We start from the raw sequence: 461,373 nt of genomic DNA on the forward strand, positions 1-461,373 counted from the left end.
GGGGGGTTTTTTTGTGGCTCCCCCGCCGTCCCCGCGCCCCCAAAACTCGCGGCCCCCCACACCCCCGCCGCCTCAAACCCCAACCCCGCCCGGGGGGGGCCCCCCGGGGGGGGGGGGGGGGGGGGGCCCCCCGACCCTGTCGGCGATGGGGGGCAAGACGACCCAACAGGATGAGGTGGCCCTCAGGACCGCCTCACTGCCTTCTCATCCCACCTTCCTCAACCGGCCTTTTTCTTGGCCAACCGCAGCCAGGTGTCGACCACGGTGTCCGGATTGAGCGACATCGATTCGATGCCCTGTTCCATCAGCCACTCCGCCAGGTCCGGATGATCGGACGGGCCCTGGCCGCAGATGCCCACGTACTTGCCCTTGTCGCGTGCCGTCTTGATCGCCATGGCGAGCAGCTTCTTCACCGCCGGGTCGCGCTCGTCGAACAGGTGGGCCACGATGCTCGAATCGCGATCCAGGCCCAGGGTGAGCTGTGTGAGATCGTTTGAACCGATGGAGAAGCCGTCGAAGATGTCGAGGAATTCGTCCGCGAGCAGGGCATTGGACGGCACCTCGCACATCATGATCACCTTCAGGTCGTGCTCGCCCTGGACCAGACCGTTCTGGCGGAGTACCTCGATCACCTTGCGGCCTTCGTCGAGCGTACGCACGAAGGGAATCATCACCCATACGTTGGTGAGGCCCATGGTCTCGCGCACGTACTTGGTCGCCTTGCACTCGAGCGCGAACGACTCGGCGAAGCCCGGATCGACATAACGGCTGGCGCCGCGGTAGCCGATCATCGGGTTCTCCTCGTGCGGCTCGTAGCGCGAGCCGCCGATCAGGCCGGCGTATTCGTTCGACTTGAAGTCGGACAGGCGCACGATCACCGGCTTCGGATAGACCGATGCGGCGATGGTCGCGATGCCTTCGGCGAGACGGTCGACGTAGAAGGAGACCGGATCCTTGTAACCCTGGATGCGTGCATCGATGCGCGCCTTGGTTTCCGCGTCCTGCTTGCCGTATTCCAACAGCGCCTTCGGGTGCACGCCGATGTGGCTGGCGATGATCATTTCCAGGCGCGCCAGGCCGATACCGGCATTGGGCAACATGCCGAAGTCGAAGGCACGCTCGGGATTGGCCACGTTCATCATGATCTTCAGCGGCGCTTCCGGCATCGCGCCCAGGTCGGCGGTGATGCGGTCGAACTTCAACGTGCCTTCATAGATCGTGCCGGTGTCGCCTTCGGCGCAGGAGACGGTGACTTCCGCGCCGTCGGGAATCGCCTCCAGCGCGTTGCCGCAGCCGACCACGGCGGGCACGCCCAGCTCGCGGGCGATGATCGCCGCGTGGCAGGTACGGCCACCGCGATTGGTCACGATCGCCGCGGCACGCTTCATCACCGGCTCCCAGTCGGGATCGGTCATGTCGGCCACGAGCACGTCGCCGGGCTGGACCTTGTTCATGTCGGCGAGCGACCGGATCACCCGGGCCTTGCCGGCACCGATCTTCTGGCCGATGGCGCGGCCTTCGGTGAGCACCTTGCCCTTTTCGTTGAGCTGGAAGCGCTCCAGCGTGGTCGCGTGGTCGCGCGATTTCACCGTCTCCGGGCGCGCCTGGACGATGTAGAGCTTGCCGGTGTGGCCGTCTTTCGCCCATTCGATGTCCATCGGGCGGCCGTAGTGCTTCTCGATGACGAGCGCCTGGCGCGAGAGCTCTTCCACGTCGGCGTCCGCGATGCAGAAACGATGGCGATCCTCGACCGGGGTCTCCTCGATGCGCACGCGCTCGCCCGGCTGGTCGGAATAGACCATGCGCTGCTGCTTCGCGCCGAGGCTGCGGCGGAGCACGGCCGGCTTGCCTTCGCGCAGCGTGGGCTTGAAGACGTAGAACTCATCCGGATTGACGGCGCCCTGGACGACCATCTCGCCCAACCCGTACGAGCCGGTGACGAAGACCACGTCGCGGAAGCCGGATTCGGTATCCAGGGTGAACAGCACGCCGGATGCGCCGATGTCGGAACGGACCATCAGCTGCACGCCGGCGGACAGGAACACGTCCTCGTGCTTGAAGCCCTGGTGCACACGATAAGCGATGGCCCGGTCGTTGTAGAGCGAGGCGAAGACCTCCTTCACCTTGCGCAGGATATCGTCGATGCCGACGACGTTGAGGAAGGTTTCCTGCTGGCCCGCGAACGAGGCATCGGGAAGATCCTCGGCCGTGGCGGAGGAACGCACGGCCACCGCGATATCGGTGGCGCCGGCGTCCTTGCACAGCTTGATGTAGGCATCGCGGATGGCCTGCTCGAGGTCGGCGGGCAGGGCGGTATCGATGATCCAGCCACGGATCTCCTTGCCGCCCCGGGTCAGCTCGTCCACATCGTCCACGTCCAGCGTGGCCAGGCGCTCCTGGATACGCTTCGCGAGGCCGCTCTTCTCGAGGTAGGTCTGGAAGGCGTCGGCCGTGGTGGCGAAGCCGCCAGGCACGGAGACACCCAATTTCGCCAGGTTGCCGATCATCTCGCCAAGGGAGGCGTTCTTGCCGCCCACCTTGCCCAGGTCGGTCATGCGTAGCGCGTCGAGCCAAAGTACCAGGTCGCTCAAGGGAAGGTCCTCACAATCGGTTCGTCGGTATCGGTTCGTCGGTTTTGCGGCGGGCCGCGCTAGAAAATCCATATATTGTCGGGGGGCGGTCGGCGCCGAAACAAGGCGCGATGCACAAACGTTCAGCGATGATGCGGGGTGGATTGTTATCGCGGCGTCTTGAGCTAAGGTGGATCCATGGACCACCGCAGGGAAAATGACCGATGCGTCGCACCGTGTTCTTCATCTCCGACTCCACCGGCATCACGGCCGAGACCATCGGCAACAGCATGCTGGCCCAGTTCGAGGGGGTGCAGTTCGATACCCACCGGCTGCCCTTCATCGACAATCCGGCCAAGGCCGAGGCAGCCAGCCTGCGGATCAAGACCAAGTACGCCCAGGACGGCCAGCGTCCCATCGTGGTCAATACGATGACCTCGCGGACGTTATGCGACATCGTGGCCGGCAGCGGGGCGCTGATGCTCGACGTCTTCGCCCCTTTCATCGAGCCGCTGGAGGCGGAACTGGGCGCGAAACAGTCCGGCGCCGTCAACCGCTCCCACGGCCTGGTCGATTTCGAGCGCTACGAGGCCCGTATCGAGGCCACCAACTACGCCCTGGCCCACGACGACGGGCTGGACGTGGACTACAACCAGGCGGACGTGGTGCTGGTGGGGGTCTCCCGCTCGGGCAAGACACCCACCTGCCTGTACATGGCCTTGCATTACGGTGTCTGCGCCGCCAACTATCCGCTCACGGACGACGACCTCGACAAGCTGGAGCTGCCGACGCGTCTACGCCCTTATCGCAGCCGGTTGTTCGGTCTCACCATCGACCCGATCCGCCTGGCGCAGATTCGCGAGCAGCGCCGTCCCGGCAGCCGCTACGCCACGCTGAAGCAGTGCCGCTGGGAACTCGAACAGGCCGACAGGCTGATGCGGCGGGAGAACATTCCGGTCCTCAACACGACGCACACCTCGATCGAGGAGATTTCGAGCAAGATCTTCGAGTACCTCGGTATCGAACGCCATATGTATTAGACGAGAACGTTTCACGGAGTACCGCGACCCCCATGACCGCCGTCATCGAACGCCCCATCGCCCTTATCCCGGGACGCTTCGAGTTCCTGATGGGACTCTATGCGGAGAACTACCACCGGCTGGCACGGCTGTTCGCACCGCAGCGGCTGGCGCCGGGCCGGTACATTTCGGACGTGGACGATGGACTGAAGGTGCGCCTGGACGTGCAGGAGAAACATCCGTATACGCTCGAGCTGGAACTCACCTACGACTTCGTCGACGAGGCGACCGGACAGCCTTCACCTTCGGCGCAGCTGCGCATGTACACCGATGCGCACGTGGCCGAGGCCATGCATTGCCATCCGGGCCGCAAGCTGTGGCAGGTGCTGGGGCCGTTTCCGCCCGCCCGCACGGTATTGCAACACCGGCTGCGCATGAACGGCTTCCTCAGCCGCTGGCTGGAATACCTGGCGGAGCAGGGCCATTCGATCGGCACCCTGGAGCGCGTGGGCGACGTCCCGGCCGAGTGAGCTGACTAGCGAGTGAGCTGACCAGATGGTGGGAGCCGCCTGAGGTGGGAGCCGACCCTGTCGGCGATGGGTGCTTGCCGTAACGTGGCCCGCTGCCGCGGGATCGCCGACAAGGTCGGCTCCCACCAATCCATCGGGCCTTGAATTCAGGGCAAAAAAAACCCGCCGGATGGCGGGATTCTTTTGGAGGTAATGGCGGAGCGGACGGGACTCGAACCCGCGACCTCCGGCGTGACAGGCCAGCATTCTAACCGACTGAACTACCGCTCCACACTACGTTCCACTTCCAACAACGACCAACTTCCTTCGTCCTTTACACTCTCCGGCGAACCGAAAAGTGGCGTCCCCACGGGGATTCGAACCCCGGTCGCCACCGTGAAAGGGTGATGTCCTAGGCCTCTAGACGATGGGGACGTACTAGAAGTTGGTGGAGCCAGCCGGGATCGAACCGGCGACCTCCTGCATGCCATGCAGGCGCTCTCCCAGCTGAGCTATGGCCCCCTGCTGGAAGCCGCAAAGATTACGTCCGACCCGTGACTTCGTCAAGCATTCGTTACATTTTTTTTGAATTTATTTTCGACGAAAGGGGGAATGCCGAGACCTGGCACGTACTTGCGGTGAAGTGCGTTCCACCGCTTTCTTCACCTCGTGTGCTTCGGCGGCGGCACACCGGTTAACCTGTCCTTCCATACCTACAGGGACAGGCATGCACGGCATCGTTTTCATCCAGGACCTGGCCACGGTGATGCTCGTCGCCGGACTCACGACGGTGCTTTTCCAGCGTCTGAGGCAGCCCGTGGTGCTCGGCTACATCATCGCCGGCGTGCTCATCGGTCCGCATACGCTGCCGGTGATCTTCATCCACGACGAGGAAACGATCCGTACCTTGTCCGAACTGGGCATGATCCTCCTGCTGTTCGCGTTGGGCCTGGAATTCAGCTTGAAGAAGCTGCGGGCGGTGGGTGGCGCCGCCCTGGTCGCCGCCTTCGCCGAAATCGTGTTGATGGTCTGGATCGGGTACGAGATCGGCCGCTTCTTCGGCTGGTCGGCCATGGATTCGTTGTTCCTCGGCGCCATGCTTTCGATTTCCTCCACCACCATCATCATGAAGGCGCTCGAGGACCTGGGCCTGAAGCGCGAGCGCTTCGCCCAGCTGATGTTCGGCATCCTCATCGTCGAGGACCTGCTGGCGATCGTGCTGATGGCCCTGTTGACCGGTATCGCCGGTACCGGCGGTGTCGAGGCGGGGCAAGCGCTGGCGGCGGTCGGCCGGCTCGGCCTGTTCATGGCGGTGTCGCTGGTGGTGGGGCTGCTGCTCGTGCCGCGCGTCGTCGACTACATCGCGCGGGTAAGCCGCAACGACGTGCTGCTGGTGGCGGTGCTCGGCATCTGCTTCGGCTTCTGCCTGCTGGTGACGGAAATGGGCTACAGCGTCGCGCTGGGGGCTTTCATGATCGGCGCGATCGTCGCGGAATCGGAAAGCGTGATGCGGATCGAACGCATCGTGATGCCGGTGCGCGACATGTTCAGTGCGATCTTCTTCGTCGCCATCGGCATGCTGATCGACCCCGACCTCCTGCTGCAATACGCCTGGCCGATCACCGTGGTCACGATCGCGGTGGTCCTGGGCAAGGTCATCACCTGCAGTTTCGGCAGCTTCGTGGCGGGCAACGACGGGCGCACCTCGCTTCGCGTGGGCATGGGCCTGGCGCAGATCGGCGAGTTCTCGTTCGTCATCGCCTCGCTCGGCCTGACGCTCAAGGTGACCAGCGATTTCCTCTATCCCGTGGCCGTGGCCGTGTCGGCCATCACCACCTTCCTCACGCCTTACCTCATCCGTTCGTCGGACCCGTTGGCACGCTTCATGGGCCGGATATTGCCCTCGCGCTTCACGGGCGTGTTCGCCGCCTATACGGAATGGATGGGCAACCTCGGCCTGCAGGGGCAGGGCGCCATCGTGATGAAGATGATCCGCCGGCTCGTCTGGCACGTGATCATCAACACGGCGCTGGTGGTCGCCGTGTTCATCATCGTGGCCTTCGCCTATCGCCGGGGTTTCCTGCACCTGGACATGTTCAGCGACCGGCCGACGGTGCAGCGCAGCCTGGCCTGGTCCATCGCGGCGCTGCTCTCCCTGCCGATGGTCGTGGCCACCTACCGCAAGGCGGGGGCCCTGGGCATGCTGCTGGCGGAGCTATCCATTCCCGACCGGTTCGGCGCGCGCACCTACAAGATCCGCTCGGTGCTGGGCCGGATCATCCCCCTGATGGCCATGCTGGTGCTGGGCCTGCTGGTGGCGGCGCTGGCCTCGACCATCCTCCCGCCCCGGGAGGTCGCCCTGGTCCTGGTCCTGATCGGCATCGGCCTGACCTGGCTGCTCTGGCGGGCGCTGGTCCAGGTCCATGCCCGGCTCCAGGCCGCGATCCGGGATACCCTGGAAAAACCGGGCCAGGATCGCCACGAGTGACCCAGTCCTCATTTCGATGAAAGGTTCCTGAACTTTTCATGTGAAACCTTGTCTCTCGCCCCGTCATTGCAAGCAGGGCGCGAACCACCGCACAATGGCGTTTCCGCCTCCACAAGGAGGTGTACCGGCGGCGTCGCCGATCTTTCTAGAGAGGGAGTACCGAATGAAGCACTTTTTGCGTCCCACGATGACGGCCGTCGCCCTGGCGGTTGCGCTGGGTACGGCCGCGGGCGCATCCGCCCAGGCCGCCAAGCCGGCTGCCTCCGCGGCACCGGTCGATAAACAGAAGGCCAGCTATGTCGTGGGTTGGGACCTCGCCAGCTCGCTTCCGCCGCTCGTCGCGAAGGAAGTCGATGCCGCCACGGTCGCCAAGGCACTGCAGGCTGCGCTGTCGGGCCAGAAGCCGACCATGTCGGAAGCCGAGGCCAAGTCGGTTCGCGAAGCGTTCGTCGCCCAGCTGAAGGTCAAGGCCGAGGCGGAGTACAACAAGGTCGCCGCCCAGAACAAGCAGGAAGGCGATGCGTTCCTGGCCAAGAACAAGTCGGCTGCGGGCGTGAAGGTCACTTCCTCCGGCCTGCAGTACCAGGTCGTCCAGGCCGGTACCGGCCAGCGTCCGGGTCCGAACGACACCGTGACCATCAACTACACCGGCACCTTCGTGAACGGCGAGAAGTTCGACTCCTCGGCCGACCACCAGCCGGCTGGTCCGGCCCAGATCCCGCTCGCCGCGGTGATCCCGGGCTTCCGCGAGGGCCTGCAGCTGATGCAGACCGGCGGCAAGTACAAGCTGTTCATTCCTTCGAACATCGCTTACGGCGCCAAGCCGGAAAATGGCTTCCCGCCGAACGCGACGATCATCTTCGACGTCGAACTGCTCAAGACCGGCCCGACCCCGGCCGGCCAGGGCCCGGGTGCTCCGGGTGCCGCGCCGCAGGGTGGCAAGTAAGCCCTAAAGGCTTACTGGCGATATCGAAAGGGCGCGGAGCGATCCGCGCCCTTTTTCTTTGGTGGGAGTCTGGGGTCTTGCCACACCCTGGTGGGAGCCGGCCTTGTCGGCGATCCCGCGGCAGCGGGCCAGGTTGCGGCAAGCACCCATCGCCGACAGGGTCGGCTCCCACCGGCTTGGTTTGTTTGCCGCGCGTGCCGGACTACAATTGCCCGTTACGACGAGCCTGTCGAAAGCTCCGGGAGCTTCATGAAAGTCACGATCTTTGGAACCGGCTATGTGGGTCTCGTCACCGGGGCTTGCCTGGCCGAGATGGGCAACCATGTCGTCTGCGTGGATGTCGACGCCGGCAAGGTCGAGCGGCTGAAGCATGGTGACGTTCCGATCTACGAGCCGGGCCTGGAGCCCATGGTCATCCGCAACCATGCGGACGGGCGCCTCGATTTCACGACGGATGCCGCACCCGCCATCGCCCATGCCGACATCGTGTTCATCGCGGTCGGTACGCCACCCGACGAGGATGGCAGCGCCGACCTGCAGTACGTGCTGGCCGTGGCCAAGACCATTGGCGACCACATCGACCGCTATACCGTGGTGGCGAACAAGTCGACCGTGCCCGTGGGCACCGCCGATCGCGTGCGCGCCGCGGTGGCCGCGCGACTGGAAGAGCGCGGTGTCGACGTGCCGTTCGATGTCGTTTCCAACCCTGAATTCCTCAAGGAAGGCGACGCCGTCGAGGATTGCCTGCGCCCGGATCGCATCATCGTCGGTGCGTCGAGCCAGAAGGCCATCCGCGTGCTGCGGAAATTGTACGCCGCGTTCAATCGCAACCACGATCGCATGGTGGTGATGGATGAGCGTTCGGCCGAACTGACCAAGTACGCCGCGAACGCGATGCTGGCGACCAAGATCAGCTTCATGAACGAGATCGCGAACATCGCCGAGCACGTCGGTGCCGACGTGGAACTGGTGCGCCAGGGTATCGGTGCCGATCCGCGCATCGGTTACCACTTCATCTATCCCGGCGCCGGCTACGGGGGCTCCTGCTTCCCGAAGGATGTGCAGGCGCTGGCGCGCACCGCGCATTCGGTGGGCTACCAAGCGCGCCTGCTCGACGCGGTGGAAGCGGTGAACGATGCGCAGAAGTCGCGGCTGTTCACCCTTCTCTCGAAGCATTTCGATGGCAAGCTGAAAGACCGCACCATCGCCGTGTGGGGCCTGGCCTTCAAGCCCAATACCGACGACATGCGCGAAGCCTCCAGCCGTCGTCTCATGGAACAGTTGTGGGAGGCTGGCGCCCGCGTTCGCGCATTCGACCCGGAAGCCGCGGAAGAAACCCGCCGCATCTACGGCGATCGTGACGACCTCACGCTGGTCGAGCGTCCCTACGCCGCGCTCGAAGGTGCCGATGCGCTGGTCATCGTCACCGAATGGAAGGCTTTCCGCAGCCCTGACTTCGGGCGTGTGAAATCGCTGCTCGTATCGCCGGTGATTTTCGACGGCCGCAATCTTTACGATCCGGTCGTGGTCGAGGAAGCCGGCATCGCGTACTACGGCATCGGTCGTGGGCGTAGCCTCGCGGGGCACGATCGTGGCTGATCTGGATGAACGCGTGGTCGAACTAGAGGTGCGTCTCGCCTTCATCGACGACACCGTCAACGCGCTTTCATCGGCCGACGCGGAAATCGCCCGCCGGCTCGACCTACTGGAACGAGCCGTGCGCGACCTGCGTTCGGATCTCGTGAACATGCGCGCGGGGCTGGGCAGCGATGCCGCCAACGAACCTCCGCCGCCGCACTACTGAAGCATTCGAACGAGCCTTACCGATCATGGCAGAGTCCCTGCGCGACCAGTTGTTGAAGAGTGGCCTCGTGAAGGAAATTCGCGAGGAAAAACGGAAGTCGGCGCCTCCGGCGCGGCAGGGTGGCAATACCTCCGCCAGCGGCCAGCCGTATGCCGGCGATCGCCCGAAGCAGGGCGGCAAGCCGCATGGCGGCGGTAACGCCCGGAACAAGGGCGGTCAGAATCCGGCGGGTCGTCCGCCCCGCCACGCGGGCAAGCCGGGTGCGCCCGCGCAACGCCCGCCGCGCAAAGATGGCGAGATCGACCTTGCCAAGGCTTATGCGATCCGCGCGCAAAATGAAGCCGCCGAGCGCCGCAGGGTGGAGGCGGAGGCGGCCGAGCAGGCACGGTTGCGCAAGGAGAAGAAGCGCAAGGTCGAGGATCTGCTGAAAGGCAAGGCTCTCAACCTGCCCGATGCCGACCAGGTGCGTCATTTTCCGTATGGAGAGAAGATTCGCCGCGTGTACGTCGACGCCGCGCAGCTGGCCGCCTTGAATGCCGGGGAACTCGGCGTCGTGCAGCAGGGGGGGCGTTACCTGGTGGTGGACAAGGCGGTGATCGAAGCATTGCGCGGCATCGCGCCGGAGTTCATCGCACTGATGGTCGATCCGAACGCGGCGGACGAGTCGGACGATGGGGTGCCTGACGATTTGATGTGGTGAGTGAGGTGAGTCCGCGCTGTCGCGCGGATCGCCGCTGAAGCGGCTCCCACCAAGCAACAGCATCGCCGACAGGGTCGGCTCCCACTAGGGTCTGCGCAGGTCTTGGGTGGGAGCCGACCCTGTCGGCGATGGCTCGGAGCCTTGAGTAGCCAGCCGGCGAGCTACGCAGCCGGAGCGGATAGCTCCGGATTCTCCCAGCCTTCCTTTCTGGCGAAGCGCGCGCCGTGCTTCTGCTCGAGCTTCGCCAGGCGTTCGCGCACCGCGGCCACGCCCTCGCTGCGCACATACTGGATGGGACCGCCGCGGAAGGGCGCGAAGCCCGTGCCGAAGATGACGCCCGCATCCAGCAGGTCGGCATCGTCGACGACGCTCTCGGCCAGACAGGCGATCGCTTCGTTGATCATGGGCAGGATCATGCGGTCCTGGATGTCCGGTGGCGGGACGTAGTCCGGATCGACTTCCGGTTTGTCCGGCTTGCCGTCCTTCCACACGTACAGGCCTTCGCCATTCTTCTTGCCGCGCTTGTTCGCGGCGAGCCGGTCTTCCAGGCCCTGTGGAATCTCCAGGCCGAGGAAAGGCGCGAGTTCCTTACCCACCGAGGCGCAGACATCGAGTCCGACGGTGTCGGCCAGTTCGATCGGTCCCATGGGCATGCCGAATTTCTTCGCTTCGCGGTCGAGCACCGGCCCCGGTACGCCTTCGTTGTACAGGCGCATCGCTTCCATCAGGTAAGGCATGAGGATGCGGTTGACCAGGAAGCCCGGCGTTCCCTTCACCGGCACGGGAAGCTTGCCGATCGCCTTGCAGAAGGCGAGGGCGCGCTTTTCGATCGCGGGATCGAGGGCGTCGTGGCGCACCACTTCCACCAGCGGCATCTGCGCCACCGGGTTGAAGAAATGCAGGCCGAGGAAACGTTGCGGCGCCTTCAGGCCCTGGCGGAGTTCGTCCAGCGGGATGGAAGACGTGTTGCTGGCGAGGATCTCGTCGGCCTGGAATTGCGGCTCGATCGCCGCATAGAGCGCGTGCTTGGCTTCGGGGTTCTCGAAGATGGCCTCGATGGCGAGATCCGCATCGGCGACGCCCTTGCCCTCCACGTCGGCGCGCAGGCGGGCGACGGCGGCATCGACCTTGGCCGGCGCCCGCAGTTTCTTCTCGAACAACGCGCGGGCACGCTTGATCGCGGGTTCGACGAAACGGAGTTCGCGGTCCTGCAGCGTCACGTCGAAGCCTTTGAGCGCGGACCACGCGGCGATATCGCCACCCATCGTGCCGGCACCCACCACGTGCACGTGCTTGATGCCGTGATCCGTCCCGCCGCCGAGCCCCTTGAGGCGTTCCTGCAGGAAAAAGATGCGGATGAGGTTACGCGCGGTCGACGTCGTGGCGAGTTTCGCCACCGACTTCGCTTCCAGCTTGAGGCGTTGCTGGATGTTGCCGCCGCCACGTGCCCAGACGTCGATCAGCGCGAACGGGGCGGGGTAGTGCTCCCGGCGCACCTTGGCGGCCGTCTGCTTGCGCACCATGGGCGCGAGGATGGCCCGCGCGGGCAGGGTGTTCGTGGCCCATGCCTTGGCCCGCTGCGCGAACGGCCGCACCTGCGGACGCCTTGCCAGGTCGCGGGCCTCGGCCAGGAGTTCGTCGGGACGGGCGAGGCGATCGACCAGGCCGACGGCTTTTGCGCGGCGTGCGTTGAACGGTTTTCCGGTGAGCATGGCTTGCAACGCATCCGGTGCGCCGATCAGGCGCGGCAGGCGGGCGCTGCCACCCCATCCCGGATGGATGCCGAGCATGACCTCGGGCAAGCCGATCTTCGTGGCATCGTCATCGGCGGCGATGCGCAGGCGGCAGGCCAGCGCGAGTTCGGTACCGCCACCCATGCAGGCGCCGTGGATGGCGGCGACGGTCGGGCAGGGCAGGCGGGCGAGGCGTTCGAAGACGCGCTGGCCGTTCTCGATATTGTCGAGCACGGTGCCGGTCTGCGCATACTCCACGAATTCCCGGATATCGGCGCCCACCGCGAAACCCAGGGGCTTCGCCGAGTGGATGACGACTCCCTTGGGGTTTTCGATGGCGAGGCGCTCGACGAGGGTGTCCAGTTCGTCGAGCACCTCGCGCGACAGCGCGTTGGCGCTGGCGCCCTCGCGATCGAGGGTGAGGACGACGATGCCGTCGTCGCCCACGCTGGTCTTCCAGTGCTTGAATCGAAGTCCTTCGAACATGGCGGGTCGTACGGTGGCGAATGAGCGCATCACCATACCTTTCCGCCGGGACGAATGCGAGATACCCCGCCGTATGGTGTGCCCCTGGGCGGGCGGGGCGACGGCTGGCGCGGGGCCGGGGATGGGCGGATACTTCGCGCCACTCAAGCCGATCGACTGCCGATGTCCGTGGATGCCAACGTAGGAAACGATGTCTTCGACCGCATTCTGTCGGCCTCGGGACCCCTGGTCGCCCTGAAGACGAACGACCCGGCCCTGCTGGTCGAGCAGTTCCGCCTGGTCGCCCGGCGCACCGGGCAGGCCGTCTACCTTTGGCGCCATGCCGAGGGGCTGGTGAGCCTGCGTGACGCGCAGATGCGCGTACCGGGCTGCCTGCGCCTGGGCGATGCCCTGCGCTACATCTCGCAGAGCCTTCACTTCGGCGTGTACCTCCTCGACATGCCCACCGGCGTGCCCAGCGCCACCGACGGTGCACTTTTACGGCAACTTTCGCGCGCGCAGACCGGACATGTCCGCCGGGTCGTGCTGCTCGGTGCGAGCCCCAGCCTGCTCGCCACCTTCGAGAACGACGTTGTGCGCGTGGAAGCCGACTGGCACGCGCGCTCGGCGGCACCCCGGTTGCGCGACGGTCGCTGGGTGGTCTGAGCGATGGCTGGCATGAAGGAATCCATCGGCGTGCTCATCTTCACGCCGCGGCGCGATATCCGCCGCGCGGTCTTCGATGCGCTCGACATGGATGGCGACTTCGTGCTGCTGAGCGCGCGCGATGCCACCCAGCTGGAAGCGCTGCTCGCCGACGCACCACCCTTGCACGTGGCCGTGTTCGGCGCGGATGGCAGCGCGGACATGGCCCAGGGCCTGCGCATCCTGCGTGCTTCACCGAGGTATGCCTCGGTGCCGGTCGTCCATGTCGTCGACGACCGTCCGGGCGTGGCACCGGAAGGCGCCGTGGACTGGTTGCGCGAAGGCGCCATCGGTGTCGAGCTGGCGCAACGGGTGCGCGCGGCCATTCGTGGGCCGGCACCCGCGATCGGCCCCGAACCGCCGGACTGGCGCTTCGCCTTCGACGCCGGCGCGGCCTGGGTGATCGCCTCGACGCCCGGCGGATGCGTCGTCGAGAGCGGCGCGGCGATGGACCGGCTCTTCGCCGGCGAGGGGCCTGTGCAAGGGCGCCTGCTGGCGGAGATCTTCGCGCTGGCGGACGGCACCGCGTGGCCGGTGCCCGATGGCGAGGGGCTGGCCTGCACCCTGCGCCGTCGTGACGGTGACGACATAGGCGGCGAGGTCGACGTCCGCCATATCGTCGACCGTGGCGAACACCGCATCGCCGTCGGTTTCCGCGACATGCGCGCCGTGGACATGGCGGAGCGCGCACTGTCCTTGCTCGCCGTGCTGGACGCCTGTTCCAGTGACGACGAAGGGATGGGCGAGGCCGCGGCGATGCTCGCCGATGCCCTCGAACTCGACGTCGTGGCCGTCTGGTCGGCACTTCCCGAGAGCGAATACGGCCCCGAGGTGCTCGCGCGGATATGGAACGGGCCTGGTTCCGTCGAATGGCCCGACGCCTCCGACCTGCCGTTGCTCAAGGTGTGCCTTGGCGGCGAGACACTGTCGCGGCTCGCCGCCGGCGAGGACGCGCCGGTGACCGATCCCCTCATCGACACGCTGGGCCTGCGTTCCTATGTATTGTTGCCCTTGCTGGACGAGCGCCGCAGCGTGCTCGGTGCCTTGCTCGCCGGCCGTCGCCGGACGGCCGGCGATGCACGTGTCCTCGGTCCCGCGTTACGCGCGGCCACCGCCCGGTTCGCCTCCGCGCTCGAACTGCGCCGGGCACGTGAGCAGGGCCGGGTGCGTGGGCTCATCGATACGCTCACCGCCCTGCCGAACCGACTGCTCTTCAACGACCGGCTCGAGACCACGATCCGCGAAGCGGAACGCACGGGCGAATGCTTTGCCACGCTGCTGGTCGACCTCGACCGCTTCAAGGGCATCAACGAGACGCTGGGTCACGGCGTGGGCGATCAGGTGCTCACCGCCCTGGCCAAGCGCCTGCGCGCCAGCGTACGTGCCTCCGACACCGTTGCGCGCTATGCGGGAGACGAGTTCACCCTGATCCTGCGCCATATCATCAAGCGCGACGACGTGTTGCGCATCGCCGAAAAAATAGTCCAGGCCATGGAGGTGCCGTTATCGCTGGAAGACGGTTCCGAACTCCAGGCGACCATCTCCGTCGGCATTTCGTTCTTTCCCGATGACGCCGTCGAGGGCGAGCTACTCCTGCGCCATGCCGACGAGGCGATGTACGGCGCGAAGAGCCTGGGCCGCAACAACTACCAGATCTACGCCGCCAACGTGGACGCCGCGCAGCAACAGCAGGCCGAGCTGAAGGTCCGTCTGCGCCATGCGGTACGCAACGACGAGCTGCGCGTGTTCTACCAGCCGCAGGTCGACGCCGTCACCGAGGACATCATCGGCATGGAGGCTCTGGTCCGCTGGGAGCACCCCGAGCTGGGCATGATCAGCCCGGCCTTCTTCATCCCGCTGGCCGAGGCAAGCGGCTTGATCGTGCCGATAGGCGAGTGGGTGCTGCGCACGGCCTGCGCACAGGCCAAGGCATGGGAAGCACGGTATGGACTGGGCCTGCGGATCGGCGTGAACCTGTCGGCGGTGCAGCTCATGCAGCAGAACCTCGCGGCCGTCGTGGCCTCCGCGCTACAGGACACCGGGCTGGATCCGCGGCAACTCGAACTCGAGGTCACCGAGAGCATCAGCGTGAAGACCGTGCCGCACCTGGTCGAGACGCTCGACGCCCTGCATGCGATGGGCTGTGGCATCGCCATCGACGATTTCGGCACCGGTGCGGCCTCGCTCGACTACCTGCGCCGGTTGCCGGCCGACCGGATCAAGATCGACCAGAGCTTCGTCCGCAACATCGGCGTGGACCCCGACGACGAAGCCATCGTCCGCGCCACCATCGACGTGGCCCACCGGCTCAAGCGCGGGGTGGTGGCCGAGGGCGTCGAGATCGAGCAGCACCTGCAGTTCCTTCGTGCGAACGGCTGCGACGAGCTGCAGGGCTACCTGTTCTGCCGGCCGCTGCCCGTACCGAGCTTCGAGAAGCTGCTGGCCGAACGGGAGCGCCTGGTGAGCGAAGGGCAGGCCGTCCCGGCCTGATACCCTGTGGGGGGTGGGGCTCCCGCTTGAGGTCCAGGTTCGGGCCCGCATGTCCCCCAGTGGGGACGACTCCGGACCGTCCACAATGAACTTGCAAGGCGCCCGCATGTCTCAGCTGCGCCCGCGACTGGCCCCGATAGAGTTGAGGAGACGGCCCGGATGGGCGAAAACGAATTGGATCAAGCACTTGTCGAACGGGTGCAGCAAGGGGATCGCCGCGCCTTCGACCTGCTGGTCCGCAAGTACCAGCACAAAGTCATCGCGCTGATCTCGCGCTACGTGCACGACCGGACCGAGTGCGAGGACATCGCCCAGGAAGCTTTCGTGCGCGCCTGGCGCGCGCTGAAGTCCTTCCGGGGCGAGAGCGCGTTCTACACCTGGCTGTACAAGATCGCCGTGAACACGGCCAAGAACCACCTGGTGGCCATGGGCCGCCGCCCGCCCACCGGCGATATCGACATCGAGGATGCCGTCTACGTGCCCGGGGCCACCCGCATGCACGAAAGCGCCACCCCCGAGCGTGAAATGATGCGTGAACAGGTGGAACAAACGGTGTTTTCCACTGTCCAAGCCTTGCCCGAAGAACTTCGGGCCGCGATTACCCTGCGCGAGGTGGATGGCAAGAGCTACGAGGAGATTGCCGTCATCATGGACTGTCCCATTGGAACCGTCCGTTCGCGTATTTTCAGGGCTCGTGAAGCCATCGACCAGAAACTGCGGCCGCTGTTGTCCGACCGCGAGGACCACAACCCATGAGCGAAGCCAATCGGGAAATTCTCTCCGCCGGTATGGACGGAGAGCTGTCACGGGAGGAAATCCGCTTCCTGCTACGTCGTCTCGAGGCCGATCCGGTCCTCGCCGATACGTGGGCGCGCTTTCATGTGGCGCGTGACGGACTGCGCAAGCAGGGTGCGCCGCTGGCCTCCGGCGATTTCGCCAGCCGGGTCATGGCGGCCATCGAGGCGGAGCCCAGCACCGTGGCCGCCCCGCGCAGGCGCTGGTTGCAGTGGTCGGCGGGTGGCGCCATCGCTGCCAGCGTCGCGGTTGCCGCATTGATGATCTCCCAGCCCGCCGGCAACCGTCCGGGCACGGCGGATATCGCCCAGCACGCACCCACCGTCGGAGATTCCCCGCTGGCCGATGCCACGCCCGCACCTGCCGCGGCACCCGTCGCGCCGCAGTGGCTCAGCGGTGGCAGCAGCATGGCCTCCCAGTTCACCCAGAAGGCCGCCTTCGACAGTTCGGAAGACGGCGGAGCCGCGGCCTACCTGCCGCGTTCAACGCCTTACCAGATTCACCGCGCCCGGGCCGCCACAGCCCCGGAAGGCAATGGCTACATGCTGATGATCCGTCCCGACGGTACCCGGTATGTGCAGCCGGTCGTCGTGCCGCAGGCTCGCTGAGCCACGGCGCATGTTCCGCACGCGCCTGACGTCCCCGGGCGCGTTTATTCTCTGAAGTTAGTAACGATACGTGCGGGGTCATTCCTCGCACGGGCAGCCGTGGTTAGGTAAAAAGGAGGAAATCGATGGCTCACTGGCATGCACGCGCGCTACTCGGTGGCGCACTGCTCGTGGTAACGGCGGGCGCGCAGGCGCAATCGTTGCCGGATTTCACCGGCATCGTCGAAAAATATGCGCCCGCCGTGGTTCACGTGGAAGCGAAGACAACGGGGGCGGCCCGTAAGACACGCGGCAGCCCCGACGCCGCGCCCGACGACCAGGAAGAGCTGCTGCGGCGATTCTTCGGCATGCCGGGCGTGCCCACGCCACCGCGCGAGCAGACCTCGCTGGGCTCGGGTTTCATCATTTCCGCGGACGGCTACATCCTCACCAACGATCATGTCGTCGACGACGCCGACGAGGTGAAGGTCCGCCTGCAGGATCGCCGCACCTTCACCGCGAAGGTCGTCGGCAAGGATCCCCAGTACGACATCGCGTTGTTGAAAGTGGACGGCGGTGCATTGCCGACGGTCACCATCGGCGATTCGCGCACGGTGAAGCGGGGCCAGTGGGCCCTTGCCATCGGTTCGCCGTTCGGCCTGGACGCCACCGTGACCCATGGCATCATCAGTGCTGTCGGCCGTAACCTCGGCAGCGGCGACCAGCCGTATACGTCCTTCATCCAGACGGACGTGCCGATCAATCGCGGCAACTCGGGCGGGCCGCTGTTCAACCTCCAGGGCCAGGTCATCGGCGTGAACTCGCAGATCTACTCCACATCGGGCGGTTACCAGGGCCTCTCGTTCTCGATCCCGATCGATGTCGCGATGAACGTCGTGCAGCAGATCAAGGAGAAGGGCTATGTGTCGCGGGGCATGCTCGGCGTCACCGTGCAGCCTGTCGACCAGTTCGTGAAGAATCTCGACCTTCCCGACGCCAACGGAGCCCTCGTGGCGCAGGTCACCCCTGGAAGCGGCGCCGACAAGGCCGGTATCAAGCAGGGCGACGTGATCCTCTCGTTCAACGGCACGCCGATCACCCAGTCGCCTGACCTGCCGCCCCTGGTCGGTATCACCAAGCCGGGTTCCATGGCGAAGGTGGAGATCCTGCGCGACCACAAGAAGCAGGTGCTCGACGTCAAGGTCGGCGAGCTGCCGCGCGACAAGAACGCCCTGGCCGCCGCGGCCGGTGGCGACGAGGGGCCGGCCGGCGGTTCGGCCGCGGCCCTGGGCATGTCCGTGCAGGACATCGATGCCTCGGCCCGCGCGGAACTCGGCCTGAAGGCGGGCGAGGGCGTGGTGGTCAGCCGGATCACCGGGCGCGCCGCGGCAAATGCCGGCCTGCAGTCGGGCGACGTGGTCCTCATGGTCAACCAGAAGCGTATCGGCAGCGCCGCCGCCTTCCGTGATGCCGTAAAGGGCATCAAGCCCGGCGATACGGCCATGCTCCTGGTCCGCCGCGACGATTCCACCCGCTTCGTCGGGGTTACCGTCCCAAGCGAGCGCTGAGGCCAGGCCGGCCGCCGCTCGGCGGCGGTCGGCCTTCCATGCGATAATGCGGGATTCGCGCTGGCCAAAAGGCCGGCGCGCGTCGTTCGCGCCGCGAGCGATGGTGAACGTGACCACGGCGCTCCATGGAACTCATCCGCAACTTCTCCATCATTGCCCACATCGACCATGGCAAGTCGACCTTGGCCGACCGCATCATCCAGTTGTGCGGCGGTTTGTCCGAGCGCGAAATGGAAGCGCAGGTGCTCGACAACAATCCGATCGAGCGCGAGCGCGGCATCACCATCAAGGCCCAGTCGGTATCGCTGCCGTACAAGGCGCGTGACGGCAAGACCTATCAGCTGAATTTCATCGACACTCCCGGACACGTCGACTTCTCGTACGAGGTCAGCCGCTCGTTGTCCGCATGCGAAGGCGCGCTGCTGGTCGTCGATGCCGCGCAAGGCGTCGAGGCGCAGTCCGTCGCCAACTGCTATACGGCGATCGAGCAGGGCCTGGAGGTGATTCCGGTCCTCAACAAGATCGACCTGCCCACGGCGGACATCGAGAAGGCCAAGGCCGAGATCGAGGCCGTGATCGGCCTGGATGCCAGCGACGCGATTCCCGTCAGCGCGAAGACCGGCCAGAACGTGGTCGAGGTGCTGGAAGCCATCATCCAGCGCATTCCCGCGCCGAAGCCGGGCGACACGGACAAGCTGCAGGCGCTGATCATCGACTCCTGGTTCGACAACTACCTCGGCGTCGTATCGCTGGTCCGCGTCATGCAGGGCGAGATCCGCCCCGGTGACAAGATCCTGGTCATGTCCACCGGCCGCACGCATCTCGTCGACGACGTCGGCGTGTTCACTCCGAAGCGGAAAAAGCTCGAGCGGCTCGCGGCCGGCGAGGTCGGTTGGATCAACGCGTCGATCAAGGACGTCCACGGCGCGCCGGTGGGCGATACGCTCACCCACGCCGGCAAGCCGGCGGCGGCTCCGCTGCCGGGCTTCCAGACCATGAAGCCGCGCGTGTTCGCAGGCCTCTTCCCGGTCTCGGCCGACGATTATCCCGCCCTGCGCGAGGCGTTGGACAAGCTGCGCCTCAACGACGCCGCCATGTTCTTCGAGCCGGAAAGCTCCGAGGCGATGGGCTTCGGTTTCCGTTGCGGCTTCCTCGGCATGCTGCATATGGAAATCGTGCAGGAGCGCCTCGAGCGCGAATACGATCTCGATCTCATCACCACCGCGCCGACCGTCGTCTACGAGGTGCTGAAGACCGATGGCAGCGTGCTGGCCATGGACAACCCGGCGAAGCTCCCGCCGCCGCAGCAGATCACCGAGATCCGCGAGCCGATCATCGTCGCGACCATCCTCACGCCGGGCGACTACGTCGGCAACGTGATCAAGCTGTGCGAAGAGAAGCGCGGCGTGCAACTGACTATCCAGTACCTGGCCACCCAGGTCCAGGTCACCTATGAATTGCCCCTGGCCGAGGTTGTCCTCGACTTCTTCGACCGCCTGAAATCCGTCTCGCGCGGCTATGCGTCCATGGACTACCACCTGGAACGTTTCGACGCGGGTCCATTCGTTCGGGTGGACATCCTGATCAATGGCGATCGCGTGGACGCACTGAGCCTGATCGTGCATCGTTCGCACGCCGACCGTCGTGGCCGGGAACTTGTGGAGCGAATGAAGGATCTGATTCCGCGCCAGCAGTTCGACGTGGCCATTCAGGCGGCGATCGGCGCGGCCGTCATCGCCCGCTCCACGGTGAAGGCGCTGCGCAAGAACGTCCTCGCCAAGTGCTATGGCGGCGACGTGTCGCGCAAGAAGAAGCTGCTTGAGAAGCAAAAGGAAGGCAAGAAGCGCATGAAGCAGGTCGGCAGCGTGGAGATCCCACAGGAAGCGTTCCTGGCCGTGCTCAAGGTGGACAAGTGAGCGCCGCCGTCGCGGCATGACCTTTCACCTATGGAACCCCGGCGCCGGATGCGCCGGAATGGGCCTCACGGCCCCTCGACACGACTGATGGAGTTGGCATGGCGGCATTCGATTTTTCGGCGATCCTACTAGGCCTCACGGTCCTCTTCGGAGTGATCTGGCTGTTCGATCGCCTGTTCCTTGTGAAGGCGCGTCGCGCCCGGGCGGAAGCCGCCGGCACGGAGCAACCGGAACCCTGGCCGGTCGACTGGGCGCGCTCGCTGTTCCCGGTGATCCTGGTGGTGCTCATCCTGCGCTCGTTCGTGGCGGAGCCCTTCCGTATCCCTTCCGGCTCGATGATGCCGACGCTCGACGTCGGGGATTTCATCCTGGTCAACAAATTCGCCTATGGCCTGCGCATGCCGGCCTTCAACAACAAGCTGGTCGAGAACGGCGAGCCCCGCCGTGGCGACGTCGTGGTCTTCCGATTCCCCGGTTACGTGTGCAAGGACGAAAACGGCAAGACCATCCGTAGCGGCGACATCACCTGCCAGGATCCGCACGCCCCGGTGGCCAGCGAGAACTGGATCAAGCGTGTTATCGGCCTGCCGGGCGACCGTATCGAAACCCGTGGCAGCGAGCTTTACATCAATGGTGAGCGCGTGGGGGCGGACGAGATCGGCCCGTTCAAGGGCAGCATGAACCGTCCCGAGGACCGCCTGCTGATGACCTATGGGTCGAAGCTCTACACGGAGCACCTGGGCAGCATCAATCACACGATCGCGCTGACCCCGGCTTTCAACATGCCCCAGGACATCCCCAACGCGGCCGTCCCGTCCGAAGTGCCCAAGGGCTGCTATATCGTCATGGGCGACAACCGCATGAACAGCACCGACAGCCGTTGGTGGGGCTGCATGCCCGAGCAGAACCTGGTCGGCAAGGCGTTCTTCGTCTGGCTTGCCTGGCGCGGCCCGGGCAACGGCTGGCTCGATTTTTCCAAGATGGGCAAGGTCATTCATTGACCGAACGGAGGCCTCCGTCACGCCGGCGGGCGTTGCGGATGGCGCCGGACAAGGTAATCTCCGCTGCGGGGCGCGTATCGCGCCCCGCACGCATTCACCGTCTTGAACAGGGGAGCCGCCGTGGCGGCGGGACACGATCATGAAATCCAGGCAATCGGGTATTACTCTCATCGGCTTCGTCATCGTGCTGCTCGTGCTGGGCTTCTTCGCCTTCATGGCCATGAAGCTGGTGCCTGCCTACATCGAGTTCTTCGGCGTGAAGAAGGCGATGAGCCAACTGGCGACGAGCGGCAACACGCAGGACCTCGACAGCATCCGCCGCGACCTGATCTTCAAGATGGGCTTCCAGTACGTCGACGATGCGACGATCCAGCCCAAGGACATCACGCTTGATCGCAGCGGCAACGGCGCCACGCTGAACGTGAACTACGAGAAGCAAATCCATTTCATCTACAACATCGACTTCCTCCTGCACTTCGACAACGCCGTGCAGTTGAGGAATCCGTCCATGTAACGAGCGATCGTGCAGTTTCCCCATTCCTTCCGTAACCCCGACCTCGCGACCCTGGCGCTGACGCATCGAAGCGCCGGCCGGCCGAACAACGAGCGCCTGGAATTCCTCGGTGACGCCCTGCTGGGCGTCACGGTGGCCGAATTGCTCTTCGAGGCCCATCCTAACGCGAGTGAAGGCGAGCTCTCGCGGTTGCGCGCACAGCTGGTCAACGGCCAGGCGCTGGCGGTGATCGCACGTGAACTCGAATTGGGAGACATCCTCAAGCTGGGGCCGGGCGAGCTCAAGAGTGGCGGCTACCGGCGCGACTCGATCCTGGCCGACGCCTTCGAAGCCCTGGTGGCGGCGGTCTACCTCGACGATGGATACGACGCCTGCCGCCAGGTCGTACGCAGGCTCTTCATGCCCCGTGTGGCAGAAATCAAACGTTCCAGCAAGGATGCGAAGACGCGCCTGCAGGAGTGGTTGCAGGGCAGGGGCATGCCGCTACCCGTTTACGAACTCACCGACAGTTACGGCGAAGACCATGCCAAGATCTTCGATGTCAGCTGTTCCATCGACGAACCCGAGCCAATCCGCGTCGAAGGGCGCGGTGGCAGCCGGCGCGCCGCCGAGCAGGACGCCGCCGAAGCGGTGCTCCGCCGCCTGCTGGAAAACAAGATATGAATGACATCGACATCACTGAAAACGACTCCGTCGTCGACGACGACTTCCGCTGCGGTTACGTGGCCCTCGTCGGTCGTCCCAACGTCGGCAAGTCGACGCTGCTCAACGCCCTCATCGGCGTGCGCCTGAGTATCGTCAGCCACCGTCCGCAGACCACGCGCCATCGCATCCTCGGTATCGCCAGCAAGCCCCAGGGGCAGATCCTCTACGTGGACACCCCGGGACTGCACCGTGGCGGCAAGCGGGCGATGAACCGCAGCCTCAATCGCGCCGCGCGCGCGGCGATCACCGAGGTCGACCTGGCCGTGCAGGTGATCGAGGCCGGCCGCTGGACCGACGAGGACGCGACGATGTACGCGGCGCTCGCCGAGCAAAAGGATATGCCGAAGCTGCTGGCGATCAACAAGGTCGACCTGCAGAAGGACAAGACGGTCATGCTGCCCTTCGTCGCCGACCTGATGCAGAAGCATCCGTTCGACGACGTCTATTACGTCAGCGCGTTGAAATCCAAGGGGCTTTCCGGCCTGGAGAAAGGCATCCTGAAGCGGCTGCCGGAGCAGGCCGCGATCTACGGCGAAGACGAGATCACCGACCGCAGCGAACGCTTCCTCGCCGCGGAGATGGTCCGCGAGCAGCTGATGCTGCGGTTGGACCAGGAACTGCCGTACGCCACCACGGTGGAAATCGAAGCCTTCCAGGATCGTCCCGACGGTATCGCCGAGGTACACGCCGTGATCTGGGTCGAGCGCGATGGCCAGAAGGCCATCGTCATCGGCGAAGGCGGTGCACAGCTGAAGGCTATCGGCACGTCCGCGCGCAAACAGATGGAGAACCTGTTCGAACGCAAGGTCTTCCTCAAGTTGTGGGTCAAGGTGCGCGAGGGCTGGGCCGACGACGAAAACCTGCTCAAGCGTTTCGGCTACGAATAAACGGGCCGGCCGCCGGTCGCGATGCGCATCGAGCAACAACCCGCCTTCGTCCTCCACGCCCGGCCCTACCGGGAAACCTCGTTGCTGGTCGAATGCCTGACCCCCGACTACGGCCGCATCGGCGTCGTCGCGCGGGGAGTACGCAAGGAGCGGGCGCGCCTGCAGCGCGCCCAGCTCGAGCCGTTCCAGCGTATCCAACTGGACATGCTCCTGAAGGGTGAGCTGGCCACGCTTCGCGGCGCGGAACCTTCCGGCGCGGTGATGAGGCTGACCGGTGATGCCGGGCTCGCCGGCCTGTACCTCAATGAGCTGGTGGTCCGACTCACGGGGCGACAGGATCCGAATGCGGCACTGTTCGCTTTCTACGAACGCACGTTGAGGCGGATGGCAGCGGGCGAGCCGTTGGCCTGGACCCTCAGGCGCTTCGAGCGCGACATGCTCGACTCATTGGGTTATGCGCTGCAGCTGGATGTGGACGCGGTCCAGGGCGAGCCGCTCGAACCCAAGGCGACGTATTTCTATGACCCCGAATCCGGTGCCATGCCGGGGCGTGCCGGCGATCCCCAGGCGATTCGTGGTGCCGACTTGCTGGCGCTGGCCGCCGACCAGGCGCCGGACACCGCCGGACTGGCGTCGCTACGGCGCATGATGCGCCAGGTGATCGGGTTCCATCTCGGCGGGGGCGAGCTGCGCGCATGGCGGGTGCTTCGCTGACCGGGTTGCCCTCAGTCGGGCAAGGCGGCCAGCGTCGCATCGAGTTCCGCCCGGAATCGCGCCATTGCACCCGGCACCACCGCGCGTGTTTCCCGCACGTGTACCTGCAGCACCTTCGCCTGCGTCCCCAGCCGCGCGGCGCCACAGAACCCGCACGCGGAGCGCAGCCGGTGCATGCGCTCGACGAGAGCGGTCGGATCGGCCGCCACGGTGTCCAGTTCCGCCGCCAGTTCCACGAGTTCGGCGCGAAGCAGCCTGCGCAGTGCCTGCATGGTCGCCGTATCGCCCGCGGCGGTGAGGCCCGCCTGGTCGTCCAGCACCCGAAGCTGCCCATCGACGCCCAGCGTGGCCGCCAGCGCATCGACCACCGAGGCGATGCGGCAGGGTTTCTCGATGATTCCCGCGAATCCCGCGTTGAGTAATTCCGCACGCAGACTGGAGGGCACCTCCGCACTGGTCGCCAGCGCGGTCGCTTCCTTCGAGGCCGAACCGGTATCGCCGCGCAGCGTGGCCAGCACGTCGATGGCGCCCGCGTGGGGCATGCGGCAATCGAGAATGAGGGCATCGAAACGTTCTGCGCGGCCGAACGACAGTGCCTCCGCGCCGTCACATGCGAGGGTCACCCTGTAGCCGTGCCCGCCGAGCGCGCCGGCGAGGAACTGCCGCGTGGAGGGATCGTCGTCGGCGACCAGGAGGCGGCGCGCACCGGGGGTGGCGTGACGAGGGGGGACATCATGCGACATGCAACGTTCCGTGTCGTTCATCTGGATTTGGCAGAATGGCCGACCATGCTCCCCGTATCAACCCGCCCGTTCATCATCTTGCTCGTCGTCTCGTTCGCCCTGGGGTGGGCGAGCGCTGCGCAGGCGGGCCTGTCGGTGGGAGCCGACACGCTCCAGGTGCCAGGACTGGAGATGTCCGGCATGCAGGCGGACATCGACTCGTCGGCGAGTGGCAAAGGCCTGGATGTCAAATTGACCGCCGATCGCGCGGACATGCCTGCGATGGGCTGGCGCAAGCTCGGCCTGGGCCTTGAGGGTGTGCTCGATCGCGACGAACTCGGCCGTTGGGTGTTCGATGGATCGATCCGGCTGAAGGGGGCGCCGGGTGGTGCCCTGGGCAACGCCACCGTGCGGGTCGTTGCCGACGCCGCCGCCAATACGCTCGAGGTGTCGCTGCGCCAGGACAAGGCCTCGGCCCAGGTGGCCTTGCCGATGGACCAGCCCACCCATGCGCAGATCACGCTGAAGGGTCTCCCGGCGGGATGGTTGCAGGGCCTGCTCTCTACCGTGTGGTCGGGCCGCGCGACGGCGGGGCGGGTCGATGCCGACCTCGCGCTCGACATCCTGGAAGACGGCGTCCAGGCGGCAGGCCAGTTCGCGCTGGACGGTGTCGGCTTCGACGGTCCGGGAGGGAAGCTGGCCGGGCAGTCGCTGTCCGGCGGCGGCCGTCTGGGCGTCGACAGTCACGCCGACGGCCAGTCGATCGACCTCGATGCCACCTTGCGCGGGGGCGACCTGTTGCTTGGCCCTTTGTATGCCGACCTGCCAGCGCATGCCGTGCAGCTGGCGCTGGGTATCCGTACCCATAAAGGCGAACTCACGATTCCCCGCCTGCGCCTGACCGATCCCGACGCCTTGCAGCTCGAAGGCGAACTCGGCTTCACCGCCAAGGGCGATTTGTCGCGGTTGCGGTTCGACCGGTTCAATGCCCGCTTTCCTGCCGCCTACAACCGCTATGGCAAGGGCTTGCTTCGCGATGCCGGCCTCGATGGCTTGCATGCGAGCGGTGAAGTGACCGGTCACATGACGATGGAAGGCGGTGCGTTCACGGCCTTCGCCATGCAGACCGGCGGTCTGGATCTAGCGTTGTCCGACGCACGCCTCGGTATCGATGGCTTGCGTGGAGCCATCGACTGGAGCGCCACCGAAGAGCGGCCGGCGACGAAGCTCGGCTGGCGCGCCTTGCGGGTCTACCGCATCCCGAATGGCGCGGCGGAGGCATCCTGGCGGAGCACCGGCGGCACGCTGAAGCTGGACAAGCCGTTCGCGATTCCCGTCCTCGACGGCCAGTTGCGCGTCCTCGGGCTCTCCCTGCGTCCGGCGGCCGCCAGCGGCGAGCGCCTGCAAACATCGCTGGCGCTTACCCAGATCGACATGGCCGCCTTCTGTCGCGCGCTGGGCTGGCCACCATTCCAGGGGACACTCGGCGGCGCCGTGCCCTCGCTGCGCTATGTCGACGACCGGGTGGAACTCGCTGGCGGCCTGTCCCTCAATGTCTTCGACGGCTTCGTCGATATCACCGGCATGACCCTGTCGCATCCGTTCGGCGATGCGCCCGTGCTGACCGGCGATATCGCGCTGCGCCGCCTCGACCTCGGCCTGCTGACCTCGGTGTTCGACTTCGGAAACATCACCGGCCGCCTGCACGGGGTGATCGACGACCTTCGCCTGGTTGCCTGGAGCCCGGCATCGTTCAAGGCCAGCCTTGTCGCCGATGAAGGGGGCAGGATCAGCCAGAAAGCGGTCAACAACCTCACTTCCGTGGGCGGGGGTGGCATCGCCGGTGGACTCCAGGGCACGGTGCTGAAGTTGTTCAAGACCTTCGGCTACAAGCGCATCGGCCTGTCGTGCACACTGAAAGGCGACGTCTGCAGCATGGGGGGCCTGGGTCCGGCAAAGGATGGCTACACTATCGTCGAAGGCAGCGGTTTGCCCCGGCTGACGGTGGTGGGACACCAGCGGGAAGTCGACTGGCATACCCTCGTCCGCCGCCTGCAAGCCGCCACGGAAGGCGACGGACCCGTCGTGCGATAACCCCGGGAGTAGAAATCATGCGTAAATCCCTGATTGGCCTCATCGCGGCCACGGCAGTCGCCCTCGTCGGCTGCGTCACCATCAACGTCTACTTCCCCGAGGCGGCGGCACAGAAAGCAGCGGACCAGTTCATCGGCAATGTCCTCGACGAAAGCGGGGTCGGCAAGCCTTCGCCCGCGAAGGACGCGCCGGCAAGCCCGGTGCCGGGCAAGCAGCCGTCGGCGTCGCTGCTCGACCTGGTCATTCCCGCCGCGCAGGCGGCCGAAGCGCCGGACATCCAGGTCCGCACGCCCGAGACCGACGCGATCCGGGCACGCATGAAGGCTCGTTTCGGCGGCCAGCTGAAGGCCTTGTTCGACAGCGGTGCCGTGGGCTTCACCGCCGATGGCCTGGTGGCCGTGCGTGACGCGGGTGCCTTGCCCCTGGACCAGCGCTCGCAGGCGGACGGTCTCGTCAAACAGGAAAACAACGACCGCGACGCGCTCTATCGCGCCATCGCGGTGGCGAACGGTCACCCCGAATGGGAGCCGCAGATCCGCAAGACCTTCGCCGAGGGTTGGGTCCAGCGCGCACCGTCGGGCTGGTATTATCGCGATGCCTCCGGCGCCTGGAAGCGCAAGTAGGCATTCCGCCAGGATCGCACGCCGCCTCGCGGCGCGTCCTCCCAGCCAGCCCGGGCCGTCGGCGGTCCGGGCTTTACGTTTTGAGCGCATGACCGAATTCGAAGCCACCATCATCGACCTCAGCCACGACGGCCGGGGCGTCGCCCGCATCGACAACAAGGCCACCTTCGTTTCCGGCGCGTTGCCGGGCGAGCGCGTGCTGCTGAAGTACCGCAAGCGCCACCGCAACTACGACGATGCCGAGATCGTCCAGGTGATCGAGGCATCGCCCGAGCGCGTGGTACCCAGGTGCCGGCACTTCGGCCAGTGCAGCGGCTGCTCGCTCCAGCACATGGAGCCATCCGCGCAGATCGCCGCGAAGCAACGCGTGCTGGCGGAAAACTTCGAACGGATCGGCAAGGTCAGTCCGGCTTCGTGGTTGCCACCGCTCACCGACCAGCCCTGGGCCTACCGGCGCAAGGGGCGTTTTTCGGTTCGCTATGTCGCCAAGAAGGAGCGCGTGCTGGTGGGCTTCCGTGAGGAGTCCAACCCGCGTTTCGTGGCCGACATCGACGTCTGCGAAGTGATCCATCCGGCGCTCGGACCGAAGGTGGGATTGCTCGCCGCACTCATCGGCGGCCTTGACGCGGCCCGCGATATCCCGCAGGTGGAGTTCGCCGCGGGTGACGACACCGTCGCCTTGGTATTTCGCCATCTGGCGCCGCTGTCGGAGCGGGACCGGGCGGCCCTGGTCGCGTTCGGCCAGGAACATGGCCTGGCCATCTACCTGCAGCCGGGCAGCCAGAGCAGCGTGCATCCAATCTGGCCCGAATCGCCGCGCCTGGCCTTCGCCGTGCCGGCCGACAATGTCGAACTGGAATTCCTGCCGCTGGACTTCGTCCAGGTGAATGCCGGCATGAACCAGCGCATGCTCGCGCGCACGCTGGAACTGCTCGACCTGCGGCCTGCGGACCGGGTGCTCGACCTGTTCTGCGGCCTCGGCAATTTCACCTTGCCGATCGCCCGGCACGCCGCGGAAGTGGTCGGCGTGGAAGGCGAGCATGGCCTGGTCGAGCGCGCGGCGGCCAACGCCGCCCGCAACGGCCTGGGCAATGCCTCGTTCCGCGTCGCCAATCTTTTCGAAGACCAGCGTGCCGCGCCGTGGGCCACGCAGCCGTGGGACAAGATCCTGCTCGACCCGCCGCGTGCCGGTGCCGACAAGGTGCTGGAATACCTTCCCCGCAAGGGCACCTCGCGCGTGGTCTACGTCTCGTGCCATCCCGGCTCGCTGGCGCGCGACGCGGGTATCCTCGTGCAGAAGCACGGCTTCAAGCTCGTGTCGGCCGGTGTCATGGACATGTTCCCGCACACCGCGCATGTCGAATCCATCGCGCTGTTCGAGCGCGGCTGACGGACCGGAATCCATGGGCGTCGAAATCGAACGCAAGTTCCTCCTCGCCGGCGACGGTTGGCGGTCGCTCGTGCAGCGCAGCGAGCGGATGGCGCAGGGTTACCTCGTCAGCGCCGCCGCCCTGGCCGGCGGCCATGCGAAATGCTCGGTGCGCGTGCGCGTCTCGGGCGATGTGGCGTGGCTCAACATCAAGTCGGCGACGCTCGGTGTCGAACGCCATGAGTTCGAATACGCCATTCCGCTCGCCGATGCGGAACATCTGCTCCACGAGCTATCCGATGGCGTGCTGGAGAAGGTTCGCCACCATGTCATGTTCGACGGTGCACACTTCGAGATCGACGAATTCCTGGGCGACAACGCCGGGCTGGTCGTCGCGGAAGTGGAGCTGCCTTCGGTCGACGCGGCGTATCCGCGGCCGGACTGGCTGGGTGCCGAAGTGAGCGAGCAGACCCGATACTACAACGTCAACCTGATCGGTCGGCCCTATGCGAGCTGGTCGGTCGCCGAGCGGGAAGGGAAGGAGGACACCGCATGCTGATCATCGGCCTTGCCGGTACCGAACTGGCCGCGTACGAACACGGCCGGCTCACCGCGCCAGGGGTGGTCGGGACGATCCTTTTCTCGCGCAACTTCCGTTCGCGCGAACAGGTCACGGCCTTGATCGACTCCATCCGCGACGTCGCCGGTGACGACTTCCTCGTCTGCATCGACCAGGAAGGAGGACGCGTGCAGCGCTTTCGCGACGGGTTCACGCGGTTGCCGCCGCTCGCGGCGATCGGCAAGTTGTACGAGAGCGATCCCGTCGAAGCGGTGAATCGCGCCGAGGAACACGCGTGGATCATGGCCAGCGAAATGCGCGCCATCGGCGTCGACTTCAGCTTCGCGCCCGTGGCCGATCTCGAACGTGGCAGCGCGGCTATCGGCAACCGCGCCTTCCACGCCGATCCGGTCATCGCCGCGGAGCTCGTGCAGGCCTACGTGCGTGGCATGCACCTGGGTGGCATGGCCGCCGTGCTGAAACATTTTCCCGGCCACGGGTCGGTCAAGGAAGACACCCACGAATCCGTCGCCGTCGATTCCCGCGGCAAGGACGAGATCCTGCGCGACGACCTGTTGCCCTTCGTGGCCGGCATGGAAGCGCGCGCGGAAGCCGTCATGGCCGCGCACGTCAGGTACCCCGCCGTGGACGACCGCCCTGCCGGCTATTCGCGTATCTGGATCGAGGAAATCCTGCGCGGTGAACTCGGCTTTCGCGGCTGCGTGTTCGGCGACGACATCAGCATGGCCGCGGCCGGCGGCGTCGGCGGCATCGCCGCGCGCGTGGCCGCGAACCTCGATGCGGGCTGCGACCTCGTGCTCGCCTGCTTTCCCGACGTCGTTCCCGAGGCGATCACGGCGGTCGAAGGCCGCCGCCCGTCGCCGGCCGAGCGCATTGCCCCCTTGCGTGGCGCGATCGGTTCGACCTGGGAAGGCCTTGTCGACAATCCCCAACGCGACCGGTTCATCGCGCGCGTGACCGCCCTGGAGCCCTGACCTACCATGACTGCCGCTTCGCTCGACGACGCGCTCGCGCGTTCGGACATCCTGTTCACCCGAGAACAGCTCGATATCGAAATTGCCCGCATGGGCAAGGAGATCGACGTCGCTCTCGCCGGCGAGCGTCCCGTCTTCCTTACCGTGATGCATGGCGCGCTGATCTTCGCCGGCCAGCTGGCGTTATCGGTCAAGACCGACCTCGAGTTCGATTACGTCCACGCCACCCGTTACCGCGGCGAGACCAGTGGCGGCGACCTGCACTGGCTGCGTCGCCCCGAGGTGCCGTTGAATGGCCGTACCGTGTTGCTGGTGGACGACATCCTCGACGAAGGCCACACGCTGAAGGCGGTGCGTGACGCATGCCTCGACATGGGGGCCTCGCGCGTATGGCTGGCGGTGCTCTGCACGAAACGGCATGACCGCCGTGCGCATGGCATCGAGGCCGACTTCAATGGCGTGGACCTTCCCGATCGCTACGTGTTCGGTTATGGCATGGATTACCACGAGCAGGCGCGCAACCTGCCGGCCATCCATGCGCTGAAGGACTGATGCCGATGAGTATCGATCTCGCCGTCATTGGCGGTAGTGGCCTGTACGCCTTCGAGGGCCTGGAGAATGCCGGGCGTCAACGAGTCGAGACACCCTTCGGCCCGGCCTCCGGCGATGTCGTGACGGGCGACTTCCGTGGCAAGCGTCTCGCCTTCCTCGCCCGGCACGGCGAGAGCCATACGTTACCGCCGCACCGGGTGAACTACCGGGCGAACCTGTGGGCGTTGCATTCGCTCGGCGCGCGCCGTGTCGTGGCCGTGAACGCGGTGGGTGGCATCCGCGACGACATGGGCCCGCGCACCCTCGTGGTGCCGGACCAGATCATCGACTACACCCACGGCCGCTACACCAGCTTCAACGATGTCGAAGGGGCGGAAGTGCGTCACATCGACTTCAGCGAGCCGTACACGGAGAGCCTGCGCCAGGCGATCCTGGCCGCCGCGCGTGCGGAAGGGCTGGCGATCCTCGACGGTGGCGTGCATGGCGTCACCCAGGGGCCGCGACTGGAAACCCGGGCGGAGATCGCGCGAATGAAACGCGACGGCTGCGACCTGGTCGGCATGACCGGCATGCCGGAAGCGGCGCTCGCACGCGAACTCGACCTGGAGTTCGCCTGCCTTGCCCTGGTGGCCAACTACGCGGCGGGCGCCGGCGACGAAGCGGAAATAAGCATCGAGGAGATCTTCGCCCACCTCGCGGCGGCGACGGCGAATGTGCCGCCGATCCTCGGGCGCCTGCTGGCGGATGCCTGACAGGAAAGTGCCCCAGTTGCGCTTTGGTCTAAAACATGATGATACTTTGTGCGCGCCGCGGGGGCAGGCCAAGGGGATCCATGGGGAACGCCTCGCCATCCGGGTGCTTCCAGTCCATGTCCAGAGGTTTCCGCAATGCGTTTCGGTACGGTCAAGTGGTTCAACGATGCCAAGGGTTTCGGTTTCATCGCGCCCGAGGACGGTGGGGAGGACGTGTTCGTCCACTTTTCTGCGATCAACTCCAAGGGGTTCCGTAGCCTTCAGGAAGGCCAGCGTGTGAAGTTCGAAGTGACCAATGGGCCGAAGGGTGCCCAGGCGTCCGGTGTCGAAATCGCGGCGTGAACGCCACGACATCGATGCCATGAAAACCCCGCGCGAATGCGCGGGGTTTTTTTTGTGGTGGTGGGATTTCTTGTAGTGGTGGGAGCCGACCCTGTCGGCGATGGGTGCTTGCCTCAGTCTGGCCCGCTGCCGCGGGATCGCCGACAGGGTCGGCTCCCACCAGGTCTCCACACCAGGTCTTTCACCAGATATCCCGCCAGATACGCCTCGCCACATATGCCCACGTTAGGCGGCATGGTTTCCGACGATCGCCTTTGCCGTTTTCCGGCAGCGTGTGCACGCCTGGCATCGGACCCTGTGGGGATGCGACAGGTCTCCGGCTCGTCCCTCATCGAATCGCTCGTCGCGCTGGCGGTGTTCGCGATCGGCAGTGCGTCGACCGCGACGTGGGTCGCGCAGTCGATGGCCGTCGATGCGAGGGCGTCGCGGCTCGTCGCGGCGACCACGATCGCGGTCAGCCTGGAGGCACGCATCCGCGCCGGCGGCGGCACCGTTTCCGATGGCGACCTGCAAGTGTTTCATGCCGCGCTTATCCGACGAATGGGACCAGCCGCCAGGGGCTCCGTGATCTGCAAGCCGCCGGCGGCGTGCGCCATCCGGATCGCCTGGGCCACGCGCGAGGTCCTGTCATGGCCATTCGATCCATGACGGCTCGTGGCATGACGCTGGTCGAACTGCTCGTCGGGCTGGCGGTGGCCGCGATCGTCGCCGCGGTAGCCATGACCGGCTTGTCGATCATGGGGCTTGCCATCCTCCGTCAGCGTGCGGCGACGAGGATGGACGACGCGGCATGGCTGGCGCATGCAGCGATCGCCCGGGACCTGTGCGTATCGACCCGGTGGAAGGGGTGCGTCGAGGCACGCGGCTGCACGACGCAGACGGCGCATGGCGGCACGCCGGCACTGGTGCTCGACCATGCCGAGTGGTTCGTCGATGGGGGACTATGGCGATGCGAAGGGCGGGATTGCCAGACCTACCTCGATGGCATCGCCGGCGCCGAGTTCATCGCCTCGCTAAGGGACGACGGCGGCACGCTCCGCCAGGTGCCATTCGCCCCGATCCATGAAAACAGGGCGAGGGCGCTCGAGGTGGTGTTATGGACGGTGGATGGGCACCGTTACAGCCGGACGACGGACCGGGGTGGTTGTGCGCCGGTCCGCTGAGCGTGGCACGATCCTGCTCGTGGTGCTGGCGGTGCTCGCGATGATGGCGATCCTCGCGGCGTCGTTGTCACGCTCCGCGCGGTCGCGGGTGCTGGCCGCGCAGGAGTTCCACCAGGCGGAGATGGACGCACGGCACGGGCGCGTCCCTCGTGGTGGCGAGGGTGGCGACGCCCATGCGACCATCGACGATGGCGCGGTCGGCGCGTCGTCGAATGAGGCAACCCATGGATCGCAGACGATTCCTCCAGGGGGCGACCATCGCCTCCGGCGTGGCACTGGCCGCCAAGGGCATCGCTAAGGCAGCTCCCGCCACGACCGCCGCGGGGATGGTTCCGCGCGTGTGTTCCACCTGGGACTTCGGTGTGGCCGCCAACCAGGCCGCGTGGAAGGTGCTCGCCGCCGGCGGGCGCGCGCTGGATGCGGTGGAGCAGGGCGCCCGCGTACCGGAGGCCGACCTGCGCAACCATAGCGTCGGCCGCGCCGGGTATCCGGATCGCGACGGCAAGGTCACGCTCGACGCCAGCATCATGGACGAGAACGGCAACTGCGGCGCGGTGGCGGCGATCGAGCATATCGCCCATCCGATCTCCGTCGCGCGGCGGGTCATGGAGCGCACGCCCCATGTACTGCTGGTGGGTGACGGCGCGTTGCAGTTCGCGATCGAACAGGGCTTCCCGCGCGAGGAACTGCTCACCCCCGAGTCGGAAAAGGCCTGGCACGAATGGCTGAAGACGGCGAAGTACAAGCCGGTGGCCAATAGCGAGGTCAGGAGCTACAACGCCGGCCCCGGCGGAACGCCAGGCGATGCAAGCAACCACGACACGATAGGCATGCTCGCGATCGACGCCAAGGGCAACCTGTCCGGTGCGTGCACCACCAGTGGCATGGCCTGGAAGCTGCACGGTCGCGTGGGCGACAGCCCGATCATCGGTGCTGGCCTTTATGTCGACAACGACGTCGGCGGCGCGACCTCCACGGGCGTGGGCGAAGAGGTGATCCGCAACGTCGGCAGCTTCCTCGTCGTGGAACTGATGCGCCAGGGCCGCTCTCCCGAAGACGCGTGCCGCGAGGCGGTGGAGCGCATCCTGCGCAAGAAGCCGAACGCGAAGGATCTCCAGGTCGGCTTTCTCGCGATGGACAAGAAGGGCAACGTCGGTGCCTGGGCGATCCAGAAAGGTTTTTCCTACGCGGTCTGCGATGCGGCGAAGCAGGATGCGTTGATTCCCGGCAAGAGCAGCTATTGACCATGGCGCTGCTCGAGGTCGCGGCCAATTCGGTGGCATCGGCGTTCGCCGCGCAGGAAGGCGGTGCGGGACGCGTCGAACTGTGTGCCTGTCTGGAAGAAGGTGGAGTCACGCCTTCGCACGGCACCATCGCGCTGGCACGCGAGGGCCTGAATGTTCCGCTCTATGTCTTGATTCGTCCGCGGGCGGGCGACTTCGTCTACGAGAACGCCGAGGTCGAAGCGATGCTCGACGACATCGCGCATTGCCGGGCACTCGGTTGCGACGGCGTGGTGGTCGGCGCGCTCACCGCCGAAGGCGAGGTGGATGTGGACGTCTGCGCCCTGTTCGTACGCGCGGCCGAAGGCATGGGGCTGACCTTCCATCGGGCGTTCGACCTGGTCGAGGATCAGTCCTCCGCGCTGGAAACGGTGATCGATCTTGGCTTCGAGCGTGTACTCACCTCCGGCGGCATGCGGAGCGCGGTGGCCGGCGCCTCGTCCATCGCGCGGCTCGTGGCCCAGGCGGGAGGACGCATCGTGGTGATGCCAGGAGCCGGCATCGAGCCGGGCAACGTGCTTGACCTTCGCGAGGCGACGCGCGCACGCGAATTCCATGCATCGGCGAAAAAGCACCTTCCGTCGGCGATGCGCCGGGCATCGGGCGAAGCGCTCGGCATGGGCGCGGGCGAGATCCGCACGGATGTCGATACCGTGCGCGCGCTGGTCGCCGCCCTGGCTTGATGCCTCAGCCCGCCACCAGGCGGCGGATCGTCGACAGCGCGGAAACGCTACGGATCAGGCCACGAACTGCAAGCGTGCCAGTTCGGCGTAGAGGCCGCCCTCGGCGAGCAGGCTCTCGTGCGTGCCCTGCGCCACGATCCGGCCACCGTCCATCACGACGATGCGGTCGGCGCGTTGCACGGTGGCGAGACGATGCGCGATCACCAGCGTGGTACGGCCCTTCTCGAGGCGTTCCAGTGCGTGCTGGATGGCCGCCTCCGATTGCGCGTCGAGCGCCGAGGTCGCTTCGTCCAGCAGCAGCAAGGGGGCGTCGCGCAGGATCGCCCGGGCGATGGCGATGCGTTGCTTCTGTCCGCCGGACAGGCGCACGCCACGTTCGCCCAGCGCCGCTTCGTAACCGTCGGGCAGGGCGGCGATGAAGCCGTCCGCTTCGGCGAGGCGCGCGGCTTCGCGCACCTCGTCGTCGGAGGCGTCGGCACGGCCGAAGCGGATGTTGTCCGCGGCGGTGCCGCCGAAGATCACGGTCTCTTGCGGTACCAGCGCGATCGCTCCGCGTAGTTCGGGCAGCGCGAGTGCGCGCAGGTCGATGCCGTCGAAGCGAATGGAGCCGGAGCGCGGATCGTGGAAGCGGAGCAGCAAGCTGAAGACCGTACTTTTGCCGGCGCCCGACGGCCCGACGAGTGCCACGGTTTCTCCCGGAGCGATCTCCAGATCGAAGTCGGAGAGGGCGGCCACGTCGGGACGCGACGGGTAGCGGAATTCGACATGCTCGAAGCGTAGCGATCCGGTGACCGGCCGGGGCAGGGGTTCCGGTGCCTCGGGCGTGAAGATACCGGGCCGTTCGGCGAAGAGTTCGCCGATGCGTTCCATGGCGCCGGCGGCACGCAGCACGTCGCCCCACACTTCGGACAGGCCGGCCACCGAGCCGGCGGCGAAGATCGCATAAAGCACGAACTGGCTCAGTACGCCCGGCGCGAGATCGCCTGCGATGACGTCGCGCGCGCCGGCCCACAGCACCAGGGTGATCGCGCCGAAGATCAGCACGATCACGACGGCGGTCAGCAGCGAACGCATGCCGATCCGGCGGCGCGCCGTCGCCAGGGCGAGGTCGATGGCGCTGGCGTAGCGTCGGCTTTCGATCGGTTCGCGCGCGTAGGCCTTGACCGCTTGCGCGGCGTTCAGGGTTTCGTTGGCGACGGCGGCGGCATCGGCGATGCGATCCTGGCTGTGCCGCGAGAGCTTCTGCACGCGGCGGCCGAAGACGAGGATGGGCAGCATCACCGCCGGGATGACCAGCGCGGTGAGGCCGGCGAGGCGCGGGCTGGTCCAGGCCATGGCCGCCGCGGCGCCGATCAGCATCACCACGCTGCGCAGCGCCACCGAGATGCCGGAGCCGACCAGGGTCTGCACCACTTCGGTATCCGTGCCCAGGCGGGACGTGAGCTCGCCGACGCGGGTGCTTTCATAGAAGCCCACGTCCAGCCCGATCACGTGCTGGTAAAGCGTGGTGCGCAAGGAGGCGAGCGAACGCTCGCCGAGCAGGGCGATGCAGTAGTACCGGGCGGCCGTGGCGATGGCCAGGACCACGGCCACGCCGAACAGTCCGAGGAAGGTACCGTTGATCGTGGCGATGCTCGAGGCGAGGAAGCCATGGTCGATGATGTGCCGCACCGCCACGGGCAGGAGCAGCGAGGCGCCGGACGATATGCCCAGGAACACGAGCCAGCCGATGGCGAGGCCCTTGTGCGGCTTCAGGAACGGCCAGAGGTTGCGCAGTGCCCCGATCTTGCGTGACTTCTCCCTGCGTTCGTCGCTCATGCTCGCTTCGCTTCCGGATTCATTCGCCAACGGATGGGGCCATCCGGTGCAGTATTCAACATGGATCGACGCGGCGGGGATGCACCTTGCCCCGGGTCAGGTCGACGATCCGCGCGGCGATGGCGTCCAGCCGGTCGACCGGCGCCCGTACACTCAGTTCCGCGCCATCGGCGACGAAGGTCTCCTGCTCGATGGAGGCCTCCATCTCGCGCAACCGCGCCGAGACCAGGGCCAGTTCACCGAATTCGCAGCGCAGCCGCAGGCATCCGGTGGCAACGATCGGCAGTCGTGGCGCGAGGCGCATGCACTCGGCGGCCGTCCCGCCGTAGGCGCGCGCGAGCCCGCCCGCGCCGAGTTTGATCCCGCCGTACCAGCGTGTGACCAGCACGGCCACGCGGTCGCAGCCCTGGCCGTCGATGGCCTGCAGGATGGGGCGCCCGGCGGTGCCGCCGGGCTCGCCGTCGTCGTTGAACCGGTAGGCATCGTCGATGCGATACGCCCAGCAGTTGTGCGTGGCATCTGGATCGCCCACCGATTCGAACCACGCCAAGGCGTCGGCCGGCGATTCGACGGGCATGGCCTGCGCCAGGAAGCGGCTCTTCTTGATCTCTTCCTCGTGCCGCCAGGGCGAGGCGAGGGTTTCCAGCGGTGCACTCAAGGGGTCAGGTCGCGCAGGTCTTGGGGGAGGTCGTAGTGAGGATAGCGCTCGCGCAGTTCGCGCAGGCGCCGCAAGGCTTCCTCGCGCTCCCCGCGACCGAGCAACTGTCGGATCTCGCCGACGCGGTCGTCCGGCCCGAGTTCCGTCTTCATCGCACGGTCGGAAGCGACGCCGAAGGCCTGTGGGGCCGTCCTGGACACGGTTGACGACTTGGGTGCCGGTGCGAACGCCTGTCCCGGTGCCTGAGCAGGGGCTGATTCTGCTTCCGCAGCCGGTGCCGGTGCCTCTACGGACGGCGCGGGTGCAGCCGGTGCCAGTGACCGTGCCGGTGCCGAACGACGCGCCATCCTCGGCGGGGCTGCCGCGCGTGTCGACTCTTGCAGAACGGCGGGAGCGCTCGCTTGCATGGGCGCGGACGCTGACCCGGTGGATTCGACGCGTCGTGCCGTGGCAGCGGGAAGCGTCGCCGTCACGTCGGGGCGGCTGTCGCGCAGCTGCCACGCCAGGCCGACGGCCAGCACCAGTACCGCCGCCGACCCCAGCGCGATTGGCCAGTGTGCCCGGCGGCTGCGGGCCGGTACCGCACGATCGGCCTGCGCGAGTACCACCGCGTCCAGCGCGGGGTCGGGCTCGGCCTTTGGCAGGCGCGCGTACAGCGCCGCCAGGTCGCGCTCGTCGGGCAGGTCGTCGTCGCTGGGAGGTGGCGTGTTCGGGTTCATGTCATTCGGCAACGAGTTCTCGTATCCGTGCCATGGCGTAGCGGAGCCGCGATTTCGCGGTTTCCTTTCCCACGCCGGTCACGGCGGCGATGTCCTCCAGGGATAGTTCGTTCTCCATGCGTAACACGAAGGCTGTCCGTTGTTCGTCGGGAAGGCTTTCGATCGCGCGTTGCATGCGCCGGCGCAGTTCGAAAGCCGAAAGGGCGTGATCGGGTTGCTCGCGTTCCGGAGCCGCCTGCGCGGCGAAGACCGCCTCGGCCTCTTCGGCGCCGGCCCGTGGACGCTGCCGACGGAAGCTGTCCACGGCCAGGTTATGCGCGATCTGAAGCAGCCAGGTGCTGAACTTCGCCTCGGCGCGATAGCGTTGGCGCGCCACGATCACGCGGCTCCAGGTTTCCTGGAACAACTCATCGGCGACCGCCTTGTCCTTCACCGTCTTCAACAGGAACCGGTACAACGGGCCCTTGTGCTTCGCGTAAAGCTCCCCGAAGGCGGCCGCGTTCCCGCCCGCCCAGGCGAGCATCAGCCCGCCATCGTCGGTAAGGGGAGCATCCATGGGCGGGGAGGTTACCTTATCGCCGCGGGGAATCCGCGACCGGCTCGGTCGACATCCCGCCGGCCATCCGCGCGAGCCTCGACATCTCCGCCCGGTATCCGCCTTCGTCCTTGCCCAGCGCGCCACGCGCCAACTCCGCGACCTTGTCGTAGCCGAAGCCGTCCACGTACTTGCCTCCGCGCAGGTTCTCCGCGAACGCCGCCACGGCCGCGGCGAATCGCAGCCGGTCGCTCGCCTGTTCCGCGACGCCCGCGGACAAGGGCTGCTCGATCAGCTGGCTCGCGCCGCCGTCGGGCGCCTTGTAGCGCAGGCGGAGGAAACCGAGTTCGCCGGACGTCGGCGTGTCCTTCGCGGCGGCGTAGCGCAGCGGTTCGACACGCGCGGCCCTGGAGCCCTTCAACGTGATCTCGTACAACGCGGTGACACGGGCACCCGCGCCGATCTCGCCCGCATCGACGGCATCGTTATTGAAGTCTTCCCGCGCGAGGACACGCTTCTCGTAGCCGATCAGGCGATACTCGGCGACGACCCCGGGGTTGAATTCCACCTGGATCTTCACGTCCCTGGCGATCGTCATCAGCGTCGCCGACATCTCGTCCACCAGTACACGGCGCCCTTCGCCGAGGTTGTCGATGTAGTGGTGGCTGCCGTTACCGGCGTCGGCCAGCTCCACGGCCATCTCGTCGTTATAGTTGCCCTCGCCGAAGCCGAGCGTGGTCAACGCGATACCGCTCTTGCGCTTTTCCGCGATGCGATCCTTCAGGGCCTGCACGCCAACCGTGCCGACATTGAAGTCGCCGTCGGTGGCGAGGATGACGCGGTTCACGCCGCCCTTGATGAAGCCCTTCGCCGCCTGGGCATAGGCGAGGTCGATGCCGGCGGCGCCGTTGGTGGACCCGCCCGCGCCGAGTGCGTCGATGGCCGCGGCGATCTTCGCGTGTTCGTCGCCCGGCGTGGAGGGCAAGGCGACGCAGGTCGAGCCGGCGTAGGTCACCAGCGAGATGCGGTCGGCCGCGCGCAGCTTCGGCACGATCTGCTTCAGCGAGGCCTTGAGCAGGGGCAGCTTGTCCGGCTCGTCCATGGAACCGGAAACGTCCACGAGGAAGACGAGGTTGGCCGGAGGAATCTCGCTGGTGGGCACGCTGTATCCCTGGATGCCGATGAGTAGCAGCTGGCGTTCGTGGTTCCACGGCGCGGGCGCGAACTCCGTCGTGACGCCGAAGGGCTTCGCGCGGCTCGCCGGCACCGTGTAGCCGTAGTCGAAGTAGTTGATGAATTCCTCGGTACGGACGGCGTCGACGGGCGGCAGGCGGCCTTCGTCGAGCATGTGGCGCACGTTCGTATACGAGCCCGTGTCGACGTCGACGCTGAAGGTCGACACCGGGTCGCTGGCGGCGAGGTGCACGGGATTCGGCGTGCGATGCGCGTAGTTCTCGCGGTCGACGGGCAGGTAGGCCGGTGCGATCGCGGTGGCGTAACCGGCTTGCGCCACGGATTCGACCAGCGCCTGCGGCATGGTCTTCGTCATGGCTGGCGGTGCGGGTGCCGCGGCCGGTGCGTCCATCGGGCGGGAGAGCCTCCGCCGAACCGGCATGCCTTGGCCCGGCTGGCAGCCGGTCTCGTCGGCCGCTGGCATGGGCGTGTCGCGCGGCGCGGCGAAGGCATCGCCCGAAGCGGCTACGCCGATGGCGGCGACCGCACCGGCGAACAGGAGGGAAAACGTGACACGGAGCGTGTTCATCGTGCATGGCCTCGTGGGTGACATGACGATGAAACGCAGGGAGAAGCGGATCGGGGTTAACCGATGTGACGCGATTCGTTCAGCCGGGTCGGGTCCGTGCGCGCTTCCTCGCCCGCGCTCACCCGGTTCCGGCCCATCTGCTTGGCCCGGTAGAGCGCACGGTCCGCTGCATTGAGCAGGTCGAGCGGCCCGCCGTGGGCACTCACCTGCACGTGGGCCACGCCGATGCTGATGGTGACGACGCCGTAGGGACTCGATGGATGGATGATGGCCAACGCCTCGACCTGCGCGCGCAAGTCCTCGGCCAGGGCCATCGCTTCCGGCAGCCGCGTGGCGGGAGCGATCACGGCGAACTCCTCGCCACCGAACCGGGCGATGAAATCGCCCGCGCGCACGCCGCGGCCGATCAGGCCGCTGACCAGGGAACGCAGGCAGTCGTCGCCCGCCAAGTGGCCGTAGCGGTCGTTGTATTCCTTGAAGAAGTCGACATCGATCATCAACAGGGAGATCGGCTCCTGCTGACCGGGGCGGTGCCATTCGCGCAGGAGGCGCTCGTCGAGCGCGCGTCGGTTGGCCAGGCCGGTGAGGCTGTCGACAAAGACCAGCCCTTGCAGCTCGTCGCGGCTGCGCGATAGCCGGTATTCCTCCTCCACCAGGCCGACCTGGGCCAGTGTGCCGCGCAGGCCGATGCCGATCACGGCGGCGATGGCACCCACGATGCCCAGGGTGGGATAGCCCGGGATGACCATGAGTCCGAAACCGAGCACGCTCATGGCCAGGAAGGTCGGGCTCGCACTCTGCACGAAACGCACCAGGTAGATCGGCGGATGCCAGTGCCGCCTTGGTTGCCGCATCACCGCCGTGACGAAGAGGGCGAGGAAGGGGAGGTCGAGCAGCGCGTCCCACGGCGAGGTGCCGAACTCAGGGTGCCCGCCCAACGCCACGTAGTGGTTGTAGAAATAGCCGGAAAACGCGTAGGTGACGAAGAAAGCGGTCACGCCACGGAAGAAGAAATGATCGTCCGCGCGATCCGTCGCCAGGTAGCGCAACGATGCGGCCAGGGCGAGGCATGCGTTTTCGAAGTCGAGCATATAGGCGATGTCCACCGCCTGTTGCGTCGCCATCGCGCCCTGGACCGACACGATGGAAAACGTGCGCACATAGAACAGCACGCCGAGCAGCGCCGCCAGGACCAGGTCGATCGCGGCAGCCCATGTCCTGCGCGCCGGCACGGGGGCGGACGAGACCGCCACCAGCACGGGCAGCACATACAGGATGTAGAAGAACATGCTGTCGCCGGGCGCCGGATTGGAGTTTTCCAGCACGTAGTTCTGCCGGGCGGACAGGGACATGCCGACCGTCCACAGGGCGAGGCTGGCCAACAGCAGCCACCAGCGCCGGTCGCGCGGCGGCCCGGAGCGGCGCCAGGCCAGCAGCACGCTGGCCATGGCCATGGCCGCAACGGTGAAGAAGCTCACATAGGAAACAGCCATGCCCCCGGAGGGCATGTTCGCCAGTGCGATCACGTGGACCAGGACGATGGCCACTGCGACGATGACAGCTTTCATGGCGTGCCTCCCCCAACCTGCAACGCAATGGTCATATCGGCGGGGACGGCGGGAAGTTGAGATCCATGAACGGATGTTAAGCCTGGCACGGACCAAGATGTGAAGGTACTGACGGACCGGGGCGGCGGTTTTCCGGTCCAAGACGGCAATCTTTGCCTGTTGGTAATGTCACCTGTTCCGGGTCGTCGTCTTGGATTCCCTGCGTAAGGGTCGCAGGATGTCGGCCTGACTTTGTCACCGAAGGAGCATGCCATGTCCTCACACCCCGTGAAGATCCCCGGCCCCGACCATCCCATCACGGTCGAGCAAGCGGGTGGCAGGGTGGTGGTGCATGACGGCGACCGGGTCGTCGCCGACACCCGCGATGCGCTCGTGCTCAAGGAGGGCCGCTATCCAGCCGTGTTCTACATCCCCCGTGCCGATGCCGACATGGCCTCGCTGCGCCGGACCGAACACCATACCTATTGCCCTTATAAGGGTGAAGCCTCGTATTACAGCCTTCCGGGCAACGAGGAAAGGGCGATCAACGCGATCTGGACCTACGAAGAGCCGCACGAGGCGGTCTCGTCGATCCGCGGCCACCTCGCCTTCTACCCGGACCGCGTGCGCATCGAGCACACGTCCGGCTGACCGCCCCGCCACGGAGCCCATCCATGCAAGCTTTCGTCGACACCTCCTGGGCGCCCGGCGCCGCCTCCCGCCGCGCCAGCACGGGCGTCACCACCGTCCGATGTCAGCCCGGCCTTCCGCTCCGTGAGCGTTACGACGCCGTGCGGGCGCGTACCGAGGCGCTCGTCGCGGCGCTCGGCCCGGAGGACATGGTCGTCCAGTCGATGCCCGATGCCAGCCCCGCCAAATGGCACCTGGCGCACACCACATGGTTCTTCGAGACTTTCCTGCTCGGCCCGAACGTGCCCGGCTACGAAGTGTTCGATGCCGAATTCGGGTATTTCTTCAATTCTTACTACGAAGCCATCGGCCCGCGTCATCCGCGACCGTTGCGCGGCTTGCTGACCCGGCCCCCTATCGATCGCGTGATCGCCTATCGCCATCACGTGGACACGCATATGCGCGCCTTCCTCGCTGGCGGCGCGGTAGGCCCCGAACTGGAAGCGCTGGTGCGGCTCGGCTTCGCCCATGAGGAACAGCACCAGGAACTGCTGGTGATGGATGTGCAGCACCTGTTCGCTCAGTCGCCGCTGAAGCCCGCCTTCGATCCGGCATGGTCCGCACCGGCACCCGGTCCGACAGGTCGCTTTCGTCCGGTGGGCGGTGGGCCGGTGCGCATCGGTGCCGTCGACGAACCCTTCGCGTTCGACAACGAAGGCCCCCGGCACACGGTCTGGCTGGAGCCGTTCGAGATCGCCGACCGCCTGGTCACCAACGGCCAGTGGCTGGCCTTCATGGCGCTCGGCGGGTATCGCCGCGCCGATCTGTGGCTTTCCGACGGGTGGGCACAGCGCCAGGAGGAAGGGTGGGAATCGCCGCTTTACTGGCAGCACGATGGCGAAGCCTGGTCGCACATGACCCCCGGTGGCTGGCGTCCGGTCGATCCCGACGCGCCGGTGACCCACGTCAGTTACTACGAAGCGGAGGCTTTCGCGCGCTGGGCCGGAGCCCGTCTTCCCACGGAAGCGGAGTGGGAGCACGCCATGCGTACACGCGACGACCTGGAGCAGGTCGACGATGTCGTCTGGCAGTGGACGGCCAGTTCGTACTCGCCGTACCCGGGATTTCGCGCGGCGGACGATGCGGTCGGTGAGTACAACGGGAAGTTCATGATCGGCCAGATGGTCTTGCGCGGCGGCGCGAGCGTCACGCCCGCCGGGCACGCGCGGATCTCGTACCGTAACTTCTATCGGCCCGGGCAGCGCTGGATGTTCAGCGGCGTGCGCCTCGCGCGCGATCCCGCGTTCACGCCGGACGGCGACCGTCTGACCTTTCTGCGCGACACGCTGGCCGGTCTGTCCTCGTCACCGAAGACCTTCTCGCCGAAGTACTTCTACGACGGTGCGGGGTCCGACCTGTTCGAGGCGATATGCGTCACGCCCGAGTATTACCCGACGCGCACGGAGACGGCCTTGCTTCGTGAGATCGCTCCCGCGCTCGCCGCAGGCATTCCGCAAGGCGCCGTGCTGCTCGAACTGGGCAGTGGGGCGAGCGACAAGACGCGGATGCTGCTCGACGCTGCACCCTGGATTTCCGCCTATGTTCCGGTGGACATCAGCGCCGCGGCGCTCGATGGTGCGGTGACACGCTTGCGAGAGGCCTATCCGTCGCTCGCGGTGCACCCGGTGGTCGGCGATTTCACCCATGCGATCGAGGTTCCGAAGGCTTTGGCGGGACGTCCCGTCGTGGCATTTTTCCCCGGTTCCACGATAGGCAATTTCACGCCCGTGGAGGCCATCGCCTTGCTGCGTTCGGTGAGGGAACGGCTCGGGCCGGGGGCGCGTTTCATCGTGGGTGCGGACCAGGTCAAGGACGTCGAGGTACTGCTCGCCGCCTATGACGATGCCGCTGGCGTGACCGCCGCGTTCAACCGCAACGTGCTCGTTCGCGTGGACCGCGAGCTCGGTGGCGATTTCGATCCGCAGGCGTTCGACCACCGCGCGGTATGGAATGCGCAACTCGAGCGCATCGAGATGCACCTGGTGAGCCGGGAGGCGCAGCGCGTGACGGTCGCCGGTCAGTCGTTCGCCTTCGCCGCTGGCGAGTCGATCCACACGGAGAATTCGCACAAGTTTACGCCGGCGTCGTTTGCGCGGCTGGCCGAGGCGGGTGGATGGCGGATCGAGCGTGAATGGATATCGGCGGCGCCGGCGTTCGGGGTGTTCTCGCTCGTTGCCGCTTCGTAGGATTCGCTGTTCCTACCGGACCTCGTCCAGCTTCATGTAGCCGCCCTCGGAAACGCTGACCACCGAGCGCCGATGGCCTTGCATCTTCACCGCGTCGTCCACCGAAGCGCCGATCGCCGAGGCGGTCTCGGCCACGCCCACCGGCTTGTTGCCGCGACGCTTCTGCTTTCCCGCGAAGCGGGCGTGGTTGTACCCCGACCAGCTGGTGAACACGACCGCACAGGCGATGGCCACGATGAGGATGACGTTGATATCGCCGCCATCGCCGATCGGATCGAGCACATGCAACTGCAGCCAGGCGCTGCGTACACCGAACGCCCACGCGCCCAAGGTGAGCAAGGGCAGCCACAGGAAGACCCAGAACAGCCAGGCGAAGATGGTGACGGTGGTGAACACGGCCTTTTGCGCCGCCGATTGACGTTCCGGGCGCTGGATAAGAATGGCTTCGGCTTTCATCGCAGTCCCCTGTCCGGGCTGACCCAGATCGCGCGTGTCCCCTTGCGCTTCAGCAAGGCCTTGGGCATCGCGACGATCGAGGTCGCCGTGTTGAGCAGCCAATACACCAGCGGATACCAGATCATCCAATAGTAGTTGCGGCCGATGCGCGTCTCGTAGCGGCGGTCCACCAGCAGGCTGATGAGGAACTGCAGCAGGCAGATCGCGCCGAGCACCACGCCATGCCACTGCGGCAGCAGCGTGTCGATGTACAGCGAAGGCGGCAGGTCGACCACGCGGCCGAGCACCCAGAGCACGATGATGACGGCCATCGTGTAGGACCAGAGCAGGCTCATCACATACTCGAAGGCCACCGGCCACATGCGACGCTGGCGCCACTTGAGCAAGCGTCCGGTGTATCGCAGCAGCACCTCGGAGCCACCCTGGGCCCAGCGCAGGCGCTGCTTCCACAGGCCGCGAAGCGTCTCCGGCATCAGGATCCAGCACAGTGCGTTCGGCTCGTAGCGGATTTCCCAGTGACGCATCTGCAGCCGCCAGCTCACGTCGATGTCCTCGGTGACCATGTCGGTGTTCCAGTAGCCCACGTCGTGCAGCGCGCTCTTGCGGAAACAGGCGATCACGCCGGACACCGTGAAGATGCGCCCGTACACACGTTGCGCGCGCTTGATCAGGCCGATGATCGAGGAGAACTCGCCGACCTGCAGCTTGCCCAGCAAGGTGGAACGGTTACGGATGCGCGGGTTGCCCGTGACCGCGGCGACGCGCGGACTCTCGAGCATGTGCATCATCATCCAATGGGTGGCGTAGTCGTCGAGCAAGGCGTCGCCGTCGACGCAGACGAGGAAATCCGATCGCGCGGCGAGTGCCGCCGCACGCAGGCCCATGGCCTTGCCCTGGTTGCTCGACATGTGGATCACCCGCAGCGCGGGGTACTGGTCCATCAGCTGGTCGAGCTGCGTGCCTGTATCGTCGGTGGAGCCGTCGTTGATCGCGATGATCTCGAAGTTCGGGTATTGCTGCGAGGCCAGGTGCGCGATGGTCTCGCGTACCTGCTCACCCTCGTTGTGGCATGGCACCACGAGGGTCACCATCGGGTACTCGGGCAGCATGTGCGGTTGCACGCGTGCCGGCTCCCGGCGTTCCCAGCGCACGAAATAGATGATGCCGCCGCTCATCCAGATGAGCGACATCACCAGCGGGTAATAGAAGGCGAATTCGAGTAGCGCGTGCAGGATGCCGCTGTTCATCGCGCGGGCTCCCGGTAGGGGTAGTCGGCCGCCGAGATATAGGGGCGTATCGCCTCCAGGGCGGGGTGGTCGTGGACGAAGTCATCCGGGTAATAACCTATGTGGCGTCCACCCGCGGCCTGCACGGCGCGCATGCGCGCGCCGAGGTCGCCATCGTCGATCGGCTCGCGTGTTCGCCAGTCGTGGGTCGCGAATTCGAACAGCGTGCGCTCCATGGCGCCGGGGGTGGCGTTCACCTGGGCGACGAGCTTGCGGTACCAGCCCAGCCGGTCCGCTTGCTGGTCGAGCTGGGGCATCGCCATCACCGCGGTCATGTCGTAGGCACGGTTGAAGGCTGGCAGGGCCTGCGCGAACCACGCCTCGGCCTTCGGTTGCAGGATCGGCCGCGCGTAGATGTTGCGCGCGGTGAGCAACTGCGGGCGCCAGCGTTTCATGCGCTCCGCCAGTTCGAGGGTGAAATCGATCAACGCCTGGGTGTTTTGCGCCGGGGTATTCCTAGACCAGGGACCGAGTTGGTCGGTGTCTCGCAGATAGGCGTCGTCGGAAAACAGCACGCCGGCTTCGTCGGCATGCATGGCCAGGTCTTCATAGACATCGCCGATCAGACGGCGCACCCGGGCGTCGTAGGGTGCCAGCCGGTAGTGGTCGCCGCCGGCCTTCGGCTCGCCCGCCAGCGTCGGCAGGTCCTTGCCATCGGGGAAGCGGAAGGCCAGCACGGGCATCCACGCATAGACTCGAACCCCCGCGCGGGTACGCAACTGCCATGACACGCGCGAGAACAGGTCGGCACGCACGGGGAGGTGGCGGTTCGGGAAATACACGGCGTCCGCCACGCCATCGCCGTCCGGATCCGCGTACGCCTGCAGCCAGACCTCACTCGGGTGCATGCGCTTGATCCGATCGAGCAGCTTCGAAAGGTTGCGGTCTTGCTGCGCGGGGTCGGGATCGTACACGTAGTCGAGATCGACCTGCACGGCGCGTGTCGGGTCGACGCGTGTCTGGTGGCGCATCAGCCAGCCGAGGCGGTTGGCGGTGACGTTACCGCTGACCAGAAGCCGCGGGATCGTGCGCCCCGGGACGAGGTTGGGCAGTTTGTCACCCAGGCTGAAGGTGATCGACATGCCCAGTTCGCCGGCGATATCGCGGCCTACCTGGGTATAGGCACCGTAGGGCCACGCGATCGCACGAGGCCGTGCGCCGATGTGTTGCTCGATCTCGTCCGCACTGTGCGCAAGGTCGGTCCGGATGCGCGCTTCATACTCGTCGACCGTTTCGTAACGCTGTTTAGCGGTGTCGTAGGCCAATGCCGAGGCCGTGGGAAGCAGATTGCCTTGCGGGTTCGCGTTCAGGCCCAGGTGCATCTGCCAGGAGTGCGAGGCGAATTCGACCAGGTGGGACTGGTGCATCTCCACGACCTGTTCCCAGGTGAGGAAGCACGAGCGGTCGCAATCGGTGCCGTTGTACGGCATGCGTTGCCCCGGCGCCATGTCCATCCAGGAGCCCACCAGTGCCTGTACAGCGGGATAGTTGTAGGCCCGCAACAGCGGGTAGACACGCGTGTAGAAGCTTTCCAGCCCGTCGTCGAAGGTCAGCAGGACGGCATCGTCGGGCAACGGCGCTCCGCCATGGCTGGCCTGGACGACCTGGTCGAGGCTCACCACGTTGTAACCGTTGGCCTTGAGCCAGTCGAAATGAGCAATGAGATGATCGGTGCTGATGGCGTCGGGATCGCGGTCCGCGTTCAGGCCGACGTCGTCGCGGACATCGTGGTAAGCGAGCACGATGAGGGGCGGCCGCGCAGGCGCGGCCGGCTGCGCGAACGCAGGAAGCGCAAGCCCCAGCAGGGCAAGCAGGATCAACAGCGGGCGCATCGTTCTCATTCTCCCCAGTGCAGCGTCAGGTCGAGGACGACGCGGTGCTCGCGGCGGCCATCGTAGGGTTGGTTGTGCCAGCCGATGCCCCAGCCAAAGTGCACCCCCGGGCCGGTCTGGATCGTCTGGCCATAACGTATGGTGGCCATCCAGTCGGTGGCGAAGCCTTGTTCGGCGTACTGGCCCACGGCCACGTCGATGCGCTGGGTCACGCTGCGCTCGTAGAACTGGCCGAGCAGGTTTTCCAGCCGGCCGGTGACCGCATAGCTGCGGTCGCGGCGCGGATTGAAATACGGCCGATCGGTTTGCGTGTTCATCGATCCACCGAGTTCCAGGCCCCCGTCGAGGGTGAGGTTCGGCGCCGTATGCAGCCGTTGCGTCAGCGTGGCGAGCCAGCCGGTACGCTTGTTGCCATCGCTGAAGTCGTCGCGCGACAGGCCGAGCCGGGCCTGGGTGAGTTCGCTGGCGCGCCAGGTCACGGCGGTGTCCAGCGTCTTCGCCGATATCCCGTAGTACTGTGCACGCAGCGGCGTATCTTCGCCGGCGGTGCTGAAATCCACGGCCCACGACCAGTGATCGCTCAGCGACCAGTCGAAGCCGGCCTCGATCGCGGTCTTGTTCACATAGCTGTCGGTGGCGGGCAGCACCTGCACATACGCTTCGATCCCACGGGCGTAGCCGCGGATACCGAGGCCCACGCGGCTGCGCCGAACGTTGCCCTCGGGCAGGTCCGCGGTCGAATACCGGCCGAGGGCGATCACGCGCCAGTGGTCGTCGATGAGGGGGCTGGCGATCGTGGCCTGGGTGGTGCCGTCGCGATCGCCGAAGTCGGGGCTGGAGCCCTTGCCCTGTTCGGTGCCCAGGTCGAACTGCCAGCCCCGTTCGCGATCCCACGAGCGCAGCGCGCGCTCGACGCGGCCGTTGCGATCGGCCAGGGTCTGGGCGAGGGCGAGGTTCTCGTCCACGCCCTCGTAGTCGTTCAGCGCCCGGCTCGCGTCGGCCTCGCCGATATACGCGCCGACGTCGCGGCGATCGAGCGTACCGGCGATGTTGAAGTCGTCCTGTGCGCGGCGAGGCCAGCCGCGGGCGAGCTCCACCATGCCCAGTTCGCGGCGGATCTGCGAATTGGCCGGGGCTTCGCGGCTGAGCGGTTCCAGCCGGGCATACGCTTCCGCCGGCATGTTCACGTATTCGCGCAATGTCGCGGCGTTGAGGTCGGCGTCGACCTTGCGCGCATTCTGGATCGGCAGCCGGATACCGGGCACGCGCACCCAGGCCGGCTCCTTCGCGGCCAGTTCGTCGATCGTCTTTAACGCCTTCGCCGTTTCGCCCGCTTCAAGGTAGGCGTACATCAGGCCGATCCGCGGTTCGCTTTCGTTGGCGCCGTAGGGGCCGGGGTCCTTCGCGATGCTGTCCTCGTAGAGTGCAGCTGCCTCGGCGGGCCGGCGTTTCACCAGCAAGGCATCGGCCACGGCACGCTGCACGTACGGTGGCAACTCGACGCCCCGCTTGTGCAAGGCGTCATAACGGTTGACCGCCTCGTCCGCGCGGCCGGCATGATCGAGCGCGACGAGCAGGTCGAGTTCCGCACGCTGGCGCAAGCCGGGCGGCAGCTGCGGGTCGTCGGCCATGCGCCGTGCGTCGGCCACCGCGCGGTCGGCTTCCGCGTAGGGTCGAGCGGGGTCGGCGGGCTCGCCGTCGGCCCAGCGGATCTCCTGGGCGACATGGTCGGCGTCGCGGCGGTACCTTGCCGCGGCGTCCGGGGCCGGTCGCAGGCTTTCCGCCAGTTCCTTGGCGCGCGTCGTTGCGCCCAATTCCGTCAATAATGTGACGTTGAGCGCCTGTGCCTCGGTATCGGCGGGCCAGCGGTCGAGGATCGTCTGGCAGAGGGCGAGAGCGTCCACGCGGTGGCCCGCGTCGCGTTCCTGATGCAGCCTGGCCATCAGCGCGTCACGCTCCGCTGGCCTGTCGGCGGCCAAGGCCAACGGGCCGTGAAGTGCCAGCAACAATGCCAGGCACAACCGTCCCCTCGCCACACGCATGCTGCGCGGAGCTGTCATCGAATTCCGTCCCATCCTGTAAACATGATCCCTATCGGCCGTTCCGGATGGTCATTACCGGCACGGAGTAAAAAAAGAAGAACGGTATTTTCGCTGCAAGCACCGTGCCGAAGATAGTCGGCGCAGTCGATACGCACCCCGGCCATCGCGGCTAGACCGAAAGGCATAGTCGCCACGCAAGCTCCCTCATCGCTTGTCGACGTGGCGTGTGCGCCGCCGGGCGCGCTCAGGTCCGCGCGGATTCGATGGGCAGCAGCAGGGTCGCGGCGAGTCCTTGTGCCGTATTGCCCAGGACGACTTCGCCGCCATGGCCGCGCACGATGCTGCGCGCGGTGGGCAAGCCGAGGCCGACGCCACCGGTGTTCCGGTTTCGCGAACTTTCACCGCGGAAGAAGGGACGGAACACCGTTTCCTGCAGCGACTCGGGAATGCCCGGCCCGTTGTCCAGGATGCGCAGCCGCACATGCGCAATGTCGGTATCGAGTTCGACATGGGTCTTGCCGCCATAGCGCATGGCATTTCCCAGCAGGTTCGTGATGGCCCGTTTCAGCGCGATGGGGCGGCCTTCGTAGATCAACCGGGTGGGGCCGGCGTAGGTCACCTCGCCACCTTCGTCGCGACCGTCGTCGATCACGGTCTGGACCAGTCCGGCGAGGTCGAAGCGGGTAGGTGCTTCTTCCTCGCCGTCGCCACGGAAGAAGGCGAGGGCGGCGTCGATCATGGAGCGCATCTCGTCCACGTCGGCGAATAGCTTGCGCCGTTGTTCGGCCTCGTCGATGTACTCGCCACGCAGGCGGATACGCGTGAGCGGCGCGCGCAGGTCGTGGGAAATCGCGGCCAGCATGTCCGTGCGGTCGCGGACGAACCGCTGGATGCGTCCCTGCATCTCGTTGAAAGCGCGCATCGCCACGCGAAGTTCCAGTGGCCCCTCGGGGCGGATCGCCGGTGCTTTCACATCGGCGCCGAAACGTTCGGCGGCCGCGGCGAGCCGGCGCATGGGGCGGGAGAGGTGCCGGCTCGCGACGGCGGCCACGACCACGCTGGAGAACATCACGAACAGGCCGATCACCAGGTAGCGGGTGTGCGGATGGACGCCCCAGATGCGCTTGGCGGTATCGAAAGTCAGCCAGCTGCCGTCCTTCAGCTGCACGGCGAGCATGTAATGGGTCTGCCCGGAGCGGCCCTCCGGGTCGTCGTCGTGGGGATCGAACGCTTCCATCCGCCGCTGCCCGAGTATCTCCACCAGCGGTTCCTTGAAGGACGTCGCATCCTGGTCCGACGGCGGCATCGGCACGTCGTTGCGCGATGCGTACCAGTGCACGCCGTATTCCTCGTGATCGGAGATCGCGGCGGCCATGCGTGGCCGCTCGGCCGCAGGGCAGGCCTCGACGGCTTTCAGCATGATGCCCATCTGCTGCAAAAGCCCGCTCTGGACGATATCGGGACGCGCCCACACGCTGGCGAAGGCGATGACGGCGGCATTGAGCAGCACGACCATCAGGATGGCGAAGACGATGTTCACCATCATCCAACCGGCCAACGTATTCAGGCGCCAGTTGAAGACGCTCATGCGCTCTCCACCGGCACGGCGAACATGTAGCCGGCGTTGCGGATGGTGCGGATGAGTTCCGGTGCCGTCGCGTCGTAGCCGAGCTTGCGGCGCAGGCGGCTCACCTGCACGTCGGTGCTGCGATCGAAAGCCTCGTGGCGATTGCCGCGTGCGAGATCGATCAGTTGCTCGCGCGTCAGCACGCGCTGCGGATGTTCGACGAAGGCCAGGAGGAGATCGAATTCACCGCCGGAGAGTGGCACGAGCGTGCCGTCGCCGGCGCGAAGCTCGCGACGCGCGACGTCGAGTTGCCAGCCGGCGAAGCGCACGGCCACGCGTGTGCCGGTCGTGGGACCCGGTAGCGCGGCGTCCGCACGGCGCAGGATGGCCCGCACGCGTGCCAGCAATTCGCGTGGGTCGAACGGTTTCGCCAGGTAATCGTCGGCGCCCACTTCGAGGCCGACGATGCGTTCGGACGTGGCGCTGGTGGCGGTCACCATGATGATCGGCAGCGACGACTTCGCGCGCACGCGGCGGCAAAGCGACAAGCCGTCTTCGCCGGGAAGCATGAGGTCCAGGGTCATCAGGTCGTAGCTGCCACGGGCCAGCCGTTCGTCCATCGCCACGCCGGACGAGGCCACGTCCACCTCGAAGCCATTACGTTCGAGGAAGCGCCGGAGAAGGGCACCGATTTCCTCGTCGTCGTCTACTACCAGGATGCGTCTCAAGCCCGTCGGTCTCTTTGCGAAAACTCCGTCGTTATAGCCGCTGGCGTGCGCCAAGTCATTTATTTCACGGCGGAAACAATATGTCGCCGCTGCAGGAAAACAGACAAATCGAAGCAAACGACGATGGGCACGCTTGCCACACCTCTTCCCACCAGGTACCACGATGCGCCTGCCCGTCCTCGTTCGTTCCCGGCTGCGCGGCCGTCCACGCGATCCCTCCGTCGAGGCGATCGCGATCGCCTCGCGTCTCGAGCCCGATCCCACGCTCCGCGACGATTGGTTCCACCACGATCCCATCCACGAACTTCGCGGCATGACCGCGGAACGGGCTATCGCCTCGGGCAAGGCAGGCGATCTCGTGCGCCTGCTACGTTCCATCGAAGCGGGGAGGCGTGGACGATGACGCGTCGCTTCTTCTCCGTGGCGATGGGCGGTTTGCTTGCCGTGCCGTCGGTCACGCTCGCGGCCGAGGATGCCAGTTCCTCCTGGGCGCTCGGTGCGGGCTTCGGCGTGGTACGCCGGCCTTACAAGGGCATGGACAACGACACCCTGGCGTTCCCTTTCGTGCGCTACGAGAGCCAACGACTCAACATTCTCGGCACCGGCGCCGACTTCAAGTTCGCTCCGGTCGGTGCGTTTTCGTTCCGCCTGCGTGCCCGCTACGATTTCGGCGATGGCTACGACGCTGGCGATTCCTCGTTCCTGCGCGGGATGGCCGACCGGAAGGGTGGGTTCCGGGCAGGTGCCGCCGTGGTCTGGCGGCCCGGTCAGGTGGAGATGTCGCTCGACTGGCTGGCGGGCATCGGCAGCGCCAAGGGAAAAAAGGCCAACCTGAGCTTCGCGGTGCCGTTCCATGCGGGTCCGTTGCGGATCACGCCATACGTCGCCGCCGGATGGGTCGACCGGACCTATGCCACCTGGTATTTCGGCGTCCGCCCGTCCGAGGCGCGGCCAGGCCGTCCCGCCTACGAGGCGGACGCGACGGTGAACTTCATGGCAGGCGTTCGCGCCGAGTATCCGTTCGCCCGGCGCCATGCCTTGTTCCTGGATGTGAGCGGCACGCGCTACGGAAGCGAGATCCGCGACAGTCCTATCGTCGATCGCTCGAATTCGACGATGGTCCGCGTCGGCTACGCCTACCGGTTCTGATGCACGTCACGAGGTGACCGATGCCTGCAAGGCCGCAGCCAGGCCGGCGTCGCCGCTCAGTACGTCCTTCCAGGCAAGCGAGATGCCGTTTCGCTTGCCCTTGGCCACCAGTTTCAGGCCGTCGGGGTCGATGGTGAGGGTATAGGCCTGGCCGTCGACCTCGAGTTCGCGTTTCAGTGGTTTATCCAGTGGTGTCATGGGGCGTGCTCCTTGATGAGGGGCCCAGCATGTAGTCAGCCTTGTCTGGGGCTGGTGTAGGCGTCCCAAAAAGGGAAATTAGGGTATATTGGACCCAGAGCCCCTCTGGAGTGACGCCATGGCCCTGACCCTCAAGCTCGACGCCATCGAAGACCTTCCGCATACCGCGGCTTCCGATGTGAAGAAACTCGGCTGGCGCGGCGTGATGCGGGCGATCGGCCGTACGGGCAAGGTGGTGGTGACGAACCACAGCGAACCCGAGGCGGTGATCCTTTCCGCGGAGGAATACGGGGCCATCATGCGCGCGCTCAACGACGCCGGGTCGCAGCACGAGTCCGCGCTCGATGCGCTTCGCCACCGTTTCGATGAACGCCTGGCCTCGCTGCAGGCCGACGATGCCGGCGATCGCTTGCGTTCCCTCATGCGTGGCCCGACGACCCTGGGCGGAAAGGTCAAGGCCGGGGACACGCATTGAAGGGGCGTCCCGTCCTGTATGTGTTGGCGGGAGTGAACGGTGCTGGCAAGAGTTCCATCGGCGGTTACCGCCTGCGGCAGGCCGGGCTGGACTGGTTCGACCCGGACACCTTCGCGCGCGAACTGGTCGCCGATACCGGATGCGCGCAGGTCGAAGCGAACGCCGCCGCATGGAACGAAGGCATGCGCCGACTCGATGAGGCGGTGGCGTGCGGCACGGTCCACGCGTTCGAAACCACACTGGGCGGCAACACGGTGCCCGCCAAGATCGCGGACGCCACGCGGACGCACGACGTGCTCATGTGGTTTTGCGGACTGTCGTCGCCCGAGCGGCATGTCGCTCGTGTCGCGGCGCGCGTTGCCGCCGGCGGGCACGACATTCCGGAAGCGAAGATACGCGAACGCTACGTCGCGGCGCTGGAGAACCTCATCGCCTTGCTGCCCGCGATCGCCTTGCTGCAGGTATACGACAACAGTGTCGACGTCGCGCGCGGAGAAGCGATTCCCGATCCGTTGCTTGTCGCCGAGATCGCCCGTGGGCGCTTGGTGAGCCCCAGCGATATCGATGTCTTGCGGCGCACGCCGGATTGGGCAAAGCCCATTCTCGAAGCGGCGCTTTCGTCATGAGTGCAGGGGGCGGCGCATGGGAAGTGGGCACAGCCTTCCTCAAGCTCGGCTTGACCTCGTTCGGCGGCCCGGTGGCGCACCTGGGCTATTTCCGCCGCGAGTTCGTCGAGCGGCGACGCTGGCTCGACGAGGAACACTTCAGCCAGCTGCTGGCGCTATGCCAGTTCCTGCCGGGCCCGGCCAGCAGCCAGCTAGGCTTTTCGATCGGCCTGCTTCGCGCGGGATGGGCAGGCGCCATCGCCGCTTTCGTCGCCTTCACCTTGCCCTCGGTGCTCCTGCTGCTTGCGTTCGCCACATTGAGCGTCTATCTGGCCGGGCCGTGGGGACAGGGCGCGATCCACGGACTGAAGCTGGTTGCCGTGGCGGTCGTCGCCCACGCGGTGCTTGGCATGGGCCGAACGTTGACCCCGGATCGCACTCGCCTCCTCATGGCCGCGGCGGCCGCGGGCGCGATCGCCTTCGGCACGAGTCCCGCGATGCAGTTGGGCGTCGTGGCGTGCGGTGCCCTGCTGGGTCCATGGTTGTGCCGCGGCGTGCATGCGCGACAGGGCGAGACGTTCCCGCTGGCCTATGGCCGGCCCCTGGGTTTCGCCTTGCTCTGCGTGTTCGGGTTGCTGCTCCTGCTCTCCTTGATCGTCGCACCGGGCCTGTCGCCGCTGGGGCAGGTGGCCGGTGCGTTCTATCGGGCCGGTGCGCTCGTGTTCGGCGGCGGGCATGTCGTGCTGCCGCTGTTGAAGCAGGCCGTCGTCGATCCCGGTTGGATAGGCAACGACACCTTCCTCGCGGGCTATGGCGCGGCGCAGGCGGTGCCCGGGCCGATGTTCTCGCTGTCCGCGTTCCTTGGTTATCGCTTGCAGGGAGAGCAGGGCGGATTCGCCGGCGCGCTGGTCGGCTTGCTGTCGATCTTCCTGCCGGGCCTGTTGCTGGTCGGCGGCGCCTTGCCGTTCTGGCGCGCGCTGGCCATGCGCAACGACGCGGCGCGCATGCTCGCCGGCGTGAACGCGGTGGTGGTCGGCATGCTGGCGTACGCGTTTTACGATCCGGTGTGGATCAGCGCGGTGCGCGATGTGCCGGACTTCGCCATCGCCGCCGCGGCATTCGGCTTGCTCATCGCGCGCTGGTCCGCGTTGCCGGTGGTCGCGCTATGCGTCGCGGTGTCCGTGTTGCGCGTGGCGTTGGCTTGAAGGCCCTCAAAGCAACTTGCGGTACACGATGAAGCCGGACTTCTCCGCCACCTTGTCGTAGAGCTGCATGGCATGCGTGTTCGTCTCGTGGGTCTGCCAGTAAACGCGCCCCGCGCCGGCCTTCTTCGCCTCCGCGTACACACGCTCGATCAAGGCACGTCCGATGCCGGTGCCGCGCGAGGATGGCGTCGTGAACAGATCCTGCATGTAGCAGTTGTCGCTGGTGCTGGTGGTCGTGCGATGGAACAGGAAGTGCGCCAGGCCGAGCAACAGGCCCGAGCGCTCGGCGACCAGGGCGTGCATGGGTTCGGTGGCGTCGAGGAAACGCGCCCAGGTCGCCAGCGTGATGGGCTCCGCCAGCGCGGTCGCTCCTTCCCGGCCGTAGAACGCGTTGTAACCGTCCCACAGGGGCTTCCAGGCGGCGAAGTCCCGGTTCGTCACGTATCTGATCGCGAAGGGCTCGGTCATGTTCACTCAACCCAGGAAGTTCGGGCTTCGATGATGGCGCAATCGCGGCACGCGCGCCACGCAACGGAAGCTCCCGGCGTTTCGTCTTGATCTCGATCAAGCCGTCAGGGAGCCGCCCGGTCATGCTGTGAACCGACTTCGGATTCTAAGGTGCATGCGCCCATGACGGTTCACTGGCGACCCGGCATCTATCGGCATGGCTGACTATGGCGCGTCATCGGCATGCACCCGGCGGGGTGCGGTTTCCGTGCTCTGCGTCCTGGTGAGTGGATGCGTATCCCTCGCGCCAGCGCCCGTGACGCCACCCTTGCCCGTCGCCGCCGACTGGCCGGCCGATGCACCGCACGATCCGGACGCGAACGTGCATGCGCCGGAACTGCCCTGGGAAAGGTATTTTGTCGAACCGTCATTGCAACAGCTGATCCAGTCCGCCCTGCGGAACAATCGCGACCTGCGCATCGCCGTCCTGCGGGTCGAAGAGGCACGAGCGGCCTATCGGATCAGCCGTGCGGACGCGTGGCCGACGCTGGCGGTGGGCATGCAGGCCTCGCGCGCCCGCGTTCCGGGCGACCTGAACCTCACCGGTCACTCGCTGGTCTCCGGTGACGACGAGGCCTATGTCGGCATCAGCAGCTGGGAGCTCGACCTGTGGGGACGTGTGCGCGACCTGAAGTCGGGCGCTTTGGAGACGTATCTGGCAACCGATGCGGCCCGGGCCGCGGTGCGCGTAAGCCTCATCGCGCAAGTCGCCGACGGCTACCTCGGACTGCGCGAGCTGGACGAGCGCGTGGCACTTGCCCGACGAACGGAGGAAAGCCGCGCGGAGGCATTTCGCATCTTCACGCGGCGCCACGATGTCGGTGCCATCTCGAAGCTGGAGTTGACCGAAGTCCAGACCCTGCTCACCCAGGCTCAGGCCTTGCGAACCCAACTCGAGCAAGCACGCGCCATCCAGGCACATGCATTGGGGCGCCTGGTGGGCGACGGTACCGACGCCTTGACGGCATCCGGGCACTTCGATGACGCCGCGATCTTCGGTGAACTCCAGGTGGGACTGCCGTCGCGGCTGCTGGTCGACCGCCCCGATATCATGGCCTCCGAGCACCAGTTGCGTGCCGCGGACTTCAGTATCGGCGCGGCGCGGGCCGCGTTCTTCCCTCGCATCGCGTTGACCGCCACCTGGGGAACGGCCAGTGCCGAGCTGGACGGCCTGTTCGACGCCGGCAGTCGCGCGTGGACCTTCGTGCCGACGTTTTCCTTGCCGATCTTCGACGGTGGCCGTCGTCGTGCGAACCTGGACGTGACCCGGGTGCGCCGGGAGATCGCAGTCGCGGATTACGAGAGAACGGTTCAGAACGCCTTTCGCGAGGTCGCCGACGCATTGGCGGCCCGGCAATGGCTGGACCGGCAGGTTCGCTTCCAGCGCATGACGGTCGACACCCAGATCGAGCGAGCGCGACTGGCGCAGCTTCGCTACGACAGCGGGGCCGCCCCCTATCTCGAGGTGCTCGACGCACAACGTGCGCTGCTGGCGGCGGAACAGGAATGGGTGCAGGCACGCCGCGCCTTGTTGTCCAGCCGTGTCGCGCTCTATGCGGCGCTGGGTGGCGGTGCCGGTGTCGATGTCGCGCCGTCGTATTCCTCCACGCCAGCGACGGCGCAGAGCCGATGATCGCCTTCGACTCCCGAAAGAAGAAGTTGCTGGCCATCGCCGGGGCGGTCGTGGCGTTGTCGGTGGCGGGGCTCTATGGATGGTTTTCGTTCCACAGCGAAGGCCCGGGCGACGGCTTCGTCAGCGGCAACGGACGCATCGAGGCGACCGAGATCGACGTGGCGACGAAGTTGGCGGGGCGGGTCGATGCCATCCTGGTCGTGGAGGGGGACTTCGTGAAGGCTGGCCAGCCGCTCGGACGCATGCAGGTGCAGGTGTTGCAGGCGCAGTACGACGAAGCACGTGCCCAGGAGCAGCAAACCGAGCAGGTGGTGAATGCCGCCGAAGCCCAGGTAGCCGTGCGTGAGAGCGACGTGGCCGCGGCCGAGGCATTGGTGCGTCAGCGCGAGGCCGAGCTGGATGCGGCGCGTCGTCGGCTCGCGCGCTCCGAGACCCTGTCCAAGGAGGGGGCGTCTTCCGTGCAGGAACTGGACGACGACCGCGCGCACGCGCGCAGCGCGGAAGCGGCGGTGGCGGCCACGCGGGCACAGGTGGCCGCCGCGAAGGCGGCGGTGGCCGCGGCTCGCGCGCAGCTTACCGGCGCGCGTTCGTCGGTCATCGCGGCGCAGGCGACGACGGCGAGGGTCGCCGCCGATATCGCCGATAGCGAGCTGAAAGCTCCCCGTGACGGCAGGGTGCAGTTCCTCGTCGCACAACCGGGTGAGGTGCTGGGCGCGGGCGGTCGCGTGCTGAACATGATCGACTTGTCGGATGTCTACATGACCTTCTTTCTACCCGAGGCGGTCGCTGGCCGCGTGGCGTTGGGCAGCGAGGCGCACATCGTGCTCGATGCCGCTCCCCAGTATGTCCTGCCAGCGACGGTGTCGTTCGTGTCGAGTACGGCGCAGTTCACGCCCAAGAGCGTGGAAACGGCCAGCGAGAGGCAGAAGCTGATGTTCCGGGTCAGGGCGCACATTCCACCGTCGTTGCTTCGCCAGCATCTCAGTCAGGTGAAGACAGGCCTTCCAGGGGTGGCCTGGATTCGCACCGACGCCAGCAAGCCATGGCCGCCCGGGTTGATTCTCCGGGTGCCGGAGTAGCGAATGGAGCAGGCGGCTCCCGCGCCGATGGTGGCCCGATTGCGGGCGGTCGGCCTGCGTTACGGGAAAACGGTCGCGCTCGACGGCATCGACCTCGACGTTCCCGCAGGCTGCATGGTCGGCGTGATCGGCCCCGACGGGGTCGGCAAGTCGAGCCTCCTGGCGCTGCTTGCCGGTGCGCGCGCGATCCAGGCCGGCGAGATCGAGGTCTTGGGGGGAAACATGGCCAGCAAGCGCCACCGTGACGATGTCTGCGCGCGGATCGCCTTCATGCCCCAGGGTCTGGGCCGGAACCTGTATCCCACCTTGTCGGTGGAGGAGAACCTTCAGTTCTTCGGGCGCCTGTTCGGTCACGGAGCCGCCGAACGTCGGCGTCGGATCGATGCGCTCACCGACAGTACGGGATTGCGGGCCTTCCTCGACCGGCCGGCCGGAAAACTGTCGGGAGGCATGCGCCAGAAGCTCGCCTTGTGCTGCGCCTTGATCCACGATCCGGACTTGCTGATCCTCGACGAACCCACGACGGGCGTCGATCCGCTTGCGCGCGTGCAGTTCTGGAACCTGATCGCTCGCTTGAGGCAATCGTCGCCGGGCATGAGCGTGATCGTGGCCACGGCGTACATGGACGAGGCGCAACGCCTCGACCAGTTGGTGGCCATGGACGGAGGGAGGGTATTGGCGAGCGGCACGCCGCAGGCTCTGCTCTCCCGCACCGGCGCGGCTTCCCTGGAGGATGCGTTCATCGAACTTCTCCCCGCGGCACGCAAGCGTGGATGGGCGCCCGTGACGATCCCTCCGCTACCGGCCAGCGCGACGGAGGAGATCGCGATCGAGGCCACCGACTTGACGAAACGCTTCGGCGACTTCGTCGCGGTGGACCACGTCAGCCTGCGCATCCGCCGTGGCGAGATTTTCGGTTTCGTGGGCTCCAACGGATGTGGGAAGACCACGACCATGAAGATGCTCACGGGCCTGCTGCCGGCGAGCGAGGGACGGGCCAGGCTGTTCGGCCGTGAAGTGGACGCCCGCGACTACGCCACGCGCGGACGGGTCGGCTACATGTCGCAATCGTTCTCACTCTACGGCGAACTGACGGTGCGACAGAACCTCATGTTGCACGCGCGCTTGTTCCGCGTGCCCGTGGCGGAACGGGGTGCGCGCGTGGAAGAGATGGAGCAGCGCTTCGACCTGTCCGGGGTACGCGACAGCTTGCCCGATCGTTTGCCGCTGGGTATGCGCCAACGGCTGTCGCTTGCGGTGGCGATGGTGCACCGGCCCGAGCTGCTGATCCTGGACGAACCGACTTCAGGCGTGGATCCCGTGGCACGCGATGGCTTCTGGCGACTCCTGGCCGAGTTGTCACGACGGGATGGAGTCACGATCTTCATCTCGACCCATTTCATGAACGAAGCCGAGCGCTGCGACCGGATATCGATGATGCATGCCGGCAAGGTGCTGGACAGCGACGCGCCGGCATCGTTGGTGAAGAAGCGTGGCGTGGCTACCCTGGAAGATGCCTTCATCAGTTACCTGACCGAAGCGGGCGCCGGTGGTGAGCCGGTCGCGCTACCCGAGGTCTCGAAGGTGGCTTCCGCCGACGTCGGTGGGAAACCGGTGGACAGGCATCGGCGTTTCAGCGTGCAGCGCCTGTTGACCTATGGCTGGCGCGAAGCGCTGGAATTGCGCCGCGATCCCGTGCGGGCCACGCTGGCTCTGGCTGGTTGCGTGATCCTCATGTTCGTCGTCGGTTATGGCATAAGCCTGGATGTCGAGAATCTCCGTTACGCGGTGCTGGATCGCGACCAGAGCGCGTTGAGCCAGAACTATGCGCTGAACCTGGCTGGGTCACGCTACTTCCTGGAGCGACCGCCACTTTCCAGTTACGAGGAGCTTGATCGGCGCATGCGCGACGGCGAGCTGGCACTGGCCATCGAATTGCCGTCGGGCTTCGAACGGGAGGTCCTTCGTGGCGGTCCCGCGCAGGTAGGTGCATGGATCGACGGCGCGATGCCGATGCGCGCCGAAACCGTGCAGGGCTACGTGCAGGGCATGCATCAGCAATGGTTGGACACGCAGGCTCGCATGCGGCTCGGCACGGCGACGGCGGCGGCCGATGTGCAGACACGCTACCGTTATAACCCCGATGTACGCAGCCTTCCGGCGATGGTGCCGGCGGTGATCCCCCTCTTGCTCCTGCTGCTTCCGGCGATGCTGACCGCGCTCGCCGTGGTGCGGGAAAAGGAAACCGGTTCCATCGTCAACCTGCATGTCACCCCGGTGACCCGCACCGAGTTCCTGTTGGGCAAGCAACTGCCTTACGTGGCGCTGGCGATGGTCAACTTCGGGACGATGAGCCTGTTGGCGGTCACCCTCTTCGGTGTTCCTGTCAGCGGCAGTTACGCTTTCCTGCTGCTTTCCGCGTTGGTCTTCAGCATCTGCGCCACCGGCCTGGGCCTGGTGGCCTCCGCCGCCACCCGAAGCCAGATCGCCGCCATGTTCATCACCCTCGTGGGTACCCTCATTCCCGCCATCCAGTTCGGCGGCCTGATCGATCCGGTCAGTTCGTTGAGCGGCATGGGGCGTCTTATCGGCACGATCTATCCCGTCAGCTACATGTTCACCATCAGCCGTGGCGTGTTCAACAAGGGCCTGGGCATCGTCGACCTGTATGGCTCGCTGTGGCCGTTGCTGGTGTCGGCACCGGTGATCGTCGGCGCGGCCGTCGCCCTGCTTCGAAAACAGGACCGGTAGGCATGCCCTCGATCGCCAACATCTTCCGGCTGGGCGTGAAGGAACTGTGGAGCCTGGCCCGGGATCCGATGATGCTCGTGTTGATCGTCTATACGTTCACCGTATCGGTGTACACGGCGGCGACGGCCATGCCGGAAACCCTGCACAACGCCCCCATCGCCATCGTGGACGAGGACGGGTCGCCGTTGTCCGCACGCTTGTCGTCGGCGTTCTACCCGCCCCAGTTCACCAAGCCGGTGCTCATCGGCATGGCCGATGTCGATCCGGGCATGGACGCGGGTCACTACACGTTCGTCCTCGATATCCCGCCGAATTTCCAGCGCGATGTGTTGGCCGGCGACGGTGCCCAACTCCAGTTGAACGTGGACGCGACCCGCATGAGCCAGGCGCTGACCGGAAGTGCCTACGTGCAGCAGATAGCCCTGGGCGAGGTGGACGAGTTCGTGCGCCGGTATCGGGGCCAGAGTGCGCCGCCGGTGGAACTTGCCTTGCGCGCGCGCTTCAATCCGGGGCTGGACAAGAGCTGGTTCGGTGGCCTCATGGAGGTGATCGACAATGTCACGATGCTGTCGATCATCCTCGCCGGTGCCGCGCTCATACGGGAACGCGAGCACGGCACGATCGAACACCTGCTGGTGATGCCGGTGTCGCCGCTTGAAATCATGCTGGCCAAGATATGGTCGATGGGGGCGGTCGTGTTGCTTGCGGCAAGCCTGTCGCTGTACTTCGTCGTTCGTGGACTCCTGCACGTGCCTGTGAGCGGATCGGTGCCGCTGTTCCTGGCAGGGGCCGCGTTATGCGTGTTCGCGACGACGTCGATGGGCATCTTCATGGCGACGCTGGCACGCGGCATGCCGCAGTTCGGCCTGCTGCTGATCCTCACGCTCATTCCATTGCAACTGCTCTCCGGCGGCGTCACGCCCCGTGAAAGCATGCCGCCTTTCGTGCGATTCCTGATGCAGGCGGCGCCGACCACGCATTTCGTCGAACTGGCCCAGGCCATACTGTTTCGCGGCGCAGGCATTCAAACGGTATGGAAGCCATTCCTCGCCCTGCTGGCGATCGGCACGATACTTTTCCTCGTGTCGCTCGCACGTTTTCGCAAGACGGTAGGGCAGACGAACTGACGGCCGTCGCCGCCATGGCCTACACGGCAGCGGAGGTGGCGCTCCCTGCAAGCATGAGTCGCCACAGTCCCGTCACCATCAGCCAGAATCCGGTGAGAAAGCCGATGATGGCGATCGAGTTTCCCGGCCAACCGATCACCAGGAGGATCGCGAGCAGGATCGAGAGCAGGCCATCGAAAAGCACCCAGCCCCAGCCGGCCAGGGGTTTTACAACGAATGCCAGGGCGGAGCGGATGAAGCCTCCGATGAAAAGCAACGTGGCGAACCACAGCGCCAGCGTGGCTGCGCCGACCACTGGCATGACCACGATGATCAGGCCGAGCAGCAGGGTCATGATGCCGGAGAAGAGTTTCCAGCCGAAGCCGGGAACCGGGCGGCTTCGTGCGGCGTACACGATTTCGATCACCCCCACGAGGAGCAGCATGTAGCCGAGGAACCATGCGGTGGCCACGGCCGCCAGCATGGGCATCGCAACAGCGAGCAGGCCGGTGAGGATGAGAAGGACGCCGCAGGCGATCCGCCATCCCCGTCCCGGCGCGGCGCCTTTCGCGGCGGTGGGACCGCCCATGGTTCCAGTGACGTGCATGGCGCTTCTCCTCGGCAGTGGTGTTCGTCGTGCCCTCGCGATATCGGCGGGCTTCGGCGATCGACATTAGAAGAGACCCTGCGGAAGGGGGTTGACCCAGGTCAACTGCCTCGGTGGGTAGGGCCGCTCGACGTGGGGTGGAGCGGCTTTGACGGAGTGCAAACAGAAAAGGCCGCGGACTGACGTCCCGGCCTTTTCGTGACTACCCGATTTTTGGTGGAGCGGAGGAGGATCGAACTCCCGACCTTCGCATTGCGAACGCGACGCTCTCCCAGCTGAGCTACCGCCCCACACGAGCGAGGCATGTTAGCAGGGCTTCCGGCGGTCGCCAAGAGGGGTTTCAGGCGCGCAATTGCGAGAGGAAGGCGCGCGCCATGGGGCCCGGAAGGCTGTCCTTGCGGTAGACCACGTGCATCGGCAGCGTCATGTTGCGCGTGTTGTAGCCCTCGACTTCCAGGGTGACGAGCGATCCCTCGTCGAGCTCGTTCCGCACCATGTGCAACGGCATGTGACCCCAGCCTAGCCCGGCGACGAGGAAGGCGTGCTTGGCGCCCATGTCGGCCAGGCGCCAGGTCAGCGGCGAGAGGACGCCGAAGCTGCGGCCGTCCGATAGCGCGGTGCGGTCGGTGAGAACCAGCTGCACATGTTTCCCGGCCGTGTCCTTGTCGACCTCGCCCTTGATCGCGGCCAGCGGATGCGCCGGTGAGGCGACGGTGGTGAAGGGCAGGTCCAGCAACGGCTCGGCGCGTACCTCGTCCGGTATCAGCGGCAGCGAGCCGACGATGCCGATCCGGCAGGTGCCGTCGATGACCGGCTGTATCACTCCGCCCAGCGCTTCCACGTAGAGCCGTAGGGGTGTGTGCGGGAAGAATTCACGGCAGTAACCGGCGGCGCGGGTGACACCATCCATGGGGTACATCACGTCGATCGCCACCGACAGCTCGGGCTCCAGCCCTTCCTTCATGGAGCGGGCGCGTGCCTTGAAGCCGTCCATGCCGTCGGCGACACCGCGCGCATCGCGGAGCAGGGCGCGTCCGGCTTCCGTCAGCCGCGGGTAGCGCTGGCTGCGATCGAACAAGGTGATGCCCAGTTGGGCCTCCAGGTTCAGCAGCGTCTGGCTGACGACCGACTGCGCGCGACGCAACTTGCGTCCCGCCGCGGAAAAACTGCCTTCCTCCGCGGCGGCGATGAAGGTCCGGAGTTGATCGAGGGTGACGCCGTCGAGCATGTATCGTTTTATCCGATGGATATTATCGAAACATATAGTCTATTCGGATATCGCGCTACCGCCTAACCTTTCCTCGACCGGGGGAGGAGACGGCATCGGCCGCCCGCCCCGCCGGGACATCGCACACTACGTACTCGAGGATCTTTATGAACGGCAACGTCGAAAACCCTGTTCTCAAAAGCACCACCGAACTGGTGGGCCGCCTCCTTCTCGTCGGGCTGTTCCTGCTCTCCGGATTCGGCAAGATCACGGCCTATACCGCCACCGCCGGCTACATGACCGCGATGGGCGTACCGCCCGCCGTACTGCCCCTGGTGATCGCGATCGAGGTTCTGGGTGGACTCGCCATCCTGCTGGGTTGGAAGACCCGCATCGTCGCCGTCCTGCTGGCCGGGTTCACCCTGCTCACCGGGGTCGTCTTCCATCACGACTTCGCCGACCAGATCCAGATGATCATGTTCATGAAGAACGTCTCCATCGCGGGCGCCTTCCTCCTGCTCGCCGCCAACGGTGCCGGCCGGTTCAGTCTCGACGCCCGCACGCGTCGTCTTTCCTAAGCGAATCCAGAGGCACGGCCATGAACTACGCCATCATCGGGTCGGGCGCCATCGGCGGCGCCCTTGCCACCCAGTTCGCCCGCAGCGGCATTGCCGCCGTCATCGCCAACCGCAGGGGCCCGGATTCATTCCACGAAGACTTCACCACGCGGGTCACGCCGGTCGATATCGGTCGCGCGCTCGAAGCCGACATCGTGATCCTTGCCGTGCCCTTCGACGCGGTGGCCGACGTCGCGGCGCTGCGCGCCGACTGGACGGGAAAGATCGTGGTCGACGCCACCAATGCCATCGAGTTTCCGGCCTTCAGACCACGTGACCTCGGCGGCCGTCCGTCCACGGCCATCGTGCAGACGTCGTTTCCTGGCGCGCAGGTGGTCAAGGCGTTCAATACCTTGCCCGCGCCCGTACTTGCCGAGGACCCGCGGCGAGATGGAGGTAGCCGGGTGCTCTTCGTTTCAGGGGATCATGCCGGGGCGAACGGCACCGTGGCCTCGCTGGTCGCCTCGCTGGGATTCAGCCCGATTGTCCTCGGCACGATCGCCGAAGGCGGATTGCTGCAGCAATTCGGTGGCGCGCTGATGGTGCAGGACCTGTTGAAGCGGCGCTGAGAAGGGGCTGGAGGAAGGAGATCCGCCGGGCGTTACGAGAATGGCGCCGGCGGTTTTTTCGTTACGGCAGAAGCGCCGACAGGCGTTCGAAGAGGATCTCGCGGCGCCAGCCTTCCAAAGCTTCGGGCCATGCGCCGGTCATCACGAATTCCTCCATCGAGCGACGCGCGCATAGCAGGCCCGGGGGAATGTCGAGTTGCGTGGCGAGCGTGTCGACGGCGCTACGCATCTCGTTGATGGCTCGCTTCGACTCACCCAAGGGATGGCCGACGACAGGGGCCGTGGCGGCGACTTCGTCGGTATCCACCGGACGTCGCAGGAGCTCGAACAGTTCCTGCCGCTGCGCGGAACGCAGGGCACGGGTGCCGCGGGTTCGTTCGTCGAGGTTTGCCTGCGTGCCGGGGATGCTGCCGGCGAGGTCGAGCGCCTGGACATCCTCCAGGAGCCACGAGCGCGGCTTGTCCAGTTCGCGCGCCGTGGTTTCGCGCCAGCGCAGCACGCGGCGGAGCAGGGCTTGTTTCTCCGCTGGCCATTCGCTGGCCGCCTTGAACCCGCGTTGTGGTTGCGGATCGCCTTCGCGGTGGCTTGCACGGCGCTTCATGCGCGCGCAATCCTCGGCATGCCAGCCGGTGCGGCCGCGCTCGTCCAGGCGCTCGGCCAGGATGGCGTGCACGGGGTGCAGGTGGACGACATCCAGCGCGGCGTAGAGTTTCTGCGATTCGGTGAGCGGACGCTGCAGCCAGTCGCTGCGGGTTTCGCCCTTGTCGAGTTCGGCGCCGACCAACTCGGCCACCAGCGCGCGGTAACTGATGCCCAGGCCCATGCCGACGAAGGCGGCCGCGATTTGCGTGTCGAACAACGTATGCGGGCCATCCGGCAGGCATGGCGACATCGCTTCCAGGTCTTCGCCCGCGCTGTGCATCACGGTGACCACGGGCTGCGTCGCGAAAGTCGGCGTCAGGGCATCGGCCAGGGGTACGGCGAGGGGGTCGATCAACGCGTATCGCCCGTCGTGGGCGAGCTGGAGCAATGCCAGTTGGGGATAGAAGGTATTGCGCCGCATGAATTCCGTGTCCAGCCCGACGACGGCGGCGGGGCCGATAGGGGCGATCCAGGCATCCAGCGCCTCGCGGCGGTCGATCCAGGGGGCGTCGGGAGCGAGTTCGCTCGATGTCATGCAGGCGTCCTTGTTGAACTTGGGAGCGCGCCGACGTTCGTGTTGCCCTGCCGCGCGCGATTCCCTAAGGTGGCAGCGCACGATAGCAGGCCTGCACGGAACCGCCCACCATGCCGAATAACGAGACCGTCCGCCGACAGCGCGCCATTGGCGGCGCGTTGGGCGTCGCCGTGCTCGCGTTCGCGCTGTTCTACCATTTCTTCCCGCAGGCCCTGCACGTCCGGCCCACGCAGAACACCTCGCGCTCGCCGCTGCGCGGGCAGCCCACCGTGATGGGCTTCGACCAGCGTCCGCAAGCCGCGCCGCCGGCGGTGGTGTCCGAGATCGACGCCGGGCCACCGATCATGCTCGCCCCGGCCTCGGTGATCGCCGCACGCCGCCGCGAGAAGACCAACGAGATCGAGCTGCCCGCGCAGAAGACGCCGGATTCGCCGGAACTCACGGCCTTGCTCGATCGAGCCGACAAGGCGTTGGCGGTCGATCGGCTGGTGGGCGGCAAGGACAGTGCCGCCGTGCTCTTCACCAGTGCGCTCAAGGAAAAGGCGGATAGCCAGCGCGCCCTGGAGGGCATGAACGAGGTGCGCGCGCGCCTCGCCGCGGAGATCGAGCAGGACATCGCCCTGGGCGACGCCGACGCCGCGCGTGAATCGCTGGCGGCGCTCAAGTCGCTTCCGTCCAGCGCCAAGGATGCCGCGCCCTTGCAGCAGAAACTGGCCGTGCTCGACAAGGTCCGCCCGCTGCTCGGCAAGGCTGCCACCCAGCTGCAGGAGGGGAAGGCCAGCCAGCCACGCGGCGACAGCGCACTGGATACCTATCGCGACGTGCTCCAGATCGATCCGGAGAACGCGGTGGCCGAGCAGGGCATCACCACCGTGCAACGCAGCGTGTTGGACAAGGCACTGGCGGCTGTCGCGCAGAACGACTTCGCCGCCGTCGACGCGGCGCTGGCGGAGGCCGCCACCATCGCGCCGGAGTCGCAGGCGTTGCAGGACACGCGTGGGCGCATCGAGGGCATGCGCCGGCAGAGCGCCACGGCGATGCTCGCGCAGGCCCGTTCGGCCCTCGATGCCGGCAATATCGACCTCGCCCAGCAACTGGCGGCCAAGGCGCAACAGGTGAGTCCCGACCTGGCCGGGATCGATGACTTCAACGAGCGGGTGACCAACGCGAAGCTCTATTCCAGTTACAAGCCGGGCCAGGTGTTCGCAGACCGTTTCATCGATTCCACGGGGCAGGCGCCGGCGATGGTCGTGGTTCCCACCGGCAAGTTCCTCATGGGCTCGCCCGATGGCGAGACCGGGCACGACGCCGACGAGGCGCCCGTGCACGAGGTACGGGTCGACAAGGGTTTCGCCATGGCGCGCAGCAGCGTCACCATCGGCCAGTTCCGCGATTTCGTGCGTTCGTCCGGCTATGTGCCGCAGTCGCAGTCGATGGGCGGCGGTAGCGTGTACGACGAGCAGAGCGGCGGACTTCGCGACGACCCCTCGGTCACCTGGCAGGACGACTACGCGGGCAAGCCGGGACAGGAACGGCTGCCCGTGATCAACGTATCGTGGAACGACGCCAAGGCGTACGCCGACTGGCTCTCGCAGCGCACGGGCAAGAAGTACCGCCTGCCGAGCGAGGCGGAATTCGAATACTCACTGCGCGCCGGCAGCACCACCCGCTACTGGTGGGGCGACGGCAATCCCGGCTCGCGTGTCGAAAACCTCACCGGCGGCAACGACCGCTCCGGGTCGGGCCGGCGCTGGAGCAACGCGTTCTCGGGTTACAAGGATGGCTATTGGGGACCGGCGCCGGTGATGAGCTTCACGCCCAATCCCTTCGGTCTCTACGACATGGGCGGCAATGTCTCGGAATGGGTGGCGGATTGCTGGCATGACAACTACGTCCGCGCGCCACGCACGGCCGAGGCCTGGGTCAACCCCGGTTGCAGCCGCCGCGTGATTCGTGGCGGTTCCTGGGGCAGTGCCCCGGACATGGTCCGCTCCGCGTACCGCCAGGGAGCATCGGCCGACCTGCGCAACGCCCGCGTCGGTTTCAGGATCGTCCGCGAACTTTGAGCCGTGACGTGCCGGTGCCTGGGCGGGATGGTATTCTTTGTGGACTCTTCGTTCCAGAAAGGGCCTCGCATGGCGCGTCCACGTGAATTCGACCGGGATACGGCCCTGCAACGGGCCATCGAGACCTTCGCCATGCACGGTTTCGAAGGCACGACCACGCCCATGCTGCTGTCCGCGATGAAGATCGGGCGTCAAAGCCTTTACGACACCTTCGGCGACAAGCGGAAGCTGTATCTCGAGGCGCTGCGCCGTTACTCGGAAGACAGCGTCGGAGCCACGCTTTCGGCGATGTTCGCCAGTGACTCGGTGCTCGACGGTATCGAGCAGGCGCTGCTTCGTTTCGCCAAGGAGGCGACGACGGGTACCGGACAGGCCTGCCTCGGCATCCATGCGGTAACCGAGTTCGGTACCACCGCTTCGGATGTGGCGGCGGTGACGGCGGATGTGACGGCGCGAACGCTGCTCGCGTTCGAAAGCAGGATTCGCGACGGCATCGCCCGTGGCGAACTGGCGACGGGACTGGACCCCTCGGACGCGGCGCATTTCCTCCTTGCGACCCTGTCGGGTCTCAAGGTGGCGGCGCGGGGCGGCGCATCTTTCGAGGTCTTGCGGGGGATCGTCAGGGTAGCGCTGGGCGCGCTGGCGACCCGCTAAAATAGTGGACTGATAAGTCAAGTATTTGATAGGCTACGCAGCACGCGCCCTAACAGGCGCGCGAATGTAGCTTGAGCAGGGGCTGTGGCCCCTTCTTTTCCCTTCATTTATTGACTAATCATTCCATAACGAGGTACGTCATGACCATCCAGGTTCTCGAAGGCAGGTCCGCGTTCGTCACGGGCGGTTCCCGTGGCATCGGCGCCGGCATCGTCCGCTCGCTAGCGGCGGCAGGTGCCCATGTGACATTCACGTATGCCCGTTCGCCGGACGCCGCCCAGGCGCTGGTGGACGAAGTGCGCGCGACGGGCGGCAAGGCCGAAGCCGTTCGTGCCGATAGCGCCGATGAAGCGTCGCTCGTCGGCGCGATCGACGACGCGGCCAAGGCGACCGGCGGCCTCGACATCCTGGTGAACAATGCGGGCGTGCTCGTGTACGCCACGCTCGACGACACCTCGCTGGCCGACTTCGACCGGCTGTTCGCGATCAACGTGCGCTCGGTCTTCATCGCCACGAAGGCGGCGGCGGCCCATTTGCGCAACGGAGGCAGCATCGTCAACGTCGGCAGCGTTTCGGCCGATCGCGCCGGCCTGCCGGGGGCCTCGATCTACGGCGCGTCGAAAGGCGCCATCCAGGCCATGACGCGTGGACTGGCCCGCGACCTGGGCCCGCGCGGCATCACGGTGAACAACGTGCAGCCCGGACCGATCGCCACCGACATGTCGGCTGGCCACGAGGACATGCTGATCCCGATGCTTCCGGTGGGCCGTCTCGGTAAGCCGATGGAAGTGGGCGCGCTCGTGGCCTATCTCGCCGGTCCGCAAGCGCGTTACATCAACGGTGCCAGCTTCACCATCGACGGTGGTTTCCTGAGCTGAGGCGCGCGGTCCGGCTCAGTAGCTACCGAGCCGGACCTTGAGGAGCACGGGCTTGTCCGTGAAGTTGAGCCCGTAGTCGGTCTCGTCGCCGTTCCACCAGCGGATCGATTTCCACCGGCCCTCGACATAGCTGCCTTCCTCCACGCGCAGCAGCTGGCCGCGACGTCCGTCCGCATGGTCGCGGCCGAACTCGACGCGTGCGTCGAAGCCGGCCACCAGGTACTCGTCCGCGCCGAGCGGCACGAAGAGCACGTGCCCGGTCGCGTCGGGCGTGCCCGGCAGTTCAGCGGGCGCATCGCCCCAGCGGGGTGCCCCGTAGGAGACATCGGCGTGCCAGTGGTTATCCAGTTCGATGGTTCGCTTCGGCTGCCCGCGTTGTTCCACGGAAGCACGCAGCGTACCCCGATAGGCGGCGGCCGCGACCTGCTCATTGATCGAGTCCACGAGCGCGAAATTGCGCGCATGCGCCTGGGTGGCCTTGCGGCGCTCCGGTGTGTCGGGATCGTTGTCGACGCCGAAGACGGAGAAGCCGACGCCGCCGTTCGCCAGCACATGGAACAGGTAGGGCGCGTTGCCGGCGTCGTAGCCGGTCTCGGAGATCCATGGCGGATTGTCGGCGCGCGTGTACTGGCCCACCACCTTGGTGAACTCGTTGTAGTCGGTGCTGTAGAGGTCGGTGCCGATGAGGTCGATGTGCGGTGCGCTGGCTCTCCACAGGTCCAGGACGTTCCACGTGGCGCCGCCACTGGGATAATCGTTCCCGGGAAGGTGCTTGCCCTTGTAGCGCAGCCAGGTGTTGACGTACATCGGCAGCGGATACGCTGCCTTGCCGGCAGCCGCCACCTGGTCGATGTATCGCGCGATCCCATAGGCGTTGAACTGCTCGTCGGCGTCCGCCCCGAATACGTCCGTCCATGTCTTGCCGGCCGGCTTGCCGAGCGCCTTCGCCAGGTCGGAGGGCACGTTTCCAAGGAAGGCTTCTTCGGCGGCGGGCGAGTGGTCGCGAACCGTGCCGATGGTGCCCGGCTCGTTTTCCACCTGCACCATGATCACGGTATGGCGATCGCCATCGATGCGCTCGATATGCGCCATCAACGCGGCGAACGCGGCCTTGTCGGCTTCCAGGTTGGAGGTGGCGTGGGTCGAGAGGTCGTCGACCGGCTGGCCGTGCTCGTCCAGCACGCGCGGGTAGCGGGCGGGATCGGACTTGATCCATTCCGGAACGTAATGCATCTGTCCGTTCTTCCAGCTGCCGAACCACAAGATGACCAGGCGCAGTCCGTGTTCCCGTGCGCCTTCGACCAGCGCGTCGACGTGGCGGGTGTCGAAGCGGCCCCGGGCCGGTTCGAACTGTTCCCAGTAGACCGGCGCTTCCAGCGTGTTCGGATGGAGGGCCAGCACGTCGTTCCATACGCCCGGCAGCATGGCTGGCCAGGCGCTGGAATTGTGCAACTGGGCCGCGAGCACCGTGTAGGGCCGGCCGTCCACGAGCAGGGCGTGGCGGCCCTGCTCGTGGACGACCCTCGGCAGGGACGTGGCGGCGCGCGCCGCCGACGACGCGGCGACGGCCAACCACAGCATCGCGACCAGGAAAAGCAACCGCCTCAAAACGACACCGTCGCGCGCATCCAGTAGAAGCGGCCCAGCAAGTCGTAAGTGGCCACGTCGGTATTCGCGTTGGTCGTGTTGTTCGCGTAGTACAACGGCGGCTGCTTGTCGGTGAGGTTGTCCACGCCCAGCTCCAGCTTCGTGTGCCAGGATTCGACGTTATAGCCCACCTGCACGTTGTGGTAGACGTACGCGCCGATCTTGCGCTCGACACCGGCCTGGTCGTAGTCGGCGGAGAGTCCCTGGCGGAGATCCGCGTTGCCGATCTGGCTGCGGCCCACGTAGCGCAGGCGCCACGATGCGCTCCAGTCGCCCCGGGACCAGTTCAACGTGCCCAGTGCGCGCCAGCGGGGGAAGTTGCCATAGCTGTAGGTGAAGATGCCCGCGTTATGGATCACGACCGAGCTGGGATCGGTGGTGTCGGGATTGATGTCGTAACGCTTCATGTAGGTGCCGTTGAGGCTGGCGGTGAAGCGTCCGTAGCGGGTCTCGGGCAGACGATAGGTCGCGGCGAAGTCGGTACCGGCGGCCCAGAGCTTGCCCAGGTTCACGGTGGGCTCGGCCACGTAGTTGATCGTGCCGTTGCCATTGCGATGGATCAGTGCGCAGAAGGCGCTGGAGGGATTGGCATAGCACTGGTTGAGCACGGTCTGCGCGGAAACCGTGGAGATCGTGTCCTTCAGGTTGATCTTCCAGCTGTCGACGCTGAACGACAGGCCTTCCAGCCAGTGTGGGTCGTAGACCAGGCCGATGTCGTATGAACGGCCCGTCTCCGGTTTCAGCTGGTAGCCGGCCACTTCCGATCCGGACGCCTTGCCCGATATCTGGCCATCCGCCTGGCGATAGCTGCCATCGGTGGGCACGTTGGCACAGGCGACATCGTGACCGCCGGTGTAGCCGTTGCAGGGATCGTTCACCGTGGCGGCGTCGCCGGCCACGCCCGCATAGAGTTCACTGGTGTTCGGTGCGCGGAACACCTCCGACACCGTGCCGCGCAGGAGCAGGTCTTCCACGGGACGCCATTCCAGCGACACCTTGCTGTTCGTGCTGCTGCCCACGGTGCTGTAGTCGGACCAGCGCGTGCCCACGGTGAGGTTGAGCGAGCGCACGCCGGGCAGGTTGGCCAGCAAGGGGATCAGGGTTTCGGCGTAGGCCTCCTTCACGTTGAAGCGTCCGGCCAGGGTGGATGCGCAATACTCGATGACGCCGCAAAGGCCGTTTTCGTCCGCTGTCCACAAGGGATCGGCGCTCGTGGACGTGCTCTCCTTGCGATACGACAGCCCCGTGGCGAGGCTCACCGTGCCCGCCGGAAGGTCGAACAGGTCGCCGTTGGCGTTGGCCTCCAGCTGTTTCACGGTGTAGACGCTGCCCACCGAGGGATTCACCACCATCGATTGCAGGTTGGACAGGCCGGATGGATCGTTGATGTTGAAGATGTTCAGTGGCGTGCAGCCGGCGATCGCGTTGCCGGCCGTGCCGCAACGCACCGTGCCATCCGTATCCATGAAGGATGGGCCGACAGCCTGGTTGAACTTCGCGTAATCGAGGAATCCATAGTTGATCGAATCCTGTCGCACGCGCCCATAGTTGATCGAGGTGTCCCATTGCCATGAGCTGTCGCCGAAACTTCCGCGCAGGCCGGGATTCACCTGGAGGTTGTACGTGTTGTATTGGTATCGCCGGTTGCCCAGCACGGTGAGGCGCGTATTCAGGTCGTTGGTGGACGTACCCGTGCCGCGGTCGGTGCCGAAGTCCACGCCGAAGGGGTTGTAATAGCTGCTGGCCGAAGCGAGGAAGTTGTCGCCATTGGCGAAGATCGGTATCGGGGCGATCACCGACGAGGATTTCGTCTTGCTGAAATAGCTGTTGACGTAGGCCTGTACGTAGTCGTTGAACTTGTAGTGGCCGAGCAGGAACGCGTTGGTACGCTTCTGCGGTGTTTGCAGCAGGTTATATGGCTGGTAGTTGTACGAGTCCGAGCCGGTGTAGCAATGGAAATCGCCCGGGCCCGTGGCGCCGGTCACGCCGGGGTTGAGGGTGACGCGCGAGCAGCCGTTCGTGCCGGCCAACGCCTTGGAGGCGGCCGAACCGTCGTTGAAGTTGACCGAGCCGGTCGGCGTGGCCGACGAGCCTTGTTTCACCGGGGCGCCGTCGATCAGGTACAGGGCGTCCTTGGAGTAATTGCGCGCATCGGCCGAGACGGCGTCGATGTCGCTGTAGGACAGGCCGGCGATCACGCCGTAGTCCTTGCCGGTATGGCCGGCGGTCAACGAGAAGTTCCGGCGATTGCCGTCGCTGCGCTTGCTGGTGCCGAAGTCGCTGGAGATCTGTACTCCGTCGAAATGGTCGCGCAGGATGAAGTTGACCACGCCCCCGATCGCATCGGAACCGTAGATCGCGGAAGCACCGTCGCTGAGCACCTCGATGCGATCGATCATGTTCGCCGGAATGGCGTTCACGTCGTTGTACGCGAGGCGGATGCCGTTGACGAGCACGAGGGTGCGTTTCTCGCCGAGGCCACGCAGCGAGACGGTGGAGGCGCCCGTGCCGCCGCCGTTGTTGGTGTTGGGATTGGTGGCGTTGCCCGCGATCGAGGGCAGTTCCTGTACCAGGTCGCCGAGCGTGGCCTTGCCGGTGGCCTCGATGGCCGCGCGATCGAGGGTGACCACGGGGTTGGCCGTCTCCACGTCCACGCGGCGGATGCGCGAACCGGTGACGGTGATGCCTTCCAGGTCCTTGGCCTTGCTCGCTTCAGCGGCGTCGCCGCCGGCAGCGTCCTGCGCGTGCAGTGTTCCGGCACCGCTGATGAGACCGATGAGGAGGGTTGCACGTACGGCGTGACCCAGCACGTGGCGGCGGGGCGTGTGGTCGGGCGAATCGCTGTGGCGCTGGTGCATGGCTTCCCTCGTTGACGGTGGGCGTACGAAAGACGGGCGAGTTCGCTCGGCGCTCGGCATGGGACCGATCGCTCAGGGGCGCGGCGGGACCGCGGCCTCGGGAGTTGGAACGCGATCGCGCGGCTGCGCGATCGCAGGGGCTCAGCTCGTGCCGTCGGCAGGCATGTCGGCCTGCCAATAGACGGCGTAGCGTTCACCCTGGATCTGGTGAAGCGGGATCACGGACAGCATGCCGTCGCGCGTGTTCGCGCGGAACGTCAGCGGCTCGTCGGCCGGCGTCAGCCAGTCGAGTCGGTCCGGTCCGTCCATGGCGATGCGGGGTGCGGCTTGGGCTTTCGGTTCGGGCGATGGGCTCGCGTCGTACTTGCCGTACTGCTGGTCGTGCGTCAGCCCCTTGCCGCCGAGCCGGGCGGCGAGCACCAGCGGACCGTAGAGCACGGCCTGGAGGCTGTCGTCGCCCGGCAACGGCATGGCATGCAGGCGCATCGGCAGGGTGATGGTGAGGCGATCGCCGGTTTGCCAGTGGCGCTTGAGGGTCAGGTAGCTTCCCGGCGAGGCGAACACATCCAGTGGCGTGCCGTTCAACGCAACGCTGGCGCCTGGCGCGACCCAGGAAGGAATGCGCAGATTCACCGTCAGTTCGCGAGGATCGTCGAGCGTGAACTCGAACGCGCTGGAGGGTTCCTTCGGGAACTCGGTGCGTTGGACCACGCGCAAGCCGCGTTCGGGCCAGCGCAGTTCCGAGGCGATGTAGAGGTTCACGTGCAGTTCGTCGCCGTCATGCGCGTAGATGGCGTCGTTGAAGCGGGCGAATTCCTCGGCGCCGGACCCGGTGCAGCACCAGAACGAATCGGTGGGCGAGTTGTAGAACTTCGCGCCGCCCGGCTGCAGCGAGTAGTAGTAGAGCTTCATGCCCTTGGCATCCTGGGTGCCAAGGCGTGCGTTGTAGAGCGTGCGCTCGTAATAGTCGAACGCACGCGGATCGCCATTCCACGCGTAGACATGGCGGGTCAGCTTCAACAGGTTGTAGGCGACGCAGCACTCGGCGGCATACAGTCCGAGTTGGCCCTTGAGGTCGCCGGGGCCGGTCTTCCAGAATTCGTCGTTGCTGGAACCGCCGGTGGCATAACATCGGTTCTGCGTCACCGTTTCCCAGAAATACTCGGCGATGCGGCGATAACGGGGTTCGCCCGTCAGTTCGTAGCGGCGCGCGGCGCCGAGAATCTTCGGGATCTGCGTGTTGCTATGCAGACCCTTCAACTCGTCGCGGTGCGCGGCCAGCGGCTCGAAAAGCGATGCCTGGTCGAAACGATGCGCGGCATCCAGGTAACGGCTGTTGCCGGTGATGGCATACAGGTCGTACATCGACTCGTTCATGCCGCCGTATTCGGTCTTCAGGATGTGCGCGATCTCCGTATCGGAGAACCCGTTCAGCCAGCGCACGGTCCAGTTGCCGATACCGGTGGCGACATCCAGCGCCTGGCGGTTGCCGGCGAGCCGGTACATGTCGAGCATGCCGGCCTGGATCTTGTGGATGGTGTAGAACGGCGCCCAGACCTTTTCGCCGCGGCTCAGGCGGTCGAAGAAGCTTTCGGGGAACGCGCTGAGGTAACCGTTGGATCGTTGGCAGGAAGCGAGGATGCCAACCAGTTCATCGCCACGCGCTTTCAGGACGGCATCGCCCTGGGCGGCCCACGCCAACGCCGCCGCGGAAAGGTAATGGCCGCCACTGAAGTGGCCACGCAGTTCGCAGTCGGGTTTCTCCCAGCCACCGAGCGGGGCGGCGTTGGTCGGCTTGCCGGCTTGCACGAGGAAGGCCCGCGCGAGCCGGTCCACCGGCAGGCTGTGCAGGTAGTCCAGGTTGATCGTGGCGGCGCGGCGGAAATCGCTGTCCAGGAGTGTCACACGGTCGAGCGCGAAGGCTTGCATCCGGTTGACAGGCTTGTCGCGCACGGCGGCGGTCGCGGTGCCGGCCGGATCGGCGGTGTCGAAGGCGCGCAACGGCGTCGCCAACAGGGCGCCGGCAAGCGTGGATGCGCTCGCCTTCAGGAAACGCCTTCTCCGATCGACACCTTGCATGCTTCTCCCCAACGTGATGACGCACATCCCCCGATGCGCGCTTTCATCGTGCGGTCACACGACCGTGCTGTCTTGTGTCATTTGCGGATGCTCGATGCGGAATCCCGCATAGTCGACACGATGCGCAGGATCTGTCCCGGTTTTCCGTGCAGGCGGATGGCATCGCCACGCCGGTCGGCTTCCGCGACGGTTTCGCCGTCGATGTGAACGTGGGGACCCGCACCGCGCAGGCTGATCCAGATGGCTTTGGGATTCGCGTCAGCCGGCAAGGTGACCGTTGCGGACAGCTGCGAACCGTCCTTCCTCAGCGTGACGCCGCAGCGCCCCCAGCGCGTGGGAGCGGCGTCCAGACTCACCGGCTCGCCGGTATCGAGCCACGCGTGGGGAATCGCACGGGCCAGCCACAGCGTCTCGCCCGCGCTGTCGTCGAAGACGAAGGCCCAGCGCAGCAGCAGCGGGATCGTCATCTGCGCGGGCATGCAGAACAACGGCATGCCGCCGGTGATGTCGGCGACCTCGCCGGCCGTCCAGCTGCCGGGCGTATGCGCATGGTGGCGATGCGCATAAAGAAACAGCAGGTACTCGTCGACGCGGCCCAGGCGCAACAGTTGCTGTGCATAGCCATAGGAGATGAAACCAAGGATATCCCTGCTTTTCGGGTCGACGGGCCCGATGTTCGCGACCACGCCGAGGGTGGTGGCGCCATGGCCGCGCATGCCATCGATGACCACGTTGGCGAGGTCGTCGGATAGCACGTCGGCTTGCAGGAGCTCGGCGTAGACCCGGTGTGGCCATTGTTGCTCGCTGGGCTTTTCCTGCGCGAGCGATTCGCGGAAGGTGAGCCTGACGCCCGGCAACGGCGGAACGTAGGGCGGTTTCAGGTCGTGGCGGATGTTGGCACGCACGCTTTCTTCCACGCGCCGGGCCAATGCTTCGGCGTGCGTCTTCCACATCGAGGCGGCATTTGCAGCGTTCGCCTCGACATCGGGCCAGACGGCGGCGAGGTCGAGCAGGCCACGGGCGGCGAGTGCGCTGTTGGCGTAGTAGGGTTTCCACCAGAGTGCCGGATCGGGAAACAGACAGGCATCCGATTCGTTCCAGCCGTGGATCAGTCCGTGTCCGGGATCGCTGGCGGGAAGGCGCAGGCTCTCGTCATGCAATTCCAGCAGCGTCGCGACCGTGGCCTCGATCTTCATGCGGTGCTTGCGCAGGAGGGACGCGTCGCTCGTGTAACGCAGGTAGCGCGCCAGGAGCGAAAGGGTCAGGCCGAACTGCCCCGTCTCCGCGCCGCGCATGTTGATCATGCCGTCGTCCTGGACGAAGTCGCGGAAATAGCCGTCCAGCACGGCGGCGGCCTGCTCGAAACGGCCCCATTCCAGGTTGGCGTAGAGCGAACTGGTGAAGGTGTCCTGGAAGCCGTCGTATTCGTTGCCGTAGTAGTCGCGGTCGACAGCCCCGTACTTGGGGTAGGTGCCATCCGGACGAACCACCAGTTCCCGGGCGAAGGCATGGGCGGCCATGTCGGACCATCCCGCCACGGGGACACGCACGGGCGGGAGGTCGGTCAGCTGGGCATGCCAGTAGTCGTGGAAGCGCAGCAGCGCCGCGTAGAAGGCATCGGCCTGCGGCGGTTCTCGGCGCGGGGGATAGGCGGGGTAGCTGTGTCCGTAGACCACGCGGGTGAAACGGCCTTGTTCGACCAGCGCGGTCCGGTGCCAGGTCTGCACGACGAAACGGTCGTTGGCGTCCACGTCGGCGAACACGAGCACGTCGTACCAGCGGCCGTCGTCCAGCGGCACGACCTTGTGCACCGCGGGCAGCCAGCCGCCCAGCAAGCCCTCGCGCCGGCGCGCGACCTTCTTCGGGTCGTGCAGATCGGCGAAGACCTGGTCCGCGTGATACGTGCGCGTGCTTCCGGAGGTATAGACGGGCATGGTGTCCGCGCATTGGCGGGTGCCGACGAAGCTGGTCCAGGGCAGGCGGCCGTAGTAGTTCTCGGGGTCCAGCGACGATGCCGCCGGCGGCGCGGCCAGGCGTACCTGCGTCTCGTCCGGTTCGCCCCGTGCAAGGAGATGCTCCGCGAGGAGGTCTGCCCCGGCCAGTGCGACATCGGCCAGTTTCATGCCGAAGTAGGGTTGCGCGGCTTCGTCGTAGGTGGCTTCGGTGCGCTTGCCGATCACGCAGGCCTGCGTGCCATCGTGGAGCACGATCGGGCCGTCCGGGTGGGACAGGTCCTCGCCCACCTTCCAGTCGCGCCCTTGCAGGCGAAAACCGGGCAGGCCGACGAGGTGCTCGCGCGGAACGCCGGCAAGCGGAACACGCACAGGCAACGTGGTCCCGCGAACCGCCGAGGTGGGGTGCGGCGCGAACGCTTCCGCCGTCAGCGGACCCAGGCTGGCGGCGGCGCCCGTTGCCGCCAGCACACGGAGGAAGTGGCGCCGGTCCATGGCAGTCTCATCGCCGCGCTCACTCATCGTCGTCGTCCAGGGCAAGTTCGTGGGCCGGGACGCCGGTGTTCGCGCCCCAGTAATAGATGCCCGTCGCCATGACCAGTACGACGAGGGAATCCCATGGATGCGCGATGACGCCCATGCCACCGAACGTGCCCAGCCACGAGACGATCATCGTCAATGCGTAAAAGCCGATGAGCCAGAGCGAGGACCGCACGTTGCGGACCAGCGAGGAGCGCTCGCCGCCTGTCACCAGTTTGTATGCGACGTAAGCGGCGAACATCACGATCTGCAAGCCCAGTAGCCACGACACCGTGGCCCACGTGGACCAATAGACGATCAGCGCCGCCACGGCGAAGGAGAGCGGTCCGATCAGGCCGAAGGCCTTGACCCGGAACGGCCGAGCGAGGCCCGGTGCATTGCGGCGCAGGGCGGCGACGGTTACCGGGGCGACGGCGTAGCTGAGCACCAGGGCCGCGGAAACCACCTGGATCAGCGCCTCCCATGAAGGAAACGGGAGGGTCCAGAACACCGACAGTGCGAAGGTCAGCCAGAGCGCTGGCCGCGGGATGCCCGACTCGCGGTCGATACGCGTGAGGACCGGAAGGAACGATCCGCTGCGAGCCCAGCCATAGACGATGCGCGGCGTGGCGTTCATGTAGATGTTGCCCGTGCCGCTGGGCGAGATCACCGCGTCGCACACCACCAGCGTGGCCAGCCAGCCCAGGCCGAGGGCCATGGCGATGTCGTGGTACGGCAGGGCGAAGGCCTTGTCCACGCCGGCCCATCCTCCAGCCAGCAATTCGGTGGGAATGCCGCCGAGGAACGCGAGTTGGAGCAGCACGTAGATCACCGTGGACAGCACCACGGAAAGGATCAATGCGATGGGGATCGTGCGTTGTGGATCGCGCACCTCGCTGGCGACCGACACGATCGGCGTCAGGCCCAGGTAGGCGAAGATGATGCCGCCTGCCGAGATCGCCGCCTCCACGCCCGATAGGCCGTTCGGGGCGATGCCATGGAGGGTCAGGTTGTCCGGATGGAAGTGCGTCAACAGCAGCACGATGACCAGCAGGGGCACGACGAACTTGAAAATGCTGACGATGTTGTTCGCCTTGGCGAACGCCTTCACGCTGAAGTAGTTCAGAACGAAGAACGCCGCGAGCAGGGCGAACTGCACGATCCATCCGAGAAGGCTGGCGTGCGAACTGCCGGGCACGTTCAGCGCCGGCATCCAGGCCGCTGCATACTGGCGGCAGGCCACCACCTCGATCGCGATCAGGCTGGAGAACGCGATCAGCGTGATGAAGCCCATCAACGAGCCAAGCAACGGACCGTGCGAATACTCCGGATAGCGCACGGCCCCACCGGCGCGGGGAAGCGCGGCGCCCAGCTCGCAGTACACCAGCCCGAGCAACAATACGGCCACGCCGCCGATCACCCACGAGAGGATGCCTGCCGGCCCCGCCAATGCGCTGACGTGGCTGGCGGCGAAGAGCCAGCCCGAACCGAAGATGGCGCCGAGGCCGATGAAGGTGAGGTCCACCAGGCTGAGTTGCTTATGAAACCTGCCCTGCGGCGGTGCGGAAGCGTCGGCCATGGTCAGTGATCCTTTCCTGCGTAGGGCGACTTGCCGCCGCTGTCGATGAAGGCGTCGATCCGTGCCGCCAGCACGGGAAGCGGCACCGAACCCGTCGATAGCACGGTGTCGTGGAAGGCGCGGATGTCGAAGCGCTTGCCGAGCGCCTTCTCCGCTTTCGAGCGGCCGTCGCGGATCGCCATCTCACCGAGGTAGTACGAGAGCGCCTGGGCGGGCCATGCGATGTAGCGGTCCACTTCCGTATCGATCTCGTGCTCGGCCAGGGCCGTGTTGTCGCGCAGGTACTGGCGTGCCTGCTCGCGTGTCCAGTGCATCTGGTGGATACCGGTGTCGACCACCAGGCGCGCGGCGCGCCATGCCTGGTAGCTGAGGTAACCGAAGCGTTCGTAGGGAGTGTGGTAGATGCCCATCTCCTGGCCCAGGTACTCGCAGTACAACGCCCAGCCTTCGCCATAGGCGGAGATATACGTATAGCGGCGGAAGTCCGGAAGACCGTCCATCTCAGCGGCCAAGGGCATTTGCAGCGCATGGCCCGGCGAGGATTCGTGCAAGGTCAGCGCGGGCAGCGAGTAGAGCGGACGGGCGGGAAGGTTGTACGTGTTGACCAGGTAGATACCGGGCCCGCCGCGCCCGCCGGTGTAGATCGGGGCGAGATCGGCGGGGACGGGCTTGATCGCGAATCGCCGGCGCGGCAAGCGGCCGATATAGTCGCCGACCACGCCGTCCACTTCCTTCGCTATCCACGCCGCGTCCTTGAGCAGTTCGTCCGGTGTCTTCGCGTAGAAGCGCGGATCGCTGCGCAGGAACTGGAGGAAATCGGCGAAGCTTCCCTTGAATCCCACCTCCTCGATGATGTCGAGCATCTGCTGGTGGATCGAGGCCATCTCCTTCAGGCCCAGCGCGTGGATCGCATCGGGGCTCATGTCGAGCGTGGTGTATTCGAGTATCTGCGACCGGTAGAACGCCTCGCCGTCGGGCAGGTCCACGGCGGCGAGGCTGGCGCGTGCCTTCGGCGCGTACTCCTCGCGCAGGAAACGCAGCAGCTTCGCATACGACGGGATCACCTGCGTATCGATGACGGCGAGCGCTTCCGCGCGCAACCTGGCCTGTTCGGCGGCAGGCACGCTGGCCGGCATCTTCTGGAACGGCGTATAGAAGAGGTTGGCTTCTCCCTTCGTTCCGGCGGTCTGCTGGATGCCGTCGTACTGGCTTTCGACGATGAGCTTCGGCTGGGTGAATCCCCGCGCCATGCCCCGGCGCATGTTGGCGATCTGGTCGTCGAAGTAGCGCGGGATGTCACGCAGCTTGCCCAGGTAATGCCGGTAATCGTCCTCGCGCAAGAAGGTGCCGCGCGCGCTGAAACCGAGGTTGCTCCAGAACGCCGAGTCCGCGTTGAACGGCATCTGCCACGTCTTGTCGCGCTGGTCGGCGAGCAGGACCTCGACCTGCTGCCGGTAGACCGCGTAGTCGACCGGGCCTTCCCCGCGCAGTTGTTTCGGGTCGATCGCCTGCAGTTGCTTCAGCACGTCGGCCCAGTACCGTTCGCGTGCTTCCTGCGTGGCGGCGTCCACCTTGGGGAGGTTCGACGAGGCACGGCCGGGACCGTCCTCGTCATCGGCCCCGGCGAACTGCTGCTGGCGCCAGGTCCATTCGCGTTTATAGATCGCCTCGAACCGTTGGTTCGCATCCTCCGTGGCGTGGGCGATGGGCAGGGCGCCTAGGATGAGTCCAAGCAGGCAGGCCACGCGGGCAACGGATAGGGGCACGGCGATCTCCGCTCAGGGTTGGTTGGTCTTTCCGGCTTTCACGGCGGCGATCCATGCGTTGGTGCGCGCGTCCAGCATGTCCAGCGGCATGGCGCCACCGGAGAGCATCTGGTCGTGGAAGGCGCGGATGTCGAAGCGGTCCCCGAGTTCCTTCCGTGCGCGCTGGCGGAGTTCGAGGAATTTCAGCTGGCCCAGCTTGTAACCGAGCGCCTGGCCCGGCCACGCGATGTAGCGGTCGGTCTCGGCCTGCATGCTCGGTTCGTCCTCGGCCGGATGGGCGTGGAAGAAATCGATCATCTGTTGCCGGTTCCAATGCAGCGCGTGCGTCCCCGTGTCCAGCACGAGGCGATCGGCACGCAGCAGTTCGCCGCTCAACCGGCCGTAATCCTCGTAGGCATCCTTGTAGAAGCCCACGTCCTTCGCCAGCTGCTCGGCATAGAGCGCCCAGCCCTCGATGTACGCGTTGTAGCCCGCCTGTTGGCGGAACGGCGGCAGGGGCAGGGTCTGCGCGATGGAGATCTGCAGGTGATGCCCGGGCACGCCTTCGTGGTAGGCGGTGTCCTCGATCGTGTACAGGCCACGCTGTTCGTAGTCGCCGGTGTTGACGAAGACGATGCCGGGACGCGAACCGTCGGGTGTGCCCTGATGGTATTCCGCGCCGGCGGCATCCTTTTCACGGTAACGCTCCACCGCCTGTACCCGAAGCGCTGTCTTCGGCAGGGTGCCGAACAGCTTGGGCAACTCCGGCTGCATGCCCGCGATGTACGTCCGGTAGTCGTCGAGGATCTGCTCGCGCGAACCCGCATACAGCTTGCGATCGCTGGCCACGGCCTTGCGCAAGGCGGCGAGGTCCGCATAGCCGAGCTTGTGCGCGATGGCGGTCATCTCGCCTTCGATGCGCTTCACCTCGTCCAGGCCGATCTGGTGGATGCGCTGCGGGGACAGCTCGGTGGTCGTCTGTGTGTGGATGGCGAAGCGGTAGCGCGCATCGCCGTCGGGCAGCGACCAGATGCCTTCCTGGCTGCGGCCGTGCGGCGCGTATTCCTTCGCGACGAAGTCGGCCAGCTTGCGGTACGCCGGCCGCACCTTGTCGTCGACGGCGGCGAGGATCGCCTTGCGCAACCGGGCCTGGTCGGCGGCGGAAACGCTCTTCGGGAACTGCGTCACGGGCTGGCCGAAGACGTTGTCCTCGTCTTTCGCGGCGGCGATGTCCTGGGCCTGCTTGATCACCTTTTCCAGGAGGTAGCGTGGCTGCATCAATCCATCCGCCATGCCCAGGCGCGAGGCGGCGATCATCTGGTCGATAGCCCTGGGGACGGCTTCAAGACGCTTGAGGTAGTCCTCGTAATGCGCCGTGCTGTCGAAGGGAATGGTCGAGACGAAACCGGGGAGGGCGAGATGGGCGCCGCCGATCTGGTCGAGCGGCATCTCGTAGTTTTTCAGGCGGATCGCTTCCAGGCGGTCCTGCAGTTCGCGGATCGCCATGTCGCGGCTGAGCCGGCGTTGCTCGTCCAGGTCCGTGGGGTCCACCGCGTCGAAACGTTTGAGGAAGGCTTCGGTGGCCTTGCGGTCGTCCACCACGTGGGCGGGTGAGTAGTCGGTCCAGCGGTCGTTGTAGCGATAGTCGCCGATCGTGGTGGCGAGTTCCGGACTTTCCTTCAGCTGGTACTCCCAGCGCTGCGCCACCAGGGCGTCGAAGGCGGTGGCCCCCGTCGTTGCGCCGTGGGCGGCGATGAAGGGCCCGGCGAGCAGGCCGCACAGGCAGAGTCCCCGGACGATCGGGCGAAGCTTCATCGAACACCCCTTCACGAATATGACACCCCGATGCTCACCTGTGTGGCCGCCGGGCGCTAGAAGCGATTGCCCGGCGACCATGCGGAATTGGGCACAATGGATGCGGAGGTCTCAATCGGCGAATGGCTGGTCGATCGCGGGGGATGGCTGGGTGAACCACGCACCGCCATCCCCGGTCACGTAAAAATGATCCTCCAGGCGGATGCCGAAGCGACCGGGCACGACGATCATCGGCTCGTTGCTGCAGCACATGCCGGGTCCGAGCGGGGTGCGATTGCCGCGAACGAGATAGGGCGCCTCGTGAATGGCCAGTCCGCAACCGTGCCCGGTGCGGTGGGGCAGGCCGGGAAGCCGGTAGTCCGGGCCCAGTCCACCCGCTTCGAGCACCCGCCGCGCCGCCGCGTCGATCTCGGCACAAGCCACGCCGGGGCGTACCGCGTCGAACGCGGCCTGCTGCGCGGCGCGCTCCAGTTCCCAGATGCGTGCCTGGTCGGCGTCGGGCGTGCCGAAGACGTAGCTCCGGGTGATGTCGGACTGGTAACCCTGCACGCTGCATCCCGTATCGATCAGCACCAGGTCGCCGCGCTCCAGGTATTGCTCGCCGGGGATGCCGTGGGGGAACGCCGTGGCATGCCCGAACTGGACGATGCAGAACGTCGAGCCATTGTCGGCACCCAGGGCGCGATGGGCTTCGTCGATGAAGCGTTTCACCTCACCGGTGCCGATGCCTTCGTGGAGCATGCCGGCGGCCAGCCGCTGCACCCGCAGCGTCATGGCCGTGGCCTGCTTCATCAGGGCCAGTTCGGCGTCGGATTTCGACATGCGGCAACCGTCGATGACGGCCGTGCCGTCGACGATCTCGCCGTACGGGAATACGCGGCGCAACGCCTCGAAGACACCGAAAGGCGCCGCCGGATCGAGCGCCAGGATGCGTCCGCCGGCAGCTCCCAGGCGGTTCGCCACCAAGGTTTGCGGGTCCTCGTGCTCTTCCCACATGGCCAATTCGACCGGATGGGCCATCACGGCGCGCAGGGATCCCTCCTCGAACGCGGGGCAGACCAGCACGGGCTCGCCCCGGCGCGGAAGCAGCAAGGCCACCAGGCGTTCGGTGGCACCCCAGGGAATCCCGGTGAAATAGCGAAGCGAATTGCCGGCGCCGACCAGCAACGCATCGGCGCCGATGTCATGGAGGAGTGTCCGGGCGTGTTCGATGCGCGCGAGGTATTCCTCGCGGGCGATGGGTGCGGCGACGGCACTCCATGGGGCCAGGGCGGCACGCGCGTCCGCCGGTGAGAGGTGGCCGATCTGGATCATCGGGAGACTCCCACGTCGGCATCGGTCCATCGGCCGTCGATGCGTCGTTGAACCGGTCCTGGATTGCGATCGCGCAGTTCCGGCGGCAGCAACGCGTCGGGCACGTTGTCGTAGCTGTGCAGCGCGGCGAAGCGATGGATCGCGGTGGGCATGCCCACCGCGGTGAAGCCGGGATGGCCCGTCGCGGGGTAGGGGCCACCATGATTCATCGCCGGGCTGACCGCCACGCCCGTGGGCATGCGGTTGGCGATGAGGCGGCCCACGCGCTTGCGCAAGGGTGGCGCGACCGCTTGCCAGAGCGCGTCGTCGCTGCCGTCGGCGGCGCGGTACAGCGTCGCCGTGAGGTTGCCCTCGAAGGCTTCGGCGATCGCCACCATCGTGGTCTCGTCCCCGCCGCTGACGAGCAGGCTCACGGGACCGAACGCTTCCGCCTGCAGGGCCTCGCGATGGGCGAGGAAGGTCGCGGCGTCGACATGGAGCAAGGTGGGTTCGAAGCGGTAGCCCTGGCCGTCACCCTTGCTTCCGCCGGCCAGCACGCCGGCACCGGCGTCGACGAGATCCCGCACGGCGCGCGCGAGGTTCTCTTGCACGCCACGGGAGAACAGCGGACGCGGCGTCGCCGACGCGAACTGTTTCGTGGCGGTGGCGACGAAGGTGTCGCCGGCCTCGCCCTGCGCGACCACGACGATGCCGGGGTTGGTGCAGAACTGGCCGCTGCCCATGGTGCACGAGGCGAAGAACTCCTGCGCGAGCGACTCCGCGCGTTCCGCCAACGCACCGGGCAACAGGAACACAGGGTTGACGCTGGAAAGTTCCGCGTACATCGGAACGCCGGCCACATCGGCGGCGACCTTCAGGGCGAGGCCGCCTGCGCGGCTACCCGTGAAGCCAATCGCGCCCAGCCTCGCGTCACCGGCCAGGGCCACGCCCAGCGCATTGTCGAAGTGGTAGAGCATCTGCACCGACGCGGCGGGCAGGCCGGCATCGTGCAACGCCTTGTGCGCCAGTTCGGCGAGGCGGCGGCTGGTCGCCGGATGCGACGGATGGGCCTTGGCGATCACCGGGTTGCGCGCGGCGATGGCCGAGGCGAAGTCGCTGCCGGCGATGGCGTTGAAGGCGAAGGGGAAGTTGTTCGGACCGAACACCAGTACCGGCTTGACCAGCGGTGCGCGGTGCGCGCGCAGGCCGGTGGCGGTGTCGATGACCGGCTCGGTCCACGCGTAGTCGCGAACGGCACGTGCCGCCTGCCGAAGCTGCCCGCTCGTGCGCGGCAATTCCACCGAGCGCAGGCGTGGCTCGGCAGGCAGCGCGGTTTCCTCCGCGGCCAGCGCGACCAGCGTGTCCGTCTCCTCTTCGATCGCCGTGGCGTACCGTTCGAGGAAATCGGCGATGCGCGCCGGAGGTGTCGCCGCCAGTTCCACCGCGACCGAGGAAGCGGCGGCGAGCGCGGCTTCCAGATCGGCCGCGCCGCTGATGGGAAACGCGGGGCCGATCGGCTCGGCCCGCGTCGGGTCTTCCGCGCGGAACGCGCCGGCCGCATCGAGCGATGCGCACCAGCGGCCGCCGAGCAGCAGTTTCGCATCGGCCGGCATGACTCAGAGCTCCGGCTTCGTGGCGATGGCGTGGTCGATCACGGCCAGCGCGGCCTCGCGTTCGGCGCCCGTGACCGTCAAGCGCGGCGCGCGTACGGTTTCGCTGCCCATGCCGGTCTTGGCCTGCACGAGCTTGATCAGCTGCACGAAGGTGGGCACCGTGTCGAGACGGAGCAATGGCAGGAACCATGCGTACAGCGATTCAGCCGCGCGGGGTCCGCCGTCGCGCGCGAGTTCGAACAGCTTCACCGATTCCTTCGGATACGCGTTGACCAGGCCCGCGATCCAGCCCACCGCACCCATGCTCACGCCTTCGACGAGGGCATCGTCCATGCCGACAAGGAGGTCGAGGCGATCGCCGAGCAGGGCACGGATGGCGGCGAAACGGCGCACGTCGCCGGAGGACTCCTTCACCGCCTGCAGGTTGGGGAACTGCGCGGCGAGTTCGGCGATCTGCGCGGGCGCGAAGTCGGTCTTGTAGGCGACCGGGTTGTTGTAAAGCATGCAGGGCAGGTCGGTGGCCGCGATGACGGCCTTCACATGCGCGCTCATTTCACGCCAGTCGGTGGAATACACATACGGTGGCAGCACCATCAAGCCGGCGCAGCCGATGGCCTTGGCTTCCTTCGCGAGGCGCACGGCTTCATCGGTCGAGAGCGACGCGATGCCGGGAATCACCGGCGCACGGCCGTCGAGTGCCTTGACCAGGGTGCGCAGGATGTCGGTCTTCTCCTCGAAGCTCAGCGTGGCCGCTTCGCCGAGGGAACCGAGGGGCACGATGCCCTTGCACCCGGCGTCGATCATCTGCAACGCATGGCTGGCGAGGAAGGCGTGGTCGACCTTGCCATCGGCGGTGAAGGGCGTGGTGACGGCCGGCAGGACGCCGCGCCAGAAAGTGGCCTTGCTCATGGTGTGTAGCCTCTCGTATCGCTGACGGAAGAAAGAACGGGTTCGCCCAGCGTGGCCAGGCGAGTGGGAAAGAGGGGCGGCCGCATGCCGCCGCGCGGGCCATGCCCGAGTTCGGCGAGCGCGCCGCCGCAGATGCGGCCCTGGCAGGCGCCCATGCCGCAGCGCGTGGCGAGCTTCGCTTCGCGGGCGTCCGTGTGCGTGCGCACGGCGCCGAGGGAGACGTCTTCGCACCGGCAGATCGTCGTATCGTCGTTCGCGAGCCCGCGCACGTCGTCGCGGAGCGCGAAGTGTTGGCGTAGCGAGGCGGCGAAGGCGCGCGCGCGATCGCGCCGCTGCACCAGCGCTCGGGGCACCGCCGCCCCGGCGGCGGCCAGCCCGGCGATGTGGCCTTCCACCCTGGCGCAGTCGATTCCGCCGATACCGCAGGCTTCGCCGGCGGCGAACACGCGCGGTTGGCTCGTGGCCTGCCACGGGCCGACCTGTACACGCGCATGTGCGCCTTCCGGCTCCAGCGCGCAACCGAGCAATTGGGCCAGTTCCACCTGTGGCAGCAGGCCGTAGCCCACCGCCAGCAGATCGCACTCGATGCGTTCGTCACCCTGGCCGCCGCGTACATGCGCGCCGCTGACGCCATGGTCGCCCTCGGCGGTGGTCACGATGCTGCCGGTCCGATAAGGGACGCGCGCGAGTTCGAGTCGCAGCCGTGCCGCTTGCGCGAGCTTACCCGGCCAACGCCAGAGACCGGCGGCGAAGCGGTGCACGGCAGATGCGCCGGCCTGCTCGTGGATGCCCACGACGTGCGCGCCGTGCCGCTGCGCGGTCGCCGCGGCCGCGAACAGCAGCGGCCCGCTGCCGGCGATGAGCACACGCTTGCCGCGCAAGGGCCAGCCTTGCTTGGCCAGTGCCTGTAGACCGCCAGCACCGGTGACGCCAGGCAGGGTCCAGCCAGGGAAGGGCAGCAGGAGCTCGCGTGCGCCGGTGGCGAGTACCAGCGCGCCATAGGCAAGATGGAAGCCGCGTCGCGCATCCTGCAGGAGCAGTCGCTCCGGCTCGACCGCGACGACCTGCGTTCCTTCGAGGTACGTGACGTTGGCATTTCCGGCGGCGGCGCGGATCGCATCCATCGCCACACGCGGTTGGCCGTGCAGCGCATCGTGCCGCCATACCTGACCGCCTGCGCGTGGCTGGCTATCGATCAGCACCACCCGCTTGCCGTGGCTCGCGGCGGCCTCCGCCGCGGCGAGGCCCGCCGGTCCGGCGCCGACGACGACGATGTCGCAGGCGTCAACCATCGGTTTCCACCCGCATGCCAGGATTGACGACGCGCTGGCAGGCGCGCTGCTGGGCCACGCCGTCGATGCGCACGCGGCATTCGAAGCACACGCCCATGCCGCACAGCGGCGCGCGCGGCTCGCCTGTCACGGAATGGCGGAACGGTTGGCCAACGAGCGCGATCGCCGTCGCGACGGATATGCCTGCCGGCACGTGCACGCGAAGTCCGTTGATGGTGAGTCGCACGGTGCTCATCTTCATGGCTGCACCCGTGAGGGATCGTAGGGGGTCGGATCGATCGCGGGAGCACGGCCGAGGATCTGGTCGACGACCACGCGCGCGCTACCCAGTGAAGTCGTCACGCCCAGCCCTTCGTGCGCGGCTGCCACCCAGACGTCGTCGCGGCCTGGTGCACGGCCAAGATAGGGCAAGCCGTCCACGCTCACCGGACGAAAACCCGTCCACAGGCGAATCGCGTCCAGTTCGCGCAGTCGTGGCAGGAAGTGGAAGCTCCGCTCCAGCATGCGCCGGATCATTTCCATCGAAACGCCGGTGTCGACGGCGTCGTACTCTCGCGACGAACCGATCAGGATCTGTCCGGTAGGCCGTGGCTGCACGTTGAATGCGACACTGGCGGCATCGCCGCCATGTGCACTGTCCGCATAGCCGAGTTCCAGCAACTGGTGCCGGATCACGCCGGGATAGCGATCGGTGATCACCAGATGTCCCTTGCGCAACCGTACGGGCAATCCTGGCAGCAAGCTCGGCAACGCACCGCCGGTCGCGAGCAACACGGGACCATGCAGTCGCTGGCCACCATGCAGGAGCACGCCGCGGTCGTCGAGGCGGAAGACCGCATCGGCGTGATACGTGGCACCCCGCGTGATCGCCCGGTCGACCCAATGACGGGCGACGGCCGGTGGAAACACTACCGCTTCGTTCGCGACACGCATGCCACCGGCGAGGCCAGGTGCGAGCGAGGGCTCAAGGCGGTAAAGCTCCCGCGCATCGACCCGCTCGGCGGCCACGCCCGAGGCGGCAAGCCGCGCGATCTTTTCCGGAATACGCGCGAACTCTTCATCGTTGCTGGCCACCCACAGGGTTCCGCAGCGGCTGAACTCCGCCTGTGGCAGGTTCGCGAACGCTTCCCAGAGGCCTAGCGAGTAATGCGCCAGCGCGAGTTCCGCGGGGTCGTCGTCCATGGCCACGAGGTGACCCATCGCCGCGGCGGTCGCGCCGCCCCCGACGACGCCCGGTTCCACGATCGCGATGCGCATGCCCTGCATGGTGGCGTAGTCGGCGCATGCCGCGCCAACGATGCCGGCACCGACGATGATCAGGTCGTGACCGCTCACCCCGCGCCGATACCCCAGGCCAGCGGATCGGCCTCGTCGATCAGGATCTGCCCCTTCATGGTGACGTGCGCGCTACCGGTGATGCGGGGCAGGACGCCCGACGCACCGGGCTGGAAGGTGACCTCGAACACGCTGCCGAGGATGCCGGCCTGCCGCCAGACGGCGCCCACGGCCAGCTTTCCGTCGGCGGCCAGGCAGGCGACCTTGGCACTGGTACCGGTGCCGCACGGCGAGCGGTCGTAGGCCATGCCGGGACAGAGCACGAAGTTGCGGCCGTCGGCGTCGGGTTGCCCGGGCGCCGCGTTCAATTCGATATGGTCGATCTCCGCGCCGTCCGCGCCGGTGATGCCCTCGCGTTCCAGCGCCGCGCGGATGGCCTCCGTATAGACGGTCAGCGCGCGTTGATGGTCGAGGGTCAGCGGCAGCGGCGTGTCGGCCGTGATGAAGAACCAGTTGCCACCCCAGGCGACATCGCCGACGACACTGCCGTAGCCCGGTACCTCAAGGCGAACATCCTTGCGGTGGCGATAACTTTCCACGTTGTCGATCGACACGCGGCCATCGTCCAGCAGTTCGATGCCGACGGTACCCACGGGCGTCTCGAGGCGGTGGCGGCCCGGACCGATGCGTCCGAGGTGCTGCAACGTCCGGATCGTGCCGATGGTGCCGTGGCCGCACATGCCGAGATAGCCGACGTTGTTGAAGAAAATCACCCCGGCGCAGGCCTCGGGATCGGCTGGCGGGACGAGCAGGGCGCCCACCATCGTGTCCGAGCCACGCGGCTCGCAGGCGATCGCCTGGCGCCAGCGATCGTGCTCCGCGCGCATGAGCCGCCGACGTTCGGCGAGGGAGCCATTGCCCAGATCGGGGAAGCCGGACAGGACGACGCGTGTGGGTTCGCCGCCGGTATGCGAATCGATGAAGTCGAGGGTGTGCATGGGGTTCATGCTCGCCGGGCAGTGCCTCGGCGGGATAGAAACCTTTGCCGGATTCGGATGCGGAATTCGGCATACCTTCTGAAGGCGGCATGATCGCCGCGGCGACACCGCCGTACTTGCCATCCGACCGCCCATCGGCTTTATGATGCGGTGCGGCAGCGAAATATACCGTTGCCCATGCCGTCGCCGCTCGCCCCGGAGGAGCCCCGCGCCCGTGAAGATTTCCGCCGATGAACTCGAGCCGCTCTTCGATGCGCTTCCCGATGTGGTGTTCTTCGTCAAGGACACCCAGGGCCGCTACACGCACGCCAATCTGACCCTGGTCCGCCGGTTGGGTCTGAAGCATCGCAGCGACATCATCGGCAAGGACGTGACCGAGCTGTTCCCGACGACGATGGGCGGTTCCTACGCGGCCCAGGATCGTCGCGTGCTGGCCGGCGAGCTGATCGAGAACCAGCTCGAAGTGCATATCTTCAACAACCGCGCGCCGGGTTGGTGCCTGACCTGCAAGCGACCGTTGATCGCGCGCGGCGAGGTGCGCGGCGTCATCGGCATTTCGCGAGACCTGGGCCAGCCGGATGGCAGGCATCCCACCTATGACCGCCTGCGCCGCGTGCTTGCGCACATGCAGGAACACTATGCGGACAACGTGCGCGTGCATACGCTGGCGACGCTCGCGGGCTTGTCGGTCGCGCAACTGGAACGGCATTTCCGCCGGGTTTTCCAGCTCACGCCGCAACAGGTGTTGACCAAGGTACGCATCGAGAGCGCGATGCGCCTGCTCGGCGGCGAGGACAGCATCGCGGCCATCGGCATGGCATGCGGTTTCGTCGATCAGAGCGCCTTCGCACGGCAATTCAAGGCGACGGTGGGGATGACGCCAAGCGCTTATCGCACGATGGTGACGGCTGAGCGTTGAGCTCTGTTGATGACTCGGCTTCGCCTTCGTGGTTGAGGTGGTGTAGGGGCGGAGCCGTCGGCCGCCACCCTCGTCGCTCCGGTTACACCGTCGCTCGGGAAAGGAGGCCTGTGGGAGCCGACCCTGTCGGCGATGGGTGCTTGCCGTCATCTGGCCGCTGCCGCGGGATCGCCGACAAGGTCGGCTCCCACAACGGGGTTTCCAATTCGCCCTCCTGGCTCAGCGGAAACGGCCGGCCATCCATGGCCGGGCCCCTACGTGCCTTGTCGCCCGGCGCTCCTCGGTTCCGCACCTCGCGACGAGGGTGGCGCCCGGCAGCTCCCCCCGCGCCGCAAAACAAAAAAACCGCCCTCGGGGAGGACGGTTTCCATATGTGGTGCCCGAGGTCGGACTCGAACCGACAAGCCTTGCGGCGGAGGATTTTGAGTCCTCTGCGTCTACCAATTCCACCACTCGGGCATGAACGCGATTATGCGGGAATTAATGGACCCGGTCGAGGCCCAACTGGCGTTCATCGCGCAGGTACCAATCGTCGCCCTGGGGGTTGAACACGGCGCATTGGGTCATGCGGCCCGAGTAGATGTGCAGGCTGACGGCCACCGAATCCTCGCTCGGATTGCGGATGGTGTGGTACTCGTGCGGGGGGATGAGGCTGCCGGCGGAGCCGGGGCCGGCCTGGATCGAGCCGACGGGGCGGAAGTGGTAACGCTGGGCGTCGTGGTCGAGCAGTTCGTACTGGACGATCTCCAGCGCGCCGTTCCAGACGCCCTCGACGCACCACATGCCGCTATGGTCGTGGATCAGGGTGCCCTGGCCGGGGCCCCAGGTCATGGCGACCACGCTGTAGCCGTGTTCCTCGCTGCGGTAGAGCTCGCGGCGAGCGTAGTGGTCGCCGGCGGTCTCGAACACGCACTGGGGCAGCTGTACCTCCTGCGAGCGGATCAGCCGGCACAGCGCGTTGCGCAGGGTGTCGGTGATCGCCGGGGTGCTCGGCTGGGCGACCGAGGCGTCGATGGCCTCGATGAGCTTGCGGCTGCCCGGGAAGTCGACCGTGATCATGGGGTGGAACCTCGTCTTGCGATGCGTTGGGGACGCCTCTGGCGGTCGATCATATCAAAGGTGGCCGGAATCCGGGGTCGCGCCGTCAGCGGAACGCGGCGCCTTGTCCGGTCGTGGACCGGTTCAGAGCGAGCGCAGGAACCCGCCGATGGCCCGGCTATAGTTCTCGATGTCCACCAGGAAGGCGTCGTGGCCCTGTGGCGAATCCAGTGCCACGAACTCCACCCGAGCCCCGGCGGCCTCGAGGCCCTTGGCGATGGTTTCCTGCTGCTCCAGCGGGAAGAGGATATCGGTGCTCACCCCGATGACGAGGGCTCGGTCGATGTGGATCCGGGCCAGCCCGCGCATCACGTCGCCGCCACCGTACTCGGCCACGTCGAACCAGTCGCTGGCGCGTGAGAGGTAGAGATAGCTGTTCGGGTCGAACTGGCGGTTGAAGCGCCGCGCATGGCCTTCCAGGTAGGACTCCACCTGGAACTCGAAGCCGAACGGCTCGTTGTCGTCGCGCTGTTCCGGGTCGAGTCGGATACGGGCGAAGCGTCCGTTCCATTCCATCGCCGAGCGGTAGGTGATGACGCCGAGCTTGCGTGCGATGCTCATGCCGTGTTCCGGCCATTCGTCGCCGTCGTAGCGGCCTTCGTTCCAGTGCGGGTCGAGGCGGATCGCTTCGCGCTGCAGCGAGCGGATGGCGATGGCGAAAGGCTGAGCCTGTGGCGCGGTGTCGACGCTGATGTGGGTCCGCGTGGCGCCCGGATGCAGCAGCATATAGGCAAGTGCGCTCATGCCGCCCATGGAGCAGCCGACGAGGCAGGCCAGTTGTTCGATACCCAGCCCGACGACGGCCTCGTACGCGGCGTTGGCCACGTCCTCGAGCGAGAGTTCCGGGAAGGTCAGTCGGTACGGTTCGCCGGTGGCCGGATCGATGGAAGCGGCACAGGTGGAGCCCTTGTCGCTGCCGAGGGAATTCACGCAGATGACGAAATAGCGATCGGTGTCGAACGCCCGGCCCGGGCCGATCATGTCGTTCCACCAGCCGGGGCTGGGGTCCTCGGCGTTGGCCGCGGCGTGCGCGCTGGGCGACAGGCCGGTGAGGATCAGGATGGCATTGTCACGGTTGGCGGCAAGCGTGCCCCAGGTCTCGAACGCCACGCGGGCGCCGTGCAGATCTCCGCCGCGCTTCATGCGGAAAGGGGAGGACAGCGTGTGGTAGCGTCGGGCGTCGCCCATGGGGTGCTCCTTCACGGGGGGTGCTCTTCGCCGGCGCGCTTGTCGGCAAGGGCGATCTGCTGGGCCACGGCGTGCGCCACGTTGGAGTCTGGATCGAGCAGGGGTTGCAGCTTACGCCATGTGCTCGCGGCGTCGGTGTAGCGCTCCTGCTGGAACTGCGCGATGCCGAGCAGCCACAGGGCGCGCTGGCTCTGCGGCTCGATGGCCAGTGCACCGTCCAGCAGGTCCATGGCGCGGCCTTCGATGCGGTGGTCCGGCCGCACCAGCGAATCGGCTTCAGCCCATCCGACCATCGCCGCGACATTCTTCGGATCGGCCTTCAGGGCACGGTCGTACGCGTCGCGCGCATCCGGCGATTGCTTGAGCATGCTGTAGGTCTGACCGAGGAGAACCCATCCCTGGGCATCGTCGGGGTGCTCCTTGAGGCGTGCCAGCAGGCTGTCGATGGCTTCGCCGACGGTCATTTCCTTCGGCGGCTCGACGCCACCGAGGGTCGACGGCGTGCCCACGAGCATGTAGATGCCCGCACTGCCCAGGGGCAGGATCAGGGCGATGGCCACGACCCATGCGAACACACCGCGCGGGCGGCCATGCAGGCGGCCCTGGCGAACGAGTGGAACAAGCAGCAAGGCGAGCGCGAGGGTGAGCATCACCGCCGCGACGAGATAGAACGCGAGTGTCACCAGTCGTCCTCGGTGTCGTTGGCCGGCGTGCCGACGGTGGGATTCTGTCGTGCGCGACGGCGCACCTGCACCGCGACGACGACGGCGCCGGCGGCGAGCAACGCGAGCGGGCCGAACCAGAGCAGCCACGTGGACGGTTCGACGGGCGGCTTGTACAGCACGAACTGCGAGTAACGGTCGACGAGGTAGGTCTTGATCTCGTCGTCGCTCTTGCCCGCCTGGATCATCTCGAACACCTGCCGGCGCAAGTCGTGCGCGATCGGCGCGTTGGAGTCGGCCAGTGTTTCGTTCTGGCACATCGGGCAGCGCAGCTCGGAGGTCAGTTTCTGGAAACGCACCTCTTCCGCGCGGTCGTGGAACGGCAGCGGTTGGATGGCCTGCGTGTATGCCACGACCGGCAGCAGGCACAGGGCCAGCCAGAGGAGGGCGCGGCGGATCACGGCGCTTCCTTTGCCAGCGCGGCCAGGGCGGGACGGATTTCCTTCTCGATCACCTCGGGGGTGATCGGGCCGATGCGCTTGTAGCGGATCACGCCCTTCGCATCGATGAGGAAGGTTTCCGGCGCAGCGTACACGCCGAAATCGATGCCGGCGCGTCCGTCGCGGTCGGCAACGATCACGTCGAACGGATCGCCGTGCTCCGACAGCCACGCCATGGCGGCTTCCGGCTCGTCCTTGTAATTGAAACCGACGATCGGCAGGCCGAGCCGCTTCATGTCCGTCATCAACATCGGGTGTTCGTGCACGCACTCGATGCACCAGCTGGCGAACACGTTGAGGAAATAGGGCTTGCCGAGCAGGGACGCCTTGTCCACGGTGCGCGACGGTTCGCCGAGCACCGGCAGCGCGAACGCGGGCGCGGGCTTGTCGATCAGCGGCGAGGCGATCTCGCGCTGGTCGTGCTGCGTGTTCCACCAGATGCCGAAGCCGAACAGGCCCACCAGCAGGAGGAAGCCGATCAGGGGAAGCAGGCGGCTCATGCCGGCGTCGCCTTCGGTTCGAGCGTGCTCTCGGCGGCGATCTTCTTCGCCCGGAAGCGGCGCTCGCACGCGGCGAGGAAGCCACCGGCCATCATGAACAGGCCGCCGAGCCAGATCCAGCGGACGAAGGGCTTGTGGTACAGGCGCAAGGCCCACGCGCCCTGCACGTCGTTCGCGTCCATCGGTTCGCCCAGCGCCACATAGATGTCGCGGAACAGGCCGGCGTCGATGGCCGACTCGGTCTGTACCTGGCCGCGTGAATAGGTACGCTTCTGCGGATGCATCGTGCCCACCGTGGCGCCGTCGCGGAGGATCGTGACGATGCCTTCGTCCGCGCGCCAGTTGGGGCCCTCGGTTTCTTCGACACCGTCGAAACGGAAGTCGTAGCCGCCGATGGATTGGGACTGACCGGGCGCGAGGCGCACGTCGCGTTCGACACTGAGCGATTCGGAAAGCATCACCCCGATCACGAAGATCGCGACGCCCGTGTGCGCCACCAGCATGCCGGCCATCTCCGCGGGATAACGGCGGCCGCGCGGCATCTCGCGCCAACGCTTGACGATGTAGGCGAGCGTGCCCGCGCCGACCCACACCGCGCCGGCCACGCCGGCGATCGCACGCAGGTGGCCTTGCGCGAAAACAGCGGCCACGACGGCGCAGATCACGGCGGCCACGCCGGCGCGCCACGCCATGGCCGTGAGTTGCCGTCCTTCGGCACGGCCCCAGCGCAGGTACGGACCGAACGGCAGCAAGAGCACCGCGGGTGCCATCAGCATCACGAACAGGAAACCGAAGTAGGGCGGACCGACCGAGATGCGGCCGAGATTCAACGCATCGCCGATCAGCGGGAACAACGTGCCGAGCAAGACCATCGCCGCGGCCGTGGTGAACAACAGGTTGGCGACCATGACGCCGGTTTCGCGCGACAGTGGCGCGAAGGGCTTGCCCGTGGCCACCTTGGGCGCACGGATCGCGTACAGCAGGAGCGAGCCGCCGATCACGACGATGAGGAAACCGAGGATGTACAGGCCGCGACGCGGATCGGAGGCGAACGCGTGCACCGAGGTGAGCACGCCGGAACGGACGAGGAAGGTGCCCAGCAACGACAGCGAGAAGGCGAACAGCGAGAGCAGCACCGTCCATGCCGGAAGCGAGCCGCGCTTTTCCGTCACCGCCTGCGCGTGGATCAACGCGACGCCGACCAGCCAGGGCATGAACGACGCGTTTTCCACCGGGTCCCAGAACCACCAGCCGCCCCAGCCCAGTTCCGCATAGGCCCACCAGCTGCCGGCGACGATGCCGAGGGTCAGGAAGGCCCAGGCCACGTTCGTCCACGGCCGCGCCCAGCGCACCCAGGCCTGCTCCATGCCGCCGCCCAGCAAGGCGGCGATCGAGAAGGCGAAGGCGACCGAGAAGCCCACGTAGCCCATGTACAGCACGGGTGGGTGGAAGGTCATGCCCGGGTCTTGCAGGACGGGATTCAGGTCACCGCCATCCGCGGGCATCGGCAGTTCGCGCAGGAAGGGATTGGAGGTGAACAGGATGAAGGCGAGGAAGCCGACACCGATCAGGCCCAGCACGCCGAGCACGCGCGCGACGAAGGCGGGCGGGAGGTGCCGGCTGAAAGCGGCCAGTGCGACCGACCAGATGTTGAGGATGAAGACCCACAGCAACATCGATCCCTCGTGCGCGCCCCATACCGCGGTGATGCGGTAGTACCAGGGCAGGGCGAGGTTCGAGTTGTCGGCGACGTAGGCCACCGAGAAGTCGTAGTGCAGGAAGGCGTGGATGAGGATCGCCATCGCCGTGAACACGAAGATGCCCTGGCCCGCGGCGGCCGGACGCGCCACGGCGATCAGGGCGGCGTTACCGCGCCATGCGCCGAGGATCGGCAACACGCCCTGGACGAGCGCGAGCAGCAACGCGAGCGCGAGCGCGAACTGGCCGAGTTCGGGGATCACCGCGGCATGTCCTTCTTGTCGTCGATCTTGCGGTTCTCGTGCGCCTTGGCCATGGCGTCCTTGAGTTCCTTCGGCATGTAGTTCTCGTCGTGCTTGGCGAGGACTTCACTGGCGATGAAGCGGCCGCTGTCCATGCGTCCGGTGGCGATCACGGACTGGTTGTCGCGGAACAGGTCCGGAAGGATGCCGGTGTATTCCACGGGCATCGCGCCGCCGTCGTCGACGACGATGAAGCTCACCTTCAAGGTGTCGCCGGCGCGCTGGATGGAGCCGGACTTGACCATGCCGCCGAGGCGGAAGGTGGCGTACTGCGCGGCCTGGCCTTCCTGCACCTGGCTCGGGGTGAACAGGTAATTCATGTTCCGCTGCAGGGCGAACACGGTCAGGCCCACCGCCACGGCGGCGGCGGCGATGACCGAGATCACGATGGCGAGGCGGCGTTTACGCGTCGGATTCATTGCTTGGAGGGGTTCCCGGCCGGCGGCGGTTTTCCTGGCGCGCGAGTCGTGCGCGGAGTTCGCGCAGGTTGCGGCGGCGCCGGGCCAACGGGGCCAGCGTGTCGATCAAGAGGACGATGAAGAAGACGGCGACGGCGGACCAGACGTAGAAACCGTAGTCGCCCATGGCGAAGGCGTGGCTCATGCGGGATCGTTTCCCGTGCGGCCGGCCAACAGGTCGCGCACCCAGCCCTTGCCACTTTCGGAGGCGACGAGGTCCGCGCGCGCGCGGGCGAACAGGCTGGCGATGTAATAGAGCTTGGTGGCGGCCATCATGGTCAACAGCGGCCAGAGCATGCTCGCCTCGATGTGCGATGGGCCGAGCAGGCGCACCGTCGAACCCTGGTGCAGCGTGTTCCACCAATTCACCGAGAAGTGCACGATGGGCACGTTGACCGCGCCCACGAGTACGAGGAAGGATGCCGCGCGGGCACCCTGGCGACGGTCCTCGAACGAGTGATAGAGGCCGATCACGCCGAGATAGATGAAGAGCAGCACCAGTTCGGACGTGAGGCGCGCGTCCCAGGTCCACCACGTCCCCCACATCGGCTTGCCCCAAAGGGAGCCGGTCACGAGGGTGATGAAGGTGAAGGCCGCGCCGACCGGTGCGGATTCCATCGCCACCGTTTCGGCGATCTTGATCCGCCAGACCAGGCCGATGAAGGCGGCGACGGCCATCGCGCCGTAGATGAAGAGGCTCATCCATGCGCTGGGCACGTGGATGAAGATGATCCGGTAGGCGTCACCCTGCTGGTAATCCGCCGGCGCGACGAACAGGCCGCCATACAACGCCACGGCGCCGAGGACGAGCGCAAGGCCGAGCGCCCACGGCCGCACGGCCCCGGCGAAGCGGTAGAACACCGGCGGCGAGCCGAGGCGGTGAAGCCAGAGCGGAACCCAGTTAGCCATCGATCCTCGTCGCAGGTTCGTTCAAGCACCGTGAGTCCCCCGATGGGACCGTGTGGTTGCGTGCGTTCATGTGTCCATGGCGATGCGTAGCGCGGCGGCGCAGGCCAGCGGTGCGAGGACGAGCGCCAGGGCGAGTCCGGCTCCCAGCCAGGCGATCGGCGCGATCCACGGCAATCCTTCCTGCGCGGCGGCCACGGCTCCGGCGGCGAAGATCACGACCGGCACGCACAACGGCAGCAACATGAGCGCCAGAAGCATACCAGAGCGTCTTGTCCCCGCCGTCAGGGCGACCAGCACGGCACCCATGAGGCTCAGCAGCGGCGTGGCGAGCAACAGCGCGGCGACCAGTACGGGCATGGCCTCCGGTGGCAACCTGAGCATGCCAGCCAGCAGTGGCGCGACCACGATCAGGGGCAGCGCGGCGGTGATCCAGTGGGCGAGGATCTTCATGGCCACCAGCAGGGCCAGCGGCTGCGGCGCGAGCATCAGCTGCTCCATCGAGCCATCCTCGATGTCGGCGCGGAAGAGCTGGTCGAGCGAGAGCAGGATGGCGAGCAGCACGGTGACGAACACCACGCCACCGGCGATCCGCGACAGCAGCGCCGGATCGGGGCCTAGCGCGAACGGGAACAGGGTGGCCACGATGACGGCGTACAGCACGGGCAGGGCGATGTCGCCGCGGCGGCGCCAGGCCAGGGTGAGGTCGCGCCGCAGCAACGCGGCGCAGGCGGCGGACGTGCTGCCGGGCCTCACGCGTGCAGCCGGATACGTCGGGGTTCGCCGCCGGCGAAGCTGACCGCGCCGTGGCTGGTGACCAGGGCCGCTCCGCCGCGTGCGGTGTGGCGCTCGAGCAGGCGATTGACCAGGGCGATGCCCTCGCGGTCGAGGTTCGCATACGGTTCGTCGAGCAGCCAGATGCGTGCGGGCACGAGGAGGAGCCGGGCCAGCGCGGCGCGTTTCTTCTGTCCCGCCGAGAGCCGCCGCACGGGCTCGTCCTCGAAACCGGCCAGGCCGACCTCGGCCAGCGCGGCGCCCGCGTCCACGCCCTCGCGCAGGCCGTAAAGGCCGGCGCTCACGGCAAGGTTCTCGCGTGGCGAAAGGTCGAACTTGAGACCGAGGTGATGGCCGAGGAACACCACCGTTCCGGCCATGGTGTCGAGCGAGAAGGTGGCGCCTTCGACGCGCACCTCGCCCTCACCGGGCCGCAGCATGCCCGTGAGCACGCGCATGAGGGTCGTCTTGCCGCTGCCGTTGTCGCCTTCGACCAGGGCGATCTCGCCCGCGTGCAGCGCGAAATCCAACGGTCCGAACACCGGCTCGTCCTGGCGAAAGAAGCCGAGCGCGCGGGCTTCGAGCAGGATCGGGGGTTCGGTGGCGACGGTCATCCCGCGATTGTTGCGGGCGGCCGCGCGGATGTCCATGCACCGGCGCGCCCGGTGGGAGCCGACCTTGTCGGCGATTCCCGCGGAGCCAACCCTCACCCGCGCTCGAACGCCCGCCCAGGCAGCGGCGGCAGCGTCGCCTTCAGCGTGCGCACGGCGGCATCGATATCCACCGAGGCCACCGCCTCATGCCCCCGCAGCAACTGCTCCACCAGCACGTCCTGCGCACGCCCGCGCTCCAGCGCGTACGCATACGGCAGGTGGGTAAAGGTGACCATGCGATAGCGCGGCAGGTAATGCGTGGGCGATCGCTCGGCCAGCAACGCGCCAAGCTCGCGCTTGCGCAGGTAATGCGGATCGGCGACCGAATCACGCATTTCCACGTAGTTTTCCAACGCCATTTGCGCGATGGCGTCGGCGTTGGGCTTGCGCCGGTGCTCGAACTCAGCGAACACGGCCGCGGCGTCGCCGGGCTGCGCGGCGAACAGTTCCGCCAGTTCCGCCGCGTCTTCGAAGCCGCAATTCATGCCCTGCCCATGGAAGGGCACGATCGCGTGCGCGGCGTCGCCGATCAGCAAGGCCCGCCCGCCGACATGCCAGCGGTCGAGGTAGAGCGTGCCGAGGGTACCCACGGGATGCGCCGCCCAGTCGGCCGCGAACTCGGGCATGAGGGCCAGCGCATCGGGAAAATCGGCGCGGAAGAATGCCTCCGCGGCGCCCGCGCCGGCGATCGTGCGGAAGCTGGGATGCTCGCCGTCGTTGGGCAGGAAGAGGGTGACGGTGAAGCTGCCCTCGCGATTGGGCAGCGCGATGCACATGTAATGCCCACGCGGCCAGATGTGCAGCGCGTTGCGCTCGATCGCGAACGGAGCGGCGGGATCGCGTCCCGGCGGGATCTCCAGTTCCTTGTAGCCGTGGCCGAGTTCCTCCACGCGCTCGCCCAATGGCGAGTGCAGGTGCATGGCCGCACGCAGCGCGGAGCCGGCGCCGTCCGCGCCGATGACGATGGGCGCCTCGACCGTGCGTTCCACGCCATGGGCATCGCGTAGCGAGAGCGTGCCCGCATCGAGGTCGGCGCCTACCAGGCCCTGGTCGAAATGCACCGTGGCGCCGGCCGCCTCGGCGGCGTCCAACATCAAGGTGTTGAGGCCGCCGCGCGACACGGACCAGATCACTTCGGAATCGTCCACGCCGTATCGCTGCAGGCCGCTATGGCCCGCGGGATCGTGGACCATGCGCCCGCGCATCATCACCGCCTGTTCGAGCACGCGATCCGCGAGGCCGGTGGCACGCAAGGCATGCAGGCCGCGTTCGGCCAGGGCGAGATTGATCGAGCGACCGCCCTGGAAACCCGCCTTGCGGGGATCGGAGCGCTTCTCGTAGACGGTAACGCGGAAGCCGCGCTGGGTGAGCAAGGTGGCGACCAGGGCGCCGACCAGTCCGGCGCCGACCACGGCGATGTCGTTACGGGGCATGGAGGCCTGCATCCGGGCGCGAGATATTGCGGGGCAGCGCATCGTGCGCCGCAGCGCCGCCGGGGGCAAGTCCGCGGCGGCGGGGCTTCTTAGCTGGGTTTCTTGCCCGTGCGGCCCGCGGGGCGGACCGGCTCAGCCGGCTTGGCCGTGGCGGCATCGAGGAAGCCGCGCTGCATCGACTTCCAGACGTCGAGATTGCGCTCGGTCATCTCGTTGAGCATGGACCAGGGCGTCTGGCCCATCAGGCTGTTCAGCTGATTGCGGAACTGCTGCTGCTGGTCGAGGAAGACCTGCAAGCTCCGCTCCAGGTACGGCCCCATGAAGCCCTGCAGGGAGTCGCCGTAGAAGCGAATGATGTGCGAGAGCAGCTGCGGCGACAGCATGGGCTGGCCGTGCTCCTCGTGCTCCGCGATGATCTGCAGCAACACCGAACGGGTCAGGTCTTCACCGGACTTGGCGTCTCGGACCTCGAAAGTTTCCCCGTCGAGCACCAGCTGGCGGACCTCCTCCAGCGTGATATAGCTCGAGATTTCCGTATCGTAGAGACGACGGTTCGGATACTTCTTAATGATGCGTAGGGTTTGTGCCATGCGGCGAAAGCTACCACGAGGTATTGCGCCGCACCAGTTGCGGCAACTGGCCGTAATCGTTTACGGATTTCACATTCGACGTTTGGATCGATTTAGCTAACTTTGTTTTAATGTGCTGCCGCACCGCCCGCGTTGCCGAACGGCGGCTTCGCCAGCCAGAGGATCGGGATCAGCGAGAGGAAAAGCAGCGCACAGCCCCAGAACACGTCGTTCACCGCCAGCGTCGCCGCTTCCCGGGTCACCAGTTGATCGACCACCGCGAGTCCCGGCTTGCCCGGAATGCCGAGCGACGTGAGTTGCTGGGTGAAGGCCGTGGTCGCGGGCGATGCATGCGTCACGTATTCGGTGAGCGAGGCATGGTGCGATTCGGTGCGGTGCTGCCAGAGGGTGACGGTCACCGCGGTGGACACGCTGGATGCCAGCGTGCGGCAGAAGTTCGCCAGTCCCGACGCACCCGCCACCTGGTCCGGGTTGAGGCCGGAGAGGAAGATCTGGTTGAGCGGGATGAAGAAGCAGGCGATCGCGATGCCCATGATGAAACGCGGCAACACCAGCGTGGCGAACGACGCGCCGCTGTTGAACTCCGAGAACCAGAACGCGGTGAAGGCGAACACGATGAAGGCGAACGTCACCACGGCGCGCAATTCGAGCCGCTGGATGTTCTTGCCGATGAACGGTGACACCAGGAAGGCGAGGATGCCCACCGGCGCGGTGGCGAGGCCCGCCCATGTCGCGGTGTAGCCCAGCGTGGTCTGCAACCACAGCGGGAACACCACGTTGATGCCGAAGAAAGCGAGCATGCCCAGTGACAACGCGGTGACGCCCACCGCGAAATTGCGTCGCGTGAACAGCGAGAGATCCACCACGGGATGCTTCGCGGTGAGTTCCCATATCACCAGGAAGACGAGGGCCACGAGCGCGATCAGCCCGAGGGTGAGAATCATCGGCGAGGCGAACCAGTCGTGGTCGTTGCCGTTGTCCAGCATGAACTGCAACGAACCCACGCCGATCACCAGCAAGGCCAGTCCGACGGTGTCGATGGGCGCACGCGTGATCTTCGTCTCGCGGTGGCGAAGGATGCTCCAGGTCACCACGCCGGCGGCGGCACCGACCGGCACGTTGATGTAGAAGATCCACGGCCAGGAGAAATTGTCGGTGAGGTAGCCGCCCAGGATCGGACCGAAGATCGGCGCCACCACCACGGTCATCGCCCACATCGCCAGTGCGATGCCTTGCTTGGTCTTGGGGTAGCTCGACAGCAACAGCGACAGCGACAACGCCACCATCGGCCCCGAGCCCGCGCCCTGCAGGAGACGGAAGATCACCAGCGTCGGCATGCTGGTGGCAAGGCCACACAGCATGGAGAACACGACGAACAAACCCACCGACACACAGAACGTGCGCACTTCACCGAAGCGTTTCGCCAGCCAGCCCGTCAACGGCTGCATGATCGCGCTGGCCAGGGCGTAGGAACTGATCGCCCATGTGCCCTCGCTCGGGCTCACGCCGAGGCTGCCGGCGATGTGCGGCACCGCGACGTTCACGATCGTCATGTCGAGGATCTCCATGAAGGTGGAGAACGCGACGGCGATCGTCAGCAGGACCAGCGGCCCGCCATGCAGCGGCTTCGGGCCGTTGGCGGGGGCGTCGTCGGAGAGGGCGGTGGCGTCGCTCAAGGCACGTCGGCTCCGAGATTGTCACGAACGATGGCGTCGGCGGCGGCATCGGCCTTCGTGGCGACCTCGTCGTAGACCCGGGTCTGCGCGACGGGCGTCGTTGATGGCTGCTTGGCGAGCACATCGCCCTTGTCGTCGGTGATGTCCACCGTCACGGCGGTGGACAGTCCGATGCGCAGCGGGTGCTTGTCGAGGTCCCGGGGATCGAGCGCGATGCGCACGGGCACGCGCTGCACGACCTTGATCCAGTTGCCGGTGGCGTTTTGCGCGGGCAATAGTGAAAAGGCGCTGCCCGTGCCCGCGCCGAGGCCGACGACCTTGCCGTGGTACTCCACGCCACCGCCGTAGATATCCGCCTCGATCTTCGCCGGCTGGCCGATGCGCACGTGGCGCAGCTGGCTTTCCTTGAAGTTCGCGTCGACCCAGAGGTCGTGCAGCGGCACCACGGTCATCAGTTGCTGGCCGGGCTGCACGCTGTTGCCGACCTGCACGCTGCGCTGGGCGACATAGCCATCGACCGGGGCGACGATCGCGTTGCGCTGCGCTGCGACCCAGGCCTGGCGGAAGTTGGCGCGGGCCTGTTCCACGGCGGGGTTGCCCTGCACGTCGCTGCCGTCGACCAAGGCGCGCGCGGCGTCGGCCTGGCGCTGCGCGGTGTCGAGCGCGGATTGCGCGCTGGTGACCGCGTCCCGTGCATGTTGCACTTCCTCGGGCGCCACGGCCTTTTCCGCCAGCAACGGCAGGCGGCGCGTGAGATCGTCCTGCGCACGCTTGAGGTCTTGCCGCCGGGCGACGAGCGAGGCATCCGCGCCGGCCGCCGACTGGGTCTGCTGACGTACTTGCCGCACCGCCTGGGCAAGCGCGCTGCTGGCCTTGCGCAAGGCCACGTCGGCATCGATCGGATCGAGCCGGACGAGCACCTGTCCGGCGTTCACTCGCTGCGTGTCGTCGGCATAGACACCGACGACGATACCCGGCACCTGGGCCGAGATGCCCACCTGGTTGCCGCCGACATAGGCATCGTCCGTGGTTTCACGCGTGGAGAAGACGAACAGCCAGAGGAGGGCCCAGGTGATGGCGGCGAGGACGAAGACGGTCAGCGCGATCAACAGCGCTCGGGTGCGCTTGCGCTTGTCCTTCGGCGCGTTGCCGCCATCGTCCTGGGCGCGCGGCGTGTCGGTCGGGTTGGCGCTCATGGGCTCGTGGCTCCGTTCGTGCGAGGCGTGGAAGGGGATGCGATGGTTTCGGCGCGGTATCCGCCGCCGAGGGCCTTGATCAGGGCGACGTCGGTGGCCAGGGCCTGGCCATGGAGGTCGGTTTCCATGTCCTGTTGCTGGATCAACGCGGCTTCGGTCGCCAGCGATTCGCGATCGTCGCGAACGCCGCGCGCGGCACGGGCGTGGGCGCTGGCGAGCAAGGCGTCGGCGGCCTCGACCTGCGCGTCCTGCTGCGCGCGCCGCGCGGCGATCTGCTGGGCGCCGAGCGCCTGCGTGGCCACGTCGCGCGCGGCGCTCGCCACGGCGGCGTTGTACTGGGCGACCGCCGCACCGAGTTGCGCACGGCTGACACCGTGATTGGCTTCCAGCGCGCCGCCCTCGAAGATCGGCAGGTGGATCGCCGGCGTGAGGGAGAAGACGCGGCTGTCGGCCGAGAAGACCTTGTCCATGTCGATGCTCGACAGGCCGGCCATGGCGCTCAGGCTCACGTCGGGGAAGAATTGCGCGCGCGCCGCATCCGTCTGGCGCAGCGCGGCTTCCACCTGCCAGCGGCTGGCGGCGATATCGGGCCGGCGTGCCATGAGGTCCGTGCCCGCGTCCGTCGGCAGCCCCGGCGTCACCGCCGGCAGCGGGCGTGGCGTCAACGCGGGGAGCTCGGCGGGCGACACGCCCACCAGGGTGGCGAGCGAGGCGCGGCGGATATCCGCCGAACCCTGCAGGGCGACGCGTTGCTGCCGTGCGCCGGCCAGTTCGGCCCGCGCCTGCTGCGCCGTGTCGGGTACGTCCACGCCCTGTTTCACCCGCAGTTCCGCGATGCGCAAGGCGCGTTCGCGCGCGGCGACGAGGCGGTCGGCGAGTGCGACGCGGGACTCGTCTGCCAGCCATCCGAAATAGGTATCCGCGACCACGGCCTGGATATCGAGCGAAGCGGCCGAGCGTTCCGCTTCCGCGGCGCGTGCGCTGTCGATCGCCGATTCGATCGTGTAGCGCTTCTTGCCCCACCAGTCGAAGTCGTAGCGCACCTGGACGCCCAGGTCGGCCTGGTTGTACCAGGTGAAACCGAGGAATTGCGAAGGAATGAGGCCGTGCTCGCTCATCCGCTGGCGCGCGACCTGGCCGCTGCCGTCGACACGCAGGCCGGCCTGCGCGGCGGCCACGCGGATGTTCTGTTCGGCGGATTCCACGCGCGTCCTGGCCTGGGCGAGGTCCGGCGCACCGCGCAGCGCGAGGTCCATCAGGGTGTCGAGTTGCGGGTCGTTGTAGACGCGCCACCAGTCGGCCGCGGGCCAGCCGGCACGGGTGCCGGTGGAAAGACCCGCCAGGGGCGCCTCCTCGCGTAGTGCCGGCCGGTCGATCTTCGCCGGCACGTGGCAGGCGGCGAGCAACACGGCCACCGCGCCTGCGAGCAGGGTGGGGCGGAATGATGTACGAATCATGGGCAGGCGTCCGTGTCGACCGTGCGGTCGATGTGCAGGGCGAGTTTCTTGAGCAGTTTCTCGAAAGTCTTCCGTTCCGTGGCGCTGAAGCAGGCGAACGACTCCGCCACGGCCGGGAACATGGGCGGCAGCAGCTTGGCGACGAAGCGCCGGCCGGCTGGCGTGATCCGCAACAACACCTGGCGCCGGTCATGCGTGGCATGTGAGCGCGAGATGAGGTCGCGCTTGGCCAGCACGTTGGCGATGCGTGTCATGTTGGTGGGCTTCTGCTCGGCGAGCACGCACAACTCGCTAGGCGTGGCGCTGCCGTCCTCGCTGCTGTACAGCATCATCAGTGTGCGGAAATCGCTGTCGTTCAAGCCGTGGGGCTTGAGCCTGTCCTCGAACTCACGCAGCAGCGCACCCGCGGTCAGCATCAGCAGGCGGACGAGGACCACTTCGGACTTCGGCAGCTCCGGGATGCGGTCGGCGACGCGGCCAACGCCCTCGTAGAGCGCCTCCACGCATGGCTTGAGGCTGGACATTTTGCTGGTAAATAGTTCGCTGGTGAACTATCAGGTTAGCAAGCATCGACTGGATACCGCAACATTCCGCCTTGCCATGGGTGGGCTATAGCCCGAACAGTCGCTCGGCATTGGCCGTGGTCGCCGCGGCGATGTCCGCTTCCGGCTCGTCGCGCAACGTCGATATGGCGCGCAGTACGTCTCGCATATAGGCAGGCTCGTTGCGCTTGCCGCGGTGCTGCGAGCAGGGCTGGTCGGGCGCATCCGTTTCGAGCAGCAGCCAGTCCAGCGGCATGCCGGCGACCACCCGATGGATGCGGCTGGCCCGGTCGTAAGTCACCGGTCCGCCGATGCCGATATGGATGCCGAGGTCGAACAACTGGCGGGCCTGTTCCTCGCTGCCGGAGAAACTGTGCACGACACCACGCAGGCCGCCGATGCGGCGCAGCGTGAGGATGGTTTCCTCGAAGGCGCGGCGCGCATGGACGATGACGGGCAATCCGTGCTCCTTCGCGATGTGCAACTGGCGAACGAACAGGTCTCGTTGACGTGCGGGGTCGAGGCCGTCGACATGGAAGTCGAGTCCGATTTCGCCGACGGCCACCGCATCGTGTCCCTCCAGCCAATCCGGCAACTCGTCGAGATGGATATCGCGGTGGCGTTCGAGGAACAGCGGGTGCAAGCCGTAGGCGGGAAAGACGCCCGCGCGTGCCGCGGCCAGCTTCTCCACCCGTTCCCAGTTTCCCCGGTCGATCGCCGGCACGACCCAGCGCCGCACGCCGGCCTCGGCGGAGCGGGTGAACATCGTGCTCCGGTCGGCATCGAACGAGGCGTCGTCGAGATGGGCGTGGCTGTCTACGAGATCGAGCATGTCGGTGTGATGCCGGGATGAAGGGTGGAGGGAGTCTAAGGCGTCGTTCAGTTTACCGACTGTCAAATGTGACCGAGGCGACTTCCGGGTGATGGGGCTCTGGCGCCATCGAGGTCGCTGACCTTTGTTAGGAGATTAGGGTTATGAGCAGGTTGAAGATTTCCGTCCTGAACGCTGGTTTGGGTGCGGCCCTGGTATTGAGCCTTTCCGCCTGCAATCGCGATGCGAATGCCGACATCGCGAATGCCCCGGCTCCGGCTCCCGAGACCGCCCCGGCGCCGGCGCCCGAGCCGCCGGGCCCGAAGTACGGCCGTGTGGTCAGCGTGGACCCGGTTCGCCAGGAGGCATCGGCACCGCAGCGGGAGTGCCATGACGAGGTCGTGACGCGGCGTGCCCCGGTCAAGGACCAGCACCAGATCGCTGGTACCGCCATCGGTGCGGTGGCGGGTGGCCTGCTCGGCAACCAGATCGGTGGCGGCAAGGGCCGCACGCTGGCGACGGTGGCGGGTGCGGTCGGTGGCGGCTACGCGGGCCACGAGATCCAGGAGCGCCGCCAGGAAACCAATACGGTGACCAGCACGGTCCGTAAGTGCAGCACCGTGTCGGCGGGCGGCAGCGACAAGATCGTGGCCTACGATGTGCGCTATGAATACAAGGGCGTGACCCGCACGGTGCGCATGGACCACGATCCGGGCGATCGCGTGGAAGTACAGGAAGGCGTGTCGGTCGTATCCGACGCGCGTTGATCCACGAACCACTCATGAGGGCGTAAGCCATGCATAGCATCGTCCGCAAGATCGGCCTCGTCGCCGTGGCCCTGGCCACGCTGTCGTTGTCCGCGTGTTACGAACAACCGCGTCGCGTGTATCGCGAGGATCGCGTGGTGTATTCCGGTGCGCAGCGAGGATGTGCGCAGTGCGGCGTCGTGGACGACATCGAGCAGGTTTACGTGCAAAGGGATTCCTCACCCTTGGGCGCCGTGATCGGTGCCGTCGCCGGTGGCGTGCTGGGCAACACCATCGGCAAGGGCGACGGTCGTTCCGCGGCCACGGTGGGTGGTGCCGTGGTAGGCGGCCTCGTCGGCAACCAGGTCGGCAAGCGCAACGGTTCCGACGATGTGGCATTTCGCGTGCGGATCCGCCTCGACGACGGCCGTTGGGCCACGGTGACGCAGCGCGAGGATCCACAGTTGCGGCGTGGCGATTATGTCGAGGTTCGCGGGGATCGCGTTTACAGGCGTTGATTGTTTAGCCGTAAAGAAGTCCAAGAAAAGCCCGCCTCATGGCGGGCTTTTCTTGGTTGATACCGCCGAAATACCATCGATGAAGGCCGCTATCCGTGGGAACCGCTTCAGCGGCGATCCCGAGGCAGTGGGCATGCTTGAGTCAAGCATCCAGCGCCGAAGGGTCGGCTCCCACCAGGGTGCTTTTCCACAGGCAAAAAAAAGACCCTCATCCGAGGGCCCCTTTTCCCGGAGATCCCAAGCTGCCCGCCTGGATCCCTTTTTCCCCCGCACGTTCTCGCGTCAGTTGACGGCGTAGAACGCGTGGTCGCCTATCTTGCGAACGACCCGGCTGCTCGACCAGCTCGGCGCCACCGCCACGGTGGCGAAATGATCGGCCTGTGGTACGTAAACGAGGCGCTCGCTCTTTGGCAGGTTCCAGTTGTTCATGGAATCGCCGGCGATTTTCCATGCCTTGTTCCACGCGACGAGATCGTTGATCTCGAAATCCTTCGGCGTGGTCGTAATCGCGAACTGGCGCGGTGCCTTCACGACTTCACAGACATTGTTGCCACCCATGCCGCGATCGCGGCGACGGAGGGCGACTTCCGCCACGGCATACTGGCCGATGGTCGGTTCACTGCGTGCTTCGAGGTACACCGTCGTCGCCAGGCAGGTCTGGTCGGCGAGGTGGCTTGGAAGGACGGACGCCATCCAGAGCAAAGCGGAAAGTTTCATGTGTATCTGCCTCCAACGAGCTTTTCCGTCACTTGCGGCCTTGGAAGAGCCATGGGGGACGTATGAGCGGTAGACGGGCGGGCAGGCCGTTACTACCTGGACCAACCGACGACATCCGATACATGCAGGAAACACGGATGACGCGGGCGTCACACACTGTGACTTAACTGGGCGGCTGTCCGGAGCCGCCCGGCATAGGGTGTCGCCGAATGAGTTCGGCTCACGACGCGCCATGGGGGGGCGCGTTTCGTTGTGCTCCGGCGGGGGCCGGGTCGCGCCAGAACCGTCATCGTCGACGGATCGTCGCGGGTGTAACCGTGCAGTGACAGCACGGCCACGCAAATGGATCGGCGGAGCCTAGTGGCGCGTGTCGATTTGCGCAAGTGCGCGAGTGGCGCGGTTCAGCTTTGACTCACACATGCACTGGAACATTTTTTTACGACGTTATCGCACGTTCATTCGGCAAACGTCGACAAGACGTGTAGTTGTATGCCTTGTGATTCAAGAGTCTCCGCCTGCGACATCGTGTCGTCCAGTACAACTAGCGATGTAGGCAAAGGCGAGTACATGTGTTGCATCAACACGATGCCCGCATCACGGCCGTCGATGTGCAGCGAATGTCCTTCTTGCAGCGCAGCATCGCTACGCACGATGCGCAGGTGGCGCTTGTGTCCACCGAGAAAATGCAGCCTCGCGGCGATTTCCTGTCCAGGGAAGCAACCCTTGTCGAACGCCACGGCATCGAGCCGTTCCATCGATAGCGCGGGCGGAAGCAACATGCCGAGCGCTCGTTCGGGAAGCCATGCAAACCCCCTGTCGATGTGTCGCGCGATCCACGCGTCGTCACCCTCGTGCGCGCCGATGCGCAACGACGCGTCGCCTTCGCCCAGTACCAACGCGTCGTCTTCCTCGCGTGCGTCGCCGTCGGCAACGGCCTTGCCATCCGACACGTGCAGTTCGCCGGACACATCGATCTTCACCTTCGAACGAAAGACGAAGCGCTTCAGGTCCGCGGCAAGCGACGACGCATCGCCACCTCGCGGCATGACGACATAACGATCGTCCGCGATGCGGGCGATCTGCAGCAGCGCGCGTACCCGTCCCTTCGGGTCCAGCCAGCCGCTCCACTGCCAGCGTCCGGTCGCGAGTGCCAGGACGTCGCTGCTGAACTGGGCGTTGGCGAACGCGCCGGCATCGGGGCCGGCGAGGGTGATGGTTCGAGTGGTACGGCTCGGCATGGGGGAGGCGCAAGGCAGGGCGGAGGGGTAAGATATACGGTCCAGCCTTGGCCAAACCAAGCCTCGCGGCTTTCGTCAAGGTTGTGCTGCCGTTGCACAGGTATTACGCTTTTAGGGCTTTATAACCATGTCCGACAACCCCTCCGAACCCCAGGACGCGAACGATTCCGCTCCGGCGAAGCCGCTCGTCACGCCGATCGCCCCCACGAACGGTGGACCCGGGGTCGAAAAAGCGCCCTTGGACCCCACGCGTTATGGCGACTGGGAAAAGAACGGACGCTGCATCGACTTCTGACGACCGGAAGGCGAAGGGGAGGCTGTCGGGCATCTAGCGATTCCAATCCAGGATAGCCGCCATGGCACAAACGGGACGACCGCTCTCACCGCATCTCCAGGTCTACAAGTGGCAAGTGCAGATGGTCTCGTCCATCCTGCATCGCGTCACCGGCATCCTCAATGCCGTCGGTAGCCTCATCATCGTCTGGGGGCTCGCCTCCATCGCCGCCGGTCCGGAAGCCTTCGGAACCTTCACCAGCGTGGCCGGCAGTCCGTTCGGAACGGTCGTGATGGTCGGCTGGACGCTGAACTTCTTCTACCATCTGTGCAATGGCATCCGTCATCTCGTGCAGGACACCGGCGCCGGCTATGCGATCGAATCGTTCGTCCGCTCGAGCTGGCTTTCCATCGTCGGTGCGATCGTGCTGACCGCCCTGGTCTGGGGTTACGTACTGCTGGGAGCCCAGGCATGAACAAGGACCTGCGCAACCCGCTCGCCCGTGCCCGTGGCCTCGGATCGGCAAAGGAAGGCGTCAGCCACTGGATGCTCCAGCGCGTCACCGCGCTCGGCTTGATCTTCCTCACGCTCTGGTTCGTCGTCACCGTGGTGAGCCTGGCGCACGCCGACTTCGACACGGCCCGCGCCACGCTGGCGAAACCCTGGAACGCGGTGCTGCTCATCGCGCTCATCATCACGATGTTCCGGCATGCCGTCCTCGGTTTGCAGGTCGTGATCGAAGACTACGTCCATACCCGCTGGCTCGAAGTAGCCTCGCTGGTCGTCATCAAGTTCATCGCCGTACTCGCCACGCTCACGGGCGTACTGGCCGTGTTGCGCGTCGCGCTCGGAAGCTGATCGATGGAATCCTACAAGGTTCAACAACACAAGTACGACGTGATCGTGGTCGGCGCCGGTGGCGCGGGCCTGCGCGCCACCTTCGGCCTCGCCGAGAAGGGTCTCAAGGCCGCCTGCATCACGAAAGTCTTTCCGACCCGCTCGCACACCGTGGCGGCGCAGGGCGGCATCTCGGCCGCCCTCGGCAACATGGGCGAGGACGACTGGCGCTTCCATTTCTACGACACGATCAAGGGTTCCGACTGGCTCGGCGACCAGGACGCGATCGAGTACATGTGCCGTGAGGCCATCCCGGCCATCATCGAGCTCGAACATTACGGCGTGCCGTTCTCGCGTACCGAGGAAGGCAAGATCTACCAGCGCCCGTTCGGTGGCATGACCACGCATTACGGCCAGGGCACCGCGCAGCGCACCTGCGCCGCCGCGGACCGCACCGGCCACGCCATCCTGCACACGCTGTACCAGCAGGCGCTCGCGCACGACGCCACGTTCTTCATCGAGTACTTCGCCATCGACCTCGTCTTCGAGGATGGCAAGTGCGTGGGCGTGCTCGCGCTCGACATGAACGAGGGCACGCTGCATCTGTTCCGCGGCCATGCGGTCGTCATGGCGACCGGTGGCTACGGCCGGGCCTACTTCAGTGCCACCTCGGCGCATACCTGCACGGGCGATGGCGGTGGCATGGTGCTGCGCGCCGGCCTGCCATTGCAGGACATGGAATTCGTGCAGTTCCATCCGACCGGCATCTACGGTGCCGGCTGTCTGATCACCGAAGGCGTCCGTGGCGAAGGTGGCTATCTCACCAACTCCGAGGGCGAGCGCTTCATGGAGCGCTATGCGCCGAACGCGAAGGATCTCGCCTCGCGCGACGTGGTCAGCCGCGCGATGACCATCGAGATCCGGGAAGGACGTGGCGTGGGCCCCAACAAGGACCACATCCACCTCAACCTGATGCACCTGGGTCCCGAGGTCATCGGCGAGCGCTTGCCGGGCATCGCGGAGTCCGCGCGCATCTTCGCGGGCGTCGACGTCACCAAGGAACCGATCCCGGTCCTGCCGACCGTCCACTACAACATGGGCGGCATCCCGACCAACTATCACGGTGAAGTGGTCACCAAGCGCGACGACGATCCGGATTCGATCGTGCCGGGCCTGTTCGCGATCGGCGAGGCCGCTTGTGTATCGGTGCACGGTGCCAACCGCCTGGGCTCGAACTCGCTGCTCGACCTGGTGGTGTTCGGCCGTGCCGTGGCCCACCGCTGTGCCGAGCTGATCAAGCCGGACACGCCGCACAAGGATCTCCCGGCCAATGCGCTGGACAAGGTCCTGGGCCGCTTCGACGCGCTTCGTCACGCCAATGGCGGCACGCCGACCGCGCAGATCCGTGCCGAGATGCAGAAGACCATGCAGTCCGACGCCGCGGTGTTCCGCACGGGCGAGACCCTGAGGGAAGGCAAGGCGAAGATCTCCTCGGTCTACGACTCGTTCAAGGACGTCAAGGTCAGCGATCGCTCGATGGTCTGGAATTCCGACCTCATCGAGACGCTGGAATTGTCCAACCTGCTCGCGCAGGCGGTGGCCACCATGCACTCGGCGGAGCAGCGCCCGGAAAGCCGTGGCGCCCATGCACGCGAGGACTTCCCCGATCGCGACGACCACGACTGGCAGAAGCACACGCTGGTGTGGATCGACGAGGCTGGCCAGTCCAGCTTCGACTTCCGCCCGGTGCACATGTACACCCTGACGGACGATGTCGACGTCGTGCCGCCGAAAAAGCGCGTTTACTGATACCGGACCGGAGAGGCAATCGTGGCAGAGTTCACGCTACCCAAGAATTCCAAGATCCAGGCCGGCAAGCATTTCCCGGCGAAGGGCGCGAAGAACGTGCGCACCTTCAAGGTCTACCGCTGGACGCCGGACGACGGCCAGAACCCGCGCACCGACACGTACGAGGTCGATCTCGACGCGTGTGGCCCGATGGTTCTCGACGCCCTGTTGAAGATCAAGAACGAGATCGACTCGACGCTCTCGCTGCGCCGCTCGTGCCGCGAAGGCATCTGCGGTTCGTGCGCGATGAACATCGACGGCACCAATACACTGGCGTGCACCAAGGCCATCGAGGATTGTGGCGGTGGTACGGTCAACATCTACCCGTTGCCGCATATGCCGGTGGTGAAGGATCTCGTTCCCGATCTCACCCATTTCTACGCGCAGTTCGCCTCGATTAAGCCGTGGATGCGCACGCAGAGCCCGGCGCCGGCCGACAAGGAGCGCCTGCAATCGCCGGAAGACCGCAAGAAGCTCGACGGTCTCTACGAATGCATCCTCTGCGCCTGCTGCTCGACCTCGTGCCCGAGCTACTGGTGGAACGGCGACCGTTACCTCGGCCCGGCGATCCTCCTGCAGGCCTACCGCTGGATCGTCGACAGCCGCGACGAGGACACTGGCGCCCGCCTGGACGACCTGGAAGATCCGTTCAAGCTCTACCGTTGCCACACGATCATGAACTGCGCGCGCACCTGCCCGAAGGGTCTCAACCCGGCAAAGGCGATCGCGGAGATCAAGAAGCTGATCGTGCAGCGGCGCTCGGCCTGACCCCGGCCCGGTGGAGTTCCGCTTGGTGGAAGCCCCGCTAGGTGGGAGCCCCGCTAGGTGGGAACTCCGCTAGGTAGGACCCCGCGAGGTAGGACCCCGCTAGGTGGGAGCCGCTTCAGCGGCGATGGGATGCGACAAGGCGAGTTCCCGATCGCCGCTGAAGCGGCTCCCACATGAAGCGGCTCCCACAGTGATTCCGGTGACCCGTAATGGAAGAAGGCCGTTTCAAACGCCTGCGATGGCGTACCCGTCGGGGTACGCGTGAGCTCGATCGACTGTTCGGTGGGTGGCTCGACGAGCGCTTCGCCGACGCGGACGAAGGCACGCGGCTGGCTTTCGACGAACTGCTGGACGTGCAGGATCCCGATCTCTGGGATTGGGTGATGGGTCATGCACGGGCTCCCCGCGACGACTGGCAGGCGATCATCGATGACATCCGCTCCAGGCACCGGCTTTGACATACGGCCATCGGCCACGTTGAGTCGTCTCGGTGCGGGCGTCGTGGCGCTGGCCACAGTGGCCCCGTTGTTCACCGGGCTGCCCCGGATGATCGCATGGCTGTTCGCCGCCGGCATCGCATGGCACGGATGCCGGCGGCTCGTGGCGTTCCGGCGACCGGCCATCGTCTCCTTGCGTTGGACCTTCGACGATGTCTGGTCGGTGCGCTTGCGCGGTGGCGGCGAGCGTCCCGCGGACCTGACCGACGCACGGATATTCGGCACATCGGTTTTCCTGCGCCTTCGTTGGCGCGATGGCCGGGGGCGGGTGGCCTTGCTTCCCGACAACGCGCCGGCTGACGATCTCCGCCTCCTGCGGGCCCGCCTTTCGACCCGTCAAGCCCCCTGAAACCCAACGCCTCGCTGTCTGGACGCGAGGCCCCGGCTTGCCCCGACCGTCCGCATCGGGCACTCTGCCGCGCGGTGCATGCCTTTCGTGGCGGCCCACTCACCAAAGGCTGTCGTCGACCGGTATGTTCAGACCCCTCGAGCTCTTCATTGGTTTGCGCTACACCCGCGCGAAGCGCCGCAACCAGTTCATTTCCTTCATTTCCACGGTCTCGATCGTCTGCATAGCGATCAGCGTGACCGCACTCATCACCGTGATGTCGGTGATGAACGGCTTCGACAGCGAATTGCGCAACCGCATCCTCGGCGCCGTGTCCCACGTGACCGTCTCCGGCATCGACGAAACCGTGCAGGACTGGCAGCGGGCGGTGAAGACCGCCGAGGCGACGAAGCACGTGCGCGGTGCCGCTCCTTACGTCGAGATCCAGGCCTTCCTGCAGGGCCGCCGACCCAGTGGCGCCATCATCCGCGGCATCCTGCCGTCGATGGAGCCGAACGTCTCCGACATCGACAAGCACATGGTCGAAGGCAAGATGAGCGATCTGACCGATCGCAGTTGGAAGATCATCCTCGGCCGCGAACTGGCCCTGGCATTGGGCGTGAGTGTCGGCGACAAGCTCACCGTCGTGGTACCTCAGTTCACGGCCACCCCGATGGGTGCGGTGCCGAAGCTGCGCAGCTTCACGGTCAGCGGCATCTTCGAACTGGGCATGCAGGAATACGACGCGAACCTCGCGCTGATCGACATCCAGGACGCGCAGCGGCTCAACGGACTCGATGGCCCGACGGGCATCCGGCTCAAGCTCGACGACATGCGTGCCGCCTTCCCGGTGGCGCAGGACCTGGTCAACACGCTCGGCCAGTCGTACCGCGTCGAGACCTGGATGGATACCCACGCCAACTTCTTCCGTGCGATCGACATGGAGAAGACGGTGATGTTCGTCATCCTTTCGCTGATCATCCTCGTCGCCGTGATCAACCTCATTTCCATGTTGATGATGCTGGTGACGGACAAGCAGGCCGATATCGCGATCCTGCGCACGCTGGGTTCGACGCCGCGCAGCATCATGGGCATGTTCATGGTGCAGGGCTTGCTGGTGGGTATCGTGGGCATCGGGCTCGGCGTGCTGCTCGGCTCGCTGCTGTCGTTCAACCTGCCTGGGCTGGTGAAATGGATCGAGCACGTGACCGGGCAGACCTTCCTCTCGCCGGATGTCTATTACATCAGCGAATTGCCCAGCCAATTGCTCTGGTCCGACGTGGGCTGGGTGGTGCTGGTGACATTCGCCTTCTCGCTGCTGGCCACCTTGTATCCGGCGTGGCGCGCCTCGCGCACGCAGCCCGCCCAGGCACTCCGCTATGAATAAGCCGAACGACGACATCGTGCTGCGCGCCATCGGCGTCGCCAAGGTCTACGAGGAGGGCGACCTGCGCACGGGTGTCCTCTCGAACGTGAACTTCGCCCTGCGCAGGGGCGAGACCATGTCCATCGTGGGTGCGTCGGGGTCGGGAAAGTCGACCCTGCTGCACATCATCGGCGGCCTGGACACGTTGAGCGCGGGCAAGGTCGAGGTGAACGGCCGCGTCCTCTCCGAACTTTCGGATGCCGAGCGCGGCCGCGAGCGCAATCGCTCGCTGGGTTTCATCTACCAGTTCCATCACCTCTTGCCCGAGTTCACCGCGCTGGAAAACGTGTGCATGCCGCTGTTGATCCGCGGCGTGTCGATCGGACAGGCGCAGAAAGAAGCCACCGCGTTGCTCGAGCGCGTGGGGCTGGGGGCGCGTCTGCGCCACCGCCCCGCCGAGATGTCGGGCGGCGAGCGCCAGCGCTGCGCGGTCGCGCGCGCGCTGGTCACGCGCCCGGCCTGCGTGCTCGGCGACGAACCCACGGGTAACCTCGACGAGGCCAACGCGGCCCATGTCTACGAGTTGATGATCGAGCTCAACCACGAGATCGGCACCAGCTTCGTGCTGGTCACCCACGATTCGCGCCTGGCAGGCCGCATGGACCGCACGCTCGAGTTGCACTCGGGCGAGTTGCACGAGCGTTAGATCGACCTGCCCACCACCCGCTCGGCGGCCAAACGCCCCGCCTGGTCGGCCATGGCCACGACGGCATAGTTGTGGCCCCCGTCGGACCAGTAATTCGCCAGCAGGCCGCTGTCCTCGCGGCTGCCGCGCGGTAGCAGGTGCCGTGCCGGGCCGGGCGGGCGTACGTAGAAGCTCACCATGTGACCGTTTCCATCGTCGTAGAGCACCATCGCCGCCGGTCCCTGGTCGGTGGCGAAGAGCCGCCCGCCCATGGGACGGAAGCCCGCATCGGCCAGGTCCGGCAAGCGCACGTTCGAGCCCACGCGGCCGGAAAGCCATGCCCGCAGGTCGCCTTCGTTGCCGGTGGTGATGTCCATGCCTACGCCGTGATCGAGCGCGAGGAGACGATAGGCCTGCATGGCGTCGGCCATGGGGGCATTTCCGGTACCCATGCCGCGCGCGGCCCAGCCGCCCAGGCCGCCCACGATCAGGCAAAGCAGCAGGCTGGCGGCCGTGGCCCAGCGGACAGCGTGGCGGTGCCGCGCGCGGGCGCGGATCCCGGCCGGGTCCAGCGAGGCCGGCATGTCCGTGAGGTCGCCGGCAAGCATGGCGCGCAGTTGCTGGGCATCCTGCCGCCAGCCCTGTACCTCATCGGCCTCGTCGGGGTGCCTGGCGAGGTAACGCTCGACCTCGCCACGGCGCGGCCCGTCCAGGTGCCCGTCCACATAGGCGTGGATATCGTGTTCGCTAGGGGGAGTGGTGTTCATTTCAGGAGTCGCAGGGAGGGGGGGCGAACCTCGCCTTCGCCCAGCCGGCGCAGGGTGCGGCGGGCGCGCGAGAGACGTGACATCACCGTGCCGATCGGAACCTGCAGGATGTCGGCGACCTCCTGGTAGCTCATGCCCTCGACGGTGATCCAGATCAGGAGGCTGCGTTGTTCCACCGGCAGCCCGGCAAACGCGGCCAGGGTGGAATGGGCCGTGGCGACGCGTTCGGCGGAGGGCCAACTGGCTTCCTCGTGGCTCAATGAGCCAAGCAGCCTGGCATAGCGGCCGGCGCGGCGCTTCCCATCGAGGAACAACCGGTACAAGATCGAAAACAGCCAGGCACGCAGGCTCAGGTCGTCGCGCCTGGTGTGCCATTTGGTCAATGCCCGTTCGATCGTGGACTGGACCAGGTCGTCCGCCGCGCTGGAATCGCGGGCGAGCCACAGCGCGAAGCGCCGCAGGCGCGGCAGCATCGTACGCAGGGTTTCGTCGATTCCTGGATCGGACATGCGGGTCCCGTAACGGGGGATGGTTGGATGTAGGACGTCCACTGGAACGAATTATTCCCCTATCGGGAATAAAAGAGCCTGACGTACGTCCCACCCTGCAATGCCACCCGAATACCTCACCGGTCGGAGAGATGACAATGCAAGAACCCGAGACGCGACGACCCCCGGCACATGCCGTCTGGCGATGGGCACTGATTGGGCTGGTCGTGGCCGGCTTCGCCGCCGCCTTCGGCTATGTCGGCGGATGGCTGGCGCCAGGGCGCCTGACCCCGAAGCGGATCATCGATGCGCTCCAGGCCAATGGCGGCGAACACCCCGGCTTCCGCCGCAACCATGCCAAGGGAATCTGCGTGGCCGGCCGTTTCGAGTCGAGCGGCGCGCTGGCCGCGTATTCCACGGCGCCCTTGTTCGCCCCCGGCGACACCCCCGTCGTAGGCCGCCTCGCGATTCCGGGCGGAAATCCCTATGCGGCGGACAGTTCCGTTCCCATTCGCAGCTTCGCCCTGCGTTTCGACCTTGCGGACGGGGAGCAGTGGCGCACCGGCATGAATGCCATGCCGGTCTTCCCCGTGTCCACGGCCCAGGCCTTCTACGACCTGCAACTGGCGACGCATCCCGATCCCGCCACGGGCAAGCCGGACCCGGCCAAACCGAAAGCGTTCTTCGCCGCGCATCCGGAGACGGCGGCCTTCCTCGCCTGGATAAAGACGGCGAAGCCCTCGGCCAGCTACGTGACGGAGACGTATCAGAGCATCAACGCCTTCTATCTGCGTGACGCGGCGGAGCAGCGTCACGCCGTTCGCTGGAAAGTCGTGCCCGAACAACCCGCGAGCGGTGACGGCGGTCCGGCGGCGGGCGATCCGGATTACCTGGCGGCCGACCTCGCGAAGCGTCTCGGCGAGGGGCCGCTGCGCTGGCACCTTCAGATGGTGTTCGCTGCCGAAGGCGATCCGGTCGACGATGCGACCAAGGTCTGGCCGGCAGACCGGCGGACGGTGGATGCCGGCACGATCGTGATCGATCGCATGCAGGCACAGGACGACGGTCCCTGCCGCGACGTCAACTACGACCCGACCATCCTGCCGCGCGGCATCGAGGTGTCGAACGATCCGTTGCTCGTGGCCCGATCCGCGGCGTATGCGGATTCGTACCTGCGGCGCACCAGTGAGGAAGGTCACTTGCCCGGCACGGCCAGCCCGAAGGAGAACCACCCATGAGCCACGCAGACACCTTCCATCCTTTCGCGCGCGTGCTGCACTGGCTGATGGCGCTGGCGATTCTCTCCATGCTGTTCGTCGGCGCGGGCATGGTGACCTCGGTCGAAGCCAGGCACGCGTGGCTCTTGGCGATTCACAAGCCGCTGGGCATCACCATCTTCGTGCTTGCGCTGATCCGCCTCGGCTTCCGCCTGACCCATCCGGCACCGCCGCTTCCCGCGGACATGCCCGAATGGCAGAAGCTGGCGGCACACGCTTCGCACTGGCTGCTGTACGGGTTGATGATCGCGATGCCGCTCATCGGCTGGGGCATGCTGTCGGCGGGAAATTATCCGGTGACCCTGGGCGCGGGCTTGCGTCTGCCGCCGATCCTGCCGTCCGACGCCGCGCTCTTCGCCTGGCTGCGCGAGGCGCACCGTTACCTCGCATGGCTGTTCTTCCTGACCTTCCTCGCCCACATCGGCGCGGCGCTGATGCACGGGTTGATCCGTCGTGACGGGGTGCTGCAGTCGATGACCGGAGGGAGACGATCCGCCTGACCGTCTCGACGAACCTTTCCATGCGGCACAATGGCCCGATGCGCCATGTGCTTGCCGCCACGCTGATACTACTGCTCACCGGATGCCGCTCGTTCGGTTATTACGCCCATGTGACGCATGGGCAGGTCGCTCTGCTTGCCGAACGCCGTTCCATCGACAAGGTGGTGACCGACCCTAGGACACCGGACATCACGCGCCGGCGCCTCATGCTGGCGCGTGAGGCGCGCCGCTTCGCGTCGTCCACGCTGGACCTGCCGGACAATCGCAGCTACACGTATTACGTGCAGCTGGATCGTCCGTGGGTGGCATGGAATGTCTTCGCCACGCCCGAGCTATCGGTGTCAGCGGTGACGCATTGTTTCCCGGTCGCGGGCTGCGTGGCCTACCGGGGGTACTTCCGCCAGGACCTCGCCGAACGCGAAGCGGCGCGTGAGAGAACCCTTGGCCACGATGTGGCCATCGGCGACGTGCCCGCGTATTCCACGCTGGGCTGGTTCGCCGACCCCATCCTCAGCAGCATGCTGCGTTGGGACGACGACGAACTGGCGGGCACCATCTTTCACGAACTGGCCCACCAGAAGATCTACGTCAGGAACGATTCCTCGTTCAACGAATCGTTCGCCACCTTCGTGGAGCGTGAAGGCCTGCGCGAGTGGCGAGGCGCGAGGAACCAGCCGGCACCGGACGAGAAGGGCGACGTACTGGAGCGGTCGTTCACGACGGAGGTCCTGGCCCTGCGCGATCGCCTCGCGGCGATCTACGCGCAGCCATGGACGGACGAGGCGAAGCGAGTGGCCAAGGCGGAGGAGTTCGAGGACTTCCGCGGACGCTACCTCGCCTGGCGCGACAGCGAGGCGGGTGGCGACCACCGTTACGACCGCTGGATGAGGCGGCCGCTGAACAACGCGACCCTGCTGCCGTTCGGTCTCTACGATACGTGGGTGGTCTCGTTCGCCGCCTTGTTCGAGCAGGTGGGGGGTGACTGGCGGGCGTTCTTCGCGCGGGTCGATGACCTGGCGAAGCTTGGGCCGGTTGAGCGTACGCGGGAGCTGGAGGCGTTGCGGGACCGGGTTTCGCCGCTGAAGCGGCTCCCAAGGGAGCCCTGACTGACCAGCCCTCCCTGGAGGATCGGCCCGGGCGTTCACCAGGGGAAACACAGTGTCCGATGATGGACGTCCAGACGGCCAGTCGGCGGTGTAAGGTGGAGCTTCGTGTGAACAGGTGCCATCCATGCCGCTTATATCTTCGTGGTTACGTATCCGCTTCTGGAAGCGCGTGGCGGCCGGCTTCGTGCTCGGCGCATTCACCGGCTGGCTGCTGGGCCCGGTGGCCGCGACATGGTTCGGCCCGCTGGGGGAACTCTACGTCACCCTCATCAAGATGATCGCGGTACCGCTGGTGTTCTTCGCGGTCCTGCACAGCGTATCGAGCCTGCATGGCGTGAAGGATGTCGCCGCGTTGGGTGGGCGTACGTTCGCCTGGTTCGCCGCGACGGCGACGCTCGCCGTGTTGGTGGGGTTGCTCGTGGCGCACGTCACCCAGCCCGGCCTGGGCGTGGAAGGACTCACCACGCCGACAGGCTGGAAACCGAAGGTCGTGCCTGAGCCGGTCAAGGTCTTGCTGGATATCGTACCGGCCAATCCCTTCCGCGCCCTCAGCGAGGGAAAGATCCTGCAGGTGATCTTTTTCGCGGGACTGCTCGGCCTGGCACTGGTGAAGATCGGTGAGAAGTCGGCGCGCTTGCGCGCACTGGCCACGGAAGCCAACGACGGCATGATCCAGGTTACGCGGTTCGTGCTCGAGGTGACGCCATTGGGCACGTTCGGCCTCATCGCCGCGCTGGTGGGCGCGTACGGCTTCGAGAAACTGTTGCCGCTGGCCACCTTCGTCGGCGCGCTCTATCTCGCCTGTGCCCTGCAGATCGTCGTGGTGTATGGCGGTTTGTTGCTCACGCACGGTCTCAGTCCGCTCAAGTTCTTCCGCGCGGCGTTCCCCGCCATGCAGGTGGCCTTCACCTCGTCGTCGAGCTTCGCGGCGATGCCGATCGCGCTGCGCAGCGTGGTGCGCAACATGGGTGTGAAGGAGGAATACGCGGCATTCGCGGTGCCGCTGGGCGCGAGCATCAAGATGGATGGCTGTGGCGCGATCTACCCGGCCATCTCCGCCGTGTTCATCGCGCAGTATTTCCACCTCGACATGCAGCCGGCGCAATACATCGTGATCCTGCTGGCCTCCGTGCTCGGTTCGTTCGGCACCGCCGGCGTACCCGGCACGGCCATGGTGATGGTCACGCTCGTGCTCAGTTCCGCCGGCTTGCCGTTGGAAGGCATCGGCTACCTGGTCGCGATCGACCGCATCCTCGACATGATGCGCACGATGACCAATGTCACCGGTCAGATGGTGGTGCCGGTGCTGGTCGCGCGGGAGCGGGGGATTCTCGACCTGGACGTTTACAACCGGGCGTCGAGCGAACTGGTGGTCGAGGGGGAGCGGGCCTGAGGGGCCGATATCGCCGCTGAAGCGGCTCCCACAGGAAACCTCGCGGACCGCCGCCAGCCGTCAGTTTGTGTGGGCGCCGCTTCAGCGGCGATGGCTCAGGGCGAGACCTTCCGCCCCGCCATATGCTTCAGGTAAGCCACCAGATCGTCGAGGTCCGCATTCGAAAGCACCTTCGAGTCGAACCCCGGCATCTTCGCCTGCGGCCAGCGGCGGAGGTTCTGCGGATTTCGCACCAGCGTGCGCAGCATGTCCCCGCGAAGGTATTCGGTCGGACTGTGCGGGATGTTGAGATCCGGCCCCAGCTTCGCGTCGCCCTGGCCATTGAGCGTGTGACAACTGATGCAGTTGCGTTGAAAGACCGCGAAGCCACGCCGTGCCGGCGCATCGGCGGGTAACCCGGCGGCTGGCCGCATCGCCGGGAAGCGTGCCGCGGGATCGGCCAGCACCTTGATCGACGCCACCTGGTAAGGCCACTGTTCGGGTCCTACGTGGCCCGCCTCGGGATGCAGCCAGACGAGGTAGAAGGGCCCCGCACCGGGCTTTCCCCCGCCGAGCTTCGGCCATGGCATGTCTGCCGGCTCGATGGCGAGCCATGCCTCGGCACCGCCGGCGCCCAGGACGAGCGAGGCGGGTATCTCGGCGGTGAACCCGTCCAGCGCCACGAATTGCAGGTGGTCGCCGGCCGAGACTCCGTCGAGCAGGGCTTTCAACGGTACCGCGCGATAACGCATGGCGGCGTGATACGAGACATCCCCGACGACCTGGATGTCCCGGGCGTCCGGACGCGCAAGCAGTTGTTCCGTACTCAGCCGGCGCGATCCGGTTCCGGTGTCGACGGTAAGTGTGGCGGCAGGCGTGAGATGGGCGTAAACGAGGAGCATCAGGCCGATGACGAGGCGCACACGGAATCCTTGAGGCGTTTGGCGAGGGGGCGAGGTGTCGCGGTACCCTCGGATTATCGCTCCGGCGACCCCATCTCGCGCATTCGACCCGTTCACGGATTTCCCCATGGCCGATACCAGCGTTCCCGACTTCTTCCAGCGCTTCCCCATGCGACGCATCGTCGATGTGGCGTTGGACGAGGATCTCGCGGCCGACGACAACCGCATCGCCATCCTGTTCCTGTGGGGGCGCGATTGCCCCAATTGCGACATCGCGAAACGACAGATCCTGCTCACGCCCGACCGTTTCGTCTGGCCGGAGGTACGCTGGTTGCACGACAACGTCTATGACGATCCGACCATGGCCACCCGTTTCGGACTGCACGGCATCCCGGCCTTTTTCCTTTTCCATCGTGGCAGGAAACTCGGCCGCATCACCTCGTGGCCCGGCACCCAGCCGTTCGTGGATGCGGTGAACCGCCAGATCGCCGCCACGGGTGCCAGTGCATGATCATCCAGTCGCTGCTCGATACCGATCTCTACAAGTTCACCATGATGCAGGTGGTGCTGCACCAGTACCCGGCCGCGCAGGTGGAATACCGTTTCCGTTGCCGCACGCCCGGCGTCGACCTGGCTCCGCTGGTGGGACGCATCCGCGAAGAACTGCGTGGATTGTGTTCGTTGCGCTTCACCGAGGAAGAGCTGGCCTATCTGGGCAGCCTGCGTTTCATCGACAGCGACTTCGTGGATTTCCTCGGCCTGTTCCAGCTCAATGCGAAATACGTCACCGTCGAGCCGTCGGCGAAGGGCAATGGCGAGATCGAGATCGTGATCGCGGGGCCGTGGTTGCACACCATCATGTTCGAGGTGCCGCTGCTCGCCATCGTCAACGAGCTGTACTACCGGGCCACATGCCCCGGCCTGGATCTCGACGAGGGCAGGGCAAGGCTGCGAGCCAAGATCGAATTGCTGCGCGACACCCGTGGCTATGAAAGTGCCCGCATCGCCGACTACGGCACGCGCAGGCGCTTCTCGCAGGCGTGGCACGAGGAAATGCTGCGGGTCATGAAGCGCGACCTGGGTGCGCAGCTGGCGGGCACGAGCAACGTCTGGCTGGCCATGCGGCTCGGGCTGGTCCCGATCGGCAGCATGGCGCACGAGTACCTACAGGCTTTCCAGTCGCTGGGGCCGCGCCTGCGCGATTCGCAGACCGCGGCGCTCGAGGCATGGGCGCGCGAGTATCGCGGCGACCTGGGCATCGCGTTGTCGGATGTCTATGGCCTCGACGCCTTCCTGCGCGACTTCGACATGTATTTCTGCAAGCTGTTCGATGGCGCGCGCCACGATTCAGGCGATCCCATCGTGTGGGGAGACCGCGTGCTGGCGCACTACGAGGCGAACCGCGTCGACCCGCGGACGAAGACACTGGTGTTCAGCGACAGCCTGGATATCCCGCGCGTGATGGAGCTGCACCGGCACTTCGCGGGGCGCTGCCTGTTGTCGTTCGGCGTGGGCACCAACCTCACCAACGACGTGGGCCCGGAGCCGATCAACATCGTGATCAAGATGACGCGTTGCAACGGCCAGCCGGTGGCCAAGCTCTCCGATTCACCGGGCAAGAGCATGGGAACCGAAGACCCGGACTACGTCGCGTACCTGCGCCGGGTCTTCGAGATGCCGGCTCAGAATGCGGGCAACACCGCGCCGCCGTAGTTCTTCTCGATGAAGGCCTTGACCTCGGGCGAGGTCAGCGCCTTGGCCAGCTTCTGCACGCGCGGATCGTCCTTGTTGTCCTGTCGCGAGACGAGGAAGTTCACGTACGGCGAGTCCTTGTCCTCGATCAGCAAGGCGTCCTTCACCGGGTTGAGCTTCGCGGCGAGTGCGTAGTTGGTGTTGATGAGGGCAAGGTCCACCTCGCCCAGCACGCGCGGCAACATCGCCGCCTCGAGCTCACGGAACTTGAGGTTTTTCGGGTTGGTGGCGATGTCCTTGAGCGTCGCCAGCCGGTCGCCCGGGTTCTTCAGCGTGATCAGGCCATGCTTCGCCAGCAGCAACAACGCCCTGCTGTTGTTGCTGGGATCGTTGGGAATGACGACGTCCGCGCCATCGGGGAGCTGGTCGATCGAGGTGTACTTGCGCGAGTACGCGCCGAACGGTTCGATATGCACCCCCACGACCTTCACCAGGTTCGTGCCGCGCTCGCGGTTGAAGGCGTCGAGGTAGGGCTCGGTCTGGAAGAAGTTCACGTCGAGCTGTTTCTGCGCGACCTGCATGTTCGGCTGCACATAGTCGGTGAACACCCGGATCTCCAGGTTCACCCCCTCGCGGGCCAGCAGGGGCTTGATCTCCTTGAGGATCTCCGCATGCGGCACCGGCGTGGCGGCGACGGTGAGGGTCGCCTCGCCCGGACCTCCCTCCTTGTCGGCACCGCTGCCGCCCGAACAGCCGGCGACCATGAACGTGAGGGCGGCGGCGAGCGGGAGCAGGTACTTCTTCATGGGAGGCGTCCATCGCGAATGTTGCGGTGCGACAGCATAGACGTCCATACCGCCGGATGCAAAGCCGGCCCCCCATGCGTTCAACGCCGGCTGTAGCGGCTTACCAGGCGATCGCCGAGCGATTGCAGGACCTGCACCAGCACCACGAGCAATGCGACGGTGACGAGCATGTAATCGGGTTTGTAGCCGTTGTAGCCGTACTGGTAGGCGAGGGCGCCGAGGCCGCCGGCCCCGACGATGCCACCCATCGCCGTATAGCCGACCAGGGCCACGGCGGTGACGGTGGTGCTGGCGACCAGGCCGGCACGGGCTTCCGGCAGCAGCACCCGGGTGACGATCTGCGCCGTGGTCGCGCCCATGGCCTGGCTTGCCTCGATGACCCCGCGATCCACTTCGCGCAGCGCCGTTTCCACCAGCCGCGCAAAGAAGGGGGCCGCGCCGATCACCAGCGGGACGATCGCGCCGCGGATGCCGATGCTCACGCCCGTGATGGCCTGTGTGACGGGGATCAACAGGATCATGAGGATGATGAAGGGAATCGACCGCAGCACGTTCACCACGAGCGAAAGCACGGCATAGAGCTTCGGCCTGGCGTGCAGCTGGCCCTTGGCGGTGAGGAACAGCCATACGCCCAGCGGCAGACCGAGCACGATGGTGAACAGCAGCGAGCCGCCGAGCATCAGCAGGGTATCGATGCATGCCTGGCCGATCTCGGGCCAGTCGATGTTGGGAAACAGGGCCTGCATGGGGCTCATCGCGCCACCTCCTCGATGTCGACGCCCGCGTCGCGAATCTGCACGAGTGCATCGTCCAGGCGCTCGCCATGCATGGCGAGCGTCAGCTGGCCGTAGGGCACGTCCTTGATCCGGTCGACGCGGCCGGACAGGAGGTTGTATTCCACGCCGGTATCGCGGACCACGCGCGAGAGCAGTGGCGAGTACGTGGCCTCGCCTCGGAAGGAGAGCCGGAACAACCTGCCCGGCACGCCGGGAAATTCCGCGCCGCGCCCCTCGCGGTGATCCGCCTCGGCCACGAAGCGGCGTGTCGTGGGATGTTGCGGATGCAGGAACACGTCGGCCACCGGTCCAAGTTCGACGACGTTGCCGCCGTCGAGCACGGCGACCCGGTCGCAGACGCGACGGATCACGTCCATCTCGTGCGTGATCAGCACGATGGTCAACCCGAGCCGGCGGTTGATGTCGGCGAGCAGTTCCAGCACCGATGCCGTGGTCTGTGGGTCCAGGGCGCTGGTGGCCTCGTCGCAAAGCAGGATCGACGGATGGCTCGCCAGCGCACGCGCGATGCCGACGCGTTGCTTCTGCCCGCCGGACAGTTGCGCCGGGTATTTTCGTGCGTGCGCGGTCAGTCCGACGAGGTCCAGCAGTTCATCCACGCGCGCGACGATCGCCGCATCGTCCGCGCCGCCCTGGAGGCGCAGCGGGAAGGCGACGTTGTCGGCCACCGTGCGTGAGGAAAGCAGGTTGAAGTGCTGGAAGATCATGCCGATGCCCGAGCGCAGCTTGCGCAGTTCGGCACCCTGCGCCGCGGTGACGTCACGACCGTCGATGAACACCTTTCCCGCGGTGGGGCGCTCCAGCAGGTTGATCAGCCGGAGCAGGGTGGATTTACCGGCACCGGAATGGCCGATGATGCCGAACACCTCGCCCGCCTCGATGGTGAGGTCCACGGGTTGCAGGGCGGGTACGAGCGCTCCGTCCACACGGTAGGACTTGGACGCGGCGGCGAAACGGATCACGGGCTTTGGCTCTCCAGCCGGAAAGACATCCATGGTATCCGAAGCGGGGGCGGGGGCGCCCCGGCCGGCGTAGACTGCGCGTACCCACCAACGAAGGAAGCGAGCACGCATGGCCAGCATCTACGATTTCTCCGCCGTCGATATCGAGGGCAACGAGCGCTCGCTCGCCGAGTTCCGCGGCAAGGCGCTGCTGGTGGTCAACGTGGCCTCCAAGTGCGGATTCACCCCGCAGTACAAGGGGCTGGAAGAACTGCAGAAGACCTGGCACGAGCGCGGCTTCGAGGTGCTCGGGTTTCCTTGCGACCAGTTTGGCCACCAGGAGCCGGGCAACGAAGCGGAGATCCGCGACTTCTGCTCGCTGACCTACGACGTGAGCTTTCCCATGTTCTCGAAGGTCGAGGTCAACGGCGAACGGGCGCACCCGCTGTATCGCTGGCTGAAGGCGGAGAAGAAAGGCGTCCTGGGTACCGAGGGCATCAAGTGGAACTTCACCAAGTTCCTCGTCGACCGCGAGGGGCAGGTGGTGGAACGTTATGCGCCGACCGACACGCCGGAGAAAATCGGCAAGGATCTGCCGAAAGTGCTTGGATGAGGGGGCTCGTCGCCGTTTCAGCGGCGATGCCCTACAACCGCTCCGTCGCCTCGGCCAGCATCACCGCGATCGCGTCGACATCCGCCGAGGCCGAGGGCAACGGCTCCGCGCTCTTCGCCGGCGGCCGGTAATTGTTCAGCAGGATCGCGAACGCCAGCCGTTGACCGCTCCTGGTGGTGACGTAGCCGGCCAACGCGTTCACGAAACTCATGCTGCCCGTCTTCGCCACCACGTGACCTTCGGCCGCCGTGCCACGCATGCGTCCCGCAAGTGTGCCGTCGACACCGGCCACGGGAAGCAGCCCCCGCCAGGTCGCCGCGAGAGGCGAAGCGTCCATCAGCGCAAGCAGCCGGGTCAACGACGCGGCCGTCGTGAGGTCGTGTCGCGATAGACCGGTACCTTCGTCCAGTGTCGTGGATGATGGACCGATGCCGCGCGAGGCCAGCCATGCCGCGAGCGCGGTGGCGGCGTTTTCGCCCGCGGGCGAGCCTTCGGCACCGGGGGATTCGAGACCGGCGAGCAGGAATACGCTTTGCAGGTAGAGGTTCTGCGAACGCTTCAGCCCGGCGCGGAGCATGTCTGCCAGGGGCGGCGAGGAAAACGAGGCGATGGCCTGGCCGCCGGGTGCCGGCACGGGCCATTGCACGCTGCGCGCTTCGCCATCCACGCGCAGGCCCTGTCGCTCCAGCGCGGATTGCAGGCGCCGGGCGGCGGTGAGTGCGGGGTCCGGGATCGACAAGCGCGAGCGGCTGGGCGTTCCGTCTTCGGCCATGCCGCCAAGCACATGCAACGTGGCCGTTCCCGGGGCGCGGTAGAGTTCGAAGCCTTTCGCCGGTTGCATGGCGACCGTCATGGCCGCGTCCTCGGGCGTCACTTCGATGCCCTTCGCCGACACGGTGGCGGTCATCGTGTTCTCGTCGATGTCGAGTCCACCGGCCTGCGCGCCGTAGTACGCCTGCAGGTCGCCCGCCTCCCATCCGTTGCCGATGGACGGGCCGCGGAACACCGTGTCGTCGCCGACGATGCCTCCGTCGATGCGGTGGATGCCCTGTTCGCGAAGGGCCACGGCGAGGGTATCGGCCCAGGCGTTGCCGGCCAGTGTCGGATCGCCGCGGCCGCGCAGGACAAGCGGGCCGCGCAGCCGGCCGCGTCGTCGTTCACCGGCGGCGACGACATCGGTGTGGGTGCGGTAGTCCGCGCCGAGGCGGTCGAGGGCGAAGGCGGCGGTGAAGAGCTTGGCGGTGGATGCGGGCAGGAGCAGGCGGCCATCGTCGTGGGCGTAGACCGTGCGGCCGTCATCCAGCGAGACCACCGAGATGCCCCACGATGCGGCGGCGAAGCGGGGCTCGGCCAGGTGCCGGTCGATGCGCCGGGCGAGGGTTTCGGCGTGTGTGATCGTGGATAGCGACAGCAGGAGGGCGCCGAGGCAGGCGAGGGTGCGGTGCCGCCGGTCGCGACCGCTCCGCTCCGCGACATTCATCCCAGCCAAGACGGCTGGCCCTTGTCGAGGAAGGCGGAGAGCCCATCCTGCCCCTCGGCCGAAACGCGAAGACGGGCGATCAGCGCGGCGTTGGCCGCGTCCGTCGTCTCCATGGCCGCGGGTTCCATTCCCGCCATGCCCAGCGCCAGACGCTTCGCCTCTCGCTGCGCGACGGGGCCGCCCTTGGCCAGGAAGCCCAGGACGCGTTCGACCGCGGCATCCAGTGCCTCGTCATGGACCACCTCGTGGAGCAGGCCCATCGACAGGGCGGCCGCCGTATCGAACACCTCGCCGGTGACGAAGAGCCGGCGTGCCTGGCGCAGGCCGATGGCGGCGACGACATAGGGCGATATCACCGCCGGCACGAGGCCGAGTTTCACCTCGGAAAGGGCGAACTTCGCGCCATGCGCTCCGATGGCGATATCGCAGCAGGCGATCAAACCCACGCCGCCGCCGAACGCCGCGCCGTTCACCCGGGCGATCGTCGGCTTCGACAGGAACTGGAGGCGGCGCATCAGCGTGGCGAGGCGGAGCGAATCCTCGCGGTTATCGGCTTCGGAGGCCTGGGCCATGCCGCGCATCCAGCGCAGATCGGCGCCCGCCGAGAAACTGGCACCGGCACCGGTCAATACCACCGCGCGTACCGTGTCGTCGGCGTCCACGGCCTCGATGGCCGCGATGAGTTCCGCGATCAGGCCGTCGTCGAAGGCGTTGTGCACCTCCGGGCGGTTCATGACCAGGTGGGCGAGGCTGCCCTGGCGGACCAGTTCGACGGATGACATGGCGGGACTCCTGTTTCGAGCCGCCGATCATAACGGCGCCCGCGGGTGAAAGACTGGCGGCACCGCTCCGGTCCCGTATCCATGCGGCCCGGGCGGACTGCCGGCCCATAAGTTCTTGCGCTGGATGCAGCCCTCCCGGCAAAGGCATATAATGCGAACAGTTCTTATTTGAGTAAGCCCAGTGCGCCTCTCAGACGCGCCGAAAGGTGCCCAAGCCGTGGTCCAGTCCGTCACCGATGCCCATCCATCCGATCCGATCGCGCAGCGCCTGCGCGATCTCGGCTTCGTCGCCGGCGAGCCGGTTCGCCTGGTGGCGCGTGGCCCACTCGGCGGCGACCCGCTGTTGATCCAGATCGGGTCGACGCGTTTCGCCTTGCGCAAGACGGAAGCCGCGCGCGTGGAAGTCTTCGTGGGCGGTGCGGCATGAGCGCCACGGCCATGCGTATCGCGCTGGTGGGCAATCCGAACTGCGGCAAGACGGCGCTGTTCAACCAGCTCACCGGCGGCCGGCAGAAGGTGGCCAACTACGCGGGCGTCACCGTCGAGCGCAAGGAAGGACGTTTCGTCGCGCCGTCGGGGCGTACGTTGCACATCCTCGACCTGCCCGGTGCGTACAGCTTCGATGCCACGAGCCCGGACGAGGCGATCACCCGTGACGTCTGCTACGGGCGCTACCCGGGCGAGGCCGCGCCCGACCTCATCGTCTGTGTGGCCGACGCCACCAACCTGCGCCTGCACCTGCGCTTCGTGCTCGAAGTGCGCCGCCTGGGCCGCCCGGTGGTGCTCGCCCTCAACATGATGGACGCGGCCCGCCGGCGCGGCATCGCGATCGACGTCGAGGGCTTGTCGCGCCGTCTCGGTGTTCCGGTGGTCGAAACGATCGCCGTGAAGCGCGGCGGCGCGAAGGCGCTGATGGAACGCATCGACGCCAGCGTGCCCCAGGTGACGCCGGCACCGATCGACGAGGCCGACGTCGAGCAGCTGCATGCGGAGGTGCGGGCCATCCTCGCCGATACGGTGAAGTTGCCGCGCGACACGGTGGCCCTCGACGACGCCATCGACCGCTGGGCGCTGCATCCGGTCTTCGGCCTGGCGATCCTCGCCACGCTGATGTTCCTCATCTTCCAGGCCGTGTTCTCGTGGGCGCAGCCGGTGATGGATGGCATCGAGGCGGGCATCGCGGCGCTGGGCAACGGGATCACCAGCTTCCTGCCCGCGGACAGCGCGTTGCACAGCCTCCTCAACGACGGCGTGTTCGCGGGCCTGGGCGCGGTACTCGTGTTCCTGCCGCAGATCCTGATCCTGTTCCTGTTCATCCTCGTGCTCGAGGAATCCGGTTACCTGCCGCGTGCGGCCTTCCTGCTCGACAAGATGATGTTCCGCGTCGGCCTGACGGGCAGGGCGTTCATCCCCCTGCTGTCGAGCTTCGCCTGCGCCATTCCCGGCATCATGGCCACGCGCAGCATCCAGGACCCGCGCGACCGCCTGACGACGATTCTCGTCGCGCCGCTGATGACCTGCTCCGCGCGCCTTCCGGTCTACACGTTGCTGATAGCGGCGTTCATCCCGAACCACGCGGTGTGGGGCATCTTCAACCTGCAGGGCATCGTGCTCTTCACGCTGTATTTCGCGGGCATCTTCAGCGCGCTGGCCGTTGCCTTCGTGATCAAGCGCATGCGCAAGGACAAGAGCGAACATGCGCTGATCATGGAGCTTCCGTCGTACCGCCTGCCCAACGTGCGCGACATCGGGCTGGGCCTGTGGGAACGCGCGATGATCTTCCTCAAGCGCGTGGGTGGCATCATCCTGGCGCTCACCGTGCTGCTGTGGTTCCTGTCCAGTTTTCCGGGGCCGCCTCCGGGTGCCACGCAGCCTGCGATCGACTACAGCATCGCCGGGCGCCTCGGCCGCATGCTCGAGTACGTGTTCTCGCCGATCGGGTTCAACTGGCAGATCTGCGTCGCCTTGGTGCCCGGCCTGGCCGCGCGCGAAGTGGCCGTCGCAGCGCTCGGCACCGTCTATGCGATGTCGGGAAGCGACGACGCCGTGGCCTCGCAACTCGGCCCGGTCATCGCCCACCAGTGGTCGCTGGCCACGGCGCTTTCGCTGCTGGCGTGGTATGTCTTCGCGCCCCAGTGCATGTCCACGCTGGCGGTGATCCGCCGCGAAACCAATTCCTGGCGCAACGTCGCCGTGGCGGCCGGTTACCTGTTCGGGCTCGCCTACCTCGCGTCGCTGGCCACCTATCAGATCGCGAGGGCGCTCACATGAGCACGTTCGAACTGGTTCAGGGCGCGATCATCGTGCTCGTCGTCGCGGCGAGCGCGTACGTGGCGTTCCGCAAGCTCTTGCCGAAGACTTCGACGCGGATCATGGCGCGGGTGTCGGCCAGCCTGAACCGGCCGGGCCGGGCGGGTGTCGTGCGCTCGCTTGGCCGTCGCCTGCAGCCTGCGGCCGCCACCGGCAGTTGTGGCGATGGCTGCGGTTCGTGCGGAAGCTGCGGGCCCGTGACGCCGAAGACCGAAGCCCAACCGCTGCATTTCAAGCCGCGTAACTGAGACGGATCGCTATCGCCGACAGGGTCGGCTCCCACCAGGCGGCGGCAACCCGGTGGGAGCCGACCCTGTCGGCGATTCACTCCGAAGGCGGCGCCTGGTCGGGAGGCGCTGGTGCGCGCTTCCTGCGCTGGCGCAGGCTCCACCAGCTCACCGTCAGGTTCACCGTGAACCACGCGCCGATAAGGGCCAGGGGCCATGCGATCGCAGCGGGCCAGAGTACCCCGACAACCGTCAGCACCAGTGCCGCCGTGGCGCCCGCCAGGAGCGGACCCGTTTCCGTGTCGCCGAGCACGCGGTGCTGGGTGATCGCCGCGCCCACGGTGTTCGCGATGCGCAACGCGCCGGCGGCCGCGCGGCTGGAGCTTCCGCCGCCCCGCCTCGGTCGTGGCGGTCTGGGCGACCGGCTCCGCAGGCTCTCGTTGCCGGCACGGGAGCGCCGCCGGCGCAGGAGGATCTCCGTCGCGTTCTCCAGGTCCGCCTCGTACTGCGTGGCCAATCGCGTGGCGAAACCGGCATCCTCGACCGCGACGTCGATTTCGCGATTGCCCAGCCAGCTCGCGATATTGAGGTTGGACGATCCCACCCGTGCCCAACGGCCGTCGGCCACGGCCGTCTTCGCATGCAGCATGGACCCGTTCCATTCGAACACGCGGATGCCCGCCTTCAGCAACGGCCGGTAGCCCGAACGCGACATGCTGGCCACCATCGGGATATCGCTGCTTCCCGGCACCAGAAGACGCACGTCGACACCGTCGCGGGCGGCGGCGCACAGCGCCTGGACGTACGGCGCCACGCCGACGAAATAGGCGTCGGTGAGCCACAGCGTCTGCCGCGCCATGGCCGCGACCATCTGGTCCAGGCGATACATGCCTGCCGTGCTGGGTTGGGTGGCGATCACGCGCAATGAAACATCGCCGGCGGTGGCGAGGCTGCTCAAGGGGCGCAGGCGCTCGTCTTCTGGCAGCGGTTCACCGGCTTCGCGCCAACTGTCGGCAAAGGCATGTTCGATCTCTGCGATCGCCGGGCCACGCAACATCACGCCGGTATCGCGCCACGGCGGAACCTGGCGCCCCGGGTCGCCCAGCCATTTCTCGCTGAGGCACACGCCCGAGAGAAAGCCGACCTCGCCGTCCACCACCAGCACCTTGCGATGGTCGCGGCTCACCCATCCGAAGGAGCTGCCCAGCGTGGGCGGGTTGTAGATGCGGACCTGCCCGCCGGCCTCGCGCAACGGTGCCCAGAAGGAGGATCGCGATTGCCCCAGGCAACCGACCCAGTCGGCGATCACCGCGACGAAGACACCGGCCTTGGCCCGTTCCACCAGCGCGTCGCGGAAGGCCTTGCCGACGCGGTCGTCGCGGATGATGTAGTTCTCGAGGAATACGTGGCGGCGTGCGGCTGCGATCGCCGCCAGCCACGCGTCGAAGTGGGCTTGCGCATCGATCAACAGCTCGACCGCGTTGCCGCCGATCAGTGGCGCCCCCGCGCTGCGGCTCAATGCCTGTTCGGCGAACAGGCGGCTGGAGAATCCAGTACTGCGGTGACGGACGTTCATGGCGTCGAGTGTATCGGCATCTGGCATGATCGCCGCCATGGCATCGATACCGCGTGACCGTGACACCGACACCGCCGTCGAGGCGATCCTGCAACGCACCGGCGGCCATCCCCGGGTGGCTGCGCCGCTGGGCCTGGGCAAGCCGCATGCCTTGCTCAATGCGCTCTACCGCGCGGTGCAGGGGCGCGACGACCGCTCGCTGACGATTTTCACGGCACTGTCGCTGACCCGGCCGTCACCGGGAAAGGGGCTGGCCGCGCGCTTCGCCGCACCCTTCCTCGCCCGCCATTTCGGCGAGGGCCACGTGGACCTCGACTATGCGATCGCGCAGGCCCGCGATGCGCTGCCGGCAAACATCCACGTGCACGAGTTCTACATGCAATCCGGCGCGCTGCTCGGGTCCGGCTCGGCGCAGCGTGACTACATCAGCCAGAACTACACGCACGTGGCTCGCGACCTGGTGGGGCGCGATATCAACGTGCTGGTCCAACTGGTGGCACGGCGTGACGGCCGGATCAGCCTCTCGTCGAACCCCGACCTGACCTTCGACCTCCTCGACAACCTGGCGCGGGCGGGCAAGCCGAAACCGTTCTGCGTCGCCGTCGCCCACCCGGACATGCCGTACGTCAGCGGCCACGCCGAAGCCGGGGAGGGACTGTTCGACCTGCTTGTCGAGCCCGACGTGTCGCCGCCCCTGTTCGCCCTGCCGCGTTCGCCGATCGAACCGGCCGAGTTCGCGCTCGGCATGCATGCGAGCGCGCTGGTGGTCGACGGCGGCACGCTGCAGATCGGTATCGGCGCCTTGTCGGATGCCTTGGTGCGTGGCCTCCTGCTGAGGCATGAACAGAACGGAGCCTGGCGCGAAGGCCTTGGTGCCCTCGATACCACCGGCGGCACGCACCGCTGCATGGATGGCTGGGGCGGAGGCGCCGTCTTCACGACAGGCTTGTACGGCGCGAGCGAAATGGTGATGGACGGCTTCATGCATCTGCAGCGCGCAGGCATCCTGCGCCGGCGCGCCTTTGACGACCTGGAACGCGAGCGTCGAGCGGCGGCAGGAGAAGATGTCGGCGCGGCAGGTGGCCATTACCTGCGTGGTGCCTTCCTGCTCGGTTCGCGCGAGTTGTATGCCTGGATGCACCATTCGGAAATCGACGATCCCGACGCGATCGACATGTGCCGCGTGTCCAACGTCAACCACCTTTACGGCGACCACCAGCCGCTGGCCGCCTTGCAGCGCCGCGGCGCCCGTTTCTTCAACACCTGCATGATGGCGACATTGACCGGTGCCGCCGTCTCGGATGGGCTGGAGGATGGCCGGGTCGTCAGCGGTGTCGGCGGGCAGTTCAACTTCGTGGCGATGGCGCATGAACTTCCCGGCGGGCGCTCGATCCTGATGCTGCGCGCCACACGCGGCAAGGGGCGCAAGATGGCCTCGAACATCCGCTTCAATTATGGCCATACAACCATTCCGCGCCATCTGCGCGATGTCTACGTCACGGAATATGGTGTGGCCGACCTGCGTGGCCTGTCGGACGAGGCGTGTGTGGAGGCGATGCTGTCGATCGCCGACGCGCGCTTTCTGGACGGGCTGGTGGAAGAGGCACAGAGGGCGGGGAAGCTGCGGCGGGATTTCGTCGTGCCCGAGGCCTGGCGGGCGCACACGCCCGAGGGCCTGGCGGCCGTGCTGGAACCGATGCGGCGGCGCGGGCTGCTCGATCCTTTCCCCTTCGGCAGCGATTTCACCGATGTGGAGCGGCAGCTGCTGCCCGCGCTGGGATGGCTGCGCGACGCGGGGAAGGGGGCGTTGCTGCGGGCGCTGCTGGCGCCTGGCCGGCCGGTGGATGGCGAGGGCGAGGCGCTGGAGCGGTTGGGGCTGGAGCGGCCTGGGTCGGTCGCGGAGTGGCTGGAGCGGCGGCTGGTACAGGCGGCGCTGCGGTGGCAGGGCCGGGCGTTGCCGCAACCCTGAATCGCCGACAAGGCCGGCTCCCGCCAGCTTGGCGCCTGCCCGCCGGCTTGGCGCACTCCCGGTGGGAGCCGACCTTCTCGGCGATCCCGCGGCAACGGGCCAGCCCATGCCAAGCTCCCATCGCCGCTGAAGCGGCTCCCCCAACCACAACGATCGGCGAGCGGTCATGCCGATGCGCTAAAATCGGCGGCTATGACCGAAGACCTCACCAGCCGCCCGCGTCCCGCGGAAGCCGGCACCCGCCGCCCCAGTACGGGAGTCCTGATCGACCGTGTCCACGTCGGCGGCGGCGCCCCGATCGTCGTCCAGTCGATGACCAACACGGATACCGAGGACCCGGCATCCACGGCGAAACAGGTGGCCGAGCTGGCCCGCGCAGGGTCCGAACTGGTCCGCATCACGGTGAATACGCCGGCCGCGGCGGCGGCGGTGCCGCGCATCCGCGAGCGCCTCGACATGATGGGCGTCTCCGTGCCGCTGATCGGCGATTTCCACTACAACGGCCACCAGTTGCTCGAAGGCGAGCCGGCCTGTGCCGAGGCGCTGGCGAAGTACCGCATCAACCCGGGCAACGTCGGCTTCGGCAAGAAAAAGGATGCCCAGTTCGCTTCGATCATCGAGATGGCCATCCGCTACGGCAAGCCGGTGCGCATCGGCGCCAACTGGGGCTCGCTCGACCAGTCGATGGTCGCGGCGCTGATGGACGAGAACGCCAGGCGCGCGCAACCGTGGGACGCGGGCCACGTGGCCCGAGAGGCGCTCATCCGTTCGGCGCTGGATTCGGCCGCCCGCGCGGAAGACCTGGGCTTGCCGCGCGATCGCATCATCCTGTCCTGCAAGGTGTCCGGCGTGCAGGAACTGATCGCGGTCTATCGCGATCTCGCGCGCCGCGCCGACTACGCGTTGCACCTTGGCCTCACCGAGGCGGGCATGGGCTCCAAGGGCATCACCGCATCCAGTGCGGCGCTGGGCGTGCTCCTGCAAGAAGGCATCGGTGACACCATCCGTATCTCGCTCACGCCCGAGCCGGGCCAGTCGCGCACGGCCGAGGTGATCGTCGCGCAGGAGCTTCTGCAGACGATGGGCTTGCGTGCGTTCACCCCGTTGGTCACGGCGTGCCCGGGATGTGGACGCACCACCAGCGAGTTCTTCCAGGAGCTGGCGAAGACGGTGCAGAGTCACGTGCGAGAGCAGATGCCCCTGTGGCGCGTGAAGTACGACGGCGTGGAAAACCTCACGCTCGCCGTCATGGGCTGCGTGGTGAATGGTCCGGGCGAATCCAAGCACGCCAACATCGGCATCTCGCTCCCCGGCAATGGCGAGGCGCCGTCGGCACCGGTGTTCATCGATGGAGAAAAGGCCATGACCTTGCGTGGCGACAACATCGCGGACGAGTTCGTCGCGATCCTCGACAACTATGTCGAAACCCACTACGCCACCCGCGGCGACTGATCGTCACGCCTTGCATGCGGTTACGTCCGTCACCATGGCAAGCCACCGATCGGCTCGACTGATCAGGGATCCATCGTGACGTCGATCTCCACGGGATAGGGCGCCGGTGCCTTTGGCGGCGTTGGCAGCGTCCAGGCATTGAACTGGCCGGCGAAGCAGCGGGCGACCGGCGTGGCCGGACGCACTTCCACCTGGCTGGAACGGCCATCGGCGTCCACGTACGCCACCAGGGTGAACGGGCGCTTGTCGGCCGGGGCGTTGCTGGCGATACAGTCCTTCAACGCGTCGGTCGCGGGATTGCCCACCCGGTCCCACATGGCCGATTGCCACCTCTTGCCGTCGACCTTCCGTTCCAGCGCCTTGGCGGCCTGAACGCGTTCTTCGAAACCATCACCGGCGGCGATCGCGAGGGCCAGGGCGAGCAGCATGGGCTTCTCCGTGGGGGGAAAGCCGCGAGCCTAGCAGGGCAGCAGGGGAATCACACGATACGGCGACCCGTTCGCATGCTCTTGCGCCGGTGCGCTACCATCGACCGGATGCCGTACCGCGCGGGGGTGAGGATGAAACGAGCGATCGCCGTGGCCGTCGTGGCGGCCGGAATCGTCGGATGTCAGGGCATGGCGGCGAAAATCGCCAGGCTCGATGTGGGCACGCAGCGGGACGAGGTGATCGAACGCCTCGGCCGTCCCGATTCGGACCGCAGCATGGTCGGATACGAGGTGCTCAGCTGGTTCGACCGTCGGCCGGGCAGGTTTTCGTTCTCCCATAAGGACTACACCGTCGTGCTGAAGGACGGCAAGGTGGTCCAGTTCGGGCCGGGTCTCATCCGTCGCGATGGCAAGACCTCCTTGCAGATCGAAACCGGCGATCCGTGAACGAAGGTCGGCTTCCACGGAAAAGCTGGCATTACCGAAAAGCCGGCTTCCACCAGAGCCTTCCCAGGCGACCAAACAAACGCCATGACGTCAGGTCCAGCCGCGTTCGCGGTAGATCCACATAGCCACGTATTCGCGCAGGCAGCGTGCGGTCAACGTGAGCGCATCGCGTCGCGGCAACCACGACGGGGCCCGTTCCAGCATGGCGTGCGTGTCGGCGGTGGGCACGGCGGATACCGTGAGTCCTTCATGCCGAAACGCGGCCGCGGCGCGACGCATGTGGATGGGCGAGGTCACCAGCAGGATCTCCGACAAGCCGCTGGCTCGCAGTAGCAGCGCCGAATTGCGCGCGTTCTCGTGGGTGTTGGTGCTCGTGTCCTCGATCCGCAGGTCGCGGGCCGGCACGCCGGATACTTCATAGCCCTGTGCCAGGGCCTGGGCCTGGTCGCTGCCTGATACCAGCAGCACGGGAGCGAGGCCGGCCCGCCACAGCGCCAGGCCCTGGCCCGCCCGGGTCGTCGCGCGCGACCAGTCGTTCACGGGCAGCTTGTCGCCGCCAAGCACCACGATGGCATCCGCGCGTGGCATCGCGCCGGGTGCCGGCGTCACCAGCGCGTCGCGCAAGGCAAGGGCGAATGCGGGCGTGGAAGCGAACCATATCCATGCCACCGCGACCAGCGCCGTCGCCAGCGCTGGCACCTGCTTGCGCAGGAGCACCAGCAGCATCGACATGCCACCCAGCAGCAAGGCCTGCAAGGCGGGGTGCAGCAGGCGCGGGGCAATGTCCATGAACTCGGCCACGACTCAAGCATCACCTGAAACGCTTCCGCATACCTTCTGCCGAATGGCATAGGCGGGCTGTTGAATAGACGCGTGACCGCATTGAAATGACGATAGCCACCGAGGAAGTCACAGGGGTGGGTGGACGTCATGAAACAGTGGAACCGTGCAATCGTACTCGTCGCCGTCGTGTTGTCGACCGCCTGCGCCACCGGTGGAAACACGTCGCCGCCGCCGAGGCCGGACGCCGCCACGCAGGCGGTGGATGCCTATCTGATCGGCGTGGACGACCAGTTGCAGGTCACCGTCTGGCACAACCCTGACCTCAGCGTCAGCGTGCCTGTGCGGCCGGATGGCAAGGTGACCGTGCCTTTGGTTGGCGATATTCCCGCAGGTGGCCGTACCACCGACCAGGTCGCCACGGAAATCCAGCAGAAGTTGGGCCAGTACATTCGCGACCCGCAGGTGGCGGTGATCCTCACCGCGCTGCGCAGCCACGAATACCTTTCGCGTGTCCGCGTCACTGGCGCGGTGCGCAGCCCGATCTCGATCCCGTACCGGCAGGGCATGACCGTGCTGGATGCCGTACTCGCCGCTGGCGGAACGACGGAATTCGCCGCGGCCGACCGCACCGAACTCTACCGCCGCAACGAGAGTGGCTCGACGCAGTCCTATGCCGTGCGCCTGGAGAAGATCCTCCAGCAAGGCGATCTGGCGAACAACTACCCGGTGCAGCCCGGTGACGTGATCACCGTTCCGCAACGCACTTTCTGACCGGCCCGCCACGGCGGGTGCTAGGGGTACATATGAGCGGGGAACTCGTTCCTTTCGCGGGCATGCTGCCTGCACTGATCGGCGAAGCGCGCAGGCGGCGCGTCGTCATGGGCTTCGCCTTCGCGGTCATCGCGCTGGCGGCCCTCGGCGTCGGCTCCATCTGGCCGAAGAAGTACGAGGCATCGACCACGATCCTCGCCCAGGAGGCGAGCATCATCACGCCCCTGATGGAAGGCGCGGCGACCGCCACCGGTAACAAGAACCGTGCCGGCATCGCCCGCGACGTGATCTTCAGCAGGAAGGTGCTCGACCAGGTGCTGGAGACCGGCGGCTGGCTCGCCTCGAACCCGTCGCCGCTGGAGCGGGACAAGATCGTCGACGGCATCAAATCGCGCACGAAGCTGGTCAACAATCGCGACAACCTGATCACGATCAGCTATTTCGATTCCGATCCGAAGCGCGCATTCGAAGTCACCCGCGCGTTCGGCCAACTGTTCATCAGCGAAAGCCTGGCCTCGAAGCAACGCGAGAGCCGCGAAGCCTACGAGTTCATCAATAGCCAGGTCGAGGCGTACCGGACGAAGCTCACCGACGCGGAAGACAAATTGAAAGCGTACCGGGACGCCAATGCGGACGCGCGCCCCGGTAGCGAGACCGACACCAACACGCGGATCAGCCAGCTGCGCACGCAGATCGAAAACAACCGCATGGACTACATGCAGAGGCAGTCGCAGGCGGCCGTGCTGTCCGCGCAACTCAATGGGGAATCCGAGGTCAACGCCGTGCAGACGGTCGGGGGCATCTACCAGACTCAACTGGCCGACTTGCAAGGGCAGCTGGACAAGCTGCGCTTGAACTACACCGAGGATTACCCGGACGTGATCCGCTTGCGTCACCAGATCGAAGACGTGCGCCGGCAAGCGCAGACCGCGGACGCGCAGCGCGCCTCCGGTGGCGCCATCCCGCTCGACCATGCCGTGACGATGAATCCCGTCTACCAACAGATGCGCCTGCAGCTCGCCGCCGTTCGTGGTGACGCGGCGGCCAGCGCCGCACGGGTCGGTGCCAGCGAGGCGATGCTCCAGGCCGAACTGGAGCGCAGCAAGCGCATCGCCAATTCCGAAAACGTGACCGCCGAGCTTACCCGTGACTACACGGTCAACCGCGACGTCTACCAGGACCTGCTGAAGCGCCGCGAGAATGCACGCGTTTCGATGAACCTCGATGCCGAACAGCGCGGCCTGACCTTCATGGTGCAGAACCCCGCGATGATGCCCCTGGTGCCGTCCGGCCTGCGCTTCATGCACTTTGGCCTCGCAGGGCTGGCGCTGTCGCTGGCGATCCCGCTCGGCCTGCTGTTCGCGGTGGCGCGGTTCGATCCGCGCGTCCGGTCGGTCGCCCAGCTCGAACAGGCGACGGGCTTCCCGGTGCTTGCCGCGATTCCGTTCTACCCGACCCCGCGCGATCGTCGCCGCGAGCATCTGCACAACATGATGCTGGCGTTGACCATCGTCGGCGTCGCCGCCGTGTACCTCGTGGTGTTCTGGCTGAGGATGAAGGGCTGACAATGAACAAGATGGCCGCTGACAATATCGAGATGGGCGACATGGTTGTCGACCACGACGGCGAAACCCGCACGTCGCCCGGACATTCCATCGCGCGGATGCGCGAAGAGGGCGGCGCCCTGGCGCCGATCGACTGCGAGCGCAAGCGCCTGATCCATCGTGAGGAGTCGGTCCGCCAACAGTCCGATGCGTTCCGCGGCATCCGCACGCGGCTGCTGGAGATGGCTGGCGAGCACAACTTCGTGACCCTGGTGGTTTCCGTGAGTCCGCGTTCGGGCGGCAGCTTCGTGGCACGGAACCTGGCCACCGCCTTCGCTTTCGACGAATCCAAGACCAGCCTCCTGGTGGATTGCAACCTTCGTTACCCCAACCAGCACAAAGCCTTCGGCGTGGAACCGCGTACCGGAGGGCTGATCGATTTCCTGGAGCATCCCTCGCGCGGCATCGCGTCGATCATGTACCACACCGGGGTTCCGCGCCTGCGCCTCATACCCGCTGGCAAGTCGCGCGAGAACAGCGGTGAGTACTTCTCCTCTTTCCGCATGCGCGCGGTGCTCGATTCGCTGCGCTGCCGCTATTCGGACCGGTACCTGTTCCTCGATGGCCCCCCGATCAAGGGTTCGCCGGATGCCCGGATTCTTTCGGACCTGGCGGATTTCGTCGTGATCGTCGCCGGTTACGGTCGCGATACGCCGGCGACGATCAACCAGGCCGTCGCCAACTTCGACCCGGCGAAACTCGCCGGCGTGGTGTTCAACCAATCGCCGTGAGCGCGGCACCCTGGCACGCGGCCGGCAGGCGTCGTGCGCCAACAGGGGTAAAGGGAGGGAATATGCCGGCACCGTCCAGGCTCGCCCGCGCCATCGTGCTCGCGCTCGTGTCGGCACCCGGCGTGGTGCTGGCCGGTACGCTCGACTACACGCTCTATGCAGGATTGGAGCACAGCAACAATATCGCCCTCTCGTCGGAGCGGCCCGTCAGCGAGAACGTACTGACCCCGGGCGGCACCTTCCAGTTCACCCAGATGGGCTCGACGTTCCAGGCAAATGTGGCCGGCACCTTCGAGTACCGCAAGTACCTGGGCAACCATTTCGATTCGCAGGCGCAAACCCAGCTGGCCGGGCAGGGCAACTGGACGATCGCACCGGACCGTCTCGATTTCTCGGTGGAGGACTATGCCGGCGTGCAGCCGGTCGACCAGCTATCGAGCAACTCCCCGGACAACCAGCAACAGACCAACGTACTGGTGCTCGGGCCGACCCTGCGCATGCGCTTCGGGGATGCCGCCCGCGGCCAGTTCGAGCTGCGCTACATCAACAGCTACGCGTCGAAGGTGGACGACTTCGATTCCTCGCGCGGCCTCGCCGCGTTCCGTGTCTACCGCGATCTCAGCCCTACCGACCAGTTGTCGGGCAATGTCGAGTTCCAGCGCGTGGACTTCACCAACCAGCCCAGCGAGGCGAACTACGACCGGAAGGAAGCCTTCGTCCGCTATACCAGCACGCTGGCGCGTTTCGACGTCGACGTGCTGGCGGGTGGCACTCGCCTCGAATTCGACGATGGTTCCAGCAAGTCGGCGCCGCTGGCCCGTCTCAGCCTCGGCTGGCGGCCCAGCGCACGCAATACCGTGTCCGTCACCGGTGCCTACCAATACGCCGATGCGGCGCAGGACATCATCACCACGCCCGGCGTGTACGACGCCACGGTGGCCGATCGCGTCGAGGCATTCGATCCGTTCGCCGCCACGGGCGGCCTGGGCCGCGGCAACGGCACGGGTGTGGGCGTGGGCAGCGCGGTGATCGGTTCGCAGGTCTACAAGGAGAAGCGGCTGGAGGCCACGTGGAACTGGCGTTCGGAACGCATCGTGCTGACCGTGTCCCCTTCCTTCAACAAGCTGCGCTATATCGGCGATCCCACCTTCGACCAGACCGACAAGGGGGTCAGCATAGGCGTGGGTTACAGGATCCGCCCCACGCTGACCCTCACCGGCTACGCCACGGGAAGCCGCCTCACCTACGACAGCCTCGAGCGCAAGGACACCACGGTGCGCTTGGGCCTCGATCTTGGCCAGCAGGTGAACCGGCACTGGAGCTGGCATGTTTCCGTGTCCCGGGAGCGGCGTAACAGCGATGCCGTGGGCCAGGACTATCGAGAGACCCAGTTCTTCGTCGGCGTGGTCTACCGGAGATGACCATGCGAACCGACGCCGAGATCCCTTTCTACTTCGGTCCCGCCGGCGATCTCTTCGGCATGTACCACGCACCCGCCCCGCCGGCGCGCCGCGCGTTGCTGATGTGCCCACCGCTGGGACAGGACCTGATCCGTTGCCATCGTCTCTATCGGCAGCTGGCGCAGGCGCTCGCCGCGCAGGGGCTGGCCGTGTTGCGCTTCGACTACTACGGCACGGGTGATTCCGCGGGTGGCAGCGCCGAGGTGGATTGGGAACGTTGCGTCGCCGATGCGGGGGTCGCCTCCAACGAACTGCGCGCGCGTGCGGGCATCGACCGCGTGGTGGCCTTCGGTGCGCGCCTGGGCGGCAGCGTGGCGCTCGCTGCCGCGGAACGTGCGCGTTTCGCCGAAGTGATCGCCTGGGATCCCGTGCTGGATGGCGGCGATTATGTTTCCGCGCTCGATGATTTGCAGGTGGCGCTGCGTGACGATACCGAACGCTTCACCCGTCCACGCAGCGACGCCGACATCGCCGAGCAATGGTTGGGCTTCGACATCGGCGACCACCTGCGCCGGCAGCTGTCCGCGCTGCACCTGCATGCCGCGAACGTGCCCACCCTGGTGCTCGATTCGTTGCCTGCGGCGCCGGCATCACGCTGGGAGCGCATCGTCTCGCCGCGTGGCGCGGTCGCTTCGATCACCCCGCCCACCCCATGGAATGACTTGCGCCGGCTGGAAAGCGCGATCCTGTCGCAGCCGCTGATCCAGGCCGTCAGCGGCCGTCTGAAGGAGACCGCGTGATGCGCGAGGAAGCCCACCGGTTCGGCCGCGGATGCCATCTCGTCGGCATCGCCGGCGTACCTGCGGCGGCGACCGGTGAAACCGGCGTCATCGTGGTGAACGCGGGCCTGGTTCATCGCATCGGCCCCTTCCGCCTGCATGTCGAACTGACCCGGCAGCTCAATGCCAGCGGCTATCCCACGCTGCGCTTCGACCTGTCCACGCTGGGCGACAGTGCCGCCACCGGAGGTGGCCAGACACGGACCCAGCAGGTGTGCGCCGATCTGGACGACGCGATGAGCCTGCTCAAGGCCCGCGCCGGCTGCGAGCGCTTCGTGCTGGTGGGGTTGTGTTCGGGCGCCCAGAACGCTCACATCGTCGCCGCCACCGATCCGCGGGTGTCCGGCGCGGTTTTCCTCGACGGGTACGCGTACCGGACGATCGGCTACAAACTGCGTCATTACCTGCCGCGCATCGTCGATCCCGGCCGCTGGGCCCGCTTGCTACTGCGGCGCGGTGGCGCGAACGGTGGCGGCAAGCCGGTCTCCGAGCCGGTGTTCGCGGTGGCACCCGCACCGCGCGAGGAAGTCATCGCCGATTTCACCGGCATGGTGGCCCGGGGCATGAAGCTGTACCTGGTCTATTCGGGCGGCATCAGCAATTACTTCAACCACGCGCGGCAGTTCCGCGAGTGCTTCGGCAAGGTGATGAGCCACCCGGCGGTGACCACGCGGTACTCCGCCGAGTCCGATCACACCTACATCCTCACCGGCGACCGTGCCCGTCTGCTCGACGGCATCGGCGGCTGGCTCACGCAGAATTTCCCGCCGGCCGCGGCCGGGAGGCATCCATGAACTCGGTCCTGGTCACGGGTGGCGCCGGTTACATCGGTAGCCACACGGTGCAACAGCTGGTCGAACGCGGCGATCGTGTCGTGGTGATCGACAACCTCTCGACCGGCTTCCGCGAGGCGGTCCGCGGCGCGTCCTTCGTGGAGGGCAACGTCGGCGACGCCGACCTGGTGGCACGCGTGCTCGAGGCGCATCGCGTGGATGCCGTGTTGCACTTCGCCGCGCACACGGTCGTTCCCGAATCGATGAGCGACCCGCTCAAGTACTACGCCAACAACACGGGTAATACGCGGAGTCTGCTTGCATGCTGCGCACAGGCGCGCGTGGACAAGTTCATCTTCTCCTCCACCGCGGCCGTCTACGGAACGACCGAGGCGGGCATCGCCGACGAGGACACACCCACCCAGCCGATCAATCCCTACGGCCGGTCGAAGCTGATGTCCGAGACGATGCTGCGTGACTGGTGCGCCACCGGGGCGATGCGCCATGTGATCCTCCGCTACTTCAACGTAGCCGGTTGCGATCCCCAGGGCCGGATCGGTCACTCGACGCCGGAGGCCACGCTGCTGATCAAGGTGGCCTGCGAACATGCGGTCGGGAAGCGGCCCTGCGTGGCGATCTATGGCACGGACTACGACACCCCGGATGGTACGGGCGTGCGCGATTTCATCCATGTGGAAGACCTGGCGGCGGCGCATCTGCGCGCACTGGATCACCTGCGCGAAGGCGGCGCGTCACTTACCCTCAACTGCGGCTACGGCCATGGATATAGCGTGCGCGAAGTCATTCACGCCGTGGCCCGTGCGGCGGGCCATCCCCTGAACGTGCTGGAATTGCCGCGCCGTCCGGGCGATATCCCGCAGCTGATCGCGCGCAGCGACAGGTTGCGCCGCGAGCTCGGCTGGGAACCCTGCTACGACGACCTCGACGTCATCGTCCGCACCGCTTTGTCATGGGAATACCGGTTGGCTGGCAGCGCCTTGCCCACCGCGTCCGTGGCATGAGCGTCCGTTGTCACGTGTCGCTGCGCGAGCGCAGGCGCGCGTCGCGCCGCCTCGATGTATCGCTGCCACCGTCATCGGTGCTTCCGCGCCATGTGCTCTGGATACTTGGCGTGTTCCTGGGATTGGCTGCCGCTTTTCTCCCGGTGAGAGCGACCAGCTCTTCTGTGGGAGCCGCTTCAGCGGCGATGGGTGCTTGCGTCACGCTGGCCCGCTGCCGCGGGATCGCCGCTGAAGCGGCTCCCACAAGAGCTTGCACTGAAGGATCCTCGAGGGCATCCGAAAGGGCGTCCTCAAGGGCTTCCGCAGGGGCTTCCGCAGAGGCTTCCGCAGGGGCTTCGAGAAGGGATTCCACCAAGGCTTCCACGGAAGCCATTCGAAGGATCGAGGTGCATCGGCTGGCGGGACGTGGCGACGATTTGCCGGTGACCGTGGGAATTCCGTTCCCGCCGCGCCTGCTGCGCGATCCGAGGCAGGTTCGTATCGTCGACGGCGACGGCCGCGAGATTCCCGCCGCCGTCGCTTCCACCCTTGCCTGGCATTTCCGCGACGGCAGCGTGCGTGCCGTACGCGTGCAATTCCACGCGGCACCCGGCATCTACTATTTCACACTCGACACCTCGCGCAAGGCGGACATCGGCGGCTGGCCGTATGCCAGCGGCCTCGTCGACGGCCGGCTCGCCGCTATCGCGACGTTGACGCCGGAATGGCTCACCGCTTCGCTCATCGCCGGGCCGCAGTCCGTGGCGGCGGCCGATGAGCCCTACGCCCGCTATGTCGACGGCCAGTTCCGCTGGGCGTCCGCGCTGCCGACGAAGGATACGACGGCATGGCTGTTCGACCGGCCGTCGACCTTGTTCAAGGCCTATGTGCGCACGGGCAGGGCGGATTACCTCGAAGCGGCCGAGATGAGCTACCGCTGGTACATGGCCGGGATCAAGCGGGATGGCATGCCGGTGAGCCCATCCTGTGGCGGGGGTTGGCTCCCCGACGGCAAGCCGTGCGACGTGAAATACGTGTATATCGAGCCGGTGCTGCTCGCCGTGGCGCTCACGGGCGACGACTCCATGCACGATGCGGCGACCGTGGCGAAAATGGCCGGGTTGTGGGACAGCGGCGGCTGGAACGGTGCGCCGGGGCCATACCGGCATCCGGAAGACTATTTCACCGAACGCCTCGCCGGCCTCGGACTGGTCGAGACAGTGGCGGCCTATGAACTCACCGGCGACGCGCGTTTCCGGCAGCGCATCGACGCGCGCGTGGGCTGGCTGCACGATCACCAGCGGATGAATCCGGATGGTCTGGGCGACGACGGCTCATGGCGCAACAGCTGGAACGTGCATGAAAACGATCCGCACGGCGGTGGCGACGTACGCGGCGCCTCGCCGTGGATGAGCGAGAACATCGTCGACGGCCTGTGGCACGCGTGGCTGGTCACGGCCGACCCGCGCATCCCTGGCATGCTCACCGATTTCGGACGCTACCTGGAGCGATACGGCTGGATCGATCCGCAACGGCTCGTGCCGCCGCACGACTGGCGCAACGATTGCTCCGGTCCACACGGACAGATCGCATGGTATTGGTCGTCGTCGCAGGCCAAAGCCGATGCGTTGATGAAGATCCAGGATACCGAGGGCTGGTACAGCGATGGCCACACGGTCGAACTCGGCTTGCCGGTGGCGGCCGCGTGGTATTTCGAGACGGATCCTGCGAAAGCCGCCGCCTTGAAGAAGCGCTTCCAGGCGATCGCCGCGTCGTACAGCCCTGCGTGCGCGGCGATATCGGACACCTTGCGCCGCTTCAACTGGAACAACCGTGGCGCCGGCGTGGCGCAGTGGATGATGGCGCAACCCGCCGGCGCCGGCATGCGACAACGGACGACATCGCCATGAATCGCCGCGTCGCCGTCCTGCGCAGCATCGGCATCGTCACGGTGTCCACGTACATCGAGTACGCGCTCGGCTTGCTCATGAGCGTGTGGATCGCCCGCTCGCTGGGTCCGTCCGACTTCGGCCGTTATGCCTTCACCGTGTGGTTGTGCGGTTGGCTGATCGTCTGCTCCAACCACGCGCTGACCACCTCGTCGACGAAGTTCATCGCCGAGGCCGACGGCATGGGCGATGCATCGCTCGCGTCGCATCTGGCCGCGCGTTTCTCGCACATCCAGACCTACAGCTCGTTGGCGGTCATCCTCCTGTTCGTCCTGATCGGGTGGTTGTTCCGTCCGTCCGAATGGGACCACTCCCTGTTGCCGATCATGGCCTTGGTCGTCGTGGCCGTGGTCGCGAAAGCCAACTACGCCATGCTCGTCGCCATCGGCAAGGGTCAGGAGCGCTTCGAGCCGGAAGCCGTAGCCACCGTGGCCGCCGGCATCGTCGGCATGCTGCTCGTCCTAGGGGCGATGATCGTGCACGCGGACCTCGTGTCCTTCGTGGCGCTGTTCGCGGTGGCGTGCCTGCTGCTGAACCTGATCAACCGCATGGCCTATCGTCGCTGCTGCCGCCCCTACGCGCCGGGCCCGATCCCGCCGGACGTGAACACACGGGTGAATCGCCACCTCCGCCTCACCGCGGCCCTGGTCCTGATGGGATCGTTCCGCGTCGGCACGATCGAGGTGTTCCTGCTCAATGCCTTCGCCGGGTCGGTCGCGGTGGGCTATTTCGCGATCGCCGGGACGCTCACCCGCGGCGCCGTGCAGTTGTTCTCGGTGGGGCTCACGTCCACCTTGCTGCCGTACATGGCCAAGACCTATGGCGAGAGCGGAACAGCGCGCGCCGCGCGTTTCCTTTCCGAAGCCACGCGCTTCTACTGGGCCGTCGGCATCGCCATCGCCGGGCTGGGTCTCGTCACCACGCCGGAGATCGTCCGGCTGATGTACGGCAACCGCTACGTCGATGCGATTCCCGCCATCGAGGCCACCCTGGTGCTGGGCGGCCTGTTGCTCATCGGTAACGGCATCGCGGCCTTCCAGACAGTGGTCGACCGGCAGGACGACCGCATTCGCATCGCCGTCGTCGCGCTGACCGCCAATGCCGTGCTCGGCGCCGCGTTGATTCCGCCGCTCGGCCTGGCCGGAGCTGTCGTCACCTATGCCAGTACGCGCATCGTCGAAATGGCACTGGCGATCCACTACCTGCGCAAGGCGACCAGCGGCGCCCTGCCGGTGGCGGCCATGTCGCGCCTGTTCGCGGTGGGTTTGGTCGCCACGCTCGCCGCCTGGGGAGCCACCGCCGCCACGCCGTCGCGACTCGGCTTCCTGGTTGGCGCGGCCGTGTTCATGGCCCTGTACCTGCCAGGCAGCATGCTCGTTCGCTATTGGACCGGCGACGACCTCAACCTGATGACGGGTATCAGCCGTCGCCTCGGACCGCCCGGACGGTTGCTGATCCGGGGGCTCCAGTTCGTCCAACCTTCCTCGGCGAAGGCCAGCCCATGAGTTACGTCTGTTCCACCTTGCATACCCTGGACGCCCTTCGCGGCCTGCGCGATGAACTGGCGCGCGTCGCGGAACAGCCGGGCGCGGCTAGCGGCATCGTGCAACACCCGGACTGGATCGAGTACGAGGTGGTCAGCCGTCACGACGGCACCGTGCCGCACGTGATCGTCGTACGCGATGCGGAGGGCAGGGTGGCGGGCTACGCGCCGCTGCTGGCCATCGATCACACGGCGCGGCTCGACCTCGCGGGGCGGCGGTTGCAGCTCTATCGCGGCGCGGCCCTGCGCATGCTGGGTGCCGGCGTCGTCGCGAACGAAGGGGAGCGTTCCGCCGTGGAACTGCTGGTGTCCCGGCAGATCGCCCATGACCCGGGTATCCGTGTCGTCCGCATCCAGGAAGCGGACCTGCCCAATCGCTTCGCCGCCTCGTTGTCGCATGGCGGTGGCTTTCGTACCGTGGTGGCTCACCTGCTCGACCAGGTGCACTGGTCGGTCGACCCGCAGCCATCCTCCGAAACATGGCTTGCCGCCATGGACAAGAAGAAGCGTGCCGACCTCGTGCAGAGGGTCGGCCGCGCCTACCGCAAGCTCGGCGGTGACGCGGCGCTGCGCGTGTTCGATCGCGGAGAAGACATGGCCGAGTACGGCCGCCTCATGAACGAGCTGTATCCGAGGACCTGGCATCACGCCGACCTGCCGATCGACTGGGAGGCCCCCGAACGTGTCGCGCTATTCCAACGCCTCGCCGAGGCGGGCCAGCTGATCGGCCATGTGGTGGTCCGTGACGGACGGCCGCTGGCGTATGTGCACGGCTATCGCATCGCGGGCACGTATCTCGTCGACGATCTCGGCTACGACGAGGAGGTCGCGAAGATCGGCATCGGGTCGGTGGCCGTGTTCCAGGCGGTACGTGGGTTGCTCGACCGCTTCCCCGGCGAGCGGATCAGCTTCGGCTACGGCGACAACCAGTACAAACGGCTGCTGTCGACGCGAGCGGAGCCGTGCGGGTCGCTCTACGTGGTGCGTGCCACCCGTGCCACCGCCGGATTTCACATGTATGCGCCGCTTCGCTGGCTGTACCGCGGCTTGCACCGCGTGCGTTCGGACATGCAGGCCCGCCGCCAGGGTTGATCTCCCCAGCCTCTTGGCCGGATGGACTAGGCCTCTGGACGATGGGCAGGACGGACATTGAGGCGCAGGCTTAGGGTCGCAGGATCCGCCCAGAGGTGCTCATGAACACGCAAGTCGACTCCCGGCCGTACCAGGAGGCGACGGCAAGGTTGCCGTTGATCCGTTCCTTTCTCGAAGCGCGATACACACGGACGTTCTTCGCGCACCGGGCACTGACCCACCATCTGTATCGTGGCGTGTTCCCCACGTTCGACGAAGCCCAGGCCAGCATTCCCGCGGCCAACACCAGCGGCTACGACAATACCGATTCGGCCGAACTCTACCGTGAGCGGACCCGACGGATCTTCATCAACGACTATCCGATGATGTACTGGCTCGGCCGCTTCTTCGCCGACGGCGCGCGTACCGTGTTCGACATCGGCGGACACATCGGCATCGCCTATTACGCTTATCAGAAATACCTTGCCTACCCGGCGGGTCTGCGCTGGACGGTGATGGACGTGCCGGCCGTGAATGCCGCGGGCGAGCGGTGGGCGAAGGAGCATGACCCGGCCGGACGCCTGCATTTCGCCGGGGACTTGGCGAAGGCATCCGGGGTGGATGTGCTTTTCGCGGCGGGCTCGTTGCAGTACCTGCGTTACTCGCTGGTCGAGGCGTTGCAGGCGATGGAGCGGCGGCCACGCTTCCTTCTGCTCAACTCCGTGCCCGTCCACATGCGTGAGTCGTACTTCACCGTGCAGAACATCGGCACCGCCTGCTGTCCCTACCGTGTGACCGCCGAGCGCGAATTCCTCGGCGGACTCTCGTCGCTCGGTTACGAATTGCAGGACCGCTGGGAGAATCCGCAACGGTCCTGCATGATTCCATTCCATCCGGAGCGTTCGCTGGACCGCTACTTCGGCTTCGCTTTCCGCTCCATCCAGTCGTAGACGACCGGCAGCAGCACCAGGGTCAGCAGGGTGGAGGTAACGAGGCCGCCCACGACCACCGTCGCCAGTGGCCGTTGCGTCTCCGCCCCCACGCCGCTGGACAGCAGCATGGGCACGAGGCCGAGGATCGCGACGCTCGCGGTCATCAACACCGGCCGCAAGCGCAGGGACGTGCCACGCAGCACGGCGTCGCGTACGTCGAGTCCCGCGGCGCGCTGCGCATCGAGGAAGCTCACCAGCACGATCCCGTTCAGCATCGCCACGCCGAAGACGGCGATGAAGCCGATCGCCGAAGGTACCGAGATGTACTGGCCGGTGATGTACAGACCGAAGATCCCGCCGATGATCGCGAAGGGCACGTTGGCCAGGATCAGGCTCGCGCGGCGCAGTGAATTGAAGGCGGTGTAGAGCAATACGAAGATGAGGAAGATGGTCGCCGGGACGATCAGGGCGAGGCGTCGGAGCGCCCGCTGCTGGTTCTCGAAGGCGCCGCCCCATGCGGTGTAGTAGCCGGTGGGAAGGGTGACCGACGCGCCCATGCGTTCGTTCGCCTCGCGGACGAAGCCGTCGATGTCGCGCCCGCGTACGTCCATGGCGATCACGGCGTAACGCTGCAAGGCCTCCCGGCGGATGAACGAATACCCTTCCGCCGTGGTCACCTTCGCCACCTGGCCGAGCTGGACCAGGGCGCCGGACGGCGCCCGGATCGGAATCCGCCCGATCGCGACAGGCGACGCCCTGCTGGCATCGTCCAGGCGTATCGCGATGTCGAAGCGGCGCACGCCTTCGAGCAGGGTGCCCACCGCTTCGCCGCCGATGCCGTTGCGCACCACGGTGAGCACGTCGTCCGCGTTGAGGCCGTACCGGGCCAGGGCGTCACGGTCCACCTCGATGCGCAGTTGCGGCTTGCCCATGTTGGCCTCGAGCGCGAGATCCGCCACACCGGGTATGCGAGCCAGCACGTCCTTCATGCGCGAGGCCAGCCTGTCGAGTTCGCCCAGGTCGTCGCCGTAGATCTTCAGCGCCAGCGTGGCGCGCACGCCGGAGATCAACTCCTCCACACGCATCTGGATCGGCTGGGTGTAGCTCACCACCGCGGTGGGCAGGAGCGCGCCGAGGTCGTCCTGCATGGCTTGTTCGATCGACTCCAGGGTCTGTCCGGCGCGCCACTGCGATCTGGGTTTCAGCGGCGTATAGACCTCCATGTAGTTCACGTCCGCCGTCTCGCCTTTCTCGGCGCGCCCGATCATCGCCAGCGTGGTTTCCACTTCGGGGAAACGGTTCCTGATCCGCTCGGCGACGCGCTTCGATATGCCGATCGATTCTTCCAGCGAGGCCGACGGAATCGAGGTGATCCGCCACATGATCGCGCCCTCGCGCAGGTTGGGCATGAATTCCTTGCCCAGGAAGGGAAACAGGGCGAGCGCCGCCAGGAGGGCGGTCCCCGCGAGACCGATCACGATCGGCCGGTGTGCGAGCGACCAGCGCAGCACGCGCGCATAGCCGCGTTTCAGCCAGGCGACCAGGCGGGTGTCCTTTTCCTCGCCGGGCTTGAGCAGCAGAGCCGCCAGGACGGGAATGAGCGTGAGCGCGAGGACCAGGGACCCCGCCATGGCGAAGCCGATGTTGTAGGCCATGGGCCTGAACATCTTGCCTTCCAGCCCCTGCAGGCCGAAGAGCGGCAGGAACACCACGATGATGATGAGGATGGCGAAGGCGATCGGCGTGGCGACCTCGCGCGCCGCGTCGCGCACGGCCGCCGTGCGGTCCTCCGGTTCGCCGCGCGCCTTGCGCTCGGCCATGAGGCGGAACGCGTTCTCGACCATCACCACGGCGCCGTCCACCATCATGCCGATGCCGATCGCCAGTCCGGCGAGCGACATCAGGTTCGCGGAAAGCCCGACCTGTGCCATGCAGATCACGGCGATCAGCAGGGCCAGCGGCAAGGTCGCGACGACGATCAGGGCGCTGCGCAGCTCGCCCAGGAAGAGGAACAACACCACGGCGACGAGGATCGATCCCTCCACCAAGGCGCGCGTCGCGGTACCGACGGCAGCGTCGACGAGGTCGCTGCGCTCGTAGACCGGACGGACGACGACGCCCTCCGGCAGGGCCCGCGTCAGTGTCGCCAGCTTCGCCTTCACGGCGTCGACCACGTTGCGCGCGTTTTCGTCGATGCGGGCCAGCGCCTGTCCCATGACCACCTCCTTGCCGTCGCGGGTCACCGCTCCGGTCCGGGGTGCTCCGGCTTCGACGACGGTCGCCACGTCGCGCAGGTAGACCGGGGTGCCATCCGTGGCTTTAAGGACGATGCCGCCGATATCGGCGGCATGCCGCACCAGGCCGAGGCCGCGCACGAGGTATTGTTCGCGGCCGGCATCGACGACGTTGCCCCCGACCTGGGCATTGTTCGCTTCCACCGCCTGCATGACGTCCTTGATGCCGAGCCCGTGGGCGAAGAGCCGGATCGGATCGACGCGCACCTGGTACTGCTTCTCCTGCCCACCCCAGGACGTGACGTCGTCCACGCCGGGAGCGGTGCGCAACACCAGGCGCAATGTCCAGTCCTGCAGGCTGCGCAGGTCCATGTCGGAGGGCGCCTTGGCTGTCGCCTCGCCTTTGCGCTCGACGGTGTACCAGAACACCTGTCCGAGCCCCGAGGTGTTCGGCCCCATCTCGGGCTTGCCATAGCCCGCGGGAAGCCGGTCGCCCACCTGTTGCAGGCGCTCGTTCACGAGCTGGCGTGCGAAGTAGATGTCCGTGCCGTCGTCGAAGTACACCGAGACATACGACAGGCCGAACAGGCTCACCGACCGGATGTCCTCGACGCCGGGCAGTCCGGCAAGCGCCGATTCGACGGGCGTGCTGAGCAGCCGCTCCACATCCTCGGCGGCGAGGCCGGCGGCCTCGGTGTAGACATTGACCTGTACCGGCGTCACGTCGGGAAACGCGTCGATGGGCAAGCCACCGGTGGCCCGGATGCCGAGCAGGGCCACGACGGCGAACGCGATCAGCACGAGTGGCTTGTATTGCAGCGAGAGTGCGACGAGGCGTTGCAACATCACTCTTCCCCCAGCTGCGAGCGCAGGAGCCTTGCCTTCAGTGCGAAGGCGCCCTTGCTCACATAGACGTCGCCGGCACGCAGCCCTTGCCGGATCGGGGTCCAGCCATTGACGGTCGCGTCCGTTTCCACGGGAACGGCGTCGAACCGGCCGGCCGCGCCCCGGCGTACGAAGACGGTGGGCTGATCTTGCAGAAGCAGTACGGCTTCCGACGGCACCGCCAGCCGCTGGGTGGGAAGGCCGATGGCGATACGGCTTTCCACCAGCTCGCCGGGATGCAGCAGGTCGTCGCGGTTGTCGACCTGGATGCGTACGGCCACCGTGCGCGTCGTCTCGTCGGTCTGGTGCGAGCGCTGGAGCACCTTGCCCGGAAGCTCCGTACCGTGGGCGCCCACGGTCACGGCATCTCCTTGTTTTACGCCCTTCGCCACGGCGGGAGGCAGCCGTGCCTCGACCCAGATGGAATCCTCGGTCACCAGGGTGAACAAGGTTTGCCCGGGTTCCACGCGCTGGCCGACGAGGAAGTCGTCGGTGGTGATCCGCCCGGCGCGTGGTGCCAACAATTCGAAGCGGCCATCGGCGGCTGACGAACCACGCTTGATCACGCGCGCGATCTGGCCCTCCGAGAGGCCGAACGCGCGCAGTTTCGCCCGGGCCTGGTCGCGGGCCACCAGCGCTTCGTTGTAGCGCCGGGCGGACACGGCCTGGGGGCCGAGTGCCGAGACGCGTTGCCAATCCTGGCTGGCGACGAGCAGTTGTCCCTGCGTCTCGGCCACCTCCACGCCGGAGAGCTCGACCAACGGCGTGCCGGCGGCCACCACGTCGCCCAGCTTCGCCCGACGTGCGATGACTTGTGCCGCGATGCGCGGGGAAACCAGCACCGTGGAATATGCATCCACCTTCACTTCACCGGGTGCGACGATCAGGTCGTTCATCGCGCGGGGGCGCAGGGTGTCGACGACGATACCGGCTTCCTTGACGGCGGCCTCGTCGAGGGCGAGCGGATCGTCGCGCGTCTCGGTGCGTGCCTGGGCATGACCGGGTACGATCGCCAGGAGAGTGAGTACGAGGATGAGTCGACGGAGTTGAGCGTTCATCGGGCGGTATCCAGCGGAGCGCCGTCGATCCAGTCGTCGAGACGGCCGGCGGCGGCGAGGTAGTCGAACCAGGCTTGCCAGGCCTGGCTTTCGAGGGCGAGACCGGACAACGCGGTATCGAGGCTTTGCTTCAGCTGCACGAGGTAATCGGAGGTGCCGATCTCCCCGGCTTGCCACAGCCGTTCCAGCAAGGCGGTACGCTCGTCGAGCGCGCTTGCGCGGCTTCCACGGAAAGCACGGGCGGCGGTGAGCAAGGCGCCGTATGTGGCCTCCTGCTGTCGAAGCGCGGCCTGTGAACGCAGCAACACGGCACGACGGTTGGCGCTGGCCGCGTCCGCCTCCGCGTGTGCCGCCGCGATCTCGGCTCGTCCCGTGTTCAGTACGGGCAGCGGAATCGATACGCTCAGTCCGAAGACGCGATCGCTGCGAGCGCCATCGCGCACGTGTCCGCCGGTGAGGCTCAAGGTCGGATCGGGGCGGCGGGCGCGTTCCACGACGACGACGCCGGCTTCCGCTCGCTCCTGCCCCGCACGCGCTTCGACCATCTCGGGCCGAATGTCCGCCGGGAGCGGCGCGACCGCGGCCGGCTCGGGTGGCAAGGCGGTGGGAAAGGGTGGCAGTGTCGACGCCGCATCCACGTCTACAGCCTCTAACGCGGCGTGCGCCATCGCTTCCTGCCCGGCGAGCGATGCCTGTTGGATCTGCGCTTCGCCCAGTGCCAAGGCTGCGAGGTCGCGTTCCGTACTGCCGATGTCGCCGACCGCGAGCCGCTGCGCGGCGAGCCGGTCGAAACGTTGCATCAGGTCCACGCGTTGCCGGCCCAGGCCGCTTTGCCGCGCGGCCAGCCGCGTGGCGCACCAGGCTTTCAGCCACTGTATTGCCACGTCGCGCCGCTCGAGCGCGTAGCCAGCCTCGCTTACGCGCAAGGCCGCGTCGCCTTCGGCCGCGCGTGCGCGGCGTTTGCCACCGAGGTCGAGTGCGAGGCTTGCTCCGGCCGTACGCCGATCGACGTCCGCGTTCTCGCCTTCGAATGTCAGCGAGGGGTTGTATACCGGCTGCGCGGCGGCACGGGCGTTGGCCAGCGCGGCACGCCGGACGGCATCGGCCGACTGGATGCGTGGATGGTTTGCCAGCACCCGGTGCACAGCGTCACGTACGGCGGGCGGGGCGGAAAAGTTGGCCGGTAATGCGGCAAGCGCCTGCGGGGCGAATGCACACAGGGACAACCACAGGCACACGGCGCCACGGGGCGCGGTACGCGGGGAAAACATGGGTGGATCTCCTGGAGTCGGACACGAATCGACACGGCCGCTCAGGCGGCCGGTGCCGGGCAGTCGGATGTCAGGCGATCGGGGGGCGCAAGGGAGAGCGAGTGAAGGCCGGCGGCGCCATGACGGGCAGCGCGGGGTGTACGCGGGAGACCAGCGAGGGAACGATCACGCTGGCGATGCTCGTCGGCAACGCCACCGCGTGGGCACACGTGCAATGGCAACCCTTGCCTTCGTCGAGCACGCAGAGGTCGCCGTCGCCGAGCGTCGTGTCCGAAACGGCGGTGGCGCCCGCGGCATCGCCGGAGAACGCGACACGTGGGCCGTCGAGCACGCAGAAGGTCGACATCGCGACCTTGAACAGCAGTACCGCGAGCGCGAGCATCCACACGCCGCGATGGCGGCGCAGGTGGGTGAACAGGCGTGGCGTAGTGCGGCGCATGGCCGCGATCCTAAAGGACCGCGGCAGTGTTAGACAATTCCACCTCGGTGCCGTGCGGTCTGGCCAGCTCGAAATCGCGATACGCGCCGGGGTCGCCGGCCATGCCGGCTTCGGCGGCCTTCGCGATGTTGTACATCTCGCGCGCCGTTACGTAGTGCAGCACGTGTCGCTTGCCGTCGTTGTAGGCGGATTCGAGGTAGGCGTGCATGTCGTCGACCGGCTTGCCCAGCAACGTGTCCATGTCGCCTTCCTGCGTGCCGTGCGTGTGAACCTTGATGAATACCCATTCCGGCCGTCCCTCGACATGGATGCCGGTCCGAACCCACTGGTCCACGCGGGACGGCGTGGGCGGGCAGCCGCGACGGATATCCGAATTCTCGATGCGTGGAACGATGCCGAAGCGACGGTTCTTCCAGTTGAGGCCGAGCACACCCTGGATGATCAGGAGGTCGCCTGACGGCTTGCCGCCCACCCGCATGGGAACGCCGGTATCGTGTGACTTGCACTTATGCGGGTCGTCTGTCGCGTAGTAGATCGCGTTCGACATGCGTGTCTGCGTGTCGCTGGGCGCGGAGGGCAGGGTGAAGTCGGCATAGCAACCCAGCTCGCGCAGCAGGATGAGTTCGTTGTCGATGCCGCACCAGCGGCCGTCGGCGCGCGAGTTGTCCAGGCACCAGTTGCCGTGGATGAAAGCGAAGCGAAGCTGTCCGGTGACCGGATCGCGTGGCAGCGCACCGTGCTTCTCGTGCAGAAGCCGGTTGAAGCGGTCCATCGTGGCGACGAAGTTTTCCGGCGTGTCGTTGTCGTGATGCAGGTGGATCTCGATTTCACCGTAGCCGTCGGCGCAGAGCGCGGCGATCTTGTCCAGGTGCTCCTCGACGTATTCCTCTTCGGGATAGAAGAAGCTGTGCTGGGGTACGCGCCCGTCGGCGTCACGGTGGCGCGATGCCATGGCCCGGTACTCGTCGCACCAGCGGTCGACACGGCGGCGCTGGGTATCCATGTCGACGCGGCCCCAGTTCGGCTCGAAATGGTCGACGAAGCAGAACAGTACGTGCACGGGGCCCTCGACCTTCGGCGGCGCGCGCCGGGTCAGGTATCCCCACAGCCAGTACTGCATGTTGCGCGCGCGGATCGCCGCGGTCACCGCGATGGCGACGAGCAGGATGAAGGCGAGAAGAACGATGGCGATCACGCGGATGCTCCGGTCGGGACCAGGGTGAGCAACTGCTCGGCATTGTTGCGCCACTGCCGCTCGCTGGCGATATAGGCTCGTGCGGCATGGCCGACACGTTTGCGCTCGTCGGCACGCTGGGCCAGTTCGAGCACGCGTTCGACGCAAGCCGTCGCATCGCCGCGCGGGAACAACCAGCCGGTATGGCCGTCGACGATCACTTCCGCCACCGGCGCGTAGTCCGGCGCGACCACCGCCACGCCCATGCCCATGAACTCGAACAACTTCATGGGGGAGCCATAATGATTGGAATTCGGCAGCACGGCGTAGTCCATGCAGGCGATCCAGCTGGCCACCTCCTCGTGCGGGACACGGCCCGGCAGGAGCACGCGATCGGAAAGCCCTCGCGCCGCGATCAGTTCGCGCACCGCCGGCAAGGTCTTGCCGTCGCCGACGAAGACCAGGGCGAGATCGGGTACGCCGTCGAGGCGATTGGCGATGGCCTCGACGAAGCTGTCCATGCCGTGCCAGTGGGCGAATGCCCCGATGTGGCCGCAGACGGTGCGGCCGGTGAGCCCGCGCTCGGCGCGCAGGCGGTCGCGATCGAAACGGGCGGGATCGAAGCGGGGCAGGTCCACGGCATTGGGGGACACGACGGAGGGAGCGATATCGCCATACGCCTGCCCGGCGATATCGCGAAAGTAGCTGGAGATGAAGACGAGACCGGTGGCGTTGCGCAGGCACCAGCCTTCGATCCGGCGTGCCAGGGCTTTCATCGTCAGCGGGCGCACGCGATCGACCAGGGCGGAATCGTTGATCTCGAGCACCAGCGGAATACCGCGCTGGCGCGCCAGCCAGACGGTGGCGAAGAGGAACAGCGAATAGCGTTCGTAGATGAGTTCCGGCGCGGCGTGGCGCCATGCCCGGCCCATGCGCAGGAGGGTGACCGCGTTGTAGAGCAGTTCGAAGGCCTCGAAGACGATCCCGGGAAGCCGTGTCACCAGGCCGGCGATCCTCCCGCGGCCGGACGAGGCCGCGGTATCGGTTTCCCTTTCAGGATCGGCGCCCGGAAACGACATCACGTCCACGTGGTGGTCCAGTTCGCGGAGTGCGCCCACGATGCCGCGGATATGCACGCCTTCGACATGGCGGCCACGCGTGCGGTGATGATAGAGGATCCTCACGACGCGGTTCCCGGCAGGGCGGCGAAGCGCATGCCCTCGCCGAGCCACTCCGGCAGGAGCACGTCCAGTGCCAGGGCCGCCTTGTCGCTGTCGTCGTGCATGAGCACGATATCGCCGGCGGCTGGCGGATCGCCGCGCAGACGCGCGATCAGCGCTTCCGTCGGCCTGTCCTGGTAGTCGAGGCTGTCGTATGACCAGTAGACGAAGCTGCGCTTGTGCCGGACGAAGTGCGCGAGCAGCGGCGCGCCCACATAGCCATGTGGCGGGCGCATGCGGTGGTGCGGACGGTCGTCGAACAGGCGCAGCAGCGCATCGGTGCGATGCACCTCGTCGAGCTGCCTGGCCAGGGTCATGTTACGGAAGGACCAATGGCTGTACGAGTGGTTGCCGACCATGTGTCCTTCATCCACGATCCGCTGGACGATGTCCGGATGCCGTTCGATCTTTTCGCCTACCAGGAAGAAGCTGGCCTTCACTCCATGCTTGGCCAGGGTATCGAGAAGCCGCGGCGTGTAGCCGGGCTCCGGACCGTCGTCGAAGCTGAGGTAGCGCAGCGCCGAGTCGCGCGTGCGGGTCAGCACGAGGTTCTCCGGCAGCAATCCGAGCAGGTCGTGCTTCTTGAGTTTCCAGTTCATGCGTTGGCGCCAAGGTGGGCGGGGGCTTCGGCGGCGACACGGCCGAGCACGCGCTCGAGCCGGTCGATATTCTCGTCCCAGCGGAAAGTCGCGGCGTGCGCCGCGATGGCGGCGGGATCGAAATGACGCTCGAACACCTCCACCAGCGCCGTTCCGAGTTCATGGGGCTGGTGTGGCGGCACGAGGATGCCCGCGTGGTGGGGCACCACTTCGGGAATGCCGCCGACCGCGGTCGCGACGATCGGCGTGCCGCATGCCATCGCCTCGAGGATCACGTTCGGCACGCCTTCGTTGTGGCTGGGCAGGCAAAGCACGTTCGCGGCCTGGAACCAGTCCGCCAGCGCGGCGTGATCCACCGCACCTTCGAAATGCACGGCCGGTGCGCAGCACAGGGAAGCCGCGCGGTCCTCGAGGTTGGCACGGCTCGCGCCTTCGCCCACGTAGACCAGGCGCGCGTCGTGGTGCCGTTTCGCGAGGATGGGAAACGCCTCGATCAGGTCGTGACAGCCCTTGGTCGCCTTGAGATTGCCCACGTAGAGCACGATCGGTACCTCGGGCGGCAGGCCGAGGCGCAGCCGTGCGGCGGCCCTGTCGCCGCGGTGGAAGATGCGCGTGTCGACGCCGTTGTAAATCGTCTCCACGCCCTCGGGGCGCGCACCGAGTTCGATGGCCTTGCGCGCGAGTGCCTTGCTCACCGTGATCACGGCGCCCGCGCCACGCAGGGCGGATCTGATCTGCGGCCGGCGCAGGCGCGCGGCGGCCTGCATGTTGAGGTCGCTGCCGTGCACCTTGACGACGTAGGGGATGCCGAGCAGGCGCGCCACCCAGGCTCCACCTGCCGCGTCCGGATATGCCCAGCTTGCCAGGATCACGTCGTAGCGGGCACGGCGCAGGTCGCGGCCGCGCTGCCACATCACGCAAGCGAAGAAGCAGAGCGCGTTGAGGAAACGGCCGATGCCGGGCGGGTGGTAGAACGTGAAGTGGTCACGCCGGATGCCGGGGACGTCCACCGTGCCCTTCACTCCGCCCATGCGCTCGCGGAAATCGACGGCCGTGAGCACGTCCACCTCGTGGCGCTCCGCCAGGCGCTGGAATTGCTGCCGGTTGAACGTGCCACGGCGGGGATCCCATGGCGTGGGAAAGAGATTGGTGAGCACCAGGATCTTCATGACGCATGCTCCATGTCGCCGAAGTAGAGCCGGCCATAGCGCGCGGCCATGGCTTCCATCGATCCGTGCGCCTCCACCCAGGCACGCGCCGCGAGGCCCAGCGTGGAGGCACGCTGCGTCGCATGCAACAGGTCGAGGATGGCCGCGGCCAGCGCCGACGGATCGCACGGCGGTACCAGGTGCCCGGTGGTCCCATCGTGCACGATCTCCGCATTGCCGCCCACGTCGGTCGCGACGATGGGCAGGCCGGCGGCGCAGGCTTCCAGGAGGGCCATGGAATAGCCTTCGGTCACCGAGGAGAGCGCGAACAGGTCGAAACCCTGGAGCAGGTCGCGCACGTCGTTGCGATCTCCCAGGAAGTGCACGCAACCGGCCACGCCTTCGTCGAAGGCGGCGGCGCGCAAGGTCTCGCGCAACTCCCCGTCGCCGACCAGGACCAGCGCGGTATCCGGCCGGGTATGGCGGACGATGCGGAAGGCGCGGATCAGGCTCATCTGGTCCTTGGCCCAGTTCAGCCGACCCACGCTTCCGATGATGCGGGTGCCACGCGGTACCCGGATCAATCGGGTGAGACGTTCGTGCATGATGTCGGAGGCGATGTCGAAGCCGTCGAGCACGATGCCATTCGGCACCACGCAGGTCTTCGCCGCCGGCGCGATGCCGCGCCTTACCGCATCCACGCGCGCGGCTTCGCAGACGGCGACGACGGCATCGGTGGCCTTGAGCGCGCGGCGGAAAAGCCATTCGCGGCGACCAGGCTTCCTTTGCGCGCCCATGCCGTGGCGGGTGTTCACCACCTGGCGGATACCCATGCCCGCGCTGGCGAGCACCGCCTGGTAATGCGCCACGGCGTTATGCGTGTGCAGCACCTCGGTGTGGTGCGCGGCCAGCAGTTGACGCGCGCGGCCAAGGGCGCGCAGGTCGAAACCGGTGCGCTTATGGCAGGCGGCGACGGGAATGCCCAGTGAGTCCAGCTCACCCGCCAGCGAACCGCGCTCGAACAGGCACACCACCTGCACCTTGTGGCCTTGCCGATGCTGTTCCTTGACCAGGTCCAGGACCATGCGTTCGAGGCCGCCGCGATTGAGGTTCTCGACGAAGTGGGTGATGTTCACGAGGCCAGCTCCGAAACGGTGACACGCAGCTTTCCACTGCGGGTCAGCGGGATGTCGTCGACGAAGTGGCAGTGCAGTTCGGCGCTGTCACCCAGCACCTTGCCCACTTCGCGGCGAATGTAGTCGAGCGAGGCATCGTCGAATCCACGGCCTCGCACGATCGATAGGTCGAGCCGGTCGAGCCGTCGCTGGACGAGCTGGAAGCGTGCGAGCCCCGGGACGTCCTTGAGCATGTGCGGGAAGAATTCGCCCGGAAGGATGTGGCCGGCGGGAGTCCGTATGGCGTCGAGCTTGCGGCCGTCGACCGAGGCAAGCATGGGCAGGCCCCGGCCACAGGCGCATGTGGAGGTGGCGTACGTGGCCATGTCGCCGTTGACATAGCGGATGAATGGCATGCCGTAATTGAACAGGTCGGTGATGGCGACCTCGCCGCTTCCGCCGACGGCCGGCATGCCTTCGTGGTCGAGTGTCTCGACCACGAGGTGGTCCGCGTTCACGTGCAGGCCCTGGCGATGCTCGCATTCGGAAGCGATCAGCATGAATTCCCGACAGCCGTAGGTGTTGTAGGCGGGTGCGCCGAAGGCCCTCTCGATGAGGTCGCGTTGGAACGGATGCAGGGCTTCGGCGGCGCCGATGACGGAGACCGGGCGCGCCACCTGGCGATTGTTCGCCAGCAGCCATTCGGCCAGGCGGACAAGCGGCCCGACATAGCCGACGACGACCTCCGGACGGTAGGCGTCGATGGCGTCGGCGTAACCGGCCATGTTCGACTCGTTCATGTGGAAACTGTCGAGCAGCTTGCGTGCGAACACGGCGTTGTAGACGCGGTCCTTCAAGCGGTGCATCGCGCTGGGATTGCCGACGGCGCCACCCCAGAGGAACAGCGTCCGGCGGCCCATCCGCGAACCGGCCCAGCCGTAGCCGCGCCACATCACGGCCACGCGGCGGTCGTTGCTTTCGCGGGTGAACCCGAAACGCAGCGGTTCGCCCGTGGAGCCGCCGGTGGCCTTGTAGCCCAGCGATGCCTTCAGCGGCGTGGCCTTGATTTCGTCGGCGTTGTCGCGGATATCCGCCTTGGTCAATACGGGGAGCCTTGCATAGTCGTCCATGTCACGGATGTCCCGCGGCACGATGCCCAGCGCGTCCCAGCGACGCCTGTAGTACGGCACCTCGCGATAGCACCAGTCGAGCAGGCGTTTCAGCCGCTGGAACTGCAGGGCCTGCACTTCCTCGGGGGCCAGCCACTGGTCCCGCTCGTAGCGGCGCATGTACGTGGGCGTGTCGCGACGACGCAGGCCGCCTTCGTATGCGGGCCAGACGATGCGGCGAAAGGCGGTCTCGTAGAGATTCATACGGTTCGCAGGAGCACGGCGACGAGGACGAACAAGGCGAAGACGCTGCATGCCCCCGCGGGCAGCCAACGCCATCCTCCGTTGGAGAGCCGGAACATCGGCAGGGTCGGCCAGCGACGGCGCGCACCCACGTAGTAGCCGGCGACCATGGCGGCGATCAGGTAAAGCACCACCATGTAGCTGCGGCTGAGGAAGAACGCCGCCGCGAACAGGCCACACAGGGAAAGCAGAAGGGTCAGAGCCATCTGCCGCTCCGCGGCCCATTCGGCCTCGACTGTGGGATCGGCACCGGTGGGGCCATGGTGGCGGACGATCGTCAGCATCATCCAGAAGCCGTAGCCGACGAAGGCGAGCCAGAGCACGAAGCCGATGAAGCCGGTCTCCGCCAGCACGAGCACGAACGAGTTGTGCGCGGTCAGGTCGTTGTACTCGGTGAAATTGCCCGGGCCGACGCCGAACGCGGGATGCTCGCGGAACATCTCCAGGCCGGAGTACCAGGCGTCCACGCGACCCGCGGCCGACTCCTCGCCGGCATCCAGTTCTTCCATCCGCGAGGAGAGTAGCTTCATCGCGGCAAGTCCGACGACGCCGATCGCGCCCGCGACAAGGGCTCCCTTGCGGTACCAGACATAGCAACCGGCGACGACCAGCACCGCCAGCATGGCGCCGCGCGAGTTGGTGAGATAAGTGCCATAGAGCAGGAGCAGGGCCGCCCCGAGCCAGACCGGGCGCATCGCGCCGGCGCCGCGTCTGCCAAGGAACACCGCCATGGGCAGGGTCGCCGCGAACAGGAGGCCGAGATCGTTCGGATCGTTGAAGATGCCCACGTACTGGATGCGCCCGCCTTCGCTCAACGGCGTGCCTGTCCAGCCCACGCCGGTGCTCGCCTGCTCGACGCCGTGCAGTGCGAGCACCGTTGCACAAGCCACGAACACGCCCATGGCGATGCGCACCCGCTTCTGCGTGCCGCACGCGGCACCGAAGACGAAGAAGGCGATCACCACCGGACCGAAGCGGGCCAGTTCGTCGAGCGCGCCGCCGGCCCAGCCGTTGCTCATCTGCGAGATCATCAGGATCAGCAGGAAGGCGGGCAGGATCACGAACTGCGGTGCTTCGAAGGTCTTCGACCGCGATGCCAGCCACATGGCGAAGGCCATCAGCAACACCACCGGGAGGATGGGCACGGTCTCCAGGCCGGCTATGTAGTCCTGGGGACGGATGATGGTAAGTACGACGTAGAGGAGGATCAGGGGGAACATGGTTGTTCCCTCGGTCCGGCCGCCTGGTGGGCGGGGGTGGGATAGCTCATCAGTTGCGGCAAGGCGAGCATCGCGGCGAACCAGCCGGGGCCCATGTTGCTTTCCACCGGCAGACGGTAGAGCGAGTAACGGTTCTCGCTGGGTTCCGCGTTGGTTCCACAGACGTAGCTGCAGGCGAGCTGGAATCCGGCATGGCGGGTAGCCGAGATCACGTCGTCGTTATAGGCGCGGTCGCCACCCACCGGATAGGACATCAGCACGGCGGGATTGCGCAGTTCGCGGTCCAGCGTGGCCTTGGATGCGCGGATCTCGCGTTCCATCTCTTCGCGCGGAAGACGTGCGAGCATGCGGTGGTGCACGCCGTGCGAACCGAATTCGAACCCGGCCGCCTCCATTTCGCGTGCCTGGTCCCAGGTCATGGGGCGGCAGTCGACGGGGCGGGCGGTCGCCGAAGGCATGTCCCACTCCACTTCGAGCCTCTCGATCATCGCGCTCTGCGCGAACGCGTCGAGCCATTTCATGCGCAGGAGCACGTTGCCGGCGATGCGGCGACGCGCCGACCGGTCAGGTGGCAGCACCACGTCGATCGACAGTTCCGGAAGGACGAGCCGCGCCGCCGTCGTGAGCAGGATCATGTGCACCAGCCAGTCGTACGCATACGGACGGCCCGTGTCGATGTGTCCGGTGGAGACGAAGAACGTCGCCGGCACGCCGACCTCGTCCAGGATCGGGGCGGCGATCCGGTAGTTGTCGTCATAGCCGTCATCGAAGGTCACCGCCACGGTGTCCGGCGGCAAGGCCTCGCCCGCGTCGAGGGCAGCCACGATGTCGGTCAGCCGCATCGGCCGGAAGTATTTCCTGATACGCATCATCTGCTCGCGGAACTCGGCGGGCGGCGTGCTGATGAGTTCGAGGTCGAAGCCGAACGTGTCCGGGTCCGGCAGCGGCATCACGCGGTGGTAGGCGAGGATGCGCAAGTCGCGTTGCCACCACGCGCGCACACGTTGCAGCGAATGCAGCAGGCCGCTGGAATAGCACAACTCGCCGAGCCGGCCACGAATACCGGGAGCTCCGCGCGGGGGCATGGGGGTCACCATAGGTGCAGCCTTCGATTGCGTGCGAAGGCCAGTAGCGCCTGCGCCGCGAAGAGGTTGAGGTAGAAGAAGGCGACCGCTATCCGCAGGGGCAGCAGGCGTCCCAGTGGTGGTTGCAGGCGTGCGAGCGCGACCAGCAGCAATCCTCCGATCAGTCCGCCGAAGGCCAGGGCGTACATGGGATGACGGGTGAACAACAGGCCGGTGCTGACCGTGAGGGCCAGGATCAGCCACGGCGCGAACAGGCGCAGGAGCTTATGGCTGACGAAGCGGAACCAGAGGGGATTGCGCCACGGCGCGAGCAACCATGGTGCGAGCTGGATCAACTGGTAGTTCCCGGCGAGTGTGCGGATCTTGCGCCGCCGCTCTTCCTCGGGCAGTTGCGACGGTTGGTCCCACGCCATCGCCTTGGGCTCGAAGACCACGCGCTTGCCCTGCGCCGCCACGCGCATGGGTACGAGCACGTCGTCCAGCACGGTGCCTGCGGGCAGTGGCTGGAACAGCGACCGGCGTATCGCGTACAAGGCGCCACTGACGCCGATCGTCGAGCCGGAGAGGCTTTCCGCATGGCGGATGCCCTTCTCGTAGCGCCAGTAGAAGTCAACGCCCTGGGCGAAGCCGCTGCGCACGTTTTCCATGTGCAGTTCGCCACCCACCGCGCCCACGGTGGGGTCGCCGAGGTTGGCGACGAGTTCTTTCAAGGCCACCGGGGAGAGCTTCTGGCGGACGTCGGTGAAGAGCAGCACCTCGCCGCGTGTCAATGCCACGGCGTCGTTGAGGCAGGCCGCCTTGCCGCGCCGGTTGGGAAAGTCCAGCACGGTCACCCGGGGATCGGTCGAGCGCCGTGCCGTCGTCACCGTCGTGTCGTGGCAGCCGTCGCAGGCGATGACGATGTCGATCAGCTCGGCGGGGTAGTCCAGCTGCCGCAGGCTGGCCAGCTTCGCGCGGATGAAACGCTCGCCGTCGTGCACGGCCATGACGATGCTGACCGTGGGAAGGATCGCGCGTCGCGCCACCGGCAATGGACGCAGGCGGGCCTGCATCCACACCAGCAGCGGATAGCCGATGAAGACGTGCGCGAGCAGTGCCGCCGAACTCCAGCAGATGAACCAGGCGATATGAGTCATGTCGGCGTTCCCCCCGGGCGCCAGGTCAACCGCGCCCAAGAAGGCGACTTAGCAGGCCACGTTTCGTGGCGGGCGCCGTGGCGGCCGGGATCGCTACCGCCAGCTCCGCGGCCAGCGTGCCGAGCGTGCCATTGGCGATGTCGAGCAGGTTGAGTTGCACACCCGTGAGCTTCTGGATGCGGACGGCCATGTCCACCGCGAGCAGGGAATGACCGCCCACGTCGAAGAAGTTGTCGCTGGTGCGTATGCGCGACATGCCAAGCAGTTCGGTCCATACCGACGCCAGCAGCCGCTCGCTTTCGCTGCGCGGTTCCGTGCTTTCGGCCGACGCGCCCACGTAAGGTTCCGCGGGAAGCGGCAAGGCCGCGATGTCCACTTCGCCCGTTGCCAGCAGCGGCAAGGCATCGAGCACGACGAGGTGCGCGGGCATGGACCAGGCCGGTAGCGACGTGGCCAGCGCGGCGCGCAGGTTTTCGGCGTCCGGCGGATTGCCCGGAGCGCCGACCGCATAGGCATCGACGCGGAAGAGGCCGGCATGGTCCGTCCGCGACACCGCCATGGCGCGCACGATGCCTGGCTGGGCGACCAGCAGGGCTTCGATCGCCGCAGGCTCCACGTCCAGGCCGCGGCTGCGGATGCGCCGGTCGTCGCGCCCGATCACCTGCAACTGGCCATCGGCCAGCCAGCGTCCGCGGTAGCCGGTGCGCAGCAGGCAGCCGTCTCCCGGCTGCCGTTCCGCGTTGGCTCGCTGGCCGAACGGCATGGCGAGGGTGCGGCCGGCGACACCGAGTTCACCGGTCGCGCCGATCGGGCAGGGCTCGCCGTCTTCGTCGATGATCCAGATCTCCGCATGGGTGGCCGGGCGGCCTTCATGCAAGGCGTCGGCGATGTGTTCGACACGGCCGCATGTCGCGACGGGAGCCGATGCCGCGTCACCGAACAGTGTCCACAGCTCCGCCGTGGAAGCGGCGATGCGAGCCGCCATGTCCGGCGTGGGCGTACCGCCGACGACGACCGCGCGCAGATGGCGGTCGCCCGGCCACCGCGTGTCGACGAGCGTGTGCCAGGTCTCGGGATTGGCGATGAAGGTATCGAGGTTGCCGAGGTCGCCATGCGCGAGAGCGTGGGCGTCGGCGATCCGCCAGGTGGCGCCATGGGCCAGGGCGAGCAGGGGTGCGATGACGGACATCGGATCGACAGGCAGGGCATCGCCGGAAACACGCTGCTCGGCGTCGAAGGCGAGTGCGTCGGCAAGACCTTCCACGGCTGCGGCGACGGCCCGGTGCGAAAGCGCCGCGCCTCGCGCCTTGCCATCGGGGCCCAGGGTGTGAAAGGCGATGGCCGCGCCATCGGCATCGGGGCGCGCGATGAAATCGCCGTCGCCGACGATGGCGGCATCGAGTTCCGCGTGGTCCGCGTCGAGCCAGAGGGCGCACGCGCGCGGCCAGTCCAATGTCGTTTCGAGCGTGGCGTCGCCGACCAGTACGGTCATCCGTGCATCGGCGAGGATGTCGCGCAGCCTCGCCGCAGGGTCGGCGCGGTCGAGCAACAGGGCGGTGCTTCCGGTCCTGGCGATGGCCAGGAGGGCGGCGAGACGCTCGGTGCCGGGATCGACGCAGAGGCCGACGACACTTCCGTTCTTCGCGCCGCGTTCGCGCAAGAGTGACGCCATGCGGTCGACACGACGCAGCAGCGACGCATAGGTTGTTTCACGGCTCCCTTGCGCGATGGCGACGGCATCGGGGGAGATCGCGGCGCCCCGGGCAACCAGGGCGTAGAGGTCCGCGGGCAGGCGGGCGTCGGCACCGGAAGCATTCCAGTCGCGCATGCGTTCACGTTCGGCCGCCGTGGCCGCCGTGAGCGTACCCACGGCGATCGCGGGATCGATGGCGACCTTGCGCATCATCCCGAGGTAACGCTCGCGCATCAGCCGCGCCGTATCCGCCTGCAGCAGGTCGGCGTTATAGGTTACGCCGCCGACCATGCCCGCGTGGCCTTCCAGGAACCAGAGCCCGAGGTCTTCCGTGGCACCGCTCTGGAATAGCAGGATCTGTTCATGGGCGAGGCCACCCCAGTCCACCACGCGCTGGCGGGCATCCTGGAACGAGAACAGCGCCTGGTAGAGCGTGGCGCCCGCGCCATGGCCGACCTTCAGTTCGCGTTGCAGGTATTCCAGCGGAACGTCGGGATGACCGAAGGCCTCGATGGCGGTGCGTTTCACGTGACGGACGAACTCGAGGAACGACAGTGCCGGATCCACGCTCACATGAAGCGGTAACAGGTTGTTGAAGTAACCCATGACCGATTCCAGCTCGGTCTGGTTGCGTCCGCGCACGGGCGTGCCGACGACGAGGTCGTGCTGGCCGGCCGAACTGGAAAGCATCGCGAAATACAGGGCGAGCAAGGTCATGTTGAGCGTGGCGTCCGCCTGGCGGGCCACCTCGTGCATGGCGTCGGTGTCCTCGCGCGACACGCGGATCCACTCGGTCCGGCCGAGGCCGGACATGCCCGGACGCCGTGGATGGTCGGTGGGCAGCGCGCGTATGTCGCCCATCTGCGCGAGGCGCTCACGCCAGTATCCAAGCTGGACCTGGAACGCGGGCGATTCGAGCCACTCCGCATGCCATTCGGAGAAATCGCCATAGGTCACGGGCAGCGGTGCCAAAGGCGAGGGCTGCCCCGCGGCGAAGGCGCGATACAGCGCGGAGAGTTCGTTGTAGAGGATGTCGAACGACCAGCCGTCCCAGATGATGTGGTGCGGCATGAAGAAGAGCGCGTGCTCGTCGTCGGCCAGGCGGAACATGCGCGCGCTGAACAGCGGCGCGGCGCCGAGATCGAATGGCGTGTCGGTCAGTTCCTGCAGGCGCTGCATCAAGCGGGTCTCGCGTTCTTCCGGCGGCAGGTGGCTCAGGTCCTCCGCGGGGAAGAGGGGATATTCCAGCTGCGGCGCCACGACCTGCGCGATGTCGTTGCCGAGGTCGCGGAAGGCGGTGCGCATGATCGGCTGCCGCTGGATCAGGGCCTGGAACGCCATGTCGAACGCATGCTCGTCGAGCTGACCACGCAGGCGGTGCGCCGACGGCGCGTTGTAGGTGACGCGGCCGGGATGCATCCGTTCCAATGCCCACAACCGGCGTTGCATCAACGAAAGCGGAGCGTGGTCTTGTTCCGTGGCGGGGCGATGGCCGACGGGCGCGGTGGCGGGCGCGCTCCCGCTGGCCACTTGCGTGCCGATGGCGGAGGCGAGCCGTTCGATCGTGGGGGCGTCGAACAGCGTGCGGAACGACAAGGTGACGCCGAACTCGCGATTGAGGCGGGCGGTGAGCTGCGCGGCCAGCAACGAATGACCGCCCAGAGCGAAGAAATCGTCGCGGATGTCGAGGTCGGGCAGGCAGAGCACGCTTTCCATCGCCGCGGCGACGCGTCGTTCGTCCTCGTTGCGTGGCGCGATGCGCTCGCCGGACGTGGAGATGGAATGGGCGATCGGCGGCGGCAGGGACTTGCGGTCGGTCTTGCCGTTGGGCAGCAGCGGAATGGCGTCCAGCACCAGGATATGTTGCGGAACCATGTAGTCGGGCAGGCGTGCGCGCAGGCGTGCGCGCAGGTCGTCCTCGTCGAGCGCGGCGGCGCCGTCGCGGGCTACGACATAAGCGACCAGGCGCACGTCCCCGGGGCGGTCCTCGCGCGCCATCACCACCGCGCGGGCGACCTCCGGCGCATCGGCAAGCACGCTTTCGATTTCGCCCGGCTCGATGCGGTAGCCGCGTACCTTCACCTGGAAGTCGAGACGGCCCATGTGCTCGAGCAAACCGTTGCTGAGCCAGCGGCCACGATCGCCGGTCTTGTACATGCGCGAATCGGGCGCTTCCGACCAGGGGTCGGCGACGAACTTTTCGGCCGTGAGTTCGGGGCGGTCGAGATAACCAAGCGTGACGCCGGCGCCGCCGATGTGGATTTCGCCAGGCACGCCCAGCGGGCAGTGGTTGCCGCCTTCATCGAGGATGTGCACGGTGGTATTGGCGATCGGACGGCCGATGTAGATGCCGCCGCGCGGGTCGGATACACGCCAATAGGTCGAATACACCGTGGTCTCGGTGGGGCCATAGCCGTTCCACACTTCGCCACAACGGTCGAGCAGGGCTTCCGCCAGGTCGACGGGCAGCGGTTCGCCGCCGGAGACCGCGCGAAAGGCGGGCCGACCCTGCCAGCCCGCGTCCACGAGCAGGCGCCAGCCGGCCGGCGTGGCCTGCATCATGGTGGCGTCGCATTCTTCGATCAGCCTGCGCAGCTGTCCACCATCGCGTACGTCGTCGCGGCCGGCGACGACGATCTCCGCGCCGCTGGTCAGCGGCAACATCAGTTCCATGAAGGCGATGTCGAACGACAGCGTGGTCACCGCGACCAACCGGTCGTCAGGGGCGATGCCCGGCACCCGCTGCATGCTGGTGAGGAAATTCGCTGCCGCGCGGTGCGGTACGCGCACGCCCTTGGGCCGGCCAGTGGAGCCGGAGGTGAATATCACATAGGCGACGGAGTCGGGCGTGGCGGCGCGGCGGTTGCGCTCGGGCCGTTCGAAGGATGCATCGACGATCTCCCCGCTGTTCAGCGCGATCACGCGCGCGGCATCGAACTCGAACGCCAGCGGCGTATCGTCGTCCACCACCAGCGCGGCGAGCGACGCATCCTCGGCCATGAAGGCGAGCCGGTCGGCGGGGAAGGTCGGGTCCAGCGGGACATAGCCGGCACCGGATTTCAGTACGCCAAGCACGGCCGCGACCATGTCGAGGCCGCGCGCCAGCGACAGGCCGACCAGGGCGCCATGGCCGATGCCGCGCGCGCGCAACGCGTTGCCGATGCGGTTGGCTCGCGATTCCAGTGCGGCATAGCTGAGCGAGCGGTCGGCATGACGGACGGCGGCGCGCTCCGGCGCGCGGTCCACCTGTTGTTCGAAGAACTCGTGGGCGAGGCGGAGTTCCGGGAACGGAGTGGGCGCAGGCTGCAGCGCGGCCAATTCGCGGTACACGGCGTCGGAGACGATCGGCAGCGCGACGGCGGCTTCCGTCGGGTCAAGCGCGGCATGGCGTAGCAGCGTCGCGTACGCGTCGAGCCAGCCTTGCACCGTGGCACCCTCGAAAAGGTCGGCGTTGTACTGGCATTCGAGGCGTAATCCGCCGTCCACCTGCACCGCATTGATGAACATCTCGAAATTCTCGAATTCACGCGGCACCGCTTCCACATTGAAGCGAAGGCCCGGGAAACGTACCGTGGTCTCGTCCAGTTGCGCGTCGAGGTTGAACAGCACCGCCACCAGTGGCAGGCGCGATGGATCGCGTGCCAGCGAGAGCCGGGCGAGCAGGCTGCCAAGCGTGTAGCGCTGGTGGTCGAAGGCGTCGAGCAGGTCGTTGCGCACGGTGCCCAGCACCGTGGCGAAGCTCGCTTCGTCGTCGATGCGTGCACGCAGGGGCAATACGTTCACGCAGTGGCCGACCAGCGTCTGCTGGCCTTCGGCCGCCTGGCCAGCCGTGGGAATGCCGATCACCACGTCGTCCTGCCCCGCCAGCCGGCGGAGCAGGACAGCGAACGCGGCGAGCAGGGTCGCATAGAAACTGGCGCCGTGGGCGGCGCCCAGGCGCTTGATCGCGGCGACTTCCGTCGGGTCCAGCATGCGGTCTTCGCGCCGTGAGGTGAACGTCCGCCGGCGGGGGCGGGAACGGTCCGTTGGGAGGTCCAGTACGGGGACCGGGCCGGCGAACCGGTCGAGCCAGTACTGTTCGTCCTCCCGGGCCGTCTCGCTGCCGGCGTGCGCAGCCTCGGCCAACGCGAAGTTCGAGAACGCGCCCGCGGGTGCCGGGCCGGGGCCCTGGCCTGTCCGCTGCGCGTAAAGAGCGGCGAGATCGCTCACGATCACGCCGAACGACCAGCCGTCGCAAACGATATGATGCGCGGCGATGGTCAGGATATGTCGGTCGGTGCCCAGGCGGAACAATTCCGCGCGGACCAGGGGACCGTTCTCGAGATCGAACGGCGTCGTGACGATGCGCGAGAACGCGGCCATGATCCGTGCATCGCTCTCGAACGGAGCCAGCAGGGAAAGATCGTGGAAAGCGATCGGCAGCGTGGTATGGCCGGCGACGAAGAGGCCTTCGCCATCGCCGCTGAAGGTCGCGCGCAAGGCTTCGTGGCGATCGACGATCGCCTGCAGCGCCCATTCGAGAGCCGGCACGTCGAGCAAGCCCTTGAGGTCGAGCGAAACCGCTTCGTTATAAGCCAGCGAGGCTTCCGGCTCCAGCCGGGATGCCAGCCACACCTCGCGCTGCGGTGCCGTCGTCGGGACGAGCCGCGTGAGCGGCGCGCCTGCGAACGGATCGTAGTCGACCGCCGTGGCGGCGGCCAGCTCATTGTGCGTCATGCGGTCACCCTCAGGTACTTGCCCGGCGCATCCGGGTTGGGAACGAACCACGCGGGACGCCCTTCAGGATCCTTGCCAAGCCGCGCGCCGGGTATGGGCGGATGCTCGGCATCGAAGGAGGCCGTCTCGCGGCGGCGCGGCAGGAATTCCGCTTCCTGCATTTCAAGGATCGATTCGCGGAAGGCGCTGGCGATCGCGGCAAAATCCGTCTCGTCGTGCGCCGTGGTGAAGAAGCAGGGGAAGTTGTCGAGGATATGGATGCCGCGGCTGCGCATCATCGCGAAGAGCAGGTCCTGCAGCGGATGGTCCTCGGTGAAGACGGTCTTCCACACCGACGAGAAGTGGACGACGTGGACCGGGGCGCCAACGCTTGCGCAGAAGGCGTTCAGTTCATCGGCCATGGCCGTGACCTTCGCGTTGAGCGAGGCCTGCAAGTCTGGACCTTCCTGTTTCAGGTGCGTGAGCACGGCATGCGCCGCGGCCAGGGCCAGCGGATGGCGGACGAAGGTGCCGGCGAAATAGGTGACGCCGACGGTGGGAGTGGAATCGTCGCCGAACTGCCAGTGGCCGCCGTCGAGCGCATCCATGAAGCGGCGCTTGCCGGCGATGACGCCGATGGGGAAGCCACCGCCGACCACCTTGCCGTACGAGGCCATGTCGGCATCGATGCCGAGCATCGCCTGCGCGCCGCGCGGATGCGAGCGGAAACCGGTGACCACTTCATCGAAGATGAGCAAGGAGCCGGCTTCCTCGGTGATCGCGCGCAGCTCCTGGAGGAATTCCACCGGCTGGAAATCGGGCCGGCGGCTCTGCACAGGCTCGACGAGCACGGCGGCGATGGACGAGGCGCGTTCGCGGATGATCGCCAGCGACTCGGGCGTGCCGTAGTCCAGGACCAGGACGTTCTCAGCCGTATTGCGCAGGATGCCCGGCGCGGCGGGAACGGACTTGAGTTTCCTGGTGCCGCGGACGATCACCTCGTCGAAGATGCCGTGATAGGAACCGGTGAAGATCACCAGGGTGTCGCGGCCGGTGACGGTCCGCGCCACGCGCACGCACCCCATCACCGCTTCCGAACCGGTGTTGCACAGTGCCGCGCGGTCGAAGCCGGTGAGCTCGCATACCTGCTTCGCGACCACGCCGGCGAGGGGATGTTGCGGGCCGATCTCGTAGCCCGCGTCCAGCTGCTTGCGCACCGTATCGAGCACGAAGTCGGGCTGCCAGCCGAACAGGTTCATGCCGAAGCCGTTCAGCGCGTCGACGTACATGTTGCCGTCGAGATCCCAGACCTTCGAACCCTTGGAACGTTCGATCACGATCTGGTAGACGATTTCCTTCAGCAACGGGCGGAAGCCGTTCACCACACGCGGATCGGCGAGGTGCGGGCGGTGCTCTTCCGTATAGGCCTTGGAAGCCTTGCTGCGCTCGATGTAGCGGCGCATGAACGCGTCGAGGCGGGCGCGCTGCCTCGCGGAGAGACTGGTGTTCGTGGAATGGATCCGGGCGATCGCGCCGAAGGCCTTCTTTACATCGTAGGTAGTGTGGGCGAGCGCCGCTTCCTCGTCGTTCGCAGCCCCGGATTGCTCAGAAGAAGCCCCCTGCCTGGCGGCATCCCCTTGCGGGGTGGATGCCGCTCTGGTGGGAGCCGACCCTGTCGGCGATACGGCGGTTCCATCGCCGGCAGGGCCGGCTCCCACCTGAGCGGTCCCCAACAAAGCAGCTCCCGCGGGAGCGGTGGCTCCCGCCAGCAACGCCAGCTGTTCCCGCATGATCTGCATTTGCTGCGCGATCACGTCCTGGACCAACCCGCCGCCGGAGGCGATTGCCACCGGCGCCACCGCCGCGGCCGGCACGGCGACAGCCGCGGCCACGGGCGCCACCGGCTGGGCTTCAGCCGGCAACAGGCGATCGATATGCGCCGCGAGCCGTTCGAACGAGGAACATCCGTCCATCAGTTCGCGGAAGGTGATCTTCAGTGCATAGGTCTTCTGTAGTTGCAGTGCCACCTGGGTCAGCGACAACGAATCGAGCCCCAGTTCGACGAAGGTCGCCGCCGGGTCCACGCCCTCGAGTTCGGTGCCGGAGACGTCCTCGAACAAGGCGGCGAGTTCGCCGACGAGACGTTGCGGACGAGCGGTGGTGGCGGGTGCGGAAGGCATCGGCATGGGGAGAAGCTCCGGTACGGCGGCAGTGGCGGTGACAGACGGCGCGACAGGCGCCGCCGCGGCGATGGGTGTGACGGACGCGGGAAGGCGCGCGTCGATCCAGTGCCGCTTGCGTTCGAAGGGGTAGGTGGGCAGCCGCACGCGGCGCCGGCTTTCGCGGTGGTCGAAGGCTCCGGTATCGATGGCGGCGCCAGCCGACCACAACGCTCCGGCGGCACCCAGCCACGCGGTCCGTTCGTCGGTGGGGCCATCGCCGAGCGAGGCGACGATGGTGCGGCCGCGGCTTTGCGCGTGCTGCCGGGCGAGCAATGCGAGGCTGGGGCGCGGGCCGACTTCCAGGAAGGCGTGGGTGCCTTCGTCCAACACGTGCAGCAGCGCCGGCGAGAAGCGCACCGTGTGGCGCATATGCCGCGCCCAGTAATCGGGCGAGGTGGCTTCGGCATCGGTCAGGGGCAGGCCGGTCAGTGTCGAGACGATGCGCATGCGTGGCGCGGCCAGCGGCACGGCGGCGACTTCGGCGCGGAACGCGTCGAGCACGGGGTCCATCATCGCCGAGTGGAAGGCATGCGAGGTATGCAGCAGGCGGCACGCGACGCCTTCGGCTTCGAGCGTGGCGCGGAAGGATTCGACGGCATCGGTATCGCCAGAGACGACGCTCGCGTTCGGCGCGTTCTCGGCGGCGAGCGATAGAGTGTCCGGGAGCCGGCCACGGAGCTCGGCGGCTCCCAGGCGAACCGAAAGCATGGAACCCCCGGGCAACGCCTGCATCATGCGGCCACGGCGCGCGACGAGTCGGGCCGCGTCGGCCAGCGGCATGATACCGGCCAGCGCGGCGGCGGCGAACTCGCCGACGCTGTGGCCGATCATCGCGACGGGTTCCACGCCGAGGCTCATCCACAGGCGGGCCAGCGCGTATTCCAATGCGAAGGTCGCAGGCTGGGTCAGTGCCGTCGCCTTGAGCGCGTCGGCGTCGCCGGCGAACATCCGGTCGCGCAGATCGAAGCCGAGCTCCTCGCGCAGCGCGCCTGCCACTTCGTCGAGCGCGGCGCGGAACACCGGCTCCGTGGCATGCAGTTCGCGGCCCATGCCAGCATATTGCGAGCCCTGGCCAGGGAAGAGGAAGACCATGCCCGGCGAGGGACTCGCGCAGGCACGGCACATCGCCGCGGCCGCGACGTCGCGCAGCTTCGCCATCGCGTCGTTGGTGGAGAGGGCGACGACATGGGTGCGCTGGACGAAGGCCTTGCGGCCGCATGCCAGGGTCCACGCCGCATCGGCGAGATTACCGTCGGGATGTGCCGCGAGATGGTCGGCGAGACGAGCGGCGGCGTGACCGAGCGCCGTCGGCGTGCGTGCCGACAGCAGTAGCAATTGCGCGCCGCTGGCCGCGTCGGACGGCGCGCGCTCCGGTGCTTCCTCGAGGATCAGGTGGGCGTTCGTGCCACCGACGCCGAACGAACTCACGCCTGCGCGCAAGGGCCCGCCAGCGGTTTGCCATGGGCGCAGCGTGTCATTCACCACGAACGGGGAGTCGGCCAGGTTGAGGCGAGGATTGGCGGCCTTGTAATGCAGGGACGGCGGTAAGCGGCGTTCGTGCAGGGCGAGCGAGGTCTTGATGACACTCGCCGCCCCGGCCGCCATCACCAGGTGACCGACGTTGCTCTTCAGGGATCCCAGCGCGCAGAAGCCCTTGTCCGTGGTGCCCTGGCGGAACGCCTGTGTCAGTCCTTCGAGCTCGATCGGGTCGCCCAGCGGCGTGGCCGTGCCATGCGCTTCGACATAGGAGATGTCGCGTGGTGACACGCCCGCATCGTCGAGGGCCATCGTGATCACGGCGGCCTGGCCGGAGGCATTCGGTGCGGTGAAGCTCGCCTTTACCCCGCCGTCGTTGTTCACGGCCGCACCGCGGATCACGGCGTAGATAGGGTCTCCGTCGCGCAAGGCATCGGACAGGCGCTTCAGCAGGACGACGGCGGCACCGTCACTGAACACCGTGCCTTGTGCGTCCGCATCGAACGTGCGCGTATGCCCGTCGGGCGAGAGCATCGATCCTTCCTGCGCGACGTAGCCACTGTTCGGGGGACAGGCGATCGACGAACCTCCCGCGAGCGCCATGCCACAACGTCCCGCGCGCAAGGCGTCGAAGGCCTGGGCGATGGCGACCAGCGAGGTGGAGCAGGCGGTGTTCAGGCTGATCGCCGGACCCGTGAGGTTGAGCTTGTGCGCCACGCGCGTGGCGAGGTAATCCTTCTCGTTGCCGAGCATCACCTGGAACGCGCCGAGCTTGTCGATCAGGTCGGGCCGGCCACTGACATGCCGCTGGTAATAAGTCGCGTTGTGCATGCCACCGAACACGCCCACGGGTACTTGCTGCGCATCGGGCACATAGCCGCCGCGCTCGAGGCATTCCCAGCACAGCTCCAGGAACAGGCGCTGCTGGGGATCGGTCAGTTCGGCCTCGCGTGGAGACATGCCGAAGAAGCCCGCGTCGAACTGTTCCACGTCGTCGACCACGCCACGCGCGGCGACATAGGCCGGATCGTCGCGATCGGCTGCGCTCACGGCGGGATCGAGTTCGCCCGGCGCGAAGAAGCGGATCGATTCGCGGCCGGCACAGAGGTTGTCCCAGAATGTCTCGACGTCCGGTGCACCGGGGAAACGTCCCGCCATGGCGATGATCGCCACCGCTTCCCCCACCGCCTGCGCGCCACCCGCGAGGCGTCCTGCCAACGCTTGCCGGGTGGCGCGCCCCTCGATCGTGGCCGCCACGGCGGCCGGGGTCGGTTCGGCGAAGAAGCCGACCAGGGTTGGGGTCGGCGACAGTTCTTCATGCACGCGAGTCATGGCACGCGTCGCAAGAAGGGAGCTGCCGCCGAGGTCGAAAAAGTTGTCGTCACGGCCGACCGCGTCCAGGCCGAGGGTCTGGGCGAAGATGGCGCAGAGCCGGGTTTCGATATCGCCACGCGGCGCGACGAAGGGTGCGGCCAGTTCGGGGCGATCGCTGCCGGGGACAGGGAGGGCGCGACGATCGAGCTTGCCGTTGTCGTTGACCGGCAGCGCATCGAGGCGCATCCAGGCGACGGGCAGCATGTACTCGGGAAGCGTGCGGGCCAGCGCGTCCCGCAGGTCGCGCGCGCTCACGCTGTCGTCGTGGCCGACGTAATAGGCGACCAGGCGCTTTTCGCCGGGAACATCCTCGCGTGCGACGACGGTGGCGGCGGTGACGCCTGGAAGCGCGCGCAACGCGATGTCGATCTCGCCGGTCTCGATGCGATAGCCGCGGATCTTCACCTGCCCGTCGGCACGCCCGACGAAGGCGAGATTGCCGTCGGGCAGCCAGTGCACGAGATCGCCGGTACGGTACAGCGTGCCACCGGCGACGAAACGCTCCGCGGTGAGTTCGGGCCGGTTGAGATAGCCACGGGCCACGCCGCTGCCACCGATGAAGAGTTCGCCGGTGTCACCGGCGGCGACCTCGTTGCCTTCACCGTCGAGCACATGCAGCGAGGTTTCGCCGATGGGCTTGCCGATGGGGATGGCCCGGAGGCCGTCGGGCAGTTCGCGCGGTATCGGGTAGGTGGTCGCGAAGGTGGTGCACTCGGTCGGACCGTAGCCGTTGATCAGTGCGGTGGAAGGCAGCGCGGCGTAAGCCTTGCGCACGTGGGGCACGGACAGCGCCTCACCACCCGTCAGCACCACGCGCAGGCCCGCCAGGTTGGTGGCATCGTCGTCGACGATGGCGTTGAACAGCGCGGCGGTGAGCCAGGCGATCTCCGCTCCATGCATGGCGACGGTGCGTGCGATGCCGCAGCCCGTGGGCACGCGCTCGTTGTAGACCACGCATGTGCCGCCATTGAGCAGCGGAGCGAAGATCTCGAAGGTGGAGGCGTCGAAGCCCAGCGGTGCCGCATGCAGCACTTTCGGTGCATCGAAGTCGATGTAATCGGAGCGCAGGACGAGACGCAGGATCGACGTGTGCCGGATCTCGACGCCCTTGGGCGTCCCCGTGGACCCGGAGGTGTACATGGCATAAGCGAGGTCGTCGCCCGAGCCCGCATGTGGGAGCCGCTTCAGCGGCGACGAGCGCTTGCCAGTCCAACCGCCGGTCTGGGTTTCCAGGGCGGCGACCGTGAACAGCGGAACGTCATCGGAAACGAAGTCCAGCGTTTCGTCCGCCACGATGGCCGCGACGTCCGCGTCGCGCAGCGCGAAGGCCACGCGCTCGGCAGGCCAGCGTGTGTCGATGGGCAAATAGGCCGCGCCGGCCTTCAGTACGCCGAAGAGGGCGACGATCGCCTCGACCGAACGTTCCATCAGCAAGGCCACGTAACTGCCGGGTTCCACACCCGCCGCCAACAACCCGGCCGCCACGCGGTCGCTGCGTGCATCCAGCTCGCCGTAGGTCAGGCTTGAGGCATCCGATGCCACGGCGGTCCGTTCCGGGCACGCTTTCGCCACGGCGGCGAAGCGACCGTGGACGGTGCCGGCGTCGTGCCCGGCGGCGGAAAGTGTCTGGTTCATCATGCGACCTCGTACTCGTTGGGAGAGCGCGAAGGCATAGGCCGAACGGTCGAGGCAGCCATGGCGCGGCCGAACGAGGCGCGTTGCGCTTCGCGTCCGCTTGCCCGCTTGCCCCTGCCGTTCCTCGACGATCTCGCCGTGCCTTCGGCTTTCATGCGATCCCCCGTCACGCGTGGTGGGCCGGATGACCCTTCCGCGTCTGTGGAATCTTTATATCTCCCGGGTCGTCGAGGGCATATACAACTGGCGTGCTAGCCGCCTTGGGCAAATGGCCGAGGTGGGATTTTTTTCCCACCACAAAAAAGGCGCCCCCAAGATGAGGACGCCAATCAAGGCAACGGTCCAAACTTATCGCGGCGACCGGAACTTGAACGAATCCAGCCGGATCACTTCAAGCGAACGGATCTCCACATGCCTGATGCGACCACGGCCCTGGTCGTCGTACCTGACCTCGGTTTGCCTTTCTTCGGAACCGGGCGGAATGGTCACGATGCTACCGATCACGTTCAGGCCAGCATCCTTGAACGACACGGTGACCTCGCGATCGGCGGATGTCACCGCGAAGCGCACGACATCCCATGGCTGGTCGAAATTGATGAAGACGATGTTCTTGTTCGTCGTGCCGCTGGGATACACGTCGAACCTGTCGTTTCAACGATACGGCTACGATTTCGACCAGCAGGTCAATGCGTTGCAGCTGGGCGGTGGACTGGTCGCGCTGGACGGCGACAACGGAACACTGCGTGCGGGCTGGGCCGCCGACCATGGCACGACCCGCGTCACGCCCAAGGCCGCGGACGGCAACAGTTCGGCCAAGTATCGCGCCAACGGCGTGTCCGCCTGGATCACCTGGCAGCAAGGCAATGGCCTCTGGGTGGACGGAGTGATCGGTTCCACCCGGTTCCACGGCGACGTGGGAACGGACCTGCGTGGCGCGGACGTAGGCCGCATACGGGCGAACGCCTGGACCATGTCGGTGGAGGTGGGGATGCCGTTCGCGCTCGGCAACGAATGGACCGTCGAACCGCGCTTCCAGCTCAAGCACCAGTCCCTGAACTTTCGCGATTTCGTCGACGGCGATGGCCTGGCGGTGAAGCTCGGCACGGCGAAACAGACCAGTGCACGCCTGGGTGGCCGCATCGCGAGAACGGCCAATCCCGTGTTCATGCCTTACGCTAGCCTCGACCTCACGCATACGGGCAACGGTGATCCGAAAGCCAATGTTTCCAGTGAAGACTGGGGTATCGCCGAGCGCTTCGGCTCCGGCCGCGTGGGTAACGCATATCGTGTGGCGGCGGGTGCGACAAGCCAGTTGGGCGAGCATGTGCAGGTTTATGGCGAAGGCACCTACCAGCACTTCGTCGGCGGCTATGGCATGCGCGGCTGGGCAGGCAACGTGGGCATTCGCGTCACCTTCTGAACGGTCGACACCGCGGGGCCGCGGGCGAGGTCCTCCTCCCTCGCTTCCTGGCGCATCCTTGCGCATCCGTGCTTCCTGCATCGTCCGTGGCGTCCTGCTCGTCCCGCCGCGGCCTCGTGGTGTCGGGAATCAAAGCTATCTCCCTGTAGCAGCGAGGAAAATAGCCCTATGGTTGTAGGCGCCGACGTCCGTTTCCGGACACCCTCGCGACGCTTTTCGCAGTGGGGTGTCCGGAAACGGACGCATGCCCCGCGCTGGCGCGCTTCACCACGCCAGCCGTGCCTGCGACCTGTCCGGATCCGGACGATCCCCTAGCGTATGGCGATGAGCCAGAGCGCCGCCCCCTGCACGGGCGCGGCTGTCCAATGCACACGGTAGGTGCCCGCGGCGGTCACCTGTCGCCATGCCACGGCACCCTGCACACCGCTTTCGTCGGGCAGTTCGACGAAGGCATCGATCAGCTGGAATCCGTCGCCAGGGACGACACTCATGCGTTTGACGCCACCGTCGCCCCACCAGAAGGCAAGCAACGTGGCGGGGCCGTCGACGTGGATCTCACCGCTGGCGACTACCAGCGACGGTTCGGCGTACGACTGGGCTAGCGCCTGCACGCGGCTGGCGTTGCGTACCTCGATGAAGGGCAGGGATAGCTCGCCACGCGGTTCCCCCCGCTTGATGATGGAGACGGAGTGGTTGGCTCCGCCCTTGCCGTCCAGAGCGACATAGGCTTTCACGTCGAAGCGATCGCCATAGTTCGCATAGGTCATCGCACGGCCCAACATGTTCCAGCGATTGCCGTAGGTGTCGCGCGGCGAGGCATCGTTGCTTGCGTATCCCGCGTTGAAAACGACGAACACACTGCCCTTGGACCGGGTGTCCATCGGGGGCGTCATGGCGGGACTGCTACCCAGGCCCTCGCCCTGGCCGAGGAACACGTGCGCACCGAGGGAGGGGGGTGGTGGATCGCCAGCCGCCACCTGCGGTGCTATCGAGAACAGGGCCGCGGCGGCCACGGTGGCGCGAAGACGGTGCATGTCGCTTCTCCAAAAGTTGTACTTGTCAGCGCGATGGCTGTGAGCGACGCTCGGCGTGCGGACCGCCCGCCTGACGATACGTCACGCGCGCCGCGCAAGGGGGCTCCACCGTGACGGACGAAACCGACTTCCTCGACCTGTACGCGAAGTTGCGCCTGGACCCCGGCTGCTCGCTTGAAGACTTCAAGCAGGCGTACCGTCGCCATGTGGCGATGTGGCACCCCGACCGCCGCCGCGGCTCGCGCGCCGACCAATTGGCGGCGGCCCGGCTGCAGCGGCTGACGGCACAGTACGGTGCCGCGATGGATTTCCATCGCAGGCACGGACGCCTGCCCGGCGCGTCGCAGGCGGCGCGTGCCGTCGATGCGGTGCCGGTCGTGCCTGAAACGGCGGTTCCTCTCCATGAAACCCCGCGAAAGGACACCGTACCACCACGCGCAACGCAGCGTGCGGTGGTGACTCGCTGGTGGCTCGCATTCGCCGTGGTGGCCATCGGAGGCGTGGCATGGTCGACGTGGCCTGCCAGCGAGGCGAGCCAGGGACTGGACGGGGAAACCGCGGAGGATGTCGCGATATCCGGGGGCGCGAGCGCTCCCTCCGCATTGAAGGCACTTACCCTCGGCATGATGCCGGACGAGGTGATCGGTATCGAAGGAGAGCCCACGCGGCGTGCCGATGGCCGTTGGGAATACGGTCCTTCCTGGATACGTTTCGAGCAGGGCGTGGTCGTCGACTGGTACAGCTCGCCGTTGCGCCGCCTTCGCACGGAATCGCCACGCCCGCGATCGTAGATCGCCCGTCGCATCCGCGCCGACCGGAATCACCGTGCGCCACGCCCGAACAGCACGACCTCCACGGTCTCGATCAGGATCACCACATCGAGGAAGAGGTTGTGGTTCTTCACGTAGAACAGGTCGTATTTGAGTTTCTCCGCGGCATCTTCTTCGGAAGCGCCGTACGGATAGCTCAGTTGCGCCCACCCGGCCAGGCCCGGCTTGATGGTGTGGCGGAGGCTGTAGTAGCGGATCTTGTTCTGCAGGTCGGAAACGAACTGCGGCCGTTCAGGGCGTGGCCCGACGATGCTCATGTCGCCTCGGATCACGTTCCACAATTGCGGCAGTTCGTCGAAACGCAGCTTTCGGCAGACGCGTCCTACCCGCGTCACGCGGTCGTCGTTGCTCGATGCCCAACGCGCGACGCCATCCATTTCCGCATCCGTGCGCATGCTGCGGAACTTGTATAGCCAGAAGGTGCAGCCGTGCTCGCCGACGCGCTCCTGGCGATAGAGGATGGGCTGTCCACGGCCGGATTCGATGCGAATCGCCAGGGCGACACCGAGCATGATCGGCCAGCAGAGCAGGGCGATCAGCAGGGATGCGGCCAGGTCGAAACCGCGCTTGGCGAACAAGGCCAGTGGCGTGGCGTTGAAACCGCCGGAAAACACCAGCCAGGACGGGTCCAGCATGGTCAGTTGCACGCGGCCCGCTTCACGTTCGACGAAGGTGGTCAGGTCGGTGATCTGCACGCCTAGCTGGCGACAGGCCAGCAGGTCATCCATGGGCAGGCTGCCCCGGCGATCGTCCACGCCCACCACGATCTCGTGTAGCTTCTCGCGACGCGCCAGTGCGGCGAGCGAGCCCGCCGGTTCGATCAACAGCGATTCGGGGATCGCGACAGCCTCGTTGGTTCCGCGTACATAGCCCAACAGGCAGAAACCACGTCGGTCCGAGCGCCGCCGCATGCGATTGTGGATCTGCGCGGCACGTTGCCCGGCGCCGAGGACGAGCACGCGTCGCTTGAGCGATTCCATCTCGACGAGGCGCATGAACACCGCGCGGAAGCCTACCGTCGACACGAAGCCGATGACCAGGGCCATGCCGAGTACGCCACGGCCCACGTAGGCCTGCGGGATCACGTAGTAGCCGACGACCAGCGCCAGACCACCGAGGATGAAGGCGATGGCGTGCCGTGCGAGCTGGCCTCGCCAGCTCATCCGCAGCGTGGCGCGATACTCGCCCAGCGCGGCCATGCACAGGAAGATGACCGTGGCGAACATCGCCGCGCGTGCCGTCAACGAATGCGTGGACGCAGCGAGATCCTCTGGCGAGGTCGCGAAGCGAATCCACACGGCCACGTTGAGCGAGGCGGCGAGCAACAGGAGTTCGCAGGTGCCCAGCAAGGTGAGCCAGCGCACGATCGGCTGTCTGAACAGGCGGATCATCGGACGTTCCCCTCGATGCACGCATGGACTGCGTGCCGGTACCCCAAGGCTAGGGAGCGGCCATGCCCCTGTCGATTGCACTTCCGGCTGGCGCACGGCTAGGCCGAATGGCCGCCCGATGCATGCATGCAACGCGAGGTGTATCGCCACCGTTACAACAGCGCGCGCAACTGCTCGGCAAGCCGCAGGCTGAGTGCGACGATGGTGAAGGTCGGGAACGCCCAGCCGCCGGTCGGGAAGACCGAACTGCCGGCGATGTGCAGGTTGTCCACGCCATGTACCTTGCCCTGCGGATCGACCACGCCCCGCGCCGGGTCCTCCGCCATCCGCGTGGTGCCCATGTGATGGGCGGTGCCTCGGAGTGCTGGCGCCTCTTCGCCACGCGTCCAGGGAGCCGCCTCGAAGCGGCCATCGCAGGTCATGGCGAGGCTGTCTCCGGCGACGTGGGTCATGGTGCGCCAGGTGTGCCGGTCGAGTTCGTTGAGACGCCAGTCGACCCGCACACGGCGCAGGCCCAGGCCGTCGAGGTCCGCACCGAGCGTGACCCGGCTGTCGCGGTGGGGCGCCTGTTCGAAGAAGCCGACCAGTTCGACGCGATCGCTGCGTACCGTCGGCCGGTCCGCAACCTTCTGCCCCACCGCGCGGATCACGTCGCCGATGTTCAGGCCGAGCCGGATCGCGTTGATGGCGAGGCCCTGGTGGATGGTGGCCACGTCGCCACCGGGCCCGTTCTGCAGGGCGGCGCAGAGCCGTGCCTCGAGCAGGGTCGCCTCCGTCCGCACAGCGGGGCGCAAGGCGGCGCGCAGGCCGCGCAGGGCGCGGATGCCTTGCGGCACCTGACCTTCCACGGCAAAGGGATGCACCCGGGCATTGAGGCTGCGATGGCGTCGCTGCGCCTCCATGGAAAGGCCGATCTCCGGTGCGAGCGGCGCACGTACCTTGCCGATCGTGCGCTCGTACGGTCGGGTGACGCGATCGGGCTCGTCCGCGCGGATCGTGCCGATCGTGCCCCGGGGATGATCCATGAAATAGCGGCCGACCAGGTCGCGATCGTTACCGAGCCCGCTGGACGCGACGCTGTCGGAGAGAAGAAGGATGCGCGCATTCTCGATACCCCCCGCCGCCAGCACGTAATGCCGCGCGCGCACGCGGCCACGGCGGCCGTCGAGCGTGCCGATTCGGGCGCCGGTGACCACTTTCGCGTCAGCGCTGGATTCGAGTTCCATGACGTTCGCATGCAGCAGCAGGGTGATGTTCGGTGCCTGGTGCAGTTCCTCGCGGTAGGCTTCGCCAAACGTGATCGGGCTCCTGGCGAAGATGAAGTTCACCAGCTCGCGGGCATCGAGGTCGAGCGGTCGGCGTGGCGGCGGACCGTCGAACGCACCAGGCCCGAAGCCATGCGAGGCATCGATACGGCAGAACTCGCGGGCGCGTTCGTACCAGGGGGCGAGGTCGGCGAAACGCAGGGGCCAGCCACTGTCGGGGACCCAGTCACGCGGCTCGAGGTCGCTGTCGGCGAAGGGGATGCAGCCTCCGCCCCATAGCGTGCAACTGCCACCGAACACGCGCATGCGCGACGTAGCGGCATCGAACGGCAGGTCGCCGGTGGAGTCGCCTTCGTACAAGGACTGGCTGCGGTCCTCGCCAGCGAGGCCCCCACCTTCGACAAGGCAGACCGTGGTGGAGCTTCCCGCGAAGGCCCGGGCGATGGCGATGCCGGCGGTCCCGGCACCGACGATGCACAAGTCGGCCTGGAAGTCGGCGGGCGCCGACCCATCGAGGTAGTCGATGATCAAGATGCGCCTCCTGTTCTTATCGCGCGCATCCTACGCACCGTAAAATTCGCGATACCAGGCGACAAAGCGCGCCACGCCCTCGGCCACGTCGATCTTCGGCGCATAGCCGGTGGCCTGGACGAGTGCCGAAACGTTCGCTTCGGTGTCGGGAACATCGCCAGGTTGCAGTGGCAGCATGTCCAGCCGCGCCGTGCGTCCCAGGCACTTTTCAAGCACTTCGATATAGCGCAGTAACTCCACCGGTTTCTCGTTGCCGATGTTGAAGATGCGATAGGGCGCGACTCCGCTCGTGCCCGGGTCGGGCCGGTCGCCCGACCAGTTCGCGTCGGCGGCGGGTATCCGGTCCAGCGTGCGCAGCACGCCCTCGACGATGTCGTCGACGTAGGTGAAGCTGCGCTTGTGCCTGCCGTGGTTGAAGACCCGGACGGGCTCGCCGGCGAGGATGGCGCGAGTGAACAGGAACAACGCCATGTCGGGCCGGCCCCACGGCCCATAGACCGTGAAGAAGCGCAGGCCGGTGCAGGGAAGGCCGTAGAGGTGGGCATAGCTGTGCGCCATCTGCTCGTTGGCCTTCTTGCTGGCCGCATACAGTGTCAATGGATGTTCAGTGGGCTGGTGCTCGGAAAAGGGCATGCGCGTATTCGCGCCGTACACCGAACTGGTCGAGGCGAAGACAAGGTGTTCCACCTCATGCCTGCGGCATCCTTCCAGCACGTGGAGGAAGCCGGTCACGTTGCTCGACACATAGACATGTGGGTTCGTCGCGGCGTATCGCACGCCCGCCTGTGCCGCCAGGTTGATCACCCGGCGGGGCTTGTGCGTGGCGAAAACGGCCTCGATCGCGCCGCGATCGGCGAGGTCGGCATGCACGTGGGTATAACCGGGCTGGCCCTCGAAGTGGGCCAGCCGCGCTTTCTTCAGGGCCACGTCATAGTAGTCGGACAGGTTGTCCAGCCCGACCACTTCGTCGCCGCGCTCCAGCAGGCGCGTCGCGACGTGGTATCCGATGAAGCCGGCGGTGCCCGTGACGAGTATTTTCATACGGGCTCCCGCATCGTCAGAGCCTGCCGTCCACCGCATCGCGGGGCAGCACGTACTTCACGTCGTAGACCACGGACAATGGCTTTCCGAACGCACGGATGCCGTCCGCGCCAAGGGCGACGAACTCACGATGGCCCACCGCGACCACCACGGCGTCATAGCCCCCATGCGCGGGTTCCGCGACCGGCTCGATGCCGTATTCGTGCATGGCCTCGCTGGCGCGGACCCAGGGATCATGGACATCGGCCGCGACGCCATAGCCATCCAGGGCATGGAGGATGTCGACCACCCGCGTATTGCGCAGGTCCGGACAGTTTTCCTTGAAGGCCAGCCCCAGCACCAGTACGCGGGCGGCAACCGGATTGATGCCCTTGCGCACCATCAGCCGCACCAGTTCTCCCGCGATATACGAGCCCATGCCGTCGTTCGTGCGGCGGCCCGCAAGGATCACATCCGGATGGTGGCCCACTTGCTGGGCCTTGTGCGTGAGGTAGTACGGGTCGACGCTGATGCAATGGCCGCCGACCAGCCCGGGCCGGAACGGCAGGAAGTTCCACTTCGTCCCCGCGGCCTCGAGCACTTCCAGGGTATCGATGCCCAGCTTGTTGAACAGGATCGCCAGGTCATTGACCAGGGCGATGTTGAGATCGCGTTGCGTGTTCTCGATGACCTTGGCCGCTTCGGCCACCTTCATGGAACTGGCGCGATGCGTTCCCGCGGTGATGATCGAGCGATAAATGGCGTCGACGAAGTCGGCGACGGCGGGCGTCGAGCCCGAGGTGACCTTGAGAATACCGGTCACTCGATGCGCCTTGTCGCCTGGGTTGATCCGTTCAGGGCTGTACCCCGCGAAAAAGTCCTCGTTGAAGACGAGCCCGGAAACGCGTTCCAGGATCGGTACGCAGACCTCTTCGGTACAACCGGGGTAGACGGTGGACTCGTAAACGACGACGTCTCCACGTTTGAGAACTTTGCCCAAGGTTTCGCTCGCGCGGACCAGGGGCGTCAGGTCCGGGCGGCGGGCGTCGTCGATGGGCGTGGGCACCGTGACGATGTAGACATCGCACTGGGCCAGCTCGTCGACATGGGAGGAGAAGCGGAGGCGATCCGCCGCGCCAAGTTCGTCGGCATCGACTTCCAGGGTGGCGTCATGGCCTCCACGGAGCTCCTCGACACGCTCGCGGCGGATATCGAAGCCCAGGGTCGCGTAGCGTTTGCCGAACTCCACCGCGAGCGGCAGGCCGACGTAGCCGAGGCCCACGATGCCGATACGCACCGTGTCCAATGGCCGGGTGACGAAGCCGCCGGCCGCCGTCCACGGGCGGCCGTTCGCCACGGGTTCAGCCACGTCGGCGTGGCCGGTGGCCCCTCTGAGGCTTGTTGTGTCCATGCCGGAGTCCTACCCCTTCGATGACATCGGAAATCCCCCTCTGGCGGAGGCGACGAAAGCGTAGCAATGCAGGCCGGACTTGCCTGTATGGCTTACGGAGGTGGTCGAATGGCCGATATCGGCAAGGCGGTGACATTTACAAGGCGTTCCCGCCGAGATATGGTTCGTCCGGCATCGCCCACGGATGTGGGCATACGACTACATAATGGCTTCCAGGTCCACTCATGTCCGCGCGATCCTACTTTGGCTCTGTGCGCGTGGCCTTGCTGGACGACCATGCGCTCGTCCTGAAAGGATTGATCGCGCACCTTGAGAAATCTCCCGCGATTGTCGTCGTCGGCAGCCACGCGAGCAGTCGCAGCTTTCGCACCATGCTTGCCACCATGCCGGTGGACGTCGCCCTGATCGACTATTCGCTCGCGCTGGACGACATCGACGGCATCGCCCTGATCAAATTGTTGCGGGCGGGTTATCCGAGGATGAAAATCCTGGTGGTATCCGCGCATGACCAGGGGCTGGTGATCCACAGCCTGCGCCAGGCCGGTGCCGACGGATTCGTCGCCAAGAGCCAGGACCCCGACGAAGTGATCCGCGCCATCGACGCGGTCATGACCGGCCGGGAGTACCTGCCGCCGCGCGATCAGGACGTGGCCGAACCTCCGGGGGTGGTGGCGCTTTCACCGCGCGAATGGGAGGTGATCCGGCAGTTGCTCGAGGGGCTGACCGTCGGCCAGATCGCGGCTCGGTCGGGCCGCAGCCTGAAAACGATCAGCACCCAGAAGTCCGCTGCGTTCCGCAAGCTGCGCGTCACGTCCGACAATGAGCTCTACCTCTTGCGGGATTACATCCTCGCGCTGGGCGCTGGCCCGACGTGAGGCGCGCCTTCGCGTTCGTTCTTTCGTTGCTCGTCGTATCGTGCGTCGTGGCGGGCGATGTGCCGGATGCCGAGGCACGCAAGCGCTGGATCGCCGCGCACCCCGTGCTACGGATAGCGATCGATCCGCAACAGGGATCCGAGATAAGTCATGGCCAGTCCAATCCGCTGGTCAGCCAGTACCTGGAACTGGTGGCGCGGCATACCGGACTGCGCGTGACGACGGTGCGTACCCGCTCGTGGGAGGAATCGGTTCGTGCCTTCCTCGACGGGCGGATCGATATGTTGCCCTCGCTCAGCGACCGCCTGCTCATGGCGGACGTGGGCGACCGGGCGCTGATTTCCGCGCCGTTCTACGTCGGCCGTACCGTGATCATCAGCCGCACCGTGGGGCCGGCGACGCTCGACATGCATGCGCTCGAGGGCCGCACGATCGCCTTCAAGGGGGGCGGCGTCTACGAATCCTGGCTGCGCCGGGAGCATCCCTCGATCACGCGCCTTCCGCTGGCCGATGTCCACCAGGTGCTCGCGGCGGTGGAGACGGGCATCGCGGATGCGGCCGTTGGCGTGGACGTGGCCTACCACCCCATCGTCCGGCGCGACTACACGTTGAGCCTGCGTATCGCCGGCAACGTCACCGAAATGCCGGTCACGATCCGCGTGGCGGTGCGCAAGGACGCACCGGAACTGCTGGGCATCCTCGACGACAGCCTGCGTGGCGTCAGCGCGGGCGAGAACCAGGCGGTGATCGAGCGTTGGCTGGAAACCGCCTACCTGCGTGCTCCCACGCTGTCCCAGGTCGCTTCCGCCTACCGTGTCGAGATAGGGCTCGGCCTGGCGCTCGTGCTGGTGTTGTTCTTCGCCCTGTGGCAGCTGCGGCGCGCGCAACTGGCGTCGCGCAGGGGCGAGAAGCAAAAGACGATGCTCCTGGCGGTCATGAGCCATGAAGTGCGCAATGCGGTGAACGCGGTGGTCTCGTCGGTCGATCTTCTCTCGCGTACGTCGCTTGAGGGACCGCAACGCGACCTGATGGCCATCGCGCAGTCGAGTAGTCGAAATCTTCAGAACCTTCTCAAGAGTGCGCTGGACTACAGCCGCTTGGAAAGCGTCGGTTTCACCGCCGACCTTGCCGCCTGCGATGCCGTTTCGGTGGCGCGGCAGGTGATCGAAGGCCAACGGGGAACGATCGAGCAGAAAGGATTGGCGGTCCGCCTCGACCTGCCCATGGGCCCGTTGCCCTGGTTGTTGCTCGACGAGACCCGCCTGCGCCAGCTGATGGAAAACCTGCTGTCCAACGCGGTGAAATTCACCGAACGCGGCCACGTCGGCATCGCCATGTGGCAATCGGCGGGAGAGGCGGTGGACGATGTGCGCCATTTCATCGTCGAGGTGTTCGATACCGGGATCGGCGTGCCTCCGGAGCGGCAGCGCCAGCTCTTCAGGCCGTTCTCGCAGGCGCATGGCGTGCATTCCGCACGCATGGGAGGTAGCGGGCTCGGCCTGGGCATCTGCGCGGAAATAGTACGCCACCTGGGCGGGCGTCTCGACCTGAGCAGCGATGTCAGTGTCGGCACGGCGGTCCGGATCGAACTGCCGACCAGCCGCGTTCCCGTAATGCCCCCCGCCGAGGGGCCGGAAATGGCCGCCGGCGAAACGACCCCCGTGGTGAGTGGCGTCGTATTGCTTGTCGAAGATCACCCGGCCAACCGGCAGATCATCGCGGCACAGTTGAAGTTCCTGGGTTACGAGACCCATGCCGTGGATCATGGTCAGGCGGCGATCGATGCCTTCGTGCCCGGCCATTTCGCAGGCGTATTGCTGGATTGCGAACTGCCGGACATGCAGGGCTACGACATCGCCGCGGAATTACGCGCGCGCGAGACTTCCGCCGGGGTGTCGAGGACCCGCTTCATCGCCATTTCCGCCAACGACGGCGAGGCTCACATCCGGCGTTGCGAGGAAAGCGGCATCGACACGGTGCTGGGAAAGCCCCTGTCGCTCGACGGCCTGAAAGACGCCCTTGCCGGTGCGCCGGGAACGACGCTGGCCGAACGGACCTTCCACGAAGAGGGCTTGCGCGATGTCGCCGCCATCCGTGGGGCGATGGAAGAGGCCGATCCGGAGACGGCCCTGCACGTGACACACAGGCTCAAGGGTGCCGCCCTGGTGCTCGGTGCGCTGGCCCTGGTGGAAGACGTGGAGCGCATGGAGATGCTGCTCCATGCACGTCCGCTGCCGCGTGGCGACATCGACGCCTTGCTGCAAGAAATTGCTGACAGGTTGTAACGTTTCTTTCAATTGCCATTACGGCCCCCCATGTCATGCTGGCTTCCTTCGTCCCCCATGTAACGGAGTCCAACATGACAAGCATCAACGCATCCGCAAGCGGCACGTTCAGGATCGGCGGCGATCTCGAGGTCAACCGCCTCGGCTTCGGTGCCATGCGTATCACCGGAAAGGGCATCTGGGGCGATCCCGCCGACCCCAAGGCCGCGCGCGACACACTGGCGAAGCTGCCCGGGCTCGGTGTGAACCTCATCGATACCGCCGACAGCTACGGCCCCTATGTCAGCGAGGACCTGATTCGCGAGGTACTGCATCCGTACAAGGGCATGGTCATCGCGACGAAAGGCGGCCTCACCCGGCACGGCCCGGATATCTGGGCACCCCTGGGCCGTCCGGAGTACCTGCGCCAGTGCGTACTGATGAGCTTGCGCCGCCTCGGTGTCGACCGGATCGACCTGTGGCAATTGCATCGTATCGACGCCAAGGTGCCGCGTGACGAGCAGTTCGGCGTGATCCGCGACATGCAGAACGAAGGCCTCATCCGCCACGTGGGCCTGTCCGAGGTCAATGTCGAGGAAATCGAAGCCGCCTCGACGTTCTTCAAGGTCGCGACGGTGCAGAACCTGTACAACCTCGGTAATCGCCAGAGCGAGGCGGTGGTGGACTACGCGGACAAACACGGCATCGGCTTCATCCCATGGTTCCCACTTGCCGCCGGCGATCTCGCGAAGGACGGTTCGGTGTTGTCCACCATCGCGAAGAAACTGGGGGCGACCGACGGTCAGGTGGCGCTGGCGTGGCTGCTGAAACGCACGCCGGTGATGTTGCCGATTCCCGGCACCGGCAGTCCCGATCATCTCGAGGAAAACGTCAAGGGCGCTTCGCTACAGCTCTCGCAAGAGGATTACGAAGCGCTGGAGCATGCGGTGAAGAAGTGACCGGGGCGGCTGACGGAATGTCTAGCGGGCGTGGAACGGCGGCTGGTCCGCACGTTCCGCGCGTGCCTCGTAGAGCTTGCGGTCCGCCATGGCGAGCGTGTCAGACAGGGCCGCTCCACGAGGCTTCAGGGCCGCGCCGAGCGTGAAGGCGATCGGTGCCTCCGTCTCGTTCGCGCGTAATTGCTCTACAAGGCTCGCGAGGCGGTCACTGTCGGCCTCGCGCACGACAACCAGGAACTCGTCGCCGCCCAGGCGGATCACGGCGTCGCCGTGGCGGACGTGTTTGCGCAGGAACTGCGCGACACCGACCAGTACGTCGTCGCCGCGTTGGTGTCCGTAGGTATCGTTGACCGCCTTGAAGCGGTCGAGGTCCACGGCGATGCAACCCAGCGGTTCATCCTTGGAGGATTCCGCCAGGTAGGCCAGGTAGCGGCGATTGAAGCACTGCGTGAGTGGATCGCTCAACGACCATTCCCGCAGTTGCCGTTCCTGCCGGTGTTGTTCCGTGATGTCCTGCGCGTGGCCGAGCACGTAGCGTTCTTCGCCATCGTCGTCGAGCACGTTGTGGTAGGCCCAGATGCGCAGGTCGCCATTTGCCGCACACAGTTCCAGGCGCCCCGAGTCACTGCCCGCGGCGGCGATCCGCTGCAGATATTGCTGGAACAGCGGCATGTTCTCCGGCCGCATGAAGTCGGAGAGGGGGCGCCCCATCAGCTGGTTGATCGGGTAGCCGAGCGACCTCGCCGCGGCGGGATTGATCGAGAGCAGGATGCCGTCCAGGTCGTGCGTGCAGATCAGGCCGAGGCTGAACTGGAACAGTTGGCGAAAGCGCCGCTCGCTCGCTTCCACCGATGCGACGGCATTGCGCAGGATGTCCTGCCATTCCTGCGCGCCACGCCTGAGATCCCTTTCGGTGGTGATCTCCCGGGCCAGTTCCGCATTGCGTTCGACATCCAGGCTACGCTGTTCGCGCACGTGTTCGGCCACCTTGGCCAATTCCGCGAGGATCGTCTTCTGCCGGACATCGAAGTGCGCCTGTGAGCCTGCGGCGGCAAGGTCCGCAAGCGTCATCGGCGCCCCGGCCACGAGCGAGGCGGCCCGCAGGAGGTTTTCGAACAAAGGCTGGCGGGTACTGTCCAGGCATGTCTCCGTATGACGCAGGTCGTGAGGGAAGGTGGTAGTGGACGGTACCGGTTAGCCCAGCCGTGAGTGGTGATGCACGTCACGCGCTCGTTGGATTCCACCGCGAACCTAATGCAGCTTGACCGGGGGCAGCGTCGTGTTGCGCAGCCAGTCCGCCAGCCACAGCGCGGTGGCTCGTGGCCATCCGTGCAGGGTGGCGCGGTGCATGTGCTGGAGGGAAACGTAAAGCATCTTCGCCAGCCAACCGCGCATGGGGATCGGCGCCTTGCTGCGGGGCCCCGACGGCAGTTCGCCGGTGGCCTGGCGTTCGCCCAGGGATACCAGGGTGCCCTTGGTGTGATAGGTGAACGGCGCGACAAGTTCACCGAGGATCGCGCGTGGCAGGGTCCGGGACAGGTAACTGGCCTGCTGGTGCGCCGCCTGTGCGGTGGGCGGCACGCTGGGACCGCCGGGCGTGGCGGGGGCGAAGGCGCAGTCGCCGATGGCGTAGACGTGGTCGACACCTTGTGCGGCCAACCTGCCATCGACCACGATCCGTCGATCCTTGGACAACTGGAAGGGCCCGAGGCCCTGGACCATGTCGTGGCCGGTGACGCCGGCGGCCCATACCTGGATGTCGCAGTCGATCGTGCTGCCGTCGGACAAGTGGAATGCACCACGCTCCACGGATTTCACGCCCACGCCCACGCGTACCACCACGCCCATGTGCTCGAGTATCCGTTGCGCCGACGCGGAGGTTCGCGGGTCCACGGCGGGGAGCACGCGCGGGGCCATGTCCATGAGCGTGATGTCGAGCTTGGAGGCGGAATCGAGGCCGCCATAGCGGTGCATGTCGTTGAAGGCATGGTGCAGTTCCGCGGCCAGCTCGACGCCCGTGGCGCCTGCGCCGACGATGCCGATGGAGATGCGCCGGGTGGGATCGCCCGCGCTGCGCAGGGCCAGCGCGAGGATCTTCCTGCGCAGCGCGACGGCCTGTGCCGGACTGTCGAGCATGTCGCAATAGTCGAGCACGCCGGGCGTGCCGAAGTCGTTCACCCGGCTACCGAAGGCGAGTACGAGTGTGTCGTAGGAAAGCGCGCGGGGCGGCAGGATCAACTCGTCCGTCTGTGGCAGGCGCACTTCCTCCAGTTCGATCGTGCGTGCCTCGGTATCCACCCGCCTGAGGGCGCCGGGTTCGTAGCGATAACCATGGGACTGGGCGTGGGCCAGGAAGGGCACGGCTTCCTCGCCGTCGCCGAGCAGCCCGGCGGCAAGTTCGTGCAGGCGCGGCTTCCAGAAATGACTGGGGTCCCGGTCGACCAGGGCCACGTCGAGATCGCCGCGCTTGCCGAGCCGGGTGGCGAGTTCGATGCCTGCCGCCCCACCGCCGACGATGACCACGGTATGCGCGCCCTCTTGCTTGGAAGCGGTCATGAGCGAGTCTCCAGGTATTTGCCACCCAGCATACCGGCCAAATCGTTGGTTGCTTGCGAAGACGTGCCGTGCCATATAAACAAGCTTCCCCGGAGAAGATTCCATGTTCCAGTCACCGGCGTCGCGGATCGACGCCAAACTTGCCGTCGTCTTTCACTCCCTTGGCTTGCCCGCGCACCTGGCTCGCGTGCAGCCGTCCGACCGCCCCGAACTGGGCGACTTGCAATGCAATGGCGCGCTTGGCGGCGCACGGGACCTCCGACGGGCGCCCCGGCTCATCGCCGAGGACATCGCGTCATGCCTCCGCGGTGATCCGGCCTTCGCTTCCGTCGAGGTCGCCGGCCCCGGCTTCGTCAACCTGCGCTTGTCCACGGCTTTCCTCGCCGCGTGTGGTGCCGACATGGTCGCCGACGAGCGCCTGGGCATCGTCGATGAGGGGCGTGGCCGTCTGGTCATCCTGGACTTCGGCGGGCCGAACGTGGCCAAGCCCTTGCACGTGGGTCACCTGCGGTCGCTGGTGCTTGGCGAGAGCCTGCGCCGCATCCACACGGCGTTGGGCTGGCGCACGCACGCGGACGCGCATCTGGGCGACTGGGGCCTGCAGATGGGCATGCTGAGCGCCGCGATCCGCCATCGCGCACCGGAGCTGGCGTATTTCCAACCGGAGGCGGGCCAGTCCTATCCAGCGAATCCCCCTGTGTCGCTGCAGGAGCTGGAGCAGCTTTATCCGGAAGCCGCGGCGGCGTGCCGGGCGGACCCGGAGCGGATGGCCGAGGCGCGCGCGGATACCGCGGCGCTGCAAGCGGGCGATCCGGGTTTGCTTGCGTTGTGGCATGCCTTGCGTGCGTTGAGCCTGGAGGCCCAGGTCGCCGACTTTCGCGAGCTGGGCATCGTGTTCGATGCGCTGGACGGGGAGAGCGACGTGCGCGATGCCATCGCGCCGCTGGTCGAGCGCCTGCTCGCGTCGGGCACGGCACGGCAGAGTGACGGCGCCCTGGTGGTGGACGTGGTCGATCCCGGCGATACCCACGAGGTGCCGCCGTTGCTGCTGGCCAAGAGCGACGGCGCGGCGCTCTACGCGACCACCGACCTCGCCACCCTGGAAGCACGCGCCACGATGGCCGGCCTCGCGCGGGTCGTCTATGTGGTCGACCAGCGTCAGGCGCTCCATTTCGCGCAGGTATTCCGTGTCGCGGAAAAGGCGGGCATCGCACCTGGCGTGGAGCTGCTGCACGCCGGCTTCGGCACAGTGAACGGCCGCGACGGCAAGCCATTCAAGACGCGCGACGGCGGCGTGGCGAAACTTACCGATCTCCTCGACGAAGCCGTCGAACGGGCCGCCGTGCGTATCGGTGAATCCGGCCATGGAGCCGGGCTGGACGACGGCGGACGCAGGACGCTTGCACGGCAGGTGGGCATCGGCGCGGTGAAATTCGCCGACCTGTCCGGCGATCGCCTTTCCGGCTATGTGTTCGACGCGGATCGCCTGGTGGCGTTCGAAGGGCGCACCGGTCCATACCTGCAATACGCATGCGTGCGCTTGCGTTCGTTGCTTGACAAAGCGGCCGCTTCCACAGTCGGTCCCGTGGTGCCGGTCGTTGACGAAGAGCGCGACCTGTTGCTGTCGTGTCTCGGCTTCGCCGGCACCGTGTCGGAAGCGGGACGCCAACTGCAGCCGGGCATCCTTGCGGAGTATGCCTTCGGCGTGGCACAGCGCTTCAGCAGGTTCTATGCGGCGTGCGCGGTGATCGGCGAGCCAGACGCCTCCATTCGCGCCTCCAGGCTCGGCCTGTGCGTGCTGACCCGGCGCGTGCTTGAAAAATCGCTGGACCTGCTCGGCGTGGATGTCCCACCGCGGATGTAGGCGGGTAGGTTAGGGCCGCGGGGTCAGTCACCGCGGCCCTGTCTGTCGTCACGCCTTCGAGTAGGCCTCGGTCGCGTCCATCACGCGCGCCGAGTAGACCAGCGCCGCACCGGCGTTGAGCGCCACCGCCACGCCGAGCGCTTCGGCGATCTCTTCCTTCGTCGCACCGTTCTTCAGCGCTTCCGCGGTATGCACGGTGATACATCCGTCGCAACGCGTCGTTACCGAGACGGCGAGCGCGATCAACTCGCGCGTTTTCGCATCCAGGTGGTTGGTCTTCGCTCCCGCGGTGGAAAGCGCCTGGTAGCCTTGGACCGTTCCGGGGCTCAGCTTGGCTATTTCCCCGATACGTCCCACCAACTGGCTGCGATACTCGACCCAATCAAGCATGACCTGTTTCTCCGATGGTCCGGCGGCACGGTATGTGCCGTCGATGGATACATCGTGATCCTGGAGAGGGGACGTGTGAACGCCGTGGTGGCGCAAGGTTTGGCGCGATCGTCTCATCGCTGCCCGTGGCCTGGCCGGACGGAAGGTCGCAGGGGGCGCGCATTCGCGGGGAATCGCGACGATTGGCGGTAGGTTTTGCAGGGAAAGCACTCAAGGAGACCACCGTGCGTTACCTGAAGACACTTACCGCGACCCTGCTGTGCGCCGCCGCTCCCGCCTTTGCGCAGTCCGCCGACTCGCCGTGGCTGCTGCACCTCGGCATCCATGTCGTCGATCCGACCTCGCACACGGGTCACCTGGCGGGCATGTCCGCGAGCGTGGACAAGAGCACGCGTCCCACCGTGAGCATCGAGTACAAACTGGACCCGGCATGGAGCATCGAGGCGCTCGCCGCGGCTCCGTTCGAGCATGACGTTCGCCTGGCCGGGCAGCGCGCGGTCCGCGTGAAGCAGCTGCCTCCCGTCGTCGGCGTCAACTACCGCTTCCTGGCCGGCAGCCGCGTCTCCCCGTTCCTCGGCGTTGGCGTCAACTACACGCGGTTCTTCGATGCCAAGGGGCGCAATGCCCTGGAGGGAGCCGACGTGGATCTCGATTCCAGCTGGGGTATCGCATGGCATGCCGGCGTCGACATCGCACTCGACCCGCGCTGGAGCTTCACCGTCGATGCGCGTTACATCGATATCGACAGCAAGGTGAGCGTGGGTGGTACAACGGTCGGCACGGCCCACATCGATCCCTGGGTCTATGGCGTCAGCGTGGGATACCGCTTCTGATTTGCCTGGCGTGCCGCGAGCATGAATACTTCGGGCATGGATGCCCTTACCCACGTACTCGAACTGGCCAACGTGCAAGGTGCCCTCGATGTACGTTGTTACCTTGCGGGAGGCTTCAGCCTCGATCATGTGGATGCCTTGCCGGGCGAAGCGCCGTTCCATCTCGTGCTTTCCGGTAGCGCAAGGCTGGAGTTGCCGGGCCGGGTCAGGCTGGACATGGCGGCAGGTGACCTGATCGTCCTTCCGCGCGGTACCCGCCACCGCATCCACGATGGTGGGCCACGTTCGTCGGCCGTGGAGCCCTTCCTGGACAAGCGTGGCCCGTTGGATATCAAGCGCAACACGCTGGGTCCAGCGGACCTGGACCTGCTTTGCGGGCGCTTCACCTTCGCTCCCGACGCGGCACGGCTCCTGCTGAATGCTTTGCCGGAAGTCCTGCACGTGAGGCTCGCGGACGAGCACGGCATGGCCGCGCTCGAAGCCATCGTCGGCATCTTCCGCGACGAGGTGGCCCGACTCGAACCGGGTGCGCTATCGGTGGTGACGGCCTTGACGCGCGCGCTGTTCGTCTTCGCCCTGCGTGCCCAGCTCCGCCAGGGCGCATTGCCACCATCGCTGCTCTCGCTGATGGGCGATCCGCGGCTTGGCAACGCCGTGCTTGCCATGTTGCGCGAGCCTGCACGGGAGTGGACGGTAGCCGCGCTCGCGGCGGAAGCGGCGATGTCGCGCGCCACGTTCGCCAGGCACTTCGAGGCCAGGGGAAAGACGTCCCCGCACGAAGTCCTTACACTCCTGCGCATGCACCTGGCCGGCGACCTGCTGCGCCGCGGTGAGTTGACGGCGGGCGCCGTGGCCGATCGAGTGGGCTACAAGTCGGAATCGGCATTCGGCAAGACCTTCACCCGCGTCATGGGCACCACGCCGGCCCGCTTCCGGCGGGATAACCAGGTGGGTTGAGCGGGCGGCTCTGGTGGGAGCGCAAGATGCGGATGGTGGGGGCATGGGTGGCGATGGAGGATGAGCCTATTCCACAAGGAGCCTTCCGCCATGTCATTCCGCATTACCGGCCTCGACCCCCAACCTTACGTTTCTCTATACGGCCTCGACGAGGCATCGCTCAAGTCTCACGGTGTGATCCGCGTGATGGCTACCGACGACACCGGATTTCCCGAGCGCGTGGAACTACGTGCGGCGCGCCGGGGCGAATCGTTGTTGCTGCTGAACCATATGCACCAGCCGGCCGATACGCCATACCGGTCGAGCCATGCGATCTTCATCCGCGAAGGTGCGACGGTCCCTTACGAAGGCCACGATGAAGTGCCCGACGTGATGCGCGTCCGTACCTTGTCGCTACGGGGGTTCGACCGTCATCACCATATCGCCAGCGCCGTCGTCGTCGACGGCGGTACAGCGGCAGAGGCCATCGAACGCCTGTTCGCGATGTCGGCCGTGAGCTATGTACATGCGCATTACGCGGCCTACGGTTGCTATGCCGCACGCGTGGACAGGGTTTGACGCGGGATTCGCCGGAGTGGCGTATAACGGGGTCGTTTCCGCGAGAGGCGATTCCTCATGCCAACCACCAGTGAACCCGCGGTCTGCCCGATCTGCCAGGGCACGGGTACCGTCACCTACGTCGACGAGGACGTCTGTTGCCAGGTGGAGATACCGTGCTGGGCCTGCACCGAACGCGATGAAACGGCGTTGGCCCAGCACTCGCCAAACGTGCCCTGGATCGGCTGACTCAAAGCTTGTAGTTGACTCCGAACATCACCGTCCGGCCGAAGGTGTCGTACTCGAGCGGGCGTGCGACCTTGACGTTGTTCGGCAGGGCGGCGATCTGTTCCGTCTTCATCGGTGAGTTGGTCAGGTTGTTCACCTGGAGCAGGATCGAAAGGCCATTCCACGTACCGTGATCGAAGGCATAGCCGAGTTGGAAATCCGTTTGTTTGTCCGCCAGGACGCGGGTGTAGCCAAGCTGGTCGAACAGGGCGACGGCCTCACCCGTGAACGATGAGCGGTAGCGTTCGGCAATTCGCACCGACCAGCCATACTTTTCGTAGTACAGGGCGAGGTTGGCCACCTTCCTGGAAAGGCCGGGCAGGGTGGACGGGCTGCCGGGGATGCTCGACACGGCGCTCACCGGCAAGGTGCTGTTGGTCAGCGAGAAGTTGGCTTGCACGCCGAAGCCATCCAACGCACGGGCGACCAGGGCACCTTCCAGTGCGCCGGACAATTCCAGGCCCTGCATCTTGCCGCCGGTACCGTTCTCCGGCCGCGTGAACGAGCCTGTCGTGCTGGTGGGCGTGAGGGTGGGATTGTCGTTGACGTAGCGCGAGAAGTCGTAGTCCAGCGTGGTCTGGTTGTAGATGTAGTTCAGCAGGTTCTTGTTGAACACGGCGGCGGCCACGTAGCTGGACGTGCCGAAATATTTCTCCCACGACAGGTCGGCGCCGACGGCGATGTACGGTTTCAGTTTCGGATTGCCACCGCTGCCGGACCAGAGCACCTGGCCGGCGGCGGGGCCATCGTTGACCAGCGCGACGCCGGCGGAGGTGGCGACCTTCTCATCGTCGATGCGGCCGCGCGCCATCGTCTTGGCCAGGCCGAAACGCAGGAACTGCTTGTCCGCGATCTCGGCGACGAGGTTCAGGCTGGGGAGCACCTTGGTGTACTTCGTACCGTCCGAGATGCGGCCAACGAGCGCATCGCCATTGGTCTGCAGAGCATCGGACGACTGGTCGGTTCGCACGGCCTGCACGCCCACGTTGCCGCGCAAGGGAATGTCGCCCAGGCTGGTGTCGATGTTGAACTTGACGTAGGCGACGGGGACCTTCTCTTCCACCGTGTAGTTGCGGCTCCAGTCCGACTGGCCGTTGCGCTGCGTCAGGTAGAACTGGTTGCCCAGGGCGCGCAGGACGTCATAGTTGACGATGCCGGGAATGCCGCCATAGCTGAGGTCGGTGCTGCCACTCAGGAAGGACGGGTCGATCGGCGTGGCGAAGCCGGGCACATAGGTGCCATCCGTGGAGCCATTGCCGTTGAGCCATGCGAAGTAAACATCCGCCTGCTTGGTCTTGCGGCGGTCGGAGTAGTTCAGGCCGACGTTGACGTCGCTGAAGATCCAGCCCACCGGGTGGCTTACCTCCAGGCGGAAGGCCTTGATGGTGTCCTTCTGCTTGTCGAACTCCTCGCGGCCGTTGTAGCCGTAGTCATTCGGATCGGTGAAGAAGATGGCCGACGGATCGGCGAAATTCACGCCCGGCTGGAAATCGGGAAAGCCTTCGTGTTCGGGCGTGGCGAAGTCGGTCGACGACGTGGCCTGGCCAGGCAGGCCCGCGAACAGATAGGCATCGTGCAGACGTTTCTTCGCGCTGGAATACGAGGCGTCGGCGGTGATCACCCAGCCATTGCCGAAGTCGTACTGGTTGTTCCACCCGGCGGAGAACAGTTTGTCGTGTTCCTTCGTGTACTCGTTCTGCAAGACCGACTTGAGCCCGTCGATGTGACCAGTGGTGACGATGGGATAGGGCAATGCCGGTACGTACCCGACATTCGAATAGGAGACGTTGTCGTAGGGACTGCTCGACCACTGCGCGCCGTTGAGGTAGGTCTTCTGGTTGAAGGTGGAGTAATAGAGATCCAGCGTCGAGTGGTAATGATCGTCCGGTGCCCATTCCAGGACGGTCATCAGGCCATTGCGCAACTGGTTTTCCGACTTGGCGCGCAACTGCATGCCTTCCTGTGAAAGCACGTTGTCGGGCATGCCGGGCGTATGCGGCGCACCCCAATTCGTCTCCGCGCCTTGCGAACCGTTGTTGAGACTCCACCACCATGCCTGGTACTGCTTTTCCTGCACGGGCGAATCCAGTTGCGCGAAACCCACGGCGAGACCGAGCGTGTGGTCGAAGAACTGGTCGATATAGGAGAAGCTGGCGCGGTGCCCCGTATCGCCCACGCCCGTACCGTGGTTCAGGCTGCCGTTGGAGGTGTTTTCGCCACGCAGGTTGGCGGCGAACGTACGCTTGGGAAGGTCGAGCGGCTTGATCGTGTGCAGGTCGACGGTGCCGGACAAACCCTGGCCGATGAGGCTGGCGTCCGGTGTCTTGTAGACGGCCGCGCCGCTGATCAACTCGGACGGGTACTGGTCGAAGTCGACGCCGCGGTTCTCGCCGATGGTGGCCTGCTCGCGGCCGTTGAGGGTCGTTCCCGCGAAATCGGGCGACAGGCCGCGGATCGAAATCTGGTTGGCGCGGCCATCCACGCGCTGCGTGGCGAGGCCGGAAAGGCGGGCGAGGCTTTCCGCGATACTGCTGTCGGGAAGCTTGCCGATGTCCTCGGCCGAGATCGCCTCGATGATGTTGTCGGAATTCTGCTTGGCCTTGATCGCGCTCTGGATGCTTCCCTGGATACCGGTGACGACGACGGCGTCGAGGTTGCTCACGGAATCCGGATTCGCGGGCTTCTTCTGTGTTGTCTTGGCGGGCGGGGTGGCAGCCGGTTCGGACGTCTGTCGTGGCTGGTCCTGCGCGTTCGCGGCGCAGGCGAACGTGAGCAGCAACGCGGTGGCGCATGCCATGGCGAGCGGCTGCGGGCGAAGAACAGGCACGGAAAGGCCCTGCGTCAGGCGGCGACGATTCATCGGTTTTTCCCTGCATTCCGGTGGAGTGACCGGCGCCCCTCGCGCCGCGGGCCGGAGAATGAGGGAGTGACACGTGACTGTCATCCTGCGTCGCAGCAGAATCCTGCGTTACGTTCAGGTGCCGTGGAGGCACGCATCGGTCGTGCCGCCTCCTGGTGCGTCGCAGCAACCGGAGGTCTATGCAAATTCGGCCGTTGACGCGTAATTTGCGGTGCGCTATACGTTGCATCGTGCACGGCGTGCAGTGTGTGCCGTCCGCCGTACGTCAAGGCCGCGCATGCATGGGGTATGCCGGTCGCGCAGCTCGCGATGAATGATGGGACAGCCACGATGCGTCGCCTCACTTCAAATCATGCGAACACCAGCTGCGCCTTCGCAGGGCATGACTTCCCGCGCGTCATGGCCGACGGTCTGCCGATCCTCGCACGTGCCAAGCTGAGTGCATTGCGTTCGCGAGGCAAATGCGTCGCTGGTTACTCCCCCCCGTACACCTCTCGCTGATCCCATTCGACTGATCGGCACGTTCCTCGTCCGAGGTCCTTCGACGCACGCCTGTACGCGCAGGCGTGCCGGCAGGCCATGTCCGGACCCGTTGGTGAACCCCGCTGATCATCGGAACAGCGCATCGCACGCCGAGGGGCCGTGCGAGAACTCTTATGAACACTTTCGGGGTGGGGTGGCTTGTGCGTACTCATTATTGTCCAACCAGGAAAACGCTCGTCGTGGCGCTGTGCGCCATCATCGGATCCTCGGCCGTGCCCGTATTCGCGCAGCAGGCGCAGACGCCTCCAGCGGATACCGCGGCCACGACGCAAGGCACGACGCCGCCGGCCAAGCCGGAAAAGGCGGTGCAGATGAAGGGTCTCAGCGTGGTGGCGAATCGCTACGACGCGACCAACATGCGCATGGATTCGGTGAACACGGTGGAGGTGCTCTCGGCGAACGACTTGCAGCACACCGCCGTGCATAACGTGGCCGAGGCACTTGGCCTGATGTCCGGCGTGAACGTGACCACGACGGGCACCGGCTATTTTGGCGGCATCGATGGTGCGGCACGCGGCGAGGGTATGTTCGCCTCGGTGCGTGGTTTACCTTCCGAATACAACGTGAACCTGATCAACGGTTCCAATGTGGCACAGGGCATGCCGTACAGCCGCAGTGTCCAGCTGAGCCTGCTGCCGCCTTCCGGCCTGCAAACCATCGTGCTCAACAAGACATCGATGGCGGACATGGACGGCGACGCGATCGGTGGAACGATCGATTTCCGTACCCCCAGCGCCTTCGACTTCAAGAAGGATTTCAGCGGCAGTGTGACCGCCAGCGGGCGCTCGGAAAGCCGCGCTCGCGATTACGGTGGCAGCGGTCTCGGTGGCGGTCTCGCCGGCGAGCTACAAGGCAAGTTTGGCGCCGAAAAGCAGTTCGGCGTGTACGTGAGCGGTTACTACGACTACCGGAACATCGCCAACAGCGAGATCGGCGCGGCGGAGAGCGCGTCGAACGATGGCTCCTGGGCCTTCCTCCATGCGACGGCGGATGGCGACAACGCGCCCGGCTACGATCCCGCCCGCAACCTCGTGAGCACGGGTACGAACGTGGGCATCGCCTCGGGTTTCGAGCGCCGCTACGGAGGCAATATCTCGCTGGACGGGAACGTCGATCCCACGCTGAAAGCTTATGCGAAGATGACGTACGCGTATGCGCTCACCGAGCAGAACACCACGTACACGCAATTGTTGCCGTCCAACGTGACGTACGTTCCCACGGCCACGCCCGGCGTATACGCGCCGAACATCGGCCGTATCGCCAACCGTTTCTGGTTCGAGACCAATCCCGAGCGCGCGGATCTCGCCACGGTGCAGTTCGGTGCCGACAAGGTCGCCGGCGGCTGGACGATCTCGCCGAACGTGTTCTGGAGCATCGGCCGCAACGACCGGCCCAACCACGTGGAGATCGACGGGCGGGAGGACAAGTATTCCCAGGACAACTTCGCTTATGGCGGCAGTTCGTTGTTGCGTTACGGCGGCGGCGGTTTTCCATATCCGCAACTCACTCCTGGCCTGCTAGGGTCGGTGAACAACATCGGCGCGATGTGGGCGAACGATTATGGCGAGGTCACCGACATCCGCTCGGGGCAAAAGCGCGGTGGTGCCAAGCTCGACCTGCGCTACGACTTCGAGGGCGGCCCGGTGTCGTCCGTGAAGTTCGGCGTGAAGTACAGCGACAGCTCGCGCGAGTTCACCAATCGCGACTGGTCCACGGGTGGCATCAACGATGGCGTGACGACGCTGGACGACCTGGGCATCTTCAAGGGGTATTACTCGTCGATCTTCCCCGACAAGTACCACTGGCGTACCCCGGACGTCAGCCGTGCCGCGGTGTCGGCCCTGATCGACCAGCACGTGCTGCCGTCCGACCTCGACACGTGTAGCTCGCTCGACTTCAACAACTACAACTGCGACACCATGCGCGGCACCGAGGCCGTGACCGCGGCCTACGCCATGGCCACGATCAACCAGGGACCGCTGGAGATCATTCCCGGTGTGCGCTTCGAGCATACCTCCATCCGCAACACGTTCTGGACCACGCCGACCGATGCGGACGGCAATGAACTTCCGGGTTATTTCGACAATAACCGCACGGTCTACAACGAGCCGCTCGGCAGCTTGTTCATCAATTACCGCCCCAACGGAAACGTGGTGTATCGCGCGTCGATCTGGCAAAGCTATACGCGGCCGGCTTTCGTCCAGCTTGGCGGTGGCTCGCAGATCAACACGTCCGAGGGCGTGACCACGATCACGCGAGGCAACCCGAACCTCAGCCCGATCAAGTCCACCAATGTCGACCTTGCAGCGGAATGGACCACGGATCGCGGCGGTTATGCGTCGTTCTCCGGCTTCTACAAGAAACTGCGCGACTACATCTACGACAGCGGTGGCGGCCAGGCCAATCCGGATACGGTAGGCGAGGGCACCGTGCTGACCAAGACGCCGACGAACGGCGGTGACGGCAAGGTGTATGGCCTTGAGATGACCTGGCGGCAGAAGTTCCAGGATCTCCCGGCGCCGTGGGACGGACTCGGCTTCAGCGTCAACGCGACGCGGCAGAACTCGAAGGTCGACCTGGGTCGCGAAGGCTTCGACAACGAGCGTTTGCAGGCGGCGCCGGAGCGCATGGCGAATGCGGAACTCTTCTATGAGAAGAACGGTTTCTCGTTGAACCTCAGCTACCACTACACGGGCTCCTACCTCTCGACCTACGACTTCCTCAACCAGGGCAGTCCGTGGGACGACTTGTGGATCCGTCCGATCCGCCGCGTGGACCTGCATGCGGGTTACCTGCTGCCCAACGGCATCCAGCTCGACCTGCAGGTGAGCAACCTCACCAAGCAATACTCGTACTGGTCGCATATCGGCAGGAACAGCCTGGCCAACTCGGACATCGTCAATGCCGGCATGACCACGCTGCTTACCGTCAAGTACTCGTTCTGAGCATGCAGCGCCGGGATTTCCTCGCGTTCTCGCTGCTTGCGCCACTGGCATGGGGTGGAACCCTGCCGGTGGCGCGGGCGGGAACGCCCGCGCCAGTAAGGCCGGCTCCGCCCGACGGCAAGCCACACGCCTTCGGCTTCGATCGGAGGCGGTTCCTGCTCGACGGCAGGGAGTTCCGCATCCACAGCGGCGAGATGCACCCGGCGCGCATCGCGAAGGAGCACTGGCGTCAGCGGATCCGCATGGCGCGCGCGATGGGACTCAATACCATCGCGCTCTACGTCATGTGGAACCATCACGAGCGCGAGCCCGGCCAGTTCGACTTCGAGACGGGCAACCGGGACATCGTCGGCTTCATCCGCCTGTGCCAGGAGGAGGGCATGTGGGTCTACCTGCGGCCCGGTCCCTATGTGTGCGCCGAATGGACGAACGGCGGCTTGCCGGCATGGTTGCTGCGCGATCCGGATACACGGCTGCGCGATGGGGACGATCCCCGCTACATGACGGCTGTCCGGCGGTACATCGCCGCGCTGGCATCGCTTATCGCGCCCTTGATGGTGTCCCGGGCCGGGCCCGTGCTGATGCTCCAGGTGGAGAACGAGTACTCGATGTTCGCCGCCGACGTCGGCTACCTCAAGGCGATCGAGGCGGCGTGGCGCGGACAGGGCATCGCAGGCCCCTTCGCCGTCTCCGACGGCTGGAAGGACCTGACGCGCCGGCGCGCCTACCCGCCTGGTGCCGCGTTGGGCCTCGATGGCGCGGACGTGGACATTCTCGCGAAGGGAAGGGCATTCGCCGGCGAGGCACCCGTGTGGGTCGGCGAGGGATATCCCGGATGGCTCACCCATTGGGGCGAGCCGGCTTTCGCATCGAAGGATTATGTGGACACGCTGCGTCGGGTGATGAAAGCGGGCTATTCGTTCAACCTCTACGTGGTGCACGGCGGTACGAACTTCGGCCTGACCGCGGGGGCCAATCTCGAAGACGACGGTTCGCCATTCCAGCCTGTCATCACCAGCTACGACTACGGTGCACCGATCGACGAGCGCGGATACCCGACGCCGCAGTACGAGCGCTTGCGCAAGGTCATCGCGGAAGCGACCGGTCTGACGCCGCCCACTGTGCCGCCCGCCGGGCCGTCGGCCACGTTCGCGCCGGTGACGCTCGAGCCGTATGCCTCCTTGTGGGAGAACCTGTTCGAAGAGCCGGCACGCATACCCGTGCCTGGACCGAACGAGATCCTGTTCGGACAGGACCAGGGCCTGGTTCTCTACCGCAAGCGTATCGAGGCGGGGTCGCGGCTTCGCCTGGAGGGCGTGCGCGACTATGCCGTGGTGTACATGGATGGCCGCGAGGCCGGCCACGTGTCGCGCGTCGAACACGCGAAGCTGTCGTCGTCGCCTGAGGTCTCGCTGCCTCGCGGATGCATCCTCGATGTACTGGTCGACACGTTCGGGCATGTGAACTTCGGTCCACGCCTGGGCGACCACAAGGGCCTGATCGGGCCGGTGACGCTCGATGGCGCGCCCTTGCGCGACTTCCATGCCTGGCCCTTGCCCCTGGATGGCGCCTGGCTGGAACATCTGCGGCCGCTGAAGGGAACGCCTGCTCGTGGCGGAATCTTCTTCAGGGGCAAGATCCACCTCGACAGGCCGGGTGATGTCTACATCGACATGGGCGAGTGGACGAAGGGCTATCTTTGGGTCAACGGACACCTGCTGGGCCGCTACTGGCACATCGGGCCGCAACGACGATTGTTCTGCCCGGGTCCGTGGCTGCGCGAAGGCGACAACACCGTGATGGTGCTCGACCTGCACCGGAGCGCCGGTGCGGGCATCCATGCCGCGGAACGCCTGCATGACTGAGGAGACCGTGCCGACACGTCACGTACCGCCGAGGGCGATCGGCTTCTGGGGCGGTCTCTCGGCCAACGTGCTCAACATGATCGGCATCGGGCCGTTCGTGACCATTCCGCTCGCGCTCTCCGCCCTGGCGGGTCCCGGCGTGCTGCTGGGCTGGATCGCCGGCGCCTTCCTGTGCCTGTGCGATGGACTGGTTTGGGCCGAGTTGGGCTCGACCATTCCGGAGTCGGGCGGGCCGTACCATTACCTGCGGGAGGCATACGGGCGGGAGCGCATGGGGCGCCTCTTCGGCTTCCTCTACCTGTGGCAAACGCTGCTCACCGCCCCCCTTTCGATCGGCTCGGCCGCCGTGGGGTTCGCCCAGTACCTGGGCTATCTCGTGCCGTCGCTGGGCGATGGCGGACGGATACTCGTGGCGGCGGGCCTGTGCCTGGCCAATACGGCCGTGCTCTACCGGCGCGTTGGTGAGATCCAGAAGCTGTCGATGTTCATCACCGCCATCGTCGTCGTGGCCTGTGCCTGGATCGTCATCAGCGGCATCGCGCATTTCGACGTGGCGACCGCCAGCCGGTTCCTGCACATGCGCACGGACTCGACGCATGGATTCTGGCTCGGCCTGGGCGCGGTCTCGCTGATCGCCGTCTACGATTACGGCGGCTATAACAACGTGTGCATGCTCGGTGGCGAAGTGAAGCGGCCGCGACGCACCATTCCGCTGGCGGTGCTCACCTCGATCCCGCTCGTGGCGGTGCTCTACCTCGGCCTCAACATCAGCATTCTCGGTGTGCTGCCGTGGGAGCAGGCCGCGCAGTCGAAGGCCGTGGTGGCGGATTTCATGCAAGCCATCCACGGCCGCATCGGCGGCACGCTGGCCGTGTCGTTGATCCTGCTCGCCAGCTGGGGATCGGCCCTGGTGGTGCTGCTCGGCTATTCGCGCGTACCTTATGCGGCCGCGGCCGACGGACAGTTTTTCCGGGTGTTCGCTAAGCTCCACCCGCGCGGGGGCTTTCCCACCGTGTCGCTGGTCTTCGTCGGCGCGACCTCGGCGCTGGCATGCTTCCTTTCACTGGAACGGCTGATCGCCACACTGATGGTCGTACAGATCCTGTTCCAGTACATCGCGCAGTGTTTCGCCGTGGTGGCCCTGCGCCGAAGGAAGGTTTCGGCCGAGGCTTTCCGCATGCCGTTCTACCCACTACCGATCGCCATCAGCGTGATCGGCTGGCTCTACCTCGTCGCCACCAGCGGCTTGCCGTCGGTCGTGACCGCCGTGGTCGCCGTCGTCGTCGGCACCCTCATCTTCCTGTGGCAAGCCCGGAGAACGCGCTCGTGGCCGTTTCCATCGACCTGAAGTCCTGGGATGTCGCCGTCGTGGGCGAGATCTATGCCGACCATGTGTTCAGTGGCTTCGCCCGCTGGCCGGGACCAGGCGAGGAAGTGCTCGCCAAGGACTACCTGCGGGAACTCGGCGGAGGCAGCGTGAACACCGCATGCGGGTTGTCGCGGCTCGGCCGGCGCACACGCCTCGTGGGGCTGATCGGCGAGACGGACTTCGACTGGTTCGAGCGACGGCTCGGCGATTTTGGCGTCGGCATGGACGGCATCCGCCTCGGTGTCGATGGCACTGGTACGACGGTCAGTGTCTCCACGCGCGAGGACCGCTCGTTCTTCACCTATCTGGGGGCCAACGCCGGATTGTCCGAACTGCTCGAGGTGCCGACCGTGATCGCCGACCTGGTCGCCGCGCGCCACGTGCACTTCGCGATGCCGCTGGCACGCGAGCTGGCGGCGCGCATCCTCCCACAGCTCCGCCAGGCGGGATGCACGACCTCGCTCGACGTCGGCCACAGCGCCGACTGGCTGCGCGATCCCACCAACCATGCGACGTGCCGCGAGATCGATTTTTTCCTGCCGAATGCGAAGGAAGCCTCCCTGCTCGTCGGCGACGACAACGCGGATGCCTATGCCGCATGGTCCGGCGCGCAGGGCTTGCGCCATACGGTGCTCAAGCTGGGCGCACGGGGCGCGCTGGTGGCCGACGCGGCGGGAACCCGCACCATCCATGCGCCTGTTGTCGAGGCGCTGGACACAACCGGCGCCGGCGATGCCTTCGACGCCGGACTCATCGACGCCGTGCTCGACGGCGAAACGCTGGACCGCTGCGTGCAGCGCGCCTGTGTCACGGGCGCCTTGTGCACCACCGCGGCGGGCGCCCTGCATGCTCTTCCCCATCCCCCTACCTTGAGGACTCTTCGTGAGCGGACGTACGGATCGTAAGATCGCATTGATTGGAGGGGGCAGCGTCCGCTCGCCCCTGGTGGTTTTCGGTGTCAACGAGGCCGCGGAAGCGCTCGGCGCCGCGGAGATGGTCCTGTACGATCCCGATCCCGCGCGGTTGCGGATCATGGTCGATCTCGGCAAGGCCATCGTCCGGCATTTCGGTGGCGACCTGCGCCTGCGCGGTGCGACCTCCCTGGAAGACACCATCGAGGGGGCGGACTTCGTCCTCAACAGCATTCGTATCGGTGGCATCGCCGGCCGGGCGGCCGACGAACGGGTGTCGATCGACCACGGATATCCCGGCCAGGAAACCACCGGTCCGGCCGGGGTCGCCATGGCGCTGCGCACCATTCCCATCGCCATCGAGCAGGCCCGGCTGGTGGAACGATTGAGTCCCGATGCCTGGCTGGTGAACTTCACCAATCCCGCCGGCCTCATCACGCAGGCCGTGACCGACCACAGCAAGGCACGCATCGTCGGCATCTGCGATACGCCCACCGAACTGTTCCATAACATCGCACGTGCCCTCGGGGAACCGGCGGACGAGGTCGAGTGTGACTACGTGGGCCTCAACCATCTTGGCTGGGTGCGCGGCGTGCGCGTACGTGGCGAGGACGTCTTCGACCGCCTGCTGGCCGACGACGACCTGCTTCGACAGCTCTACCTCGCACCGCTGTTCGACTTCGAGATGATTCGCACGCTGCGCCTCGTTCCGACCGAATACCTGTTCTTCTATTACGAGAAGCGCCGCGCGCTGGATAACCAGCGCAGGCAAGGTGGCAGCCGTGGCGCGGAGATCCAGCGCCTCAACGATGAGTTGCTGGCGACGTTGACCTCGCGCCTCGGCGCGGGCGATGGCGAAGCGGCCGTCGACATCTACGCGGCATACCTTAACCAGCGCTCCGGTTCGTACATGAAGCTCGAAGCGGAAGGCGGGTCGGCCTTCGACCATGGCGTCAGCCTGGAAGGCGATCCATTCCGCGTGGCGACCGGCTACCACCGCATCGCCATCGACGTGATGAGTGCGCTGACCGGCGCCAAGCCCTCTCGTATCGTGGTGAATACGCGCAACCGTGGCGCCTTGCCCGATCTTCCCGACGACGACATCGTCGAGATCGCATCGGATATCTCCCTCGATTCCATCGTTCCGCGGCCCATCGCGTCGTTGCCGGATGCGGTGAACGGTCTTGTCCGTTCGGTGAAGGCGTACGAGCGCGCGGCGATCGCGTCGGTGTTGGACCAACGCCGGCTCGAAGCACGCAAGGCGATGCTGATCCATCCGGCGATCGGCGAGTGGACGCCGTCCGGCGATTTGCTGGAGGCCTTGCTGGGGCATGCGAACGACGATGGCGAATGTCTGTGCCATGGGCCGGTGCTTCGTTAGCGATTCTTGCTTGCGCCTACAGATAACATGACGTTGTTTTTTGTTACGGTCGGCACGTTGTCTGCGCAGTCGATTTGCATGCGTCGCAGACAACCATCGCTTCATGCGGTGCGAAGCGCGGGCCGGAAGTGCTGGAACACCCCCGGCCCGCCGGTGACAGTTCAAGGTCGCATGGGTGTAGCGGTGCACGTATCGTAAGAACCCACGATTGCCATCGAGCCGGTGCAACTGGTGATAGGCTTGCATCGTAGCGGCTACGACAGGCGGCAGGCTCGAACGCATGGACACTCAAAAGACCTACTGGTTCGGTCGTAAGCGGTTCGGTTGGGGCATCGGCCCCAAGAGCTGGCAAGGGTGGTTGGTGTCGGCTGTTTACGTCGCGGTCCTCATCGGACTGCGACATCTGGGTCCGAAGACCCTGGACCACCAGGTCTTCCTTGTCCTCTCGATCGTTTCGACCTTGGTATTCGTGGGTGTCATCGCGTGGAAGTTCGAACGGCGTTCTCCCGGCTGACGACAGGGAAGCCGGGTACGAACGAGCCATGTGTCGGTATGCCATCGGCGTTGCGTGATGTGATGGGTTTTCGCAAGCAGCCATCGCCGACAGGGTCGGCTCCCACCTCACCAAGCAAAGGGTAAACTGCCGTCTTTGCCCCGGAATCGTCGCATGCTCAACGTCACCGGATTGGTGAAGACGGTCCCCGGTGGGCGGACCCTCTTCGAAAGGCTCGACCTGTCGTTGGCTCGCGGGGAGTTCGTCGCCGTGACCGGCGAGTCGGGCGCTGGCAAGTCCACCTTGCTCAACCTGGTCGCCGGTCTCGATTCGCCGGATGCGGGGAGCGTGTGTATCGATGGAACCGACATCGCCGGCCTCGACGACGATGGCCGTACGCGTCTCAGGCGTGACCGCATCGGCTTCGTGTTCCAGGCATTCCATGTCCTGCCGCACCTCGACCTTGCCCACAACGTGGCGTTGCCTCTTGCGCTGCAGGGACACGATGCGCATGCGTCGCTCGTCGCGGCGGAGGCGATGCTCGCTTCCGTGGGTCTTGGCGGGCGGGGTGATGCGTACCCACGGGAGCTTTCGGGCGGCGAGCTCCAGCGCGTGGCCGTGGCCCGCGCGCTCGTCCACCGGCCCGGCCTGATCCTGGCCGACGAGCCCACCGGTAATCTGGATCCCGACACGGCGGCGCGCACGCTTGCATTGTTCGTCGACCAGGTGCGCCATGCCGGTGCCGCCGTGTTGTTGGTGACGCATTCCACGGTGGCGGCTTCCGCTGCCGATCGGACGCTCGTGCTTTCGCCGACAGGCCTCGTCGAACGTGGCTAGGCCGGCGTCCCTTTCCGTCGCTCACCGCTGGCTCCTCTGGAGCGAGTGGCGGGCGTATCCCGGCAGGGCGCTAGCCGCGGTACTGGCGATCGCGCTGGGCGTGGCGCTGGGTTTCGCGGTGCACCTGGTCAACGCGTCGGCGCTGGGCGAATTCGACAAGGCCATGCATTCGGTGAGCGGGTCGGCGGATCTCGAGATCAGGTCGGCCAACGCCTTTGGCTTCGATGAAATGCTCTATCCACGAGTTGCACGCTTGCCGGGGCTGGACGTGTCTCCCGTCGTTGCACTCTCCGCTCTCGTGGACGACAAGATCCAGGTCTCGTTGGAAGGTGTCGATGTCCTGCGCGCAGGCGGGATGGGGCAGGGTGCCTCCGACGGCGGGGCGGAGGGACTCGCCGACTTCCTCTCGGGCCGTTCGGTGTATCTATCGGCGGCGGCCCTTTCGGCGGCGGGGCGCAAGGTAGGCGATTCGATGACGCTCGGTGCGAACGGCCACGCGATCCAGGTTCGCATCGCCGGCACCCTGCCATCGCGCGCGAACACGAATGCCGTGACGATGGACATCGCCGCCGCCCAGTGGCGCTTCGGCATGCTTGGCCGTCTCCAACGTCTGGAAATCCGACTCGCACCGGGCATCGGCACCGCCGGGGCTATGCGTATGATCCGCGCGGTATTGCCGCCTGACGCCATCGTGACGGATACCGCCAGCGAAGCGGCGCGTAACGACGGACTTTCCGCCGCCTATCGGGTGAACCTCGACATGTTGGCGCTTATCGCGCTGCTGACAGGCGGTTTCCTCGTCTACTCCGCGCAATCGCTGTCGGTGGCAAGACGGCGCGCGCAATTCGCGCTGCTACGCGTCCTGGGCATGCAACGCAAGAAGGTGCTGGGACAAGTGCTGACCGAGGCCTCCGTGCTGGGTGTGGTCGGGGCGGGTGCCGGGGTCGCGCTCGGGCTGGGTTTGGCGTCGCTTGCGCTGAACCTGTTGGGTGGCGACCTCGGTGGCGGTTACTTCCACGGCAATGCGCCGCAGCTCGTGTTCGCGCCCTGGGCGGCGGCGATCTTCGGGTTGCTTGGCGTCGGCGCGGCGGTACTCGGCAGCATGGTTCCCGCGCTGGCGGCATCGCGTATCCTCCCGGCCCTGGCGATCAAGAACGCGGGCGACGCCGTCGATCCACGCGTTCGTGCGCGTCCATGGCGTGCGGTCGTATGCCTGGTCGGGGCGCTCCTGGCTTCGCTGCTGCCGGCGGTGGGAGGAATCGCGTTGTTCGGCTACGTGGCGATGGCGCTGTTGCTGGCCGGAGGCGTGATGCTCATGCCCTGGCTCGCCCGCGCGCTCGTCTCCCCGCTGCGGCATGTGCCCTTGCGCCATGTCCCGTTCCGGCTCGCCACCGCCCGTCTTTGGGGCGCGCCGTCACAGGCATCCGTCGCTTTGGCGGGCATCGTGGCGTCCACCGCGTTGACCGTGGCGATGGCGGTGATGGTCACCAGCTTTCGCGGTTCGGTGGAGCGCTGGCTGGGCGATGTGTTGCAAGCGGATGTCTATCTCATCGCCGAGGGCGGACGTGGAGGGTTCGATGCCGCGACGCTGGAACGCATGCGCAAGGTACCGGGTGTGGCGTGGCTGGGTGTGCTCAAAGAGACGCCGCTCCAGTTCGATGCGCGGCGTCCCGCCGTTACGCTGCTTGCGCGCACCTTGACCGGGCCCGGCGGTCATCTCGCGTTGATGGGATCGCGGATAACCGTCCCTGCCGGCGCGACCGCGGTATGGGTTTCCGAGCCGGCCTCGCGGATCTACCACTGGAAGCCGGGCGACACGTTGACGTTGCCGTTACCCGGTTCGCCAAAGGCCAGGGTTGCCGGTGTCTGGCGCGATTACGCCCGCCAACACGGCGCGATCGTCATGGATGAAGGCACCTATGCCCGCCTCACCGGCGACCGCAGTCGCACAAGCGTATCGGTACTTCTGGCCCCTGGTGCCAACAGCGATACGGTCGTTGCGGGCCTGCGCTCGGCGGTGGGCCCCGGCGGAGGCGGTGTCACCGTGAGCCGGCCGCAGGATATCCGCCGGCAGGCGCTGGAAGCGTTCGACCGCAGTTTCCTCATCACGTACCTGCTCGAAGGCATCGCCGTATGCGTCGGCCTGGCGGGCGTCGCGGCGACCATCGGTGCGCAGGTGCTTTCGCGTATACGGGAGTTCGGCATGCTGCGCCACGTGGGTGCGTTGCGCGGTGACCTCGTGCGCATGCTGCTGATCGAGGGCGCGCTGTTGGGACTGGTGGGTGGCATCGCCGGTGTCGCGCTCGGCGTGGCCATGAGCCAGGTGTTGATCCATGTGGTGAACCCGCAATCGTTCCATTGGACGATGGACACCTTGTTGCCATGGCCCTTGCTGGGCTGGGTGATAGCCGGGCTGGCGGTGGCGACATCCGGCACGGCCCTGGTCGTGGGGCGGAGCGTGCTTTCCGCCGATGCCGTGCGCGCGGTGCGGGAGGATTGGTGATGCGCCTGCTTCGTCTTGCCGTGCTGTCGTTGCTGGGGTTCGCGGCGTGTGGATGGGCCGATGACCGCGTCGCCTACGCACCAGTGCCAAAGGATGCACCGGTAGTGTTGCCGCGCGACCACGGTGCGCATCCCAATTTCAAGACCGAGTGGTGGTACGTCACCGGATGGCTACAAACGAAGGGCGGCCCCGTCGGTTTCCAGGTGACGTTCTTCCGCTCGCGTCTGCCCTTCGACGATGGCAATCCCAGCCGTTTCGCGGCCAGGCAGGTCGTCGTCGGGCATGTCGCGCTTGCCGATCCCGTGGTGGGACATCTCGAACAGGGACAGCGGCTCGCACGCGAAGGCTTCGGCCTGGCCGAAGCGGCGACGGGAGACACCGACGTGGTGTTCGGCGACTGGCGTCTCGTACGCGACAAGGAGGGCAGCTTCACGGCTCGTGCGGGCACGGCCCGGTTCACTCTCGACTTGCATTTGAGGCCTACGCAGCCGGCACTGCTGCAAGGCGACCGCGGCTACAGCCGCAAAGGCCCTGGGCAAGACGAGGCGAGCGCTTATTTCAGCATGCCCCACCTGGCTGTCACAGGGCGACTGACGCGAGGTGCGCGTACCGAGACGATCCGTGGCGAAGCGTGGCTCGACCGTGAGTGGTCGTCGAACCTGCTCAATCCCCGCTCGGTGGGTTGGGATTGGGCGGGCTTGAACATGGACGATGGCAGCGCCGTGACCGTGTTTCGCGTGCGCGATGCGCAAGGTCATCCTGTATGGGCCGGCGGCAGCGTGCGTGGCGCGGACGGCACGCTCACCCTTCTCGGCCCCGGGGACGTGGCATTCGCCCCCCGTCGCCGCTGGCATTCGCCACGTACAGGTGCGGACTACCCGGTCGAGACCACGGTGTCGGTCACGACTCCAGCCGGTACGAAACATTTCGAACTCCGCCCCTTGATGGACGACCAGGAGTTCGATACGCGCCGCACCGGTGGGCCGGTTTATTGGGAGGGAGCCGTGGAAGTGGATGGCGGCCGGGGGTACCTGGAGCTGGTCGGGTACGGCGGCAAGGTCAATTTTTAAACCAAACGCACCGGACCGGCATCCCCTCCGGACCTGGCCCCATCATGGTCAGCCCGATCAGGGGAGCTCCCTATGCGAGTTAGACGGTATTTTCTGAAGGCCGCCGTGTCGCTGGCGCTGCTGCTCTTCGTCCTTTCTGCATCCGCCGCGGATACCCCTCCGTCCCCAACGATATCGTCCGTCGATATCACCCACTTCTGGCAGGCCTACGACGCCGCTATCCGTGTGAGCGATCCGCTGGCGCAGCAGGACATCGTGCAGCGCCTGTACATCGACAAGGGTACCGCCGGTTTGCGGGCTTTCATGGAAGCGAAGGGTTATACGGTCCAGTCCTATGTGGATGCGATCCGGAGTTATCCGCGTTACTGGGCATCCATACGCCCGCATACGCTGCGCGCTCAATCGGCGATCGCGGCATTGCAGCCGGAGCTCGTGAAACTGAAGGTGCTTTATCCGCAGTTGCGGCCGGCGACCGTCTATCTCGCCATCGGCGCCTTGAAGTCGGGCGGCACGACCCAGGGAGACAAGGTACTCATCGGTGCCGAGCTCGCCACGGGTGACGAGACGGTGGATATCGGCGAAATGACGCCGAAGATGCAGGCCTGGTTGACCGGATACTTCCGTAGCAAGCCGTTCGACAACATGGTGCTGCTGACAGTCCACGAGTTCGTGCACACGCAGGAACACGGTACCGCCAGGAACTTGCTGGGACAGGCGGTTTATGAAGGCGTCGCGGACTTCGTCGCCGAGAAGGTCACCGGCCGAAAGCCGCCGCTTCCCTATGTCGACTATGGCCCCGGGAACGCCGAGGCCATCAAGGCGGCGTTCGCCAAGGACATGAACGGCGAGGACACGAGCGGATGGCTGTACAACGACACCCACAACGCCTTCGGTGTCCGGGATCTTGGTTATTACGTGGGTTATGCGATCTGCGAGGCGTATTACCGGAAGGCGTTGGACAAGCGGGCCGCGATCCGGCAGATGATCGAGCTGGATTTTTCCAGCGCGCACGCGGTGGAGGATTTCGTCACCTTGAGTGGCTATTTTGCCAGGGTGCCCCGTCAGCACGGATTGCCGTCCTTGTCGCGACCTTAAGCGTGCAAAAGGGAAATGCCGATTTCCACGATGATGAGCATGACGATGGCGATCTCGAGCAACTCGGCGCGCCGGCTGGATGCTTCGTCGTACAGCGCGGCATAGGTATCCCGGACAATGGCGAGCTTGCGGTCGACCGACGCGCTCAGGGCGGGCACGCGGAACAAGGACAGTGCCGTGCTGTAGACACGCGCGAGGTAGACGTCCTCGGTCACCTGCAACGCGTTATCGACGCGTTCGGTCAGCTCGGTGACCTCGGCGACGAGGGTATAGAGCCGCCGTGCGAGATGGGCGAAACGGCGCGACGCGAAAAGGGACGCGGCGGTCCGCGCCTTTTCCACCTGGTCGTACATGCGCGGCAGCTCGTTGTCGAGGAGGATGTCGTAATAGCGCAGCTCGACAAGCTGGGCATTGGCCACCTCGATGACATCCGCGACGTCCGAATCGCTTCGCGGCTCGTAGACAAAGGCGCGATCCCAGTTGAGGACGACGAGGTCGTCGGCGTAGTAGGAAAAGTTTCGTGAGAGAAGCTCCTTTCGGGAAGCCCTGGAAAGCGGGCGTGTCTCTCCCGAAAGCACTTCCGTCAGGTCGAGGCGCTCTTTCAGCGTCTCCGCGTCCATGGGCTCGTTGAACGCCTGGACGGTCGCGATGAGGTAATCCTCGTCCAGTCGCTCGCCTTCGGCGGGACGGTCCAGGGCGGGACGAATGACCTCGTGCACGCGGTCGAGGAGATCGTCCCAGAACGTCGTCCGCGCGGACGGGCCGAATTGAGCGTCGATGGCGGCGACGTCCTTGACGTAATCGGGCCAGGGCCGGTCCCTGCACGGAGCACGAAGCGAGAGCGTCGCGACGCCGAAATCGTATAACCGGACCGAGACCGCGGCTCGCACCGCCCCCCCTGCAAGGGGAACATGGACCTCTCCCAGCGAAAGCCATAGAGGAGCGACACCGAAGGCCACGGCCTTGGGTGGCGTGCTTGAAAGATAGGAGCGATTGAAGGCGGTGTTCGCATGTGCCGTCCACAGGCGTTCCGCCTGCACCAGGTCGATGCTATAGGCGATGTCGACCAATCGCAGGATGGTCAATTCACCGGATGTAACGACGGGGTGGGCGGAAGCCACGGCAAGAGCCTCGGTCTGGACGCGGTAGTGTAGGCGGACGATTGTGAAATCCCGACGTTGGACTCGTTACACGTGCCGCATCCGCGTCAGACGGAAGCCATGACGTGCTCGCGCAGCCACATGTGCGCTGGATCCCGATGGGAGCGCTCGTGCCAGAGCATTACCATCTCGAATCCTGGCACGTCCACCGGTGGCTCGACCACCCGTAGCCCAGTGGCATGCCGGATCAGGCGCTCCGGCACCATGGCGACAATGTCCGTGGTCGCCAGTACCGAGAGCAGGAAGAGGAAATGGGGTACGGACAATACCACGCGGCGGCTGAGGCCTTGTCTGGCCAGCGCTTCGTCGGTGATACCGCGAAAGCCGCCGCCATCGGGTGAAACGATGGCGTGTTCCAGCTTGCCGAACTGCGACAGGGTGGGGCGCCGCTTCAGCGCCGGATGGCCCAAGCGACCGGCGAGCACATATCGTTCCGTGAACAACGCGCGCTGGTGAAGGTCCGCCGGTGCCATGTCCTTTGTCCTGAGGGCCAGGTCGATGTCGCCGCGTTCGGCCATGCGAGCGACCCGGTCGGGCGCGATGTCGAGCACGGCCAGGCGCGTGCCGGGTGCCGCGGCGCGCAAACCGCGCATGGCGGGAATGAGCACCGTCGACTCGCCATAGTCCGCCGCGGCCACCCGCCACGTCTGGTCCGCCAGGGCCGGATCGAAAGGCGCGGTGGGTGCGACCGCGAGCTCGAGCTCACGAAGAGCCTCTTTCAACGGTCCACGCAACGCGTCCGCACGTGCCGTAGGCAGCATTCCCCGGGGACCGGGAAGCAGGAGTGGATCTCCGAAAATGTCCCTGAGCTTTGCAAGATGCACGCTGACCGAGGGCTGCGAAAGGTGCAGGCGCTCGGCCGCGCGGGTGACATTGTGCTCGGAAAGGAGGACATCCAGCGTCACCAACAGGTTGAGGTCGATCCGACGAAAATTAATCATGTCTATAGCTGGAATTATATAAATTCATTTTGACTATACCTCAAGTGCACCCATCATGACGGCATACCGATTCTTGGAGTTCGTCATGAAAGTCCTTCTCGTCTATGCCCACCCCGAACCCCGGTCACTCAACGGGTCGATCAGGGATTTTGTCGTCAAGCGGCTCACGGATGCGGGGCACGAGGTGAGGGTTTCGGACCTGTATGCGATGGGCTGGAAGGCCTCACTGGATGCCGCCGATAGCACCGGGTGGAACGACGACGAGCGGTTCGAGCCCTCACGCGCTTCGGCACGTGCCTTCGCGAACGGGCATCAAAGTGCCGACATCGCCGCGGAGCAGGAGAAGCTCTTGTGGGCGGATGCACTCATCCTGCAGTTCCCCCTGTGGTGGTTCTCGATGCCCGCCATCCTGAAAGGATGGGTGGACCGCGTGTATGCGAACGGCTTCGCGTACGGTGTCGGCGAGCACTCCGACCAGCGCTGGGGCAACCGTTATGGCGAGGGCAACCTGTCCGGGAAGCGGGCGATGCTGATCGTCACCACGGGCGGGTGGGAGTCGCATTACAGCGCGCGCGGTATCAACGGGCCGATGAACGACGTGTTGTTTCCCATCCAGCACGGCATCCTGTACTACCCGGGCTTCGACGTCGTGCCGCCGTTCGTCGTCTACCGTACGAGCAAGGTCGACGAGGCCCGCTTCGAGGCGACGCGCGAAGCATTGGGTGAGCGGCTCGACAGCCTGTGGGAGACGGCGCCGATTCCGTTCCTGCCGCAGAACGGCGGTGCTTATGCCATTCCAGAGCTCACGTTGAACGACGATTTCTCGGCTGGCAAGACGGGCTTCGGCGCACATGTCATGGGATGAGTGTCCCTCGGGCACTGCATCTAGAGCCCGCCGGCACCACGCACGGCGCCCGGCGGGCGTCCCATCACGCGCTTGAACGCACGGCTGAACGCCGCGAGCGAACCGTAGCCCAGCCGGAACGCGACGGATTCGATCGACTCGCGTTCGCGTCCGATCCACTGCGCGGCGAGCCGCATGCGCAGTTCGGTGAGGTAGCGCAGCGGTGTCATGCCGGTGGCCTCGAGGAAGCGTTCGGCGAACACCGAGCGCGAGCTGCCCATTTCCGCGGCGAGTTCGGCAACGGTCCAGTTCCTTCCCGGATCGCGATGCAACGCGACGATGGCCTTGCCAAGGCGTGGATCGCGCAAGGCCTGCACCCAGCCGGTGGCGTCACCGCAACCGCATTCGACCCAGCCACGCACGATGATCGCCGAGACGACGTCGGCGAGACGGGCAAGGATGCCGGCGAATCCCGCCCGCTTCGCGCATGTCTCGCGCTCCATCGCATCCAGGATGGGTGGCAGTTCCGGATACTTCTCCAGCAGGGTGCGTACTTGCATCACTTCAGGCATGGCCGCGACCAACGGCTGCATGCCGCCCAGCTCGAATTCCATGCAACCACTGAAGACCAGCGCGCCATCCTCGCGGGTTGCGGCGGGGCAGTCGGGGTGGATGTCGTTCACGGTCTCGCACAGTGGCGTGGCGTCGAAGCTGGCGATGTCGCGGCAGGGCACGTCGGCGGAGGAAAGCAATGTATGAGAGCTTCCCTGAGGCATGAGTACCGCATCGCCCTTCGATAGCGGGTACAACGTGCCGTCACCTGTCCGGAGCAGCACCGGTCCGCGTCCCACGAAATGGAACTGTGCCCTTCCCGGCGCCGCATGGAAGGCGATGCCGAATGGCCTGGCCACTTCGATCCGCCGGTACTGCACGCCATTCAGGCGCATGCCGAGAAGCAGTTCGCTGGCCGGGTCGGGGTCTCGGGTGGGGACGAGGAGGCTCATTGCGCGGACGCATGATCAACTATTGAGGAGTTAGCATCATATACCGTCCGGCACCTGACGCTTAACCTGCCGCTTTCCCTGACTACGGAAGCGACATGAATACCTGTGTGGAAGCCGCCATCGCGGCACCCGAGGAGGTCCAGCCCGCCTGGGGCGCGGTTTTCGCCATGACCCTGGGCGTATTCGGCCTCATTACCGCCGAATTCCTGCCCGCGAGCTTGCTTACACCCATGGCGGCCACGCTGGGCGTGACCGAGGGCATGGCCGGGCAGACCGTGACCGCCACGGCGGTGGTGGCCCTGGTGACCAGCCTGGTGATCGCCGTGGTGACGCGCAACATCGACCGGCGTTGGGTGCTGCTGGCGTTCTCGGTCTTGCTGGTCGGGTCGAACCTGCTGGTCGCTTTCGCGCCGAACCTCACCGTGGTGTTGTCGGGCCGCGTGTTGCTCGGGATCGCGATTGGCGGTTTCTGGACGATGTCCGCCGCCACGGCGATGCGGCTGGTGCCGGAAGCCATGGTGCCGCGTGCGCTGTCGATCATCTTCAGTGGTGTCTCGGTCGCCACCGTGGCGGCGGCACCGCTGGGTAGCTACTTCGGCCACCTGATCGGCTGGCGAAACGTCTTCCTCATCGCCACCGCGATCGGCGTATTCGCCTTCATCTGGCAGCTGTTCACCTTGCCGCGCATGGCACCGACTGGATCGGCGCGCATGGGAACGCTGGTGGAGGTGATGAAGCGGCCGGCGATGCGCATGGGCATGATCGCGGTGGTACTGGTGTTCACCGGCCACTTCGCCTTCTTCACCTATCTGCGGCCGTTCCTGGAAGTGGTCACCGGCGTCAGCGTCAATGGCTTGTCCGGCATGCTGCTCGGTTTCGGCGTGGCCAACTTCATCGGCACGTCGCTGGCAGGCTTCGTGCTCGAGCGAAACCTGCGCATGATCCTGCTGCTCATGCCATTGGCGATGGGCGGCATGGCTCTCGCGCTCGTCGTTCTTGGCCGCGCGCCCGTGGCCGATGCCATCCTCGTGGCGCTATGGGGCATGGCCTTCGGTGGCGTGCCGGTCGCGTGGACGACATGGATCACGCGCACCGTGCCGGACGAGGCAGAGAGCGGCGGTGGCCTGATCGTCGCCGCCATCCAACTGGCCATCACGCTCGGTGCGGCGGTGGGTGGCGCGGTCTTCGATGCCACCGGGGCGAAGGGCGTATTCATCGGTTGTGGGATGGTCCTGCTGGTTGCCGCGGCGACGATCGGCACGAAGCTTCATCCCGTGTCTCCCGCCTACGACGCCAGGAATTTCATCGGCGAAGCCGACGAGGCTTGAGCGGCACGATCCCGATATTGACCCTGGGCGATATTGCCGAGGACAATGCGCACCAATTCCCCAAAGGCGGGCATACCCATGAAAGACGACCCTAGTCGGTTCGCTTCCCATACGTAGCACCGTCTCCGACGACATCCGGATGCGGCGTATAACCATCCGGCTGTCGTTTACACGCGATAGCCCTCCAGGGCGACCGGCAAGCAAGGCTCCGGTTGCCGAGGTGCAGCATGTCCCGGTTCTTTTTTTTCCTGCTGGCCGCGTGGTCGGCGTTCGCCAGCCTGCCGAGCTTCGCCTCGGGAGGCAGCTATCTTGTCGATGACGCGGCCATTACGCCCGCGTCGCATTGCCAGCTCGAAAGCTGGACGCAGTTCCGTACCACGGCCCGAAGCGTAACCACCGTGCCCGCGTGTTCCTGGGGTGCCGTCGAGTTCTCCGCGCAGCTCACCGGTGGCGTGCATGCGGGGGCGGGAAGCGTGGCGCCCGGCGCGAAGTGGCAGGTGTCCAATGGATCGCGTATATCGACGGCGCTCGATGCCGGCGTGACCGTTCAGGGTGGGCATGTGAGTGGAGCCATCGCCTATGCGGCTTCCACGGTCCAACTGGACGCGGCGGGGCGCTGGCTGTTCAACGTCAACGTCGGCGCCACCCATCAGAAAGGCGAACCGACGCGGCGGATTCTCGGCGGTGGCATCGAGTTCGCCGCGTCGGCCAGCGCCACGCTGCTTGCCGAAGTACTGGACACGGCCGGTGCGGGGCGGACCTTGCAGGCGGGCGTCCGGCTACCTTTCGGCGACAACAGCATCGACCTCGTGGTGGGCCGTGCCCTGGGCCAGCAAGCGGACCACTGGATCAACATGGGCTTGAATCTGGCGTTCTGAGACATACTCGCGCTTTTCATCCGCGCGAACCGCCATGACCATCCACTTCTCCTGCACCATGTGTGGCCGCTGCTGCAACGGCCTTCGCTTGCCTGTGAGCGTCGACGAAGCCATGGCCTGGCTTCGCGATGGCGGCGACGTGCAGGTATTTTGCGAAGCGATTCCCTGGCCGGAAGATCCGGCCGCCGACAATCGTCCCGCCTGGTACAAGCACCGCCGCTCGTTTCCCGCGACGAGCGGCTCGTTGCCGGTGCGCGTGATCGTATCGTTAATGGCGACGTTCGAGGGTCCGTGTCCGAACCTCCAACCCGACCTGCGGTGCGGCATCTACGAGCGCCGTCCGCGTACCTGCCGTGTATATCCGGCGGAAGTGAATCCGTTCTTCCAGCTCGATCGTGCCGGCAAGCTGTGTCCGCCCGAGGCGTGGCAGGCCGAGGGACTCTTGCAGAACGACGACGGCGAATGGAGCGATCCCGAGATGGCCCAGGCGGTCGTGCGGATGCGTGAGGCGGACGCGCGCGATGCGCAGGTCAAGGCGCGTGTTTGCGCGTTGCTCGGTATCACGATGGGCGGGCTATCGAACGAAGGGGTGGTCGTGCATGCGTCGGAACGGGGGCGCTTGTTGGCTGCGTTGGAGTCGGCGCTCGATGCGGACAGTGCCGTCGGTGGCACGAACGCCGGATGGTCCATCGTGAGCAACCGCAAGGCGACGCTCGAGCTCTTGCGGTCTGCGGGGACGGTATCGACAGGGGCTTCTGAGGTCGGGTCGAACGGCATCAGTTACATGGGCTTCCTGGCGAGTGACGCGGAGTAGCGCTGGGCGTTGCCCCGAAAGCCGAGCCGTATAAGGTCAACGAGGAATCAGAAGCCGAAAGAAGAGCGCCACGAGGGTCACCGCGAGGACACCGCCCGCGTAGAGCAGGGCGAACCATGCCACCTGACGCCAGCGGCTGCGGGTGGGCATCAGTGGTAGCCCTCGTCGCTGGCCCTCACCTTGCCCCGGAAGACCCAATAGGCGAGGGTGGTGTAGGCGAGGATGATCGGAATGACGATGGCGGCGCCGATCAGGGTGAATACCTGGCTCGACCGCGGGGCCGAGGCCGTCCAGATGTCGACCGACGGCGGGATGATGTTCGGGAAGATGCTGATGATCAGCCCGGTGTAGCCAAGGAACAGGATCGCCATGGTCAGCAGGAAGGGCGCGCGGTCGGCACCGCGGCGCACGCAGACCAGGATGCCGATGAGGCAGGCGATCACCAGGACAGGCACGGGCAGGAAGAAGAACAGGTCCGGCAGCGCGAACCAGCGCTTCGCCACGGATTCCTGGCCCGCGATCGTCCAGATGCTGACGATGCCGACCGTCGCGCCCAGCGCGAGCGTCAACGGGCGCATCAACACCGCCATGCGGCGCTGGAGCTCGCCTTCGGTCTTCATCAGCAACCAGCCGCAGCCTAGCGTCGCATAGGTCACCAACAGGCCGATGCCACTGAACAGGTTGAACGGCGAGAACCAGTCGAAGGGGCCGCCGGCGAACTTGCCGTCGCGCACCTCCACGCCTTGCAGCAAGGTACCGAGGATCACACCCTGGGCGAACGTGGCCACGCCGGAGCCGGCGATGAAGGCGAGGTCCCACAGGTGCTGCGTGCGCCGTGCCTTTGCACGGATTTCGAAAGCCACGCCACGGAAGATCAACCCGCAGAGCATGGCGATGATGGGCAGGTAGGTTGCCGGCAGGAGGATGGAATAGGCGAGGGGAAACACGGCGTACAGGCAGGCGCCGCCGAGCACCATCCATGTCTCGTTGCCATCCCACACGGGTGCCACGGTGTTGAGCATCACCTGGCGTTCGCCCTCTCGGTCGAAGAAGGGGAAGATCAGGCCGATGCCGAGGTCGAAGCCATCCAGCATGACGTACATGAACACGCCGAACGCGATGATGGCCGCCCAGATGACTGGCAAGTCGATATGCATGGCGGTTACTCGTCGATGGAGTCGGTGGGGCGCGACAGCGGGCGATGGTCGAATCGCTCCCTGCCACGGCCGGTGTCGCTGGCTTCGGCATCGGCTTCGTCGTGGGGCAGGTGCGGTCCTTTCGCCATCAGCTTGAGCATGTAGTAGATGCCGGTACCGAAGACGAGGAAGTACACCATCACGAAGATCATCAGCGATGTGCCGACCTGGTCCACGGTGATGGCCGAGACGGCGTCGCGCGTGCGCAACACGCCATAGACCACCCACGGCTGGCGCCCGGCTTCGGTCGTCACCCATCCGGCCAGGAGCGCGATCAGGCCCGAAGGCGCCATGAACAGGGCGAAGCGCTGGAACCAGCGTGCGTCGTACAGGCGGCCATTGCGCCGCAAGGCGAGCCCACACACGGCGAGCAGGAGCATCAACAGGCCCATGCCCACCATGATACGGAAGCTCCAGAAGACGATCGTCGAATTCGGGCGGTCTTCCGGCGGGAACGACTTCAGGCCCTGGATCTCGCCGTTCCAGCTATGCGTCAGGATGACGCTGCCCAGGTGTGGCACCTTGACGGCATAGCGGGTGGTCTCCGCGTCCATGTCCGGCCAGCCGACGAGGTTGAGCGATGTGCCGCCTTTCTCGGTTTCCCAGAGCCCTTCGATGGCGGCGATCTTGGCCGGCTGGTGCTCACGCGTGTTGAGTCCGTGCGCGTCGCCAACGGCGACCTGGATCGGCACCACCACCAGCAGCATCCACAGGGCCATGGAGAACGACTTGCGGATGGCGTCGTCCTTTCGCCCGCGAAGGAGGTGCCATGCGCCGCATGCACCGACGATCACGGCGGCCACGATAAATGCCGCCAGCGCCATGTGCACAAGGCGATAGGGAAAGGACGGGTTGAAGACGATCTTGAGCCAGTCCGTGGGAACGACCTTGCCGTCGACCAGGGCGAAGCCCTGAGGCGTCTGCATCCAGCTGTTCGAGGAAAGGATCCAGAAGGTCGATATCAGCGTGCCCACGGCGACCATCAGCGTGGCGAAGAAGTGCGCCCTGGGGCCCACCTTGGTCCAGCCGAAAAGCATGATGCCGAGGAAGCCGGCTTCGAGGAAGAACGCCGTCATCACCTCGAAGGCCAACAGCGGGCCGGTGACCGCACCGGCAACGGCCGAGAATCCCGACCAGTTGGTGCCGAACTGGTAGCTCATCACGACGCCGGAGACCACGCCCATGGCGAAACCGACAGCGAACACCTTCGACCAGAAGAAGAACAATTCCTTGTAGACCACCTTGCCGGTCTTCAGCCAGAGCCCTTCGAGCACGGCCAGATAGCTGGCCAGCCCGATGCTGATGGCCGGGAAGATGATGTGGAAGGACACCGTGAAGGCGAATTGCCAGCGAGCCAATAGGAGCGCCGTGTCGGATACGTGCATGGGAACCTCCGTCTGGCTTCCAGTCTAGGTCGTGGCGCGCGCAGGGTACGCCGGCGCGACACTTTGGCGCGTGAAGGATTGTCGCAGGACGGGTGACCCGGCTGAATTGCAGCGTCTTGCCGCGACACGGTGTTTCCGGCCCCAACGTGCCGCCGGGACACGGAACTAGCGCTGGCAGTCAATGTCCCATGGCTTCCGATGCTAGGATTCCGTCTGGCATCCATCCACGCGGCCTCCGGAAGCAGACATGGAATGGCGGTCCCTTGCACGTACCGAATGGTTCCTGCCGGTGAGCCTGGTGACCTGCCTCGTCTTCCTGGCCATCCCCGCGGTCTTGCTGTCCGGCCTGGAGTCGAGAGGCTGGTTGGTCGTCGTCTTCGCCTGGCTGTTCCTCGTCGTCCTGGGTTCGGCGGTCGCTGTCGTCCGCCACGCCGAGCATCTTGCGCATCACCTGGGTGAGCCGCGCGGCACGCTCATCCTCACGCTGGCGGTCACGTCCATCGAAGTGATGAGCGTATCGGCGGTGATGCTCCACGGGGCGAACAACCCGACTCTCGCCCGCGACACCTTGTTCTCCGTCACGATGATCGTGTTGAACGGCATGGTAGGGCTTTCGTTGCTACTGGGTGGTCTGAAGCACAGCGAGCAGTCGTACAACCTGCAAGGCGCGAATGCCTACCTCGGCCTGATCATTCCGCTCGGTGTCCTCAGCATGGTGTTGCCGAGCTTCACCCGGGACGCCGTCGATTCACCGTTGAGGTTCTCCCATCAGTTGTTCCTGGCGATCTTCGCGCTGTTGCTCTATGCCACCTTCCTGTTCCTGCAGACGCGTCGATTGAAAGGCTATTTCGTTCCTGACGGTATGCCCTTGCGTGTCGGGCCACCGACGACTCGGACGCGAACGCCCCCCCATGGGCCGCTGGTATCGGCCTTGCTGCTCGTCGCGTACATGCTGCCGGTCGTCTTTCTGGTCGACAGGCTGGCGGTGCCTGTCGATTACGTGGTGGAAACGCTCGGTGCGCCCGCCGCTCTCGGCGGCCTCGCCATGGCGATACTCGTGGCGATGCCCGAGGGCATGGGTGCCATACGTGCAGCCAATCGCAACGAATTACAGCGGGCAGTGAACGTCTTCATGGGTTCGGTGCTTTCCACGATCGGGCTCACCATTCCCGCGATCCTCATCATCGGTGGCTTGACCGACCATCCGGTGATGCTTGGTCTGCGCCACACGGACCTCGTGCTGTTCGTGTTGACCCTGTTTCTGTGCATGGTCACGTTTTCCAGCCGGCGTACGCACTTGCTGCAGGGCGCCGTTCACCTCATGCTGTTCGCATGCTTCATCTTTTTCGCCTTCGCGCCCTGAACGGAAGAAACCCATGAAACACATGTTGGTGCTCGTGCTCCTGGTGCTTGTCGCGGCGGGCTCCTATGTCGCCGGCAGCATTGCCGGCGTCATGGTCCTCGTGGGCCTTGGTGTGCTGTTCGAGCTGGCCTTCTGGTTCGGGCTCGTTCACAGGCGCCGAGGCAAGGCGCGTCCTGTCTGAATCATCGATGGCAGGGCGGTGTCGACGCGCGTCGTGTCGACGCCGCGTTCAACGATCGCGCGAAACTCTTCCACCGTGCATTCGCCGACGAGACGGCATCCGGCGACATGCACGCGCAGCGATTCCATGGTGCCGAAGTGGTTGGTTCGCAGCTGGTCCATGTCCGGCATGAGGCTGCGTATACGGATCGTGTCGTGGCCTTCGTGGGACACTAATGACAGGACGATGGCACCCCCCGGCGGGTAATCGTCCGGACGTGTCGGGTCATGCCAGTCCAGGCCGAGTACTCCAGCGACGTTGGCGAGGTTGGTGTCATGGCCGACCAGAAGCACGACCCCGGCCTTCGATGTCATGAGCGGCTCGACGGCCGGCTTCTTGCCGAGCGCGGCGTCGAAGGTCGCGGCGATGTGCGCCACGAGGTTGGAACCCGCGCGGGCAGCGGCGGGCATGGCTTTCTTCGTGGCCTCGAACTGCGCGTTGTGCAAGGCGATCAAGCGACCGAGCAGCGCGACGTCGCCGCGACCGAAGGCGACGTCGTGCGCGGGCATACCTTCCACATAGGCGAGCATCAGGTTTTCGCTGAGCGTTCCGGCGAGTTTCATCGCCTTGCCCGTGTCGACGGGGAGAAGGCGCTTGCCGGCGCGTTTCGCGGCTTCCGCGCACGACGACCCGGCGCAATCCAATAGCAGCGACTGCAGATCCGCCAGCGCCGCCGGTGGCTGCATGGACATCGCCGTGCCGTCGTCATCGGCATCGTCCTTGCGGAAGTGGAACAGGGGGTTGTTCGTATCACCCTCCGTGGCGAGGTAACCGATGTCGCAACCGGGGGCCAGTCCGGAAAGCAAGGCGGCGCTGCTGTCACGGTTGCGTGGTGTGCTGTCGCCGACGACCACGAGCGACGATGACGTCGGGCAGCCCTTGCCCAGGGCGCCGTCGGCGATGAGTTGACGGTGTAGCTGCTCGCCAATGGCCTGCATGCCCTCGCGGCCGTGTGCCGTGAGCCGACCCGGCCCCACCGGCCATTCGGGCCACGCCGTGTTGGCATAGTCGGCATAGGTCGCCGCCGGTTTCGTGGGCGAGCGCACGCCGTGGCGCATCAGCACGATCTCCAGCCTGGCGCCGTCGCCGGAGGCCGTGGCGACCGTCGATGCCATGCAGGCCAGGGCAAGAAAAACGAACCTGGGCGCGGCCCTCACAGCTTCACCGACAGGTCGAGGAAGATGCCGCGGCCGGGCAGGCCGAAGTACAGCGGAGCGCCGCTGACCGACTGGGTTCCCGCATACCCGGTGAACTTGTGCACGTTGAAGAGGTTGTTCACATCCACGCTCACCGAGAAGCCCTTGGTGCCCGCAGGACCCTTGTCGGTACGGTAACCCGCGGCGGCGTCGACGGTCAGGTAGCCTGCAATGCGCTGGTCGTTGTGGAAGACCAGGTTGCCGTCGTCATCCGTGGTGTTGTCCACGCCGTACTGGTGGCCCAGGAATTTGCCCATCAACGAACCAAAATAGCCGTTGCTTCCGCTATAGAGAAGGCCCAGCGCCGCGGTGACCTTTGGAGTGCCTGCGACCTGCACGCTGCTGTCCTTGTAGGTGGCCTTGTTATAGCTCGCATTGCCGTACAGGCTCACCGTACGGGTGAGGGCCCAGGTCGCTTCCACCTCGGCGCCCTTGTAGATGGCGCCACCACCGTTGACGAAGGTGTCCTCGTTGCCGTTGTCGGTGGCGACTTCGGTCTGCGAGATGTAGTTCGAGAAATTGATGTAGTAGATGTCCGCGCCAAAAGTCAGCTCGCGCGAGGCGTAGGCCGTGCCTAGCTGGTAGTTGCGTGTGGTTTCCGGCGAGAGACCGCGCGATCCGTTCACCTGGATCACGTCGATCGGCGGGGCGAGGAAGCCCTTGGCGGCCTGTGCATAGGCGCTCCACGAATCGCTGAGGCGGTCGTGGATGCCGATGGAGGGCAGGGTCGCGTGGTAGGTCGCTTCGGCGGTCAGCGGCACCGGCGGTGAAACCTTGTTCAGCGGCGCGTCGATGCTGCGCGTCACCTCGGAATAACGGATGCCAGGGCTCACCGTGATGCTGTCGGTCGGCTTCCAGTCGTACTGCACATAGGGTTGCACGGTATCGGTGCGATCGGACAGCACGTAATTTTCAACGGGGCCGTACTTGGTGCCGGTTTTCGCGCCCGTGGTCAGGTCCACGGGATACTGGTAACGCGCATCGATGCTGCGTTCCAGCCATGCACCGGTGAGCAGGGTGCCCGGTCCGAGGTCGTGGCCCAGCCGGAGGACGTTGCCGAACGCGTGGAAGCCGGAATCGGATAGCTTGCCCGGCAGGTCCGTGGCTGCCTTGGAAACCTTTTTTCCCTTCGCGTCATAGAAGGTGACGCCGTTGTGGGCAGGATCGATGTCGGTGGCATCGGCGGCCTTCCGCGCCCAATGGTCGAAGGTGTTGTAGTAGACCTTGTCGTCGACATCCCAGCCACCCACCTGGCTGATCAGGCCCAGGTAGGTGAAGCTCGAGTAATAGGCCGCGTTGTTCGCGCCCTTGTAGTTCTGTACTGCTGGATCGTCACCGAGGCCGAAGCGCCAGCCGAAACGGGCGATCTCGTCCTTGGTGGCGCCTTGCACGGTGTTCTGGTGTTCGCGGTTGTAGCTGGTGACGAAGGTGAGTGTGGTGACGTCGCCCAGCTGGCTGATGGTCTTCACGAAGGCGTGTTCGCGCTTATCCTCGGTTCCCTTGAGGTAGGTGTCGCTGGACTCCTTGGAGATATCCGCGAAGACACGCGTGTTGCCGACCGATTCGTCGGCGGCGACACCGCCCGCCCGCGTGTTCCAACTGCCTAGCGTGAGGTAGGGCGTAATACCGGGCTCATCCGAGGGATCGCGCGATCGTAGGGCGATCGTGCCGCCGAAGGTGGCGTTGCCGATGGTACTGCCACCGCCGGGACCACGGTCGATCTCGGCCTGGCCTAGCACATGGTTGTTGAAGTAAGCCGAGGTTGTGTGATGAAGGTCGCTCGCGTCGCCGAAGGGAATGCCGTCGAAGGTGATGTTGAACTGGCCGTCCTGGAATCCGCGCAGGCTGATGCCTTCGTTCTTGCCAAGGCCGGGGCCTTCCGGCGAGGTCACCGTGATGCTCGGTGCGTACTTGATGATGTCGTCGAAGTTGGCGTTGAAGCGCAGGCCGTCGCGGATGAAGCGTTCGTCGATCACCGAAGTGGGTTGGGTAGCGTCCAGCGGCGCGGCGCTCGGTGCCAGCGTATCGACCGCGTTGGCGTGGACACTGACGGGGGCAAGGTTCTTCGCCTCGTCACGGGTATCGATGGGTGGGATGGAGCCGTTGGCCGGGGAGGTGCCGGCCCGCGCGTTTCCCGGCACGATCTTCACGGTGGTGGGCGTGACGAACTGATAGGTCATGTGGGTGCCCCGCAACAGGGCGGCCAGTTGTCGCTCCGCGGGAACGCCGCCGGGCGCGGCGGCGCTGCGCACGGCGTCCGATACGCTGGCGTCGTAGACCACCTGCCACCCCGACTCCTGCGCGAACTGGTCGAGCGCCTGTGCCAGCGGCATCGGCGGGATGGACGTGGTGGCCGGAGTCTCCGCGAAGGCGGACGACACGAACGGACCGCCAAGGGCGAGGGCGATACAGAAGGCGAGCGAGCGACGCATGGAGGAACTTCCTTCGATGGGATACACCTTGAAAGAGTCCGCTCGCATCCCATCGGGTACCGCCATTTCGATGAATTTTTTCTTACAGCCGGCGGTTGCCACGGGCCGAGGTGAAGCGAATGCGCTTCGGCTCGCGCAACACGCGAACCTGGGGCAGGCTGCCGAGGTAGCTCACGAAGGCTTCCGGGTCGCGCGCATGGAACGCGCCGCTGATGCGTTTCTCCGCGAGCACGGGATCGTCCACGGACAACGGCGTGGCGGTGTACGCGTTGAAACGGCGTGCCACATCGGCGACGCGGCTGTCGTGGAAGCGGATTTCGGCGGGAAGCCATGTGGCCACCGTGGCCACGTCGGCCTTGCCGCGGCCGATCAGCCGCCCTTCCGTCGACACCCGCGCGGTTTCACCGCCACCGATCTCGGCGATGCGTTCGGCCGGCCAGCCCCGGCCGGTGAGGCGAAGCCGGGCGCGGTCCAGCCAGGGCGCCGCCGGGTTGGAAATCGCCACGCGGCCGCTGATCACCGATACCTCGATATCGCCGGAGTGGCGGCTGACGTCGAACACCGTGCCGATGTCCTCGATGCGTTGCCCGCCGGCGTCCACCTGCATGGGACGGGTGGCGTCCTTGCCGATATCGAATGATGCATCGCCGGATACGAGTTCGATGCGGCGTGAGCGGTCGTCGAAACGGACATCCACGATGCTGCCTGGCGAGAGCTGGATCCGTGTGTCGTCGGCCAGCGTGACGGTGCGGATGCCATCCGGCGCGGCGGCATAGCGGACGCCGGGCGTGTCTGTCGACGGCCGCCCCAGGAACCATGCCATGGCGCCCAGCAGAAGGATCGACGCGGCGGCGGCCCAGCGACCGGGATGGTGCCGTCGCGCTCGCCTTGCCGAAACGTCCCGCGGTTCCGTTCCCTGGTCGCGCCTCAGCGGGACCACGTTCGGTTCAGTCGCGGCCAGCGCCCGCAGTTCGTCCAGCGGGGTGCCATCCATCGCCGCGACCGCACGCATGTCACCGTGCAGCTGGGCGATCGCCAGGTACTCGGCCACGTGCTGTGGCGAGCGGCGCAACCATGCGAGGAACCGTTCTCGAGTGCGCGCGCCGGGATTCTCGCGCATGTCGAGGTACCAGCCGGCCGCTTCCTCGGTGATGCGCCGCGAAGGGCGATGTGCCGGGCGCCGGTCATTCATAACGCTGCAGTCCTTGCCGGCACGCGGCCAGTCCCTTGACGATGTATTTCTTCACCATGTTCGGCGAGATCGACAACTGTTCGGCAATCTCGCGATACGAAAGCTCGTCGCGGTAGTGCAGCACCAGCACGGCCCGGCATTTCGGCGACAGCCGGTCGATCAAGGCGGCCAACCGCTGCCGGCGCAACTGGCGGTCGATGTCCGCTCCCGCGTCGCACGGGGTGGCCAGCCGTTCGATGACCTCCTCGAGGCCTTCGCTGCTGACCGGCGCCCGCTGGCGCATTTGCGCATGCTCTTTCACCAGGTTGGCGGCCACGGTGAACAGGTAGGCTTCCGGGTTGCGAACCGAACCCGTGTCACCCTGGGCAGAACGGAGCAGGCGCAGGTAGACCTCCTGCACCAGGTCCTGCGCATCCCAACGGTGGGCCACGCGGCGAAGAAAGTAGTTGGCGAGTGACGGGCCCTTGTCCACGAGGAGGCGCGCCCAGCTCTGCGGCGTCTCGGTCGACACGGTGGCTCCAGGTTCGTCAGGCGAGCCTAGGATCGTTGTATGGCAACCGTGTTACCCGCCGGCCGTTTTCCGGCACGCGCAAATAATCACGGGTATCATCGGAATCGCTTTCGTCAGGAGGACACATGGACAGGACGCTCATCGACGTACGGCTGACCCGGCGGCAGATCGTCGTCTGCTGGGCGGCGATGGACTCGCCCTTCAGCGCCTGGAGCGAACGGCAGATCGCCCAGGGTTTCGCATGGCGTCCCGGCTCGGCTTCGTTCCGTCTTTACCAGGAAGACGGCCCCCACCAGATCCAGGTGACGCGGGTCCGGGGGTACCAACTCATGGCGGCCGATGCGGTACGCGTGATCGAGGTGCCCTTCCTCCTGCCCATGGTCAGCGGCATCGAGGTGGGCGGGGTCGGCGACACGAGGATGATCGCCTGGCTGCCGGGAAGTTATCTGCTGCGCGCGACCTTCTTCGATTCACCGCGTATGGAACTGACTTTCCTTGCGGATGCCGAACCCCGTTTCGCCATCCCCGTCGCCGACCCGGCCATCACGCGGCTGGCGGATTTCGACCTTGCCGCGGTAGCAGCCTGAGGCCGGTCAACGCGGTCATGGCGAGCACGACGAACACCGGCAGCCACAGGGCGCGGCCCGACCAGGGGCCGAACAAGACGGCGCCACAGGCGCCGCCGGCGATGAAGGTGCCGATGACGACGACACAGATGCCCGCACGCCGCGGGTCGTAAGCGGCACCCCGCAAGCGTTGGCCCAGGGCGATGCCCAGGTCGGTGAACATGCCGGTGAGATGGGATGTGCGCAGCACGGCGCCGGTGACCAGCGAACTCGCCCCGTTCTGGAGTCCGATGGCGAGGCTGCAAAGGCAGGTTCCGATGGTCGAATTGGCGTCGAGCGTATGTGCCGCCAACGCGAGCAATGCCGCCTCGGAGCCCAGGACCGCCACCGAAGCGGCGCCACGTGCCCAGCGTTCGCTGCGGATGACCCAGGCACTGACGGCGCAGCCCAGTGTGAACAGGCCCATGATGGCCAGGGCGTGGAGCAAAAGCCACACATCCGCGGTGCCGATGCCGATGGCGGCCTCGGTCGATATACCGGTGAGGTGGGTTACCCCACCGTGACGCAGGGCGAGCAGGGCGATGGCATTGGTGGCGCCGGCGGCGAACGGAAGCACGGCGGCCCAACTCCATACCCAACGAGGAAAGGAGGGGATCATCGGGGCACTGGGTTTTCTATCATGCCCCCTAGTGTCGCACGGTCGCGAAGCCATCGCGGCATCGCGACCGTGTGGCCGTCACTTGCCGAGGTTGCTCAGGAAACGCCGGGTGTATTGCAGCACGCTGGTGCTGGGCACGGAGTTGCAGGTGGGCGAGGCGAATCCACCCGAGCAAGGGTTGTCGCGGTCGAGCGACCAGAAGTGCAGGCCGGCCAGCTTGTTCGCGACGGCATAGTTGGTGACCGTATCGATATCGGCGACGGTGAAGGTCTCGCTCGAGACGTCGTTCACGCCGATCATCGGGGTGATCTCGATCTTGCTCAGCGGGATGCCATAGGTGTGTTGCAGGTTGGTCACCGCCTGGATCGCCGATTGTCCCATGTCACAGCTGCCGTTCTTCACCACGCAAATGCCCGGACCGGCCGAACCGTAATCCATGGTCATGAGGTTGATGGTGTAGTTTTTCAGGCCGGACGCCTTCACGGCGCGTACCACCGCGTCGCCGGTGGCATTCACGCCGCCGTAGCTGCCGTCGGAGGCAGCCAGCGTGGCGAGGGTGAAGGAGAAGCGCAGGTTCGGGTAGAGGCTTTCGGCGTAGACGGCGTTGCTGACCAGGGCGTTGAGCTGTGCCGGGGTTTGTCCGCTTTCGATGTCGAAGTCGATGCCGACCATGTGCGAGGTCATGTACGTGGAGAGGAACTTCGCCATGCCCGTGGCGCTGCCGCACGTGAATACGCCCGCCTGGCCGCCGGTGGATACGACATAGTTCACACCCGCGCTGTTCAGGCGCGCGATATTGGCGCTGGCAAAGGCCGCGGCCGGCACGCCGCCCCAGTTCTCGCTTCCGCATTCCCCTGTGGCGAAGGCCAGTGTGATCGCACCGAGGTTCGGCACCTGGGTGGAGACGAGGCTGCCGCTGCCCACGACCGGCAGACGCGTGCCGGTCACCATCGTCGACATGATGTTGGTATTCCAGTCGAGGTTGATGGTGATGTCCTTGTAGGGACTGAAGAGCAGGTCGCCGCTGGTCGGAGGCGGATTGTCCGGTGGCGGGTTGTCGGGCGGCGGCGTGTCACCGCCGGTACACGAACCCTGCGAGGTCCATGGTTGTCCCGATCCGCTGCCACCGTTGTTGGTGGCGGGGTCGTTGCCTTGTGTCCACCAGTTGGCGACATAGTTGGTGCCGTTCTCGCTGGCCGCGTTGCCGGCGGTATAGACCGCCGTCGCGTTCCACGCGGCGGCGCAGGCACCGGCCGCGTGGGCCCGTTGCACCGGCACCACCGAGGAGAGGGCGATGGCGATAGCCAGCCCCAGCGTGCCCGAACACCCACCGATAACCGCACGAGACCGCACACCGGATGTCTTCATGAACATGGAGCGCCTCCTGATCGAGAGTAGTTGGAAGGGGCTCGCCGGCCCACGGCCCATGCCGTGTCCCCCGTTCCCCTGACTGCGTCCCTGCGCTGAACAACCACGACGAAACGCGGGTCCGGTTTAGTCCCGAATGACAACGTTGTCTATTTGCAATGCGGCGAAGTGTGACGCCCGGCGTGAAGCGCGTTTAACGAATCCATGGCGCACTGCGGCGGATATCCGGCCATGTATGGCGGTAGTCCGGGCGCGCAAGGCCGGAGGGACCTGATGCGGTGCATCAGGTCCCTCCGGGGCTCATGACCTGTCGAATGTCCTCGAATGACAACGAAGGTCAAGAATCAGGTGAGGAATCAGTCCAATTCCTTGATCCGGATGTTCCGGTAGGAGATCCGGATCGGCTCGATGCCCTTGTCTTCGCCGCCTTGCAGGGAAACGTGCCCCTTATGGAAGCGGGCGAAATCGGGCATCCGGGCGAACTTGGTCTTCGCGACGAGGGCGTTCCACTCGGGGGTCCATAGCGTCGTGTCGACGGTCTTGTGGCCGTTCTGGAAGAACTGCACATGGCCGTGGTCGACGATGATCTCCACCGCGTTCCAGTTGCCATGCTCCTTGACGTTCTCGATGTCGGAGGAGATGAGGTCGAACAGGTCACCCGATCGTTCGTACAGCGTATAGCTGTCTGGCTTGGTGCAGACCAGGTCCGCAATCTGCATTTCAGGGCCGGTTTCCCAGGTCTCGTGGTATTTCGGCGACTCCTGCACGTCGAACATGATGCCGGCGTCGGCGCAGGGCGTCATCGTCCATTCGAGCTTGAGGTCGAAGTTCTCGTATTCCTTGTCGGTGACGAGGTCGGCGAAATCGCGTGCGGGTGCCTTCAGGTCGCGTTGGAGCTGGATGGTGCCGTCGACGACCCCCCAATCCTTGCCGACGCCTTTCTGTCCGAACGAATGCCATCCGGCAAGCGTCTTGCCATCGAACAGCGGGGTCCAGCCCTGGTCCTTGTCCGTGGCATGCACGGGCAGGATGGCCAGACAGCAGGCCATCGCGGTGATCTTCAAGCGATTGCGAATCATGGGAAGCTCCGGGGAGTGGGACGGCGAGCGTAACGCACCCGGCAAGCGATGCCATGCGCAGAGGTATGGACGTCTGGACTTCCATGCGCCGACGGGTGGTTCAGCCGATCTTGCGGTGGTTCGTCAGCTCCTGGCGGATCTGCTCCAGCAATGGTGCGACGGCTTGCGGCTCGTGCAACGAACGAAGCGCCGTGCGCAGCGCCCGGAGGTCTTGCTTCGCGCCAAGGGCGTCGGAGAGCTTCGACATGGCGTTGGCCGCGGCCTTGCTCTGGCGAGCGTGGTGGTGCGACGACTTGCCGGTTGCCTTCAACGCCTTGCGCCAGGCGTCCAGTTGCATGCGCAGGCGTCGCGCACGGCGGCGCCAGCGATGCAGGTTGACCGGCGACGGCTTATGGGATGCGCGCTTTTGCGCTTTGGCGACGCGTCGCTCCGTACGGGCGATCGCTCGTTCGACGGTGTCGCGATCCACCTCTTGCCATGGCAGGGCTTCGATCACTCCCGCGAGATCGCGCAACTCGCGGCGTCGCTTGAGGAAGCGCGGGTCCTTGGCCAAGACAGTGGCAAGCCGCCCTTCGCTCCGGTGTTCCAGGGCGTCGATGGCATGTTGCCACTCGGGAGAGGGCGCGGGACCCGCCACCGTGCGAGCCATGTTGACCGCCACATAGGCATCCCGCAGCGGCGACAACCCGGTGGCAAGGCGCCCGAGGGTTGCGTCGATCGACGGCAGCGATTCGGCGAATGGCTCCGCCGCAAGGGCGAGCAGGCTCTTCAGGCGGCGAATGGCCTTTCGTGCCTCATGGACGCCGCGATGGCGCCGTTTCGCGTCCGCCAGGGCGCGCATGGCCATGCGGCACTCCCTCGCCGCGAGGGAAGCGAGGGCTTCGGCGATGGTCGGCGTGGTGGTTTGGGGCATGCGCATTAAATAGCAAAGTCGACGTCTCGGCACGCCGTGCCATCGCTGCCTGCGGGAGATCTTGTGCTGTTACGCGCGCGCCTTCGATCAGCCAGCGGCGTCGGTGTCACCCGAATCGGCATCCGCGTCGAGTACCTTGCGCCGACGCCGTGGCTTCGGTTCACTGGCGGCGATCAGGGCTTGCAGGTAGGCGACGCCTTCCTCCTGGGGGAACCACGACACCACATCGGCGACCGTGAGGCCGTGGCGCAGGCGCAAGGCCTCGAACTCCGCACGGGCACCGGCCAGGGGGTCGACCTTGGGTGGACGCCCGCGGCGCTTGGGGGCGGCCGGTTCGGGAGCCGCCGCCTTGGGAGGCGCGGGATCGGCTGCAGGAGGCTTGCTTCCCGAGGCCTGACGGTCGAGAGCGGCAAGTTCCTCCTGGAACTGCTTGAAGTCGTATTTGCCGGACGAGTTCATCGTGCTGCTTGGAGCCGGAGGAATGCCTATTGTGGCACGGTCGTCCGTTCCCGGCTTGAGATTGGCAGCCGAATTACCGTGACGACTATGTGATCAACACAACGCAAGTGGCTGCGGCGTAAGGCAACGTCGAACTTATCCACATGGTTATGCAGGTGCTTTCCACAGCGCCTGTGGATATCAGGAGACGCCAGCCCCTGCGCCGGTGGAGGTATCCTCGGCGTCGCGGAAGGTCACGACCAGCACATCGCGATGCGACGCCTTCGCCGGGTCCAGCGGCGTGACCGGCGTTACCCCGTGGAACACCCTTGGATCGTGGATCAGCGCTGCATCGAGCGGTTGAGCCAGGGTGAACTCGCCCAGGGCCCGCCCGTCGGGGGCATGGATGGTGGTGGTTCCGCTGGCGATGTTCTCCCGGTCCACCAGTAGCACGAGCACATAGTCGACGCCGTCGCGATGGCTGCCTTCAGGGGTGGGCTCACCCGCCGCGCCGGCCGTGGCCTCGATGCGGAACTGGTGCACCTCGACATGCCATTGACCGACCTCGGGAGACAGTCCGCCAAAGAAGTCGCGGCAGAAGTCGAGGATCGCGCTCATCGTGGCACCGGTGGCGATCTCCGGAAGCACAGGCTCGAACCAACGTGCGATGTCGCCCTGAAGACGGTTGTAGGCGAGGGTCTGGAAATGCGCCTGGTGCGGCCTCGGCTCGACATGGCCGAAGCGGGACGCGGCGAAGATTGCGTGGCGGCGGCGTCGAAAACGTCCCGTGGCGGCCAGATAGGTGTCCGGCTCGAGCGCGTTCCAGCTGGCGACGAACGCCTCCCAATCGCTCAGCGGCGCCAGGTGTTCGATCAGGGCACGCATGTGCGGACCATGCACGAAGGCGAACCCCTCGTCCCGGACCTGGTCGTGGAGGGTTGTTTCGCTGACTTCGAGGGGCGCGTTCATGATTTGCAGTATACGGCGGTGCCCCATCCCCGCACTGCGGCAAACGGCCCCGGCGGGCATACATCGGGGATCAGGTGGCTTCGTGCTCCGGGTCGCCATCATGCCCCTGGGCCCTGCGCGCCTTGGCCGCGCGACGTGTGTAGTGGGCACGGATCTTGTCGAGGGTGGCTTCGTCCAGTTCCTCCAGGTCGAGCAAGGCGGGGTTGGCTCCGTTCAACGCATTGATCAGCTCGTCGAGCTTGATCTGCATCGCGGCCGTGTCACGGTTCTGGGTGTTCTGGATCAGGAACACCATGAGGAAGGTGACGATCGTGGTGCCGGTGTTGATCACCAGTTGCCAGGTGTCGTTGAAGCCGAAGACCGGCCCGGTGACGGCCCAGACCACCACGATGGCCATGGCCGTCACGAACGTGGCCGGCTTGCCCGACGCCTTCGCCACGGCCATCGCCAGGCGGGTGAAGAAACTCTGGTCGTTACGGTCGCTTGCCATGGCCACGTCTCCCGATGTCACTTCGCGCGTGCGGCCGAACGGCCACAACGTGCGCAGGGTGTTTCGTGGCTCGTGAAGTACGAGCGAAGAATCGAGGGGTATCGCTCGGCCACCGCATCGACGCTGCCGGTGTCGGCCGAATCAAAGGTAAACGGAGCTCGCCGCCGCTAGGGAGTACGAAGAGGCTGAGGCTTGTCCAGGGCGGCCAGCAGCGAACCGTCGCGCTGGTATACATCCGGCTTGTACGCCAGCTTTCCGTCGTCGGCGATATCGACGGTCCAGTAGGCGAGCAGGATCGGTACCGCCGTGGGCAGTGTCACGTTCTGCGTCTTCTTCGTGGCGATGCGCTCGTCGATCGCCTGGCGATTCCATTTCTGCTCGTCGTTGAACAACAGCTCCACCAGTTCGAGCGGGCGCTCCACGCGGATACATCCGGAGCTCGTATCGCGCTTGGCCTTCTCGAACAGTTCCTGGTGCGGCGTGTCGTGCAGGTAGACGGCGAACGAGTTCGGAAAGCGGATGGCCACCCGCCCGAGCGAGTTCCCCGGCCCGGCGTCTTGCCGCAACGTGATTCCCCGCGGGTTGGCCCAGTTCACTTTCGAAGGCGACAGCGTATTCCCGCTGCTGTCGAGCACCCGGATGCGATTGTTGGCGAGGTAGGCGGGGTTCTTGCGGATCTTCGGCAAGACATCGTTCTTGAGGATGGTGGGCGGGACCGTCCAGGTCGGGTTGAAGGTGATGTAGGTGATCTGAGAGCGGAAGATCGGCGTGCTGCGGTAGGGCTTGCCGACCTGGACGCGCGATTTCCACACCGGATTGCCGTCGCGGTAGTAGGTCACCTTGTAGCCCGCGATGTCGACCACGACGAAGGTGCCTTGCAGGGAATGCAGCAACCAGCGCGCCCGTTCGAGGTTGGCCCGGACCTGGCCGATGCGGTCCTGGATGGACACGTTCAGCGCGGCGATCGTTTCACTGCCCACGTTGCCGTCGGCATCCAGGTACTGGTCGGCCTGGAAGCGTTTGACCGCGTCGGCCAGTGGGTTGTCGAAGTGCTCGCCCTCGGCGAGCGTCGGGTCCAGGTAACCGCCGGCGACCAGGCGTGTGCGCAACGCGGCGACGCGGGCATCCTCCATCCCGGGTTTCAGGACGGGGCCGTCCGGTACGTAGGGCCAGCCGCCCTCCGCGGCCGTCGCGCGAAGCTGGGCGAGCGCGTCGCGCAGCTTCGCGTAAAGCGGGTTTTGCGGCCGGGCGGTGGCGAAGGCCTGGTCGATGCTGCGTTCGTCGATCGAGGTCTGCAGCAAGGTCATGCCTTCCTGCGGATCGATCGCGGCGGCATCGAAGTTCCAGGTCGGGTCCAATCGCACCGGATCGACCTTGCCACGGGCCAACTGCACAAGCGCCGTGATGTAGGCCCCGGTAGCCATCACCTCGAAGTCGGCCCGCCGCTCGGGCGGCGCGCCCTCCCAGTCCGGCGCTTCCACCGTCGCCTTCAATTGGGAGAGGCGGTAATCCTCAGGCAGCAACCCGTCGCCTTCGACCGATGCGAGCCCCGTCAGCAGCTGCCGGACGTTGGTTTCGTCCGACCAGGCGGCGGCATAGTGGCGCTGCGCGTAGAAATCGGTCACGGCCTTGCCCAAGGCGGCGTCCTGGGGGGGCAGGGGCCCGCCGTCCAGGGGTGTCATCTGCTGCAACCGCGCGTAGATGGCCTGGGCGAGCGGGTCGTCCGCGGGCGGGGGCACGGGCGGGCTGGCGGCCGGGGCAGGCTCGGTGACCACGATCGGTGGAGGGGAGGCCGCCGACGAGGGTGGCGATGGCGGCGATTGGGCCCAGCCGGAGGTGGAAAGGGCGAAGAACAGCGTGAGTGCGACGCCGAGGCGTGAGGTGCTTGCTTCCATGGTCATTCCGGGTGCTTCCTTTATCGAGCCTTTGATTACCCTACGCTTTCACCTATCTGAATGGCAAAGAAGTGACGGCGTTGTGGTCAATAAATGATCAGCACGTTAGGATGCCCCGTCGTAACCCCCTTGGCTGGCCGCATGATTCGACTGTTCCGAACGCTCCTCGCGTCCGCGCCGCTGCTCGGCGCCCTGTTCTTCCTCCCCTCCCAGGTCCATGCCACCGATTCGCTCGGCGAGGCGTTGTCGCGCCTGGCTCCCGCCGCCGACCCGAAGGTCATCGGACTCGCTGTCCAGGCGGCGGAGTGCGCGCAGACGCAGGGTGGCCAGCCGGCCGACCGCCTCGCGGTGATCGATTACTCGAAGCCATCGTCGCAGCCGCGCCTGTGGGTGTTCGATACGGTCAATCGCAAGCTGCTGTTCCAGGAACTGGTGGCGCACGGCAAGAACAGCGGCGATGCGAACGCCACGAAATTCTCCAACGCGCCGGACAGCCTCGCCTCCAGCCTGGGACTGTTCCGCACGTCGGATACGTATACAGGCAAGAATGGCTATTCGCTTCGCATGAGTGGACTGGAGCCGGGCGTGAACGACCAGGCGATGGCGCGTGCCATCGTGATCCACGGCGCCGCCTACGTGAACGAGGCGATGGCGAAGGTGGCCGGCCGTATCGGCCGGAGCTGGGGCTGCCCGGCCGTGCGCACCGCCATCGCGCACAAGCTGATCGATGCCCTGAAGGGTGGGCAGATGGTGTTCTCGTATTATCCGGACAAGCGCTGGCTGGCCTCTTCGAACTACCTCAAATGCACCAACGGCCAACTGGCGAAAGCCGAGGCGAACGTCGTCGCACGCGCGGGTACCTGATCGCGGTCGCCCCGTCGCGCTAGAATTCCCGGACCCTTACCGTGGAATCCAGCATGAAACACGTTCTTGCGATCGCCGCCTGCACCGTCCTCGCCGGCTGCGCCACCAGTGGCATGACCGATACCCTGCCCAAACTCAGCAGCAAGACGGGCAAGAGCGTTACGGCCTATGTGCAGTGCGTGGAGCCGAAGTGGCAGGCCCTTTCCAAGGGTGCCAAGGGCGACGCGAAGGAAGACAAGGGCCGCGTGACCGCCAATGACGACGGTAAGCACGAGCGCCTCGACGTCACCGCCAGCGGCGCCGGCGCCCAGGTCGTGATGTACGAAATCCAGAAGGGCAAGGGCGACTACGACAGCCGCTTCCGCGACGAAGCCATTTCCTGCCTCTGATGGGCTCAGGCGCGGGGGCGGGATTTCCTCGCGCGTTCCACGGCGTCGAGCAGCTGCGCGCGGTCGAAGGGCTTCTCGAGGAATACCGCGGATAGCGGGAATGGTCCGAGATCCTGGGGCAGCCGGCTGGATACGACCACGATCGCCGTATTCGGACGTTCGCGGATGAGCGCCTGCAGCAGGCCGGCGCCCCTGCGCTCCCCGGGAGTGTCGGCATGGATCACCATGAGGGCCAGTTCCGGCAATTCGTGAAAGGCGCGCTTGGCGTCTCGGTACGTCACGGTGGCGCGCGCCGCGTAGCCCGCGTCGGCAAGGACGAGGGCCACGGTCTCCGCCACCATGTGAGCCCGGTCGAAAACGAGGGCGGTGGGCGTGCTGGCGGGCTTGACGGTCATCGCGAGAGTCTAGCGCCGAACCTGACGTCTTGGCAGACGGTGCACGACAGGAGAGGAGTTCACGTAACCTCGACATTGTGGAACGAATGCTGCCCTCATCCTTCATGGAGTGTTCCCCGATGCGCTACATCGCTCTTTCCGCCCTGGTCCTGCTTGCCGGCTGCGCCACGCAGAACGAACGCCACGTCGGCATCCACGACGTTCCGTCCAGTACGGTCTTCGGCTACCAGGACCCCAGCGGCGGCGACGCCACCCTGAACATCGTCCGCGAGCAGGGCCTGTGGGGTGCCGGTTGCTCCACGGCCATCTACGTGGACGACAAAGTGGTGGCCGACATGGAAATCGGCGAGCAGCTCGTCCTCCACGTTCCCTCGGGCACGCGCAAGCTCAGCATGCTCCCGCATGGCGCCTGTGCGGCGGAGCGGGTCGAAGCCGATGCCAGCGTGGGGCAGGGCGAAACGAAAACCTTCACCATTCCCGCCAGCGGGGAAGGGCTGGACACGCAGGCGCCACCGAAGGCCTGAGTGGTTCTTTCCATCCGACCAAGGGAGTCGTATCGTGCATCGACGTATCGTTGGCCGGTATTCCGTGGAAGTCCGTACGTTGAAGACGGCGGCGGGCCGCTGGAAGGCGGCCTATATCGTCGAGCCGGCAGCGCATGCCGGACCGCGCGACTTCGTGATGATCACGCTGCTTGACGAATTCGGGGAAGAGCGTCTCGCGGTGGATGCCGCCATGGAGCGTGGGATCAAGCACGCCGACTGGCTGGCTGGTGCGCGCCGGGCCTACTCGCGATGACGTGACTGCGGCGGCGACCCCGCCATAACGCGCTCGCGACAGATCGCCACCTAGCTTCGACCCGGCAAAGGCCGAGGGGGCCTTTCCCGGCGGAGCTACCTACTTGCAGAGCACGACCCTCTACGTACCGTTCAATGCGTCGTCCCGCGGGCAATGGAGCCTGCGCCGCAATGCCGAGCTGGTAGGACAATTTCCGACCCGCGAGGAAGCGCTGCGCCACGCGGTGGCGCTCGCGGCGGCGATCCAGGCCAAGCAAGGCCAGCCCACGGAGATCAAGATAGAGGACGAATCCGGCCTGTGGAGGCTCGCCGGCGCGGATGCCGGCGATGAGGTCGCCTAAACGGCCTCTCATGCGTCGCAGCCTGTGAGACCGTGACACGGGATAACGGGCACCCCTGTGCCCGGTAGTTCCCATGGCCGCCTATCTGCAAGCCCTGCGCACCGACGAGGCCGACTCGGTCCTCGCCACCCATCATGACGGCCGCACGCTTGCGCACCGTCTCACCGACAAATACGGCGACCGGGTTTGTTCGGCCTTCACGGTCTTCGGCCGGGAGGGCAGCTTCGCGCCACTGCCGGACGATCTCCCGACCGGTCTGGCACAGGCCTTGGGTGCACGCGGCATCGACCGCCTCTACAGCCACCAGCAGGAAGCCTGGGACGCCGCGCGCGCGGGCAGGCACGTGCTGGTCGCCACGCCGACGGCGTCGGGCAAGACGCTTTGCTACACGATGCCGGTGTTGGCCTCGGTGCTGGAAGCGGGCGCCAAGGCGCTCTATCTGTTCCCCACCAAGGCGCTGGCGCAAGACCAGGTAGCCGAGTTGCTCGACATCAATCGCGCCGGTGACCTCGGCGTGAAGGCCTTCACTTTCGACGGCGATACACCCGGCGATGCGCGACAGGCCATCCGCCAGCACGGCGATGTCGTCGTCAGCAACCCGGACATGCTGCATCAGGCCGTCCTTCCACATCACACCAAGTGGGCGCAGTTCTTCGAGAACCTGCGCTACGTGGTGATCGACGAGATACACACCTATCGCGGCGTGTTCGGTTCGCACCTGGCCAACGTGCTGCGCCGGCTCAAGCGCATCTGCGCGTTCTATGGGGTGCGTCCGCAATTCGTACTGTGCTCGGCCACGATCGGCAACGCCACGGAGCATGCCCAGGCGCTGATCGAGGACGAGGTGGTCACCATCGCCCGCAGCGGCGCGCCCAGTGGCGACAAGCACGTGCTGTTGTGGAACCCGCCGGTGATCAATCCCGACCTGGGCCTGCGCGCCTCGGCCCGTTCGCAAACCAACCTCATCGCGCGCGTGGCCATCAAGGCGAAGATGAAGACCCTGGTATTCGCCCAGTCGCGGCTGATGGTCGAGGTGCTCACCAAGTACCTGAAGGACGTGTTCGACCACGACACGCGCAAGCCGGCGCGGATACGTGCCTATCGCGGCGGTTACCTGCCGACCGAGCGGCGCGAGGTCGAGCGCGAAATGCGGGCGGGCAACGTGGACGGCATCGTTTCCACGTCCGCACTGGAGTTGGGCGTCGACATCGGCAGCCTCGATGCCGTGGTGTTGAACGGCTACCCCGGATCGATCGCGGCGACATGGCAGCGCTTCGGCCGGGCGGGGCGCCGGCAGCAACCGTCGCTCGGCGTGCTGGTCGCCACCAGTGCACCGCTCGACCAGTACCTGATGCGACACCCCGCCTTCCTCACCGAGGCCAGTCCCGAGCATGCGAGGATCCAACCCGACCAACCGTTGATCCTGCTCGACCACATCCGCTGCGCGGCATTCGAGCTACCGTTCGCCACCGGCGACGCCTTCGGCCCGGACGACGCCGAGCCGTACCTGCGGGTACTGGCGGAATCCGAGGTGCTGCACAACGAAGGGGACCGCTGGGAATGGATCGCCGACAGCTATCCGGCCAACGCGGTGAGCCTGCGATCGGTCGCCGATGGCAACTTCGTGGTGGTGGACCGGACGGAAGGCAGGCAAACGATCATCGCGGAAGTGGATTACTCGGCCGCGGCGCTGACGCTTTACGAGGGCGCGATCCACATGATCCAGTCGGTGCCTTACCAGGTGGAGAAGCTCGACTGGGAAGGGCGCAAGGCCTATTGCACGCGCACCCGCGTCGACTACTACACCGACGCCATCGACTACACCAAGCTCAAGGAACTGGAATGCTTCGACGGTGGCAAGTCGGGCGAGGGCAGCGCGCGACACGGTGAGGTCCATGTCGTGCGCCGGGTGTCCGGGTACAAGAAGATCCGCTACTACACGCACGAGAACATCGGCTACGGGCCGGTCAACCTGCCGGACCAGGAACTCCATTCCACCGCCGTGTGGTGGCAGTTGCCGCAAACGGTACTCGACGAAGCGTTTCGTTCGCGGCAGCACGCCCTCGATGGATTCCTCGGCGCGGCATATGCCGTGCACATCGCGGCCGTCGTCGCCGTGATGGCCGAGCCGCGCGATTTGCAGAAGGCGGTCGGTTCCGGTGACGGCGTCTGGTCCGCGCAAGTGGATGCCAGCGGGCGTGGACAGGTTCGCGCGCCGGATGGTGATCTCGCCTTGCCGGACACGCTGGAGCGTTTCCTGCCGACGGTCTACCTGTACGACAACTTCCCCGGCGGCGTCGGGCTCAGCGAACCCCTGTTCCGCCGGGCGCCGGAATTGCTGCGGCACGCCTTGGCGACGGTCGAAGGTTGTGACTGCAAGGCGGGTTGCCCCGCGTGCGTGGGGCCTGTGCTCGCCGCGGACGAGGGGCGCGAGGAAACGCCGCGGGCGCTGGCGTCGCGCGTGCTGCGGCTGTTGGGTGCCGATGCATGAGCGATCTGGCCTCGAAGCTGGCCGTCCTGCGCCGGCAGGCGGGAATCGCCGCTCCGCAGGGATCGCCGGCAAGGCCGGCCCCCACCGGGTCCGGTGTTCCTGGCCAAGCCGGGCAGGCGACAGCCTGGTGGGAGCCGACCGTGTCGGCGAAGGGTGCTCGCGACACACCCACCCGCCCCCCCGACCTCGCCACACTTCGCCGCATGGCCGGCGTCCGCGAGCGCCTCGCTCAACCGCGCGCGCCCCTGCGTGCGCATACACGTGATGTACCCGGCGATGAACTCTCGCCAGGGCTGCGCTACCTCGAACAGCGTTTCGCCTGGGCGGAGCCTCCCGCGGAACTCGACCTCTCGTTCGCAAAGCTGACCACGGCCCGCCGCGAGCAGTTCCTGCACTTCGACACCGAAACCACGGGCCTGGCCGGCGGCACCGGCACGCGCGCCTTCATGATCGGCGCCGCGGACTGGCACGACGGCGCGTTGCGTGTCCGTCAGCTCTACATCACGGCGATGGCAGCCGAGGCCGCCATGCTGCGGGAATTCGCCCGGTGGATCGAACCGGAAACGGTCCTGGTCAGCTACAACGGCAAGTCGTACGACGCGCCGTTGCTGGCCACGCGTTACCGGCTTGCACGGTTGCCGAACCCGTTGCCTGGCCGCGCGCACGTCGATCTGCTGCATCCGATGCGCCGTCGCTACCGGCAGGTGTGGGAGAACTGCAAGATGCAGACGGCCGAGCGCAAGTTGTTGCGCATCGTGCGAGAGGACGATCTGCCCGGCTCGGAGGCACCGCGTGCCTGGCTCACCTACCTGCGTGGAGGTTCGTCGGCCAACCTGGTCCGCGTGGCGGAACACAACCTCCAGGATGTCCGCAGCCTGAGCGGCCTGCTCGTGGAGGCGCATGGCTGGGCCGCGATGGATGGGGCTGCCGTTTCGCCGCCCGGTTACGAAAAATAGACGCCGCTCCGCGCAGGCTCGCCAAGGCAACGTTGAGGAGTCGACGCATGAACGAAGCCAGCAAACCCTGTGATCATGTGGGCTGCAACTGCCAGGTGCCGGTATCGAGGGACTATTGCAGCGAAAGCTGCCGCATGGCCGCCGAGAGCCAGAACGTGGGCGGCGCCTGCGAATGCGGCCATGCCGCATGCCAGCAACGGTCTTGAGCGGAGAAGAGGTATCCAGATGACCAACGACGGCAAGCAACAGACGCCCGGCTATCGGGAAGACAACCCGAAACCCTCGCACGGAAAGCCGAAGCTCCCCGGCGAGGGGCATCCGCAAGAGCACCAGAACATGCCCAAGGACAAGCCGGGAAAACAGAATTCCCCGTCGTCCTGAGGAAAAAGAAGGGCCGCGCAAGGAGCGGCCCTTCTTCCTTTTATCAGGCCGCCTTGCGCAGAAGGCTGCCGATGCCGGCGACGGCGCCGCCGATAGCCTGGTTCTTGTGGTCGTCGCCCATCGCGACGCCCTCGGCGCGAACGAACTCGATGTCGGTGATGCCGAGGAAGCCGAAGACCGCACGCAAGTACGGCTCCTGGAAATCCATGGCCGACGCCGGGGTGCCCGCGGTATAGATACCGCCACGCGACGAGGCGACGATCACCCGCTTCCCGCCCGCCAGCCCTTCGGGCCCCGCCGAGGTGTAGCGGAAGGTCTTGCCGGCGACGGCGATCCGGTCGATCCAGGCCTTGAGCGTGCTGCTGATGCCGAAGTTGTACATCGGCGCCCCGACGACCACGACGTCGGCAGCCAGGAATTCCTCCATCACCTTTTCCGCTTCGGCGGCATTCGGGTCGTTCTCGCCTGCCGGCAACGCCCAGGGGGCGAGGGGCGCGGCATGCAGGTCGCGGTAGGTGACTTCGATGCCGGGGTGGTTGCGGACGAATTCGGCGACGACGGCGGCCGTCAGGCCGCGCGACACGGAATGGGCACCAAGCGCGCTGGCATCGATATGCAGGAGTTTCATGGACGAGTCCTCAGTGATTGACCGCCCTGAGCGGTATGCGAAGGACGATACGCCGCAGACAATCCCCTGATTAGCTGGCTTGGAGTAGACTCATTGTTTCTTAGGCGAAACGACGGGAGCCTCCGATGGAAGGCGCGCTGCAGGACCTCAACGATCTGTACTTTTTCGCTTCGGTGGTGGAACACGGCGGCTTTTCGGCGGCCGGACGGGCCTTGGGCATTCCTAAATCCCGCCTCAGCAAGCGGATCGCCCAACTGGAAGACCGTCTCGGCGTGCGCTTGCTCCAGCGCACCACGCGGCGCTTCGTGGTCACCGAGATCGGCGAGCGGTTCTACCAGCACTGCCGGGCCGTGCTCGAAGAGGCGCGGGCGGCACAGGACGCCGTGGACGAGTTGCGCACCGAGCCGCGTGGCGTGGTCAGGGTCAGCTGCCCCATCTCGCTGGCGCAGAACGTGGTCGGCCCCATGTTGCCGGCCTTCCTGCTCGAACATCCGAAGGTGCAGGTGCGCCTGACCGCCACCAACCGCCGCGTGGATGTCATTGGCGAGGGATACGACGTCGCCATTCGTGTCCGCGAGAAGCTGGACACCGACGCGACCCTGGTGTTGCGCAGCATCGGTTATGCGCGAAGCCTGTTGGTGGCGAGTCCCAAGTTCCTCGATTCCAACGGACGGCCGAAGACACTGGACGAACTGGCCTTGCTTCCGGCGTTGTCCATGTACGAACACGAGGGAGCCCAGGTCTGGGAACTGGTCGACGCGAGCGGGAAGAAGGCGGCGGTGGAGGTGAAACCGCGCCTGGTGAGCGGCGATTTTTCAGTGCTGATCGCCGCCGCCGTGCAATGTTGCGGCGTGGCGCTGCTGCCCGAGGATTTTTGCGGTCCGTTGCTCGCCAACGGCGACCTCGAATGGGTGCTGCCGGAGTACACCACCGCTCAAGGCACGCTGCATTTCGTGTATCCAAGTCGCCGTGGATTGTTGCCTGCCATTCGCAGTTTCGTGGACTTCCTGGCCGAGCGCCTTCCAAGGGCCCAGGCCGAATTCCACAAGGATTGCGAGAAAGCCGCCGCGAACCCGGAGCAGGCCGGAGCGATCCGCATGGCGCGCATGGTAGGATCGGCACATCCGACGGCGTTTGGCCGTCCAAACGAGTAAGGGCGTTCGATGCAGCTCGAAACCAAGCTTCCCAAGGTCGGAACCACGATCTTCAGTGTCATGAGCCAGCTGGCCCTCGAGCACAAGGCGGTCAACCTGGGCCAGGGTTTTCCCGATTTCGAACCGCCGGAATCCTTGCGCGAAGCCATCACGCGGGCCATGGCCGAAGGCAAGAACCAGTACGCGCCGGGTGTGGGCATCGCGAAGCTGCGCGAGCAGATCGCGCTCAAGACCGAACGCCTCTATGGCCACCGGGTGAGCCCGGACACCGAGGTCACGGTGACCTCGGGAGCCACCGAGGCGCTGTTCTCGGCCATCGCGGCCGTGGTCCGCGCGGGAGACGAGGTGATCGTCTTCGACCCCTGCTACGACAGCTACGAGCCGGCGATCGAATTGCAGGGCGCCACCGCCGTACACCTGCCGTTGACCTTGCCCGCCTTCGCGATCGACTGGCAGCGCGTGCGCGACGCGGTCACCCCGAAGACGCGGATGATCCTCATCAACTCGCCGCATAACCCTTCGGGCGCCGTGCTCTCCCGCGCCGATCTCGACGAACTGGCCGATATCGTCCGCAACACGTCGATCGTCGTTCTTTCGGACGAGGTGTACGAACACATCGTCTTCGACGGCCAGGAACACCAGAGCGTGTTGCGCCACGAGGAACTGGCCGCGCGCAGCATCGTCGTCTCCTCGTTCGGCAAGACCTACCACTGCACCGGCTGGAAGGTCGGCTACGCCATCGCGCCGAAGGCGCTCACGGCCGAATTCCGCAAGGTGCACCAGTACCTCACGTTCTGCACCTTCAATCCGGCGCAATGGGCGTTCGCGGAATTCCTCGAATCCACGCCCGGGCATTACCTCGACCTGCCGGCTTTCTACCAGGTCAAGCGCGACCGTTTCCGCGACCTGCTGAAGCCGTCGCGCCTGACGCTGCTCGACGTGCCTGGCGGGTATTTCCAGCTCGTCGATTACAGCGCCATTCGTGACGTCGACGACATCAACTTCAGCGAATGGCTGGTCCGGGAGGGGGGCGTGGCCGTCATCCCGCTCAGCCCGTTCTACGAAAGCGCGCCGGACACGCGGCTGGTCCGCCTGTGCTTCGCCAAGAACGATGCCACCATGGAAGCCGCCGCGGAGCTCCTGTGCAAACTCTGACCGTCTCCCTCGTCCAGGGCGCGACACGCTGGCACGACGCCCCTGGCAATCGCGACTATTACGGTGCGCTCGTGCGCGGTGCCGCCCCCAGCGACCTCATCGTGCTTCCGGAGACCTTCCTGTCGGGTTTCACCAATGACACGCTGGGGAATGCCGAGTCGATGGACGGTCCCAGCGTGGCCTGGATGTGCGCCCTTGCCGACGAGGTGAGCGCCACGATTACCGGCAGCCTGGTGATCCGCGACGGCGATACCGTCTACAACAGGCTGATCTGGGCTTCTCCGGACGGCTCGCTCGCGTACTACGACAAGCGCCATCTATTCCGCATGGCCGGGGAGCACACACGCTATGGCGGTGGCAACGAACGGCTGATCGTGGAGCTGAAGGGCTGGCGGATCCTGCCCCAGGTCTGCTACGACCTGCGATTTCCGGTGTGGTTGCGCAACGGCCGCCGTGAATCGTCGGTGGGGGGGATGGATTACGACCTGGCGTTGTTCGTGGCCAATTGGCCGGCGCCGCGCAGGCAGCCCTGGCGCACCTTGTTGCGCGCCCGGGCGATCGAGAACCTGTCCTATGTGATCGGAGTGAATCGCGTCGGTGTCGATGGCAACAACCTGCTGTACGCGGGCGACAGCGCGGTGATCGACGCGGTGGGCGAGCCGCTGTTGGAGTTGGGCACGCAGGAGCAGGTGATCACGGTGGCGCTGGATCCGGCGTTGCTGATAGCGCACCGCGAGCGCTTCCCGGCATGGATGGATGCCGACCGGTTCTCGTTGGATACCTAGAGGCCTGAAGAGCATCGCCGACCCTGTCGGCGATACGCCTACCTCGCAGCCTTGAACGGCACCGCCGGCCCTATCTTCGCCGTCTTGCGCCACGCGGCCAGCTTGTCCTCGATACCCGCACCGACGTCGATCTGCGGTTCCGAGGCTTCCAGTGATTCCTTCGCCTCCCATGTGGCGATTTCCGTCCTGGCCTTGCCGAACGCCTCGATGAAATCGGGCGTGGCGTTCAGTCCATCGGCCAGCCAGGCGCGGCCGAAGTAGGTGATGTCCGAATCCGCACCGCAGCCGAACGAGGTGCGATCGCTGCGTGCCGAAGTCAGCACCAAGGTGCCTGTGCCGCGCAGCTTGGGAACGAAGCCGCCGGAATAGCAGGCATTCACCACCACGACCTTCCAGCGGAAGGCATGCTTGCCAAGAATCTCGGCCAGGCCCTCGGGATCGAGCTGGTCGAGGGGAATCGGGTCCATGTCGACCAGCAACGAATGATCGTCGCCGCCGTGCGTGGCCACATAGAGCAACAGGATGTCCTCGCGCGGGTCCATCACCCTGGCCAGACCGTCGAGGGCTGCCTCGAGGTTCGTCCAGCTCGCCAAGGGGCGCGTGGCGAGGCTTGCCGGGTTGTTCTCGAGGACCAGGGTGTGCCCAGGGCTGCCGAAACGGCTCGACATCAGCACGTCGACGTACTCCGCCTCATTGCGGAAGACGTCCTCGGAGCCATCGCCGCCGAAGGCGATGGCGTAGACATTGGGCTTGCCCCGCGTACGGGGCGCGAGCTTGTCGATAGCCTTGCGCACGGCGTCCGGCTGGGCCGAGAAGACCTGTTCCGGGGTCGGCGCGGCATCCGGCCAGGCGCTCGCGTCCAGTTCGGCATCGCCACCGTCGGATGCCGCCATCGCGGACGGCGCATCCGCAGGTCGGGCCGACGAAGGCACGGATGGCGCGACCACGGGGACCACCGCCGTCGCCGCGGCGGGGGGCTCAGGCCGGGCGGTGACCGGCTCCGGCCCGTAACGCAGCAGGCCCACGGTCAGCAGGGCGCCCGTGGCGAACGAGATCAGGGCATAGATCGCCGTCCGACGGCGCGGATCAAGGAGTGATCGCATTGAAATCGGTGACGGCGGGATGGCCGTTGTCGGTCATGGACAGGGGAGGGCGGACGAGCTGCGTGGTGCGCATGCCGGCGTCACGGGCCGCGTCGAGTTCCTCGCGGATGTCGGAAAGAAACAGGACTTGCGCTGGCGGCAAGCCGATCGCACCGGCTATCCGGCGGTACGACTCCACCTCGCGCTTGTGTCCGGTCTGGGTATCGAAATAGCCGGAAAACAGAGGCGTCAGGTCGCCATCGCCGGTGAATCCGAACAAGAGCTTCTGCGCGGGCACGGAGCCCGAGGAATACACATAGAGCTTCAGGCCCTGCGCATGCCATGCACGCAAACGATCGGCCACTTCCGGGTACATGTGCGAGACATAGACGCCGGACTCGTAGCCTTCGCGCCAGATCATGCCTTGCAAGGCCTTCAGTGCCGTGGACTTGCGGTCCTCGTCGATCCAGCGGATCAAGAGGTCGATGATCTCGCCGCGCGTCGCCTCCATGATGCCCGCTTCCTTCGCGGCTTCATGCAGCCAGTGCTGCACCTCGGCTTCGTCCGTATGCGTCTCGACGTAGGCCGGCAGGTGCTTGCGGGCATACGGGAAGAGCACGTCCTTGACGAAGTCGATCGAACTGGTGGTGCCTTCGATGTCGGTGAGGACGGCGCGGATGTCGGACATGAGGGAGAAGCCTGCGGATCGGGGAAGATCCGCAGGATAAACGACAGGGCGTGCTTACGATACGGTGGTGGCCGAGGTATGCGGCGTCATGCGTGGAAAGCGCTCGGCGATGTCCGTGCCGGTGAAATTGGCGACCCAGCCCTCGGTATTGGTGAACAGGCGGATCGCCACGAAGTAGGGCGATTCGCTCATGTCGAACCAGTGCGGGGTGCCGTCGGGCACGCCGATGAGGTCGCCTTTCTCGCAAAGTACTTCATACACCTTGCCATCGATGTGCAGGGTGAACTGGCCCGCGCCGGCGACGAAGAAGCGTACTTCGTCTTCACTGTGCGTATGCTCGTTCAGAAACTTCTGGCGGAACGCCGCACGGTCCGGGTGATCGGGCTTGAGGCTGATCACGTCCACCGAGCGATAGCCGTTCTCGGCCATCAGGCGATCGATGTCGGCGCGGTACGCCGCGATGACCGCCTCCTGGCTAGCGCCGGGAGCGATCGCCTGACTGGCTTCCCACCGCTCGAAGCGCACGCCAACCGCGTTCAACGCGCTGGCGATGTCGGCGTGGTCCTCGTGGACGGCGATGGGAGTGTCGTTCTTGTTGTCGTCGTAGATGCGCAGACGGCTCATGGGGAAAGCCTCCTCAGGTCGAGTTCGCAGCCCAGCAGGAATTCCAGGGCTTCCAGGTGGCGACGGGTCTCGGCCATGTCGCGGCCCCAGGTATAGATGCCATGCCCGTCGATCAGGTAGGCGTACAGCGGCTTGCCGGCGTCGATCCAGGCATCCACCCGGGCTTCCAGCTCGGGCATGTGCTGGGTGTTGGGGAATACGGGGATGTCGAGCACGCTTTCATGCGTGGTGTAGCCGGAAATGGCCTTTTGCAGCTCCCAGCCCTCCAGGTGCACCTGTCCTTGCGAGGCGAACAGCCGCGAGGCCACGCTCTGCGTGCGCGAATGGGTGTGCAGCACCACGTTGGCGTCGGGGAAGCGGCGATAGACCTGCGTGTGCAGGCCGGTCTCGGCGGATGGGCGGTGGTCGGAGCCCACGGCCTTGCCCTCCATGTCGACGACCATGATGTCGTCGCGGCCGAGGCGGCCCTTGTCACGGCCGGAGATCGTGATGGCGGCGAGGTCCTCGTCGATCCGCATCGAGAAATTGCTGCTTGTCGCCGGGGTCCAACCGAACGCGGCCAGTTCACGGGCGGCGCCCGCGATGGCATCCGCGCGCTCGGCGAGCAAGGTGGGGTCGACGGTGGGGAGGAGCTTCGGCATGGGGATTTGGACGTCCAAACAGTGCTCGATCATAACATGGGTGCTTTTCGTGGCCTTGCACGATTAATGCGAACCACTCGCTTTTGGCCGAAGACGGTAGGATCACGGCCAGCACCGGAGGCCCAGGCCCGCGGTTCACCATCGACGGAGGTTCACCTATGTCGCAACACGATCAGAACAATGAGGGGCGCCGGCGCTTCCTCAAGGCCGCCGCGGGCGGTGTCGCCGCCGCGACCATCCTCGGTACCTTGCCGGGACTGGCCCAGGCCCAGGATCTTCCCCATCTCTCCCCTTCGGACCCGACCGCCTCGGCCCTGAAGTACACGGAGGACGCCAGCAAGGCCGCGGGCAAGAAGGACCCCAAGGATGCCTGCTTCAACTGCAATTTCTACCAGGGCAAGGCGGGAGCAGCCTGGGGCCCCTGCCAGCTCTTCCCGGGCAAGGCCGTGGCCGCCAAGGGCTGGTGCGTGTCCCACGCCGTGATGATCTGATCCGACCCGTCATCCCGGAACGGCAAAGGCCAGCCCTCGGGCTGGCCTTTTTCATGCCTTTCACAAAAATGCAGCCCAAGCGCGCCAGGCCGAGGAGCTGACCCGCCTGACGCGCTGGGCGGCAATCCGGGGCCCACTGCCAAGTGATATACCCGCGGACTCGGGATCATACTCCCCTCGGGTGGCGACCGGCCAATGGCAGTTGAATGACGGACGAACTTTTCAAATAAATATAACAATAACAGGTATTTGCGATAAATACCTGAATCGTGGACGAGGTTAAGCCGTCGCCCCGCGCCGGGACCTCAGCGCGGCCGCTTGAGCCGGCTGTGGCGGTAGCCGTAGACCATGTACATGAGGATACCGAGCATGGTCCAGATGCCCATCAACACCCAGTTGCGAATGCCCATCGACCACAAGAGGCCGATGCAGCTGAGGATGCCGAGTACGCACGTCACCGGCGCCCACGGCACACGGAACGTGCGTGGCAGGTCGGGCGCGGTCTTGCGCAGGATCATCACGCCCGCACACACGGCCGAGAAAGCTACCAACGTGCCCATCGACGTGAGGTCGCCGAGCACGTTCAGCGGAAACACGGCGGCGAGCAATGCGATGCCGAGGCCGGTGATCACGGTGTTGATGTGTGGCGTGCGGTACTTCGGATGGATCGTCGTGAAGACCTTCGGCATCAGGCCGTCGCGGCCCATGATCATGAAGATGCGTGGCTGGGCGATGATCATCACCAGCACCACCGACGAAAGGCCGATCAACGCGCCGACCTCCACGATGCCGCGCAACCAGCCCAATTCGGGATGCTGGCGGATCGCGGTGACGACCGGCTCCGATGTGCCGAGCTGGTCGAACGGCACGAGGCCGGTGAGCACGGCCGCCATGGCGATGTAGAGCACGGTGCAGATACCCAGCGAGGCGAGCGTGCCGATGGGCATGTCGCGTTGGGGGTTCTTCGACTCCTGCGCCGCGGTGGAGGTGGCCTCGAAGCCGATGTAGGCGAAGAAGACCATCGAAGCACCGCGCAGGATGCCGGACCAGCCGTACTTGTCACCGCCCTGGTTGGCGGGGATGAACGGATGCCAGTTCGCGGTGTCGATGTGGCTCGCGCCGACGATGATGACGACGATGATGAGCGCCGTCTTCAGCAGCACCATCGCCATGTTGATGCCCGCGGATTCCCTGATACCCACGTAGCAGACCCAGGTCAGCGCGAGCGTGATGCCCACGGCGGGCATGTTGAACAACGCGCCGGTGAGCACGACATGGCCGTCGACCCAGTCCACCGGCGCGTTGGTCAGCGCGGGTGGTATGTGGATGCCGACGTGATCGAGCAGGCTGACGAAGTAGCCGGTCCAGCTCACCGCCACGGCGGAGGCGGAGACGCCGTACTCGAGGATCAGGTTCCAGCCGATGAACCAGGCCGCGCCCTCGCCGAGCGTGGCATAGGCGTAGGAATAGGCGCTGCCCGAGACCGGGATCAGCGAGGCGAACTCGGCGTAGCACAGCGCCGTGAAGGTGCTGCAGATCGCGGCGAGGATGAAGGACAGGATGATGGCCGGGCCGGCGTGTTCCGCCGCCGCCACGCCCGTGATGACGAAGATTCCGCCGCCGATGACCGCGCCGATGCCCAGCGCCGTGAGGCCCCACGGACCGAGGGTGCGGCGCAGGGCGGGGCCGTGCGCGTCGTCGGGTTCGGCCTGGGGCGCTTTCTTGGCGAGTAACTGCTGGAGCATGGACAGCCTGGAAGTGGGGAAACGTGGAAAGGATGCCGTGAACGGAAAGGCCGGCGGACACCCGCCGGCCTTTCCCCTGTCGCTTCGATCAGCCGAGCGACTTGCGCAGCTTGCTGTGAGCGTAGCCGTAGCCGAAGTAGATCAGCTGGCCGATGACGATCCAGCCGATCATCAGGCGCCAGTGCTCCTCGAAAGCCTGCCAGAAGAGATAAACGCAGGCGAGGGCGCCGATGATGCAGATCGGCCACACGAACGGCACGCGGAAGCTGCGCTTCAGGTCCGGACGGGTGTAGCGCAGGATCAGCACGCCGATGCAGACGGTGGCGAAGGCGAGCAGGGTACCCATCGAGACCAGTTCGCCCAGCACACTCACCGGGAACAGGCCGGCCATGGCGGCTGCGGCGACGCCGACGATGATCGTGCCGATGTACGGGGTGCGGAACTTCGGGTGCACCTTGGCCATGGTCTGCGGCAGAAGGCCGTCCTTCGCCATCGAGAAGAAGATGCGCGGCAGGCCCATCAGCATCACCAGGATGACCGACGAAAGGCCGGTGATCGCACCGAGCACGACGATGGCCTTCAGCCAGGACAGGTGCGGATAGAGGCCCAGCGCGGTGGCGACCGGTTCCGGCGTGTTCAGCATGCGGAACGGGGCGATGCCCGTGAGCACCAGCGCCACGGCGATGTACAGCACCGTGCAGATCGCCAGCGAGCCGAGGATGCCGATCGGCATGTCGCGCTGCGGGTTCTTGGCCTCGCCCGCGGCGGTGGAGACCGCGTCGAAGCCGACATAGGAGAAGAACACGATGGTCGCGGCGCGGAAGATGCCGCCCCAGCCGTACGTGCCCGGGCCTTCGGCTTCCGGAATGAACGGATGCCAGTTGTCCGGATTGATCACCTGGATCGCGAAGGCCAGGAACAGCAGGATCACGGTGACCTTGATCGCGACGATGATCGAGTTGACGAAGGCCGACTGGGTGATGCCGACGTAGCACAGGCCCGAGAGGGCCGCGATGATGACCACGGCCGGCAGGTTGATCAGCGTACCGGTGGCCTGGATGTGGCCCTCGACGAACTGGAAGGGCGCCGAGGCGAGGGTGGCTGGCAGGGCGAGGTTGCTGCCGGTCGTCTGGCCGATGAGGCCCAGCAGTTCATTGAAGTAGCCCGACCAGCCGGCGGCGACGGTCGCGGCGGCGAACAGGTATTCCAGGACCAGGTTCCAGCCGACGAACCAGGCGACGTATTCACCGAGCGTGGCGTAGGAGTAGGAGTAGGCGCTGCCCGAAACCGGCAGCATCGCCGCGAATTCTGCATAGCACAGGCCGGCGAGGGCGCAGGCGAAACCGGCGATGAGGAAACTGATGACCAGTGCGGGACCGGCATGCAAGGCGGCGGCCTGGCCGGTGATGACGAAGATACCCGCACCGATGACGGCACCGACGCCGAGGAGGATGAGGTGCTTCGCGGTAAGGACCCGCTTGAGCTCGCCTCCGTGCGCGCCGGTTTCAATGTGTTCACCAGCGTCTACGTGCGGCGCGGCCTCGATGGCGTGCGTCGCGAACAGGTGTTTCAACATGTGTCTCCCCTACTGCCGGAATGTAGCCTTTTATTATTGGGACCGCCGCGTGAGTTACGGTGGACACGCCGCTGCCCTGAAGCGCTGGCACGGCACCATAGCCCAGCGGGCATCGGCCGTACAAGCTGCATTGCGAGGCCTGCCAAGGCATTGCATGCATGGGGCGCGGGTGTCGACCATGACTTGCGGCGGTTGTGCATGTGCGTTGCGCGGTGGTCAGAAGACCATGTTCAGCGCCACCTGCGGCGCCACGTAGTCGGCGGTGTTGCGCCCGGCCACGGTGAACTGGACGCCTGCGATGAGACCGAGGTTCGGGCTGAAGTGGTATTCGACGGCCGGAGCCAGGCTGAACTCCTGGCTTGGTGCGAGCCGGTGGGCCACCGGGGAACCATCGCCTGCGTTGCCGTGAAGGGTGACGGCGCTGGCGCGGTTCCAGATGGCTTCACCCACCAATACCCAGCGCGGATCGAGCACATATTCGGCGGCGATCGAGGCGTTCCAGGCCTGGCCCAGGCGCGCCTGGCCACGAAAGCCCGATTGCGTACCGTAGACGCTGCCGTCGCGGACGCGGATGCGGCCGGGAGACGGGCTCCAGGCCAGTTGGGTTCGCCAGCGCAGGGCGTGGCCATCGTCCAGCCAGTGCAATTGCTGGGCGCCGAAAGCGACGGTGGTGCGCATCGCGCCGTTACCCGTGCCGTTGAGCGGGTTCGTGTCGAGGTGGTGGTATTTGCCCGTGGGCAGGCGTTGCTGGAGCGCCAGTGCGAGGACGAGTCCGCCGCCATCGGCATCCGGACCGCGCAGGCGTTGCTGGAAGCGTATGGCCGAGTCGCCCATCCGCATGCCGTCGCTGTGCAGCCCGTCGCCGGAGGTGCGCGAGGCGTTGAGCGTCAACTGGACGAATTGCGTGTCGGTGAGCGCGTACGTGAGAGGCATCGCCACCTGCCACTGGCGAACCGTGGGCTTGCGCTCCTTGCGTCCGCCAGCGTTGTCGTAGCTGCCGCGCGTATTGGTATGGATGAGGTAGGGCTCGATGTTGAACATGCCTGCCGGCATCGAGTTGACGGCGGGTGTCACCAGGGGGCCGGTGAAGTTCGCCTCGCGATGGGCATCGGTGGCCGATGCAACCATGGGGACGCTGCAGGCCAGGGCCATGCTGAGGACGATCGTCCTTTTTTGCGACATGCGTGCCTTCCTTGCGTTATGCAGCGGCGCTGCGGGGGTGGGCCAGGCGCGTCGTGCGCCCTGGAGACATCGTAGGCAGGCCCTTGGCCTGGGCGACATCGGACAACTCCCAAAATGACGTGCGAAAATGCCGTGCCCCTTCCAGGTATTCCCCGATGGACATCACGCACCAGGCCTTGCAAGAGGCTTTCCTTCGCTACGCGGCCCGCTGGCCGGACGAAGCCGGCGCCTCGCATTTCATCCACTGGCTGCGCGAGCAACCGGAACCCTTTCGTCGGGAAACACGCGCGGGGCATTTCACCGGTTCCGCGTGGCTGGTGAGCGCCGATGGGGAGCGGGTACTGCTGATGCTCCATCGCAAGCTGGGACGCTGGCTGCAGTTGGGTGGGCATGCCGATGGCGAGGTGGATCTCGCGGCCGTGGCCTTGCGCGAGGCGGAAGAAGAGTCGGGTCTTCGCGATCTCGAGGTGTTGCCCGCCATCTTCGACCTGGACCGCCACCTCATCCCGGCGCGCGGCGACGAGCCGGCGCACTGGCATTACGACGTGCGTCACGTGGTGGTGGCGCGTGGCGACGAAGCGTTCACGGTGAACGAGGAATCCCTGGCGCTGGCCTGGCGGTCCGTTTCCGATATCGCGGCCGACCCGTCGGCCGACGATTCCCTGCGCCGCATGGCAGGCAAATGGCTGGCTCTGCGTGCAACAGGAGCGCCACCGCACCTGGTGGGAGCCGACCTTGTCGGCGATCCCGCGGCAGCGGGCCAAGTCTAGGCAGCGGGGCGGATTGAGGCAGGCACCCATCGCCGACAAGGTCGGTTCCCACCAGAGCTAAGGTCGGCTCCTACCAGGTGGAGCCGGCTACCGTGGTGGATCAGTCGGAGTACTTCGCCGGCGCCGGATGCACCGTGCCGCATCGGGTGCAGGTGCGGGCTTCGATGGAGCGGTAGAACCTCTCGAACACCGGCGGGAAGTCAGTCTCGATGCTGCCGAGCGGGAAATACTGCTCGAACAGCTTGTGGTTGCAGTTCCCGCAAAACCACATCAGGCCGTCCTTTTCCCCATCCAGCCGCCGCCGCTCGATCACCAGCCCGATCGAACCGGGCATTCGCTGCGGTGAATGCGGCACCTTCGGTGGCAGGTAGAACACCTCGCCCGCCCGGATCGGAATGTCACGCGCGTGGCCATCGTCCTGCACCTTCAACACCATCTCGCCCTCGAGCTGGTAGAAGAACTCCGGACCTTCGTCGTAGTGATAATCCGTGCGCGCGTTGGGGCCGCCCACGATCATGATGATGAAATCGCCATCGACGATGCACTTGTTGCCGACCGGCGGCTTGAGCAGGGCGCGGTTGTCGTCGATCCAGCGCTGGAGGTCGATCGGGGGCAGGAGGCTCATCGCATGGCACGGGTCCGGGAGTCCGGAAGATCATACTCCGCGCCTGGCCGGGGCCGGTGCTCCGTCGGCGATAGGTTGCCGTGTAAGCCGCCCGACCTGTGGGAGCCGCTTCAGCGGCGATTCCCGCGACAGCGGGCCCGGTTGCGGCAAATACCCATCACCGACAGGGGCGGCTCCCACAACCCGGCCCTTTCGCGTTGCCCCGCCGTGTCGTACAACAGCAATCCCTTCCCGAACGCATCGATACACCATGCTGTCGTGGTACCACGATCGAGTCGCCACACCCGCGCTTCGCCCGCAGCCGCAAGGCCGGCGGGAAGCGTCCGTGGTGATCGTGGGTGGCGGTTTCGCCGGGTTGAACACGGCCGTGGGACTGGCCGCGCGAGGCATCCGGGACATCGTGCTGCTGGAGGCGAAGTCGGTCGGCTACGGGGCGTCGGGACGCAATGGCGGCTTCGTCTTCGCCGGTTATTCATTGGGCGAGCAGGCGTTGCTGGAGAAGGTCGGAGCCGAGCGCGCCAGGGCACTCTACCGGCGCACGGTGGATGCGGTCGATCTCATCCGCGAACGCATCGCCGCCTTGTCGATCGAATGCGAGGCGGTGGATGCAGGGGTCGTATGGGCGAACTGGTTCCGCGATGGCGAGGTCTTGCGCTCGAGGCAGCGCCTGCTCGCGGAGCGCTATGGCGCGGACTGGCAGTGGATACCCGCCGACGCCATGCATGAGTTCGTCCGCAGCACGCGCTATCACGACGGGCTCTACGAGCGGAACGCGTTGCACATCGATCCCCTTGCCTATGCGCGGGGGTTGGCGCGCGCGGCGGAAAAGGCCGGCGTGGCGATTCACGAGGGGTCGAGGGTGCGCATGCTGGAACGGCGTGGACCGCGCTGGATCTTGCGCGTGGGCGACGCGGAGATCGAGGCGCCGAACGTCGTGCTGGCTTGCGGCGGCTACCTGGCCGGACTGGACCGCCGCATCGATCGCGCCGTGCTGCCCATCGCCACCTACGTGATGGTGACCGAGCCGCTGGGCGAGCATCTGGCCGAGTGCTTGCGCACCCGTTCCGCCATCTACGACACGCGCTTCGCCTTCGATTACTATCGGCCGCTGGCGGACACCCGTCTGCTGTGGGGTGGCCGTATCTCGATACGCGATCGTTCGCCGCGTGCCGTGCAGCGCTTGTTGAAGCGCGACATGGCGCGGGTCTTCCCGTCGTTGAAAGACGTGCGCGTCGAGCAAGCCTGGTCGGGTTTGATGAGTTACGCTCGTCACGAGATGCCGCAGGTAGGCACCCACGGCAACGGGCTTTGGTACGCCCAGGCTTTCGGTGGACATGGACTCGCCCCGACCTGTGCCGCGGGCGAGGCACTGGCCGATGCGATCGCCGCGGGCGAATCGACACTCGATGCTTACGCCGGCTTCGGGCTGGAACCGGTGCGCCGGCCGTTCGGATACCTGGCCGCACAGGGTACGTACTGGAAACATGAACTGCGCGACTGGTTCAAGTCACGACTGGAAGGATGAGATGAGCGAAGAAATCAGCTGGGCCGATTTCGAGAAGGTGATGCTGGTGGCGGGCACGATCGTGCGTGCCGAGGCATTTCCGGAAGCACGCCGGCCCGCGTACAAGATATGGGTGGATTTCGGGCCTCATGGCGAAAAGAAGACCAGCGCCCAGGTGGCGGCGGTCTATCAACCGGAGGAACTGGTCGGGAAGCAGATCGTCGGCGTGATCAATTTTCCCGAGAAGCAGATCGGCCCGTTCCGTTCACAGTTCCTGCTGACGGGATTCCCCACGGATGAGGGGGTGGTGATCACCACGACGGAACGCGCGGTGCCGAACGGGACGCGACTGGCCTGAGGGGGCGGGGCCCCGATGCGGGCCCTTGGTGGGAGCCTCATCTCCCCTGGATCACTCAGCTATCGCGCTGCGCCTTCCCGATCCAGCCAGACGACGATCCCCTGGGCGTTCAGGCGGATGTCGATCTGCAGCAGTTTCACGATGGCGTCCCGCGCCAGCGTCACGCCCTGGCGGTGCGCCCGGTCGACGTAGAGATCGGCGAAGTCCGTGGCGATGCGCTGCTCGCGGTCGTCGGCCGTGGCATGCCGCCTGGCGATCGCCACCATGGCTTCGATCTGTTCGTGCAGGTCGTTGGCGAGCCGCTTCACCTCGGTGACGCGGCCGAAATGGGTGAGGTACATCGCCTCCGGCTCGTAGCGCAGCATGCGTTCGATCGATGCGTGCGCCGCGTCGGGCTCGAACTGCACCGGAGAACTCGTGGGAATGATGAAGGCGCCCCCGGGTGAATCCAGTTCGCGGTAGGAAAGGCCGAAGATGTCGCCGGTGAAGAACGCATTCGCGCGTTCGTCGTGGATGGCCATGTGGTGGCGGGCGTGTCCTGGGGTGTCCAGGCAGAGCATGGCCCGGCCGGCCAGGTCGACGACGAAGCCGTCGTCTGCCTCGATCACGCGATCCTTGTCCACGGGAACGATCTGGCCGTAGTCACGGCGGACGGCGTCCTCGCCATAGACGGCGTTGGCGCCTGCGACGAGCAGCGAGGGATCGATCATGTGCCGTGCGCCGCGGGGATGCACGGCGAGCATGGCGTTGGGCAGGTGACGCATGAGTTCGCCGGCACCGCCGGCGTGGTCGAGATGGACGTGGGTGAGGATCACCCAGTCGATGTCGCGTGGCTCCAGGTCGGCGGCCGCGATGGCGTCGAGGAAGCGCGGCAGCGAGTGCGTGGTGCCGCTGTCGATGAAGGCGCCTCGACCGCGCTCCACGACGAGGTAGGCGGCGTCGAACGATGGCCGGCCGAAACCGGTGTCGATGGTGTGGATGCCGTGCATGTGGCCAAGACTAATGCAGGGGCGGGGCCTTTGTGTTTGGGCTTTGTGTGGAAGTTGCTTCGGGTGGGAGCTACTTCAGGTGGGGGCCGGCCCTGTCGGCGATCCCGCGGCAACGGGCGAGGTTGCGGCAAGCACCCATCGCCGACGGGGTCGGCTCCCACCTGAGCTTAGAACTCCGGTGAGAGCCGAAAGCTTCGGTGAGAGCCGACCCTGTCGGCGAGGGGCCTCCGGTCGGAGCGCCCGGTCAAAGCGCCTCGAAGATACCCGCCGCGCCCATGCCGGTGCCGATGCACATGGTGACCATGCCGTACTTCTGCTTGCGACGGCGCAGGCCGTGGATCAGGGTGGCGGCGCGGACGGCGCCCGTGGCACCCAGCGGATGGCCCAGGGCGATGGCGCCGCCGAGCGGGTTCACCTTGGCCGGGTCGAGTCCGAGATCGCGGATCACCGCCAGGGCCTGGGCGGCGAAAGCCTCGTTCAGTTCGATCCAGTCGAGCTGGTCCTGCGTGATGCCGGTCTGCTTCAGCGCCTTCGGGATCGCTTCCTTCGGCCCGATGCCCATGATCTCCGGGGCCACGCCGGCGACGGAGAAGCCCACGAAGCGTGCGAGGGGCGTGAGGCCGTAGTCCTTGATCGCCTTCTCGCTCGCGATAAGAAGGGCGCCCGCGCCATCGGACATCTGCGAGGAATTGCCCGCGGTGACCGAACCGCCGAACTGGCCATTGCGGAACACCGGGCGCAGCTTGCCGAGCACCTCCAGCGAGGTGTCCTTGCGTGGGCCTTCGTCGGTGTCGATGATCCGGCGGTCCTCGCGGACGCTGTGGTTCTTCAGGTCCGGATAGCGATCGTCGAGCTGGAACGGCGTGATCTCGTCCTTGAACTCGCCGGCGGCGATGGCTGCGAAGGCGCGCTCGTGCGATTGCAGGGCGAAGCGGTCCTGGTCCTCGCGGCTGACCTTCCAGCGCTCGGCGACCTTCTCTGCCGTGATCCCCATGCCGAAGGCGATGGCGCGGTTCTCGTCGTTCTCGAAGATCGCGGGGTTCATCGCGATCTTGTGGCCCATCATCGGCACCATGCTCATCGACTCGGTGCCGCCGGCCAGCATGAGATCCGCTTCGCCGAGGCGGATGCGGTCCGCGGCCATGGCGATGGCCTGGACGCCGGACGAGCAGAAACGATTGATGGTGACGCCCGGCACCTGCTCGGGCAGGCCGGCCAGCAGCACGCCGATGCGTGCCACGTTCATGCCTTGCTCGGCCTCCGGCATCGCGCAGCCGATGACGGCATCAGCGATCAGGGCGGGATCGATGCCCGGCGCCTGCTCGATCACGGCGCGGATCACGTGGGCCAGCAGGTCGTCGGGACGGGTGTTGCGGAACACGCCGCGCGGCGCCTTGCCTACCGGGGTGCGGGTGGCGGCGACGATATAGGCGTCTTGCACTTGCTTGCTCATGGGGTGGTTCCTTTAAGTGAGGAGGTCGGATGCGTAAGAGCGCGTGGCGCGTCAGTTACGCAGCGGCTTCCCCGTCGTCATCGTGTGCGCGATACGGGCCTGGGTCTTCTCGGTCTGCGCCAGCTCCACGAAGTGGCGGCGCTCGAGAGCGAGCAACCATGCTTCGTCGACCGGCGAGCCGCGTTCGATCTTTCCGCCCGACAGCGTGTCGGCGATGCGGCTGGCGATCTCGATGTCGTGGGCGGAGGCGAAATAGCCCTCGGCCAGGTTCGCCAGCGAGGCCTTGAAGGTGGCGGTGGACACGTCGCCCGCGGCCGGGATGGCGCGGGCGGGCAGTGGCGGGCGGTAGCCCGATTCGGCCATCGCCCGGGCCTGTGCCTTGGCCACGTGCAGCAGTTCATAGCTGTTCAAGACGACGATGTCGTCCTTGCGCAGCAAGCCCAGCGACTTGGCTTCCAGCGCGCTGGCCGAGACCTTCGCCATGGCCACCGTCTCGAACACCTTCTTCAGCGACTCGAACGGATCGTCCGGGTTTTCCTGCGCGGCGCGCACGGCCAGTTCCTTCAGGCCGCCGCCGGCGGGCAGCAGGCCCACGCCGGCCTCGACGAGACCGATGTAGCTTTCCAGCGCCGCGACGGTACGTGCCGAATGCATCTGGAATTCGCAGCCGCCGCCGAGGGCGAGGCCGCGCACCGCCGCCACCACGGGCACCAGCGAATACTTGATGCGCATGCTGGTGGCCTGGAAGTTCGCGACCATCGCCTCGAACTGGGCGAGCTTGCCCGCTTGCAGCAGGCCGAGCGCCCCCTTCAGGTCGGCGCCGGCCGAGAACGGCTCGGACGGCTGCCAGAGCACCACGCCGCGGAACTGCTGCTCGGCCAGCCCGATCGCATGCTGGATGCCGTCGAGCACCTGGTCGTTGACGGTGTGCATCTTGGTCTTGAACGAGATCACGCCGATGTCGTCGCCCGCGTGCCACAGGCGCACGCCGTCGTTCTCCCAGACCGTGGTGCCCTGGTCGAACTTCTCGCCGAGGATCGGATCGGGGAAGGCCTGGCGCGCGTAGACCGGGTGGCTCGAACGCGGCTTCTCGGCGTTGGCGCTGGCCGAGTAGGAGCCGGACTTGCCGTGCACGCCGGTGCGACCATCGGTGACCCAGGCCGGCAGGGGCGCGCTGCTCATGGTCTTGCCCGCGGCGATGTCCTCGGCGATCCAGCCGGCGATCTGCTGCCAGCCGGCGGACTGCCAGATCTCGAACGGGCCGAGCTTCCAGCCGTAACCCCAACGGATGGCGAAATCGACGTCACGCGCGGTATCGGCGATGTCGGCGAGGTGGTAGGCGGTGTAGTGGAACAGGTCGCGGAAAACCGCCCACAGGAACTGCGCCTGCGGATCGGACGAGGCGCGCAGCTTGGCGAACTTCTCGGCGGGATCCTTGATGGCGAGGATGGCGGAGACCTCGTCGGAGGCCTTCGGTTCGGAGACCCGGTAGTCCTGCTTCTGCAGGTCGAGCACCAGGATGTCCTTGCCCGCCTTGCGGTAGACGCCCGCGCCGGTCTTCTGGCCGAGCGCGCCCTTGTCGATCAGCGCCTTGAGCCATGCCGGTGGCTGGAAGTACCGGTGCCACGGATCGTCCGGCAAGGTGTCGCTCATGGTCTTGACCACGTGCGCCAGGGTGTCCAGGCCGACGACATCCGCCGTACGGAAAGTGGCGCTCTTGGGGCGGCCGATGCCGGGGCCGGTCAGGGCGTCGACGGTGTCGAAGCCCAGGCCGGACTTTTCCGTGTGGTGCATGGTGGACAGCATCGAGAACACGCCGATGCGGTTGCCGATGAAGTTCGGGGTGTCCTTGGCATAGACCACGCCCTTGCCGAGCGTGGTCGTGAGGAAGGCTTCGAGACCTTCGAGCACGCTCTTCTCGGTGAGGCGGGTCGGGATCAGCTCGACCAGGTGCATGTAGCGCGGCGGATTGAAGAAGTGCACGCCCGTGAAGCGGTGGCGCATTTCTTCCGGCAGGGCCTCGGCGAGGCCGTTGATGGACAGGCCCGAGGTGTTGCTGGCCAGGACCGCGGTCTTCGAGACGTGCGGCGCGATCTTCGTGTAGAGGTCGAGCTTCCAGTCCATCCGTTCGGCGATGGCCTCGATCACGAGGTCGACGTCGGCCAGCAGGGCGAGGTCTTCCTCGTAGTTGGCCGGGATGATCGCCGCCGCCAGGTTCTTGTCGGCCAGCGGTGCCGGCGAGAGCTTCGCGAGGTTGGCGATCGCCTTGATGGCGATGCCGCTCTTCGGACCTTCCTTCGCGGGCAGGTCGAACAGCACGGTCTCGACGTTGGCGTTCGTCAGGTGCGCGGCAATCTGCGCACCCATGACGCCGGCGCCGAGAACCGCGGCCTTGCGAATGCGTAACGGTGTTGCGGTCATGGTGATCTCCGATGGCTCAAGAATCGTTCCCCGGTCAGTGGCTGGCCGGGGAATTCGAAACGGATGGGTTGCGCAGGCCGGCGGCGGCGAAGCGGATCAGGTGCTCGGCGGCGGTCTCGCGATGGTCGCGCTCGGCGACGTCGCTCTTGCGTTGGATGATGCCGAAGTCGGCCATGGCGTAAGTGAGGGCGCCGGTGACGATGTCCAGCCGCCAATAGATCTCTTCCTTGGCCAGGCCGGGAAGCAGGCGGCCGAATTCGCCCGCGAACTGGCGCAGCACGTGGCCATAGTTTTCCGAGAGGAAGCGGCGCAGGGTCTCGTTGTGCTCGGCATAGGCCCGGGCCAGGACGCGGACGAAGGCCGCCCCGCCGCCGTCGACGCGGGAGAGGTCGAGCGCGGGCCGGATATAGGCGTCGAGGACATCCTCGAGACGGGTATCGTCCTTGCCGGCCACCTTGCCCAGGGCGGCCAGGCGGCGGCTGTTGAGCTCGTCCAGGCGGCGCCGGAACACTTCCTCGATCAGCTTGTCCTTGGAGCCGAAGTGGTAGTTCACCGCCGCCAGGTTGACCCGTGCCGCGGCCGTGACCTGGCGCAGCGAGGCTCCGGCGAAGCCATGGGTGGCGAACAGGGCCTCGGCGGCGCCGAGGATCCGCTCCTTCGTGCTGCGTTCGCGGGAGGCGTAGGGTGCGCTCGTCATGTCGGCGGACTCCGCAGGCGGGTGGTTTGAATCAAACGATCGTTTGAGAGTACGCCCGCCCGGTCGCGCGGGTCAATCTGCGACCGCACATGCCTGCAAACGACTTGCGATTGAGCTAGAATCTGTCAAGATTTCGTGAGCTAAGTCAGTCATTCCGGACGGCTTTGGCCCCAAACGTTCACCGGGCGTCCGCACGGACCCTGGCAGATTTTCCTGTCCCTTTTCCATTTCCCGGAGCACCCGTATGGCGCTGGAGCGCACCCTTTCGATCATCAAGCCGGATGCCGTCAAGAAAAACGTCATCGGTGAAATCCTTGCCCGCTTCGAGAAGGCCGGCCTCAAGATCGTCGGCGCGAAGATGAAGCAGCTGACCCGTGAAGAAGCCGAAGGTTTCTATGCGGTGCACAAGGAGCGTCCGTTCTTCAAGGCGCTGGTCGAGTTCATGATCTCCGGCCCGGTGATGATCCAGGTGCTGGAAGGCGAGGGCGCCGTTCTCAAGAACCGCGACCTCATGGGCGCCACCAATCCGAAGGAAGCCGCCGCCGGCACCATCCGCGCCGACTTCGCCGATTCGATCGATGCGAATGCCGTGCACGGTTCGGATTCCGCCGAGAACGCGGCGATCGAGATCAAGTTCTTCTTCAACGACTCGGATGTCGTTTCGCACTGAGTGACGCCGTGAATACGCCCGCCGAAAAGGTCAACCTGCTCGACTTCGATCGCAAGGGTCTGCGCGATTTCTTCGCCCAGATCGGCGAGAAGCCGTATCGCGCCGAGCAGGTCATGAAGTGGATCTACCACCGTCTCGAAAGCGATTTCGAGAACATGACCGACGTCGGCAAGGCACTTCGCGAAAAGCTCAGCGCCACCTGCTACATCGGGCCGCCGACGACCGTGTTCGAGAAGGCCGCGGTCGACGGCACCCACAAGTGGCTGCTCGGCATGGATGGCGGCAACGCCATCGAAACCGTGTACATTCCCGAGCCGACCCGGGGCACGCTCTGCGTGTCGTCCCAGGTCGGTTGCGCCCTGAACTGCCAGTTCTGCTCCACGGCCACCCAGGGCTTCTCGCGCAACCTGTCCACGGCCGAGATCATCGGCCAGGTCTGGGTCGCGGCCAAGCACCTGGGCAACGTGCCGCACCAGCAGCGCCGCATCACCAACGTGGTGATGATGGGCATGGGCGAGCCCTTGCTGAACTTCGATAACGTGGTCAAGGCGATGAGCCTGATGCGCGACGACCTCGGCTTCGGCCTGGCCAGCAAGCGCGTCACCCTGTCCACCGCCGGCCTCGTGCCGATGATCGACAAGCTCTCGGCCGAGAGCGACGTTTCGCTCGCCGTGTCGCTCCACGCGGCCAACGACGAGTTGCGTACCGAGCTGGTGCCGCTGAACAAGCGCTACCCGTTGGTAGAATTGATGGGTGCCTGCGAGCGTTACATCGCCCGCGCCCCGCGTACGTCGATCACCTTCGAATACACCCTGATGAAGGGCGTGAACGACCAGCCGGAGCATGCCCGGCAGCTGATCAAGTTCATGCGCCGCCTCCCTGGGGCCAACAAGGTCAACCTGATTCCATTCAATCCGTTCCCCGGTACGCGCTTCGAGCGGTCGGGGCAGGAAGAGATCCGCGCCTTCCAGACCCAGCTGCTCAACGCCGGCGTGCTGACCATGCTTCGCCGCACCCGTGGCGACGACATCGACGCCGCCTGTGGCCAGTTGAAGGGGCAAGTCGTGGATCGCACCCGCCGTCAGGCGGAATTCCGCAAGAAACTCGCAGAGGGAGTGGTGAATGCGGCTTGAGCGGTGGGGGATGCTGGCGGCGCTCGCGTTCGCGTGTGCCGGCTGCGTGGGGGACGGCACGGGGCTGAAGCCCTCGACGGCCGCCGATGACCGTGCCAAGGGCGCCGAGGTCCACACCGAGCTGGGCCAGCGCTACATGCAGAACGGCGACCTCAAGGGCGCCATGGAGAAACTGCAGAAGGCGCTCCAGTTCGACCCGAAATACGTTCCCGCGCATACGGTGATCGCCGTCCTCTACGAGCGCATCAACGATCCCGTCGACGCCGAACTCCACTATCGCAAGGCCGTCGAGTTCGATCCGAAAAAAGGTTCGGTGAACAACAATCTCGCCGTTTTCCTATGTAAGCAAAACCGTCCGGCGGAAGCGAAGGCGTTCTTCGACCGTGCCCTGGCCGACCCGTTCTACGAGACGCCGGACCTCGCATTGGCCAATGCCGGAACCTGTCAGCTGCAATCGCAGGACTATGACGCGGCCGAGGGCTATTTCCGCAAGGCCGTCCAGCGTAACCCGAATAACGCGGACGCCCTGTATCAGATGGCTCACGTGTTGTACCTTAAGAACGATGCATTCAGGGCCCGTGCCTTCCTGCAACGCTACGAAGCGTCGGGAACCCCGAGTCCGGATTCGTTGAAGCTCGGTCACGATATCGAGCTCCGTCTGGGCAACGGGGAGGGTGCCCAGGACTACGCCAAGCGCTTGCGTGAAAAGTTCCCGGATTCGGAACCCGCGCGCGCACTCGAAGCCACCGCACGTCAATGACCACAGCATCTTCGAATTCTTCCGGTCGGGACGGACGCGAACAGGATTTGTTCGCCGGACTCGAGCCGAACGCAGACAGGGAGCAAAGCATGGACCCCCAGCTCGAAGCGGTTAGCGAAGACGGCGGTCGCGTACTGATCGACCATTCGTCAGGCGGCACAGGCGGTTTTGGCGGGCGCCTCCGCGCGGCACGCGAGGCTCGCGGCTACAGCATCGAGGCCTGTGGACAGGCCCTTCGCCTGCCGACGCGCCTGCTGCGCCAACTGGAAGCCGGTGAGTACGGCGGCATCGACTACCAGGTCTACCTCGCCGGTTACCTCACCAAGTACGGCCGCCACGTCGGCGTCGACGAGGACGCCATCCAGGCCGAGCTCGCGCGGTTGACGCCGCGCCAGCCCGACCTCGTGGTCACTGGCGGCGTTTCCCACTCGCGCTACCTGCTGGAACGCTATATCACGGCGGCCACCTATGTGGTCCTGACCGCGGTCATCGTCGTGCCGATGGTCTGGCTGGGTGTGCGTGGCACGCTCGACCGCGACATGGCACGCCTTGCGCCGCTCGATGCGGCGCCCGTGGCCCAGCAGGATGCGCCCGCCAGCGCGTCGTCGAGTGCGGTCGCCACCGTGGCCACCAGCGACAACAAGCCGGCCCCCGCGACCGAGCAACACACCGAGGACCAGCAGCCCCTGCTCGCCTCGATGGCGATGTTCCCGCCGCTGGACCACACCACCAAGGCTCCGTTGGCCACCACGGCGGCGACGCCCGAGGCCGGCAGCGGGCAGGGTGGTCACAGCCTGACGCTGAACCTGCCGTCGGCCAGCTGGGTGGAAGTCACCGCCGCCGACGGTTCGCGGCTCGAGTACGGCATCCTGCCCGCGGGGACGCAGAAGTCCTATCGCAGCGATACCCCGCTGGACGTTCGCATCGGCAATGCCAGTGGCGCCCAGGTGGCCATCGACGGTCAGCCCGTGCAGCTCGACGGGTTCCGCCGCGCCAACGTGGCGCGGTTCCGCGTCGACATCCGCGACGGCAAGGCTGCGCCGGTCGCGTTCTGATCCTCTCCGGCACGCCGCGCGATCGCTGCGCGGCGCCGCCCGCCCGTGCTTTTCGGGTATCCTTGCCTATTGATCCGTGCCGCCCATCGCCGATGGCCGGTCGCGGGCTCGTTCCCTCCTTAGGTTTTGCTGCGCGGAGCGCAGTGGGTGATTGCATGGCATTCGACGTATACGACGATTACGAACAAGGCGAACGCGTCCAGCAGTGGCTGCGCAAGAACGGCGTTTCCATCGCCGTCGGCATCGTCCTCGGCCTCGTGCTGATCTTCGGCTGGCAGCAGTGGAAAGCGCATCGCGCGAATCACGAGCAGGCCGCCGCCACGGAATACGCGGCATTGCAGGTCGCGGTGGCGCAGAACCGCGCCAACGAGATCGACATGCGTACCGAAACCCTTCTCAAGGATTATTCGGACACGGCGTGGTCCGTGTTCGCCGCCGGCGAGCGCGCTCAGCGCAACGTCATGGCGGGTCAGCTCGACAAGGCCGCCGGGGATCTCGAATGGGCCCGGGCGCACGCCAAGGATGACACGTTGAAGACCCTCGTCGACCTGCGCGCGGCACAGCTGAAGTACGCGCAGGGCAAGCCGCAGGAGGCCATCGCCGCCCTCGACGCGATGAAGGGCACCTCGTTCGTCGCGCTCGCGCAGGAACTCCGTGGCGATGCGCTGGTCAAGCTGGGACGCCCGGACGACGCACGCAAGGCCTATCAGGCGGCGATCGCCGCGATGGGCGACAGCGCACCGCAACGCGGTGTGGTTCAAACCAAACTCGATGATCTGGCCGTGGCCGGGAAGCAGGGTGCATGAAACGTTTCTGGGCAATCGCGTTGACTTCGTCGCTGGCCGTGCTGGCCGGCTGCCATTCGTTCAAGAAGGAAAACGTCGAACCGCCGACCCCGCTCGACAAGAAGTTCGAGCCCTCGCTCAAGGTCGAGCGCCTGTGGAAGTCCAGCATCGGTGATGGCGCGGCGGAGTCCGGCGTGCGCATGCGCCCGACGGTCGTCGATGGCGTGCTGTACGCCGCCAGCACCGACGGCAAGATCGCCGCTTTCGATGCCGCCTCGGGCAAGAAGCTGTGGTCCAAGAGCACACGCCAGCACGGCTGGTTCGGTTGGGGCGATGCCAAGCGTGAAGACGCCCGCTTCTCGGGTGGTCCGGGCGCCGCGGGCGATCTCGTCGCCATCGGCACGCTCGACGGTCACCTGTACGGCATCAATGCGAAGGACGGTGAGCGCCGCTGGGCCGCCGAGGTCTCTTCCGAAGTCATCACCGCGCCGGTCATCGTTGGCGATCTCGTCGTGGTCCGCTGCAACGACGGCCGTGTGTACGGTATCGACGCCAAGAGCGGCGAGCGCCGCTGGGTCTACGACCAGTCGCAGGTACCGCTGCTCAGCCTGCGTGGCAATGGCCGCCTGCTGGTCGCCAATGGCGTGGTCTTCATGGGCAGCGATGCCGGCAAGCTCGTCGCCATCCGCCTCGACAATGGCGAGAAGCTCTGGGAACAGACCCTCGCCAGCGGCGAAGGCCGCACCGAAATCGATCGCTTGGCCGATGCCGACGGTGCGCTCGTCCTCGATGGCAGCACGCTCTATGGCGCGGCCTATCATGGTCAGCTCACCGGCATCGACGGCCCCAGCGGCCGCCCGCTATGGAACCATGCCTTCTCGACGTTCACCTCGCTGGACGTACACGGCAATTCGATCTACGGCGTGGACGACCAGTCGCAGGTGTTCGCCTTCGACAAGTCCGGCGGCGCCAACATCTGGAAGCAGGACGGCCTGAAGTACCGCTGGCTCACGGGCCCGGCGGCGCAGGGCAACTACGTGGTGGTCGGCGACCTCGACGGTCATATCCACTGGCTCAACGGCAGCGACGGCAAGATCGTCGCCCGCGAGCGCCTCTCCAAGAAAGCCATTCGTGCCCAGCCCGTCGTGGTGGGTGACACCGTGTACGTCGAAGATGTCGAGGGCCATATCGGCGCCTACCGCATCCCGGCGAACTGATCCACAGGATAGATGTATCTCCCATGCTACCCGTCGTCGCCCTGGTCGGCCGCCCCAATGTCGGTAAGTCGACCCTCTTCAATGCGCTGACGCGTAGCAGGGACGCCCTCGTCGCCGATATGCCCGGCGTCACCCGCGACAGGCACTACGGTGTCTGCCGCCTCGGTCCGCGGCCCTTCGTGGTCGTGGACACAGGTGGCTTGTCGGGCAACGACGAAGGTATCGAAGGCCTCACCGCCTTGCAGGTCCGCGCGGCGATCGCCGAAGCGAACCTGCTCGTCTTCGTCGTCGACGCGCGCGACGGTATCCTGCCGTTGGATGCCGCGATCCTCAACGAGCTGCGCCGCAGCGGCAAGCCCGTCATGGTCGTGGTCAACAAGACCGACGGCGTCGACGAGACGCTGGCGCTCGGCGAATTCGCCTCGTTCGGCATCGCCGACACCCTGCCGATGTCGGCGGCGCACAACCGTGGCGTCGATACGTTGGTGGCGAAAGCGCTGCCGTACCTGCCGGACGACCGTGACGATGATCCGGGCCTTGAAGACCAAGGCATCCGTGTCGCCATCGTCGGACGGCCGAACGCGGGTAAGTCCACGCTCATCAACCGCCTGCTGGGCGAAGACCGCCTCATCGTCTCCGATGTCGCCGGCACCACGCGCGACCCGATCCGTGTGTCGCTGGAACGGGATGGCCGCCGCTACACGCTCATCGACACCGCTGGCGTCCGGCGCCGGGCGCGCGTCGAGGAAGCGGTAGAGAAATTCAGTGTTATCAAGACACTACAGTCTATTTCTGCGTCGCAAGTGACGATCGTGATGATCGACGCGCGGGAGAACCTGGCCGACCAGGACCTCACGCTCATCGGCCACGCCATTGAGGAAGGCCGCGCGCTGGTCATCGCCGTCAACAAGTGGGACGGCATGGACAGCTACCAGCGCGAGCAGACCCAGAAGGCGTTGGAACGGCGCCTGCAGTTCGCCGAATGGGCGAAGACGGTCTTCATTTCCGCCCTGCATGGTTCCGGATTGCGCGAACTGATGAAGGCGGTCATCCGTGCCCACGCCGCGGCGACCAAGGAACTCACGTCCAGCGAATTGACCCGGACGCTCGAGAAGGCCTACGAGGCCTACCAGCCGCCGCTGGTCCGCGGCCATGCGCCGAAGCTGCGCTACGCCCACCCGGGTGGCTCCAATCCGCCGACGATCGTGATCCACGGCAGCCGCACCAAACACATCGCGCCGGCGTATCGTCGCTATCTGGAAGGCTTCTTCCGCAAGCGTTTCCGCCTGGAAGGCACGCCGGTGCGGATCGATTTCCGCGATGGCGAGAACCCGTTCGCCGGTAAGAAGAACGTCCTGACGGAAGGCCAGCAGCGCCGCCGCCAGCGCATGATCCGTAACGCGAAGCGACGCGAGAAATAAGCGTCGCCCCGTCGAGGAGCCTCGCATGACCGAAGAGCTCAACCGGGACCGATGGCTGGCCGAACTGCGTTCGCGCGTCGCCGAGGTCACCGCCACCGAGGCACGGGCCCGACAGCTGGGCGGCGCCTTGCTCGTCGATGTTCGCGAAGACGGCGAGCGCGCCACCGGAACGCCTTCCGGCGCGTTGGGGTTATCCCGCGGTTTCCTCGAATTGCGCATCGAACAAAGCGAGCCCGACCGGCAGCGCGAGATCCTCGTGCTGTGCGGCAGCGGCCAGCGCTCCTTGCTGGGTGCCGAGGCGCTGCAACGGATGGGCTATCGCAAGGTTTCCTCCATTGCCGGTGGGATGGATGCATGGAAGGCCGCGGGCCTGCCGGTCAGCGCGGGCGCGCTGGATACCGACGCCGTCGAACGTTATGCGCGCCAGGTGCTCCTGCCTCAGATTGGCGAGGCGGGCCAGGCACGGTTGGGAGAAGCGCGCATCCTGTTGCTCGGCGCGGGTGGTCTCGGATCGCCGGCCTTGCTCTATCTGGCGGCAGCGGGTGTGGGCCGCATCACCGTCGTCGACGACGATCGCGTTGAACGCTCCAACCTGCATCGGCAAGTGGTTCACGCCGACGGGCGCGTGGGCATGGGCAAGGCTGAATCGGCCCGCATGACGATGGTGGCGCTGAATCCACGCGTGCGCGTGGAGACGGTCGTCGATCGCCTGCGTGCGGAAAACGTCGAGGACCTGATCCGTGGCCACGACGTGGTGATCGATGGTGCCGACAACTTCGCCACGCGCTATCTGCTGGCGGCGGCCACGCGACGGCTGGGTATCCCCATGGTCTACGCCGCGATCGAGCGCTTTAACGGCCAGGCCAGCGTTTTCGACCCGCGCCGAGACGACTCGCCCTGCTATCGTTGCCTGTTCCCCGAACCGCCTTCGGCGGCGGACGCGCCGAACTGCAGCGAGGCCGGCGTGCTCGGCGTGCTTCCGGGGCTCGTGGGCCTGATACAGGCCACCGAGGCGATGAAGCTGGTGCTCGGCATCGGCCAGCCGCTGGTCGGCCGGTTGCTTACCTACGACGCGCTCGGCATGCGCTTCCGTGAACTGGCGCTGCGGCGCGATCCGGATTGCCCGGGATGCGGAGCAGAGGCCCGTTTCGAAGGCTACGTGGATCTAGAGCGGATGTGCGCTTCCGCTGGGTGACCTTTCCGGCAAGGGCAGGTCTTCGGCGATCAGTGAATACATCGCCGCATCGACAGAAATGCCCTTTACTACCAGTCGATTACGCAACCTTCCTTCGAAAGTACCTCCCAGTCGTTCAGCGGTCTTCCGGCTCGGCAGATTGTCCCAGGCCGCCACGATCTCCAGGCGCGCCACCTCGACCGTCTCGAAGGCGAAGCGGATCGCCAGTCGTCCGGCCCGCGTCGCGACCCCGTGTCCCTGCATCGATTCCCGTACCCAATACCCCAGGTTGGCGAAGCGCTGTTCGCGGTTGCGCTGGTTCACGCCCATGCCGCCGAGGACGGCGTCGGTACGCGCATCGACGATCAGCATCTCGTAGCCGTCACCTAGCAACCAGTCCTTGCGGCACACGGCCAACCACGTTTCGGCGTCGGCCGTGCCATAACCCTCATGGCACCAGTCCTGCCAGCGGCCCACGGTGGCGGCCGATTCGCGCACGGCGGCGGCAAGCGCCTCCGCATCCGTGGGCCGGTGCGCCCGGAGCGACACGACGCCATCGCCGAGGTCGTGTGGATAGGGAAGGGTATCGATGGTCACGCCCGCATTGTATCGGCGATAATGCCGCGTTTTCGCAGGGCGACCCTCCCATGACCGCACGCATCCTCGATGGCAAGCGCATCGCCCAGGAACTCCTTGAGCACATCGGCCGCCGCGTAGCCAAGCGTGTGGCCGAGGGGCGTCGTGCGCCGGGCCTCGCCGTCGTGTTGGTCGGCGACGATCCGGCGTCCTCCGTATACGTGAAGAACAAACGCCGCGCCTGCCAGCAGGTGGGTTTCGAATCGTTCGGCTACGACTTGCCCGCCACGACGACACAGGACGAACTCTTCGCGCTGATCGACACGCTCAATGCCGACCCCGCCGTCCACGGCATCCTCGTGCAGTCACCGCTGCCCGAACACATCGACGAAGACGCGCTGGTCGATCGCATCGATCCAGGCAAGGACGTGGATGGCTTCCAGGCCGTGAACGTCGGCCGTCTCGCGCTGCGCCGTTTCGGCCTGCGCCCGTGCACGCCCAAGGGCGTGATGACCCTGCTCGGCCATACCGACCGCCCGGTACGCGGCAGGCACGCGGTGATCGTCGGGGTATCGAACCATGTGGGTCGCCCCTTGGCGCTTGAGCTACTTATAGCAGGTAGTACAGTGACTTGCTGTCATAAGTTCACGCAGGATCTAGCTGGATTCGTGGCTCAGGCGGACATTCTGGTCGTCGCCGCCGGCAAGCCAGGATTGGTCAAGGGCGAATGGATCAAGCCGGGCGCCGTGGTCGTGGATGTCGGCATCAACCGCCTGGAAGACGGGCGCCTGGTCGGCGACGTGGAATTCGCGCCGGCTGCGGAGCGTGCCTCGTGGATCACTCCCGTGCCGGGTGGCGTCGGTCCGATGACGGTGGCGACGCTGATGGAAAACACGCTCGAAGCCGCCGAGGCCATCGACGCCTGAGCACATCGCCTGCTGTCGCTTTGTTGCAACGCACGGTATAATGCCGCGATTTACTCGCGGGACTAATGCTATGCGCATCCTTGCCGAGGCACTCACTTACGACGACGTGTTTCTGGTTCCCGGTCACTCCACGGTCATGCCGCGCGATGTGGACACCTCGACGCGCTTCACGCGCGGTCTTCGCCTGAACATCCCCATCGTGTCCGCCGCCATGGACACCGTCACCGAGGCCCGCCTCGCCATCACCATGGCGCAGAACGGCGGCATCGGCATCATCCACAAGAACATGACCCCCGCCCAGCAGGCCGCGGAAGTGCGCCTGGTGAAGAAGTTCGAGGCGGGCGTCATCCGCAGCCCGATCACCGTCCGCCCGGACACCTCGATCGGCGAGGTCATGGCGCTCACCCGCGCGCACAACATCTCCGGCGTGCCCGTGGTCGACGGCGAGAAGCTCGTCGGCATCGTCACCAGCCGCGACCTGCGCTTCGAGCGCAAGCACGACGACCCGGTCCGCAACATCATGACCCGGGAAGACCGCCTGGTCACCGTCAAGGAAGGCGCTTCGCACGACGAAGTGCTGGAACTGCTGCACCGCAACCGCATCGAGAAGGTGCTCGTCGTCAATGACGGCTTCCAGCTCCGCGGCCTGATCACGGTGAAGGACATCCAGAAGGCCCGCGACAATCCGAACGCCGCCAAGGATTCGCACGAGCGCCTGGTCGTCGGCGCCGCGGTCGGCGTCGGCGGCGACACCGAACAGCGCATCGAAGCGCTGGTCGAGGCTGGTGTCGACGTGATCGTGGTCGACACCGCGCATGGCCACTCGCAAGCCGTGATCGACCGCGCGGGCTGGGTCAAGAAGCGCTATCCGCAGGTCCAGGTCATCGCCGGCAACATCGTCACGGGCGAGGCGGCGCGCGCGCTGCTCGACGCCGGCGCCGACGCGGTGAAGGTCGGCGTGGGCCCCGGTTCCATCTGCACCACCCGCATCGTCACCGGTATCGGCGTGCCGCAGATCACCTCGATCGACCTCGTCGCCACCGCGCTGAAGGGCGAGATCCCGCTCATCGCCGACGGCGGCATCCGTTACTCGGGCGACATCCCCAAGGCACTCGCCGCCGGCGCGTCGTCGGTGATGCTCGGCTCGATGTTCGCCGGTACCGAAGAGGCGCCGGGTGAGGTCGAACTGTTCCAGGGCCGCTCGTACAAGAGCTACCGTGGCATGGGCTCCATCGGTGCCATGCAGCTCGGCTCGAAGGACCGCTACTTCCAGGACGAGGCCGACGCCGACAAGCTGGTGCCGGAAGGCATCGAAGGACGTGTGCCGTACCGCGGTCCGCTGCGCAACATCATCCACCAGATGATGGGTGGCCTGCGTGCTTCCATGGGTTACATGGGCGCGGCCAACATCGAGGAAATCCACCAGAAGGCCCAGTTCGTGAAGGTGACCGGTGCCGGCGTGCGCGAAGCGCATCCGCACGATATCCAGATCACGAAGGAAGCGCCCAACTACCGCCTGGACTGACGCCTCCGGGCGCTCGCTCCAGGTGACCCAGGACGCCCGCCGCAAGTGGGCGTTCTGCTTTTTCAGGCCGCCGCGCAACGCGCGCAGCCACCCACATTTCAGACTGCAGAGCCGCCACGATGACCGACATCCACAGCGACAAGATCCTCATCCTCGACTTCGGTTCGCAGTACACGCAGCTGATCGCCCGCCGCATTCGCGAGATCGGCGTCTATTGCGAGGTCTGGGCCTGGGATCACGCCCCCAGTGAGATCCGTGGTTTCAACCCGAAAGGCGTGATCCTTTCCGGTGGCCCGGAATCGGTCACCGAAGACGAATCGCCACGCGCTCCGCAGGTGGTCTTCGAACTCGGCGTGCCGGTACTCGGCATCTGCTACGGCATGCAGACCATGGCCGAGCAACTCGGCGGCAAGGTCGAGGCTGGCCACCATCGCGAATTCGGTCCGGCGACGATCACCTTCGGCAGCTGCGCGCTATTCGAGACCGTGGTGCAGGACGGTGAATCCCTCGGCGTGTGGATGTCGCACGGCGACCGCGTCACGGCGATCCCTGAAGGCTTCAACGTCTCGGCCTCCACGCCGAGCCTGCCGCTGGCCGCCATGGCCGACGACCAGCGCCGCTTCTACGGCGTGCAGTTCCATCCGGAAGTGACCCACACCAAGCGTGGCATGGAGCTGCTGCGCCGCTTCGTCGTCGACCTCTGCGGTTCGGCCACGTTGTGGGATGCCGCGCACATCATCGAGGACGCCGTCGAACGCGTGCGCGCGCAGGTCGGCACCGACCGCGTGCTGCTCGGCCTGAGCGGCGGCGTGGATTCCTCCGTCGTGGCCGCCCTGCTCGAAAAGGCGATCGGCGACCAGCTCACCTGCGTCTTCGTCGACACCGGCCTGCTGCGTTTCCAGGAAGGCGACCAGGTGATGTCGACCATGGCCGAGCACATGGGCGTGCACGTCATCCGCGTGGACGCGAAGCAACGCTTCTTCGACGCACTCGCCGGCGTGGAAGACCCGGAAGCCAAGCGCAAGGTCATCGGCCGCCTGTTCGTCGAGGTCTTCGACGAGGAATCGTCCAAGCTCGAAGGCGTGAAGTGGCTGGCCCAGGGCACCATCTACCCGGATGTCATCGAATCCGCCGGCAGCAAGACCGGCAAGGCCCATGTCATCAAGAGCCATCACAACGTCGGCGGCCTGCCTGAGCACATGAAACTCAAGCTGGTCGAGCCGCTGCGTGAGTTGTTCAAGGACGAGGTCCGCCGTATCGGCGTCGAACTCGGCCTGCCGCGCGAGATGGTCTACCGCCATCCGTTCCCGGGTCCCGGCCTTGGCGTGCGCGTGCTGGGCGAGGTGAAGCCGGCCTACGTCGACCTGCTGCAGCGCGCCGATGCGATCTTCATCGAGGAGCTGCGCAACTACGGTCTCTACGATCGCGTCAGTCAGGCGTTCGCCGTGTTCCTGCCGGTGCGTTCGGTGGGTGTGGTCGGCGACGGCCGTGCCTACGAGTGGGTGATCGCGCTGCGCGCCGTGGAGACGATCGACTTCATGACGGCGCATTGGGCGCACTTGCCGTATGACTTCCTCGATAAGTGCTCAACTCGCATTATCAATGAGTTGCGCGGTATTTCTCGTGTCGTTTATGACATCTCGGGGAAGCCGCCGGCTACGATCGAGTGGGAGTGAATGGACTACCGACGGGGGCGGGGCTCCGGCGTTGAGTCATCTTGGGTAGGGTGCAGTTTTAGTTGTTTATCAGGTATTTTGCGAATACCTGATTTTCAGCTATATTGCGTTTACCAGGATTGCGAGTATTCGCCATGCCTCCGATGTCCGATCCGCTGCTCACGGCAAGTCAACTCAGCTCGTTACTGCAGGCCACGCGTAAGGCGCGGGGCCTGACCCAGGCAGCTTTAGCCAACCGTATCGGCCTGAGTCAGTCGCGGGTCTCCCATCTGGAACTAAATGCCCAGGACTTGAGCGTCGGGCAACTCCTGGCGTGGTGTGCGGCGCTGGGCCTGGAGTTGACTCTTGGAACCCGGGGCAGCGCCGCTGTGTCCGCTACCTCGAAAACGGATTGGTGACATGGGACGTCGATCGCACAGCCGCAGCCTATCCATCTGGACCAACGGTGTTCGCGTCGGGCGATGGACACTTCCTGCCCGCGGAGAGATGGAACTGCACTACGATGCGGATTGGGTCGTGGCCGACATGGGGCGGCCGCTGTCGCTGTCGCTGCCGTTCAACTTGCAGAACTTGCCGCTCAAGGGCGAGAAGGTCGCGAACTACTTCGACAACCTGCTTCCGGACAGCGATGCCATCCGCCGGCGTGTCGCAGAGCGATTCAGGACGGGGTCGATGGATCCCTTCGAGCTACTGAGAGTCATCGGACGCGACTGCATTGGAGCGGTACAGCTCCTGGACGAAGACGAGGTGCCGAAGGGTTTCGATCGTGTCGAAGGCGTGCCCCTTTCCGAGGAGGATATCGAGCGGCACTTGATTGAAACCGTCTCGCCGCACGCCTTCGGTGCGGGCGGAGACCCTGATGCGGACTTCCGCATCTCCCTGGCCGGTGCGCAGGAGAAGACAGCCTTCCTCTGGTGGGACGGACAGTGGTTCGCACCGCGTGGCGTTACGCCGACAAGCCATATTTTCAAGCTGCCGCTGGGCCTGATGGGCGGGCGGCGTGCAGATTTCAGCACCTCCGTCGATAACGAATGGTTGTGTCTGCGTCTGCTGAAAGCCTATGGACTGGACGTCGCCGACGCGCGTATCGCGACCTTCGGCCGACAGCGCGTGCTGGTGGTGGAACGATTCGACCGGCGCGTCGCACCCAATGGGCAGTGGCTCATGCGCCTGCCACAGGAGGACTTCTGCCAGGTCGAGGGTTGCTCGCCGCTGCGCAAGTACGAGAACGAAGGTGGACCAGGACTCAAGGCCTTGTTCGCCACGCTGCGACAGTCGGTGAACGCGGAAGCCGATATGAAGACATTGATGGCGGCACAGGTGCTGTTCTGGTTGCTGCGGGCACCCGATGGACACGCCAAGAATTTCAGCATCCAGCTTCTGCCGCGCGGCCGCTTCCATTTGACCCGGCTTTACGACGTGATGTCGGCCTATCCGGTATTGGGTGAGGGCCCTAACCAGTGGTCACCCCACGACATCAGGTTGGCGATGGCATTGCTCGGCAAGAACCGGCATTACGAGATGCACGGCATCCAACGCAGGCACTTCAACAGCACCGCGCAAGAAGTCGGCTTTGGCTCGACCGCCGAGCCGATCATCGAAGAGCTTCTCGCCCGCACGCCAGCAGCTATTGCCGAAGTGCAGGCTGACCTGCCGCGGGACTTTTCACCCCGTGTCGCTGAATCCATCCTGGGCGGCCTTGAGCAGGCCGCAACGGCTCTCGGTGCGATGGTGCCGTAAGCGGGAGAGAGCCTGGTCGTTCCCAAGGAGTCATGGCGCGCCAGGGTTCCATGACGACTTATGATTGTCATTGATGATCGACTCAACCCTTCTTGGCTTCGTCCAGTACCCATCGAGCAAACGATTGTATGGGCTCTCCGCTCAATCCCATCGGCTCGGGGAGGACAAGGCAGAAGCTCTTGGAGATGGTTTTTCCGTCGGGCCATGGAGTGACTAGCCGGCCTTGCGCAAGCTCGGTTTCAACATAGAGACGTGGTACCAGCGCTACACCGAGGCCGGCCAATGCAGCCTCGATCAACATGCCATGAAGGTCGTAGTGCGCACCCATCGTAGGATGGGTCAGTGGAATCCCAGCCTCTTGGGAGTAGCGTTGCCAAGCGTCGGGATTCTGCCGTCGGTGCAGGCGCGGTAAGGCGTCCAGTGTCGTTGCCCCTCTGGTTTTCTTCACAAGCTCAGGATGGCACACCGGAACTAGCACCTCATTCAACAGGTGGTGCGTCCGCATTCCTGTCCAGGCCGGATGCTCGAAATGGATTGCAGCATCAAATCCGCTTCCGGCCAGGACGAAGGGGTCCATGCGCTCGGCAAGGTGCACAGTGATGTTCGGATGCTTCTCCCGGAATCGGGATAAGCGTGGAATGAGCCATCTCATCGCGAAAGTCGGGATGGTGGCAATGTCCAGACTTGCGCCGTCGCTAGGCTGCCCCATCAGGTACTGGCTGTCCCGATCCAGTCGGTCGAGCACTTCACGAACCTGGGCCGCGTAGCGTTCTCCGTTCGGTAGGAGCCGGACGCGATTTCCGATTCGCTCAAACAGCGTGACATCGAGGAACGCTTCCAGCCGGCCAATCTGTCGACTGATGGCACCTTCGGTCAGGGACAGCTCCTCCGCCGCGCGAGCGAAGCTGCCATGACGGGCAGCAGCCTCGAATGCCATCAGTGCGTTGTTGCTGGGAATCTTCCGGCGCATGAGCGTTCCTGGTTTGAAGCGGGTGATGGGCTTGCTTGATCTTTTATCACTGAAGCATGCCGAGAAATCGTTTTATCTGTCGAAATGCGAGTCATACCATGATGAAACGTCAATACAAAGGGCCGGGCGCACAAGCAGTTCGGTAGCGAACGATTCCATGATCTATACAGTCGAATGCAGTTTTGCCGACCCAGCCAGCGAAGCAGAGTGGAGTGATTTCTACAGCTTGGAAAAGCTGCCCGCGCTCATTTCAGTGAGCGGATTCCATACTTCGCAACGCTTCAAGGCGTTGAGCACGGGTTGTCCCGTCTACCTTGCCATGCACTCGATCGACGGTCTGGCCGTGCTTGAGGGCGATGAGTATCGCCAGAAGGGCGGCGGCAATTTCGCACGCTGGCAGCAGCACATCACCGATTGGCACCGCAATCTTTATGGCGGCCTTGAACGTGCACCTGCCGTCGGTGAAGGCGAGCGTCTGATCGTGAGCGCAGTCGGTCCCGAGCCGCTCATCGAGATGGGGCTCAAGCCTGATCTGATGCGGGCCGTCGCATTGGAGAAATCTCCTGAAACCAGGTGGCTGGCTAAGCTGGATTGCGCCATCAGCCTCAGTGTGAAAAACCTTTCGAAGGACGTGCACCTCTATGTTCCGATGACCGCGCAATTGACGAGTAGTGGCGCAGTACCCCAGACGCAGGGGCAGAACCGACATGCCTAACCTGACGATCTTCATACAGGCAGAAAAGATGCCGTCCGAAGCGAATCTTGCGGAACTCACCGAACGATGCACTCGGCTTTGCACGGACGTCCTCCAGGCTGCGCTGGACAACGTGCATGTCATCTATGTCGCCGCACGCCAGGGGCGCGGGCATCCCGCTTACGCGGAAATCAAGTACCGCCTCGAACCGCTCAGAGCGCCATCGGTCATGGACGACTTCATGGGGCGACTGGACGAGGCCATAAAGCGCCATACAGGGCTAACAGCGCGCATCCGTTGCTTCGGTTATCCGGCTTCTGCCATTTGCGCGCGGAACTGATTACGCGCAAGGAGTGCCGCAATGAACAAAATGAAATTTCCAGGTCAGCAGATCGGCGAATTTTCGATCACGGCCATCAGTGACGGATACCTTTTCGCGAGTCTGGATCTGCTCTCCAATATCGATCCCATGGAGGCGTCCAAGTTGCAGCAGGACGCAGGCGCGAACGACCCATCTTCGATCCACATCAACTGTTACCTGGCGCGTGGAAAGGGCCGCACGATCCTCATCGATGCGGGGGCTGGCGGTTTCAAGCAGTGGGGCGGAAAGCTGAAGGCGAATCTCGCACTTGCTGGCGTGCAACCCTCTGACATTGACGCGATTCTCCTGACTCACGCACATCCCGATCATGTTGGGGGACTGGTTGATTCTTCCGGGGAAGCCGCCTTTCCCGATGCAGAGTTGGTCGTCCACCAGCATGAGGTTTCTTTCTGGGAAGACGACGGCAATCTCAGCCGAGCGAGTGAGCGGGCGCGCGGAAACTTTCTGTTTGCTCGGAAGGTGTTCGACAAGTACCGGGAGAAGATGCGCACGTTTACTGATAACGAAGTCCTCCCTGGCATCAGTGCGATGCCCCTTCTGGGGCATACCGCGGGGCATTCCGGCTATCGCCTCGAATCCGATGAGCGCAGCCTGTTGATCTGGGGGGATATCGTTCATTTCCCTCAAATCCAGATTGCTCGTCCCGACGTATCCATTGCATTTGACCAAGACCCGCTGCTTTCCGCCGCCACACGTTCAAAGTTGTTGGACGTCGTCAGCTCGGACAAGATTCTTATCGCTGGTATGCACCTTGGCGAACTCGGATTCGCACATGTCGAGCGGATAGGCAAGACATACAAAATTTCCTACGAAATTTAGCGGCTCGTCGAGATGCAAACGGTGCATCGGCTGCGGCGAATGAGGTCAACGATCCCACGGCGCCTGCTTCCAGCGTTCCAACAAGAAGTCGCTGAACACCGTCAGCCGGCGCGGCACGGGTTCGCGCCGCGCCCGCACGATGCTGATCTTCGAGGGCGTGGCTTCCCATTCCGGCAGCACGCGCACCAGCCTCCCGTCGCGCAGCTCCTCGTGAATGTCCCAGGACTCGCGCAGAGAGATGCCCAACCCGGCCAGGCACCACGCGTGCAGCACGTCACCGCTGTCGCTGCACAGCGTGCCGCTGACTGCAACAGGCTTCTCCCTGCGGCCTTTGCGCAGCGGCCAGGTGCTTTGCAGCAGGCCCGGATAGGCGAACACCAAGCAGCTATGCCGTTCCAGTTCCTCCGGCTGCTCGGGATGACCCTGCGCCTTCAGATAGGCAGGAGACGCCGCGAGGATGCGCCGGTTGTCGGCCACGCGCCGCGCCACCAAACGCGAATCGGCCAGCTCGCCCATACGGATCGCCAAGTCGAGGTCGCCGCTATACAAATCCTGCACCTGGTCGGACAGGCGCAAGTCGAAGCCGACGCGGGGATGCAGGCGGCAAAAATCGTGGATCGCCGGGGCCACGAACTTGCGCCCGAATGGCGTGGGCGCGGTCAGGCGGATGGTGCCGCTCAGTTCCTGGCTACCGCCGGTCGCCAGTTCCTGCATTTCCTCCAGTACCGCCAAGGCGACCCTTGCGCGCTCGGCGATGGCGCGGCCTTCGCCGGTGATGCGCAAGTTACGGGTGTTGCGCTCGAACAGCGTGGTGCCCAACGCCTGTTCCAGCCTGGCGATCTGCTTGCTGACCGTCTTGGGCGCCAGGTGCAGGTCGCGTGCGGCGGCGGAAAAGCTCTGGCGCTCCACCACATGCACGAACACCGTTAGGTCATCAAGGTTGCGCAGGGCCATTTGGGTCATTACGGGGAAAGTGTTTGTCTATTTTGGTCATTTAAAGGATATACCGGATTCATCAGAGTGAGGTTCCCAACTTCCCACGCTGCAACGCGCATGCCTCCGCTGGAGGTGTCCGGCGGTGTGCTCGATTCGCTTGCAGGAGCTTCTGATGACCCAACGTATTCTTTTCGTCCTGACCAGCCACGACCGCAAGGGGCCGGCCAGCGCCGCCGATGCCGCGCCCAGCGGTTTCTATCTGTCCGAGGTCACGCATCCGCACCGGGTGCTGGCAGACGCCGGTCATGCGGTCGATTTCGTCAGCCCCAAGGGCGGCAAGACGCACGTCGATGGACTCGACCTAGACGATCCGATCAATGCGGCGTTCTGGACAGATGCGAGGCTAAGAAGCGCCACCGAGAACACCTTGGCACCCGCGCAGGTCGATCCCGATGCCTACGCCGCGATCTTCTACGCCGGTGGCCACGCGACGATGTGGGACTTCCCGGACAACGCCGAACTGGCGGCCATTGCGGCGTTCATCTACGAGCGTGGTGGCGTGGTCGCGGCGGTGTGCCACGGGCCGGCCGGGCTGGTGAACCTCAAGCTGTCCGATGGCGGCTATCTGGTAGCGGGCAAGGACGTGTCGGCCTTCACCAACGAGGAGGAGCGTGCGGTCGGCCTGTACGACACGGTGCCGTTCCTGCTGGCCGATGCTTTGCAGGAACGTGGTGCCCGGCATGTGCCTGCGGCGAATTTCCAGGCGCAGGTAGTGGTGAGCGGGCGACTGGTGACGGGGCAGAACCCGGCCTCGGCCAAGGGCGTCGCCGAAGCGATGCTACCCCTATTGGCGGTGACAGCCGAGAAGCGAGCCTGAGCCATGAATCCACGTATGCCTTTCGTCATCTACGTCTTCGCGCTCTGCGCGTTCGCCCTGGGCTTTACCGAGTTCGTCACCATTGGCCTGGTGTCCGCTATTTCCGCCGATCTGCATGCCAGCGTCAGCCAAGTCGGCACGGCGGTTACGGCCTATGCGCTGGGTGCGGTGATTGGTGCGCCGGGCCTGACCGCGCTGGCGACCCGCTGGCCGCGCAAGCGGCTACTGCTGGTGGCGATGGGGCTGTTCACGCTGGGCAACGCTGTAGTCAGCCTGTCCGATGCACTGACGCCCATGCTGGTAGCCCGCTTCGCCTCGGGCCTGGGACATGGGGTATTTCTCGCCGTAGCATCCAGCGTGGCAACCCAACTGGCGGGCCGGCATCGGGCCGGAGCGGCGGTGGCGGTGGTATTCGGCGGCCTGACGCTGGCCCTGGCACTTGGCGTGCCGCTCGGCACCTACCTGGGCAGCGTGTTGAACTGGCAGGTCATCTTCATGGCCGTAGCCGCGAGTGGCGCCATCGGCTTCCTGGGGCTGCTGGCCCTGATGCCGACGGATCGGGACGATGACTCGGCGCAGGCCAATGCGATGGATGGCCTGAAAGCCATGTTCAATCCGCGCCTGCTGGCCGGGGCCGGCATCACGGTGCTGGCGTATGCGGGGTCTTTCACGCTCTACACCTACATCTCGCCGATCCTGCTGCAAGTCACCCGGATCAGCGAAAGCACCAGCAGCCTACTGATGCTGGGCTATGGCGTGATGGCCGCGATCGGCAACGTGTGGGGTGGGCGCCTGGCCGACCGCAAGGGCGCGGACTTTGCCGTGATGACCGTCCTGATCGGATTGGTGGTGGTGCTGCTGGCGGTCTGGTTTTCTGCCTCGTCCCTAACGCTGATGGTGCTGCTGACCGGCCTGCTGGGCGCACTGACCTATGCGGCGGTGCCAGCTTTGCAAGCACGGGTAATCGGCCTATCACATGTTCACGCCCCCCAAGCGCCGGCGGTGGCGGCCGGTCTGAACATTGCGGGCTTCAATGGCGGTATCGCGCTGGGTTCGCTGCTGGGTGGCGCCAGCCTGGAGGCGATGGGCCTGACCAGCACGGCTTGGGTCGGCGCGGTGGCCGTGGGCCTGGGGATTGTGTGGATGCTCGGGCAGTTGACGTCGGCCCACTTTTTCGACACAGCTGAAAACGGGAGTTAAGGTCGCTTCATCCATCGGCCCGATCGGGCCACCGGAGCCCTCGGTCACCACGGCATCATGGCAAGGCGCGATGGCGGGTATCTTCGCCCAGCAGTCGATGCTGGTTTGAGAGCACAGATACCCTTCTTCGGTTGTCGCAGGCTTCACGCCATTTCCAATTACACAGCAAACGGGAGCGCCACCGTGGCCGCCCTGAAGCCGCAAGACCGTAAATTCAAACCGCTAGACGATAAATTCCCGCTTGAGCGTCAACTCGGCATCGCGGCCGCGCCAGTCGTGCTCATCAACCTCTTCACGCTCGATGCCGCCGACGAAGCGGGCTTCCTGGACGCTTTCAAGGCGGCTGCCGAGATCATAACGAAGCAACCGGGCTTCATTTCCATGCAACTGCATCGCTGGGAGGATGACGGGGCTAAGGTGTCGCGAAGGCTTCCGAGTTCTACTGTTGACTGAGTGGGAGTGGGAGTGGGAGAAAGGGATTCCTATTCCGGCGGCCCGAACAGTAGCCGCCCGCATTGCCTCCAATTCCGCACGGATTTCATGGCGTGGAACATCTGTATCCAGGCATGCAAGGCGATGCGGACGGGGTTATGGCTGTGCAGGGGTTTCACCAGGCCGTACCGCGGCGGTTCGTCCTCACGTTGGCGGCGGAACGTACCGAATAGCCTGTCGAACACGATCAGCACGCCGCCGTAGTTGCAATCGATGTAATCGGGATTGCTGGCATGGTGCACGCGGTGGTGAGAAGGCGTGTTGAGCACGAATTCGATCGGGCGCGGCAATTGTCCGATCAGTTCGGTGTGCAACCAGAATTGGTACGTCAGGTTCGCCGCGAGCATGGCGACCACCAGCGGCACCGGAAATCCGATCCATACCAGCGGCGCGAAGAATACCGCTGCACCGGTGATCTGTCCGGTCCAGCCGAGCCGATACGCGGACGACAGCGTGTACTGGTTCGACGAGTGGTGAACGGAGTGGTTCAGCCAGAACCAGTGGATGCGGTGGTCGGCGCGATGCATCCAGTAATAGCAGAACTCCTGGCCCACGAAGAGCAGGGCCCAATGCCACCAGCGGTCCATCGTGAAGGTGGCGATGCGCCATTCCCATACCGCATACAGCAATGCTCCGACGATACCGGTCTTGAGCGCTCCATTGACCAGCATACGGCCCAGGGCGTCGCCCAGCGATGCCCAGTAGGCTTTCCAGTCGTGATCGCGGCCGCGGCGCCGCAACAGCCAACCTTCGACGGCGGCGATCAGCGCGAACAACGGCAGCGGTACCCACAGCCAGGCGAAAGGCGACGTATCCATGGCGGTCGCTTCGGCGGCTCAGCGGCCCAGGCGCTGGCGCGCGAGTTCGGCGGCCTGCTTGAGCTCGCTGGCAGACAATTTGCCGTCCTGGTCGGCATCGAGCTTGTCGAAATTCTTGGCCACGCGCGGTAGCTTGGCGTCGGCTTCCTGGCGGTCGATGAAGCCATCGCCGTCGGTATCCGCGGCTTTCAGGCGTTCTTGCATCTCCTGTTTGGCTTGGGCCATGCGCTCGCTCTGCGCGCAGGCGGAGGCGGAAATGGCAAGCAGCATCGCGGTAAGCAGGTAGAGAGTGGGCTTGGGCACGGGATACCTCGTGGGGCGGAAAGGATGGCCGTCCATGGCCGGGGGAGGGTCGGGAAATCAGTTGCCGCGGCAGGCGATCGTCTCGCCCGCGGCATTGGTGCAGGTACCGGTGTGGGTGATCACGCCGTTCTGTACGCTGGTCGAACCGCTGTAACTATTGCCGTTCTGGCCGGTGGCGCTGGTGCTGCGGCTACCGTTGACGTTGCCAGCGGCGTCGCGGGCGATGCTTCCGCTGGTGGTCGCGGAGCCACCGTTGGCGCCGTTGATCGAGGCGCTGCCCTGTCGGCCGGCGCTACCGTCGGCATGGCGGTAGAAGCTGCCTTGGCGCTCCGCGCTGCCGCCATTGGCGCCTACGGCATAGGCGCCACTGCGGCCATCGACATTGCCCTGGCCGTCGCCATGCACATGGCGGCCACGGGCATAAGCGCCGCGCTCGCCGCGGGCGGCGGCCCCGGTGACGGCGGTGCGTCCGCCGTCACCGGTATGGACCACGGCGCGGCCGCGGACACGGCCTTGCGCCGAAGCATCGGAAATCGTGGCAGCCAGCGCGCCGGTCAGCACCAGCACCGCCAGCAGCAAGGGAGTTCTGTTCATGGGATATCTCCTTCGGGTCGGCGCGAGGCATCCTCGCGGTGGGCCCAAGCTAATCGCGCCGCCGGCCGAGGGTGTGTCGCAATAGCCACCGTATGTTTCGGCAATGCGGCTTGGAAACATCCGCTTACAAAGTGCCCGACAAGGGCGTTGCGCGGGCTCGCGGCTACCCGCGATAGTGAGCGCCATGGACGAAACCCTGGCCCGCATCCTCCTGGTCGACGACGACACCCGCTTGCGCGAACTGCTGCTGCGCTACCTGCAGTCGCAGGGCTTCGAGGCCAAGGGCGTGGGCGATGGCGTGCAGATGCGGCAGGCGCTGGATCGAGGCCATTACGACCTGATCGTGCTGGACTTGATGCTGCCCGGCGAAGACGGCCTTGATATCTGCCGCCGCCTGCGTGGCCAGGGCGACTCCACGCCGATCGTGATGCTGACCGCCAAGGGTGATGAAATCGACCGCATCGTAGGCCTGGAAATCGGCGCCGACGACTACCTGCCCAAACCCGTCAATCCACGCGAGTTGCTGGCGCGTATCCGCTCGGTGTTGCGGCGTGCCCGCCCGGTGCCTGGCGCGCCGGAGCCCGAGGGGGGTGAGATCCGTTTCGGTGCGTTCCGACTGGATCTGGGTCGCCGCGAACTGAGCAGGAACGGAGAGTTGCTGCGGTTGACCTCGGGCGAATTCGCGGTGCTGACGGTACTGCTGCGGCACCCGCGCCAGCCGCTCAGCCGCGACCGCCTGATGAGTCTGGCGCGTGGCCGCGAGCACGAGGCCTTCGAGCGGAGCATGGATGTCACCATCGCGCGCCTGCGCCGATTGCTGGAAGACGACGTGCGCAATCCTCGCATCCTCCAAACCGTCTGGGGCGTGGGTTACGTATACGTACCGCCGGGTGAAACCGCATGAGCCGGCTTCCCTTGCCGCGCAGTGTATTCGGGCAGCTCGTGCTGGTGATCGGGCTGGTGTTGCTCGGCGCGGCGGTGCTGGCCGTGGCGATGGGCCGCCAGTTGGCCACGCGTCCGGCTGCCGGGCAATTGCTGCGCGCCATGGATGGCTTTGCCGACGTCGCCGAGGAACTGGCGCGCACCCAGTCCCGCGAACGCGTGGTGCGGCACTTGCGCGGCGCCGGACTGGAGGTGGCCGACCTGCCGCCGCCACCGCGCGACCTGCGCGGCGCGCCGTTCATGCGCGAGTTGCTCGAACAGGCGCCGCGGCAACTCGAGCACGGGCGCGAGGTGCGCCTGGGCCGCGTCGGAACGGCGAACGTGGTGTGGTTGAAGCTGGATACGCAGCCGGCATTGTGGGTGTCGTTCGTGTTCGATCAACGCGGCAACCGCGTATTGCGCTTTTCGGTGCTGATGCTGTTCGTCGGCGCGGCGCTGGTGTGGCTGGCGGCGGCTTACTACGCGCGACGCCTGGTGGTGCCGTTGCGGCGCCTGGCGCAATCCGCGCCGGCGATCGTGCGCGGCGAATCGCCCCCGCCAGGCACCCTGGCCGGGCCGCGCGAAGTGGAGGAATTGGCGCGCGCCCTGGCCGATTCGAGCAAGGATGTACGCGAGGCCGCCGAGGAACGAACGGTGATGCTCGCCGGCATCTCACACGATCTGCGCACGCCGCTGACGCGACTGCAATATGCGGTCGAGCTGCTGCCCGGGGGCGATCCGGAACTGCGCGCGGGCATGCATCGCGACATCGCCGAGATCGACGCGATCCTGTCGCAGTTCATCGCCTACGCGCGCGATGGACGCGACGAGGCGAGCGAGCCACTCGACCTGGCTGTGCTTTGCCGCAACGCGGTCAGCGCTTGCGAACGTGAGTGGCAGGTGGACACGCCCGTCTATGCGCCGATGACGGGCAAGCCGATGGCACTGCTGCGTGCGCTGGAAAACCTGCTGGTCAACGCGCAACGGCACGGTGCGCCGCCATACTCGCTGCGGCTTTCGCGTCAGGACGACGCCTGGCGAATCGACGTCGCCGACCATGGCCCGGGTTTGCCCGTGCAGGTCGCCGAGCGCGTACGCCAGCCGTTCGTGCACGGGGAGGGTGGCGGTACCGGCCTGGGGTTGGCGATCGTCGAGCGAGTCGCCCGCCAGCACGACGGTGAGTTGCGGCTGTCGCCGGTTCGGCCCCATGGCCTGATGGCGACGCTCGTGCTGCGCGGAAGTTGACACATTCCATCGACGAGGCGGACGTAATGGGCACGAGACAAAGGCATGCGATTGCAGGCTTGGCATGGATTGCCATATGCCTGGCCGGCATCGCACATGGTGCACAAGACGATGCACGGCGGGCCGGAACACGGGTCTTGCACGACATCGCCTACGGCAACGATCCCCGACAGCGCTTCGACGTCTATCTACCGCCATCGCCGCGTGGCGCACCGGTGATTTTCATGGTGCACGGGGGCGCCTGGGCTATCGGCGACAAGACCAATCCGGGCGTCGTCGGCAGCAAAGCCGCGTACTGGCTGCCGAAGAACTATGTGCTGATATCGGTGAACTATCGACTGTTGCCTGACGCCAAGCCGTTGGATCAGGCCAAAGACGTGGCCAGGGCGTTGGCCACTGCGCAACGGCTGGCCGCATCATGGGGAGCGGACCGTGACCGGTTCGTGCTGATGGGCCATTCGGCGGGCGCGCACCTGGTCGCCTTGTTGGGAGCCGATCCCGAGGTGCTGTCCGCCGCCGGTGCGGTCCGCCCGCGGGGTGTCGTTTCCCTGGATAGCGCCGCGATGGATGTGGTGCAGATCATGGACTTTCCGCGCCACCCCAGGCTCTACGATCGCGCCTTCGGCGAGGATCCGGGCGAATGGGCCGCCGCGTCGCCCTATCATCGCCTTCGCGCCGGCGCGCTGCCGTTGTTGGCAGTGTGTTCCAGCCAGCGCTTCGATGCCTGCCCGCAGGCGCGACGCCTGGCGCAGAGGGCCGCTGGACTCGACGTGCGTGTCGATGTGTTGCCGCAAGACCTGTCGCATGCCGAGATCAATCGAACGTTGGGACAGGCCTCGGACTATACCGAGAAGGTGAACGCCTTTATCGACGGGCTCATCGCCTTGTAGGTGTCGGATGCGGCCAAGGGCGAGCGCTTCCTGCCGGATGCCACCAGCGAAAAAGCCGTGCGGCTGCTCGGCTGGTCGCCCCGCTCGCGCGAGGATGCCATCGTCGCCACCGCTGAGGGCGTTCACCCGGCCATCCGATGGCCAGCGAAAAACTCCACCACGCTCCAGGGTGAGCGGTCGTCGAAGAACAGCCGGAGATTCCGGTCCGACTCGGCCGCCGTGGCCGAGCTGCGAGGAAAGAGATCCTCTTCGTACGCGGCGAGCGCGGCTTCGACATCCTCCGGACGATTGACGATGGCCTTCGCCAGTTCCGCGCCGTCGAACATGGCCAGGTTCGCACCTTCCCCAGCGAACGGCGACATGAGGTGCGCGGCGTCGCCGAGCGGTGTCACGCCACGCACGCGATCCCATCGGTGGTGAATGGGGAGCGCGTGGATGGGGCGAGGCACGGGCGCGGTCTCGCTGTGCCTGATGAAAGCGGTCAGTTCGGGCGCCCAATCATCGAATTCGTCCGCGATGCGTGCCAAGGCGGCTGTCGGGTCGGAGAAGTCCATGCCGGCGATCCAATCTTCCGGCTTGTTCAACGCCACGTAGGCATGCAGCGTGGCGTTCGCCTCCCGGTGCGCGAGGATGCCTTTGCCTGGCGCGATCGCCAGCAGCGCGCCACCACCCACCGCTTCCGCGGTGGCCTTATGGCGGATATCCCCGTCGAACAGGTACGTCTCGATAAACGACGTGCCCACATAGGCAGGCTGGACACCGGAAAGAAGAGGGCGGACTCTCGACCAGGCGCCATCGGCACCGACGAGAAGTCCGGCGGTCGCCGTGGACCCATTGGCGAACGTGAGCACGTGCTGTCCGTCGCCCGTCGAACTCACCGTGGTGAGCTTGTGTCCCCAGCGGATCGTGTCGGCGGGAAGTGACTCGAGCAGGATGCGGCGAAGATCTCCCCGATGCACTTCGGGCCGGCTGCCATTGCCTTCGTCGGGCGCATCGAACAGGACATCGCCGCGCTTGTCGAGCACCCTCTCGGCATCGGCGCCCGGCTGGATGATCCCCAGGAACGCGTCGAACAGCCCCGCGGCCTTCAGAGCGAGCTGACCGTTGTACTCGTGGATATCGAGCAATCCTCCCTGGATGCGAGCGTCTGCCGAGGCTTCCGCTTCGTAGATGATCGCCGCGATGCCATGGACGTGAAGGACTCTTGCAAGCGTCAGGCCGCCGAGGCCCGCGCCGACGATGGCGATAGGAAAGTTCATGAGGATGCTCCTCGCGTGAACCAGCGGGCGGCTGCATTGTGCAGGTCGCCGATATCGGGGGGGCCTTCCGAAGCCCATGCAATGAATCCGTCCGGGCGTATCAACAGGGCGCTCAGTTCGAAGGATTCCTTCGGATGGCCTGTGACATAGACGATGTGACCGCCGTATTCGCCAGCGAACCTTTCGAGCGAGGCGGTCCCCGCGAAATCGAGGAGGACACCACGGCCGTCGTGCATCAGATCACTGATCGTCCTGCCGTCTTCGAATTCGAACTCGGGAACACTGCTGCCCAGCAAGGGATGGCCATCGCCCAAGGGGTAGCGGGTGGAAAGACCCCACACCTTCCCCGCGAAATAAGTCGCGCCATCGCGCGTCTTCATGAGGTCGCGGACGATCCCGTTCAGCGCGCGGGCGTGTGGCTCGGGTCGCATGATGGCGACTTGCGCGCGTGACCAGTCCAGGATTCGTTCGCCGATAGGGTGTCGCTCCGCGTGATAGCTGTCCAGCAGGCCATGGGGTACGTGCTTCTTGATGGTCGCGGCGAGTTTCCAGCCGAGATTCATGGCGTCACCCAGTCCCAGATTGAGTCCTTGGCCGCCAAGTGGCGAATGGATGTGCGCGGCATCGCCCGCGAGGAAAACGCGGCCCTTGCGATAGGCCGTGGCCTGTCGTGCGCGATCGGTCCATGTCGTCGCGATGTGCAAGGCGTCGATGGTCACATCGGTGCCGGAGATCCGCCGTAGAACGTCCTGCACGTGTTCCCGGGTGATGGGCATGCCAGTCGCATGAAACGCACCGCCGTCGAAATCCTGTATCGCCAGGTGACCCGGCTGCGACTGCAAGTACATCCCGTGGGGTGTCATGTTCCGGCCCGGCTTCAGCTTCTTCGGATCGGCGATGTCTACCTTCGCCGTGTAGCCGGTGAATTCCGGCTCGGTACCGGCGAATTCGAAGCCGCCCAGCTTGCGGACGGCGCTGCGGCTTCCATCGCAACCCACGAGCCATTGGCCTTCGAAAGTTCGCTCGTGGGAATGGATGGCGACCCCGTCCCCGGTCTGATGAAAGCCCGTCACGGCAGCCCCGCGCAGGAGGCGGACGCCGAGGGTTTCCGCGCGCCGGGCCAGCACGGATTCGAGTTCTTCCATTTCCGACAGCAAATGGGTGGGTGTCGAACCCGGGAGGCGATAGGTCCATCGAGTGGCGTCGATGTCGCCATCATGAAAGGGGATGCCGGCGAAATGTCCCGCTTGCCGGCGCGGCCCCTCCCCAGCATGTTGATGCGGGCTCTGGATGCGTTTGTGGATCTGCAGTTCCCGCAGCAGCCCGCGCCGGTGAAGGGCGTCGATCGTAGGCGCCGAGAGTCCGCGTATCCCGAAAGGCACCCGTTTCAGCGGCGAGGTGGGATCTTCCGTCTTTTCCAGCACCAGCACGGAGCACTGGGCCAGGGCCAATTCGCAGGCGAGGAACAGGCCCACCGGGCCGGCGCCGGAAATGATCGCGTCGTATCTTTCGTTGTCGTGGAACGTCATTCCATCATATTGGAACGTCGTTCCAAGTGTGTCAACATACGGCGCATGGGCAAGCGTGTACGACGAGAAGAATCGCTATCGCGGGACCGCATCATCGCGGCGTCGATCGCGCTTCTGGACAGCCGTGGAGAAGACGGGCTGACCTTTCGCGCGCTCTCCGAGCGCTTGGCGACCGGGGCCGGCGCGATCTATTGGCACGTCGAGAACAAGGGCGACTTGCTGACCGCGGCTTGCGATGCGGTCGTCGCGCGCACGATGGCGCCGTGCGCGGCCGGAGCCTCGCCTGAAGACACCATCCGCGCCTTGGCCCTCGGCCTGTTCGACGCGATAGATGCGCATCCCTGGGTCGGCTCGACACTCACCCGCGCGGCGGGACAGGCGCCCATGCTGAGGATCGTCGAATGCCTGGGCCAGCAGGTCCGCGCCCTCGGCCTGTCCGATGAAGACCAATGGACGGCGGCCTCGGCACTGTTGCACTACATCCTGGGCGTTGCCGGGCAGAACGCCGCCAACACGCAGTTCGCCCGCGCGCACGACATCGACCGCTCCGATTTTCTGGGAGCGATGGCGACGGTCTGGTCCCAGCTCGACCCGAACGAGTATCCCTTCACGCGCAGCGTCGCCAGCCGCATGCGCGAGCACGACGACCGCGCGGATTTCCTCGCGGGGGTCGATCTCATCCTGGGCGGCATCGCATCACGGCGCGGTCGCTGACCTGCGCGGTCGCCATCCGGCCCTCGGCCGGTTCGACACATCTCGCGGGTATGGCTAAAGTCGCGGGACATGCTACCCGACCACGGAGAAGCGAGATGACCGACGGTAAATTCACGAACTGTCTGTTGTTCCATGGCGACGAAGCACGCAAGGCCGCGGAGTTCTACGCGGCGACCTTCCCGGATAGCCATGTCGGCGTCGCGACGGATCATCCTGGCGGCCCGCCGGGCACCGAGTTGATCGTCGAGTTCACCGTGCTCGGCCAGGCCTTCGTCGGCATCAACGGCGGGCCGGACGTGAAGGCCAACGAATCGGTCAGCTTCATGGTCCTGACCGACGACCAGGCCGAGACGGACCGCTACTGGAAAGCGATCGTCGACGGCGGCGGCGAGGAGAATGTCTGCGGCTGGTGCAAGGATCGCTGGGGCTTCTCCTGGCAGATCACGCCGCGCGCCTTGCTCGCGGCGATGAGCCATCCCGATCGCGCCGCCGCCAAGCGGGCGATGGAGGCCATGATGTCGATGCGCAAGATCGATATCGCGGGGATCGAGGCAGCCTTTCGCGGCAGCTAAGCCGGCGTGCCGCTCAGGCCGACCGGGTCGCCACGCCGTCCAGTTCCGACATGACGTCGTCAGGCAGATTCAATCCGGCAACGGCGAGGTTCTCCCGAAGGTGCGCGACGGAGGATGTGCCGGGAATGAGAAGGATGTTCGGTGCGCGGCGAAGCAACCAGGCGAGCGCCACCTGCATCGGCGTGGCGTCCAGACGCCGCGCCACGTCGGACAGGATGGACGACTGCAACGGGCTGAAACCGCCCAGCGGAAAGAACGGCACGTAGGCGATGCCCTGGCCGGCGAGTTCGTCGATAAGCGCGTCGTCGCCGCGGTGCGCGAGGTTGTACTGGTTCTGCACGCACACGATGTCGCAGATTCGTCGTCCTTCCGCGACCTGGGTCGAGGTGACATTGCTCAGCCCGATGTGGCGCACGAGGCCTTGCCGCTGGAGTTCGGCCAATGCGGTGAGAGGCGCCTCGATCGATCCTTCGGCCGGGCCGTGCACGTCGAACATGATCCGCAGGTTGACCACGTCGAGTACGTCGAGGCCGAGGTTGCGGAGGTTGTCGTGGACCGCCTGGGTGAGTTCCTTGGCGGAGAAAGCCGGGCGCCACGACTTATCCTCGCCTCGCAGGGCACCGATCTTGGTGACGATGACGAGGTCGTCGGGGTAGGGCGCGAGCGCCTCGCGGATCAAGCGGTTGGTGACATGCGGGCCATAGAAGTCGCTGGTGTCGACGTGGTTCACGCCGGACGCGATGGCTTCGCGCAGCACGGCCATCGCCGCGTCGTGGTCCTTGGGCGGGCCGAACACACCTGGGCCAGCGAGCTGCATGGCGCCGTAGCCCATACGCTGCACGCGGCGGTCGCCGAGGGTGAACGTTCCGGACCGGTCGATGCTGGACATGGTGGTTTCTCTTCGGATGCGGATGAGCCCAGCAAGATAGCCACTCTCCACCGTTCCGATAATCCGGCACAATCCGCACGGGCTGTGCGGAGCGGCGAACGATGAAAATCGACCTGAACGATCTGAACGCGCTCGTCGCGGTGGCGCGTGCCGGCGGATTCCGTGAAGCCGCGCGGGCGAATGGGACCAGTGCGTCCAGCCTCAGCGAGGCGGTGCGCCGCCTGGAGGCTCACGTGGGCGTCCGCTTGCTCAACCGGACGACCCGAAGCGTCGCCCCCACCGATGCGGGCAAGGGCCTGTTGTCGCGGCTCGGGCCCGCGCTGACCGAAGTGGAAGCGGCGCTCGAGACGGTGAACGACTTCCGCGACAGGCCGGCAGGGACGCTCCGCTTGAACGTTCCCGTGGTCGCCGCGCGGCTGGTGCTGCCCGCGATCGTGCCACCGTTCCTCGCCGCCTACCCGGACATACGCCTGGAGGTCGTCGCCGAGGAAAACTTCGTCGACATCCTCGAAGCCGGATGCGACGCCGGTATTCGCTACGACGAGCGGCTGGAACAAGACATGATCGCCGTGCCGATCGGACCTCGCGTGCAGTGTTTCGCCACGGCGGCGGCACCGTCGTATCTCGCGCGCCGCGGCAGACCGGCGCATCCGCACGAACTCATCGGCCATGCCTGCCTGCGCGGCCGCTTTCCCAGCGGCACGATTCCGCCGTGGGAGTTCGAGCGCGACGGCGAGGTCGTTCGCGTGGACCCTACCGGGCCGCTGATCGTGCGGATCGGTGGTGGCGCCGATCTCATGGTCGACGCCGCGCTCGCCGGCACCGGCATCATCTATCTTTTCGAGGACTGGCTTCGTCCGTACCTCGACAGTGGCACGCTCGAACCGATCCTCCAGCCTTGGTGGCAGAGTTTTTCCGGACCCTTCCTCTATTACCCCGGGCGGCGCCTGGTGCCGCCGCCGCTCAAGGCTTTCGTCGACTTCGTTCGTGCCTTGGCCGTCTAGCCGTTCCTCAGACGGCCACGCCTTCCTCCGCGAAGCCGACGTGCCGAAGGTATTCCTCCAGCGCATCGAGATGGCTTGTCGAAACGATCGCGCCGACGTAGCCGTCTGGTCGAACGAGTATCCAATTGCCCGGCGAGGGTGTGTACGCATCGCCGAAGTGCACACCGTCGTCGATCAGGTCGCCACGCACGCCGAACGTGTGGATGTGCAGACCTGCGTGTGTCGGTACCGCGTCGCGCTCCACCTCGTAGCCCAGCAGCGTCCAATGCGTTCCCTTGAAAAGTTGGAACAGACGCGTGGGCATACCCGCCGCACCATGCACGGGCGCGTCGGGCGCACGGTCGCCCGCCGCGAGGCCAAGTGCGCGCTTGGGCCGATCCAACGCCAGCGCCGAGCGCGGGTAACCGAGGTCGAGCTGGCGAACCTCACGACCGCGCCGCAGGTCTCCACGCTGGAGTGAATCGAGCAGTTGCGTGGAGAGGCCGAGCATATCGGCGGCGATGGGACGGCGTTCTTGCTCGTAGCTGTCGAGCAGGGCATCGGGGGCGCCGCCGATCGCTGCCGCGAGTTTCCAGCCCAGGTTATAGGCGTCCTGCACGCTGGTGTTGAGGCCTTGCCCCCCGGTCGGCGGATGCGTGTGGGCGGCGTCGCCGGCGAGGAAAACGCGACCCACCCGATAGCGATCGGCAAGTCGCGCATGCATATGGAAGGCCGAAGCCCAGGACACCGAAACGATGCGGATGTCGTCGCGACCCGTGCGTTCGGCGACCATGGCCATGAGACCTTCTACAGACAAGTCGATGTCGCCTTCCAGCGGTACCGGAGCCTGTATCTGGAACAATTCGGTACCGGCAAGCGGGCATATGGCGATCTGTCTTTGCGGATCGCTTTCGCGAAACCGGTGCCACGCGTTTCGATCGAGACCCGTCAACACCACGTCGGCCACAAGGCCGCGCGCACCCAGGGTCTTTCCGGGGAAATCGATGCCCGCCATCTGGCGCACGGTACTCCGGCCGCCATCGGTGCCCACCAGGTAACGGGCGCGGATGGTTTGCTCGCCTTGCGGGCCGGCGATCCGGGCGGAGACGCCGGCGGCATCCTGTTCGAACCCGACGAGGGCGTGCCCGAAAGCGGGTCGATGACCGAGTTCGGCCAGTCGTTCGCGCATCACCTGCTCGGTGAGGTACTGCGGGAGCATCACGGCGGCGGGGTAGGGTTCGGCAGGCGTGGAATCCATGTGTTCCATGAGCGCGGATTCGGTATACCCGCCGTCGTCGCGATATGAACGCTGCCGGGGATAGGGGCCGCCCGCCGCCACGATGCGTTCCAAGATGCCGAGGTCCTCGAAAACTTCCAGGGTCCGCGGCTGAAGGCCCTTGCCACGCGAGCCATGGAAGGGCGTTTCCTTTTGTTCGACGAGACGGAACGACACGCCTCGCCTCGCCAGTTCGATGGCGAGCGTGAGGCCGCTCGCGCCCGCGCCGCAGATGAGTACGTCCGCCCGGGTGTCGTTCGTCATGTCCACTCCTTTATGTGTAATATGCACGCAAGTGGAGGAGAGGGTATGCCTGCGAAGAAAAATGTGCAAGATACACATATATCGGCCCGGATACGCGAGCTGCATGGCGCGTTGCTGAGCATCGTCCACGTCATCAATCGCCCCGAAGGTGACGACAGGTTGATCGGGGAGGCCGGGATATCGCTCGATCGCGCCTTGTTCCCGCTCCTGGTGGTGGTCGAACGCTTCGGGCCCATCGGTGTCGTCGATCTCGCCGGGCGGGTGGGGCGTGACTACACCACTGTCAGCCGACAATTGGCGAAGCTGGAAAGCCTTGGCCTGGTCGAGCGCCGCACGGGTGGCGAGGACCGCCGCGTCCGCGAGGCCATCGTCACCTCGAAGGGCCAGGCGATGACGGACGCCCTGGATGCCGCTCGCGTGCGTCTTGGTCGAAAGCTCCTCGCGAACTGGGAGGAGAAGGACCTGGATGAACTCGTGCGCTTGCTACAGAAGTTTGCGAGGGATATCGAGATCGTGTCCGCATCGTGACTTCAAGCGCACTGAATACCCTTCAGGTACGCGCAGAACATGTCGGCCATGGCATCGGCGTACGCCTCGATTTCCGCGTGCGTGCGTGGTCTTTCCGAAAACTGCTTGCCCACCGCGCCGAACGTCGTCGTGATCAGGTCGCCAGCAAGTACACGGACGGCTTCCGGAGCATCCGGCAGTGCCTCCCGCATGAAGGCCTGGACCGTGCGTTCGCCCGATGCCTTCACTTCCCGCGCTTCGGGCGCATCGCGATAGAGCGGGGCGGCATCGTTGAGGGCCACGCGCATCGCGGCCTCTTCGCATTCCGAGTGGATGAAGGCGTGGACGAGGGTGCGCAGGCGTGCCAGCGGCGGGTGGCGCGTGTCCTCGAGGATCTCGCGTAGCAGGTCGGTCGTCTGCCGCCATTCATCGCTCTGCAGGCGAAAGAGGATGGCCGCCTTGTTCGGAAAGTATTGGTAAAGCGAACCGATGCTGACGCCCGCTTTCTCGGCCACCCGGGCCGTGGTGAATCGGTGCGCGCCTTCCTTGGCCAAAACCTGAGCCGCGGCTTCCAGAATGGTGGCGACAAGCCCGGACGAGCGAGCCTGTTTGGGCTGTTTTCGCGAGGAAATAGGCGGATTTCTGCGATCGGTCATGGACGGCGCCGTAATGCGATTAGAAAACGTGAGTAATCCATCGCATTCTAGTCCGGCGCGAACCCAAGCGCATTTCAGACCGGAGAAACCGCATGTCCACCCTTACCGCCACGCCGCTCGCCACGCTGATCGACCGCTTGTTCCACGAAGCGGACCAGACCTCCCCGGCAAGCGCGCCCGCCATCGCCGAGCTCTCGCGCGACGACCACGAGCGCCTCATGCGCAGCACGACCGAATACCTGGACTTCTATGGACGCCTGAAGGACATGCCGCTGGCCGTTTCCCGCGAGACGGGCAAGCTGCTCTACATGCTGGCACGCGGCTGCGGCGCACGGACGATCGTCGAGTTCGGCACCTCGTTCGGCATCTCGACCCTTCATCTCGCCGCCGCCCTGCGCGACAACGGCGGTGGCCGCCTGATCACGACCGAGTTCGAGCCGTCCAAGGTGGCGCGGGCAAGGGATAACCTCATTGCCGGTGGCCTCGCCGATCTGGTCGAGATCTGCGAGGGCGATGCGCTGGAAACGTTGAGTGCCGACCTTCCCGAGACCATCGACCTGCTCCTGCTAGATGGTGCCAAGGCTCTCTATCCCGCCGTTCTCGACCTGGTGGAAAGCCGCTTGAGGCCGGGTGCCTTCATCGTCGCCGACAACGCCGATTACAGCCCCGACTATGTGGCGCGCGTGCGTTCGCCGGCGCGTGGCTACCTGTCCATGCCTTTCGACGAGGATGTCGAGTTGTCCGTGCGGATCGGAGGTTAAGGACCACCCTGGGCTATGCGGTGGTCGAACAAGCCCAGGGTGAGAACGCCATGCACGTGGTGCTGGCTCGTCAAGCGCCTTCGAAGTAAGCCGGCTGGTCGATATCGGCGAGCAAGCCTGGCTGCGTCGGCTGCCAGCCGAGCCGCGCGCGCGTCCGTTCGCTCGATGTCGGCGCGTCGATCCCGGCGAACATGCCGAACCAGCCGAAGTGAGCTTTCGCTTCCTCGATTGTCTTGCTTGCGACGGGAACGCCCAGGCGGCGGCCGATCACCGCGGCGATGTCCCGGAATAACACACCTTCTTCGGCGATGGCATGGAAGCGGCCGCCGATCGCATTGGCATCCAGGGCGAGCCGGTACAGGCGTGCGGCGTCCATGCGATGCACGGCAGGCCATCGGTTGGTTCCCTCGCCGATATATGCGGCCATGCCTTTCTCGCGAGCGAACTGGATAAGGCGCGGCACGAACCCGTGATCGCCTTCGCCATGCACGGAAGGAGGAAGGCGAACCACCGATGCGTGCACGCCACGCGCCGCGAGTTCGAACGCCGTCGTTTCCGAGGCGCGGGGATAGGTGCTGGATGTCGGCACGGGCCCGTCTTCTTCCGTGGCGAGGCGACCATGGGCGAGATGCGCGACGCCGGAGGTGACCAGCAGGGGGCGCTGCGAACCCTGAAGGGCTTCGCCAAGCGCCAGGATGGCGGCGCGGTCCATCGCACAGTTTTCCGCGAAGCGGGAGAAGTCGTGGTTGAAGCCCGCATGGATCACGGCATCCGCCATGGACGCCCCGCGGCGCAGGCTGTCGAGATCCTCCAGGGAGCCTCGGTGCACCTCCGCGCCTGCATCGAGCAACGACGCAGCGCCAGCGTCGGAGCGGGCGAGACCGAGCACGGCATGTCCCGCATTTCGCAAATCCTTCACGACGGCCGAGCCGACGAAACCCGTTGCACCTGTCACGAACACACGCATGGAAATCTCCCGTCGATCGAATGATGGGCGTACTCTCCACAGATGATCGATCGGGGTGAAGTAGTGACGTTATACGGGTATGGGAACTAATACGATGAGTGCGCCGCTGGCCAAGGACAACGCGCTTGGGGAGTTCCTGAGGGACCGCCGCGCGAAGCTCGACGCGGCCGCCCTGGGATTCCCGTTGGTACGGCGGCGCACGCCAGGCTTGCGCCGCGAAGAAGTCGCCCAACGCGCCAACGTCAGCGCCACCTGGTACACGTGGCTCGAACAGGGAAGGGGTGGCGCTCCATCGGCCGACGTGCTCGACCGCATCGCGCGTGCGCTCATGCTTACCGATGTCGAACGCGAGCATCTCTTCCTGCTCGGCCTGGGCCGGCCGCCAGAGGTTCGCTATCAGGCGGTGGGGGACGTGACGCCGCGCTTGCAGCGCGTGCTCGATGCCTTCGACCTCAGCCCGGCCATCGTGCGTACCGCCACGTGGGACGTGATCGCCTGGAACCGCGCCGCGGCGGCGGTCTTGACCGACTACGGTGAACTCATGGCCGCGGACCGCAACATCTTGCGCCTGATCTTCTCCCATTCCCGTGTCAGGGAGCGACAGCTCGACTGGGAAAGCGTCGCGCGTTTCGTCGTCGCGTCGTTCCGTGCGGACGTCGCGCGCGCGGGGGCGTCGAAGGAGATCGAATCCTTCGTCGCCGAGTTGAGCAACCAAAGCGCCGAGTTCGATGCGATGTGGCGTAACCACGACGTGAGCAACCACGGCGGGGGCACGAAAATTTTTCGTCGTGCGGATGGCGGCCTGTTGACGATGGAATACTCCGCGTTCACGGTCGATGGCCGGCCCGATCTCAGCATGATCGTATACAACCCGGCCACGCCCGAGGACGCAGCGAGCATACGAGCCCTCCTGGCCGTATCGCCGGATTAGAACAAGGGTTGCCAATCCTCCATGCGACACCATGTGGTGGTCTTGCATCTTCGAAACCCCTCCAGGAGAACCACCATGGCGCAACCCGCGCTATTCAAGCCGATCCAGGTACGTCGCCTGGAGTTGCCAAACCGTATCGTCATCGCGCCCATGTGCCAGTACTCGGCCGAGAACGGCCAGATGAACGATTGGCACCAGATCCACCTCGGCCAGCTCGCCATGTCCGGCGCGTCGCTGCTGACGATCGAGGCGACGGGCGTGCTGCCCGAAGGCCGTATCACGTGGGGCGACGTCGGCCTGTACGACGACGCCACCGAGGAAGCGATGCGGCGCACCCTCGAAAGCGTCCGCCGCTGGTCGCATACCGCGATCGGCATCCAGCTCGGTCACGCGGGACGCAAGGCATCCACGGAGGTTCCCTGGGCGGGTGGGCACCAGCTCACGCCGGACGATCCGCACGGGTGGCAGACGGTCGCCCCATCCGCCGTACCGTTCAATGAGGGCGACGTAGCCCCCGTGGCCCTGGATCGCGAGGGCATGGTCCGTATCCGCGATGCTTTCGTGGCGGCGGCGGTCCGCGCAGCGCGCCTGGGACTGGACTTCGTCCAGTTGCACGGCGCGCACGGCTACCTGTTGCACCAGTTCCTTTCCCCGCTGTCGAACCGTCGCACGGACGAATACGGTGGATCGTTGGAGAACCGCATGCGTTTCCCGCTCGAGGTCTTCGAGGCGGTGCGCGCGGCGTTCCCCGTCGACCGGGCGGTCACCATGCGTGTATCGGCCACCGACTGGGTGGAGGGCGGCTGGGACCTGGCGCAGACGATCGCCTTCGCCAAGGCGCTGGAAGCCCGTGGCTGCGATGCCATCCATGTTTCCACCGGCGGGCTCCACCCTGCGCAGCGCATCCCGGTCGGCCCGAGTTACCAGGTGCCGTTCGCGCGCGCCGTGAAGCAGGCCGTGAAGATGCCCGTGGTGGCGGTCGGTCTCATCACCAGCCCCGAGCAAGCCGAGGCGATCGTCGCCACCGGCGACGCGGACATGGTGGCACTGGCACGCACGATCCTCTACGACCCGCGCTGGCCCTGGCACGCAGCCGCCGAACTGGGCGCCACCGTGCTTCCGCCGAAGCAGTACCTGCGCTCGCAACCCGCGCGGCACCGTCACCTGTTCGGCGTCGACGGGCCGGTCGGGCCGACGGCATCGTGGAAGCGGGACGAGAGCGGCGCGTACTGGTGAGGTGACGGGGCTGCGACAAGATGATGCAAGTCGCCCTGTCGCAGCCGTCGTTACACTTGACACCCCCTCCAGCAAGGAGAGCGAGCATGGCAGCGCCCATTCCCCCGTTCACGCACGAAACCGCCGTCCAGAAGGTCCGTCTGGCCGAAGACGGCTGGAACAGCCGTAACCCGGAGAAGGTGGCCCTGGCGTACACGCCGGACAGCCGCTGGCGCAATCGCGCCGAATTCGTCAACGGACGGGCCGATATCGTCGCCTTCCTCACCCGTAAGTGGGCGAAAGAGCTGGAGTACCGCCTGATCAAGGAACTCTGGGCATTCACCGGCGACCGCATCGCCGTGCGCTTCGCCTATGAATGGCGCGACGACAGCGGCAACTGGTTCCGGTCCTATGGCAACGAGAACTGGGAGTTCGACGACGCAGGCGAGATGCACCATCGCTATGCCTGCATCAACGACTTGCCGATCAAGGAAAGCGAGCGCAAGTTCCATTGGCCACTCGGCCGCCGCCCCGACGACCATCCGGGACTGTCGGACCTCGGCCTCTGATATCTTCCTCGGCCGTGCGTGGACATGAGGCCGAGGACGATTCATGAGCAAAGAACCCAAGCGTTGCGCCTGGGCGGGAACGGACCCGCTATACCTGGAATATCACGACACGGAGTGGGGCGTGCCGCTGCACGACTCGCGCATGCTGTGGGAGCAATTGATGCTCGAGGGTTTCCAGGCCGGTCTTTCGTGGATCACCATCCTGCGCAAGCGGGAGAATTTTCGAAGAGCGTTCAAGGGATTCGACCCCGCCAAGGTCGCCCGCTTCGGCGAGAAGGACATCCTGCGGCTACTCGACGATCCCGGCATCATCCGCTCGCGCGCCAAGATCGAAGCCACGATCAAGGGTGCCCGCATCTATGAAGACATGCGCGACCGTGGAGAGGACTTCGACCGCTATTGCTGGTCGTACAGCGAGGGGAAGGTGCTGCGTGGCGATGGCCGCACCGTGCAGGCGCAGACGCCGCTTTCGGTCACCATCTCGAAAGACCTGAAGAAGCGCGGGTTCAAGTTCGTGGGACCGACGATCACCTACGCCTGGATGCAGGCGGTCGGGATCGTGGACGATCATTCGTTGGGGTGTTTCAGGCGTTGAGGGGCGCGCCGACAGGGTCCGCTCCCGCCGGGTGGCTGCTCCACCGGATTGTTGGCTGCAGGCAGGCACCAGCTGAGGCCCAGGGCGGGCTCGGTTCCCGTGGGGCTGTGGCGTAGAATCGCGGGCTCCGCACATGGGTTTGCCGCCTTGCTCCCGAACGACGCCATTCCGTCCGTCAGTCACGCCACGTTCGACGAGGCCGACCGTGCGTGGATGGCTCGCGCGCTCGAATTGGCCGAGCACGCACGGGATGCGGAAGGCGAGGTGCCGGTCGGCGCCGTGGTCGTGCTCGACGGTGTCGCGGTCGGCGAGGGCTGGAACCGGAACATCACGCTCAACGATCCCACCGCGCATGCGGAGATCCAGGCACTGCGTGCGGCGGGTGAAACGCTGTCGAACTACCGGTTCCCCGGGGCCACGCTCTACGTCACCCTGGAGCCGTGCGCGATGTGTGCGATGGCGATGGTGCACGCGCGCATCGCACGCGTGGTGTTCGGGGCCACCGATCCGAAGACCGGGGCGGCGGGCAGCGTTTTCGACACCCTGGTGTCGCCCCGGCACAACCACCGCGTCGAGGTGGCGGGCGGCCTGGAAGCCGAGGCGGCGGGCGATCTGCTGCGCCGCTTTTTCCGCGAGAGGCGCTAGGCGTACGGCGCCAGTGCTTCAGCGCAGGAGCGCTCGATCTTCAATGGGATCAAGCCGTCGGCTCGCGTCACCCCGAGGTTCACCGAGGCGACCGGCAAGCCGCGGCGCGATGCCTCGAGCACGAACCGGTAGCCCGAATAAACCATCAGCGACGATCCCACGACCAGCATGGCATCCGCCCGGCCCAGGTGCGCCCATGCGGTGTCCACGCGGGCACGGGGGACGTTCTCGCCGAAGAAGACGACGTCCGGCTTGAGGATGCCGCCACACACCAGACAAGGTGGGACGGAGAACGCGGAGAAATCGACTTCGTCGAGATCGGCGTCCCCGTCCGGCGCGACGGTGGCCTGCAAGGCCATCCATGTAGGGTTCGCCTCCTGCAGGCGCGATTGCATGGCCTCTCGCGTGGTGATGTCGCCGCATTGCATGCAACGCACGCGATCGAGCCGGCCGTGCAGGTCGACGACATTCAGGCTCCCGGCCTGCTCGTGCAGGCCATCGACGTTTTGCGTGAGCAGCAATTCGATACGGCCCGCACGTTCCATGGCCGCCAGGGCCCGATGTGCCACGTTTGGCGCGACGCTGGCGAAATGGCGCCAGCCGATCATGCCGCGCGCCCAATAGCGCGCCCGCGCGGCAGGCCCGCTCATGAATGCCTGCAACGTCATCGGCGGGCTTCGTTTCCAGGCACCGCGATCGTCGCGATAGTCGGGAATGCCCGAATCGGTGCTTATGCCCGCGCCGGTCAGGACGAACAAGCGTGGATGCGCGTCGATGAAGCCACGCAGCGGATCTTCGATGGCGGTGTCGAGGGAGGGCAGGGTACTCACGACCCGGAACTATAGCCCATCGGCCCGGCGTGTTCTCGGAGGGCTTGCAGCACCTGGCCGGCGTCGTCGGCGAAGCGCACGATCGCCTGGTCGAGGTAACGGTGGCGCCCTTGCTCCAGTTCCCGTTCAAGTGCCAGTCCGACGCAGGACAACTCGGTGGCCTCGGCCATGCCGAGGGCGCCGGATACCCTGTGCAGCCAGGCCTGCAGGTGGGTGGTTCCCGGCTCGACGAGCAGCGCCCCGAGGCCGGCGAGGTCGCTGCTCAACGCGCGGTCGAGTGCGACGATCACTTGCCGCAGCGCGTCTTCGCCTCCGAGCGTGGAACGCAAGGCGTCCACGTCGATGCGTGGCGGCACGCGCGGCCGTTCGAAGGCAAGTTCGATGATGATCCGGTTGCCGATGTCCGCGTCCCATTCACGATGGACCACGCCGCCGATGGCGGCGACCATCCCCGCTACGTCGTCCAGGCAAGCGTGGTCGTCCGCGATGGGCCTGTGTTCATCGGCCACCGTGAAATGCACGATCTGCGTTCCCGCGTCGTCGCCGACCACGTCCACGTGTAACGCGACATACCCGGTGCGGGCATGGAGCGCGTGTTCCAGCAGCAAGGACAGTGCTCGGCCAAGTGTGGAAAACGGGCCTTGCAGGTTGCCGCCGAGCGCCGGGTCGATCTCGAAGTCGAGCCGGATGCCGCGCGCGAGCGCATCCTGGGCGTAGCGGCGGCCAACCCTGCCCAGCAGCTGGGGCAGGCTGCTGCTGGCCTCGATGCGCAGCCGCGCAGCCATGTCTCCACGGGTCTTCCACCAGTCGGCGATGCGATGCAGGAGTGGCATCGGAGGGCGTGATGTGCTCAACTCTGCGGCCCGCCCACGATGCTCCAGACCGGCACGTGGGTGGTTGGACAAGCAAGAAAGGATGGATCACTCATGGTCTACCGTGTCATTCTGGCCGACGATCACCCCGTCGTGTTGAAGGGCCTCAGCCTCGCCCTGGCCAAAGATGGCCTTGCGACGGTGGTAGGAGAAGCACAGTCGCCTGACGAACTCCTCGGCCTGCTCGCGGTGACGCCCTGCGATGCGCTGATCACCGACTTCAGCATGCCTGCTCCTGGACGCGACGGCCTGGCGCTGCTGCACGAGATACGCCGACGGCATCCCACGCTTCCCGTGATGGTGATCACGACGTTGGCCAATCCGGCGTTGTATCGCGAGATCATCGGGACAGGCGTGCTCGGCCTCATCGGCAAGTCCGGCGACACCCGGGAAATTCCCGAGGCGTTGATGGAAATCCTGTCGAATCATGTCTACCTCGGTAGTTCGGTGCGCGATCTGGTCGCTACGCCACATGGCGAGCCGCTGGGCAAGTCCGGAACACTGGCCGACCTTTCACCACGCGAACTGAAGATCCTGCGGCTCTTCGCCGCCGGTAACAGCGTCACCGATATCGCCAAGGCGACGGGGCGTGGACTGTCGACCGTCAGCCAGCAGAAATCGAACGCGATGCGAAAGTTGCGGCTGGACACGGATGCCGAAATTTTCGAGTACATCGAACGGTTGCGCTTGTGATGCGCCATCGTCGGACACCACGATAACCATCGCGGGACGCGACGGACATGGAAGATTTCTCAAAACACGTCGTATGCTTGGGGGACCGGATCCCAGGAGAGCCATGGTGAGTGCCAAGATCAGCCCACTTGCGGGAAAACCCGCCACGGAAAGCCAGCCTGTCGACGTGGCGGCCTTGCTCGCCGCCTACCACGACCTCAAGCCGGAGCCATCCGTGCCCGAACAGCGGGTGGTCTTCGGTACGTCCGGTCATCGGGGTTCCTCGTTCGACCGTTCGTTCAACGAATGGCATGTGCTGGCCGTGGTCCAGGCGATTTGTGAATATCGCGCGAAGGATGGCGTCGACGGTCCGGTGTTCGTCGGCATCGACACCCATGCGTTGTCCGGCCCGGCGTTTGAAAGCACCCTGGAAGTGCTGGCTGGAAACGGTGTGCAGACGCGGATCTCCGCCGGTGGCGAGTTTACGCCGACACCCGCGGTGTCGCACGCCATCCTGGTCCACAATCGCGGCCGCGAGAGCGGTCGTGCCGACGGCATCGTCATCACCCCGTCGCACAATCCGCCCGAGAGTGGCGGGATCAAGTACAACCCTCCCCATGGCGGTCCCGCGGATACCGACGCCACGTCATGGATCGCGGCGCGTGCCAACGCCCTGATCGAAGGCGGCCTGCGCGAGGTGAAGCGCCTTCCCTTCGCCCAGGCCCGCAAGGCCGGAACCACGCACGAATTCGATTTCCTGCAGCGCTACGTCGGTGATCTGGACGACGTGCTCGACCTGGAGATCATCCGCGCGAAGGGCGTACGCATGGGGGTCGATCCACTCGGTGGCGCGGGCGTCCATTACTGGAGCGCGATCGGCGAGCGCTATGGCCTGAATCTCACGGTGGTGAGCGAGACCGTCGACCCGACGTTCTCGTTCATGTCGCTGGACTGGGACGGCCGCGTGCGCATGGATCCATCGTCCTCGTTTGCGATGCAGCGGCTGATCGGCCTGAAGGACAAGTTCGACGTGGCCTTCGCCTGCGATACGGACCACGACCGGCATGGCGTCGTCGCGCCGAGTTCGGGTTTGATGCAAGCCAATCATTATCTCTCGGCCGCGGCCTGGTACCTGTTCCAGAATCGTCCCGGCTGGCGTGCCGACGCGGCCATCGGCAAGACCGCGGTCAGCACCGCGCTGCTGGACCGCATCGCAGGGCACCTGGGCCGGCCGTTGCGCGAGGTGCCGGTGGGCTTCAAGTATTTCGTCGCGGGCCTGTACGACGGCAGCCTCGGATTCGGTTGCGAGGAAAGCGCCGGCGCATCGTTTCTGGCCAAGGACGCGTCGGCATGGTCCACCGACAAGGATGGCATCGTGGCGGCCTTGCTCGCCGGCGAGATGACCGCTCGTCTCGGCAAGGATCCAGGCGAGCTGTATTCGGACATCACCAAACAGCTGGGCGACCCGGCCAATGCGCGCATCGATGCGCCGGCCAACCATGCGCAGAAGACGAAGCTGTCGAAGCTCGCGCCGGAGCAGGTCACCTCAAAGACCCTCGCGGGTGATCCGATCGTCGAGGTAACCAACAAGGCGGGCGGGCAGCCCATCGGCGGCATCAAGGTGATCTCGGCGAACGGCTGGTTCGCCGCGCGTCCCTCGGGCACCGAGGACATCTACAAGGTCTATGGCGAGAGCTTCCGCGGCAAGGAACATCTGCAGACCATCCTCGCCGAGGCCCAGGCGATGGTCGACCGCGCGCTCTCCGACTGATACCGAGGTTCCGATGTCCACCGACAACACGCCGATCAGGGTCCTGGTCGGCTCGCGTAATCCAGTCAAGATCGGCGCCGTGCGTAACGCGCTGGCACCCCTGTTCCCCGGCCGCCTGGTCGAGTGCGAGGGCATGCATGCGCCTTCGGGCGTGCACGACCAACCGATGTCCGCCGCGGAAACCCGCGAGGGCGCGATCAATCGCATGAACTTCTGTCGGCAGAATGGTGACGCCGATTTCTACGTCGCGCTGGAAGGCGGCGTCGACGTGACCGAGGATGGCCCCGGTACGTTCGGCTACGTCGCCATCGCGAATGGCGTCGACGTATCCGTCGGGTGCAGCGCATGGCTGCCCTTGCCACCGGCGGTCTACGAAGCCCTGCTCGAGGGCGAGGAACTCGGCGACGTGATGGACCGCCTGTTCGACACGGTGAACATCAAGCAGCAGGGTGGCGCCATCGGCCTGGTCACCGACGGCCATGCCACGCGCGAGAGCGCGTACACACAGGCGATGGTGCTGGCGATGGCGCCGTTCCTCCATCCGGAGCTCTACGGGCTCCGGCCTTGCGTCTAGCTGTCCGGGTTCAGCGCATGCCGCCCGAGGCGATGATCAGCTCGCCGGTGATCCAGCGCGCGTCGTCCGAGGCCAGGAAAGCGACGATCGGAGCGATGTCGTCCACCTGGCCGACACGGCCGAGCGGCGTCTGGCTGACCGCGAAGGCCTCGAAGTCGGAACCTTCGATGCCCGCCGTCTTCACGCCTTCGGTGATCACCATGCCTGGATTCACCGCGTTCACACGGATCCCGCGCGGACCCAGTTCGCGGGCGAGCACGCCCGTGATCGCGTCCACCGCGCCCTTGGTGCCGGTGTAGACCGCGCTCTCGGGCGGCGTGATGCGGGTGGCGGTGGAGCCGATATTGATGATGCTGGCGCCCTTGTCCAGGTGCTTCACGGCGGCCTGGGTGACCAGGAGCGTGCCGAGCACGTTGATGTCGAAGGTACGGCGGTACAACTCCTCGGTCGTCACCTCGATCGAGGCGAATTCATAGACACCGGAATTGTTCACCAGGACGTCCAGACGGCCGAAGTGCTCGATGGCTTTAGCCACGAGGTTTTCCGCGTCCGCTTGCTTGGAAACGTCGCCGCCCACGGCCACGGCCTTGCCACCGGCCGCCTCGATCTCGGCCACGACCTTGTCGGCGCCCGCCTTGCTGGAGGCGTAGTTCACGATCACCGACGCGCCTTCGGCCGCCAGCGCCTTGGCGATGCCCGCGCCGATACCCTTGGATGCGCCGGTGACCAGTGCGACCTTGTCTTTGAGCTTGCTCATGTTGATGTTCCTTGGACCAAGTGAGAGTCCGCCAACGGGCGGTCGGCCCCGCTGCGGGGCCCTGCACCGATCCATGGGGACGAGGCCGTGCGAGCTGTCATACCTTTCGGCTCATAACACTTATGCCGCCAAGGCAATGGTGATTGGGAAAGACATACTTGAAAGGCGCCAACGGCGCCTTATTCATGTCCGGGTCGAGGTGACGGCAGCATGCCGCCCCACCCAATCGCCATCGGATGCCCCCTCATGAACAGTTCCACCTCGCTCGAACCCGTCGATTCTTTCGATTACGTCATCTTCGGCGCCACCGGCGACCTCACGATGCGCAAGTTGTTGCCCGCGCTGTACCGGCGTTTCGCCGAAGGGCAGGTTCCCGCCGATTCGCGCATCGTGGGTACCGCGCGCTCGCCGCTGGACGATGAAGGCTACCGCGAGCGAGCGCGCCAGGCGCTACACGAACACGTGCGCGCCGACGAACTCATCGACGCGACGGTGAACCGGTTCCTGCGCATGGTTCACTATGTGAGCCTCAATGGCGCCGAATCCACGGGCAACTGGGAGGGCCTGAAGTCCCTGCTGGTATCGAACGCCGCCGCCGACCGGGTGCGCGTCTTCTATCTGGCGACGGCGCCGGACCTGTACGGTGACATCGCCCGCAACGTGGCGGAGAAGGGTCTGCGCAGCGAGTCGTCGCGCATCGTGCTGGAGAAGCCTATCGGCACCGACCTGGAAACGGCGCGCAAGGTCAACGAAGGCGTAGGCCGCTACTTCCCCGAGGGAAGCATCTTCCGCATCGATCACTACCTCGGCAAGGAAGCCGTGCAGAACATCATCGCGTTGCGCTTCGCCAACCCGATGCTGGAACGGATGTGGGATCGTGATTCCATCGAGTACGTGCAGATCACCGCCGCCGAGACCGTCGGCCTCGAAGGCCGGGGCGGCTACTACGACGGTTCCGGTGCGTTGCGCGACATGATCCAGAACCACTTGTTGCAGGTGCTCACGGTGGTCGCCATGGAACGCCCCGTGTCGCTCGATGCCGATGCGCTGCGCGACGAGAAGGTGCGGGTACTGAAATCGTTGAAGCCGCTCGATCGCGACAACTTGCGGGCGAACGTCGCGCGCGGCCAGTACGTGCAGGGAACGGCAGGCGGAAAGCCGGTGCCTGCCTATCGCGAAGAGCTGCCGGGCGAGACGCCCAGCAACACCGAGACCTTCGTCGCCTTGAAGGCGGAGATCGACAATGCCCGTTGGCGTGGCGTTCCCTTCTACCTGCGCTCGGGCAAGCGCATGCCCGAGAAGCTTACCGAGGTGGTCGTGCAGTTCCGGGCGGGCGAGCCGGGCTTGTTCGGCGAGGCGCGGCCGGGTAGCCGCCTCGTGATCCGCGTGCAGCCGAACGAAAGCGTCACGTTGCCGCTGTTCGTCAAGCATCCCGGCGACAGCTTCGGCCTGGACGAGGTCGACGCGTTGTCCCGGCTCGGCGAGCCGGGCCGCATCCGCTATCGCGATTCCTACGAGGGGCTCATGCTGGATGCCGTGAAGGGCAGCCCCGCGCTGTTCGTCCGCAAGGACGAGACCGAGGCGGCCTGGCAGTGGGTGACGCCGATCCTGGAAGGCTGGCGCGAGGACGAGAACGGTCCCGACACCTATGAAGCCGGCACCTGGGGCCCCGATTCGGCCCGCGAGCTGCTGCGCCAGGCGGGCCACCAGTGGGTCGAGGACATCGCCGCCTGAAGGGCCTCCCGGCCGCCTGTCCCATTGCATCCAAGACGGGCGGCCACATTATGTGGAGAGTGCCGGGAAGAGGGTCCCCGAGCCCCATTCCCAGGCAACCTTCCTTCCCCTGGAGGCCTCCATGTCCGAGTATCGCAAGACCCCCGAAGCGCTGGCGAAGTTGACCCCCGAGCAGTTCCGGGTCACCCAGCAGAGCGGCACCGAGCGGCCGTTCCACAACGCGTTCCACGACAGCCACGCGCCGGGCATCTACGTCGACATCGTCTCGGGCGAGCCGCTGTTCTCCTCGCTCGACAAGTTCGACAGTGGCTGCGGCTGGCCGAGCTTCACCCAGCCGCTCGAAAACGAGCATGTCATCGAGAAGCAGGATGCCAGCCACGGCATGGTCAGGACCGAGGTCCGCTCGAACCACGCCGACAGCCACCTGGGCCATGTCTTCCCCGATGGCCCGCGCGACCGCGGTGGCCTGCGTTATTGCATCAACTCCGCCTCACTGCGCTTCATTCCCCTGGCCGACCTGGAGAAGGAAGGCTACGGGCAGTACGCGAGCCTGTTCGCCGACGCGAAGGGAGGTGTCGCATGACATCGCGTGCCATCCTTGCCGGCGGCTGCTTCTGGGGCATGCAGGACCTGATCCGCAAGCAGCCGGGTGTGATCTCCACCCGCGTGGGCTATACCGGTGGCGACGTGCCCAACGCCACCTATCGTAACCATGGCAACCATGCCGAGGCGATCGAGATCGAGTTCGATCCGGACAAGCTCAGCTACCGCAAGGTGCTGGAGTTCTTCTTCCAGATCCACGACCCGACCACGCTGAACCGGCAAGGAAACGATCTTGGCGAGAGCTATCGCTCGGCGATCTTCTACCTCGACGACGCGCAGAAGGCCGTGGCCGAGGACACCATCGCCGACGTGAACGCCTCCGGCCTGTGGCCGGGCAAGGTGGTGACCGAGGTCGCGCCGGCCGGGCCATTCTGGGAAGCCGAGCCCGAGCATCAGGATTACCTGGAGAAGTACCCTAACGGGTACACCTGCCACTTCATCCGGCCGGACTGGGTGCTGCCCCGCCGCGCCACTTGACCCGGCAGCACCCCCGGCTCTGGTATAAGAGCCGCGGGGTGCTGGCAACGCAGGGGGCGGGCAAGGCATGGAGAGTGCGATCGGTACGGGATCTCGACCGTCCTGGCGACATGGCCACGGCGTGTGGCCCTGGTTTGCGTTGCTCGTCGCGATCGGCGTCCTGCGCGCCACCAACCGGTATCTCATCGACGTCGCCAACGGCCATCCGTCCCTCTTTACGCCCAAGCTGATCGACGAACTCACCGGATCGTTGAGCTTCGGCGTGTTCCTGCCGGCCCTGTTCCTGATGCTGCGGCGCATGCCGCGTACCTGGCTTGCGCACGCGGGCTTGTTCCTCGCGCTGTCGATCGCCCAGACCAGCTTGATGATCGCCTTCCGCCAGGTCGTGTTCCGCGCGGCCGGCATGCCGGAGTTCGCCTACCCGCCGACGCGTTGGCGTTACCTGATGGAGATGCCGACGCAGCTGTTCTTCTACGTGGTGATCGTGGCTGGAGTGTGGCTGTTCGATCGCTATAGGGAAGGGCGGGCACGTGAGCTGCGGGCCGTGCAACTGGAGTCCGCGTTATCCGAGGCGAGGCTGGACGCCTTGCGCCTGCAACTCAATCCGCATTTCCTTTTCAACACGCTCAACGCCGTGTCGGAACTGATGTACGAACGGCCGCGCGTGGCCGACGAAATGCTTTCACGTATCGGCGAATTGCTGCGCAACACGTTGTCCGCATCCAGCCACGAGCACAGTCTTGCCGAAGAATGGCGACTGGTCTCGCTATACATGGACATTCAGCGCGTTCGCTTCGGCGACGGGCTGGACGTGCAGGTCGAGACGAATCCCTCGCTCGACGACCTGCGGATTCCTTTCCTGCTACTCCAGCCGCTCGTGGAAAACGCCATCGAACATGGTGGCTCCGGCGATGGACGGCGCGTGCGCGTGGACGCCTCGCGTGAAGCCGGCCGGCTGACCGTTCGCGTACGCGATGACGGCGGCAGCGGTGCCATGGCCCGGCCGGGGCACGGCATCGGCCTGGGCAATGTCGGGGCGCGGCTTCGCCACCTCTATGGAGAAGAGGCGGGGGTGCGGCTCGAGCCGGTGGTCGGCGGCGGCAGCGTTGTCAGCGTCTGGCTGCCGGCCAGGCGCTGGGAGGCCGCATGAGCCTGCGCGCGGTCGTGGTCGACGACGAGGCCCCTGCGCGGGCCAAGCTGCGCCGCTACCTTGCGGAAAGCGAGGGCGTGCAATGGATCGGCGAAGCTTCCGATGGCCGCGAAGCGGTGAGGTTGATCCAGCGCGACCGCCCCGACGTGGTCTTCCTGGACATCAGCATGCCCGGCCTCGATGGCTTCGCCGTCTTACAGGCCTTGGGCGATCCATTGCCGGCGGAGATCGTCTTCGTCACCGCGCACGACGATCAGGCGGTACGCGCCTTCGAGGTGCATGCCTTCGACTACCTGCTGAAGCCGGTGGGACCGGAGCGCTTCGCCCGCGCCTTGGCCCGTTTGCGTGACAAGGTGGCACCCGCGCTCGGGATCGCAGGACGCGTGGACGGCCTGCTGGGGGACGCACCGCCTCCGCAGCGCTATCTGGATCGCCTGCTGCTGCCCAGTGGCGACGCCGCTGAACTGGTGCGCGTCGAGCGTATCGACCGCATCGAATCCGACCGCAACTACCTGGACGTGTATGTGGATGGCGCGTCCCATCGGCTGCGGGGAACGTTGGACGCGATGCAGGGTCGCTTGAATCCGCGTCATTTCGTGCGGGTGAACCGATCGGCGATCGTCCGTCTCGACGCGGTGCGCGAGGTACAGCCCTGGCCCGATGGCGAACGGCGGCTCCTGTTGGCCGACGGTGCGCGAGTCACCTGGACGCGCCGCTACCTCGCGAACCTGCCCGAGGGCCTGTCACTCAGGGCCTGATCCGTGGTTCTTCTCCTCGTCGCCGCGTCCTTCCTGGCGGGGTTTCGTCCCCGGCGCTCCTGACTTCGTCCCTGGCGACGCCTGTGGGCGAGGCACGCCGTTCCACACTCCGTCCACCTGCCGGAGATCAGTCGTGGCGAAGAAAGCCCTTGTCGCAATCGGAGTCCTCGTCGCGCTCGGCGCCATGGGATGGGCCGTGTTCCGTCCGGACCAGGCGCTGCGTGTCGCCGCCGGTGTCGCGGCCCACCACGTCTGCTCGATGACCTTCGTGGGAAATCAGGACCCGAAGCGGACGTACGACGAACTGGTGACGCCGATGATCGGCGATACCGCCGCCCGCCTGCTCACGCCGCATGTGTCGCTAGATCCGGCCGGCGTGGAGGTTTCCGGGCCGTTCCGGTCGCTGGCTCGCGCCGAGTTCGTACCCGGGTACGGTTGCCGTCTCGTCTTGCCCGGCAACCGACCGCCGCCCGCCGATGCGACGAGCCATGCCGTGGCGGCTGCCGATGGATTCGCACCCGCCGATGTCGTCGCCGCCGCGCAACCCGCGATCGCTACCGCGGTGGACCGCGTCTTCCAGGACGCGCCGGGCGAGCCCCCCAAGCGCGTGAAAGCGGTCGTGGTGGTGAAGGATGGCCGCGTGATCGCCGAACGCTATGCGCCTGGATTCGGCGTGCACACGCCATTGATCAGCTTTTCCGTCGCCAAGTCGTTCACCAATGCCTTCCTCGGTATCCTCGCGCGGAAGGGCAGGCTGCGCGCGGACCAGCCCGTGGGTGCGCTCGAGTGGAAGGCGCCGGGCGACGCACGCGCCGCGATCACGATCGAAGACCTCATGCGGATGCGCAGCGGGCTCGCCATCGAGGAAGCCGAATCGGCTTTCAGTCCCGTGGCCAGGATGGAATTCCTGCATGCCGACATGGCGGGGTTCGCCGCCGCGCAACCGGCGAAGGAACCCCCGGGCTCGTCCTTCGAATACACGTCGGGAAACACGGTACTGCTCGACCGCCTGCTCGGCGAAAAGGTGGGCGGAGGTCCCGCGGGGCTCCGTGCATTCGCCCGGCGTGAACTGTTCGACCGGCTGGGCATGGGCGAGGTCACCATGGAATTCGACGGGCAGGGAACCTTCGTCGGCTCCACCTATGTGTACGCCAGCGCCCGCGACTATGCGCGCTTCGGCATGCTCTACCTGCGCGACGGCATCGCACCGGACGGCACGCGGCTGCTTCCCGAGGGCTGGGTGGGCTGGTCGCGGACCTCCACGCTGGGAGCCCCCTACGGCGCCGGTTTCTGGACCAACGACGGGCCGAGCGATGTGGCACGCCGGCGCGTCGAGGGTGGCTTTCCCAAGGACGGGTTCTTCGCCAGCGGCACCATGGGCCAGCGCATCTACATCGTGCCGTCCGAGCACCTGGTGGTGGTGCGCTTCGGTTACTCCGCGCCGCCCGACTACGGCATCGTCGACGACGTGGGCCTGATCGAGGCGGCCATCGCGGCCACGCGGTGAGGCATGCCGGGTTAGCCGACGGCCTCGGAGGAGGCGAGGGACAGCAGGTCCGGCATGCGGTCGATCACCGCCACCGCGCCGGCGCCATGCAGGTCGAGCGACTTGCGATAGCCGTAGCTCACCAAGACGAAGTCCATGCCCGCGTCGCGCGCGGCGAGCACGTCGCTCTCGGAATCGCCGACCATCAGGCTCCGTTCGATCGGCACGTGGGCTTCGCTGGCGAGATGGCGCAGGGGCACGCCGCTGGGCTTTCGCTCGGGCAAGGTGTTGCCGCCGACGATGCCGTCGATGAAGGGCAGCATGCCACGCACCTCCAGCAACGGGCGCACGAATTCCTCGTTCTTGTTCGTGCATACCGCCAGCTTCACGCCCTGCGTGTGAAGCGACTTCAACGTCTCGACCACGCCGTCGTAGGCGACGCCGTCGAGCGCGGTTTCCGCGTAATGCGCCAGGAAGCCCGGCATGACCTCGTCGATATCCGCGTCGCTTCCCGCGTGGCGGAAGGCGTAGGTGATGAGCTTGCGCGAGCCCTCACCGATCCAGGCGGTGACTTGTCCCGTGTCGTAGGTCGGCAGCTTCCAGTCGCGCAATGTGCGGTTCACCGATTCGGCGATGTCGGCCGCGCTGTCGACCAGCGTGCCGTCGAGATCGAAGATGACGAGGGAATAGGGGAAGGACAAGGTACCGCTCCGCGCGAAAGACACCGATTCTACGCCTTCGGCGCCGCCAGCCCGTGGCCGAGAAGGGCCACCGCGTGCCGCGTGATCTCCTCCGGCCCGATGTGCTTGCGCAGGGGGTCGTCCTTCCATTTACGCAGCGCGGTCATCGGCAAGACGGTCAGGCTCAGGATCGAGGTCATCAGCAGGGCGGGATCGAGTGCCTTGTTCAGGCGGCCCTCGTCCTGCCACCGGCGAATGGCCGTGACCAGGGCAGCCTGGCGACTCGCCTTGACACGCTTGCGCAGGTGCTGCTTGAACAGGTCGTGGTCGCTCAGCAGTTCGCCGAAGAACACCGGACCCATCCAGGCATGCTCGGCGGCCAGTTCGACGAAGCGCTCGGCGAGGCGCGCGAACGCCGCAACGGGGTCGTTCGCGTGCGTCTGGAAGATGTCGTCGATCCGCGCCCGCATCGGTGCGATGTGTTCGTCGAAGATCGTGTCGAACAGTTGTTCGCGTGTCTTGAAATAGTAATGCACCGCGGCGGGAGTCATGCCGGCGGCGCGTGCGATCGCGGCGAGTGTGGTCGCGGTGTAGCCCTGCCGCGCATACAACTCCAGCGCGATGCCGACCAGCCGCTCGCGCTGGTCCGGGCCGTCAGGCTGGGCGGGTGGGCGGCCCGGACGGCGGGCCTTGCGAGGAGCGGAAGTGACCACGGTGTCTCCGGGAGTCGAATGACCGCATGGATACCATGAACGGCCGGACATTTGACCTCATGAGATGCCGGACATATATTAACTCATCACTTAATTAATTGCAGGCATCGCGTAGTGACGACCGAAACCGCCCTGGATGCCGCCGAGACGCCAGCTGTCATCGCGCCGCCGCCTTCGCTGCGCCTGCTCTTCACCGCGCTCATGCTGGTGATGTTGCTCGCCGCCCTCGACCAGACCATCGTCTCGACCGCGTTGCCGACCATCGTGGGCGAGATGGGAGGCTTGAGCCAGCTGTCATGGGTGGTGACCTCGTATCTGCTGACGTCGACGGTGGTCGTGCCGCTGTATGGCAAGTTCGGCGACCTGTTCGGCCGCAAGATCGTCCTCCAGACGGCCATCGTGATCTTCCTCATCGGCTCCGTCCTGTGCGGCCTCGCGCAGGACATGACCCAACTGATCCTGATGCGTGCCTTGCAGGGACTGGGGGGCGGTGGCTTGCTGGTGGTGACCATGGCGTCGATCGGCGACGTGATCCCTCCGGCCGATCGCGGCAGGTACCAGGGATTGTTCGGCGGCGTTTATGGGTTGGCCACGGTGATCGGTCCCTTGCTCGGCGGCTTCATGGTCGACCACCTCTCCTGGCGCTGGATCTTCTACGTGAACCTGCCATTGGGGGTGTTGTGCATCGCCGTGATCGCCGCGGTGTTCCATCCGCACGTGCGCCACGTCCGCCATGCCATCGATTACTGGGGCGCGGGTTGGCTGGCGCTGGCATTGAGCTGCCTCATCCTGTTCACCACCGAGGGCGGCACCACGCTGCCTTGGGATTCGGCGCAGTTGTGGTTCATCCTCGCGTTCGCGGTGCTCGGCGTGGTCGGTTTCATCTACGAGGAAAGCGTGGCGGTGGAGCCGATCATCCCGCTGCATCTGTTCCGCCATCGCACCTTCCTGCTGAGTTGCCTCATCGGGTTCTTCGTGGGCACGGCCTTGTTCGGTTCCACGACCTACCTGCCGTTGTACCTGCAAGTGGTCAAGGGCGTGTCGCCGACAGGTGCCGGCCTGCAGCTGTTGCCGCTGATGGGCGGCGTGCTGGTCAGCTCGATCGCGTGTGGCCGCCTCATCAGCCGGTTCGGCCGGTACCGTGTGTTTCCGATCGTGGGTACCCTGATCTCGGGGATCGCCCTGGTCCTGCTCGGCACCGTGCGCGACAGCGATCCGCTGTATCTGATCTATCTCTATGCCGGTTTTCTCGGTCTGGGTCTGGGCATGGTCTTGCAGGTGTTGATCCTCGCCACGCAGAACAGTGTGGAGATGAAGCACCTCGGCGTGGCGACATCGGGGGTCACGTTGTTCCGTTCGATCGGCGGATCCATCGGTGTGTCGGCATTCGGGGCCATCTTCAGCAATGGGTTGCAGTCGCGATTGCACGACGTGATGCCCGAGGGCCCACGCACGCCGCACTCTCTCGGACCCGATGCGGTGCGCGCGCTGCCGCCGGCGATCCACGATCGCTATATCCACGCCTTCGGCGCCTCGCTGCACACGGTGTATCACGTGGCGGCGGTGGTCATGGCGGTAGCGTTCGTCCTGGCCTGGTGGCTGCGCGACGTCCCGCTACGCCGCGCGCACTGATGAGGCGGCAGTAGCCATTGTGGAGAGCTGCCGTGGGAGCCGACCTCGTCGGCGATCCCGCGGCAGCGGGCCAGGTTGCGGCAAGCACCCATCGCCGACAGGGTCGGCTCCCGCCTGAAGTGGCCTCCACAGTAGAGGGGCGTGCGCAATTCCGGCAGAGATGGCGATCAGACGCTTTCCATGGCCATCGGGCGACGTAGTATCGGTCGGCCCCGTCGCCAAGGCGCTTGGGCTACAGCGTTATTCCTTACGATCAAACACCGTGCGATCCACCGAGGAGTTCCCCGCTATGACGAACAACGCTTCGCAGTTCCACGATGCATCCACCAAGGCCCGTGCCTTCGCCCGCCTCAGCGCCTTCGAGGTGACCGCGGTTTCCGAAGACGACAAGGGTGGTCTGTTCCTGACCATCTATACCGATCCGGACCGTCCCGAACCGGAAATCGGCATCATCGGCGGCTGATACGCATCGTCCGATCCCGCGCCCCGCACCCGCGGGGCGCATCTTCATGGGAGCTTCCATGCGTCGTCCCCTGATCCTGGCCCCTTCGAGCGATCCGCATGCATGCGCGCTGGCGTGGGCTATCCGCCGGCAAGGCGTCGAGCCTATATGGACGCCGTCGTTACGCGCGCAGAGAGGCGTCCACTACAGCGTGCGCGCGGGAGGCGACGGTACGTCGTTCAGCGATTCGCTGCTCGCGGATGACAGCGTCAGTTCCGTGTGGAACCGGCGAATGCAGGACCCCGTTCCCGATTGCGCGGAGGAAGACAGGAACTTCGCCACATGGGAGTGGAAACTGTTCCAGCGAAATGTCTTCAGTCTGGAGGCGGCCTACGACGGCGCGCTATGGGTCAATGGGCTGGCGGCATCGCAACGGGCGGAGTTGAAGCTCGTGCAACTCGATACCTGCCGGCGGCTGGGTATTCCGTTCCCGGAGACGCTGGTGACCACCGACGTCGCCGAGGTGGCTGCACTGATCCGGCGCTGCGGAACGGTGGTGTTCAAGAGTTTCCTCGTGCATCAATGGCAGGAGCGTTCCAGCGGCAGGATGCACGCCGTGGGTGTCACCTTGCTCAACGGCGACAGCGAATTACCCGCGGAGGCCATCGCGGTCTGCCCAGGCATCTACCAGCGCTATATCGAGAAGCGCCACGACGTACGCGTCACCTTCATCGGCGATCGTGTGTTCGCGATGAGCCTGGGCAAGGGGCAGGGCGAGGCGTATGTCGACTGGCGGGGACACGGCAAGGACCCGGCCTTCCGCGTCGAGGCGATAACCTTGCCTGCCGGTGTCGAAGCGAAGCTGAGCATGCTCATGCGCGAACTCGGCCTCGTGTTCGGATGCATCGACCTTGCCGTCGACAAACAAGGGGATTTCCACTTCCTCGAGGTGAACCAGGCCGGCCAGTTCCTGTTCGTCGAGGACTTGCTGCCCGGGTACCCGGTGTTGCAAAGCATGACCGCCTTGCTGGTCTCCGGGCGCACCGATGCCTCCATCGATGCGCTGGCGTCCGTCTCGATGGAGGCCTTCTGGCAGTCGGAAAGCTACGCGTCCTTGCGAGCCAGCGTACGGACGAACCTGCCGGAACGCTCCCTGTTCACGCTCGAATAGGCGACGCGGCTGCGTGCGGCTACCCGAACGTGAAGGAATAGACCTGGATACCCGGATCGAGGAACTCGATCTCGACGTCCCTGTCGGTTATCCCGCCTGCCTGGCGGATCAACTGGTACATCCGCGGCTTGGTCACCGTGCCGCTGCCGTCGCCACCGACATCGACACCATGGCCGGCTCCGGGTGGCTTGCCGTTGACGAGCACGCGGAAGCGGACAGGTGCCCCGCTCGCCGAAGGCCCCATCACCAGGTGGACGTCGCGCGCATGGATGCGGTAGACGATGCGGGCGCCCGCTTTATCGGCCTGTGCGGACTCCGCGTTGACCGTCCAGTCCCCGACCAGGCCCCAGCTACCGGGCGACAGGCCGTTGGGTCGGGCATACGTCTCGCTCCGGCCGTGCCGCATACCACCCGGCGACGCGAAGCCGTCCGCCCGGCCATAGCCGACATAGGTCTCGCCGGAGCGAAGCTGCGCCCAATCGGCCTGCGCCTCGACGCCTTCGGATATCACCTTGGCCGGACCCGCGGGCAAGTCGGCGTGCCCGGCTTCGGCCAATAGCTGCCTGATGATCGCTTCCGTGCGCTCGTATTCGCCCTCGCCGAAGACGTGATGGCGGATGCGGCCCTGGCTGTCGACGATGTAGAGGGCGGGCCAGTACTCGTTGTCGAAGGCACGCCACACGGCATGCTCGCTGTCGACGGCGACCGGATAACCGGGAGCGATGTCCTTCACCGCCGTGCGCACGTTGTCCAGGTCTTTCTCGAAGCCGAATTCGGGGGAGTGGACGCCGATGACGACGAGGCCCCGGTTCCCGTATCGCTCGGCCCATGCGCGCAGGTAGGGGATCTGCCGGAGTGAATTGATGCAGGAGTACGTCCAGAAATCCACGAGCACCACCTTGCCGCGCAACGCGGCGGGCGAGAGCGCCGGGGAGCCGATCCAGGTCTTCGCGCCGGTGAGGGATGGCATTCGGCCTTCGACCGGTAGTTCGATCGATGAGGGGGGCGAAACGACGGCATCGCCACTAACGGCCGGATGGGAAAACACGGTGGTGAACGCCAGCGAGATCGCCAGCAACGTGTATGGTTTCATGAGGCCCTCCCGGTATCCCGCGACATGTCACTACAATTCGCACCGGATCTCTTGGAGAGACGTGCCTTCGTGGCGAGGCGTCAGTCTCGCTTGTCTTGCGGAAGCAGGCGGTCGTATTCCCGTTTGACCACGGCATAGCATTCGCAGGTGCGCCGCTCGAGCCCTTCGCGATCGAGCACGGTGATGTGTCCGCGCCGATAGTGGATCAACCCGGCACGCTGCAAGTGTCCGGCAGCCTCCGTAACGCCTTCGCGGCGCACGCCAAGCATGTTGGCGATCAGTTCCTGGGTCATGACGAGTTCGCTACCGCCCAGGCGATCCAGGCTGAGCAGTAACCACCGGCACAGCTGCTGGTCGAGCGAATGGTGTCGATTGCAGACGGCGGTCTGCGACATTTGCGTGATGAGGGCCTGGGTATAACGGAGCAGCAGGTGGAGGACCGGTCCAGCACGATTGAATTCCTGGAGCATCGCGGCCGCTTCCAGTCGGAATCCCTTTCCCGCGCTTTGCACCAGCGCCCTGCTGGGAGTCGATTCCCCACCCATGAAAAGCGAGATGCCGACGATGCCCTCGTTGCCGACCACGGCGATTTCCGCCGATGCGCCGTCTTCCATCACGTAGAGAAGGGAAACGATGGACGTGGTGGGAAAATAGACGTGGCTCAGCCGCACGCCCGGCTCGTACAACACCTGTCCCAAAGGCATGTCTACCGGCTCGAGCCGGGGTGACCACGACGCCAAGGCGTCGTCGGGCAACATGGCGAGCAAATGGTTGTCGCGCGGATCCTGAGCCGAGGCCATGCGCTTTCCTCCATGGGGTCCGCCCCGGGAGTCTACTACCTAAGTGCGCCAGCGCACCGACAATACGCTCGCATTGGTGCAGGGTGGGCGTCTGCCCGGCGTCCTGGGCCCAAAGAGTGCCATGATCCCTTTTCCCCGCACCAGCGCTGGCGTGTGACCGGCAAGACCATGTGGCGCACCGCGACGAAAGCGCCTGCCGCCGAACGTGAACCGGCGCTCCGTTCCGAACTCTTCAACGCCGACCAGCTGGAAGCCCACGGGTCCGTACTGGCGAGTCGCCACGGACTCGCGCGGAAGCGATCGTCGGAATGGCTACTCCCACGGCTGGCCGAAAACGAGACCGTCATCCTCGAAGCCTGCCGGGCATTGGTGGCGGCGGGCAGGCGTGTGGATGGCGCCACCCCCGCGGGGGAATGGCTGCTCGACAATCTTTACCTGATCGAAGAACACATACGGATCGCCCACAAGGACTTTCCCAAGGGATATAGCCGCGAGCTGGTGCAGCTGGAGAACGGCGCCTCGAAGGGCCTGCCGCGGGTCTACGATATCGCCCTGGAAGTGATCTCGCATGGCGACGGCCGGCTCGACGCGGCAGGTCTGGCGCGTTTCCTCGAAGCTTACCAGGCCATCGTGCCGCTGAGTCTCGGCGAGTTGTGGGCCATCCCCATCATGCTGCGCCTGGCCTTGATCGAAAACCTGCGGCGCATCGCGGTGAGGGTGATGCTCGACCGTTCCCGGCGGCATCGTGCCACGCGCTGGGCGGACGCCATGACTCGCATGGCCGTGAACGATCCGAAGAACATTGTCCTCGTGGTCGCCGACATGGCGCGTTCCTCGCCGGTGATGAGCGCACCCTTCGTCGCGGAGCTCGCGCGCCGGCTACAAGGGCAGGGGCCGGCACTGGCCATGCCATTGGGCTGGGTCGAACAGCGTCTGTCGGAATCCGGTCGCAGTATCGACTACCTCGTGCAGGTCGAGTCGCAACAGCAGGCCGCCAACCAGGTTTCCGTCGCGAACAGCATCGGAAGCCTGCGCGCGCTGGCGACCATCGACTGGCGCGATTTCGTCGAGGAAGCGAGCCAGGTCGAGGCTATCCTGCGCGAGGACCCGGCGGCGATCCATGCAGCGATGGATTTCGCCACGCGCGACCGTTACCGGCATGCCGTGGAGCGTCTGGCCCGAACGAGCCACCACGATGAAGTGACGACGGCGCGCGCTGTATTGGCCGCCTGCGGGAGGCCGGGCAACGGCGAGTTGGCCAGGCATGTCGGTTTTCACCTGATCGGTGCCGGCGCGCGTGCGATGGAAGACGAGCTGGGGGCGCGGCCTGGATTCTCGACGCGCTGCCGGCGCATCTTCGACACGGCCCCCTTTGCCTTCGCGCTGTCCGCCCTGGTGGTGGTCACGGCGGTGCTGGGCCGTGGGCTCATCGCGACGGCTTCGTCGCCGTCGGTGCCTGCGTGGGCGATGGCGGGCATCGTCATCGGCTCGCTGCTGGTGGCGAGTCAGCTCGCGATAAGCCTGTTGAACCTGCTGGCCACGCTGGTCACGATACCCGATTCGCTGCCACGGATGGACTATGCGGAGGGCATACCGGCCCAGGCGTCCACGATCGTGGTGGTGCCGACGTTGCTGGGCTCCATCGACGATGTCGAGTCCACCGTGGAATCGCTCGAAGTGCGGTTCCTCGCCAATCGCGACACCGCCCTGTACTTCGCGTTGCTCACCGATTTCACGGATGCGGATTCCGCCTCGATGCCCGGCGACGAGGACATCCTCGACTCGGCGCACCGACGGCTCGCATCGCTCAATGCGAAATATGCATCGCTGGACGCCGACCGCTTCTTCCTTTTCCACCGGCCTCGGACATGGAGCGAGACGGAGCGCCGGTGGATCGGCGCCGATCGCAAGCGCGGGAAGCTGGTGGCGCTGAACGCGTTGCTTCGCGGCAAAGGCTCGGAGGCCTTCGTGCGCGTGGTGGGGCGATTGTCCAGCCTCCCGTTCCTCCGTTATGTGATCACGCTGGATACCGATACGCAGCTGCCGCGCGATACGGCACACCTGTTGGTCGCCGCGATGGACCATCCACTGAACCGGCCGGTGTTCGTCAGCGACGGAAGCAAGGTGCTTTCCGGCTATGGGATCATGCAACCCCGTGCGGGCATCGGCCTGCCGGCTCGCGCGCGCTCACTCTTCGCGCGCCTTTATGGAAGCGACGCCGGAATCGATCCTTACACGCGCGCCGTGTCCGATGTCTACCAGGACCTCTTCCACGAGGGCTCGTTCATCGGCAAGGGTATCTACGACATCGATGCCTTCGAGCGTGCGTTGGCGGGACGGCTACGCGACGAGCGTATCCTCAGCCATGACTTGATCGAAGGCTGCTTCGCGCGTTCTGCCTTGCTCAGCGATGTGACCGTGTTCGAGGAAATTCCCGAGCGGTACGTCGACGACATGCTGCGGCGCCATCGTTGGATACGCGGGGACTGGCAGTTGTTGCCCTGGTTGCTGCCGAAGGTGCCCAGCATGACGGGCTGGCGGCGAAACGACCTGTCGGCGCTGTCGCTCTGGAAGATCTTCGACAACCTGAGGCGCAGCCTGGTGCCGTTGGCGGCGGTGGCACTGCTTGTCGTGGGCTGGTCGTGGATACGGCCGGCGTCGACCTGGACCCTGGCGATACTGTCCATGACCTTCGTGCCCGTACTGCTCCAGGCCCTCATGGAGGCATCGCGCAAATCGAGCGACATCGACTGGTCGCAGCACCTTCGCGTGTCGCTGGCGGGGGCGGGCCAGCACGGCGCGAGGCTGGTACTGTCCATGGCATGGCTGCCCCACGAGGCGGCATCCGGACTCGATGCGATCCTGCGCTCCCTCTGGCGCATGGCGGTGAGCCGGCGGCATCTGCTCGAATGGCGTTCGTCGAGCGAAGTCGAACGGCGGGGGCGGGGATCGCGGAGTGTTCCATGGCGAGCGATGTGGGCCGGACCCGCGCTGGCGTCCGGCCTGGTCGCCACGCTCTGTTTCGTCCGGCCCGCGGTGCTGCCGGTGGCCATGCCCGTTCTTCTCCTCTGGTCGCTTTCGCCGGTACTTGCCTGGTGGGTCAGTCGCCCCAGGACCGGATCGGCCTTTGATGCGAACGATACCGAGCGGCGTTTCCTTCGCGGCCTGGCAAGGCGTACATGGTCCTTCTTCGAGGAATACGTCGGGCCGGACGATAGCTGGCTTCCGCCCGATAACGTGCAGGTGACCCCGGACCCGGTCGTGGCGAGGCGCACGTCGCCAACGAACATGGGCCTTGGGCTGCTCTCCGGCCTCGCCGCCTACGATTTCGGTTTCATCGGCATGGGCCGATTCATCCAGCGGACATCCGCCACGCTGGAGACGATGCGCTCGCTCGAGCGACATCGCGGGCACTTCTACAATTGGTACGCCACCGACACGCTCGCTCCATTGCCGCCGCTGTATGTCTCCAGCGTGGATAGCGGCAACCTCGCCGGTCACCTGCTCACGCTGCAACGTGGACTGTTGGCCCTTGCGGACGAACCGGTCTTCCGGATGTCGTCGCTGCTCGGCTTGCGCGATTCGGTGGACATACTGGCCCATGAAGCCGGCACGACCGATGCGAAAGCCGACCTGGGAGCCTGGTCGACCGCGTTGGCGAGCGCGATGGATTCACCCCCGGGGAACCTCGACGAGGTGCTCGCCCTGGCGATGCTTCAGGGTGAGCACCTGCGGACGGTGACCGCGCGACTGGCGCATGCCTCATCCGCCGAGGTGGCTTTCTGGCTCGAGCGCGTGAGGGTGCAGTGCGAAGAACTGCTTTCCGACGCGCGACAGTGGCAAGGCGCTTCCGTCGCACCTTCCGCGATTCCGACGCTCGGCGATATCGCGGAGGGCGAGCCAGGGACTCCGGCGCACGCCCGCGCGGTCGAGCGCATGCGCGATGTCTCGACACTCGCGGCGCTCGCCCGTGAGTTGTCGATCATGGACCACGCTTTCCTCTACGACGAGCGCCGGCATTTGTTCTCGATCGGCTACGACGTCGAAGGGCGGACCCTCGATGCCTCGTTCTACGACTTGCTGGCGTCGGAGGCGCGCCTGGGCAGTTTCGTCGCGATCGCCGAAGGTCAGGTGCCCCAGGACAACTGGTTCGCGCTGGGCAGGTTGCTCACCACGTCGGGGACGTCCACGGTATTGTTGTCGTGGACCGGGTCGATGTTCGAGTACCTGATGCCGATGCTGGTCATGCCCAGTTACGAGGGAAGCCTGCTGGAGCAGACGTGTCGTGCCGCCGTCGCGCGCCAGGTCGCCTACGGCAGGCAACGCGACGTGCCGTGGGGCGTCTCTGAATCGGGCTACAACACCATCGACGCCCATGGGACGTACCAGTATCGCGCCTTCGGGGTGCCGGGACTCGGCCTCAAGCGGGGGCTCGGTGACGACCTGGTCGTCGCGCCTTACGCCAGCGCGCTGGCCCTCATGGTCGCTCCGCAAGCGGCGATCATGAATCTTCGACGCCTCGTGGACCTGGGCATGGCAGCGCGTCATGGCATGTACGAGGCGATCGACTACACACCCTCCCGGGTTCCGCCTGGGCAGGGTGCGGCGGTGGTTCGTTCGTTCATGGCGCACCACCAGGGCATGGCGTTGCTGGCCATCGAGCATCTCCTGCTCGACCAGCCCATGCGGCGCCGGTTCGAAACGGACCCCGCGGTGATGGCCACGAGCCTGCTGTTGCAGGAACGGATCCCTCGGACGGCGACGGAGTACCTGCATGCCACCGAGTTCTCCGGTGGCGCCACCGCGGCACCGGCGCCCGAAGCACGACTGCGCCTGTTCACCGATCCCGACAGGTCGCGACCCGCCGTACAGTTGCTGTCGAACGGCCGCTATCACGTCATGATCAACAGTGGGGGTGGCGGCTACAGCCGGAGGCACGCCATGGCGGTCACCCGATGGCGTGAAGACATCACATGCGACGCGCATGGCATGTTCTGCTACCTGCGCGACCCGGAGTCCGGTGACATCTGGACGACGTCGTACCAGCCCATCGGTCGCCGGACGGAACGGTTCGAAGCCATTTTTTCCGAGTCCCGGGCGGAGTTCCGCGTTCGGCAGCGCGGGTTCGAGACGCATACGGAGATCGTGGTCTCGCCCGAGGACGACATCGAATTGCGCCGCACCCGCGTGACCAACCAGGGCCGTGCCCGCCGCACCATCGAACTGACGAGCTACGCCGAGGTGGTGCTGGCCGATCCGATCGGTGATGCGATGCACCCCGCCTTCAGCAAGCTTTTCGTGACGACGGAGATCGTCGAGGAGATGCAGGCGCTGCTATGCAAACGCCGGCCACGATCCGCCGACGAGCAGATCCCATGGATGTGCCACCTCGTGGCGGTGCACGATGCGGATGTGGATGCCATATCGTACGAGACCGATCGCTCCCGCTTCATCGGCCGGGGGCGAAGCACGGCGCATCCCGCCGCGCTCGATCCCGGGGTCTCCCGCCTGTCGGGAAGCGACGGTGCCGTCCTCGATCCCATCGTCTCGATCCGCGTCCGCGTGACGCTCGATCCCGGGCAGACGGCGACCCTGGATTTCGTCACCGGCGTCGCGGACAGCCGTGACGCCTGTCTGCGCCTGATCGAGAAGTACCGCGATCGCCACCTTTCCGATCGCGTGTTCGACCTCGCCTGGACGCATAGCCAGGTGCTGTTGCGTCAAGCCAATGCGACGCTCGCGGACGCCCAGCTCTACGAACACATGGCGACCTCGATCCTGTATCCGAACCTGGCCTTGCGCGCGGAGCCCTCGTTGATCGCGGCGAACACGCGTGGGCAATCCGGCCTATGGGGCCAGGCCGTTTCCGGCGACCTTCCGATCGTCCTGCTCCGGATCGGCGACATGGCCCGCCTGGATATCGCGCGCGACCTCGTGCGCGCCGCCGCGTACTGGCGAATGCGCGGACTCGTGGTCGACCTGGTGATCTGGAACGAGGACAGCACCGGATACCGGCAGGCGTTGCACGACGCGCTGACCGGATTGTTGGCGTCCGGCTCCGAAGCCAGCCTGCTGGACCGGCCCGGTGGCGTTTTCATCCGGGCCGCGCAGCCGCTCTCCTACGAAGACCGGATGGTGATGCAGGCAAGCGCGCGCATCCTGGTGGTGGACAACCTCGGTTCACTTGCCGAGCAGATGGAACGTCATCGGCTCGACTCGCGGCCTGCACCGGTCGAAGCGGCCTCATGGCCGCAGAGACCGGCGCCACCGCCAGTCGATCGGACGACGGCGGTCGGGGCGTTCTCCGCCGATGGCAGCGAGTACGTGATCGAACTGGACCCCGGTGCGGTCACCCCCGCCCCATGGTGCAACGTGCTGGCCAATCCCTCGTTCGGCAGCATCGTCTCCGAGAGCGGCTCCGCGTATACATGGGCCGAGAACGCCCATGCCTGTCGCCTGACGCCATGGCACAACGATCCCGTGGAGGATGCCGGCGGCGAGGCCATCTACCTGCGTGACGAGGCCAGCGGCCATGTATGGTCGCCTACGCCGCTTCCCATGCGGGGCACCGGCGGTTACACGACGCGCCACGGGTTCGGTTACAGCACGTTCGAACATATCGAGGAAGGCATCCGTTCGCGGCTCGATATATTCGTCGCGATCGACCTTCCCGTGAAGTTTCACGTGTTGAGGCTCACGAACGAGGGAAATGCTCCCAGGCGTATATCGATCACCGCGTACGTGGAATGGCTGCTCGGCGACATCCGCGAAAAGAACGTGATGCACGTGGTGACCGATATCGACGCCGCAACGGGTGCCTTGTTCGCACGCAACGCTTATAACAGCGACTTCCCGGGGCGCGTCGCGTTCCTCGACGTGGGCGATCCGGAGCGCAAGATCGGCGGTGACCGCACCGAGTTCCTCGGACGCAACGGATCGCTCGCGTCGCCGCTGGCGATGCGCCGCCAGGACTGGTCGAATCGTGTCGGGGCAGGGCTCGATCCCTGCGGCACCCTGCGCATGGAGGTATTGCTGCCTGTTGGTGAATCTCAGGATATCGTCATCCGTCTGGGCATGTGCTCCAACGACACCGAGGCGCGTGCGCTGGTGAGGCATGGGCGAATGGACGGCACCGCGGAGGCGGCACTCGCGGCGGTGCGCGCCCACTGGCGGGATGTACTGGGCAAGGTACGGGTCGAGACCCCCGAACCCGCCATGGACGTGCTCGCCAATGGCTGGCTCCTTTACCAGACGATCGCCAGCCGGATGTGGGCTCGCAGCGGTTACTACCAATCCGGGGGCGCGATCGGTTTTCGCGACCAGTTGCAGGATTCGATGGCGATGCAGCATGCCGCGCCGGCCCTGGCGCGTGCGCAGCTGCTGGTGTGCGCCGCGCATCAGTTCGTCGAAGGCGATGTGATGCACTGGTGGCATCCGCCGACGGACCGAGGTGTACGCACGGCGTGCTCCGACGATTATCTGTGGCTGCCGCTGGCGACGAGCCGATACGTGGCATGCAGCGGTGACGTCGACGTCTTGCACGAGACGATCGAGTACATCGAAGGACGAGCTCTGCGGGCCGGTGAGGAATCCAACTACGATCTGCCACGGCCCTCTGGAATGAGCGCGAGCCTCTACAAGCATTGCGTGCAGGCGATCGAGCACGCGATGCCCCGTGGGCGCCATGGCCTGCCCTTGATGGGCGGCGGCGACTGGAACGACGGCATGAACCTGGTCGGCATCGGCGGGCAGGGGGAAAGCGTGTGGCTGGGCTTCTTCCTCAGCCATGTAATGCGCGAGTTCGCCGTGACCGCGCGAGGACATGGCGATCCGGCTTTCGCGGAACGTTGTCTCGCCGAGGCCGACAAGCTGGCCGCCAGCCTGGAAACGGAAGCCTGGGACGGCGATTGGTATCGCCGCGCATGGTTCGACGACGGCACGCCGCTGGGATCGGCCCGGAACGAGGAATGCCGGATCGACTCCATCGCCCAGAGCTGGTCGGTGCTGTCGGGCGTGGCCGGCACCGAACGAGCGGCGCAGGCGCTGGCCTCGCTGGACAGCCATCTCGTAGACCGCGGCGCAGGCTTGATCCGGTTGCTCGATCCCCCGTTCGACCGGACGGCGATGGAGCCTGGCTACATCAAGGGCTACGTTCCGGGCGTGCGCGAAAACGGTGGCCAGTACACCCACGCCGCGGTCTGGGCGGCGATGGCGTTCGCCAGGATCGGACAGCCGGACCGGGCCTGGGAGCTTGCCCGCATGATCGGACCGGCCAGCCATACGGGCGACATCGCTTCGGTCGAGTGCTACAAGGTCGAGCCCTACGTCGTCGCCGCGGATGTCTACAGCGTCGCACCTCATGTCGGGCGTGGCGGCTGGACGTGGTACACGGGTTCCGCTGGATGGATGTACCGGCTGCTCGTGGAATCCCTTCTGGGTATACGGCTAAACGGCGGCAAGCTGCGTTTCGAGCCGAACGTACCCGAGGCATGGGCGGGATACCGCGTGGAGTACCGCCACGGCGCCACGGCCTGGGACATCGATCTCCGCCCCGCGCAGGCGGGCGAGGAAACGAGCGTGCGCTTCGACGGTGACGTGGTCGATGGTGGGGAACTCGAGCGAATCGATGACGGGCTTCGACACAACGTGCACGTGACCTATCGGCCCCGCTGACGGTGGCCTAACGCGACGGCAACGGCATCACGTGTGTGCCGGCGCCGGCAGGCTCTCCTGCCAGCGCATGGTCATCGCCGCCAGGCTCTGTTGCACGAAACGCACGAAGTTCAGTGTCGCCTCGCTGACCGACCGGCTCGACATGGTCAGCGCGTGGAGGGGCAGGGGTTGGGGTTCGAACGCCTCCAGCACGATACGCAGGCGGCCACTGGCGATGTCGTCGGCGACCATGTAGAGCGGGAACTGGGCGAATCCAAGCCCGGCACGCGCCGAGGCGAGCAAGGCGCCGAGATCGGCCGAGGCCATGCGCGCATGGCGGCGTTGCGATACCGGCCCGCGGAACATCCGGTACCCGGATGTCTCACCCGACGCATAACTGAGGTAATGGGTTTCATCCAGGCTGGCCGGATGCACGGGCTTGCCGAAGCGGCGCACGAGGTCGGGGCTGCCCACCGTGACCAGTCGGACCATGCCGAGCGGGCGAGCGACGATATCGCTGCTGTCCGGCAAGGTCTCGCGCAGGCTGAGGATCACGTCTGCCTGTTGCCGCAACAGTGCCTCGATGTCGCTGCCATGGGTGGTCACCGCCAGTCGCGTACGCGGATGCGTGACGGCGAAGCCCGGCACGAGTTCCGCCACCAGGGGTGACAGCAGGCCCTGTGCCTCGATGCGCACCAGGCTGGCCGCATTCGCCGGGGGTGCCGCGGCGTGTTCCGCCGCGATCGCCGCTTCACACATGGCCGCCGCGTGGCGATAGACCCGTTCCCCCGCCTCGGTGATCGCGAACCGGCGCGCGTTGCGATGCAAGAGGCGCGTACCCAGCCGCTGCTCCAGCGCGATGATGCGCCGGCTCAGGAGCGAACGCGTCGTGCCGAGCCGGGTCGCCGCCGCGGAAAAGCCGCCGGCCTCGACCACATGGACGAGCAGGAAGAAGTCACCGAGGTTGTTGATCTGTTCCATCCGCCCGTGCCCCGCCGCCACATCGGCGCCAGCGCTTCATTTTAGTGAGCGCCGCCCGGCCCGTTTTTGGACGCGCGACGAATTCCTTTGCTGGAGCGGAAATGGATTGGCCAAAGGACATATACTTCGGCCGAAAACGCGCCGGACCACCGTCAGTGGCCGGAGCGACCGCAGGGGGGGAAGCCATGTCCGTTCAGGATGCTCACATTCTGGTCATCGACGACGCGCCGGAGGACATCCGGTCGTTGTTGCAGGCGTTGCGCGCCCAGTCCTGGCGCGTGACGCTGGCCACCACGGCGCAGCAGGGCTACCAGCGCGCCCAGCTCCTGGCACCCGACCTGATCCTGATGGACGTGCGCATGCCGGGCATGGATGGTTTCGCGCTGTGCCGCCAGTTGCAGGAGCTGCCGCGGGTGCGTCATATCCCGATCCTCTTCCTTACCTCCGCCGCCAGCATCGAGGAACGCCTGGAGGGCCTGAGCCATGGCGGTGTGGACTACATCCTCAAGGGCTGCGAGCCGGCCGAGCTCCTGGCACGCGTGCAGATCCACCTGCGCCTGGCAACCCGGGCGGATGCGTCGGTTCCGAGCGTCCAGGATGCGACCGCGCCGGGCCAGGACGAGGTGATCCTCCATGCCGCCATGCGACTCATTGGCCGGTGCTTGTCCGAGCCGTTGACGCTTGAACAGATAGCCAGTGCCGTCGGCACCTACGATAAGCGCCTCTCCGCCATTTTCCGCCAGCGGCTGGGCATGACCGTGTTTGCCTGGATCCGCGAGGAACGCCTGCGCAAGAGCCGGCAATTGCTGGTCGACACCGAGCTGGGCATGCAGGAAATCGCCGAGAACATCGGCTTCCGCAGCGCCTGTAATTTCACCACGGCGTTCCGCGAGCGCCTGGGCGTGACGCCCAGCCAGTACCGCAGGGCCGCGCGGCAGGGTGCTCCGGTCGATGCGGATACCGTGGGTGCGTGACCGGATGACCGCCCGCCGCGTGCCGTTCCCGCGGCATGTCGTGATGGCCTTGCTCGTGATCGCCGCGTGCCTCGGACGCTGGACGCCGTCATGGGCCTCGGCGGTGCAGCTGCCTTTGACCGTCTACGACCAGTCCAACGGGCTGACCAGCCTCTCCGTGATCCGCATGATCCAGGATCGGCAAGGCTACCTTTGGGCCGGCACCGAAAAGGGGCTCTACCGTTTCGATGGCGTGGGGTTCAGCCAGGTCGGATCGGAGAACGGTTTCCAGACCTCGGAAGTCATCGGTTTCGCGGAGGATGCCGGCGATCACCTGTGGGTGGCTTCGCGGGCGGGCCTGCAACGGCGGGAAAGCGACGGGACATTCCACTGGGTTCGGCCCGGCGGCATCCAGATCATGGCCGACCGTGGCCAGACCCTCGCCGCCGACGACCGCGACGGCATGCTCGTGGTGAGTGGACACCGTCTGTTGAGGTTGACCCAGGATGCCGGCGGACGCTGGACGGGCGCGCCGCTGTTCGGTGCCGGGGCGGAACGCCATGGGGAGGATCCGGGCGATGTCGCCGCGGTGCTCCAACGCAACGGCACCACATGGTTCGGCTGCGGCGGTGCCTTATGCCGCCTGCGCGATGGCCTGCTCACCCGGTACGGCGTCGAGCATGGCGTTCCCGCGGACAAATGGGTGGGTATCCTCGCCGCGCGTGACGGCAGCATCTGGGTGCGCGGCATCCGCAACGTGCTGCGGTTGCCGGCGGGCGCCTCCGATTTCACCCGTCACGACATCCCGGACGGACACACCGAGGTGGCTGCATCCAGCATCGACATCATCGAGGATCGCGCGGGACGGATAGTCACCCGCACGGACGTCGGCATCGCCCGTTGGGATGGCGCGCGCTGGGAACTGTTCGACACGGGCTCGGGTTTGCCCGGCGTGGGCATTTCCTCGCTGCTGGCCGATCGTGACGGCATGGTCTGGATGGGCACCTATGGTCGCGGCGTCGTCTATTGGAGCAATGCCGACGCCGTCGAGAACTGGACCTCGGCGCAAGGCCTGAGCAATAGCCTGATCTGGTCGATCGCCCGCGGCGACGCCCGTTCCGTCTGGGTCGCCGGCGAGGCCGGCGCGGAAGTGATCGTGCCGGAAGAAGGACGCGCGCATCGCGGGCCGCTGAAGGCCGCGCCGCCGAACCAGGCTCATGCGGTCATCGTCGATGCCGGCGGAATCATCTGGTACTTCCTTTTCGATGGACGCGTATTGCGTTACGAACCGAAAACGGAGAAGACCACGCAGGTCGCCGTGTTGCCGTACCTGGTACGTGGCGCCTACCTCGACCGGGCCGGGCATTTCTGGGCCTATACGCTGGGCGGGCTGTACGAGGTCGATCCGGTTCAAGGGCGCGTGTCACCCGCCGCGCCGTCCCTCATGCCCTCCACCATGTGCTCGGATCTGGCCGAAGACGCCGCGGGCGACCTCTGGGTGGCTTGCAGCGGCGGACTGTTCCGGCACGACGCCGCCGGCTGGGCACGCGTACGCGTGCAGCCGGCGGAAGCCTCGGGTGGCTACGAGAACGTGGCGGTCACGCCCGACGGAAGATTGTGGCTGAGCTCGTTGCAGCCCGGGCTGCTCGTCGGCCGGATCACCGATGCGGACCATGTGACGATGGCGCCGGTGAATGATCCCCTGCTCGCGGATACCCGCTTCTATTTCCTGCGCGCCGATCGGAGGGGCCGCTTGTGGGCGGGCGGAGGCAACGGCGTCGACGTTTTCGACGGTGGCGACTGGACCCGGCTCTCCACGCGCGACGGCCTGCTCTGGGACGAGACCAACCACGGTGCGTTCTTCGCCGACGACGACGGCTCCATCTGGATCGGGTCGCCGATCGGCCTGACCCATATCCTCGACCCCGGACAACTCCTCGCGCCGCGTCGGATTCTCCCGCTGCTCATCTCCGCCCACTACGGCGACCGCGATGTCGCCGGACCGGATGCCGCGTTGTCCTTCGAGGATGCCGCGCCCCTCGTGCTGCGGTTCGGTGTATCGGGCAATGGCGCGGGGCAGCCGGTACGTTTTCGCTACCGTCTTTCCGGGGCCGACAAGGACTGGGTGGAAACCGCGCAACGCGAGGTGCGCTACGCATCGCTGCCGCCCGGTCATTACCGCTTCCAGCTCCAGGCGATCGACGCGAACCGGCGCAACGTCTCCGAGCCGGTCACCCTCGATTTCAACGTCGATCCGCCATGGTGGCTCACGCGGTGGGCCTTCGCCATGGCAGCGCTGCTGGTATTGGCGCTTGTCGTGCTGGCATGGCGCTGGCGCACGCGCGTGCTCATACGCCACGCGCTACGCCTGGAGCACGTGGTCGAGGAACGCACGGCCGAGCTGCGGCAGTCGCTGCAGTCGCGCCGCATGTTGCTGGCCCACATCGGCCACGACCTGCGCTCGCCGCTGGGCGCGATCCTGGATGCGGTGCGCCAGTGGCGCTCGGGCAGGACGGGACGCGATTATCCACGGGCTATCGAGCGGCATGTGCGCCAGCAAATGGACCTCATCGACGAACTGCTGGAGTTCTCCCGCGGCGACCTTACCGAACTCACGCTCGAGCCCGTACCGGGTTACCTGCACGGATTCCTCCACGACGTGGCGGACCACGCGGCGCCGCTGGTGGAACGCCACGCCAACCGCCTGGAGTGCCGCTTCGATCCGCGCCTGCCGTCGTTGGCGGTCGCCGACTTCCGCCGCCTGCGACAGGTGCTGTTGAACCTCCTCGGCAACGCGGCCAAGTTCACCCACGACGGTCTTGTCGTTTTCCGTGTCGACCTGCGGAGCGGCGATGGCCTTCGCGTGCACCTGGCCTTCTCGGTCGAGGACACGGGCATCGGCCTCGGGGCCGATGTGGCCGCCGCATTGGCGCAGCCTTTCACACGTGGCGGCAATGCCGCGCACCACGAGGGCAGCGGTCTCGGGCTGGCGATCGTGACCCAGTTGCTCGATCACATGGACAGCCGCCTCGTGGCCGAGCCGGTGGCATCCGGTGGAAGCCGCTTCGGTTTCGAAGTGGTCGTGCCGCTGGCGAGCGAAGACGACCTCGAGCCGGAACTCGAGCCCGGTGGCGACATCGGTGACATCGACGGCGAGGGCAGGGCGGTGCTGGTGGTCGAGCCGCATCCGGCGCGGCGTGCCGTGTTGTGCGACCTGCTCGACGGGTACGGCTTCCGTAGCCTTGCCGCCGCCGATGGCAGGAGCGCCCTGAACGCCCTGCGAGACGACATGCCCGACGTGGTCGTGATGGAACAGCGGTTACCGGACTTGGACGGCTGGGGATGGCTGCAGGCGCTGCGGCGTGACCATCCGGGCTTGCCGGTGCTGCTCTATTCGGCCTTGCCGCCGCGACGTCCCGCCGACGCGGCGGCCAGGGACGACTTCGACGACGTCCTGCTCAAACCCGCCACGGCAGCCGAGTTCATGGCGCGTGTCGTGCGTCTCCTCGAACCGACAACGGATGAAACGGCGGCCGTCACACGCGACGGCGTGCGCTGATCCCTCTTTCACAAAGAACACGCATCCCTTCGGGCAAAGGTCCGCCTTCGCGATCCTGACGCCACCATGGCGACGGATGGGGCCTGGCCGCCCCGTACCCGCGAAGCCGCACCCTCGCACCTTTGCCGGAGCGGACGATCGTCACGCCGGGCATGACGCAATTTCCCACGCCGCCGCCTTCTCAGCGCGAGCGTCCATGCATAGCATCGGCGCCGCCGCTGTGACGTAAATCACAGCTTCACGCCGATACCGATTTCCCGAAAGCCCCAGGGCATTCGGGATGGAGCCCGTCGGCCAACGTCATGCCCCGTTACCTTGAAGGCGATCCCATGCCAGGGACAAAGTCACCGAACCTCTTCCGTCCGCGTTCCCACCGCTATGCGTTGGAGCCGCGCCAGATGTACGACGGTGCCGCGCTCGTGGAAGCGGCCAGCCACCATGTCGATCCCGCGGAAGCGGCGCATGAGGCGGGCAAGTTCCACAGCGCCGCCGTGGAGCAGCCGGGCCATGCCGCGCCGCCGCCGGCACCCAGTGCGCCGGCACCGACCCAGGTCTACGTCATCGATCAGAGCGTGGCGAACTGGCAGTCGCTGGTTGCCCAGCTGCCGCCGGGCGGCCAGGTGGTGGTGCTGGACGACAAGTCCTCGGGCCTGGCGCAGATCGCCGACGCGCTGCGCGGCGAACACGACATCGCGGCGATCCACATCATCAGCCATGGCGCCAGCGATTCCATTTCGCTGGGCACCGACACCGTGACGGCGGGCAACATCGCCGCGTATGCAAGCCAGCTTGGCGACATCGGCGCAGCGCTTTCGACCAACGGTGACATCCTTCTCTACGGCTGCGACGTGTCGCACCAGGACAACGCGCTGGTCACCCAGCTGGGCCGCCTGACCCAAGCCGACGTGGCCTCGTCCACCGACGCCACCGGCGCCGCCGCGCTCGGCGGCGACTGGGTGCTGGAAAGCTCGGTGGGACACATCGAGACCCGCTCGCTCGCACTCGACTACGACGGCCTGCTGGTCGCGCCGAGCATCGGCACCACCAGCACCGGCCTCACCGTTTCCGAACCCAGCGCGCTCAACGCCGCGGGTGCGGACCGCGGCACGCTCAGTGGATGGTCGATCGTCGACGATGGCGTCGGTGGCGACCGGGTGACGGTCACCGCCGTCGTCGCGGACCCCGGCAAGGGCACCCTGGTCACGGGAACGGCCGCCACGGCGGTCGCGGGCGGCTACCGGTTCACCGGTACCGTCGCCGAGGCCAACGCGTGGCTCAACCAGCTCAGCTTCGTCGCGGCCGACGTCGAGTTGGGCAATACCGCCGCGCGCACGACCATCGATGTCACCGTCACCGATGCGCAGTCGCTCTCGGCGACGCGCTCGCTCGATGTCACCATCACGCCTTCGAACGATCCGGTGGCCGTACCCGACGCCACCAAGACGGTACTGGAAGTCGGTGCCGGCGACAGCCCGAGCGTCACCGTGATCGGTGCCGACACGCTGGCCGCCTCCGATGCGGAAGTGACCATCGGCACGCAGTCCGCCAGCCAGATCGTCTACAGCCTCACGGCGCTGCCTCAGTACGGTTACCTCACGCTCGACGGCAACCGCCTCGGCGCGGGTTCCGTGTTCACCCAGCAGGACGTGATCGACGGCCGCCTGAGCTACGTGCACACGGCCACCGGCGCTAACCAGGACACCGCGGACGGCTTCGACGCCCGGGTCAACGACGGTGCGACGCCGCTCGACCGTTCCGCCACCGTGCACGTCAGCCTGGCGGTTCAGCCGGTGAACCAGGCCCCGACCGTCGGTGGCACCGGCATGGTCTATGAAGGCCAGCCGGCCAACGCCGTGGACACGGGCAACGTGGGCCAGTACATCGTCGCCGGCAGCGGTGGCGATCCGCAGGACACGGCGCTGCAGGTCACCATCACGGCGCTGCCCACGCACGGCACGCTTTACTACAACGGCGTCGCGGTCACCGTTGGCCAAAGCTTCGACTACGCCAACCGGAACCTGCTCACCTATCGCAACGACGGTGTCGACGGCGTCACCCAGGACAGCTATGGCGTGCGCGTCACCGATCTCGGCGGTGGCACCGGCACGCCGGGCAGCGCCGATGGCACGATCATGCTCGACGTCCACGCCGTGGACGACGACCCCTCGCTGGACGTCGGCAGCACGCGTACGGCAACCGTGACCGCCGCGGGCAACGGTAGCGCGGGCGCGTATTCGGTCGTGCTCACGACGGCCATGCTCGGCGCGACGGATGTCGATTCGCCGGAGCAGAACATCAGCTTCGTCACCAGCCAGGCCGGGCTCACCCACGGCTACCTGCTGCTCAATGGCGAGGAACTGAAGGACGGCGCCACCTTCACCATGGCCGACGTGCGCGCCGGCCGCGTGCAGTACGTGCAGGTGACCGGCGCCACGGCGGGCCAACAGGACACCTTCCATTTCCAGGTGGTGGACAACACCACCGCGCTGCGCTGGAACGCCGACGGCACCACCTTCACGCGCATCGGTGGCGACTACACCGGTGGTGCCTCCACGGACACGTTGCGCGATTACACCTTCACCATCGCTCTTGCACCGACACCCGACGGCAACGGTGGCGGTTTCCCGGTCCACGATGTGACCACGGGGGAGCAGCAATCCACCTATGCGGGTGTCGATCCGTCCGGCAACGCCATCGGCAGCGTGTCCGAAGGTGGCACCATCGTGCTCCACGGCACGACGACGAACGGGCAGCCGACCGACTTCAGCACCATGCCGGGGCTCAGCTATACCGCCGAAGGCGTGGACCCGTCGCAGGTGGTCTACACCTTCCTCGGGTTCACCAGCGACGGCGCGGGCACCGGCACCGCCGGCACGCTGCAGAAGCAGGTGAACGGCACCTGGGTCGACGTCGCCACCTATGGCACGTTCACCCAGGCCGACCTCGATGCGGGGCGTGTCCGCTTCCAGCACGACGGTGCCAGCGAAGACTTCCACGCCACGGCCAATTTCTCCGTTTCCGCCGGTCTGGTCACCGTGCAGAACGGGCAGGCGGTCGTGGACAGCTGGGAACCCTCGTTCGATATCTACGTGACGCCGACCAACGACCTGCCGACGGTCGTCGGCTCGTCCACCACGGTGATCAACGAAGGCGAGATCGCCTATATCACCACGGGGCAGCTCGGCCTGGCCGATCCGGACGATGCGGCCAGCGCGAGTTATCTCGAGAACTCGCCGACACTTCCCGACGGCAGCCCCAACTACGCGTACAACAACGACGCCACGGGCGCGAACGCGCTGAAGTTCGTCATCACCAGCCTGCCCGCGGGTGGCAAGCTGCAATACTCGACCGACGGTGGCGCGAGCTGGCAGGACGTGACCGCGAACACCTTGCTCGACGCGTCCATCATCACCGGCAGCGCGGGCACCACGGGCCTGCGCTTCGTCAGCAACGGCTCGGAAGTGCGCAGCGCCAGCTTCACCGTCGAGGCGCAGGATCGCTGGGGCGCCCGCTCGGCCACGGACGCCACCGTCACGATCCAGATCACCAACGTCAACGACGCGCCGCAGATCGCGAAGGACCCGACGCTGGCCGATCCGACGGTGCCCGCCGATTCGCCCAACAACATCGGCGGTGCCCCGGTCAACAATCCGCTCACCGTCGTGGAAGGCGGCTATGGCCAGATCACCACGGCCATGCTCCAGGCCTACGATCCGGACAGTTCCGCCGAGCAGGTGCAATACACCATCACCGGCGGACCGGCGCACGGCAAGCTGGCGTACTCCACCGATGGCGGCGTGACCTTCCACATCCTCGGTGCCGGATCGTCCTTCACCCAGGCGGACGTCGCGGCCGGCCGCATCTACTACCTCAACGACGGTACCGAATCCACCGGCGCCAGCTATCCGTCGGCACCCGACGACCGCTTCTTCTTCACCGTCTCCGACGGTGACAAGGAGCAGGCGGGCAACGAGTTCTGGGTCTACACCGATCCCACCAACGATGCGCCGAAGGTCACCGCGCCGGCCGGACCGGTCGACCTCGACAGCGCGGACCCGCAGTTCAACCCGGTGCCGGGTTTCAGCGTGGCCGATCCCGATCTCACCACCGTCGGCGGCGGCGAGACCGACTACCTCCAGGTCACCGTACGCCTGTTGCATGCCGACGGCAGCGCGTTCTCGGCCGCCGAATACACCGCCGATGGCGTCACGATCGGCTATGCGGCCGGTGGCGGCGCGGTCGTGGATGGCGACAAGAACGGCGGTGGCGACTACCTCGTGCTGAGCGGCACGCGCGCGCAGGTCAACGCCGCGCTGGCCGGGCTCACCGTGAACTTCGCCGGCGACCGCGACGCGAAATACCAGGTACAGGTGATCGCGGACGATCGCCTGCGCGATGCCAGCGGCAACCTCGTCGGCGGCGCGAACGGCGGCGACGTGAACCAGCCGGCGACGCCGGGTACCGGCGGTGCGACCACGCCCATCGATGCCACGAACTACGACTGGTACAGCGACGCGGCGCCCACCAACAGCGGCGACATCGCCGCCGCCGCCGTGGTGGTCCGCGCGTCCAGCGTGAACGAGCCGGGCACCCTGACCGGTCCCACCAGCGGCACCGTGTACGAAGACCAGGCGACCCACATCGGTGGCGGCTTCGTCGTGGCCGATCCCGAGTCGGCCGCGTTCGATACGCCGGTGACGGTGCGCGTGACCGTGCCCAGCGGCACGCTCGGCATCGGTGGCGGCGGCAACCAGACCAGCTTCACGCCGAGCGCGCCGGGCAGCCTCGCCGTCACCATCAGTGGCGACAACACCGGTACGCTGGTCCTGACCGGCCGTGCCAGCGACATCCAGGCGTTGCTCAACGACGCGACCAACGGTCTCACCTATCGCAGCGCCGCCAACGTCAACCACGACACGAACGGTGCCGCCGCGGGCGATGTCACCGTCACGCTGCACTTCGACGACACGGGCTCGGCGATCGGTGGCGATACCGGCGAGGGAAGCGTCGCCAACAACCCGGCCGACATCCAGGTCGCGCTCGACATCGTCGCCGTGAACGACGCGCCGACCGTGACGGCGGGCGCGGGCACCGTCTATCTGAACGGCAGCACGGCGGTGGGTGGCTTCGTGGTGGGCGACGTCGACTACACCGATGGCGGCGGGATCACGCAGGGCGAACAGGATTTCATGCAGGTCACCGTGCGCGTCACCGATGCCGCCGGCAATCCGCTGGCGCAGTCGGCCTACGCGAACATCGTGCTGGGATCGAGCAGCGGCGGTACGTCCGGCGCGACGGTGGACGGCACCTACGACGGGACCGATGCCGCGCTGGTCATTCGCGGCACGCGGCAACAGGTGAACGATTATCTCGCCGGCTTGCAGGTGTCGATCGGCGGCGATCTCGCCAATGCCGACCAGTCGTATCGCGTGGAAGTGATCGCCGACGATCGCCTGCGCGACACGGCCAGCGGAAACCTTGACGGTTCCGGTGCCGCCAACGGTGGCGAGAACGCCGCCGCCAACGGTACCCAGGCCGTACCGACGGCAGGTGTCGACCCGTATGCGGCCGTGCCCGGCGGGCTCACCCAGAACGTCGCCTCGTCGTACCGGGTGGTGTTCCCGTCCTCGATCAACAACCCGACCGCGATCGGTATCACCGGGCCCAACGGAGCCGATGAAAGCGCCGCCGGCCTGTACACGCTCAGCCACATCACCCTGGCCGATCCCGATGCCGGCACCGACAGCATCACCGCCACGGTGACGCTGCAGAACGGCTTCACCATCCACGACGTCAACGGGTCCACGGCGACCTCCGGCACCTATGCCGGTGCCACCTACACCTTCGGCACCGATGGCCAGGGCCGCAGCACCATCACCATCACCGGTTCCATCGACCAGGTGCAGTCGGCGATCAACGCGGTGGGCGTGCAGTTGCCGTCGGCGGAAGCGGGGGACAACAACGCGTACTGGAACGGCACCTTCCAGGTGCAGGTGGCCGTGAACGACAACGGCAACCACGGCAGCCGCCCGGACCGGCCGACGCTCGACGGCGATGCCGCCTCGAACGCGGGTAGCGATCCCAGCACCGCCGGCGACCAGTACGGCTACGCCGACGGCGAAGCGGGTTCGTCGAACGCGCTCGTCACCACGCGCGTCTTCGATGTCACCGTCAGCAGCCGCACCCAGGTCGGCGAGGCCGGGTTGGCCGACAACAGCGGCAGCCAGGGCGTGGACGGAACCGAAAGCTTCGCCCTGTTCAACGGCCTGGACAGCGTGACGATCGGCGATCCGGCCGCGGGCGCGGGTCATTCCGTCACGCTCACGCTGGCGCAGCTGCAGGACATCGCCAACGTGCCGCTCGCCGAGCGCACGATCCAGACCGATCACGGCACGCTGGTCGTCACCGGCTACCTTCCCGGTGCGGATGCGGGCCACGGCACGCTCGTCTATCACTACAGCCTCAACGGTCCCGTGGACCAGCCGGGCGCCACCGGCAGCAGCGAGACGATCGCGATCGCCACGCGTGACAGCGCCGGTTTCACGGACAGCGGCAGCATCACGGTGGATATCGCCGACGACGTGCCCGTCGCGCACGCCGACACGAACACGGTGGATGAAGACGGTGCGCCCGCCACGGGCAATGTCGTGCTCACCGGCGGCGGTGCCGACCACGTGGGCGGCGATGCCACGCCGACGCCGGTGTCCGGCGTGGTGTTCGGCAACGCGGGTGGGCCGGTCAGCGGCAATGTCGGCGCGGCGATCGCGGGGCAATACGGCTCGCTCACGCTGAACGCGGACGGCAGCTACAGCTATACGCTGGACAACGCCAACCCCGTCGTCAACGCCTTGAAGGATGGCGAGACGCGCACCGAGGTCTATACCTACACGATCACCGACGCGGACGGCGATACAAGCACCACGACGTTGACCATCACCATCGTGGGTCATACCGACGGCGGTCCCGCCGTCGTGCCGCACGACGGCAATGGCGCCGGCAATGGCGTGAACACCACCGGCGAAACCACGGTGTGGGAGTCGGGCCTGACCCCGGACGGTCCGGCAGGGCAGGCGCGTGACGCGACGGATACCGTCGCCATCTCCGCGCCGGACGGCCTCGTCAGCATTACCGTGGGCGGCACGACGCTCACCGCCGCCCAACTCGCCGCGTTGAGCGCCGGCACCCCGGCGACCATCGCGACGGCACATGGCACGCTCGTGCTGACCGGCTTCACGGCGACCGCCGAGGTCGGAGGCGTGCCGACCGCGGGCACGCTCACCTATACCTACACCTTGGGCGGATCCATCGCCCAACCCGGCACGGACCACAGCACCGACGACATCGCCTTGTCCGTCACCGATGCCGGTGGCGGCAGTGCCGCGGGCACCCTCGTGGTCAACATCGTGGACGATGCCCCGACCGCCCGTCCCGATAGCGCCGACATCGGCGAGGACGGCACGGCGGTCGTCAATGGCAACGTCGTCTCCGCGACGGGTCCGGGCGATATCGCCGACCGCCTCGGCGCCGACGGAATCGCTTCGCCGGTGGCGGGCGTCGCCGCCGGCACGGCAGGCGGCCCCCTCGCCGGCAGCGTCGGCACGGGCGTGGCCGGCCAGTACGGTACGCTCACGCTCAACGCCGACGGCAGCTATGGTTACGCGCTGGACAACGGCAACGCCGCCGTGAACGCCTTGAAGGACGGGCAGACGCTTACCGACGTCTACAGCTACACCATCGTCGACGCGGACGGCGACACCAGCACCACGACGCTGACCATCACCATCCATGGCCATACCGACAGCGCGCCGTCGATCGTGCCCGTGGACGGCAATGGCGGGGCGGCCGGTCACGCCACGGTCATCGAGGCGGGCCTGGTCGATCACGATGGGTCGCAGGTCACCACCGGCAGCATCGAACTGACCGCCGACGATGGGCTGGCCAGCGTGACGGTGGGCGGCACCACGCTCACCACCGCGCAGCTCGCCGCGCTCGGCAGCGGTTCGCCGGTCAGCATCACGACGCCGGATGGCACGCTCGTGCTCACCGGCTTCAACCCGACCTCGATCGTCGGCGGCGTTCCGACAGCGGGCACGCTCAGCTATACCTACACGCTGGATCGCGCGGCCTCCCAGCCAGGTGCCACCGATAGCACCGAGAGCATCGCGCTGACCGTCACCGACGCCGGTGGCGACACGGCGGCGGGAACCCTCGTCGTGAACATCGTCGACGATGTGCCGACGGCCCGCGACGACACGGCGGCCGTCACCGAGAACACCGCCGGTGTCACCGGGTCGGTGCTCGTCAACGACCGCGTCGGTGCCGACGGCACTGCCACGCCGGTCAGCGCGGTCGGTTTCCACGGCACGGCGGGATCGGTCGGTTCGCCGCTCGGGGGCAGCTACGGCACGCTCACGCTCAACGCCGACGGCAGCTACAGCTACGCGCTCGACAACGACAACCCGGCGGTGAACGCACTGAAGGACGGGCAAACGCTCACCGAAACCTTCACCTACGTCATCACCGATGCCGACGGCGACAGCAGCACCGCGACGTTGACCATCACGATCGGCGGCGTGACCGACGGCAACCCGTCGATCGTCCCCGTGGACCGGGACGGCAACGTCGGCGGCCACGCGGCGGTCGGCGAGCCGGGCCTGGTCGATGGCGGCAGCAGCGACACTACCAGTGGCCATATCGACCTGAGTGCCCTGGACGGCCTCGCCAGCGTCACCGTGGGCGGCACCACGCTTACGCCGGAGCAGTTGTCCGCGCTGAGCCCGCAGCATCCGGTCACCATCGTCACGCCGGACGGCACACTCGTGCTCACCGGCTTCACCGCCACCTCGACGGTGAATGGCGTGGCGACGGCGGGTACGCTCGATTACACGTACACGCTCGACCATGCGTTGCAGCAGCCCGGTTCGACGGCCACCAGCGATGTCATCGCGCTGGGTGTCACCGACGTGACCGGTGGCGTGTCCACCGGCAGGCTGGTGGTCGACATCGCCGACGACGTGCCCGTCGCGCACGACGACAGCGCCACCATCGTCCAGGATGCCGGACAGACCGGCGCCAGTGGCAACGTGTTCACCGGCAAGGGCCCCTCGCACGACGGTTCCGACCGGATCGGTGCCGACGGTCCGGCGGCCGGTGGCCCGCTCACCGGCGTGGTATCGGCCAACCTCGGCACGTCCGGCACGATCGGTGGCGGCAGCCGTGGCGAGTTCGGCACGCTGATCCTCAACGCGGACGGCTCGTACACGTACCAGCTCGACGTCCACAACCCGAGGGTGAGCGCGCTCGACGCCAGCCGCACGCTGAGCGAGGTGTTCGTCTACACCATCACGGATGCCGACGGCGACGTGAGCGAAGCACGCCTCACCATCACGATCCAGGGCACGACGCCGCCGATGCAGGCACGCTGGGGCGACCAGATCTTCCCTGTCGCCTACGACCGGACCACGCGCGATATCCGCCAGGGTTACGAGCCAGGCCTGTTCGTCCTGCCGGCGGTGGACCAGTCGCAAGGCGACACGATGCGCTGGCACAACCAGTGGATCACCGGCCGCTACGACGCCACCTCGGACCTCGGCGACGCGCCGCTGGACCCGTCGAACACCCAGCACGTGCTGCGTGATGGCGTGGCCTTCTCGCGCCAGTTGCTCGCCGAGGCGCATAGCCGCGCGCGAGTCGCCCTCAACGATTTCGGACTGGGCTCGAGCGTGTTGTGGGACGACTTCTCGCCGTTCTCGCCGACGCGCATCCAGGATCTGGAGAAAACGAACGAGGCACACGCCGAGCGGACGCAGCCTGCGACCAGGCCTGCCCATGAGGTACCCACCACCATGCGTGTGCCACCACCGGCGTCCACGCCGGCCGGTGCGCCATCGCTGACGGCACAGATCGCGGCGATGGCCAAGGCCGCCGCCATGCCGTTGGCCTCCGCACCCGCACCCACGCAGCCACGCCACTAATCGCGAGCCCGGCGATCCACGCATCGCCGGCCCACGTTCACAAGGACCGAATCTCCATGCACCACATCCATGCCATGAAGACCACCACACCGACGACTTTCGCCATGCGCCGTGCGCCACTGGTCGCCTCGCTGGCCCTCGCCGTGTTCCTTACCGGTTGTGGCGCCGTCAAGCCCAAGCCGCTAACCCATGACGAGGTCGCCACGCGGGTCAAGAACGACCAGCAGGCGATGTACAAGGACCAGGAGCCGATCGGCGCTCCGCTGACCTTGTCCGACGTCATGGCGCGGTCGCTCAAGTACAACCTCGACTATCGGCTCAAGCTGATGGAGACCGCGCTGTCGCGCGGCCTGCTCGACGTCTCCCAGCTCGACATGCTGCCCAAGCTGACCGCCGACGCCGGCTACCGCTGGCGCAGCAACGACTCCGGTGGCACCAGCATCGGCATCGAGGACCGCATCGTCAGCCTGCGTCCCTCCACGTCCGAAGAGCGCGTGCATTACCTCGCCGACGCGACGCTGTCGTGGGACGTGCTCGACTTCGGCCTGAGCTACTACCGGGCGAAGCAGCAGGCCGACGACGTCAACGTCACCGACGAGCGCCGCCGCAAGGTCCTGCAGAACATCGTGCAGGACGTGCGCGACGCCTACTGGCGTGCGCTCGGTGCGCAGCGCCTGCTCGGCGAGACCCAGGTGCTGGCCGACAACATTCAGGCCGCGCTGGAGAAGACCCGCCAGGCCGAGCGTGCCGGCGTCCTGCCGCCGGTCGAAGGGCTGGAATACCAGCGCGCGTTGCTCGACGCCATGACCCTGGTGAACGAGAAGCGCCAGGAGATGGAGTTCGCACGGCGCGAACTGGCCGCCCTGATGAACCTGGCACCCGGCACGCAGTTCACGCTGGCCGACGCCACCGAGACGGGGCTCTCCCAGGTTCCGTCCAACCTCGACCAGCTGGAACAGATGGCACTGGAGCAGCGCCCGGAGCTGCGCGAGGAAGACTACAAGGCGCGCATCGACGCGATCGAGACCAAGAAGCAGATCGCCGCGCTGTTCCCGAACCTCAACCTGTTCGGCGGCATCGGCTATGACTCCAACAGCTACCTGTACAACGAGAACTGGACGCAGGGCGGCATCAGCATGTCGATGAACCTGATCCGCCTCGCCGGGCTGCCCGCGATCAAGCGCACCAACGAAGCGCGGATGAAGGTGGACGACGCCCGCCGCATGGCGCTCAGCATGGCCGTGCTGACCCAGGTGCGTGTCTCGGTGGAGCGCTACAAGCTGGCCGTCTACGATCACCAGCTCGCCCAGGAATCCGCGCAGGTGGACCAGCGTCTCGCGAGCGTGGCCCGCGCCGGCTCCAACAACCAGCTCACCAGCGAACTGGAAACGCTGCGCACGCAGGCGCGCTCGATGGTCTCGCGCTTCCAGGAGGCTTCGTCTTATGCGGCGGCACAGTCGGCATATGGCCGCGTGCTCAACTCCGTTGGCATCGACCTGATGCCGGAGCAGGTCGCGGGCAGCGACGTGCCGACCCTGTCCAAGGCGATTCAGGCCAGCCTGGTCGACGGTGAGAAGCACGTGTTCACGCAGTCCGCCGACGCCGTGGCGGTGGACCGGCCGATCCAGCTCAGCGTGACCGGCCTGCCGGCGCGCGTGGATGGCGTGGCGGTGCGCGACGCCGTGGGCAAGGTGATGACCGGCAACCGGCTGGCCCTTGGCAACGGTGCCGACAGCCTCGCCATGGAACTGCATTACAGCGCCACGCCCAGCAAGGCGGCGACGCGCGCGCAGTGGGACGTGACGGTGCAGGACACGGCCGGCAAGCGCCTGCTGACGCAGAGCTACCGCAGCTTCCTTCCCGATGACGCCAGCACACGTTCGGTGATCGCCCTGGCCGAAGCCGCCGCGCTCTCGGTGATGGCGGAAGTGCGTCGCCTGGCGGCCGCACCGGAAACGGCGGCCACGGCCCGGCCATGAAGGACGCAACGATGATTCCGAAGGCGATGACGTTCGCCGCCTTCAGCGCCGTACTCGCATTGGGGTTGCCTTGCGCTGTCTCCGCGCAGGCTCAATCCGCGCCGACGGCGGCGTCGACCCAGGCGCCCGTGCGCTTCCTCGTGGTGGCGGACCGGGAAAGCCCGTTGTCCGCCGTGGCCGGCGGACGCGTCGCGCGCGTCTACGTGCAGTTGGGCGATACCGTCGCGAAGGGCAAGGTGCTGGCTTCGCTCGATTGCAGCGACGTGGATGCCCGGCGTGCGGCCGCCGACGCCGAATACAAGGCGGCGCAGCTGCGCTACGAGGCGAAGGCGAAGTTGCAGGGCCTGCAGTCGGCCGCCGCGCTGGAAGTCGAACTCACCGCCGCCGACGTCAATCGCACGCGCAGCCAGATGCGCATCTTCGACGCGCAACTGGCGCAGTGCCGCTTCGTGGCGCCGTTCGACGGCCGCGTGGCGCGCATCCACGTGAAGGAAGGGCAGGGCGTGTCGCCGGGTGCCCCTGTGATCGAACTGGTCGGTACCGGCACGCCGAAGGCGCGGCTGAACGTGCCGTCCAGCTGGATCGGCTGGCTCAAGCCGGGCGCACATCTGGATGCCGCCGTCGACGAGACCGGCGAACACCATCCGCTCACCGTGACGCGCCTCAGCGGCCGGGTGGACGCGGTGAGCCAGACCATCGAGATCGAAGCCGATTTCGAAGGCGATACGAGCCGCGTCCTGCCGGGCATGAGCGGCCGGGCGACGCCGGCGAAGAGCGCCGGGCAGGGCTGAAACGATGAATCCCCAGGACAACCCCGGCGCCAGCGCGTCGTCGCGCTTCTATGCGCTCGCCGCACGCGCCGAGGGCGCCGCGACCGCGGCCGAGCTAGGCTTCGTCGCATGCAACGAGACGCGCAGCCTGGTCGACTACCGGCAGGCCGCCCTGCTGGCGATGCCGCCGGGACGGAGTCCGCGGCTTGCAGCCCATTCCGGGCTGGCCGAACCCGATTCCAATACGCCTTACGCGCTGTGGTTGTCCGCCGTTGCACGGCGGATCGCGCCACGTTGTGCCGAGCTGCCCGCGGGTGCCCGCGTCCTGCCGCTTTCGCCCGACATGCTCGGCGAGGAACTGGCCGCGGAGTGGGGCGAATGGTTGCCCGCCCATGTGTGGGTGCTGCCGTTGACGGGCCCGGACCGCAGCGTCGATGCGCTGCTCGTGCTCGCGCGGGACGTGCCTTGGCCCACGACGCTTACGCCGGACAGCGCTGAGTTCGCGCTGCTGCAACTGGTCAACCTCTATGGCTATGCCTGGTGGTCGCTGGTGGCGCGGCCGTCGCGTTGGCGGCGCTGGTGGGAAGCTGCCACCAGCGGACGACGCCTGCGCTATGCGCTGGCCGCGCTACTGGTGGTGCTGCTGATTCCCGTGCGCGAATACACGCTCGTTCCCGCCGAGGTGATTTCCACGCGAAGCCAGGTGATCGCTTCGCCGCGCGAGGGCGTGATCCATCGCATGGCGGTTCTGCCGAACGCGCCGGTGAAGGCGGGGCAGGTCCTCGCCGAACTCGACGATACGACCTTGCGCAACAAGCTCGCCGTCGCGCAGGCCGAACTGGCCACGGCAAGCGTGGAGATGCACCAGGCCGCGCAACAGGCCATCGAGAACCAGAACGCCAAGGCCGACCTGGGCATGGCCGAGGGCAAGTGGCGCGAACGCCAGGTCGACGTCGTCTCGTTGCAGCGGGAGGTGGACAAGCTGGCCATCCGCGCACCGGCCGACGGCGTGTTCGTCTATTCCGATCCGGACGACTGGTCCGGCCGCCCCGTGCAGACGGGTGAGCGCATCGGCCTGCTTGCCGACCCGCATGCGCTGGGCGTGCGCGCGTGGGCCCCGGTGGGCGAACCGACCAACCTGGCCGAGGGCGCTCCCATGACCGTCTTCCTCAAGGTGGCGCCGCTGGACCCTCTCGACGCGAAGCTCGACTATGCCGGTTATCAGCCGGTGGAGGCACCCAACGGGGTCGCCAGCTACGTGCTGCGCGGGACGATCGACGGCACGCCACCCGGCGCGCGTATCGGCTTGCAAGGCACGGCGCGCGTCTCGGGACGCTGGAGCGTGTTCGGCTACCTGATGCTGCGCCGTCCGCTGGCCGCCGTGCGCGCCTGGTGCGGGCTCTGACGATGTCCGCGGTGCCTGCGATGGGTGCAATGGGCGGGGCGCCACCGCCGTGGCCCGCCTTGCGCGACGAGTTGAACATCCATGCCGCCGGGCGCAATCGCGACGGTTCGCCCGCGTGGCACCTGTCCGACCCCGTGCGCAACCAATTCTTCCGCATCGGCTGGCTCGAGTTCGAGTTCCTCCAGCATTGGGCGCTGGGCGATCCGCAGCGAATCGCCGATGCCGTCGCGTCGAGCACCACGATGACGCCGGAAGCCGACGACGTGCTGGAGTTCGCGCGCTTCCTGCAACAGCAACAGCTCACGCGAGGCGCCATACCGAAGCGGGGAACGTCGGCGCTGCATTGGCTGTTGCAGAACTACCTGTTCATCCGCATTCCGCTGGTGCGCCCGGAACGCTTCCTGCGCCGCACGCTGCCCTTCGTCAGCTGGATGTTCGGCATGCGGTTCCTCGTCGCCACGCTGTTCGCGGCCGTGCTCGGCCTTCTGCTGGCGGCACGCCAATGGGATGTCGTGCAGGCCAACCTGCGTGGCGCGATGAGCTGGGACGGTGTCATTGCCTTCGCCGGCGCACTGGTCTTCTCCAAGTGCTGGCACGAGTTCGGCCACGCCTTCATGGCGACGCGGTTCGGCGTGCGCGTGGGACACATGGGCGTGGCATTGCTGGTCATGTGGCCGATGGCGTACACCGATACCGGCGAAAGCTGGAAGCTCGAAGGCTCGCGTCGACGCCTGGCCATCGCGTCGGCCGGCGTCATGGCCGAGCTGGTGCTCGCCGCGTGGTGCACGCTCTTGTGGTCGTTCGCTCCGGAAGGCAACTTCAAGAACGCGCTGTTCTTCCTGGGCACGACGGCCTGGGTGCTCACCCTTGCGGTCAACGCCAGTCCGTTCATGCGCTTCGACGGGTATTTCATCCTCGCCGACGCGCTGGATTATCCCGGCCTGCACGAGCGTGCGGGCCGCTGGGCGAAGCGGTGGGTGCGCCTGCGCCTGCTCGGCATCGAGGATCCGCGGCCGGACGCGGTCTCTCCGCGTTTCGCCGCCTTCCTCACCGTGTTCGCGTTCGCGACCTGGTTATATCGACTGACCCTGTTCGTGGGCATCGCCGTGGTCGTCTACCACGCCTTCTTCAAGGCCCTGGGCCTGATCCTATTCCTGGTGGAAATCGTGACGTTCGTGGTGAGGCCGATGCTCAACGAAGTAAGGATATGGTGGATGCGGCGCGCGGAAATCCGCTGGCCGCGCGTGCGCCGGCGCCTGATCGTCGTGGGCGTGGCCGCGCTGGTCGTGCTGGTGCCCTGGTCGGCAAGCATCACCGCCGAGGGCATCGTTGAGGCGGGGTTCGAACAACCGGTGTTCACCCCCTTCGCCGCGCGGATGGAACGCGTGAGCGTCGCGGACGGCACGCATGTCAAGGCTGGGCAGTTGCTGTTCGAACTCAGCGCACCGACACCGGAAGACGAGCGGGCGAAGGCCGATGCGCTGCGCGACGCTTACGAATCCACGGCGCGCGGTGCCATCGCCCTCGACCGCGATGGCGTGGCCAAGCAGGTCGTGGCAGAGCGCATGGCCGACCAGTACGACGTGCAGCGTCGCGCCAGCACGTCGGAATTGCATCGCCTTCGCCTCACGGCCAGCGAGGATGGCATCGTGCGCGACCTCGATCCGGCGTTGCAGGCGGGCAGCTGGGTATCGCCCGGCTCGCGCATCGCCACCGTCGTGGGCGGTACGCGCTGGAGGGCGGAGGTGCTCGTATCGGAGGCGGATCGGGCCCGGCTCGTTCCCGGTGCCTCCGCCACCGTCTATCCGCATGGACATTGGCAACCACTGCATGGCCGCGTGGTGGCCGTGGACGATGGTGCGCTCGAACACCTGCCCAGCCTGTTGCTGGCGAAGAACCACGGCGGGCCGATCCCGCTCAATCCGACGGCGCCGGCCAAGGAGCTGCGCCCGGCGACCGTCTGGTACCGGGTGCGCGTGGAAGGTGAGGGCTTGTCCGCTCCGCTGGCCGCCGAACAAGGTGTCAGCGTGCGCATGCAAGGACGCCGCGAAAGCCTGGCCCGGCGCTGGATCGACAGTGCGCTGCTGATCCTTCTGCAACAGACGGGACTGGGCAAGGAAGGCTGAGCCGGGTTGTCGCTCCCTGCCTCCGAACCGCTACTATCGGGCTCGGTCATCACGGGGGAACGGGATGCGCGCATGGATATGGGTGGCGGGCGTGGCGGCGACGATGGGTACCGGCCTCCATGCGCGGACGGTGCCCGATCCGGCTCCGGTCGAAGCGAGGGTGCCATGGGCGCCCACCGTATTCACGGGCAGTGACGGCGCGCGGCACGCCGCCTACGAGCTGCACCTGACCAATTTCTACGGTGACACCGGCCCGTTGACCCTCGACGACCTGGACGTCTTCGCCGACGATTCGCCCCGGCCCTTGCTACACCTGGACAGTGCTGGTCTGGCCGCCGTCGCCAAGCCCGTGCCGAAGGAAGGTGCCGCCGCCGTCGTCGATCCCGGCAAGCGCGGTATCGTCTATCTATGGCTCACGCTTCCCACGGGAACGCCGGTGCCGAAGCAACTGCGACATCACGTGGACATGACGGCGAACGGCCACGCCTACGCGGTGGACGGCGTCGAGGTGGCGGTGTCGCCGACGGCGGTGCCGGTGATCGGTGCGCCGCTTCGTGGCGGCCGTTGGCTGGCCCATGAAGGCCCGGGCGCATTCCGCTCGCATCACTGGGGCAGCATGGTCGCGATCAACGGCAGCCTGACCGTACCGCAGCGCTACGCGATCGACTTCGTCGGCGTGGACGCTTCGGGACGTGCGATCAAGGCCAGCGTGAAGGACCTGCAGGCGACACGCTATGCGGACTGGATCGGCTACGGCGCGGAGGTCATCGCCGTCGCGGATGGCGTCGTCGCGGGCGCGAGGGATGGCGAGGAAGAACATGCGCCGCTGAAGCCGCAACCCGAACCGGCCTCGCTCACCACCGACGGCCTGTTCGGTAACTACGTGGTGTTGTCGATCGGGCCCGGGCAGTACGCCGGTTACGCCCACCTTGCCAAGGGCAGCGTGCGGGTGAAGAAGGGCGACCGCGTGCGCCGTGGCCAGGTGATCGGGCGGTTGGGGCAGTCAGGCAATTCCGCCGCGCCGCACCTGCATTTCCAGCTCGCGAACGCACCGGAATTCCAGGGCTCCGAGGGCATTCCCTATGTCTTCGACCGGATCGATCTCTACGGTGAGGAGCGCGAGGCGCAGCTGTTCGGGCAGGGCGATCCGTGGAAGGCGGCGCCGCCGAGCCATCGCCAGGCGCAGTTGCCGCTCGACGGTATCGTGGTGGGCTTTCCGGACAAATAATTCAACGACGCGTCGCAAACACCCCATCCAAGGCCAGCTGCGCCTTGAACCCGGCGTGTTCGAGCCGTTTCGCGACTTCGCGTGGCACGTCGCGGCCACTGGTCAGCTTGTTGGGACTGCCCGTGTAATGGAACAGGCGGCCACCGCGGCGCAGGACGCGGGCGAGCTGGGTGTAGAACGCTTGCGAGTACAACTCGCCGGCGATGCCGAAGCGCGGTGGGTCGTGCAAGAGCGCGTCCACCGACGCGTCGGGCACCTGGAGGATCGCCTGGGTGACGTCGCCATGGCCGAGCTGCAGCCTGCCTCCGGCATCGGCGCTGTCCGGATCGGGAGACCACGGGTTGAGCGTGCGCAACCAGAGCACGTCCGGGTTCTTCTCGAAGGAAAGCACCCGTGCCGCGCTGGCTTCCAGGCAGCAGGCGGCGAAGTAGCCGAGGCCGCCGCAGGTGTCGAGCACCACCTTGCCACGCGGCTCCACCAGCGCCACCTTGCGTCGCGCATCGTCGATCGGCGATTCCTTCGAGGTGGGCAGCATCTTGATGCCATCGATCTCGAAGGTGGGCGCGCCCCATTCGGTGGGCACCAGCTTGATGAGCGACCCTGAAAAACGCGATACCGGCTCGAAACCCCGGCCATCCCAGTAGTAGATCGTGCGGTCCTTGAGGCGCGCGGGATACGGATAGCGCGCATCATGCCATTGCCAGGCGTCCGCGTGCAGGGACGCCTGGGTTTCCGAGCGGCCCAGGTCCAGCGACCCCGTCCATTCGTCCGCGCCAGCGTCACGCGAGACCGTCAGGGCCTCGGCGACAGGGCGGGTAAGCAGCGGACCGGCGTAATGCGACACGAAGGGAATCTCCTGGCTCCGCGGCGATACGGCGGGCTGGAACGATAGGCAATCGCCGTGGAAATGTCACTCGCTGGCTCACTGCGCGTAGTGGGTGAAGACGTAGTCGTGGTCGCGCACGAGCGCCTGATGGCAGGCGAAGCAGGTGCGGTGCTGGGCTTCGTCGACCGCCTTGCCATCGACGAAACGCCCGAATCCCCACCCGCCGGTGGACGCGTATTTTTTGCTGTCTTTCACCATGACCTGTACGGTCGTCGCCGCGCCGGGCACGGTTGCCGAGGCGAACTCCTTCGAGGGCGTTCGCTTCCAGGCCAGCTTCACCAGGATCGTTCCATCGGGGAAAGGCAGGTCCGCATGGCGATAGGCGTCCGCCGCCTTCGGGTTGCCGACGACGGCGCGCAACTCGTTGAGCGGCGCGTCCTCCAGGGCGGGGGCGATCAATTCCCATTGCCGGTATCCCGCCGGAATGGTGACCCCGTAGATGGGCGATGCCGAGAGCGGCTTCGCGTCCTCCTCCGCTCCCGATACTTCCACCAGGGCGAACAAGGCGATGAGCGCGAAGACACACGACAGGAGATAAACGGACTTCATGCGATAGCTCCGGGCATGCCTCAGGATCGGGCCACGTCGATCACCGCCTTGGCGAAGGCCTGCGGCGCTTCCTGCGGAAGATTGTGGCCGACGCCACCGTCGATCAGGCGATGCTCGTACTTGCCCGAGAAACGTTTCGCATACGCGGACGGGTCGGGATGCGGCGCGCCGTTGGCGTCGCCTTCCATGGTGATCGTCGGAACGCCGATGGACGGGAAGGTCGCCAGCTTCGCTTCGAGCGCGTCATAGCGTGCTTCGCCTTTCGCCGCGCCGAGACGCCAACGGTAGTTGTGGATCGAGATGGCGACATGGTCGGGGTTGTCGAACGCGCTGGCCGAGCGCTGGAATGTCGCGTCGTCGAAGTGCCACTTCGGTGAGGCCTGTTCCCAGATGAGGTGCGCGAAGTCGTGCGTGTACTTCGCGTAACCGGCCTCGCCGCGTTCGGTGGCGAAGTAGAACTGGTACCACCAGTTCAGCTCGGCCTTCGGCGGCAACGGTGCGCGGTTCTGTTCCTGGCTGCCGATCAGGTAGCCGCTCACGGACACGAGGGCCTTGCACCGTTCCGGCCAGAGCGCGGCGACGATGCACGCGGTGCGGGCACCCCAGTCGAAACCGGCCACCACGGCCTTGTCGATCTTCAGCGCGTCCATCAGGTCGATCACGTCCTGCGCGAGCGCGGCTTGCTGGCCGTTGCGCGGCGTGTCGGCCGAGAGGAAACGTGTCGTGCCATAGCCACGAAGGTAGGGAACGATGACGCGGTATCCGGCGGCCGCGAGGATCGGTGCCACCTCGACGAAACTGTGGATGTCGTAGGGCCAACCATGCAGGAGGATGACCGGCGTGCCGTTCGCCGGACCGTCCTCGGCATAACCGACGTCGAGGCTGCCGGCCTTGATCTGCTTCAGCGTCTTGAAGGAAGTCACGTTGCCTCCGGAGGTGGTTTTCTTCTCAGGCGCCACCGGCGCCGCATGGGCGGCCGACATCACCGTCGAGGTGTTCAGCACGAATGGCGCGGCGGCGATTCCCCACGCGGTGGCACCCAGCCACCTGCGCCTCTTATGGTCGACGGCTTCCGTCATGGCACTACTCCGGGCAGATTACGTGGCCACACCATTGCGGCCATGCGTCGCTTTAATGTAATCGGCCTCGGTGAGATTGATTGCAGCCACTTCCGGTGTATTTGAATCAGCGTGTAACGGCTTGGCCGACTGATACATTGCGTTACAAAAAACAGCGGCCGTGACGGAGGCCGACCGTATCCGCAACCTGGTGGGAGCCGACCTTGTCGGCGATCCCGCGGCAGCGGGCCGGGTCGAGGCAAGCACCCATCGCCGACAAGCCGGCTTCCACAAGAGCCGTTCCATTTCCACCATTGACGCGGTCGGCGTGGACGCCCAGCATGCGTATCAGGGGGCGGCGGCATCGGTGTGTACCCACCTACGGACAACCTGTTCCCGATCGGTGTCGCCATGAACAAGAACCTCACCATCCGCGACGTGCACAGGCCGAGGGCCGGAATGGCTGAACAGGAAACACACCGCACGCTAGGTGAAGCCGGCTTCCGGCGCGAAGCCGCGCACGCCTTGAGCACGCCACTGGGAAGCCTGCTGTTGCGGGCGGAACTGATCGACCACTACCTGCGCCAGGACAAGGTCCCGCAAGCGCGCGAGGCGGTGACAGCGTTGCTTCGCGACTTCGACGCCTTCGGCCGCCGCTTCCGTTCGGCCTTCGCCGCGATGGCGGACATCGCCGAGGAAGGTTCGGAACCTGGTAATCCGCGCGAGTGCCTTGCGGAGGCCCTGGTGGAAATGCGCGACGAAGCCGTCGCCGTCGGTTACCGCGGGCTCGCGCCATCCGTGGCGATGCCGGCGGCTGCCTTGACGGCGCTGATGCGGCGTCTCGTCTTGCTGGCCGCGGAGACGCACGCCAGCGATGTGACGCTTAGCGGTACGCGGTCCGGCGACCAGTGTCTGCTTTCGCTGACAGGCGTGGGCGGCGATTCGGTAGCGGAAGAAAGACAACCCTTCGAATCCGAGCGTAGCCTTCACCTGTGGACGGCCAGGGAAATCGTCGCCCGCCATGGCGGCCGCCTGGTGGCCGCGGAAACCAGCGATACCATCGTCCGGGTCATCCTGCCGATCGTCTAGGTTCCTGCGGATGAGGACCGTCTGGCGACATGGAGCGGGGCTGTGTGCGAGGCATTCACGCGACGCATCTGATCGCGTGACAAACCGGGCCCTAGCATGCGTGCTTTCCAACCAGCGCGGAGATCACCATGGCGGTAAAGACGATCGAAGACCTCTTCATTCATGAGCTCTCGGATATCTACAGCGCGGAGAAACAACTGACCAAGGCATTGCCGCGCCTTGCCCGCGCCGCTACGGCGCCCGAGCTGAAACAGGCATTCGAGACCCACCTGGAGGAAACCCAGGGACAGGTGGAACGCATCGACCAGATCGTCGAGGCGCTCGGCATCCGGCTCAAACGCATCAAGTGCGCGGCGATGGAAGGCCTCGTGGAGGAAGGCAAGGAAGTGATCGAGGAAGTCGACGCCGGCGCATTGCGCGACGCGGCCCTCATCGGCGGTGCGCAAAAGGTCGAGCATTACGAGATCGCCTCGTACGGCACGCTTTCGGCGATCGCGAAGCAACTCGGTTACAAGGACGCGTTGCCCTTGCTGCAGGCCACGCTCAAGGAAGAAAAGGCGACCGATGAGAAGCTGACGATATTGGCCGACCAAGTGGGAAACCAGCGCGCCGCCGAGAAATCGAAAGCGGCCTGAGCCATTGGAACGTCATGACGCCCCGCGGTGCTCCCAAGGGAGGCCGCGGAAGCGTCAGCGGCACCGATATGGGTGGCGGCGACCATTACCTCGTACTCAACGGCAGCGTGCGAATTGTCCTACTATTGCGCGATGAATACATCGCAGTCACAGCGTGGACGGCTCGCGTGCGTCGGCATGGGCATGACCCTTGGTTCCCATCTGACGCCGTTGGCCCGCAGCCATATCGAGCAGGCCGACGTGGTGTTCGCGGCGCTGTCCGACGGCATCGTGGAGGCGTGGCTGCAACGCATGCATGGCGATGTGCGCAGCCTGCAGCCGTACTACCGGGAAGGCAAGTCGCGCATGACGACCTACCGTCAATGGGTCGACCTGATGATGACCGAAGTGAGGGCCGGCAAGCGTGTCTGCGGCGTCTTCTATGGCCATCCGGGGATCTTCGCCTGGTCGCCGCACAAGGCGGTCGAGGTCGCCCGGGCGGAGGGCTTCGCGGCGCACATGGAGCCCGGCATCTCGGCCGAGGACTGCCTCTATGCGGATCTAGGCATCGACCCGGGTCGTTTCGGCTGCCAGCACTTCGAGGCCAGCCAGTTATTGTTCTATGAGCGCCGCATCGATCCCACGGGCTACCTGGTGCTATGGCAGGTAGGTGTCGTCGGCGACAGGTCGCTGGCACGGCTTCGCACGGACGGGGCGTACCGGCAAGTACTCGTGGATGTGCTGGGCCACGACTACCCGCTGGACCACGAAATCATCGTCTACCGCGCAGCGACACTGCCCATCCAGAAGCCGGGTATCCGCCGCATCCTCCTGCGCGACCTGCCGCACGTTCCCCTGGCTCCCGAGGAAACGGTGGTCCTTCCGCCGGCCGCCGCCTTGAAGGCGAACCTCGCCATCCGGGAGCGGCTGGCCGTCCTGGACGCATCGGCCGAGCGGTAAGGACACGATTATTCGCGAAAGCCTGGAAGATACGGGGAATGCGTAAAGAACCTAAAGAAATGCCGGGAGATGCCGTCAAGGTGTGAAAGTGCTCGCAGGGAGCAGGGGGTAATACCATGTCGGATACGATCGAATTGCTGGAGGCCATCGGCCGCGACGCATCGCTGCGCCACATATCGGCGGAGGAGCTGGCCGACCTCCTGCGGCGGGTCCAGGCGAGCGAGGCACTCACGAAGACCGTGGTTTCGGGCGATCGATCGTGGCTGTCCGAGGAGTTCGGAACCATCCTTATGCACACGACGCACATCTCCCAGATCCCCGCCCATGAGGACGACGAGGACGAGGACGACAAGCCGGACCACGACGAGGACGGCAAGGAGCACGAGAACGAGTCGCCGTGCCCTCCGGCGGAGCAGCCGTAGCGATGTGGGCATGCGCCGGGCGATAAGCCGCTCCCGGTCATGCGCGATCGGCGTCGCGCTGGTCTGGTGCGTGCTGGTGTCGCCAGGCCTGGCCACGGCATCCATAGCCGATCCGGCGGCGTTCCTCGAGCAGACGGAAGCCCTGCGCACGAAGGACCATTCACGATTCGTCGAGAGGCTGCGACAGGTACGTCGTGAAGGCCCTTCGCTGAGCACGCCGCAGCAATGGCATCTGCGCTATCTCGACGCATGGGAAACCATGTTCGAGGGTGACTACTCGCGGTCCGAGGCTCAACTGCGCGACATCATCGGCCATTCCGGCGATGTCACGCTCGCCGCCAAGGCATCGGCATTGCTCCTGAGCAACCTGGGCGCCAATCGACGGTACGACGAGGCCTTCGCGCTCGCCAATCACCTGGTGGACGACCTGCCGCGGATCGACGATCCGCTGGCCCGCTCGATGGTGTTGATGAACCTGTCGCAGATGTTCAACCTGGCCGGCCAGACCGACCTCGCCATCCAGTATGCCGGCATGATGGAAAGCGCCGTGCCCCCCGGCGAAACCCTGTGTTATCCCTTCTCCATGCGGGCCGCGGCGCTTAACAATACCGGACGCCTGACCTCGTCCAGTCCTGAACTGACGAAGGCCATCGATGCCTGCGTCACCGCCGGGCAGCCGATCCTGGCCAATACCATGTGGCTCGTCCTCGGCGACCGCTTCATCGACGAAGGGCAGCCGCGCAAGACCCTGGCCCTCCTCGAACGGATCGAACCGAGCATTCGCGCCAGCGATTACTACGCCCACTTGTTGTCCTCGCAGGTGCAACGGGCCAGGGCGAACGAGAAACTCGGCAACGTGGAGGGTGCCAGGAAGGCGGCGCTCGCCGCCCTGGCAATGGGTGACGACACCGAGATGAACGAGTGGATGAGGGACGCCTATGGGGTGCTTTACCGGATCGAGAAGGGACAAGGCCACGCGTCGGCCGCGCTTTCGTATTACGAACGCTATGTCGCCCAGGACAAGGGCTATCTGGACGACATCACGGCGAGGGACGTCGCGTTTGAACTGAGCAGACAACATCTGCTCGCGCAAAAGCTCGAGACGGAGCGGCTCGCCAGACAGAACAGTGTCCTCCGCCTGCAGAAGGCGCTGGAGACCAAGGCGGTCGAGACCAGCCGGTTATATATCGTCCTGCTACTGCTGTTCCTGGCGTCCGTGGTGTTCTGGCTGTTGCGGACCAAGCGCTCGCAACTCCGCTTCAAGAAGCTGTCCTGGCACGACGGCTTGACCGGTATCTTCAACCGCCAGCATTTCATGAACGAGGCCGAACGTATCCTGCGTTCGCTGGAGAAGCGCACGGGCGACGCCTGCCTGGTCTTCATCGACCTGGATCATTTCAAGCAGATCAACGATACGCATGGCCATGCCATGGGCGATCTCGTGCTCAAACATGCGGTGGCCATTTGCGGCCAACAATTGCGCCCCGGTGATGTGTTCGGCCGCCTGGGCGGTGAGGAATTCGGCATGTTGCTCGTCGGGTGTCCCGGGGAGCGGGGCATGCTCGTCGCCGACCACATCCGCATGGCGATCGAAGCGTCGCCGGTCATCGAGGAAGGCTGTGTCGTGTCGTTCTCCACGAGTGTCGGCCTTGCCGCCACCGGGACGTGCGGCTACGAACTGCAACGGCTGTGCCGGGAAGCGGACATGGCCCTTTACAAGGCAAAACGTGCCGGACGCAACCGGGTGATGGCGGATACGTCCGGCAGCCTCGCCGAATCCTAGGCGATCAGAGGTCGAACGAGGCCGAGACGTAGAACGTGCGCGGCGCGCCCTGGGTGAGGTAGCCGCCGTTGGCGGAGGCCCAGTAGCCCTTGTTGGTCACGTTCTGCACCGTGAGGCGGAAGGTCACCGGCACGCCCTCGAGGTGCGTGGTGGTGCGGGCGCCAAGGTCGTAGGTCGTCCACGCGGGTACGTCCATCGTGTTGGCGGTATCCAGGTACTGCTTGCCCGTGCGCACGGCGCGGGCGCTGACGGTGACATCCGGCGTGTTCGGTATATCCCACTCCACGCCCGCATTGGCCTGGAAGCGCGGTACGCCGATGCCATCGTTGCCATCGTTCAGGCCGTCCTGGGTCTTCACCAGTTCGGGCTTGATGTAGTTGGCGCCGCCCAGCACGCGCACGCCGTCGACCGGCTGGCCGAAGAAGCTCCACTCGATGCCACGGTTACGCTGCTCGCCATCCACCACGAAGGTGTTGGCACCGTTGACATAGGCGCTGGGCTGCTTGATCTGGAACAGGTCCAGGCTGCTGCCGATCGTGCCCGCGTCCCACTTCACGCCGATCTCGTTCTGCTTGGACTTGTAGGGGGCGAAGACCTGGCCGGCATTGGTGACCGGCCGGTTGTCGAAGGTCTCCGGAGCCTGGTCGCCCTGGGTCAGCGCCTCGATGTGGTTGGCGTAGATCGACCACTGGTCGGCAAGGCGGAAGTTCACGCCGGCGACGGGGCTGGTCGTGTATCGCTCGTATTCGGAGTTCTTCGCGCCATCGACACCGTCGACCGCATAGGCATAGCCGATGGTGTGCAGTTTCTGGCGGCGGGCGCCGAGCGTCACCTGCAGGCGGTCGTCCATGAAACCGAGCGTGTCGGACACGGCGATGCTGCGCAGCTGCGTGCGGCCGGTGATGCCGGGATCGCTGATCGGGCCGACGTTGTAGGCGAAGTCGGGTACCGGCGCATAGGTGGGCGAGTAGATGTTGGTATGGATCGGATCGAGTGAACCGGCATACGCGGCCTTCTTGCGGAAGCTCAACGCCGAGAAGCCGACGTTCACCCGGTGGGTGACCTCGCCGGTGTCGAAGTGCGCGTTGAAGCCGGCTTCGCCCGTGGCGGTGTCCGCGACGTACGGCACGGTGAAACGCGTTTCGGTCGCGTTGCCCGCGGTATCCACGAGCGTCGGGCTGACGTAGTCGCCGAACTCGTTGCCATGATGCGCGCCCGCCGCCACGTAACCCGTGAGCCACGGGGTGAAATCATATTCGGCGCGGACCACGCCGAAGGTATCCTCCAGCGAGGAGTTGGACCAGGGCTGGGCGTAGTTGGTCTTTGCGGACGGTGCGCGTGGCACGCGGTCGAGGCCGCTGGCATAGACCACGGCGCGACCACCGGTGATCACCTGTTTCTGGTAGCCGATGTCGGTGGTGATGCGCAGCTTCTCACCCTGGTAGTCGAAGGCGACCGAGGCCGCGGTAACGCGGCGCTGCTCACCGTCGATGGCGGTGTTGCCGTCACGGTGGACGGCATTCACACGCACGCCGAACGCGTCGCCGGCACCGAAGCGGCGGCCGATGTCCACGCTGCCGCCCACCTGGCTGTCGCTGCCCCAATCCAGGCCGACGCGGGTGATCGGCTGCGCTTCCGCGCGCTTGGGTGCGATGTTGATGTTGCCGCCGACGCCGGAGCCTCCGGGACTGATGCCGTTGAGGAACGCGCTGGCCCCCTTGAACACCTCCACGCGGCTGACCAGTTCCGGTGCCAGCAACTGGCGGGGCAGCAGACCGTAGAGTCCATCGAACGCGATGTCGTCGCTATAGACCTGGAAGCCTCGGATGGTGAAGGTCTGCGAGAAATTGCCGTAGCCGAAGCCGGTACGCACGGCGGGATCGTTGGAGACCACGTCGCCGAGGGTGCGCGCCTGCTGGTTGCGGATCAGCGTGTCGGTGTAGCTGGTGATCGCAAAGGGGACATTCATGGCGTCCTGGTTCCCCAGCACGCCGAAACGTCCACCGCGGGCGACCTGGCCACCGGCGTATGCCGCGGTGGGCGCGGCGACGTTGGCCTCCACCTGCACCCCGGACAAGGTGGTGCTGTTGTCACGCGCCTTCTGCTGCGCATCGGTGTCGTCGGCGGCATGGGCCGAGGGCATGAGCAGAAGGAGGCCGGCGAGGGCGGCCGAGACGGAGAGGGCGAGGACGTGACGGCGGAACGGGACGGTGGACATGGAACTCCCAGCGGACATCGAGTGCGTGAATGCGAATGGAAATGAGAACCGATCTCAAGTATGACGCATTCTTCACGTGCTGCAAAGCAGCGCGATGTCGCGGGAAGCTGCTCCTTAACCCATGGGGCGCAACGTCCCCGGGGTTTATCCAGTCCGGCGGTCGCTTCAGAAGAACTTGTAGTTGAAGCTCACCGTGAAACTGCTCGGCGGGGCGTAGTAGAGGTTGCTGAACTCGTCGAGCACGAAGTATTTCCGGTTCAGGAGGTTGTCCGCGTTCACCTGCACCGACGCCTGCTTGCCGATGGCGTAGCGGGCCATCGCGCCGAGCAGCATCACCGAGGACTGGTCGAGCCGTTGCGGACCGCTCGGACCATCGACCTGGGCATGGCTGGCCGATTGCCAGTTGGCGCCGCCGCCGATCGTCAGGCGGTTCCATGCGCCGGGCAGGCGATAAGTGGTGAACAGGCGGATCAGGGTGCGCGGCAGCGCCGTACGCAACGCACCGCCGTTCCGCGGTGCCTTCACGTTGAAATGCGACCAGCCGAAGGTGCCGTTCCAGGACTCGGACATGTCGCCCGAGACTTCGAGTTCATAGCCGCGCGACGTGGTGCCGTTCACCGCGTCGTATGCCTGCGTCCTGCCATCGGGCAGGTACTCGCCCACCGCCGCCTCGGCCACGTTGTCCTGGCGGGTTTCGAACAGGGTCAGGGAGGTGTTCAATGCGCCGTCGACATGACGGCCCTTGATACCGACCTCGCGGCTGCTGCCGAGCACGGGGTCGAGGAAGCTGCCGTCGGCGCGGCGGTTGCCTTGAGGATCGAAGATCTGCGTATAGCTCGCGAACGCCGAGTACGTGTCGTCGATGTCGTAGATCAGGCCGGCGTAAGGCACCGTCTTCGTATGCTCGTGGTGATACACGCCGCTGGTGCTGTCGTTGGTGTCGTTCTTCCAGCGGCTGTAGCGGGCGCCCAGGACCAGTTTCAGGGGATCGGCCAGCGACAGGCGCGTCGCGGCATAGATGCCACCCTGATCGGTATGCGTGGCGCTGTACGGTGTCTTGTCCACCGCGAAGTCGGGATAGGGATAGCGGCCGTTCCACTGCAGGAAGTCGCCGACGTCCGGGAGGTCGCCATGCTCGCGTTCCCACGAATCCTGGGTGTAGTGCGAACCGCTGACGCCGACCACGAGCTCGTGCTCCCGGCCCCAGGCCTGGAAAGGACCGGACGCGTACACGTCGAGCAGGTTCTGCCGGCCGGCGTCGGTGCCCCGGTAGGCATAAGGCGTGATGCCCTCGCCGGTTTCACGGTTCGGAAACCCATAGACGTAGAACAGCGCGTCGTCGCCATCGGTTTCACGGCGGCTGGCCATGACACGCAACTGCCACCCGTTGTCGAAGTTGTGCTTGAGATCGGCGAAGGCGGTCCGGGTCGTGTTGTCCCAGTAGGTCCAATCGGCCGCGCTGGTGAACCCGCGTGGCCATTCGATGAAACCGCCGGTGTCGTCGAAGACGGGGTAGGAGCCCCAGGTGACGCCCTTGGGGGTGGTGCGCTGGTAGTCGAAGCCGAGGCTGAGCACCGTATCGGTGCCCAGGTCGGCATCGACGACGCCGTAGAACACGCTCTTCTTGGTGCTGTAGCGGTCGAGGTACGAATCGCCGTCCTCGTAGGCGGCCACCACGCGGCCACGTACGCTGCCGGAGGCATTCAGGGGCGCGGAGATGTCGAACGTGCCTCGGCGCGTATCCCACGAGCCATAGCTGAGGTAGGCGTCCGCCTGGAGCGTACGGCTGTCGGCACGCTTGCGGACGAAGTTGATCATGGCCGACGGACTGCCCGCGCCGCTCATGAGGCCGGTGGCGCCGCGTACCACTTCGACGCGTTCGTAGATGGCGGTATCCAGGCTGCCGTCGGCGGAGCTGGAGTTGAGGCCGGCGGCGATGGGCACGCCGTCATAAGCCATGTTCTCGATCTGGAAACCACGCGCATAGAACACCACGCGCTCGGTGTCGTAGGCACTCGACGAAACGCCCGTGGTGTTGTCCAGCACCTCGCGCACATTGGTGAGGTTCTGGTCCTCGATGCGCTGTTCGGTGACGATGCTGATCGATTGCGGCGTGTCCTGCGGCGTCAACGACAGGCGCGTGGCGGCGGAGCTCTGTTCGGCGGCGTAGGTGGGCGCACGCTGGCCCTTGACGGCGACGGCATCGAGCGTGGTGGCGGCATCCGGGGTGGTCGCCGCCGATTGCGCGAAGGCGCCGAGAGGCAACGCAGCGGACAGGCAAACGGCGAGCAAGGCCGGCCGCGGCCGATGGGAGTGGGTCGGGAACATGATGGTAGCCCCTAGGCATTGGACGAAGGGCACCGATGGGGCCCGCGTGGTTCAGGCGACTGGCTCGCTAGGGGCTGGCTGGTCGTATCGCGGCGGTATTCTACATAATTCGTGTACGCTTCACCCCATGGCACTCAAATCGACGGTCTTCAAGGCCGACCTGCAGGTCAGCGACATGGACCGGCATTACTACCAGGCTCACGCGCTGACCATCGCCCAGCATCCCTCCGAAACCGACGAGCGGATGATGGTCCGGGTGCTCGCGTTCGCGCTGAATGCGGATGACGCATTGGTCTTCGGCAAGGGGCTCAGCTCCGACGATGAGCCGGACTTGTGGCGCAAGGAGCTGACCGGTGAAGTCGACGTTTGGATCGAGATCGGCCAACCGGACGAACAGCGCATCCGCCGCGCCGCGGGCCGCTCGAAGCGCGTGATCGTCTATACCTATAGCGGGCGCAGCGCCGAGGTGTGGTGGAAGAAGACATCCGCCGCCGTCGCGCGCACGAAGAACGTCTCGGTGATCGATGTCGCACCGTCCACCGTGGAAGCGCTTGCCGCGTTGACGCAGCGCTCGATGCAGATCCAGTTCATGGTGCAGGATGGCCAGGCCCAGGTCATCGGTGGTGACACCGTGGTTCCGGTCGAGCTGACCACACTGGCCTGACGCGGCACGCCGCGTGGATTCGCCCGCGGTCGGTATACCCTGCTAATACCTATGGCGTAATGCTTCGTCGAGAAGCCCTTGCTAAGCTCGCGAGCGCCGCCAGCCGCTCACGGACCAGCGGATTCACGAACCACGGAACCTGTCCATTCCCACTGCGTTCTCGCCTCGTCGCGCAGAACCATCGGAGGAGTGTCGTCATGTCTTCAGAGTTCGCTTCATTCGGTCGTTGGCATTTCCTCACCGCATCCGCCTTCGTCGGCGCGACAAGCATCTTCCTGCCGTCGACGGCACACGCAGCGACCGCGCCACCCGGACAAAGCACACCCGTTACTGTGACCGGCGGCGCCGCCAGCGCAGGCGTGGTTTCCAGTGCGATCGGAGCCGCCGTCGCGGCCGCGCAAACAGGCGACGACGCGTCGATCCGGCCCTTCCCTAAAGTGCACATCGCCGACGAAACCCTCGCGGACCTGCGCCGGCGGATCGCCGCGACCAAGTGGCCGAAGAAGGAGACGGTGACGGACGCGACACAAGGCGTGCAACTGGCCACCATGCAGAAGCTGGCCGCGTACTGGCAGTCCGATTACGACTGGCGCAAGGTGGAAGCGAGATTGAACGCCTTGCCGCAATTCGTGACCACCATCGATGGCGTGGACATCCATTTCATCCATGTCCGTTCGAAGAACAAGAACGCGTTGCCGATCATCATCACCCATGGGTGGCCGGGCTCGATCATCGAGCAGCTGAAGATCATCGACCCGCTGACCAACCCCACGGCGCATGGGGGGAGCGCGTCGGATGCGTTCGACGTGGTGATTCCCTCGCTGCCGGGTTACGGCTTCTCCGGACAGCCGGCGACCACCGGTTGGGACCCCCAGCACATCGCCCGGGCGTGGACCGTGCTGATGAAACGGCTTGGCTATAGACACTTCGTCGCCCAAGGCGGTGACTGGGGCGATGCCGTGTCGGAGCAGATGGCGGTGCAGGCGCCGCCGGAACTGTTGGCCATCCACACCAACATGCCGGCCACCGTGCCGGACGACATCGCCAAGGCGCTTTCAGCGGGAGGACCGCCGCCGGCAGGCCTGTCCGCCGAAGAAAAGAGCGCGTACGAGCAACTCGACTTCTTCTACAAGCATGGCCTCGGCTACGCCCAGGAGATGACGAATCGCCCGCAAACCCTGTATGCCATCGAGGATTCGCCGGTGGGTCTCGCCGCCTGGATGCTCGATCACGATGCGCGCAGCTACGAGTTGATCACCCGGGTATTCGATGGGCAGGCCGAAGGCATGACACGTGACGATATCCTCGACAACGTGACCCTTTACTGGCTCACGAACACGGCCGTGTCCTCGGCCCGCCTGTACTGGGAAAACAAGCTCGCCTTCTTCGAGCCGAAGCACCTCACGATCCCCGTGGCGGTAAGCGTCTTTCCCGATGAAATCTATGCGGCGCCGAAGAGCTGGGCGGAGAAGGCGTTTCCGAAGCTCATTCACTACAACCGGTTGAGCAAGGGTGGGCATTTCGCCGCCTGGGAGCAGCCCGCGATGTTCGTCCAGGAACTGAGGGCATCGTTCAAGTCCGTCCGCCAGGACGGCGCACGATAACGGCCAGCTGGCGGGACACCCAGGACAGCGCGACGCAGGTGAATCCCGCCAGCATCCAGCCCGACGCAGGCTCACCGGGCTGCTGGAATACCTGCCAGTAACGCGCCCCGTAAACCACGGCGGCGGCGACCAGCGCGACGGCGAACATGGCCAGGAGCACCCCGGAGAGCGGTCGCTCGATGCCGCCTTCGTGGCGGGCGACGTGAGCCGCGGCCCGGGCGACGAAGTCGCCTGGCGGGGCACCGACAGGATGGGATATCACGGCGTTGGCTACCTTGCGGTAGTCGAGGGCGAGCGGATCGAGGTCGGACGGGGCCTGTCCACGCGCCGCGCGCATGCCGCGTTCCTGTGCTTCCCACTCTCGTTCGTCATTCATGCTCGTACTCCCATGCGCGATTCCAGTATCTCCCGCAGCATCCGGCGGCTGCGGAAAAGATGGCTCTTGATGGTGCCCTCGGCCATGCCGGTCACCCGCGCGATCTCGCCGATCGGCATGTCTTCCAGATGGTAAAGCGTCAGCAGCGTCCGCTGCACCGGCGGCAGGGAGTCGATGGCCGCATGCAATCGCGCGCCCATCTCCTCGTCGGCCACGGAAGCCTCCAGGTCGAACCCGTCGCCGATCCGCTCCGCCAGGGAGTTTCCCTCCTCGTCGCCCGACGCCTCGACCAGCGGAATCCGCTTGCGCTCCAGGTGCCGCTTGGCCACCGAATACGCCACCTGCGCGATCCATGACTTCAAGGCGCTCTCGCCGCGGTATTGGTGCAGCGACTGGTGTATGCGAAGGAAGACGTCCTGGCAAAGCTCCCGGGTGTCGTCCGGGTGCCTGACCATGCGGTCCACCACGTGCCAGCACAGGTTCTGGTACTCGCGCACCAGCCGTTCGAACGCCCCGGGCTTGCCGGACAGGACGTCGCCGGCCAGCACAAGGTCGGTGGCGATCGCATCGGCGAGGGGAGGGGGCTGGATGGACATTCTCCTATAGGGATACGTCGGGCAGGCCATCGGTTGCAATCGATTTGCTGCAACCGGTGGCTTTCGCGCCGTATCTCCTTGGGTGTACCCATCCCACAGGACATCCGAACCATGGACTTCACGCTCCTTATCCCGATCACCCTGTTCGTCTGCATCGCCTATTCGGTGAAGGTCGTCGTCGACGCCTATACCCGTCGCCGGATCGTCGAGTCGCGAGGATCCGAAGACATGGTCCGTTCGCTGCTCGAAGGTGAGGCCGCACGGCGGCGCCATGCCTCGTTGCATTGGGGCTGCGTCCTCGTCGCCCTCGCGCTCGGCTTCGGCCTCGTCGAGGCGACTGGCGTGGACCATGCGACGCCCGGCGTCATCGGCTTGCTTCTCGGTGCCACGGGCCTGGGCAACGTCGCCTATTACGTTTTCGAGCGCCGCGGGTCCAAGGCCAACGCATGAACCGCTTCCTGGCGCTCGGTTCCCTGTTGCTGGCCGCCACGCCACTCGCGTCGCGGGCCGGTCCGCCGCCCGATTTCGCTCCGTTGGCGGCTTTCATCCAGCAGACGAAAGACGCGACCACGTTGCCCTCCGGAACGGCCATCGCCGTCATCAAGAACGGCAAGGTCGTCTACGAAGGCTATTTCGGATACTCGGACATCCAGGCGCGGACGCCGGTCACTCGTGACACGGTGTTCTATATCGCCTCGGCGACCAAGCCGTTCTTCGCCTTGAACGCACTGCTCCAGGAAGATGCCGGCCGGTTGGACATGCGCATGTCGCTACACGACATGTTTCCCGAAGGACGCTTCACGGGCATCGACGCCAACGCGGTGACCGTGAAGGATCTCCTGGTGCATACCTCGGGAGTGGACAACCAACCCCTGGTCTGGGCGACGGCATACAGCGGTATCCATGACGAGCATTCGCTTCTGGGGCTGGTGTCCGCGTCTTATCCCGATGAGAAGGCGGCACGCGGAACCTTCAAATACACCAACGTCGGATACAACATCCTGAGTGTCTGGCTCGACCGCCGTGGGCCGGTGCCGTGGCAGGAGCAGCTGGAACGGAGTGTCCTGCGTCCACTGGGCATGCGGCGGACCTCGGCCTCCATCGGCAAGGCCGAGGCCGCGGGCTGGGCGCTGGCCAAGCCCTATTCGTTCGCCAGTGCCCGGCCGCGCCAGCCGTTGCCTATCGCCAAGTCGGACGCGACCATGCACGCGGCGGGTGGCCTGGTGTCCACCGCGCCGGACCTCGCGAAGTTCCTGATCGCGGAACTCGCATCGGGCCAGCGGCAGGCGATACCACGGAAGGTGATCCGCCGGTCGCACGAACCACAGGTCGCTTTGACGGCGAAGTACATGGATTTCCAGCGTACGGGCTACGCCTGGGGCTGGTACACCGGCGAGTACAAGGGAAGGACGATGCTGCATCATTTCGGTGGATTCGCCGGGTTCCATGCGCATCTGTCTTTCATGCCGGACGAAGGCATCGCGCTGGTCGTGCTCAACAACGAGGATGTCCTTGGCGCGCAGATGACCAGCCTCATCGCCGACTACGTCTACGGCAGCCTGCTAGGCGAGCCGGATGTCGCATCGACGGTGTCGCGGCGGTTCGACGCATTGCGGACGAAAGCGGCGGAGGCATCCCCCATGGCGGCTCGCCAGAGGGAGGCGATCCAGGCGCGCGCCTGGGCGTTGTCCCGGCCGCGAACGGAGTATGCAGGCACCTATTCGAACGAGCTGTCGGGGGACATGACCGTCCACCTGGACGAAGACAGGGGCATGGTGATCCGCTGGGGCAACGTGCAGGCCGTCGCCACCGGTGGAGAAGCACCGGATCGGGTCCGCGTGGCGTTCGCGCCCAACTCAGGCGACTTCCTCGACTTCCGCACGGAGAACGGGGTGGTCACCGCCATCTCGTTCGAGCGGATGGTCTTCAGGAAGTCGCCCGGGGAAGGGTAGGCGCGCTACCCGGCGAATCCGCCACCGTCGAGGTAGGCCTGTTCCTCCGGCGTTGTCTCCCGTCCCAATTCACGATTGCGGTGAGGGAAACGGCCGAAGCGCTCGACGATGTCATGGTGGACCTTTGCATACGGTACGTACGTGCCTCCCAGCTTGCCGAACAGTTGCAGGGACAGCCGCTGATCGCCCGCGTCTTCGGAATGTTCGAACGGCAGGTAGCAGAAGGCCCGCAGGTCCGCGTCGACCGCGCCATCGAAGCCGCGCTGGAGCATGTGCCGCGCCACGAACCGGGCGAGCGGGTCGGTGGCATACATATGCGCGCAACCGCGAAAGGCATTGCGTGGAAACTGGTCGAGCAGGATCAGCAGGGCGAGGCAGCCATCGGCGCTGTCGAGCCACGCGTCCAGTTCACGCCGCGCCGCCGCCATGTGCGCCGCGAGGAAGTGATCGCGGAAGACCCGGTCGAAAACGGCATCGCTGGTGAACCAGCGGTCGTAGCCGGCGTCGCGCCAGAAACGCAGGACGCGTTCCGGTGTTTCCGGCGGAGCCAGGGCGGGAAGGGGGTCGGTCATGTCGGTCACCTGCTGTGGAGCATGGAAGCTTACCGATAAATTGGCGAAGTTGACTCGCGACTGTTGCGCCCCGGGCAACGCCATGTGTACGCTCGCGCATGTACCGTGTCTTCCGTTAACGACCTAGCATCCCGGAATCGTAAGCAAGCAGCCGGGAGAGATCGATGAACGAGTCGTTCGCCAAAGACATAGCACCACTTTTTACCGATGGCGATACCCGGTGCATGGGAGGCATGGGCGTCAGGCTGCGCGAATTCGATTATATGGCCGACCCGAGGGGCGACGCCGTGTATCCGGATCATGCGAATGCGCGCCATGTCCTTGCCCGTTTGAAGGGCACCGAGACGCCACGCATGCCGCCAGGAGGTGAACCGTGGGACGACGACAAGATCGGGCAGTTCGAGTCCTGGATGCGGGCATGGTTGCCGTGAGGAATACGGGTGACTGATACCGTCGTTTCCCAACCCGTTACCGCGAAGCTCACCCACGCCGCGATCTTCCTGGTCGTGACGCTAGGCCCCGACCCGGGAGGCGACGAGGCCGTGCGCGAACTCTGCGGCGACATGGCCTCCCTGCTGCGCGGGATCGGTTTTCGCCATCCCGACCGCCGTCTCTCCTGCGTCATGGGCTTCGGCTCCGCGGCATGGGATCGCCTGTTCGGCACGCCGCGCCCCGCGTCGTTGCACCCTTTCCGGGAGCTCCAGGGCGTACACCACGCACCGTCGACACCCGGCGACCTCCTGTTCCATATCCGGGCGACGCATATGGATCTTTGCTTCGAACTGGCCAGCGAGGTGATGTCGAGGATCGGCTCCCACGTGACCACGGTGGACGAGGTGCACGGCTTCAAGTACTTCGACGAGCGTGACCTGCTGGGCTTCGTCGATGGTACGGAAAACCCGGTGGGCCAGGATGCGGCCACCGCGACCATGATCGGCGAGGAAGATCCGGCGTTCACCGGCGGAAGCTATGTCATCGTGCAGAAATACCTGCACGACCTGAAGGCATGGAATGCGATTCCCGTGGAGCGACAGGAGAAGATCATCGGCCGCCGCAAGCTCTCCGATGTCGAGCTGAGGGAGGCCGACAAGCCTTCCTACGCACACAATGTGCTGACGAACATCGAGGAAAACGGTGAGCAGCTGCAGATCGTGCGCGACAACATGCCTTTCGGTGAAGTGGGAAAGGGCGAGTTCGGCACCTATTTCATCGGCTACGCGCGTTCGCCCGCCCGCATCGAGCGGATGCTGGTCAACATGTTCATCGGCAATCCGCCCGGCAACCACGATCGCATCCTGGATGTGAGCAAGGCGGTGACGGGCACGTTGTTCTTCGTGCCGTCGGCGACGTTCCTCGCAAGCGTAGTCCCGCCTCCCCCTACGGCAGGCCCTTGAGGTACGCGGCGAGCACCACGGCGTGGTTGATGGCGGGGTCGTGGGCACCGTAGAGCAGGGTGGCGTGACGGCCATGCAGTTCGGCAAGCAAGGCCATCGGCGCCGGGCTGGCCGCCAGTTCCTTCCGATAGGATTCGGCGAACGGTTCGAACCGCTCCGGTTTGTGGTCGAACCACTTCCTCAGGTCCGGGCTCGGGGCGATGTCCTTGGCCCAGATGTCGATCGCCGCGCGCTCCTTGGTCATCCCGCGTGGCCATAGCCGATCGACCAGCACGCGGATGCCGTCGGCCTCCGCGGGTGCTTCGTAGACTCGTTTTATGGTCAGGCCTGGCTTGCGCATCGACGTATCCTCTTCCTGGGCAGCCTCACCATATTCTGACCCGCTGCTCCGGCGGAAGATACAATGCCTGGCCCGGCTTTACATCGAACGCCTTGTACCAGGCGTCGATGTTGCGCGATGTCCACACGCGCTGCGCCGCAGGTGCGTGGGCGTTGGTCAATAGCCGTTTCCGCAAGTCGGCAGCGCGGTAGTTCAGACGCCATATCTGCGCCCAGCCGAGGAAGAAACGCTGGTCGCCGCTGAAGCCTTCGAGCGTGGGCGCAGGCCTTCCCTCCAGGGAGAGCCGCCAGGCGTCGTAAGCAATGACCAACCCGCAGAGATCGGCGATGTTTTCGCCCAAGGTCAGGGCGACTCAGGAGGCGATCGCGAAACGCGAAGCGCTCCTCTGCGAACGCGCGTGGCAATACATCGCCGTAGGCGTCCACCCGGTTCCAGCTCACCTTCGCGATATCGGTTTCCATGCGCAGCAGAGCATCGGCGCGGCGCGAGGCGTCTTGCGCCGCGATACCCGAAATGACCAGCAAGCGCGCCACGTGGTCGCGATAGGCGACGCGTGCCTGGGCCATCTGCGCGTCCCGCCGCAGGTAGTAGTCCCTGTCGGGCAAGCCCAATCCCGCCTGGCCGAGTTTCAGCACGTACGCATCGGGATCGCGATCATCCTGGGTGACGACGACCTCGAATGGTACGGCGACACCTTCGCGCGTGGCTTGCGCGGCGAGGCGCGTAGTCTTCACGTGTCGCGATGGCATCGATGCGATCCAGCCAGGGGCGGGCCGGCGTCAGACCCTTGGCGTCGAGGGCCGCCTCATCGAGGAAGGCGGCGTACGCGGCGCCGGCCTTGCTATGCGAGTCCTTCCGCGCCACGTCGAGGATGCCCTTGACGCGCTCGCGGTTGAGGTCGTCGAGGCGCGTGAACATTCCATGATTGGACTTGTCCGCGGGGATGGGCGTGGAGCGCGCCCATGCACCATTGGCATATCGGTAGAAGTCCGTTCCCGGCGCGACCGTGCGCTCCATCCCGGCGATGTCGAAGCCGAATGGCTTGATCTCCGGTTGCCCGCGCGTCTGTGCATGAACCGACGTTGCCGCGCAGCAGGTAAGCAACGTAGCGAAAGCAGCGGTGCGGATTTCCGTCATGCGGCCCTCCGGATTCAGCCTCTGGATGGTTATCGAGCGCCTGCGAAAGCGATAGGAAAGGCTGGTCCAGCGTAATCGGGCGCAACACAGGGTGCCAACCATGGAGCGATTTCCTTGAGCAAGCAACGCTTTTCCGCCATGACACTCAGCGCGACCCTCTGTATCGGCACGTTGGCTGCGTGCAGCCAGCAGCCAGATAGCGCGCCCGCGGCACCGTCGACCGCACCGGCCCCCGCGGCGACCATCGCACAGCAACCGCAGGCACCTGCCTATACGCCACCGACGGCCGACCAGCTCTACCAGCTGGTGGCACCTATCGCGTTGTTCCCGGACAAGCTGGTGGCGCAGGTCCTGGCCGGCTCCACGTATCCCGATCAGATCGCCGCGGCTGACAACCTCGTTGCACGAAATCCGAAGCTCAAGGGCGCGTTGCTACAGACGGCGGTGGAACCACAGCCATGGGATGCCAGCGTGAAAGGGCTCACGGCTTTTCCCTCGGTGTTGGACCAGATGGCCAGGAACGCGGACTGGACGACGGCGCTCGGCCAGGCCTATGTCAACGACCCCACGGACGTGCTCAACGCGATCCAGGTGATGCGCGAACGTGCCGCGCAACGCGGCAGCCTGCGTACATCGCCCCAGCAACGCGTGACCACCCAGCCCGTCACCACGACGGAGGTACAGCAGGAGGAGGACGAATCGAGCGCGGTCCCGCCGCCACGCCAGGTGATCGAGATCGAACCGGCGCAGGAAGACACGGTGTACGTGCCCAGCTATGACCCGGGCGTCGTGTACGGCGAAGAAGCCGTCTATCCCCGGTACACCTATGTCCGGTCGTCGTACAGCACCGGCAACATGGTCGCCGTGGGCGCGGTCAGCTTCGGCGTGGGCGTCCTGGTCGGTGCCTTGCTCGACCACCACGACGGTGGATGGCATTCATGGGGCATGAACTGGCACGGCGGGTACGAGGGTGGCGGTTACAACGGTGGCGGCTGGCATCGTCCCGCCGTGATCTACAACAACCAGACGTATGTCTCGCATTCCACGACGGTGGTGAACCGATATACGACGAACAACATCAACAACGGCACGATCGTCAACAATCGCGATTCGTTCAATCGTGCGACCGCGACGGTGAACAACATCCATGACGGCCGGAACGTCACGAACAACGTCGACAATCGACGTTTCGACAGCCACGACAATGTGCGTCCCGCGCAGATGAGCGTTCCGGACTTCGCTCACGCCGGCTACCGGAGCGCGGCGCCATCGCCGGTGCCGCACCCGGGGCGGCCGGAGGGGGCGCGGCCGGAAGGCGCAGGAATGGCCGCACGGCCAGATGCCGGCTCGCGCTTCGCCGATCATGCAGCCGCGGAGAGGAGACCCCAGCCTGAAGCGCCGTCCGTGCCACCCCACGCGTTCGAGCCTCGGCCGCAGGAGATGCCGCGGGCGCGGCCGGCAAACGAACCACCGCAACGCGCCGAGGAAATGCCACGTGCGGAGGAAATGCCACGTGCGGAGGAAATGCAGCACGCCGTAAGAGAGCAGGTGCCGCAAGCCCGACCGGAAATTCCGCGGCACCCGGTCGCTCAACCGCGCGAGGTCCAGTCGCGGCACGAAGCAGAATCGCGCCAGCCCCCATTCGAGGAACATCCGCCGCGCGAAGAGCGCCCGCGCCCCGAGGAACATGACATGCCGAGGGAAGCCCGACCGGCACCGCAGGCGCACCCTCAGGTACACCGCCCGGAAGCGCCACCCCCGCATCGCCCTGAGCCGAAGAAAGACAAGGAGAACGATCGGTGAAGCCCGATCTTAAGTCCTCGTCCGGCCTGCGCCTCCCCGCGGAATCGCTCTGAGAACTGTCGGTGATCGATGAGCCGAAGCGAAGCCAAACAGTAAACCGCCGCCTCAAGCGTCGATGTGATCCTGCATGCACTTCACCAAGGCGTCGAACACGGCCCTGCAGCGGCGACTGCCGCGCAGGTCGCCATGCATGGTGACCCATGTCTCGAGGAGGAAGGAGAACGCATCGGGCAGGACGCGCACCAGGCGCTCATCCCGCCTGGCCAGGGCCGACTGACAAATGCCGATTCCGCAGCCTGCCCGGATCATTGCTAGTTGTGCCACGTCGCTATCGCTTCGCAGCGTGAGCGCATCGCGGCTCCAAACAGGGAACTTCGCCCTGGCGGCCCTCAGGAAGGGGGTCTCTTCATCGAAGCCGATCAGCGCATGCGTCTCCAGTTCGGTGATCGCCGCCGGCATGCCGCGTTCGGCCAGATAGTCTGCGTGCGCGAACAACCCCAGCTCGACATGGCCGACCTTGCGCGCGACCAGTGCTTCCTGCCGCGGCGGTGACATGCGAATGGCGATGTCGGCCTCGCGCCGAAGCAGATCCTGGACGCGATTGGTCGCCATCAGCTCGACCTTCAGCGAAGGATGTTCGCGCCTGAGCCTGGCCAACGCCCGAGGCACGACCTCGACACCGATAACCTCGCTGGTCGACACGCGGACGGTGCCCTGGACGCCTTGTTCCTGGCTGAGCGCCTCACGCTCCAGTGCGGCCGCCGTGCTTTGCATGGATTCGACGTATCCCTTCAGCGCATTCGCGGCATCGGTCGGTACGAGGCCGGATGGGGTCCGGGTGAACAGGACCTGCTTGAATGCCGCCTCCAGCGCCGAGACATGTCGGCCGACGGTGGGTTGGGTGATCCCCATCTTGCGCGCGGCAGCGGACAGCGACCCCTCCGTGAGCACGGCGAGAAAACTGCGGTAATACTCCCAACCCATGGTCTTTTCCATACAAAAATGTATAGCAGATGGTTGGTGTTCGGCAATTCCGGCTTAGGTTGACTCGAACGACCATGTCTCCACCCTTTACGGAGACGCCCGCATGTCCAACACGAAGTTCCCTGATTCCCACGCTCTGGTACTGGGCGCCAGTGGCGGCATAGGTGGCGAAGTCGCGCGCCTGCTCCGGGATGCCGGTTGGCAAGTGAGGGCGTTGAAGCGCGATCTGGCCACCGACACCGAACACCGCGATGGCATCGCCTGGCGGCGCGGCGACGCGATGAACCGAAAGGACGTCGTGGATGCAGCGTGCGGATGCAAGGTCATCGTGCATGCCGTCAACCCGCCAGGCTATCGCCACTGGGCCGAACGGGTGCTGCCGATGGTGGACAACACGATCGCCGCGGCTATCGAGGAAGGGGCAACCATCGTGCTGCCTGGCACGGTCTACAACTACGGGCCCGACGCATTCGCACGTCTGGACGAGGATGCACCGCAACATCCATCAACCCGAAAAGGCCGGATCAGGGTGCTTCTCGAGCAACGCCTGCTCGACGCCACGTCACGCGGCGCCCAGGCCATCGTGGTGCGTGCGGGCGATTTCTTCGGCCCGCGGGCAGGCAACAGCTGGTTCTCGCAGGGCTTGGTCAAGCCGGGCCAACCGGTCCAGGCGATCCAGCGGCCGGGAAAGCCGGGTGTCGGTCATCAATGGGCTTACTTGCCCGACGTGGCGCGCACGATGGTGGCGCTGATTGGCAAACGAACCAGCCTCGAACCGTTCGCGCGATTCCATATGGCGGGACACTGGGACCCGGATGGTACCGAAATGACGGAGGCCATCCGCCGCGTCGCGCGGCGCCATGGCCTCGCCCCCAAGGTCTCCGCCTTCCCGTGGTGGCTGGTCGGGCTGGCTGCGCCCTTCGTGCCTACGCTGCGCGAACTGCGGGAGATGCGCTACTTGTGGGATGTACCGGTGCGCATGGAGGGTTCGCGCTTGAAAGACGTGCTCGGCGAAGAACCGCACACGCCGTTGGACGAAGCGGTGGAGGCGACACTGGTCGGGTTGGGTTGCCTTCCTCGCTGAGGGAGGCACCGCTGCATGCAGGCCGCGACGCGGCCGTCGGTGCCTGAGTGCCGATGGCAACCGCGAAGGTTGCTACCAGCCTGCTGGCCCTGCGGCTATGCTCCCGCCATGGCCGACCCATTTCATGACGACGATCTGGTCCACCTCGCGACGCATGGTGTTCCGCCCCTTTCGGCGGCCGCCGTCAGCGGATATATCGACAACGAGGGCGCTCGTATCTGGTACGCCGGCCTCGGCTCGGGACCGCCGGTGGTCCTGCTCCACGGCGGCCTTGGAAACTCAGGCAATTGGGGTTATCAGGTCCCCGCATTGGTGGGCGCGGGGTACACGGCCATCCTGATAGATAGCCGCGGGCAGGGCCGGTCGACCCGCGAGTCGCGGCCCTACAGCTATGGACTCATGGCGTCCGACACCCGCGCCGTCATGGATGTGCTTGGCGTTGCCAAGGCTGCCTTCATCGGTTGGAGCGATGGCGCCGATACCGCGCTCGTCCTGTCGCGGGAAACGCCGGGTCGCTCCATGGGGGTGTTCTTCTTCGCCTGCAACGTCGACCGCACCGGTACCAAGCCGTTCCGGTCCAGCCCGGTGATCGAGCGCATTTACAACCATCACGTCAGGGAGTACGCAGCGCTCTCACCGCTCGCCGGCGGCTTCGAGGCGATGCGCGACGACCTCGCCGTGATGCAGGCGAGCCAGCCGAACTACGGACCCGACGAGCTTCGGAACATCGTCGTACCGGTGTGGAGCGTCCTCGGCGAGCACGACGAATTCATCGAACGCGAGCATGCCGAGTACATCGCTCGCACCGTCCCGGGTGGGAAGTTTGTCCTGCTGCATTCCGTCAGCCACTTCGCGCCCCTGCAACGGCCGGATGTGTTCAATCGCGCGATGCTGGACTTCTTGCGCGAGGTTCAGAGCAAGTCCAGTGGCAGCTTGAGGTAACGCACCCCATTGGCGTCTGGCTCTGGCAGGTGCCCGGCGCGCATGTTCACCTGGATGGAAGGGAGCATGAGGCGTGGCATGGGTAGCGTCGCATCCCTGGCTTTCCTCGTTCGCACGAAGGTCTCTTCATCCACGCCGGCGTGGACATGGATGTTGCTGCTTCGCTGCTTGCCGACGGTACTTTCCCAGGCATAAGTGTCGCGGCCAGGCGCCTTGTAGTCATGGCACATGAACAGGCGGGTGTCCTCCGGTAGCGACATGAGCCGATGGATGGAACGATACAGCGTACGCGCATCGCCACCCGGGAAATCGCAACGTGCCGTCCCGTAGTCGGGCATGAACAACGTGTCGCCGACGAATACGGCGTCGCCAATGACGTAAGCCACGCAGGCGGGAGTGTGACCGGGAACGTGCAGGGCCACCGCGTCCAGGCCGCCGATGCGGAACGTGTCGCCATCGGCCCAGAGTCGATCGAATTGACGGCCATCGCGCGCGAATCGCTGGTCTTCGTTGAAGATGTCGCCGAAGACTCGCTGGACCGTGGTGACGTGGTCGCCGATGGCCACGAGGCCACCGGTACGCGCGTGCAGCCACGGGGCGGCCGTCAGGTGATCGGCGTGGGGATGGGTCTCCAGGATCCACTGCACTTGCAGGCCCTGTTCGTTCACGTGGTTCAACAATTGCTGGGCGCTGCGGGTGGCGGTCCGGCCACTGGGGGCATCGAAGTCGAGCACGCTGTCGATGATGGCGCATGCGGTACTCGCCGGGTCCGCGACGACATGGCTGACCGTGAAGGTCGCCTCGTCGAAGAACGAGGTGACCTTCGGACATCGCGTCGCATCACCATGGGCGGCCGTGGCGACGGATTGGGCCGCGCGAAGCGCGGTGTCATTGGTCGGTGACGGGGTCATGACGGCCGTTCTCGATGAACCGGGAATCCGAAACTACATGAATCCCTTTCCCTTCGGCCATCGCCCATGAGGGATAGGATAGTGTTCGGATGGGTTGGCCTTGGCGGTGTACGATGGTGGGTAGACCCTTTCAGGCGACTCCCCATGCCCCAGAAAATGAAGATCGACTTTGTCTCGGATATCGCGTGCCCGTGGTGCGCGATCGGACTTGGTGGACTCGAGCGCGCGTTGGAGCGTCTGCACGACGTGATCGAGCCGGAGATCGTTTTCCATCCGTTCGAGCTGAACCCCGGCATGCAACCCGGCGGCGAGAATACGGTGGAACACGTGGTCGCCAAATACCGCATTCCCGCCGACGAGGCTCGCCAGAATCGCGAGCGCATCAAGGCACGCGCGGCGGCGGTGGGCTTCACCATGAACACCTCGGACGCGAGCCGCATCTACAACACCTTCGATGCGCATCGCCTGATCGCCTGGGCGGCGAAGGACGGGAAACAACGCGAGCTGACCCGGCAGCTGTTCGGCGTTTACTTCACGGACCAGACCGACCCCGGCGACCATGATGCCCTCGTCATGGAGGCGGAGAGGGTGGGGCTTGATCCGGTGGAGGCGCGTGCGGTGCTCGAATCCGATCGCCATGCCGATGAGGTACGCCGGGACGAAGCCCTCTGGCAGAGTCGCGGTATCACGGGCGTACCTGCCGTTATCGTCAACGACCAGTACCTGATTTCCGGAGGCCAGCCACCCGAGGAGTTCGAACGGCAATTGCGCGGCATAGCCAACGCTACGGCTTGACCGCACATGATCGATACCTTCAGGTTGCGACTGGCGCGTGTCACCATGATTGCCGGCATCGTCGTGGCGGGGGGCTGTGGCACGCTCCCGCCTGCGTCGAAACACGACGATGCGACGCATCGCGAAGGCGCTGTCAGCTATTCACGGATCGAGGCGAGCGCGAGTGAACAGTACAAGCTCACGCAAAGCGAGCACGCGTTCGGCGCCCAGCTCATCACGAACGATCCTCCTGCCTATCCCGAGATCCTCGTCGGAAAGGCGTTGCCGCCGACGACGATCCGGGTCAAGGCCATTGTCGACGAGGCCGGGCATGTCAGTGACGTGAGGGATCTCGACAGCTCGCCGGACCCGGACCGCCAGGCATTATTCCAGGCGTGCAGAACCGCCGTGATGGGATGGACATTCTCTCCCATGACCATCGTGCAGGAATCGGACGACGGCCGGGGAAACATCAGGCAGGTAAAGAAGAATGCAGCTTTCAGTCTCGACTACGCCTTCCGATTCGAACTCGTCGGTGGCCGGCCACGCGTGACCGCCACGAACGCAGCGACAGGCACGTAGCCCGCGTCAATTCAGGTTCACTCCCCGGCTGCCCGGCTCCCCTGGAGCTGCTTCAGCGGCTCGTAGGTAGCCCTATAGCTACGAGGCGTAATGAACGGCATGAGCAGGGTACGAACGGCATGGGGTAACCGAGCCGCCTTCGATAGCCGGTCCGTCATCGCCTGTACATGGGCCACCCGGTCCCGCCGGGCCTGCTCGAAACGTGGACCGATCGTCGTCACGTCATCGCCATCGGCGACTATCGCGGCCAGAACGAGCGCGTCTTCCATCGCCAATGCCGCACCTTCCGCCCATACCGGTGCCGTGGCGTGAGCCGCGTCACCTACGAGGACGGCTCGATCCTTCGTCCAGCTCGCCAGCCTCACTTCCTCGATGGGCGAATGGTAGACATCCTCTGGATGCGCCAGGGCCCAGTCCAACGCCTTGCGTACGCGCTCGGGGAACGTTCGGAAGGCTTCGCCCAGGTGATGATGATCGTTGCCGGGAGTGCCCGTCGACCTGACGGAGACCCAACCGTAGACCGTGGCATCGTCGACGGGAAGCAACAGGATCATGCCGTGTTCGCCGGTCCATAGCGTCCACCCGTCGATGCCGCCGGGATTGGGCGCCATGAAGCGCCAACTTGCCGAAGCGAGCCGGGCCGTCATGACGCCCGGCGATCCCATCACCATCTCTCGTACGGTGGAACGGACGCCGTCGGCACCGACGAGCAGGCGACCGGAGACCGTATCGCCACCCGTCAGGCTCACCTGTACCGCGGCTGCGTCCTGCCGAATGGCTGTGATGGTGGTGCCGAAGCGGATGGCCGACGTGTCGAGACCGGTGCCGAGCATCGTCATGAGATCCGCGCGGCGCACGGCACGTGGGCGCATGGTTTCGCCCCAGAACGCATCTTCGTCGATGGCGGCCAGAAGACGGTCGCTACCCGTGCGATATTCGCGCTTGCGCACGGGATATCCCAGCCGTTCGATGTCATCCGTCAGGCCCAGCCGCCGGAGCGCGGCGATGGCGTTACCGGGAAGATTGACGGCGAGGCCACCGTCGGCCGCCTGCGCGCTTCGTTCGAGCACCAGGGAATCGACTCCTCGCTGCTTGAGGGCACGCGAGGTGGCCAGACCGGCGATGCCGCCACCTACGATGACGACGGGCTGTGAATCGGTGGGTGCCATGGGAGGCTGCTAGCTGGGGACGACTCGCGATTCTCTCCCATGGACGCACGATGGCACACACCCCTTTTGGGGCTGGACAAGCGGAAACATCAGTACTGGTACTGCAAGGTCACCCCGATCGTCCGTGGCTGATTGAGCGCCACGCGGCGCGTGGTCGGCAGGTCGGCCGAGATGGCGACCGGCAGGTCGGTTTCGCCGCGCTTGTCGAACAGGTTGGTGGCGTAGAACGAGATATCGAAGCCGTTACGGCCTTCCACGCCCACGCGGATGTTGGTGGTCGCAAAACCCTTGCGGCGATAGAACGGGCTCTCCCGGTCGTAAAGGAAGTTCGAATCCCCCACGTAGCTGACGTCGGCGCGCATGAAACCGTCGTATTGCGCGTTGACGCGATGGCGATACTCGGCCGCGAGCGAGCCGGTGAAGCGGGGCACGTTCACCAGGCGGTCGCCGTCCTTCGCCGAGGTGCCTGGCACATCGTTCTTCAGGTGCGCGTCGTTGTAGCTGAAGCCGGCGCTCAACGTCACCGCGTTGACGGGCAGGAACTTCATTTCCAGCTCCGCGCCCTGGCTGACGGCCTTGCCGAAGTTGGCGGTGATGTTGTAGCCGCAGCCAAGCACGATCTGCTGCTGAACATGGTCCCAGTCGATGTGGTAGACGGACGCGTCGATCAGCAAGCGGCGATCCAACCACGCGCTCTTGAACCCCAACTCGTAGTTCCACAGGGTGTCCGGGTTGTACTTGTTCAGCTGCGACTGGCTGAGACCCAGCCCGGCCACCTCCGAGCCGCACAATGCCGCCGGTGCGGGATTGTTCGGGCCACCCGGCCGATAGCCCTCGGATGCCGTCACATACACCATGTTCTCGGGACTGACCTGGTACTGCAGTGTGAATTTCGGCGTGCTGCCGTAATCCTTGGAACTGCTGCGCACGGTGCTCGGGCCGCCGTTGAGCAGGCCGTCACCGCTCTGCGAGAAGCCTTGCTTGACCTCGAAGGCACGGATGCCCGCGCTGGCCTTCAGCTTGTCGGTGATGTTCCAGGACAACTCGCCGAACACGGCGTATTCCTTGAGCGTGGCGTTGCGTGCGCCCTGATAGATCGTCGAGTACCCCGGGAAAGGCGTGTCGAAGGCCTGGTTGAACCCGCCGGGATAGGGAATGGACGAGGCCAGCGGCGCGCGGACGTCGTGATAGAACGCGCCGAGGATCGCCTGCACCGGACCGTCGAACTTGCTGGTCGCCCGCACTTCCTCGGTGAACTCCTTGTTCTTGTAGCTGCCGTACATCGTGGTCGGATAGACACTCGGCAGGCCGAAGAAGTAGTTGATGACCTTGGAGCTGTCGTCACGAATGTTGACGTTGCGGGTGAAGTACGAGCTCGACGACATCAGTTCGAACGCATCGAACTGCTTGTGGATCGCGATATTGGAAATCGTCGATTCCTGTACGTTGGCTTCGTTGACGTCGCGAACCTGGTACGGGTTGTCGAGCGTCGCGGGGATCTTGTCGTAGGTGAACGGCGATCCCAGCTTGGAATACTGGTAGATGACGCTGGGCGTGATCGTCAGCGTATCGTCCGGCTTGATCAGCATCGCCACGCGCGCGCCATACGTCTTGTACGTGTTGACGTTGTCCTTCTTCTTGCCGTCCGGGTCCGCCTCGAGATAGTTCGACGGCGAGATCGGATAGCGATCGATATAGCCGTCGTCGTGGCGGTAGTAAGCGGACACGCGCAGCGCCACCTTGTCCTTGAGCAGGGGGACGTTGAGCACGCCGTTGACGTTGGCGTTCGGACCGCCGTGGTACGTGCCCGAGACGTCCGTCTTGATGCGCGCCTCCACAAAATCCAGGTCCGGCTGATTGGTCACGTACTTGACCGTGCCGCCCATGGAACTGGAGCCGTAGATCGTGCCCTGCGGACCGCGCAGCACCTCGACACGCTCGATGTCGAACACCGAGGGGTCGATGACGCCTCGCGTCGACAGCAGCGCGGCGTTGCTGGATGCTGCGATGGGTACGTCGTCGAGGTAATAGCCTACCGTGGCGGCGGAGCCCGCGCTCGACGAGATGCCGCGAATGATCAGGTTGTTCGAGCCGGGACCCGAGGACGCGACAGTCAAGGACGGCGCGATGCGCGCCAGGTCGACGAGGCTGGTTACGCCCTGGCGTTCGAGTTGTTCTCCGGTCAGCGCCGTCATGCTGATCGGTACCTTCTGGATATCCTGCTCGCGCTTGGCGGCGGTGACCGTTATGCCTTCGAGGGTCTGCGGCGTGTCGGAGGCCTGTGCCTTCTTCTTTTCGCTGGCCGGCGCGGTTGCCTCCTGGGCGTTCGCAAGACCCGAGGCCAGGGCTACCGACAACAGGGCGGTGTAGAGGAGGGTGCGCTTGAGATCTTGGTTCATGGAACTCCCCGGCGAGTCGGCTGGATGGAAGATGGCCTGTGAAACGTGCAACCCTTCGCGCACGCTCTTCGACAGAGCATGTTCTATGGTTCGTATGTATTGCCCCCGGACATCGACCCACGGACGAAAATCCATGGATGATGGTCCTTGCTCGGTTGATGCCAGATGTCCCTGACCGGCTGCGCCTTCGATCCCCTGGCACCGGATGTATAGCCGTCTGAACCGCTTTTTGCTGCGGTGCACGCTTCCTGGTTTCGATCAGATCAAAAAGTTTTGATGGCGTCAAGCTTTTACGTTACGATCGGATGGCAGTGCAAGATGGCCGCCTAAACGAGTCCCACTCGATGCCGTCCAGTATGCTGGACGTCACTGGTGGAAGAGCGACTTCTCTCATGTTCCAGGGGTGTCATGAAAACCATGTCCGTGCTTTTCTGCGCATTGAGCGCCGTGTCGGCGACCACCGCCGTGTCGGCTGAAACACCGGCCGTGTCGACCGCCCAGGCCATCAAACAAACGCTCGATGCCAGCGCTGCGGCGTGGTCGTCCGGCGACCTGAAGACGTTCATGGAGTGCTACGAGCGTGCCCCAGGCACCCGTTATGTGAGCGCGGGCGGCGTCGTCGAGGGCTACGAGGCGATCGAAGCGATGTACGCCTCGCGCTTCCAGAAGCCGGGTGCCAGCCTGGGCAAGCTCACCCTGGAACTGATCGATGTCAAACCGCTGGGTACACAGTACGCCTTCGTCATCGGCCGCTACCACCTGAAGCCGGACACCGGCGCCGAGGTATCCGGGCTCACGACGCTGCTTTTCCACAAGGTTGGCTCGCGCTGGTTGATCAGTAGCGACCACAGCTCGTAACCATGGCGGGGGCACAAGCGACGCCGGACAAGGCCGCCGGGCTGAGCATCGGGTCCGCGATTCGCGACCGACGCCGCGGTTTGGGGCTCACCCTGCAATCCCTCGCCGACGGTTCAGGACTTTCCATACCGTTTCTCTCGCAGGTCGAGAGGAATCTCGCCTACCCATCGTTGCTGTCCCTCGAAGCCATCGCCAAGGCGCTGGATGTGGATGTCGACTACTTCGTCGGCGTCCCCACGCCGGGGCAGATCGTTTGCCGGGCGGGCGAGCACGACCGGATCGATCTGGAGTCGCCGGTGGTCTACGAGCGGTTGAGCGGCCGGCATGCCGAACGCAAGATGGAAGCGCTCCGGCTGATCGTTCCGCCCGGGCTCGCGGCGCCGACGATCCATCGGGAAGGCGAGGGGTTCTGGTACATCCTGAGCGGCACGCTCGAAATGACGGTCGGCAGGAAGAAGTTCGTGCTGAGCACCGGTGACAGCGCGCACTTCGACCAGAGACATCCCTATAGCATGCGTAACGTGGGCAAGTCCGAAGTGCGCATGATCTGGGTCGGAACACCAGCGATATTCAAGGACTGAGTCGCGCATCGCCAGCAAGGCGCCGCCGCACGAACGGCGGCGCCTTAAACGCATTACCTGTTCAGAAGATGCCCGGATCCTCCGTCCGTGACGTGTCGGGCGAGCCATCCGGATGGGTGAACCACAGCAGCCGGTTGCGGTTCCCCGGGCAGCCGCCTCCATCGGTCGCCGCGGTGAGCAAGCCGGCGCTGGTGCTGATGTCGCGACCGTAGCAGCTGCCCAGGTTGTCCTTGAACCGGAAGACCTGGCTGCTGCGCTGCCCGCTGTGTCCCGTGACCGCGCCACCGCTGAAGGCCAGCGTGTCGGCCGTATCGATGCTGTTGTCCACGTCGCTGCGGTAGAGGAGCAGGCTACCCACCTTCTTCGAGAACTGCCGCGAGAAGCCCTGGGTCACGGCGCTCGGGGCGGAAACGATGTTGCCTGCCTCGTCGAAGCTGTACTTGAAGCTGGCCAGCAACGGGAAGTCGTAGTGCGCTTCCGTCGTCACCGCGAGGCCCGACCGACCCTGCCGGGTCTTTGTCGTGCTGTCGACCGTCGACAGCTGGTCGATGGCTTGCTCGTAACGCGTGGCGTCGATGGCGAAGGTCTGCGTGTTGCGGAAGGCGACCGTCTGCGTGACGTCGGTGACGATGCGGCCGTGCGACGTGTCCACGTAACCACTGGTACGGAAGCTGCGCGATGCATGGGTGGCGACCGCTCCGCCGACCACGCCGGATACGTCGGTCAGCGTGTTGTCGACGGTGGCGATGGCAGGCTGGCCCTTCAGCGTATTGACGGTCACCGCACCGCTCAGCGCCGTGCGACCACGATCGAGATAGACGAAGAGGTTGCCGGTCGCGGAAAAGTAACCGTTCGCCCCGGTCACGCCGATGGATAGCGCATGCGGCTGGCCATCATTGAGCAATGCGGCGAATGGAGTGATGTCGACCCGGTAGGGCAGGAAGTTCAGCGTCTGCACGCCTGGCGTCGGTCGCCACATGTAGGGATCGATACCGCCGGTGAATATCCAGGGATACACCGGCGCGACGCCGGCCGGTTGTCCGTCGATCGCCACCTGCACCTCGCGGTACGAACCGCCGCCGCAACTCTGCGCCTCATCGGCGACTTCGTCCGGAACACACGAGTACCAGAACTCGTCGCCACCCTGGCCCTGGGCGAACACGTCCAGATAGGCTCGTTCGATGTTGGTGGGCAGCGTGAGTGTGCGGGTGAGCACGTCGGCTCCCGTGTTGAGCGTCACCGTGCCACCGTCGGTCCCGTCGGAAAGGGGATACACCGCGTCTGGCGCGTCGGCCTTCGGTGCCAGGATGTTGGCAGGATAAAACACCAGTCTGGCGGAGCCGCTGATCACGCCCGTATACGTGTCGTTGACGACGTTGCCCAGGATGGCTTGGCCGGTCTGCGGGTTGCCTAGCAGGCTGGCGAAGTCGCTGACGTCGCGTTCGACGTGCCAGCTCGGCGCGACGGTGGAGGAGGGCTCCTGGGTAGTGCCGAAATAGATATTGGCGCCGCCCAGCCAGAGTGACGCGGTACGGTCGAACTGACGCCCGGCCGTGACCGAGAAGTCCGCCTCGAGCACCACCTTCGACCACGTCTTGCCGCAGCCGGCCGGTGGCGCATAGGTATAGGGATGATTCGAGAAATCGGTGAAGGTGAAACCGTTGAACAACTCGACCACACAGGACTTGCCCGGCGGCCGCGGAACAACAGGATCCGCGACCGCGACATTCGCGGAACCTGGGTCGAAGCCGGGCGCCGTTGCCGCAAGAACCCCCTGCGCGGCACACGCCGCGACACACCCGAGCAGACCCATCCGCAACTTCTTGCGGCTCACCCCATCGATGAAAGCCATGCGCACGTTCTCCCACGACGTACTGCCCCCTGCGGGGTGGAACATAGCATGAGGGCCACTATCGGGAGCTTGCAGGATGTCGTTCCAAGGAAGGACTCATTCCGCGCGTCCATCGTCATTCGACGACGAACGTCACACGAAGACACGTCCGCCACTCGGTGATACGGCCATCGGGACTCGTGCGTACCTTGATGTCGCTGACCCAGGCGCCGCGAATGTTCTCGATGGTGCGGGACACCTTGGTCAGCCCGCCTTGGATGGCATCCTCGAGCCCGAGGGAGGATGAGGAGTTGATCTCGATGGTCTTCGCAATGGCGTTCATATGACCTCCTAAGGATCGAGTTGGCTGTTACCGACTGTCTTCGTACGTGATGGAGCAACCAGCGTACGACGCGCTCGGCTCGGGACATTGACCGGGATCAACCTAAGGGGCGACGCCGTGAAACGTATATGCCGCCGGTTCTCGACGGCGTACCGCTCAGGCGCCGGTACACCGGGCGTTTGATCACTTCCGCACATGCCACATACAGCAGGCTGATGAGCAGGATGGTGGCCAGCAATGGCAAGGAAAGAGGCACGAAGCCGAGCACCCTTACGCCAGGAAGGTAGGGAAGGGAAACCGCCACAACCGTCATGGTTGACACACCCCATGCGAGGAAGCGACCGGGGCGACTTCGGTAAAACGGTCTGGGGGTGCGAATCACCAGAAGCACCCACAACTCGGTGAGCAGGGACTCGACGAACCAGCCGGTGCGGAATATCTCGTGATTGCCTCCTGATACGGCGAGAAGTACCGCAAAAGTGAGTAAATCGAATGCGGTGCTGCTCAGTCCGAACGTGAACATCGAGCGACGGATCAGTCGGATGTCCCAGCGGTGCGGTGCGTGCGCCCATTCACGGTCGACATGGTCGCCGGCAATGCCCATGGAAGGAACATCTCCCAGGAAATTGTTCAGGAGGATCTGTTTTGCCAGCAGTGGGAGGAACGGCAGGTAGATCGACGCCAAGGCCATGCCGATCGTGTTGCCAAAGTTGCTGCTCGTCGCGATAAAGATGTACTTGATGGTGTTCGCGAACGCATGCCTGCCCTCGTTGATACCTCGGCAGATCACGTCGAGGTCGTGCTCGAGAAGGACGAAATCGGCGGCCTCCTTTGCCACGTCGACGGCTGTGTCCACCGATATGCCGACATCGGCGGCGTGCAGTGCCGGCGTGTCATTGATGCCGTCGCCAAGGTAACCGACGACGTGGCCGCTCTTGCGAAGGGCGGTGATGATGCGCTCTTTCTGGTTTGGCTCGATCCCCGAGAACACATTTGTGGCTGGCGCCCTTTGCCACAGGGCCTCGTCGGTGAGCTGTCGCAAGTCGGATCCGGTTAGCATCCCGTCCACTGGCATACCGATGGCCTCGGCGACATGGGTGGCGACGAAGCGGTTATCGCCGGTAATGACTTTTACCGATACACCCAGCGCACCCAGCGCTTTAAGTGCAGACGCTGCCTGAATTTCTGGTGGATCGAGAAAAAGGAGGAAGCCGACGAGCGTCATGGCGACTTCATCAGTTGCATCGTAACGGTCCTTCCGTTGAAGTCGCTTTGCGGCAATCGCCAGAACACGAAAGCCTTGCTTGCTCCAGTCAACGAATCGCTGTGTCAGTTCGGCCCCGATCGTTGCATCCAGCGCGACGTCTTGTTGATCGACGCGAAGAGAAGCACATGTTTCAAGGACGTTTGCCACTGCACCCTTCGTCACCATGCGGACTTCGGGTCCGGTAGGCTCGGTGATGACGATGCTTACCCGGCGTCGCTGGAAGTCGTAGGGAATTTCGTCGATCTTCGCTGGCACCTCGCCAGGTGTCTCGAGTTGCGTCCCCCGTGAAACGATAGCTTCATCGAGCGGATTGTGGATGCCCGACTGCAACTGTGCATTCAGTGTGGCGAGGCGGAGCACGTCATCCGACGGCTGGCCGCGCGGATCGACGGCTCCATCCAGGCCGATAACGCCACGTGTCAGTGTCCCGGTCTTATCCGTGCATAGCACGTCCATACAACCCAGGTTCTCTATCGCATCAAGCCGCTTTACGATAACGCCCTCCCTCGCCATGGCTCGCGCGCCGTGGGAAAGCGTGATAGCAAGTATGGCAGGCAGCAGTTCCGGGGATAGCCCGACCGCAATGGCGGCGGCAAACAGCAGCGTGTCGATCGTTGGTCGGTGCAGCAGGATATTTGCCCCGAGCACGATGATGACCACCGTGAACATCATGCGGATCAGGAATCCTCCGAATCGACGCAGGCCGCGCTCGAATTCGGTCTCTGGCGGTCTCGAGGCCAAGCTGCCGGCAATGCTGCCGAACACCGTCGACTTTCCTGTGTTGACGACCACGGCGCTTGCCCAACCGCTGCGCACCGACGTACCCATGAACACGCTATTCGTTCGCTCAGCAAGTCCGGAATCCGCCGCAACCAAGTCGGGAAGTTTTTCCACCGGCAGGCTTTCGCCGGTGAGCGCGGCCTGATCAACGAAGCAGTCACGCGACGTGAGTAACAGGCAGTCCGCTGGTACAAGGGCGCCAGCGGATAGCTCTACGATGTCGCCGGGTACGATGCTTTCGGCGGGTACCACCGTGCGCCTTCCGGAGCGAATCACGCATGCCGTGATGCTCACGCGGCGCCGCAACGCATCGATCGCGATGGATGCCCGGTATTCCTGGACGAAGCTCAGCACTGCAGTCAACAGGACGATGCCCATGATGATCAGCGCATCTGCCCATTCGCGTGCGAGCAGCGAGATGACGGCGGCGACGATCAGGATGACTACGAGTGGATTGGTGAAGCGACTTAGCAATAGTCGCAACATCGGATGTCCTGTACGCCCGGCCAGCGTGTTGCTTCCGCATTCCTCCAGCCGCGCCGCCGCAGCCGTGCTTGAGAGTCCATCTCCGCCGCTTTCCATGGTCGCTAGTACGTCGGCCGGATGTTCCGCCCAGTAGCGTTCGATGCGGCGCATCGCTCCGTCCTCTCATAGAGGAGTAAATGGTGGATTACCCCTTGCCACCCGCCTATCTGGTTGCGCCGCGACGCTTCAATACGATACATAACGGTACCTCCGAGGCCTTGATGTGGATCAATTCGTCGTCTCAGGGCGGGCAGGTGAGGCCACAATAGAACCGGGGGATACGGCAGGCGTGCAGTCGGCAATGAAAACAGTCTTCCTGCTTCTTCTACTGATGCCGCTTTCGGTGTTCGGCGGTGACACGTCACCCGTGGTGGCCAGCGAATTCGTCGCCGATCCCGCACCGACGCCACAGAGCCACGCGGGCACGATCGTAGAAACCGACCATGGGCTGGTCGCGGCCTGGTTCGGTGGAAAGGAGGAGCGTGACCCAAGTGTTGGCATCTGGGTGGCGCGATGCGTCGAAGGCCACTGGTCGTCGCCGAGGGAAGTCGCCACTGGCATGCAAGCGGACGGGACGCGCCTGCCGACATGGAACCCCGTGCTGTTCCGATCCGCGTCGGGCACGCTCATGCTTTTCTACAAGATCGGACCGGACCCTTCGCATTGGTGGGGCATGCTCATGACGTCCCGCGATGATGGCGGGCATTGGTCGACACCGCGCCGGTTACCGCCGGGCATCCTTGGCCCGATCAAGAACAAGCCGATCCAACTGGCCGATGGGACGATCGTCAGTCCATCGAGTACGGAGGAGGGTGGCTGGCATATTCATTTCGAGCGATCCAGCGACGACGGCAAGACATGGTCGACAAGCGGCGATGTGCCGGCGAACGGCATCGATGCCATTCAACCGAGCCTGCTGGTCGGGCCGCAAGACGAGTTGGTAGCGATCGGGCGCACCCGCCAAGGCAAGCTCTTCCAGACCCGCTCATCGGACGGCGGGCGCCATTGGTTACCGTTGCGCCTATTGGACGTCGACAATCCCAACGCCGGCGTCGATGCGGTATCGCTCGTGGACGGCCGCTACTTGCTGGTCTACAACCCAGGCCGGCCCGGCCCGAACTGGTGGGACGGCCGGGGCACCCTGGCCATCGCCCTCAGTAAGGGGGCCGTGCGATGGAAGAGGGTCCTCACGCTCGAAGACAAGCCGGGCAACGAGTATTCCTACCCTGCGGTCATTCAAACGAGGGATGGCCTCGTCCACATTTTCTATACCTGGGAGCGAAAACGCATGCGACATGTCGTTATCGACCCCACGAAAATCGACCCGTGAGGCCCGGCGCGAAGCCGCGAGCCATGGGCTGAAGCCCCCCGCTGGAAAGCCCGGCGAAAGCCTGAATTCGTATTGCTTCCGCGCGCGAACATGTGTTTCCCGTTCGTGTCCGGCGTTTGTTGCATCGCAACTTGCATCGATCTTAATTCGGTCTATAAGGCTCTTTGTGACATATATGAACATATAGTTCGTATATGCACTTTCTTGCGAATGGACGGAAAGCAAGGACGGGGGTGGCGAGGAGGGTCGCTGTCCCGCGCACCTTGTGGCTTGGCGCAGCACAAGAAAAACAACACTCACCAGATCAACGCTCCCGTGGGGGGAGGACCACTCATGAACAGAATTCGTTTGCGGCGCGGAATGATCGTCAGTTCCGTCGCGCTCGCGCTTATCGCGCCGCATGTTTACGCGCAGTCGACCGCGCCCGGCAGCGCCGACAAGGCCGTCGAGCTGAAGGAGGTCACGGTCACTGGTTCGATGATCCCGCGCGTGGAGGTCGAGGGGCCCGCTCCCGTGATCTCCATCACGGGCGAGCAAATCAAACAGCAGGGCTTCACCACGCTGTGGGAATTCCTCGATTCGCTGCCGCAGGTGGGCCAGCAGATATCGGATTCCGCGGCATGGGGTTCCAGTTCGGTCAATGCGCGCTCGGTCAACCTGCGCGGCCTGGGCCCGGGCTTCAGCCTGCTCATGATCGATGGACATCGTATCGTCGATTACCCGCAGCCGTTGAACAAGCAGAGCAACTTCCAGAACTACAACAACCTCCCCACCGGCATGATCGACCATGTCGAGATCCTCGCCTCCGGCGCCTCGTCGATCTACGGATCGGACGCGGTGGCTGGCGTGGTGAACGTGATCCTGAAAAAGAACTACCAGGGTGACGACCTGCAGGTGACCGGTGGCGGCGCCACGCGCGGTGGTCGCGCGTATGGGGACATCAACTTCTTCGGTGGAAAGTCCGGCAGCAACTGGCATGTCGTCTACAACCTGGAGAAGTCCAACCGCACGGCACTCTGGGGCATGGATCGTCCGTATCAGGACTCGGTGTCCGATGCTGGCTATGGTGCCTGGGGGCCGGCGGCACGCATGTTCGGCTACCAGTACGACGCGGCCGGCGCCGTGGCCCTTTCCGCCATGAACGGCAATGGCCAGTACATCACGCCACCGGCGGGAACCTGCGGGAAGTTCACCAATTCCCAGCTGAGCCAGTCGCATACGGTCACCACCAACGGCACCCAGATTGCCAGCGTGACGAACAATGGCTATTACTGCTCGCAGCCCGCGCTGTTCCAGAACTGGGTGCTGACGCCCGGCAGCCGCAGCAACAACGGTTACGTGTCCGGCGAGTATGACTTCAAGAATGGCCTGCAACTGTACGGGTCCGCGGCGCTATACCGGACGGTGGGTATTTCCAACACCCAGTTGAATGTCTTCGGTACCGGCCAGTTCTACGACCAGACCACCGGGCAGGTCATCAACCAGGCCATCCGCCAGTTGACCGCGCAGGAGATCGGCACGTCGGCCAATACCCATGATCGCGAACAGAACTGGAACTTGCAGACCGGCTTGCGTGGCACCGTGTTCGACGGCGCCTTCCATTGGGACCTGAACCTCAACAGCCAGAAGTACACCGTCCGCGAAGACTTCACGGGCTACAACGCCCAGGCGATGAACAACTTCTTCCTCGGCAAGCAGCAGGGCACCACGGCCGATGGCTTGCCCATCTACGCCATGAACTGGCAGCAATGGTGGAACCCCATCACACCGCAGCAATACAGCCAGTTCGCGGTGAACGGTGAGAACACCTCGTCTTCGTGGCTGGACCAGGCGCAGTTGCGCCTCAATGGCGACCTGTTCAAGTTCCCGTGGGTGGATGAGCCGATGGGATGGGCATCGGTGCTCGAAGCGGCACACAACGGCTTCAAGCTCTCGCCCGATCCGCGCGCCGCGGACCCGGCTACCTTCCAGAATCCCTTCGGCGCCTACCTCACCGGTGGCGGTACCCGCCAGCGGTATTCGCTCGGTACCGAGTTCCGCGTGCCCTTGCTCAATGCGGTGACCTGGACCATCTCCGGCCGCCTGGACAAGTACAACGACGCCAGCAGCGCCGACGTCGCCCGTACCTGGGGCTCGGGCATCGAGTGGCGCCCGTACGACGGTCTTCTGCTTCGTGGCAGCTACGGCACCAACTTCAAGGCGCCGGACATGCAGGCCATCTACCTGACCGGCTCCACCTCGCCCGTGGGTGATTACATCGATCCTTTGCAGTGCGTTAACGCCATCAAGGCCGGGCAGAACAACAATACGTGGTGCAACCAGGTCCAGCGGCCGACGTCGCAGTACTACACGTTGTATACGAATGGCAGCCGACTGCTGCTGCCGCAGACCGGCCATTCGTGGACCTATGGCTTCGTTTGGCAGGTTCCGGGCGTGCAAGGCTTGTCCGTGTCCGCCGACTACTGGCACATGGGCGTGGACAACGCCATCCAGTATCTGGACCAGAACACCGTGCTGAACGACGAGGCTGGCTGTCTTACCGGCGTCAAGCCGAACGGTACCTCCGGACTCTCACCCTATACGGCGCACGTACCGGATTCGGCGTATTGCCAGATGGTGACCCAGATGGTGAAGCGCAATGCCGCCGGCCAGATCGTCTCGGTGCAGTCCGGGCCGATCAACGAGGCCTCGCTCTACGTGGGCGGTATCGATGCGTCGCTGGACTACAAGTTTCATACCGACACGCACGGCGACTTCCGGGCCGGCATCAACTACACCGACAACCTGTCGTACAAGCAACGCGTGCTGGCATCCGATGAACTGCAGAACACGCGTTACCAGAACGTGGCGAGCAGGGTCACCTGGATCGGCGACTGGAGCAAGGGCCCGTGGAACGTATCGATCTCCGGCGTACGTGAAGGGAGCATGCGCGCCCCCAACTATGACGGCTGCAACGTACTGCCAAATGGCATCCAGCCCGGCATGGTCACCGTACCCAATGGCGGCGAGACCCTCGCCACGGGTATCTGCCAGGTGACGCTCGACGGCAATCAGGTCAACGTCGCCGACACGACGTACAAGGGCAGGACGCCGGTGTGGATCACCTGGAACGGCTCGGTCGGTTTGCAGATCAATCCGGAGACCCACCTGAAGTTCACGGTGTCGAACATCTTCAACAAGGTCGGGTCGATTCCTTATTACGCCGGCGGGTTCGAGTTCGTCACGACGGGGCAGACGGCGGATGAGTACAACGGGCGGGAGATGTTCATTACGTTCGACTACAAGCTGGATTGAGAGCCGGCTTGTCGGGAGACGTTCCGGACCTGAACCACGATCGGTTTAGAGATACTCGATATCTCGATCAGGTTCAGGTCCGGATCGCGGACATATACCGAGCGGATGGGTCTGCGCGTCGCCATAAGTCCACGCATGGTCTGTCTCTCCTTTTGGTCTTACGCATCGCAAGCGGAGAGAACTGTGGGTCGCGGTTGGGATATGTAGTAGCGGGCGAACATGCCATGTGCCCACTCATCGGCTTTCCCAATCTCTTCTGGCTGTAAACGGTCAGATAGAATGCTGATCGACCGGTCGAGATTCTTTGCGTCTTCGCTGTTGGGCTCGACTCCGAGACGCAGAAGCTTCGAGTAGCGCAACTGTGCTGCAGCGTCATCGCTTTGGATGTACGCAGCATATCCGGCGCGCAAACCGGGTGCCGACGCGATTATCATGGCTTGAACAAAGTTCCAGTCGCCTTTTTCGATCATGTGGGTTGCAAGATATTCGGCTGAACTCTTGTATTGCGCGGCCTTTGTCCTATCCACATCGGAATTTGAAACCGGCCATAACGACGCCATAAAGCAGGCGCTCGCCGAGACATCACCCAATCGCGCAGCGGTAAGCGCGATATCGTAAATGGTGCTCGTCGTGACTTTGCTTTCGGAACCCCGGCACATGGCCCTTGATGCTTCGGCGCGGCGCTTGGACGCCCTTGATTTATCGAGGCGCGTGCCCTCCAGGATGCTATCCCTCTGCGCCGTACTCAGACTTTGTAGCCATGTCGTTGTCGAGTCGATACGGTGAACAAGGAGGCAATCTCGCGACTTTTCGAAAAGCTCCGATGCGGCAGATAAGTTACCTTGACCCGCCGCGGCCGAGTATTCGTCGAATACAGATGCCAGCGGGGCTTTCGAGCTGATTGTCGACTGCGCGCTTGCGCAACCGATAGATGCAACAAGGCAAAGCGCCCGTATTCCGTGCTTCATGGGTGCCCCACCAAAGATCGTGAATCTCATGCTCATCCCTTCCTTGTTCGTTAAACATGGCTGTCGTCAAGGTTTCGAGGGCATCCTACTTCGGCAAAGCGGCCGTCTGCACCCGCATCACCTCGCGATAGCCTGGTGCCTTCACCGCCTGCTGTCCCAGCGACGTGCGGTAATTTGCCCTGCATCGTCGGCGAGACTTCGCCAGGGCCACCGACTTCACCGCTCCGATTTCGATTCGATTCCTGATGCCGGTTCCATGACGAGCCGGCACATCTTTTCACGGTTCTTACCGAATTTGCCCATGCACGCCTTCACGATTGCCTAATACTCGGAGAAGGGCAGGGGAACGGCCTTTCTGCAGTTCAGCGTCGGGTAGCGGGCAGTACCGTCACGTGAGCTATGTCTCGGCTTCACCAAGCCGGGCACGCGCGCCGTATTCCTTGTCAGACAAGCAACTACCGACGAAGGAAGGGCGGGGCGATGAAAGTGCGTGTGGTACTCGGAGACGACCATGCCATGTTGCGCGAGGGCTTGATCGCCCTTTTGCAGCAGGAAACTGACATCGAGGTCGTCGGGCAGGCAAGCCATGGACTGGAATTGTTGAGGATGACCCGCCAGCTCACACCCGACGTGGTGATCGCCGATGTCTCGATGTCCATGATGGGCGGTATCGAAGTGGCTCGGCGAGTGCGCGGCGAGCTGCTGTCGAGCCGTGTGCTGTGCCTGTCCGCCACGGCCTTGCATGGCCAGGTGCTGGAGGCTCTGGAAGCCGGCGCCCTTGGCTATGTGCTGAAGAACAATGGCTACGGCGAATTGGCCCGTGCCATCCGGCACGCCTATCGGCATCAGGTTTTCCTAAGCAGCGAACTGGTGGCTCCGGTCATGAACGCCTGCCGCGCGGGCCAGGCTTCCGCCAGCGATACGGCCGGCCAGCCCTTGACCTGGCGCGAACGGGAAGTCACGCGGTTGTTCGCCGAGGGCTGTTCGACCCGCGAAGTCGCGACCCGGTTGCATATCAGCGCCAAGACCGTCGCGACGCATCGCTCCCATGTGTTTCGCAAGCTCAATATCCACAGCGTGGCCGACCTGACCCGCTACGCGGTCAAGGAAGGCATGACGTCGCTTGGCTAGGAACGCGCCCTAAGAAAACGAAACCCCAATATCAGCATTCTGCTGATAGGGCGGCCGTCGCCGAGGGCGTAGCCTAGCGGTCGACGTTTCGTTGAGAGCGTTCAAAGGGGCTGGACGCGTGATCGACCAGGTAATGGATCTGTTGGCTAGGCATCTCAACGGCCACCTACGGCGCATGCTTCATGTGCCCGAAGATATGGTCGTCGTTTCCAACCTCCAGGAAATCGGTGGTACACCGGTCACCTCGTCGGCGAACAAGCTCGTCCTGTTTCTCAGTGGCATCGAGCGCGACACGCTGGCACACCGGCCGCGGGAGGCATCCTGGGGCGGAGTCGACGGCATCATGCAGCGCGCGGCGCCGGTTTACCTGAACCTCCTGGTGATGTGCGCCGCCAATTTCAGCGGCACCCACTATCCCGAGGCGTTGAAATTCCTTTCCGCCGCCATCGCTTACTTCCAGGGAAACCCTTCGTTCGATCATCAGAATACGCCGGATATGGATGCGCGGCTGGAGGGATTGGCCCTGAACATGGAAAACCTCAGCAGTCATGAAATGCACAGCCTTTGGAGCATCCACGGTGGACGCTACATGCCCTCCGTTCTCTTCCGGGTGCGCATGATCACGCTGCAGTCCGGCGCAGTGCGCGGTCGGGACGCCGCGATCTCCCAGGTCGACACCCAGGCGCGGCCATGAATACGGCATCGCGCTTTCGCATGCTCATGCGCGTGGAAGTGCGGCACGACTTCTTCGCCGATGGTTACGCACGCAACCTCGCCTTCAAGGCGCATGCCGGGACGGCGGCTTTCCTCAAACAGTTCGGCGCGATCATCCGTCACGACGATGCCGCCCTGGCCATTGGCGTCGACGATGGCCGGATGGAAGGGATGTGGAGCGAACGCTTGCAGGACAACGAGCCACGCCTGCTCCGCTTCGACCTGCGTTGCGGCGATCCGGTGCACGGTTACTACACCGCGCCGGTGACGGCATCCTCCCCGGAAAACGAAGACGACGGCGCCGTGGCGGCGGCCCTCGACCTTGCCGCCAACGAACCCGGACGCGTCAATCCACCGCTGACCACGCTCGCCTTGCCTCTCGTGCCGGACGGTGTCGACAGCCTCGACGCTTGGTCGTCCACGGCGGACACGCGCTACAGGCTGAGGTTGCGCAGCCCGCGCACCGTCTGGAAGTACGTGCTCACGGGCGACTGGCAGGATCGCGAGTTGTCGATCGTGGACGCGCGCGGGGACGTGGAGTTCACCGCGGTGAAGCGCGAACTCCTGCCGGACGGGCAGGCGGTCCTGGTGGCGCGTTCCACCTCGGCTATCGAGCTGCGGGAGCGCCCGCCACAGCGCTTCCAGCTGCATGACGTTTCCACGTCGCCCGAACGAACCCTGATTTCCCGTTTGCCAGGTGCCGCGCCACAGAGCCTGTGGCGCGAAACGGTGGAAGGCGAGCCGACCGTCGTGTCGGAAATCTTTGTCCATAGCTAGTTCACAGACAGGAGCCCGCGATGGGTGCAATGAAGACACCGGGTGTCTATATCGTCGAAAAGAATGCGTTTCCCAACTCGGTGGTGGAGGTCGCCACCGCCGTTCCCGCATTCATCGGCCATACCGAGATAGCCGATAACCGCAGCAAGCCGCTCGCGTTCAAGCCCTGGCGCATCAGCTCGATGGCGGAGTACCACCAGTACTTCGGCTTCGGCCCGAGCCCGCGGTTCAATATCGTCGAGAAGACCGATCCCTCGGTGCTCGCCGATTTCAAGGCGCTCGGCAAGGACAACAAGCCGACCGAGTACGTGCTCCAGCAGCCTGCCGGCAAGGACGGGGGAGCCTATACGCTGTACAACGCCATGCGCCACTTCTTCCAGAATGGCGGTGGCCCGTGCTACATCGTCTCGGTGGGCGATTACGCCTCGGACCTCGACCCGGACAAGTTCGCGCGAGGTATCGACGAGCTGTTGAAGGAGCAGGAGCCTACCATGCTCCTGATTCCCGAGGCCGTGCTGCTCAAGCAGCCGGAATGCATCGGCCTCCAGCAGGCCATGCTGCAGCACTGCGGCGAGAAGATGAAGAACCGCGTCGCCATCCTCGACGTGTGGGGCGGCGACAAGCCGCGCAACGATCCTGCCGGCGATCCGGTGGATCTTTTTCGCAACGGCCTCGGCATCAACTTCCTCGCCTATTCGTCGGCCTACTACCCGTGGCTCAACACGACGGTGGTCGGCGACAAGGAGCTGAGCTACGAGAACATCGCCAGCGCCGACGTGCTGCAGATGCTGCTGCGCGGCGAACTGGGCCTGCCCGAGGCCGTGCCCGACGGCGCCTCGATGAAGGAGAAGGAACAGATCCAGGCCATCGCGGACGTCACCAAGGACTGGAGCAAGGTCGATCCCGCCCCGAGCGCCGACGCCATCCTTGCCAACAAGGCCCTGCTCAACAAGACCCTGAGCACGATCAGCCCGCTGTTCGGCACGGTGATGGAACTGGTGAAGGGCAAGCTGAACCTGATGCCCCCGAGCCCGGCCATGGCTGGCATCTACACCATGGTCGACAACAGCCGCGGTGTGTGGAAAGCCCCGGCCAACGTCAGCCTCTCCGGCGTCGTGTCGCCGTCGGTCTCGATCTCGGCGGTCGACCAGGAGGACCTGAACGTCACCACCCAGGGCAAGTCGATCAACGCGATCCGTTCGTTCATCGGCGAAGGCGTGCTGGTCTGGGGCGCGCGCACGCTCGACGGCAACAGCCTCGACTGGCGCTACGTCAACGTGCGCCGGACCATGATCATGCTCGAGGAATCGTGCCGGTTGGCCGCCAAGGCCCTGGTGTTCGAGCCGAATGTTGCGAATACCTGGGTCACCATCAAGAGCATGATCCAGAACTTCCTCACCAGTATCTGGAAGCGCGGCGGACTCGCCGGCGCCGTACCGGACGACGCATTCGGCGTGTATTGCGGCCTCGGCGAGACGATGACGCCGGACGACATCCTCGAGGGCATCTTGCGTGTCACCGTCATGGTCGCCATGGTGCGTCCCGCGGAATTCATCGAGATCACCTTCCAGCAGCAGATGCAGAAATCTTAATGCATTGATGGAGTATTCCCATGGCAGATGATGGTTCGCAGCAGTCAACAAGCATTTGGCCCTTGCCCAAGTTCTCCTTCCAGGTGAAGTGGGATTCGGCCGTGATGTCCTTCGAAGAAATATCCGGCCTGGATGTCGAGGCCCAGCCCATCGAGTACCGCCACGGCGACAGCCCGGCCTACACGACGATCAAGATGCCCGGGCTGAAGAAGTACAGCAACGTCACCATGAAGAAGGGCGTGTTCAAGGGTGATAACAAGTTCTGGGACTGGTTCAACAAGATCAAGATGAACACGATCCAGCGTGTTCCGGTGACGATCAGCCTGCTCGACGAGGCCGGGAAGCCCACGATGGTATGGACCCTCGCGAACGCGTGGCCGTCCAAGATCACAGGCACCGACCTGAAGGCACAAGGCAACGAAGTGGCGATCGAGACCATCGAGATCGTGCACGAGGGCCTGACGATCGCCAATGGGTGATCCCGTTGCATGGCCGGCCGATGTCCTGCAGGAAGACAAACTGGGAGCGCTGCTGCCGGCAGCGTTCCAGTTCGCCGTCAGTATCGGCAGCGGTTCGGCCAGCGTCGACACGTCGTTCCAGGAGGTGTCCGGCCTGGAACTGGCCATGGAGGTGGACGAGCTGCGTGAGGGCGGCGAAAACCGCTTCATGCATCAGTTGCCCACCGGGGTGAAGCAGACGCGACTGACACTCAAGCGAGGCGTCGCGTCTACCGATTCGCCGCTGGTCGGCTGGTGCAAGAGCACCCTCGAAGGCGGCCTGTCGGTGGCGATCAAGCTGGCGCCCGTGACGGTGAAACTACTCGACGCGAAGGCCAATCCCCTGCGGACATGGTCGTTCGCGAATGCTTATCCGGTCCGCTGGGAGATCGACAGTTTCAACTCCACGAAGAACGAGGTGGCGCTGGAAACCATCGAACTGGCGTACCAGTACGTGCAACGAAGTGATTGAGGCCGGATCGTGACGATCGAAATTCGACAGATGGTAATCAAGTCCAACGTGGGTTCGGCGGCGGAGAAGTCGCTGGCGAAGAGCGCGGGAAAAGCCAGGCCGGCGGCGGAAGACGACTGCGACTGCGGCGACGACTGCGCGGGTGGCGGTGGCCAGCAGGAGCGTCAGAAGATGCGCTCGGCGTTCGCCATGGAGTGGGAACGGATGCGGGAGCGGTAAATGGCGGCGAACCTGTCCTCCGGAAAATCCCAGCTCAAGATCACCATCTGCGACATCAGCGGCGATTCGCCCAAGGCGACCGGCGCCTCGATCTCGTTGTTGATCAACCCATCGGAAATGACCTGGGTGCGCCAGACCGAGTTCGGCGGTTGCGTGCCCATGGGCGATACCGGCAGCGGGCGCAACTTCGCGAAGATGCAGCCCGATACGCTGGATTTCTCCACGGTGTTCGACGGCACCGGCGCCGTGCCGATTCCCTCGAACATCCAGCTGCCCGCCGAGGTCGAGGACCAGCTCGCCGCGCTGGACAAGATCATCCACAAGTACAACGGCCCGCAGCACGAACCCAACGTGGTGCAGATCCTCTGGGGAACGCTGGTCTTCTATGGCCGGGCGACCAGTATCTCCACCGATTTCACGTTGTTCCGTCCCAGCGGCGCTCCGTTGCGCGCCAAGGTGACGATGTCGTTCCAGGGCTTCAAGAAGCCGCTCGAAGCGGCGCTCGAGGCCGACATGCAATCGCCCGACCTCAGCCACGCGGTGACGGTGCGGGATGGCGATACGCTGCCGCTGCTGTGCCATCGCATCTATGGCGACAGCCGGTACTACGTGGACGTGGCCAGGTTCAACGGCTTGCAGGCGTTTCGTGCGCTCGCGCCGGGCCTGACCCTGCATTTCCCTCCGCTGGACTGATCCATGGCCGAGTCGCCCAACGCCCACGATCCCGGCCCGATCCGCCTGACAGTCGCGGCCGCCGGCAAGAAGCTGGCGAGCCTGCCCGTCGTCGGCGTGACGGTCCGCCGGGCGATCAACCGCATCCCGTGGGCGGAGATCGTGCTGAGCGACGGCGACATGCCCACGGGCAGCTTTGCGCTGAGCGATGCCGCCACCCTCGTTCCGGGCACGGCGCTGACGATCAGCGCGGGATACGGGAACGACGAAGCCATGATCTTCAGCGGCATCGTGGTGCGCCATGGCGTGAAGATCGACGGCAGGGCCAGTTCGCGCCTGGTGCTGGAGTGTCGCGACGAGGCGACCAAGATGACCATCGGGCGCAACAACGCGAACTACCTGAACCAGAAGGACAGCGACATCATCAGCGGCCTGATCGGTGTCCATGGCCTGACGGCATCGGTGACCGCGACCGATACGAGCTACGACGAGCTGGTGCAGTTCTACTGCAGCGACTGGGACTTCATGCTGGCACGTGCGGACGCCAACGGCCTGCTCGTGAATGTCGACGCCGGCACGGTGAACGTCAAGACCCCGACGACGTCGGGGGCGGCCGTGCTGACGGTAGGCTGGGGCACCGAACTCATCGCGTTCGAGGCGGACATGGATGCACGCAGCCAGTACACGGCGGTGCAAGCCGTGTCCTGGGATCCCAAGCAACAGGCTATCGTCGAGGGCAGTTCGGCGGCTCCGGCAAGCCTCAACCCGCAGGGCAACCTGACCGGATCCACCCTCGCGGAAGTCGCCAGTCCGGCGACATACATGCTGCAGACAAGCGCGGCGCAGCCCGTGGCCAGCCTCACCGGATGGGCCAAGGCCACGCAGCAGAAGGCAGCGTTGGCGCGCATCCGCGGGCGCATGAGCTTCGTGGGCAGCGCGCTGGCGGTCCCCGACAGCCTCATCGAGGTGAGCGGGGTAGGGGCACGGTTCAGCGGTTCGGTCTACGTCACCGCCGTCGAGCACACGATCGGCGGCGGACAGTGGACGACCCAGGTCGAATTCGGCATGCGGCCCGAGTGGCACGTGGAACGCGAGGATGTCGCGGCGCCGCTCAACGGCGGCCTGTTGCCTGGCGTGAGCGGGTTGCAGATCGGCGTCGTGATGAAGCTCGACGGCGATCCGATGGGCGAGCAACGGATACAGGTCAAGATTCCCGTGATGCAGGCGACGGCACCCGGCGTCTGGGCTCGACTGCTGCAATTCCACGCCTCGAGCGGGTTCGGCGCCTTCTTCCTGCCGGAAGTCAACGACGAAGTCCTGGTCGGCTATCTGAACGGCGATCCCAGCAGCCCGGTCGTATTGGGCTCGCTCTACAGCAGCTCGCACCAGCCGCCTTACGCCATCGCCGCGGAGAACGACACCAAGGCGATCGTGACCAGGTGCATGCACAAGATCGAGTTCAACGAGAAGGACAAGATCATCACGGTGATCACGCCCGGCAACAACCAGATCGTACTCGACGACAAGAACCAGGCCATTACCGTCCTCGACCAGCACAACAACAGCGCCAGGTTTTCCAGCGCGGGTATCGCGCTGGACAGCAAGTCGGATATCAAGCTCACGGCCACGGGCAACGTGACGATCACCGCGAACGGCGCCATCGACATCAACGCCACAGCCGACCTCAAGGCGACCGGCATGAACGTCACCTGCGAGGCGCAGGCGGCATTCACGGGCAAGGGCTCGGCTTCGGCCGAACTGTCCGCCGCCGCGACGACCACGGTCAAGGGCGCGATGGTCCTGATCAACTGAGGAAACCCGATGCCACCCGCCGCCCGCCTGACCGATATGCACACGTGCCCGATGGTGACGCCCGGCCTGCCGCCGATTCCCCATGTGGGTGGCCCGGTCGTCGGGCCCTGCGTGCCGACGGTGCTGATCGGCAAACTGCCCGCCGCGGTGCTCGGCGACATGGCCACGTGCGTCGGGCCACCCGACAGCATCGTCAAGGGATCGGCGACGGTGATGATCGGCGGCAAGCCGGCGGCGCGTATCGGCGATACCACCGCGCACGGCGGCAGCATCGTCCTGGGCTGCTTCACCGTGATCATCGGAGGGTGAGCATGGCGAGTTTCCTAGGCAGGGGCTGGAGCTTTCCGCCACGGTTCGATCCACGGACCAAGGAAGCCGTGATGGTGGCCGACGCGACCGACATCGCCGAGAGCCTGCACATCCTTTTCTCCACCCATCCCGGAGAGCGGGTCATGCTGCCGAACTACGGCTGCGACCTGCGCCGCATGGTGTTCGAGGAAGCGAACGAGCAGACGGTCACGGAAATCAAGGAACTGATGCGCAAGGCCATCCTGTTCTACGAGCCGCGCATCGTCCTCAACAGCATCGAAGCGCAACTCGTCGACCCGCTCAACGGCAAGCTGGAGATCAACCTCGACTACACGATTCGCGGCACCAACGCCCGGCACAACCTGGTGTATCCCTTCTACCTGCACCAGGCCACGCACCCGGTGAGGGCATGAACAAGGGAACGCAACAGGACGAACGCCTGGCCGACGCGCTCCGTCGCGGCTATGTCGTGCCCGACGAGTTCACGCTGGCCGAGCGCATCCACCTGATGCTCGGCTATGCCGCCCACGTGCGCTTCGCCACCGCCGACGGCAGCAACGCCGGGTGCTGGGACGATGCGCTGCTGCGCGACGAAAGCACCGTGCTCGCCGAGATGGCGTCGTTCCCTCTGGCCCAGGCGAAGCAGGCTTTCGCCGAAGTCTGGGCCTGGGCCGACGAACGGCACCTCTGGTGGCGCGTGCGCCAGGTGGTGTTGCGTGTGGACGGCTGGTGCCGCTGGCTGGCCCGGCATGACACACCGACCGCCGTGCACGTGTTGCAGGCGATCATGGCGGCGATCGGAGGCAACCTGCGCGATCTATTGCACGACGCCATCCGCGGTTTCGGCATCGACGAAGCCGCGGCGCGGGAGATGCATCCGGCCTGGCGGCTGGACACCGTGACCGCCCATGCGGGCGACGCGCCGCTGGACGCCGGCCGGCGCAGGTCGCTGCTTCGACGCCTGTGGGGTGCGCTGTGCGTGGCACTTGCACGCCTGCAGCCGATCGCGCTTTCACAGCTCCAGCTGAGCCTGGCCAACGCGAAGCACGAGCCGGCGATGGGCCTCCTCATGGCCGCCTTGCAGATATTCCAGGCCTCGCGGACCGAGGTGAACCGATTTCCGGAACGCCTCACCGACTTCTATTTCCTCGACCTCCTGCGCATGCGCCCGAGACGCCCCTCGCAGGAGCGGATCTATCTGCGCTTCACGCGGGACGCCACGTATGCCTCGCCGGTGCACCTGTCGCGAGGCACGCGTTTCGTGGGCGGGAAGGACAGACAGGGGCAGGGCGTCGAGTTCGCGGCGGAGCACGCACTCGAGGTGACCGACAACGAGGTCTCCGCGCTTTACAGCGTGAGGATGGAGCACGACGCGCTGATCTCGCCGGAGCGCGAGTTCGGCTATGCCACGCGCGTGCTCACGCAGGAGATTCCCCTGCGGTCTCCCGACGCGGCCTATGCCGGCGAGCCGTCGTGGTGGCCGCTCCTGGGGGGCGAGGCCAAGGGTTCCGCCGCCCAGGCGACACACGCCCGGATCGGCATGGCCCTGGTGTCGCCGATGCTCGCATTGAAGGAAGGCAATCGCCGCGTGCGCGTGCTGCTGCGCCTGTCGCATCCGGCGGCGGACGACGACCACCTCGCCGCGATGCTGCGTCGCGATGCCGGCGCGCGCGATGCGGCCTGGCTGGCGGATGTGTTTCTCCGGCTCGACGATGCCGAGAAGCGCCTGCACGCGAACGCCTTCGGACCGGCTTCCCGGTCCGTCGCCAGCCAACGCGCCAACGCGGCCTGGGCGCGCGCGCCACGTTCCGAGGGCGACGTGCACCTGTGCTACCTGGTGGCCTCCTGTCTCGGGCAGGACGACGCGGAGCGCTTCAAGGTCAGCCTTGGCCGCCTCTTCGCCGTCTGGCTGATCGCCGGCGACGAAGCCTTGCTGCCGCAGGACACGGCCGCCTTGCGTGCCCACGCCAGCCTGCTCGGCAACGGTGTGGCGAGGGTGGTCGAACTGGACGATCCCCTGATCCTGATCTATCCGCACGAGCACGACGACGGCCGTGGCGAGCCCGATCGCGAACTGATCTTCAACAGAGTGTTTCGCGGCATCTGGCAGGCCGAATTCAGCGTGGCCGACGGCTGGCTGGTGCCGGGCGACGTGCTGGTCGTTCGTCGGGCGAACGAGGGCTTCGGCTGGGGCGGATGCATCGAGCTGTCGATCCACCTGGGTCAGGAGCAGCCGCCGATCGTGCCGTGCAAGCCCGCCGTGCATGGGCCGGAATGTCCGGAGCAGCCGGCGTTGCGGCTCACCTTGCAGACGCGCACGCGCCTCTATGCCTATAGCGCCCTGGCGCAGGTCGTCCTGCACGACATCTCGCTGTCGACGCACGTCACCGGAGTGCGCGGCCTCGTGATCTACAACCAGTTGGGGCGGCTCGATGCCGGCAAACCCTTCCAGCCGTTCGGCCCACTGCCGGCGGTGGGCGCCTATTGCCTGTTCGGAAACGAAGAATTGGCCGGCAAACCGCTGCGCGAGCTTCGCCTCAATCTCCAATGGGGAGGGCTGCCCAGCGAGGAGGGTGGTTTCGCGGCCTGGTATCGCGGCTATCCGGGATCCTGGCCGGCCTCCGGCTTCCAGGTGAAACCGGCGATCCTGCGCGACGGGCAGTGGCGAAGCGGGGAAGGCCTGCAGAGCCTGTTCCACGGCGAACGTCATCTGCGCCGGGACACGACGCTCTCGCTGCCCGAAGCCGACCTTTCGCTTTACCATCGCGCGCAGTCGTCGGTGCAGGAGCCGTTCGTCTTCGGCACGGCCACGCGCAACGGGTTCTTCCGGCTCGAGCTCGCCGGCCCTCCGGCCGCCTTCGGGCATGCGCTGTATCCACGCCTGCTGTCGGAAACCCTCAGCACCAACGCCCGGTCGCGGCGGGTCGGCCTCATGCGCCCGCTGCCGAACGAACCGTATACGCCGACGGTCGACCAGGCGTCGCTGGATTACGTGGCCAGCGAACGAATCTCGCTGAAGCCGACGATGCCGTCGTCGCACGGCAAGCTGCTGCATCTGCATCCCTTCGGATACGACACGCCGCGTGCCCGGCCCGGCATGGACGGCGTGCCCTTGCTACCGCGCTATGTCCACCAGGGCAATCTCTATATCGGCCTGTCGGGCTCCGATCCATGCGGCGCGCTGAGTCTTTACTTCAGCCTGCGCGCGGAAAGCGCCGCCGAAAGCTGGCAGGCTCCGCTGCCACCGACGGGCTGGGCGGTCTGGAGCGACGGCGAATGGCGCATGCTCGCATCCGAGCGGGTGCTATCGGACGGCACCATGGGCTTCCTGCGCAGCGGTATCGTCGTCGTCGACCTGCCTGCCGGCATGACGTGCGATTGTCCGCAATGGCCGGGCCGACTGTACTGGCTGCGACTGAGCGCCGACGGCTGCCTGGAACGCCTGGCCGGCCTCTATGGCATCTACACCCAGGCCATGTCGGCCACGCGCGTACGCCCACGCAGCAACGGGGAATCGACCTTGCCTCTGCCGCCGGGAACCGTGCGCATGCCGCTGCATCCCATCGGCGGCCTCCTTTCCGTGCAGCAGATCGGACCGTCGTTCGGCATCGCCCAGCCGGAGACGCCGGGCATATTGCGCGTCCGCAGTGCCGAGCGGTTGCGGCATAAGGATCGCGCAAGCATGCCGTGGGATTACGAGCGGCTTCTGCTCGACGCGTTTCCCGACATCTTCAAGGCGAAGTGCTTCGTCAACGGCGAGGCCGGCCAGGCCGCGATCTCGGGCACGCCCGGCGGCGTCCTCGTGGTGGTGGTGCCGGAGCCACGGCAGGGCATGCTGTTTCACAGCACGGAAGCACCCCATTTCGATGCGGCGGTGCTGGAAGAGATGATGGCCTACCTGCGCGAGCGCAGCGCCCCCGGATTGCGCATCGTCGTGCGCAACGCCGTCTACGAATACATCCAGGTGCGCTGCGTGCTGCGCCTCGCGAACGGCGTGCACCCCGGCGCGGCGCTGTTCCGCGCGAACCGCGCGCTCGTGGAATACCTGTCGCCCTGGCACGAGGACGGATGCCGCGCCAGTTTCGATTGGGAGGTGCGCGCCGAAGCCGTCGAAGCCCACCTGCGCAACCTGGACGACATCGAGGCGATCGGTTCGATGTCGCTCCTGCATATCGTCCGGCGCGACGACAACACCTACCGGCTTTACGACACCGGCCGCGTACGCAGCGGCGCACCGGTGCGCCTGGTACGTCCCGCGCAGTCCTGGAGCCTCGCATTGCCCTGGCCGCGCCACCTGATCGAGCTGGTAGGCGCCGGCGCCTCGCACGACGAGCAACCCACCGGGGTAGGCAAGCTGGAGATCGGCGGCACGTTCATCATGGGCGGTGCCGCGCGATGACCATCCGCAATCGCGAGTCGCTGCGCAGTTACTTCACCGATGGGTCCTTGCCCACGCAGGCACACTTCGCCGACCTGATCGACTCGATGCTCAACATGAGCGACGAGGGCTTCACCAAGTCGGTCGAGCGTGGCTTCGAGATCTCCGCCGCGGCGGGCTACGAGGCCTTGCTGAGCTTTTTCCGCGACCAGGACCCGGACGCACCGCTATGGTCGGTCGGTTTCGGCGGCGCGCAAGGGCAGCTGCTCATCCGTTCCAACCAGCCTCCCGCCGGCGACGTCGCGCCCGACCCGGTGCCGCCCCTGTGGACCCTCGATCCGACCGGCCGCGTGGGCATTCGCAATGCCCAGCCGGAAGCGGCGCTCGATGTCGACGGCGTGGTGCGCAGCAAGGGCCGTCGCGGCAGCTATGCGCGATCGCCCGCCGTGCCGCTCCTCGCCAATGGCCAGTGGCAGGACCTCACCGACGACCTGGACGGCTGCCAGGCTTTCGAAGTGACCGCCGGTGCTGGTCGGCAAGGCGAGGGGCACTTCGCCCTGGTCCATGCGATCGCGCTCAATACCTACAACCCCACTCTCGGTATCTTCGACTTCTTCAATCGCAAGCGCGGCATCAACACGACCCATGCGTTCTATTCCCGTCGCTGCGACCGCCTGCAACTGCGTTGGCAGGGCACCCACGGACGGAACGCGGTGTACCGCCTGCAGGCCCGCACCGGTTGCGACTACGGGAAAGGCATCGCCATCGAAGCGCATGTCACCCAGCTCTGGTTCGATCCGCATATGGACGGGGAGCGGAAGTGAGCATCCCGGCCGGGGTTATCCCGCGACTTCGCGACGACGATCCGCTGGCGTACGACGCGCTGCGCGCACGCGCCCTCGATGCGTTGCAGGAGCTCAGCGGCGAACAGTGGACCGACTACAACCACCACGATCCAGGCATCACCTTGCTCGACGCGTTCTGCTTCGCACTGACCGAAGACATCTTCGGCGCGCGGCAGCCGCTTCTCGACCTGTTGACCGGTCCCGATGGTCGCATCCGCTACCGCGCCCTCGGGCTCCGCGGTGCCGAGGAGATCCTGCCGTGCCGTCCCTGCACCGACATGGATTACACGCGCTGGCTGCTCGATCGCGTGCCCGGCGCGCTGCAGGTCCATACGCAGTCGGCCGCCGGTGACGGTCTGTGGCGGATCCAGCTGGAAGTGTCCACGCCGGACGGTGCTGTCGCGACCGCGGCGCGGGCGTATTGGGCGCAGCGCAATCTGTGCGAAGACCTGGACGGCCTGCCCAGCGTGCTCGAACCGCGCTGGTGCACCCTGAGCGTCGACCTCGGCATTGAGGGAACGCGCGCGCCCGAAGACATTCTCGCCGAGCTGGTGGAGCGCAGCGCCAGGTATGTGGATGCGGCACCGGAGCGTCGTTCGCTGTCGGCGCGACTGGCCGGGGAAGGGGACGACGTATCCCTTGCCGACGTACTCGACGGGCCACGCCTGCGCCAGGGCTGGATCGAGACGGAGGACCTGGCGCTGGACCGCGACAACCGGATCTACTTCGGCGACCTCGCACGCATCGCGCTTTCGGTGGAGGGCGTTTTCGAAGTCGCCCGGATCGGCCTGGAAGCCGACGGCCTGGCGGGGTCCGGCGAAGCGCTGCCGCGCAGGGGCGATGGCTGGGTACTGCGCCTGCGCTGGCCCGATCATCGCGAAGCCATCATGGACTGGAAGATCAGCCGGCGCGGCAACCGTGTATCGGTCGCGGCCGATGCGTTGCTGCAGCGGCTGGACGATCTGCGCCGCAACAGTCAGGGCCGTGCCACGGTCGACAGCGCGCCCGAGATGGCGGGATCGCCCCTGAGCCGGCCGCGGGGGAGATACGTGCCGCCGCATACCTATGTGTCCCTGCACCGGCAGCTCCCGCATATCTACCGCGAGCGCTTCGATGCCGCGGCGACCGCGCAGTTCCATGCCTATGTCGCGTTGCTCGACCAATGGCTGGCCCATGGGAACGCACAGACGTGTTACCTGCGCGACCTTTACACGACCAAGCCCGGGCCCCGTGCCAGCTATGCCTGGAACGTGCTCGGCGATGCGAACATCCCCGGGTTGGAGGCCTTGTACACGACCCATCGCGAACGCCTGCGCGAGAACGTGTTCGCGGTGGCCGACGACCCGATCGAGCGGCGCGGCCGCGTTCTCGACCACCAGCTGGCGTTGTACGGCGAGGGTGTCTGGCAAGGCAGCATCCGTCCGTTCGGTTGGTACTTCAGCGCGGAAGCGTGGCACCTGCACCTGTTCGAACGGAAGCGCCTGTTCCTCGTGCGCATTACCACCCTGACGAGAGACCGCTATGGCGGCATCGACTACAGCCGGCGCTCGCTCGGCCGGCGCGGCAATACGCCGGCCTTGCAGCAACGGGCAAGCCTGCTGCTGGGCTTCAAGTATCACCACAGCCGCCTGCTGATGACGCCCCTGGCGACGGCGGGCATCGCATTGGCGACCAAAAACGCGCCGACGGCGTCCATGCAGGAGGTTCCGGCGGAGGCGCATCCGCCCGTCATCTGGGGACCGGCGCGCCGCCGCGTGGTGGAAGCGATGGGCACCGACCTCGCCAGCGCCGCGCGCTCGCTGGCCCAGCATTTCCAGGCGCTGGACCCGGCCGCGCTGTCCCCGGCGTTGCTGCGCAGCGCGGTCCACGCCGAACGCTATCGTCACGCCGATGCCACGGCCATCTGGCTGGGCAGCGAGGAGCAGGGGCCTAGCTGGGTTCTCCCGCTGCGGTCACCGCGCGTGTCGCCGGAAGCCGCGGCGATCTGCCTGCACGAATTCGCCTGCCGTCTGCAGCTGGAATGCGAAGGCATGCACCTTGTCGAGCACACGCTGCTGCGGCCGCCCGCCGGCGTGGAAGCCGATCTGCCAGAGGATTTCTACCGCTACCGCCTGACGGCGGTATTCCCCGCCTGGACGGCGCGAGGGAAGCATCCGTCCTTTCGGCGCGTCGCCCTGGAGACGCTGACGTTGAATACTCCAGCGCATATCCACATCGAGACGATCTGGCTCAACGCCCGATCGATGCAGCGCTTCGAGCGGCGCTACGCGGCCTGGCTGGAAGCCATGCAGACGTACTGCTCCCACAGGCTCGCCGGCTCGGAGCGTACCGATGCGAGCGCCCGTCGCGTGGAGCGCTGGGCGTGCAGGTTACGCAAACAGATCGCGAGGGAACGGCAGCGAGGCCTGGCGACATGAACGGGCATGTCATCGAGACCTTGCAGTGGTCCTGCCACAGCGACAGCCGGGAGGAGGCCGTCGTCGCGCAACAGCAGCTGCGGGACTTCATTCTTGGCGAGGGCTCGCGCTTGCTCGAGCGCGCGCTCGATCGCCTCTCGTCGCGCGAGCATGTGTGGCGCATCGACCAGCTGGAAATCGACCTGGGCGATCTGCCCGTCGACGCAGACCAGGCCGTGTGGGGGCGACACCTGGAACTGGCGCTCGATACGGCGCTACTGCGCATCCGGCAGGACGAAGACGAAGGCACACCGTCGGGCCGCCCGGCGGGGGACCGCGAGCTGGAAAACTTCCTGCACTACGTGCAGCACGGCCGGCTGCACTGGTCGATGCCGTCGCTCGCCCACGCCTCGCTGGCCGACTGGCTGAGTCACCTGACACGGCGATGCGGCCCGCGGCTGTGGCCGGCCTTGCTGCGGCTGCCGCACCCCGAGCGCGCGGTCCGTCGATTGAGCCAGATCACGCCGCACCATGGCCTGCATGCCTTGCTGTCCGTGCGTCACGGTGAACTGGCAGGCGGCCTTGACGACCTGGACGATACGTTGCTCGAGCCGCTGCGCGCGCAAGGTCGCCTGAGCGCCTACCAGTTGGCGCAGATACGGATGGCATGGCGCGTGGCCGGGTTGCACGCACTGTGGACCACCAGTGGCACCCATCCCGGCGCGGCGCGCTTGCAGCGCCTGATGGATGCGTTGCGCGACAGCCTACTTTCGGTCGTCGGGAAGGGCGACGCATCGGAATGGGCGCAACGGTTGCGCTCGATCTCGTCGGGCCGGGATGCCACAGGATTGCGCCGCAGCCTCTTCCTCGGCCTGCAGCTGCGCTTCCTGGACGTCCAGTCCTCGCGGATCGACAAGGATACCGAAGGCTCGATGTCGCCCACCGACAGTGCGGAAGCGCAGGATGGGAACCTCGCGGACACGCTGCCGGGCGCATGGCATGAATCCTTGCGCCAGTTCGCATTGCTCCATCAGTCGGACTCCGGCGTACGCGCTGCGGGACTCGGCTTGTCGGCCTTGCAGATCCATCTGTTCGACTACAGCCTGGCCTATCTGGGCGAAACGAATCGCTTCCCGCAGGATCACGTCGCCTGGCACGGCGTCTGGCAGGAGGCGCTGGACGGCCTTGGCATGGAGGAACAGGAGCAGCCGTTCGTGGCGGACGCGCCGGCGGCGACCGCGGAGCATGGCCGGCCCCGGATCAACCACGGCCGACGGGCCGACGGCACCGTGTCGCCCGCCGACGATCATCCCGGCAACGAAGCGATCTACATCGCCAACGCCGGCCTGGTACTGCTTGCCAACTATGCGCCACGGCTCTTCGCCATGCTCGGCCTGACAAAGGACGATGTCTTCGTCGACACGGCCGCGCAGCAGCGCGCGGTGCATTGCCTCGTCTACCTCAGCGATGGACACACCGACAGCGAAGAGCACGAATGGGTGCTCAACAAGCTGCTGTGCGGACTGCCGATCGACGAGCCGGTACCGCCGGCGCGGCCGCTCGATATCCTCGTACCGGTCCTCGACAGCCTCCTGCCTGCCGTCGTCGCGCATTGGCGGGCGGTGGGCCAGACCTCGTCGCATGGCCTGCGTCAGACCTTCCTCCGCCGTATCGGCCGCCTGGTCGAACACGAAACCTTCGAGGGCGGTCACTGGCGCCTGAAAGTGCAGCCGAATCCCTTCGACGTGCTGCTCGATCGACTGCCGTGGTCGTACGGAACGATCCGCCTGCCATGGATGAAGGAGGTGATCCATGTCGAATGGCGATGACGATCGTTACGTGGTTCACGCGGCGGCGCTGGAGCAGGAATTGGTGTGGCTGGAGAGCATCATCAATCTCCGCCTGGCGCAGCACTTCCAGCAACTGCCGGAAGGTTTCGAAGCGGCTGCCCCGCCGCCGGTCCTGCCGCCGGAAAGCGCATTGGCGGCCCTGATCGACGCCCTCGGCCTGGATGCGCGCGAACGCGCCGTGCTGGCCCTGGCGATCGCACCGCACGTGCGGCCGGGCGTGCTCGACCTGCTGTTCGTCCGCAACCAGAACCTCGACCGCGGCTTCACCGAATTCGGTGGCTGGAAGGCCCAGCGCCACGGCGGCTTCCTGCCGACCGGCGAGACGGCGGCATTCCTGGTCGCGGGGGATCGGCTGGTCGCGCGCATCGCGCTGCTCGGCATGTTCGACCCGCATCATCCGTTTGTCGCGCGCGACATCCTGCGGCTGGACGGGGAGGGTGCCGGCAACGAGCCGCAGTTGAGCGGAGCCCTCACGGCCAGTGCGGAATCGCTGCAACGGTTGCAGACCGGTGTCGCGGACAAACCGGACTACAACATCCAGTTCCCGGCAAAACGCATCACCACCGATCTGACCTGGTCGGACCTGGTGCTTTCGCCCGAGGTCATGGACGAGATAGACGCGATCCGCACGTGGCTGAACGAAGGGCCACAACTCATGCGCGACTGGGGCCTGGCCCGCGTGGTCAAGCCCGGCTACCGCAGCCTGTTCTACGGGCCGCCCGGGACGGGAAAGACGCTTTCCGCCACGCTGCTCGGCCAGAGTACCGGCGTAGACGTATACCGCATCGACCTGTCGATGGTGGTCTCGAAGTTCATCGGCGAAACCGAGAAGAACCTGGCCCGCGTCTTCGACCAGGCGCAGAGCAGGCGCTGGATCCTGTTCTTCGACGAAGCCGACGCGTTGTTCGGCAAGCGTGCGGCGGTTCAGAACAGCAACGATCGTCACGCCAACCAGGAAATCGCGTACCTGCTCCAGCGCGTCGAGGATTTCCCCGGCGTGGTGATCCTGGCCAGCAACCTGCGCGGCAACCTCGACGAGGCCTTTTCCCGCCGCTTCCAATCCATGGTGTATTTCCCCATGCCCGATGCCGGACAACGACTGCGGCTCTGGCAGAGCCTTCTTCCCCAGGTGGGCCGGGTGGCCCCGGATGTCGACATGGAGGCCCTGGCCGAGCGCTATGTGCTGTCGGGCGGCGCGATCGTCAACGCCTTGCGCTTCGCCGTGCTGCAGGCCGCACGCGCCGGCGCCGCGCAGATCGGCGCGACGCACCTTCGCGTGGCCTTGGCGAAGGAACTGGGGAAGGAAGGGAGGACGCTCGGATGAGGCCCTTCGTGATTCGTACTCTCGGCATGGCGCTCGCGCTGTTCGTCAGCGCGCCGGCGGCCGCGGCGGCGTTGTCGTGCGCCGAAGTGCAGCCGTTGCGCCTTGGCGACAGCGTGATGACCTTGCCGTCCGGCACCGTGGGACAGCCGTATCGCTATACGCTGCGCGCCAGCGGTGGCGTCCCGCCGTACGCCTATAGCTCGGACAGTCTCCCGCCGGGTATTGCCCTCGCCACCAATGGCGAACTCTCGGGCCAACCCAGCAGCCTGCCGTTCGTGGCGGTGTTCGTCGCCGGCGTGCGGGACCAACACGATTGCGTGGCGCAGCAGACTTACAAGCTGTCGATCCTCGGGCCGCGACCCGCGCCGCCTGTCAGGCCGGCACCGCGGCCCAAACCGCCCCAGCCAGCGGAACCTCCGGCGAAACCTGCGGAGAAACCCGTGCCGACCAAGCCGGCGTCTCCGCAACCGCTGACGACGGTGCCGTTGATCGACACCCTCTCCGCCCCGACATCGCCGCAGTCGCAGGTGGACGTGTACATGCTTACCGAGGAGATCTTCAAGGACAAGGATGTGCTTGCCGATCTCAAGCGGCGATCGGCCGATGTCACCGAGGCCGCCGGCCTCATACCGGCTTCCGAACCGGCTGCCGAACCGGCCCACGCCGGCACGGCCGCACCCGCTTCCTCCAGCACGGCCGCTCATGAGGAAGCGCCGCCCCCGAGGAACGAGTTCGTCGACTCCTCGGTCGACGTCGACGCGAAAGCGCAGTTCCAGCGCATGCTCGCACCGCTGATAGGCGTCGAGTTTCCCGGGCGCGATCTTTTCGTGGCGGCCCTGGACGAACGGCTCTGCACGTTCTCCAGGGAGATGATCACGGCGGCGGCGAGTCGACAGCACCAGCCCCCGCCGGACATGAAGGAGTTCGCCTGTCCGCCCGACTGGTCGACGCTGGCCGACAAGGACGACGCCGTGCCACCGAGCCAGCTGCCATGGCAACAGGTTCCCGCGTGGCTGATGAGCGCGTCCATGCATACGCTGCTGATCGAGAAGGCCAAGCAGTCCCATTCGCTGATCCATCCGCCCGCGCCGTCATGGTCCGGGGCGGGGTGCGGTTGCGTTCGTTCGCTGAGCGGCCAGGTCTACGGTTTCTATCCTTTCTGGGACAACACCGCCACGCCGCGCCGGCTCGACTTCAGCATGCTCTCGCGCGTCAGCGTGTTCGCGCTCTGGTTCGCCGACAACGGCGACCTGATGGAGCCCAAGTGGACGACGCCGGAGGACATCGCCTTCATCCGCGAGGCACAGCGGCAGAGAACGGGTCTGGATTACACCCTCTACCATAACGACTGGCGGTTCCTTAAGGACTTCACGGAGGACGATGTCAAGGACTCCGCCGAACGACTGGCGGTGCAGGCGGCGAACTTCATCGACACGCCGCTCTCCGACCTCGCGTCGCGAATCCACGCCTGGGTTCCCGGCTTCGCCAGGGAAGAACGTTACGGCAGCGGCCTGACGCTGTACCTGGACCGGATGCCGGCATCCGACGATCCGGTAAGGCCGGCCTTCGAGCGCTATCTGAACCAGCAGGTCCGCCAGCTGATCGTCGAGCTGCGCCGCCGTAAACATCCCTCCGTGCTCAATATCGTGTTCCGCGATACCGACCTGACCGGATCGCAGGCCATCTGGAATCCCACCCAGATGGCCGAATACCTGCGCCAGGCCGAGGCGGTATCCCCGGAAGGCGACAACATGCCGGGCGAGAACGCCCGCGAGCGCAGCAGCACGAATCTCACGTTGCGCTACATGGTGCTCCTCACCCAGCCAAGCGCGAAAAGCATGCGCGAGGTGCTTTCCATGATCGACCGCGACAAGGACCTCACCGAAGAAGCCTGTCGCATCCTGTTGCGCCGGGTGATTCCGATCGTATCCACGGGCGCCTCGGCGGACGAGGCGCTTACCGAGGACCTGTCGTACGCGTCGGACAACTTCGGCGGGGCGGGCTTCTGGGCGGCCCCTGCGCGGGACAATCCTGTCGGAAGAATGACCGCCTCGCGGATCCGCCGCAGTTTCCTGCCGCGGCCATCCGCCACCGAGGGCCTGAACGGATGGGTTTGCGAACATCGCTGGCCGCTGCGCATCCTCACCGAAGCGGTCCTGCTGGTGTGGCTGATCGCCTTCGTCGTCTACCAATCCAGTTGCCGGATGCGGCAGATCGGCCTGCCATTCCAGTTCGGCCTCCTGTTCGGCGCCATCGTGTTCCTGGCCCTCGGCGCACTCCTGCTCCTCGGGGATCCCGCGTTGACGCAGGTGCGCCAAGGAAACGCATTGCTTGCCCTGTTGTTGGTCGCGCTGGTCGCGACGATCGCTTATCACATGCTCAAACCAAGGGTGGAGAAGCCATGAAAACGGAACCTGTGAAGCAGGCAAAAGCCGCTGTCGAGCCGGCGGCCGCATCCGCCGATGCGAGAAGCCCCATGCAGCGGAAAGCGACGGACAGCCCGAGACAGGCTGGAGAGGCGGCGCACATCGCGCAGCTGAAGGGAGAGGACAAGATGAAAGGGAAAGCGACTGCAAAGAAGGGCAAGGGCGGTAAATAGCATCGAGGGCTTGCGATGAAAGACTTCCTGACCAAGCCGGCCGATAGCGAAACGGCTGCGAAAACCCCGGCCGCTGACGCGGCGTCGACGGGCGCCTCGGCACTGGCGGCACAGGTTCAGGCCAGCCCGAGGTTGGTGGAGCAGCGCAGGCGGCTTCAGGGCTTGCGGCCGCCTTCCGGCGGCGGCCTGCCAGCGCAACTGAAGTCCGGCATGGAAGCGCTGTCGGGCATGGATCTTTCCGATGTTCGCGTCCATACCAACTCCAGCAAGCCTGCACAGATCAATGCCCTGGCCCACGCCCAGGGCAACCATATCCACCTTGGGCCCGGCCAGGAGCGTCATCTGCCGCATGAAGCCTGGCACGTCGTGCAGCAACGGCAGGGAAGGGTGGCGCCAACGACCGCCATGGGTGGCACACAGGTCAACGATGATCCCCGGCTGGAAGCGGAAGCCGATAGGATGGGCGCGATCGCCCAGAGAATGCGAGCCGATGCCGCAACCACTCGCGGATATCGGGGCAGCGGCGCGATGGGTGACGTCGCCCAGCTGCGAACGCAGGTGAACTACGAATCGCAGGACTTCACTTATCCCGGAAACGGTGGGCCGATGACGGAAAAGATCGGCAAGACCATGGACGCCTATCTGGATCCGGAAGATCCGATTCGTGGCACGCCCACCGATGCCAAAGAGATCGACGGCCTGATGAAGTACCTGGCAGATGTTTATCCGGCTGGCTCGCGCGGCTGGCATCGTGGCCACTTGCTGAATGCCAAACTAGGTGGCCTGAATATACCCAGCAACCTCGCCCCGTTTACCAACGCCATGAACACCGGCGCTCATTCGGTGATCGAAGACTCGGTCAAGCGCCTCGTCGGCATCGGCATTCCGACACGCTACCTGGTGACCTATTCGCTGACCGGGAACGCGCAAGCCGTCACGCCGAAATTGACCATGAAGGTGGAACCGGATCCGGTCGACGACGATCAACAAGAGGACCTGGATATCCGCGAGATCCCTCCTGTCCAGGAGTACACGATTTCCGCCAGAACGCTGGCGTTCAACGTCAACCGTCGGCCGCGTTCGCCGCAGCCGGCCCAGCTGGGCCTCGGCGATGGCACGTCGGTGATCCCGGTTCAGGACGACTATTCGAAGTTCCAGGACCGGCGCATCCTCGAAAAAGGCTGGGGCACCCTCGAGCGGGAAACGCGTTCGGGCAAGAGAAAAGCCGCGGCGCTCAAGCCCGAAGACCGTCAGCGTGTGGAGCAGACACTCGAAGACAACGGTGGCAGGCTGTTCGCCGATACGGTGATCGGGACGGCGGCCTATACCACCGATTTCTGGCTGAGCTACACCCGCGGAAACCATGTCTATACGCGTAGCAACCGCGATACCGTCAATGAAGCAACCCACAAGGCCAGCCACGTTCGCGAATACGTCACCCTGGACGCCAACGGTTTGCTCACGCAGCGGCTCGGCCAGAATCCGCCGCCACGCATCGAATGGTTACAGCAGATCTACACCCGTGCCACCGGTAGCGAGGTCTGGTACATGCATGACGGCCAACTGAATACCTCCGCCTACGTGACGTTGAGTCCGGACGGCCAGACGATCCTGCAAGATCACGGGCAGGCGGATCCGGGCCGATACATCCTTGCCCGGCAAATCTACACGCGCCGCAACGGCGACCAGGTGTGGGAGAGCCACGACGGTGAGCTCGACGCGACCGCTTATGTGACCACCGATACCGGCCGAAGCACCGTGTTGCAGGATCACGGACCAGCCGTTCCCTGGCGGTACGACTTGATCCGGCGGCGCTATACGCGCAGTAACGGCGACGAGGTATGGGAGAGCCACGATGGCGAGCGCAACACATTGGCCTATCTGACCACCGATGCCGGCGGACACAGCGTGCTGCAAGACCACGGACCGCTTCTGCCCGACCGTCACCAGTCGCGCCTGGTCTATACCCGGCGCAACGGAAACCAGGTGCGTTTCAGCCACGACGGTCAGACCAACATCAGTGGGTACATCACGACCGATCCGAGCGGCTCCCATACCTTGCAGGCGCACGGGCAGATCAAGCCGTCGCGGTACGAGCCTGTCAGGAGGATCTATACCCGCCAGAACGGCAACCAGGTATGGGAAAGCCACGACGGCGAGCTCGACGCGACCGCTTACGTGACCACCGATGCCAGCAGAAGAATCGTGCAATATCACGGTGATGACCTGCCCGATCAATACGAACCGATCCAACAATTGCAGGATCTCGGTAACGGCGTGGAGCTGTGGACTGCGCATGACGGCGCCACCAACCAGATCGTGCGGCAACAGTTCATACGAAGCTAGACACAAGCCGGCAAGCGTTTCTTCGGTTCTACCTTGAAGGCGACGGGCTAGGGACCAGCGACGTACGGTAGTTACCCTGCATCACCAGCGATACTTCGCCAAGCCCCCCGTCGTGCGCGGTGCTCCAGGCGGCGATGGCGATGGTGTTGTCGCCGTGCAGGTTCAGCAGTCCGGACGGTAACTCGAAATCGGTCTGCGGCCCGACGTCGCTGATGTAACGACCGATCTGCCAGCCGTTGATGAAGACGATGGCGCGGTAGCGGTGTGGGGCGAGGTCATGGATGCGCAACGCGATCGGCACGTCCTGTCCGGCGGGCAGGTCGAGGCGGAAGGTCGTGCGGTACCAGTCGACCCCGGGCTTGTCGGTGCCGTGCGGCAGCGTGGTGGTCTTCCATCCCCCGTCGGCGAAGCCCGGCAGTTGCCAGCCCATGCGCTCGCCATACAAGCCGCCCGCATTGAACGGACCGCGCACGGGGTCGGGAAGATTCTCCCCGCCGACGTTGCCCTGGATCTTCCAGCGGATCTCGGTGGCGGCGCCGGCGAACGTGGCCGACAGGAGGCCGCGCGGCTCGCGGAAAGCGCCGTTGTGCTCCTCCTGCAGATGGCCGTGGTTGTCGACCAACACCGAGATGACGTTGTCGCCGTCTTTCTTCAGCCAGCTCGGGTCGATGGCGAACTGCTGTGCGCCGCCGGGGTTGTTGCCGAGGAAATGGCCGTTGAGCCAGGCGGTGAAGATGCCATGGTTGCCCAGGTGCACACCGGTGCTGGCGGACAGGCGGATGCCAATCTCCTTGCCGGTGGCACGGAAATGCCCGCGATACCACACGTTGCCGTGGTGGAAACCGTAGGCATCGCTGTCGAGGATCGGTAGCTGGTGGTTCCAGTAAGGGTTGGGCGAACTGGTGCGGGTCGTGGCGAGCCATCCGCTGTCGTTGAAGGATGGCGCGATCTCCGGCGCACCATCGTTGACACGCCACTTATCGAGCCCGGGAAGCGATACGGGTACGGGGCCCTCGACGTGGGCGAGCAGGCTGGCGGAAGGTGTCGCCACCACGTGGACCGGCGCGTTATTCCAGGAGAATCCGCGCGTGTCGGGAAAGCCGAACAGCTCCACTTCGCTCGCCTTGTCGGTATCGCCGGTCAGCGCGACCTTGTCCTCCGAGCGAACGGCGTTACGTACGAGGTAGGGACCGCGAACCAGCACCGGACCATCCGCCGTGTCCAGTTGCCAGAAACGGGTCGCGGCCGCGTTGTCGCCGATCAGCAGGAGCAGCGACGTATCGCCCTGGTCGATCGCCACCCGCGCCAGGCCATCGTGCCGGTAGTCGAGCCGCAGCGAATGCGTGGCAGCGTCCCAATGCGTGGCGACGTTGCCTTCGATGACCCGCGTCTTCGGTTTGGCTGGATAACGCAGCACGGTCTCGCCGTCTTCGCCGTGACGGCCATAGAACAGGGCGACGTCGCGCCCGCCCAGACGCAGCTGGGTCATCAACTCCGACGTGGAATAGGCAAGGCTCTGCTTTCCGAAGCGGTAGTTGGCGAGCAAGACCTTGGCATCGCGGCCGTCGACATGGATCGCCGTGCCGGGCTGTTGCGGAATCGTCGTTTCGCCTGCGTCGCCCAGCGCGATCTTCAGGTGCGTGGCATCGTCGGTCGTATCCTGGGCCTCGGCATGGCGGAGGAAGTAGAAGCGCGTGCCGTCGTCCGGATTGATGCGTCCGGTGACTTGCAAGCGCCGGTTGTCCGGCACCGACGTCCCGACCGCATCGGTCCGGGCCAGTGGCGCCACGGCGTGCGTCATGTAGCCGATGAGCTTCTGCTGGTCGTACTTGGGCGTGAGCTGACGGCTGGCGGTGATCGCGGCGCCATAGTCGTACGACGTATAGACGCCCGGTGACGACAACCAGCCCCAGTTGATGCCGCCGTAGGTCATGTAGAAGTTCTGCATGGTCGAGCCGGCCGCCATGATCGACTCGTAGAACACGCGCTCGAACGCCGGCCCGGTGAACGTGCGGCAAGCCTCGTAACCCGGGCCGCCCCATACGTCGAAGGCGCCGCCCTGGTATTCGGGGAAGAACAGGGGCGTGCGCGTCAGTTCCCGGCGTTCGGCGCTGAAGTCGTAGATGCCGTTCCAGCGTTCCGGACGTGTGCAGTCGAAATCCAGCGGATAGGAGTCCTGGCCGGGAATATCGGTGGCACCCAGTCCTTCCACGAAATTGCTGTTGTGATTGCCGGTGAGCGGCACGGTGATGCCGTCGGCACGCGCCTTGTCCTCGAGGTCCTGCATGTAGCGGCGGGTGTCGTCGGACTCGTCGTAGAGTTCGTTCTCGACCTGGTAGAGCAGCACGCTGCCACGGCCGTCGGTGACCTGATGCCGCGCGATGATCCGGTTGATCTGCGTCATCCATTCACGGTACGCCGCGGTGTATTCGGGCGAGTCGGAGCGGGGCTTGCCCGCTGTGGTCACCAGCCAGCCAGGAAAACCGCCCGCATCGGTTTCCGCATTGATGTACGGGCCGGGGCGCGCGATGACATAGATGCCTACATCACGCGCCATGTCGAGCAGTCGATCCACGTCGCGGATGCCGGAGAAGTCGTAGACGCCGCGTTTGGCCGAGTGGTATCCCCAGTCGAAGTAGATCTCGACGGCATTGAAGCCCGCCGCCTTCATCTTCTGCAGTACGTCGAGCCAGAGATCGGGGGAGGGCAGTCGCCAGTAGTGGAACGAGCCCGACCAGAGGTACGTGGGCTTCCCGTCGATAACGAGCGAGTAGCGGTCATATGTGACGGTATGTGCGGGCGCCGCCACGGCGCTCGATGCGCCCAGCACCGCCAGCACAAGGCCAGCCCAGCGAAACGAGATCATGCCTACCCCTCCGATCGACGACAGCGTGCCTTGCGGCGTCGCCGAAGGATGGGTGAGTTTGGGTAGTTATGCAACTTTGTGCAATTCGTGCCTAAGTCCGGCGTTCGGGCTCGGGGACGTACAGCGTGCACAAACCCGCGATGAGCAGGCCAGCCCCGCCCAGGCCGAGTGCCCAGATGGGCTGGTTGTGAAAGCACAGTCGTAGCAGAAGGCCGAGGATGCTGGCGGCGAGCACCTGCGGAATCACGATGAAGAAATTGAAGATGCCCATATAGACGCCCATCTTCGCTGTCGGCAGATGGTCCAAGAGCAGCGCATAAGGCAACGATAGAATCGAAGCCCAGGCAAAGCCGACGCCCATCATCGATACGAGTAGCCAGCGCGGATCGCGGATGTACAGGAACGACAGCAGCCCCAAGCCACCAAGGCACAGGTTCATCACGTGGCTGACGCGCAGGCCCCATCGGCGCACCATCCGCGGGATGACCACGGCGGCCAGCGCGCCAAATCCATTGTACGCGGCGAACAGCACGCCAACCCAGTTGGCTCCCTCGTTGTAGGCGGATGAGCTGGTATCCGTGGTGGCGTACATCGTCTGCGTCACGCCCGCGGTGGTGTAGATCCACATGGCGAACAGCGAAAACCAGGAGAACAACTGCACCCCGGCCAGTCGCCGCATCGACATGGGCATGCCATAGAGGTCGCCCATCACCTCGCGCAGCATGCCGTGGCTACGGGTACGGCTAAGCCAGGTGAGCAGGAGGCCGAACACGATCAGGCCCCCGGCCAGCAGGTAGACCTCCTTTTCCAGCGCGAAATGCCTGATCGCGAACAGTACGGCGGTACCGGCGAGCAGCAGTAGCAAACCCGGTCGCCCGGCGTGTGATACATCCGCCGACGGCCTTCCAGGCACGTTGTCGGTGAACGATCGCAGTTGCGCGGGCGGGTATTCGCGTGTGGTCAGCATGGTCCAGAGCACGGCACCCAGTAGTACCGCGCCACCGACATAGAATGCGTACTTCACCGTATCGGGGATGCCCCCGTCCGCCGCCACGTTGGCGACGCCGAACCGCGCGAGCACCCAGGGCAGGATGGAGGCGATCACGGCGCCCGCGCCGATAAAGAAGCTCTGCATCGCAAAACCCGTGGGACCTTGCCGCGTGGGCAGCTGGTCGCCGACCAGGGCGCGGAATGGCTCCATCGACACGTTGATCGACGCATCCAGAATCCACAGCAAACCGGCGGCCATCCACAACGCCGGCGCGTTCGGCATCCATAGAAGCGCCAGCGAGGCGAACACGGCTCCGGCCAGGAAGTACGGCCGGCGACGTCCCAGCCGATTCCAGGTGCGGTCGGAGTAGTGACCGATGATCGGTTGCACGATCAACCCCGTCAGCGGCGCGGCGATCCACAGGGCGGGAATGTCATTCACGTCCGCACCCAGTGTCTGGAATATCCGGCTGACATTCGCGTTCTGTAGCGCGAGGCCGAACTGGAGGCCGAGAAAGCCGAAGCACATGTTCCATATCTGCCAGAACGACAGTGCGGATCTCTCCGTCATCGGCGGTCTGCGTTGTGGTTGATCCAGGTCATGGGTATCTCCTCCAGCAACAGTTATGTCATGGGCTGGCCCATCCCGCATGCTGCGGTCGCAGCATCGGGGCCCTTTGTCACCCTTGTAAAGCAGAGGGGTCTGGCGGCATAGTCGATCGACAGTGTGATGACAGCGGAGAATCCATGCGGGTACGCCTCGAAGATGTGGCGCGCGCAGCGAACGTATCGCCCAAGACGGTGTCGCGCGTGCTTAATGACGAGGCCAACGTGACGGACGCCACGCGTCAACGCGTGCGCGCCGCCATGGAGGCGATGGACTATCGCCCGCATCCGTCGGCGCGAAGCCTGGCGGGAAATCGCTCGTTCCTGGTAGCGATGTTGTACGACAACAACGACAACCCGTCCTCGACCTATCTGGCCGAAATCCAGGACGGCGTGCTCGAGGCCTGTGACGCGCATCGCTATAGCATGATGGTGCGACCGCTGCGTATGCGCGATGGCGATTTCATCCGTCGCCTCGATGCGCTGATTTCCGACCATCACCCCGACGGCGTCGTGCTGACCCCGCCGATCACCGACTATGCGCCGCTGCTGAAACGCCTGCGTGAGCGTAACGTGCCCTATGCCAGCGTGTCGCCGCTGCGGCGCGGCAAAACCCTGGGCGTGACGATGGACGAGCAGCGCGCCGCGCGTGCGATCGTGGAGCATCTGCTCGGATTGGGCCACCGGCGGATCGCCCACGTGGTCGGCATCGCGGATCATGGCGCCAGCCGCTGGCGGCTTGCAGGCTATCGCGAGGCGATGGCCGCCGCGGGCTTATCCGAGGATCCGGCCCTGGTGGTGCAGGGCGCTTTCACGTTCGGCTCGGGTGTGGAGGCCGCTAGGCAGCTGTTTTCACTGGCCGAGCGACCGACGGCGGTGTTCGCCGCCAATGACGACATGGCCACCGGGGTGATGTGGGCGGCGGGCGAGTATGGCTTGAAAGTACCGCACGACCTGTCGGTCTGTGGCTTCGACGACACACCGCTGTCGCGCCAGCTGTGGCCGGCCCTCACCACCGTTCAGCAACCCAGTCGCGAGATGGGGAAGATCGCCGCCGAGCAGTTGCTGAGCGCGTTACGCGGTCACGGCACCGGCCGGCTGGTGCAGATACCTTTCTCCCTGCAGATCCGCGGCTCCACTGCCACCGTACCCTGAGAGGACGTCGCCAAACCGGGCGAGGTTCATGCTGCAACGCAAATTGACAGCGCTGTCATTCCTGCCAGGATGCGGCTCGGAAGCGTGCCGCCGGCGCGCCAGCAGGGAGCTTTGCCGTGCCATTGCTGCAGCGATCGAGCCTTTTTTTACGAAGCCTTTCCGTGGCGCTGCCCTTTTCCAGCGCGTTGCTCATGACCGTACCCGCCATGGCTGGCGATGGCACCGTCGTTCACCCGGAGCGGTGGCCAAAAGGCCAATCGCCGCTGCCGCCCGACCCCGCGATCGAATCCCGCATCCGGGCTCTACTGGCGAAGATGTCGGTGGAGGACAAGGTCGGCCAGATGATCCAGGCCGACATCAAGTACGTGACCCCGGACGATGTGCGCGAGTACCGCCTGGGCTCGGTGCTGGCCGGTGGCAACTCCAAACCTCCCGGCCAGCCGTTTCCTGTCGCCTCGCAGTGGCAGGCGCTGTCCGACGCGTTCTACCACGCATCCATGGATACATCGCGCGGTGGACTGGCGATCCCGGTGCTGTTCGGTATCGATGCCGTGCATGGCCACAACAACCTCGTCGGCAGCACGCTATTCCCGCAGAACTCCGCGCTGGGCGCCACGCGCGATCCGCAACTGATCCACGACATCGGAGAAGTCACCGCGCGGGAACTGCGCGCCAGCGGCATCAGCTGGACGTTCGCGCCCACGCTCACCGTGCCGCAGGATGTGCGCTGGGGCCGTTCCTACGAAGGCTATTCGCAAAACCCGGTGCTGGTGGCGGAATACGCCGCCGCCGTGGTCGGAGGACTGGAAGGCAAACCGGGTACTCCCGCCTTCCTCGATGCAGGGCATGTGATCGCTACCGCCAAGCATTTCGTCGGCGATGGTGGCACTCATAACGGCAAGGACCAGGGCGATGCCCAGGTCAGCGAGGAGACGCTGCGCGACGTGCACGCGGCCGGCTATGCGCCTGCGATCAAGGCCGGCGTGCAGGTGGTGATGGTCTCGTTCTCCAGCTGGAACGGGGTAAAGATGGCCGGCAACACCGCCCTGATCACCGGCGTGCTGAAGGAGCGCATGGGCTTCGATGGGATCGTCCTGGGCGACTGGAACGCGCACGGTCAAGTGCCCGGTTGCACCAATGAGGATTGCGCCGCGGCATACAACGCCGGGCTGGACATGCTGGAGGCGCCCGACTCCTGGAAAGGGCTGTACAAGAACACGCTGGCCGAGGTGAAGGCGGGGGTGATTCCGATGAGCCGCGTCGACGATGCGGTGACACGCATCCTGCGGGTGAAGATGCGCCTGGGCATGTTCGAGGCCGGGCTGCCATCGGCCAATGCGCTGGCGGTCAGGTCGGCGGAGGTGATCGGGAGTCCTCCGCACCGTGCGTTGGCGCGCCGTGCCGTACGCGAGTCGTTGGTGCTGTTGAAGAACAACCGGGAGGTGCTGCCGATCGATCCGCGCAAGCACATCCTCGTGGCCGGTGACGGCGCCGACAACATCTCGAAGCAGAACGGCGGCTGGACGCTGACCTGGCAGGGTACGGGCCTCACCAATGCGAATTTCCCGGGAGCCACTTCCGTTTGGGCGGGTCTCCAGGCACAGGTGAAGGCGGCTGGCGGCAGCGCCGAGTTGGCGGTGGATGGCGACTACAAGCAGAAGCCCGATGTCGCCATCGTGGTGTTCGGCGAGGACCCCTACGCCGAGTTCCAGGGAGACCTGCCGAACCTGGCATACCGTCCGGGCAACGATCGCGACCTCGATATGCTTCGCAAGCTGCGCGGGCAGGGCGTTCCCGTGGTGGCGGTGTTCCTGACCGGACGGCCACTTTGGGTGAATCGCGAGATCAACGCCGCCGATGCCTTCGTGGTGGCGTGGCTCCCGGGCAGCGAAGGCGAGGGCATCGCCGACGTGCTGCTGCGTGCCCCTGATGGTCGTGTAGCGCACGATTTCCACGGCAAGCTGGCCTATGCGTGGCCACGTAGCGCGGTACAGGTACCGGTCGGCGCCGCCGCAGGAGGCGGGCGTCCGCAGTTCCCCTACGGCTTCGGGCTGACCTATGCCGATCATGGGACTACCAGTACGTTGTCCGAGGATGCCGGAGTCGCACTGAGCTCCGGGCAGGCCGGCGTCTACTTCACCCGTGGCAAGCCGGCACGGGATTTCGTGGTTCGCCTGATCGGCGCGAACGGCAAGACCACGAATGTCGCCGCCGTGCCGGCCGCCACGCCGGACGGCAGCCTGCACATCGGCGCGCTCGACTACAAAGCGCAGGAAGACGCGCGCAGCCTGACCTGGTCCGGTACCAGTGCCGGTACCGCAACTGTCGAGCTGGTGGCGCCCGCGCCACTCGACGTGGACCGCGAAACCAACGGTGACGTTTTGCTGGTGACCACATTGAAAGTCGACGCAGTGTCACCGGGCGACACCTCGACCATCGGCGTCGGTTGCGGTGAAGGTTGCAGTGGCAGCGTTCCCGTGGGGCAGCAGCTTTCCGCCTTGCCGCAAGGGCAGTGGTTGCGCGTGGGCATTCCGTTGAAATGCTTCCGCGACGCCGGCGCGAACATGAGCAGGATAGACCGGCCGTTTGAATGGTCCAGCCATTCCGGCGGCCAGGTCGCTATCACTGACGTGTCTCTTGGTACGGTCGCCGACCGAACGTTGGCGTGCCCGAGTCACGGGGACAAACCATGAAGGTCGTCTTCGTGGTTCGGACGCCAGGATGTCTATTTGCTTTGCACCAATATCCGGTTGTTGAAAGACTCGGCAAGCAACGCGAAGGGCTGTGTAGCAAGAGTTTGTAATGCCTCGATGACGTGCTGCCGTGCGGCAAGCATTCATCGCCATGGCGCTCTATTATCCAGTGATGACAGCGCTGTCATCGGGGTGTGGGCGCCGCTGGGGGAGTAGGGGAAATCTTTGTCATGGCCGACGCGTGCGGCGGACAACACTTATCCGAACGATAGTTGGGGAGAGCCAGATGAATCTGCGTCACAAGCTGTTGTATGTCGCCATGTCACTCGCGTTCGCTCCGGGCACGCTGTTAGCGGCGGACCAGGACGCAGCCGTACAAAACCCGCCGTCCAAGAATCCAGCGGCCGCCGAAAGGAAAGTACAGAATCTCGATGCCGTCTCGGTCACCGCGACCAAGCGCGAGACGCCGCTTCAGAAGACGCCGGTGGCGGTCACGGCGATCACCGTCGACACGCTCGATAGGGAGCGCGTGATGACGGTGCAGGACCTGACCAAGCTGGTGCCAGGCCTGCAAGGCACGTCGCAGGGCGATCATGGCGTGGTCACGCTCACCATGCGCGGCATCGGCAACGACAGCGCCAAGACCGAGTACGCCGACCCGGAAGTGGCCACCTTCGTCGACGGCGTGTATGCACCGCGCGCCGAGGCCGCGTCGGGTCTGTTGCTGGATATGGATGGCGTCGAAACGCTGCGTGGTCCGCAGGGCACCCTTTGGGGGCGTAATTCCACCGCCGGCGCCATCAGTTTCCAGACGGCCAAACCGGATATCGGCGCGGGCTTCTACGGCAATGCGCAGGTCGAAGCGGGCAACTTCAACCAGAGCGGAGCGCGTGCCGCGTTCAACCTGCCCATCAGCGACACCTTCGCCATGCGTGTCGCCGTGGTGCACCAGCAACACGATGGCTACGTCGATTACCAGAAGCCGTCGGGCCAGTTGCCCACGGTGGCGCAGCAGCAGCAGGCGTATCTCGCTTCGCCCATCTCCGGGGGCTCGCTGGCCAACTTCAAACCGATCGACCCCGGCCAGTACGTGCAGGGCGGCGACAAGTACAACTCGCAGGATCAGTCCGCCGCGCGCGTCAGTGCGTTGTGGCAGCCCAGCGATGCGTTCAAGTGGAACCTGTCGTACGAGTACTTCCGCGATCGCGGCACGCCCAGCCTCAGCCTGATGCAGACGCCGCGCCAGGGACAGGATTTCTGGTCCGCGCTGATCGACACCGCGCCGTACCTGGACCGTACGTCCCATACGGTGCGCAGCCGCATGGACTGGAACATCAACGACGGCGTGCAGCTCAGCTACATCGCCGGCTACAACAAATACTCAGGCAAGAGTGACTTCGACCAGGACGTCGGTGTCAGCGTGCCGACCAGCTTCACCACCAATGGCGTCTACCAGGACGACCGCACCAACGATTCCAACTACAAGAGCTGGAGCCAGGAAATCAACCTGAAGTCCACCGGGCCGCAGACGGTGGATTGGATCCTCGGTGCGTACTACGGCTACGAAGACAACGACATCCGCTTCGACATCCCTATCATGAACGGCACGCGCTACGGCACCGTGAGCTGGCAGGGCTCCTTCATCCAGCCGAAGGAAACGGTGGAGTCGTACGCGTTGTTCGGCCAGGCCACCTGGCATCTCAACGACCATTGGCGCCTCACCGGCGGCGTGCGCTGGTCGCATGACGACAAGGAGAACAAGGGCGGCATCAATTGGGGTTGGAACTACGATCCGAACGTGCCGCAGGTGCCGATCTCTCCGGATGTGTATCCGGACCCGTCGAACGGCTTCGCCATCTCGCAGCGGAACACCGCCAAGTACAGCAAGAGCAAGCCGACCTGGCTGGTGCGCCTGGATACCGACGTCGGCGAGAACGGCTTGCTCTACGCCAGCGTGTCCACCGGCTACAAGTCGGGCGGCACCCAGGACGCGGGCACGCTGTACAAGCCCGAGACGCTGACCAACTATGAAATCGGCAGCAAGTTCACCTTCCTCGATGGCCACATGACGTGGAACTCGGCCATCTATTACGAAGACTTCAAGAACTTCCAGCTTTCCGCGCCCATCGTCTATCCGGACGGCAACCACGGCCTGGGCTTCTCCAACGTGGGCGGCAGCACCAAGGTGTTCGGCATCGAGTCGGAACTGGCTTATCAGCAGAAGGACGATCGCTTCAACCTGATCTTCTCGGCCATTCCGAAGAAGGAGCTGGGCAGGCTGGTCTACGCGGGGTCCAACGACTACCAGGGCCTGCCGGCATGTCCGCCGGAGTCCAATCTCGCCAACTGCATGAACGTCACCGGTAACGATCTGCCGCATGCGCCGAACGTGTCGCTCACCGGCATCTACGAGCACACGTTCCACCTTGCCAACGGCGGACGTCTCACGCCGCGCGTCAGCGCGCAGTACCAGAGCTCGCAGTGGTTGAGCTACTTCAACCTGGGGGCGGGCGACCGGCAGAAGGCGTACACGCGTGGCGACCTGTCGCTGCGTTACAGCGAGCCGGGCGACAAGTGGTGGGTCAACGCGTACGTGCAGAACGTGTCCGACGAGAAGACCCGCACCAGCGCTGGCCGTTTCCAGATGTCCGACGGCTCGCTGCAGTACGTGTCGCAGTACCTCGCGCCGCGTACCTATGGCGTCCAGGTCGGCGTCTGGTTCTGACGTGATGCACGGCGGCCCGTATGACGCAGGTGCCGCCTGAGGGTTGCCGTTCTGCCGGCGACGCTCGAAGGAGCGTCGCCTATCTTCCCCGTGAATGGCGTTTTTGCCGGGTCCGCGTGGGGCGGCCCGGCAATTCTTTTCTTCCATCGTGCGGCACCGGCGGGGATACACCATGGCGCGTCTGAAGAAAGTGTTGATCGTGGGTGGTGGCACCGCCGGTTGGCTGGCAGCGTGCTATCTGGCCAAGGCGGTCAACGCCGTCGATCCCCGGAGCGTGCAGGTGCATCTGGTGGAATCGGCGGACATCGGCCTGCTTGGCGTGGGCGAAGCCACGTTCCCCTCCATTCGCGGCACGCTGTCGGCCATCGGCCTCGACGAGCGCCGCTTCCTGGTCGGCGCCACCGCGACGTACAAGCAGGGCATCCACTATCGTCATTGGGTACGGCCGCCGGGAACCCCCGGCGCGGACCATTTCTTTCATCCTTTCAACGTACCCAGTCAGCGTCCGGGCGGCCCCGAGTTGCTGCCGTACTGGCTGCTGGGGGCCGCGCCCGAGGGCATGCCGTTCGCCGAAGCCGTGTCGATGCAGAGCACCCTGGTCGATCACGCGCGCGCGCCCCGGCGTGCAAGGGATGCGGATTATCAGGGGCCGATGAATCACGCCTTCCACTTCGATGCCGCCTGCTTCGCGCGCGTGCTCGCCGAGCACGGCCAGCAGGCGCTTGGCGTGGTGCGCCATGTGGCGACGGTGGAGCGCACGGAGTTGGACGAGCACGGCGCCATCGCGCGCCTGGTGACGAGGGAGGAGGGGGAGCTCACCGCCGATCTCTACGTGGACTGCACCGGACTGCGCGGCATGCTGATCGGCAACGTGATGCAGTCCCCCTTCCGCAGTCGTGCGGACGTGCTGTTCGCCGATCGCGCCGTGGCCATGCAGGTGCCGTACGAAACCCCCGACGCACCGATCCCCTCGTACACCATCTCCACCGCCCAGGAGGCAGGGTGGATCTGGGACATTGGTTTGCAGAAGCGGCGTGGCTCCGGCTATGTATATTCATCGCGGCACACGACCGACGATCGTGCCGAGGAAGTCTTCCGGCGCTACTTGGGCCGTGCCGGCGAAGGACTGAAGGCCATGCACATCAAGTTCGAGACGGGATACCGTCCCGAGCACTGGCGTAAGAACTGCGTGGCGGTGGGTCTGGCCGGTGGCTTCGTCGAGCCACTGGAATCCACCGGCATCGCGCTGATCGAACTGGCGACCTACCTGCTCACGCACCTGTTGCCCAGCGACACCGGCAACATGGAAAGTGCCGCGCGTCATTTCAATGAGATGATGGTCGCACGCTACGACCGCATCATCGATTTCATCAAGATGCACTATTGCCTGAGCCGGCGGCGTGACTCGCCGTTCTGGATCGACAACGCCGACTTTGCCAGTATCCCGCAAACCCTGCAGGAAAAGCTCGAGAAGTGGAAGCAGCGCCCACCGCATCGGTTGGATTTCGTCAGCGACCTGGAAATGTTCATGACTTCCAGCTGGCAGTACATTCTGTATGGGATGGAGTTCAAGACCGATCTCGAGCCCATGCGCAGCGCTTATCCGCAGATGGAAGCGGCGCGCCAGGAGTTCGCGATGATCCAGCAGGCCGCCATTCGTGCGCTCGATGACCTGCCGGACCATCGTGCGCTTGTCGAACAGCTGTGCCGTGAGCATGTGCAGCGCAAGCCGTCAGGTGCGAACATCACGGCATCCATCGCCGGTTGAACGGAACCGTTCCACATGCAACGGGAGCGTGGCGTGGGGTCTGGCGGGCGGGGCGTCACAGGATTACGCTCGGCCTTCCGCACATCGAAGGGCCAGGCGCCCAGAGGAAGTCGAGGCATGAAATCCACCCTCGTGACCGTGACCGTGGTCCTTGCCGCAGCCGTTCTTTCCGCCGCCGTGACGGCGGCAACGCCGCCTCCCGCCAACCGGGCCATCGCCGCCGCCGTCGCCGATGCGCACCGCCCGGCGAAAGACACCGAACAGGACGCCGTCCGCCGCCCCGCGGAGCTGGTGGCTTTCTCCAAGGTCAAGGCGGGCGACACCGTGATGGACGTATGGCCCGGCGGCGGCTATTGGACGCGGCTTTTCTCCCCGGTCGTCGGCCCCAAGGGCAAGGTTTACGCCTACGTTCCCGCGGAAATCGCCGGGTTCAAGAGCGACCCGGTCGCGGTCGCCAAAGCCGTTGCGGCCGAGCCGGGGCGCGGGAACGTCAAAGCCGTCTCGGATCCGCTGGCCCAGCAGCCCCCACCGCGCATGTTCAATACGTTCGATGTCGTCTGGACCTTCGAGAACTATCACGATTTCCACGACAGCTTCATGAAGGGAGCAAGCGTGGATGGCTTCAACCAGGCCATCTTCAAGCTGCTCAAGCCCGGCGGTTACTACGTGATCGTCGACCATGCCGCGGCAAAGGGGCAGGGTCTCCAGAACACCGAAGACCTGCACCGCATCGATCCGGCGACCGTCAAGGCCGAAGTCGAGAAGGCGGGCTTCGTCCTGGATCAGGAATCGTCGCTACTGGCCAGTCCGGCTGACGATCACACCCTCAAGGTGTTCGATCCCGCGGTCAAGGGCAAGACGGATCGTTTCATGCTTCGGTTCAAGAAGCCTGTGAATCCGTGAAATTGATCGGCTTGAATCACCTTACATTGGCGACGGCGAACCTTCCTCGCAGCGTCGAATTTTATGTGGGGTTACTCGGCTTCAAGCTGGCCGCCCGCTGGGAGGCGGGGGCCTACCTTACGCTTGGCGATCTCTGGCTTTGTTTGTCCCGCGATGAGGAGCGTGCTTCGCAAGAACACCCTGATTACACGCACTATGCGTTCTCGGTAGAGCAGGACGATTTTGAAGGATTGGCGACCTTTTTACGGTCGCGCAATGTCATCGAGTGGAAAATCAACGCTAGCGAAGGGGACTCGTTTTATTTCCTGGATCCAGACGGGCATCGCCTGGAGCTGCATGTCGGCAACCTGGCTTCGCGACTTGAACAATGTCGGCGTAAGCCATATGCAGGCATGGAGTTCTTTGACTGATCGGTTTTACAGCAGCACTTGCCGTGTCCGCGCAAGGAACTGGTGGATCTCGGCCTCGGTCCTCGTATCGATCATGTACACCGGCCGCTTTCCGTTCGGGCAGGGCAACCGTGGTGTCGTGCCGAACAGGCGGCAGATCAGCGGGCGTTCACCGTAAACCTCGCAACCATGCTTGCCCAGGTACGGACAGCTCAGATCGGACAGTGCCTTGGCATGTTCGGCTTCGGTCCGGGTGGGCAATCTCGCCACTTCTTCCGACGAAGCGGTCACCGGCCCGCAACAGTCATGGCAGCCCACGATGCAGGTGAACGAGGGGATGCGACGGCGCAGTGCCTCGATGGTCCGGTCATTTGGTGTCATTCGGTTCCGGTCCTTTTTTGTTCTCGGCATAGGAATGCCTGACGCTTAGCTCTTGCGAGAGTGCCAACGCGGCCTCGTAGTTGTCGACGAAATACAACTCGTTCTCGCGTGGGTGCAGTGCCATGGCCCGGATCACCCGTTGTGGCTGAGGTTGCAGGCCCGAGACGACGAGTACGGTGCCACGCCTGCGACAGCGCTCCAGCAAGGTCTTGAGGGCGTGGACACCGCTGGCATCGATGATGGGTACCAGTCGCATGCGAAGGATGAAGACGCCGGGTGGCTTCTGGAACTGATCGAGTAGATCGTCCAGCCGATTGGCCGCTCCGAAAAACAAGGGGCCGCTGATCTGGAAGACCTCCACACCGGGAGGTAGCCGGGTACGTTGTGAGGTGTCGTCGCCCATGGCGCGATCGTCGCCGTTTTCGTCGAGCAGCTTGATGCCCGCACTGACCTCGACCGCTTCCGCCATGCGAAATATGAAGACGAAGGCCGACACCACCAGGCCCACTTCGATCGCGATGGTGAGATCGAAGAATACGGTCAGCCCGAAGGTCAGCAGCAGCACCAATCCATCGCCTTTAGGCGCCGACAGGGTGTGGCGAAAATGTTCAATCTCGCTCATGTTCCAGGCCACTACCAGCAGTACGGCGGCCAGGGCGGCGAGGGGCACGAACTTCATCAGGGGCGCCAGGACCAGCATGAACACCAGCAGCAGGGCGGCGTGGATGATGCCGGCCATCGGTGTCTTGCCACCGGCCCGTATGTTGGTCGCGGTGCGCGCGATGGCCCCCGTCGCGGGAAGGCCGCCGAACAACGCGGAGCCGACATTGGCGATGCCCTGTGCCACCAGTTCGCCATTGGAACGGTGTCGGCCGCCGGTCATGCCGTCCGCCACCACGGCCGACAACAGCGACTCCACGCCCGCGAGAAAGGCGATGGTGAACGCACTCGGCAGCAGTTCGCGCGTGCGCTCGAAGGGAATATGCGGCACGTTGAAATCCGGCAGCGTCGAAGGTAACCCACCGAACCGGCTGCCGATCGTCTCGGCGGGCAAGGCGAAACCCATGCTCAGCGCCGTGCAGACAAGCAGGGCTATCAGAAAGCCAGGCCATCCCGGCCGCCAGCGTCGTATCACCGCGATCACGGCAAGGCCGACCAGTGTGAGCACCAGGGTCGCTGGCTGCGTGGTGGGAAGCTGGTGCATATACGCGATCCAGCGCTCGAGAAAATCGGCGGGCACGGTGGCCATGGTCAGCCCGAGCGCGTCCTTTATCTGGCTGGAAAAGATGCTGACCGCGATCCCCGCGGTGAACCCCGTGATGACCGGTTGTGGCATGTACTTCATCAGGGTGCCGAGCCGCAAGAGGCCGGCACCGATCAACATCAGGCCAGCGAGGAGCGTGCACAGGACCAGACCGCCGAACCCGAACTTCTGGATGACCACGAACACCACGGGGACGAACGCCGCGGTGGGCCCGCCAATCTGGACACGCGAGCCGCCCAGGGCCGATATCAGGAAACCCGCGACGATGGCGGTGTAAAGGCCTTTTTCCGGCGTGGTGCCACTGGCGATCGCCAGCGCCATGGCCAGTGGCAAGGCCACGATGGCGACGGTCAGGCCCGCTATCGCATCGCTGCGAAGATCGCGCCAGCGATAGCCTTCGGACAGCACCGTGTAGAGCTTCGGCAGATACAGGCGCAGGTACTTGCGAGCGGCCGCTGCGTCCATCGTTCCCCCCGGGCAAGCCAGATTGAATACGAATCGTATTATAATAGAATACACATGTAATGTGATTAGGCTGACCAGGCATGCCCACCGAAAACCGTACCGCTCGACTAACCATCCTGATCGACCCACGCAAGAAGGCTGTCTTCGAGCGCCTGTGCGCGGACGAGGACACGACACCGTCCCAGGTCGTACGCCGCCTCATCAGGGAGTACATAGAGCGCGCCTCGGGGCGCCCCTGGCACGCGGAAGAGGAGGCTTTGTCCGATGAGGCATCCGACAAGGAAGGGAAGCGCCGTGTCCGTGGCCGGTAAACCCGCCAGCACCGCGGCACGATCCGCCGCGGCTGCAGCCAGAAACGTTTCGCCGTCAAGGATCGGATTGCGCCCGGAGCAGGTGGCGTTCCTTGGCGAGTACGCGTCCATTGGCAAGGACAGGCACGTATTCGTACAGGTCATGTGCTGGCCTACGGTTCCCATGGCGTGGACCGCATTGACCCAAGCCGTGGCGAACCTGCGTGAAGTGCGCGGCGACATGATGGCGCTATGCATACCGGTCAAGGGCGGCACATCCTGGGTTCACGAGATAGCACCACAACTGGCGCTGCCGCTCGAGCGCGATCCTGGGGCGGCGGAAAGTACGCTGGCGGCCCTGATTCGCCGCCTTCCGGTTCGGTTTTCGGTCGCCGTGGTGGAGCATGAGGCCCGCGGGGCCAAGGGGGGCGACGCATCGCGTCACCGCTCGCTGTTCTCCGGATGCCTGGCCGCTTATAGCGCTTACCTCAAGAGCACGAAGCAAGCCTCATGCCGTCTCGTGATTGCCGCGGACAAGGGGCACCCGCAAAACGATTCGCAACAGCAGGCGTATCGCGATCTCTTGCCGTACCTGGATAGCGCATCCCAGTTCGGTGCACTCGACTTGACCCACTGGACGGAGACCACGGTGCCCCTCGCGCTCGAGATGAGCCAGTTGGCCGCCGCCGCCGTTGGCAGGCATGTCCAGCAGCCGAACGAGCCAAGTCCGCTGTTCGAGACGATTCTCGAACACCTGGTACCGCCTTCCCGTTTCGATGCGCTGGGCCGTCAAAAACGGCGCAAGTGAGTGTGGGTGATATTCGGCGGTATCCCAAAGAAATGATGTATTTGTCTTACCGATAAGAGAGCCTTTGCATGGAAACCTCAGATATCCCAGCTTGCCCGCTTTGCGCCATGGAAAACACGTATCCCGACGGCGACATGTACATTTGTCCAGATTGCGCGCACGAATGGTCCCCGCTGTCGACGAAAGCCGAGGCGGGGCTTGTATCGGTGCGAGACGTCCATGGCAACGTGCTCACCGACGGCGACTCCGTCGTGGTGATCAAGGACCTGAAGGTGAAAGGCTCGTCGCTCACACTTAAGCAAGGTTCGGTCATCCGTGGCATCCGCCTGGTGGATGGCGATGCCGAGCACATCGAAGGGAATTCGGAGAAGATCAAGGGCCTCGTACTCAAGGTGTGCTTCTTGAAAAAGGCCTGAGAGCCTCGCTGGTGCGGGCGTTCTTCTTCCGGGGACCTGGGGACAACAGCAAGTTATCGAGGGTGGGGCGGCGCAGATGTCCGCCTCGCCCCACGCATGTCCCGCTTGCCACATGAAGATCCATTGGCGCTGTGGGCGCGGCTACACTCGAGCCAATGAACATGCGACCTCGCCAACCATCGGCAGGCGTCCACGCTGCCGACGGTGTGACGCTGCCTCCCAAGACCTTGGTCGTGTTCTGGGTGCTGTGGGTGGTGTTCTGGCTGCTCATGGTCAGCGTCTCCATTGGAAACGAGCTCCATAACCCGCTCGTCCGGTGGTGGGAGCCTGTCCTGTGGGAGGGGAGTTCGGCGCTGGTTTCAACCGGATGGATGGTGCTGGGGGTAGAGGCTCGCAGGAGCTACGCGTTGTACCTGGACCGACCCTTGAGCTGGCTCGGTCGCTATCTGCGATGGTTGCCGCTGGTCGTCATTACCTGGATCACGGTGGTTTACGCTATACGGCATGGCGTCTACGCCGCTGTGGGTCGCACCTACGCGCATCCTGGCTGGGGCTTCGTCGTTGTCTATGAAAGCCTCAAGCTGACGTATTTCTCAGGGCTATGGATCGGGGTGCTGTTTGGTATCGAATCCTTCGGGCAGTGGCAACTCCAGTGGCGCCGTTTGTTGCAGATGCAAAGAGCGCTGGCAGAAGCCCAACTCGTCCAGTTGCAGGGGCAGTTGCGACCGCATTTCCTGTTCAACGCACTCAACACGATTTCCGCCCTGATGCATAAGGACGTGACACGTGCTGATCGCCTGGTGGCGGCGTTGGGAGATCTGCTGCGAATCAGTCTTCGCACCAACGAGCATGAGATGACCCCGCTTGCCGAAGATCTGCGCACGCTGGAGCTCTATGCGGACATCATGCTCGAGCGGTTCCGAAATCGCGTGACGCTGGATTGGCAGGTCGACCAGGCCCTGCTCGACACTCCCGTCCCGGCACTGTTGCTGCAACCCCTGCTGGAGAACGCGTTCAAGCACGGTGTGGAGCCCACGGTGGCACACGTGCGCATCATGGTCGATGTCCGGCGCGTGGCCCGGTCCCTGGAAATTGTTATTAGCAACTCGGGCTCCAGGTTGGTGCAGGAGCCACGTGATGGGATCGGCATACGCAACTGCCGAGAGCGACTGGGCATCATCTACGGAGACGAGGCGTGCCTGTTGGTCCATAACGATGGCGATGGGGTTGCCGCACGCGTCTCGATACCGATGGCGGATGCCACGCCATGATCCGGGTGGTGATTGCCGACGACGAAGCTCCGGCCCGCGAGAAACTCGCGCAGTGGTTGTCGGAGCAACCCGGCGTGACGGTGGTTGGCGCGGCGGAGGACGGACTGTCGGCGTCGCATTGCATCGAGCACTTTCACCCGGACGTGGCCTTTCTCGATGTCCAAATGCCGATGCTGTCGGGACTCCAGGTCGCCGCGCAGCTCGAGCCGTCGAACGCACCGCTTATGGTGTTCGTGACCGCATTTGACGAGCATGCGGTGAAGGCGTTCGACCTCAACGCGATCGACTACCTGCTGAAGCCCTACGACCGGGATCGTCTTACACGCACCGTGCAGCGGGTGAGGGAACGGCTTCAGGCCCATCAGTCCGGTGCCGCCGCCGTGGCGATCGGGCGCGAGCGCTCCCCGTCTTGCGAGCGTTTGCTGGTGCCGGATGGCGAACGGCTGAAGCTGATCGACACGGAATCCATTGAATGGCTGCAGGCCGACGACAACTACGTCCACGTGAACACGGCGGCGCGCACCTATGTGCTGCGCAGGACGCTGCAGGACCTGCTTGCCCAGATGGGTGAGAAGCACTTCGTACGTGTCCATAAATCGACCGCGGTGAACCTCAGGTCGATCGGATCGCTCACGCCGTTGTTCAAAGGCGACTACGAGATCCACCTGCACAACGGCAGGGTGCTTCGGCTCAGTCGCCGATATCGCGAGGCTCTCTTCGCCCGCTTGGGCCAGTAACGGCCACTTCGCCACGCCAGCGCCTCCTTTCACCCCGATTCCGCTGACGGAATGCCGGCAGTGGACCAATGTCTCTCTTGTGACGTGGAAAGTTCAGGGGAGGAAGGGCATGTTTGGTTACTACCTCGATATGGCATTGCGCAGTCTTAGGCGCAACCGGGCGCTTACCGCACTTATGGTGGTAGCGATCGCGATGGGCATCGGTGCCAGCATGACCACGTTGACGGTACTGCATGTGCTGTCGGGCGATCCGTTGCCCCGCATCAGCAGCACATTGTATGCAGCGCAGCTCGATCCGCGCGACATGGGGGGCTATCGACTCGAGGATGAACCACCCGATCAGGTCACCTGGATCGACGGCATGAACCTGCTGCGGGCGAAGCGGGCGGATCGCCAAGCGCTGATGACAGGCGGATCGGTGGCCATCCAGCCGGCGCAGTCCGCGCTCGATCCGTTCTATGAGCCCGCACGCTACACCACGGCCGATTTCTTCTCCATGTTCGACGTGCCGTTCAAGTATGGCCATGCCTGGGGCGCGTCCGAGGATGCGGCCAGGGCGGCCGTGGTCGTGATCAGCAACAAGCTCAACGACAAGCTGTTCGGTGGTGGCGACAGCCGCGGACGCATGCTGCGCGCGGACGGGCACGCGCTGCGCATCATCGGCGTGCTGGGGGACTGGCGTCCGAACCCGCATTTCTATGACCTCAACGTCAAGAACTATGGCAGCGATGAAGGCGTCTATCTGCCGTTGTCCACCTCGCAGGACCTGCACCTCGCGCATCTCGGCAGTGCCGGGTGCTGGGGCAATGGCGGTGCCGACGCCACTCCCGTGGCACCTTGCGTGTGGCTGCAGTTCTGGGTGCAGCTGTACACGCCGGCCAGGGCTAACGCATACCGGCAGTTCCTCATCCACTACTCACAGGAACAAAAAGCCTTGGGTCGCTTCCCGCGTCCACCCAACGTAAGGCTGCGCAACCTGATGCAGTGGCTGGACTACCAGCATGTCGTGCCGGGTGATATCCAGTTGCAAACCTGGCTGGCGCTGGGTTTCCTGCTCGTGTGCCTGGTCAACACGATGGGCCTGATGCTGGCCAAGTTCCTGCGTCGCGCGCCCGAACTGGGAGTGCGCCGAGCACTGGGCGCATCGCGGCAGGCATTGTTCGTCCAGTTGCTGGTGGAATCGGGTGTGGTTGGCCTGGCCGGTGGTCTGGGTGGCCTGCTGCTGGCTTGCCTGGGTCTGTGGATGGTGCGCCGACAGCCGACGGACTACGCACCGCTGGCACATCTGGATGGTGCGATGCTGCTGCTGACATTCGTGCTCGCACTCGGAGCCAGTCTCCTGGCCGGGGTGCTGCCTGCCTGGCGCGCCTGTCGTGTCAGCCCCGGCCTGCAACTGAAGGGGCACTGACATGGGTATCCGGCCGATCCTCTCCACGCTGCTCCGGCACAAGATCACGGCAGCCCTCTTGATCCTTCAGATCGCACTGACCTGCGCCATCGTGTGCAACGCGGTGTTTCTCATTCATCAACGCCTACAGCGCATGGACATTCCCAGCGGTATCGCCGAACACGACCTCCTGCAGATCCAGCTAGCGTACATCGGTGATCGACCGGATGCCTACGCGCAGGCGCAAACCGATCTGGCCACGCTGCGGCAGATTGCCGGAGTGCAGGCGGTGGCCCTGGCAAACCAGCTTCCGCTCAGCGGCTACGCTATGTCCAACAGTGGCATCAAGCTTCGCCCCCACCAACAGCACGAGTCGCTCCAGGTGGCGAGCTATTACGGACAGAACTTGCTATCCACGCTGGGCGTTCGGCTGGTTTCCGGGCGCGATTTCCAATCCGAAGAACTACTTGATCTGAAGGCCGTCATGCCTGCGTTGCACAGCAGTGACCTGAAACATCTGCCGCACAACGTGATCGTCTCCCAGGCAGTTGCCGCCCACCTATGGCCAGGCCAGGACGCGCTTGGTAAAACGATCTACGTCGGGAACGACATACCCTTGCAGGTGATAGGGGTGAGTGCCCCGCTGGCACGGCCCGACGCGCTACAGTTGGGGGCGCAGTACAGCATTGTCTACCCGATACGCCTGACTTCTACAGAAGGGGGAAGCTACGTGATCCGCACCGCTGCGGGGGATCGCGAGCGCGTGCTGGCATCTGCGCTGGCTGCGCTCAAGCAGCTCGATCCCGATCGTATCGTGCTCCAGCAACGCACCTACGACGAGTTGCGCCAACGGTTCTTTGAAAGCGATCGAGCCATGGCAGGCGTGCTTCTGGGCGTTATCCTGTCGATGCTCGTCATCACCGCATTGGGCATCGCCGGACTGGTCAGCTTCTGGGTCGCGCAGCGTCGTCACATCATCGGCGTACGACGCGCCCTGGGCGCCACCCGTAGAGATATCCTGCAGTATTTCCAGACCGAGAACTTTCTGCTGGCAACGATTGGCGTGGCACTTGGCATGGCGCTGGCCTACGGCATGAACCTGTTTCTGATGCAGCATTACGAATTGCCGCGGCTGCCTTCGATCTATCTCCCGGCGGGCGCGATCGCGCTTTGGTCGATCGGCCAGCTCGCTGTACTAGGACCGGCGCTTCGCGCCGCTGCGGTGCCACCGGTGGTGGCTACCCGAGGCAGCTGAGCGAAACCCACCCCGGTGGTACGCCTGCCATACCTTCCTACATGGCCACAATCTGGACGCGGCGCTTCCTGCCCTACGCCGAGTGGGTGCGGCCGACTCCGGGTATGCCGATCGAGCTAAGGGCAGGCATCGCAGGATAGGCCATGCGGTCGACTGCCGCCTCGCGCATCTTTGGAATGTAATGGAACCGTCACCAAGCAGGGCGGCGCGCGCGAGGGGGAAATCATGAACGTCGTCGACGCCGGCCGTGTGCCGGTCATCGTCATGGGTCAAGGGGCCACGGCACTCGGCATCCTGCGTGCCGTGGCGATGGCAGGAATTCCCGCCTATGTGGCATGCCCGTCCGGCGACCTTACCACGCGATCGCGCTGGTACCGGCCTGTCCCGGGAGCCTCGTGGGATGGTCGCCCGGGCCCCGCCGCGGAGGATGCGTTGCGCGCGGTGCCGCTGGAGCGTGCGGTCCTGATCGCCGGCGCGGACGACATCGCCCTGTGGCTGTCCGGTCTGCCGTCCGATCTCCAGGAACGATTCCCGGTATCCACCGCCACCCATGAAGTCCAGGCGCTCCTGCAGGACAAGGCCAGCTTTGCCCGCCACTTGGAGCGCTTGGGAATTCCACACCCTCGAACCTTCCACCTGGGTTCGCTCGCGGAGGTCGATGCGGTTCCCATGGAAACGCTCCAGCGCGTTTTCATCAAGCCTGTGAATTCGCAACGTTTCAGCGACGTCGTCGGTGTCAAGGGTGTATGGGTCCGCACACGGGACGAGCTGAGGGATACGTGGGCCCGTCTGCATGCCCAGGGCTTCTCGCTCATGGCCCAGGAATACATCCCCGGACCCGCGACCGAGCATTTCTTCGTGGATGGATTCCGCGACGCCAGCGGCGCCTATCCCGGGCTGTTCGTCCGTCAGCGAATGCGCATGTCTCCCCCCGATTTCGGAAACAGCTCCTGCTCGTGCTCGGTTCCGCTGGCTGGGATGGAGGAGCCTGTAGGGCAGGTGCGCCGCCTGCTCGACAGCGTGGGTTACCGAGGCATCTTCAGCGCCGAATTCAAGCGCGATCCACGGGACGGCCAGTTCAGGATCATCGAAGTCAACACGCGCGCATGGACGTATGTCGAATTCGCAGCCCGCCATGGGGTGAACGTGTGCGAGATGGCCTGGCGGGATGCGCTCGGCGAGCCGGTGCGGGTGGCCTCACGAAGTTATCCGACCGGCAAGTTGTGCGTCGATCTTCACCATGACCTGTCCAGCTTCGGGCGAACGCAGAAGCCCGGTATCGGCACGGCCTTGCGATTGGCGATGCAGTGGGCGAGGGCGGATCTGCACGTATTCCGGTGGAACGATCCGCGGCCGGCGTTGCATGTGCTCGGACCCTTGCTGCTCAAGCGTGTCGCGCGTGCGCGCGACACCGCCCCGGCTGCAGGACAAGGATCCTCGGCCTGAACTCTTATTTCGGCGTGAGGCGGAACAGGCCACCCGGTTCGGCGTCTTCAAGTAACCAGAGCGAGCCGTCCGGCGCCTCTTCGACATCGCGGACGCGTTTGCCGATGCTCCAGCGCTGTACGGCGGTGGCGCCGCCCTTGCCGTCGAAGGCGATGCGAATGATTCCCTCGCTGATAAGGCCGCTAGCCAAGGCACTGCCCTTCCAATGCGGGAACAGGCTGCCCTTGTAGAACATGAGGTTGCCTGGCGCGATCACCGGCACCCAATAGATCACCGGCTTGACGAGATCGGCCCGCGCATCGGCGTCGGGGATAGGCACGCCGTTATAGTTGATGCCATACGAAACCAGTGGCCAGCCGTAGTTCTTGCCGCGCTGGATCAGGTTCAACTCGTCGCCGCCGCGAGGGCCGTGCTCGAGTTCCCACAGTCGACCATCGGGACCGAAGGCGAGGCCATACGGCGTGCGATGGCCGGTGGACCACGTTTCGGCCGGCGTGAGGTTCGGACCGGGGAAGGTATATGTGCTGACGACGGGGGCCGTCTTGGCTGCCTCGGTATCGGTCGCCGGATCGATCAGCGGAATGGTGCGGGCACCGGCCTTTCCAGCCCACGGATTGCCCGGCGCGGGTTTGCCGTCGAGCGTCAACCGCAGGATCTTGCCTTCCGGTTGATCGGGATCCTGCGCAGGGGTGAAGCGCTGGCGGTCGCCCACGCTGAGGAAGAGGTATTTGCCGTCGGGCGAGAAGGCGATCTGGCCGCCGGCCTGACCACCCTTGCCCGTGGGCATCTGTCGCCAAAGCACCTGGAAGTCGTCCAGCCGGGGTTGATCGCCTTCCAGCACGAGTTTGCCTCGGCCCATCGCCAGGCCACCGCCATAGTCGCCGGGTGCGACGTACGTGAGGTAAACATAGTGGTCGCTGGCGTAGTGGGGCGAAAGGAAGACGCCCAGCATGCCGTTCTGACCTTCGACATAGCTGGCCGGCACGCCCTTGATGTCGGTCTTGGCGCCCTGTTGGGTCACCAAGGCTACCCGGCCGACTTTCTCCGTCACCAGCATGCGGCCATCGGGCAGGAACGCGATGCGCCAGGGAAGATCGAGGCTAGTCACCTTCGTGATGTTGAAGGGAAGATCGGGATCGGATTGCTGGTCGCCTGCATTGGTCTGTGCTTGAGCGGCGCTTGTCAGCATAGCTCCGAGAACGATCCCGGTTACCAGCTTCTTCATGTGGGTGTTTCCTCGCGTTGGAGTGACGCGGGAGATCTTAGTGCCCCGGTTGCAAATCTCCCATGCTCGTCTTACTGTGAACCACATGGTTCACTATCAAGCCCGCCTCGACGCAACGTTCGCCGCGCTCTCCGATGTCACCCGACGCGGCGTGTTGGAGCAGCTCGGGAGTTCAAACGCCTCGATCACCGACCTTGCCCAACGATTTCACATGACCCTCACGGGCATGAAGAAGCACGTCAGCATCCTGGAGCAGGCGGGGCTCGTGACCACCGAGAAGGTCGGGCGCGTAAGAACCTGCAAGCTCGGACAGCGCCGGCTGGAAGAAGAAGCCGCCTGGATCGAGCGGCACCGCCAACTCTGGAGCGCGCGTTTCGACGCGCTGGACGAGCTTGTCGAACACCTGAAACGCAAGGAGAAGGCAGATGACCAACGCAAGAGAAGGTAGTGCCGCCGTGAACCAGACCGCCGTGAACCGCAAGTCCGATCGCGAGCTCGTCGTGACGCGAACGTTCGATGCACCCGTGCACATCGTCTTCGAAGCATGGAGCAAGCCCGAGTTATTCAAACTTTGGTGGGTTCCGAAGTCGGCGGGCATGTCGCTGGTCTCGTGCGACATGGATATTCGCACCGGGGGCACGTACCGACTCGTGTTCCGCCATCCGGCCTTCGATCAACCGATGGCGTTCTTCGGCACGTACAAAGAGGTGACGCCGGACAAGCGCCTCGTATGGACGAACGAAGAGAGCGATCAGGGCGCCGTGACCACGGTCACCTTCGAAGAACATGCCGGTAAGACGCTGGTCACCCTGCACGAAATCTATCCCACGAGTGCGGCCCTCGACGAAGCCATCGCTGGTTCGGCGGAAGGCCTGCCCGAACAGTTCGCGCAGCTGGATGAGTTGCTCGCAGACAGAGCCGACAGGGTGGGTGGTGACGATCTGCTGGCAGGGTGAGCGGCCGGAGCTGCCGATTCCGAAGCAGTACGGCGGCTGATCGAACACGATTTTTCGTACCTCGGTGCGGGAGAGCCCAATGGCTACAAAGCTGTTTTCGAAAGCTGGATTTTTCGGGGTTGCCCTTGCGGTGACGGGCGCTCTCGGCGCAGTGGCCCAGGCATCGGCAGCACCTACGGAAACGCAGGTCTGGCGCGAGGCCTACCAATCCAGTCCTGCTCATTACGATCCGCTGGCACCCGAGTTCATAAAGATGCTGGTGGAGAAGTTCAAGATGCCACCGGAAGCGGTCGAGCAGATGCGGCCGCAAACCGCGAGCGGTACCCAGCGGGTCCGCCTCGCCGTGTCCGCACGAGGGCCGCAGATTCGCATCCGCATTTCGAACGAGGAAGGGACGGACCCCTTGGTCCTTGCCGCCGCGAGCGTCGGGCTCGCCGGAGAGGGATATGTGTCCAAATCGGGCACGCTCAAATCCATCACCTTTGGCGGCCGTCGTAGTGTCAGCGTCCCTGTGGGCGCTCCGGTTCTGAGCGATCCCATCACGCTCCCGGTGGCACCCGGCACCGAATTGATCGTCAGCACCTACGCCACAGGGTCATTCAAACTCGATCCTCTGGGAGGCGGTACGGTCGTGGTGGCGGCCGGCGACCAGACGATGAAGAACGAACTTGCCGGGGGAACGCCGATGGTGGGCAGACCTGCCGTCACGGGCGTCGCCGTTTTGTCGCCGCCCTCCCGACGAGTCATTGCAACACTGGGTGACTCCATTACCGATGGCAATCGTCCCGCGCTCACGGAGACCCGCAGTTGGCCGGAAGCGTTGGCAAGCAGGCTCGCGGCGCGCCGGAGTGGCGGCGATTATGCCGTCGTGAATGCCGGCATAGGCGGCAATCGCGTCCTGGGGTCCGGTTGGGGACCGTCCGCGCTTGCCCGCCTGGACCGCGACGTTCTGCGGATCGACGGACTATCGCACCTCATCGTCCTCGAAGGTTCGAACGATATCGGCATGTCGGGGCATGCGGTGTTCGGCAACCATCCCGTGGTGACACCCGAGGACCTGATCGCCGGTTATCGACAGATCATCGCCCGCGCTCACGCGCGTGGCGTCCAGGTCATCATCGGGACCATCATGCCGTTCGGTTCGTCCATGACCCACTATTCCCCCGGCAACGAGCGGACGCGGCAAGCGGTCAATCGTTGGATACGGACGTCGCGTGAGGCAGACGGCGTGATCGACTTCGATCAGGTCGCGAGGGATCCCGCCAATCCGGTGAACATGCGTGCGGAGTTTGGATCGGAGGATGGGTTGCATCCGGGTGCTGCGGGGTATGTGGCGATGGGGGAGGCGGTTGATCTTTCGGTATTCAAGTAGGCTGGATCTCGCGGCAGCGTTTCTGGCCGCCATGGCGCCCACATCCATGGAGCCGGCCGACGACGCATCGGCCGGCTCTCTTGCGCAATGAGTCCCGGCGTGGGGCCGGTTTGCGCAAACCCGCGGATACTCGCAACGTGACGGTCTCCGGTGTTCCTTCTCAGGGGTTCGACACCGGCCACATGCGGTTGACCCACCCCGACCATATGGCAAGGCGTTTGGGCTCGGCGCCCATGCGGGTGGCCTCCCACACGCCAAACTGGTCGGTCTGCTCCGTGCTTGAGCGGAAGTACGGGTCTTGGAACATGTACATGCGACCGTTGCTGTCGGTGCCCATCGGTGTGCGCCGGGCGTCAAGGCAATAGCGGAAGCCCGAATACGTCTCCGTGTCGCCGAGCATGGTGTTGGCCGGGTCGCACCGGCGCCAGGCGCCGGCGTCCGTGGCCGCATAAAGCGTGTTGAACTGGCTGATGGCGCCATTGACCACTTCGAGGAACAAGCCTGGCTGCACATCATCGAGGAAGCGGTATTTGGACGGCCAGATGCCGAGCGCGACGCCGTTGTCCATGAAATTCGTCGGCGTCAGGTGCTTTTCCGTCTGCGCGCGCCCGTAGCGCCCCGCGTTGGCGACAAGGTCAGGCTCGTTCGGGTCGTACAGCGTGATGCCGTTGTTGACGTATTGCGCGGACTTGATGCGTGCTTGCAGCAGCCGGACAAAATGCGTGCTTTGCTGCGCCTTCGTTACCGGGTCCGCGTCCCCGACAAAGTTGCCGAGGATCTCGTCGAAACCCGTGAGGTACGGCCAGTCCATGGGGTAGTTCACCCACCCACTCTGCCCGCCGGGGTTGAGTGTCATCTGCAGCTGATACCACTGGTTTGTCCGGTAGTACGAAGCGACGACATTTCCCGTCTCCCAGCCGAGAATCCACTCGCGGTGCGTCCCGTCGGCACCGTAGGCGTCCTGGTAGAGCATGTGGGGCGCGAGGTAAAACGCACTCGGGGTGTTGAAGACCCAGCCGTGCGCCTCGCCCCGGCCGCGCCAGGCGCCCGAGACCGGGTCCTTGTCGCCAATGAACCATTGCTGGTTGCCTTCGAGCGCGAAATCCTGGGTGACCTCCCACTGCTTGACGGCATTCCAGTGGAGCACGCTGCCCACGGCCCGTTCGATGAACGCTTCCCGGGTAAACGCTGCCGGGTCTCCCTGCGCGGTGGTTGCAGTCGACACCGCCGCCTGCAATGTGTCGGCACCGACCTGCGCGCCGTAGACCCCACTCGTCGCAATGTGGTTGCCGCGACCACCCCCGATGAAGTTGTACGCTTCCCAGCCGAACGCGGTGAACATGGCTTGGGCCTCGTTACGGTCGGCGGGGGACAGGTGGCTCCAGTCCCCCCGGATGCCGTTCGGATTGAGATGCGCCGTCAGCCACGACACCATCGCGTGGTACTGACCGTTGGGGTCGAGCACGCGGTCGCCCGACGCACTGAACCGGGCGCCCTGTTCGAACGACCCGGCGGCCCCCTCCGGCCAGACGTCGTCGGGATGGATGGTCGGGAGCCAGGCGTCCCAGTCGGGAAACTGCATGGCCACCGGAATGGCGCGCACGTTCATCGTCGCGTTCGGGTCCATCACCCGGTCGATGTCAGCCTGCGTGAGCACAAGCTGGCTCCCCACGGGCTTGTCAAACAAGGCCGCCATGGCGTCCGATGGATTGTCGAGCACCGCGTCGAGCCCGGCGCCGGCAGCCCAGTTGATTTCACACGCCGGGCCCGTGCATTCCATCCCCGGACCCGGTTGGTAGGGCGGATTCCACGGGCGGGCGAGGGCGGCAAAGGGCACGTCGCGAAGCGAATAGCGAAGATAGGCGACGAGTTGGGCGGCCTGCGCACCGCTCAGGCCATGGAACCGTGCCCGCGCCTCGATGGCCGCGTTGGAGTAGTTGAAGTACTCAAGATCCCGCCCGTTGTCGGCATGGCACTGCGCGCAGGCCGCGTGGATGGTGCGATTCACGATGGGCGACTTCCGGTTGTTGTCCCGGGCGTACCAGAGCGTGCGTCCCGCCTCGACATCCGCCGTA

400 protein-coding genes, 5 tRNA genes and 3 pseudogenes (1 of these 408 only partly in view) are annotated in these 461,373 nt (G+C 65.8%); 235 read left to right on the forward strand and 173 right to left on the reverse strand.

Translation table 11 applies throughout. The features are described from left to right. Window positions 1-218: 218 nt before the first annotated feature. Window positions 219-2,591 (reverse strand): phosphoenolpyruvate synthase, encoded by a 2,373-nt coding sequence (gene ppsA / locus J2T07_RS00005; RefSeq protein WP_306846296.1) that lies wholly within the window; start codon window positions 2,589-2,591, stop codon window positions 219-221. Window positions 2,592-2,794: 203 nt separating this feature from the next. On the opposite strand from ppsA, the gene ppsR reads away from it, so the two are divergent. Further along, complete coding sequence (gene ppsR, locus J2T07_RS00010; RefSeq protein ID WP_306846298.1) at window positions 2,795-3,610, forward strand: posphoenolpyruvate synthetase regulatory kinase/phosphorylase PpsR; 816 nt, start codon at window positions 2,795-2,797, stop codon at window positions 3,608-3,610. A gap of 32 nt (window positions 3,611-3,642) precedes the next feature. Continuing rightward, window positions 3,643-4,119 (forward strand): DUF1249 domain-containing protein, encoded by a 477-nt coding sequence (locus tag J2T07_RS00015; protein WP_306846300.1) that lies wholly within the window; start codon window positions 3,643-3,645, stop codon window positions 4,117-4,119. Between the two features lie 193 nt (window positions 4,120-4,312). Here J2T07_RS00015 and J2T07_RS00020 read toward each other — a convergent pair. The 3 genes from J2T07_RS00020 to J2T07_RS00030 all read right to left on the reverse strand — a co-directional run bounded on the left by J2T07_RS00020 (window position 4,313) and on the right by J2T07_RS00030 (window position 4,620). Beyond that, window positions 4,313-4,389, reverse strand: a tRNA-Asp gene (locus J2T07_RS00020). Between the two features lie 68 nt (window positions 4,390-4,457). After that, a tRNA-Glu gene (locus J2T07_RS00025) sits at window positions 4,458-4,533 on the reverse strand. A gap of 11 nt (window positions 4,534-4,544) precedes the next feature. Continuing rightward, window positions 4,545-4,620: transfer RNA gene (locus J2T07_RS00030), tRNA-Ala, on the reverse strand. Between the two features lie 205 nt (window positions 4,621-4,825). Here J2T07_RS00030 and J2T07_RS00035 point away from each other — a divergent pair. The 5 genes from J2T07_RS00035 (at window position 4,826) to J2T07_RS00055 (ending at window position 10,036) form a co-directional block, all read left to right on the forward strand. Beyond that, window positions 4,826-6,586 (forward strand): cation:proton antiporter, encoded by a 1,761-nt coding sequence (locus tag J2T07_RS00035; protein ID WP_306846302.1) that lies wholly within the window; start codon window positions 4,826-4,828, stop codon window positions 6,584-6,586. A 163-nt stretch (window positions 6,587-6,749) separates the two neighbouring features. Continuing rightward, a complete protein-coding gene (locus J2T07_RS00040) occupies window positions 6,750-7,532 on the forward strand; it encodes an FKBP-type peptidyl-prolyl cis-trans isomerase (RefSeq protein ID WP_306846304.1) in 783 nt (260 codons plus the stop codon). Between the two features lie 249 nt (window positions 7,533-7,781). Further along, a complete protein-coding gene (locus tag J2T07_RS00045) occupies window positions 7,782-9,131 on the forward strand; it encodes a UDP-glucose dehydrogenase family protein (RefSeq protein WP_306846307.1) in 1,350 nt (449 codons plus the stop codon). Next, a complete protein-coding gene (locus J2T07_RS00050; protein WP_306846309.1) occupies window positions 9,124-9,336 on the forward strand; it encodes a SlyX family protein in 213 nt (70 codons plus the stop codon). Before J2T07_RS00045 ends, J2T07_RS00050 begins: the two co-directional genes overlap by 8 nt. A gap of 25 nt (window positions 9,337-9,361) precedes the next feature. Then, window positions 9,362-10,036: a DUF2058 domain-containing protein gene (locus tag J2T07_RS00055; protein ID WP_306846311.1), complete on the forward strand. Its 675-nt coding sequence runs from the start codon at window positions 9,362-9,364 to the stop codon at window positions 10,034-10,036. 161 nt (window positions 10,037-10,197) lie between these two features. On the opposite strand, the gene J2T07_RS00060 is transcribed toward J2T07_RS00055, so the two are convergent. Continuing rightward, window positions 10,198-12,255, reverse strand: a complete 2,058-nt coding sequence (locus tag J2T07_RS00060; protein WP_306846313.1) for a 3-hydroxyacyl-CoA dehydrogenase NAD-binding domain-containing protein — start codon at window positions 12,253-12,255, stop codon at window positions 10,198-10,200. 162 nt (window positions 12,256-12,417) lie between these two features. Here J2T07_RS00060 and J2T07_RS00065 point away from each other — a divergent pair, with 162 nt between their 5' ends. The 11 genes from J2T07_RS00065 (at window position 12,418) to recO (ending at window position 24,116) form a co-directional block, all read left to right on the forward strand. Next, window positions 12,418-12,900: a hypothetical protein gene (locus J2T07_RS00065; protein ID WP_306846315.1), complete on the forward strand. Its 483-nt coding sequence runs from the start codon at window positions 12,418-12,420 to the stop codon at window positions 12,898-12,900. 12 nt (window positions 12,901-12,912) lie between these two features. Next, complete coding sequence (locus tag J2T07_RS00070) at window positions 12,913-15,429, forward strand: putative bifunctional diguanylate cyclase/phosphodiesterase (RefSeq protein ID WP_306846317.1); 2,517 nt, start codon at window positions 12,913-12,915, stop codon at window positions 15,427-15,429. A 159-nt stretch (window positions 15,430-15,588) separates the two neighbouring features. Then, window positions 15,589-16,185, forward strand: coding sequence for an RNA polymerase sigma factor RpoE (gene rpoE, locus J2T07_RS00075; protein WP_306846319.1), 597 nt, complete (start codon window positions 15,589-15,591; stop codon window positions 16,183-16,185). After that, window positions 16,182-16,832: a sigma-E factor negative regulatory protein gene (locus J2T07_RS00080; protein WP_306846321.1), complete on the forward strand. Its 651-nt coding sequence runs from the start codon at window positions 16,182-16,184 to the stop codon at window positions 16,830-16,832. The genes rpoE and J2T07_RS00080 overlap by 4 nt, the downstream gene beginning before the upstream one ends. A gap of 125 nt (window positions 16,833-16,957) precedes the next feature. After that, window positions 16,958-18,379 (forward strand): DegQ family serine endoprotease, encoded by a 1,422-nt coding sequence (locus J2T07_RS00085; protein ID WP_306846323.1) that lies wholly within the window; start codon window positions 16,958-16,960, stop codon window positions 18,377-18,379. Window positions 18,380-18,504: 125 nt separating this feature from the next. Beyond that, window positions 18,505-20,295, forward strand: coding sequence for a translation elongation factor 4 (lepA, locus tag J2T07_RS00090; RefSeq protein WP_306846325.1), 1,791 nt, complete (start codon window positions 18,505-18,507; stop codon window positions 20,293-20,295). 98 nt (window positions 20,296-20,393) lie between these two features. Continuing rightward, entirely contained in the window at window positions 20,394-21,296 is a 903-nt protein-coding gene (lepB, locus tag J2T07_RS00095) for a signal peptidase I (protein WP_306846327.1), read from the forward strand. A gap of 139 nt (window positions 21,297-21,435) precedes the next feature. Then, a complete protein-coding gene (locus J2T07_RS00100) occupies window positions 21,436-21,810 on the forward strand; it encodes a DUF4845 domain-containing protein (RefSeq protein WP_306846329.1) in 375 nt (124 codons plus the stop codon). Window positions 21,811-21,816: 6 nt separating this feature from the next. Next, a complete protein-coding gene (gene rnc, locus J2T07_RS00105; RefSeq protein WP_430539308.1) occupies window positions 21,817-22,473 on the forward strand; it encodes a ribonuclease III in 657 nt (218 codons plus the stop codon). Then, on the forward strand, window positions 22,470-23,402 hold the full coding sequence (gene era / locus J2T07_RS00110) for a GTPase Era (protein WP_306846333.1): 933 nt from the start codon (window positions 22,470-22,472) through the stop codon (window positions 23,400-23,402). The genes rnc and era overlap by 4 nt, the downstream gene beginning before the upstream one ends. A gap of 21 nt (window positions 23,403-23,423) precedes the next feature. Then, window positions 23,424-24,116, forward strand: a complete 693-nt coding sequence (gene recO / locus J2T07_RS00115) for a DNA repair protein RecO (protein WP_306846335.1) — start codon at window positions 23,424-23,426, stop codon at window positions 24,114-24,116. An 11-nt stretch (window positions 24,117-24,127) separates the two neighbouring features. Here the strand turns inward: recO and J2T07_RS00120 are convergent, their stop codons facing one another. Then, window positions 24,128-24,859, reverse strand: a complete 732-nt coding sequence (locus tag J2T07_RS00120; protein WP_306846336.1) for a response regulator — start codon at window positions 24,857-24,859, stop codon at window positions 24,128-24,130. Window positions 24,860-24,904: 45 nt separating this feature from the next. Here J2T07_RS00120 and J2T07_RS00125 point away from each other — a divergent pair, with 45 nt between their 5' ends. The 13 genes from J2T07_RS00125 to J2T07_RS00185 all read left to right on the forward strand — a co-directional run bounded on the left by J2T07_RS00125 (window position 24,905) and on the right by J2T07_RS00185 (window position 35,253). Next, entirely contained in the window at window positions 24,905-26,932 is a 2,028-nt protein-coding gene (locus tag J2T07_RS00125) for a hypothetical protein (RefSeq protein WP_306846338.1), read from the forward strand. A 17-nt stretch (window positions 26,933-26,949) separates the two neighbouring features. Beyond that, a complete protein-coding gene (locus J2T07_RS00130; RefSeq protein ID WP_306846340.1) occupies window positions 26,950-27,555 on the forward strand; it encodes a YdbL family protein in 606 nt (201 codons plus the stop codon). 88 nt (window positions 27,556-27,643) lie between these two features. Beyond that, a complete protein-coding gene (gene rlmD / locus J2T07_RS00135) occupies window positions 27,644-28,945 on the forward strand; it encodes a 23S rRNA (uracil(1939)-C(5))-methyltransferase RlmD (protein WP_306846342.1) in 1,302 nt (433 codons plus the stop codon). 13 nt (window positions 28,946-28,958) lie between these two features. Beyond that, complete coding sequence (locus J2T07_RS00140; RefSeq protein WP_306846345.1) at window positions 28,959-29,483, forward strand: CYTH domain-containing protein; 525 nt, start codon at window positions 28,959-28,961, stop codon at window positions 29,481-29,483. Then, the gene (nagZ, locus tag J2T07_RS00145) at window positions 29,477-30,478 is read left to right on the forward strand and encodes a beta-N-acetylhexosaminidase (protein WP_306846348.1); all 1,002 of its coding nucleotides are present in this window, start codon (window positions 29,477-29,479) and stop codon (window positions 30,476-30,478) included. The genes J2T07_RS00140 and nagZ overlap by 7 nt, the downstream gene beginning before the upstream one ends. Window positions 30,479-30,484: 6 nt before the next feature. Further along, window positions 30,485-31,030: a hypoxanthine-guanine phosphoribosyltransferase gene (locus tag J2T07_RS00150; RefSeq protein WP_306846350.1), complete on the forward strand. Its 546-nt coding sequence runs from the start codon at window positions 30,485-30,487 to the stop codon at window positions 31,028-31,030. Window positions 31,031-31,035: 5 nt separating this feature from the next. Continuing rightward, window positions 31,036-31,782, forward strand: a complete 747-nt coding sequence (locus J2T07_RS00155) for an S-methyl-5'-thioinosine phosphorylase (protein WP_306846352.1) — start codon at window positions 31,036-31,038, stop codon at window positions 31,780-31,782. A gap of 135 nt (window positions 31,783-31,917) precedes the next feature. Further along, window positions 31,918-32,124, forward strand: a complete 207-nt coding sequence (locus tag J2T07_RS00160) for a cold-shock protein (RefSeq protein WP_306846354.1) — start codon at window positions 31,918-31,920, stop codon at window positions 32,122-32,124. Between the two features lie 303 nt (window positions 32,125-32,427). Next, on the forward strand, window positions 32,428-32,772 hold the full coding sequence (locus tag J2T07_RS00165; protein WP_306846357.1) for a type IV pilus modification PilV family protein: 345 nt from the start codon (window positions 32,428-32,430) through the stop codon (window positions 32,770-32,772). Beyond that, a complete protein-coding gene (locus J2T07_RS00170) occupies window positions 32,754-33,287 on the forward strand; it encodes a prepilin-type N-terminal cleavage/methylation domain-containing protein (protein ID WP_306846359.1) in 534 nt (177 codons plus the stop codon). The genes J2T07_RS00165 and J2T07_RS00170 overlap by 19 nt, the downstream gene beginning before the upstream one ends. Beyond that, window positions 33,271-33,585, forward strand: coding sequence for a type II secretion system protein (locus tag J2T07_RS00175; RefSeq protein ID WP_306846361.1), 315 nt, complete (start codon window positions 33,271-33,273; stop codon window positions 33,583-33,585). Before J2T07_RS00170 ends, J2T07_RS00175 begins: the two co-directional genes overlap by 17 nt. After that, the gene (locus J2T07_RS00180) at window positions 33,512-34,531 is read left to right on the forward strand and encodes a N(4)-(beta-N-acetylglucosaminyl)-L-asparaginase (RefSeq protein WP_306846363.1); all 1,020 of its coding nucleotides are present in this window, start codon (window positions 33,512-33,514) and stop codon (window positions 34,529-34,531) included. Before J2T07_RS00175 ends, J2T07_RS00180 begins: the two co-directional genes overlap by 74 nt. Before the next feature lie 2 nt (window positions 34,532-34,533). Further along, a complete protein-coding gene (locus tag J2T07_RS00185) occupies window positions 34,534-35,253 on the forward strand; it encodes a copper homeostasis protein CutC (protein ID WP_306846365.1) in 720 nt (239 codons plus the stop codon). A gap of 54 nt (window positions 35,254-35,307) precedes the next feature. On the opposite strand, the gene J2T07_RS00190 is transcribed toward J2T07_RS00185, so the two are convergent. From J2T07_RS00190 to J2T07_RS00215, 6 genes are read right to left on the reverse strand one after another with little or no spacing between them, the layout of a single operon-like run. Beyond that, on the reverse strand, window positions 35,308-37,071 hold the full coding sequence (locus J2T07_RS00190; protein ID WP_306846367.1) for an ABC transporter transmembrane domain-containing protein: 1,764 nt from the start codon (window positions 37,069-37,071) through the stop codon (window positions 35,308-35,310). A gap of 55 nt (window positions 37,072-37,126) precedes the next feature. Then, window positions 37,127-37,729, reverse strand: coding sequence for an IMPACT family protein (locus J2T07_RS00195; protein ID WP_306846368.1), 603 nt, complete (start codon window positions 37,727-37,729; stop codon window positions 37,127-37,129). Then, the gene (locus J2T07_RS00200; RefSeq protein ID WP_306846370.1) at window positions 37,726-38,448 is read right to left on the reverse strand and encodes a hypothetical protein; all 723 of its coding nucleotides are present in this window, start codon (window positions 38,446-38,448) and stop codon (window positions 37,726-37,728) included. Before J2T07_RS00200 ends, J2T07_RS00195 begins: the two co-directional genes overlap by 4 nt. A gap of 1 nt (window position 38,449) precedes the next feature. Further along, entirely contained in the window at window positions 38,450-39,004 is a 555-nt protein-coding gene (locus J2T07_RS00205; RefSeq protein ID WP_306846372.1) for an RNA polymerase sigma factor, read from the reverse strand. 16 nt (window positions 39,005-39,020) lie between these two features. Beyond that, the gene (locus J2T07_RS00210; RefSeq protein ID WP_306846374.1) at window positions 39,021-40,745 is read right to left on the reverse strand and encodes a vWA domain-containing protein; all 1,725 of its coding nucleotides are present in this window, start codon (window positions 40,743-40,745) and stop codon (window positions 39,021-39,023) included. A 56-nt stretch (window positions 40,746-40,801) separates the two neighbouring features. Further along, window positions 40,802-42,313 (reverse strand): GGDEF domain-containing protein, encoded by a 1,512-nt coding sequence (locus J2T07_RS00215; RefSeq protein WP_306846375.1) that lies wholly within the window; start codon window positions 42,311-42,313, stop codon window positions 40,802-40,804. A 252-nt stretch (window positions 42,314-42,565) separates the two neighbouring features. Between J2T07_RS00215 and J2T07_RS00220 the strand changes: the two genes are divergently transcribed. Further along, window positions 42,566-42,943 carry a DUF427 domain-containing protein gene (locus J2T07_RS00220; RefSeq protein ID WP_306846377.1) on the forward strand — a complete coding sequence of 126 codons (378 nt, stop codon included), beginning with the start codon at window positions 42,566-42,568 and terminating at the stop codon, window positions 42,941-42,943. 23 nt (window positions 42,944-42,966) lie between these two features. Continuing rightward, a complete protein-coding gene (gene egtB, locus J2T07_RS00225) occupies window positions 42,967-45,168 on the forward strand; it encodes an ergothioneine biosynthesis protein EgtB (protein ID WP_306846379.1) in 2,202 nt (733 codons plus the stop codon). 12 nt (window positions 45,169-45,180) lie between these two features. Here egtB and pgaD read toward each other — a convergent pair whose 3' ends face one another. From pgaD to J2T07_RS00255, 6 genes are all read right to left on the reverse strand, one after another. Then, window positions 45,181-45,624: a poly-beta-1,6-N-acetyl-D-glucosamine biosynthesis protein PgaD gene (gene pgaD, locus J2T07_RS00230; protein WP_306846381.1), complete on the reverse strand. Its 444-nt coding sequence runs from the start codon at window positions 45,622-45,624 to the stop codon at window positions 45,181-45,183. Continuing rightward, window positions 45,621-46,871 carry a poly-beta-1,6-N-acetyl-D-glucosamine synthase gene (gene pgaC, locus J2T07_RS00235; RefSeq protein WP_306846383.1) on the reverse strand — a complete coding sequence of 417 codons (1,251 nt, stop codon included), beginning with the start codon at window positions 46,869-46,871 and terminating at the stop codon, window positions 45,621-45,623. The genes pgaD and pgaC overlap by 4 nt, the downstream gene beginning before the upstream one ends. Continuing rightward, complete coding sequence (pgaB, locus tag J2T07_RS00240; protein ID WP_306846385.1) at window positions 46,868-48,742, reverse strand: poly-beta-1,6-N-acetyl-D-glucosamine N-deacetylase PgaB; 1,875 nt, start codon at window positions 48,740-48,742, stop codon at window positions 46,868-46,870. The genes pgaC and pgaB overlap by 4 nt, the downstream gene beginning before the upstream one ends. A gap of 5 nt (window positions 48,743-48,747) precedes the next feature. Continuing rightward, window positions 48,748-50,802 (reverse strand): poly-beta-1,6 N-acetyl-D-glucosamine export porin PgaA, encoded by a 2,055-nt coding sequence (gene pgaA / locus J2T07_RS00245; RefSeq protein ID WP_306846386.1) that lies wholly within the window; start codon window positions 50,800-50,802, stop codon window positions 48,748-48,750. A gap of 226 nt (window positions 50,803-51,028) precedes the next feature. After that, on the reverse strand, window positions 51,029-52,372 hold the full coding sequence (locus J2T07_RS00250; RefSeq protein WP_306846388.1) for an ATP-binding protein: 1,344 nt from the start codon (window positions 52,370-52,372) through the stop codon (window positions 51,029-51,031). Beyond that, on the reverse strand, window positions 52,369-53,079 hold the full coding sequence (locus J2T07_RS00255) for a response regulator (protein ID WP_306846390.1): 711 nt from the start codon (window positions 53,077-53,079) through the stop codon (window positions 52,369-52,371). Before J2T07_RS00255 ends, J2T07_RS00250 begins: the two co-directional genes overlap by 4 nt. Before the next feature lie 163 nt (window positions 53,080-53,242). On the opposite strand from J2T07_RS00255, the gene J2T07_RS00260 reads away from it, so the two are divergent. Both J2T07_RS00260 and J2T07_RS00265 read left to right on the forward strand, forming a co-directional pair. Next, complete coding sequence (locus J2T07_RS00260; RefSeq protein WP_306846392.1) at window positions 53,243-53,482, forward strand: hypothetical protein; 240 nt, start codon at window positions 53,243-53,245, stop codon at window positions 53,480-53,482. Continuing rightward, window positions 53,479-54,228: a MipA/OmpV family protein gene (locus J2T07_RS00265; protein WP_306846394.1), complete on the forward strand. Its 750-nt coding sequence runs from the start codon at window positions 53,479-53,481 to the stop codon at window positions 54,226-54,228. Before J2T07_RS00260 ends, J2T07_RS00265 begins: the two co-directional genes overlap by 4 nt. Before the next feature lie 6 nt (window positions 54,229-54,234). On the opposite strand, the gene J2T07_RS00270 is transcribed toward J2T07_RS00265, so the two are convergent. Beyond that, a complete protein-coding gene (locus tag J2T07_RS00270) occupies window positions 54,235-54,426 on the reverse strand; it encodes a hypothetical protein (RefSeq protein WP_306846396.1) in 192 nt (63 codons plus the stop codon). Between the two features lie 118 nt (window positions 54,427-54,544). On the opposite strand from J2T07_RS00270, the gene J2T07_RS00275 reads away from it, so the two are divergent. Genes J2T07_RS00275 through chrA form a run of 3 tightly spaced genes read left to right on the forward strand, consistent with a single transcriptional unit; the run spans window position 54,545 to window position 56,711 of the window. Further along, window positions 54,545-54,901: a type II toxin-antitoxin system prevent-host-death family antitoxin gene (locus J2T07_RS00275; protein ID WP_306846398.1), complete on the forward strand. Its 357-nt coding sequence runs from the start codon at window positions 54,545-54,547 to the stop codon at window positions 54,899-54,901. Then, window positions 54,898-55,527, forward strand: a complete 630-nt coding sequence (locus J2T07_RS00280) for a hypothetical protein (protein ID WP_306846400.1) — start codon at window positions 54,898-54,900, stop codon at window positions 55,525-55,527. Before J2T07_RS00275 ends, J2T07_RS00280 begins: the two co-directional genes overlap by 4 nt. Beyond that, on the forward strand, window positions 55,524-56,711 hold the full coding sequence (chrA, locus tag J2T07_RS00285; protein ID WP_306846402.1) for a chromate efflux transporter: 1,188 nt from the start codon (window positions 55,524-55,526) through the stop codon (window positions 56,709-56,711). Before J2T07_RS00280 ends, chrA begins: the two co-directional genes overlap by 4 nt. A gap of 6 nt (window positions 56,712-56,717) precedes the next feature. Here the strand turns inward: chrA and J2T07_RS00290 are convergent, their stop codons facing one another. Continuing rightward, entirely contained in the window at window positions 56,718-57,179 is a 462-nt protein-coding gene (locus tag J2T07_RS00290) for a GNAT family N-acetyltransferase (protein ID WP_306846404.1), read from the reverse strand. 196 nt (window positions 57,180-57,375) lie between these two features. Between J2T07_RS00290 and J2T07_RS00295 the strand changes: the two genes are divergently transcribed. The 4 genes from J2T07_RS00295 to J2T07_RS00310 are packed head-to-tail and all read left to right on the forward strand — an operon-like array spanning window position 57,376 to window position 63,808. Continuing rightward, window positions 57,376-58,851, forward strand: a complete 1,476-nt coding sequence (locus tag J2T07_RS00295) for an efflux transporter outer membrane subunit (RefSeq protein ID WP_306846407.1) — start codon at window positions 57,376-57,378, stop codon at window positions 58,849-58,851. After that, window positions 58,848-59,930 carry an HlyD family secretion protein gene (locus J2T07_RS00300; RefSeq protein WP_306846409.1) on the forward strand — a complete coding sequence of 361 codons (1,083 nt, stop codon included), beginning with the start codon at window positions 58,848-58,850 and terminating at the stop codon, window positions 59,928-59,930. Before J2T07_RS00295 ends, J2T07_RS00300 begins: the two co-directional genes overlap by 4 nt. A 3-nt stretch (window positions 59,931-59,933) precedes the next feature. Continuing rightward, complete coding sequence (gene rbbA / locus J2T07_RS00305; protein ID WP_306846411.1) at window positions 59,934-62,681, forward strand: ribosome-associated ATPase/putative transporter RbbA; 2,748 nt, start codon at window positions 59,934-59,936, stop codon at window positions 62,679-62,681. A gap of 2 nt (window positions 62,682-62,683) precedes the next feature. Further along, window positions 62,684-63,808, forward strand: coding sequence for an ABC transporter permease (locus J2T07_RS00310; protein WP_306846413.1), 1,125 nt, complete (start codon window positions 62,684-62,686; stop codon window positions 63,806-63,808). A gap of 19 nt (window positions 63,809-63,827) precedes the next feature. Here the strand turns inward: J2T07_RS00310 and J2T07_RS00315 are convergent, their stop codons facing one another. The 3 genes from J2T07_RS00315 to J2T07_RS00325 form a co-directional block, all read right to left on the reverse strand. After that, window positions 63,828-64,394: an HdeD family acid-resistance protein gene (locus J2T07_RS00315; RefSeq protein WP_306846415.1), complete on the reverse strand. Its 567-nt coding sequence runs from the start codon at window positions 64,392-64,394 to the stop codon at window positions 63,828-63,830. 214 nt (window positions 64,395-64,608) lie between these two features. Next, window positions 64,609-64,684, reverse strand: a tRNA-Ala gene (locus J2T07_RS00320). A gap of 50 nt (window positions 64,685-64,734) precedes the next feature. Continuing rightward, window positions 64,735-65,622, reverse strand: coding sequence for a LysR family transcriptional regulator (locus tag J2T07_RS00325; RefSeq protein ID WP_306846417.1), 888 nt, complete (start codon window positions 65,620-65,622; stop codon window positions 64,735-64,737). Window positions 65,623-65,768: 146 nt separating this feature from the next. Between J2T07_RS00325 and J2T07_RS00330 the strand changes: the two genes are divergently transcribed. Then, window positions 65,769-66,179 (forward strand): DoxX family protein, encoded by a 411-nt coding sequence (locus tag J2T07_RS00330; protein ID WP_306846418.1) that lies wholly within the window; start codon window positions 65,769-65,771, stop codon window positions 66,177-66,179. Between the two features lie 20 nt (window positions 66,180-66,199). Beyond that, window positions 66,200-66,787 (forward strand): NADPH-dependent F420 reductase, encoded by a 588-nt coding sequence (locus J2T07_RS00335; RefSeq protein WP_306846419.1) that lies wholly within the window; start codon window positions 66,200-66,202, stop codon window positions 66,785-66,787. 61 nt (window positions 66,788-66,848) lie between these two features. Here J2T07_RS00335 and J2T07_RS00340 read toward each other — a convergent pair whose 3' ends face one another. Then, window positions 66,849-67,964: a ribonuclease D gene (locus tag J2T07_RS00340; RefSeq protein ID WP_306846420.1), complete on the reverse strand. Its 1,116-nt coding sequence runs from the start codon at window positions 67,962-67,964 to the stop codon at window positions 66,849-66,851. 110 nt (window positions 67,965-68,074) lie between these two features. Between J2T07_RS00340 and J2T07_RS00345 the strand changes: the two genes are divergently transcribed. The 3 genes from J2T07_RS00345 to J2T07_RS00355 all read left to right on the forward strand — a co-directional run bounded on the left by J2T07_RS00345 (window position 68,075) and on the right by J2T07_RS00355 (window position 71,562). Continuing rightward, window positions 68,075-70,030 carry a formylglycine-generating enzyme family protein gene (locus J2T07_RS00345; protein WP_306846422.1) on the forward strand — a complete coding sequence of 652 codons (1,956 nt, stop codon included), beginning with the start codon at window positions 68,075-68,077 and terminating at the stop codon, window positions 70,028-70,030. A gap of 69 nt (window positions 70,031-70,099) precedes the next feature. After that, a complete protein-coding gene (locus J2T07_RS00350; RefSeq protein WP_306846424.1) occupies window positions 70,100-70,684 on the forward strand; it encodes a TetR/AcrR family transcriptional regulator in 585 nt (194 codons plus the stop codon). 140 nt (window positions 70,685-70,824) lie between these two features. After that, window positions 70,825-71,562 (forward strand): 3-oxoacyl-ACP reductase family protein, encoded by a 738-nt coding sequence (locus tag J2T07_RS00355; protein ID WP_306846426.1) that lies wholly within the window; start codon window positions 70,825-70,827, stop codon window positions 71,560-71,562. 15 nt (window positions 71,563-71,577) lie between these two features. Here J2T07_RS00355 and J2T07_RS00360 read toward each other — a convergent pair whose 3' ends face one another. The 14 genes from J2T07_RS00360 to J2T07_RS00425 all read right to left on the reverse strand — a co-directional run bounded on the left by J2T07_RS00360 (window position 71,578) and on the right by J2T07_RS00425 (window position 93,136). Further along, window positions 71,578-73,143, reverse strand: coding sequence for a DUF5597 domain-containing protein (locus tag J2T07_RS00360; RefSeq protein WP_306847909.1), 1,566 nt, complete (start codon window positions 73,141-73,143; stop codon window positions 71,578-71,580). Window positions 73,144-73,166: 23 nt separating this feature from the next. Beyond that, the gene (locus J2T07_RS00365) at window positions 73,167-76,067 is read right to left on the reverse strand and encodes a TonB-dependent receptor domain-containing protein (RefSeq protein ID WP_306846428.1); all 2,901 of its coding nucleotides are present in this window, start codon (window positions 76,065-76,067) and stop codon (window positions 73,167-73,169) included. 141 nt (window positions 76,068-76,208) lie between these two features. Continuing rightward, window positions 76,209-78,146 carry a glycoside hydrolase family 127 protein gene (locus J2T07_RS00370; RefSeq protein WP_306846430.1) on the reverse strand — a complete coding sequence of 646 codons (1,938 nt, stop codon included), beginning with the start codon at window positions 78,144-78,146 and terminating at the stop codon, window positions 76,209-76,211. A 77-nt stretch (window positions 78,147-78,223) separates the two neighbouring features. Further along, complete coding sequence (locus tag J2T07_RS00375) at window positions 78,224-80,593, reverse strand: twin-arginine translocation signal domain-containing protein (protein ID WP_306846432.1); 2,370 nt, start codon at window positions 80,591-80,593, stop codon at window positions 78,224-78,226. Window positions 80,594-80,612: 19 nt separating this feature from the next. Next, on the reverse strand, window positions 80,613-82,196 hold the full coding sequence (locus J2T07_RS00380; RefSeq protein WP_306846434.1) for an APC family permease: 1,584 nt from the start codon (window positions 82,194-82,196) through the stop codon (window positions 80,613-80,615). Window positions 82,197-82,198: 2 nt separating this feature from the next. Continuing rightward, on the reverse strand, window positions 82,199-83,962 hold the full coding sequence (locus J2T07_RS00385; protein WP_430539294.1) for a DUF885 domain-containing protein: 1,764 nt from the start codon (window positions 83,960-83,962) through the stop codon (window positions 82,199-82,201). 12 nt (window positions 83,963-83,974) lie between these two features. Next, window positions 83,975-85,756, reverse strand: a complete 1,782-nt coding sequence (locus J2T07_RS00390) for a DUF885 domain-containing protein (protein WP_306846436.1) — start codon at window positions 85,754-85,756, stop codon at window positions 83,975-83,977. 111 nt (window positions 85,757-85,867) lie between these two features. Further along, on the reverse strand, window positions 85,868-87,070 hold the full coding sequence (locus tag J2T07_RS00395) for a M24 family metallopeptidase (RefSeq protein WP_306846438.1): 1,203 nt from the start codon (window positions 87,068-87,070) through the stop codon (window positions 85,868-85,870). Further along, window positions 87,067-88,662, reverse strand: coding sequence for an aldehyde dehydrogenase (NADP(+)) (locus J2T07_RS00400; RefSeq protein WP_306846440.1), 1,596 nt, complete (start codon window positions 88,660-88,662; stop codon window positions 87,067-87,069). The genes J2T07_RS00395 and J2T07_RS00400 overlap by 4 nt, the downstream gene beginning before the upstream one ends. A 3-nt stretch (window positions 88,663-88,665) precedes the next feature. Beyond that, on the reverse strand, window positions 88,666-89,571 hold the full coding sequence (locus tag J2T07_RS00405) for a dihydrodipicolinate synthase family protein (RefSeq protein ID WP_306846442.1): 906 nt from the start codon (window positions 89,569-89,571) through the stop codon (window positions 88,666-88,668). Further along, a complete protein-coding gene (locus J2T07_RS00410) occupies window positions 89,568-90,863 on the reverse strand; it encodes an NAD(P)/FAD-dependent oxidoreductase (protein WP_306846444.1) in 1,296 nt (431 codons plus the stop codon). Before J2T07_RS00410 ends, J2T07_RS00405 begins: the two co-directional genes overlap by 4 nt. Beyond that, window positions 90,856-91,098 (reverse strand): (2Fe-2S)-binding protein, encoded by a 243-nt coding sequence (locus tag J2T07_RS00415; RefSeq protein WP_306847913.1) that lies wholly within the window; start codon window positions 91,096-91,098, stop codon window positions 90,856-90,858. Before J2T07_RS00415 ends, J2T07_RS00410 begins: the two co-directional genes overlap by 8 nt. A gap of 2 nt (window positions 91,099-91,100) precedes the next feature. After that, complete coding sequence (locus J2T07_RS00420) at window positions 91,101-92,216, reverse strand: NAD(P)/FAD-dependent oxidoreductase (protein WP_430539309.1); 1,116 nt, start codon at window positions 92,214-92,216, stop codon at window positions 91,101-91,103. Continuing rightward, entirely contained in the window at window positions 92,195-93,136 is a 942-nt protein-coding gene (locus J2T07_RS00425) for a 4-hydroxyproline epimerase (protein ID WP_306846448.1), read from the reverse strand. Before J2T07_RS00425 ends, J2T07_RS00420 begins: the two co-directional genes overlap by 22 nt. 214 nt (window positions 93,137-93,350) lie before the next feature. Between J2T07_RS00425 and J2T07_RS00430 the strand changes: the two genes are divergently transcribed. After that, entirely contained in the window at window positions 93,351-94,055 is a 705-nt protein-coding gene (locus J2T07_RS00430) for an AraC family transcriptional regulator (protein ID WP_306846450.1), read from the forward strand. 374 nt (window positions 94,056-94,429) lie between these two features. Here the strand turns inward: J2T07_RS00430 and J2T07_RS00435 are convergent. The 19 genes from J2T07_RS00435 to J2T07_RS00525 form a co-directional block, all read right to left on the reverse strand. Then, a tRNA-Leu gene (locus tag J2T07_RS00435) sits at window positions 94,430-94,514 on the reverse strand. Window positions 94,515-94,535: 21 nt separating this feature from the next. Continuing rightward, entirely contained in the window at window positions 94,536-95,114 is a 579-nt protein-coding gene (locus J2T07_RS00440; protein WP_306846452.1) for a cysteine dioxygenase family protein, read from the reverse strand. Window positions 95,115-95,237: 123 nt separating this feature from the next. After that, window positions 95,238-96,341, reverse strand: coding sequence for a homoserine O-acetyltransferase MetX (gene metX, locus J2T07_RS00445; protein ID WP_306846454.1), 1,104 nt, complete (start codon window positions 96,339-96,341; stop codon window positions 95,238-95,240). Window positions 96,342-96,352: 11 nt separating this feature from the next. Next, window positions 96,353-97,024, reverse strand: a complete 672-nt coding sequence (locus J2T07_RS00450; protein WP_306846456.1) for a tetratricopeptide repeat protein — start codon at window positions 97,022-97,024, stop codon at window positions 96,353-96,355. After that, window positions 97,021-97,461, reverse strand: coding sequence for a cytochrome c-type biogenesis protein (locus J2T07_RS00455; protein WP_430539310.1), 441 nt, complete (start codon window positions 97,459-97,461; stop codon window positions 97,021-97,023). Before J2T07_RS00455 ends, J2T07_RS00450 begins: the two co-directional genes overlap by 4 nt. After that, the gene (locus tag J2T07_RS00460) at window positions 97,461-98,003 is read right to left on the reverse strand and encodes a DsbE family thiol:disulfide interchange protein (protein ID WP_306846460.1); all 543 of its coding nucleotides are present in this window, start codon (window positions 98,001-98,003) and stop codon (window positions 97,461-97,463) included. The genes J2T07_RS00455 and J2T07_RS00460 overlap by 1 nt, the downstream gene beginning before the upstream one ends. After that, on the reverse strand, window positions 98,000-99,964 hold the full coding sequence (locus J2T07_RS00465; protein WP_306846462.1) for a heme lyase CcmF/NrfE family subunit: 1,965 nt from the start codon (window positions 99,962-99,964) through the stop codon (window positions 98,000-98,002). The genes J2T07_RS00460 and J2T07_RS00465 overlap by 4 nt, the downstream gene beginning before the upstream one ends. Further along, a complete protein-coding gene (gene ccmE, locus J2T07_RS00470) occupies window positions 99,961-100,422 on the reverse strand; it encodes a cytochrome c maturation protein CcmE (protein ID WP_306846464.1) in 462 nt (153 codons plus the stop codon). The genes J2T07_RS00465 and ccmE overlap by 4 nt, the downstream gene beginning before the upstream one ends. Next, window positions 100,406-100,606 (reverse strand): heme exporter protein CcmD, encoded by a 201-nt coding sequence (ccmD, locus tag J2T07_RS00475; RefSeq protein ID WP_306846465.1) that lies wholly within the window; start codon window positions 100,604-100,606, stop codon window positions 100,406-100,408. The genes ccmE and ccmD overlap by 17 nt, the downstream gene beginning before the upstream one ends. Continuing rightward, window positions 100,603-101,370: a heme ABC transporter permease gene (locus tag J2T07_RS00480; protein WP_306846467.1), complete on the reverse strand. Its 768-nt coding sequence runs from the start codon at window positions 101,368-101,370 to the stop codon at window positions 100,603-100,605. The genes ccmD and J2T07_RS00480 overlap by 4 nt, the downstream gene beginning before the upstream one ends. 66 nt (window positions 101,371-101,436) lie before the next feature. Then, window positions 101,437-102,123: a heme exporter protein CcmB gene (gene ccmB / locus J2T07_RS00485; protein ID WP_306846469.1), complete on the reverse strand. Its 687-nt coding sequence runs from the start codon at window positions 102,121-102,123 to the stop codon at window positions 101,437-101,439. Continuing rightward, window positions 102,120-102,755, reverse strand: a complete 636-nt coding sequence (ccmA, locus tag J2T07_RS00490) for a cytochrome c biogenesis heme-transporting ATPase CcmA (protein ID WP_306847915.1) — start codon at window positions 102,753-102,755, stop codon at window positions 102,120-102,122. The genes ccmB and ccmA overlap by 4 nt, the downstream gene beginning before the upstream one ends. Before the next feature lie 92 nt (window positions 102,756-102,847). After that, on the reverse strand, window positions 102,848-104,227 hold the full coding sequence (locus J2T07_RS00495) for an FAD-dependent oxidoreductase (RefSeq protein WP_306846471.1): 1,380 nt from the start codon (window positions 104,225-104,227) through the stop codon (window positions 102,848-102,850). A gap of 89 nt (window positions 104,228-104,316) precedes the next feature. Then, window positions 104,317-104,817 (reverse strand): polyhydroxyalkanoate synthesis repressor PhaR, encoded by a 501-nt coding sequence (gene phaR, locus J2T07_RS00500; RefSeq protein WP_430539295.1) that lies wholly within the window; start codon window positions 104,815-104,817, stop codon window positions 104,317-104,319. A 107-nt stretch (window positions 104,818-104,924) separates the two neighbouring features. Further along, window positions 104,925-106,493, reverse strand: coding sequence for a DHA2 family efflux MFS transporter permease subunit (locus J2T07_RS00505; RefSeq protein ID WP_306846473.1), 1,569 nt, complete (start codon window positions 106,491-106,493; stop codon window positions 104,925-104,927). After that, the gene (locus tag J2T07_RS00510) at window positions 106,490-107,689 is read right to left on the reverse strand and encodes an HlyD family efflux transporter periplasmic adaptor subunit (protein ID WP_306846475.1); all 1,200 of its coding nucleotides are present in this window, start codon (window positions 107,687-107,689) and stop codon (window positions 106,490-106,492) included. Before J2T07_RS00510 ends, J2T07_RS00505 begins: the two co-directional genes overlap by 4 nt. Next, window positions 107,686-109,146: an efflux transporter outer membrane subunit gene (locus J2T07_RS00515; protein WP_306846477.1), complete on the reverse strand. Its 1,461-nt coding sequence runs from the start codon at window positions 109,144-109,146 to the stop codon at window positions 107,686-107,688. The genes J2T07_RS00510 and J2T07_RS00515 overlap by 4 nt, the downstream gene beginning before the upstream one ends. Next, window positions 109,143-109,670: a MarR family winged helix-turn-helix transcriptional regulator gene (locus J2T07_RS00520; protein ID WP_306846479.1), complete on the reverse strand. Its 528-nt coding sequence runs from the start codon at window positions 109,668-109,670 to the stop codon at window positions 109,143-109,145. Before J2T07_RS00520 ends, J2T07_RS00515 begins: the two co-directional genes overlap by 4 nt. An 85-nt stretch (window positions 109,671-109,755) precedes the next feature. Further along, entirely contained in the window at window positions 109,756-110,520 is a 765-nt protein-coding gene (locus J2T07_RS00525; protein ID WP_306846481.1) for a TatD family hydrolase, read from the reverse strand. A 143-nt stretch (window positions 110,521-110,663) separates the two neighbouring features. Between J2T07_RS00525 and J2T07_RS00530 the strand changes: the two genes are divergently transcribed. After that, window positions 110,664-111,266 carry a glycine zipper 2TM domain-containing protein gene (locus J2T07_RS00530; protein WP_306846483.1) on the forward strand — a complete coding sequence of 201 codons (603 nt, stop codon included), beginning with the start codon at window positions 110,664-110,666 and terminating at the stop codon, window positions 111,264-111,266. Between the two features lie 29 nt (window positions 111,267-111,295). Continuing rightward, window positions 111,296-111,763: a glycine zipper 2TM domain-containing protein gene (locus J2T07_RS00535; RefSeq protein ID WP_306846485.1), complete on the forward strand. Its 468-nt coding sequence runs from the start codon at window positions 111,296-111,298 to the stop codon at window positions 111,761-111,763. Between the two features lie 282 nt (window positions 111,764-112,045). Here the strand turns inward: J2T07_RS00535 and J2T07_RS00540 are convergent, their stop codons facing one another. Both J2T07_RS00540 and J2T07_RS00545 read right to left on the reverse strand, forming a co-directional pair. Next, the gene (locus J2T07_RS00540; RefSeq protein ID WP_306846487.1) at window positions 112,046-112,480 is read right to left on the reverse strand and encodes a cell wall hydrolase; all 435 of its coding nucleotides are present in this window, start codon (window positions 112,478-112,480) and stop codon (window positions 112,046-112,048) included. Between the two features lie 455 nt (window positions 112,481-112,935). Continuing rightward, window positions 112,936-113,718, reverse strand: a complete 783-nt coding sequence (locus J2T07_RS00545; RefSeq protein ID WP_306846489.1) for a YgfZ/GcvT domain-containing protein — start codon at window positions 113,716-113,718, stop codon at window positions 112,936-112,938. A gap of 127 nt (window positions 113,719-113,845) precedes the next feature. Here J2T07_RS00545 and J2T07_RS00550 point away from each other — a divergent pair, with 127 nt between their 5' ends. From J2T07_RS00550 to lolD, 9 genes are all read left to right on the forward strand, one after another. Next, window positions 113,846-114,013: a DUF1674 domain-containing protein gene (locus J2T07_RS00550; RefSeq protein ID WP_306846491.1), complete on the forward strand. Its 168-nt coding sequence runs from the start codon at window positions 113,846-113,848 to the stop codon at window positions 114,011-114,013. A gap of 61 nt (window positions 114,014-114,074) precedes the next feature. Beyond that, complete coding sequence (sdhC, locus tag J2T07_RS00555; protein ID WP_306846493.1) at window positions 114,075-114,467, forward strand: succinate dehydrogenase, cytochrome b556 subunit; 393 nt, start codon at window positions 114,075-114,077, stop codon at window positions 114,465-114,467. Next, window positions 114,464-114,850, forward strand: a complete 387-nt coding sequence (gene sdhD / locus J2T07_RS00560) for a succinate dehydrogenase, hydrophobic membrane anchor protein (RefSeq protein ID WP_306846495.1) — start codon at window positions 114,464-114,466, stop codon at window positions 114,848-114,850. The genes sdhC and sdhD overlap by 4 nt, the downstream gene beginning before the upstream one ends. Before the next feature lie 3 nt (window positions 114,851-114,853). After that, window positions 114,854-116,638 carry a succinate dehydrogenase flavoprotein subunit gene (sdhA, locus tag J2T07_RS00565; RefSeq protein WP_306846497.1) on the forward strand — a complete coding sequence of 595 codons (1,785 nt, stop codon included), beginning with the start codon at window positions 114,854-114,856 and terminating at the stop codon, window positions 116,636-116,638. A gap of 21 nt (window positions 116,639-116,659) precedes the next feature. After that, the gene (locus J2T07_RS00570) at window positions 116,660-117,445 is read left to right on the forward strand and encodes a succinate dehydrogenase iron-sulfur subunit (protein ID WP_306846499.1); all 786 of its coding nucleotides are present in this window, start codon (window positions 116,660-116,662) and stop codon (window positions 117,443-117,445) included. A 209-nt stretch (window positions 117,446-117,654) separates the two neighbouring features. Next, entirely contained in the window at window positions 117,655-117,903 is a 249-nt protein-coding gene (locus J2T07_RS00575) for a succinate dehydrogenase assembly factor 2 (protein ID WP_306846501.1), read from the forward strand. Further along, a complete protein-coding gene (locus tag J2T07_RS00580) occupies window positions 117,875-118,291 on the forward strand; it encodes a hypothetical protein (RefSeq protein WP_306846503.1) in 417 nt (138 codons plus the stop codon). Before J2T07_RS00575 ends, J2T07_RS00580 begins: the two co-directional genes overlap by 29 nt. A gap of 124 nt (window positions 118,292-118,415) precedes the next feature. Next, window positions 118,416-119,657, forward strand: coding sequence for a lipoprotein-releasing ABC transporter permease subunit (locus J2T07_RS00585; protein ID WP_306846505.1), 1,242 nt, complete (start codon window positions 118,416-118,418; stop codon window positions 119,655-119,657). Further along, window positions 119,650-120,342: a lipoprotein-releasing ABC transporter ATP-binding protein LolD gene (gene lolD, locus J2T07_RS00590; protein ID WP_306846507.1), complete on the forward strand. Its 693-nt coding sequence runs from the start codon at window positions 119,650-119,652 to the stop codon at window positions 120,340-120,342. The genes J2T07_RS00585 and lolD overlap by 8 nt, the downstream gene beginning before the upstream one ends. Here lolD and J2T07_RS00595 read toward each other — a convergent pair. Continuing rightward, a complete protein-coding gene (locus J2T07_RS00595) occupies window positions 120,339-121,088 on the reverse strand; it encodes an anti-sigma factor family protein (RefSeq protein ID WP_306846508.1) in 750 nt (249 codons plus the stop codon). The two genes, lolD and J2T07_RS00595, sit on opposite strands and share 4 nt — an antisense overlap. Continuing rightward, window positions 121,085-121,597 (reverse strand): sigma-70 family RNA polymerase sigma factor, encoded by a 513-nt coding sequence (locus J2T07_RS00600; protein WP_306846510.1) that lies wholly within the window; start codon window positions 121,595-121,597, stop codon window positions 121,085-121,087. Before J2T07_RS00600 ends, J2T07_RS00595 begins: the two co-directional genes overlap by 4 nt. Before the next feature lie 137 nt (window positions 121,598-121,734). Here J2T07_RS00600 and J2T07_RS00605 point away from each other — a divergent pair, with 137 nt between their 5' ends. From J2T07_RS00605 to J2T07_RS00620, 4 genes are all read left to right on the forward strand, one after another. Next, a complete protein-coding gene (locus tag J2T07_RS00605) occupies window positions 121,735-122,814 on the forward strand; it encodes a catalase family peroxidase (RefSeq protein WP_306846512.1) in 1,080 nt (359 codons plus the stop codon). Then, a complete protein-coding gene (locus J2T07_RS00610; RefSeq protein WP_306846514.1) occupies window positions 122,811-123,353 on the forward strand; it encodes a cytochrome b in 543 nt (180 codons plus the stop codon). Before J2T07_RS00605 ends, J2T07_RS00610 begins: the two co-directional genes overlap by 4 nt. 20 nt (window positions 123,354-123,373) lie before the next feature. Then, complete coding sequence (locus J2T07_RS00615) at window positions 123,374-124,459, forward strand: aminopeptidase (RefSeq protein ID WP_306846516.1); 1,086 nt, start codon at window positions 123,374-123,376, stop codon at window positions 124,457-124,459. Window positions 124,460-124,583: 124 nt separating this feature from the next. Continuing rightward, a complete protein-coding gene (locus tag J2T07_RS00620; RefSeq protein ID WP_306846518.1) occupies window positions 124,584-125,852 on the forward strand; it encodes a dicarboxylate/amino acid:cation symporter in 1,269 nt (422 codons plus the stop codon). A 95-nt stretch (window positions 125,853-125,947) separates the two neighbouring features. On the opposite strand, the gene J2T07_RS00625 is transcribed toward J2T07_RS00620, so the two are convergent. Beyond that, complete coding sequence (locus J2T07_RS00625; protein WP_306846520.1) at window positions 125,948-126,754, reverse strand: c-type cytochrome; 807 nt, start codon at window positions 126,752-126,754, stop codon at window positions 125,948-125,950. A 106-nt stretch (window positions 126,755-126,860) separates the two neighbouring features. Between J2T07_RS00625 and J2T07_RS00630 the strand changes: the two genes are divergently transcribed. Then, window positions 126,861-127,244, forward strand: coding sequence for a thioredoxin family protein (locus J2T07_RS00630; protein WP_306846522.1), 384 nt, complete (start codon window positions 126,861-126,863; stop codon window positions 127,242-127,244). Then, complete coding sequence (gene pncB / locus J2T07_RS00635) at window positions 127,241-128,446, forward strand: nicotinate phosphoribosyltransferase (RefSeq protein ID WP_306846523.1); 1,206 nt, start codon at window positions 127,241-127,243, stop codon at window positions 128,444-128,446. Before J2T07_RS00630 ends, pncB begins: the two co-directional genes overlap by 4 nt. On the opposite strand, the gene J2T07_RS00640 is transcribed toward pncB, so the two are convergent. The 3 genes from J2T07_RS00640 to J2T07_RS00650 all read right to left on the reverse strand — a co-directional run bounded on the left by J2T07_RS00640 (window position 128,416) and on the right by J2T07_RS00650 (window position 130,987). Then, entirely contained in the window at window positions 128,416-129,231 is an 816-nt protein-coding gene (locus tag J2T07_RS00640) for a MetQ/NlpA family ABC transporter substrate-binding protein (RefSeq protein ID WP_430539296.1), read from the reverse strand. The genes pncB and J2T07_RS00640 overlap by 31 nt on opposite strands. A gap of 80 nt (window positions 129,232-129,311) precedes the next feature. Continuing rightward, window positions 129,312-129,986: a methionine ABC transporter permease gene (locus tag J2T07_RS00645; protein WP_306846525.1), complete on the reverse strand. Its 675-nt coding sequence runs from the start codon at window positions 129,984-129,986 to the stop codon at window positions 129,312-129,314. Further along, complete coding sequence (locus tag J2T07_RS00650) at window positions 129,983-130,987, reverse strand: methionine ABC transporter ATP-binding protein (protein ID WP_306846527.1); 1,005 nt, start codon at window positions 130,985-130,987, stop codon at window positions 129,983-129,985. Before J2T07_RS00650 ends, J2T07_RS00645 begins: the two co-directional genes overlap by 4 nt. Window positions 130,988-131,096: 109 nt before the next feature. Between J2T07_RS00650 and J2T07_RS00655 the strand changes: the two genes are divergently transcribed. Continuing rightward, window positions 131,097-131,579, forward strand: coding sequence for a glutathione peroxidase (locus J2T07_RS00655; protein ID WP_306846529.1), 483 nt, complete (start codon window positions 131,097-131,099; stop codon window positions 131,577-131,579). A 31-nt stretch (window positions 131,580-131,610) separates the two neighbouring features. Here J2T07_RS00655 and dacB read toward each other — a convergent pair whose 3' ends face one another. Together dacB and J2T07_RS00665 are read right to left on the reverse strand one after the other, a co-directional pair. Beyond that, window positions 131,611-133,059: a D-alanyl-D-alanine carboxypeptidase/D-alanyl-D-alanine endopeptidase gene (gene dacB / locus J2T07_RS00660; protein WP_306847919.1), complete on the reverse strand. Its 1,449-nt coding sequence runs from the start codon at window positions 133,057-133,059 to the stop codon at window positions 131,611-131,613. Beyond that, complete coding sequence (locus J2T07_RS00665; protein ID WP_306846531.1) at window positions 133,056-133,841, reverse strand: enoyl-CoA hydratase-related protein; 786 nt, start codon at window positions 133,839-133,841, stop codon at window positions 133,056-133,058. The genes dacB and J2T07_RS00665 overlap by 4 nt, the downstream gene beginning before the upstream one ends. 181 nt (window positions 133,842-134,022) lie before the next feature. Here J2T07_RS00665 and J2T07_RS00670 point away from each other — a divergent pair, with 181 nt between their 5' ends. Genes J2T07_RS00670 through J2T07_RS00680 form a run of 3 tightly spaced genes read left to right on the forward strand, consistent with a single transcriptional unit; the run spans window position 134,023 to window position 136,399 of the window. After that, on the forward strand, window positions 134,023-134,268 hold the full coding sequence (locus tag J2T07_RS00670) for a FeoA family protein (RefSeq protein WP_306846533.1): 246 nt from the start codon (window positions 134,023-134,025) through the stop codon (window positions 134,266-134,268). Then, on the forward strand, window positions 134,265-136,112 hold the full coding sequence (feoB, locus tag J2T07_RS00675; RefSeq protein ID WP_306846535.1) for a ferrous iron transport protein B: 1,848 nt from the start codon (window positions 134,265-134,267) through the stop codon (window positions 136,110-136,112). Before J2T07_RS00670 ends, feoB begins: the two co-directional genes overlap by 4 nt. Next, a complete protein-coding gene (locus J2T07_RS00680) occupies window positions 136,109-136,399 on the forward strand; it encodes a DUF6587 family protein (RefSeq protein WP_306846538.1) in 291 nt (96 codons plus the stop codon). The genes feoB and J2T07_RS00680 overlap by 4 nt, the downstream gene beginning before the upstream one ends. Window positions 136,400-136,475: 76 nt before the next feature. Here the strand turns inward: J2T07_RS00680 and J2T07_RS00685 are convergent, their stop codons facing one another. Next, window positions 136,476-137,981, reverse strand: coding sequence for a phospholipase D-like domain-containing protein (locus tag J2T07_RS00685; protein WP_306846540.1), 1,506 nt, complete (start codon window positions 137,979-137,981; stop codon window positions 136,476-136,478). Window positions 137,982-137,991: 10 nt separating this feature from the next. On the opposite strand from J2T07_RS00685, the gene J2T07_RS00690 reads away from it, so the two are divergent. Beyond that, the gene (locus tag J2T07_RS00690) at window positions 137,992-139,923 is read left to right on the forward strand and encodes an acetyl-CoA hydrolase/transferase C-terminal domain-containing protein (RefSeq protein WP_306846543.1); all 1,932 of its coding nucleotides are present in this window, start codon (window positions 137,992-137,994) and stop codon (window positions 139,921-139,923) included. Window positions 139,924-140,115: 192 nt separating this feature from the next. Beyond that, window positions 140,116-141,375 carry a flavodoxin-dependent (E)-4-hydroxy-3-methylbut-2-enyl-diphosphate synthase gene (ispG, locus tag J2T07_RS00695; protein WP_306846544.1) on the forward strand — a complete coding sequence of 420 codons (1,260 nt, stop codon included), beginning with the start codon at window positions 140,116-140,118 and terminating at the stop codon, window positions 141,373-141,375. Window positions 141,376-141,437: 62 nt separating this feature from the next. Here the strand turns inward: ispG and J2T07_RS00700 are convergent, their stop codons facing one another. Beyond that, window positions 141,438-141,803 carry a peptidase C13 gene (locus J2T07_RS00700; RefSeq protein WP_306846546.1) on the reverse strand — a complete coding sequence of 122 codons (366 nt, stop codon included), beginning with the start codon at window positions 141,801-141,803 and terminating at the stop codon, window positions 141,438-141,440. Window positions 141,804-141,935: 132 nt separating this feature from the next. Between J2T07_RS00700 and J2T07_RS00705 the strand changes: the two genes are divergently transcribed. Beyond that, window positions 141,936-142,250 carry a hypothetical protein gene (locus J2T07_RS00705; protein ID WP_306846548.1) on the forward strand — a complete coding sequence of 105 codons (315 nt, stop codon included), beginning with the start codon at window positions 141,936-141,938 and terminating at the stop codon, window positions 142,248-142,250. A gap of 90 nt (window positions 142,251-142,340) precedes the next feature. On the opposite strand, the gene J2T07_RS00710 is transcribed toward J2T07_RS00705, so the two are convergent. Then, the gene (locus J2T07_RS00710) at window positions 142,341-143,051 is read right to left on the reverse strand and encodes a YdcF family protein (protein WP_306846550.1); all 711 of its coding nucleotides are present in this window, start codon (window positions 143,049-143,051) and stop codon (window positions 142,341-142,343) included. A gap of 129 nt (window positions 143,052-143,180) precedes the next feature. Here J2T07_RS00710 and J2T07_RS00715 point away from each other — a divergent pair, with 129 nt between their 5' ends. From J2T07_RS00715 to J2T07_RS00765, 11 genes are all read left to right on the forward strand, one after another. After that, window positions 143,181-143,804: an XrtA/PEP-CTERM system exopolysaccharide export protein gene (locus tag J2T07_RS00715; protein WP_306846552.1), complete on the forward strand. Its 624-nt coding sequence runs from the start codon at window positions 143,181-143,183 to the stop codon at window positions 143,802-143,804. A 32-nt stretch (window positions 143,805-143,836) separates the two neighbouring features. After that, complete coding sequence (locus J2T07_RS00720) at window positions 143,837-145,369, forward strand: XrtA system polysaccharide chain length determinant (protein WP_306846555.1); 1,533 nt, start codon at window positions 143,837-143,839, stop codon at window positions 145,367-145,369. Window positions 145,370-145,371: 2 nt separating this feature from the next. Continuing rightward, window positions 145,372-146,139 carry a polysaccharide biosynthesis protein gene (locus J2T07_RS00725; protein ID WP_306846557.1) on the forward strand — a complete coding sequence of 256 codons (768 nt, stop codon included), beginning with the start codon at window positions 145,372-145,374 and terminating at the stop codon, window positions 146,137-146,139. 62 nt (window positions 146,140-146,201) lie between these two features. Next, entirely contained in the window at window positions 146,202-147,560 is a 1,359-nt protein-coding gene (locus J2T07_RS00730; protein WP_306846559.1) for an outer membrane beta-barrel protein, read from the forward strand. 2 nt (window positions 147,561-147,562) lie between these two features. Then, a complete protein-coding gene (locus J2T07_RS00735) occupies window positions 147,563-148,339 on the forward strand; it encodes a serine aminopeptidase domain-containing protein (RefSeq protein ID WP_306846561.1) in 777 nt (258 codons plus the stop codon). After that, window positions 148,339-149,172: a dienelactone hydrolase family protein gene (locus J2T07_RS00740; RefSeq protein ID WP_306846564.1), complete on the forward strand. Its 834-nt coding sequence runs from the start codon at window positions 148,339-148,341 to the stop codon at window positions 149,170-149,172. Before J2T07_RS00735 ends, J2T07_RS00740 begins: the two co-directional genes overlap by 1 nt. Further along, complete coding sequence (gene galE, locus J2T07_RS00745; protein WP_306846566.1) at window positions 149,169-150,173, forward strand: UDP-glucose 4-epimerase GalE; 1,005 nt, start codon at window positions 149,169-149,171, stop codon at window positions 150,171-150,173. The genes J2T07_RS00740 and galE overlap by 4 nt, the downstream gene beginning before the upstream one ends. A gap of 386 nt (window positions 150,174-150,559) precedes the next feature. Further along, a complete protein-coding gene (locus tag J2T07_RS00750; RefSeq protein WP_306846568.1) occupies window positions 150,560-152,062 on the forward strand; it encodes a hypothetical protein in 1,503 nt (500 codons plus the stop codon). Then, window positions 152,059-153,606 (forward strand): oligosaccharide flippase family protein, encoded by a 1,548-nt coding sequence (locus tag J2T07_RS00755; RefSeq protein WP_306846570.1) that lies wholly within the window; start codon window positions 152,059-152,061, stop codon window positions 153,604-153,606. The genes J2T07_RS00750 and J2T07_RS00755 overlap by 4 nt, the downstream gene beginning before the upstream one ends. After that, complete coding sequence (locus J2T07_RS00760) at window positions 153,603-154,736, forward strand: GNAT family N-acetyltransferase (protein WP_306846572.1); 1,134 nt, start codon at window positions 153,603-153,605, stop codon at window positions 154,734-154,736. Before J2T07_RS00755 ends, J2T07_RS00760 begins: the two co-directional genes overlap by 4 nt. 101 nt (window positions 154,737-154,837) lie before the next feature. Then, window positions 154,838-155,665, forward strand: coding sequence for a TIGR04325 family methyltransferase (locus J2T07_RS00765; RefSeq protein ID WP_306846573.1), 828 nt, complete (start codon window positions 154,838-154,840; stop codon window positions 155,663-155,665). Here the strand turns inward: J2T07_RS00765 and J2T07_RS00770 are convergent. The 16 genes from J2T07_RS00770 to J2T07_RS00845 all read right to left on the reverse strand — a co-directional run bounded on the left by J2T07_RS00770 (window position 155,629) and on the right by J2T07_RS00845 (window position 185,374). After that, a complete protein-coding gene (locus J2T07_RS00770; RefSeq protein WP_306846575.1) occupies window positions 155,629-158,727 on the reverse strand; it encodes an efflux RND transporter permease subunit in 3,099 nt (1,032 codons plus the stop codon). The two genes, J2T07_RS00765 and J2T07_RS00770, sit on opposite strands and share 37 nt — an antisense overlap. Beyond that, window positions 158,727-159,824 carry an efflux RND transporter periplasmic adaptor subunit gene (locus J2T07_RS00775; RefSeq protein ID WP_306846578.1) on the reverse strand — a complete coding sequence of 366 codons (1,098 nt, stop codon included), beginning with the start codon at window positions 159,822-159,824 and terminating at the stop codon, window positions 158,727-158,729. Before J2T07_RS00775 ends, J2T07_RS00770 begins: the two co-directional genes overlap by 1 nt. After that, complete coding sequence (locus J2T07_RS00780) at window positions 159,821-161,095, reverse strand: TolC family protein (RefSeq protein ID WP_306846579.1); 1,275 nt, start codon at window positions 161,093-161,095, stop codon at window positions 159,821-159,823. The genes J2T07_RS00775 and J2T07_RS00780 overlap by 4 nt, the downstream gene beginning before the upstream one ends. Before the next feature lie 70 nt (window positions 161,096-161,165). Continuing rightward, the gene (locus J2T07_RS00785; RefSeq protein WP_306846580.1) at window positions 161,166-161,534 is read right to left on the reverse strand and encodes a hypothetical protein; all 369 of its coding nucleotides are present in this window, start codon (window positions 161,532-161,534) and stop codon (window positions 161,166-161,168) included. A gap of 10 nt (window positions 161,535-161,544) precedes the next feature. After that, window positions 161,545-162,729 (reverse strand): hypothetical protein, encoded by a 1,185-nt coding sequence (locus J2T07_RS00790; protein WP_306846582.1) that lies wholly within the window; start codon window positions 162,727-162,729, stop codon window positions 161,545-161,547. Continuing rightward, a complete protein-coding gene (locus J2T07_RS00795) occupies window positions 162,726-163,892 on the reverse strand; it encodes a glycosyltransferase family 4 protein (RefSeq protein ID WP_306846583.1) in 1,167 nt (388 codons plus the stop codon). Before J2T07_RS00795 ends, J2T07_RS00790 begins: the two co-directional genes overlap by 4 nt. Further along, window positions 163,889-164,527 carry a polysaccharide deacetylase family protein gene (locus J2T07_RS00800; RefSeq protein WP_306846585.1) on the reverse strand — a complete coding sequence of 213 codons (639 nt, stop codon included), beginning with the start codon at window positions 164,525-164,527 and terminating at the stop codon, window positions 163,889-163,891. Before J2T07_RS00800 ends, J2T07_RS00795 begins: the two co-directional genes overlap by 4 nt. Further along, the gene (locus tag J2T07_RS00805) at window positions 164,524-165,696 is read right to left on the reverse strand and encodes a glycosyltransferase family 4 protein (RefSeq protein ID WP_306846587.1); all 1,173 of its coding nucleotides are present in this window, start codon (window positions 165,694-165,696) and stop codon (window positions 164,524-164,526) included. The genes J2T07_RS00800 and J2T07_RS00805 overlap by 4 nt, the downstream gene beginning before the upstream one ends. Then, complete coding sequence (locus J2T07_RS00810) at window positions 165,693-166,811, reverse strand: glycosyltransferase (RefSeq protein ID WP_306846589.1); 1,119 nt, start codon at window positions 166,809-166,811, stop codon at window positions 165,693-165,695. Before J2T07_RS00810 ends, J2T07_RS00805 begins: the two co-directional genes overlap by 4 nt. After that, a complete protein-coding gene (locus J2T07_RS00815; protein WP_306846591.1) occupies window positions 166,808-168,163 on the reverse strand; it encodes a phenylacetate--CoA ligase family protein in 1,356 nt (451 codons plus the stop codon). The genes J2T07_RS00810 and J2T07_RS00815 overlap by 4 nt, the downstream gene beginning before the upstream one ends. Further along, entirely contained in the window at window positions 168,160-169,422 is a 1,263-nt protein-coding gene (locus J2T07_RS00820) for an O-antigen ligase family protein (protein WP_306846593.1), read from the reverse strand. The genes J2T07_RS00815 and J2T07_RS00820 overlap by 4 nt, the downstream gene beginning before the upstream one ends. After that, complete coding sequence (locus J2T07_RS00825) at window positions 169,410-170,507, reverse strand: polysaccharide deacetylase family protein (protein WP_306846594.1); 1,098 nt, start codon at window positions 170,505-170,507, stop codon at window positions 169,410-169,412. The genes J2T07_RS00820 and J2T07_RS00825 overlap by 13 nt, the downstream gene beginning before the upstream one ends. Before the next feature lie 5 nt (window positions 170,508-170,512). Then, on the reverse strand, window positions 170,513-171,643 hold the full coding sequence (locus J2T07_RS00830) for a glycosyltransferase family 2 protein (RefSeq protein WP_306846595.1): 1,131 nt from the start codon (window positions 171,641-171,643) through the stop codon (window positions 170,513-170,515). Window positions 171,644-171,668: 25 nt separating this feature from the next. Continuing rightward, a complete protein-coding gene (locus J2T07_RS00835) occupies window positions 171,669-178,052 on the reverse strand; it encodes a non-ribosomal peptide synthetase (protein WP_306846596.1) in 6,384 nt (2,127 codons plus the stop codon). Further along, window positions 178,049-184,741, reverse strand: coding sequence for a polyketide synthase (locus J2T07_RS00840; protein ID WP_306846597.1), 6,693 nt, complete (start codon window positions 184,739-184,741; stop codon window positions 178,049-178,051). The genes J2T07_RS00835 and J2T07_RS00840 overlap by 4 nt, the downstream gene beginning before the upstream one ends. 345 nt (window positions 184,742-185,086) lie before the next feature. Then, the gene (locus J2T07_RS00845; protein ID WP_306846598.1) at window positions 185,087-185,374 is read right to left on the reverse strand and encodes a hypothetical protein; all 288 of its coding nucleotides are present in this window, start codon (window positions 185,372-185,374) and stop codon (window positions 185,087-185,089) included. Between J2T07_RS00845 and J2T07_RS00850 the strand changes: the two genes are divergently transcribed. Further along, a complete protein-coding gene (locus J2T07_RS00850) occupies window positions 185,343-186,158 on the forward strand; it encodes an autotransporter outer membrane beta-barrel domain-containing protein (protein ID WP_306846599.1) in 816 nt (271 codons plus the stop codon). The genes J2T07_RS00845 and J2T07_RS00850 overlap by 32 nt on opposite strands. A 311-nt stretch (window positions 186,159-186,469) precedes the next feature. On the opposite strand, the gene J2T07_RS00855 is transcribed toward J2T07_RS00850, so the two are convergent. Beyond that, complete coding sequence (locus J2T07_RS00855) at window positions 186,470-187,192, reverse strand: hypothetical protein (RefSeq protein ID WP_306846600.1); 723 nt, start codon at window positions 187,190-187,192, stop codon at window positions 186,470-186,472. 110 nt (window positions 187,193-187,302) lie between these two features. Here J2T07_RS00855 and J2T07_RS00860 point away from each other — a divergent pair, with 110 nt between their 5' ends. Further along, window positions 187,303-187,983: a J domain-containing protein gene (locus tag J2T07_RS00860; protein WP_306846601.1), complete on the forward strand. Its 681-nt coding sequence runs from the start codon at window positions 187,303-187,305 to the stop codon at window positions 187,981-187,983. A 29-nt stretch (window positions 187,984-188,012) separates the two neighbouring features. Here J2T07_RS00860 and J2T07_RS00865 read toward each other — a convergent pair whose 3' ends face one another. From J2T07_RS00865 to tviB, 4 genes are all read right to left on the reverse strand, one after another. Then, window positions 188,013-189,413, reverse strand: coding sequence for a TIGR03013 family XrtA/PEP-CTERM system glycosyltransferase (locus J2T07_RS00865; RefSeq protein ID WP_306846602.1), 1,401 nt, complete (start codon window positions 189,411-189,413; stop codon window positions 188,013-188,015). A gap of 152 nt (window positions 189,414-189,565) precedes the next feature. Continuing rightward, window positions 189,566-191,209 carry a GMC oxidoreductase gene (locus J2T07_RS00870; protein ID WP_306846603.1) on the reverse strand — a complete coding sequence of 548 codons (1,644 nt, stop codon included), beginning with the start codon at window positions 191,207-191,209 and terminating at the stop codon, window positions 189,566-189,568. Window positions 191,210-191,239: 30 nt separating this feature from the next. Continuing rightward, window positions 191,240-192,250, reverse strand: a complete 1,011-nt coding sequence (locus tag J2T07_RS00875; protein WP_306846604.1) for an NAD-dependent epimerase — start codon at window positions 192,248-192,250, stop codon at window positions 191,240-191,242. 16 nt (window positions 192,251-192,266) lie between these two features. Then, entirely contained in the window at window positions 192,267-193,535 is a 1,269-nt protein-coding gene (gene tviB / locus J2T07_RS00880) for a Vi polysaccharide biosynthesis UDP-N-acetylglucosamine C-6 dehydrogenase TviB (RefSeq protein ID WP_306847921.1), read from the reverse strand. 329 nt (window positions 193,536-193,864) lie between these two features. Between tviB and J2T07_RS00885 the strand changes: the two genes are divergently transcribed. From J2T07_RS00885 to J2T07_RS00895, 3 genes are all read left to right on the forward strand, one after another. After that, window positions 193,865-194,515, forward strand: a complete 651-nt coding sequence (locus J2T07_RS00885) for a response regulator transcription factor (RefSeq protein WP_306846605.1) — start codon at window positions 193,865-193,867, stop codon at window positions 194,513-194,515. Beyond that, window positions 194,512-196,800, forward strand: a complete 2,289-nt coding sequence (locus tag J2T07_RS00890; protein WP_306846606.1) for an ATP-binding protein — start codon at window positions 194,512-194,514, stop codon at window positions 196,798-196,800. Before J2T07_RS00885 ends, J2T07_RS00890 begins: the two co-directional genes overlap by 4 nt. A gap of 74 nt (window positions 196,801-196,874) precedes the next feature. Next, window positions 196,875-197,738: an aldo/keto reductase gene (locus J2T07_RS00895; protein WP_306846608.1), complete on the forward strand. Its 864-nt coding sequence runs from the start codon at window positions 196,875-196,877 to the stop codon at window positions 197,736-197,738. A 21-nt stretch (window positions 197,739-197,759) separates the two neighbouring features. Here the strand turns inward: J2T07_RS00895 and J2T07_RS00900 are convergent, their stop codons facing one another. Then, the gene (locus J2T07_RS00900) at window positions 197,760-198,809 is read right to left on the reverse strand and encodes a GGDEF domain-containing protein (protein ID WP_306846610.1); all 1,050 of its coding nucleotides are present in this window, start codon (window positions 198,807-198,809) and stop codon (window positions 197,760-197,762) included. A 180-nt stretch (window positions 198,810-198,989) separates the two neighbouring features. After that, the gene (locus tag J2T07_RS00905) at window positions 198,990-200,294 is read right to left on the reverse strand and encodes an NAD(P)/FAD-dependent oxidoreductase (protein WP_306846612.1); all 1,305 of its coding nucleotides are present in this window, start codon (window positions 200,292-200,294) and stop codon (window positions 198,990-198,992) included. A gap of 103 nt (window positions 200,295-200,397) precedes the next feature. On the opposite strand from J2T07_RS00905, the gene argS reads away from it, so the two are divergent. Further along, window positions 200,398-202,158, forward strand: a complete 1,761-nt coding sequence (argS, locus tag J2T07_RS00910; RefSeq protein WP_306846614.1) for an arginine--tRNA ligase — start codon at window positions 200,398-200,400, stop codon at window positions 202,156-202,158. Between the two features lie 48 nt (window positions 202,159-202,206). On the opposite strand, the gene J2T07_RS00915 is transcribed toward argS, so the two are convergent. Then, a complete protein-coding gene (locus J2T07_RS00915; protein ID WP_306846616.1) occupies window positions 202,207-202,548 on the reverse strand; it encodes a carboxymuconolactone decarboxylase family protein in 342 nt (113 codons plus the stop codon). A 224-nt stretch (window positions 202,549-202,772) separates the two neighbouring features. On the opposite strand from J2T07_RS00915, the gene J2T07_RS00920 reads away from it, so the two are divergent. From J2T07_RS00920 to J2T07_RS00935, 4 genes are all read left to right on the forward strand, one after another. Then, complete coding sequence (locus J2T07_RS00920) at window positions 202,773-203,381, forward strand: OmpW/AlkL family protein (protein WP_306846618.1); 609 nt, start codon at window positions 202,773-202,775, stop codon at window positions 203,379-203,381. A 36-nt stretch (window positions 203,382-203,417) separates the two neighbouring features. Beyond that, window positions 203,418-204,338, forward strand: a complete 921-nt coding sequence (locus J2T07_RS00925; protein WP_306846620.1) for an AraC family transcriptional regulator — start codon at window positions 203,418-203,420, stop codon at window positions 204,336-204,338. Window positions 204,339-204,428: 90 nt separating this feature from the next. Beyond that, entirely contained in the window at window positions 204,429-204,896 is a 468-nt protein-coding gene (locus J2T07_RS00930) for a DUF1203 domain-containing protein (RefSeq protein WP_306846622.1), read from the forward strand. A gap of 57 nt (window positions 204,897-204,953) precedes the next feature. Beyond that, complete coding sequence (locus J2T07_RS00935) at window positions 204,954-205,124, forward strand: hypothetical protein (RefSeq protein WP_306846624.1); 171 nt, start codon at window positions 204,954-204,956, stop codon at window positions 205,122-205,124. 1 nt (window position 205,125) lies between these two features. On the opposite strand, the gene J2T07_RS00940 is transcribed toward J2T07_RS00935, so the two are convergent. Beyond that, window positions 205,126-208,023 carry a TonB-dependent receptor gene (locus J2T07_RS00940; RefSeq protein WP_306846626.1) on the reverse strand — a complete coding sequence of 966 codons (2,898 nt, stop codon included), beginning with the start codon at window positions 208,021-208,023 and terminating at the stop codon, window positions 205,126-205,128. A 722-nt stretch (window positions 208,024-208,745) separates the two neighbouring features. Between J2T07_RS00940 and J2T07_RS00945 the strand changes: the two genes are divergently transcribed. From J2T07_RS00945 to J2T07_RS00990, 10 genes are all read left to right on the forward strand, one after another. Then, on the forward strand, window positions 208,746-211,511 hold the full coding sequence (locus J2T07_RS00945) for a TonB-dependent receptor (protein ID WP_306846628.1): 2,766 nt from the start codon (window positions 208,746-208,748) through the stop codon (window positions 211,509-211,511). A 2-nt stretch (window positions 211,512-211,513) separates the two neighbouring features. Next, window positions 211,514-213,376 (forward strand): glycoside hydrolase family 35 protein, encoded by a 1,863-nt coding sequence (locus tag J2T07_RS00950; RefSeq protein WP_306846630.1) that lies wholly within the window; start codon window positions 211,514-211,516, stop codon window positions 213,374-213,376. Beyond that, window positions 213,369-214,724, forward strand: a complete 1,356-nt coding sequence (locus tag J2T07_RS00955; protein ID WP_306846632.1) for an APC family permease — start codon at window positions 213,369-213,371, stop codon at window positions 214,722-214,724. Before J2T07_RS00950 ends, J2T07_RS00955 begins: the two co-directional genes overlap by 8 nt. Beyond that, entirely contained in the window at window positions 214,703-215,650 is a 948-nt protein-coding gene (locus J2T07_RS00960; RefSeq protein WP_306846634.1) for a carbohydrate kinase family protein, read from the forward strand. Before J2T07_RS00955 ends, J2T07_RS00960 begins: the two co-directional genes overlap by 22 nt. Beyond that, window positions 215,628-217,037: a 6-phospho-beta-glucosidase gene (locus tag J2T07_RS00965; RefSeq protein ID WP_306846635.1), complete on the forward strand. Its 1,410-nt coding sequence runs from the start codon at window positions 215,628-215,630 to the stop codon at window positions 217,035-217,037. Before J2T07_RS00960 ends, J2T07_RS00965 begins: the two co-directional genes overlap by 23 nt. Window positions 217,038-217,317: 280 nt before the next feature. Continuing rightward, window positions 217,318-217,551, forward strand: a complete 234-nt coding sequence (locus J2T07_RS00970) for a hypothetical protein (protein WP_306846637.1) — start codon at window positions 217,318-217,320, stop codon at window positions 217,549-217,551. Window positions 217,552-217,704: 153 nt separating this feature from the next. Continuing rightward, window positions 217,705-218,367 carry an ABC transporter ATP-binding protein gene (locus tag J2T07_RS00975; RefSeq protein WP_306846639.1) on the forward strand — a complete coding sequence of 221 codons (663 nt, stop codon included), beginning with the start codon at window positions 217,705-217,707 and terminating at the stop codon, window positions 218,365-218,367. Then, window positions 218,360-220,870 carry an FtsX-like permease family protein gene (locus J2T07_RS00980; protein WP_306846641.1) on the forward strand — a complete coding sequence of 837 codons (2,511 nt, stop codon included), beginning with the start codon at window positions 218,360-218,362 and terminating at the stop codon, window positions 220,868-220,870. Before J2T07_RS00975 ends, J2T07_RS00980 begins: the two co-directional genes overlap by 8 nt. Then, window positions 220,870-221,940: a lipocalin-like domain-containing protein gene (locus tag J2T07_RS00985; RefSeq protein WP_306846644.1), complete on the forward strand. Its 1,071-nt coding sequence runs from the start codon at window positions 220,870-220,872 to the stop codon at window positions 221,938-221,940. The genes J2T07_RS00980 and J2T07_RS00985 overlap by 1 nt, the downstream gene beginning before the upstream one ends. Window positions 221,941-222,012: 72 nt before the next feature. Continuing rightward, complete coding sequence (locus J2T07_RS00990) at window positions 222,013-223,035, forward strand: hypothetical protein (RefSeq protein ID WP_306846646.1); 1,023 nt, start codon at window positions 222,013-222,015, stop codon at window positions 223,033-223,035. On the opposite strand, the gene J2T07_RS00995 is transcribed toward J2T07_RS00990, so the two are convergent. Together J2T07_RS00995 and J2T07_RS01000 are read right to left on the reverse strand one after the other, a co-directional pair. Beyond that, window positions 223,032-224,156, reverse strand: a complete 1,125-nt coding sequence (locus J2T07_RS00995; RefSeq protein ID WP_306846648.1) for a hypothetical protein — start codon at window positions 224,154-224,156, stop codon at window positions 223,032-223,034. The two genes, J2T07_RS00990 and J2T07_RS00995, sit on opposite strands and share 4 nt — an antisense overlap. An 86-nt stretch (window positions 224,157-224,242) precedes the next feature. Beyond that, on the reverse strand, window positions 224,243-225,136 hold the full coding sequence (locus tag J2T07_RS01000) for a LysR family transcriptional regulator (RefSeq protein WP_306846650.1): 894 nt from the start codon (window positions 225,134-225,136) through the stop codon (window positions 224,243-224,245). 85 nt (window positions 225,137-225,221) lie between these two features. On the opposite strand from J2T07_RS01000, the gene J2T07_RS01005 reads away from it, so the two are divergent. After that, window positions 225,222-226,001, forward strand: a complete 780-nt coding sequence (locus tag J2T07_RS01005; RefSeq protein WP_306846652.1) for an NAD(P)H-dependent oxidoreductase — start codon at window positions 225,222-225,224, stop codon at window positions 225,999-226,001. Window positions 226,002-226,021: 20 nt separating this feature from the next. Here J2T07_RS01005 and J2T07_RS01010 read toward each other — a convergent pair whose 3' ends face one another. Then, complete coding sequence (locus J2T07_RS01010) at window positions 226,022-226,984, reverse strand: AraC family transcriptional regulator (RefSeq protein ID WP_306846654.1); 963 nt, start codon at window positions 226,982-226,984, stop codon at window positions 226,022-226,024. Window positions 226,985-227,079: 95 nt separating this feature from the next. Between J2T07_RS01010 and J2T07_RS01015 the strand changes: the two genes are divergently transcribed. From J2T07_RS01015 to J2T07_RS01025, 3 genes are all read left to right on the forward strand, one after another. Beyond that, entirely contained in the window at window positions 227,080-228,312 is a 1,233-nt protein-coding gene (locus tag J2T07_RS01015; RefSeq protein ID WP_306846656.1) for an MFS transporter, read from the forward strand. Window positions 228,313-228,539: 227 nt separating this feature from the next. Then, a complete protein-coding gene (locus J2T07_RS01020; protein WP_306846658.1) occupies window positions 228,540-229,190 on the forward strand; it encodes a hypothetical protein in 651 nt (216 codons plus the stop codon). Between the two features lie 34 nt (window positions 229,191-229,224). Beyond that, window positions 229,225-230,004 carry a YkgJ family cysteine cluster protein gene (locus J2T07_RS01025; RefSeq protein ID WP_306846660.1) on the forward strand — a complete coding sequence of 260 codons (780 nt, stop codon included), beginning with the start codon at window positions 229,225-229,227 and terminating at the stop codon, window positions 230,002-230,004. A 36-nt stretch (window positions 230,005-230,040) separates the two neighbouring features. Here the strand turns inward: J2T07_RS01025 and J2T07_RS01030 are convergent, their stop codons facing one another. The 3 genes from J2T07_RS01030 to J2T07_RS01040 are packed head-to-tail and all read right to left on the reverse strand — an operon-like array spanning window position 230,041 to window position 232,585. After that, window positions 230,041-230,154: a DUF2474 family protein gene (locus tag J2T07_RS01030; protein WP_306846662.1), complete on the reverse strand. Its 114-nt coding sequence runs from the start codon at window positions 230,152-230,154 to the stop codon at window positions 230,041-230,043. Further along, window positions 230,154-231,161, reverse strand: a complete 1,008-nt coding sequence (cydB, locus tag J2T07_RS01035; protein ID WP_306846665.1) for a cytochrome d ubiquinol oxidase subunit II — start codon at window positions 231,159-231,161, stop codon at window positions 230,154-230,156. The genes J2T07_RS01030 and cydB overlap by 1 nt, the downstream gene beginning before the upstream one ends. A gap of 5 nt (window positions 231,162-231,166) precedes the next feature. Further along, window positions 231,167-232,585 (reverse strand): cytochrome ubiquinol oxidase subunit I, encoded by a 1,419-nt coding sequence (locus tag J2T07_RS01040; protein WP_306846667.1) that lies wholly within the window; start codon window positions 232,583-232,585, stop codon window positions 231,167-231,169. Window positions 232,586-232,832: 247 nt separating this feature from the next. On the opposite strand from J2T07_RS01040, the gene J2T07_RS01045 reads away from it, so the two are divergent. Further along, window positions 232,833-233,948 carry a calcium:proton antiporter gene (locus J2T07_RS01045; protein ID WP_306846668.1) on the forward strand — a complete coding sequence of 372 codons (1,116 nt, stop codon included), beginning with the start codon at window positions 232,833-232,835 and terminating at the stop codon, window positions 233,946-233,948. A 13-nt stretch (window positions 233,949-233,961) separates the two neighbouring features. Further along, complete coding sequence (locus J2T07_RS01050) at window positions 233,962-234,129, forward strand: hypothetical protein (RefSeq protein WP_306846670.1); 168 nt, start codon at window positions 233,962-233,964, stop codon at window positions 234,127-234,129. Here J2T07_RS01050 and J2T07_RS01055 read toward each other — a convergent pair. From J2T07_RS01055 to J2T07_RS01070, 4 genes are all read right to left on the reverse strand, one after another. After that, window positions 234,096-235,283, reverse strand: coding sequence for a histidine-type phosphatase (locus tag J2T07_RS01055; RefSeq protein ID WP_306846673.1), 1,188 nt, complete (start codon window positions 235,281-235,283; stop codon window positions 234,096-234,098). The genes J2T07_RS01050 and J2T07_RS01055 overlap by 34 nt on opposite strands. A 38-nt stretch (window positions 235,284-235,321) precedes the next feature. Then, window positions 235,322-237,796, reverse strand: a complete 2,475-nt coding sequence (locus J2T07_RS01060) for a TonB-dependent receptor (RefSeq protein ID WP_306846675.1) — start codon at window positions 237,794-237,796, stop codon at window positions 235,322-235,324. 82 nt (window positions 237,797-237,878) lie between these two features. Beyond that, the gene (locus tag J2T07_RS01065) at window positions 237,879-238,988 is read right to left on the reverse strand and encodes a FecR family protein (protein ID WP_306846677.1); all 1,110 of its coding nucleotides are present in this window, start codon (window positions 238,986-238,988) and stop codon (window positions 237,879-237,881) included. Continuing rightward, a complete protein-coding gene (locus J2T07_RS01070) occupies window positions 238,981-239,499 on the reverse strand; it encodes an RNA polymerase sigma factor (RefSeq protein ID WP_306846679.1) in 519 nt (172 codons plus the stop codon). Before J2T07_RS01070 ends, J2T07_RS01065 begins: the two co-directional genes overlap by 8 nt. A 125-nt stretch (window positions 239,500-239,624) precedes the next feature. On the opposite strand from J2T07_RS01070, the gene comJ reads away from it, so the two are divergent. Then, window positions 239,625-240,086, forward strand: a complete 462-nt coding sequence (comJ, locus tag J2T07_RS01075) for a competence protein ComJ (RefSeq protein ID WP_306846682.1) — start codon at window positions 239,625-239,627, stop codon at window positions 240,084-240,086. On the opposite strand, the gene J2T07_RS01080 is transcribed toward comJ, so the two are convergent. The 8 genes from J2T07_RS01080 to J2T07_RS01115 all read right to left on the reverse strand — a co-directional run bounded on the left by J2T07_RS01080 (window position 240,043) and on the right by J2T07_RS01115 (window position 247,881). Beyond that, window positions 240,043-240,681, reverse strand: a complete 639-nt coding sequence (locus J2T07_RS01080) for a YoaK family protein (RefSeq protein ID WP_306846683.1) — start codon at window positions 240,679-240,681, stop codon at window positions 240,043-240,045. The genes comJ and J2T07_RS01080 overlap by 44 nt on opposite strands. 120 nt (window positions 240,682-240,801) lie before the next feature. After that, on the reverse strand, window positions 240,802-242,097 hold the full coding sequence (locus J2T07_RS01085; protein ID WP_306846685.1) for a carbohydrate-binding protein: 1,296 nt from the start codon (window positions 242,095-242,097) through the stop codon (window positions 240,802-240,804). Window positions 242,098-242,447: 350 nt separating this feature from the next. Then, the gene (locus tag J2T07_RS01090) at window positions 242,448-243,170 is read right to left on the reverse strand and encodes a 3-keto-disaccharide hydrolase (RefSeq protein WP_306846686.1); all 723 of its coding nucleotides are present in this window, start codon (window positions 243,168-243,170) and stop codon (window positions 242,448-242,450) included. A 100-nt stretch (window positions 243,171-243,270) separates the two neighbouring features. Next, the gene (locus tag J2T07_RS01095) at window positions 243,271-244,083 is read right to left on the reverse strand and encodes a CHAD domain-containing protein (protein ID WP_306846688.1); all 813 of its coding nucleotides are present in this window, start codon (window positions 244,081-244,083) and stop codon (window positions 243,271-243,273) included. An 87-nt stretch (window positions 244,084-244,170) separates the two neighbouring features. After that, the gene (locus tag J2T07_RS01100) at window positions 244,171-244,542 is read right to left on the reverse strand and encodes a 2-hydroxyacyl-CoA dehydratase (protein WP_306846690.1); all 372 of its coding nucleotides are present in this window, start codon (window positions 244,540-244,542) and stop codon (window positions 244,171-244,173) included. Between the two features lie 180 nt (window positions 244,543-244,722). Further along, a complete protein-coding gene (locus J2T07_RS01105; RefSeq protein WP_306846692.1) occupies window positions 244,723-245,490 on the reverse strand; it encodes a 2OG-Fe dioxygenase family protein in 768 nt (255 codons plus the stop codon). Window positions 245,491-245,560: 70 nt separating this feature from the next. Beyond that, the gene (locus J2T07_RS01110; RefSeq protein WP_306846694.1) at window positions 245,561-245,980 is read right to left on the reverse strand and encodes a low affinity iron permease family protein; all 420 of its coding nucleotides are present in this window, start codon (window positions 245,978-245,980) and stop codon (window positions 245,561-245,563) included. A 167-nt stretch (window positions 245,981-246,147) separates the two neighbouring features. Next, window positions 246,148-247,881 carry a L,D-transpeptidase family protein gene (locus tag J2T07_RS01115; protein WP_306846695.1) on the reverse strand — a complete coding sequence of 578 codons (1,734 nt, stop codon included), beginning with the start codon at window positions 247,879-247,881 and terminating at the stop codon, window positions 246,148-246,150. A 135-nt stretch (window positions 247,882-248,016) separates the two neighbouring features. Between J2T07_RS01115 and J2T07_RS01120 the strand changes: the two genes are divergently transcribed. Beyond that, window positions 248,017-248,739 (forward strand): murein L,D-transpeptidase catalytic domain family protein, encoded by a 723-nt coding sequence (locus tag J2T07_RS01120; protein ID WP_306846697.1) that lies wholly within the window; start codon window positions 248,017-248,019, stop codon window positions 248,737-248,739. Between the two features lie 53 nt (window positions 248,740-248,792). After that, on the forward strand, window positions 248,793-249,128 hold the full coding sequence (locus tag J2T07_RS01125) for a hypothetical protein (protein WP_306846699.1): 336 nt from the start codon (window positions 248,793-248,795) through the stop codon (window positions 249,126-249,128). A 5-nt stretch (window positions 249,129-249,133) separates the two neighbouring features. Here J2T07_RS01125 and J2T07_RS01130 read toward each other — a convergent pair whose 3' ends face one another. Continuing rightward, complete coding sequence (locus J2T07_RS01130; RefSeq protein WP_306846701.1) at window positions 249,134-249,523, reverse strand: hypothetical protein; 390 nt, start codon at window positions 249,521-249,523, stop codon at window positions 249,134-249,136. Between the two features lie 119 nt (window positions 249,524-249,642). Here J2T07_RS01130 and J2T07_RS01135 point away from each other — a divergent pair, with 119 nt between their 5' ends. The 7 genes from J2T07_RS01135 (at window position 249,643) to J2T07_RS01165 (ending at window position 254,489) form a co-directional block, all read left to right on the forward strand. Further along, complete coding sequence (locus tag J2T07_RS01135; protein WP_306846704.1) at window positions 249,643-250,047, forward strand: hypothetical protein; 405 nt, start codon at window positions 249,643-249,645, stop codon at window positions 250,045-250,047. Between the two features lie 34 nt (window positions 250,048-250,081). Beyond that, window positions 250,082-250,321, forward strand: a complete 240-nt coding sequence (locus J2T07_RS01140; protein WP_306846706.1) for a hypothetical protein — start codon at window positions 250,082-250,084, stop codon at window positions 250,319-250,321. A 103-nt stretch (window positions 250,322-250,424) separates the two neighbouring features. Further along, the gene (locus J2T07_RS01145; RefSeq protein WP_306846708.1) at window positions 250,425-250,661 is read left to right on the forward strand and encodes a DUF2188 domain-containing protein; all 237 of its coding nucleotides are present in this window, start codon (window positions 250,425-250,427) and stop codon (window positions 250,659-250,661) included. Window positions 250,662-250,734: 73 nt separating this feature from the next. Further along, complete coding sequence (locus J2T07_RS01150; protein WP_306846710.1) at window positions 250,735-253,152, forward strand: DEAD/DEAH box helicase; 2,418 nt, start codon at window positions 250,735-250,737, stop codon at window positions 253,150-253,152. Further along, window positions 253,149-254,108, forward strand: a complete 960-nt coding sequence (locus tag J2T07_RS01155; protein ID WP_430539297.1) for a ribonuclease H-like domain-containing protein — start codon at window positions 253,149-253,151, stop codon at window positions 254,106-254,108. Before J2T07_RS01150 ends, J2T07_RS01155 begins: the two co-directional genes overlap by 4 nt. Before the next feature lie 47 nt (window positions 254,109-254,155). After that, the gene (locus J2T07_RS01160; RefSeq protein ID WP_306846712.1) at window positions 254,156-254,314 is read left to right on the forward strand and encodes a hypothetical protein; all 159 of its coding nucleotides are present in this window, start codon (window positions 254,156-254,158) and stop codon (window positions 254,312-254,314) included. A gap of 19 nt (window positions 254,315-254,333) precedes the next feature. Next, a complete protein-coding gene (locus J2T07_RS01165) occupies window positions 254,334-254,489 on the forward strand; it encodes a hypothetical protein (protein WP_306846714.1) in 156 nt (51 codons plus the stop codon). A 43-nt stretch (window positions 254,490-254,532) separates the two neighbouring features. Here J2T07_RS01165 and J2T07_RS01170 read toward each other — a convergent pair whose 3' ends face one another. Next, complete coding sequence (locus tag J2T07_RS01170; RefSeq protein ID WP_306846716.1) at window positions 254,533-255,117, reverse strand: FMN-dependent NADH-azoreductase; 585 nt, start codon at window positions 255,115-255,117, stop codon at window positions 254,533-254,535. 125 nt (window positions 255,118-255,242) lie between these two features. Here J2T07_RS01170 and J2T07_RS01175 point away from each other — a divergent pair, with 125 nt between their 5' ends. Genes J2T07_RS01175 through J2T07_RS01185 form a run of 3 tightly spaced genes read left to right on the forward strand, consistent with a single transcriptional unit; the run spans window position 255,243 to window position 258,211 of the window. After that, entirely contained in the window at window positions 255,243-256,271 is a 1,029-nt protein-coding gene (locus J2T07_RS01175) for a LysR substrate-binding domain-containing protein (protein WP_306846718.1), read from the forward strand. A gap of 9 nt (window positions 256,272-256,280) precedes the next feature. Beyond that, on the forward strand, window positions 256,281-257,426 hold the full coding sequence (locus J2T07_RS01180; protein WP_306846720.1) for a pyridoxal phosphate-dependent aminotransferase: 1,146 nt from the start codon (window positions 256,281-256,283) through the stop codon (window positions 257,424-257,426). Beyond that, entirely contained in the window at window positions 257,414-258,211 is a 798-nt protein-coding gene (locus tag J2T07_RS01185; protein ID WP_306846721.1) for an amidohydrolase, read from the forward strand. Before J2T07_RS01180 ends, J2T07_RS01185 begins: the two co-directional genes overlap by 13 nt. Before the next feature lie 38 nt (window positions 258,212-258,249). Here the strand turns inward: J2T07_RS01185 and J2T07_RS01190 are convergent, their stop codons facing one another. From J2T07_RS01190 to J2T07_RS01205, 4 genes are read right to left on the reverse strand one after another with little or no spacing between them, the layout of a single operon-like run. Next, on the reverse strand, window positions 258,250-259,314 hold the full coding sequence (locus tag J2T07_RS01190) for a C13 family peptidase (RefSeq protein ID WP_306846723.1): 1,065 nt from the start codon (window positions 259,312-259,314) through the stop codon (window positions 258,250-258,252). Beyond that, window positions 259,298-259,981 (reverse strand): acireductone synthase, encoded by a 684-nt coding sequence (mtnC, locus tag J2T07_RS01195; protein ID WP_306846725.1) that lies wholly within the window; start codon window positions 259,979-259,981, stop codon window positions 259,298-259,300. Before mtnC ends, J2T07_RS01190 begins: the two co-directional genes overlap by 17 nt. Window positions 259,982-260,035: 54 nt before the next feature. Further along, the gene (locus J2T07_RS01200) at window positions 260,036-260,605 is read right to left on the reverse strand and encodes a 1,2-dihydroxy-3-keto-5-methylthiopentene dioxygenase (RefSeq protein WP_306846726.1); all 570 of its coding nucleotides are present in this window, start codon (window positions 260,603-260,605) and stop codon (window positions 260,036-260,038) included. Continuing rightward, window positions 260,602-261,246 (reverse strand): methylthioribulose 1-phosphate dehydratase, encoded by a 645-nt coding sequence (locus tag J2T07_RS01205; protein WP_306846728.1) that lies wholly within the window; start codon window positions 261,244-261,246, stop codon window positions 260,602-260,604. Before J2T07_RS01205 ends, J2T07_RS01200 begins: the two co-directional genes overlap by 4 nt. 158 nt (window positions 261,247-261,404) lie before the next feature. Between J2T07_RS01205 and J2T07_RS01210 the strand changes: the two genes are divergently transcribed. After that, window positions 261,405-261,737 carry a high-potential iron-sulfur protein gene (locus tag J2T07_RS01210; RefSeq protein WP_306846730.1) on the forward strand — a complete coding sequence of 111 codons (333 nt, stop codon included), beginning with the start codon at window positions 261,405-261,407 and terminating at the stop codon, window positions 261,735-261,737. Window positions 261,738-262,042: 305 nt separating this feature from the next. Here J2T07_RS01210 and J2T07_RS01215 read toward each other — a convergent pair whose 3' ends face one another. From J2T07_RS01215 to J2T07_RS01225, 3 genes are all read right to left on the reverse strand, one after another. Further along, the gene (locus tag J2T07_RS01215) at window positions 262,043-263,482 is read right to left on the reverse strand and encodes an amino acid permease (RefSeq protein WP_306846732.1); all 1,440 of its coding nucleotides are present in this window, start codon (window positions 263,480-263,482) and stop codon (window positions 262,043-262,045) included. An 88-nt stretch (window positions 263,483-263,570) separates the two neighbouring features. Next, window positions 263,571-265,058 (reverse strand): amino acid permease, encoded by a 1,488-nt coding sequence (locus J2T07_RS01220; protein WP_306846734.1) that lies wholly within the window; start codon window positions 265,056-265,058, stop codon window positions 263,571-263,573. A 216-nt stretch (window positions 265,059-265,274) separates the two neighbouring features. Further along, window positions 265,275-266,240, reverse strand: a complete 966-nt coding sequence (locus tag J2T07_RS01225) for a transporter (protein WP_306846736.1) — start codon at window positions 266,238-266,240, stop codon at window positions 265,275-265,277. Window positions 266,241-266,401: 161 nt separating this feature from the next. Between J2T07_RS01225 and J2T07_RS01230 the strand changes: the two genes are divergently transcribed. After that, window positions 266,402-267,010, forward strand: coding sequence for an NUDIX hydrolase (locus tag J2T07_RS01230; RefSeq protein WP_430539311.1), 609 nt, complete (start codon window positions 266,402-266,404; stop codon window positions 267,008-267,010). 100 nt (window positions 267,011-267,110) lie between these two features. On the opposite strand, the gene J2T07_RS01235 is transcribed toward J2T07_RS01230, so the two are convergent. Continuing rightward, the gene (locus J2T07_RS01235) at window positions 267,111-267,635 is read right to left on the reverse strand and encodes a 3-hydroxyanthranilate 3,4-dioxygenase (protein WP_306846739.1); all 525 of its coding nucleotides are present in this window, start codon (window positions 267,633-267,635) and stop codon (window positions 267,111-267,113) included. 250 nt (window positions 267,636-267,885) lie between these two features. Here J2T07_RS01235 and J2T07_RS01240 point away from each other — a divergent pair, with 250 nt between their 5' ends. Continuing rightward, window positions 267,886-269,160, forward strand: coding sequence for an NAD(P)/FAD-dependent oxidoreductase (locus J2T07_RS01240; protein WP_306846740.1), 1,275 nt, complete (start codon window positions 267,886-267,888; stop codon window positions 269,158-269,160). A gap of 1 nt (window position 269,161) precedes the next feature. Then, entirely contained in the window at window positions 269,162-269,497 is a 336-nt protein-coding gene (locus tag J2T07_RS01245; protein WP_306846742.1) for a tRNA-binding protein, read from the forward strand. A 59-nt stretch (window positions 269,498-269,556) separates the two neighbouring features. Here J2T07_RS01245 and J2T07_RS01250 read toward each other — a convergent pair whose 3' ends face one another. The 4 genes from J2T07_RS01250 to J2T07_RS01265 form a co-directional block, all read right to left on the reverse strand. Next, window positions 269,557-270,486: an MBL fold metallo-hydrolase gene (locus J2T07_RS01250; RefSeq protein ID WP_306846743.1), complete on the reverse strand. Its 930-nt coding sequence runs from the start codon at window positions 270,484-270,486 to the stop codon at window positions 269,557-269,559. A gap of 244 nt (window positions 270,487-270,730) precedes the next feature. Continuing rightward, window positions 270,731-271,939, reverse strand: coding sequence for an acetyl-CoA C-acyltransferase (locus J2T07_RS01255; RefSeq protein ID WP_306846744.1), 1,209 nt, complete (start codon window positions 271,937-271,939; stop codon window positions 270,731-270,733). Between the two features lie 51 nt (window positions 271,940-271,990). Continuing rightward, a complete protein-coding gene (locus J2T07_RS01260) occupies window positions 271,991-274,360 on the reverse strand; it encodes a 3-hydroxyacyl-CoA dehydrogenase/enoyl-CoA hydratase family protein (protein WP_306846745.1) in 2,370 nt (789 codons plus the stop codon). A 34-nt stretch (window positions 274,361-274,394) separates the two neighbouring features. Further along, window positions 274,395-275,057 (reverse strand): TetR/AcrR family transcriptional regulator, encoded by a 663-nt coding sequence (locus J2T07_RS01265; protein ID WP_306846746.1) that lies wholly within the window; start codon window positions 275,055-275,057, stop codon window positions 274,395-274,397. A 244-nt stretch (window positions 275,058-275,301) separates the two neighbouring features. Here J2T07_RS01265 and ndk point away from each other — a divergent pair, with 244 nt between their 5' ends. From ndk to moeB, 8 genes are all read left to right on the forward strand, one after another. Next, on the forward strand, window positions 275,302-275,727 hold the full coding sequence (gene ndk / locus J2T07_RS01270; protein ID WP_306846747.1) for a nucleoside-diphosphate kinase: 426 nt from the start codon (window positions 275,302-275,304) through the stop codon (window positions 275,725-275,727). Window positions 275,728-275,735: 8 nt separating this feature from the next. Further along, entirely contained in the window at window positions 275,736-276,860 is a 1,125-nt protein-coding gene (rlmN, locus tag J2T07_RS01275; protein WP_306846748.1) for a 23S rRNA (adenine(2503)-C(2))-methyltransferase RlmN, read from the forward strand. Then, the gene (gene pilW, locus J2T07_RS01280; RefSeq protein ID WP_306846749.1) at window positions 276,850-277,620 is read left to right on the forward strand and encodes a type IV pilus biogenesis/stability protein PilW; all 771 of its coding nucleotides are present in this window, start codon (window positions 276,850-276,852) and stop codon (window positions 277,618-277,620) included. Before rlmN ends, pilW begins: the two co-directional genes overlap by 11 nt. A gap of 89 nt (window positions 277,621-277,709) precedes the next feature. Beyond that, on the forward strand, window positions 277,710-278,675 hold the full coding sequence (locus tag J2T07_RS01285; RefSeq protein WP_306846750.1) for a helix-turn-helix domain-containing protein: 966 nt from the start codon (window positions 277,710-277,712) through the stop codon (window positions 278,673-278,675). A gap of 155 nt (window positions 278,676-278,830) precedes the next feature. Beyond that, window positions 278,831-279,481 carry a YfgM family protein gene (locus J2T07_RS01290; protein WP_306846751.1) on the forward strand — a complete coding sequence of 217 codons (651 nt, stop codon included), beginning with the start codon at window positions 278,831-278,833 and terminating at the stop codon, window positions 279,479-279,481. Beyond that, window positions 279,478-280,677, forward strand: coding sequence for an outer membrane protein assembly factor BamB (gene bamB / locus J2T07_RS01295; protein WP_306846752.1), 1,200 nt, complete (start codon window positions 279,478-279,480; stop codon window positions 280,675-280,677). Before J2T07_RS01290 ends, bamB begins: the two co-directional genes overlap by 4 nt. A gap of 23 nt (window positions 280,678-280,700) precedes the next feature. Then, complete coding sequence (der, locus tag J2T07_RS01300; RefSeq protein WP_306846753.1) at window positions 280,701-282,098, forward strand: ribosome biogenesis GTPase Der; 1,398 nt, start codon at window positions 280,701-280,703, stop codon at window positions 282,096-282,098. 25 nt (window positions 282,099-282,123) lie between these two features. Beyond that, window positions 282,124-283,293: a molybdopterin-synthase adenylyltransferase MoeB gene (gene moeB / locus J2T07_RS01305; RefSeq protein ID WP_306846754.1), complete on the forward strand. Its 1,170-nt coding sequence runs from the start codon at window positions 282,124-282,126 to the stop codon at window positions 283,291-283,293. Here moeB and J2T07_RS01310 read toward each other — a convergent pair. Continuing rightward, complete coding sequence (locus tag J2T07_RS01310; protein WP_306846755.1) at window positions 283,264-283,869, reverse strand: GNAT family N-acetyltransferase; 606 nt, start codon at window positions 283,867-283,869, stop codon at window positions 283,264-283,266. The two genes, moeB and J2T07_RS01310, sit on opposite strands and share 30 nt — an antisense overlap. 50 nt (window positions 283,870-283,919) lie before the next feature. Here J2T07_RS01310 and folD point away from each other — a divergent pair, with 50 nt between their 5' ends. The 5 genes from folD (at window position 283,920) to J2T07_RS01335 (ending at window position 289,715) form a co-directional block, all read left to right on the forward strand. Then, window positions 283,920-284,774 (forward strand): bifunctional methylenetetrahydrofolate dehydrogenase/methenyltetrahydrofolate cyclohydrolase FolD, encoded by an 855-nt coding sequence (gene folD, locus J2T07_RS01315; protein ID WP_306846756.1) that lies wholly within the window; start codon window positions 283,920-283,922, stop codon window positions 284,772-284,774. Window positions 284,775-284,844: 70 nt separating this feature from the next. Continuing rightward, entirely contained in the window at window positions 284,845-286,299 is a 1,455-nt protein-coding gene (gene guaB / locus J2T07_RS01320; protein ID WP_306846757.1) for an IMP dehydrogenase, read from the forward strand. Between the two features lie 119 nt (window positions 286,300-286,418). Continuing rightward, window positions 286,419-287,975, forward strand: coding sequence for a glutamine-hydrolyzing GMP synthase (guaA, locus tag J2T07_RS01325; protein ID WP_306846758.1), 1,557 nt, complete (start codon window positions 286,419-286,421; stop codon window positions 287,973-287,975). Between the two features lie 143 nt (window positions 287,976-288,118). After that, window positions 288,119-288,373: a helix-turn-helix transcriptional regulator gene (locus tag J2T07_RS01330; RefSeq protein WP_306846759.1), complete on the forward strand. Its 255-nt coding sequence runs from the start codon at window positions 288,119-288,121 to the stop codon at window positions 288,371-288,373. A gap of 1 nt (window position 288,374) precedes the next feature. Further along, window positions 288,375-289,715 carry a type II toxin-antitoxin system HipA family toxin gene (locus J2T07_RS01335; protein ID WP_306846760.1) on the forward strand — a complete coding sequence of 447 codons (1,341 nt, stop codon included), beginning with the start codon at window positions 288,375-288,377 and terminating at the stop codon, window positions 289,713-289,715. Between the two features lie 82 nt (window positions 289,716-289,797). Here J2T07_RS01335 and J2T07_RS01340 read toward each other — a convergent pair whose 3' ends face one another. After that, a complete protein-coding gene (locus J2T07_RS01340; protein WP_306846761.1) occupies window positions 289,798-290,685 on the reverse strand; it encodes a LysR substrate-binding domain-containing protein in 888 nt (295 codons plus the stop codon). Between J2T07_RS01340 and J2T07_RS01345 the strand changes: the two genes are divergently transcribed. The 3 genes from J2T07_RS01345 to J2T07_RS01355 are packed head-to-tail and all read left to right on the forward strand — an operon-like array spanning window position 290,684 to window position 292,580. Beyond that, on the forward strand, window positions 290,684-291,400 hold the full coding sequence (locus J2T07_RS01345; RefSeq protein ID WP_306846762.1) for a hypothetical protein: 717 nt from the start codon (window positions 290,684-290,686) through the stop codon (window positions 291,398-291,400). The genes J2T07_RS01340 and J2T07_RS01345 overlap by 2 nt on opposite strands. Further along, a complete protein-coding gene (locus J2T07_RS01350; RefSeq protein ID WP_306846763.1) occupies window positions 291,393-291,719 on the forward strand; it encodes a hypothetical protein in 327 nt (108 codons plus the stop codon). Before J2T07_RS01345 ends, J2T07_RS01350 begins: the two co-directional genes overlap by 8 nt. A 21-nt stretch (window positions 291,720-291,740) precedes the next feature. Beyond that, entirely contained in the window at window positions 291,741-292,580 is an 840-nt protein-coding gene (locus J2T07_RS01355; RefSeq protein WP_306846764.1) for an MBL fold metallo-hydrolase, read from the forward strand. A 45-nt stretch (window positions 292,581-292,625) separates the two neighbouring features. Here the strand turns inward: J2T07_RS01355 and J2T07_RS01360 are convergent, their stop codons facing one another. Continuing rightward, window positions 292,626-293,534: a LysR family transcriptional regulator gene (locus tag J2T07_RS01360; RefSeq protein WP_306846765.1), complete on the reverse strand. Its 909-nt coding sequence runs from the start codon at window positions 293,532-293,534 to the stop codon at window positions 292,626-292,628. A 154-nt stretch (window positions 293,535-293,688) separates the two neighbouring features. Between J2T07_RS01360 and J2T07_RS01365 the strand changes: the two genes are divergently transcribed. The 3 genes from J2T07_RS01365 (at window position 293,689) to J2T07_RS01375 (ending at window position 296,046) form a co-directional block, all read left to right on the forward strand. Next, window positions 293,689-294,393, forward strand: a complete 705-nt coding sequence (locus J2T07_RS01365; protein WP_306846766.1) for a type 1 glutamine amidotransferase domain-containing protein — start codon at window positions 293,689-293,691, stop codon at window positions 294,391-294,393. A 3-nt stretch (window positions 294,394-294,396) separates the two neighbouring features. Next, window positions 294,397-295,593 carry an MFS transporter gene (locus tag J2T07_RS01370; RefSeq protein WP_306846767.1) on the forward strand — a complete coding sequence of 399 codons (1,197 nt, stop codon included), beginning with the start codon at window positions 294,397-294,399 and terminating at the stop codon, window positions 295,591-295,593. Window positions 295,594-295,776: 183 nt separating this feature from the next. After that, window positions 295,777-296,046 carry an antibiotic biosynthesis monooxygenase family protein gene (locus J2T07_RS01375; RefSeq protein ID WP_306846768.1) on the forward strand — a complete coding sequence of 90 codons (270 nt, stop codon included), beginning with the start codon at window positions 295,777-295,779 and terminating at the stop codon, window positions 296,044-296,046. 29 nt (window positions 296,047-296,075) lie between these two features. Here the strand turns inward: J2T07_RS01375 and J2T07_RS01380 are convergent, their stop codons facing one another. The 3 genes from J2T07_RS01380 to J2T07_RS01390 are packed head-to-tail and all read right to left on the reverse strand — an operon-like array spanning window position 296,076 to window position 297,800. After that, window positions 296,076-296,903 (reverse strand): sterol desaturase family protein, encoded by an 828-nt coding sequence (locus tag J2T07_RS01380; protein WP_306846769.1) that lies wholly within the window; start codon window positions 296,901-296,903, stop codon window positions 296,076-296,078. An 18-nt stretch (window positions 296,904-296,921) separates the two neighbouring features. Next, a complete protein-coding gene (locus J2T07_RS01385) occupies window positions 296,922-297,206 on the reverse strand; it encodes a hypothetical protein (RefSeq protein WP_306846770.1) in 285 nt (94 codons plus the stop codon). 57 nt (window positions 297,207-297,263) lie between these two features. Next, entirely contained in the window at window positions 297,264-297,800 is a 537-nt protein-coding gene (locus tag J2T07_RS01390; protein ID WP_306846771.1) for a hypothetical protein, read from the reverse strand. A gap of 184 nt (window positions 297,801-297,984) precedes the next feature. Between J2T07_RS01390 and ompR the strand changes: the two genes are divergently transcribed. The 3 genes from ompR to J2T07_RS01405 all read left to right on the forward strand — a co-directional run bounded on the left by ompR (window position 297,985) and on the right by J2T07_RS01405 (window position 300,856). After that, window positions 297,985-298,704 (forward strand): two-component system response regulator OmpR, encoded by a 720-nt coding sequence (gene ompR / locus J2T07_RS01395; protein ID WP_306846772.1) that lies wholly within the window; start codon window positions 297,985-297,987, stop codon window positions 298,702-298,704. Further along, window positions 298,701-299,966: an ATP-binding protein gene (locus J2T07_RS01400; protein WP_306846773.1), complete on the forward strand. Its 1,266-nt coding sequence runs from the start codon at window positions 298,701-298,703 to the stop codon at window positions 299,964-299,966. Before ompR ends, J2T07_RS01400 begins: the two co-directional genes overlap by 4 nt. A 137-nt stretch (window positions 299,967-300,103) precedes the next feature. Continuing rightward, entirely contained in the window at window positions 300,104-300,856 is a 753-nt protein-coding gene (locus tag J2T07_RS01405) for an alpha/beta hydrolase (protein ID WP_306846774.1), read from the forward strand. Window positions 300,857-300,978: 122 nt separating this feature from the next. Here the strand turns inward: J2T07_RS01405 and J2T07_RS01410 are convergent, their stop codons facing one another. After that, window positions 300,979-302,115 (reverse strand): FAD-dependent oxidoreductase, encoded by a 1,137-nt coding sequence (locus J2T07_RS01410; RefSeq protein ID WP_306846775.1) that lies wholly within the window; start codon window positions 302,113-302,115, stop codon window positions 300,979-300,981. Then, complete coding sequence (locus J2T07_RS01415) at window positions 302,112-303,644, reverse strand: FAD-dependent monooxygenase (protein ID WP_306846776.1); 1,533 nt, start codon at window positions 303,642-303,644, stop codon at window positions 302,112-302,114. The genes J2T07_RS01410 and J2T07_RS01415 overlap by 4 nt, the downstream gene beginning before the upstream one ends. Before the next feature lie 45 nt (window positions 303,645-303,689). On the opposite strand from J2T07_RS01415, the gene J2T07_RS01420 reads away from it, so the two are divergent. Further along, the gene (locus J2T07_RS01420) at window positions 303,690-304,358 is read left to right on the forward strand and encodes a TetR/AcrR family transcriptional regulator (RefSeq protein ID WP_306846777.1); all 669 of its coding nucleotides are present in this window, start codon (window positions 303,690-303,692) and stop codon (window positions 304,356-304,358) included. Between the two features lie 95 nt (window positions 304,359-304,453). Further along, window positions 304,454-304,930 carry a VOC family protein gene (locus J2T07_RS01425; protein ID WP_306846778.1) on the forward strand — a complete coding sequence of 159 codons (477 nt, stop codon included), beginning with the start codon at window positions 304,454-304,456 and terminating at the stop codon, window positions 304,928-304,930. A 13-nt stretch (window positions 304,931-304,943) separates the two neighbouring features. On the opposite strand, the gene J2T07_RS01430 is transcribed toward J2T07_RS01425, so the two are convergent. Next, window positions 304,944-305,819: an aldo/keto reductase family oxidoreductase gene (locus J2T07_RS01430; protein WP_306846779.1), complete on the reverse strand. Its 876-nt coding sequence runs from the start codon at window positions 305,817-305,819 to the stop codon at window positions 304,944-304,946. A 122-nt stretch (window positions 305,820-305,941) separates the two neighbouring features. Here J2T07_RS01430 and J2T07_RS01435 point away from each other — a divergent pair, with 122 nt between their 5' ends. Continuing rightward, window positions 305,942-306,823: a LysR family transcriptional regulator gene (locus J2T07_RS01435; RefSeq protein ID WP_306847923.1), complete on the forward strand. Its 882-nt coding sequence runs from the start codon at window positions 305,942-305,944 to the stop codon at window positions 306,821-306,823. Window positions 306,824-306,830: 7 nt separating this feature from the next. Here the strand turns inward: J2T07_RS01435 and J2T07_RS01440 are convergent, their stop codons facing one another. Then, window positions 306,831-308,342 carry an FAD-dependent oxidoreductase gene (locus J2T07_RS01440; RefSeq protein ID WP_306846780.1) on the reverse strand — a complete coding sequence of 504 codons (1,512 nt, stop codon included), beginning with the start codon at window positions 308,340-308,342 and terminating at the stop codon, window positions 306,831-306,833. Window positions 308,343-308,387: 45 nt separating this feature from the next. Here J2T07_RS01440 and J2T07_RS01445 point away from each other — a divergent pair, with 45 nt between their 5' ends. After that, the gene (locus J2T07_RS01445) at window positions 308,388-308,870 is read left to right on the forward strand and encodes a MarR family winged helix-turn-helix transcriptional regulator (RefSeq protein WP_306846781.1); all 483 of its coding nucleotides are present in this window, start codon (window positions 308,388-308,390) and stop codon (window positions 308,868-308,870) included. A gap of 2 nt (window positions 308,871-308,872) precedes the next feature. On the opposite strand, the gene J2T07_RS01450 is transcribed toward J2T07_RS01445, so the two are convergent. Then, window positions 308,873-309,505 (reverse strand): TetR family transcriptional regulator, encoded by a 633-nt coding sequence (locus tag J2T07_RS01450; RefSeq protein ID WP_306846782.1) that lies wholly within the window; start codon window positions 309,503-309,505, stop codon window positions 308,873-308,875. A gap of 92 nt (window positions 309,506-309,597) precedes the next feature. On the opposite strand from J2T07_RS01450, the gene J2T07_RS01455 reads away from it, so the two are divergent. Further along, entirely contained in the window at window positions 309,598-310,266 is a 669-nt protein-coding gene (locus tag J2T07_RS01455; protein ID WP_306846783.1) for an O-methyltransferase, read from the forward strand. A gap of 70 nt (window positions 310,267-310,336) precedes the next feature. Here J2T07_RS01455 and J2T07_RS01460 read toward each other — a convergent pair whose 3' ends face one another. Beyond that, window positions 310,337-311,233, reverse strand: a complete 897-nt coding sequence (locus tag J2T07_RS01460) for an SDR family oxidoreductase (RefSeq protein ID WP_306846784.1) — start codon at window positions 311,231-311,233, stop codon at window positions 310,337-310,339. 94 nt (window positions 311,234-311,327) lie between these two features. Here J2T07_RS01460 and J2T07_RS01465 point away from each other — a divergent pair, with 94 nt between their 5' ends. The 5 genes and pseudogenes from J2T07_RS01465 to tadA all read left to right on the forward strand — a co-directional run bounded on the left by J2T07_RS01465 (window position 311,328) and on the right by tadA (window position 315,188). After that, entirely contained in the window at window positions 311,328-312,164 is an 837-nt protein-coding gene (locus tag J2T07_RS01465; RefSeq protein WP_306846785.1) for a helix-turn-helix transcriptional regulator, read from the forward strand. A gap of 75 nt (window positions 312,165-312,239) precedes the next feature. After that, window positions 312,240-313,334, forward strand: a pseudogene (locus J2T07_RS01470) (NADH:flavin oxidoreductase/NADH oxidase); the annotation flags it as partial. Between the two features lie 152 nt (window positions 313,335-313,486). Continuing rightward, window positions 313,487-313,948 carry a nuclear transport factor 2 family protein gene (locus J2T07_RS01475; protein WP_306846787.1) on the forward strand — a complete coding sequence of 154 codons (462 nt, stop codon included), beginning with the start codon at window positions 313,487-313,489 and terminating at the stop codon, window positions 313,946-313,948. A gap of 43 nt (window positions 313,949-313,991) precedes the next feature. After that, window positions 313,992-314,543: a DNA-3-methyladenine glycosylase I gene (locus J2T07_RS01480; protein WP_306846788.1), complete on the forward strand. Its 552-nt coding sequence runs from the start codon at window positions 313,992-313,994 to the stop codon at window positions 314,541-314,543. A 147-nt stretch (window positions 314,544-314,690) separates the two neighbouring features. Continuing rightward, window positions 314,691-315,188 (forward strand): tRNA adenosine(34) deaminase TadA, encoded by a 498-nt coding sequence (gene tadA, locus J2T07_RS01485; protein ID WP_430539298.1) that lies wholly within the window; start codon window positions 314,691-314,693, stop codon window positions 315,186-315,188. Here the strand turns inward: tadA and J2T07_RS01490 are convergent. After that, window positions 315,185-316,018, reverse strand: coding sequence for an NAD-dependent protein deacetylase (locus J2T07_RS01490; protein ID WP_430539299.1), 834 nt, complete (start codon window positions 316,016-316,018; stop codon window positions 315,185-315,187). The genes tadA and J2T07_RS01490 overlap by 4 nt on opposite strands. Further along, window positions 316,015-316,851, reverse strand: coding sequence for a hypothetical protein (locus J2T07_RS01495; protein WP_306846789.1), 837 nt, complete (start codon window positions 316,849-316,851; stop codon window positions 316,015-316,017). Before J2T07_RS01495 ends, J2T07_RS01490 begins: the two co-directional genes overlap by 4 nt. A 93-nt stretch (window positions 316,852-316,944) precedes the next feature. On the opposite strand from J2T07_RS01495, the gene J2T07_RS01500 reads away from it, so the two are divergent. From J2T07_RS01500 to yjjX, 3 genes are all read left to right on the forward strand, one after another. Then, the gene (locus J2T07_RS01500; RefSeq protein WP_306846790.1) at window positions 316,945-317,583 is read left to right on the forward strand and encodes a response regulator transcription factor; all 639 of its coding nucleotides are present in this window, start codon (window positions 316,945-316,947) and stop codon (window positions 317,581-317,583) included. Window positions 317,584-317,686: 103 nt separating this feature from the next. Continuing rightward, window positions 317,687-319,333, forward strand: a complete 1,647-nt coding sequence (pgm, locus tag J2T07_RS01505) for a phosphoglucomutase (alpha-D-glucose-1,6-bisphosphate-dependent) (protein WP_345783953.1) — start codon at window positions 317,687-317,689, stop codon at window positions 319,331-319,333. Window positions 319,334-319,346: 13 nt separating this feature from the next. After that, window positions 319,347-319,907, forward strand: coding sequence for an inosine/xanthosine triphosphatase (gene yjjX / locus J2T07_RS01510; RefSeq protein WP_306846791.1), 561 nt, complete (start codon window positions 319,347-319,349; stop codon window positions 319,905-319,907). A 10-nt stretch (window positions 319,908-319,917) separates the two neighbouring features. Here the strand turns inward: yjjX and J2T07_RS01515 are convergent, their stop codons facing one another. After that, entirely contained in the window at window positions 319,918-320,664 is a 747-nt protein-coding gene (locus J2T07_RS01515) for a glucose 1-dehydrogenase (protein ID WP_306846792.1), read from the reverse strand. A gap of 246 nt (window positions 320,665-320,910) precedes the next feature. Here J2T07_RS01515 and zwf point away from each other — a divergent pair, with 246 nt between their 5' ends. The 6 genes from zwf (at window position 320,911) to J2T07_RS01545 (ending at window position 326,893) form a co-directional block, all read left to right on the forward strand. Beyond that, entirely contained in the window at window positions 320,911-322,398 is a 1,488-nt protein-coding gene (gene zwf / locus J2T07_RS01520; protein WP_306846793.1) for a glucose-6-phosphate dehydrogenase, read from the forward strand. A gap of 121 nt (window positions 322,399-322,519) precedes the next feature. Beyond that, the gene (gene msrB / locus J2T07_RS01525; protein WP_306846794.1) at window positions 322,520-322,981 is read left to right on the forward strand and encodes a peptide-methionine (R)-S-oxide reductase MsrB; all 462 of its coding nucleotides are present in this window, start codon (window positions 322,520-322,522) and stop codon (window positions 322,979-322,981) included. Continuing rightward, entirely contained in the window at window positions 322,978-323,478 is a 501-nt protein-coding gene (gene msrA / locus J2T07_RS01530) for a peptide-methionine (S)-S-oxide reductase MsrA (RefSeq protein WP_306846795.1), read from the forward strand. The genes msrB and msrA overlap by 4 nt, the downstream gene beginning before the upstream one ends. Window positions 323,479-323,599: 121 nt before the next feature. After that, entirely contained in the window at window positions 323,600-324,628 is a 1,029-nt protein-coding gene (locus J2T07_RS01535; RefSeq protein WP_306846796.1) for a sensor histidine kinase, read from the forward strand. Beyond that, a complete protein-coding gene (locus J2T07_RS01540) occupies window positions 324,625-325,386 on the forward strand; it encodes a LytR/AlgR family response regulator transcription factor (RefSeq protein WP_306846797.1) in 762 nt (253 codons plus the stop codon). The genes J2T07_RS01535 and J2T07_RS01540 overlap by 4 nt, the downstream gene beginning before the upstream one ends. A 133-nt stretch (window positions 325,387-325,519) precedes the next feature. After that, window positions 325,520-326,893 (forward strand): serine hydrolase domain-containing protein, encoded by a 1,374-nt coding sequence (locus J2T07_RS01545; protein WP_306846798.1) that lies wholly within the window; start codon window positions 325,520-325,522, stop codon window positions 326,891-326,893. A gap of 11 nt (window positions 326,894-326,904) precedes the next feature. Here the strand turns inward: J2T07_RS01545 and J2T07_RS01550 are convergent, their stop codons facing one another. Together J2T07_RS01550 and J2T07_RS01555 are read right to left on the reverse strand one after the other, a co-directional pair. After that, entirely contained in the window at window positions 326,905-327,573 is a 669-nt protein-coding gene (locus J2T07_RS01550; RefSeq protein ID WP_306846799.1) for an HAD hydrolase-like protein, read from the reverse strand. Between the two features lie 29 nt (window positions 327,574-327,602). After that, the gene (locus tag J2T07_RS01555; protein WP_306846800.1) at window positions 327,603-328,265 is read right to left on the reverse strand and encodes a TetR/AcrR family transcriptional regulator; all 663 of its coding nucleotides are present in this window, start codon (window positions 328,263-328,265) and stop codon (window positions 327,603-327,605) included. Window positions 328,266-328,379: 114 nt separating this feature from the next. Between J2T07_RS01555 and J2T07_RS01560 the strand changes: the two genes are divergently transcribed. From J2T07_RS01560 to J2T07_RS01570, 3 genes are all read left to right on the forward strand, one after another. After that, window positions 328,380-329,897 carry an MDR family MFS transporter gene (locus J2T07_RS01560; RefSeq protein WP_306846801.1) on the forward strand — a complete coding sequence of 506 codons (1,518 nt, stop codon included), beginning with the start codon at window positions 328,380-328,382 and terminating at the stop codon, window positions 329,895-329,897. Between the two features lie 289 nt (window positions 329,898-330,186). After that, entirely contained in the window at window positions 330,187-330,360 is a 174-nt protein-coding gene (locus J2T07_RS01565) for a hypothetical protein (RefSeq protein ID WP_306846802.1), read from the forward strand. A 58-nt stretch (window positions 330,361-330,418) separates the two neighbouring features. Further along, entirely contained in the window at window positions 330,419-331,510 is a 1,092-nt protein-coding gene (locus J2T07_RS01570; RefSeq protein ID WP_306846803.1) for an ATP-grasp domain-containing protein, read from the forward strand. A gap of 19 nt (window positions 331,511-331,529) precedes the next feature. On the opposite strand, the gene J2T07_RS01575 is transcribed toward J2T07_RS01570, so the two are convergent. Both J2T07_RS01575 and J2T07_RS01580 read right to left on the reverse strand, forming a co-directional pair. After that, window positions 331,530-332,603 carry a redoxin domain-containing protein gene (locus J2T07_RS01575; RefSeq protein ID WP_306846804.1) on the reverse strand — a complete coding sequence of 358 codons (1,074 nt, stop codon included), beginning with the start codon at window positions 332,601-332,603 and terminating at the stop codon, window positions 331,530-331,532. Window positions 332,604-332,683: 80 nt separating this feature from the next. After that, window positions 332,684-333,403, reverse strand: a complete 720-nt coding sequence (locus tag J2T07_RS01580; RefSeq protein WP_306846805.1) for a Crp/Fnr family transcriptional regulator — start codon at window positions 333,401-333,403, stop codon at window positions 332,684-332,686. Between the two features lie 168 nt (window positions 333,404-333,571). On the opposite strand from J2T07_RS01580, the gene J2T07_RS01585 reads away from it, so the two are divergent. Beyond that, complete coding sequence (locus tag J2T07_RS01585) at window positions 333,572-342,076, forward strand: glycoside hydrolase family 94 protein (RefSeq protein WP_306846806.1); 8,505 nt, start codon at window positions 333,572-333,574, stop codon at window positions 342,074-342,076. Window positions 342,077-342,103: 27 nt separating this feature from the next. Here J2T07_RS01585 and J2T07_RS01590 read toward each other — a convergent pair whose 3' ends face one another. Next, a complete protein-coding gene (locus J2T07_RS01590; protein ID WP_306846807.1) occupies window positions 342,104-343,036 on the reverse strand; it encodes a LysR substrate-binding domain-containing protein in 933 nt (310 codons plus the stop codon). A 185-nt stretch (window positions 343,037-343,221) separates the two neighbouring features. Here J2T07_RS01590 and J2T07_RS01595 point away from each other — a divergent pair, with 185 nt between their 5' ends. The 8 genes from J2T07_RS01595 (at window position 343,222) to J2T07_RS01630 (ending at window position 365,030) form a co-directional block, all read left to right on the forward strand. Continuing rightward, the gene (locus J2T07_RS01595; protein WP_306846808.1) at window positions 343,222-344,010 is read left to right on the forward strand and encodes a response regulator transcription factor; all 789 of its coding nucleotides are present in this window, start codon (window positions 343,222-343,224) and stop codon (window positions 344,008-344,010) included. A 4-nt stretch (window positions 344,011-344,014) separates the two neighbouring features. After that, the gene (locus tag J2T07_RS01600) at window positions 344,015-347,548 is read left to right on the forward strand and encodes a hybrid sensor histidine kinase/response regulator (RefSeq protein ID WP_306846809.1); all 3,534 of its coding nucleotides are present in this window, start codon (window positions 344,015-344,017) and stop codon (window positions 347,546-347,548) included. Window positions 347,549-347,877: 329 nt separating this feature from the next. After that, window positions 347,878-357,522 carry a cadherin-like domain-containing protein gene (locus J2T07_RS01605; protein WP_306846810.1) on the forward strand — a complete coding sequence of 3,215 codons (9,645 nt, stop codon included), beginning with the start codon at window positions 347,878-347,880 and terminating at the stop codon, window positions 357,520-357,522. 56 nt (window positions 357,523-357,578) lie between these two features. Next, on the forward strand, window positions 357,579-359,501 hold the full coding sequence (locus J2T07_RS01610; RefSeq protein WP_306846811.1) for a TolC family protein: 1,923 nt from the start codon (window positions 357,579-357,581) through the stop codon (window positions 359,499-359,501). A gap of 11 nt (window positions 359,502-359,512) precedes the next feature. Further along, entirely contained in the window at window positions 359,513-360,292 is a 780-nt protein-coding gene (locus J2T07_RS01615; protein ID WP_306846812.1) for an efflux RND transporter periplasmic adaptor subunit, read from the forward strand. 4 nt (window positions 360,293-360,296) lie between these two features. Next, a complete protein-coding gene (locus J2T07_RS01620) occupies window positions 360,297-361,676 on the forward strand; it encodes an efflux RND transporter periplasmic adaptor subunit (protein ID WP_306846813.1) in 1,380 nt (459 codons plus the stop codon). 2 nt (window positions 361,677-361,678) lie between these two features. Then, window positions 361,679-363,802, forward strand: coding sequence for an HlyD family efflux transporter periplasmic adaptor subunit (locus tag J2T07_RS01625; protein WP_306846814.1), 2,124 nt, complete (start codon window positions 361,679-361,681; stop codon window positions 363,800-363,802). Window positions 363,803-363,866: 64 nt separating this feature from the next. Next, on the forward strand, window positions 363,867-365,030 hold the full coding sequence (locus J2T07_RS01630; RefSeq protein WP_306846815.1) for a M23 family metallopeptidase: 1,164 nt from the start codon (window positions 363,867-363,869) through the stop codon (window positions 365,028-365,030). A gap of 1 nt (window position 365,031) precedes the next feature. Here the strand turns inward: J2T07_RS01630 and J2T07_RS01635 are convergent, their stop codons facing one another. The 3 genes from J2T07_RS01635 to J2T07_RS01645 form a co-directional block, all read right to left on the reverse strand. Then, a complete protein-coding gene (locus J2T07_RS01635; protein ID WP_306846816.1) occupies window positions 365,032-365,874 on the reverse strand; it encodes a class I SAM-dependent methyltransferase in 843 nt (280 codons plus the stop codon). Window positions 365,875-365,952: 78 nt separating this feature from the next. Further along, on the reverse strand, window positions 365,953-366,465 hold the full coding sequence (locus tag J2T07_RS01640) for a cytochrome P460 family protein (RefSeq protein WP_306846817.1): 513 nt from the start codon (window positions 366,463-366,465) through the stop codon (window positions 365,953-365,955). Between the two features lie 20 nt (window positions 366,466-366,485). Next, window positions 366,486-367,544: an alpha/beta fold hydrolase gene (locus J2T07_RS01645; RefSeq protein WP_306846818.1), complete on the reverse strand. Its 1,059-nt coding sequence runs from the start codon at window positions 367,542-367,544 to the stop codon at window positions 366,486-366,488. Window positions 367,545-367,934: 390 nt separating this feature from the next. Between J2T07_RS01645 and J2T07_RS01650 the strand changes: the two genes are divergently transcribed. From J2T07_RS01650 to J2T07_RS01670, 5 genes are all read left to right on the forward strand, one after another. Further along, a complete protein-coding gene (locus tag J2T07_RS01650) occupies window positions 367,935-368,612 on the forward strand; it encodes a hypothetical protein (RefSeq protein WP_306846819.1) in 678 nt (225 codons plus the stop codon). A 128-nt stretch (window positions 368,613-368,740) separates the two neighbouring features. Continuing rightward, a complete protein-coding gene (locus J2T07_RS01655; protein WP_306846820.1) occupies window positions 368,741-369,247 on the forward strand; it encodes a ferritin-like domain-containing protein in 507 nt (168 codons plus the stop codon). Window positions 369,248-369,379: 132 nt separating this feature from the next. Continuing rightward, a complete protein-coding gene (locus J2T07_RS01660) occupies window positions 369,380-370,186 on the forward strand; it encodes an SAM-dependent methyltransferase (protein WP_306846821.1) in 807 nt (268 codons plus the stop codon). Window positions 370,187-370,302: 116 nt separating this feature from the next. Then, window positions 370,303-370,608 carry a hypothetical protein gene (locus J2T07_RS01665; RefSeq protein WP_306846822.1) on the forward strand — a complete coding sequence of 102 codons (306 nt, stop codon included), beginning with the start codon at window positions 370,303-370,305 and terminating at the stop codon, window positions 370,606-370,608. Between the two features lie 10 nt (window positions 370,609-370,618). Next, window positions 370,619-372,391, forward strand: coding sequence for a GGDEF domain-containing protein (locus tag J2T07_RS01670; protein ID WP_306846823.1), 1,773 nt, complete (start codon window positions 370,619-370,621; stop codon window positions 372,389-372,391). A gap of 4 nt (window positions 372,392-372,395) precedes the next feature. Here the strand turns inward: J2T07_RS01670 and J2T07_RS01675 are convergent, their stop codons facing one another. Together J2T07_RS01675 and J2T07_RS01680 are read right to left on the reverse strand one after the other, a co-directional pair. Continuing rightward, entirely contained in the window at window positions 372,396-374,609 is a 2,214-nt protein-coding gene (locus J2T07_RS01675) for a TonB-dependent receptor (protein WP_306846824.1), read from the reverse strand. 165 nt (window positions 374,610-374,774) lie between these two features. Beyond that, the gene (locus J2T07_RS01680; RefSeq protein ID WP_306846825.1) at window positions 374,775-376,937 is read right to left on the reverse strand and encodes a TonB-dependent siderophore receptor; all 2,163 of its coding nucleotides are present in this window, start codon (window positions 376,935-376,937) and stop codon (window positions 374,775-374,777) included. A gap of 127 nt (window positions 376,938-377,064) precedes the next feature. Here J2T07_RS01680 and J2T07_RS01685 point away from each other — a divergent pair, with 127 nt between their 5' ends. Together J2T07_RS01685 and J2T07_RS01690 are read left to right on the forward strand one after the other, a co-directional pair. Next, the gene (locus J2T07_RS01685) at window positions 377,065-377,601 is read left to right on the forward strand and encodes a YaeQ family protein (RefSeq protein WP_306846826.1); all 537 of its coding nucleotides are present in this window, start codon (window positions 377,065-377,067) and stop codon (window positions 377,599-377,601) included. A gap of 197 nt (window positions 377,602-377,798) precedes the next feature. Beyond that, window positions 377,799-379,205 (forward strand): epoxide hydrolase family protein, encoded by a 1,407-nt coding sequence (locus tag J2T07_RS01690; protein WP_306846827.1) that lies wholly within the window; start codon window positions 377,799-377,801, stop codon window positions 379,203-379,205. On the opposite strand, the gene J2T07_RS01695 is transcribed toward J2T07_RS01690, so the two are convergent. Beyond that, entirely contained in the window at window positions 379,174-379,581 is a 408-nt protein-coding gene (locus J2T07_RS01695; protein ID WP_306846828.1) for a hypothetical protein, read from the reverse strand. The two genes, J2T07_RS01690 and J2T07_RS01695, sit on opposite strands and share 32 nt — an antisense overlap. After that, window positions 379,578-380,177, reverse strand: coding sequence for an RNA polymerase sigma factor (locus J2T07_RS01700; protein ID WP_306846829.1), 600 nt, complete (start codon window positions 380,175-380,177; stop codon window positions 379,578-379,580). Before J2T07_RS01700 ends, J2T07_RS01695 begins: the two co-directional genes overlap by 4 nt. A 111-nt stretch (window positions 380,178-380,288) precedes the next feature. On the opposite strand from J2T07_RS01700, the gene J2T07_RS01705 reads away from it, so the two are divergent. Together J2T07_RS01705 and J2T07_RS01710 are read left to right on the forward strand one after the other, a co-directional pair. Then, entirely contained in the window at window positions 380,289-380,627 is a 339-nt protein-coding gene (locus J2T07_RS01705; RefSeq protein ID WP_306846830.1) for a hypothetical protein, read from the forward strand. After that, window positions 380,624-382,129 (forward strand): serine hydrolase domain-containing protein, encoded by a 1,506-nt coding sequence (locus tag J2T07_RS01710; protein ID WP_306846831.1) that lies wholly within the window; start codon window positions 380,624-380,626, stop codon window positions 382,127-382,129. The genes J2T07_RS01705 and J2T07_RS01710 overlap by 4 nt, the downstream gene beginning before the upstream one ends. A 5-nt stretch (window positions 382,130-382,134) precedes the next feature. Here J2T07_RS01710 and J2T07_RS01715 read toward each other — a convergent pair whose 3' ends face one another. Then, window positions 382,135-382,701 carry a DUF924 family protein gene (locus J2T07_RS01715; RefSeq protein WP_306846832.1) on the reverse strand — a complete coding sequence of 189 codons (567 nt, stop codon included), beginning with the start codon at window positions 382,699-382,701 and terminating at the stop codon, window positions 382,135-382,137. A 164-nt stretch (window positions 382,702-382,865) separates the two neighbouring features. Between J2T07_RS01715 and J2T07_RS01720 the strand changes: the two genes are divergently transcribed. Further along, window positions 382,866-383,132 (forward strand): hypothetical protein, encoded by a 267-nt coding sequence (locus J2T07_RS01720; RefSeq protein WP_306846833.1) that lies wholly within the window; start codon window positions 382,866-382,868, stop codon window positions 383,130-383,132. Window positions 383,133-383,141: 9 nt separating this feature from the next. Beyond that, window positions 383,142-384,095, forward strand: coding sequence for a Dyp-type peroxidase (locus J2T07_RS01725; protein ID WP_306846834.1), 954 nt, complete (start codon window positions 383,142-383,144; stop codon window positions 384,093-384,095). Here J2T07_RS01725 and J2T07_RS01730 read toward each other — a convergent pair. The 3 genes and pseudogenes from J2T07_RS01730 to J2T07_RS19100 all read right to left on the reverse strand — a co-directional run. Then, window positions 384,079-384,435: a DUF488 domain-containing protein gene (locus tag J2T07_RS01730; protein ID WP_306846836.1), complete on the reverse strand. Its 357-nt coding sequence runs from the start codon at window positions 384,433-384,435 to the stop codon at window positions 384,079-384,081. The genes J2T07_RS01725 and J2T07_RS01730 overlap by 17 nt on opposite strands. A gap of 25 nt (window positions 384,436-384,460) precedes the next feature. Beyond that, a pseudogene (locus J2T07_RS01735) lies at window positions 384,461-384,781 on the reverse strand (M13-type metalloendopeptidase); the annotation flags it as partial. A gap of 130 nt (window positions 384,782-384,911) precedes the next feature. Further along, a pseudogene (locus J2T07_RS19100) lies at window positions 384,912-385,674 on the reverse strand (hypothetical protein); the annotation flags it as partial. A 12-nt stretch (window positions 385,675-385,686) separates the two neighbouring features. On the opposite strand from J2T07_RS19100, the gene J2T07_RS01745 reads away from it, so the two are divergent. Beyond that, a complete protein-coding gene (locus J2T07_RS01745; protein WP_306846840.1) occupies window positions 385,687-387,375 on the forward strand; it encodes a DUF3300 domain-containing protein in 1,689 nt (562 codons plus the stop codon). A 105-nt stretch (window positions 387,376-387,480) separates the two neighbouring features. Here J2T07_RS01745 and J2T07_RS01750 read toward each other — a convergent pair whose 3' ends face one another. Then, window positions 387,481-388,371 (reverse strand): LysR family transcriptional regulator, encoded by an 891-nt coding sequence (locus tag J2T07_RS01750; protein ID WP_306846841.1) that lies wholly within the window; start codon window positions 388,369-388,371, stop codon window positions 387,481-387,483. 91 nt (window positions 388,372-388,462) lie between these two features. Here J2T07_RS01750 and J2T07_RS01755 point away from each other — a divergent pair, with 91 nt between their 5' ends. Continuing rightward, the gene (locus tag J2T07_RS01755) at window positions 388,463-389,443 is read left to right on the forward strand and encodes an NAD-dependent epimerase/dehydratase family protein (protein WP_306846842.1); all 981 of its coding nucleotides are present in this window, start codon (window positions 388,463-388,465) and stop codon (window positions 389,441-389,443) included. A gap of 15 nt (window positions 389,444-389,458) precedes the next feature. Next, window positions 389,459-390,385 carry an alpha/beta fold hydrolase gene (locus J2T07_RS01760; RefSeq protein WP_306846843.1) on the forward strand — a complete coding sequence of 309 codons (927 nt, stop codon included), beginning with the start codon at window positions 389,459-389,461 and terminating at the stop codon, window positions 390,383-390,385. On the opposite strand, the gene J2T07_RS01765 is transcribed toward J2T07_RS01760, so the two are convergent. Beyond that, on the reverse strand, window positions 390,355-391,296 hold the full coding sequence (locus J2T07_RS01765; RefSeq protein WP_306846844.1) for an MBL fold metallo-hydrolase: 942 nt from the start codon (window positions 391,294-391,296) through the stop codon (window positions 390,355-390,357). The two genes, J2T07_RS01760 and J2T07_RS01765, sit on opposite strands and share 31 nt — an antisense overlap. Before the next feature lie 144 nt (window positions 391,297-391,440). Here J2T07_RS01765 and J2T07_RS01770 point away from each other — a divergent pair, with 144 nt between their 5' ends. Next, complete coding sequence (locus J2T07_RS01770) at window positions 391,441-392,091, forward strand: DsbA family oxidoreductase (RefSeq protein WP_306846845.1); 651 nt, start codon at window positions 391,441-391,443, stop codon at window positions 392,089-392,091. Between the two features lie 6 nt (window positions 392,092-392,097). Then, window positions 392,098-392,652, forward strand: coding sequence for a hypothetical protein (locus J2T07_RS01775; protein ID WP_306846846.1), 555 nt, complete (start codon window positions 392,098-392,100; stop codon window positions 392,650-392,652). 17 nt (window positions 392,653-392,669) lie between these two features. Here J2T07_RS01775 and J2T07_RS01780 read toward each other — a convergent pair whose 3' ends face one another. Together J2T07_RS01780 and J2T07_RS01785 are read right to left on the reverse strand one after the other, a co-directional pair. Then, a complete protein-coding gene (locus J2T07_RS01780) occupies window positions 392,670-393,821 on the reverse strand; it encodes an FAD-dependent monooxygenase (protein WP_306846847.1) in 1,152 nt (383 codons plus the stop codon). Window positions 393,822-393,910: 89 nt separating this feature from the next. Then, window positions 393,911-396,220 carry a TonB-dependent receptor gene (locus tag J2T07_RS01785; protein WP_306846848.1) on the reverse strand — a complete coding sequence of 770 codons (2,310 nt, stop codon included), beginning with the start codon at window positions 396,218-396,220 and terminating at the stop codon, window positions 393,911-393,913. Between the two features lie 408 nt (window positions 396,221-396,628). Between J2T07_RS01785 and J2T07_RS01790 the strand changes: the two genes are divergently transcribed. Further along, a complete protein-coding gene (locus tag J2T07_RS01790) occupies window positions 396,629-397,078 on the forward strand; it encodes a YybH family protein (protein WP_306846849.1) in 450 nt (149 codons plus the stop codon). A gap of 2 nt (window positions 397,079-397,080) precedes the next feature. Beyond that, window positions 397,081-397,659, forward strand: a complete 579-nt coding sequence (locus J2T07_RS01795) for a helix-turn-helix domain-containing protein (RefSeq protein WP_306846850.1) — start codon at window positions 397,081-397,083, stop codon at window positions 397,657-397,659. A gap of 61 nt (window positions 397,660-397,720) precedes the next feature. On the opposite strand, the gene J2T07_RS01800 is transcribed toward J2T07_RS01795, so the two are convergent. The 3 genes from J2T07_RS01800 to mgtA all read right to left on the reverse strand — a co-directional run bounded on the left by J2T07_RS01800 (window position 397,721) and on the right by mgtA (window position 402,516). Then, entirely contained in the window at window positions 397,721-399,511 is a 1,791-nt protein-coding gene (locus J2T07_RS01800; protein WP_306846851.1) for a peptide-N4-asparagine amidase, read from the reverse strand. Window positions 399,512-399,626: 115 nt separating this feature from the next. After that, on the reverse strand, window positions 399,627-399,833 hold the full coding sequence (locus tag J2T07_RS01805) for a dodecin family protein (protein WP_306846852.1): 207 nt from the start codon (window positions 399,831-399,833) through the stop codon (window positions 399,627-399,629). 97 nt (window positions 399,834-399,930) lie between these two features. After that, window positions 399,931-402,516: a magnesium-translocating P-type ATPase gene (gene mgtA, locus J2T07_RS01810; RefSeq protein ID WP_306846853.1), complete on the reverse strand. Its 2,586-nt coding sequence runs from the start codon at window positions 402,514-402,516 to the stop codon at window positions 399,931-399,933. Window positions 402,517-402,694: 178 nt separating this feature from the next. Between mgtA and J2T07_RS01815 the strand changes: the two genes are divergently transcribed. Together J2T07_RS01815 and J2T07_RS01820 are read left to right on the forward strand one after the other, a co-directional pair. Beyond that, the gene (locus J2T07_RS01815) at window positions 402,695-403,735 is read left to right on the forward strand and encodes a sialidase family protein (protein ID WP_306846854.1); all 1,041 of its coding nucleotides are present in this window, start codon (window positions 402,695-402,697) and stop codon (window positions 403,733-403,735) included. A 333-nt stretch (window positions 403,736-404,068) separates the two neighbouring features. Continuing rightward, complete coding sequence (locus J2T07_RS01820; RefSeq protein WP_306846855.1) at window positions 404,069-407,029, forward strand: TonB-dependent receptor plug domain-containing protein; 2,961 nt, start codon at window positions 404,069-404,071, stop codon at window positions 407,027-407,029. Window positions 407,030-407,187: 158 nt separating this feature from the next. Here the strand turns inward: J2T07_RS01820 and J2T07_RS01825 are convergent, their stop codons facing one another. Further along, complete coding sequence (locus J2T07_RS01825) at window positions 407,188-408,027, reverse strand: hypothetical protein (RefSeq protein WP_306846856.1); 840 nt, start codon at window positions 408,025-408,027, stop codon at window positions 407,188-407,190. Window positions 408,028-408,477: 450 nt separating this feature from the next. Between J2T07_RS01825 and J2T07_RS01830 the strand changes: the two genes are divergently transcribed. From J2T07_RS01830 to J2T07_RS01920, 19 genes are all read left to right on the forward strand, one after another. Next, window positions 408,478-409,128 carry a response regulator gene (locus J2T07_RS01830; RefSeq protein WP_306846857.1) on the forward strand — a complete coding sequence of 217 codons (651 nt, stop codon included), beginning with the start codon at window positions 408,478-408,480 and terminating at the stop codon, window positions 409,126-409,128. 118 nt (window positions 409,129-409,246) lie between these two features. Beyond that, on the forward strand, window positions 409,247-409,822 hold the full coding sequence (locus J2T07_RS01835) for a DUF4255 domain-containing protein (RefSeq protein ID WP_306846858.1): 576 nt from the start codon (window positions 409,247-409,249) through the stop codon (window positions 409,820-409,822). Next, entirely contained in the window at window positions 409,819-410,619 is an 801-nt protein-coding gene (locus J2T07_RS01840; RefSeq protein ID WP_306846859.1) for a hypothetical protein, read from the forward strand. Before J2T07_RS01835 ends, J2T07_RS01840 begins: the two co-directional genes overlap by 4 nt. Before the next feature lie 20 nt (window positions 410,620-410,639). Further along, window positions 410,640-412,211 (forward strand): phage tail sheath family protein, encoded by a 1,572-nt coding sequence (locus tag J2T07_RS01845; RefSeq protein ID WP_306846860.1) that lies wholly within the window; start codon window positions 410,640-410,642, stop codon window positions 412,209-412,211. 62 nt (window positions 412,212-412,273) lie between these two features. Beyond that, on the forward strand, window positions 412,274-412,690 hold the full coding sequence (locus tag J2T07_RS01850; protein ID WP_306846861.1) for a phage tail protein: 417 nt from the start codon (window positions 412,274-412,276) through the stop codon (window positions 412,688-412,690). Then, window positions 412,683-413,180, forward strand: coding sequence for a phage tail protein (locus tag J2T07_RS01855; RefSeq protein WP_306846862.1), 498 nt, complete (start codon window positions 412,683-412,685; stop codon window positions 413,178-413,180). Before J2T07_RS01850 ends, J2T07_RS01855 begins: the two co-directional genes overlap by 8 nt. 30 nt (window positions 413,181-413,210) lie before the next feature. Next, on the forward strand, window positions 413,211-413,399 hold the full coding sequence (locus J2T07_RS01860; RefSeq protein WP_345783954.1) for a hypothetical protein: 189 nt from the start codon (window positions 413,211-413,213) through the stop codon (window positions 413,397-413,399). Then, window positions 413,400-414,092, forward strand: coding sequence for a LysM peptidoglycan-binding domain-containing protein (locus tag J2T07_RS01865; RefSeq protein WP_306846864.1), 693 nt, complete (start codon window positions 413,400-413,402; stop codon window positions 414,090-414,092). A gap of 3 nt (window positions 414,093-414,095) precedes the next feature. Beyond that, window positions 414,096-415,883 carry a type VI secretion system tip protein VgrG gene (gene vgrG / locus J2T07_RS01870; RefSeq protein WP_306846865.1) on the forward strand — a complete coding sequence of 596 codons (1,788 nt, stop codon included), beginning with the start codon at window positions 414,096-414,098 and terminating at the stop codon, window positions 415,881-415,883. 9 nt (window positions 415,884-415,892) lie between these two features. Then, window positions 415,893-416,192, forward strand: a complete 300-nt coding sequence (locus J2T07_RS01875) for a PAAR domain-containing protein (RefSeq protein WP_306846866.1) — start codon at window positions 415,893-415,895, stop codon at window positions 416,190-416,192. Window positions 416,193-416,194: 2 nt separating this feature from the next. Then, window positions 416,195-416,605 (forward strand): GPW/gp25 family protein, encoded by a 411-nt coding sequence (locus tag J2T07_RS01880; protein ID WP_306846867.1) that lies wholly within the window; start codon window positions 416,195-416,197, stop codon window positions 416,603-416,605. After that, window positions 416,602-420,591: a hypothetical protein gene (locus J2T07_RS01885; RefSeq protein WP_306846868.1), complete on the forward strand. Its 3,990-nt coding sequence runs from the start codon at window positions 416,602-416,604 to the stop codon at window positions 420,589-420,591. Before J2T07_RS01880 ends, J2T07_RS01885 begins: the two co-directional genes overlap by 4 nt. Further along, entirely contained in the window at window positions 420,588-421,394 is an 807-nt protein-coding gene (locus J2T07_RS01890) for a hypothetical protein (RefSeq protein ID WP_306846869.1), read from the forward strand. The genes J2T07_RS01885 and J2T07_RS01890 overlap by 4 nt, the downstream gene beginning before the upstream one ends. Further along, a complete protein-coding gene (locus J2T07_RS01895) occupies window positions 421,391-423,832 on the forward strand; it encodes a hypothetical protein (protein ID WP_306846870.1) in 2,442 nt (813 codons plus the stop codon). The genes J2T07_RS01890 and J2T07_RS01895 overlap by 4 nt, the downstream gene beginning before the upstream one ends. Then, window positions 423,829-425,640, forward strand: a complete 1,812-nt coding sequence (locus tag J2T07_RS01900; protein WP_306846871.1) for a contractile injection system tape measure protein — start codon at window positions 423,829-423,831, stop codon at window positions 425,638-425,640. The genes J2T07_RS01895 and J2T07_RS01900 overlap by 4 nt, the downstream gene beginning before the upstream one ends. Beyond that, window positions 425,624-426,985, forward strand: coding sequence for an ATP-binding protein (locus J2T07_RS01905; RefSeq protein ID WP_306846872.1), 1,362 nt, complete (start codon window positions 425,624-425,626; stop codon window positions 426,983-426,985). Before J2T07_RS01900 ends, J2T07_RS01905 begins: the two co-directional genes overlap by 17 nt. An 8-nt stretch (window positions 426,986-426,993) precedes the next feature. Continuing rightward, complete coding sequence (locus J2T07_RS01910; RefSeq protein WP_306846873.1) at window positions 426,994-429,390, forward strand: hypothetical protein; 2,397 nt, start codon at window positions 426,994-426,996, stop codon at window positions 429,388-429,390. Next, on the forward strand, window positions 429,387-429,584 hold the full coding sequence (locus tag J2T07_RS01915; RefSeq protein WP_306846874.1) for a hypothetical protein: 198 nt from the start codon (window positions 429,387-429,389) through the stop codon (window positions 429,582-429,584). The genes J2T07_RS01910 and J2T07_RS01915 overlap by 4 nt, the downstream gene beginning before the upstream one ends. A gap of 15 nt (window positions 429,585-429,599) precedes the next feature. Continuing rightward, on the forward strand, window positions 429,600-431,930 hold the full coding sequence (locus J2T07_RS01920) for a DUF4157 domain-containing protein (protein ID WP_306846875.1): 2,331 nt from the start codon (window positions 429,600-429,602) through the stop codon (window positions 431,928-431,930). Between the two features lie 28 nt (window positions 431,931-431,958). On the opposite strand, the gene J2T07_RS01925 is transcribed toward J2T07_RS01920, so the two are convergent. Further along, window positions 431,959-434,796 (reverse strand): beta-galactosidase, encoded by a 2,838-nt coding sequence (locus J2T07_RS01925; protein ID WP_306846876.1) that lies wholly within the window; start codon window positions 434,794-434,796, stop codon window positions 431,959-431,961. A gap of 91 nt (window positions 434,797-434,887) precedes the next feature. Then, entirely contained in the window at window positions 434,888-436,357 is a 1,470-nt protein-coding gene (locus J2T07_RS01930; RefSeq protein WP_306846877.1) for an MFS transporter, read from the reverse strand. Between the two features lie 176 nt (window positions 436,358-436,533). Between J2T07_RS01930 and J2T07_RS01935 the strand changes: the two genes are divergently transcribed. Beyond that, window positions 436,534-437,547, forward strand: a complete 1,014-nt coding sequence (locus tag J2T07_RS01935) for a LacI family DNA-binding transcriptional regulator (protein WP_306846878.1) — start codon at window positions 436,534-436,536, stop codon at window positions 437,545-437,547. A gap of 55 nt (window positions 437,548-437,602) precedes the next feature. On the opposite strand, the gene J2T07_RS01940 is transcribed toward J2T07_RS01935, so the two are convergent. Next, window positions 437,603-437,740, reverse strand: a complete 138-nt coding sequence (locus J2T07_RS01940) for a hypothetical protein (protein ID WP_306846879.1) — start codon at window positions 437,738-437,740, stop codon at window positions 437,603-437,605. On the opposite strand from J2T07_RS01940, the gene J2T07_RS01945 reads away from it, so the two are divergent. The 5 genes from J2T07_RS01945 (at window position 437,739) to fos (ending at window position 446,046) form a co-directional block, all read left to right on the forward strand. Beyond that, window positions 437,739-440,240: a glycoside hydrolase family 3 protein gene (locus J2T07_RS01945; protein ID WP_306846880.1), complete on the forward strand. Its 2,502-nt coding sequence runs from the start codon at window positions 437,739-437,741 to the stop codon at window positions 440,238-440,240. The two genes, J2T07_RS01940 and J2T07_RS01945, sit on opposite strands and share 2 nt — an antisense overlap. A gap of 286 nt (window positions 440,241-440,526) precedes the next feature. Beyond that, window positions 440,527-442,965, forward strand: coding sequence for a TonB-dependent receptor (locus J2T07_RS01950; protein WP_306846881.1), 2,439 nt, complete (start codon window positions 440,527-440,529; stop codon window positions 442,963-442,965). 172 nt (window positions 442,966-443,137) lie between these two features. Beyond that, window positions 443,138-444,733, forward strand: a complete 1,596-nt coding sequence (locus J2T07_RS01955; protein ID WP_306846882.1) for a tryptophan halogenase family protein — start codon at window positions 443,138-443,140, stop codon at window positions 444,731-444,733. Between the two features lie 117 nt (window positions 444,734-444,850). Beyond that, window positions 444,851-445,636, forward strand: coding sequence for a class I SAM-dependent methyltransferase (locus tag J2T07_RS01960; RefSeq protein WP_306846883.1), 786 nt, complete (start codon window positions 444,851-444,853; stop codon window positions 445,634-445,636). 2 nt (window positions 445,637-445,638) lie between these two features. Continuing rightward, window positions 445,639-446,046, forward strand: a complete 408-nt coding sequence (fos, locus tag J2T07_RS01965; protein ID WP_306847930.1) for a fosfomycin resistance glutathione transferase — start codon at window positions 445,639-445,641, stop codon at window positions 446,044-446,046. Window positions 446,047-446,052: 6 nt separating this feature from the next. Here fos and J2T07_RS01970 read toward each other — a convergent pair whose 3' ends face one another. Beyond that, window positions 446,053-446,406, reverse strand: a complete 354-nt coding sequence (locus J2T07_RS01970) for a YkgJ family cysteine cluster protein (RefSeq protein ID WP_306846884.1) — start codon at window positions 446,404-446,406, stop codon at window positions 446,053-446,055. Next, a complete protein-coding gene (locus J2T07_RS01975) occupies window positions 446,393-448,135 on the reverse strand; it encodes a SulP family inorganic anion transporter (protein WP_306846885.1) in 1,743 nt (580 codons plus the stop codon). The genes J2T07_RS01970 and J2T07_RS01975 overlap by 14 nt, the downstream gene beginning before the upstream one ends. An 80-nt stretch (window positions 448,136-448,215) precedes the next feature. Here J2T07_RS01975 and J2T07_RS01980 point away from each other — a divergent pair, with 80 nt between their 5' ends. The 8 genes from J2T07_RS01980 (at window position 448,216) to J2T07_RS02015 (ending at window position 455,745) form a co-directional block, all read left to right on the forward strand. Beyond that, window positions 448,216-448,446, forward strand: coding sequence for a CopG family transcriptional regulator (locus J2T07_RS01980; RefSeq protein WP_306846886.1), 231 nt, complete (start codon window positions 448,216-448,218; stop codon window positions 448,444-448,446). 67 nt (window positions 448,447-448,513) lie between these two features. After that, window positions 448,514-449,233, forward strand: coding sequence for a hypothetical protein (locus J2T07_RS01985; protein WP_306846887.1), 720 nt, complete (start codon window positions 448,514-448,516; stop codon window positions 449,231-449,233). A gap of 68 nt (window positions 449,234-449,301) precedes the next feature. Then, window positions 449,302-449,649, forward strand: a complete 348-nt coding sequence (locus tag J2T07_RS01990) for a zinc ribbon domain-containing protein YjdM (RefSeq protein WP_306846888.1) — start codon at window positions 449,302-449,304, stop codon at window positions 449,647-449,649. A gap of 161 nt (window positions 449,650-449,810) precedes the next feature. Continuing rightward, window positions 449,811-450,920 carry a sensor histidine kinase gene (locus J2T07_RS01995; RefSeq protein ID WP_306846889.1) on the forward strand — a complete coding sequence of 370 codons (1,110 nt, stop codon included), beginning with the start codon at window positions 449,811-449,813 and terminating at the stop codon, window positions 450,918-450,920. Continuing rightward, window positions 450,917-451,657, forward strand: coding sequence for a LytR/AlgR family response regulator transcription factor (locus tag J2T07_RS02000; protein WP_306846890.1), 741 nt, complete (start codon window positions 450,917-450,919; stop codon window positions 451,655-451,657). Before J2T07_RS01995 ends, J2T07_RS02000 begins: the two co-directional genes overlap by 4 nt. 109 nt (window positions 451,658-451,766) lie before the next feature. Then, a complete protein-coding gene (locus J2T07_RS02005; protein WP_306846891.1) occupies window positions 451,767-453,065 on the forward strand; it encodes an ABC transporter permease in 1,299 nt (432 codons plus the stop codon). Between the two features lies 1 nt (window position 453,066). Next, a complete protein-coding gene (locus J2T07_RS02010) occupies window positions 453,067-454,299 on the forward strand; it encodes an ABC transporter permease (RefSeq protein WP_306846892.1) in 1,233 nt (410 codons plus the stop codon). Window positions 454,300-454,524: 225 nt separating this feature from the next. Further along, window positions 454,525-455,745: a hypothetical protein gene (locus J2T07_RS02015; protein WP_306846893.1), complete on the forward strand. Its 1,221-nt coding sequence runs from the start codon at window positions 454,525-454,527 to the stop codon at window positions 455,743-455,745. 4 nt (window positions 455,746-455,749) lie between these two features. Here J2T07_RS02015 and J2T07_RS02020 read toward each other — a convergent pair whose 3' ends face one another. Then, on the reverse strand, window positions 455,750-456,970 hold the full coding sequence (locus J2T07_RS02020) for a PQQ-dependent sugar dehydrogenase (protein ID WP_306846894.1): 1,221 nt from the start codon (window positions 456,968-456,970) through the stop codon (window positions 455,750-455,752). Between the two features lie 40 nt (window positions 456,971-457,010). On the opposite strand from J2T07_RS02020, the gene J2T07_RS02025 reads away from it, so the two are divergent. From J2T07_RS02025 to J2T07_RS02035, 3 genes are all read left to right on the forward strand, one after another. Then, on the forward strand, window positions 457,011-457,418 hold the full coding sequence (locus J2T07_RS02025) for an ArsR/SmtB family transcription factor (RefSeq protein ID WP_306846895.1): 408 nt from the start codon (window positions 457,011-457,013) through the stop codon (window positions 457,416-457,418). Beyond that, complete coding sequence (locus J2T07_RS02030; RefSeq protein WP_306846896.1) at window positions 457,396-457,926, forward strand: SRPBCC family protein; 531 nt, start codon at window positions 457,396-457,398, stop codon at window positions 457,924-457,926. Before J2T07_RS02025 ends, J2T07_RS02030 begins: the two co-directional genes overlap by 23 nt. Before the next feature lie 79 nt (window positions 457,927-458,005). Further along, window positions 458,006-459,298, forward strand: a complete 1,293-nt coding sequence (locus tag J2T07_RS02035; RefSeq protein WP_306846897.1) for an SGNH/GDSL hydrolase family protein — start codon at window positions 458,006-458,008, stop codon at window positions 459,296-459,298. A 160-nt stretch (window positions 459,299-459,458) separates the two neighbouring features. Here the strand turns inward: J2T07_RS02035 and J2T07_RS02040 are convergent, their stop codons facing one another. Beyond that, on the reverse strand, window positions 459,459-461,373 hold the 3' portion of the coding sequence (locus J2T07_RS02040; RefSeq protein WP_306846898.1) for a hypothetical protein. The gene runs 689 nt beyond the window's last position; the window shows 1,915 of its 2,604 coding nt (coding positions 690-2,604); the start codon falls outside the window, past its right edge — the gene reads right to left on this strand; the stop codon is at window positions 459,459-459,461.

It is taken from the genome of Luteibacter jiangsuensis (assembly GCF_030812295.1).
Lineage (GTDB): Bacteria > Pseudomonadota > Gammaproteobacteria > Xanthomonadales > Rhodanobacteraceae > Luteibacter > Luteibacter jiangsuensis_A.

Coding starts and splice junctions, on each gene's coding strand:
- ppsR (WP_306846298.1), top strand. CDS start 2,795: ATGCGTCGCACCGTGTTCTTCATCTCCGACTCCACCGGCATCACGGCC.
- J2T07_RS00015 (WP_306846300.1), top strand. CDS start 3,643: ATGACCGCCGTCATCGAACGCCCCATCGCCCTTATCCCGGGACGCTTC.
- J2T07_RS00035 (WP_306846302.1), top strand. CDS start 4,826: ATGCACGGCATCGTTTTCATCCAGGACCTGGCCACGGTGATGCTCGTC.
- J2T07_RS00040 (WP_306846304.1), top strand. CDS start 6,750: ATGAAGCACTTTTTGCGTCCCACGATGACGGCCGTCGCCCTGGCGGTT.
- J2T07_RS00045 (WP_306846307.1), top strand. CDS start 7,782: ATGAAAGTCACGATCTTTGGAACCGGCTATGTGGGTCTCGTCACCGGG.
- J2T07_RS00055 (WP_306846311.1), top strand. CDS start 9,362: ATGGCAGAGTCCCTGCGCGACCAGTTGTTGAAGAGTGGCCTCGTGAAG.
- J2T07_RS00060 (WP_306846313.1), bottom strand. CDS start 12,255: ATGTTCGAAGGACTTCGATTCAAGCACTGGAAGACCAGCGTGGGCGAC.
- J2T07_RS00065 (WP_306846315.1), top strand. CDS start 12,418: ATGTCCGTGGATGCCAACGTAGGAAACGATGTCTTCGACCGCATTCTG.
- J2T07_RS00070 (WP_306846317.1), top strand. CDS start 12,913: ATGAAGGAATCCATCGGCGTGCTCATCTTCACGCCGCGGCGCGATATC.
- rpoE (WP_306846319.1), top strand. CDS start 15,589: ATGGGCGAAAACGAATTGGATCAAGCACTTGTCGAACGGGTGCAGCAA.
- J2T07_RS00080 (WP_306846321.1), top strand. CDS start 16,182: ATGAGCGAAGCCAATCGGGAAATTCTCTCCGCCGGTATGGACGGAGAG.
- J2T07_RS00085 (WP_306846323.1), top strand. CDS start 16,958: ATGGCTCACTGGCATGCACGCGCGCTACTCGGTGGCGCACTGCTCGTG.
- lepA (WP_306846325.1), top strand. CDS start 18,505: ATGGAACTCATCCGCAACTTCTCCATCATTGCCCACATCGACCATGGC.
- lepB (WP_306846327.1), top strand. CDS start 20,394: ATGGCGGCATTCGATTTTTCGGCGATCCTACTAGGCCTCACGGTCCTC.
- J2T07_RS00100 (WP_306846329.1), top strand. CDS start 21,436: ATGAAATCCAGGCAATCGGGTATTACTCTCATCGGCTTCGTCATCGTG.
- era (WP_306846333.1), top strand. CDS start 22,470: ATGAATGACATCGACATCACTGAAAACGACTCCGTCGTCGACGACGAC.
- recO (WP_306846335.1), top strand. CDS start 23,424: ATGCGCATCGAGCAACAACCCGCCTTCGTCCTCCACGCCCGGCCCTAC.
- J2T07_RS00120 (WP_306846336.1), bottom strand. CDS start 24,859: ATGTCGCATGATGTCCCCCCTCGTCACGCCACCCCCGGTGCGCGCCGC.
- J2T07_RS00125 (WP_306846338.1), top strand. CDS start 24,905: ATGCTCCCCGTATCAACCCGCCCGTTCATCATCTTGCTCGTCGTCTCG.
- J2T07_RS00130 (WP_306846340.1), top strand. CDS start 26,950: ATGCGTAAATCCCTGATTGGCCTCATCGCGGCCACGGCAGTCGCCCTC.
- rlmD (WP_306846342.1), top strand. CDS start 27,644: ATGACCGAATTCGAAGCCACCATCATCGACCTCAGCCACGACGGCCGG.
- J2T07_RS00140 (WP_306846345.1), top strand. CDS start 28,959: ATGGGCGTCGAAATCGAACGCAAGTTCCTCCTCGCCGGCGACGGTTGG.
- nagZ (WP_306846348.1), top strand. CDS start 29,477: ATGCTGATCATCGGCCTTGCCGGTACCGAACTGGCCGCGTACGAACAC.
- J2T07_RS00150 (WP_306846350.1), top strand. CDS start 30,485: ATGACTGCCGCTTCGCTCGACGACGCGCTCGCGCGTTCGGACATCCTG.
- J2T07_RS00155 (WP_306846352.1), top strand. CDS start 31,036: ATGAGTATCGATCTCGCCGTCATTGGCGGTAGTGGCCTGTACGCCTTC.
- J2T07_RS00160 (WP_306846354.1), top strand. CDS start 31,918: ATGCGTTTCGGTACGGTCAAGTGGTTCAACGATGCCAAGGGTTTCGGT.
- J2T07_RS00165 (WP_306846357.1), top strand. CDS start 32,428: ATGCGACAGGTCTCCGGCTCGTCCCTCATCGAATCGCTCGTCGCGCTG.
- J2T07_RS00170 (WP_306846359.1), top strand. CDS start 32,754: ATGGCCATTCGATCCATGACGGCTCGTGGCATGACGCTGGTCGAACTG.
- J2T07_RS00180 (WP_306846363.1), top strand. CDS start 33,512: ATGGATCGCAGACGATTCCTCCAGGGGGCGACCATCGCCTCCGGCGTG.
- J2T07_RS00185 (WP_306846365.1), top strand. CDS start 34,534: ATGGCGCTGCTCGAGGTCGCGGCCAATTCGGTGGCATCGGCGTTCGCC.
- J2T07_RS00190 (WP_306846367.1), bottom strand. CDS start 37,071: ATGAGCGACGAACGCAGGGAGAAGTCACGCAAGATCGGGGCACTGCGC.
- J2T07_RS00200 (WP_306846370.1), bottom strand. CDS start 38,448: ATGAACCCGAACACGCCACCTCCCAGCGACGACGACCTGCCCGACGAG.
- J2T07_RS00205 (WP_306846372.1), bottom strand. CDS start 39,004: ATGGATGCTCCCCTTACCGACGATGGCGGGCTGATGCTCGCCTGGGCG.
- J2T07_RS00210 (WP_306846374.1), bottom strand. CDS start 40,745: ATGAACACGCTCCGTGTCACGTTTTCCCTCCTGTTCGCCGGTGCGGTC.
- J2T07_RS00215 (WP_306846375.1), bottom strand. CDS start 42,313: ATGAAAGCTGTCATCGTCGCAGTGGCCATCGTCCTGGTCCACGTGATC.
- J2T07_RS00220 (WP_306846377.1), top strand. CDS start 42,566: ATGTCCTCACACCCCGTGAAGATCCCCGGCCCCGACCATCCCATCACG.
- egtB (WP_306846379.1), top strand. CDS start 42,967: ATGCAAGCTTTCGTCGACACCTCCTGGGCGCCCGGCGCCGCCTCCCGC.
- pgaD (WP_306846381.1), bottom strand. CDS start 45,624: ATGAAAGCCGAAGCCATTCTTATCCAGCGCCCGGAACGTCAATCGGCG.
- pgaC (WP_306846383.1), bottom strand. CDS start 46,871: ATGAACAGCGGCATCCTGCACGCGCTACTCGAATTCGCCTTCTATTAC.
- pgaB (WP_306846385.1), bottom strand. CDS start 48,742: ATGCGCCCGCTGTTGATCCTGCTTGCCCTGCTGGGGCTTGCGCTTCCT.
- pgaA (WP_306846386.1), bottom strand. CDS start 50,802: ATGACAGCTCCGCGCAGCATGCGTGTGGCGAGGGGACGGTTGTGCCTG.
- J2T07_RS00250 (WP_306846388.1), bottom strand. CDS start 52,372: ATGAGCGTCTTCAACTGGCGCCTGAATACGTTGGCCGGTTGGATGATG.
- J2T07_RS00260 (WP_306846392.1), top strand. CDS start 53,243: ATGCGCCTGCCCGTCCTCGTTCGTTCCCGGCTGCGCGGCCGTCCACGC.
- J2T07_RS00265 (WP_306846394.1), top strand. CDS start 53,479: ATGACGCGTCGCTTCTTCTCCGTGGCGATGGGCGGTTTGCTTGCCGTG.
- J2T07_RS00270 (WP_306846396.1), bottom strand. CDS start 54,426: ATGACACCACTGGATAAACCACTGAAACGCGAACTCGAGGTCGACGGC.
- J2T07_RS00275 (WP_306846398.1), top strand. CDS start 54,545: ATGGCCCTGACCCTCAAGCTCGACGCCATCGAAGACCTTCCGCATACC.
- chrA (WP_306846402.1), top strand. CDS start 55,524: ATGAGTGCAGGGGGCGGCGCATGGGAAGTGGGCACAGCCTTCCTCAAG.
- J2T07_RS00290 (WP_306846404.1), bottom strand. CDS start 57,179: ATGACCGAGCCCTTCGCGATCAGATACGTGACGAACCGGGACTTCGCC.
- J2T07_RS00295 (WP_306846407.1), top strand. CDS start 57,376: ATGGCTGACTATGGCGCGTCATCGGCATGCACCCGGCGGGGTGCGGTT.
- J2T07_RS00300 (WP_306846409.1), top strand. CDS start 58,848: ATGATCGCCTTCGACTCCCGAAAGAAGAAGTTGCTGGCCATCGCCGGG.
- rbbA (WP_306846411.1), top strand. CDS start 59,934: ATGGAGCAGGCGGCTCCCGCGCCGATGGTGGCCCGATTGCGGGCGGTC.
- J2T07_RS00310 (WP_306846413.1), top strand. CDS start 62,684: ATGCCCTCGATCGCCAACATCTTCCGGCTGGGCGTGAAGGAACTGTGG.
- J2T07_RS00315 (WP_306846415.1), bottom strand. CDS start 64,394: ATGCACGTCACTGGAACCATGGGCGGTCCCACCGCCGCGAAAGGCGCC.
- J2T07_RS00325 (WP_306846417.1), bottom strand. CDS start 65,622: ATGCTCGACGGCGTCACCCTCGATCAACTCCGGACCTTCATCGCCGCC.
- J2T07_RS00330 (WP_306846418.1), top strand. CDS start 65,769: ATGAACGGCAACGTCGAAAACCCTGTTCTCAAAAGCACCACCGAACTG.
- J2T07_RS00335 (WP_306846419.1), top strand. CDS start 66,200: ATGAACTACGCCATCATCGGGTCGGGCGCCATCGGCGGCGCCCTTGCC.
- J2T07_RS00340 (WP_306846420.1), bottom strand. CDS start 67,964: ATGACATCGAGCGAACTCGCTCCCGACGCCCCCTGGATCGACCGCCGC.
- J2T07_RS00345 (WP_306846422.1), top strand. CDS start 68,075: ATGCCGAATAACGAGACCGTCCGCCGACAGCGCGCCATTGGCGGCGCG.
- J2T07_RS00350 (WP_306846424.1), top strand. CDS start 70,100: ATGGCGCGTCCACGTGAATTCGACCGGGATACGGCCCTGCAACGGGCC.
- J2T07_RS00355 (WP_306846426.1), top strand. CDS start 70,825: ATGACCATCCAGGTTCTCGAAGGCAGGTCCGCGTTCGTCACGGGCGGT.
- J2T07_RS00360 (WP_306847909.1), bottom strand. CDS start 73,143: ATGCTGTGGTTGGCCGTCGCCGCGTCGTCGGCGGCGCGCGCCGCCACG.
- J2T07_RS00365 (WP_306846428.1), bottom strand. CDS start 76,067: ATGCACCAGCGCCACAGCGATTCGCCCGACCACACGCCCCGCCGCCAC.
- J2T07_RS00370 (WP_306846430.1), bottom strand. CDS start 78,146: ATGCAAGGTGTCGATCGGAGAAGGCGTTTCCTGAAGGCGAGCGCATCC.
- J2T07_RS00375 (WP_306846432.1), bottom strand. CDS start 80,593: ATGGACCGGCGCCACTTCCTCCGTGTGCTGGCGGCAACGGGCGCCGCC.
- J2T07_RS00380 (WP_306846434.1), bottom strand. CDS start 82,196: ATGGCCGACGCTTCCGCACCGCCGCAGGGCAGGTTTCATAAGCAACTC.
- J2T07_RS00390 (WP_306846436.1), bottom strand. CDS start 85,756: ATGAAGCTTCGCCCGATCGTCCGGGGACTCTGCCTGTGCGGCCTGCTC.
- J2T07_RS00395 (WP_306846438.1), bottom strand. CDS start 87,070: ATGATCCAGATCGGCCACCTCTCACCGGCGGACGCGCGTGCCGCCCTG.
- J2T07_RS00400 (WP_306846440.1), bottom strand. CDS start 88,662: ATGCCGGCCGATGCGAAACTGCTGCTCGGCGGCCGCTGGTGCGCATCG.
- J2T07_RS00405 (WP_306846442.1), bottom strand. CDS start 89,571: ATGAGCAAGGCCACTTTCTGGCGCGGCGTCCTGCCGGCCGTCACCACG.
- J2T07_RS00410 (WP_306846444.1), bottom strand. CDS start 90,863: ATGGTTGACGCCTGCGACATCGTCGTCGTCGGCGCCGGACCGGCGGGC.
- J2T07_RS00415 (WP_306847913.1), bottom strand. CDS start 91,098: ATGAGCACCGTGCGACTCACCATCAACGGACTTCGCGTGCACGTGCCG.
- J2T07_RS00425 (WP_306846448.1), bottom strand. CDS start 93,136: ATGCACACCCTCGACTTCATCGATTCGCATACCGGCGGCGAACCCACA.
- J2T07_RS00440 (WP_306846452.1), bottom strand. CDS start 95,114: ATGATCACGGTCGACTTCCCGGGCAGCCGCAAGCTCATCGAGGCCATC.
- metX (WP_306846454.1), bottom strand. CDS start 96,341: ATGGGCGACGCCCGACGCTACCACACGCTGTCCTCCCCTTTCCGCATG.
- J2T07_RS00460 (WP_306846460.1), bottom strand. CDS start 98,003: ATGAGCCGCCTGCTTCCCCTGATCGGCTTCCTCCTGCTGGTGGGCCTG.
- ccmE (WP_306846464.1), bottom strand. CDS start 100,422: ATGAATCCGACGCGTAAACGCCGCCTCGCCATCGTGATCTCGGTCATC.
- ccmD (WP_306846465.1), bottom strand. CDS start 100,606: ATGAGCCACGCCTTCGCCATGGGCGACTACGGTTTCTACGTCTGGTCC.
- J2T07_RS00480 (WP_306846467.1), bottom strand. CDS start 101,370: ATGGCTAACTGGGTTCCGCTCTGGCTTCACCGCCTCGGCTCGCCGCCG.
- ccmA (WP_306847915.1), bottom strand. CDS start 102,755: ATGACCGTCGCCACCGAACCCCCGATCCTGCTCGAAGCCCGCGCGCTC.
- J2T07_RS00495 (WP_306846471.1), bottom strand. CDS start 104,227: ATGCCCCGTAACGACATCGCCGTGGTCGGCGCCGGACTGGTCGGCGCC.
- phaR (WP_430539295.1), bottom strand. CDS start 104,817: ATGGCACAAACCCTACGCATCATTAAGAAGTATCCGAACCGTCGTCTC.
- J2T07_RS00510 (WP_306846475.1), bottom strand. CDS start 107,689: ATGAGCGCCAACCCGACCGACACGCCGCGCGCCCAGGACGATGGCGGC.
- J2T07_RS00515 (WP_306846477.1), bottom strand. CDS start 109,146: ATGATTCGTACATCATTCCGCCCCACCCTGCTCGCAGGCGCGGTGGCC.
- J2T07_RS00520 (WP_306846479.1), bottom strand. CDS start 109,670: ATGTCCAGCCTCAAGCCATGCGTGGAGGCGCTCTACGAGGGCGTTGGC.
- J2T07_RS00525 (WP_306846481.1), bottom strand. CDS start 110,520: ATGCTCGATCTCGTAGACAGCCACGCCCATCTCGACGACGCCTCGTTC.
- J2T07_RS00530 (WP_306846483.1), top strand. CDS start 110,664: ATGAGCAGGTTGAAGATTTCCGTCCTGAACGCTGGTTTGGGTGCGGCC.
- J2T07_RS00535 (WP_306846485.1), top strand. CDS start 111,296: ATGCATAGCATCGTCCGCAAGATCGGCCTCGTCGCCGTGGCCCTGGCC.
- J2T07_RS00540 (WP_306846487.1), bottom strand. CDS start 112,480: ATGAAACTTTCCGCTTTGCTCTGGATGGCGTCCGTCCTTCCAAGCCAC.
- J2T07_RS00545 (WP_306846489.1), bottom strand. CDS start 113,718: ATGCCGAGCCGTACCACTCGAACCATCACCCTCGCCGGCCCCGATGCC.
- J2T07_RS00550 (WP_306846491.1), top strand. CDS start 113,846: ATGTCCGACAACCCCTCCGAACCCCAGGACGCGAACGATTCCGCTCCG.
- sdhC (WP_306846493.1), top strand. CDS start 114,075: ATGGCACAAACGGGACGACCGCTCTCACCGCATCTCCAGGTCTACAAG.
- sdhD (WP_306846495.1), top strand. CDS start 114,464: ATGAACAAGGACCTGCGCAACCCGCTCGCCCGTGCCCGTGGCCTCGGA.
- sdhA (WP_306846497.1), top strand. CDS start 114,854: ATGGAATCCTACAAGGTTCAACAACACAAGTACGACGTGATCGTGGTC.
- J2T07_RS00575 (WP_306846501.1), top strand. CDS start 117,655: ATGGAAGAAGGCCGTTTCAAACGCCTGCGATGGCGTACCCGTCGGGGT.
- J2T07_RS00580 (WP_306846503.1), top strand. CDS start 117,875: ATGACATCCGCTCCAGGCACCGGCTTTGACATACGGCCATCGGCCACG.
- J2T07_RS00585 (WP_306846505.1), top strand. CDS start 118,416: ATGTTCAGACCCCTCGAGCTCTTCATTGGTTTGCGCTACACCCGCGCG.
- lolD (WP_306846507.1), top strand. CDS start 119,650: ATGAATAAGCCGAACGACGACATCGTGCTGCGCGCCATCGGCGTCGCC.
- J2T07_RS00595 (WP_306846508.1), bottom strand. CDS start 121,088: ATGAACACCACTCCCCCTAGCGAACACGATATCCACGCCTATGTGGAC.
- J2T07_RS00600 (WP_306846510.1), bottom strand. CDS start 121,597: ATGTCCGATCCAGGAATCGACGAAACCCTGCGTACGATGCTGCCGCGC.
- J2T07_RS00605 (WP_306846512.1), top strand. CDS start 121,735: ATGCAAGAACCCGAGACGCGACGACCCCCGGCACATGCCGTCTGGCGA.
- J2T07_RS00610 (WP_306846514.1), top strand. CDS start 122,811: ATGAGCCACGCAGACACCTTCCATCCTTTCGCGCGCGTGCTGCACTGG.
- J2T07_RS00615 (WP_306846516.1), top strand. CDS start 123,374: ATGCGGCACAATGGCCCGATGCGCCATGTGCTTGCCGCCACGCTGATA.
- J2T07_RS00620 (WP_306846518.1), top strand. CDS start 124,584: ATGCCGCTTATATCTTCGTGGTTACGTATCCGCTTCTGGAAGCGCGTG.
- J2T07_RS00630 (WP_306846522.1), top strand. CDS start 126,861: ATGGCCGATACCAGCGTTCCCGACTTCTTCCAGCGCTTCCCCATGCGA.
- pncB (WP_306846523.1), top strand. CDS start 127,241: ATGATCATCCAGTCGCTGCTCGATACCGATCTCTACAAGTTCACCATG.
- J2T07_RS00640 (WP_430539296.1), bottom strand. CDS start 129,231: ATGAAGAAGTACCTGCTCCCGCTCGCCGCCGCCCTCACGTTCATGGTC.
- J2T07_RS00645 (WP_306846525.1), bottom strand. CDS start 129,986: ATGAGCCCCATGCAGGCCCTGTTTCCCAACATCGACTGGCCCGAGATC.
- J2T07_RS00655 (WP_306846529.1), top strand. CDS start 131,097: ATGGCCAGCATCTACGATTTCTCCGCCGTCGATATCGAGGGCAACGAG.
- dacB (WP_306847919.1), bottom strand. CDS start 133,059: ATGAATGTCGCGGAGCGGAGCGGTCGCGACCGGCGGCACCGCACCCTC.
- J2T07_RS00665 (WP_306846531.1), bottom strand. CDS start 133,841: ATGTCATCCGTCGAACTGGTCCGCCAGGGCAGCCTCGCCCACCTGGTC.
- feoB (WP_306846535.1), top strand. CDS start 134,265: ATGAGCGCCACGGCCATGCGTATCGCGCTGGTGGGCAATCCGAACTGC.
- J2T07_RS00680 (WP_306846538.1), top strand. CDS start 136,109: ATGAGCACGTTCGAACTGGTTCAGGGCGCGATCATCGTGCTCGTCGTC.
- J2T07_RS00685 (WP_306846540.1), bottom strand. CDS start 137,981: ATGCCAGATGCCGATACACTCGACGCCATGAACGTCCGTCACCGCAGT.
- J2T07_RS00690 (WP_306846543.1), top strand. CDS start 137,992: ATGGCATCGATACCGCGTGACCGTGACACCGACACCGCCGTCGAGGCG.
- ispG (WP_306846544.1), top strand. CDS start 140,116: ATGACCGAAGACCTCACCAGCCGCCCGCGTCCCGCGGAAGCCGGCACC.
- J2T07_RS00700 (WP_306846546.1), bottom strand. CDS start 141,803: ATGCTGCTCGCCCTGGCCCTCGCGATCGCCGCCGGTGATGGTTTCGAA.
- J2T07_RS00705 (WP_306846548.1), top strand. CDS start 141,936: ATGAAACGAGCGATCGCCGTGGCCGTCGTGGCGGCCGGAATCGTCGGA.
- J2T07_RS00715 (WP_306846552.1), top strand. CDS start 143,181: ATGAAACAGTGGAACCGTGCAATCGTACTCGTCGCCGTCGTGTTGTCG.
- J2T07_RS00720 (WP_306846555.1), top strand. CDS start 143,837: ATGAGCGGGGAACTCGTTCCTTTCGCGGGCATGCTGCCTGCACTGATC.
- J2T07_RS00725 (WP_306846557.1), top strand. CDS start 145,372: ATGAACAAGATGGCCGCTGACAATATCGAGATGGGCGACATGGTTGTC.
- J2T07_RS00730 (WP_306846559.1), top strand. CDS start 146,202: ATGCCGGCACCGTCCAGGCTCGCCCGCGCCATCGTGCTCGCGCTCGTG.
- J2T07_RS00735 (WP_306846561.1), top strand. CDS start 147,563: ATGCGAACCGACGCCGAGATCCCTTTCTACTTCGGTCCCGCCGGCGAT.
- J2T07_RS00740 (WP_306846564.1), top strand. CDS start 148,339: ATGCGCGAGGAAGCCCACCGGTTCGGCCGCGGATGCCATCTCGTCGGC.
- galE (WP_306846566.1), top strand. CDS start 149,169: ATGAACTCGGTCCTGGTCACGGGTGGCGCCGGTTACATCGGTAGCCAC.
- J2T07_RS00755 (WP_306846570.1), top strand. CDS start 152,059: ATGAATCGCCGCGTCGCCGTCCTGCGCAGCATCGGCATCGTCACGGTG.
- J2T07_RS00760 (WP_306846572.1), top strand. CDS start 153,603: ATGAGTTACGTCTGTTCCACCTTGCATACCCTGGACGCCCTTCGCGGC.
- J2T07_RS00765 (WP_306846573.1), top strand. CDS start 154,838: ATGAACACGCAAGTCGACTCCCGGCCGTACCAGGAGGCGACGGCAAGG.
- J2T07_RS00770 (WP_306846575.1), bottom strand. CDS start 158,727: ATGTTGCAACGCCTCGTCGCACTCTCGCTGCAATACAAGCCACTCGTG.
- J2T07_RS00775 (WP_306846578.1), bottom strand. CDS start 159,824: ATGAACGCTCAACTCCGTCGACTCATCCTCGTACTCACTCTCCTGGCG.
- J2T07_RS00780 (WP_306846579.1), bottom strand. CDS start 161,095: ATGTTTTCCCCGCGTACCGCGCCCCGTGGCGCCGTGTGCCTGTGGTTG.
- J2T07_RS00785 (WP_306846580.1), bottom strand. CDS start 161,534: ATGCGCCGCACTACGCCACGCCTGTTCACCCACCTGCGCCGCCATCGC.
- J2T07_RS00800 (WP_306846585.1), bottom strand. CDS start 164,527: ATGAACTGGAAACTCAAGAAGCACGACCTGCTCGGATTGCTGCCGGAG.
- J2T07_RS00805 (WP_306846587.1), bottom strand. CDS start 165,696: ATGAAGATCCTGGTGCTCACCAATCTCTTTCCCACGCCATGGGATCCC.
- J2T07_RS00815 (WP_306846591.1), bottom strand. CDS start 168,163: ATGAATCTCTACGAGACCGCCTTTCGCCGCATCGTCTGGCCCGCATAC.
- J2T07_RS00820 (WP_306846593.1), bottom strand. CDS start 169,422: ATGTTCCCCCTGATCCTCCTCTACGTCGTACTTACCATCATCCGTCCC.
- J2T07_RS00825 (WP_306846594.1), bottom strand. CDS start 170,507: ATGCCCCCGCGCGGAGCTCCCGGTATTCGTGGCCGGCTCGGCGAGTTG.
- J2T07_RS00830 (WP_306846595.1), bottom strand. CDS start 171,643: ATGACTCATATCGCCTGGTTCATCTGCTGGAGTTCGGCGGCACTGCTC.
- J2T07_RS00835 (WP_306846596.1), bottom strand. CDS start 178,052: ATGACGCACAATGAGCTGGCCGCCGCCACGGCGGTCGACTACGATCCG.
- J2T07_RS00840 (WP_306846597.1), bottom strand. CDS start 184,741: ATGATGAACCAGACACTTTCCGCCGCCGGGCACGACGCCGGCACCGTC.
- J2T07_RS00850 (WP_306846599.1), top strand. CDS start 185,343: ATGTTCTTGTTCGTCGTGCCGCTGGGATACACGTCGAACCTGTCGTTT.
- J2T07_RS00855 (WP_306846600.1), bottom strand. CDS start 187,192: ATGCACCGTCTTCGCGCCACCGTGGCCGCCGCGGCCCTGTTCTCGATA.
- J2T07_RS00865 (WP_306846602.1), bottom strand. CDS start 189,413: ATGATCCGCCTGTTCAGACAGCCGATCGTGCGCTGGCTCACCTTGCTG.
- J2T07_RS00875 (WP_306846604.1), bottom strand. CDS start 192,250: ATGAAAATACTCGTCACGGGCACCGCCGGCTTCATCGGATACCACGTC.
- J2T07_RS00885 (WP_306846605.1), top strand. CDS start 193,865: ATGTCCGCGCGATCCTACTTTGGCTCTGTGCGCGTGGCCTTGCTGGAC.
- J2T07_RS00895 (WP_306846608.1), top strand. CDS start 196,875: ATGACAAGCATCAACGCATCCGCAAGCGGCACGTTCAGGATCGGCGGC.
- J2T07_RS00900 (WP_306846610.1), bottom strand. CDS start 198,809: ATGACGCTTGCGGACCTTGCCGCCGCAGGCTCACAGGCGCACTTCGAT.
- J2T07_RS00905 (WP_306846612.1), bottom strand. CDS start 200,294: ATGACCGCTTCCAAGCAAGAGGGCGCGCATACCGTGGTCATCGTCGGC.
- argS (WP_306846614.1), top strand. CDS start 200,398: ATGTTCCAGTCACCGGCGTCGCGGATCGACGCCAAACTTGCCGTCGTC.
- J2T07_RS00915 (WP_306846616.1), bottom strand. CDS start 202,548: ATGCTTGATTGGGTCGAGTATCGCAGCCAGTTGGTGGGACGTATCGGG.
- J2T07_RS00925 (WP_306846620.1), top strand. CDS start 203,418: ATGGATGCCCTTACCCACGTACTCGAACTGGCCAACGTGCAAGGTGCC.
- J2T07_RS00930 (WP_306846622.1), top strand. CDS start 204,429: ATGTCATTCCGCATTACCGGCCTCGACCCCCAACCTTACGTTTCTCTA.
- J2T07_RS00935 (WP_306846624.1), top strand. CDS start 204,954: ATGCCAACCACCAGTGAACCCGCGGTCTGCCCGATCTGCCAGGGCACG.
- J2T07_RS00940 (WP_306846626.1), bottom strand. CDS start 208,023: ATGAATCGTCGCCGCCTGACGCAGGGCCTTTCCGTGCCTGTTCTTCGC.
- J2T07_RS00950 (WP_306846630.1), top strand. CDS start 211,514: ATGCAGCGCCGGGATTTCCTCGCGTTCTCGCTGCTTGCGCCACTGGCA.
- J2T07_RS00955 (WP_306846632.1), top strand. CDS start 213,369: ATGACTGAGGAGACCGTGCCGACACGTCACGTACCGCCGAGGGCGATC.
- J2T07_RS00970 (WP_306846637.1), top strand. CDS start 217,318: ATGGACACTCAAAAGACCTACTGGTTCGGTCGTAAGCGGTTCGGTTGG.
- J2T07_RS00975 (WP_306846639.1), top strand. CDS start 217,705: ATGCTCAACGTCACCGGATTGGTGAAGACGGTCCCCGGTGGGCGGACC.
- J2T07_RS00985 (WP_306846644.1), top strand. CDS start 220,870: ATGCGCCTGCTTCGTCTTGCCGTGCTGTCGTTGCTGGGGTTCGCGGCG.
- J2T07_RS00990 (WP_306846646.1), top strand. CDS start 222,013: ATGCGAGTTAGACGGTATTTTCTGAAGGCCGCCGTGTCGCTGGCGCTG.
- J2T07_RS01000 (WP_306846650.1), bottom strand. CDS start 225,136: ATGATTAATTTTCGTCGGATCGACCTCAACCTGTTGGTGACGCTGGAT.
- J2T07_RS01005 (WP_306846652.1), top strand. CDS start 225,222: ATGAAAGTCCTTCTCGTCTATGCCCACCCCGAACCCCGGTCACTCAAC.
- J2T07_RS01010 (WP_306846654.1), bottom strand. CDS start 226,984: ATGAGCCTCCTCGTCCCCACCCGAGACCCCGACCCGGCCAGCGAACTG.
- J2T07_RS01015 (WP_306846656.1), top strand. CDS start 227,080: ATGAATACCTGTGTGGAAGCCGCCATCGCGGCACCCGAGGAGGTCCAG.
- J2T07_RS01020 (WP_306846658.1), top strand. CDS start 228,540: ATGTCCCGGTTCTTTTTTTTCCTGCTGGCCGCGTGGTCGGCGTTCGCC.
- J2T07_RS01025 (WP_306846660.1), top strand. CDS start 229,225: ATGACCATCCACTTCTCCTGCACCATGTGTGGCCGCTGCTGCAACGGC.
- J2T07_RS01030 (WP_306846662.1), bottom strand. CDS start 230,154: ATGCCCACCCGCAGCCGCTGGCGTCAGGTGGCATGGTTCGCCCTGCTC.
- cydB (WP_306846665.1), bottom strand. CDS start 231,161: ATGCATATCGACTTGCCAGTCATCTGGGCGGCCATCATCGCGTTCGGC.
- J2T07_RS01040 (WP_306846667.1), bottom strand. CDS start 232,585: ATGCACGTATCCGACACGGCGCTCCTATTGGCTCGCTGGCAATTCGCC.
- J2T07_RS01045 (WP_306846668.1), top strand. CDS start 232,833: ATGGAATGGCGGTCCCTTGCACGTACCGAATGGTTCCTGCCGGTGAGC.
- J2T07_RS01050 (WP_306846670.1), top strand. CDS start 233,962: ATGAAACACATGTTGGTGCTCGTGCTCCTGGTGCTTGTCGCGGCGGGC.
- J2T07_RS01055 (WP_306846673.1), bottom strand. CDS start 235,283: ATGGCATCGACGGTCGCCACGGCCTCCGGCGACGGCGCCAGGCTGGAG.
- J2T07_RS01060 (WP_306846675.1), bottom strand. CDS start 237,796: ATGCGTCGCTCGCTCGCCTTCTGTATCGCCCTCGCCCTTGGCGGTCCG.
- J2T07_RS01065 (WP_306846677.1), bottom strand. CDS start 238,988: ATGAATGACCGGCGCCCGGCACATCGCCCTTCGCGGCGCATCACCGAG.
- comJ (WP_306846682.1), top strand. CDS start 239,625: ATGGACAGGACGCTCATCGACGTACGGCTGACCCGGCGGCAGATCGTC.
- J2T07_RS01085 (WP_306846685.1), bottom strand. CDS start 242,097: ATGTTCATGAAGACATCCGGTGTGCGGTCTCGTGCGGTTATCGGTGGG.
- J2T07_RS01090 (WP_306846686.1), bottom strand. CDS start 243,170: ATGATTCGCAATCGCTTGAAGATCACCGCGATGGCCTGCTGTCTGGCC.
- J2T07_RS01095 (WP_306846688.1), bottom strand. CDS start 244,083: ATGCCCCAAACCACCACGCCGACCATCGCCGAAGCCCTCGCTTCCCTC.
- J2T07_RS01100 (WP_306846690.1), bottom strand. CDS start 244,542: ATGAACTCGTCCGGCAAATACGACTTCAAGCAGTTCCAGGAGGAACTT.
- J2T07_RS01105 (WP_306846692.1), bottom strand. CDS start 245,490: ATGAACGCGCCCCTCGAAGTCAGCGAAACAACCCTCCACGACCAGGTC.
- J2T07_RS01110 (WP_306846694.1), bottom strand. CDS start 245,980: ATGGCAAGCGACCGTAACGACCAGAGTTTCTTCACCCGCCTGGCGATG.
- J2T07_RS01115 (WP_306846695.1), bottom strand. CDS start 247,881: ATGACCATGGAAGCAAGCACCTCACGCCTCGGCGTCGCACTCACGCTG.
- J2T07_RS01120 (WP_306846697.1), top strand. CDS start 248,017: ATGATTCGACTGTTCCGAACGCTCCTCGCGTCCGCGCCGCTGCTCGGC.
- J2T07_RS01125 (WP_306846699.1), top strand. CDS start 248,793: ATGAAACACGTTCTTGCGATCGCCGCCTGCACCGTCCTCGCCGGCTGC.
- J2T07_RS01130 (WP_306846701.1), bottom strand. CDS start 249,523: ATGACCGTCAAGCCCGCCAGCACGCCCACCGCCCTCGTTTTCGACCGG.
- J2T07_RS01135 (WP_306846704.1), top strand. CDS start 249,643: ATGCGCTACATCGCTCTTTCCGCCCTGGTCCTGCTTGCCGGCTGCGCC.
- J2T07_RS01150 (WP_306846710.1), top strand. CDS start 250,735: ATGGCCGCCTATCTGCAAGCCCTGCGCACCGACGAGGCCGACTCGGTC.
- J2T07_RS01155 (WP_430539297.1), top strand. CDS start 253,149: ATGAGCGATCTGGCCTCGAAGCTGGCCGTCCTGCGCCGGCAGGCGGGA.
- J2T07_RS01160 (WP_306846712.1), top strand. CDS start 254,156: ATGAACGAAGCCAGCAAACCCTGTGATCATGTGGGCTGCAACTGCCAG.
- J2T07_RS01165 (WP_306846714.1), top strand. CDS start 254,334: ATGACCAACGACGGCAAGCAACAGACGCCCGGCTATCGGGAAGACAAC.
- J2T07_RS01170 (WP_306846716.1), bottom strand. CDS start 255,117: ATGAAACTCCTGCATATCGATGCCAGCGCGCTTGGTGCCCATTCCGTG.
- J2T07_RS01175 (WP_306846718.1), top strand. CDS start 255,243: ATGGAAGGCGCGCTGCAGGACCTCAACGATCTGTACTTTTTCGCTTCG.
- J2T07_RS01180 (WP_306846720.1), top strand. CDS start 256,281: ATGCAGCTCGAAACCAAGCTTCCCAAGGTCGGAACCACGATCTTCAGT.
- J2T07_RS01190 (WP_306846723.1), bottom strand. CDS start 259,314: ATGCGATCACTCCTTGATCCGCGCCGTCGGACGGCGATCTATGCCCTG.
- mtnC (WP_306846725.1), bottom strand. CDS start 259,981: ATGTCCGACATCCGCGCCGTCCTCACCGACATCGAAGGCACCACCAGT.
- J2T07_RS01200 (WP_306846726.1), bottom strand. CDS start 260,605: ATGAGCCGTCTGCGCATCTACGACGACAACAAGAACGACACTCCCATC.
- J2T07_RS01205 (WP_306846728.1), bottom strand. CDS start 261,246: ATGCCGAAGCTCCTCCCCACCGTCGACCCCACCTTGCTCGCCGAGCGC.
- J2T07_RS01210 (WP_306846730.1), top strand. CDS start 261,405: ATGTCGCAACACGATCAGAACAATGAGGGGCGCCGGCGCTTCCTCAAG.
- J2T07_RS01215 (WP_306846732.1), bottom strand. CDS start 263,482: ATGCTCCAGCAGTTACTCGCCAAGAAAGCGCCCCAGGCCGAACCCGAC.
- J2T07_RS01220 (WP_306846734.1), bottom strand. CDS start 265,058: ATGTTGAAACACCTGTTCGCGACGCACGCCATCGAGGCCGCGCCGCAC.
- J2T07_RS01225 (WP_306846736.1), bottom strand. CDS start 266,240: ATGTCGCAAAAAAGGACGATCGTCCTCAGCATGGCCCTGGCCTGCAGC.
- J2T07_RS01235 (WP_306846739.1), bottom strand. CDS start 267,635: ATGAGCCTCCTGCCCCCGATCGACCTCCAGCGCTGGATCGACGACAAC.
- J2T07_RS01240 (WP_306846740.1), top strand. CDS start 267,886: ATGCTGTCGTGGTACCACGATCGAGTCGCCACACCCGCGCTTCGCCCG.
- J2T07_RS01245 (WP_306846742.1), top strand. CDS start 269,162: ATGAGCGAAGAAATCAGCTGGGCCGATTTCGAGAAGGTGATGCTGGTG.
- J2T07_RS01250 (WP_306846743.1), bottom strand. CDS start 270,486: ATGCACGGCATCCACACCATCGACACCGGTTTCGGCCGGCCATCGTTC.
- J2T07_RS01255 (WP_306846744.1), bottom strand. CDS start 271,939: ATGAGCAAGCAAGTGCAAGACGCCTATATCGTCGCCGCCACCCGCACC.
- J2T07_RS01260 (WP_306846745.1), bottom strand. CDS start 274,360: ATGACCGCAACACCGTTACGCATTCGCAAGGCCGCGGTTCTCGGCGCC.
- J2T07_RS01265 (WP_306846746.1), bottom strand. CDS start 275,057: ATGACGAGCGCACCCTACGCCTCCCGCGAACGCAGCACGAAGGAGCGG.
- ndk (WP_306846747.1), top strand. CDS start 275,302: ATGGCGCTGGAGCGCACCCTTTCGATCATCAAGCCGGATGCCGTCAAG.
- pilW (WP_306846749.1), top strand. CDS start 276,850: ATGCGGCTTGAGCGGTGGGGGATGCTGGCGGCGCTCGCGTTCGCGTGT.
- J2T07_RS01285 (WP_306846750.1), top strand. CDS start 277,710: ATGGACCCCCAGCTCGAAGCGGTTAGCGAAGACGGCGGTCGCGTACTG.
- J2T07_RS01290 (WP_306846751.1), top strand. CDS start 278,831: ATGGCATTCGACGTATACGACGATTACGAACAAGGCGAACGCGTCCAG.
- bamB (WP_306846752.1), top strand. CDS start 279,478: ATGAAACGTTTCTGGGCAATCGCGTTGACTTCGTCGCTGGCCGTGCTG.
- der (WP_306846753.1), top strand. CDS start 280,701: ATGCTACCCGTCGTCGCCCTGGTCGGCCGCCCCAATGTCGGTAAGTCG.
- moeB (WP_306846754.1), top strand. CDS start 282,124: ATGACCGAAGAGCTCAACCGGGACCGATGGCTGGCCGAACTGCGTTCG.
- folD (WP_306846756.1), top strand. CDS start 283,920: ATGACCGCACGCATCCTCGATGGCAAGCGCATCGCCCAGGAACTCCTT.
- guaB (WP_306846757.1), top strand. CDS start 284,845: ATGCGCATCCTTGCCGAGGCACTCACTTACGACGACGTGTTTCTGGTT.
- guaA (WP_306846758.1), top strand. CDS start 286,419: ATGACCGACATCCACAGCGACAAGATCCTCATCCTCGACTTCGGTTCG.
- J2T07_RS01330 (WP_306846759.1), top strand. CDS start 288,119: ATGTCCGATCCGCTGCTCACGGCAAGTCAACTCAGCTCGTTACTGCAG.
- J2T07_RS01335 (WP_306846760.1), top strand. CDS start 288,375: ATGGGACGTCGATCGCACAGCCGCAGCCTATCCATCTGGACCAACGGT.
- J2T07_RS01345 (WP_306846762.1), top strand. CDS start 290,684: ATGAGCGTTCCTGGTTTGAAGCGGGTGATGGGCTTGCTTGATCTTTTA.
- J2T07_RS01340 (WP_306846761.1), bottom strand. CDS start 290,685: ATGCGCCGGAAGATTCCCAGCAACAACGCACTGATGGCATTCGAGGCT.
- J2T07_RS01350 (WP_306846763.1), top strand. CDS start 291,393: ATGCCTAACCTGACGATCTTCATACAGGCAGAAAAGATGCCGTCCGAA.
- J2T07_RS01355 (WP_306846764.1), top strand. CDS start 291,741: ATGAACAAAATGAAATTTCCAGGTCAGCAGATCGGCGAATTTTCGATC.
- J2T07_RS01360 (WP_306846765.1), bottom strand. CDS start 293,534: ATGGCCCTGCGCAACCTTGATGACCTAACGGTGTTCGTGCATGTGGTG.
- J2T07_RS01365 (WP_306846766.1), top strand. CDS start 293,689: ATGACCCAACGTATTCTTTTCGTCCTGACCAGCCACGACCGCAAGGGG.
- J2T07_RS01370 (WP_306846767.1), top strand. CDS start 294,397: ATGAATCCACGTATGCCTTTCGTCATCTACGTCTTCGCGCTCTGCGCG.
- J2T07_RS01380 (WP_306846769.1), bottom strand. CDS start 296,903: ATGGATACGTCGCCTTTCGCCTGGCTGTGGGTACCGCTGCCGTTGTTC.
- J2T07_RS01390 (WP_306846771.1), bottom strand. CDS start 297,800: ATGAACAGAACTCCCTTGCTGCTGGCGGTGCTGGTGCTGACCGGCGCG.
- ompR (WP_306846772.1), top strand. CDS start 297,985: ATGGACGAAACCCTGGCCCGCATCCTCCTGGTCGACGACGACACCCGC.
- J2T07_RS01400 (WP_306846773.1), top strand. CDS start 298,701: ATGAGCCGGCTTCCCTTGCCGCGCAGTGTATTCGGGCAGCTCGTGCTG.
- J2T07_RS01410 (WP_306846775.1), bottom strand. CDS start 302,115: ATGAACTTTCCTATCGCCATCGTCGGCGCGGGCCTCGGCGGCCTGACG.
- J2T07_RS01415 (WP_306846776.1), bottom strand. CDS start 303,644: ATGACGTTCCACGACAACGAAAGATACGACGCGATCATTTCCGGCGCC.
- J2T07_RS01420 (WP_306846777.1), top strand. CDS start 303,690: ATGGGCAAGCGTGTACGACGAGAAGAATCGCTATCGCGGGACCGCATC.
- J2T07_RS01425 (WP_306846778.1), top strand. CDS start 304,454: ATGACCGACGGTAAATTCACGAACTGTCTGTTGTTCCATGGCGACGAA.
- J2T07_RS01430 (WP_306846779.1), bottom strand. CDS start 305,819: ATGTCCAGCATCGACCGGTCCGGAACGTTCACCCTCGGCGACCGCCGC.
- J2T07_RS01440 (WP_306846780.1), bottom strand. CDS start 308,342: ATGACGAACGACACCCGGGCGGACGTACTCATCTGCGGCGCGGGCGCG.
- J2T07_RS01445 (WP_306846781.1), top strand. CDS start 308,388: ATGCCTGCGAAGAAAAATGTGCAAGATACACATATATCGGCCCGGATA.
- J2T07_RS01450 (WP_306846782.1), bottom strand. CDS start 309,505: ATGACCGATCGCAGAAATCCGCCTATTTCCTCGCGAAAACAGCCCAAA.
- J2T07_RS01455 (WP_306846783.1), top strand. CDS start 309,598: ATGTCCACCCTTACCGCCACGCCGCTCGCCACGCTGATCGACCGCTTG.
- J2T07_RS01460 (WP_306846784.1), bottom strand. CDS start 311,233: ATGCGTGTGTTCGTGACAGGTGCAACGGGTTTCGTCGGCTCGGCCGTC.
- J2T07_RS01465 (WP_306846785.1), top strand. CDS start 311,328: ATGAGTGCGCCGCTGGCCAAGGACAACGCGCTTGGGGAGTTCCTGAGG.
- J2T07_RS01475 (WP_306846787.1), top strand. CDS start 313,487: ATGGCAGCGCCCATTCCCCCGTTCACGCACGAAACCGCCGTCCAGAAG.
- J2T07_RS01480 (WP_306846788.1), top strand. CDS start 313,992: ATGAGCAAAGAACCCAAGCGTTGCGCCTGGGCGGGAACGGACCCGCTA.
- J2T07_RS01495 (WP_306846789.1), bottom strand. CDS start 316,851: ATGCCACTCCTGCATCGCATCGCCGACTGGTGGAAGACCCGTGGAGAC.
- J2T07_RS01500 (WP_306846790.1), top strand. CDS start 316,945: ATGGTCTACCGTGTCATTCTGGCCGACGATCACCCCGTCGTGTTGAAG.
- pgm (WP_345783953.1), top strand. CDS start 317,687: ATGGTGAGTGCCAAGATCAGCCCACTTGCGGGAAAACCCGCCACGGAA.
- yjjX (WP_306846791.1), top strand. CDS start 319,347: ATGTCCACCGACAACACGCCGATCAGGGTCCTGGTCGGCTCGCGTAAT.
- J2T07_RS01515 (WP_306846792.1), bottom strand. CDS start 320,664: ATGAGCAAGCTCAAAGACAAGGTCGCACTGGTCACCGGCGCATCCAAG.
- zwf (WP_306846793.1), top strand. CDS start 320,911: ATGAACAGTTCCACCTCGCTCGAACCCGTCGATTCTTTCGATTACGTC.
- msrB (WP_306846794.1), top strand. CDS start 322,520: ATGTCCGAGTATCGCAAGACCCCCGAAGCGCTGGCGAAGTTGACCCCC.
- msrA (WP_306846795.1), top strand. CDS start 322,978: ATGACATCGCGTGCCATCCTTGCCGGCGGCTGCTTCTGGGGCATGCAG.
- J2T07_RS01540 (WP_306846797.1), top strand. CDS start 324,625: ATGAGCCTGCGCGCGGTCGTGGTCGACGACGAGGCCCCTGCGCGGGCC.
- J2T07_RS01565 (WP_306846802.1), top strand. CDS start 330,187: ATGACGAACAACGCTTCGCAGTTCCACGATGCATCCACCAAGGCCCGT.
- J2T07_RS01570 (WP_306846803.1), top strand. CDS start 330,419: ATGCGTCGTCCCCTGATCCTGGCCCCTTCGAGCGATCCGCATGCATGC.
- J2T07_RS01575 (WP_306846804.1), bottom strand. CDS start 332,603: ATGAAACCATACACGTTGCTGGCGATCTCGCTGGCGTTCACCACCGTG.
- J2T07_RS01580 (WP_306846805.1), bottom strand. CDS start 333,403: ATGGCCTCGGCTCAGGATCCGCGCGACAACCATTTGCTCGCCATGTTG.
- J2T07_RS01585 (WP_306846806.1), top strand. CDS start 333,572: ATGTGGCGCACCGCGACGAAAGCGCCTGCCGCCGAACGTGAACCGGCG.
- J2T07_RS01590 (WP_306846807.1), bottom strand. CDS start 343,036: ATGGAACAGATCAACAACCTCGGTGACTTCTTCCTGCTCGTCCATGTG.
- J2T07_RS01595 (WP_306846808.1), top strand. CDS start 343,222: ATGTCCGTTCAGGATGCTCACATTCTGGTCATCGACGACGCGCCGGAG.
- J2T07_RS01600 (WP_306846809.1), top strand. CDS start 344,015: ATGACCGCCCGCCGCGTGCCGTTCCCGCGGCATGTCGTGATGGCCTTG.
- J2T07_RS01605 (WP_306846810.1), top strand. CDS start 347,878: ATGCCAGGGACAAAGTCACCGAACCTCTTCCGTCCGCGTTCCCACCGC.
- J2T07_RS01610 (WP_306846811.1), top strand. CDS start 357,579: ATGCACCACATCCATGCCATGAAGACCACCACACCGACGACTTTCGCC.
- J2T07_RS01615 (WP_306846812.1), top strand. CDS start 359,513: ATGATTCCGAAGGCGATGACGTTCGCCGCCTTCAGCGCCGTACTCGCA.
- J2T07_RS01620 (WP_306846813.1), top strand. CDS start 360,297: ATGAATCCCCAGGACAACCCCGGCGCCAGCGCGTCGTCGCGCTTCTAT.
- J2T07_RS01625 (WP_306846814.1), top strand. CDS start 361,679: ATGTCCGCGGTGCCTGCGATGGGTGCAATGGGCGGGGCGCCACCGCCG.
- J2T07_RS01630 (WP_306846815.1), top strand. CDS start 363,867: ATGCGCGCATGGATATGGGTGGCGGGCGTGGCGGCGACGATGGGTACC.
- J2T07_RS01640 (WP_306846817.1), bottom strand. CDS start 366,465: ATGAAGTCCGTTTATCTCCTGTCGTGTGTCTTCGCGCTCATCGCCTTG.
- J2T07_RS01645 (WP_306846818.1), bottom strand. CDS start 367,544: ATGACGGAAGCCGTCGACCATAAGAGGCGCAGGTGGCTGGGTGCCACC.
- J2T07_RS01650 (WP_306846819.1), top strand. CDS start 367,935: ATGAACAAGAACCTCACCATCCGCGACGTGCACAGGCCGAGGGCCGGA.
- J2T07_RS01655 (WP_306846820.1), top strand. CDS start 368,741: ATGGCGGTAAAGACGATCGAAGACCTCTTCATTCATGAGCTCTCGGAT.
- J2T07_RS01660 (WP_306846821.1), top strand. CDS start 369,380: ATGAATACATCGCAGTCACAGCGTGGACGGCTCGCGTGCGTCGGCATG.
- J2T07_RS01665 (WP_306846822.1), top strand. CDS start 370,303: ATGTCGGATACGATCGAATTGCTGGAGGCCATCGGCCGCGACGCATCG.
- J2T07_RS01670 (WP_306846823.1), top strand. CDS start 370,619: ATGCGCCGGGCGATAAGCCGCTCCCGGTCATGCGCGATCGGCGTCGCG.
- J2T07_RS01675 (WP_306846824.1), bottom strand. CDS start 374,609: ATGTCCACCGTCCCGTTCCGCCGTCACGTCCTCGCCCTCTCCGTCTCG.
- J2T07_RS01680 (WP_306846825.1), bottom strand. CDS start 376,937: ATGTTCCCGACCCACTCCCATCGGCCGCGGCCGGCCTTGCTCGCCGTT.
- J2T07_RS01685 (WP_306846826.1), top strand. CDS start 377,065: ATGGCACTCAAATCGACGGTCTTCAAGGCCGACCTGCAGGTCAGCGAC.
- J2T07_RS01690 (WP_306846827.1), top strand. CDS start 377,799: ATGTCTTCAGAGTTCGCTTCATTCGGTCGTTGGCATTTCCTCACCGCA.
- J2T07_RS01695 (WP_306846828.1), bottom strand. CDS start 379,581: ATGAATGACGAACGAGAGTGGGAAGCACAGGAACGCGGCATGCGCGCG.
- J2T07_RS01700 (WP_306846829.1), bottom strand. CDS start 380,177: ATGTCCATCCAGCCCCCTCCCCTCGCCGATGCGATCGCCACCGACCTT.
- J2T07_RS01705 (WP_306846830.1), top strand. CDS start 380,289: ATGGACTTCACGCTCCTTATCCCGATCACCCTGTTCGTCTGCATCGCC.
- J2T07_RS01710 (WP_306846831.1), top strand. CDS start 380,624: ATGAACCGCTTCCTGGCGCTCGGTTCCCTGTTGCTGGCCGCCACGCCA.
- J2T07_RS01715 (WP_306846832.1), bottom strand. CDS start 382,701: ATGACCGACCCCCTTCCCGCCCTGGCTCCGCCGGAAACACCGGAACGC.
- J2T07_RS01720 (WP_306846833.1), top strand. CDS start 382,866: ATGAACGAGTCGTTCGCCAAAGACATAGCACCACTTTTTACCGATGGC.
- J2T07_RS01730 (WP_306846836.1), bottom strand. CDS start 384,435: ATGCGCAAGCCAGGCCTGACCATAAAACGAGTCTACGAAGCACCCGCG.
- J2T07_RS01750 (WP_306846841.1), bottom strand. CDS start 388,371: ATGGAAAAGACCATGGGTTGGGAGTATTACCGCAGTTTTCTCGCCGTG.
- J2T07_RS01755 (WP_306846842.1), top strand. CDS start 388,463: ATGTCCAACACGAAGTTCCCTGATTCCCACGCTCTGGTACTGGGCGCC.
- J2T07_RS01760 (WP_306846843.1), top strand. CDS start 389,459: ATGCAGGCCGCGACGCGGCCGTCGGTGCCTGAGTGCCGATGGCAACCG.
- J2T07_RS01765 (WP_306846844.1), bottom strand. CDS start 391,296: ATGACCCCGTCACCGACCAATGACACCGCGCTTCGCGCGGCCCAATCC.
- J2T07_RS01770 (WP_306846845.1), top strand. CDS start 391,441: ATGCCCCAGAAAATGAAGATCGACTTTGTCTCGGATATCGCGTGCCCG.
- J2T07_RS01775 (WP_306846846.1), top strand. CDS start 392,098: ATGATCGATACCTTCAGGTTGCGACTGGCGCGTGTCACCATGATTGCC.
- J2T07_RS01780 (WP_306846847.1), bottom strand. CDS start 393,821: ATGGCACCCACCGATTCACAGCCCGTCGTCATCGTAGGTGGCGGCATC.
- J2T07_RS01785 (WP_306846848.1), bottom strand. CDS start 396,220: ATGAACCAAGATCTCAAGCGCACCCTCCTCTACACCGCCCTGTTGTCG.
- J2T07_RS01790 (WP_306846849.1), top strand. CDS start 396,629: ATGAAAACCATGTCCGTGCTTTTCTGCGCATTGAGCGCCGTGTCGGCG.
- J2T07_RS01795 (WP_306846850.1), top strand. CDS start 397,081: ATGGCGGGGGCACAAGCGACGCCGGACAAGGCCGCCGGGCTGAGCATC.
- J2T07_RS01800 (WP_306846851.1), bottom strand. CDS start 399,511: ATGGCTTTCATCGATGGGGTGAGCCGCAAGAAGTTGCGGATGGGTCTG.
- J2T07_RS01805 (WP_306846852.1), bottom strand. CDS start 399,833: ATGAACGCCATTGCGAAGACCATCGAGATCAACTCCTCATCCTCCCTC.
- mgtA (WP_306846853.1), bottom strand. CDS start 402,516: ATGCGCCGCATCGAACGCTACTGGGCGGAACATCCGGCCGACGTACTA.
- J2T07_RS01820 (WP_306846855.1), top strand. CDS start 404,069: ATGAACAGAATTCGTTTGCGGCGCGGAATGATCGTCAGTTCCGTCGCG.
- J2T07_RS01825 (WP_306846856.1), bottom strand. CDS start 408,027: ATGAGATTCACGATCTTTGGTGGGGCACCCATGAAGCACGGAATACGG.
- J2T07_RS01830 (WP_306846857.1), top strand. CDS start 408,478: ATGAAAGTGCGTGTGGTACTCGGAGACGACCATGCCATGTTGCGCGAG.
- J2T07_RS01840 (WP_306846859.1), top strand. CDS start 409,819: ATGAATACGGCATCGCGCTTTCGCATGCTCATGCGCGTGGAAGTGCGG.
- J2T07_RS01845 (WP_306846860.1), top strand. CDS start 410,640: ATGGGTGCAATGAAGACACCGGGTGTCTATATCGTCGAAAAGAATGCG.
- J2T07_RS01855 (WP_306846862.1), top strand. CDS start 412,683: ATGGGTGATCCCGTTGCATGGCCGGCCGATGTCCTGCAGGAAGACAAA.
- J2T07_RS01860 (WP_345783954.1), top strand. CDS start 413,211: ATGGTAATCAAGTCCAACGTGGGTTCGGCGGCGGAGAAGTCGCTGGCG.
- J2T07_RS01865 (WP_306846864.1), top strand. CDS start 413,400: ATGGCGGCGAACCTGTCCTCCGGAAAATCCCAGCTCAAGATCACCATC.
- vgrG (WP_306846865.1), top strand. CDS start 414,096: ATGGCCGAGTCGCCCAACGCCCACGATCCCGGCCCGATCCGCCTGACA.
- J2T07_RS01875 (WP_306846866.1), top strand. CDS start 415,893: ATGCCACCCGCCGCCCGCCTGACCGATATGCACACGTGCCCGATGGTG.
- J2T07_RS01880 (WP_306846867.1), top strand. CDS start 416,195: ATGGCGAGTTTCCTAGGCAGGGGCTGGAGCTTTCCGCCACGGTTCGAT.
- J2T07_RS01885 (WP_306846868.1), top strand. CDS start 416,602: ATGAACAAGGGAACGCAACAGGACGAACGCCTGGCCGACGCGCTCCGT.
- J2T07_RS01890 (WP_306846869.1), top strand. CDS start 420,588: ATGACCATCCGCAATCGCGAGTCGCTGCGCAGTTACTTCACCGATGGG.
- J2T07_RS01900 (WP_306846871.1), top strand. CDS start 423,829: ATGAACGGGCATGTCATCGAGACCTTGCAGTGGTCCTGCCACAGCGAC.
- J2T07_RS01905 (WP_306846872.1), top strand. CDS start 425,624: ATGTCGAATGGCGATGACGATCGTTACGTGGTTCACGCGGCGGCGCTG.
- J2T07_RS01915 (WP_306846874.1), top strand. CDS start 429,387: ATGAAAACGGAACCTGTGAAGCAGGCAAAAGCCGCTGTCGAGCCGGCG.
- J2T07_RS01920 (WP_306846875.1), top strand. CDS start 429,600: ATGAAAGACTTCCTGACCAAGCCGGCCGATAGCGAAACGGCTGCGAAA.
- J2T07_RS01925 (WP_306846876.1), bottom strand. CDS start 434,796: ATGATCTCGTTTCGCTGGGCTGGCCTTGTGCTGGCGGTGCTGGGCGCA.
- J2T07_RS01930 (WP_306846877.1), bottom strand. CDS start 436,357: ATGACGGAGAGATCCGCACTGTCGTTCTGGCAGATATGGAACATGTGC.
- J2T07_RS01935 (WP_306846878.1), top strand. CDS start 436,534: ATGCGGGTACGCCTCGAAGATGTGGCGCGCGCAGCGAACGTATCGCCC.
- J2T07_RS01945 (WP_306846880.1), top strand. CDS start 437,739: ATGACCGTACCCGCCATGGCTGGCGATGGCACCGTCGTTCACCCGGAG.
- J2T07_RS01940 (WP_306846879.1), bottom strand. CDS start 437,740: ATGAGCAACGCGCTGGAAAAGGGCAGCGCCACGGAAAGGCTTCGTAAA.
- J2T07_RS01950 (WP_306846881.1), top strand. CDS start 440,527: ATGAATCTGCGTCACAAGCTGTTGTATGTCGCCATGTCACTCGCGTTC.
- J2T07_RS01955 (WP_306846882.1), top strand. CDS start 443,138: ATGGCGCGTCTGAAGAAAGTGTTGATCGTGGGTGGTGGCACCGCCGGT.
- J2T07_RS01960 (WP_306846883.1), top strand. CDS start 444,851: ATGAAATCCACCCTCGTGACCGTGACCGTGGTCCTTGCCGCAGCCGTT.
- J2T07_RS01970 (WP_306846884.1), bottom strand. CDS start 446,406: ATGACACCAAATGACCGGACCATCGAGGCACTGCGCCGTCGCATCCCC.
- J2T07_RS01975 (WP_306846885.1), bottom strand. CDS start 448,135: ATGGACGCAGCGGCCGCTCGCAAGTACCTGCGCCTGTATCTGCCGAAG.
- J2T07_RS01980 (WP_306846886.1), top strand. CDS start 448,216: ATGCCCACCGAAAACCGTACCGCTCGACTAACCATCCTGATCGACCCA.
- J2T07_RS01990 (WP_306846888.1), top strand. CDS start 449,302: ATGGAAACCTCAGATATCCCAGCTTGCCCGCTTTGCGCCATGGAAAAC.
- J2T07_RS01995 (WP_306846889.1), top strand. CDS start 449,811: ATGCGACCTCGCCAACCATCGGCAGGCGTCCACGCTGCCGACGGTGTG.
- J2T07_RS02000 (WP_306846890.1), top strand. CDS start 450,917: ATGATCCGGGTGGTGATTGCCGACGACGAAGCTCCGGCCCGCGAGAAA.
- J2T07_RS02005 (WP_306846891.1), top strand. CDS start 451,767: ATGTTTGGTTACTACCTCGATATGGCATTGCGCAGTCTTAGGCGCAAC.
- J2T07_RS02010 (WP_306846892.1), top strand. CDS start 453,067: ATGGGTATCCGGCCGATCCTCTCCACGCTGCTCCGGCACAAGATCACG.
- J2T07_RS02015 (WP_306846893.1), top strand. CDS start 454,525: ATGAACGTCGTCGACGCCGGCCGTGTGCCGGTCATCGTCATGGGTCAA.
- J2T07_RS02020 (WP_306846894.1), bottom strand. CDS start 456,970: ATGAAGAAGCTGGTAACCGGGATCGTTCTCGGAGCTATGCTGACAAGC.
- J2T07_RS02030 (WP_306846896.1), top strand. CDS start 457,396: ATGACCAACGCAAGAGAAGGTAGTGCCGCCGTGAACCAGACCGCCGTG.
- J2T07_RS02035 (WP_306846897.1), top strand. CDS start 458,006: ATGGCTACAAAGCTGTTTTCGAAAGCTGGATTTTTCGGGGTTGCCCTT.